The organism is Ruegeria sp. AD9, from assembly GCF_056542305.1.
On sequence record NZ_JBQFZP010000001.1, the window covers coordinates 114,931 to 571,887 of the forward strand.

The window sequence follows — 456,957 nt, forward strand, 5'->3', positions numbered from 1 at the left end:
CGCTTGTGAAAAACTGGGCGTCGAGATGGTAAAAGGCCCTCATTGCTATTCGTTCTTCGAAGGCAATCAGGCCTTTCAGGAACGCGGCGAGGACGAAACAACTGCCTTCTACCTGACTGATTTTCTGGCCCGCCAGTTCGACGCATTTGTCTGGAAACCACTGGGTCTGGATCGCCACCCGGAACTGCGGGACATGTATTTCGGCAATTACACCAAACTGATTTATCAGGCCCAGATCGACGATCCGAAACTGACCGAACGCGCACGGGAATGCGCGGACCGCATGGGATTGGCGTTCGAACGGCGTTTCACCGGCTACGGCGATCTGGAAACCACTTTGTCAGACTGGGCAAACCGCCCCGAGTGACCTCAGGCGTTTTCCTGCGCGACCTGGCGGATGCGTTCAATCATGGCCCGCAGACCATTGGACCGCTGCGCTGACAGATGATCGTTCAAGCCCAATCGGGCCAGTTCCGCTGCCGCATCGACCTGAGGCACCTCGGACACCGGCAGCCCGTTGTATAGGGACCGAAGCACGGCGATCAGCCCGCGAACGATCAGTGCATCACTGTCGCCATCAAACTTGAACACGCCTGCTTCGATCATCGGGTGCAGCCAGACCTGACTGGCGCAGCCGTGAACCTTTGTCGCCGGAACTTTCAACGCGTCATCCAAAGGCTCCATCGCCTTGCCCTGTTCGATGACATGGCGATACCGGTCTTCCCAGTCTTCGAGAAACTCGAAATCCTCGACAATGTCTTCAAAGGCAGGCGTGGCCATGGCGCAGTGATCCTTTCGTTGAAATCACAATGTGACCTATGCCGACGACCACCTGCTGTCCAGCCCCAGCTGTGGCTTTTCAACGCGAAGAATATACGCTAACCCATTGTCTGAATTCGTGTGAAAAGCAGTGGGTCCATGCAAAAGTCTCTGTCCGTTCTTATCATCGCCATGCTGACCCTGACTGCCTGCGGCAGCTGGCGCGACTCGCGGGTGAATCCGTCAAACTGGTTTGGCTCCAGCCGGTCTGTGAAGTCTGAAACGCCGTCGGACCCAAATGCCGCCGATGCTTTGGTTCCCAAGACAAGAGAGGGAAGAGGCCTGTTTTCGCGCCCAGACGCCGAAGATACCAGCATTCCAATCGCCAAAATCGATGAGCTGCGGATCGAGCCAATTCCGTCGGGCGCGATCATCTATTCCTCTGGCACCGCGCTTCGGCAGGGTGCCTATAACGCACGCTTGGTTTCGGTTAATTCAGAAGAAAACAAAGAAAAGGGAATTCTGGAGTTTGTATTCCGCGTGAATTACCCCAGCACAGATACCCCGCAAGGATCTGAACGAACAAGAATGGTGTCGGATGCCATTAATGTCTCGACCCAGGATCTTGAAGGCATTCGTCTGATCCGTGTTGTCGGGCAACAGAATACTTTGGAATCGCGGCGGCGGTAATCGCCGCTAAAGCGAGACGACCTTGACCGCCTGCCCTTTGGCCGCCAGCGCGATTTTCCCCTCGCACAGCTTTAGTGCGTCTTCCCCAAAGACCTCGTAACGCCATCCCGACATCGCGGGCAGTTCTCGTTCGCCAGCGGCAATCTGGTCCAATTCGGAACTTGTTGCGATCAGCTTGGCCGCAACGCCTGAGCTTTCAGTTTTGGATTTCAGCAGAACCCGAAGCAAGTCGGCCAAAGCCGGGTTGACCTTCAGGTTATCCCGGGAATTGTCGATCTTCGGCAGATTTTCCTGCGGACAATTTGTGCCCTTCGTCACCGCAGCAAGAATACCTTCGGCAATCGGGCCCTTGCGCGCCTCGCGCAGCAAAAGGCGTGATCCACCGAGATCGGCGACTGTCTTGGGCTTGGTCGACGCCAGTTCGATCAAGGCATCATCCTTGAACACCCGGTTGCGCGGCACGTTATGTTCCTGCGCATACCTTTCGCGGAACTGCGCCAGCTCGCGTACAACAGCCAGGAACTTGGCCGAATTCGTTCGCGTCTTGACCCGCTTCCAGGCCTCTTCGGGACGAATGTCATACGTGGCAGGCTGCGTCAGCGTACGCAGCTCTTCAGCCACCCAGTGGCTGCGCATCGTCTTCTTGAGTTCCGCGGAAAGATATTCGTAGATCCTGCGAAGATGCGTCACATCCGCCAGTGCATATGTTTTCTGCGCCTCTGTCAAAGGGCGGCGGGACCAATCGGTGAACCGCGAAGTCTTGTCGACGCCCTGTTTGCAGATCTTCCGCACCAGCGTCTCATAGCCGACCTGCTCACCAAACCCGCAGACCATCGCGGCGACCTGTGTGTCGAACAACGGGTTGGGGAACACACCGGCCTCGACCCAGAATATCTCAAGATCCTGACGCGCGGCGTGGAACACCTTGACCACGTTCTCGTTTCGGAAAAGCTCATACAGCGGTTCGAGAGACAGGCCATCAACCAGCGGATCAACCAGAACCGCGCTGTCTTCATCATCAGAGGGAAGCGCCAGTTGCACGAGGCACAGTTTCGAATAATAGGTCCGCTCGCGCAGAAACTCGGTATCGACTGTGATATATGAATAGCTTGCGGCCGCCTTGCAGAAATCGGCCAGTTCTTGCGTCGTCGTCAGAGTTTTCATGCGCCGTACTAGTTTTGCTCTTGCTCTTGTGAGTACCCGTAAATTCCCTCGCCTCCAAGCGATACCGACGACCATAGGACGATTTTCAGGCGAGTGTAAATCACCCTCGGAACCTCACGGCATGAGAACGGGTGACCTGTTGCCTTCGGCAAAGCGGCGCAGCACCGCTGGATAAAGTTCATGTTCCCGGATCAGAACTTTTGAAGCCAGAGTTTCCGGGGTATCCGCTGGTTCGATACCCACACGCGCCTGACCCAGAATCGGGCCATCGTCCAGCGCCGCTGTCACCTCATGGACCGAGCAGCCATGTTCCGTATCGCCCGTTTCAATTGCGCGGGCGTGGGTGTGTAACCCCTTGTATTTGGGCAGCAATGAAGGGTGGATGTTTAACATTCGCCCCTGAAAGCGGGTTACGAAATCCGCGGTCAGGACCCGCATGAACCCGGCCAGGCAGACAATATCCGGCCGCGCGTCTTCCAAGGGCTTCAGCAACTCAGCCTCAAAGGCTGTGCGATTGCCCTTGAATGGCCGGTGATCGACCACTGCGGTCGGAATGCCACGGTCCGCAGCTTTTTTTAGCCCGCCCGCCTGCGCATCGTTGGACAGGACCAAACAGGGCCGCGCCGGATGATCACCGGTCATGCTGTCGACAAGCGACACCATGTTGGACCCGCCGCCCGAAATCAGGATCGCGACGCGCTTGTGGCTCACAGCAGTTTGCCCGAATAGGCAACTCCGGGCGTTTCGGTGACAGTACCAATCTGCGCCACCGTCTCGCCAGCCTCGGCCAGCAAGGTCGAAAGCTGATCGGCCTTATCCGGGTCGCACACCATGATCAGACCGATGCCACAGTTGAAGGTCTTGAGCATCTCAGCTTCCGCGATACCACCAGTCTGCGCCATCCAGCTGAAAACAGACGGCAATTGCCAACTGCCCAGATCAATCTGGGCCCCCAACCCATCCGGCAATACGCGCGGCAGGTTCTCGGTCAGACCGCCACCGGTGATATGGGCCAGCGCGTGAACGCCACCTTCGCGGATCGCGGACAGGGCCGGTTTGACATAAAGGCGCGTCGGCGTAAGCAGCACCTCGCCCAATGAACCTTCACCAAAGGGGCACGGTGCATCCCAGCCCAGACCAGACAGTTCGACGAGTTTACGTACCAGTGAATACCCGTTGGAATGCACTCCGTTCGACGCCAGACCAAGCAGCACATCCCCCGCCTGAACCCCAGAAGGCAGGTCAGCGCCGCGTTCCATTGCCCCGACCGAGAACCCGGCGAGATCGAAATCGCCATCAGGGTACATGCCGGGCATTTCGGCAGTTTCGCCACCAATCAGAGCACAACCGGATTGTGCACACCCTTCGGCAATTCCTTCAATGATCCGCGCGGCCGTGTCTGTGTCCAACTTGCCTGTCGCGAAATAGTCGAGAAAGAACAAGGGCTCGGCCCCCTGACAGATCAGGTCATTGACACACATGGCCACCAGATCGATGCCAACCCCGTCCACGACGCCGGTGTCGATCGCAATTCGCAGTTTTGTACCAACCCCGTCCGTGGCACCAACCAGAATGGGATCCTGATACCCGGCAGCTTTCAGGTCGAACAGTGCGCCGAAACCGCCCAGACCGCTCATCACGCCGGGGCGGTTGGTTCGCTTTGCTGCGGGTTTGATCCGGTCAACCAGAGCATTGCCCGCGTCAATATCCACGCCTGCATCGGCATAGGTGATTCCGTTCTTGCCCGCTGTCATGGCCAGTTCCTTTTGAATGCTTTGCGGGCGGGTTATTCGATTGTGGCGTTTGTTGCAACGGTCAGGCTTGACGCGGCTGTTCACCGTGATACGCAATGCGCCTAGGCGGGCCTGTAGCTCAATTGGTTAGAGCAGAGCGCTCATAACGCTTTGGTTGGGGGTTCGAGTCCCTCCGGGCCTACCAAATCACCGCCACTTGCCTTGAACACCCCGCACATCTCACTGGTTTTGTTTGCGTTTTTGACAACAAGCATTCATCCTGTCCCGTGCAACCTGTCCAAACGCGGTTCGAATTCAAAGGCATTGGTCCAGTTCGCAGATTTCCAGTTTCGATCAAAGCGTCCTTGGGTGACAGGTCTTGCTGAAATGCTCCAAAGTCTTGTCGCGGGAATCCAGACGCACAAATAATCAAATTGGCGCAGGTTTGAACCGGTAAAGGTGTCAGTTTACCGGCCAATAATGATATCCGCGCACAAACCGCCCAAGCGTTCACTTTTGGCCAGTCTCAGGGTGCCACCATGGGCCCTTGCAACATCCGCCACGATTGCCAAACCCAAACCCACGCCACTGCCCTGATTCTGGTTGCGCGCAGGGTCGAGCCGCGTAAAGGGTTTGACGGCATCTGTGCGCTGCTCTGCGGGAATTCCAGGGCCATCATCTTCAACACGGATGCGCAATGACTTGGTGTTCAGTGACAGGCTGACCTCGGCCCGGCTGCCGTAGCGCACGGCATTGCCGATGAGGTTTTCAACGGCCCGACGAACAGCCATGGGGCGCAGCATTGCCGTTCCCTGCCCCTCGACAGCGACCAGTTCGGCTTGATGCCCGGCTCGTGTCGCGTCATCTACAATCTGTCGAACAAACTCAGCCGGATTGATTTCCTCCGGCGATCCTTCGGACGCCCCGCGTGAGAATTCGAGGAATGCATCAACCAAGGACTGCATTTCCGCAACGTCCTTTAGCAAAGGTCGTGCCTCATCCTCGGGTAACATTGCCAGTCCAAGTTTCAGGCGCGTCAGAGGCGTGCGCAGGTCATGACTGACGCCGGATAACATCAGCGTCCGTTGTTCGATCTGACGTTCGATCCGTGATCGCATATCCAGAAACGCATTCCCCGCCGCGCGTACTTCGATGGCACCGCCCGGCGAGTATGGTACGCTCCGCCCTCGTCCAAACGCCTGCGCCGCATCGGCCAGCCGTGTGATAGGGCGCAACTGGTTTCTCATGTACAAAAATGAAATCGAAGTCATGATGATCGCGAAAAACAGCATCGTCACGATCAACTGATGCGGCGCCGCTGGCGACAATCTACGCCGGTCGAAGGTCAGTTCCAGCACCCCTAGATGCGAATCCAGGTACAGACGCGCTTCGCGGCTGCTTGGCAACGCAACAGCACTCAGCTCTGGCAACCTTGCGCGAAGCTCGGCCTCGACCTGCGGCGCTATGAAGTCGTACCACCGTGGACGATCTAATTTGGGAGTTTCGTTGGGGGGCAGAAATCTGGCCTGCATTTCCAGCGCCAGAAGATCCGGGCGCACTTCGGCCAAGGCCTGGTGCTGCGTCTCGGCCCTGTCCATCATGGTGGTGATCAGCATCACTTCCCTTGAGGCTGCGCGCGTCATCTGGTCAGTGACATCTTCCAGATGCTTTTGAAGAAAGGCAACTCCTACAACCAGCAGCAACGCGATCACAGGAAGAACCAGAATCAGCGCTGCTCGGGCATAAAGGCTGCGTGGCATATATGGTTTGAGCCAGTGCGTGGACATGCGCTAAACCTAGCGGGCTGCCCGGACAAGAGAAAGAGCACAGAATGCAGGCACCAGACGAATTCAATCCACCCGCTGGTGTTGCGACAGAATTGCAACCGGGTCTTCGGCGCATTCTGGCCCCCAACCCGTCACCGATGACCTATCGCGGCACCAACACCTATCTGCTGGGCGATCGTGACATTGCCGTCATTGATCCCGGCCCCGCAAGCGAAGAGCATTTGAACGCGATCCTGAATGAACTGCGACCTGGCCAGAGAATCAGCCACATACTCGTCACGCACACACATCTGGATCACTCACCCTTGGCAGCACCCCTTGCCGCGCGAACAGGGGCTGCGATCTATGCGTTTGGTGGTCCCGAATCCGGTCGCAGCGCTGTTATGGCGACCCTTGCAGCGCGTGGATTGGCCGGAGGTGGCGAAGGCATCGACACCGCGTTTCGTCCGGATATCGAGGTTGCGGATGGTGAGGTCATCTTTGGCGATGACTGGCAGCTTGAGGTTATTCACACTCCGGGGCATCTGGGAAACCACATTGCCCTGGCATGGCAGGATACCTGTTTCACCGCCGACCATGTGATGGGATGGGCCAGTTCGCTGGTGTCACCACCGGACGGAGACCTGACCGATTTCATGACAGCCTGCCACCGCCTGCGCGCGCGCGACTGGTCGGTTTTTCACGCGGGCCACGGTGCGCCAATTTCAGACCCTGCCGCGCGATTGGACTGGCTGATCCGACACAGGCAAAACCGCGAAGCTCAGATTCTGACTGCCTTGGAGGATGCAGACGGAACGGCGCGGCAATTGGCCAAGCGTATCTACACCGACACACCCGCAACCCTGCTGCCAGCCGCGGAGCGGAACGTTTTTGCCCACCTCGTTGATCTGACTGGAAAAAAACAGGTGTCACCACACGGCGAACTATCTGCCACCGCAATTTTTCGCAGAGATCCTTGACGCCCGAAAAAAAATTTAAGTTCGCGTGCTTAACCTCTGGACGCCGGGAATCCGGATTGCTATACGCCCCTCAGTTCCGGCGTAGCTCAGCGGTAGAGCAGTTGACTGTTAATCAATTGGTCGTAGGTTCGATCCCTACCGCCGGAGCCAAAATTTCCCAATATTCAATCTTTTTCAGGGTTAGAAACCACATCGGTATTCTGAGGCTTTTTCGTTGAAAAAAATGATGGCCGCCCTCTGGACGCCGGATACTCCGGTTGCTATACGGCGCGGACCGTTCCGGCGTAGCTCAGCGGTAGAGCAGTTGACTGTTAATCAATTGGTCGTAGGTTCGATCCCTACCGCCGGAGCCAATTCACCCCGCCAGATCGCGTCTCACCCCCCAAGGGCATCCTTGAAATCCGCACGCAGGTTGCGTTTCAGCACCTTTCCGGTTGCGTTCAGCGGCAGCGCGTCAACAAAGACAACCTTGTCCGGAATCTGCCATTTGGCGATTTTCCCTTCGAAGAAGGCCAGAACCTCGTCTTCGCTTGGATTTTCCCCCTCGGCCCTTACAGCGACCAGCAACGGCCGTTCGTCCCATTTCGGGTGCGGAACACCGACCACGGCTGCAGTTGCCAGTTTCGGGTGCGCAACAGCGATGTTTTCAAGTTCGACCGAGCTGATCCACTCCCCTCCGGACTTGATGATATCCTTGGATCGGTCACGAATGGTCATGTATCCATCGGCGTCTAGCGTTGCGACATCGCCTGTGGCGAACCAACCGTCTTGCAACAGATCCTGATCCTGCATCAGGAAATAGCTGTCCAGCACCCAATGCCCCCGCACCATCAGATCGCCCTGCGTTTCACCGTCATGTGGCAGATCTTTTCCGTCATCATCCACGATTTTCAGTTCAACCCCGAAAGGAGGCCGGCCCTGACTCAGACGGATAAGGTGTTGTTCTTCAAGCGGCAGCACCAGATGTTTGGCCAATGGGCAGTTGGCCGTACCAAGTGGGCTCATCTCGCTCATTCCCCACGCATGGACCGTATCGACGCCATATTTATTCCGGAAGGTTTCCATCATCGAGGGCGGGCAAGCAGCTCCTCCGATCACGGTCCGTTCGAGGCTTTTCAAGCTCGTCCCGCATTTGGCGGCATGTGCCAACAGTCCCTGCCAGATGGTTGGCACCCCCATGGCCAGCGTCACGCCATAGGTGTCGATCAGATTAACCAGCGCCTCGCCATGCAGATCCGGGCCGGGCAAAACCAGACGCGAGCCTGACATAGCACAGGCATAAGGCGACCCCCATGCATTAACGTGGAACATAGGAACAACGGGCATCACGACATCCATCGCCGAAAAGCCGATCACGTCGCGCGTATTCGACGCGAAACTATGCAGGACCGTCGATCTGTGGGAATAAAGAACCCCCTTGGGATGGCCAGTTGTGCCCGAGGTGTAACAGAGCCCCGAGGCCGTATTTTCATCCAGTTCAGGCCAATCAAAGGCCGCGTCACCGGTTTCGGTCAGCTCATCATAGAATTTCACGTCGGGTATCTGTGCGGCGGCGTCATCATTGCGGGGGCCCATCAGAACAAAATGGCGAACATCCCTCAGCGCACCGTGCAAGGTGGCAACCAGCGGGATGAAGGTTGCATCAAAGAACAACACCCGATCCTGAGCATGGTTGATGATATAAGTCAGTTGTTCAGGAAAAAGCCTCGGATTGACCGTGTGACAGACATATCCCGCACCCGAGGTGGCATAATAGATCTCCAGATGGCGACGATTGTTCCAGGCCAGCGTCGCGACCCTGTCCTGCGGCTCCAGACCCAGCCGCGTCAGGGCCGACGCCAAACGCCGGGCGTTCACGGCTATCTCGGACCAGTTGGTTTCGGTCACTGTTCCATCCGTTTCGACCGAGATGATCTCGGTCTGGCCGTGGTAGCGCTGCGCGTGATCAATCAACGACGAAATCAGCAAAGGCTGCGTCATCATCTGTCCCAGCATGGACATCCTCCCGTCATGGGCGGGACCTTGCCTGGCCCCGGCCTGTTCCGTCTGGCACTGACAGGCAGAGGTGTTCCCTGTCACGTCAGTCCAGCCGTTTCCTAAGACGGAACCCTGCCAATCATTTAATTGTCTGACAATAAGAGAATGCAACCCACACCGATAGCGGACTACATTCCCGCCGCCTAATCCCGGTGTTTCAGTGCGTAGGCGACCAAGGCCGCGGTCGACCCATCCTTGCCCTCGGCGCTTTCTTCACCGTCCACGATGGGGCCAAGCGAATTGGCCAGTTCCTTGCCCAGCTCAACCCCCCATTGGTCGAAAGAGTTGATGCCCAGCAACACGCCTTCGACAAACACCCGGTGTTCGTAAAGCGCAATAATCTGACCCAACACAAACGGTGTTAGTTTGGGGTAAATCAACGTTGTCGAAGGACGATTACCGGGGAAAACCCGGTGCCGGGCCTGCCGGTCCCGTTCATCACCCAGATACCCCTGCTGCGCCATGCGTTGTCGCGCTTCTTCGAACGAACGGCCACGCATCAGGGCCTCGGACTGCGCCAGACAATTGGCCAAAAGCAGACGGTGGTGATGGGTCAGTTCGGGTTCGTGCCCCTCGGCCGCAACCATGAATTCGCAGGGAATGACATCCGTGCCCTGATGGATCAGCTGGTAAAACGCGTGTTGTCCATTGGTGCCCGGCTCACCCCAGACGACAGGTCCTGAAGGCATGGTCAAGGACGACCCGTCCATCGCCACGGATTTGCCATTCGATTCCATCTCCAACTGCTGGAAATAAGCGGGCAGACGCAACAACCGCTGGTCATAAGGCAGCACCGCACGGCTGGTATATCCCAGAACCTGTCGATGCCAGATGCCAACCAATGCCAGCATCACGGGCATGTTTTCATCCCAGTCAGCCGCGCGGAAGTGAAGATCCATCGCCTGCCCGCCACGTAAAAACGCGTCAAAAGCTTTTGAACCAACCGCAATCATGACCGGCAAGCCGACCGGCCCCCAAACCGAATAACGCCCACCGACCCAATCAGCGAAACCAAAAACATGCGCCTCGGGAATACCGAAGGCCTGCGTCTTGTCCAAAGCGCTGGAAACGGCGGCAAACTGACGCGTCGGATCGCCCCCGCCTTCGGACATCCACGCACGGGCGGTGCGTGCATTGGTCATCGTTTCGATTGTGGTAAAGGTTTTTGAGGCGACAACGACCAGCGTGCGCGTCGGGTCGAGCTGCCGCAACGTGTCCGCGATATGCGCCCCATCGACGTTCGAGACGTAATGCACCCGCGGCCCATCGTGATAAGGTGACAGCGCCAACGTGGCCATGACCGGGCCAAGGTCTGACCCGCCGATGCCGATATTGACCACATCGGTAAAGTTGCCCCCCGCCCCAGCGATGGCGCCGCCACGCACCTCTTCAGCGAACACGCGCATCCGTTGCAGCGTGTCCAGAACCTCGGGCATAACGTCCTGACCGTCCACCTCAACCGGCCCGCCATCAAGGTTGCGCAGGGCCGTGTGCAACACCGCGCGCCCTTCGGTCTCGTTGATCTTCTCGCCCGCAAACATCGCATCACGCCGAGACGCCAGATCAGCCACTTCACACAATTGAACGAGCGCGGATCGCACCGCATCATCAATCTGCGTTTTTGAGTAGTCGAAGACCATATCCCCGGTTGAGGCTGAAAAAGCTTCAGCCCGGTTTGCATCTGCCGCAAACAGGTCAAGGATACGACGGTCACTTTTCGACTGAGCCAGTGTTTTCAAAGCATCCAGATGCATTGCCTTACTCCGCCCAGTGTACGGTCATGCCACCAAGAACTGCGGCGATCGGTGCCTCTTCCGGCGGTAGCGACATAGCTTTTTCAAGAACGGTGCGCTTTGCCTGACCATAGATGATCAGATGTTTCGACAGCGCCCCGTCCAAGACCGGAGCGGTCAGGGAAATTCGTGCCTCTGGCTGCACTTCGGTCCGGGCAACGATCAACGTAGGTGCATCACTGCGCAAAGCTTCCTCCAGCCCTTCCATCCCCGGAAAAAGAGAGGCCGTGTGCATGTCTTCACCCATTCCCAGTACCAGCACCGACAATGGCAATACCGGCACAATCAGCGACTCGATTTCGGGCAACGCTGCCTCAGGTTCTGCACCAGGGACATAAAGCGGAATATATTGCGCCACAGAGGCCCGGTTGGTCAGCAATCTTTCGCGGATCAAACGCTCGTTAGCGCGGTCATGATCCGCTGGTACACAGCGTTCATCCGTTGGCAACACACGCACACGATCCCACTCAAGATCAGCGGCACACAGGCTGTCAAATACCGGGCCCGGAGTTGTTCCCCCCGGGACGGCCATTGCAACGGTATCATGGTGCAGCAATGCGGCCTCAAGGTCGCCCGCCAACACGTTGGCCACGTCGATGGCAAGCATTTCGCGATCAGCATATTCCTGAATTTTCATGGCTTTATCCCTTGCCAGTGGCGTCCATCACGTTTCATTAGCAGTTCAGCGTCGCCCGGCCCCGTGCTGCCGCTGTCATAAGGCTTCGGCACGTCCCCGCGCGCCAACCATCCGGCGATGATCGGATCGGTCCAGGCCCAGGCGGCCTCAACCTCATCCCCGCGCATGAACAGGGTCTGGTTTCCACGGATCACGTCCATCACCAGGCGTTCATACGCATCTGGCGGGTCCTGATTTTCGGGGCCCAGGGCTTCGGCAAAGCTCATGTCCAAGGGAACGTCGATCAGACGCATCCCACCCTGCCCCGGTTCCTTGATCGTTACCTTCAGCGTGATCCCTTCATTCGGCTGCAACCGGATCGACAACGTGTTGGCGTGACGCCCCGCTTCTTCCCCGAAAATCGAGTGCGGCGCGTCCTTGAACATCACGTTGATCACCGACGAGCGCGCCACCAGACGCTTGCCGGTGCGCAGGTAGAACGGTGTACCTGCCCAACGCCAATTGCTGATATGGGCCTTTAACGCCACATAGCTTTCGGTGGTTGATCGCAGGTTGCCAACGCAGTCCCGGTATCCCGGCCCGTCCGATCCGGCCGCAAACTGCCCCCGCACGATGTGATGCGGTTCAACCGGATTAAGCGCCCGGATCACCTTGAGCTTTTCATCCCGAACTGCGTCAGGATCGAACTTGGCCGGAGGTTCCATCGCAATCAGGCAGAGCAGCTGCATCAGGTGATTCTGCACCATATCCCGCATCGCACCCGCGCGCTCATAATAATCTTCGCGTCCTGCGATACCGACAGTTTCCGCAACCGTTATCTGGATATGGTCGACATACTGGCTGTTCCACAGCGGTTCGAACAGCATATTGCCAAAGCGGACCGCCATCAGATTCTGGACGGTTTCTTTGCCTAGATAATGGTCGATCCGGTAGATCTGATTTTCATTAAAATGCGCGGCCAGCGTGGCATTCAAGTCCCGCGCGCTTGCCAAATCATGTCCAAACGGTTTTTCGACCACGATGCGGGTTTCTTCTGTCACCAGATCATACGCCCTAACCCGCTCGGCCAATGGCCCGAACAGGCTGGGACCGACCGAGAAATAGAAAGCGCGAACCCGGTCGGGCGAGAGCTTTTCACCCAGTACATCCCAACCTTCCGTCGTCAAGGCATCCAGCGATACATAGTCGACCCGTTGCAGGAACCCGGTCAGGGCTTGCGAATCCCGGGCGCGTTCCGAAGCGTGCCGTTGCAGCGACTCAGCAACCATCTTACGAAAGGCGCCCGCCGTGTGACCGGCGCGCGCCGCTGCGATAATCCGGGCATCCTCGTGCCACTGACCCGCACAATACCGACGGAAAAGCGCAGGTAGGATCTTACGCTGCGCCAGATCACCGGTGCCGCCGAAAATGATCAGATCAAATGGATCAACAGGGATGACACGTGAAACCATGAGTTGTCCTTACCCTGACCCTTCCGGCATGTCCAATGTTAGCGCAACCAAAGCTCAATAAATCTTGTTGATCAAAACTCTGTCAGAACCCCTGCACCAGACTTACCAAATCCGCGACAAAGGGCTAGATCAGTTTGATGACTTCAACGAACCGGATGCGGGAATGAAAGACAACGCCCCTCAGCTTGCCAATATCGGCAAGTTTCAGCGTAAACTGGTAACGGCCGATGGCCAGACCCGCGCAAAGGTTTCCCTGACCAACCCTCAGACCCTGTGGTTCAACACCGGCACGCTGTGCAATATTGAATGCGTAAGCTGCTATATCGCCAGCAGCCCGACCAATGACGCACTGGTTTATATCACTGCAGACGAGGTTCGTGACTACCTGGAACAGATCGAAGCCCGCAATTGGCCAGTGCGTGAAATCGGTTTTACGGGCGGCGAGCCCTTTATGAACCCCGAGATGATCGACATGACGCGTGCCGCGCTGGAGCGTGGATACGAAGTTCTGATCCTGACAAACGCGATGGCCCCGATGATGCGCCGCAAGGTGCGCGACGGGCTGCTGGCATTGCAAAGGACTTTCAATGACAAGCTGACCCTGCGTGTTTCCGTCGATCATTACCGCGCAGAACTGCACGACCTTGAACGCGGCAAGGGGAGCTTTGAAAAAACCCTGACGGGTATGAAGTGGCTGCGCGATCACGGCTTTAACATGGCTGTTGCCGGGCGCACCGTTTGGGGTGAGTCTGACACGAAAAGTCGCGCGGGTTATGCCGCATTCTTTACAGAGCACGGCTTTGACATTGACCCGCATAACCCGGCTCGGACCGTCCTGTTCCCGGAAATGGACGAAACTGTCGAAGTTCCCGAGATTACAACGGCTTGCTGGGGAATACTGAACAAGTCACCCGATGCATTGATGTGCGCCAGCGCCCGCATGGTGGTGAAACGGAAAGGCGCTGACCGGCCTGCCGTGTTGGCCTGCACCCTGCTGCCCTACGAGCCGGAGTTCGAGATGGGGCATTCTCTGGCCGAATCCGAGGCTGACGTTCACCTGAACCACCCCCATTGTGCCAAATTCTGCGTGCTGGGCGGTGCCAGTTGCTCTAGCTGAACGATTCAGGAATTCCTGATTTCGCTTCGGACGCATCATCAGACACGCGCCGACCATTTCGCTTCAATGATTGAAGAGCATGCACCAACGGAACTTGTACTTGCCCTTCGCTCAGTTCACACGAAACTCGCCCACCATGTTGCGCCACTCACCCGGTGCGATCATTTTGCGATGGGTGAATTTGACCGAATGCAGCGGGCCTTCGATTTCGCGCTGCCAGAAGTCGATGAATTTGAACAGTTTCGGATGATCCGGCGCAAGGTCGTAATCCTGCCAGATGAACGTGTTCAAGACGTGGATATAGTCGGGCATATGATAGAAAAACTCTGCCGTTGTCAGCCCGTACCCCTTGAGCATCAATTCGGTTTCGCTTGGGTTCATGCAGACCTCCTGCTTGATACAAGGTCCATTCAAGATACCACGAAAAACTTCTAATACTTATATAACAATATGTTACTTGAGTATTACCGCGGAAAATCCCCGTAAAGGCGCTGCTTGCTTGCACCTTATGTGCCGGGTCTGATAAGATACACCCACAAGATATAGACCCAGAACAAGACACGGGCAGTTTACGTGAGCGATACGCCAGAAATTCCTGAAAACATGGATGAAACCCCGCCCGAGCGCCCAGTCTACGACGGCCCGACGGTTTCCATCGAATCCGAAATGCGCACGTCCTATCTGGACTATGCCATGTCGGTCATCGTTAGCCGCGCGATCCCTGATTTGCGCGACGGGCTGAAACCGGTGCATCGCCGCATCCTGTATGCGATGCACGAAACGGGGAACACGCACGACAAATCGTACCGCAAATCGGCCCGTCCGGTGGGCGACGTGATGGGTAAGTACCACCCGCATGGTGACAGCGCGATCTATGACGCACTGGTGCGGATGGCGCAGGATTTCTCGATGTCGCTGCCGCTGCTGGACGGTCAGGGCAACTTTGGCTCGATGGACGGCGATAACCCGGCGGCTATGCGCTACACCGAAGTGCGGATGGACAAGCCCGCCGCTTCCCTGTTGGCTGATATCGAAAAAGAAACGGTCGATTTTCAGGATAACTATGACGGCAAGGACCGGGAACCGACGGTTCTGCCGGCCCGTTTCCCGAACATGCTGGTCAATGGCGCCGGTGGTATCGCCGTGGGGATGGCGACGAACATTCCGCCGCACAACCTTGGCGAAGTGGTCGATGCGACTCTGGCGCTGATCGACGATCCCGACCTTACATCAGAACAGCTGATCGAATACATCCCCGGTCCCGACTTTCCGACCGGTGGCCTAATGCTGGGGCGTTCCGGTGCGCGCAAGGCCTATCTGGAGGGCCGTGGCAGCGTCATCATCCGCGCCAAGACCCGAGTAGAAGAAATCCGCAAGGACCGCTATGCCATCGTTGTCGACGAGATTCCCTATCAGGTGAACAAGGCCGCGATGATTGAAAAGATCGCCGAGGCCGTGCGCGAGAAGCGGATCGAAGGCGTGGCCCATGTACAGGACGAATCCGACCGCAACGGCGTACGCGTTGTGGTCGAGCTCAAACGTGACGCGACGCCCGAGGTGGTGCTGAACCAGCTCTATCGCTTTTCGCCGATGCAGACCTCCTTTGGCTGCAATATGCTGGCGCTGAATGGTGGCCGCCCAGAGCAGTTGACCCTGCGCCGGTTCCTTACCTCGTTCATCGACTTCCGTGAAGATGTCGTTGCCCGCCGCACCGCCTACGACCTGCGCAAGGCGCGCGAACGCAGTCACATCCTGTGTGGTCTGGCTGTGGCGGTGTCCAACGTCGATGAAGTGGTCGCAACGATCCGGTCGTCTGCGGACGCGGCGCAAGCGCGTGAAAAGCTGATGACCCGCCGCTGGCCTGCCTCCGAAATCGAAAGTTATCTGCGCCTGATCGACGATCCTCTGTCCAAAATGAATGACGATGGCACCTATAACCTGACCGAGGTTCAGGCCCGCGCCATTCTGGAGTTGCGCTTGCAGCGCCTGACCCAACTGGGCGTAAAAGAGGTCACGGACGAGCTGGAAGAACTGGCAGCCAAGATCAAGGAGTACCTTGATATTCTGTCCTCACGCGAACGGATCATGAGCATCATCGCTGATGAGCTGCGCAGCGTGCGTGACCAGTTCGCGGTCGACCGCCGCACTGAGATCGTCGACTGGTCTGGTGACATGGAAGACGAAGACCTGATCGAGCGCGAAGACATGGTCGTGACCATCACTTCGGGCGGCTATATCAAACGTACGCCGCTGGCAGATTTCCGCGCCCAGAAACGCGGTGGCAAGGGCCTTTCGGGGATGCAGACCAAGGAAGAGGATGTTGTTACCAACCTCTTCGTTGCAAACACCCATACACAACTGCTGTTCTTCACAACAGATGGGATGGTCTACAAGCTCAAGACCTGGCGCTTGCCCCAATCCGGGCGCACCGGCAAAGGTAAGGCCATCGTCAACATCCTTCCGATCCCAACCGGTGTTTCCATCGCCGCAATCATGCCCGTGGATGTACCGGACGAGGAATGGGAAAACCTCCAGATCGTCTTTGCCACCAGCGCGGGTGACGTGCGTCGCAACCGCTTGTCGGACTTCACCAATGTCCGGCGCAACGGCAAGATTGCGATGAAGCTGCCCGACGGCGTCGAACTGGTGAATGCGCGCATCTGTTCAGAAGACGAAGACGTGATGCTGGTCACCAATTCCGGCCGCGCGATCCGCTTCCGGACCACCGACGTGCGAGTCTTCAACTCACGCGAATCCACAGGTGTCCGGGGGATCAGGCTGATCAACGGTGACCGCGTCGTGTCGATGTCCGTGATCCGTCATTTCGAGGCGACCCCCGAAGATCGTGTGGCCTATCTCAAGATGCGACGTGCAGTTGCAGGGCTTACCGAAGAAGACGCTGGTGACGACGAGGAAGCCGCAGCAAGCAGCGATTTCAGCCAGGAAAAATATGCCGAGATGTCGGCGGCTGAAAACCTGATCCTGACCATCACCGCCGGTGGTGCTGGCAAGTTGAGTTCAAGCCACGACTACCCCGTGCGCGGACGTGGCGGCATGGGCGTAGCCGCGATGGACAAGGCGATGCGCGGTGGGGATTTGGTTGCATCCTTCCCGGTCGAGATCGACGATCAGATCATGCTGGCCACATCGAAAGGCCAATCTATCCGGGTGCCGGTCGATGGAATCTCGTTCCGCTCACGTTCCGCAGGTGGCGTGAAGGTATTCAATACCGGCAAGGGCGAAGAAGTCGTCAGCGTCGCGTGGATCGCCGATCAGGGCGACGAGGAAGAATGACAGTAACCCCGGGCACCGGTTCGACGATTCCCGGGGTTCAGTTCATGTCAGGTAGGCATTGAAAAAAGCGATGGTCCGGCTCCATGCCAGATTTGCCGCGGCTTCGTCATACCTGGGCGTCGTATCGTTGTGAAAACCGTGATTGACGTCCGGATAGAAGTGCACGCTGAATTTCTTTTGATTGGCTTTCAATGCCTCTGAATATGCTGGCCATCCAGCGTTGATACGCTCGTCCAGACCGGCATAGTGAATCATAAGAGGTGCTTCGATGGACGGAACATCTTCGGCTGGTGGTTGCCGACCGTAGAATGGCACCGAGGCCGCAAGGTCCGGATAGGCCACGGCCAAGGCGTTGCAAACACCTCCGCCATAGCAGAATCCGACAGCGCCAACCTTGCCTGTCGAAAGTTCGTGATCACGTAAAAACTCAAAAGCCGCGAAAAAATCCGCCATCAGTTTTTCCCGGTCCATCGAGCGCTGCATCTCGCGCCCTTCTTCATCAGTACCGGGATAGCCGCCAAGGTGGGACAACCCATCAGGTCCAAAAGCCAGGAAACCGGCCTTGGCCGCGCGGCGCACAACGTCCTCGATATAAGGGTTTAGACCCCGGTTCTCGTGCACGACCAGTACCGCAGGCAGTTTACCTTCGGCATTTGCCGGCATCGCCATCAGGCCGCTGGTTTCGCTATGCCCGTCCGGGCTGTCATATGCGACCACCATGGTTTGGATCGCGGGATCGTCCGGGGCCACCTGTTGAGCCCAGGCGTAATTAGGTTGCAACTGGTCCAGAATCATTGCGCCTGTCACTCCAGCAGCCGTGTATTTACCGGCTTTTGAGATGAACTCACGCTTGGACATCGTGCCGTGCACATATCCGTCGAATATCTCGAGGATACGCGGATCAAAATCACTGGCTTTCTTGCGGGCTTTTCCGGTCATCGTTGCCTCCCAGGCGATGGTATCGGTGCACCGATTCTAACGCTTGGGAGGCAATTCGGAAACTCACAAATCGTAGAGCGCGCCGAACTTGGCCTCAAGATAGCTTAGCAATGGGTCCGGTCCGGGTTCAACACCGCTGGCACGGGCAATCACCTCGCGCGGCGCATAAAGGCCGCCATGCTGCTGCACATGCTCACGCAACCAACCGGTCGCGCCGGACGTGTCGCCTCGGGCCAGTTGCGCGTCAAGATCGGGTTCAGAGACGCGCAAGGCCTGATAGAGGCACCCAGCATAGACATTGCCCAGCGAGTAGGTCGGGAAGTAACCGAACAGCCCAACCGACCAGTGCACATCCTGCAAACAACCGTTCGAGGGCTTGTCGACCGCATAACCGAAATCTGCCTTGAACCGATCATTCCAGGCGGCCTCCAGATCGCCGACCTGCAAGTCTCCGGCCATCAGCGCGCGTTCCAGATCAAACCGCAGCATGATGTGCAGATTGTATTGGACCTCATCCGCCTCGGTGCGGATATAGCCGTTATGGACGCGGTTGACCGTCGCATAAAACGCGTCCGGATCGGCAATGCCGAAATCGCCGAACGCCTCTTTCATTTGTTCGAACAACCATCCGGTAAAGGCCCGCGACCGACCCAACTGGTTTTCGTAGATCCGGCTTTGGCTTTCATGCACGCCCATCGACACGCCAGACCCGAGCGGTGTCAGGAGGTATTTCTCGTCGATCCCCTGTTCATAGGCGGCGTGGCCCACCTCGTGAATGGTGGAATAGAAACAGTTGAACGGGTCTGTTTCGCTGGTTCGCGTGGTGATGCGGACGTCAAGACCGCTGCCGGAACTGAATGGGTGAACCGCCTTGTCCACGCGGCCATTGTTCAGGTCATAGCCAAAGGCGACCGCCAGTTTTTGTGTCAGACGCATCTGGGTCTGCTCATCAAAACTGCGGTTCAGGGCAGCGGGCTCGGGCCGCTCCAGCACGGCGGCACGCAGGGCTACCAGTCGTGGGCGCATCTGGTCGAAGATATCCGCGATCTGGGCGCTGGTCGTGTAAGGTTCGTAATCTCCGACCATGGCGTCGTATACGTCGCCCCCTTGCGCCAGCGCCTCGCCTTCCTGTCGTTTCAGCGACACGACCTCTTCCAGAACCGGAAGAAAGGCCGAGACATCTTCGTCTGCGCGCGCCTGCGCCCACTTTCCCTGTGCAGCGGACGTCACACGGGCAATCGCCGTTGCCAGATCAGCAGGCACCTTCACCGCGCGATCATATGCGCGCCGGATTTCACGCATCTGCGCCTTGCCGACCTCATCCTGAGGTGCGGCCTGATCCAGCCATTCGGCAACACGAGGATCGGAACGGCGCGCGTGCAGGACAGATTCGATAGCTGCCATTTCTTCGGCGCGCTGAGGCGCTGCGCCGCGCGGCATGACGGTTTCCTGATCCCAGCCAAGCCGACCGGCGATCTGGCCCAAAGCCGAAGTTGCCCGCTGAAAGGTCATCAGTTCATTGAAAGCGGTCATAGTTTTAAACTCCGCGCACAGATGTTGCGATTGGATAAGCCGTGAGGAACCGCGCGCGCAGGATCAGCGTCCAAACGATGACGGCCATAAACTGGTGGAAGATAGCGACCTGCCATGGCGCGCCGTAAACCACGGTCACGATGCCGACGACGACCTGTAACGAAAGCGCGGCGAAAGCAGCGTTGAAGGCAAAACGCGTCTGTGGATGCGCGCTGCTGCCGCCACGCCGCCAGACGACGACGGCAAAGATGAACAGCAGATACCCCGCACAGCGATGGATGAACTGTACCAGACCGGGGCTTTCAAAGAAATTTCGCCACATCGGTTCCAACATAGTCGCATCCGGGGGCAGCACGTGCCCCCCCATCAGCGGCCAGTCGGTGTAAGACCGCCCGGCGTCGATCCCGGCGACAAGCGCGCCAATGAGTATTTGTAAAAAGGCGAAATGCATCAGCCCTGTAGACAAGGAAAACAACCTGACCTCTTTGGCCCGGCGCGCCTGCATCAGGTCACGCTCTTCCCGGCCAAGTTCAAAGATGTACCAGGCCAGAAATCCCAGGATCACAAAGGCCAGCCCCAAGTGTGTTGCCAGACGGTAACTTGCGACGGCTGTCATGCCTTCACCCTGGGTGACGCCCGAAGCCACCATCCACCAACCAACAGCGCCCTGCAGACCGCCAAGAAGACCCGGAACGATCAGCTTTCCGGTCCACCCTGTCGGGATCTTGCGGGCTGTTAGGAAGATTAGAAATCCAACGGCCCAGACCAGACCGATCATGCGACCCAACTGACGATGGCCCCATTCCCACCAATAGATGGATTTGAAGTCACCCAACTCCATCCACTGGTTCTGGATGCGCCATTGGTCAATCTGCTTGTACTTGTCGAACTCTGCCTGCCAGTCCGCCTCGGTCATCGGCGGCAAAGCTCCGGTGATCGGACGCCATTCGGTGATCGAGAGGCCGCTGTCGGTCAGGCGCGTCAGGCCGCCAACCGCGATCATCACAACGACCAGAGCAAACAGGATCATCAGCCAGATGCGGATCGCATTGCGCGCGCCGCCGCGCCCCCGGTCGATCATACCGGGTTGAACCGCCTGTTGTATTTCGGTGTTCGTGACCTCTTCGAAGATGCTGCGCTTACCGCTCATGCTGTCCTCATGTCCTGATTTCGTCGCAAGCTAGGGCTTGGGTGAAGATAGGTCCAGCCTCAGCCTTTATCCTTCCAGCGGACCATCTGCCGCATGATCCCGTGCAACATCTGCACATCGGCCCGCGTCATTCGCATCCGCGACCACAGGTTGCGCAGGTTAACCTTCATCCCTTCGGCCTTTTCGGGAGGGTAGAAGAACCCCGCCTCCTCCAGCCTGTCCTCGTAGTGCTCGACAAGTTTTTCGACCTCGACCCCAGTGGCCCAGTCGCCTTTGCCCAGGTCGGTCGACTCATGCACCACATCCGCGGTCTGGCGCATCCACTCATAGGCGGTCAGCAATACGCATTGACCAAGGTTCAGCGAGGCATATTCCGGGTTCACCGGCACCGAGATGATCGCGTTGGCCTTGGCGATGTCTTCATTCTCTAGCCCCGCGCGTTCAGGGCCGAACAGAACTGTAACCTTCTCGCCCGCAGCGATCTTTTCGGCGGCAATCCTCATTGCGTGTTCGGGGCTGTAGACAGGTTTGGTCAAGCCCCGCTGACGAGCTGTTGTGGCGAAGACAAACGTGCTGTCGGCCAGCGATCCGGCCAGATCATCAAACAACTGCGCCTCATCCAGCAAGCGCCCTGCACCGCTGGACATTGCCACCGCTTTGGGATTCGGCCAGCCGTCACGGGGGGCTACAATACGCATCCGGTCCAGCCCAAAGTTCCACATCGCCCGCGCAGCAGCGCCGATGTTTTCACCCATCTGCGGGCGCACAAGAACGAAGGAAGGCTGGGGTTTGTCGCTGGGCATGGCTCACCTTAAGAAAACTTGGCCTGCTGTAATTGGCAGGCTCTTGCAGGGCAAGGCGCAGGGGCGTTATTTGCAGGCTCTTGACCATAAAAGTTTGCTTCCCAGCCGCAATCCGCTAAACCGCGCCAAAGACTGAAAGCCGAAGGACGCGCCCATGGACACCCCCGAGCAGCCGCAGATTTACCTGATCACGCCTCCGACTATCGAGTTGAGCACGTTCACGAACAAGCTGGCGAATGTGCTGGACGGGGTCGAGATTGCCTGTATCCGCCTCGCGTTGGCCGGAAGTGACGAAGATACCATCGCTCGCGCGGCCGACGCTTGCCGTGAAGTCGCCCACGCGCGCGACGTGGCCATCGTGATCTCGAACCATGTATTGCTGGCGCAGCGTCTGGGGCTGGACGGGGTGCACCTGGATGATGCTGCACGCTCGGTCCGCACCGCGCGCAAGGAACTGGGCGCTGATGCAATCGTCGGAAGCTTTTGCGGCGCGTCGAGCCATGATGGTATGACTGCTGGCGAAAACGGAGCGGATTATGTGGCCTTCGGTCCTGTCGGCTCAGCCAAACTGAGGGATGGGACCCGCGCCGAAAAGGATCTGTTCCAATGGTGGTCCGAGATGATCGAGGTTCCGGTTGTGGCCGAAGGTGGGCTGACACCAGAATTGATCCGCGACCTGGCCCCCTGCACTGATTTCTTTGGCATTGGCGATGAGATCTGGGGCAGTGACGATCCGCTGGCGGCGCTGAAAACGCTGCTGGCGGCGTTGCCTTAACCCAGCACCCAAGGCTCGACAATCCAAAAGACACCGGCACCTGCAATCAACATCGAGGCCAGAACCGATATCCGGCCTCGGGTTCGGTGCGAGCCGCCAGAAAACAAAAGCGACAGAGCAAGCCCAGCAAGGGCCACAACAACAAGCGGCAGAATACTCCCGGCGCCAAAGCCCAGGATGGCCGGGGGCAAATGATCTGGTGGCACCCCGATCCCGATCAGGTTCGAGGCAATTACCAGACCTTGAAAACCGCCAATGGCGAGAACCGCCAACAAACGCCAGACCTGCAATCGCCGGGCAACCAGGTTCCACAGCGCCAGAACGATGGTCGAAGCAACCAGAACAGGGGCCTCGCTCACTTTTCCTGCATCCAATACGCCATACAATCCCAGCCCAAGCCCGATCAGGGCGCCCGCTGACAGGAACATCAGTTGAGATACCACCGGGCGCAATTTCAAAGACAGAAACACTAGCGCCAAAACAAGAATGGATGGCTTAATTGGGTTTCGGAGAAACTGATCGACCCCTTTTGTGAAATATGTCTGCAATGTTTGTTGCGTTGTCAGAGACGCCCCGCCTTGCAAGGGGATCAGCGGGCTGGCTTCACCGGCAGCCAAATACCCGGTGTATGGCGCCGCGACATTTTGCTGTCGCAGAACGATTGGTCCGCTTTCTGACGGCCAGGTCAGACGCAGGTTTGACGCCTGATCGGGCAAAGGTGCAGTCAGCAACAGCTTGGATATGCGTACTTTTCCCGTATCCCCCACTACAGGAATACGCACACCTTCATAAGACAAACTCAATCGCTCTGGTGCCTCTACCACAAGATTTTGTTTCCAGAGATGAACGAACTCTCTGATCTGGGGTTCCAGCTCAGACGAAACCATTCGCCGCAAGGATTTGTAGTTTGGATCGTCGGAAAACGCAGCGGGCTGCGCGGGATTGTTCCCGGTCAACATGGCCTCGGCATTCCATTTCAACTCAAGAAACAGAGTGTTGGACTTGATCCAGAAATCAACAACGGTCGGCGGGGCGGATTGCGCCCTGCCCGATCCGGGATATAAAGTTGCAAGAACAAAAAAACTCAGGGCACAGGTTTTGAGGGTTCGAAAGATGGCGCGGAAAGCAGGGCCATTCATACGAAAAGCTCCAACAGGAAAATCAAATCACCAATCATTGCTTTCGATTGTTCCCGCGAAGGCCGCAGATCGCAAGCCCAAAGGGTATATCGGACCTGTGGATCGTAAATCTCTGATTGCGGTAACGTTCTGACTTGCATGGGCATCACCGCTGCGGCATGACGTCCTTTATGACTCAGAACAGTAATATCCTGTGTATCGGCTCGGTCCTGTGGGACGTGATCGGACGATCAGCCAGTGCCATGCGGCATGGCTCGGACGTGCCCGGCCGGATTACCCGCCTGCCGGGTGGTGTTGCGATGAACATAGCCATGACGCTGGTGCGTTTTGGTATGACGCCCACCCTGCTGACTGCCATCGGTCGTGACCCCGAGGGCGACGAACTGATTCATGCCTGCTCCCGCCTCGGCATGATCACGGATCACATCTATCGCTCGCAGGACCTGCCAACCGACCGGTATATGGCCGTCGAAGGTGCCAACGGGTTGATCGCGGCCATTGCCGACGCGCATTCGCTGGAAGCCGCTGGCGCAAAGATCCTGCGACCGCTGATGCACGGCCCGCTTGGCTATGAAAACACGCCCTTTGAGGGACCTATTGCGCTTGACGGCAACCTGACCCTGAACCTGCTGGAAGAAATCGCCCAAAGCCCTGCTTTCGCCCGTGCCGATCTGCGTGTTGCCCCGGCCTCGCCCGGTAAGGCCGAGCGCCTATTGCCCTTCCTGAAACATGCCCGCGCCACGCTTTATGTGAACCTCGAAGAGGCAGGAATATTGTGCCAGCGCGAATTCACCGATTCTGAATCTGCCGCAAAAGGCCTTCTGGATCGTGGCGCGCTACGCGTGCTGGTCACCGATGGTGGCAGCTCGGCCACGGTCGGTAGTTCAGACGAAATTCTGACCCAAACACCCCCCTCCGTTCTGGTCACCCGTGTGACCGGTGCCGGGGATACCTTCATGGCGGCTCATATCGCCTCAGAATCCGGCGGCGCATCAAGTGACGAGGCTCTAACCCGCGCTCTGCATGCCGCAGCAACCTACGTTTCCGGAGAAACCCCACTGTGATCGACATCCAATATTCTGCCGAGGTCCGCGCCGCCAAGGACGCGGGCCATCCCATCGTTGCGCTGGAAAGCACCATCATCACCCACGGCATGCCCTACCCGCAAAACGTCGAAGTTGCGGCTCAGGTCGAACAGGACATCCGCGATGCGGGGGCGGTTCCGGCAACCATGGCGGTGATTGAAGGCAAATTGCATGTGGGGCTCGAGCCGGACCAGTTGCAATGGCTGGGTCAGGCGCAAGGCGTTGCCAAAATCTCGCGCGCGGATATGGCGGCATGCATCTCGACCGGCGGCACCGGAGCCACAACCGTCGCCGCCACTATGATCGCCGCGCATTACGCCGGGATCGAGGTATTTGCTACAGGCGGCATCGGTGGCGTGCATCAGGGCGCCGAAACCACGTTCGACATCTCGGCTGATCTGCACGAACTTGGCCATACACCGGTCACCGTCGTCGCAGCCGGAGCTAAGGCTATCCTTGATCTGGCCAAAACCCTTGAGGTTCTGGAAACGCTGGGGGTTCCAGTCATCGCCCATGGTCAGGATGCGTTTCCTGCCTTCTGGTCTGCAAAGTCACACTATGCTGCCCCCCTGCGCATGGACACTCCAGAAGCTATCGCCAAGGCCCATGCAACCCGTCGCGCATTGGGCCTGCCTGGCGGGCAGCTGGTGGCCAACCCGATCCCGATCGCGGATCAGATCCCTGCCGAAATACTGGCCCCCATCATCGCCGAGGCACAGGCTGATGCTGATGCGCATCGGATTACCGGAAAAGATGTGACGCCCTATCTGCTGCAACGTATCTTTGAAAAGACCGAAGGCCGTTCGCTGACTGCCAACATTGCCCTTGTGCGTAACAATGCGCGCCTCGCGGCGGCGATTGCACGGGCACTGGTAGAACAGGGATAACGCAAGCCTATTGTGCCAAGGCTACCGATTGACTACCTAAATCCCGATAACCACTCGGATCCAAGATGAATACACCGTTCGACGAAGAACCGCTTCATCGCCGCCCCGGCATGCTGGCACGGCTGCGCGCGTCGTTCCTGACGGGGCTGGTTGTCATTGCGCCGGTCTGGCTGACGGTCTGGCTGATCTGGTCGGTAGTCGGTTGGATCGACAGTGCGGTCCTGCCGCTGGTTCCTCATCAATTCCAACCGGAACGTTACGTCGGTATCAACCTGCGCGGCGTGGGCGTCGTGATCTTCCTGATCTTTACCGTTATCGTAGGGTGGATCGCAAAAGGAATTCTGGGCCGGTCCCTGATCCTGTTCGCTGAAAGCGTGGTAGATCGGATGCCGGTCGTCCGCTCGATCTATTCCGGGATCAAACAGATCTCGGAAACCGTTTTTGCCCAAACCGAACGCTCTTTTGAGAAGGCATGCCTGATCCAGTATCCCCGCCGCGGGATCTGGGCCATTGGATTCGTCTCGACAACCGCCAAAGGCGAAATCAGCAAACGCGCGGAAACCGGAGGAGAGCTGCTCAGCGTTTTTGTCCCGACCACACCGAACCCGACCTCGGGCTTTTTGCTGTTTTTCCCGGTTGAAGACGTAATTATGCTGGACATGACAATAGAGGATGCCGCGAAACTGGTGATTTCGGCCGGGCTCGTTTATCCCAACGAAAAAGACCCCACGCAACCGCCCGAGTGATTAACCGAACATAGCTGGCAGATCGACAGTACTGGTCTGACCCAGATCACTCTTATGCTTGGCCAGAAAACGATCCGCCGCTACCCGCCCCGCCTGTTTCAGCTTGTGCAGAATAACCGGGTTGGGCACGGTTTTGGTGGCAACAGACAGGCTGCTCATCAACTCGTTATCCGCAATCATATGCACCAGAACGCGGCTCATGTCCCCGGCCTTCAGCTTGCCCTCTTTCAGAAGCCGTTGAACAAAGCTGATTGCCCGCAATTCGCGAAACAGGGATGAATTGAAGCTGATCTCGTTTATGCGGTTCTGGATCTGCTGCGGTGTGACCGGCACCGCGTCGCGCTCCAACGGGTTGATATTCACGATCACCACATCATCCGGCAGATCATTGTTGAACAGCGGATAGAGCGCCGGATTACCAGTATAACCGCCATCCCAATAGGCCTCGATCCGGTCTGTCTTTGGATCAAATATCTCGACAGCCTTGAACAGGGTCGGCAGGCAGGCCGAAGCCAAAATGGCATCTGTCGAGACCTCCTCGCCGGTAAACACGCGGATCTTGCCGCTTCTCACACAGGTAGCGCACACAAACAGGCGGGGTCCCGCATCGGCGCAAACTTCCGCAAAATTGAACCTGTCCACCACCGGCTCCAGCGGATTGCTGTAGAATGGACCATAAGCATAAGGCGACACCATCCGCGACCAGGCATCACCGAAGGAAAACGGCACCGAATATTCCATCGCCTGCGCGATTGCGGCCGGTTCCAACCCGCGAAACCAATTGGCGATACGCATGTCACCAATCGCGCCCATACGCCTCCAAAGCCCATCCAGTTGCGCGCGCGCACCCTCACGTCCTGAATGAACCATCCCCGATTTGAACGCCGCACCGTTCAACGCACCGGCGGATGTTCCGGTGATCGCAGCAACCTCGATGTCTTCCTCATCCAGCAGCCGGTCAAGCACACCCCAGGTGAATGCCCCATGCGCACCGCCGCCCTGCAAAGCCAGATTGATCCGTATCACCGCCCTCACCCTTCATCTTTTCAGAAATACTCCGGGGGTTTGGGGGCAGCGCCCCCAAGGCCAATCACAAGGCGGTCCAGCCGCCATCGACAGAAATCGTGGTTCCCGTGATCTGCGCCGCCGCGTCCGAGCACAGGAAAATGGTTGTCCCGCCCAATTGCTCAACGGTGGCGAATTCCTTGGAAGGTTGCCGTTCAAGAAGCACGTTTTTCACAACCTCCTCGCGGCTCATATTGTATTCTTTCATCGTGTTCGGGATCTGGGCTTCGACCAGAGGCGTCAGCACATAGCCTGGGCAAATGGCGTTGCAGGTGATCGGTTCTTGCGCCGTTTCCAAGGCAACGGTCTTGGTCATCCCCACCACCCCGTGCTTGGCGGCAACATAGGCTGCCTTGAACGGCGACGCCGTCAAACCATGCGCCGAGGCGATATTCACGATACGACCCCATCCCGCTTTGCGCATTATCGGCAGTGCGGCCGCGGTCGTGTGAAAGGCCGAGTTCATGTTGATCGCAATAATCGCATCCCATTTATCCACCGGGAACTGATCGATCGGGGACACAAACTGAATGCCCGCGTTGTTCACAAGTATGTCGCAAGATCCGGCCTGCTCAATCAGCGCGCGGCACTCATCGCCTCTTGACATGTCCGCCTTGATGTAACGCGCGTTGGTTCCGGTCTCTTTGGCAATCTCAGCAGCCAACGCGTGATCTTCGTCACGGTCTGTAAAGGAATTAAGGACGACATCTGCTCCAGCCTTCGCTAGCTCGCGCGCGACCCCCAGACCGATGCCAGAATTAGACCCAGTGATGATTGCTGTTTTGCCGGAAAGGCTCATGACCGTTCTCCCTGATGCGATGATTTGGTGCACAATGCCATGCTGCACCTGCAAAGAAAACGGGGAAACACACCAGTCTGAAATCCCAGCCTGACACTTCTCAAGCAGCCAAAAAAAACGCCCGCACGAAGCGGGCGTTAAGTTATTGAGGCAGGTTTCATACAGGCAAGAAACCTATCGAGCAGTGCATCCTTTATAAGCAATTCCACGCCTTCGTCCAAGCTAAAAGTTTGATAATATGAAAAATCATCACTACGGTGAATCCCAACAAAATAAGGCCAGAGCAGGATTGTTTCCAAAATGAGCCCGGATTTTCTCCGACCGTTTCGACCACTTGCGGCGGGAATCGCCAGCATTTTCATGATCTCTTCCGCCCATGCAGAATCGTCTCATGGCATAGCTATGTATGGAGACCCGGCCCTACCACCGGATTTTGTGTCACTACCCTATGCCAACCCCGATGCGCCCAAAGGCGGCAAAGTCGTTTTCGGAAATACTGGCGGCTATAACAGCCTGAACCCGTTTTTGCAAAAAGGCACCTCGCCCTGGCAATTGCCATTTTGGACCCATGAAAGCCTGATGGGGCGATCCTGGGACGAACCTTTCACACTTTACGGGCTGTTAGCCGAATCAGTTGAGACGGCTCCCGACCGGTCATGGGTTGAATTTACCCTGCGGGAAGAGGCCCGGTTTTCCGACGGCAGCCCGGTCACGATTGACGACGTGATCTGGTCATACGAGACGCTCGGCACTCAGGGGCATCTGCGCTATCGCGGTTTTTGGGACAAAATCGACAGGATCGAACAGACCGGCCCGCGTTCGGTTCGGATTACTTTCAACGTGCCGGATCGCGAACTTGCCCTGCTCGCAGGGATGCGTCCGGTCCTCCAAAAGGCACAGTGGAAGGACAAGAAATTTGCCGACGCCGCCTTGCACGATGTCCCAATCGGCACCGGCCCCTATGTGATCGATAGCTACGAGGCCGGGCGCTATGTGAACCTACGTCGCAACCCGGAATATTGGGGGCAGGATATCCCGTTCCGTCGCGGCACCATGAATCTGGATGAAATGCGGATCGAGTTCTACGGCGACGGCAGCGTCCTGTTCGAGGCCTTCAAAGCCGGTGAGCTATCAGCGGTGCGTGAGTTCAACGGCGACAAATGGGACACGCAATACAGCTTCCCCGCCGTTCAGCGCGGCGATGTCATCAAGACCGAGATCCCGCATGGCAAACCGTCAGGCATGACCGGGTTTGTGATGAACACCCGCAAAGCCCCGTTCGACGACTGGCGCGTTCGCGAGGCCCTGACGCTGGCCTTCAACTTCGAGTTCATCAACGACACGATCACTGGTGGGGCGCAGCCAAGGATCACGTCCTACTTTTCAGGCTCGGACCTGGCCATGCAGCCCGGACCGGCCCAAGGGCAGGTAAAAGCCCAGCTGGAACCCTTTGCCTCTGATCTGATCCCCGGCACGCTGGAAGGGTATGAACTGCCGAAGGGTGACGGTTCAGCCCGCAACCGCGCAAATATTCGCAAAGCCACCAAACTGTTGACCGAAGCGGGTTGGACCGTTCAGGACGGGGTCTTGCGCAACACGAATGGTGACCAGTTCAAAATGACGGTCTTGCTGCAGCAGGGTGACAGCGAGATGGCGTCGGTGGTCGAGATTTATTCCCGCGCTCTGGAACGGCTTGGCATTCAGGTTACGACGGAACAGGTCGACAACGCGCAGTATGTCGGGCGCACCGGGGAACTGGATTTTGATGTTACGCCTTTCCGGCGTGCTCTTTCACTGTCTCCCGGCAATGAACAGCGTTTGTATTGGGGAAGCGAGAACGCGGACACACCCGGCACACGCAACCTGATGGGAGTAGCCTCGCCCGCTGTTGATGCGATGATTGACGCCATGCTTGCCTCGGAAACACCTGAAGATTTCACCGCGGCAACCCGCGCGCTTGACCGGGTTCTGACGGCCGGTCGCTATGTCATCCCGATCTGGAGTTTTGATGTCGGGCGGATTGCCCACATACGCGAGCTCAGGTTCCCCGACACTGTGCCAATCTATGGCGATGGACCGCAATACATGCCGGAAGTGTGGTGGTACGACGCCCGGTAGTCACATGAACATCCGGGCAGCCGGGTTTTGTAAAACACCGGCTGTTCACCGCGGTGTGTTGGCGGACGCCTTGAAATACACGATTCCTTTGCTCTTCCTGCCCGATTGGCCCATGAAAACCACGCCTGTCGGCGGAAATCAGCACATTGCCATCACATTCAGGTATACGTTTGGCGACGACAAATCGCAGCACCACATGCAGGCCATATCGGACGCCGGATGATCCCATGAGACGGGCCTTCGGCCTGCTTTGGCCAACACTAAAAGCTACATTGAATCGAAATATTTAGACGTAGCCCAAAGATCGAGATCGCCTTTACAATCTGCTCGCCGGGATTTCCCGGTGCCGCAACAAACAGGTCTCCTGATCCGCAGGTACTTTGAATAATTTCAAGCCCGCCGCCCTGTTGCGGCAGCTATTGCAGAGGCACAATCTTGTAAAAGGAATGCAGTGACATGCTGCGACATTTTGTCATGTCTTCCCTCACGGCACCCATTACGTACCCTAAGGAGGGGGAGAGCAGTCCTAATCGCTACATAAGGAAAGCTCATACATGATGAACTGGACGGATTTGACACAAGACTGGAGCGCTGCCTACGCACGTGCAAAGCGGCGTTTTCCGAATTTGCGTGACCAAGACATGATGCGCGTATCACAAGATCGTAAAGGGTTCGAAGCCTATCTGGCCGAGCGTCACCAGTTAACCATGAACGAAGCTCATGAAGAGGTCGAAGACTTCCTGTTCACCGAAGGCCTGAACAGAGAATTCTGCCGCGCGTCGCTAAGCAAGTGATGTGACCCAAAGGATTGTCGCGTCTTCGTCACTGACGGAGATTACGTTATGGCCCATGCTGCCATCGTAATAGGCGCTGTCACCCCTGCGCATTTCGACCGGCTCATAAAACTCGGTATAGAGCCGGACAACACCGGTCAGAACATACATGAACTCTTCGCCATCGTGGCGCACCCAGCCGTCGAATTCGTCCATGGACCGTGCCCGAACCCGCGCGCGGTAGGGCAGCATATGTTTCTTGGTCAGGGTTTCGGCCAGCAACTCATGCTCGTAGGTCGTTGTCGCATGGGCCGCCCCTTCGCCCATCCGGGTAATCGCCATCCGTCCGATGACCTGGTCCCGCTGCGGTGGTGTGAAAAGCTGAGGAACCGAGATTTCCAACCCAACCGCAAGCTTTTTGAGCGCGTCATAAGTGGGTGACATCTGCCCGTTCTCAATCTTGCTGAGCGTCGAACGGGCCAAACCGGCCTGGCTGGCGGCCTGCTCCAGCGTCCATTTCCGCGCTTTTCGCAATTCGCGCACGCGCGCGCCAAGGTCCAGCGGTTCAACTTCGGTGTGATCGCCGGAATCGCGGGCAATTCGGATCAGGGATTTGGGATCTTGGGTGCTCATGCCATTCTCTATAGGCTTGGCCAGCCGCGCTTGCAACGCGCCAGACACCGCGTTAGCCAATGGCCATGTTATCTGTCTTCGATCAGGGGGCGCCCGCGCCCTGCCCTGCACCCTTCAATCTGGCGGCGCACGTCCTTGGCCGCGCGGATCAGGTCCCTGACAAAGCGGCTTTGTCGGTATTAATGCCCCACGGCGCGCTGGACTGTACCTATCGCGACCTGCAATCCGCTGTACTGGGCACTGGCGCAGGATTGCTGCAAGCAGGTCTGACACCCGGCGAAATCGTTCTGATGCGGCTCGGCAATACGGTGGATTTCCCGATTGCCTATCTGGGCGCGATTTCAGTGGGTATCATTCCGGTGCCCACATCGTCGCAACTGACGGAACCCGAAACCGCCAGAATGATCGACGATCTGTCCCCAGCCGCGGTTCTTCGTGATCCCGCTGTCTCATGCGCGCCTCATCCCAGACAGATCGAGTTGGATGAACTGAAGGCTATGCACCATTTGCCCCCTGCCAGCTTTGAACTGGGCGACCCCGAGCGTATGGCATATGTCGTCTACACCTCGGGAACGTCGGGCAGTCCGCGTGCCGTGGCCCACGCGCATCGGGCAATCTGGGCGCGGCAGATGATGGTCGATGGCTGGTATGGTCTGCGCGCGTCCGATCGACTGTGTCACGCCGGAGCGTTCAACTGGACCTATACACTTGGCACCGGACTGATGGACCCGTGGACCATCGGCGCAACCGCCTTGATCCCGGAACCGGGCACGGACATCACCGCCCTGCCTGCTCTGCTCCACCAGCATCGTGCAACCATCTTTGCGGCGGCACCAGGGGTCTTTCGCAAATTGGTGCAAGAGTATGAGCAAATCAGCTTACCTGACCTGCGCCACGGTTTATGCGCTGGGGAAAAGCTTTCGCGCGCTCTGCACGAGAAATGGCTAAGCGCCACCGGTACGGAACTGTTCGAAGCCTACGGCATGTCCGAATGCTCGACTTTCATATCCTCAAGCCCGGCCCACCCCGCGCGCGGCGACGCATTGGGGCACCCGCAACCGGGTCGTCGCGTGGCCATTCTGGGCCCGGACGGCCCGGTGCCGCAGGGGCAAGAAGGTACCATCGCCATTCATCGGTCTGATCCCGGATTGATGCTGACCTACCTCAACGCACCCGATGAAGTTGAATCCCGGATGCAGGGCGAATGGTTCCTGACCGGAGATCAGGGGGCAATGGCAGTGGACGGCCAGGTCAGTTATCTGGGCAGGGACGACGACATGATGAATGCCGGTGGCTACCGCGTGTCCCCGGTCGAGGTCGAAGCCGCCCTGTCCCGTTTTCCCGGTATCACGCAGGTCGGTGCAGCTACGGTCGAGGTCAAACCGGACACATTTGTGATAGCAGCCTTCTATACCGGCCCGGAAAAGCTGGACGATGCGGCCTTGCGCGCCTATGTCGAGGCCAATCTGGCACGTTATAAACAACCACGCGCCTTCATCCACCTGTCTGCGCTACCAACCGGCGGCAATGGCAAACTCCTGCGCCGGGCGTTGCCGGCCTATTTCGAGGCATCAACCACATGACCCAGACCGTCAAGCTCGACATCCTGTCCGATCCGATCTGTCCGTGGTGCTATATCGGCAAAACGCATCTCGACAAAGCACTGGCCAATGTGCCGGACCACCCTTTTGTCATCGAATGGCATCCGTTTCAGTTGAACCCTGATATGCCGGACGCAGGTATGGATCGTCGCGAATATCTGGAACGCAAGTTCGGCGGCAAAGATGGTGCCGTGCGTGCTTATGCGCCGGTGGTTGAACATGCTGAAAGCGCCGGTCTGAAGATTGACTTTGAAGGCATGAAACGCACACCTAATACACTGGATGCACATCGCCTGATCCATTGGGCGGGGATCGAAGGCAAACAGAATGCCGTTGTGGATGCGCTGTTCGATGCCTATTTTGTTCAGGCCCGAGACATCGGCGACCCCGAAGTCCTGTCCGACATCGCAGACAGTGCCGGAATGGACGCCGCAGTGGTCATGAAGCTGTTGAAATCCGACGCCGACCGCGAGGATATTCGCAACCGTGATACTCATTCTCGCGAAATGGGCGTCAGTTCGGTCCCGACCTATATTGTTGCCAATCAACATGCCGTTCCGGGTGCTCAACCACCTGAAATGTGGGAGAAAGTGATCGCCGAAATTATGTCTCAACTTGAGGCTTCCCCCGCAGAATAGCACAGAGGTCTGTGCGAATTTCCAGTCTGGTCTAACCTGACTCACCATGATAGCGCGAACAGGTTAGGAGTGCTTCATGGCCAACCGCATGTCGAAGGCGGAATTCATTGCGCTGATCGCAATGATGTTCGCCACTATCGCGTTTTCGATCGATTCAATGCTGCCTGCCCTGCCCGAAATCGGCGCGCAGCTCAGCCCCGATGATGTCAATCGCGCCCAACTGATTCTGACGTCCTTCGTTCTGGGAATGGGTATCGGTACATTCTTTACCGGCCCGCTATCGGATGCGCTGGGACGCAAGCCGGTGATCTTTTGCGGCGCGCTATTGTACATTGCGGCTTCGGCTGTTGCCTGGGCCAGTTTTTCGCTGGAACTGGTGCTGATTGCGCGCGTTGTACAGGGGCTGGGCGCTGCAGGACCACGTGTGGTGGCAATGGCCATCATCCGTGACCTGTATTCAGGCCGGGAAATGGCGCGCATCATCTCAATCGCTATGATGATCTTCACTTTGGTACCAGCAGCGGCCCCGATGCTGGGCGCTGGTGTTATCGCCCTCTTCGGCTGGCGCGGGATATTCATGTCCTTTATCCTGTTCGCGCTGGTCGTCCTTTTTTGGGTGAGTACACGACTGCCCGAGTCCCTGGCCGTCGAGAACCGCCGCCCCTTTCGCCTGCCCCTTATGATTGCGGCCGTGAACGAAATGTTTGCCCATCCCACCGTGCGCTTGTCTATCTTCGTGCAGACCTTGTGCATGGGGACCTTGTTCACCATGCTGACTATGGTGCAACCGGTCTATGATGTGATCCATGATCGGGCCGACAGCTTTCCCTTCTGGTTCGGATTTGTCGCCCTGATGTCAGGTTCGGCCAGCCTTTTGAATGCGGCTTTGGTAGTGCGCGTCGGGATGCGCCGGATGGTCACATTCGCCTTCGGCGCGCAGATAGCCATCACGTCTGTCGTCATCATCCTGAACATGGCGAACCTTTCGCCCGATATGTCATTTGCCCTGTTTGTCTTCTGGCAGACGATGGTCTTTTTCATGGCTGGTGTAACCATCGGCAATCTGAATGCCATTGCCATGGAACCCATGGGTCACATCGCAGGCATGGCCGCTTCAGTTGTCGGGTCGATCTCAACAGTAATGGCTGCAGCAATCGCCGCGCCGATCGGGCTTCTGTTCAACGGATCCATCGCGCCGTTGACGATTGGTATTCTGTGTATGTGCATTCTGGCATTCAGCCTGATGATCCACATGGGTCGCATCGAAGAACGGCTGCTAGCCTGACCTGTGAATCTCGGGTGAAACACGCTATCCTACCCAGAACTTAAGGGGAGGAACTGCGATGTGCGATTACTACGATCTGGGCAGCTATTCCTGCGCGATTTCCACATCCAGTCCCGAAGCTCAGCTGTGGTTTGACCGTGGCCTAAACTGGACATACGGTTACAATCACGAAGAGGCGCTGGTCTGTTTTCAACGCGCGGCCGAGCATGATCCGAATTGCGCGATGGCCTATTGGGGTGTCGCGTATGCCGCCGGACCAAACTACAACCTCCCGTGGGACCTGCTGGATGAGAGAGGTCGGGAAGAAGCGTTGGCACGGTCTTACGACGCGATGCAGAAAGCCCTTGGTCTGCTGGCAAGGTGCACTGCCGTCGAACAGGCCCTGATTCAGGCCCTACCTGCGCGTTACCCGCAACGTAGTCCGGTGGAGGACATGCACCAATGGGACCACGGTTTTGCCGACGCGATGCGCACGGCATTTGCGGCACACCCGGACCACCTCGACTTGCGTACCATTTATGTCGAAGCGCTGCTGAACCTGACGCCATGGCAGATGTGGGATCTGAAAACGGGCCAACCCGCCCAGGGCGCGGCAACGAAGGAAGCGCAAGATGCGCTTGAATGGGGCATGGCGAACGATCCGGCCGCGATGTCACACCCGGGCCTGCTGCACCTCTATGTTCATCTGATGGAGATGTCTCCAACACCAGAAAAAGCCCTGAAAGCAGGGGACATCCTGCGCACATTGGTTCCAGATGCAGGCCACTTGGTACATATGCCGACACATATCGATGTGCTCTGCGGACATTACCACAACGTTGTGCACTGGAACGAAAAAGCCTCGGAAGCCGACCTGAAATATTACGAACGCGAAGGCGCGTTCAACATTTACACAGGCTATCGCCAGCACAATTATCACTTTGCCATCTACGGTGCGCTTTTTCTTGGACAGATGGAACCGGCCCTACGTGCCAATCAGGGATTGTGGGATACAACACCCGAAGAGTTGCTGCGCATCGAAAGCCCCCCGATGGCCGATTACTTCGAAAGCTACATGTCCATGGGCCCTCACATCCTGATCCGGTTTGGCCGCTGGGACGAGGCTAAGGCACTGGAACTGCCCTCAGACCCAGACCTGTTCCGCACCCTGACGGCCACGACACACTACGCGCGCGCCATCGCTCATGCAGCAACCGGTGATATCGCCAATGCCGAGGCCGAAGAAAATCTGTTTCTTGCCGCCAAGGAATGCGTTCCGGATACACGCAGGCTGCACAACAACCGTGTGATTGACCTGCTGGATATCGCCCGGGAAATGCTGCGCGGTGAGATCGAGTACCGCAAGGGCAACTTTGAAATCGCGTTTGCCCATCTGCGCCGCTCGGTCGAGCTGGACGATACCTTGCCCTATGACGAACCCTGGGGATGGATGCAGCCCACCCGCCACGCGCTTGGGGCGCTTCTTTACGAACAAGGACGGCTGGCCGAAGCTGAAGACGCCTATCGTGAAGATCTGGGCTTGGGCGGCACGCTAAGTCGCGCCTCGATACATCCTGACAACGTCTGGAGTTTGAAGGGCCTTTACGATTGCCTCAAGGCACGCAGCGAACAGGTCGAAGTCCTGCAGATCAAACTACGGCTTGACCTGGCATTGGCCCGTGCCGACCGCATGGTGGCTGCGTCCTGCTTCTGTGCGCAGGCGGCAATGCGTAGCTAAAGTGTCCTGATCGTGCTGACGCACGATGCCTCCGGCGGGGATATTTTTAGCCAGATGAAGCAAGGATCTGCTTCTTCATCTGGCCATAAATATCCCGGGGGAGATGCGCGGAACGCGCAGCGGGGGCAGAGCCCCCTCTCACATCTCAACCTGCTTTAACCTTTTTCTGCGCCGCGACCACTTTTTCAGCAAGATCGCGGGCTATTGCAAAAGCCCCTTTGATCTTGTCGCTGTCCTTTTTCCAATCCCGGCGCACGACGATCTTGTTGTCTTTGACCTTGGCCATACCACGTTGATTTTGAATGAACTCAACCAGTCCCTGCGGCGAGGCGAATTTGTCATTGTGGAACTGGATGGTCGCACCTTTCGGCCCACCGTCGAGCTTTGCGATCCCGGCGCGTTTACACATGGCCTTGATCCGCACAACCAGCATCAAGGTATTCACCTCTTTCGGCAATTTGCCAAAACGGTCGATCAATTCCGCAGCAAAGCCCTCCAGTTCGACCTTTGTCGACAGAGACGACAGGCGGCGATAGAGACCCAAGCGCACATCCAGATCTGGCACATAGTTCTCGGGGATCAGAACCGGCACACCCAGATTGATCTGCGGAGCCCATTGATCGTCCGCATCCGACAACCCCTCCATCTCGCCGGCTTTGATCTTGGCAATCGCCTCTTCCAGCATGGATTGGTAAAGCTCATAGCCCACATCGCGCATCTGGCCGGATTGTTCTTCACCCAACAGGTTGCCCGCACCACGAATGTCAAGATCCTGCGAGGCCAGAGTGAACCCGGCCCCCAACGTGTCCAGCGAGCCCAGAACACGCAGGCGTTTTTCGGCGGCAGCGGTCAGTTTCTGGCGCGGTTTGGTGGTCAGGTAAGCATAGGCACGGGTTTTCGAGCGCCCAACGCGACCCCGGATCTGATAGAGCTGGGCAAGGCCAAACATGTCCGCACGGTGCACGACCATCGTGTTTGCGGTCGGGATGTCCAGCCCGCTTTCGACAATGGTTGTGGCCAGCAGCACGTCGAATTTCCCGTCATAAAACGCGTTCATCCGATCATCGAGCTCACCCGCTGCCATCTGGCCATGGGCAACCACGTAAGTGAGCTCAGGCAGTTGATCTTTCAGAAATTCTTCGATCTCAGGCAGGTCCGAGATGCGCGGTACAACATAGAAACTCTGCCCCCCACGATAGTGTTCACGCAGCAGCGCTTCTCGGATTGTAACGGCATCGAACTCGCTGACATAGGTACGGATCGCCAGTCGGTCGATTGGAGGCGTGCCGATAATCGACAGATCGCGCACGCCGGTCAACGACAGTTGCAGCGTTCGCGGGATCGGTGTCGCGGTCAGGGTCAGCACGTGAATGTCTGAGCGCAGCTGTTTCAGCCGTTCCTTATGACCCACGCCAAAATGCTGTTCCTCGTCAATGATCAGAAGCCCCAGATTGTTGAACCGTATGTTCTTGGCCAAAAGCGCGTGCGTTCCGATCACGATGTCCACTGTCCCGCGGGCCAGCCCGTCACGGGTTTTCTGGGCTTCTTTCGACGAAACAAAGCGCGACAATTGCCGGACCTCCAGCGGGAACCCCCGAAAGCGCTCCCTGAAACTCGCGGCATGCTGGCGGGACAGCAGGGTCGTGGGCGCTACAACCGCAACCTGAACGCCCGACATGGCGGCGACAAATGCGGCGCGCATGGCAACCTCGGTCTTTCCAAATCCGACATCACCGCAGATCAGACGATCCATCGGCGCGCCGGAATGGATGTCCTCCATCACATCCGAGATCGCCCGCAACTGGTCTTCGGTTTCCTGATATGGGAATCGCGCGCTGAATTCCTCCCACGCGTGGGGCGGTGGATCCATGACCGGGGCTTTGCGTAATGCACGTTCAGCGGCGATGCGGATCAGCTTATCCGCCATCTCGCGGATGCGCTCTTTCAGCTTGGCCTTCTTTGCTTGCCATGCACCGCCACCCAAACGGTCCAGCAAACCTTCGTCATGGCCGTATTTCGACAGCAATTCTATGTTTTCGACCGGCAGGTACAGCTTTGCCTGCTCGGCATATTCCAGCAACAGGCATTCATGGGCGGCACCGGCTGCGGTGACGACCTCCATTCCCATGTAACGACCTATACCGTGATCCACGTGAACAACCAGATCACCGGGGCTGAGCGACTGGGTTTCGGTCAGAAAGTTTTCGGCCTTGCGGCGCTTTTTGGGCTGACGGATCAGCCGGTCGCCCAGCACATCCTGTTCAGCGATCACCGTTAGATCAGGAGTTTCGAACCCGTGCTCCAACGCCCAGACGGCAAGGTGCAAGCCGCGTTTTCCAATGCAGGTGCCGTTGGCCACATGTATCGCCTCGGCCAGCCCTTCGTCTTCGATCAGGCCGGTCAGGCGTTCCCGCGCGCCATCGGAATATGAGGCGATCAGCACCGGTCCTTTGTCGAGCTTTGCAGTGATGTGACTGGCCAAAGCGCCGAACAGGCTGATGCTTTCCTGCTGGCGTTCCGGCGCAAAGTTGCGCCCGATGCGCCCACCCGCGTCGATGACACCGGGGCCAGAGGCTTGCGGCAGCGGGCTGAACTGCAAAACCCGACGATCCGCGACAGCCGCCTCCCAGGCGGTATCGTCAAGATACAACAACCCCGGAGGTGTGGGTTTATAGACCGTGTCCATGCGAGATCGGTTTTCCAGCGCCAGTCGTCGGGTCTCGTACTGATCGGCAATCGTATCCCAACGCGCCAGACGCGCGGGCGTCACCTGATCATCGACAGTGATCACCGCATCCGGCAAGTAGTCGAACAGTGTCTCCAGTTTTTCGTGGAAGAACGGCAGCCAGTGTTCGATCCCCTGATGTTTGCGGCCTGCGCTTACGGCCTCATACAAAGGGTCATCCGTACCGGCGGCACCAAACTCGATGCGATAGTTCTGACGGAACCGGGTTATGGCGGCCTCGTCCAGGATGACTTCGGACACCGGTGCAAGTTCAACGATGTCCAGCTTTTCGGTTGTTCGCTGGGACGCTGGATCAAAGCGGCGCGCACCGTCCAGAACGTCACCGAACAGATCCAGTCGTACCGGGCCCGCCTCTCCCGGAGGGAAGATGTCGATGATGCCTCCACGGATGGCATAATCGCCGGGTTCCATTACCGTTGGACTTTGGGTGAACCCCATGCGCACCAGAAAGTTTCGCAGCGCGGTTTCATCTATGCGATGGCCAACTCGGGCGGTAAACGCCGCCTCTCGCAAAACCTCCCGTGCCGGGACGCGTTGGGTCGCGGCGTTCAGCGTGGTCAGTAATACATACTGTTGGGGCATCTGGTGGACCAGCGCCGCCAGAGTTGCGACGCGCGCCGCCGAGATATCCGCATTAGGCGAGACCCGGTCATAAGGAAGGCAATCCCAACCCGGAAACACAAAGACAGGCATCTGAGGCGCAAAAAACGCCAGTGCAGCGCGCATCGCTTCCATCCGCTTGTCATCGCGTGCGACATGGGCCACCGGCCCCGTGCTGCGGGCGATCTCGTTCAGCACCAGCTGCGCGTCAAACCCTTCGGGGGCGCCGCCAACTGTCACGTGGTTCGGAGCCTTCATCGCCTCGCCTTTCAGAATCTTCTATCCCAGAACGCCAATCGAAAGGTTCTGATACATGCCCCAGAACGAAGTGACCAGTATCGAGATCATGCCGATGATCTGGGTATACAGACGGCAGCGGGAAATCGTTTTCGAGACAGTTTCGAGTGTCAATTCCTGCCGCCGGAGACGCCTTGCATGCACGATATTCATCAAAAGCACCAAGGTCAGTGGGAACAAAAGCAAAAACAGGGCCTGCGCGAATTCGACATCATAATAAAACCCAAGCGTGGCCATCCCGGTGAACAGAAAACACCCAAACGCCAAAAGGATGGTGCCAGACATGTCGACGATAAGCAGAATCCGATTTGTATGGATGCGAACGATGTCGAGCAGATCGGTTTCGACCTGACCTCCGATCCGGCGGGCACGAACAACCAGATCATATGGGATGCCCATCACCCAGTGGCTGGCCGACGACCAGAGTACCGCCAGTACGATCCAGAACCACAGATTCGAAAAGCTGCGCATGTCGATGAGTTCAAAGATCGAAGAGTACCAGTCCAAACCCAACCCTTTATTCGCACTACTCAGGGGGGTTCCATCTAGGCGCGCGTCCATTGATACCCTTGAGACCTTTGTGAATTCATGCCACCCAATGCACGAATGTTCAAGGAGAACGCGCCATGAAACCGACCATTGCCCCATTTCCCATGACCCGCTTTCGCCGAGCCCGTCAATCACAGGCAATTCGTGCGCTGGTGCGTGAGAACACTCTGACAACGGATGACCTGATCTGGCCGGTTTTCGTGCGCGATGGCGAAGGTATTGAAGAGCCCGTGCCCTCGATGCCTGGTGTGGTTCGCAGATCGGTTGACCTGATTGCCAAAGCGGCGGTCGAGGCCCAGGCCCTTGGGATTCCTGCAATTTGCATCTTTCCCTACACCGACCCTGCGCTGAAAACCGAAGACTGCGCCGAGGCATGGAACCCCGACAACCTGTCCAACCGGGCCATCCGGGCAATCAAGGCGGCGGCCCCAGACGTCGCCGTAATGACGGATGTGGCGCTTGACCCGTATAACATCAACGGCCACGACGGATATGTCGTTGACGGAGAAATCGTGAACGACCAGACCGTCGAGGCGCTGGTAAAGATGACGCTGGCACAGGCAGACGCCGGTGCGGATATCATCGGCCCGTCGGACATGATGGACGGCCGGATCGGGGAAATGCGTCGCGCGCTGGAACGTGCGAGCCATCACAACGTGATGATCCTCAGCTATGCCGCCAAATATGCCAGTGCGTTCTACGGACCCTTCCGCGACGCGGTCGGTGCATCGGGGGCCCTGACGGGCGACAAAAAGACCTACCAGATGGACCCCGCGAACTCGGACGAGGCCCTGCGCCTGATCGAACGCGATCTGACTGAAGGCGCCGATATGGTGATGATCAAGCCGGGCATGCCTTATCTGGATATCTGCCGCCGCGTGAAAGACAATTTCGGTGCGCCGACATATGCCTATCAGGTATCGGGCGAATACGCGATGATTCAGGCTGCAGCCCAGAACGGCTGGATCGATGGCGAGAAGGTGATGCTGGAAAGCCTTCTGGCCTTCAAACGAGCCGGATGCGATGGAATTCTGACCTATTTCTCTCCTCAGGTTGCGCGCATCCTGCAGGGATAAAACCCGCAAGTTTCGCGATATTTCGCCGATAAGATTTCCCGATCGGGCAGCTTTCCCGTGACACATCGCCCTGATCGGCGTATCCTTGCCGCCAAGACCGGGATCACCCGGCATTTCAGGCACAGTTACAGAGATAAAAAACCATGAGCAGTTCCAATTCCCCCCGACTGAATCGTCGCGGCTTTGCCTTGGGCATGGCAGGTCTGAGCTTGACCGCCGCCTGTGGCAACGGCGTCGGCAATTCCAACGCAGCAACAATCGATGCCCGTGTCGACGCCACGCTGACCGAAATGTACAGCCGCTATCCCAACACGGTTGAAATTGCGAACAAGGCCAACGGCATGCTGGTCATGCCGCTGATTACCGAAGCCGGTTTCGTGTTCGGTGGCGGTTACGGCCGCGGCGCGCTGCGCATCAGCGGTGCAACAGTTGACTTCTACTCGGCGGTCAAGGGCACGGCCGGGCTACAGATCGGCGCGCAGCAATATGCGCATGTCCTGTTTTTCATGACCGAAGACGCCCTGAACGATTTCCGTCGTTCCAGTGGTTGGACAGCCGGAGCAGATATTGGCTATGTGGTCAGCGATCAGGGCGATTCCGTGTCGACAGACACCACGACATTGCGATCGCCCGTTCTGGCTGCCATCTTCGGACAGGCCGGGCTTCAGATCGGTGCGACCGTGGAAGGCACGAAATATACCCGCATTATCCCGTAATTCGGGCTTGCCACTTTTTCTGGCAAACCCCATCACAGCGAAATGCTGTGGTGGGGTGTTTGTTTTCATCCTTTCCGCGCAGGTTCTCGGCGCGTTCCTCTTTCGGTTGGACCCGCCATCCACTAATCTCCGCGCAACCTTCATGTACTAGAATTTGGGGCAGTAATGGGTCTTGTTTTCCGCTGGCTGGTGCGCATGGTGTCGGGTCTGATCATGCTGATCCTCGCCGCAATGGGCCTCGTCTATTTTCTGGCCAGTCAATCCCTGCCGGATTATGACCAGACGCTTGAAGTCAACGGGTTGACCGCTCCGGTTGAGATCGTGCGCGACACCGCCAATGTGCCGCACATTCTGGCCCAAAATGACCCGGGTGTGTTTTTCGGTCTTGGATATGCCCACGCGCAGGATCGGTTGTGGCAGATGACAGTCATGCGCCGCACCGCGCAGGGCCGCTTGTCCGAGATCTTTGGCCCGCGCACCCTGCGCGTTGACAAGCTGTTGCGCCGGCTGGATCTGTACGGCCTTGCCCATCGCTCGGTCGAGGTACAGGACGATTATACCAAGGCTGCCCTTCGTGCTTATGCTGCCGGGGTCAACGCACGCCTAGCCGAGATCAACGACGAGGCATTGGGGCGTGGCGCGCCAGAGATGTTCCTGTTCAATGCCCCCGTCTCGCCCTGGCAACCGGGCGACAGTATTGCCGTGATCAAGCTCATGGCGCTGCAATTGTCCGGTCACCTGACCGACGAGGTTCTGCGGGCGCGGACGTCTTTGATGCTGAGCAATCCGGACAGACTGGCAGATATTCTGCCCGATGTTCCCGGCCCCGGCATCGCCGCGCTGCCTGAATATGCTTCGCTGTTTCCCAACCTTCCACGCTATGCCGCCGGTACGAGTTTTCCTGAAACGCCTCTGTCACCCCTTCCCAAACGCGGGCTGGCGGGTGCCTCAAACGCCTGGACTGCTGCGCCTTCGCGCTCGGCAAGCGGTGGGACGTTGCTGGCCAACGACCCACATCTGGGCTTCACAGCCCCCGGCGTGTGGTATTTGGCGCATCTTGGTTTGGCAAAGGGAAGCGTCATTGGGGCCTCGATCCCTGGTATTCCCGCAATCATGACCGGTCGCAGTGACCGGTTGGGTTGGGGGGTGACGTCATCTTATCTTGACGATCAAGACATTCATATTGAGCAGCTGAACCCGGAAAACCCCGAAGAATACCTGACCCCGGATGGCTATCAGGAATTCAAGACCCGTCCTTCGATAATTGAAATCAAAGGGGAAGCTCCGGTTACACTGACGTTGCGCTGGACTGAAAACGGACCGGTTTTGCCCGGTACGGATTACAAGCTGGAAACTATCACACCGCCAGGCCATGTTGCGTCTTTGTCCTGGACTGCGCTCAGCCCGCAAGACACTTCGATGACGGCGTCCATGGCCCTGATGAATGCGGACAACGTGCAGGACGCCATAACCGTGGCGCGGCAATTCATTGCGCCTTCGCAGAACCTGTCACTGGTCGACAAAACGACGATAGGGATGAAACTGATTGGCGCCATGCCCCGGCGTGATCTGCAAAACCAGAGCCGCGGACGCATTCCGACACCCGGCTGGATCGAAGCAAACCGCTGGCAAGGTCGCCTACCCTACACCAACAACCCGGAATTTGTGGCCCCTGCTGGCGGCGTTCTAGGCAACACGAATAACAAGATCATCAACCGCCCGTTCCCGGATCATGTGTCCTACGAATGGGGAGACACTCAGCGCGTGCATCGCTGGGAACGCCTGATGCAATCGCGTGAGGTGCATACACGCGACAGTTTCATCGAAGCGCAACTGGATACCGTCAGTTTCACCGCGCGCTCTCTACTGCCACTGATCGGTGCTGACCTTTGGTATACCGGTGCCTCGGCCCCCGAAGGGACGCCCGAGCGCCAGCGCCAGATTGCGCTGTCGCTGCTGGCGGACTGGAATGGCGAGATGAACGAGCATCTGCCCGAACCGCTGATCTACGCAGCCTGGGTGCGGGCCCTTCAGATCCGCCTGATCTCGGACGAGCTGGGACCGCTGGCCAGCGAATTCAAACATGTCGAACCTTTGTTCATCGAGCGGGTCTATCGTGACATTGATGGCGCCGGTGTCTGGTGCGATGTACGTCAAAGCGCGCCGATTGAAACCTGTACCGAAATGGCTCGACTTGCATTGGATGATGCGCTGATCTGGATCACCGAACGCTATGGTAGCACACTTGAATCCCTACGCTGGGGTGATGCGCATCAGGCAACCCACGATCACCCCGTTCTGGGAAACGTGCCAATACTTCGGTATTTTGTGAACATTCGCCAATCGACCAGTGGCGGCGACAACACCTTGCTGCGCGGGCGCACGTCGGGCGAAGGGCTCGACCCGTTTCAGAACGTGCACGGAGCCGGGTATCGCGGTGTGTATGACTTTGCCGATCCCAACAGCTCGGTCTTTATCACGGCTACCGGCCAATCGGGCCATTTCCTGTCGCGTTATTACGACGATCAGGCGCAGCTGTGGCGGCGTGGCGAATATATTCCCATGTCGCTGGACCTTGACCTTGCCCGCGCCGCTGCTGTCGGAGTGACCAATCTGATCCCACGCTAAGCAACGGGGTTTCGGCGAGTCCCCGCCCCTTTTTGTCCGGACCGTGGACGCCACGCGGCAGTTTCGCCTACCATCACCGGGCGAACTGTTTCGGACCAGGGGGAAACTATGGCCAGCATTCGGGATACTCTGAACAACCTCGCCCGAGATTACGCGATCGCCTGGAGTTCAGGTGACGCCGATGCCGTTGCCAGTTTTTTCACGCAGGACGGTCGGATCACAACTAACCGGGGTGAGCCTGTCGAAGGGCGTGCCGCGATTGCCGAAATGGCCCGAGAGGTCTATGCCGATTTTCCGGATCTGGAAGTGCGGTGCGACATGATGCGATGGGCTGGCTCTCACGCCCTGTTTGTCTGGACACGTGAAGGGCATCATGCCCAGACCGGCAACTATGTTATCGCGCGCGGATGGGATGAATGGGAACTTGCACCTGACCATCTTGTACAATCGTCAGTCGGCTGGTTCGACACCGATGATATACAGCGGCAACTTTACGGCACATGACTTAGGTTGTCTTTTTGCCCGCGGTTTCTATCGCATAATTCCGCGGTATTCCCTGCGTAATCAGAAACCACTCGGATGCCTTCGTCCGCCGCTGATGCGCATCAAATGCCCGCTGATTCACAAAAACCTCTGATACAGTGAACCGTCCGGGTGTGATCTGATCCTCGACAACATCGAACGACAGGCAACCCACTTCCGCCTTTGTGAGGGCGATATGCGTGGACAGAGCGGCGCGCACATCTTCAAGGCGATCCGCTGGGACATCAATAAATCCGGTCAGAAATACTCTTTGATCCAATGTGTCAGACAAGTTCCGCCACTTCGCCGTTTCTATAGTGTTTCGAATTGAGCAGCCTGTTTATCCGTCCAAAGGACAGTAATACGGAACCCTTTTTCGGTCTGCTCTTCGGATTGTACAACATCCTGCCGGAACAACCACGCCCGCTTGTTACCTTCAGCGAAGCTCAGGTTCAGAACATCCTCGTGCCGGGCCCCTTGCAGGATTGCTGCAATCTCGGAAAGCAAAGGGGTCACGCCTTCGCCGGTAACTGCCGAGATGGCAAATATGGCCGGATCGCGATCCGCCCTTGTCAATGCAGCGTCTTTTTCTTCGGCGCTCAGTAAGTCAGTCTTGTTCCAAACCTCAAGCCGGGGGCGTTCTTCGTCGACACCAAGCGAGGTCAGGATTGCTTCGACATCCTGCGCCTGCGCTTCGGTTTCCTCATGGCTGATATCACGCACGTGAACAATCAGATCAGCGCCCAATACTTCTTCAAGCGTGGCCCGAAAAGACGCCACAAGCTCGGTCGGCAGGTTCGAGATAAAACCCACCGTATCCGACAGGATCACTTCCGGGCCATCGGGCAGTTGCACGCGGCGCATAGTTGGATCCAGCGTGGCAAACAGCATGTCCTTGGCCAACACTTCGGCCCCGGTCAGCCGATTGAACAGAGTAGATTTCCCGGCATTGGTATATCCAACCAATGCAACGATCGGATATGGCACCTTGGCCCGCGCAGCACGGTGCAACGTGCGGGTCTTGACTACTTTCTGCAACTGGCGACGCAGACGCACAAGTTGTTCGTCAATGGCGCGACGGTCGGCTTCGATCTGGGTCTCGCCAGGTCCGCCGACAAATCCCAAGCCGCCACGCTGACGTTCAAGGTGGGTCCAAGCCCGCACCAGACGCGTCCGCTGATAGCTGAGCGCAGCCATTTCCACCTGCAACACCCCTTCGCGGGTACGCGCACGGTCACTGAAAATCTCAAGGATCAGCCCGGTCCGGTCGAGGATCTTGACCTTCCATGCCTTTTCCAGATTGCGCTGCTGAACCGGGGTCACCGGCCCATCGATCAGAACCAGTTCAACCTCGTTTTCACGAAGCCGCTCGCCCAGTTCCTCGATCTTGCCACTGCCAAACAAATAGCCGGGCTGGGCGCGTTGCAGGCGAACGATTTCAGACCCGATCACGTCCAGATCGGGCAAAGCGGCGGCCAGCGCAACCGCCTCGGCCAGCGCCGGTTCGGGAACGCGGCGCTGTTCATCTGATTTGATTTCGGGATGCAGCACCCAGGCCCGGGTGCGCGTCCGGTCATGTTCCATCAAGAGGCGTCTTCGCCCTCATACAGGTTGATCGGCTGTGATGGCATGATGGTTGATATCGCGTGCTTGTACACCAGCTGCGACTGTCCGTCGCGGCGCAACAATACACAGAAATTGTCGAACCAGGTGATCACACCCTGCAATTTCACGCCATTGATCAGGAAAATTGTAACCGGAACCTTAGCTTTCCGTACATTGTTCAGGAAGGCATCCTGAAGATTCTGTCTGTCCGAAGCCATATTTATATAATCTCGCCATTGTTCTTGCCACGCGTTGCGGACCAACACGCTCCCTCCGGTTCAGTATGGAGCGCCGCGTAAAGATATTCCAGACGAAAAATTAAGCAGAAAAAACCGCCGGACCCAACCGCTTCAATCCCGCCACAGCGAAGGAGTGATCAGGGCGATGATCGCAAGTGTCTCGAGCCGGCCAATGACCATCGCCGCGCACAGCGTCAGCTTGGCCCCTGCGGACAGGTCTATCAACCGGATCGGAACATCAGTGGCCAGTTCAATCAGCGGACCCGTCGTGCTGAGCGTTGCGACGCTGAGCACCATGGCCTGTTCGAACCCGGCCCCCATAGCGGCCAGCAAAAGGTTGAACACTGCCAATGTCAGCGCAAAGAGCATTAGAAAGATCCAGGCGATAAACGCGCCGTCCCTTTGAATGCGTCGGTTACCGCCTCCAACCCCGCTGACTGACGAGGGATAGATCAACCTGTCGATCTCGCGCGCACCATTCAGGTACAGGGCAAAAACCCGCAGCAGTTTGACACCGCCAGCCGTAGTGGCGACCCCGCCACCGATCAGCGCCAGCCCCATCAGCAACAATCCGGGCGTTCCCAGACCAGACAATTGCTGCGCATCATCCCAGTTTGCGCTTTCAAACCCGGCGGTTGTCAGAAAGGCCAGAACAGTGAACAGCATACCCCAGATGACCTGCAATACCTGCAAAGGTTCGATTTGCCCGCCGATTTCCGTAACGCCTGCAATAACGCGAAAGAACAGTAACGCAGCAACGGCCAGCACAATCATCAGGCCAATGCGAAACTCCGGGTCCGTATCCAGTCGGGAATAACCGGATGTTGCCGTGTCGGTCGAAAATGTCAGGCGCGAAAGGGCGAAGAACAGGAACAGAAACAGGATCGCCTCGCCCGTGAATCCCGCTTGCGCGCCTTCCATACCACCCACCGGAGAAATTCCCGACGTCGCCATAACCGACATTGCGTGGCAAACGGCCGTCAGACCATTTTCGCCAGCGATCAGAAGAAGGATCCAGATCACTGCCGTCAGCCCGGCATAGACCGGGGTCAGTCCCTTTGCCACACGGAGCAGCCGGCCACGTGGATCAACGCGTTCGCTTTGCGCAACACCCGATACCGGGCGACCCGGCTGACCGCGTGCCGTGACCTCGAACCCACCTAGCGACAAAGGCGCAAGGATTGCCGCGGCGGCAATCCACATCAGCAAACCGCCCATCCATCCAACCAAGGCACGCCACAGGTGCAGCGGGGCCGTCAGGCGGTCTGGATCCGGAAACAGATCCGCCCCTGTGGTCGTAAGGGCACTAACCATGTCAAAGTAAGCGTTCAGGAATGTGGTCGTTCCCAGCGCGTCGTGAAATGGAATTGCAAGAAAGACGGGAAGAATGGTGAAACATGCGAGCATCACCGCCAATTGTCCCAAAGTCCCACGCCGTGGCACGCGATTGGACGAGGCCATTGCGATACTGGCGACCAGAAACAACCCTATGATACCGGAATACAGAAACGATCGGGATGTGTCGTGATCATCCAGCGCCAGCGCGTAAACTGCCGGAACCCACATTGCCAGTGACGCAATAGCCCAGATCAGAAGAAACAGCGGCAACCGCCGCAATAGCCCGATCTGTTGTATCCCCGCATGCGCCATCAGAAGAAATCGATTGAAACCTGCATCAGGCGTTCGACCTCAGGCACGTCCTTGGCCATGGCAAAGATCGCGACGACATCCTTTTCATCGATCCTGAGGCTGCCCGTCGGTCGCATCACCTCATCTCCCTTACGCACAGCCCCCACCAGTACGCCTTCGGGAAAATCGATATCGCGCAGCTTTTGCCCCGCCATGGGAGAGGTTGACAGAACCTCGGCCTCGATCACTTCGGCCTCAGCATCTCCGATCGAGTAGACCTGTCGCACCCGGCCATGACGGATGTGGCGCAGGATAGAACTGACGGTGGTTGCCCGCGGATTGATATACGCGTCGATCCCCAAAGGTCCCATCAACGCCACCATGCTGGGATCATTGATCAAAGCAATCGCCAACGTGCAACCCTCGGCCTTGGCCCGCACAGCGGCCAGCATGTTCGTGCGGTCATCATCCGTAACCGCCAGCATTGCATCCGCCCTGTCGATACCGGCCTCGCTCAACAAACTGGCATCAAGACCATCACCGTGCAGCACAATCGTTCGTTCCAGTGCCTCGGCGGCGATCTCGGCGCACCGGCGATCCCGCTCGACGATTTTGGCGCGCACGCGGCTTTTTTGTTCTTCCAGAGTTCGCGCCACTTCAAGCCCGACATTGCCGCCGCCCACGATCACCACGCGATCCTGACGCTTTTGGGTCTTGCCAAACACCTCCATGGTGCGATCCACGTCTTTTACATTGGTAAAGACGTAGCATTCGTCGCCGACAAACAGCTGATCCTCGGATTCTGGTGCAAACAGCGTTCCATCGCGACGCACCCCCACTACGATCGAACTGAGCGTCGAGAACAAATCGGTCAGTTGCCGCAAGGGTGTGTTCACGATCGGGCAGTCCTCATCCACGCGAATTCCCAAAAGCTGCGCCTTGCCGTCCATGAAAACCTCGGTGTCAAAGGCGGACGGGGCCGACAGGCGGCGCATCGCGGCTGCGGCCACTTCGCGTTCGGGGCTGATCACCACATCAATCGGCAGATGATCGCGCCGGTAAAGGTCCGAGTGGATCGCTTCAAGATAGGATTTCGACCGCAGTCGCGCGATCTTGCGCTGAATCGAAAAGACCGAATGCGCCATCTGGCAGGTGACCATGTTCACCTCGTCCGAATGGGTCGCAGCGATGATCATGTCCGCATCGCGCGCGCCTGCCCTTTCAAGCACATCAGGGTAACTTGCAAACCCGGCGATCCCCTGCACATCCAGTGTTTCGGTCGCCCGCCGTACCAGATCGGGATTGTTGTCGACAACGGTGACATCGTTCAATTCGCCCGAAAGGTGCCGCGCAATCTGCCAGCCGACCTGACCCGCGCCGCAAATAATGACCTTCATGTTTCTGGCCCTTCTGCCTGAAAGGATTGAATGACAGATGCCCCCAAAGCGGTCAATTGAATTGTCATCGCTGATCAGCTGCGGCAAGATAAGCATATGAAAACGCTGTTTCCTATGCTCGTGCCCCTGATGGTGCTGTCCTCGTGTGGGCCACTCTCGCTTTACTATCGTGAGGGTGAAACCGTGTCACGTCTACAAAAAGAGACCACCCAGTGCCAGCTTAGGGCGGTAAAAGAGGTGCCGGTTGCCAATCAGATCCGTCAAAGCCCGCCGACTTATTGGCCTGGGCGTACGTATTGTGATGGCATGGGTCGTTGCTATCAATCCCCAGGCTGGTGGCAACCCGGCAGGGTTTATACCGTCGATGTCAACCAGGGACTGCGAAACACGGTCGAGGCGCAATGCATGGCCGAGAAGGGATTTCGTCCGGTCAGCTTACCGCCCTGCAAGCAAAACGTGAAATCACGGGTGCCACTGGCGCGAACAACGACATTGCCGCCCCTCAACAGTGCCTCATGCTTTGTGAAATTCGATGACGGGTCGTTTCAGATCATCACACCGGGGCAATCCGGATAAGAAAAACCACTGTTCCGCATGTTTGATCAATCCAGCTCGGTTCAAGCACGTTTGCGCCGCGCGGCAAGCCACAGATGCAGCGCCATGGCAACAGCATAGAACCCAACCACGGCAATCAACATGCCTGCTTCACTGGTCCGCCACAGAATTGCAAGCAAAACAGGTGTGCCCAAAAGGTTACCCGCATTCCCCATCTGCGCCATCGCACCATAGCTAAGCGCCTGGTTTTCGGGTGTCGAGTTCAACTGCGGTACCGCTGCAAAGCTGCCGCCCTGAACAAGCCCCAGCACCGCAAAAAGCGCAACGCAGACAACGGGCAACGGGGCACCAAGAAACAGGGCGCCTATCGTCAGGATAGACAGCCCGAAACCAAGCGTAACAACGAATACGCCAGAACAAACGCTCAGCAACACTGGGACGGTAAGCCAGGAAATCACGATCCCGGCCAACGGCATCAAACCTGCGATCATCGCACTGACATCTTCTGGCAATCTTCCCGGAAGAATGGCCAGTAGCGAGACAAAGGTCAGCGTGTAAAAGAACCATCCGAGCGCCGGAGCCGACACAAATGCAGAGCGATAGGTCTGTACGTGTATGTCAATCAGTGTTCGAACGCTCCAAAAAGGATTGTTCATCAAAACCGATGCACTGTTGGGACGGAAAGATACGATCAAGACGGCAATCAGAAACATCAGCGCGCCATGGGTAGCAAAATAAACCGGCAGCCCGACCTGAGCGATCAATGGAAGCCCAAGCCATGCGTTCAGGGCAAAGGCGACACCAAAGAAACTGCTCCACAAAACCATTGCCGCGTTGCGCCATTTTCCAATCGTGATTTGCGCAATCAGAGTCGGCGCGGCGACAACGATGGCCAGATGAGAGACCCCTTCGACAACGCGACTGACCAGCATCAGGCCTAAACTGGGGATACTGGCCTGAAACAGGGACACCGCCCCGCCAAGGATCAAGCCAAACATCAGCAACCGGACAGGCCCCACCCGCCCCGCTATCGCGCCGGACAATGCACCAAGAATCGCGCCAATCAGGCTGATGACTGACAAAAGCCAGCCAATCTTATCCGCGTGCGCAGGATAGAGGGCCGCGACCTGAACAAAAGGAACCGCTATCTTGGCGAATTGGGTCGCCGCACCTAGCCCGGCAAGCCAAAGCAACAAAACCTGTAACAAGATGCGTAATGGATGGGGCATAGCCCGGTTCTACTGCACCCGACCGCACAGGAATACGCATAAATTATGCGCGTCCCGACCGTGCCCCACTGACCAGCCTAACCGGCGTTCCATCCGACAGGTACAACCGTTCCCAAGTGATCTGTCCGGCGCTGATCCGGATACGGTCGTGCCGCGCTTCGGAAGTTACAAACGACTTGGGGTTGGGCGCTTGCAAATCCCACCACCCCTCGTCCTGTAGCTCGGCCTCAGCCTGCCGGATCTCTTCCGTTGCAAATTGCCAGAGGGACACGCCAAGCAGTGCCCGTTGGGTGGTTTTCCAGTCCCGCGCCCGCCTGCGGGAATAGGCCAGGCACATGTGGCTGGCCTCCTCAACCAGATGGATGCAGTCGGCCGAGTTCACGACAAGCCGTCTTAACGCGTTGTCATCCGCCCTGAAAGGAGCCAGCGCAGCAAACACCGAGTGTTGCAGATCAGGTGTCGGAAGCTGAATCCCGTTCTCCCATCTGGAAACCGTGGTCTGATCGACCTCCAGAAACTCTGCCAGCGCGGCTTGTTTCAATCCGATCGACCGTCGAAGTCGCTTTAAACGCCTGCCAAAAGCCGGGTAGCCTTCGACGAACCGGCCAGACAGATCAGAATTCACCGTTCTCGCCATCCCTTCCACACATCCATCTGCCCGTGAACTATGACCCCAGACTCATTCTGCCGGTTCGGGCTCGTCGATTTGCGCGACCCGCGCACCGGATTTGTTTGAGGTCACAACACCCAGCGACTTTAGCTTGCGATGCAGCGCACTGCGTTCCATCCCGACAAAGCTGGCGGTGCGACTGATATTGCCACCAAAGCGGTTGATCTGGGTCAGCAGATACTCACGCTCGAACGCTTCGCGGGCCTCGCGCAGCGGCAAAGTGGCCAGCGCCCCCGACAAGACAACGCGGCCCGACTCTTCGGCCTTGTCTTCTTCGCTTGGCAGCTCGCGCGCCTCAATTGGGCCGGTGCCGTCACCCAGAATCAAAACACGTTCGATCAAGTTTTTCAGCTGGCGCACGTTACCCGGCCACGTCATTGTCTGAAGCAAAGCGACCGCCTCGTCCGACAGCTCCCGCATAGGCAACCCTTGGGTTTCGTTGCACATTTCGATGAAATGCTGGGCCAGAACCGGAATATCCTCGCGCCGGTCCTCGAGTGATGGAACGGTGATCGGAACCACATTCAGACGGTGATACAGCTCTTCCCGGAACCGCTCGGCCGCGATTTCATCATCAAGATCTTTGTTGGTCGATGAGATCACCCGAAGATCCACGCGCACTTTGTCCGAGCCACCCACGCGCTGGAATTGCTGATCCACCAGCACACGCAGGATTTTGGACTGTGTACCCAAAGGCATGTCGGACACTTCATCAAAATAGACCACGCCGCCGTGGGCTTCTTCCAGCAATCCGGATTCCACACCACGTTCGGCCGATTCCCGGCCAAACAGAACTTCTTCCACACGCTCAGGCTCAATCCCGGCACAGTTGACGGTCACGAAGGGAGCGTTTGCGCGGTTGGAGTGGGCATGGATATAGCGCGCGGCAATTTCCTTTCCAGAACCCGCAGGCCCGCGCAGCATGACGCGACCGTTTGACTTGGTAACCTTGTCCAACTGCCCCTGCATCGCCCGGAACGACGCGGATTTGCCGATCATGTCGGAGTTGTTGACCTCTTTCCGCTTCAGCGACGCGTTCTCGCGCCGTAGACGAGACGTCTCCATCGCGCGGCGGATCACCACCATCAACTGGTCAATGTTAAAGGGCTTCTCGATAAAGTCGTAAGCACCCTGTTTGATAGCAGCAACAGCGATTTCGATGTTGCCGTGGCCCGAAATAATCACCACCGGCACATCCGGGTTATCGCGTTTTACCGACTTGAGGATATCAATCCCGTCCATACGGCTGTCCTTCAGCCAGATATCCAGGATCAACAGCCCCGGCGGTTCGGAATTGATCGACGCCATGCACTCGTCCGAGTTGGCTGCCAGCCGGGTTGAATAGCCTTCGTCCTCCAGAATGTCGGACACCAGCTCGCGAATATCGCGCTCGTCATCTACGATCAGAATGTCGCTCATCTTTGGCCTGCTTTCAGTTTGTTGGTTCTAATTGCCTGCTTCTGCGGCGCAACGGTTGGGGACATACCTGCCCCAGGCAAACGGATCACAGCCATTGCGCCAAAATGGTACTGCCCGTCAAATACGGGCGCGTCCTCAAGGGTCAGCGCGCCGCCATGCTCTTCTATAATTTTCTTGACGATCGGAAGGCCCAGCCCGGTCCCTTCGTCGCGTGTCGTAACATAAGGTTCAAACAAACGCGCCCGGTCCTCCGGCAGACCGATTCCATTGTCTGCAATGGTAATGACCGTACCCGCATCATCGCTTGAAACCGCCACCTTGATCTGTGGCGCCAGGTTGTCCGGGGCCCCTTTTTCTTTCAAAGTTGCAATGGCTTCTCCGGCATTCTTAATCAAGTTCGTCAACGCCTGATTGAGCATGGTCGCATCTACATCCGCCATGATCGGCTGCTGCGGCAGATCGGCGTCAATCTGTACGTCCGGCTGTCCCGCCTGCTGCAAAAGAACGGCTTCGCGCACCAGTTCAACCAAGTCTTCCTCCCGTCGAACGGGTTCGGGCATCCGTGCGAACTTGGAAAACTCATCCACGATACGCCGCAGGTCGTTAGTCTGCCGCACGATGACGCCGGTCATCGACTCAAGGCTGCCGCTGTCTTCCTCATCCAGTTTGCGGGCGAACTTGCGCTTGATGCGCTCTGCGCTGAGCTGGATCGGCGTCAATGGGTTCTTGATTTCATGTGCAATGCGGCGGGCCACGTCCCCCCACGCCGCCATTCGCTGTGCACTGACCAGATCGGTTACATCGTCAAAGGCAACCACATAGCCTTCCAGCCCGCCATCCTCTCCGCGACGGATGGCCATGCGAACCAGCAGGTTTTCCAGCCGCCCCTTGCGTGTGACCTTGATCTCACCCTGAACAGCCTCCTGCCCGCTGTCCTTGAGGCTTTCAAACAAGAGCAGAAACTCGGGAACTGCAATGCCGATAGCCAGGTGTTCTTCGCCTCGTGACCAGTCCAGCAATCGCTCGGCAGAACGGTTGACGAAGGTAACGCATCCATCCGGGTCCACGCCGACAACACCGGATGTGACCGAACTGAGCACGGAATCAAACAGGCGACGCCTTCTTTCGATTTGCTGGGTGTTTTCCAGCAGCGTGTCCCGCTGTCCTTTTAGTTGTCGGGTCATCTGGTTGAAATATCGGCCCAACATCGCGATCTCGTCGTCGCTGGCCTCTTCGATGACCTGAACGCTCAAGTCTCCGGCACCGACCCGCTGTGCTGCCGTGGTCAATCGTCCGACCGGGCGCGACAGCCGTTCGGCAAACCACATCCCCAGTGACATCGCAGCCAGGATCAGGATCAGCGCAAAGCCGAGATAGAGCAGGCCGAATTCGAACAACACCCTGCCCCGTTCACTTTCCAGCTGCTGATAGAACTGCGCCGTTTCCTTGGTGTCATCCAGCAGCGTCAACAACTGCCCGTCCACTTCGCGGCTGACATACAGGTAACGGTCCAGATAGGCGGTAAGCGGGACCAGCGCGCGGAATTCACTGTTTGGCCAGTCAGCAATGATCAGCAACCCCTTTTCTGCCGCTTCCGTCATTTGCTCGGCTGTTGGCGCCTCATAGTTGAACAGATAGGACCGATCCCCGCGCGACCGGATTTCGCCCGTGCCGTCGATGACATAGGCCTCGCGCAACCCGCGCTGAATCCGGGCCTGCCCCTGCGCCAGAACCTCGCGGAGTTCGGCATCAGAAATGTAAAACTCCACCGAACGTGCGTTGTTCAGGAACCGCGCCAGAACGGTTGCGTCCTGCGTCAGACCACTGCGATGTTCCTGCTCATAAGCCTCTGCCGCCGTCAGGGAGGACCCGACAACCTGCCGTACGCGATCCGAAAACCAGCCTTCCAGACCGATATTCACGGTAAGGCCGGCAAAAATGGCGACCGTAACGGTCGGAACCAGCGCGAGCAGCGTAAACGCCCCGATCAGGCGCAAATGCAGGCGCGAGCCCGCCGACTTGGCCCGCCTGGCCGCAATCAGGCTACCCAACTGACTGAGCACCAATGCCGCAACGACCAGAACATAGACTAGATCGGCTAGCAGAATCAGCCGCAATGTCGGCGCGGTCGCACCAAGATCAAAGGGACCAATGACAAGATATGTGGCAAGCGCCAGAACTGGCCCCAAGAGGACCAGCCCAAAGGTGCCGAAATTGCGCAGTTTCCGTGATTTACGCCATCGACCAATCGATAGGATCATCCCGCTCTGTGCTCGGGTTGCCACCGTCTGCCCTCATCCTGATGTGCCGCTTGTGCGGCTTACCGCCATATATCGTGATCTTTTCCTGACAGGTGCCAGGATGCCACGGTTTGTGTGGCGATATTACATCAGTTTGCGACGCCGTGTCACCTGAATATCGAGGTCAGTAATCTTTTTTCGCAGCGTATTTCGGTTAATCCCCAGTAAATCAGCACATTTTGCCTGATTCCCACCAGTTGCATCCAGTGCGATTTCGATTAGCGGAGCCTCAACCTCACGCAAAATCCGCTGATAAAGGCCCGGTGGCGGCAAAATGTTGCCGTGCAGATCGAAATACCGTCGCAGATGACGCTCGACCGAAGTTGAAAGCTTTTCACGTTCGCCACCGCTCAGAACCGGTGCGGCTTCGGGCTGGCTGCCCAACACCATTTCCACCTCGGCCTTTGAAATCTCATCTGCCCGGCTGGTCAGCCCCAAACGGCGAACGGCGTTTTCCAGTTGCCGTACATTCCCCGGCCATGAATAGCGCCGCACCAGCTCCACCGCATCAGAGCTAAGCCACCGCTTGTTGCCATTTTCCTTCTCTTCCCGGGCCAGAAAATGTTCGGCCAGCAGCGGAATATCGTCGACCCTTTCGCGCAACGAGGGCACGTGGATCGTCGCCCCGCACAAACGATAATAAAGGTCCTGACGGATACGGCCGTTTTCCATCCCATCGGTCAAGTTTGTCTGGCTGGTTGCCATGAATCGCGGAGCATGATCGCCGGGCGTATCCATCATACGCACAACGCGGGCTTGAATTTCATCGCCGATATCCGCGATTTCATCTATCAGCAGCGTACCTCCACGCACCCGCGCCATCACGCGGGCCGGGCCCTCCAGATCGCTTAGGTCGGCTGCGGTGACTGTGACAAAGGGTAATGTACGCCGATCCGAAAAGTCGTGAATTGCCCGGGCAATCAGCGATTTACCCGTTCCGCTTTCACCCGAGATCATTACCGGCAGGTCGGTGTTCATCACGCGTGCGACCAACCGATACAAGGCCTGCATGACTGGCGTGCGGCCGACCAGAGGCAACTCATCCGGACGCTCACCGCCTGCCTGTTTGGGTTCTGGCTGTGAGCGCTGCTTCTGATCCAGTGCCCGCGCCGTGCGTTTCATCAAATCCGGCAGGTCAAACGGTTTGGGCAGATAGTCATATGCGTCTGCCTCAGCCGCCTGAATCGCGGTCATGATCGTGTTTTGTGCGGAAATCACGATAACCGGCAATCCAGGGCGATCCTTTGCGATCTTCGGCAGCATCTCCAGACCATTGCCATCAGGCATGACAACGTCCGAGATCACCACGTCGCCTTTACCTTCGCCGACCCAACGCATCAGGGTCGTCAGCGAGGACGTTGCGTGCACCTTGCATCCGGCCCGCGTCAGCGCCTGAGTCAGAACGGTGCGGATTGTGCGGTCGTCATCCGCAACCAGTACGGTGCCATCCATCAGGTGCTCTCCTTCTTGTGTTCTGTTGCATCTCGCGGCGCGCGGCGCAGCGACAGTTTGAAAACGGTGCGGCCAGGCACGGAATCGGCGGAAATCCAGCCGTCATGGTCGGAAACGATCTTGCTGACCAGCGCCAGCCCGAGACCGGTGCCGTTTTCCTTGCCCGACACAAACGGGTCAAAAATGTCACCGCGGATATCCTCGGGCAGCCCTGGACCGTCATCGATGATCTCGATCTGCAACGGCAGCGAGTGACCCGACCCATCACTTCTGCGCAGCCGGAAGGAATGTTCGAAATACGTGCGCAGACGGATTGTTCCGCCCTGAGGCCCTGCGGCCTCGGATGCGTTTTTCAGCAGGTTCAGAACCACCTGGAGAAACTGGTCCGGATCGCCATAGGCCAGCGGCAATGACGGATCGTAATCCTCGATGATTGTCATATCCGCGCCAAATCCCAGCAGCGCGGACCGCCTTGCACGGTCCAGTACATCGTGGATATTGACCGGCCTGAGGTCCGGTTTCTGCAAGTTGCCGAATTGCTCGACCTGTTCCAGAAGCTTCACGATCCTTCGGCTTTCGGCCACAATAAGGTCTGTAAGTTCAAGATCCTGTGGCGAAATATTCATGCTCAGCAGTTGCGCTGCACCGGTAATCCCGGCCAGTGGGTTCTTAATTTCGTGCGCCAGCATCTCGGCCATGCCAATCGCCGACTGCGCCGCTGACTTGACCGTGTTGCCCAAGGTCATCCGGCCCGCCAGTTCACGAGGTGATATAATCATGATCATCGACCCCGGATGCCCAACCAGGGGCGCGATCTGCAACGCACATTGCAACGGCGCACGGTTCCCCGAACCAGCATCCACATCGTTTACGAACAGTGGCGTGCCTTGAGAACGGGCGCGCAGGAATGCTTCCTCCAGCGGTGCGTCAACGGCGATCTGGTCCCATACCGGATGCCCGATTACCGACCGGCGCGAGGCATTCAAAAACCCCTCGCCCGCCGAATTCACATCTGCGATGCGATCTTCTTCATCGATTATGAAGGCCGGAACCGGCAATGAGTTCCAGATGTTGGCGTTAGAATTCATGCCGCCACCTCGCCCGTATCGGCAAGTGCGTCCCCAAGCAGACGCAGGACTTCATCCGTGCTTCGCGACGTCAAAACTGCCCGGCGCAGCGGCGCAGGGGTTGCGGCCTGATCCATGTACCATCCCAGATGCTTGCGGGCGACACGCAGGCCCAGATCGGCACCGTAAAATCCCAGCATCGCCTGATAATGCGCGCGCACCATGTCGATCAGGACATTCCCGACCGGAATATCCGGCGCATCCGCCCCGTAGAGGTCGTGACTGATCTGCGCCAAAAGCCACGGTTTACCCTGCGCGCCACGCCCGACCATGACCCCATCTGCGCCAGATCGCTCCAAAGCGGTTCGTGCGGCTGCTGTGTCTACAATATCTCCATTCGCAATGACCGGAATCGACACGGCTTGTTTCACGGCCCGGATCGCGCTCCAGTCAGCGCGCCCCTTGTAGAACTGGCATCGCGTGCGTCCGTGGATCGTAACCATCTGAACGCCTGCTTCTTGTGCACGACGCGCGACCTCAGGGGCATTCAGCAGGGTGTCATCCCACCCCAGACGGGTTTTCAATGTCACCGGAACGTCAACTGCACTGACTACGGCCTCGATCAGCGTCAGCGCATGGTCTGGTGTTTTCAGCAGGGCCGAGCCGGAATACCCATTTGTAACCTTCTTGGCGGGACACCCCATGTTGATGTCGATCACCCGCGCCCCACGATCAGCAACCTGACGCGCCGCCTCGGCCATCCAGTGCGCCTCGCGCCCTGCCAGTTGCACAGCTGTATTTTCCACATCGGCAGACAATTCGGCGCGCTCCCGTACTCCGGGTTTGGCCTGCACCATTTCCTGACTGGCGACCATTTCACTGACGACCATGCCGGCGCCGAAGCGCATAACTAGATCCCGAAATGGGCGATCGGTGATTCCGGCCATCGGGGCCAGCAAAACCGGCGGTGTTACGAGTTTGTCAGCGAAGCGCAAAGTCAACGTGCTTAATCCTTGGGCAATTGCAGTTCTGATATCGAATTCTACGCATATGAACAACAAAACGACGCGCAACAAGCCTGTAGAACCATCAACTGCCTATTTTTTAATCACATGACCATAGGTGATTGCCTCTGCAATCACCGCCGCCTAAACAAACGCAACAAAATGGAGGGCGCGCGGCATGACCACAGCTGCCATCATAGTCGCCGCAGGCCGCGGCCTACGGGCAGGGGGCGATGTCCCAAAACAGTGGCGCAGCCTTGCAGGACGCCGCGTGGTAGACTGGACAATCGATCGGTTCCGTGGACAGGTTGCCCACATCGTTCTGGTCTTATCCGACGAAGACACTCTGGCCTGGGAGGAGTTTCGTGATACCGACCTGATCCTCGCCACAGGCGGTGCAGATCGCGCGGGTTCTGTGCGCAACGGTTTAAAGGCGTTGACACATCTCGACGTGAAGCGCGTCTTGATTCATGACGTTGCCAGACCTTGCGTTTCGTCTCGCACCATTCAGGACGTTTTGAACGCATTGGATGCACATCAGGCCGCCGCCCCCGGGCTGGCGGTGACTGACGCCTTGTGGATAGGACAAGACGGGGCCGTGACAGGCACGCAAGACCGCAGCAACCTGTTTGCGGCACAGACACCGCAAGGCTTTCACTATGACACCATCACCGCCGCCCATGCGGCGCATCCAGGCGGTGCTGCCGATGATGTTGAGGTTGCACGCGGTGCGGGGGTCGATGTCTACATCGTACCGGGCGATGCGGACAACCTGAAGATCACCCGCCCCGAGGATTTTGCCCGGGCGGAACGCATCATGGGAATGGATATGGATGTAAGACTTGGCAACGGCTATGACGTGCACCGATTTGGCGACGGGGATCATGTGGTCCTTTGCGGTGTGAAGGTTCCCCATGATCGCGGGTTGCAGGGGCATTCGGATGCGGATGTCGGGATGCATGCTGTAACCGACGCGATTTATGGCGCATTGGCGCAAGGCGATATCGGGCAGCATTTTCCGCCCTCGGATCCGCAATGGAAAGGTGCCGCCAGCAAGATCTTTCTGCGTCACGCGGTCGAACTGGCCGGACAGATGGGATATCGCATCTCGAACGTGGATTGCACGCTGGTCTGTGAATATCCGAAGATTGGCCCTCACACCGCTGTTATGCGCGAAGAAATGTCCAAAATCATGGGCTTGTGCGCCGATCAGATCTCGGTCAAGGCCACCACGTCCGAGCGTCTGGGCTTCACCGGTCGCAGTGAAGGCATCGCATCGATCGCGACGGCCTGTCTGGTGAAATCATGAACGCGGCGCAGTTGATTGGCACCGTTGGCGGCGTCGGATATATACGCCCTGCCCCCGGCACCTGGGGTTCGCTGGCCGCGCTGCCGATGGCTTGGGTCCTGCATACGCTGGGGGGATTCCCTTTGCTGGCAATCGCGACGCTGGTGGTGTTCGCAGGCGGCTTGTGGGCCACGCGCGTGATGACCGACGGCCAGGACGATCACGACCCGTCGGAAATCGTCATCGATGAGGTCGCGGGCCAGTTCATTGCCCTCTGGGCGATCTCATATCCGTCCTGGGCGCATGGGATCGACATTTCCGCCCTCTGGCCCGGTTGGGTTGCCGGGTTCGCCCTGTTTCGCCTGTTCGACATCACCAAACCCGGCCCCGTCGGTTGGGCAGATCGTCGTGGCGATCCTATGGGGGTGATGCTGGACGACGTGATTGCGGGTATTTTCGCAGCCGTTGGCGTGATGGTTCTGGCAGGCATCGCGCACGGGGTTCTGGGCCTATGAACGTGCCCGACCTGCTGAACCGCGCCAAAGCGCAGGACGTTATGATCGCCACAGCGGAAAGCTGCACCGGCGGTATGGTCGCTGCGGCCCTGACGGATATACCCGGTAGTTCGGCCGTCGTGGATCGGGGATTTGTTACCTATACCAACAGGGCCAAACAGGACATGCTGGGTGTTCTGGCAGAAACTCTGGAGGCTTTCGGTGCTGTGTCCGAGGAGGTTGCTCGCGAAATGGCCGAAGGCGCTTTGCGCAACTCACAAGCGCAGCTTGCCGTCGCGATTACCGGTATTGCCGGGCCGGGCGGGTCTGAGTTCAAACCCGAAGGGCGCGTGTGTTTCGGACTGGCCAGAGAAGGCCGGGAAACCCAAACCGAAACGATTGAGTTTGGCGCGCAAGGGCGGGGTGCGGTGCGCCGCGCCGCGCGGGATCATGCGTTGGCGTTGCTTCTGACTGGCCTTTCATAACGCGCACGATTTTTGGGCATTATCTGCCCATAGCCGCCAAAACAGTCATCACTTGAACAAAAGGCGACAAATTAGGCGACCAATTCGGGTGTTGCCTCTTTTTTCCTCACCTGCCCTCCGCTTCAAGGCTCTGCACATATACTCACTCGACCCCGGGGCGTTGTCAGATGACCTGCCCGGGAAACCATGCAGGGAAAAGGAGAGCGGCCCATGAATGGAGCCGATACAGCCTGGATCATAGTTGCTACAGCACTGGTCCTTTTCATGACATTGCCGGGGCTGGCCTTGTTCTACGGCGGGCTCGTTCGTGCCCGAAACGTGCTCAGCGTTTTTATGCATTGCTTTGCCATTGCCTGTTTGATGAGCATTCTGTGGCTGGTTGCCGGGTACTCCATCGCCTTTGGGCCCGGTGAAAGCGGGCTTTGGGGTGGTTTGGGCAAGGCTTTCCTCAACGGTGTTGATGTGGACAGCCTTGCTGGCACTCTACCGGAAATCCTGTTCTTTGCCTTTCAGATGACCTTTGCCATCATCACCCCGGCCCTGATCGTGGGCGCATATGTCGAACGGGTAGGCTTTGGCTTTGTACTGACCTTCTCGGCGCTATGGATGCTGCTGTGCTATGCGCCGGTGGTTCACTGGATCTGGGGCGGTGGAATGCTGGCCGATGGTGGTATTTTGGGCGACATTGGCGTGCGTGATTTCGCAGGTGGTATCGTGGTGCACGAAACCGCTGGTCTGGCAGCCCTGATCATCGCCGTCATCCTTGGCCCGCGCCGCAACCGCACGACCCCGCCGCATAATCCCGGCTATGTCATGGTGGGCGCCGCGATGCTGTGGGTCGGCTGGTTCGGCTTTAATGGCGGCTCGCAACTGGCCGCGGACGGAGGTGCTGCGATGGCGATGACCGTTACCCACCTGTCCGCCGCTACTGCCTCGTTGACATGGGCGCTTTGGGAACGCATCCGATTTGGCAAAGCCTCGATGGTGGGTCTTGTTACCGGAACAATTGCAGGTCTGGCCTCGATCACGCCCGCTTCGGGTTTTGTGGGTCCGGTTCAGGCCCTAATCATCGGTGCTGTTGCGGGCATTCTGTGTCAGGAAGCCGTCAGTCTGGTGCGCAACAAGCTGAATATCGACGACACGCTGGACGTGTTCGCGGTACATGGCGTCGGAGGCATCTTCGGCACCATCATGATCGCCCTGTTTGGCCTTGGCACATGGACCGCCCAGTTGGGTGGGCTGGTTATCGTGGGTGCCTTCACGGCAGTTGTCACGTTTGTGTTGGTCAAACTGGTTGCACAGATCACACCACTTCGCGTAAACGCCGAGACCGAGACAAATGGCCTCGACCTCTCGGTACATGGTGAACGGGCCTACGACATGAGCAGCTAAGCCCACCTTGGCTGCCTGTCGCCCGCAAGGGCAAAAGCGGACCTGTCATGGGTCCGCTTTTCTTGTTTTCGCGTCTTGTCCACTTACGACACACCCAAACCACCCTGAACCTTCAGGGCAAAAAATCAGCCTGACGCAGAATGCGCGTTGGTTCCTTTTGGTATAACGATCCGGCATTCCAAACCGCCTAGAAAACCGGATGCCCCCAGTTCAATCCGGCAGTCATAAGCCTTCAGCAGATCAACCGCTATAGCCAGCCCAAGGCCGCTGCCCGAGACAGAAGTATCCAGCCTTCCCCCAGAACGTAGCGCCTCGCGGTGAGCGTCCTGAGGAATTCCCGGGCCATCATCGTCAATCACAACTTCGATCCCGTTCTGGGTCCTCTTAGCCGTCAAACGGACCTTGTGTTTGCACCATTTGACTGCGTTATCCAGCAGGTTGCCCAAAACTTCTTCGATATCCTGCGCGTCCATACGCACCCAAAGACCCGGGTCGCGCTCAATTTTCAATGACTTTCCATCGCGCTCGGCCATGGTCGTGAACAGCCGCGCCAGTCGATCAATCGAATGAGACAGATCAGTACGAGAATGGGTCAAATCTGCAGTGTTCAGCGCCCGCATTCTGGCCAAAGACCGGCCCAGTTGCGCGTCAATGCGGTCGAGAGCTTCCACAGCGATATCCGTAGAACCTCCCGCTTCGGACAACAGCACCAGTTCATTGCGCATGATCGCAGTAGGTGTTTTCAGGGCATGAGCCAAATCTGCCGCCTGACGACGTGATCCTGATACGATTTCCCGATTTCGGCGCAAGAGCTGGTTCAAATCCTCGACCAGAGGAGACACCTCTTCTGGATAATCGCCTGGTCTAAGGTCTTCGTCCCGTTCCCAACGGTGCGCCACATCCGACCGCAGCTTTCTGAGTGGCGTCAGGATGATTGACGTCAGCAGTAGCGATCCAACGACACCGATCAGACCGACCAGCGCAAAAACCGGAAGCAGGTTTTGTTGTGCAGCGCGACGTTCCGCGACAAGCTGGGCCTGACTTTCGGCAACGCTTACCCCCCAGACCGTACCATCCTCATAAGTAATTTTCTGAAAGGCTCCTCGTAAAGCTTCGCTTTCCGGACCGGGCGTGTTCCAAAGCGTCGTTACATCAGGGTTACCGGGGGGTTCGGCAATGACTTCGTCGAACAGGGAGGCCGAGGTAAAGATCTCGCCTTCGCTGTTGCTGACTTGCCAGTATCTGCCGGAATACGGTGTGCCATAGGCTGGATCGAACATCAGATCCCGCAGCGCATTCGGATCATGGGTCGTAACGCTCAACCCAACGACCAGTTGCGTGTGACGATCAAGTAGTGCGGTATCAAACCTGTCTGAAACGCGAGCATTAATGAACGAGAACACGGCCAGCGTACCGACACCCACTGAAAGGGCACCCGACGCGATCCCCCCCAGTAGAGCCCGTTGACGCAGGGATAACATCAGGCAGAGTCGATCATATATCCGCGGCCCCTAATCGTTGTGATCAGATCAGGGCCAAGTTTTTTGCGCAGACGGGTTATGAAGACGGCGATGGTGTTCGAGTCCCTGTCTCCATCGTATTCGTAGATATGCTCTGACAGTTCGGTCCTTGAGATCATACGCCCAATATTATGGGCCAGATACGTGAGAACAGCCAGCTCCTGGGCGGTCAGGTCGATGGGCACGCCATCCGCCGTCACACGCCCGTTGCGGGTATCCAGCACAACATTTCCCATTTCAACGACGGGATTCAACTGGCCGCTCTGCCGCCGCAGGATGGCACGGACCCGCGCTGCCAGTTCGGGCATATGGAACGGCTTGGTCATGTAGTCGTCCGCGCCTGCGTCCAACCCGTCGACCCTTTCGCTCCAGCCATCGCGGGCCGTGAGGATCAGCACAGGTGTCTTGATACCCGCACTGCGCCATTCCCGTAGAACTGAAATGCCATCGCGTTCCGGCAATCCAATATCGAGGATGATCATGTCATAAGGTTCTGTTGCGCCCAGATGCAAAGCTTCCAGGCCGCTGTTCACAATGTCTACGACCCGACCTTCAGCGTTCAACAGTTTCTTGATCTGCTCGCAAAGGTGCGGTTCGTCTTCTGCCAGTAAGACTCTCATACTTAGGAATTATAGGCGTGCGTATGGCAGTTTAACCATTACTTTTTACCACCACCGTTTCCGCCAGAATTGCCGCCGCCATTCCCACCAGAGTTGCCACCACCGTTGCCTCCGGAATTGCCGCCGCCGTTACCTCCGGAATTGCCTCCACCATTGCCGCCAGAATTGCCGTGACCGCCACCGCTGTTCCCACGGTTGCCGCTTTGACCCCCGTTTGCGTTGGCAGAAGACTTGCCTTGAGATTTCGCATTGGCCGAGTTTCCGGGCGCAGATTTCGCCGCTTCTGAGATTTGTTTGCCGATCGTGGACCTGTTGGAAACGACGACGCCGGTTTTTGCGTTAACAATAACACTGACAATCTTCCCGTTCGGTTTTTTGACCAGCACGCGGTAGTAAACTTTGTCGGCCTGAAAAGCACGCGCATCAATGGGCGTTCCGCCAAAGACCTGCTCGACGCCTTTGATGACGTCCTGAAGACGGATAGCGTTGCCAGTGGTTGTCGCTTTGCGCAGCTCCGCCTGCTTCAGCTCACGAACGGCTGCATCGCCTTCTCCGGGCTGGAGAACGGCAACAAGAAACAAGATGGTCAAGAGCTTCTTCATCTTCGGCACTCTTTACTGCGCAACCACCTTAACAATCTACCGATTTCAACATGAACTGGCGATGAACGACCAGTTTGGCGTGGGTTCAATGTTGATCGGTTTAGATAGCACCTGTCAGATATTGATTCCGGCTAGCGGTTTTTCGTGTGTGCGGACCGCGAAATACTCTGCCGGCCCAAATGAAACTCGCGTTCGACCTACGAGGATCGCTATGAAAACCAATTTGACCGGCGTGCTGAAGGCCTCCGCTCTCGCAATCGCAATGTTGGGCTCCACTGCTATCGTGGCGGCAGTTGCCCTTCCAGATGTGGCCTACGCCAAAGACGGCAATGGCAACGGTGGAGGCAATGGTGGCGGTAAAGGAAACGGCGGCGGTAATGGAAACAGCGACAACGCCGGAAATGGCAAAGGCAACGGCGGTGGTAATGGGGCGACCAAAAGTGGTGGTTCAAAATCCGCCGGTAAGTCGGGGCGCACAACCTCTGGCGCAAAGGGTTCGAAGTCAAAATCCTCGAAGGGAAAATCGTTCTCTTTGAAAGAGCTGTTTACCGGTAAGAAGTCCAAGAATACTCAGACCAAGACCGCACCGGCCGCGCACGCGACAAAATCCAAGGCTCAGGTCGAGGAAACGGACCTGACCGATTCCCATAAGAAGGGGAATAAACTGGCTGCCGCACTGGGTGTCCACCCTTCAGAACTGGGTGCACTGAACGCAGCCAACGCAAGTGAGAAGGCCCTTCAGAACGCTGCACCGAATTCGCGCGTCGGTCGCATTGCAACCTATCGCGACACGGTTCTGGCTGGCGACAGCATCCGAGCTGAGCTTGCCGAAAAACAAGACCTTCTGGATGATATGACCCCGCCGGATCGCTCCAGCGCCGAAATCAATGACGACCTTGAGGAAGCGCTGGCCGATGTTCAGGAAAAGCAGGACATCGTCGATGATCTCGAACAGCAGCTGGCAGACGCGGGAGGCACCGATCCTGATATCGAGGACGCTCTTCAGGACGCAAACGATGATCTGCAGGCTTCCAAAGATACCGCTGACAGCCTGAATGCCGAAAAACAGGCAGCCTTGGAATATGAGGAAGCCGTGCAAGACGTCGAAGACCTGACTGACGCCGTTGAGCAGCAGTCACTCGATGAGCGCGCGGCATTGGAAGACGCTGCGAACAAACCCGTCACCGACGAGGTCGAGGCTGCTGTAAAGGCAATGCTCGGACTGGATAGCTAACAGCTTTTGCCTTCATTCTTATGAAGTGGGCAAAAGACCGGGCCAGCTAAGTGATTACCAGCCGTTTGGCTGGCCCGACTTTCTCGTAAAGATCCTGACTGCCAGGTTGTATTGCGCGCATGCCCTACGCAAGTTGGCAAAGGTTACTGAGAAAAAATTTAGCCCGCTCCAATTCGGAGCGGGCTTTATCGTTCCCTGATCATGTTGATCTGGAAATCTATCGGACGTTCTGATTTTCAGAAGTCCCGGTTCGCCTCTTCAAGTCGCTTGTTATTTACGATTTCTGTCAGTGCATTTTCGATAGGAGGGAAGCGACTGCTGCTCGAATTTGTATTGCTTGAAACTTCGCCATTCATGACGGGATTATGGGGTTGCATTGTCGCACATGCATACGGCGCAACCTCAATAGCAGTCTTGATCATGCTGTTCCCCTTCCATTCAACCGGACGTGGTTTGCCCGGCCTGTGCGATCAGTATGCCCCGAACCAGTTGAACACTCAGAGAATACATTGTTCACATTATGTTAATGTTGTCGCGAAATCATGAACAAAGACTAAGCCGTTAACAAAAAAGGATAATTCCTTCTATTGTATCTGCGATCAAGTGGGACGAACAAAAAAATCAGGCGAACTCCCCCTACTCCGTAGGGTTGTTTCCCCGCACGAAAGTAGCAGATCGTCAAAGCGAACGAGTCAGATTCCCTACACCGCAATAGAGGGCAAAATTGCGGCCAACAAAAAGAAATTTACAAAACAACCGACGATATTGCGACACAGTTCAGCAGTTGTTCGACCGGCGTGGCACGACAAAAGGTAAGACCATGACGGCGGATAGATCCAAAAAAAAGATCAAGGAAAGGTCTTCAGACCGTCCTGGTAGCAATCCATTCGGTTCGCTAACCCGCGATCTGAGCAAAACCCCTGTCAGCATCAACGCTTCGGTTCAATAGATGCAAAAGCTCGATCTGGCTCGTTGCCCCTGTCTTGGAAAAAATGGAACTTAGGTGCGAACGAACTGTTGTCGGGCCAATGGACAAAGTCTCCGAGATTGTCTTCACTGTCATTCCCTCTTTCATCATCGCACATACCCGAAACTCGCATCTGCTGAGTTCGGCTGGGTTATTTGGATCAAGGATTGGAACGAAGCGATTGTTGCTGTCGTATCTGGACCGGTGACCCCGAAGAACTTCGGAATTGGCAGCAACCGTTCCGGGTAAGCGTTTACTCCAGCCAGATGAAAGTGTTGGAGCCAGCGCACTTATCAGATCAAGTTCGAAGGTCTGCGGGCGAATACTGTAATGAAGCTCGATGTAATCGACCTGCGCCCCGGCTACGTCCAGCGGAATCAGGATAACCTCCACCAGCCCTTCAGGCTTTTGAGGCCGATAATGGGACATTGGTGATGCGTCGGTAAACACCAGGTCTGATAGTTTCCAGACTGAACCCGCTCTTGCAGTTGATATACACTCCCCAATAACCAGATCGGCCTGCGTTTGCGGCTGTGAAGGCCAGATTTTTCCCAGCTGAACACAACAGCGCGCAATATGCTTTGCCTTCCAACCTTTTTTCTGCGTTCTGACAATTAGAACCGCATCAGCATTTACCAGGCGCATTAAACAATTTACGGATCGAGACAAGGAGCCATTACCGCACAGGGCCTGAGTCCACTCCACTACAAAGTCCAGACTCTCCCTCGCCTGAGCGCTCTTTAAAAAACTCACACTCATAACAATTAACCATTCAACCAAACAGACCGACCAAACAAACAGGTTCGGATTACAACAACTAACTTGTGCCCCTTACGCAGCCACAGCAACCGGAATTATCTGGCTTGTCTGCGCGGAAAGTTTTCAAACAAATACTACTACAAAACTTTATCTATCTGTTTTTAATGTGTTTTTATGAACCATATCACCAACAATCGGCACGGGACCAATCCGCGATTGCCTGACCGTTCAGTAAAAATCAACAACCATCCTGCTCACAATTGCGACCCGACTCAATTCATTGTTTCGAAAAAAGGCGATTCGCCGTATGTTAATAGGTTGTTAATGCAGGGTTAAAAGTAATCTCCCATAGAATTTATTACTTTAAAATCTTTCAATCTTTGATTGTATTTCAGTTACCTTTGAAGGAGGTCACGCATTTCCTGCGATTCTATTCTGATTCCAGAGCTAATGCATTTTCGCCTGGCTTGCGCTCAAGAAAATGGAGCGCTGAAAACATCTAACCTATTTGGGGGAAATAATGACTAAATTCATGAAGAAGTTTGTTAAGAATGAAAGCGGTGCAGCAATTGTCGAATATGGCCTGGCTCTTTTGGTCGTGGCGTCGATTGCTGTTGGCGCGTTCACGTACCTGGGCCGAACCACCAACACAAACGTGACTGGTGCATGCGAGGCTCTGGGTAGCGCGACCTGCTGACCCAGACACACTTACCAAAATACTGAACTCTGCGCCGCCGTGCCACTGTTGCGGCGCAGAGTTCACCGCCAGGAATTTCGCGAAAGCAAGACGACCGAAGTTCCATATTTCAGAACGTAATTGTTGGAGAGAGTGATGCGTATCAGGCCAATCATTTCTACACTGTTTGGAATTGCGATAGCGTCCGGTTCCGTTTACCTGGCGAAAGATCACATTCAGTTTAAGACAAGCACTGCCGGTGTCTCGCCAGATGCCGATCTGGTTGAGATCTACGTGGCCCGATCAGAAATCGCTTTTGGTCAAACGATCGAAGCGCACGACGTCACAATTCATCCCTGGCCGCGCGAGGCGCTCCCGGCCGGAGTTTTCACGGACATTGATGTACTTGTTCCAAACAATCGCCGTCAGCTGCGGCGCGCCAAGGGCCGGTTCTATCCCGGCGAAGTAATGCTTCTTTCCAAGGTTTCGAACTTTGGTGAAAAAGTCACCCTAGTTCAAAAGTTGGGGGAAAACACACGCGCCATGGCAATCGAGGTCGATGCTGTAACGGCCGTGGGCGGTTTTGTTACCCCGGGCGATCACGTTGATATCGTCTTGACCCAAGGTGCCAAGCAGGACCTGCGCGCGGTCACCATCTTGCAGAATATTCGCGTCATTGGCGTAGACCAGCAGTCGGAAGAATTAAGCGATCAGCCTGAGGTCGCCCGCACGATCACGGTGGAAGTGACCCCGCAGCAAGGTCAACGTCTGGCCCTGGCTCAAAAGGCCGGAACCCTAAGTCTGACACTGCGCACCCTGGACAGCGTCGAGGATGAGCCCATGGAGATGGTTCGCCTGCGCGATCTTTTGCAGGAGGAAGGACCGGCAGAAAAGGTTGATATTCAACCCACTGTAAAGCTGCGCCGGGGAACCGAGACCGAGGTTGTGACCATCCAGCGGCAACAGGAAGAAGCGGAACAGGAAACAGAAGCCGCGCCCGCCGCCAAATTGCAACCTGATACCCCAAAAGATGCGCACCTTGCGCCGGCGTCCGCGATGCCGCGCGTCAAACCCCGCATTCGCCCAATCACAGTCAGTCAGACACCTGGTCAATAAGTTCAGCCATGCGAGCACATGCAATCATATCCGCATTCGCCCAAGAGGAGAACGGCACCGTCGCGATCCTGTGGGGCACAGCTTTGGTCGCATTCCTCGGGTTCTTTGCGATCACGCTGGACGTTGGCCGGTTGAATTCGACACATGCAGAGCTGCAGTCATTTGCCGACAACGTGGCTTTGGCCGCAGCGGGAGAGTTGGACGGCCAACCAGACGCGATTACACGCGCCACAAATGCAGCAGCAAATCTTGTCAGCGACAGCCAGACCTTCGCGAACGGGGCAACCACGCTTTCAGGATCGTCGGATTATACCCTCCTGTTTCACTCGGCGCTTCCGGCATCGGATCTGACCCCGCTTGGCGCAAATATTACAACTGATCCACGGAAGGCCAGGTTCGCGCAAGTCGTGTTGACACCCAAATCCCTGACGATGAGCCTGGCTTCGGCGCTGGACAAAATGCTTGGTGGGGCTGGGTTTTCTGCTGCCAGCGTTTCAGCCGAGGCAGTGGCCGGATACTCGAAAGCGGCGTGCGATATCTCACCCCTGATGTTCTGCCTGCCCCCGAATTGGGAATCCACTTTGACCGTAGGCGACCAGATCCTGTTGCGCAGCGGCGGCAACGGAACGGCCTGGGGACCGGGTAACTTCGGCTTTATTGATCTGGCGAATTTCCAAGACAGCTCGGGTGTGTGTGCCGACGAAGGGGGCAATAAACTGGCCTGTCTGATCGCGGCGCAAAGCCAGATCACCCAATGTGTTCTGACCAATGGTCTGAACACCGAACCCGGCCAGAAAAACGGCATTACCAATGCTGCATTCAACGTCCGCTTTGACATCTACCGCTCGGTTCTCAACGGTGAGAAAAACAACATCGATTTCGCGCCCGCACCAAATGTGATCAAGGGAATTGAAAGCAACGGTGGTGGCGCTTGCATTCAGGGAAATGAACAGACGACCCCTGATACAACCGGCCTTGGGCGCGACCTGTGCATGACTGCGGGCACATGCGGCGGAAACAACCGTTTCGGCGACGGCAACTGGGATCGAACCGGGTACCTTAATCGAAACCACGATCTGGCAGATGGGATTGCCGACGGCATAGGCAGCGACTCGCATCTGCCCGCGCTGTCCGGGTCGGATACCGTTTTCGCCGGGACGCGGTACGGAATGTATCTGAGGGAAATAGCCTACGGGAACACGAACCCCTACGCGGCACCGAACGCAAATTCCATTCTTGACCCTTCACTTGCCGAAACCGGCCGTCCAATGTGTTCCAGCCAGATGTCCAACGACCCGGCACGGCGCGTTGTAACAGCTGCCGGTATTGATTGCGCGCTGAACCCAGTATCTGGTTCGACAACTGGGGTTCCGGTCACCAAATTTGTTGCCGTATTCCTGACTGAACCGGTCGGTGATGACGGTGGCTCACCCCCCAGTTTCGACATCCACGGAGAGGTCGTCGGTTTCCCCGATGTGACCGGTGTTGGCAGCGGCGGCAACGGGTTCGGCGGCATCTTTCGCGACGTCGTACAGTTGTATCGATAGGGGCAGAGTGTTCATGTGTATTCGCCTCAGATCCCCTTTCAAACGCTTCGCCAAAAACGAAGATGGTGCGATCCTTGTCGAGTTTGGCCTTGTCATGCCGATTATGCTGCTGCTGTTGGCAGTAACCCTGGAATCCGCACGTCTTATGTGGTCGTACCAGTCGGTCATTGCCGGGGTCCGGGATGCCAGCCGATACATGTCGCGCGTCACGCCCTCGGATATCTGTTCGTCTGGCGGAACAGTCGCGGGGCTCAGCACAACTCTGAAAGGGATTGTCGAGCGTGACATTCACGGCAACAGCCTGTTCCCGCCCAGCATAACCGTCAACTCGGTAACGCCCAGCCTGACCTGCGTGTCCGGTACGTATCGTATGAACCCGGCGCCTGTCGGTCAGGTAAGCGCCAATATCACCGTTCAGTTTCCGCTAGGGGGCATTCTGAAGCTTTTCGGCAGCGGTGCGTCATCGATAACCACCGACGTCGCTGACACATCGCGGATATTTGGCCAATGACATGGTTGCGCAATAATCGCGCCACCTGGCGCCAGGTCGCGGACAAGGTGCTGCGCGACCAAAATGGTGGGGTTCTTGTTGAATTTGCCGTGGTGGTGTCCCTGTTTTCCTTCCTGTTCCTGGCATTGCTGGACTTTGGTCGGCTTTCGTACAGCGGAGTGAACGCGCAAAAAGCCGCACAGCTGGCGGCGCGCATCGCTGTGGTGCGCCCACCGGCCTGTCCGGGTGTGCCACAGACCCACACGCGGGGAACATCCGCGTTGTCCCCTCGCTTTGGCACCCCATGCAGTGCGTCGGCTGGCGTATGTGCCGACCCGGTAACGCCACCTTGTGCGGGTGACGCCGCCAACACCACAGCATCTGAAATCTGGGGGCGCATCAACCCGTTACTGCCCCCCGGCACGCCGATTGACGCCCTGCAGTTTTCCTATGATTTCAATTCCAATCTGGGCTTCCTGGGTGGCCCTTACACACCCATGGTCACGGTTGAGCTGAACCTGAATGATTTTCAGTTCGTGTCGCCGCTGGCCGCGCTTGCAAACGCCGCAGGCGCGACCAGCAGCACAATTCCTTCAACAGCCGGGTTTTCCAATTTCAGCGTTTCGCTGCCTGCCGAAGACCTAGCATCAGGAGAGTCAGGTTAATGGTTAAGAACGTTTCTAGTCTCAATTCACATTCCGTCATGCTTGTATCTGAAAGCGAAACCGTCGCTCAGGTGGTCGCCAATGCCTTTCCCGCCGGTCAAAACAACGAAATCTCCGAGAATGCGGGTTCGTTCAAAGCGTTGAACGGTACGGCACGCAATCTGGCATTCAAGCATGACCTGGTTATTTTCGAAATCGACCCCTGCGACGCGGGCGAGGTTCTGGCCGTCAAAGACCTCCTGACCCATCGGCAAGATGACACCTTATTTGTCGCGCTGACGCAGAATGACGTTTCGATCTCGGTCGCCCGCGAGTTGCGGAAAATCGGCATCGACGAAGTTCTGCCCCTGTCCATTGATGAGGATGGGCTGAAAGCTGCGGTAGCAGAAAAAATCTCCTCCCGATCACTTCCGCAGGGATTCATTCAAAATGGTCCCTCTGCCCTTGGCACCGTCATTCCGGTTGCAAAATCCCGCGGTGGAATCGGAGCGTCAACGGTCGCGGTAAACCTTGCCTGCTCGCTGGTGGGCGGGAAAGGATCCTTCCTGAGGAAAAAGGCGAAAAACCGCGTCGCGCTTCTGGATTTTGATCTGCAATTCGGAAACGCGAACGTGTTTCTCGATCTTGAAGATAACGGGGGATGCCTCCAACTCATCGAAAATCAGGAAGAGCCGGATGATCATTTCCTGACGTCGATCCTTCAGAACCACGCGCTCGGTATTGATGTGTTGTGCGCGCCCGCGCCGTTGGTTCCGCTTCAGTCCATACGACCGGGCTTGATCGAAGGGATGCTCGACCTGCTTCAGCGCCGGTACGATTATGTTGTCATCGACCTGCCCTGTGCCGTTGTGGAATGGGTCGAACCCATTTTCAAACGCGCGAACCAACTGGCGCTGGTAACTGACACCACGGTTCCATGCGTTCGCCAGACCCGGCGCCTGATCGATTTCTATCGCGAGGCGAACATGGCCCTGCCGGTAGAGGTTGTCGTGAACCGCGAGCGGAAGACGTTGATCAAACCTGCACATGTTCGCGAGGCTGAAAAGGTGCTGGAAACGAAACTGAAGCACTGGCTGCCGGACAATCCCAAGATTGCGCGAAACGCGGTCGATCTGGGACGACCGATTGTAGACATGAAGCCGCATTCGGACCTTGGCAAGGCCCTGACGAAACTGGCTGCGTCCATGTCCGAAGGCACCCGGCCAGCCGCACAAAAAACTGTATAATGGGAGATCGCCGTGTTTAACGAGTACAAATCACGCCGGGCCGCGTCCAAGTCGAATGTGTTGGTTCTGGAACGGCCAATCGAGGTACCAAAATCCAAGGCAACACCAGAACCGGTGGACGTTGACCTGCAAGCGCATCTGGAGCTTAAAAGTCGCCTGCACAGCGAGCTTCTCGACCGTCTGAACCTGTCCGTGATCGACAAGGTAGAACGATCCGAACTGAAACGTCAGATCGCTGCGCTGGTTACCGGGCTGATCGAGGCCGAACGCCTTCATTTACGGTCCGAGGCATTTACAGCCCTTGTTGATGAACTCATTCACGAAGTGATGGGTCTGGGCCCTCTGGAACCTCTTCTGGAAGACCCGACCATCAACGACATTCTCGTCAACTCTTATGATCAGGTCTACGTGGAACGCTTTGGCCTGCTCGAGCAATCGTCCGTGCGCTTTCGCGACGAACGCCATCTGCTTCGGATCATTGACAAAATCGTCAGCCGGGTCGGCCGTCGTATCGATGAATCCCAGCCATGGGTCGATGCGCGTCTGGAAGACGGAAGCCGGGTCAACGCGATTATTCGCCCGTGTTCAGTTGATGGACCGGCGTTGTCGATCCGCAAATTCTCGCGCAATCCCCTGACCATCGACAAGCTGGTCCAGCGGGACAGCATGAACGAACAGGCAGCCAAGCTACTGGCGGCACTGGTCGAAGCCAGGCTGAACATTCTGATTTCGGGCGGTACCGGTTCCGGCAAGACAACAATGCTGAACGCCGTTTCATCCTTTATCGACGGCAAGCAGCGTATCGTGACAATCGAAGATGCGGCCGAACTTCAGTTACAGCAAAGCCATGTCGTTCGCTTGGAAACCCGTCCCCCCAACTCGGAAGGTCAAGGGGTAATTACACAGCGGGATCTGGTGCGCAACGCACTCAGGATGCGGCCTGACCGCATTATTGTCGGCGAAGTCCGTGGTGCCGAATGCTTTGACATGCTTCAGGCCATGAATACAGGACATGACGGCTCCATGACGACCGTACATGCGAACTCGGCCCGCGATGCACTCAGCCGGGTCGAACAGATGGTGACGATGCTGGGGGCGGATTTGCCCGTCAGAACCATCCGGTCTCAAATCGCCTCGGCCATTCAGATCGTCCTGCAACTCAGCCGTCTGAGCGACGGGACACGCAGGGTCGTCAGTATTTCCGAAATCACGGGCATGGAAGACGACACGATCACGATGCAGGACATCTTTGTCTTCAAACGCCGTGGCAAGTCTGAGAATGGCGACGTTCTGGGAGAATTCCTGCCAACCGGAATACGGCCAAAATGCTTCGACCAGCTGGTAGCGGCTGGTGTTGATGTGGACACCAACATGTTTATTCACGGGGCAACGGCATCATGATTGACTTTCAGCCCAATACACTGAACATCCTGATCTATATTTCGATTTTTCTGGGAATTCTGCTCGCCTACGAAGGCGTTCACCAGCTTCTGGCGCGCAAGGAAACGCATGGCGAGGCCAGAAACCGCCGTATGAAACTGATTCAGAACGGGGCTTCGACGGATCAGGTGTTGCAGCTGCTCCGCGATCCGGCGATGCTGGCTGCTGGTGAAAAAGCCGGGCTGATTACGCGGTTTCGCCGTCTGCTTGTGCAAGCTGGTGTGGCGGTCAACCCGATTTGGGTGGTTCTCGCCGTCTCCCTTCTGGTTTTGATGATCTTTTTCGGGGCCTCCCGGTTCCTTGCCCTGGAACTGGCGGTCATTCTGAGCGCAGTTTTCGGCCTCATCAGCCCGATCATCCTGCTGGTCGCCGTGAAAGACGCCCGCGCGAAGAAACTGACGAAACAACTGCCTGACGCGTTAGACCTGATGGCCCGGGGGCTGAAAGTGGGCCACCCCGTCGCGGTGACGGTTGGAAACGTTGCCTCTGATCTACCGGATCCGATCGGGTCAGAGTTTGGCATCATCAAAGACCAGATCAACTATGGTGATGACGTCGCGACCGCCTTTCACGACTTTGCGCAACGGGTCGGAACGGAGGATGCAAAATACCTTGCCGTAAGTATCGGCATTCAGCATGGAACCGGCGGCAACCTGTCTCGCGTTCTAAGCATTCTGTCCCAGACCATCCGGGACCGGCACACGATGCAAAAAAAGATCAAGGCAATCTCTGCCGAAGGTCGCCTGAGCAGCCTTATCCTCACGATTTTGCCGGTCATCATTTATCTTTCGATCGAGGTCTCCTCGCCAACATTTTACGGCGACGTACGCAGCGATCCGCTGTTTCCGTATTTCGCCCAGGTGATCATTGGCCTGACAGTTGCCCAGGGTTTCATCCTGAAGCGACTGGTTAAATTCAGATTCTAAAGGGAATTGGGATATGGATATTCTTCAGGACATTCTAAACGATCCGCGCGTCACACCGCAGTTGATCCTGTTGGTCGGAATCGCCCTTAGTGTTTTTTTTGTCGTCATGGGCCTTTCCGGATTTACGGCCAGTGAAAACACGGCAGCACGCCGCATGCGCGTTGGGACGGTATCACAAGGGCATGGGCAGGATTTTGACCTTATCCAGGGTGACAACAGCGACCCGCACGGGTTGCTGAAGGCCTTTGTCCCGTCGTCAAAACGCGAACGCTCCAAGATCGGCAAGCTTTTGAAACAAGCCGGAATTCGGCAGAAGCACGCCATTCGCACATATTATACCTTTCGGGTCGTCCTGGGGTTTGTGTTGCCTGCCGCGTTCGTAGCAACCATGGCTTTGCCAATCGAAACGCAAGTTCAGTTAGGGATCGCCGACCTTTTGCAGGGTGTTACGTGGGTTAACACAATGCAGGTCGTGACGGCACTGATGGTCATGGGCTTTTATGGCCCGGCACTGTGGTTGCGACGTCGAATAAAGAAACGCCGCCAGGCCATCGAACACAGCCTGCCAAACGCGCTCGACCTGTTGCAAGTCGCTATCGAGGCCGGGCTGGGCTTTGACGCGGCGATGATCCGGGTCTCGCATGAAATGGCCAAAGCAGCTCCGGAAATCTCGCAGGAGTTTTCGGTTCTTCAACTGGAGTTGCAGGCAGGCAAAGAACGTCAGGCCGCCTTTCTGGATATGGCGAACCGGGTCGGTATCGACGAGATGAATTCGTTCGCGAACGCCTTTTTGCAATCCAACCAGTACGGAACCAGCATATCCGCGTCATTACGCCGGTTCGCCACTGACATGCGGCTTGACCGAGAGCTTCGTGCCCAGGAGAAGGCAAACCGTCTGCCTGTGCAGATGTCTGCCGTGATGGCCATGTGCATGATGCCTGTCCTATTGCTGATTTGTCTGGCACCAATGCTGATCAGGTGGGTCAACATGTTCGGGCAAGGGTAACGCAGCAACAATGGTGTTCGCATAGCTGACTGCCCGGGAAACAGCGGACCTTAGGGGGGTCCGCTTTTCTTTTGTTTCAACAGCTCTCGACTCCAGGCCAAGGGTCGGGCTATCAGCCCGAAACATCATTTCATCGCCGAGGTCCTGCCATGATCCCCAGTTCTTTTCCCGATAGCACCGAAATCGCTCGCCTGACGGCCCGGATGCTGCTGGAGATCAAGGCTGTCCACTTCAACGCGCGCGAGCCGTTCACGCTGGCAAGTGGCCTTCCCAGCCCGACCTATATCGATTGCCGCAAGCTGATCTCCTACCCGCGCATTCGTTCCACGCTGATGGATTTTCTGACCGTTACAGTAATGCGGGACGCGGGTTTTGAAGCCTTTGACAACATTGCGGGCGGCGAAACTGCGGGCATCCCCTTTGCCGCGATGGTGGCTGAACGTATGGCGCTGCCGATGACCTATGTGCGAAAGAAGCCCAAAGGTTATGGGCGCAACGCGCGTATTGAAGGCGCAATGAGCGAAGGTGAACGCGTGTTGCTGGTCGAGGACCTGACCACCGATGGTGGTTCGAAACTGTCCTTCGTCGATGCAATCCGCGAGACCGGTGCCACCTGCGGGCATACGGCTGTGATCTTTTACTACGGTATCTTCCCCGAAACCGAGAAGACGCTGGGCGACCATGGTGTGAAGCTGCATCACCTTTGCACGTGGTGGGATGTTCTGGCCGAGGCTAAGGCGCAAAAAGCCTTTGATCAGGAAACACTTGACGGGGTCGAGGCGTTTTTAAACGACCCGCGTGGCTGGCAGGACGCGAACAAAGGCTGACGTAACGCAAACCGTTTCTCATTCAGAAACATTACGAGAAAGCCCAACGCTCCATCCACAACATGTTGACGGGGCCCTGCCCCATCCTGCAATATGATGGGGTGGGAAGATATGCACAGGCTATCCCCAGAAAACATACAATTTGCGCCGACTCAGGGCGCTGCGTTATGGCCTCTGTCCAAGGGGCAAGAGAATAGCAATGAACGAGATCAGCAGTATCGAGCAGGCAGCGGCAAAGATCCAGAACGCTGAAACCATGCCGCATTCCATTGAGGCTGAACAGCAGCTTCTGGGTGCCATTCTGACGAACAACGACCTTTACGACCGGGTCGCTTCGATCATTGGGTCCGAGCATTTCTATGACCCGGTTCATGCCCGCATTTATGAGGTCGCCGCTGCACGCATTGCAAAGAACACGCTGGCCTCGCCTGTGACGTTGAAATCCTTCATGGCCGAGGATGAGGGCCTGAAGGAACTGGGCGGACCCGCCTATCTTGTCAAACTGGCCGGCGCGTCGATCAGTGCCTTTGCGGTACATGATTACGCCCAGATGATCTATGACCTCGCCATCCGGCGCGAGTTGATCCGCTTGGGCCGCGACATCTCCGACAAGGCCGCGCGGGTTGATGTAGCCAGCGAACCGAAAGAACAAATCGTCGAGGCCGAGCAACAGCTTTATCAGCTTTCCGAGCAGGGCCAGACCGAACAGGGGTTCCAGTCCTTCCTCAAGGCGGTCACAGAAGCCGTCAATGTTACCAACGAAGCCTACCAGCGCGGTGGCGGCATGGCTGGGATCTCGACCGGTCTGGTCGATCTCGACAAACAACTGGGTGGTCTTCACCCCTCGGACCTGATCATTCTCGCGGGTCGTCCGTCGATGGGGAAAACCTCGTTGGCGACCAACGTGGCCTTCAACGTGGCTAAAGCGTACAAACGCGGTCTGAAACCGGATGGTTCCGAAGGCGCAATTGACGGCGGGGTCGTCGGCTTTTTCTCACTTGAGATGAGCGCCGAACAGCTGGCCGGGCGCGTTCTGGCTGAGGCGTCCGAAATCTCCAGCCACAAAATCCGTCAGGGCGACATGACCGAGGCCGAATTCCGCCGTTTCGTGGATGCGGCCAAAGAACTTGAAGCCTGCCCGCTTTTTATCGACGACACGCCCGCCCTTCCGATTTCTCAGCTTGCCGCCCGCGCGCGCCGGTTGAAACGTACGCATGGGCTGGACCTGCTGGTGATCGACTATCTGCAACTGTGCCGCGGCATGTCCGACAATCGGGTTAACGAGATTGCCGAGATTTCGATGGGCATGAAAGCAATCGCCAAAGAACTGAACATTCCGGTGATTGCCCTGTCGCAGCTTTCCCGCCAAGTCGAAAACCGCGACGACAAACGTCCACAGCTGTCTGACCTGCGTGAATCAGGCTCGATCGAACAGGACGCCGATGTCGTGATGTTCGTGTTCCGCGAAGAATACTACAAGGAACGTGAAAAACCCGGCGATCACGAGCTTGAGAAGATGGAAGAATGGAAGCAGGCCATGGAACGGCTTCATGGCAAGGCCGAGATTATCGTTGGCAAACAGCGCCACGGTCCAATCGGCACGGTCGAGTTGTCATTCGAGGCGCAATTCACCCGGTTCGGCAATCTTGTCAAACCCTGGCAGCAGGGTGGTGAAATCGAAGGTTATTGATCGCGAAAGGACAGCCTTGCCTGGGTTTTCCTGACCTTCATTTGATTGCTGGCAAAGCAAAAAAGGTTCTCTGAACCTTTCGCGCCATTCAGGATCTAGCGCTCGAACCGAGAATGGGTCCGCCCGCCTGTTTTCTGACAGATTGAACTCCGCACTCACCAAAGCGTCGGATTGTTCAACGCAGACACGCATAGCGACGGGCCGCTAAGTGGCGCAAGCGCTTGACCATCCAGCGACTGCCCCAGCCAGCCATGCGGATGGCTCAGCTTCAGCGGCGGTTGTGCAGTGGCCTCAGAAATCCGTTCAAAACCTGATTTTCGATAGTAAGCGGGATCACCGTAGGTGAGCGCCACGTTCACGCCTGTTGTCCGCAGGCAATCCAGACCATACGCGATCAAAGCCTGTCCAATCCCGGCTTTTTGCTTGTCTGTTCTGACAGCCATTGGCGACAGGATAAAAACCCGGCGCGTGTCCTGTGGAAACAGCATTCTGGAAAAAATGGCACAGCCAAGCAGCACCTGATCGCGTCGCGCGGTGCACACCACCAGATCCTGCGGTGGGGTGGTATCGATCAACTCTTGCACGAAAGCTTCGATAACCGCCCCCTCGTCCGGGCCTTCCGACGCCGAAAATACTTCTGCGAAAAACCGGGCTGTGTCGGACGGATCTGGCGTTTGTTCGGTATAAAAATCCATGATTTCCTCGGTATATGCCGCAGCACCGCTTATTGCAGCGATGGGACGATCTTGTTCTCAACATCACTTTAACACCTATGTGAAGACAATCCCGAAAACGGCTTAACACAGCAGCAAGTCGCCAAAATGTCTGCTTTTTTGGGTGTTTTCCGCCGTATCTGTCACTAGGTGGGCGCAATCTGTCGCGGAAAAAGCCCTTTCCCTCTTGACCTTGGACGGCGCAATGTCATGAACAGTCCCATGAGTACTGCACGTTTGACGATCAATCTTCAGGCCCTCGCCAGAAACTGGCGGGCACTCGACGCGAAAACCGGGGTCGAAACCGGAGCCGTGGTCAAGGCAGATGCCTATGGGTTGGGCGCAGGACCTGTCAGCGACACGTTGGTAGAAGAAGGTGTTCGCAAGTTTTTCGTGGCCGCCGCAGAAGAAGGCGCAACCGTTCGCGAGGCAGTTGGCCCCGGCCCGGTGATTTTCGTTTTTTCGGGACATATGGAAGGCGATGCCGACCTGCTGCGCGGCAACGACCTGATACCGCTGATCAACTCGCCGGAACAGTTTCAACGCCACACAGAAGCCCTGCCCGACCACCCGTTTGGTATCCAACTGGACAGCGGCATGAACCGGCTTGGTCTTGAACCTGCCGACTGGGCAGAGTTGCGCTCCAAAGCCGAAGCCTTGAACCCGGCGCTCATCATGTCTCATCTGGCCTGCTCGGACGAGCCGGACCACCCGATGAACCAGCAACAACTGAAAACCTTCCGCGACATGACTGATGGGGTCGCCGCGCCGCGTTCTCTGGCGGCGACGGGCGGGATGCTTTTGGGGCCTGAGTTTCATTTTGATTTCTGCCGCCCGGGCATCGGCCTTTACGGCGGCATGCCCTTTGCCGGTGCAAAACCCGTTGTAACCGTCGACCTTCCTGTCATTCAGGTGCGCAAGTTGGCCGTGGGCGAGACCGTGGGTTATGGAAACACCTGGGTGGCGCGCCGGCCGTCCCGGATCGCCACCGTTGCTGCCGGCTATGCAGATGGCCTGCATCGCGCTATTGGCGGCGGCATCGACACATTTGCGGGCGACCAACCCTGCCCGGTTGTTGGACGTATCTCGATGGATCTGATCACCGTGGACGTCACAGACCTGCCGAAAGACCCGGAGCGTCTGCGCATTCTCAACGGTCACCAAACCGTTGATGATCTGGCCGAGGCCGCTGGTACAATTGGCTATGAAATCCTGACATCAATGGGCAATCGCTATTCGCGGGGCTACGTGGAATGAACCCAATCAGCGCGCTGGGGGGGCTGGGCCGTACCGTGCTGGGCCTGCTTGCGGCTTTTGGCCGGGTGGCCCTGTTCGCGCTTGATGCAGTGTCGCACATCTTGCGCCCGCCTTTCTATCCGCGTGAATTCGGGATGGCCCTGCTGAATATCGGCTGGTTGTCCCTGCCCGTCGTCGGCCTGACCGCCATTTTCACCGGCGGCGCGCTGGCCTTGCAAATCTATGCGGGCGGTGCGCGGTTCAACGCCGAAGCCGTCGTGCCCCAGATTGTCGCCATCGGCATGGTGCGAGAGCTTGGCCCGGTGCTGGTCGGCCTGATGATCGCCGCGCGCGTGACCTCGTCCATCGCGGCCGAGATCGCCACGATGAAAGTGACCGAACAGATTGACGCTCTGGTCACGCTCTCCACTCATCCGATGAAATACCTTACTGCTCCGCGTGTGCTGGCCGCGCTGATCACCGTGCCTGCACTGGTCGCCGTAGGTGACGTTATCGGGATTGCGGGCGGATACACTGTCGCCACGCAGAACCTGGGCTTCAACCCGGCGGCGTATCTGAAAAACACCGTCGATTTCCTTGAGATGCGCGACATTGTATCGTCTCTGGTCAAAGGCGCGGCCTTTGGCGTGATCGCGGCTATCATGGGTTGCTATTACGGCATGAACTCGGGCCGCGGCGCACAGGGTGTCGGTCGCGCAACCAAAGGGTCGGTCGAGGCCGCAGCCGTGTTGATCCTCGCCGCAAACTTTGTTCTCACAGGGGTGTTTTTCTCACTATGATCCGGATGGAGAACGTCGAAAAAGCCTTTGGTGAAAACCACGTATTGCGTGGAATGAATCTTGAGATTCCCAAAGGAACCTCGATGGTCATCATCGGCGGCTCGGGCACCGGGAAATCTGTTGCCCTGAAATGTATCCTGGGTCTGATCAAACCCGACAACGGCATGATCTATGTCGACGGCAAAGACGCGTCCAAAGGCGACCGCGACGCGTTTCTGGCGCGGTTTGGCATGCTGTTTCAGGGCTCAGCCTTGTTTGACTCGCTGTCCGTCTGGCAGAACGTCGCCTTCCGCCTGCTGCGTGGATCCCTGAAACGTCCCACCGAAGAAGCGCGCGAGATCGCAATCGAAAAACTGCGCCGCGTGGGCCTGAAATCCGACGTGGCGGACCGCTTTCCGGCAGAACTGTCAGGTGGCATGCAAAAACGCGTGGGCCTTGCCCGCGCCATCGCCGCCGAGCCCGAGATCATCTTTTTTGATGAACCCACCACGGGCCTCGACCCGATTATGTCCGGCGTCATCAACGACCTGATCCGCGAAATCGTGACAGAGATGGGCGCCACCGCGATGACCATCACCCACGACATGAGTTCCGTCCGCGCCATTGCCGACAACGTGGCGATGCTGCACGGAGGCGTCATTCAGTGGACTGGACCAGTCGGTCAGATGGATGCCTCGGGTGATCCTTATGTGGAACAGTTTATCAGCGGGAGTGCCGAGGGGCCGATTGAGGCGGTGCGGTGATGGCAGTGAAGCTGGACAAATAAATCAAAAAAACCATCGACGGAAATCTGACAGTTTCGCGTTAAACCAGAGCAACGTTAAAGTTTGTCGGAGCTTCCCCATGCCCACTTCGTATTCTCGCGCGCAAATCGCCCTTCACTGGGTCATTTTCGTTCTGATCGCAATTCAGTTTCTCTTTCACGAGCCGATGTCTGATGCCTGGGATCAATTCGAACGCGGATTGCCTATCTCTATTCAAGCACCAGTTGCTCTCCATGTGCTCGGAGGGTTGCTTGTCCTTGCACTCGCGATTTGGCGGATTGCATTGCGCCTGACCCGCGGCGCGCCACCGCTTCCGGATAAAGAAACAGCCGCGATGAAGCTCGCCGCGCATGTCACGCACTTCTCACTCTATGCGTTGATGGTATTGGTGCCCGCCTCAGGTGCCCTGGCCTGGTTTGGTGGGATAGCAGCGTCCGCCGAAGTGCATGAGATCCTGAAAACGCTAATGCTTGTTCTGATTGTCTTGCATTTCCTGGCCGCCTTGTTCCATCAGTTCATTCTCAAAACCAATCTGATGGCTCGTATGAAGCGCGCAAGATAAACTACTGAACAAGCATCCTTGAACCCACGATCCAACACCGTAATGTCAGGCGGTCAAACATAATAGCGTTGGCCGCCATGATATTGCGTTTCGCAACCCTGTCACTTTTGGTTTTCTACCCCATCGCGTGGTTCGCCCCGCTGATGCGCGCAGGGTTTCTGCCGATCTTTGGCCTCAGCGAAATCAGCGTCATCACCGGCCTCCAGTCCCTGTGGAAATCTGACGTCTTCCTTGCGCTGATCGTCACCATTTTCGCCCTTTTCGCCCCCTACATCAAAACCATCGGCACGGCGCTGATCCAATGGAACCTGCTTGATGCCCGTGTGCAGCCTGCGCTCAACATCCTCGGCAAGCTGGCGATGGCCGACATATTCCTGATCGCGCTATACATCACGCTGGCCAAAGGCATCTCTTACGCCACTGTTGAGACCGCATGGGGTCTTTACCTTTTCACCGCCTGCATCCTTGCCTCCATCGCTTTGGGCATTCTCACTGAACGCCACAACAAAACCATCGCCCGGAGATAGAGTGCGGTGTACCGCTGACGACGAGGAAAGCCCTGCAAGGGCTTGAAGAACCGCCCGTCCTCGGGCACCAAGGCGTCATGGCAAAACCAACCTTCTCCTGCTCCGCCTGCGGCGCATCCCATTCCCGCTGGTCGGGTCGCTGCGACGGGTGCGGCGAGTGGAACTCGATCATACAGGACGTACCGCTGTCGGCAGGCCCAGCCAAGAAATCGCTGGGCTCGAAACGCGGGCGGTCGATGAAGCTCACCGACCTGTCGACCGAGGAAACCCCGCCGCCCCGCACGCTCTGCGGAGTGGAAGAGCTGGACCGGGTGCTCGGCGGCGGGCTTGTTCCTGCATCTGCCCTGTTGGTGGGCGGCGACCCCGGCATCGGTAAATCCACCCTGTTACTTCAAGCTGCTGCCCGATTTGCCCGTGCCGGCGTCAAGACGATCTATATCTCGGGCGAAGAAGCCAGTGCTCAGGTTCGCATGCGGGCGCGCCGCCTTGGGCTGGAGAACGCGCCGGTGCAACTTGCAGCCGAAACCAACCTACGCGACATTCTCACCACGCTTGAAGCCGAAAAACCCGGTCTGGCGATCATCGACTCGATCCAGACCATGTGGGCCGACAATGTCGACAGCGCGCCGGGGTCCGTGTCGCAAGTCCGGGCGGCTGCTCATGAATTGACCGCCTTTGCGAAACGGCATGGCGTGTCGATCATCATGGTCGGACACGTGACCAAGGATGGCCAGATTGCGGGCCCCCGTGTTGTCGAACACATGGTCGATACGGTTCTGTATTTCGAGGGCGAACGCGGCCATCAGTTTCGTATTTTGCGGGCGGTCAAGAACCGCTTTGGTCCCGCCGACGAAATTGGCGTGTTCGAGATGACGGGCAAAGGGCTCGCGCAGGTCACCAACCCCTCGGCCTTGTTCCTGTCGGAACGCGGTACGCCCAGCCCAGGCTCTGCCGTCTTTGCCGGGATTGAGGGCACACGGCCCGTTCTGGTCGAATTGCAGGCCCTTGTCGCCCCGTCCCCCCATTCACAGCCGCGCCGGACAGTGGTGGGATGGGACAGCGGGCGGTTGGCGATGATCCTTGCCGTTCTTGAAGCGCGTTGCGGCATTCCTTTTGCGGGTCTCGACGTCTATCTGAACGTGGCCGGTGGGTTGAAAGTCAGTGAACCCGCCGCCGATCTGGCCGTGGCTGCTGCATTGCTGAGCGCACGCGAAGACACAGCCCTGCCCGCAGACACCGTCGTTTTCGGGGAAATCTCGCTGTCAGGGGCACTTAGACCGGCTCCGCAGACAGAAAACAGGTTGAAAGAAGCACAAAAACTTGGTTTCACAGCGGCAATAGCTCCGGCAGGTGGCAAAACCGGTACTGTGGCAGGTCTGACACTCACCCGACCCTCTGATTTGGTGGGGTTTGTTGGCGAAACCTTCGGAGCAGGTTAAAGTCGCGCCTTGAGGGGCAGAAAAAGAACAGGCGAGGGCCATGGAAGGTTTTACAATAATCGACGGGGTAGTTGCCCTGATCATCGTGCTGTCAGGCTTGCTGGCCTACTCGCGTGGTTTCATGCGCGAAGTTCTGGCCATCGCGGGTTGGGTTGCGGCGGCCGTTCTGGCGTTCATCTTCGCCCCGCAGGCTGTACCTCTGGTCAAGGAAATCCCGGTCGTCGGAGATTTCTTGCGTGACAGTTGTGAATTGTCTGTGATCACCGGGTTTGCAGCGGTCTTTGCGGTGGCGCTGATCGTGGTCAGTATCTTCACACCGCTGTTTTCATCGCTGGTTCAGCGTTCGGCCCTTGGCGGCCTGGATCAGGCTTTGGGGCTGTTCTTCGGCATCGCTCGTGGCATCCTTCTGGTTGCGATTGCATTCTTCGTTTACGACACCGTCATGACCGGCCAGTCTTACACAATTGTTGATGAAAGCCGGTCGGCCAAGGTGTTTGAACAGTTCAGCGGCCAGATTGAGGAACAAAACCCCGAGGCGGCTTTGGGCTGGGTTACGACTCAGTATGAACAGCTGGTCGCCAGTTGCACGGCAGGAAACGCTGAACCGGCAACAACTGCGCCTTCCAACGGCTGATAGGCAGTTCACCAATTCATGAAAGCCCGGCGCTGCCGGGCTTTTTTGTTGCAGATCAGACAAACCCCTCTCCACCGCACACGGTGCAGCGGATTGTTTTCAAGCCAAAGCATCCGTCACATCGACTGAAAACCGGTTTTCCAAAGATATCTCTGCTTTTGGCGACCTCGCCTGCTCCGTTACAGATCTGGCACGACGCGCGCCCCAATCCCCTGCACCGATGGCACCGCTGCCTGATCCGTTCCTGGTTCTTGTGAGGAGGTTTATGTTGCCACATTCAGGTCCCCCCGAGGTGCTGAGATTTAGCAGTTATGTATGCAATCAAATGCATGACAGCACATATGTTTGCGCATGTCACCATCTTCGTTTTTCTACATCGACATGCGCAAACTTGGCCTGCGGCATTTGGCTATTGTGATCCTTTGATGACAGCCACGCCAATAGGCATTATGTGGGGGCCAACCCGCCACGGAATCGGAGCCACCGATCTTGTACTTTCTGTATGAATGCGCGCTGATCGCAGTGATGGTCGCCCTAACGGCGTCTTGTTCCTGCGTAGTGAACATTTCCGCGCTGAAGATGCAGAAAGTCCGGTGCCGAACTGCGGTCAATCCTCGAATGAAATCGTCATAGAAGTTGGAGCCCCTTGAATGTGTGGGATTTTAGGAATCGCAAGCCGGACACATGATGTCTTTGCTGAGATCTATGACGGGTTGCTGATGTTGCAGCACCGGGGTCAGGATGCCTCCGGGATCGTGACCTACAACGGCGAATTCTTCCGGGAAAAGAAAGCCAATGGGTTGGTCAAGGACGTTTTCAACGCCCAGGATGCTGAAACCCTTCTGGGTCATATCGGCATGGGTCATGTTCGTTATCCCACGGCCGGATCACTCAGCGCGGCCGAAGCGCAACCTTTCTTCGTGAACGCACCCTACGGTATCTATCTTGTTCACAACGGCAACATCACCAACACAGCGGAACAGCGCGAGAAAGTGACCGGGAAATATAGTCGCCACCTGCGCACCACATCGGATTCGGAAATCCTGCTGAACGTGCTGGCCGACAAAGTGGCTGACGCCATCAAGGTGAACGGCAATTCGGATCCGATCCGAAACATCTTTGCCGGTGTGAAGATGACGATGGAGCGGGTTCAAGGTGCCTACTCGGTAATCTGTCTGGTGGCTGGTGTTGGCATGCTGGCGTTCCGCGACCCATATGGCATTCGGCCCCTGTCGGTCGCAAAGCGCAATGTCGACGGTCAGGGGGACGATTATGCCTTTGCTTCGGAAGACGTGGCCTTTGGCATCAACAGTTTTGAGAAGCTGCGCGATCTGCGCCCGGGCGAGGCCATCCTGATCGACCTGAAAGGCAACATGCACGAGTTTCAGGCGGTCGAAGGCAAGCTGACGCCCTGTATCTTCGAGTATGTGTATCTGGCACGTCCGGATTCACTGCTGGACGGAGTCTCGGTTTATAAAACCCAGATGCGCATGGGACAGACGCTGGCGAAACAAATTCAGGACTCGGGCCTGGAAATCGACCGGATCATTCCCGTACCCGACAGCGCCCGCCCCGTGGCACTGGAAGCGGCTAAAATCACCGGCATCCCCTATCGCGAGGGGTTGGTGAAGAACCGCTATGTCGGGCGTACCTTCATCATGCCGGGTCAGGCCGAGCGACAGAAATCCGTGCGCCGCAAGCTGAATGCCGTTCCGCTGGAATTCGAAGGTCACAGCGTTCTGTTGATCGACGATTCCATCGTGCGGGGCAACACCATCAAAAAGATCGTTCAGATGTGCCGCGACGCTGGGGCAAAGAAGGTTTATGTGGCCAGCGCTTCGCCGCCGGTCAAATACCCCAATGTGTATGGCATCGACATGCCGACCAAGGCCGAGCTGATCGCAAATGGCAAAGAGATCGAAGAGATCCGTGAAGAGCTGGGCGCCGATGCGCTGTTCTATCAGCATTTGGAGGACCTGATCTGGGCCGCCCAGGAAGGCAACCCGGACATCCAAGGATTTGATTGTTCCTGCTTTGACGGCAATTACATTACCGGCAGCGTCAGCGCGGATTACTTGGACAGTCTGGAAAACAGCAGCCGTGTCAGCCAGAAACGCGCGGATATGCAGGTTCCGGGCGGGTCCTGGAATGCGGCCAAACTCGCCTCAGGCTGAAAGACCCCACCCATTTATGGCACGCTTGGATTCTGTTCAAACAACGAATCAAACCGTTCGACATACAGATAGGACAGCCCTGTTAAATATGGCTCGCATCTAAACTGTTCCGCCGATGAGTGGAAATCTGCCACAACCCGGCGGTGAATCTTGCACGATCACAAGGGCTAACAAAAGGGTCGCTACGTCGTGAAGCGTTGTGTCTGTGAGGGTCTTTTGCTTACCTGATCGTTTTGTTATCGGGCGGCAACCACTCACACAAATAAGGGGTTCGGAACTCACGCCGGGCCACGGACCATGTCAAACACCAATGTCAAAAGCGCGGCCACGCAGCAGGGCGCGTTAAACAAGAACTCCGTTTCTGTCCTGGGAGTGTTCGGGCCCAAAACCGATCTGCACGCCTTGGTACGCCTGTCATCGGGCCGCGTGAAAGAGGTTGAACCCGGAAGCCGTGTCGCCTCGGGCATGGTAGTTGCAATTGATGAACAGGGAATCATGCTGCGACAAAGCGGCCAGACCAAGCGGATCGCCATTCCCGGCAGCTAATCGCGACTTGACGCCCCTCGCGCAGGGGTTCAAACCGCAGCCATGACCGATCAGACAAAAATCGCCCTTATCACCGGGGCCTCTCGCGGGTTGGGCGCTGCGCTGGCCGAAGCGTTGGCACCTGAATACCATATCGTCGCCGTCGCCCGGACCACCGGCGGGCTGGAAGAGCTGGACGACCGTATCAAGGCGAAGGGCGGGTCAGCCACTCTGGCCCCCATGGACATCACCGATCCAAACGCCATGGCGACCCTGTGTCGTGGCATCCATGACCGTTGGGGTAAGGTCGACCTGTGGATGCACACAGCCATCCACACATCAGCACTGACGCCGGTGCATTTTGTTGACCCCAAGGAATGGTCCAAGGCGATCAACACAAATGCAAACGCGACCTCGGTTCTGATTCCCTATGTCTCACCCCTTCTGGGCGAGAGTGGCCATGCGGTGTTTTTTGACGATCCGAAGGCTGGCGAGAAGTTTTATGGCATCTACGGTGCCACCAAGGCCGCGCAGATGGCTCTGGCCCGCAGCTGGGCCGTCGAGACTGAACGCACCGGTCCGCGGGTTTCGGTTGTCGAACCCGCGCCGATGCCCACGGCCGTCCGCGCGCGGTTTCATCCCGGGGAAGACCGGAGCGTTCTGAACAGCACCAAGGATGAAGCTGCGCGGATTCTGGCACTGCTTTAGGAAATGGCCCTGGCGGGCCATGCCTCTGGCGGTGATATTTGCAGCCAGGTGAAGCCGGGATCAGGCGATATGCACGCCGTTGCGCCCGGCCAGATCGACGAAGAATTGCCATGCGACACGGCCAGAGCGCGACCCGCGCGTGGCTTGCCACTCAATTGCCTCGGCGCGCAGGGTCTGTGCATCAACGGAAACGCCATAGGCGGCGCAATAGCGGTCGATCATCGCCAGATACTCGTCCTGATCGCAGGGATGGAACCCAAGCCACAGGCCGAAGCGATCCGACAGCGAGACTTTTTCTTCGACCGCCTCGGAAGGATTGATGGCGCTGGACCGTTCGTTTTCGATCATATCCCGCGGCATCAGATGGCGGCGGTTCGAAGTGGCGTAGAAGACCACATTTTCCGGCCTGCCTTCAATGCCGCCATCCAGAACAGCCTTGAGAGATTTATAATGCTGGTCATCGTGGCTGAACGACAGGTCATCGCAAAACAGTATGAACCTGTAGGGTGCTGCGCGCAGATGGTTCAGCAACCGTGCGACCGTTCCCATATCCTCGCGCTGCAATTCGACCAGCTTTAGATCGGCGTAATCAGCGCTCAGTGAGCCGTGCACGGCCTTTACAAGGCTCGACTTTCCCATCCCCCGCGCCCCCCAGAGCAGCGCATTATTTGCCTTGTACCCTGCTGCAAACCGGCGCGTATTGTCCATCAACGTGTCGCGAGAGCGATTGATGCCGACCAGAAGATCCAGATCGACCCGGTTGACTTGCGTAACAGGTTCCAGTCGTTCCGGTTCGACATGCCACACAAATGCTGGAGCAACGGCAAAATCAGGCGCCACCAAAGGAGCCGGTGCCATGCGTTCCAACGCCTCGGCGATACGGTTCAGGGCTTGGTCATCCATGTGGGCCTCCGGTTTTGTCTTGAGGGGTTCAAAGCACGTTCCAATTGGCACAACAAGAGTTTCCAATGAAAAAGGCGCGCCATTGGATGGCGCGCCCTTTTGGTTTCGTCGGCAGACTTACTTGTCGTCTTCGAACTCCTGCATCAGGTCATCATCCGCTTCCGCTTCATCATCGTGGTAACCGTCAGCGCGCAACTGGTCCTCGCGTTTCTTTTCAACTCGCGCGACCAGGAAGATCGAAATCTCGTACAGACCGTACACCACCACAAACAGTATGATCTGCGTAATGACATCCGGTGGTGTGACGACTGCGGCCAGAACCAGAATGCCGACCACCGCATATTTCCGAACAGCGCCCAGCCCCTCGGCACTGACCAGTCCTGCCTTCCCCATAAGGGTCAGGAGAACCGGCAACTGGAAACATAATCCAAAGGCAACGATGAATTTGATCGTCAGGTTCAGATATTCCTGGGCTGAGCCTTGAAACACCACACTCAGCGGTGCCGCGCTGACCCCATCGGCCACGGCTTCACCCTCAGCCCCGAATTGCTGGAACCCGAGGAAAAAGTCATAGGCCAGAGGCGTGACAACGTAGAAGGCAAAGCTTGCGCCCAGAAGGAACATAAAGGGCGAAGCAAGCATGAATGGCAGGAACGCGTTTTTCTCGGACTTGTAGAGGCCCGGCGCCACAAAGCGCCACATCTGCATCCCGATATAGGGAAATGCCAGAATGAACCCACCCAAGAGGGAAACCTTGATTGCAACAAAAAACCCTTCCTGTGGCGAGATGAAGATCAGGCCACAATCCTGCCCGCGCTCGGCCAGAACGTCACACAGGGGATTGGTCAGGAAATTGAAGATCGGCGTCGCCACCGAAAAACAGATGATCATACCGATCAGAAACGCCACAACGCTGTGGATCAGCCGTGTGCGCAGTTCGGCCAGATGTTCGATCAACGGGGCCGAAGAATCGTCAATCTCGTCGGTTTTGCTCATGTCTTGCTTTCAGTGTTCAGCGCGGCTTCGGCCTCTTCTGCCTTGGCCAGCGCATCGGCTGCTTCTTTGGCTTTGCGCTCGGCGGTCGCACGGGCGGCTGACGCCTGAACTTTTTTGGCCTGCTCGGCCCGCTCGGCCGCCAGTTTCCCTGTTTCGCTGTCAGGATCGAACTTTGTGGGATCGATGCTTTTCGCCATCTCCTGCGCGGCTTGCTTGACACCGTCCATGGCCGATCCCACAGGGTTCACGGCAGCGTTGAGACCTTTCTTGATCTCATTCACCCCTGCCTGATCGGCGGCTTCGTTCATGGCGCTGCTGAACTCGCGCGCCATTCCGCGCGCCTTGCCGACAAAACGCCCAACATTGCGGAACAGCACCGGCAGGTCCTTTGGCCCCACAACGATCAGGGCAACGATGCCGATGACCAGAAGCTCGGTCCAGCCCAGATCAAACATCTGCGCTTACGCCTTGTCTTTCTCGGCTTCAGGTGTGACGTCCTTGGCCAGTTCAGAAGCGTCCTTTTCCAGCTCTTCCGAACCGTCCTTCACACCCTTCTTGAACGCAGTGATACCTTTGCCGACTTCACCCATCAGCGAACTGATCTTGCCGCGCCCAAACAGAACCAGAACCACAACGGCGATCAGCAGCAGGCCAGGAAGGCCGATATTGTTGAGCATGTCTTTTCTCCTTTTTCGTCGGCACGTTTGCGCGCCGGGAACATGATCTGACTCAGTCTTTACGCTTCGATTGCTGGTCTCAAAAGGGATCTGTTCCGATTTGCCGGCGAAAATTGTAGCAATCGCGTGAAATCTAAGGGGTCGCAATTCTCAACTGACAGGTTTATGTCAGTTGGTATCCGTTAGGGATTTGGCATCGAAACAAGGTCAATGGAGAATTAAATGACCCACGTTGCTGAAATCGTCACCTTCACCCTGGCCAATGGCACCACGCCGGAAGAGTTCGTGAAAATCAGTCAGGCCTCTGAGGCCTTTGTGCGCAGCGCGCCGGGATTTGCCCATCGGCAGCTTAGCCAGGGCGAAGATGGTCGCTGGACCGATTATGTTGTCTGGACCGATTTGAAGGCGGCACAGGACGCAGCCGCACAGTTTCCTCAACAGGAATGTGCAGCAGGCATGATGGCGGTCATCAATCCGGATAGCATCCAGATGCGACACGAGAAAGTACTATGGAACATGACTGCCTAAACGCGGTCAGAACGGCGTGTCATGCGCCGCACTGACCGCCTGTTCGGTATCATCCAGATCCTGCGCGACGGAAAACTGCACCGCGCGCAGGACATTGCGGACCGGCTTGAGGTGTCGGTTCGCACCATCTATCGCGACATGGATACGCTTGTTGCCTCGGGCGTTCCGGTCGAGGGCGAGCGCGGTGTCGGCTACATGGTGCGCGAGCAGATCACCCTGCCCCCGTTGAACCTGACCACAGCCGAGCTTGAGGCGCTGAATCTTGGCATGGCCATCGTGGCCGAGGCCGCGGATACTGACCTGAAGGCTGCCGCACAATCGCTTGCCGACAAGATCGACGCTGTTTTGCCAACGCGGGTCGTGGCCGAGGCGGACAGCTGGAAATTCGCGGTCTACCCATTTGCCGATGCCGCAAGGGGCCTTGCCCATATGGCCCCGATCCGTGCAGCCATCAAATCACGTCAGAAACTTCACCTGTCCTATCGCCGCATTGACGGCGTTTTGACCGAACGCACCATCCGCCCGCTCCATATGGAATACTGGGGGCGGGTCTGGACCCTTACCGCCTGGTGCGAGCTGCGCAACGGATTTCGTGTTTTTCGCATCGACCTGATCGAAGCAGTTTCACCCCTTCCGGAAATCTTCGCCGACGAACCCGGAAAACGCCTGAGCGACTATGACCCGTACGCCTGACAGGCTTCATATTTTCAGAAATACTCTCGCCGAAGGCAGGCCCGGTACGGGCCATCCAGCCTCACTTCAGATAGGGTTCCGGGTCCACGGACTCGAATCCTTTGCGGACTTCGAAATGCACATAGGCATCGTCGCCGCCCCGCAATTGCGCCAGCTTCTGGCCACGGCGTACCTTATCGCCTTTCTTGACAGTGATCTTATCGACATTTGCATAGACAGTCAGAAGATCGTTGTTGTGCTTGACCACAATGATCGGCACCTGATCCGCGTCCGCGGTGATCGCCGCGACCGTACCGGCTTCGGCAGCTGTGACCGACGTACCCGGAGCGGCAGCGATGTCGATGCCCTCATTCTTGCCCTTGTCATAGCCGCGAATGATAGTTCCGCCAACCGGCAGGGACAGCGCGGATGTGCGCGTATTGGTTGGCGCTTCGGCGGTCACGTCGGGGGCCTCGACCAACGGCTCAACTTTCTCGTCCGGCAAGGGCTGCGTGGCGCTGGGTGGCGTCGGCGTCGGTGATCCCTGTCCCGGTTCCGTCACCTCCGTGGCGGGAACGGGCGCGGCACTAGCCGCATTTTGCCGGGGCGCGGGCTGGTTCTTGACCGGAATCAACAAGTATTGACCCTCACGCACGGTAAAATCTGATCCCAACCCGTTCCATTCCGCCAGAGATTCAACCGGCACCTGGTAGAGGCGCGAGATTGTATAGGCCGTCTCACCCCGCTTGACCTTGTGCCTGACCGGCTCCGGCCCAGTTGAAATCGGCGCAGGCGTTGATGCCGGTTTCGCGGGTTCCAGGGTTGTGGTCTGAACCGAACCCGACGCCGGCACTTGGTCAATTGCAGACCCGGCGACCGACGCGATGTCCACGCTGCTTCCAGCACCGACAGTGCGTGGCAGGGCAAGAACCTCACCCTCTCTCAGCGTGTCCGTTGTCTGAAGGCCGTTGAAGCGCGAAAGCTCGCCCTCGGGCAGGCCAACCCGCGCGGCCACGTCCCGCACCGTATCGCCGCGGCGCGCCACGACCACCTGGTAATTCGGATAGGTAATGACGCCCCGGCTGTCCGGTGTCGGGCGGGATGCCGTCGCGGATTGCGCTGCATTGGTGGTCGAAAATCCACCGATCTGCCCACGAAGGTCATAATCCAGAGGTCCCTCGCACCCGGCCAAAATGGCCAGAGCGGCCACCCCGGTCGCACAGCGGCGCATTGCTGATTTGGATACTGCTCTCATAATTCTGTCCTCAACGCCTGCCCCTGTTGCCCGGAGTTCCGGCGACCAATTCTTTAAGCCTATTACGCCTCATCCTTTCCAAGCCCTTCCAGAAGGGGCACGAAACGGACCGACGTTAATTCGTCATAGTCCAGACCATTTTCGGTGCGCGTTACTTTGATCAACTGCTGCACCGCGTCCGACTGGCCCACGGGTAAAACCATAATACCCCCGATTTTCAGCTGCGCCAAGAGCGGGCCCGGAGGATCCTCAGCCGCGGCTGTGACAATGATCCGGTCAAAAGGGGCTTGTTCCGGCAGGCCAAATGACCCGTCAGACAACATCGAAGTGATATTCATCAGGCCCAGATCGGCAAACAGCTTGCTTGTTTCGCTCACCAACCGCCTGTGGCGTTCCACTGTGTAGACCCGGCGGGCCAGTTTGGACAGGATCGCCGCCTGATAACCTGAACCTGTCCCAATCTCGAGCACCGTGTCCCGTGGTCCAACGTTCAGGGCCTGCGTCATCAGACCAACGACCGAGGGTTGACTGATCGTCTGACCGCAGGAAATCGGCAACGGCATGTCCTCGTAAGCGCGCCCTGCGAACAGGCCGGTGACAAAGCGACCGCGGTCCACCTGCTCCATCGCAGCCAGCACGCGCGCATCCGTGACCCCCCGTTTGCGCAGGGCAAACAGGAATTGCATTACGGTTTCAGGGTCCAGTCCGCTCATTCGACCGCCTTCAATGCCTCCAGCATGTCATGCGCAGTCAGGTCAGCGCGCATCGGCGTGACCGAGATATAGCCTTCCAGATTGACGGCCGCATCCGTTCCGGGTGCGGTCGGATTGTGCTGATAGCCACCCTTGATCCACAGGAACCGCCGCCCCGAAGGTGAACTGTGCGGTTCGACCGAAAAACGCGTGTCGCGCCGAAACCCCTGCGCCGCAATCCGCGTGCCCAGAACATCGTCTGCCGGAACCGGTGGGAAATTCACGTTGTAGAACAGCCGGTAATCATCTTGTTCTGCCGGAGTTGCGTCCAGAATCCGGCGCACCAGATCTGCACCATACCGGGCGGCTGCCTCAAACGGGTCGTCAAGGCCCAAGTTTCTGGGGCCAAAATATTGCGACAGGGCAATCGCTGGGACGCCCTGCAATGCCGCTTCCATCGCGCCGCCGATCGTACCGGAATACAACGTGTTTTCAGCCGAGTTATTGCCCCTGTTCACGCCCGATAGAACCAGATCGGGAGGGGTATCCAACATAACGTCGTGAAGCCCTGCCAAAACACAATCCGCAGGTGAACCTTCGGCTGCAAAGCGCCGCTCGCCCAGCTTGGCGACCATCATCGGGTGGGTATAGCTGATGCAATGTCCGACCCCGGACTGTTCAAACGCGGGTGCGACCACCCAGACCTCTCCATCCGGTCCGGCCAGTTCAGCTGCAATCGCCTCAAGCGTGATCAAGCCCGGGGCATTGATCCCGTCGTCATTGGTCAGAAGAATTCGCATGTGCCCGATTTACCCCCGCGTTTGGCTCTTGATAGACCCGGGCCTGCGTTGCGGCAAGCGACGTGGCCCCGCAATCTGAGGTTTTCGCGCACCACTCGGGTGGAAATCGATGGATCAGCGCCTTGTTTCGGGGAAAACGAAGCACTTGTCGCGGCGGATGGTCAGCCACATCACCCGGCCCGGACTGGGCACAAACACGTTTGGAACCGTAGCCCTGAGGATCGAGCCATCATAGTCCATGCGAAACTCTACCAGGCTTTCATTTCCCAGAAATCGCGCGCGTTCGACGACGCCACGGGCCGCAACACCTTCTGTTGGTGTCGGCAATGGCCCCTTGCCGTTGCGGTCAAAGTCCAGCTTGATGTGCTGAGGGCGAAAGACAATCTCGACATCCGTACCATTCGGAATGCCCGGTGCCAGGAACTGACCAAAGGGCGTATCCGCCAATGCGCCATTCACTTGCGCCCGCAAAACGTTGACATCACTGAAAAATGCCACCGCCGCCTTATCCGCGGGACGCGTATAGACGTTATAGGGCGCGCCCTGTTGCACGATCTTGCCACGCCGCATCAGGGCGATCTCGTCGGCCATGCGCATCGCTTCTTCCGGCTCGTGCGTGACCAGCAGTACAGCGGCATCTTCTTCCTTGAGAATGGCCAGCGTTTCGTCACGGATACCATCACGTAAACGGTTATCGAGGCCCGAAAAGGGCTCGTCCATCAGCATGATGCGCGGGCGCGGCGCCAGGGCACGCGCCAACGCCACGCGTTGTTGCTCGCCACCCGATAGTTGATGCGGAAAACCATCGATGAATCGCATCAGGTCGACCTTCTGCAACAACTCCTCGACCCGGGCGCGTTTTTCGTCCTTGCTGCCCTTCAGACCAAAGGCCACATTTTTAGCCACACTCAGATGCGGGAACAGCGCAAAGTCCTGAAACATCAGACCGATCTCGCGCCGTTCCGGAGGCACCCGGAAGACGGTGTCGCAGATCAGCTTGCCATCAACATAAATCTCACCCGAGTCCTGCATTTCGACCCCGGCGATCATGCGCAACGTGGTGGATTTCCCGCAGCCCGACGGCCCCAGCAGACAGGTCACCTTGCCTGCCTGAACGGTCAGTGAAACATCATCCACAACAACCCGGCCTTCAAACCGACGGATAATGTTGCGAATTTCCAGACGCGGTGGAATTGCGTTACCTGTCACCGATGGACCCCGTTACCTTTCCCGATCAAATCCATCGGGCTTGAGCGGGGATAGCAACCCCGCCCCTCAGGTGCAAGGGATCAGCAACACCCGCCAGAAGCGACAGATGCACCCATGGCTTCAAACGGGCTTTCGCCACCACAGCCTTCGAAAATACCATAATGGGTCGAAAAATCGCCGATAAAGTCAAAATGACGGGCAAATCGCGTTTCTTTCAGCATCATCCAGGTATTGCCGCAAACCGGAAACACCTTGCCGGATTCTATAACGTGGTGGTCATCCAGACCAAATTCATGCGGTGCGTTTGGCACGGTTCCCTTATAGATCACGGCTTGCCCATAATCTTCACAAGCCGGTTCCAATGCAGGTAGTTTGAACAGACGGTATGTCGCGGACAGGAACTTCAACGGCGCAACACGCTCTTCCAGTACGGGATTTTCGATCGTCAGCGGACGATGTGTCACGCGGCGCGGGTCGCCGAAACCGGCCGTTCGAGCCATTGACAGGAAATCATTCCAATAAAGCGCGCCGGACAGGCACTCGCCATAAAGAACTTCGTCTTCGGCCATCGCCTGCGGAATACGGCGGTCTGCATAGACATCCGAGAAATACATCTCGCCGCCCTCTTTCAACAACCTATGTGCTCCGCGCAGAACCGCATTCTTATCCGTGGCCAGGTTGATGACACAGTTCGAGACGATGATATCGAACGATCCGGGTTCCAGATCAAGCTCATCCAGTTTTTCTATATAGCCGTGATGGAATTCCACATTGCTGCGGGCATATCCAAATGCCTCGGCGTGATAATCCTGATGCGCGCGGGCGACGTCCAGTTGTTCGGGCGTCATGTCGACACCCACTACCCGGCCCGTCTTACCGACCATGACGGACAAGGCATATACATCCCGCCCGGCCCCACACCCCAGATCTAGGATCGACGTGCCTTCAAGGTCAAGTGGGGCAATCAGACCGCAGCCATAGTAGCGAGTCAGAACGTCGTCATGAATCTTTGAAAGGATCTTTTTGACATGGTCGGGCATGTCGTCAGGCGTGCAGCACGCATTGGTCTGCAAGTCAGCACTGCTTTGCAGGACTTCACCATAATAGTTCTGCACCGATTCATGTTTCATCGCGCTTTTCCCTCGCAAATGGTCATGTACGAGCTAATGCAGCCGCCGGGGGTTCGCAATCCGGGGAAGGCGTTTTTGACGAAAGCGTGAGCGGTCCCGCGCGGTTTTACCCAAGCAGGTCGAAGTCCACGCCTGCACGAATTTTGCCATTCACCTGAACCTCAAGCCGGTGTGCGCCGGGGACCAACTTGAATGTTGTGGCGTCGCCCTTCAACTTGTGGCGTTTTTCCAACGTCAGTTTCCCGTTCTTCAAAGCCGTCTGCTTCAACTTGTGCACCTTGGCTGAGATTTTCCCGCCAGGTCTTTGAAAATGAATAACATAGTCAACCAGAACTGGCAGCTCTCCAACCCCTTTCAAAGTGACTGAAAAGGCCAAAGCGTCACCAATCCGAGCTTCGGAAGTCAGGTTGACCGCGACCTCAATTTCTGCGTCCGGGTCATAGCCTAACATCTTCATCGCTTCAGGATGCCCCGCTTTCACAAGCCCGCGCAGGGTGTGTGACGTCATCCAGTCCAGCTCGTCCAGATTCTGATGCCCCTGGCTGCGCCACGCCTTCAGGCGATCCAATACCAGATCCGGGTCTTTCTTGGTGATGTCATTCAGGTGATTGGATACGGACCGGGTGACATACCGCGTCGAATCCATGTGCAACTTGTCCAGCAATGGCAGCGGGTCCTGCAAACCCAATGCGACCGCCTGCCCCCATGGCAATCGGGGGCGCGTCCCTTCGCTGACCAGCCTGCGCACATGGTAACTGTCATGAGAGCACCAGTCCTGCATCCGCCGCAACACCCGGTCCGGGTCATGGTTCAGGAACGGTCGGATTGCCCATTCCATGGAAAACCTCTGTGTCAGTTCCTCCATCACGTCTAAAGCCAGATCAACATGCTCAAGACCTATGGTCGCTACCCACTCACCGACCGGCGCAAAGATGAAATCGCCAAAATCGTCATCCGTTTTCGTTGGGTCCAAAGGTGCAGGCAAGGCGCGCAGGATCGTCGGGGCAACGGCAGGCAAATCACCGGGCACCGCCTGTTGCAGGCAAGTGGCGATCCAGATGATCCGATCCTTCAGCTCTAACTCCAGCAATCGCGACATGACCGCAGATCGGAATGCCGGAGCATCAAATTCTGCACGAGAACCGGAAAACAAACCGCTGAGATAATTCACTTTCTCAGCGTTGAACATCTGATCTTTCAACGAAAACCCTTGCGCCATGGTCACATCGTCAAATTGGTTGCGCCGCCATCCAGCAGAATGTTCTGACCAACGATGAACCCCGCATGTTGAGAGCACAGGAACGCGCAGGCAGCCCCGAATTCCTGCCGCGTTCCATAGCGTCGTGCAGGAATGGTCGCCGAACGGTTTGCGCGGGCGCCTTCGATCGAGATGCCTTGCTGGGCAGCCACGCCGCTGTCCAGCGCATCCGCGCGATCCGTTGCATGAATGCCGGGCAGCAGGTTGTTGATGGTCACGCCATGCGGTGCAACCTGGCGTGAAGTTCCCGCGACATATCCGGTCAAACCCGTGCGGGCTGCATTCGAAAGCCCCAGCACCGCAATTGGCGCGCGCACGGATTGTGAGGTGACGTTCACCACCCGCCCCCAACCTTTGTCCATCATTCCGGGAAGCAGCGCTTTCATGAACGCAATGGGGGTCAACATATTGGCATCCAGCGCCTTGATGAAATCATCACGCTCCCAGTCCGACCATAAACCCGGCGGCGGTCCACCGGCATTTGTCACAAGAATATCAACGCCCTGCGCCGCTTCGATCACCCGCGCCTGCCCTTCCGCAGTCGTCACGTCACAAGCGACTGTTTGTACCTCGACGCCATGCTCTGACCTGAGGCGTGCCGCCTCGCTCTCCAAAGCGTCCGAACCACGCGCATTCATCACAAGATTTACGCCAGCCTCAGCCAAAGCCTCGGCACAGCCCAAACCCAGCCCTTTGCTACTGGCACAGACCAGCGCGCGCTTTCCTTTTATACCAAGATCCATCGGATCCTCCCTGTCAGTCATTGCCGCATGTCTAGCATCGGCCAGACAGGGAAGACCAGAAATGGCTTGGGATCAGTAGAAGAACTCTTCCCGCACGATCTTGCCATCTGCGACGTGATAGACACCCACTTCACGCATATCGAAGGATTCGCCGGTTTCCTTTACCTTGCCCTGCACTTCAAAAATCACCGCAAAACGGTCTTCGCCGTGTACAAACGGATCGCTGACCGAAGCGCCCGAAACCTCGTGGGCGCCTTCCCACCATTCATGTTTGCCTCGGATCGCATCACGCCCCTGTATTTCGCGCCCCATGCCTGAGTAATCGACCGCTTCAACAGAAACTGCGTCTGACGCATACAATTTCTCAAGATTTTCCTTGGCGCGGTCCTCGCGGCAGCCGGCCACCAACTCGTTGGCAATCTCTTTCAAATCCATTGGTCTTCTCCACAATTTGTTCACTATATGTTCTTATTGCCATAAGCCTGTGATTCGAACCAGCCCCTTTGTCTTGCTTCGGCAGGATTCCCCGCCTATACGCGCGGTCATGCTTGATACCTCGAACCAACCTACCCTGCCGCCCGAGATTGCCCGTCGCCGGACATTCGCCATCATCTCGCACCCGGATGCGGGCAAGACGACGCTGACGGAAAAGTTCCTGCTTTACGGGGGAGCCATTCAGATGGCTGGTCAGGTGCGCGCCAAGGGCGAGGCACGGCGGACACGCTCGGACTTCATGCAGATGGAGAAGGATCGCGGCATCTCGGTCTCGGCCTCGGCAATGTCCTTCGATTACGGGAATTTCCGGTTCAATCTGGTGGACACGCCCGGCCACAGCGATTTCTCGGAAGATACCTACCGCACACTGACGGCCGTGGATGCGGCCGTGATGGTGATCGACGGCGCGAAGGGTGTCGAAAGCCAGACGCAAAAATTGTTCGAGGTCTGCCGCCTGCGCGATCTGCCGATTCTGACCTTTTGCAACAAGATGGACCGAGAAAGCCGCGATACGTTCGAGATCATCGACGAAATTCAAGAGATGCTGGCCATCGACGTCACCCCCGCCGCGTGGCCGATTGGCGTGGGTCGCGATTTTATCGGCTGTTACGACATGCTGCGTGACCGGCTGGAGCTGATGGACCGCGCCGACCGCAACAAGGTGGCCGAGAGCATCGAAATTAACGGGCTTGATGACCCGAAACTGTCGGAACATGTTCCTGCACACCTGCTGGAAAAGCTGCTGGAAGAGGTTGAGATGGCGCGCGAGTTGCTGCCCGCGCTGAACCCGCAGGCGGTGCTTGAAGGGCATATGACCCCGATCTGGTTCGGCTCGGCCATCAACTCGTTCGGCGTCAAGGAACTGATGGAAGGCATCGGCGCATATGGCCCACAGCCGCAGGTGCAATCAGCCGAACCCCGCCAGATCTCGCCGGATGAAAAGAAGGTCGCAGGCTTTGTTTTCAAAGTGCAGGCCAATATGGACCCCAAGCATCGCGACCGGGTGGCATTTGTCCGCATGGCATCAGGCCATTTCAAACGCGGCATGAAACTGACCCATGTGCGGTCGAAGAAACCGATGGCGATTTCAAACCCAGTGCTGTTTCTGGCCTCTGACCGGGAACTGGCTGAAGAGGCCTGGGCCGGAGATATCATCGGCATTCCCAACCACGGCCAGCTGCGCATCGGTGACACGCTGACCGAAGGTGAGGCGCTGCGCGTCACCGGCATCCCCTCTTTCGCACCGGAACTGCTGCAAGGCGTCCGTGCGGGTGACCCGATGAAGGCCAAGCATCTGGAAAAGGCCCTGATGCAGTTTGCCGAAGAAGGCGCGGCAAAGGTGTTCAAACCTTCAATTGGATCAGGCTTTATCGTGGGTGTCGTCGGCGCGCTGCAATTCGAGGTGCTCGCCAGCCGGATCGAGATGGAATACGGCTTGCCTGTGCGTTTCGAGGCGTCTCAGTTCACCTCGGCCCGCTGGGTCAGCGGTGACAAGGCTGAGGTCGAAAAGTTTGTGAATGCAAACAAGCAGCACATCGCGCACGACCATGACGGCGACATTGTCTATCTGACCCGGCTGCAATGGGACATCGACCGGGTGGTTCGGGACTATCCCGCCCTGAATCTGACCGCCACCAAAGAGATGATGGTGTGATCCAACTGACTGATTGCACAGCCGAGTCAGCCTGTGCAATTCTGCGCGCATGAACAAGGATGAACTGACTTTCCCCGGCGGTCTTCCAGACATGCTGGACAGGTATGAAAACCGGCGCAGCCCGTTTCAGTTCGGCACCACCTCTTTGCCTGACCTTGACATTGACCTTATTGAACTGGCCGGTCGAACATTGCCCGAAAGTGCGACTGTGCCCCCGCCGAAGCCCAGTACAAGTTGGGATCGCAAGCGTGCTCAGATTGCGCGGGAATTTGTCGGAAACTCGGAACTTGCCTTCCTGAATGCCCAGTTGATCTCGAACCTGCGAAAGCGGTCCTTCCCGCGTCACGCCCCGCTTCTGTTTTGTCGCCTTTGGGACGAACAGTCGGACCACCTTCTGTCCACGCTTGATTTGCGATGGCTGGTCTCGTCGGTTCAGACCTTTGCGGACCACGGTCAAACTGCAACTCAGCGCGAGGTTGGTCACGCTTTGCGCATGTTGTTCGGCATGATGAAGCTATATGAGTTCGAAAGGCGCTTTTCGGGGCTGACCCCGGAAACACCGTTTCAACACCAGAATTTGAGAAGTGTCCCGCTGCCCTATCAGATGAAAGGGTTTTCCCTTGGAAGTGGCGGACTGGATGTCAATCTGATTGCTCCGGTCTGGACCAAGGCCCTAAGCGATACCACCATCGCGCCGCTGGTCGATCACTTGATGACCGAGCTCAACAGAGATCCCGGCGGTATCTTTCGGCGCCTGAAACGCATGCGCGAAGTGCGCGCGCAGCGCACATGACCACATGGGGTGTCGTGTCGATGGTCAGGGGCCTGACCGAAGATGTCCTTCGGTTCGTGGCCCATCACCTCGATCTGGGCGCCGAGACCATCTATATCTATCTGGATGAGCCGAACCAGCGCACGTTCGAGGCGCTGAAGGCACATCCCGGTGTTTGCGTACAGGTTTGCGATGACGCCTATTGGCAAAAGCTAAAACGCACGCGACCGGAAAAGCACCAGGTTCGCCAATCGGTCAACGCGACATACACCTATCGCGACACGCACCTAGATTGGCTGGCCCATATCGATGTTGACGAGTTTCTGTGGTCGCCGACCCCAATCTCGGATGTGTTGCGCGATATCCCGGACAAGGTTCACGCCGCCCGTGTCCGCCCAATCGAGGCGCTGGCAGGCGGTGAAGACCTGTACAAGGCTCATGTGCCACAAAGCCCGGCCCGTACAGAGTTGATTGAGATGCTTTATCCCAACTATGGGGCTTTCGTCCTTGGCGGGTTCCTCAGCCATGTACAGGGCAAGTTGTTTGTGCGCACGGGATTGAAACGTCTGAGTTTTCGTATCCACAACCTGTTTCAGAACGGGAAATTGCGGCCGTGCAAATACGAGCTTGCACAGGTCGATCTATGCCACCGCCACGCGCCGGACTGGGATCATTGGATCGCACACTATCCGTTCCGCATGGATCGCGGCTCGTATCAGGCTGGTATGGCCCCGAATGCCCCGCGCGAGATGGGCGGGCTGAACAAGAATGAATTGCTCAGCTGGATTGAAAGCGAACACGGCGAGGATGGGCTGCGCGCGTTCTTCAACGAGATGAGCGGCGCTGACCCAGAAGTCCGCGCCCGGCTGGAGCAGAATGGGCTGATCCGCCACCGCGCATTGAATCTGGGCGGGAAACTGGCGAAACACTTTCCCGGAAGCTGCTGAATTGTTGCGCAAAACTCGAACCTGTTTCAATCGAACCAAGATGCTGCGGTCTTCATTTGACCCCGACCCACGTATTTGTTATGTCCGCGTCCAAGCCGATATGCCGCATCACGGGCATGGCCATCCGGGCCCGGCACATCTTATACGCGCGGGCCAGGTCAAGTGTCCGCATTAAACCGGACTTACATGACAAAATTTAACGAACTGAACCTGAACCCGAAGGTCCTCAAAGCCATTGAGGAAGCCGGATACGAAACCCCAACTCCGATCCAGGCAGGTGCGATTCCACCCGCATTGGAAGGGCGCGATGTTTTGGGCATTGCCCAGACTGGTACTGGCAAAACCGCCAGCTTTGTTCTGCCGATGATCACACTGTTGGCCCGCGGTCGCGCACGTGCACGTATGCCACGTTCGTTGGTTTTATGCCCCACGCGTGAGCTGGCTGCGCAGGTAGCGGAGAACTTCGACACATACACCAAGCACCTGAAACTGACCAAAGCACTGTTGATCGGCGGCGTCAGCTTCAAGGAACAGGATGCCCTGATCGACCGGGGCGTCGACGTTCTGATCGCCACGCCGGGCCGTCTTCTGGATCATTTCGAGCGCGGCAAACTGTTGCTGACCGGTGTTCAGATCATGGTGGTGGATGAGGCGGACCGGATGCTGGATATGGGGTTCATCCCCGATATCGAGCGCATCTTCTCACTGACACCATTCACCCGGCAAACCTTGTTCTTCTCAGCGACAATGGCATCCGAGATCGAGCGGATCACCGATACGTTCCTGTCGGCCCCTGCCCGGATCGAAGTGGCCCGCCAGGCCACCGCATCCGAAACCATCGAACAGAGCGTCGTCATGTTCAAAGGTGGGCGCCGTGACCGCGAGGCCAGCAACAAGCGCGGCCTTCTGCGCGCGCTGATCGATGCCGAAGGTGACAAATGCACCAACGCGATCATTTTCTGCAACCGCAAGACAGATGTGGATATCTGCGCCAAGTCGCTGAAGAAATACGGTTACGACGCCGCCGCCATCCATGGCGATCTGGACCAGTCGCAGCGGATGAAAACATTGGATGGATTCCGTGACGGGTCCTTGCGCCTGCTGGTCGCCTCAGACGTGGCGGCACGCGGCCTGGATGTGCCAGCCGTCAGCCATGTGTTCAATTTCGACGTCCCCGGCCACCCCGAGGACTATGTCCACCGCATTGGCCGCACCGGCCGCGCCGGCCGTGAAGGTAAAGCCATCACAATCTGTTCGGGACGCGATGAAAAGGCGCTGGATGCGATCGAGAAGCTGATCCAGAAAGAAATCCCGCGCCTCGAAAATCCGGTCAACGAAGACCCCATACCAGAAAAGCCGAAGCCCGAGAAAAAAGCCCGAGACACCGAAGTAAAAAAAGACATCAGGAAAGAGCGTGAGCCGAAGGGGCACAGTCGTGGGCGCAAGGAAGGCACCGGCCAGACCGTCGTGGGCATGGGAGATCACCTGCCCAGCTTCATCGCGCTTAGCTTTGACGAGCGTCGCGCCAGCTAGATTGCCAGCACAAGCGCTAAAATCGAGAACCCAAGCAACATCATCCCGGCGATCTCGCGCCGGGTGATCGTTTCTCGGAAGAATAGGATCGAAGCCATGAGGCTAAAGATCAGCTCTACCTGCCCCAGAGCTTTGACGTAAGCCGCATTCTGCAAGGTGAAGGCCCAGAACCAGCAAAACGAGCCACCGAGGCTGGTCAGGCCGACGAACACTCCGGTATTCCGCGTCTGCCAGACTGCGTGCAGTTCTGCGCGGTCGCGCCACAGCAGCCATATCCCCATGCTGGTAAACTGGAATGTCACCACCACTGCCAGTGTTACCAGCGCCCGGAACCACGCATCGATATCGCCCAGTTGCAGTGAAGCCCCACGATAGCTGACGGCGGAAAACGCAAACAAAACACCTGATCCAAGCCCCAATTGCGAAGCCCGATTGGTCAGATGGCGCCACCAGGGTCCGTCCCCTCCGGGTGTTTTTGACAACAAAAGCACAGCCATCAACCCCAACAGGATCGCGATCAATGCGCCGCGCGATACACTGTCCCCCAAGACCAAAAAGCCAACAATCGCGGTCTGGATCACTTCGGTTTTCTTGAAGGTAATTCCAACGGCAAAATTGCGTTGTTTGAACAGCGCCACCACGCAGATCGTAGCAAGGATTTGCGCTGTCCCGCCGATAACCGCGTAAAGCCAGAACAAACTGCTGAGCTGGGGCATACTCGCCCCAGTTAACTGCAACGCAACACATAGCCCGATAACGGCCAACGGCATAGAATAGGCAAACCGCGCAAAAGTTGCACCTGCAGCAGACAGCTTCACGCTGGCCAGGGACTTTTGCAGCATGAAACGCACAGTCTGAAAACTGGCGGCGGCTATGGTGACAGGAATCCAGAGACTCATGCCACCCGTTGTGTCGATAAATCAAGGCTTTGGCCAGAGAGGATGTGGCACAGGGTCTTTTGCGCGAACGAAATACTGCCGGAAGATCTGTGTATAGGACCGGTAAACATAAGCCTCATTGCAAGCCAAGTACCTGTCCTTTCCGTCCCGGTACAATGCAGGTAGGCGATACCAAGGAGCGGCCGGATTCATATGATGAACGACGTGCAGGTTATTGTTCAGAAAAAGAAAAGCCAAAGGTCCGCGATCTTCGATAATCACCGTGCGGGCACGGGATTTTTCATGTGCACGGTGTTCAAGAAACGTGCGGATCTTCAAAAGCGACAACCCCAGATAGGCTGCGATCAGATAGGCCCAGACCGGCATGGCCGATTGCGCAACCACCCACAGCACCGCCGCCGCACCGGGCAAATGCAAAGCCCATCCTAGGAGGATCGCCCTGTCCCCGCGCATAAATCCACGCCATTCGTCCCGCATAAACAGAACCTGACCAAGAGCAGGACCCAGCACCATCCGCCCCAACAGCGTGTTGTTCAGGCTCAGGATCATCTGCGCCAGCCGCGGCAATCTCGACCAGATATGCGGATCCAGATAATTCGATTCCGGGTCGTCATAAGGGTCCGTCAGGGTGGCATCCTGATGATGCGCCAGATGCAGGTACCGAAAGCGGCTATACGGAATGGCCAATGTCAACGGCAGTGCCATCAACGTCTCGTTCAGCCATTTGGCACGAAAGGGGTGCCCATGCAGGGCTTCATGCGTCAGTGACGAATGCAGAGCCGCAACGACACCCAGAGCCGGGACTGCCAACCACAAGGATGCAAGCGCCAACCAAAACAAACCGGCAAGCCATGCCGCATAACACAAGACAATCAGGAACAACGTGCCCCATTCGGGTGATTTGGGTGCAGTGGGATCAGCCATTTCGTCCCCACGAAATGTTCGCCCAAATTCTTTCGTAAATCACGTACATCGTCAGGCCGATGGCCGTGTTCACCAGCGCCAGCGCCCCTCCTGCAGCGGCCGAGCCTGTTGCCAACAAGCCCACCATTGTCATGATCGCCAACCCCATCGCATTCCAAACGATTGCTTTCACGACTGATCTTCGCCGCGTTTCCATTCCGAACCCCGTTCCTTTTTCTTACTCAAAAGCGTTACACCCGGACCCCAGTATTGGAAATTCTGAATATGATTAACAAAATTCAACAACTGTGATAAAATTCACGACATGCAGGAAAATATCGACAAGCGCGACCGCGCCTCCCAGTTTCGTCTCCGCCTAGCCCGCGCGATGGAAGAGCGCCATGTCAGCCAAAGTGCCCTTGCGCGCTATATTGGCGTTGACCGCTCGACCGTTTCCCAATTGCTGACAGATCATGGCGCTCGGTTGCCCAACGCACATGTTGTTGGCGGATGCGCAGCGGCGCTTGGTGTATCGGCCGACTGGTTGCTGAGCCTTTCCGACAGGCCGGAAAGCGCGGCTGAGCTTCTGGCAAGCTCGCTGACCTTTACCGAGGCCCCCCGCGCCCTTGTCGATGAACGTATCTTCGAGTGGCATCAGGAGGCCGCCGGGTACAAAATCCGCTATGTCCCGGCCACCTTGCCCGACATGCTCAAGACGCGTGCGATACTGGAATGGGAATACGCCCCGCATCTGGGCCGGACCGCTGATCAAGCCATCGGCGCGTCGGCGGATCGTCTGACTTGGATGCGCAGCGCCCAGTCGGACTATGAGATCGCCATGCCGTTATTCGAAATAGAAAGCTTTGCAAACGGCACCGGGTATTATCAAGGTCTCAGCCCAGAGGTTCGGCTGGAACAGATCGATCACCTGTTGGCGCTGTGCGAACAGCTCTATCCGCGGATGCGCATCTATCTGTTTGACGCAAAACGGCTTTATTCGGCACCGGTAACGATTTTCGGCCCGCTACTCTGTGTATTCTACGCGGGAAGTCACTATATGGCCTTCCGCGACCGGGATCGGATCGAGACATTCTCACGCCATTTCGACACGCTGGTACGTGAGGCCGAAGTGGTCGCCCGGGATTTTCCAAACCACCTGCGTTGCCTCAGAACGGCGGTTTCCCGCGACGGGTGATGCAGCAGCGCTCAACCTGTGCTATTTTACTATGGCGCGAACCATAAGGCATTCCGAACACAGACGGAGGAGCACAGGAATGGACGCAATTCAAACCGCTCAATACGCACGTGCACTTTTTGCCGCCCATGGAGACCAAGCCGAGGCCGAAGCCGCGAAAAAAATGCGCGACTGCGAAGCTGCCGGGAATCGGCAAGAGGCCCAGGACTGGCAAGCGGTCCGTCGGACCATCCGCCAGATCCGTGGTCCAAACCAAGGCTGAGTTACAGTTTCGGGTCCGGGTTGACCGTGTGACCATCCACCGCGATCACCTGACCTGAAACCAGACGTGCCGCATCCGAGGCAAGGAATACTGCCATATTGGCGACATCCTGCGCTTCGACGAAGCGCCCCATTGAGGTGCCAGAGGCATAGCCCTGATAGACCTCGTCACGGGTCATGCCCTTGGCTGCGGCTTCACGGGTCAGGACGCCTTCCATCCGAGGGCCTTCAACTGCGCCCGGACAAATGGCATTGGCACGAATGCCATAGGGCCCCAACTCCATGGCCAGCGTCTTCATCAACCCAATGACGGCCCATTTTGCCGACGCATAGGGCGCACGGAACGGGTAGCCATACTGCCCGGCTGTCGACGAGGTCAGAATTATACTGCCCGCCCGCGCCGATTTCATCAGCGGCGCTGCATATTTTGCCGCCAGAAAAGCACCGTCCAGATTGACCGCGACACAAGCACGCCACGCGTCCAGATCAATATCCTCAATAGCATTTGTCGGGCCGGCAATACCGGCATTGGCGCAGAGCACATCCAACCCGCCCATCGACCTGATGGCGTTAAATACCGCGCGCATGTCAGCCTCGTCCGCAACATCCGCTCGGTGCCCGGTCCAATGATCGGGCAAAGTATCCAACGCCGCCTGATCGATATCAGTGACGCGGACGTCATAGCCAACAGCGTCAAACGCCTCGGCCATGGCCCGGCCGACGCCTGACGCGCCAGCCGTCACCAAAACCCGGCGCGTCATGAAGGCTTCCTGATCGCCGCGCCTGCGCCTTCGGGGTAAGGCAACCCGGCCTGAGCCTCGGCAACCCGCGTCATAGCTACCTCAATTTCAGCAGATGGCGGGCTGGGGCGACGGGTTTCCAGACTGACATGCAGCAGAAAACTTTCGCCCGTGGCCAGCAGCTTGTCGCCCTCGTACATGCTGTGGAACACGTGCAGCTTCTTCCCCTGCCCCAACAGCATCTGCGTGCGCACGTCGATTTTTGCACCAGCATGAGCTTCATCTACATAACGAATGTGGTTCTCCGCCGTGAAATAGCTGCCACCCGAGGCGATGTAATCCGCATCGCATCCGATGATTTCCATGAACCTATCGGTGGCAGCGGCAAAGGCCTCCAGATATTTCGCTTCGTTCATGTGGCCGTTGTAATCCGTCCAGTCCAGAGGAACGGCCCGCGACAGGGTCAGGATGGGCTGGCTCAGATCCGCTTGATCCAGCGTCGGCAGCGCTCCGGGTTTCAACCGTGCATCATGTTGGTTCAGCACCGCACCCGCGCCGTAATTCTGCGCCTTGAGGGCCCGCATCATACCGACAAGGTTGTTATCGCGAATGCGCTCCAGCTCTCGGATCGAATGCATCCCGGATTGTGCGTCAGATTGATTGGCGATCAAATCGACCAGTTCGTCAGTGAACTCGGGAACATCCATCAACTTGGTCCACGGCCATTTCAAGGCAGGCCCGAACTGCGCCATGAAATGCCGCATCCCCGCCTCGCCACCTGCCACGCGGTAGGTTTCGAACAGACCCATCTGCGCCCAGCGGATACCGAAACCCATACGGATGGCCTCGTCTATTTCTTCGGTTGTCGCGATGCCATCCTTGACCAGCCAAAGCGCCTCGCGCCAGACAGCTTCCAGGAACCGGTCGGCGATATGCGCATCGATCTCTTTCCGGACATGCAACGGGAAGAACCCAAGCGAATTCAACAGGTCCTGGGCCTGTTCGATCATCTCGGGCGGGTTCTTGTCCGTTGGTACAAGCTCGATTAAAGGCAGCAGGTAAACCGGGTTGAAGGGGTGCGTCACTACGATCTGCTCGGGGCGCAGCGCTCCGTCCTGAAGTTCGGACGGCTTGAACCCGCTGGTCGAGGATCCAATGATCGCGCCCGGATCGCAAGCCTCCTGCAAGCCTTTGTAAACCTTCAGTTTCAGATCCATACGCTCCGGCACGCTCTCCTGTATCCAACGCGCACCCTTAACCGCTTCGGCCATGTCGCTGTGAAAGCTCAGCGCACCCTCGGCTGGCAACGGAACGTCACTCAGCCCCGGCAAGGACCGTCTTGCGTTGTCCAACACCTCGCCAATCTTGCGTTCCGCCTCGGGATCAGGGTCAAACACCCGCACATCCCAGCCATTGAGCAGGAACCGCGCAGCCCATCCGCCGCCGATAACTCCGCCCCCAATAATTGCCGCCGTTTTCATGATTCCCCACCTACTGGCTGCTCATGTTTCATCTTTTTAGAAATACTCCGGGGGCTTGGGGGCTGGCCCCCAAAAACCTGCGTGTCCATTATTTTGCAACAGGTGCCTGCTTGGTCAGCCCCAGCTTCGCACGGACTTCGTCAGGGCCGATCACGCGCGCGCCCATATTCTCGATGATGGATCCTGCACGTTCCACCAGTTGCCAGTTCTCGGCCATTACGCCCTTATCCAGCCACAGGTTGTCCTCAAGCCCAACGCGCACATTGCCGCCCGCCAGAACCGAAGCCGCGACAAACGGCATCTCGTTCCGTCCCAGCGAAAACGCGCTGAAGGTCCAGTCATCCGGCACGTTGTTCACCATCGCCATAAAGGTATTCAGATCATCCGGCGCGCCCCACGGTACCCCCATGCACAGCTGGACCAGAGCGTTGGGTGCCAGAATCCCTTCCTTCACCAGTTGCTTTGCAAACCACAGGTGGCCAGTGTCAAAGGCTTCGATCTCGGGCTTGACACCCAGATCGGTCATCATCTTGCCCATGGCGCGCAATGCCCCGGGCGTATTCGTCATAACATAATCTGCCTCGGCAAAGTTCATTGTGCCGCAGTCCAGGGTGCAAATTTCGGGCAAACATTCTGCAATATGCGCCACGCGTTCCGATGCTCCGACCATGTCCGTGCCCGCGGCCACTGGAAACGGGTTTTCAACACCGCCGAACACGATATCGCCGCCCATCCCGGCCGTCAGATTCAATACGACGTCCACATCAGCGTCGCGGATGCGGTCCGTTACCTCGCGATACAGATCCAGCCGGCGGCTTGGCACGCCGGTCTCAGGGTCACGCACGTGGCAGTGAACCACTGCCGCCCCGGCCTTGGCGGCGGCAATCGCGCTGTCGGCGATCTGCCGCGGTGACCGCGGCACATGCGGACTGCGGTCCTGCGTTCCGCCCGAGCCGGTTACGGCACAGGTAATGAAGACTTCGCGGTTCATTTCCAGAGGCATGGTGTTTTCCCCAAGTTATACCCGGTTCTGCCTTGGGTTTTCCCCAGGCTTTTCCCCGGATTCCGATTTGCGTTCTGACCCGACTCTGGCGCAGCTTTGGGAAACCCACTTGGCAATATGCGAATCAAACTTGATGAAATCCGCAAAAAACATACTGCAACCGGAACACCGCGCCCTAAAAACTGCGGTGCTTGTACTGGACGAATGCAACACGCTCAGCTTTGCCTCTGCGGTGGACCCGATGCGGGCCGCGAACCGTCTGGCGGACCGCCCGGCCTTTGACTGGGACTATGTGACCGCGACGCCAGAACCCGCGGTGCTTACCAGTGCGTTGCAAGTGCCCGGTATCCCACTGGCCCGGTTGCAATCCTGCGACCTGATGATCGTGGTCGCCGGTTTCCAACTGGCCCGCCACGCCACCCCCAGCCTGCTGGCTGGTCTGCGGCGCATCGCGGGCACAGGCGCAACGATGGCAGGCATTGATGGCGGCCCGTGGCTCCTGGCCGAGGCCGGGCTACTGGATGGCCATCTGGCAACAACCCATTGGGAAGACCTCGAAAATTTTGCCACTCGGTTTCCCGAAGTTGATGTGCGCACCGATCGCTTCACCGTTTCCGGCAACCGCCTGACTTCGGGTGGCGCAATTCCGGCTGTAGAAATGATGCTGCACATCATCGCCGCCCGTCACGGCGCAAGTTTCGCCGCGCGCGTTGCAGGCCTGTTCCTTTACGATGGCGCTCCGGACCCCGGAAAACCGCAAAGCCGCACAGGCGCGCCACATCGCCACACAGCGCTGACGGCCAAGGCCAACTCGATGATGCAGGCGTCACTGGATGATCCCCTGCCGCTGGCCTTTATCGCAGACCGCCTGGGCACCAGCCCACGGACGCTGCAACAACAGTTCCGCCTCCGCCTGAACACCACGCCGCAGGACCACTATCTGCAACTGCGCCTGGCCGAGGCCCGCCGTCTGGTCACCGACACCGACATGCCATTGATGGATGTGGCACTCGCCACCGGCTTCGCCTCACAATCCAGCTTTGCCCGCGCTTTCCGCACCGCCCACGGTCAATCGGCCCGCGACCTGAGACACGAACGCGCGCATCCCACCCATCACTGACCGGATCCCCCTTCATCTGGCCAAAAATATCCCAGGGGCGTCGCCAAAGGCGACGGGGGCAGAGCACCTAAAACGGCATCGGGTGCGCCCGATGCGCCCTGCCGATCTCGGCCAACACGTCCTTGGGTAACTCAAGATCCACGCCCGCCAGAATATGATCCAGCTGCGCGACGGTCGTGGCCCCGAAGATTGCCGACATCATGAAAGGGCGCGTCCGGCACCACGCCAACGCCATATGCACCGGATCCAGACCGTGCCGCGCGGCGATGTCCAGATAAGCTGCAACCGCCTCGAAAACACGACCGGATTTCCGGCCGCCCATCTCTGGCACAAATGACATACGCGATCCGTCGGGCACGCAGTCGTTTTGGTACTTTCCGGTCAAAAATCCTGCTGCCAAAGGGGAAAACGCCATCAGCCCAACATTTTCATGCACACTCAACTCACCCAGGTCGGTGTCGAAATGGCGGCACAGCAATGAATATTCGTTCTGCACAGATGCCACACGCGGCGCCCCCATCTGTTCGGCCAACCGCAGCCATTGCGCGGTTCCCCAAGCGCTTTCATTCGACAGGCCAAAGGCACGGATATTGCCCTTGTCCACCTGAGCCTGCAGTGCTTCAAGGCACTCCTGCATGTTGCTCAGCACTTCGTTTGTGTTTTCGCCAGACGGCGCATAATCCCAATTCTGCCGAAACATATAGCTGCCCCGATTGGGCCAGTGGAATTGATAGAGGTCGATGTACCCGGTCTGCAATCGTCGCAAAGACCCCTCAATCGCTTCGGGTATGGTGCGGGCGGTGATCGGCGCACCATCACGGACAAAGGACAGCCCCGCGCCGGAATGCTTGGTCGCCAGAACATAATCGCCCCGGCGGGTAGGATTGGCGGCATTCCAGTTTCCCAAAATCTCTTCGGTGCGCCCGATCGTTTCCTTCGCGACAGGGTTCACCGGGTACATTTCGGCCGCGTCGACAAAGTTGATCCCCGCATCCAGCGCCATATCCATCTGCCGGTGCGCATCCCTTTCAGATGTTTGAGAGCCAAATGTCATCGTGCCAAGGCACAGATCACTCACCATAATTCCGGTACGGCCCAAAGGCTTCTTCTGCATCGTCGTATCTCCTGAAAATTGCGGGCCGGTCAGGCTTCGGCCTTTTTTTCCCACCGCCCGGACTCCTCCGACCAGTATTGTGCGGAACATCCGGCATCCGTCAGCGCTTTCCACTGCCCGCGCGCGTGTTGTACAGCCATGTCGTCATTGCCATCGAACAGGATACAAACCCGTTCCAGCGCGGCGACTTCTTCCGCCTCGACCACCGCGCCATCCACAGCCATGATACAGGTCGCGCCATTTCCCGCCACGGCGCTGGTGGTCAGCAGGATCGGCTGGTCCGCGTCATACGGACCGCCTGCGCGTCCATGGGGCAGGAACCTGTCCTCGGGTCCCAGCCACAGTTTTTCATCCAGCCAGTCCATCCGTGCAGTGTCAGTACCCCGCACGGCTATCCGCCACCCGGCTTGCCGCGCCTTGTCAAGCAGCGCAGGCAAGGTGTGCTCCAGCGGCTGGCGGGTCAGGTGGTAGAAATAGACAGCGCCCATATGCCTACTCGAAATTGTCCTGCACAAACCGGCTCAGTGCGCGCACACCCCAGCCGGTGGCGCCTTTGGGCGCATAAGATGTCTCGTCGGCAACCGAGGCGACCCCCGCGATATCCAGGTGAATCCACGGCGTTTCCTCTTTCACGAAACGCTGCAGGAATTGCGCGGCGGTGACTGAACCCGCGGGACGACCGCCCACGTTTTTCATGTCGGCAATGCGCGATTTCAGCAACTTGTCATAGGCATCGCCCAATGGCATCCGCCAGGCGCCTTCATCCTCGGCCTTGGCTGATTTCAGGAAGGCATCGCAGAATGTGTCATTGTTCGAAAAGACACCAGCATTCTCATGGCCCAACCCGATAATGATCGCACCGGTCAAAGTTGCCAGATCGATCATGCCGACCGGCTTGAACCGTTCCTGCGCGTACCACATCACGTCACACAGAACCAGGCGGCCCTCGGCGTCGGTGTTGATAATCTCGACCGTATCACCTTTCATAGACCTGACCACATCACCCGGACGGGTGGCGTTACCCGAGGGCATATTCTCGACCAGACCAACCAGCCCCACGACATTGGCTTTTGCCTTGCGCTTGGCCAGCGCGCGCATGGTGCCCGCAACAACTCCGGCTCCGCCCATGTCCATGGTCATCTCTTCCATGCCAGCAGCTGGTTTGAGCGAGATACCACCCGTGTCGAACACTACGCCTTTTCCGACCAAAGCCAGAGGCGCGTCGTCCTTGGCACCGCCATTCCACTGCATCACCACCACTTTCGAAGGGCTGTCCGAGCCCTGCCCGACGCTTAGCAATGTGCGCATTCCCAACTCGGCCAGCTTGTCTTCGTCCAGCACTTCGACCTCAAGACCCAGTTCCTGCATCTCAACCAGACGGTCCGCGAATTCGGTAGTGGTCAAAACATTTGCCGGTTCATTGGTCAGATCGCGCGTCATCCGAACGCCATCAGCAATTGCATAGAGAGGTGCAAAATCTGCCTCGATCTCTGCAGGCTTTGCGTGGCTGATTGTCACTGTGCCAGCCTTCTGGCTTTCCTTGGTTTTATGCGCGTCGAATTCGTAGCTGCGCAGAACAATCCCCAGTGCCAGATCCTCGGCCCGCGCCTGATTGCCCACCATCACCAGCATGTCCTTGCCGCCTGCCAGCTTAGCCAGCGCCGCACCTGCCTTGCGGGCTTCGGCGGCCTCAGGGCGACGTGGCAAAATCAGAACATCCAGCGCCTCAGCCGCCATCCCTGTGGGCCATGCCATCGAGATGACGTCCGCTGTCTTGGACTTTCTGAAACTCTCGCTTTCAACAAGCCGCGCCAACCCGCCCTTCGTCAGACGGTTTGCCCGGCGGGCTGCCGGGCTCATCTTACCGTCATCCGGAATGATGATGGCGACGCGCCCTCCGGCCTGCGCCATAACCTCCAGGTCAAACTCCTGAAAACGGATCGGTATCAGACTGCTCATTGTACTCTCCTCGAATTCTGTTCCCCAAGACCTAGCCCGCAGGGCACGCGTTGACCAGATAGCAGTTTTCCCCGCCTTTCAATTGCATTAAGGTCCCGAAAAAATGACCGGCAGGTTCGGGGGAGAAAGACGTGGTACGAGAGGGCAGGCATACGCCGTCGCGCACAGCATTGCGCAGGCGCGATATCGGCCCGAACCCTCGCACTACAGGCACTGCGGGGTCGTGCCTATGATCCTGGACCGTTATTTCGCTCGCCGGTTCCTGCAAAGCTTCATGGTCATCGGAGGTATTTTCCTGACCTTGATGATTCTCATCGATCTGATCGAACAGATTCGCCGCTTTGACGATTTCGACCTGTCTTTTGCCCAGCTGTTGCACCTCACACTGCTGAATACTCCAGCCGCCATCAGCGAAATGCTGCCTCTGCTGGTGATCCTGTCCACCATTGCGCTGTTCGTCGGGCTGGCACGTACGTCCGAACTTGTGGTGACCCGTGCAACTGGCCGCTCGGGCATCCGCGCTTTGGTCGCCCCTGTCCTGTTGTCGCTAATCATCGGCGCGCTGGCCGTTGCATTGTTGAACCCCATCGCAGCGGCCACATCCGAAGAGTTCCGCCGCCTGTCGGATTCATACCGAAACAACGGCAGTTCGGCCCTTTCGATCAGCAGCGAGGGCCTGTGGCTGCGCCAGTCCGCCGAAAACGGACAGGCCGTTATCCACGCCCGGTCAACGTCGAACCAAGACAAGCTGCGGCTGGACGGTGTAACCGTCATCACCTTTGGGCGGGATGGCAAACCGACCCAGCAGATCGTTGCAAACCGGGCCGAGTTGGAAGATAGGAACTGGGTTCTGTATCAGGCAAAAACCTGGGCCTTGCAGGATGGGCAAAACCCCGAATCCAATTCAGTTGTACACGAGCGTCTGGAGCTGCCGACCTCGCTGACCCGACAGCGGATCATGGACACTTTGGGACAACAGGATTCGGTTTCGGTTTATGACCTGCCTCAGTTGATCAGCGACCTGCGCGAGGCGGGATTTTCGACCAAACAATATGAGGTCTGGCTGCAAGTTCAGCTTGCCCGGCCTTTGTTTCTGATCTCGATGGTTCTGATCGGGGCCGCGTTCACCATGCGCCACGTTCGGTTCGGCGGCACAGGGATCGCCGTCCTGACAGCCGTCCTGCTTGGATTTGCCATCTATTTCGTGCGCAATTTTGCGCAAATCCTCGGGGAAAACGGACAATTGCCCATCTATATCGCTGCCTGGGCACCGCCCTTTGCCGCAATTCTGTTGTCTCTTGGTCTGCTTCTGCATGCGGAGGACGGCTGATGCGGCATATTATTCATGTGTTGCTTACCAGTGCGCTCGCTTTGTCCGTCCCGGCGAAACTTGCAGCACAGACCTCTCAAGGTCAACCACAGCCACAGGGCACACAAGCGCAGCAAGAGCCCGCCTTGCTGGTGGCCGACAAGGTTTTCATCACGCCTGAACGCAAACTTGTGGCAGAAGGCAATGTCGAAGCTTTTCAGGGCGACATCAAATTGTCCGCTCATCGCATCACTTATGACCGCGAGACCGGCGAGCTGGTACTGGAAGGCCCCATTCGTATCGATCAGGGTGGTCAGACCACGCTACTGGCGGATTCAGGGCAACTGGACAGCGGAATTCAGAACGGACTGCTGATCGGCGCACGCATGGTTTTCGAACAGCAGGTACAGATCGCTTCGGTTCAGGCGAAACGGACCGCAGGCCGCTATACGCAATTCAGTAAGGTTTCGGCCACATCTTGTCATGTCTGCACCGACGGCAGGCCGCCTCTGTGGCAGATCAGGGCGCGCAAAGTCACGCATGATCAACTGGAACGGCAACTATATTTCGAAGGCGCACAACTTCGGGTGCTGGATTATCCGGTATTCTACTTTCCCTATCTGCGCTTGCCCGACCCAACGCTAGAGAGGGCAACCGGATTTCTGGTTCCTTCGATCCGCAGCACGTCGCAATTGGGCACTGGAGTTCAGGTCCCTTATTTCTTTAAACTTGGCGATCACAAGGACCTGACACTTACTCCTTACGTCTCAGCCAAGACGACAACGCTGGGATACCGCTATCGTCAGGCTTTCGTGAACGGACGCATTCAGGTGGAAGGCGCTTATACACGGGATGATGTGCAACCCGATCAGGATCGCGGCTACCTTTTTGCCACCGGCTGGTTCAATCTGAAGAACGATTTTCGTCTGACCTTCAATCTGGAAACCACATCCGACGATGCCTACCTGGCCGACTACGGCTTGCCGGATCTGGACCGTTTGCGCAGTGAAATCGCGCTGGAGAGGATCAAGCGCGACAGCGCGTTCAAAACCAGCCTGATCTATTACAAAACACTGCGGGACAGCGAAAATCAGGACGAGATCCCGTCCCGCGTCTTCGATCTCAACTATGAAAAACGCTATTTTCCCAACACACTGGGTGGCGAGGTTCGGCTGGCTTTCATCGGCCACGCGCACGAACGTACCAGCAACACAGATGTTGTTGGCCGGGATATTGCACGGGCCACCTTCGACGCCGAATGGTTGCGCAGCTGGACGTTCGCGTCGGGGCTGCGGGTCGATACGACGCTGGGGGCGTCGGTTGACACTTTCAACGTCCGCCACGACAGCAACTATCCAGACAACGTGACCCGATCTACACCGCGTGCGGCTTTGACACTCCGTTATCCAATGACACGGCGCGAGGAGTCGGGGGCAGTTCAGTTCCTCGAACCGATCGCACAGTTTGGATGGACACATGTGTCGGACACCGATGTACCGAATGATGAAAGTACCTTTCAGGAATTCGATCAGGGCAACCTTCTGTCCCTGTCGCGTTTCCCGGCTGAAGATCAGCGCGAGAACAGCGCCACCGGCGTGGTTGGCCTGAACTGGGCTCGGTATAGCGCGGGTGGCTGGCAGGCCCAGGCGACCGTGGGTCAGGTGTTTCGTGCTGACGCCGATCCGAATTTCACGCTGACATCGGGGTTGCAGGGCACATCGTCGGATTTGCTGGTGGCCGGGCAGATCAGCACGGCCAATGGCTGGTCACTTGCCGGGCGCGGTTTGATCGACGGTGATTTCAGCTTTGTCAAAGCCGAGCTGCGCGGCGCATGGGCATCCAAATATGCCGGCCTGTCTGGCAGCTATATCTGGCAGGAACCGGACCCGGCGGAAAACATCACCGAAGAAATCTCGGAAATTCTGCTGCTCGGGCGTTACCAGGTCGATCAGAACTGGCTGACAAATGCCCTGGCGCGCTACGATCTGGCCGAGTCGGAACCGATCCGGCTGGGTCTGGGCGTGACCTACCAGAACGAATGTGTTCAGGTTAACATGTCCGTAAGTCGGCGCTTTACTTCAACATCCACTATTGAGCCTTCGACAGAATTCGGCTTTACCCTTTCTCTGACAGGGTACGCCCTTGAAGGCGGTGGCAAGACATACAAGAGAACATGCAGTTGATATTAGGTTTCTCCAGGTTTCTCGGTTCCGGTTGGCTTAAGCCGGTCACACCGGCACTAGTTGCCGCAGTTTTTGCAATCGCGCCTCTTCAGGGCGGCGCGCAAAGCCTGTTCTCACCCGCGATCCGCGTCAATCAGGACATTGTCACCTGGTATGAGCTTGAACAGCGCTTGCAATTCCTGAATGTTCTGGGCCTGCCCGGTGGTAGCGAAGCTGACGTCAGGGATGCCTTGATTGATGAAAAACTGCGCAGGCAGGTCATGCGTGACGCCGGCGTGCAAGCGACGCCCGAGGCCGTTCAACTGGGCATCGACGAATTCGCCTCGCGCGGACAATTGTCATCCGAACAATTCCTAAAACTTCTCGGCGACGCGGGCGTCGACCCGGAAACGGTCCGGGATTATGTCGCCGATCAACTGGCATGGCGCGACTATATCAGTTCGCGCTATCTGTCGCAGGCCCGCCCGACCGAGGATGAGATCGATCGCGCTCTGGGCCAGACGGGCGGTGGCGGATTGCAGGTCCTGCTGTCCGAAATCATCATCCCGGTAAACCCGCAAACGGTTGCCCAGACCGAGCTGTTGGCCGAAGAAATCTCGCGGCTGGAAGGGCAAGACGCTTTTTCTGCCGCCGCGGCTCAGTATTCCGCAGCCGCAACACGGGGTCAGGGTGGACGTCTGGACTGGTTGAATATCTCGAACCTGCCCCCGGCGCTTCAACCTGTCATCCTGGGGCTTCAGACCGGTGAGATTACCGACCCGATCACCTTGCCGAACGCTGTTGCCCTGTTTCAGATGCGTGGCTTGCGCGAAGTCGCAACCGGCGCTCCGCGCATTTCAAAGTTGGATTATGCCGCCTATTACCTGCCAGGCGGGCGCAGCGCCGAAACCCTTTCGCGGGCCGCGAAGCTGAAAGAAGAAATCGACACTTGTGATGATCTCTATGGCATTGCCAAGGATCAGCCCGCCGAAGTTCTGGACCGGGTCGAAGCCGCGCCTTCCGAGGTGCCCGGTGATATTGCCGTGGAATTGGCCAAGCTGGACCGGAACGAAGCATCGGCGAATCTGACTCGCAACAATGGTCAGACGCTTGTGTTCCTGATGCTGTGCAACCGCACGCGGGATCTGGGCGAAGACACCTCTCGGGGCGATGTCGCCAATGCGCTGGCGCAGCAACGTCTTCAGGCCTTTGCGGCCAGTCTGGTGGAACAGCTGCGGGCTGACGCTGTCATTACTCAGGAATGACACGCCCCGTCGCGCTCAGCTGCGGCGAACCGGCCGGTATCGGCCCGGAAATCGCGGCCAAGGCGTGGGCTGAACTGCGCGATGCCTGCCCGTTTTTCTATATCGGGGACGCCAGCCACCTGCCCGCAGGCACTCCGGTTGCCAAAATCGAACATCCCAGTCAGGTCGCTGAAATCTGTGATCGGGCCCTGCCCGTTCTTCAGATGGACTTTCCCGCCCCTAACGTATTCGGCCAGCCAAACCCGGCCAACGCGCCGTCGGTGGTTGATGCCATCGAAACCGGCGCCGAACTGGTACAGACCGGTGAGGCCGCAGCGCTTTGCACTGCACCGATCAACAAGAAAGCCCTGATCGACGGCGCAGGCTTCACCTTTCCTGGCCATACCGAGTTTCTGGCAGCCCTTTCCGGAACCCGTCGGGTTGTCATGATGCTGGCCAGCGAGAGGTTGCGCGTCGTTCCCGCGACAATTCACATTCCATTGTCACAGGTTCCCGCGGCACTTACCCCTGATCTTCTGCGCGAGACGATTGAAATCACTGTACGCGGTTTGCGTGATCAGTTCGGGCTCACACATCCCCGCATCGCAGTTGCAGGTCTGAACCCACATGCAGGTGAAGGCGGTAAGATGGGCACAGAGGAACTCGACTGGATTGCTCCGATGCTGGCTGATCTGAACCCAGAGGGCGCAACCATCACCGGCCCCCATCCTGCGGATACTCTGTTTCACGCCGCTGCCCGCACCCGCTATGACGCCGCCATCGCCATGTATCATGATCAGGCTCTGATCCCGATCAAGACGCTGGATTTCGACCGGGGCGTGAATGTCACCCTTGGCTTGCCTTTCATCCGCACCTCACCCGACCACGGAACAGCACTGGACATCGCGGGGAAAGGCATCGCCACCCCCTCCAGCCTGATCGAAGCCCTGAAACTTGCCCGGCGCATGGTAAAAAGCTCTTGATCCTTCACCTGGCTGAAAATATCCCCGCCGGAGGCACAAAAATCTCGGGCGCAGCCCCTTTCACAGGCGCCAAGGTATTCCGATCATGAGCGCTATAGACACGCTTCCCCCTCTGCGCGAGGTCATCGCAACCCACCAGCTTTCAGCGCGCAAATCTCTGGGGCAGAACTTTCTGCTGGATCTGAACCTGACCGCTAAGATCGCCCGACAGGCTGGCGATTTGTCAGAATGCGATGTGCTTGAAATCGGCCCCGGTCCCGGTGGGTTGACGCGGGGCCTGCTGTCCGAAGGCGCGCGCAAGGTCGTGGCCGTTGAAAAAGACACCCGGTGCATTGCCGCCCTGAACGACATCGCGGCTGCGTATCCGGGTCGGCTTGAGGTGATCACCGGCGACGCCCTGGAAATAAACCCGCTTGAATACCTGTCACCGCCAATCCGCGTCGCAGCCAACCTGCCCTACAATGTCGGCACCGAGCTGCTGGTGCGTTGGCTGACACCGCCCGAATGGCCCCCATTCTGGCAGAGCCTGACGCTGATGTTCCAACGCGAAGTGGCCGAGCGTATCGTCGCCCAACCCGGCAGCAAGGCCTATGGACGCCTTGCCATCCTCGCTCAATGGCGGGCAGAGGCTCGTATCGCCATGTCGCTTCCCCCCGGGGCCTTCACCCCGCCGCCCAAGGTTTCAAGCGCCGTGGTCCACCTGACCGCCCTGCCCGAACCACGCTTTCCTGCCGATGCCGCCACCCTGTCACGTATCGTGGCCGCCGCCTTCAACCAACGTCGCAAGATGCTGCGCGCCTCACTCAAAGGCATTGCCCCGGATATCGAAGACCGTCTGCTGGCTGCTGGTATCAAGCCCACGGACCGTGCCGAACAAATCCCGCTTGAAGCGTTCTGCGCTTTGGCGCGCGAAGTTAAGAAAACCTGATCAAACAAAAAAGCCCCGAGTTTGACCTCGGGGCTTGGTTCATTGGCCGTCAGCTTTACTCAGCCGCCTCTGGAGCATCCCCGGTGTTGGCGGGTGCTTCCTCTTTTGCCTCGGGTGCAGCTTTGGGCTTCCGCGTGCGCGGTTTACGCGCGGGTTTTTCTTTGAGCGGTGCCTCTTCCGGTGCCTCAGCTACCGGGGTTTCTTTGTTTTCCGGTGTTTCCACCAAGCCGCTATCGGGCTCTGAAACTTGCTGAGACAGGTCCATCAAATCAGGCTGCGGTGCTTCGGCCGGATCAGCCTGACGGGTCGCTTCGCGTTCCTGACGTTCGGCACGTTCACGATCGCGCTCAGCCTGGCGTTCGCGGTTCTGGCGCTCCTGCTCTTCACGGCGCGCATCCATTTCGCGCTGCGCTTCGCTCAGCATCCGCAGATAATGTTCTGCGTGTTGCTGGAAGTTTTCTGCTGCCACGCGGTCATTCGACAGCTGAGCGTCACGTGCCAACTGGTTGTACTTGTCAATAATCTGCTGCGGCGTGCCACGAACCTTGCCTTCGGGACCCGAGCTGTCAAAAACCCGGTTTACGACGTTGCCGCCAGAAGGACGATTGCGGTTATTCTTGGCCCGCGAACGGGGTTTGGAAGATCTCATCTTACTTTACGTCAGCCTTATCAATGCGCTGTCGCTCAACCCGTGTTTTGCACTGCTCTAAGGCGTTTGCCGTGACGGGAAGTCGACTTTTTGGGCTTGGCGTCAGGGGTGCGCTGCAACAGCGTCAACCTCGCCGACTAATCCTGAGTAAACATGTCCTGACGGCGCAGACAAGAGGAATCTCGGGTTTTCACAAGCTTTTTTGTTCGGGTTGGCGTTTTTTGCCGCAAACCCGCCACTCAACCCGGCATTCTTGCGCCGACAACGCGGTCGCGACCGTCCAGATCAGGGATGATCCGAACATCCACCAACCCGGCAGCGTCGAACAGGGCTGATACTTTTGCCGCCTGCGTCTGACCGATTTCGACAAGAATTCGCCCGCCCGGCAACAGAAAATCCGGGGTCGCAGCCGCGATCCGACGATACGCTCCCAACCCGTCCCCCTCATCCGTCAGAGCCATGCGCGGCTCATGCTCGCGCACTTCGGGCGACAGCTCTTCCATCTCAGACACTGAGATATACGGAGGGTTGGAAACAATCAGGTCGAATTGACCATTAATGTCTTCAAACCAGTTTGATCGAAGAATCTCAATCCGCGCCTCTACCTGATGCTGAACCGCATTGGCACTGGCTTGCAGGCAGGCGGCTTCGCTCAGATCGACACCCACGCCCGTGGAACTGCTGCGTTCGGCCAGAAGGGTTATCAGGATACACCCCGAGCCCAGCCCCAGGTCGAGGACATGATCAAATGGTTCGCTCAACGCCGCTTCGATAAGGGTTTCTGTTTCCGGGCGCGGATCAAGGACATCCCGGCTGACGCGAAAACTGCGGCCGTAAAACTCCCGCTCACCCAACAGATGCGACACCGGAACCCGAACGGCACGCAAGGAGATCAGCTGGTCATAACGCTCGGCGATTTCGGGCTGCAATTCTTCCGGGGCAATCAGTGTCACCCGGCTGGCTTCAATCCGTGCAGCGTGGGCCAGCAACAGACGCGCGTCGCGCGCCGGATCGTCCACACCGGCCGCACGCAGGCGCGCTGTCGCTGCTACCATGGCCTGTGCCGCTGTTTGCAGACCCGTCATTGTGCCATCTCGGCCAGCAGCCGGGCCTGATCGTCCGCCGTCAGCGCATCAATCACCTCGTCCAGATCGCCCTGCATCACCTGATCCAGCTTATATAGCGTCAGGTTGATCCGATGGTCGGTCATGCGCCCCTGCGGGAAGTTATAAGTACGAATGCGTTCCGAGCGATCCCCCGAGCCCACCTGACTGGCACGATCTGCCGAGCGTTCGCTGTCAATCCGCTGCCGTTCCAGATCGTACAAGCGCGTTTTCAGAACCTGCATGGCGATCTCGCGGTTGCGATGCTGGGACTTCTCGGAACTCGTCACCACCAATCCCGTCGGAAGATGCGTGATCCGCACCGCCGAGTCGGTCGTGTTCACGTGCTGTCCGCCCGCGCCCGAGCTTCGCATCGTATCGATTCGGATATCATTGGCGTCGATCTGGATGTCTACATCCTCGGCCTCGGGCAGAACCGCCACAGTCGCCGCCGAAGTGTGAATGCGCCCGCCGCTTTCGGTTTCGGGCACGCGTTGCACCCGATGGACGCCGGATTCGTACTTCAGGCGCGCAAAGACATTGTCGCCTTTGATATGGGCGACCACTTCCTTGATGCCGCCCAGATCCGAGGCCTGTTCTTCGATAATCTCGAATTTCCAGCCACGCGCCTCGGCGTAACGCTGATACATGCGCAACAGGTCGCTTGCGAACAAAGCGGCCTCGTCCCCGCCGGTGCCGGGGCGGATTTCCAGCATCGCCGGACGGGCATCCGCCGCGTCCTTTGGCAACAATGCCAGTTGGAGCGCGTTTTCCGCCTTGGGGATGCGGGCCTGCAACTCGGGGATCTCCTCCTCGGCAAGCTCTTTCATGTCCGGGTCAGTCAGCATCGCCTGCGCCTCGGCCAGATCTCCCACCAGCTGTCGCCAGGCCATGATCTGATCGACGACAGGCTTGAGGTCGGAATATTCTTTGGCCAGCGCCGCTATGTCACCACCCGACGCGCCATCGGCCATGGCTGCCTCGAGGTACTGGAAACGCTGGGTGATCTGTTCAAGACGTTCTTCGGGGATCATCCCGGCGGTGTCTCTCATCCGGGGGCTTTGGTCAAGGGCAACGTCATGCTAAGCTTGCGGCCATGAAACGGGTTTTAATTACTCTGCTGCTGACAACGACGCCTGCATTCGCGGATTACATCGGCCCTGATGGCAAGACGCGGGATTGCTATTGCACTGACACATCCGGGTCTCGCATCGAACTGGGTGAGATGATCTGCCTCCAGGTCGACGGACGCATGTTCACGGCGCAATGCCAGATGTCCCTGAACGTTCCCATGTGGCGTGAGGTTCAGGAGGGGTGTTTGTCGTCCAATTTACAGAGTGAGCCTGTCGACCCCTTGGATCTGGACGGCCCGTCCTGACCGTTTGAGCAACGACTAGAACTGCGCCAACCACCCATCGACTCGCGCCCTGTTAACCCCGAAATCCTTGCGGCCAAATCGCAGGCGCCCATGAATGCGCAGGGTGTCACCATCCTGCTGAACCGTGGTGTAGTCGGGAAAGCCGATCCATTTCGTGCGGGTGATATAGGTGATCATACCCTCACTGACCGAACCTGCCAAAACCGTGGTGCGCGACGTGGCTTGGGCAATCTCGTCAAGACGCTGCAACCCGTCGGAGCCGGTTTCGACAACGCGCACCACACCACCGGGCAAATCCTGATTTTCGGTTGCAACAAAAGCGACGTGCCACCGCGTAGGGTCGGAAGGTGCCAGGCGGACATAGCCGCCCGCCCCAACCACAAGCGCAATCACTGCCCCCAAAGCCACCTTTTTCATCCCGCTATATCCTTTTTGGTGAACCCTAAGCGGAACAAAACCGGCGGCAAGACATTCCACCGCGTCTTACCGCGACGTCACACCCGGCAGGATACACAGCATCTCGTAGATCAGGTTGGCCGCTGTCAGTGCAGTGTTGCCCGATGGATCATAAGGGGGTGAAACCTCAACCAGATCACATCCCACCACGTTTACCCCATGCAGGGCATGGATCAGTTGCAGCGCTTGCGGTGTCGTCAGACCTGCGATTTCCGGCGTGCCGGTGCCCGGAGCAAACGCGGGATCAAGGCTGTCGATGTCATACGAGATGTAAACCGGGTGGTCCCCAATGATCTTGCGAACCTGCGATCCGATCTGGGTCAGGTTCTGCTGCCACAGCTCCCATGCGGGGAACTGGCGAAAGCCCCAGTCCTTGGCTTCAGAAAAATCCGAGGCTGCATAACCCGAGCCCCGAATGCCGATCTGGAACGTCTTGTCGGGAACAATCAGCCCCTCTTCATAGGCGCGGCGGAAGACGGTACCGTGGGTTTCACGCTCACCGAACATCTCGTCATTCACATCGGCATGGGCGTCCACATGCACCAGTGCCACGGGCCCGTGTTTTGCCTTGATGGCTCGCAGGATCGGCAGGGTGATCGAATGATCGCCCCCCATGGCCACCGGGATCACGCCTTTCGCCAATATGGCGTCATAGCTTTCCTTGATGATCCTGAGGCTGTCTGCCAGCGAGAAGGTGTTGATCGCCAGATCCCCAATATCGGCTATCTGCAAACTGTCGAACGGGGCCGCTCTGGTGGCCATGTTATAGGGCCGGATCATCGCGCTTTCGCCGCGGATTTGCTTGGGGCCAAAGCGCGTGCCCGACCGCCACGACGTGCCGATATCCATCGGCACCCCCAGCACCGCCACATCCAGCCCCTCAAGCGAGGAGGCCTGCGGCAGGCGCATGAATGTGTTCGGCCCGGAAAACCGAGCCAGATCATTCCCGCTAATTGGTTGGTTGAATTCGGTCATGCGCGTAATAGTCCCGCCCCTGTTCGTCTTGTGATCCAGCACATACCTTAAGCATGGCTAACTGTTGGTTAACGTGAACCCATGCGGGTTTACCCTTCTGCTTTTTCCAGCTTGTTCCACCCCAACAGGCAAATGATCTGAGTCGCCACATGGGCCCCAGCAATCGCTGTCGCACCTGAGGTGTCAAAGGGCGGCGATACTTCGACCACGTCCCCGCCCTTGATATTGATCCCGGCAATGTCGCGCAGGATGATCTGTGCCTGAATCGAGCTTAACCCACCCCAGACCGGCGTGCCCGTACCAGGGGCAAAGGCCGGGTCAAGACCGTCAATGTCGAAGCTGAGGTAAACGGGGCTGTCACCAAGAATGTCTTTGATCTTTTGCGCCACTGCAGCAGGCCCCGATTCATAAACCTCACGCGCATCGATGATGTTCACGCCCAGCGTATCCTCATTCGTCGTGCGAATACCCACCTGGACCGAGCGTTTCGGATCGACAATGCCCGACTTTACAGCCTTGTAGAACATTGTCCCGTGATCCACGCGGGACATATCGTCATCGACCCATGTGTCGGTATGCGCATCGAATTGCAGCAGGGACATTGGCCCGAATTTCTCGGCATAAGCCTTGAGGATCGGAAAGCTGATATAGTGGTCGCCACCCAACGCGACCGACGCTACGTCAGCGGTCAGAATGGTCCGGATGTGGTCGGTCAGCGTGTCGGGAAAGGCCGGTATATTGGCATAATCATAAGCCATATCGCCATAGTCCACGATCGCCAGTTCACTCAGCGCATCAAAGGGCCAGCCATAGGGCGCATCAGGCGACTGAAGCGCACTGGCCTCTCGGATCGCCCTAGGGCCAAGGCGCGTGCCGGGCCGGTTCGTAACCGCCTGATCAAACGGCACGCCGGTTACGGCGATGTCCACACCCTTCAGGTTCTTGGTGTAAAGCCGCCGAAGAAAAGACGTCGCGCCGCCGAACGTATTTTCATAAGACAACCCCTTGAGGTCCGGATTGGTGAATGCCTCATCCACTTGGTTTCTTGCGTCTTCCAGTGCCATGTCTTCCGTAGTCCCTTTCCCGAACCTTTATCAGCTCAACGGCTGCGCTTTTTCCACGATTCGCGCGAAAAACGACGCGCCCACCGGTGCGATTTCGTCGTTAAAGTTGTATTTCGGATGATGCAGCCCCGCGCCTTCACCCTGCCCGAGGAACAGATAAGCACCGGGGCGCTTTTGCAGCATGTACGAGAAATCCTCGGCCCCCATCTCGCGCCCGGTATTGCCGGTGACCCGGTCATCTCCGGATATTTCTCGCGCCACCTCGGTCGCAAAACCCGCCTTTTCGGCATCATTGATGGTGGCAGGGTAATCGACATTGTATTCCAAACGCGCCTCGACCCCATAGGATTTGGCCTGCCCCTCGACAATCTCGGCCATGCGTCGCATCACCATCTGCTGCACACTCGGATCGAATGTTCGAACGGTGCCGTTGATATAGGCCGTATCCGGGATCACGTTGTTGACCGTGCCTGTGTGAATTTGCGTGACCGAAACGACAAGATCATCCAGCGCATAGTGGTTGCGACTGACAATGGTCTGAATGGCCTGCGCAATCCCACAGGCCGCCATAACCGGATCACGGGTTTCATGCGGCATCGCACCGTGGCCGCCGACACCCTGAATATGCACTTCGAACGTATCGACAGCCGCCATGATCGGCCCTGGCGTGGTATAGAATGTCCCTTCGGCAAATCCCGGCGCGTTGTGCAGCGCGTAGACCTGCGAGATGTCGAAACGGTCCATGATGCCTTCTTCGACCATCACGCCAGCACCACCGCCATCTTCCTCGGCGGGTTGAAAGATCAGCGCCACGCGACCGCTGAAATTTCGCGTCTCGGCCAGATAACGGGCCGCGCCCAGTAACATCGTGGTATGCCCGTCATGACCGCAGGCATGCATCTTTCCGGGGTTCTGAGAGGCGTAGTCAACGCCTGTTTCTTCGGTAATTGGCAACGCATCCATATCGGCGCGCAGGCCAATCGTCGGCCCGTCGCCCTGCCCGTTTATGATCGCGACCATCCCGGTCTTTGCGAGCCCCTCATGCAACTCATCGACCCCGAACTCACGCAGACGTTCCGCCACAAAGGCCGCAGTTTCATGGCATTCGAATTCCAACTCTGGGATGGTATGCAGATACTGGCGCCATCTGGTCATGTCGGCAGAGAAATCGGCAATTCGGTTGACGACGGGCATCTGGGGTGGACTCCTGATCGGGACTGCGGAATGGATGCATCTGACACCGGAATGAAAGGGTTCGCAATGGCTGAAAATCCTCTGATCCATGACAGCGATGCAGGTATCGAACGGCTGCTGGAAATCATGCGCCGCCTGCGCGATCCGCAATTCGGCTGCCCGTGGGACATCGAACAGGATTTCGCGACCATCGCCCCCTATACGATCGAAGAGGCCTATGAGGTCGCGGACGCCATCGAGCGCGAAGCCTTTGACGAGCTCAAGGGCGAACTGGGGGATTTACTGTTTCAATCCGTGTTTCACGCCCAAATGGCAGAAGAAGCAGGACATTTCACCTTTCAGGACGTGGTGCGCACCATGTCGGACAAGATGGTCAGCCGCCATCCGCATGTGTTTGGCGATGAATCCCGCGACAAGTCGGCCGACCAGCAAATCAAAGATTGGGAGGCCATCAAAGCCGCCGAGCGGGCGGGCAAGGAACAGAAAGGTGCGCTGGACGGTGTGGCCGCAAACCTGCCCGCACTGCTGCGCGCGCATAAGCTCCAAAAACGTGCCGCTCGGGTGGGGTTCGACTGGCCTGACGCCAGCCATGTTCTGGCCAAGATCACCGAAGAAGCCGCCGAACTGGAAGAGGCGCGTGACAAAATGGATGCTGACGCGCTGGAAGACGAATTCGGCGATCTGCTGTTCGTGATGGTCAATCTGGGTCGTCATCTTGGCATCGAACCCGAAGCCGCCCTGCGTCGCACCAATGCCAAGTTCACCCGTCGCTTTGAAAAGGTCGAAGCCCGGCTGGCCGAACGGGGCAAGACCCCCTCGCAAAGCGATCTGGCCGAGATGGATGCGCTGTGGGACGAAGTTAAAACGGAAGAGCATCGCGCGAATGGCAAACTCCCGCCGGTGGATACACTGGCCGCGACCAGAAACGGGTAGACAAGCGATCCGACACTTGCGAGTGTCCCACCTTCACGACCCCCGGAGACGCCTATGCCCCCTCGCAAGATCATCATCGACACCGATCCCGGACAGGACGACGCCGTCGCCATCCTGCTGGCGCTGGCCAGCCCGGACGAGATCGAGGTTCTGGGTATTACGGCCGTCGCGGGTAACGTCCCGCTCGCCCTTACAGCCAAGAACGCCCGAATCGTTTGTGAATTGGCCGGACGTAGGGATGTGCCGGTTTATGCGGGCTGCGACAAACCGCTGAACCGCCCGCTTGTCACCGCAGAACATGTGCACGGGAAAACCGGGCTGGATGGCCCGGTCCTGCCGGATCCGCAGATGCCCCTGGCCAAAGGTCACGCTGTGGATTTCATCATCGACACCCTGCGTGCTGAAGAGCCGGGGACCGTGACCCTTTGTCCACTGGGTCCGCTGACAAACGTCGCGACTGCGTTTCGCAAGGCACCCGATATCATCGACCACGTGCAGGAAATCGTCTTGATGGGTGGGGCGTATTTCGAAGTCGGCAACATCACCCCCACCGCTGAATTCAACATCTACGTCGACCCAGAAGCTGCTGATATCGTTTTTAAATCCGGAATACCGATTGTTGTCATGCCATTGGATATCACGCACAAAGCGCTGGTGACCAAACCGCGAAACGACGCGTTCCGCGCATTGGACAGCAAGGTTGGGCATGCCGTGGCCGAGATGACGGATTTCTTTGAACGCTTCGACAAAGAGAAATACGGCAGCGCGGGCGCTCCCCTGCACGACCCTTGCGTCACCGCCTATCTGATCCGCCCCGAGCTGTTTTCGGGCCGCCGCGTGAATGTCGAGATTGAAACAGGGTCCGACCTGACCTTGGGCATGACCGTTGCGGATTGGTGGGGTGTCACCAACCGCGTACCAAATGCGTTGTTCATGAGGGAAATCGACGCCGACGGCTTTTTCACCTTGCTGACAGAAAGGCTGGCCAGATTATGAGCGCTGCCCTCCGCCTTGCGCGTCCCGACGATCTGGATCGCCTGATGACGCTGGTCACCGCCTTTCATACCGAGGCCGGGCTGACACAGGACGCCGACAAGACACGCAATGCCCTCGCCCCCATGCTGGATGGTATCCCTCATGGCTGTGTCTATCTGATTGGGCCCGGGCGCGCGCCTTTGGGATATATCATCCTGACCTTTGGCTGGTCAGTCGAGTTCGGCGGCATGGACGGTTTCGTGGACGAGATCTATATACGCCCCGCCGTTCGGGGCCGCGGCATTGCCACCGAGGTTCTTTTGGACCTGCCCAAAGCTCTTGCCGGGGCAGGCCTGATGGCTCTTCATCTGGAAGTCGACCGAAACAATGATTCTGCCCAAAAGCTCTATCTGCGCACCGGGTTCAGACAACGTGACAGGTATATGCTGATGAGCAAGGTACTTTAGCGCGACTCGCCGCGGAAGATATTTGCCGGATTCATGTCCTGAACCGGGTCATTCGACGAAACCTGTTCTCCGGTTATCGGATACGTTCCCGGACCCGCGCAGGCGGACAATACTGTGATGGACGTTGTGGCGATTATCAGAAGGAATTTGGATACAGACATCGTAGTCTCCTTTCTGCAATGAAGACAAACTACGGCATTCGGTGTGGACGTGATAAGTAACAAGTTCACACATAAGAATAAATAAGTCACATTTTTTTATCAAACACCTCAACCGCAAACGAACATGTCCCTGAAAAATTTAACTTTTCTCTGGCCTGAGGGTGCCATTCTCAAATAGCGGCATCTCAAAAAAAAGCAGGTGGTCGCGTGCGATTTCAGGAGTTTCGTAATAGGCGTCGCGCAAGTGAAAGCCCAAAGACAGGTATAACCGAGTCGCCGCTTCCAGGGGTTTGCCGGTGTCCATTCGAATATAGTCGAACCCAATATCTCGGCACATTTCGATCAGCGAAAGCATGATGGCACGGCCTGCTCCGGTCCCCCTTGCTGCGTCAGTTACAAATACACGTTTGATTTCAGCTACACCGGGTTCGTACGTGTGAAACATACCGCAGCCGACCGGTTCCCCATGCAGCAATGCCAGTTTGATCCCACCGGTCGGCGGTGTGTGTTCCGCGTCGATGTTGTCCATCACGCGGGCGAATTTTTCGCTTGGGTAGAAAGCCTGCACAATCTGGGCGGTTCTTTCATCCAGTGCCAGCAGGAAATCCCTGTAATCCCAACACAAACGCCGAACCGCTTCAATCTGGTCCGGCGTTTCCGGTTCGATGATGTTCAGCACAATGCGACCCCCGGATTTAACCCAGAGGCCAGCCTAGCACCAAGCGCGTTATTTGCGAAGGATCGACGCGCCTGCGTATTCCGCAACCTCGCCCAGCGATTCCTCAATGCGGATCAACTGGTTGTATTTGGCCAACCGATCCGACCGCGCCAGCGAGCCGGTTTTGATCTGACCGCAATTGGTCGCCACCGCCAGATCGGCAATAGTGGCATCCTCGGTCTCGCCCGAACGGTGCGACATCACGTTGGTATAACGCGCACGGTGCGCCATATCGACGGCGCGCAGGGTTTCGGTCAGCGATCCGATCTGGTTCACCTTAACCAGCATCGAGTTCGCGCAGCCGCGCTTGATCCCTTCGGCCAAGCGCGCCGGATTGGTCACAAACAGGTCGTCGCCCACGAGCTGCACCTTGTCGCCGATGGCGTCGGTCAGGGCTTCCCAGCCGTCCCAATCATCCTCGGACATGCCGTCTTCGATCGAGATGATTGGATAGTCATTGACCAGAGCCGCCAGATAGGCTGCATTTTCTTCGGATGTCAGGGTGATCCCCTCGCCCGCCAGAACGTATTTGCCATCCTTGTAATACTCGGTCGCCGCGCAATCCAAGGCCAGGTGGATTTCTTCGCCGGGTTTGTAGCCCGCCTTTTCGATGGATTTCAGGATGAAGTCCAGCGCCTCGCGGGTGCTGGCGATGTTGGGGGCAAAACCGCCCTCATCGCCCACGCCCGTGGCCAGACCCGCGGAAGACAGTTCTTTCTTCAGCGTATGGAACACTTCGGACCCCATTCGCACGGCCTCGCGAATATTCGCGGCCGAGGTTGGCATGATCATGAATTCCTGAATGTCGATCGGGTTGTCGGCGTGTTCGCCTCCATTGATGATGTTCATCATCGGTACCGGCAGCACGCGAGCTGAGGTACCACCGACGTAACGATAAAGGGGCTGCGTCGTGAAATCGGCTGCCGCCTTTGCGGTGGCCAGCGACACACCCAGAATGGCGTTGGCGCCCAGACGGCCTTTGTTATTGGTTCCGTCCAGTTCGATCATCGCCTGGTCGATGGCCACTTGTTCTGTCGCGTCAAAGCCCACCAGTTCTTCGGCGATTTCACCATTCACGGCGGCCACGGCTTCCAGTACCCCTTTGCCCATATAGCGGGATTTGTCGCCGTCGCGTTTTTCAACGGCTTCATGTGCGCCGGTGGACGCACCGGACGGTACGGCGGCGCGGCCCATGGTGCCGTCTTCCAGAATCACGTCGACCTCGACCGTCGGGTTGCCCCGGCTGTCCAGAATTTCGCGCGCGTGGATATCAATAATGGTGCTCATGAGGTCTGTCCCTATGGCTGCAGTCGGTTGCACGCGTCATAGCAGCAACCGGCCAAAAGTAAACCGGTTCCGTTATCGCTAACACGCATATTTACCGACCTTTAGGGCTAACAGTTTGCTGTTTGCGCCAACAGGATCACGCCGGGACCAGATTGCGCGCCAGACGTCGCTCGCGGATAAAGGTATACAGGCCAGATCCGATGATGAGGCTCGCCCCTGCCATTGTCAGCGCGTCAGGGCGTTCACCGAACATCAGCATTCCGGCAAGGATCGAAAACACCAGACGCGTGTAACGGAATGGCATCATGGCCGAAGCCTCGCCAACCCGCATGGCTGTAACGATGCCGTAATACCCTAGAACACCAAAACCGATCGCCCCCAAATACGGCCCTGCCTGGCCGCTTTGCACCGGCACAAAGGGTGTTCCGGAAATGACCATCAACAGCAGCCCTGCCAGCGCCACTGCGATATAAGCCTGCATCGCCACAACGGATGAGGCCACCCGAACATCCAGCTTGCGCGTTATCAGATCACGCGCCGCAATCGCAAACACGGTCAGGACGACAAACAGCGAGTCTGGCTGAAACCCTTCCAATCCGGGGCGAATGATCATCAGAACACCGATAAAGCCGACACCAATGGCGCTCCAGCGGCGCCAGCCGACCTGCTCTCCCAGAAACAGGGCCGCGCCCATGGTCACGGCAAGCGGCATGGCCTGAAACACGGCGGCGACAGTGGACAGATCAATCAGCGACAACGCGGTGACAAAGGTTACGGCACCGAATCCTTCTGTCCCTGCGCGCAGCATCGGCAGCAGTTTCCATGCTACAGGATCGAAGATGCGTTTGCGTGTGACCACCGACATCACCGCAAAGACAAGCCCGCAGAACACACCCAGACACACCATGATCTGACCGGTCGGCACAGCGCCCGACAGGAACTTGATGAACATATCCTCAAGCGAAAAGGCCGCCATCGAGCCGATCAGCAAAAGGATGCCGTTTACGTTATTCATGCGCGCGTCCGTAGGAAAAGGGTACTTGGGGTGCAGTGTGTGGGCACATGAACCGCAACCAGCGGCATCTGGCAAGCCAATTCCCGACACGTTCAATGAATTAACGTGTTGGGGCCGTTCGTGATTTGTGATGGATCACTTCTGCTTGAGCGGCACGCCATACAGTTCCAGCCGGTGCCCTTTCAGCTTGTACCCAAGCTTGGCGGCGATCTTTTCCTGCAGGGCTTCGATCTCGGGGTCGACAAATTCGATAACCTCCCCCGACTGCATGTCGATCAGGTGATCGTGGTGATCACGCTCGGCATCCTCGTAACGGGCCCGCCCATCGCCGAACTCCAGACGTTCCAGAATTCCGGCCTCTTCGAACAGTTTGACCGTACGATACACCGTCGCAATCGAGATGCCTGTGTCGATGGCAGAAGCACGCGCGTACAGTTCTTCGACATCCGGATGGTCGTCGCTTTGTTCCAATACCTGCGCGATGATCCTTCTTTGACCGGTCATGCGCAGACCCTTGGCCTCACAACGTCCAATAATCGTTTCCGACATGATGCCCCTCAGAATTGCTCGGGTGTCTGTCTTAGTATGTCTGTGCGATTTGCGCCACAGGGATTTCTTCTTTTCCGGTGAACTTAAGCCACGCGCGCCAAATCAGCCCAAACCGGCAGATGATCCGATGCGATATGTGCCGGGCGCGCGTCATGGACACCATGCGCAGTGGCCCTGACGCCCGCGCCCAGCGCGATCCGATCCAGCGCGCCCAGCGGCTGCGCGGCGGGAAAACTCGGCTTGGGGGGCAGAAAACGCATTTCCGGTGCCAGGTGATCCAGAACAGGCTGTCGGGACCATTCGTTGAAATCCCCCGCCCAGACAGTCGGCATCTGCTCCAACTCTTTATCAAACCGCCTGATATGCGAGATCTGCTGACGTCGCGATGCAGGCAACAGCCCCAGATGCATTCCCATCACCCGCAACGGCCCGATATGGGTATCAAATTCGACACGGACCGCGCCGCGCGGTTCAAGCCCGGGCAGTTCGTGATGCCCGGTTCGCCGGACCGAAAGGCCCTCGCCACGCCAGATCACTGCATTGCCATGCCAGCCCAGACTGCCGGCACCACCCAGATCGACGATCTGCCACCCCGCTTCATCCAGCATGAAATGCGGCAGGGCCGCCGGCCGCGGCGGCAGACGTTTGTCAGCCTCCTGCAACACAACGATATTGGCCTGCATATGTTCGATGACCTGCAAAATGCGCTGCGGCTGGCGCCGGAGATCCAGCCCGAGGCATTTCTGAATGTTATAGCTGGCGATGCGAAGGGTGGAAGATGACTGCATATAGACCTGACCAGTGGGCTTGACCCAAAGTGCCACGCCTGTCGCCGGACGCAACCCTTCAGTTTCACTTCTCAACAACGGCAACCGGGGAAGTCGCCTCGGAACAATATATCGCCTAAAAACCCCGCACGTGGCGTGGCCGGAAACAGATGGGTTTCCCCTCATATCATCCAGGTGCGGCAGGACGGAGATACAGCAGTTTCAGCGCATCCGACACCGATCTGGAACGGGCAAATTCATTCACCCCTCCCAGCGAAACCGTACCGCACCGAGAGACTACCAGAGATGTTTGACCGTCACGTACCGCAGAACGTGGCGTGCACGACCTCGTTATCAGCCGGGGGCCGTTTCAGATCCTCCGCATCTGCCTGATCGTCGTAAGGCCGCGCGAGGACAGCGTTCAGCCGATGGAACGGCTGGTAGTCCCCCGCCACCGCTGATTGGATCATCTGCTCGACACGGTGATTGCGCGGAATATAGGCCGGGTTCGCTGCGGTCATCACTTCATGCGGTGACGCCTCACGCGCCAAACGCGCACGCCAGCCCTCTGCCCAGCTGTCAAAGGCCTGCGGGTCGATAAACTGGTCGCGCGCGGTATCTTTGCTCAGCGCACGGAAGGTGTTGGTGAAATCAGCCTGCCCCTCGGCCATGCGTTTTAGCAGATCGGTGATCAGCGCCTGATCGCCTTCTTCAGCGGTTGTCAGTCCGACCTTTGCCCGGAACCGGGTCAACCAGTTCTGTTGCAGCAGGTCCGGCATGGCATGCACGATCTCGGTCGCCTGCTCAACAGCGGCGTCCTTGTTGTCCATCTGCTGAATCAAAGAGGTTGCCAGCTGCGCCAGATTCCACACTGCTATATCTGGCTGGTTGGCATAGGCATAACGGCCCATCCGATCTATCGAGCTGTAGACCGTATTGGGATGATAAACATCCATGAAGGCACAGGGGCCATAATCGATGGTCTCACCTGCAATCGAGCAATTGTCGGTATTCATGACCCCATGGATGAAACCCACGCTCATCCACTGAGCGATCAGGCGTGCCTGCGCATCCCGCACAGCCCGCAACAGGTCCATTGGCCCTTCGGCCCCGGGATAGTGGCGCGCGATTGCGTAGTCTGTCAGGCGCCGCAGATTGTCCAACTGCCCCCGCGCTGCAAAGACCTGAAAGGTGCCTACCCGTAGATGGCTGGTTGCAACCCGGGTTAGCACCGCACCGGGCATCGGACCCTCCCGGAACACGGTTTCACCCGTCTCCACCGCCGCCAGCGCGCGTGTTGTGGGAATGCCCAGCGCGTGCATCGCCTCGGACACCACGTATTCGCGCAGAACCGGACCCAGCCACGCCCTGCCGTCGCCCCTACGTGAAAACGGCGTCGGACCCGAACCTTTCAGCTGAACATCCCGCCGCACACCATCCGTTCCGACAGTTTCGCCCAACAGCACCGCGCGCCCGTCCCCAAGCTGCGGGTTGTACTGGCCAAACTGATGCCCGGAATAAAGCTGCGCGATGGGGTCCGCACCATCGGGGATGCGATTACCTGCAAAGGCTTCCGCCATCTCTCGCACGTCGCCCGGATGGACCTGCAACAGCCGTGCCAGATCATCATTGAACGCGATCAACTTGGGCGCGCGTACAGGCACCGGATTCTGTCGTGCAAAAAACGCGTCCGGCAGGCGGGCATATGAGTTATCGAATGGAATGGTCAGTGTCATGCGGCATACATATTCCCCGTGCGCACGAATACCATAGCGGATCACACCTTGCCGTGCATAATTGCGCCAAACACACGAGGGCCACATGACGGCACAAGAGATCATCAACCGCCTGAACCTGCAACCTCACCCCGAGGGCGGCTGGTACGCGGAAACCTGGCGTGCCGAGAACGAGGGCCGCCCGACCGGCACCTGCATCTACTTCATGCTGCAAGCGGGGGAAAGCAGCCACTGGCACCGGGTCGACGCGACCGAGATCTGGCTCTACCACGCGGGCGCGCCATTAATCCTTTCATTGAGCGCAACCGACAAGGGCCCGGCGGTTGACCATGTGCTGTCGCCCGATTTGTCTCGGGGCGCACCACAACTGATTGTTCCCAACGGCCATTGGCAGGCCGCGCGCAGCACCGGTGATTACACGCTGGTCAGCTGTACAGTTTCTCCCGGATTTCAGTTCGATGGGTTCCAACTGGCAGAACCCGGGTTTGATATCCCTCGGGGATAGCTGATCTTGGAATGCTCTGAAAAGGTGAGTTTACAGAAAGTTACGCATTTATCATTCTATTAACGCAACCGCAGGCAACGGAACATCGAGTGATTGTGAAACACATCTTTCTGGTCCTTCTGCTTCTGTTCGCAAGTACCTGTCTTGCAAACGCCGAGACCGCCTGTGCAGAATCCCGCCTTTCATCCGAACTGGCACTGCCCGATCTGCAGGAGGAAGTCACGACCGAACATATCGAACCTACCGGGACTGTCGAACCTGCGGTGCTGACCTCGAAACGCCCAGCGCTGCGCCCTTGCAAGTTTCGCCAGTTTGAAGTGGGTCGTCAGCGTATGCGTGACCGCGGGGCGGTCTGTGGTGACTGGACCATCTTGGGCGAAACCCGCACGTCTTTGGCTGGAAAAGCGCTGGGTTGCGGCATCGCCAACCCGGTCCGGATTTACAGAATTTCGGACATTGCGCTCAGCCAGTTCTCGCTGATGGACTGTCAGACAGCCGTCACGCTGAAAACGTGGATCGAAAACGTCGCCAAACCCGCCTTTGCCGATCTGGGGGGTGGGCTCAAGGGTATGCGGGTTGTTGGCCACTATGCCTGCAAGACGCAGAACAACCAGCCCTATGCGCGCATTTCCGAACATGCGCGGGGTCGGGCCATCGATATCTCGACCTTCGTGTTGCAGGACGGAACGCAGATCACCGTTCAGGACGGGTGGAGCGACACCGATCAAAGCGTCGTGTTGCAAGAGTTGCACAGCGGAGCCTGTGGCCTGTTCGGAACTGTTCTTGGTCCTGACGCTGATCGCTATCACAAAGGGCATTTTCACTTCGACACAGCCCGTCGCAGTGGCAAGCCTGTGTGTCGATAACGCGTTAGCCAATACCTGTATGCAGCCTCAACCCACCGGTTGAACGTTCACTGAACTGACCATGCCGCCACCCACCAGCGCTTTCACCCCGGTTGTTCCGGGGCACGAGGTTGGCAATCCCCGCGCCACGCGCACAGCCAGATAGGCAAAGGCCTGCGCCTCGAGCATGTCGCCGTCCAGCCCCACCGCCTCGACCGGTTCGACCGGGCAGTCGAGGGATACGCGCAGCATCTCCATCAACACCGGATTGCGCCGTCCACCGCCTGTAACCAGCACGCAAGACGGCGGCTGCGGACAATGTTCCATCCCCTGCACCACACCCGCTGCGCACATCCCGGTCAGGGTTGCCACCGCGTCAGCATCACCCAGTTCTTTCACTAGGTCGATCATCTCAGAGAAATCGTTCCGGTCTAGCGACTTGGGCGGCATACGTGCGAAGAAAGGCTCAGCCAGAAACAGCTCCAGCGCGCCCATTTCGACGGTGCCATTGCGCGCAACCGCACCATCCCGGTCCATCGGCTGCCCCAGCCGGGCTTGCATGAGGTCATCGACCGGCGCGTTCGCCGGCCCCGTATCAAAGGCAAGCAGCGCCCCCGGCGCCTCGGGACCATCAAAGCTTGGGTCCACATAGGTCAGGTTGCCAACACCACCCAGGTTCAAAAAGCACAAGGGGCGGTCCGCGCCAAACCACTTGGCGCAGGCAAAGTGAAAAAACGGTGCTAACGGAGCGCCCTCGCCCCCCATAGCCACGTCATCGCTTCGGAAGTCCCAGACCACCGGGCGCCCCAGCGCCTGCGCCAACCCAAGACCATCGCCCACCTGCAATGTCCCGCGCCCGCGCGGTTCATGCGCCAAAGTCTGGCCGTGAAAGCCGATCAGGTCTACATCTTCGAACTCGGACAGCGCTTCGGCATGGGCAAAGGTCACCATCTCGGCCGCCGCGTCGACCTGTGGACCGTGCCATTGCCCCAAAGCCGCCCGCAGAATTTCGCGTTCGGCATCGGTATAGGCGCGATAGCCGCTTTTCCCGAATCCAGCGATGGAATGCCCGTCGGTTTCCACCACCGCAGCGTCCACCCCGTCCAGCGACGTACCGGACATTGCGCCCAATGCCCGAACCATTCCGTGTTTCTTGATGGTTTGGCCCACGCCTGCCTCCTGATCTGGCAATGTTTCCGCCGTGCCCGGGGTTCTGGACTTCACCTCTGGGTTGCAGCTTGGTCAAGGTGCTTTTGTTATGCCGCCTTGGCAAGCCTTCTGATTGGGGGCGTCGGTTTTTTTCCGACGTCGCGTTTCATGATCAACACCCCGGCCATCAAGTTGCGCGCGCATATCACGGCACGCGGTTTTAGAGTGAAAAGGTGGCTTTTCCTCATCCGCAGCGCCGCCTATACAGTGCCCCGCAACACAAACCCCGAGGGCACGATATGACCTACCACCCCAAATCGGATTTCATCGCCACGATGATCGAGCGCGGCTTCCTCGCCGACTGCACCGATTATCAGGGCCTTGACGACGCGCTGATCAGCGGGTGCAAGCCAGCTTATATCGGCTTTGATGCAACGGCCAAGTCGTTGCATGTGGGCAGTCTGATTCAGATCATGATGCTGCGCTGGTTCCAGAAGACCGGCCACCAGCCGATCACCCTTATGGGCGGCGGCACCACCAAGGTGGGCGATCCCTCGTTCCGCGCAGATGAACGCCCCCTGCTGGGTCCCGAACAGATCGACGAAAACATCGCGGGCATCAAGAAGGTGTTCGCGGCCTATATCGATTACGACACTGACGCCGAGAACAAGGCGCTGATGTTGAACAATGCCGAATGGCTGGATGATCTGAACTACCTCGATTTCCTGCGCGACATCGGGCGGCATTTCTCGGTCAATCGGATGCTCAGCTTTGAATCTGTGAAATCCCGGCTGGATCGCGAGCAATCGCTGTCGTTTCTCGAGTTCAACTACATGATCCTGCAAGCCTATGACTTTCTGGAGCTGAACCGCCGCTATGGCTGTGTTCTGCAAATGGGCGGTAGCGACCAGTGGGGCAACATCGTCAACGGTATCGACCTGACGCGCCGGGTGCTGGATCACGAAATCTACGGCCTGACCTCACCCCTGCTGACTACCAGCGACGGCAAGAAGATGGGCAAATCGCAGGATGGCGCAGTCTGGCTGAACGCCGAGATGCGCTCGCCCTATGAATTCTGGCAGTTCTGGCGCAACACCACCGATGCGGATGTCGGCCGGTTCCTGAAGCTCTATACCGAATTGCCGGTGGATGAATGTGACCGTCTTGGCGCGCTTGCCGGGTCCGAGATCAATGAGGCCAAAAAAATACTTGCTGACGAAGTTACAACACTCCTTCATGGTGCTGACGCATCCAAAGCTGCCCGATCAACATCGGAAGGTATTTTTGGCTCCATGTCTGTTCGTGAAGGAGGTCAGGATACCCTCTACGCAACCGGAAATATCAGCGCGCTCCCTACCTTGACTCTAACTAAGGAAGAATTGGGCGACGGCATGTCCATCGTGCAGATCATTGTCAAATCAGGCCTCGCCAAGTCCGGCAAAGAGGCCAAGCGCCTGATTGCCGAAAACGGGGCCAAAATGGACGACGCTCCGCTGACGGATGCGGGTTTGATGATCGACGCGGGCGCATTGACGTCTCCGATCAAGCTGAGTGCAGGCAAGAAACGCCACGCATTGGTGCAACTGGGCTGACGCCCCTTTCACCTTGGAAAGCAAAACAGAAAACGGCCACCCGATCGGGTGGCCGTATCTATATTGGGGTGGACGAGACTACTGACGTCCCTTTCCGCCACCGCGACCGGGTCTGTCGCTTTCACCTTCATCGTCATTGGCGTTGTTTCCGCGACCCGGACTGCTGCCCTCGCCGCCGTTGCCGCTGCCATTGTTACCCTTATCGCCACCTTTGCCGCCGTTATTGCCTTTGCCACCGCCGGGTTCTCCACCGCCACCGCCAGGTTCTCCATCGCCACCGCCGGGCTCTCCACCGCCAGCACCGGGTTCTCCGCCACCGCCGCCGGGTTCTACACCGCCATCGCCGGGTTCCCCACCGCCACCGCCGGGTTCTTCGCCGCCGTTGTCAGGTTCTCCACCACCACCGGGGCCGTCAGGACCAGCTGCATTCGCAAACCCTGCCCCGCCGGGTTCTGAACCGCGGCTTTCACCCCGATTCTCGGCCAGACCGGACAGGCTTGACGTTGGCAAGTCTGCCAGCAAAGCGGCCAGACCCGGGCATTGCGCCCCGGTAATGCTCAGCGTTGTCTCAAAATCCGGTCTCTTCTGAAGTCTGTCCAGAAAGCTTGGGGTCACCTGAACACAATCGCAAAGCCCGGCATAGTCGCCTGCATTGGCAAGACTTCGAGCCGTTTTCCAGTTACAGGTTTCCGGCGCTGCAACAGCACTGCCGGCAACCATAATCCCAAAGACAGGCGCGGCCAGAACAGCGCCCAGTGTTAGTTTCTTACTATTTACCATATCGGAACCTCCTGACGAAAAAACACGCAATGGCTGTGACTACTTCGTTCACGAACTGGCGCGTTTTCGTGAAGCGCGGATTAAGATGCCTTAAAGATGTGTATTGGCCCGGCAGCGGTTATTCCGCGCCGCCCCTTTGGGCGTTCGGGCTCAAAGATATGGACACAGCCCCTGCAAAGCAGTTATTGAACAGTTGTTCATATCCTAGGGAGGAGTTCCGATGCACCTGTCCACCACAGCCGCTCTTGTCACCGGCGGCGCATCCGGTCTGGGCGAAGCCACCGCCCGTCACTTTGCCGCGCAGGGCGCACAAGTTACTATTCTAGACCGTGACGCGGACCGTGGCGCTCAAGTCGCCTCCGAAATCGGCGGGTATTTTGCGCTGACGGATGTAACAGACGAATCCTCGGTCGCAGCTGCCGTGCGCCACGGTATTGACAGGATGGGCAAGATTACCGCGACTGTGAACTGCGCCGGTATCGCTTATGGAATCAAAACGGTCGGCAAGGATGGCCCACACCCGCTGGACGCGTTCCAGCGCACGATCGACATCAATCTTGTCGGCACATTTAACGTCTCAAGGCTGGCTGCGGCCGAGATGGCAAAGAACGAACCCGAACCAGACGGGGCGCGCGGTGTGATCATCAACACTGCATCTATTGCTGCATTCGACGGCCAAAAGGGACAGGCGGCATATGCAGCATCTAAAGGCGGCGTGGTTGGCATGACCCTGCCGATGGCCCGCGACCTGGCCTCAACCGGGATTCGCGTCATGACCATTGCGCCGGGAATCTTTATGACCCCGATGCTGGCGGGCCTTCCTGAAGACGTGCAACAACAACTTGCCGCAGATGTCCCGAACCCGGCCCGCCTGGGTGACCCCAAGGAATACGGGCGACTGGCCGGTTTCATCGTTGAAATGGGCTACCTGAACGGCGAGGTCATCCGCATCGACGGCGCTCTGCGGATGCGGTAAGACAGCTCCATGTCGGAGCGCCAGAAAATGCAGTCCGGGCAGTGGTATTGCTGTCTCGATCCCGAGTTGGACGATCTGCGCGCGCAAGCACGACGGGCTGTTCACGCTCACAACACCTGTCCGCCCGATACACGCGGCGCGATGGCCCCGGAACTGCACGCGCTGCTGGGCCATGTCGGCGAGGACTGTTTTCTCGAAGCCCCTTTTCATTGCGCCTATGGAATGAACATCCATCTGGGCAGCCGGGTTTTCTTCAATGCCGGATGCGTTGTTCTGGACACGGCCCCCGTTCGGGTTGGCGACGACACGATGTTCGGCCCCAATGTTCAGATTTACTGCGCGCATCATGCCAAGGACCCTGCTGATCGGGCACAAGGGCTGGAAGTCGGCCTGCCCGTCAACATCGGCAGGCAGGTTTGGATTGGCGGCGGAGCGATCCTGTTGCCCGGCATAACCATAGGCGACTACGCCACAATCGGCGCAGGCAGCGTCGTCACCAAAGATGTCCCCGCCAGAGAAACCGTGGCAGGTAATCCAGCAAGACGTCTGGCCCTCTAAACGCTTTCAGCTTTCTCTTCGAGCGTCAGCCATTCCTCTTCAGCGGCCGAGAGTTTCTCCTGCCGCTCAACCAACGCCTCGGTCGCTTTTTGGAACTTCACCGGCTCACGCGTGAACAGCTCGGGATCGGACATCAACTCTTCCAGCTTGGCAATCTCGGCCTCTAGGCGCGCGATCTCGGCAGGCAGTTTCTCCAGCCGGTGCTTCTCCGAGAAGGACAAGCCGGATTTCGGCTTTTCTTCCTGCTTGACCTTTGGCTTTGAAAGCTTTGCTTTTTCTACACTTTTTTCGATCAAATCACCGCGCTGTGCGATGTAATCCGACCAACCGCCAGCATAGACTGTCGCCTGTCCGTTACCCTCCATCGCGATGGTGGTTGTCGCCACGCGGTCCAGAAAATCCCGGTCATGGCTAACCAGCAGAACGGTGCCGTCGTAATCGTCCAAAAGCTCTTGCAGCAGGTCCAGCGTCTCGACATCCAGATCGTTGGTCGGTTCGTCCAGCACCAATAGGTTCGAGGGTTTCGCCATCAGCTTGGCCAGAAGCAATCGGGCTTTTTCCCCACCGGACAGGGACTTGACGGCTGCTCGGGCCTGCCGTTCGTCAAATAGAAATTCCTTGAGATACCCTACAACATGTTTGGGCTGCCCGCCCACCATCACCTGATCGGCCTTGCCCGACACCCGCATAGCCGGATCGCCGGTCAGACTGTCCCACAGGCTCATCTCAGGGTCTAGTTGGGCGCGGTTCTGATCGAATACCGCGATTTCAAGGTTCGTCCCCTGAGATACCGAGCCCGCGTCCGGCTCCACCTGCCCCAGCAGCATCTTCAGCAACGTTGTTTTTCCAACACCGTTCGGCCCGACAAAGGCCACCCGGTCACCGCGCTGTACCAGCAGATCAAAGTTCCGAACGATCTGCTTGTCGCCAAATCCTTTGGCCAGCGCCTTGGCCTCAATGACCTTGCGGCCCGATTTTGGCCCTGCCTCCAGCGCCATTGCAGCCGAACCCTGACGTTTGATCTGCCCCGCCTTTTCAGTTCTCAACGCCTGCAAGGCCCGCACCCGGCCTTGGTTGCGTTTGCGTCGGGCACTAATGCCCTCAACCGCCCATTTCGCTTCAGATTTGATCAGGCGATTCAGCTTGTGGCGTTGCTGGTCCTCTTCCTCCCAGACCTTGTCCCGCCAGGCCTCAAAGGCTTCAAAACCCTGCTCCTGTCGCCGAACAGCCCCCCGGTCAATCCAAAACGTTGCCCGCGTCAGAGCCCTCAAAAAGGCTCGGTCATGCGAGATCAGCACAAAGGCCGCTCGGCTCGCGCCAAGTTCGCGTTCCAGCCACGCGATGGCTTCGATATCCAGATGGTTGGTCGGCTCGTCCAGCAACATCAGATCCGGTGCTTCGGCCATCAGCTTGGCCAGTGCCGCCCGCCGCCGCTCTCCGCCCGAAGCGGTCTCAACCGCGCGTGAAGGATCGAACTTCAACCCTTCACCGGCCCGTTCAACTTTGTAAAGTTCTCCCGGCTCCAACCCGCAGGATGCGTAATCTCCCAACGTGGCAAAGCCTTCCATCGTCGGATCTTGCTCCATATAGCCAACGGATTTCCCGGGCGGCACGACAATCTCGCCCCGATCCGCCTCGACCAGACCGGCCATCACTTTCATCAACGTGGACTTTCCGGACCCGTTTCGCCCCACCAGCGCAACACGATCACCGGGTTGAACCACCAGATCCAGTTCGGAAAACACCGGGTCACCCCCGAAAGTCAGGGAAATGCCGGACATCTGCAACAAAGGAATTCTCGCCATGTCCGCCAGCTAAACCGGCTGACACATTGCGTCAACGCCCCGTCTTCACCTTTTCAAAAATACTCAATCTACCCGGCCACCGCCCGCAACAGACGTTTGCGCGCCGGGGGGATCGCACCGATTTCCACCCCTGTGAAAACGTGCAGCGTGTTCATGTCGCGATCCACCACCGCATGATCGCTGACCCAACCGCCCATCATCAGATAGGTCCGCAACAAAGGCGGCATCAGCAGCATTGCCTTTTTAGAATCCGGTCTGCGCCGCAAACGCGCGGCAAAACGAAACACATCCGGAGCCTTCACGCGCGGCAACCAACGTTTCGGGCCCAGATGGCGATGTTTTAGCATCGCAAACGCATCCAGATACTGCTCTGTTTCGGTACCGGCAAAAGAGGAACATCCAAACAGCATCTCGACGTTGTTCCGATCAACGTAGGCCGTCATTGCACCCCAGGCGACACGCAGGATGTCGGGGTCGCTGTGATCAGGATGGATACAGAATCGTCCCATTTCGACCATCCGACCTTTGAAGCCTTCGAGCGAGGTCAGGTCATAGAACTGCGCCGAATAACTTCGCCCGATCTCGCCGCCACTATCCATGGTCAGCATCCGAAAGCAACAGACCAGCCGTTCTGCCGAGCGCATATCCTCGACCAGGATATGGCTACAGCGTGCATCAAACTCGTCGCAGTCCGGTTGCTCTGTGCCAAAAGCCAAGGTCCGCAATGCCTGAGCTGTTCTGATATCCTCGGGCGACTGCGCCAGTCTGGCGCGATAGCGCCCCTTGCTTAACAAAACTGCCGTTGCCACGGTCGCGCCCTCCACGGTTGCCGACCCTCAGGCGTCGGTACGACACCATTAGCACAAGACATGTGACTGCCCTGTGACCACCGCAAGGTTTAGGCGCAAATTAGTTGGCGCCCGGAATGTTCGCCGGGTTGAAGTTGCCGATATTGCCTAGCAGCTGACGCAGGAAGCCTTTGTCCTGAACGTTGGAATCGGTAACGCGGCGCTCCAGAGCAATCACATTCCCGTCTTCAAGACCAAAGCGTTCGATGTTTCTGACGACACCGCGCTGATCAAAACTGATGGCAACCAGTTCGCGGGATACCACCTCGGGCCGTTTCGGACCGTAGTGACGCACGCGAGAGCGGACATAGTAATAGCCCGAATCCCGAACCACGCCGGATGCGCCCGGCGCGCCGATAGCCTCTTGCACACTGTCCCGCGTGTCTACGCCTACTTTGATTTCCGCCAGTTCTTCGGCCGGTGGCACATAGCCGTGATTCTTGAAGATAGCCGTACAAGCCCCGGTCGCAGCCAGACAGGCAACAAACACAAGCGATTTCGCAGCTGGTTTCAACCGGTTCACTACCTTCAACATCTGCACCCTCTTGCCTTGGCCTTCTTCGGCTTCTATCCGATTACATAAACCGCTGCTACGGTTCAACACATAGAAAGGCTCACGAATGAGCAAGACGACATCATTTCGGGTGTCTGACCTGCCGCAGAACGCCCCGACACCGTTCGATCTGCGCCCCGCAACCACCGCGCTCGAGCAGATCAGGCAGGACCTTGGGCTGCTGGGGCTGCGCAAACTCAGCTTTTCGGGAGAACTGAGGGCGCAGGGCAAACGGGACTGGGTTCTAAACGGGAAACTCGGTGCAACTGTCATCCAACCTTGCGTAGTGACGCTAGAACCGGTGACGACAAGGATCGACATACCAGTGCACCGGACTTTTCTTGCGGATTGGGCAGACCCAGATGATCCAGAGTTCGAAATCCAGGAAGATGACGAATCTGAACCTTTGGGGCCTGAAATTGATCCGGCCCTTGTCATGGTCGAGGCCCTGTCTCTGGCTCTGCCACAATATCCGCGTAAAGACGGCGCGGAACTGGGTCAGGCTGCCTACACAGAACCGGGCAAACAGGCGATGACGGATGACGATGCCAAACCCTTTGCACGATTGGCAGGACTGCGCGATGTGCTAAAAAAAGACGAGTGACAGGTGCCAGATTTCCTGTCATAGCAGGCGGTCAGAAAAATCGCTTGAACATGCCGAGAATCGCAGTATTTTCGCGCGCTCATCGGATTTTGGGTTGGACATTGCGGGGCCCGTCGCCTAAACGCGCGTCAAACCACGATAAACGAACTACGAAACCCGGGTCGGCAGCGAATCTGCGGCCCCCAGTCAGACAAAGGTTGAGACCATGGCCGTCCAACAGAACAAAGTTTCCAAGTCGCGTCGCAACAACCGCCGCGCACACGACGCTCTGGTTGCTGCAAACCCGAACGAATGCCCGAACTGCGGCGAGCTGAAACGCCCGCACCACGTTTGTGCCTCTTGCGGCCACTATGACGATCGCGAAGTCGTCGCACAGGCCGACGAAATCGATCTGGACGAAGACGCAGCCTAAGCCTGATTGAGCGCAGGCCAAGGCATGAACGATCAGCCCACGCACGCCGGACGGATCACCATCTCGGTTGACGCAATGGGAGGGGACGCAGGTCCCGCTGTCGTCGTTGCAGGTCTGGCAAAATCGGCTGGCAAGAACCCGAATATCGGGTTCCTGCTGCACGGGCCCGAACAGGTATTGCGCAAGCTGGTTGCCAAACGACGTGTCCTTGAAGGGCGCGTCGTTTTTCGTGATTGCCCCGACGTTGTCACGATGGAAGACAAGCCCAGCCAGGTCGTGCGCAACGGCAAGCAGACCTCGATGTGGTCCGCGCTGGAAGCGGTTCGTCAGGGTGAAGCCCATGGCGCGGTGTCCTGCGGGAACACCGGTGCCCTTATGGCCCTTTCGATGATGCGTCTGCGCAAATTGCCGGGCGTGAACCGCCCCGCAATCGCGATCCTGTGGCCTTCGCGCAACCCGCAGGGGTTCAATGTAATGCTGGACGTGGGCGCCGATGTGCGCGCCGACGCCAAGGATTTGCTGCAATTCGCCCTGATGGGCGCGTCTTATGCGCGCAACGGCATGGCCCTGAACCGCCCCCGGATCGGGTTGCTGAACGTTGGCACCGAAGAGCATAAGGGCCGGGCCGAACTGAAAGAAGCGCATGCCATGATTTCGGAATACTCCGAACAGGCGAATTTCGAGTTTGTTGGCTTTGTCGAAGGCAGCGACATTCCCGGCGACAAGGCAGATGTCATTGTTACAGATGGGTTTACGGGCAACGTTGCGATCAAAACGGGCGAAGGCACAGCCAGGCTGATCGGAGATCTTCTGCGTGAGGCGTTCAAATACTCTCCGTTGTCGCGATTGGCTTCGGTCCTGGCCATTACGTCACTACAGCGCCTGAAAAAGCGCATTGATCCGCGGCGTGTGAATGGTGGCGTGTTTCTGGGTCTGAACGGGACTGTTATTAAATCCCATGGCGGGGCAGATGCGACCGGAGTGTCGGCAGCGATCAAACTGGCCTTTACTCTGGCACGGTCCGGCTTTGCCGAAAAATTAGCTGCGCGGGTTGCATCCACGGCCCAGCTTGCACAAGATGCCGCGCAAGCTGCGCCGCAGACCGATAAATAACAAAAAAGGCAGTACCCCAAAAATGGCAGGCCGTTCAGTTGTAGTAGGTGTCGGGCATTATTTGCCGGAACGTATTGTTCCAAATTCCGAGTTTGAGAAAACGCTGGACACAACGGATGAGTGGATCAGAACCCGGTCGGGGATCGAACGCCGCCATTTTGCTGCCGATGACGAAACGACGTCGGACCTGGCCACCAAAGCTGCCGAGGCTGCCCTGGCCGATGCGGGCCTGACATCGGATGATATTGACGCGATCGTCGTGGCGACCTCGACCGCGGACCTGACCTTTCCTTCTGCCGCGACCATGGTTCAGGCCCGGCTGGGTATGACCAAGGGGTTTGCTTTCGACGTACAGGCCGTCTGCGCGGGATTCGTTTTCGCTCTCAGCAACGCAAATGCGTTGATCTTGTCCGGTCAAGCCAAACGCGTGCTGGTCATTGGTGCCGAAACCTTTTCCCGGATTATGGACTGGACCGACCGCTCGACCTGTGTTCTGTTCGGGGATGGTGCCGGCGCTTTGGTACTCGAAGCGCAGGATGGCGAAGGCACCGCTGCGGATCGCGGCATACTCGCAACCGATCTGAACTCGGACGGGCGCTACAAGGACCTGCTTTATGTCGATGGGGGTGTTTCGACCCAATCCACCGGGCATCTGCGTATGCAGGGCAATCAGGTTTTCCGACATGCCGTTGAAAAGCTTACCAAAACGGCTGAAACAGCCCTGAGCCGCGCGGGGCTGAGCAGTGCTGACGTCGACTGGATTGTTCCTCATCAGGCCAATATTCGCATCATTCAGGGCACGGCCAAAAAGATGGGCCTGCCGATGGAAAACGTGGTTGTGACCGTTCAGGATCACGGCAACACCTCGGCTGCATCCATCCCATTGGCACTGTCGGTTGGTAAACAACGCGGGCAGATCAAACCCGGCGACTTGATCGTGACCGAAGCAATTGGCGGCGGTCTGGCCTGGGGCGCGGTGGTTCTGCGCTGGTAACCGGCGCAATCCAGCTTACACAGCTGCTTGCAATTCATTGATATTGACAGCGAATTTGCCATACCCATATGCTTTGACAGCAACAGGGGAAATGACATGGGCGACAATACACTGACTCGAATGGATCTGAGCGAGGCCGTCTTTCGCGAAGTTGGGCTTTCGCGCAACGAAAGTGCGCAGCTGGTCGAAAGCGTTCTGAACCACATGTCCGACGCTCTGGTGCGTGGCGAGCAGGTGAAGATCTCGTCCTTCGGTACGTTCAGTGTTCGCGACAAGACCGCGCGAGTCGGACGCAACCCCAAAACCGGCGAAGAGGTTCCGATACAGCCCCGCCGCGTACTGACCTTTCGCCCGTCGCATCTTATGAAAGATCGCGTCGCCGTCGGGAATCGCAAGTAACCCCAGGGTCACGCGGATATGAGCAAATCCCGCGACGCGTTTCGCACGATCAGTGAAGTAGCGGATTGGCTTGGTGTTCAGGCCCATGTTTTGCGTTTCTGGGAAAGCCGCTTCACTCAGGTCAAACCGGTCAAACGCGCGGGCGGGCGTCGGTATTACCGCCCCAATGACATGCGTCTTCTGGGCGGCATCAAGAAACTGCTTCACGAGGACGGGATCACAATCAAAGGTGTGCAGCGCATCCTGCGCGAGCAAGGCGTCGCACATGTCGCAGCACTGTCTCCGCCTCTAGACGAACCGGGCCCTGCCCTGATTGAACCCGTTCAGGGCAAAGTGGTGCCGTTCGAACCGAAACCCGCTGCCGCCACCGAACAAATCCTTATGGATCTGGACGAACCGGCCGAGCAGCCGGTGAACGAAGGCGTGCAGGCCGACGCACTTCCCGCGACTGCGTCAGAACAAGAACCACAGCCAGACCTGAACACTGCGCCCCTGATGGGTGGGATCGCGTCGCTGGCGTGGAAGCGCGCCGAGTTTGACGACGAACTACTGCGCCGGATTGCACCAATTGCAAAAGACCTGCGCCGCTGGCTGGATCGTGTTGAAACACAGGCGACGGGTTAGGAAAAAAGGCAGTGTTTTCCTCTTGCCCCTGCCGGGAAAATCTTTATGAACGGCCCAACGTCGGGCTATGGCGCAGCCTGGTAGCGCGTCCGTCTGGGGGACGGAAGGTCGCAGGTTCGAGTCCTGCTAGCCCGACCAAATCACACCGACGTTTATGGCACAAAGGCCAGATCCCGCTCTGGCACACGAGGGGATCGAGATGACAGGTGTTTGCGCGAACCAGCAAATCGAAGCAATGATCGCGCGCGGAGAGATTGCCGCCAACCCCGATGTCCTGCCAGCGCAAATTCAACCAGCCAGCCTTGATTTGCGTTTGGGAACAGTGGCCTACCGGGTACGCGCCTCGTTCCTCGCGGGCGAAGGACGGACCGTTACGGATCGGTTGGCCGAGTTCGAAATGCACCGCATCGACATCTCGGACGGCGCTGTTCTGGAAAAGGGCTGCGTCTATCTGGTGCCCCTGATGGAATCACTTGCCCTGCCCCGCGACATAACCGCCGTCGCCAATGCCAAAAGCTCGACCGGGCGGCTTGACCTTCTGACCCGTACCATTACCGATGGTGGCACAGAATTCGATCGTGTTCCTGCGGGCTATAAGGGCCCGCTGTATGCCGAGATCTGTCCACGTTCGTTTTCGGTTCTGGTCCGCCCCGGTATGCGTCTGAACCAGATCCGTTTCCGTCAAGGTCAGGCCGTCTTGTCTGACGCCGAACTGACCGCCCTGCACGCCGAATCGCCGTTGGTAGACGGCCCTGCTGTGATTCAGGACGGTCTTGGCTTTTCGGTGGATCTGCAACTGCCCGATACCGATCTGGTCGGCTATCGCGCCAAGCCCCATACCGGGGTAATCGATCTGGACCGAATTGGCGAATACGACCCCCAGGAATATTGGGAGGAAGTGCGCACCAAGGACGGTCGCATCATACTTGACCCCGGAGCATTCTATATCCTTGTCAGCCGCGAGGCGGTCCACATCCCGCCGATGTATGCCGCCGAAATGGCACCTTATCTGGCCATGGTTGGTGAATTCCGGGTGCATTATGCCGGATTCTTCGATCCCGGCTTTGGCCATGCAGCCGCCGGGGGGGCCGGGTCGCGAGGCGTGCTTGAGGTGCGATGCCACGAAGCGCCTTTCGTGCTGGAGCACGGACAAGTGGTCGGGCGCCTTGTCTATGAGAAAATGGCTGAAATGCCCACGCAGCTATATGGTGCCGGGATTGCATCGAACTATCAGGGCCAAGGCCTGAAGCTGTCCAAGCACTTCAAAGCGGCCGGCTAATCCTCAGAATTTCTTGCAACGGTGCACGTGCCGGATAACCCACGTTGCCTGTCGCAGGTTCCGCGCCTGACCCGTAGTGACCTGTCCGGGTTATTATTCCTCAAACAATTCCGACTGGTCCTCGTCCACTTCGTCCTCGCGCCCCTCGCCCAGAGGGATAGCCCCCGGTGGAGGCCGGTTTTCCAACAGACCCGCAGCCCTCAATTCCTTGAGACCCGGCAGGTCGCGGGCGTTCTCCAGACCAAAATGATCCAGAAATTCGGACGTCACCACAAATGTCACCGGACGACCCGGTGTCATGCGACGACGGCCCAGCCTGATCCACTCCATCTCTAGCAATTGATCAATCGTCCCGCGAGAGACTGACACGCCGCGAATTTCCTCAATCTCGGCGCGGGTGCAGGGTTGGTGATAGGCAACGATGGCCAATGTCTCGATCGCGGCCCGGCTGAGTTTACGAGTTTCAACCGTTTCCTTTTGCATCAGAAAGCCCAGATCAGGGGCCGTACGGATCGCCCATGCCTCTCCAACACGCACCACGCGCACGCCGCGCCCTTCGTAACGTCTCTGAAGCAACTCAACGGCTTGTGCGGCGTCGCTTCCATGCGGCATCCGCGCCTCAAGGTCGGCAATCGTCACCGGATCGGCGCTGGCAAACAAAACGGCCTCGACCATACGCTCCTGTTCCGCCAATGGTGGCGCCTCGAACAGGGTGCCGGTTTCTTCTGGGGCGTCAGTCACGTGTCTGGGTCCTCTTGCGCAAATGGATCGGCGCGAATGTCTCGCTCTGCTTGATCTCCATATGTCCTTCTTTCACCAGTTCCAGCGAGGCCGCAAAGGTCGCAGCCGTCGCCGACCTGCGGCGCACCGGGTCAGTATCCCAACCATCGGGCAGATAGGTTTCCATATCGGTCCACGTCCCCGCAAAACCGATCAGCGGGCGCATCCGCTCCAGTGCCTGCTCCATCGTAAACACCGAGTCGCGGTCCATCACAAAGGGGCGGAACTCGTCACGGGTGCGAATACGGGCATATCCCTGCATCAGATCCAGCAGCGTGGCGGAATAGGTTACGGTGCGGATGCGGGTTACGTCCTCGCCCTGCCCGCGCTTGAAAAAATCACGACCCAGTTGGTCGCGGGCCATCAGCCGCGCAGCGACGTCGCGCATTGCCTGCAGGCGTTCAAGTTGAAACGCCAGATGCGCGGCCAGTTCTTCACCCGATGGCCCATCGTCATCCGGATCTGGCGGGAGCAATAGACGGGACTTGAGAAAGGCCAGCCACGCCGCCATGACCAGATAATCGGCGGCCAGTTCAATGCGCAGCGCACGCGCCTTTTCAACAAAGGCCAGATATTGCTGCGCCAGCGCAAGAACCGAGATCTTGCGCAGATCCACTTTTTGCGTGCGTGATAGAGTTAGCAGAACGTCCAACGGGCCTTCGAACCCGTCGACATCAACAATCAGCGCTTCGGCCGCAAGACGATCCGCGACCGAGACAGGGTCTTCGCTAAAAAGATTATCGTTCATATACCTGCCCGCCCATTAGGGCAGATAGTTCCGCTTCGGCGGCTTGGATGTCAAGTTCCCGCGGGCGTTTGCGCATCGCCAGCGCCCGTTCTGCGCGGGCTTGTGCCACATCCGACATTTCTCCGGCAGTTTCCATTACAGCGGCACGTTCAGAAAAACTGCCATTGCAATGCAGGACTACATCGCAGCCCGCCTGCAAAGATTGGCGGGAGAGGTCCGTCAACGCCCCGCTGAGCGCCTTCATCGAGATATCGTCGGTCATAATCAGCCCGCCAAAGCCGATATTGTCTCGGATCAGACCCATCATGGCCGCGGAAATGGTGGCCGGCCGGGGATCTATCTGATCAAAGACCAGATGCGCGGTCATCCCCATCGGCAGGTCGTTCAAGGCACGGAACGGCGCGAAATCGCTGTATTCCAACTCTTCCAGCGGCAAATCAACATGCGGCAGGTCATGGTGACTGTCCAGAGTGGCACGGCCATGGCCGGGAATGTGCTTGAGAACCGGAAGAACGCCCCCATCAAGAAGGCCCTGCGCCACAGCCCTGCCGATCCTGGAAATCTGCTCAGGATCAAAGGCATAACAGCGGTTTTTCAGAAACGCGTGTGTCTCGGGCCGCACCACATCGACCATAGGGGCACAATTGCTGTCGATGCCCAGACCAAACAGCTCATCCGCAATCAGGCGGTACCTGAGGTACATGGCGCGTTCCGCTTGATCACCCGCCCTGGTCACATGATCCAGCGGGGGCAGCCATTCGCGGGCCAAGGGTGCGCGCAAACGCTGTACGCGCCCTCCTTCCTGATCAATGGTAATGGGGCAGTTGCGCCCAACAGCCTCTCGGAAATCATCACACAAGGCGCGCACCTGATCGGCGCTTTCAATATTGCGGGCGAACAGAATGAACCCAAACGGGTTCATCTGGCGAAACAGGTCTCTTTCCTCCTGCGTCAGGCGCAGTCCTTCAGCATCTGTGATCGCTGCTCCGAACTTCACCTCACGGCCACCGGAATACAGTCAGCGCCTTGCGCGACCAGAGCGGCGCAGAATTGGCGCGAGTCGCTCAGATCTTCAAACCCCAGAACGCGCAGGCGGTAGAAGGTCCGCCCACCGCTTGAGGTTTTCTGAATAACGCGCTGTTTTCCCGACATATACTCACCAAACTGACCATTCAAACGGTCCCACTCGGCCTGTGCCACTTGCGTGCTGTCATAAGCCCCAAGCTGCGCCAGTCGGGTCCCCTTGGCCAGTGTATCCGGATCAACATCCACCCCAACCGCAGCTTTCACCGCTGCATTAATGGCGTCTTCGGAATTCTCGCTGGGTGCGACCTGACTGCGGGTCGACCGTGCCGGACGCGTCACAGGGCGCAACGATCGGCGCACACCCGGCAACTCTGCGAAACTTGGGTCTGGCAAGGCCGCAGCAAAATCTGCCGGGTCAATGGCGGGTTCTTCGTCGGGGGTGGTCAGCGATGCCAGTTGCACACCGTCTTCGAATTCTTGCCGCGTTTCTGCTGCCGCACCCGCCAATTCCGCAACCAGCGCATCTACTGCGTTCTGGCGCAGGCGCGCGGCTTCCTGCGTGGTGATCGGTTCTTCGACCACATGCAGCGCAGGGGTCGGCTTCAGTTCTCCGGCGGGCAGGTCTTCTTCCGTAAGGGACACCGGGCGCGGCGCAAGGATCAACCGGTCAGCCGGTGCCGCGGCACTGCCTTCGGCGGCGACGGCATTCACGGCATAGCCCTGATGATCGGCGGGTGTTCCACCCGGATTTTCCGGTTGCACACGCATCGGCCCTTCGGCGGCGCGGACAACCGGCACGCCACTGACATCGCGCATGATCAGTTGATAGCCCCAGACCCCGACACCGGCGACCAGCGCCAAGGAAGCAACAGCCCCCAGGAAATTGACTGCCCTGCCCAGACCAAACGAGCCTCGCGGCGCGTCATCTTCCTGCATATCTTCGGGAAAATCATACACATCATCAGAATGCGCTTGATTCGGGTAATGAATCTGCCCGGGGCTTTGATGCCCCGAGTAATCGTAACTCGCCATGTCCGCCTCACTGCCCGTTTCGCGCCTGAAAATAAGGCCCGCGGGTCATTTCTTGCCTACCTCGTACCGGCGGTTCGGGCGATATTTGTTACCGCATCTCCTGCGCCGGAGTAACGCCAAGAATACCCAAGCCCGCTGAAATCACAACGGAAACGGCCCGGGCCAAAGCGATTTTTGACTGGCTTGTGGCAACATCGCCATCCTGAATGAAACGCAATTGCGTCTCGTCATTACCCTTGTTCCACAACGCATGAAAGTCGCCTGCAAGTTCATAAAGGTAAAATGCGACCCGGTGCGGTTCATTGGTCCGCGCCGCAATCTCGACCAGCCGCGGCCATTCTGCCAGCTTCTTGGCAACAACCAGTTCCGAGGCATGATCGTTTTTGCTCAGGTCGGCGCCTGCAAGGGTCGCATCATCAACCGCAATTCCAGCCTCGGCCGCGCGGCGCAACACGCTCATGACACGGGCATGTGCGTATTGAACGTAGAATACAGGGTTCTCGCGACTTTGTTCCAGAACCTTGTCAAAATCGAAATCCAACGGCGCGTCGTTCTTGCGGGTCAGCATAACAAACCGCGTCACGTCCGGGCCCACCTGATCGACCACATCGCGCAGAGTGACAAAGTTCCCTGCACGCTTGGACATCTTGAACGGCTCGCCATTCTTCCACAGCTTCACCAGCTGCGTCAGCTTGATATCTAGCGGCACCTCACCGTCGGACAGTGCCGAAACAGCCGCCTTCATCCGCTTGACATAGCCGCCATGGTCCGCGCCAAACACGTCGATCAGCGCGTCAAAACCACGGGACACCTTGTCATAGTGATAGGCAATATCCGGGGCAAAATAGGTCCAGCTGCCATCTGATTTCTTGACAGGGCGATCCACATCATCGCCATGTTCGGTCGATTTGAACAGCGTCTGTTCGCGTGGCTCCCAATCTTCGGGCTTTTTGCCCTTCGGCGGCTCGAGCACGCCTTCGTAAATCAGACCCTTGTCAGTCAGCGATTGCAATGCGGCCTCGATCCGACCGGTGCCATAGAGCGATTTTTCCGAGAAGAACACATCCATCTCAACGCCCAGCGCTTTTAAGTCAGCACGGATCAGATCCATCATCGCGTCGGTCGAGAACTCACGTACCTCTTCCAGCCAGTCACTTTCCGGCTTGTCGATCAGGCTGTCGCCGTATTTCTCTTTCAACGCTTCCCCAATTGGGATCAGGTAGTCGCCGGGATAAAGACCTTCGGCAATCTCGGGGCTCAGACCATTGGCCTCGCGATAGCGTTCGTAAGCCGAGCGCGCCAGCACATCCACCTGCGCGCCGCCGTCGTTGATGTAGTACTCGCGGGTCACATCATGGCCCGAATAGGCCAGCAGGCTTGCCAGAGCGTCACCGAAAACCGCGCCCCGTGTATGACCCACGTGCAGCGGACCGGTTGGGTTGGCCGAAACATATTCAACGTTGACCTTTTGCCCATGGCCCATAGTCGAGCGGCCATAATCGGTGCCCTTCTCCAGCACAGCCGCCAGCACGCCTTGCCAGACCGACGGTGCCAGCCGCAAATTGAGAAAGCCCGGACCTGCCACATCGGCGCTGGTGATCCGGTCATCTGCCGCCAGCTTCCCCGCCAATACCTCGGCAATGTCACGCGGTTTCATCCTGGCCGGTTTTGCCAGCACCATCGCCGCGTTTGTCGCCATGTCGCCATGCGCCGCGTCGCGCGGCGGTTCGACCGCCACGTTGTCAAAACTCAGCCCCTCGGGCAACGCGCCTTCGGACTGCATCTGCGCCAGCGCGTCCAGTACAAGGCCGCGGATCTCGGAAAACAGGTTCATTTCGGATGTCCTTTTGCTTGCCCGGCGGTTTACCACGCATCACGGCAAGGTCAATGGACGCCTAATGTTTGGACTTGGTTTGCGCCCAATGTCTGCCAATCTCGCCCGGATTTCCACTGTCAGAGATTTCAAATACCCTGCGGGCTGTCTGTCGTACGGCTTCTGATCATCGCTTCCCGCCTGCGCAAGGCACCAATCAACCCACAAAAAAGGTCGCAAACATGGACCATTACCCGTGTCATTGCGGCCCAGTCAGCCAGTCAGCCGCGCGTGATCCTGCAAGGCAAAACGGTCGGTCATACCTGCGATGTAGTCCGATACGATCCGGGCCAAAGCTGTCTCATCCGCCGCAGCTTCAATATCCTCGTGCCAACGTGCGGGCATCTGTTTCGGGTCGTTCAGGTAGATCGGGAACAGGTCTTCGACAACCGTTGCAACCTTGGCCCGTACCTTCATGACGCTGGGTGCGCGATACATCCGGGTGAACAGGAACGCCCTGATTTGTTTCAGATCCGCCCAAGTCCCGGTCGAGAATTGGATGACAGGATGCCCAAGATGGCGAATCTCTTCGACCGATTGCGCGCCCGAGGCTACAATCAAGTCTCGTGACGTTGTGATGACATCTGCCACCATGACCCCAAATACCCGCCGCAGTGCTTCATGACGTCGTCGATACGGATCAAGACCGGGGTATTTAGCATCCACATCCGCGTAGCATCCCCCCACGATCGGAAGGTGACGCAGATCATCATCTTCAAACAACCCCGCGCGCAACCCATCCAGAAGGTCGTGATTGTTGTAAGCAATGTCATCAGACAAAGCCGCCACCTGCGCCTCGGCACTTGCATGGGTATGAAGTTCAAGATCAAAGCCCTGGTTGCATTCAGCCAGCGCCCACGGCAGATCGCCAACAACCGGACCGTTATGCTTGGCGATACCCTCCAGACATTCCCAGGTCAGGTTGCATCCGTCAAACCCGGCATAATGCCGCTCCAGCTTCGTTACGATCCGAATGGCCTGGGCATTGTGATCAAACCCCCCGTAAGGCACCATCAGCGCGTGGAGGGCGTCTTCACCCGTATGACCAAAGGGTGTATGACCCAGGTCGTGCGCCAGGGCTACAGCCTCGGTGAGTTCAGGATTCAGGCCCAACGCCCCTGAAATGGTTCGCGCGACCTGAGCAACTTCGATGGAATGGGTCAGCCGTGTTCGATAACTGTCACCTTCATGCTCGACAAAGACTTGCGTCTTGTGTTTGAGCCGCCGAAACGCACTGGCGTGAATGATCCGGTCGCGATCACGCTGAAAGCATGACCGGAAGCTGCTTTCTTCCTCTGGCACCAGCCGCCCCCTTGCGCGGTCTGGGTCCGAAGCAAATCCCGCTCTGTCCAAAGGCCTTGTCCTTGTCGCCTGTCTTTTTGTTTCATATATTGTAGGACGCTTGGGAATTAAACCTTTGGAGACCGGCATGAATCTGCCCCCATCAGTCACCGAACGCGCCTTTGACCGCCTCGCCGAGATCGGCGCCGCGGAACAGGGGCAAGCCCTGCGTGTCGCAGTGGAGGGTGGTGGATGTTCCGGTTTTCAATATGAAATCGCTCTGGACACGCCAAACACCGATGACCTCATCCTTGAAGGCAAGGGGCAGAAAGTCATCGTCGACCCGGTCTCTCTGCCCTTTCTTGAAAACGCGGTGATCGATTTCACTCAGGAGCTTATTGGTGCAAGGTTTGTGATCGACAACCCCAACGCCACCTCTTCCTGTGGCTGCGGCACGTCGTTTTCGATGTAACCGGCGGGGGCTTTGCCCCCACACCCCCAGGATATTTTCAGCCAGATGAAGCAGGGATCCGCTCTCTGACCAAAACGACCAGAGAGCTTCACCTGGCGCGGTCATCGGCGTCCCCGCCTGTAACGCCCCTTCTAGTATCGAAAAAATGGTTAAGGGTTCGTTTCTTCATCTGGCTAAAAATATCCCGGAGCGCGAGGCAGAGCCTCGCTAATCCGATCTCCGACTTGCCGCTGGGCCCGTTCTGAGCGATAGGTTGCCACAAGGTTTCGGAGGATCGCGCATGAAAATCGCCACGTTCAACATCAATGGCATCAAGGCACGAACCGAGGCGCTGCCCCGCTGGCTGGACGACGCCCAACCCGACGTTGTTCTTCTTCAGGAAATCAAATCCGTCGACGAGAACTTCCCCCGCGAGATGTTTGAAGATCGCGGGTACAACGTGGAAACACATGGGCAAAAAAGCTTTAATGGTGTCGCGATCCTGTCGAAGCTTCCGCTGGAGGATGTATCTCGCGGCCTTCCCGGCGATGACAATGATGAACAGGCGCGCTGGATCGAGGCCACCGTCGTAGGCAAAAAGGCCCTGCGGCTCTGTGGGCTGTATCTGCCCAACGGGAATCCGGCACCCGGACCGAAATACGATTACAAGCTGGCCTGGATGGAACGGCTTTACGACCGCGCCCAGGCCCTGATGAAGTCAGAGGAGCCTGCCCTGATGGCCGGAGACTATAACATCATCCCACAGGCCGAGGATGCCAAACGCCCCGATGCCTGGCGGGAAGACGCGTTGTTCCGCCCGGAAAGCCGGGCCGCCTTTCGAAAGATCCTGAACCTTGGCTTTACCGAGGCCTTTCGCGCCACAACGCAGGGCCCCGATCACTATTCTTTCTGGGATTATCAGGCTGGCGCGTGGAACCGGAATGACGGAATTCGAATTGATCATTTCCTGCTGACGCCACAAGCGGCCGACCTCATGCGGGATTGCCAGATTGATGCGGCTGTTCGGGGGCACGAAAAGCCATCCGATCACGTTCCCGTCTGGATTGACCTGGATCTTTGAGGCCCTAGGCGGCCGTGACGTCGTGACTGTAGATCCATTCATAGCGTTGTGACAACCGGGCACCGACGACCCTCAGCACACATTGCGCAGCCATACGGGCTGGACCGCGCAGATGAAAGTTCCGCGCATTTGACCCGGCCGCCGCGACAACGCGCTGCGCCCTTGGTTTGCGGGTTGTTTCATAGGCCGCCAGTGCGTTGGTGATACCCGATCGTTCGTCAAACGCACGCGCCAGAACCCAAGCGTCCTCGAGCGCCAGACATGCCCCTTGTGCCATGAATGGCAACGTCGGATGGGCCGCGTCCCCCACCAGAGCCAACCGACCATTCTGCCAGCTTTGGGCGACAGGCCGCAGAAACAATGCCCACAGATGCACATCCGTGACTTTCGACAGAATGTCGCGCACGGGGCCACCGAAATCTGCAAAGCGCTTGCGCAACTCTTCAGGGTCGCCCGTCTGACGCCATCCTTCTTCCCGCCAGTCCGAACGCTCTTCAACCGCGACAATGTTCATCATGCTTTCGTCGCGCAACGGATAGGTTACCACATGCCGCCCAGGCCCCATGGTCAGGGACGCCGAAACCGGGTCGCGACCGGGCTGCCAGGGGATGGCGGCGCGCCACGCCACCTGATGCGTGAACTCCGGCACCTCTGCCCCGTTCAGAGCCGGGCGGAGCATGCTGCGACCGCCATCGGCCGCAATGGCGCACTCGGCGCGAATTCGCTCGCCTGACGCCAAGATCACCTCAGCCTCGTTGGGATGCTTTTGCACATGCGAAACTCTGGCGCCCAAGCGGATATTCACGCCTGCGTCACAAGCCGCATCATGAAGAAGGTTCAGAAGGTCGGCACGGTGGTAGTAATAAGTCGGACCAGCTGCAGGGCCCGGCAGGTGACAGACCACGCGCCCTTTTCGGTAATCGCGCAAGACAGTTCCATGGGACTTCTGCCCGACGGAAAGACCTGTAACGCCAAGTGCATGAAGAACGCGCATCCCGTTCTCGCTGATCTGCAAACCAGCACCGACTTCGGTCAGGGCCGGGGCTTGCTCCAGAAGCGTGACATGCGCCCCACGGTGTTTCAGTGCCAGAGCCGAGGCCAGGCCGCCGATTCCACCGCCAATGACACAGAATTTCAATCCATCTATCTTCATGGCATCCGCATAGCGCAAAAACGCCGGAGCCACAGGCCCCGGCGTTTGGATTTCTTACACATACCCGGCGATTAATCGTCGCGGTGGACCTTTTCGCGACGCTCATGGCGCTCTTGTGCTTCAAGTGTCATGGTTGCAATCGGTCGTGCGTCCAGACGCTTTAACGAGATCGGATCGCCCGTCATTTCGCAATATCCGTATTCGCCATCATCAATCCGGCGCAGGGCCGAGTCGATCTTTGCGACCAGTTTTCGCTGACGATCACGGGTCCGCAGTTCCAGCGCACGGTCAGTTTCTTCACTGGCGCGGTCCGCGACGTCCGGAATGTTACGGGTGTTGTCTTGCAGCCCTTCGATAGTGTCGCGGCTACCAGCCAGTAACTCTGTCTTCCAATCCAGCAGCTTGCGACGAAAATACTCAAGCTGACGATCATTCATGAAAGGCTCATCTTCGGCCGGACGGTAATCTTCCGGCAGAAAAACTTCCTGCTTCATATTTGCTCCCTCGGTATGGCCAGTAACGTCGTTCGAGGCTGTTTCAGCTGACATTTGGCTCTCCCTTCTGCGCAGCGTTTAGCCGACGGGCGGTGGAATGTCACTACACAAACGTTGCGCAACAGTGCACCCCCGCGGATTTGTCTAACTATGAGACAAACATCAACAAAACCTTGTATTTCTATGAAATTTGACAGGCTTTTTTGGGGCGAGAGGTACAACGTCCGGCAAAGGTCTACATCGGAATCAAGCAAAAGGGCTTGGAGTTGCAGCACAATTCCCGCCGGGCGACGCAGGGACGCGGGTTGTAAAAAACCTTGCCGCTCTGTAACCCGGAAACCACAACCTGCCCGTCCAACGCAATATACGCACGAGAGGCCCATGACCGCACGTTTCCAAGGTACAGCCGAATATGTCGCCACCGACGATCTGACCATTGCCGTGAACGCTGCTGTCACGCTTGAGCGCCCCCTGTTAGTGAAGGGCGAACCCGGTACCGGCAAGACCGAGTTGGCCAGACAGGTAGCCGGTGCGCTGGGGCTGAAAATGATCGAGTGGAATGTGAAATCCACCACCCGCGCGCAGCAGGGTCTTTACGAATATGATGCCGTCAGCCGCCTGCGTGACAGCCAACTAGGCGAAGAGCGTGTCCATGATGTGTCGAACTATATCCGCAAGGGCAAGCTGTGGCAGGCCTTCGACGCCGACGAAAAGGTTGTTCTGCTGATCGATGAAATCGACAAGGCGGATATCGAGTTCCCCAATGACCTGTTGCAGGAGCTCGATAAGATGGAGTTCCACGTCTACGAAACGGGCGAGACGATCCGGGCCAAGCACCGCCCTATCGTCATCATAACCTCGAACAACGAAAAAGAGCTGCCAGACGCTTTCCTGCGCCGCTGTTTTTTCCACTATATACGCTTTCCGGATGAGGCGACGATGCGCCGGATCGTTGATGTGCATCATCCCGGCATCAAGGACGCACTTCTGACCGCCGCGCTGACGCAATTCTATGAGATCCGAGAGACGCAAGGGCTCAAGAAAAAGCCCTCGACCTCGGAGGTGCTGGACTGGCTGAAGCTGTTGCTGGCCGAAGACCTGACGGCCGAAGACCTCAGGCGTGACGGGGCCAGCGCGCTGCCGAAGCTGCATGGCGCTTTGCTGAAAAATGAACAGGATGTGCATCTGTTCGAACGTCTTGCTTTCATGGCACGTGGCAAACGCTAGCCTGCGTGTGAACAATCAGTGATCACGGCTTGCCATTGCGTATCCCGGGTGTCAGCATCGAAATACCTGACGCAACCGCGTTTCAAAGCAGCAGTATTGGGGTCATCACTTGGCGAACGCTCTGACAATCCGGACCCTGCGGGCCGAGGACAAAGATCAGTGGGCCGAAATGTGGCGGGATTATCTGGCGTTTTATGAAACTACCCTGCCTGAAAACGTGTATGAAACGACCTTTTCCAGATTGTTGGGCGACGACCCACAGGATTTTTCCTGTTTTGTTGCGGAACAGGATGGCGTTTTGGTCGGGCTGACGCATTACCTGTTTCATCGCCACGCCTGGAAAGTGGAAAAGGTCTGTTACCTGCAAGACCTGTTCGCCCGACCTGAAACCCGAGGAACGGGCGTCGGTCGCGCCTTGATTCAGGCGGTTTATGAAGAGGCGGATCGCCAGGGCGCCCCATCCGTTTACTGGCTGACGCAAGAGTTCAATCACACGGCACGCCACCTTTATGATCGCATCGGCACCCTGACACCGTTCATCAAGTACGCCCGCCCATGATGCGTTTGGGCGCCCTTTTTCTGGCGCTGGTTATCGCTGGCTGCACGTCTGTCGAGACAATCGAACTCGGGAACGATGTTTCATATGTCGAAGTGGCGTTGCCACCGGCCAAGTCTTTTGCGGCACCGCGTCCCTCGCCACCGGCACGGTCCAACACGAACATCGCGGCGGATTTCCTGTCCCTGCATTTCGAACTGGAAAGCGGGGCCGCCCTGCCCGTTTTCACCCGGTTCGAAATGCCGATCACCGTTCGCCTGACCGGATCGCCGACACAAAGTATGCAGCAGGATTTGACCCGCCTGCTGAACCGCCTGAAGCGCGAGGCGGGTATCAACATCCGACAAATCAACGACGGTCAGGCCAATATCACGATCGAAGCGGTCAGTCAGAAGGACATTCTGCAAATTCTGCCAAACGCGGCCTGTTTCGTGGTGCCAAACGCGTCCAGCCTGGCTGAGTATCAGCGCGACCGACGCAAAACCAAAAGCAGTTGGGTTGAGCTGCGCCAGCGCGAAAGATTGGGGATTTTCATCCCCTACGATGTCAGCCCGCAGGAAATGCGCGATTGTCTGCACGAAGAACTGGCGCAAGCCCTTGGTCCGCTGAACGACCTCTATCACCTGCCGGATTCCGTGTTCAACGACGACAATATTCATACGGTTTTGACCGGGTTCGACATGCTGATTCTGCGCGCGGCCTATGCGCCCGAACTGCACACCGGTATGACACGGGATCAGGTCGCCGCCGTCATCCCCGATGTTCTCAGCCGCCTGAATCCACGCGGTGACCGATTAGCCGCGCAACGGCCAACGGATACCCCCCGAGAGTGGATCAACGCGATCCAGAAATCACTGGGACCAGGGCCGGGTTCCCCCCGGCAGATGCGCGCCGCGCAAAAGGCAGCCCGCATCGGGCAGCAATTGGGATGGACGGATCACCGCCGCGCCTATCCCCACTACCTGATGGGTCGGATGGAGCAGTTTCGTGACCCGGCGGAAGCCCAGCGGCAGTTCAAGATCGCGCAACAGTTTCTTCGCGCAACGCCCGGAACCGAGGTTCATCAGGCTTATGTCTCAACCCAAACCGCAGCCTTTGCGCTTGCGCAGGATCGCGGGCCAGAGGTCCTGCCCGAACTGGATCAGGCCATCGACGTGATGACCCGCGCGGAAAACGCTTCGCTTCTGGCAACCTTGCTGCTGTTGAAATCCGAGGCCTTGAAACAGGCCGGTCAATTACAAAAGGCACGTGCCGTCAGACTGGACAGCCTTGGGTGGGCGCGATACGGGTTCGGTTCTGATTTGGTGGCTCAGTCTTTGGTTCAAAACAGTGGCCGACGCCCCGCTGACAGCACGAAAGACGGATGAAACGCATATGTTGCTAGTACTGGGAATGGCGATACTGGGTGCAATCCTGGGTGCTTTGACCGCAAAAAAACGCAATGGAAACGGCGCTGACATGGCACAGTATGCCGCCGGATATGGGATCGCTTTTGCGCTTGTGGGGCTGGTGATCTCGCTGGTTCTGCTTCGCATGGTGGCATGACGCAATGTTCCTGCCCTTTTTCAAAAACCTCCGCAAAGCGGGCATCCCGGTATCACTCCGGGAGTATCTGACTTTTCTGGAAGGCATGAAAAAGGGTCTGGTCACCTATGATGTCGAAGCGTTTTATTACCTTGCCCGGGTGTCGATGGTGAAGGACGAGCGCAATATCGACAAGTTCGACCGCGCCTTTGCCGCCAGCTTTGAGGGCTTGGGCGAGATCAGTTTCGATCAGGTGTTGGAAGCTGTCGATATCCCTGCCGATTGGCTCGCCAAGATGGCCGAGAAACACCTGTCGGATGAGGAAAAAGCCGAGATCGAAGCGCTTGGCGGGTTCGACAAGCTGATGGAAACACTGCGCGAACGGCTCAAGGAACAACAGGGCCGTCATCAGGGCGGCAACAAGTGGATCGGCACCGCAGGAACCTCTCCGTTCGGGGCCTATGGGTACAACCCCGAAGGCGTCCGTATCGGTCAGAAAGAAAGCCGTCACCAGCGTGCGGTCAAGGTCTGGGACAAACGGGAATTCAGGAACCTCGACGATACGGTTGAACTGGGCACCCGCAACATCAAGGTCGCCCTGAAACGCCTGCGCCGCTGGGCGCGGGAGGGAGCAGCCGAAGAGCTGGATCTGGACGGCACCATCCGTGCCACGGCCGAGCATGGCTATCTGGATGTCAAAACCCGGCCCGAGCGCCACAACGCCGTCAAAATACTGTTGTTTCTGGATGTCGGCGGCTCGATGGACCCGCATATCAAGGTGGTTGAAGAGCTGTTTTCCGCTGCAAGAACCGAGTTCAAGCATCTGGAATACTACTACTTTCACAATTGCCTGTATGAAGGGGTCTGGCGGGACAACCGCCGCCGCTGGAACCAACAGACCCCGACCCACGAAGTGCTGCGCACCTATGGGTCCGACTACAAGTGCATCTTTGTCGGCGACGCTTCGATGAGCCCCTATGAGATCGCCTATCCCGGCGGTGCCAATGAACATTGGAATCAGGAGGCTGGACAGGTCTGGCTGCAACGCGCGCGCGAACATTGGGCGTCAAACCTGTGGATCAACCCGGTGCCCGAGAAATACTGGGAATATACCCATTCCATCAGCATGATCCGCGACATCTTTGAAGATCGCATGGTGCCCATGACACTGGCTGGTCTTGAAAAGGGAATGCGCGAGCTGACGCGGTAGAGACTGATGGCAGGTTTGAGGCCATAGCGACCAATATTCCAACTTACGAGCGTCCAGTCTTCGAACTTCTTTGTTTTTTGCACCTAATCCGGCACACCAGCCTTTTTCAAACTCGCCAACCAGATTTTTCGGTTTTCTGGATGATTTTTCGATCCTGCGAACTGTCTCTTCATCGCCGAAATTGAAAGTTTCGGATTAATGCGCATAGCCGCCTCCACGGCCTCATGAGCTTCTTCCGGTCGATCCATTTCGGCAAGGTTTGCGGCGCGCAGTAGATGATGAAACAGACGCCAGGTGTTGCTTGTCGCGACAGTGCCCAGCTGCCTTGCAGTATCCAGCGCCTCTTCGTGGCGTCCAAGATGAAACAGGATATGCCCTTTATAAAAGTACATGTTCTGCAGCATCGGATCGCGCGGACTCAGTTTGATGGCCATTTCAATCTCCGGCAACGCACGGTCCTGCATACGAAACCAATCGAAAGTATGCGCCAGTTCCAAACGGATACGAGCGTCATTGGGATTGAGAGCGACCGCGCGTTCGAGGTTTGCGATGGCAGGATCCGCCTCGCCGGTAAACCGGTAAATATATCCCAATGCCGCGTGGGCCTGCGCTTCCTGACCGTCGAGTTCTATAGCTCGCGTAGCGGCTTCGGTAGCGGATATGAGCGTGTTCTGCGGGGTGTCTGCCCATTGGAAGAAGAAAGTCGTCCCAAGGGCACGAGCCAACAGGCTGTAGGCTGCGGCAAAACCAGGATCAGCCGCAATCGCTTCCCGCGCGTAGCTTGCGGCTTCCTCTTGTGCCTCCTTGGTAAACTCGGATTGACGCACCCGACCACGAAGGTACAGATCCCACGCTCCCATGTCCTGGGTTGGCTTTCCCTGTGAGCGCGTCGCGTCCGACAGGTATATTTCCGGCAACAATTGCCCGGCGATTGCTTGGCTAATCTCGTCCTGAACCGCAAAGATACCCGTTGTTTGCCGTTCGAAACTCTCTGCCCAAATAGTTTCGCTGGCATCCACATCAATAAGTTCTCCGCTAACCCGCACCCGATCGCCAGCGCGTCGGACGCTGCCCCGGACGATGTAATCGACCCCCAGTTCGCGGGCGATTTCGATCGGGCTCGCCTCGCCACGCGCATAAGAAAACATCGTCGCGCTGGAAACGACGAACAAGTCACGGTTGCGTGACAGGTGAGTGGTCAGATCGTCTGTAAGACCATCGACAAAGTACTGCCCCGCGTTATCACCGCCCAGATTATCAAAACGAACAACAGCCAATGACGGGGTTTCGGTATCTGGCAATCCTTGCCGTTCAAAGGAGACAGAAAAAAAGACAATGGCAAGAGCACACGCCGAAACAATGCTCGCAACAAGAGCATGCCGTTTTGAAGGCCTGCCAGATTGCTGTTCCGAAGGCTCGTTTTGAACGACCGGCGCAACGAACTGAAACCCGCGCTTGGGAAGCGTCTTGATGTACTTCGAACTCGCCGCGCTATCGCCCAGTGCTTTTCGTACAGAGCGGATTCGCGTGTTCAGAGCTGCGTCCGTTATGGCCTTTCCGGCCCAGACTTCATCAACTATTTCATCCTTGGTGACGATTCGACTGCGGTTTCTAATCAGTAATTCAAGCAGTTGAAGTGCCTGAGGCTCCAATGCCACCGGATGTCCGCTGCGGCTCAAACCTTTTGCCGGGTCAAGTTCAAAATCCAAAAACCTGTACATAGTTCAACTTACATCCGGCTGTGTTTGTCGCTCAACGGATTTTGCCAATTGTCATCTAAATGTCAGGAAATATCAGCTTTCGATCAAGTGCCGCGGCCGGAATCCTTCTAACTTCCGTATGGCGGGAAATCATCCCGATACGTTTCCCCCATCATGAAAGGAGAAGGAACATGCCACGGTTGAGAACACTGCTCATGGCGGCCGCAATAACCTGTGCCGGCGGCTCGGTCTTCGCGCAAACTGACCTTGAAGCGGCATTGGCCAATGGCGGCAAAAAGCTGAATGCAGAACAGATAGCCGAGTTACTGATCGGAAACAGGGTCACAGCCAGTTCCGGAGAGAAGACGTTCCGTTTCTATTACGACCCGAACAATATCGTCAGTGGCGAATTAACCAACGGCGGTTGGACGGGTACGGGAGCATTTGCGATCACTGATACAGATCAGGTTTGTGTTTCCATGGTAGCAGATGAAGGCCGCTATCGTTGTCTGACGGTCGTTCGCGACGGTGACGTGGTTCAGAAATTCGACGTCAATGGAAAGAAGACTTTCGTCTTACTGGAAGTTGAGCCGTCTACAGGTCTTTGATTGCAACATCGCATCCTATAGATCAACAAAGCTGCCGCAGGATCGCAGAATTCTGGCGGTAGCTTTGTCCCCAAAAGCGGCCCCTGAATTTTTCGTTTGCCCTAAAAGCCCAGTGCTACCATATCTAACCCATGCTTCGCCTGACCCCGATCCTGCTGGCCGTTGCCTATGGAATTGTGATGTACCGGATTTCCGTCTGGCGCACCCATCGGGAACTGGATGCGAAATCGACGGAACTTGCCGATCCGGCGCTGAAACGCATGACCGACCGGCTGGCGGCGGCGCTCGGGATCGAACGGGTGCCGGTCTATATCTACGAGATCGACCCGGTGAACGGGCTGGCCGCGCCGGACGGGCGGATATTCATCACGCGGGGATTTTACCGCAAGTTCCACAACGGAGAGGTTTCGGCTGAGGAAATGGCCAGTGTAATTGCGCATGAATTGGGGCACGTGGCGCTGGGTCACGCACGGCGGCGGATGATCGATTTTTCAGGGCAGAATGCGATGCGAACGGCGCTGATCATGGTTCTGAACAGGTTCATCCCCTTTGTCGGGGCGATGATTGCCAATGCGTTGACCGCACTGATCGCCTCGCGCCTGTCGCGGCAGGACGAGTATGAGGCGGATGAATACGCAGCCGCTTTGCTGACAAAAGCCGGGATTGGAATCGGACCACAGAAATCACTGTTTCACAAGCTGGAAGAGTTGACACAGCAGCGCGCCGGGGTGGTCCCGGCCTGGCTGATGAGCCATCCCAAGACAGATGAACGTGTTGCGGCGTTGGAAAAGCTTGAACAGCGTTGGGCACGCGGGTGATGCCTGTGCTGCGACAGGCCAGCCTCTCGCGCTCTCCGGGATATTTTTGGCCAGATGAAGCTGGATCCCGATCAGGTGGCGAGCGCTTTGCCCAATCGCGGAAGCCGGGCTTTTTTCATGAGCGCGCGGAGGGTCCATTGTTCGCCTGAGAGGCGATCGGCTTCGGCAAGGACCTGTGTGGCAAGTGTGCTCATGCCTTCTGGGTTTGACTGCCAGAAGCTGTACAACAGGCTGTCGGGATTTTGCCGGTCAAGCCCTTCATCAGTCAGGATATTTCTGGGAAAATCCTTGGCATTTACCGTGACAATCAGATCAGCGGAAGCCGCGATTGCTGTGGCCAGCACGTGGATATCTGCGGCGTCCGGCAGCCACAGACGGTTTTGAAGACCCTCGTTCGCTGGACGTTCGGCATCCGGCCAGGCCGCTTGCACCAGCGCGATTTCAGCACGCGCCTGCGCCTCCCCCGTCGGGCCCAGCTTGCGGGCGGCGCGGGCCCATTCTCCGAGGATGCGGGCGGACCAGATCGGGGTGAAGTGTCCCAATCGCGCGGCGCCCAACAGCATTTCGCGCATGACCGTGGGATAGAGGACGCAAGTGTCGAGAACAGTCTTCATAGGCGGTAAAACACCGCCTTGAGGTAGCCGCTTTCCGCCAGTTGCGGCAGTTGCGGATGATCCGGCCCAGCAAATCCGGTGTGGATCAGTTGCGACTTTCGGCCCGCCCGGCCGATCCCGCGGGAGGAGGCATCGCGGAACCGTCCCAGATCGGCGGCATGAGAACACGAGCACAGCCCCAGATAGCCGCCCGGTTTGACCAGAGGTGCGGCAAGCCGTGCGATACGTTCATAGGCGCGCAAACCCGCATCCAGCGCTTGTTTTGATGGGGCAAAGGCAGGTGGGTCACAAATGACCACGTCAAAAACCGCACCCTCGTCCCCCAATTGAGTCAGTACATCGAACGCGTCGCCCTGCCGGGTCTGGAACCTGTCGGCAAGGCCCGAAGCCTCGGCACCGTTGGTGGCCAGTTCCAGCGCGGCCGCAGACCCATCGACGGATAAGGCCCGTCCGGCACCTGCGGCCAGCATCGCCAGACCAAAGCCGCCGACATGACTGAACACGTCCAGCACCTGCGCTCCGGGATGTACCAGCCGTGAGGCAAAGGCTTGGTTGGGGCGTTGATCGTAAAACAGGCCGGTTTTCTGACCTCCGGTCAGGTCGGCCATATACGTGGCACCATTCATTGGCACAGGCAGGGGCGCGTCGGGTGCTGTGCCGTGCAAAGTCAGGTTCTCATCGTCGAGCCCTTCCAGCCCGCGCGTGCGGCCCGAGGCGTTTTTCAGCACCGTCGTCACGCCTGCGACCTTGATTAGCGCTTCGGTGAGCGTATCCAGATGCACCTCGGCCCAGGCCGCGTTGGGCTGGATGACACAGGTATCGCCAAACCTGTCGATGATCACACCGGGAAAGCCATCGGCCTCGGCATGGACCAGACGGTAGAAAGGCGCATCAAACAGACGTTCACGCAGTGCAAGGGCGCGGCTGAGGCGGGTTTCGAACCAAGTATTGTCCAACTGCGCGTTGGTGTCACGATCCAGCACCCTGCACATGATTTTTGACTCAGGATTGACCGCCACCAGCGCAAGCGCTGCGCGAGTGTCATCCTCGAGAATCGCCAGAGCGCCTGCGGGGATCTTGCGCGTACGGCGGTCGGTGACAATGTCATTTGCATAGACCCAAGGGAAGCCATGGCGCAGGCTGCGCGCGTTGGCTTTGGGTTTCAGGCGGATACGGGGGCGGTCGGCAGATTGGGTCATGGTGCCCTCTTAGTCGCGAATGTGCCGATGGAAAAGACCTAGCGGCTTCGCGAACGCCAGCCACCGCGCCGTTTCGGGGTTTGGGCCGCCTGAAGGCCCTCGGACAGAACCTGAGTCATGGGATGATCCGGGCTGTGCAGCGCGTATGCCGCATGCAACTCGGTCAGCGCCGTGTTCTGGTCACGCTCTTCGGGCAGGCTGAGCGCCCAGTCCAGAAATATGCTGCGGCATTCCGGCAGGGTGATGCCTTCGATGCGATAAGCTTCCTGGATCAGACCTTTGTGGTCATTGGGATCAGTGCTGCGTGCCATCTTCGCCCTCTTGGATCACGCTGCCGATCAGGTCGGCCGCAGTTGTGTAACTCTCCTGCAATGCCCGTTGCAGTGCATCAACCTGTTCAAACCCGGTGGCACGGCACAGGAAATCCACACCTCCTTCACCGATCTGCTCCGCCTCGATGACTTTGCCCGATAGAAGCCGGGCCGCACATTGCACCGACCAGCATAGGCTGTAGCAGTCTTTCAGGGATTGCGCCTGCGCGACATCCAGCAACCCGGCAGCGACGGCTCCATCGAGGCCCGAGGACACATCGCGTGCCGTAGTCCCTGCCAGCAAGGCACCGGTTTCGGCCATCAGTTCGATGTCCATCAGGCGGCCGGGCCCGTTTTTGGCATCCCAAATCCCGGCAGGTGCCTTGGCTGCGGCCAGGCGCGTTCGCATCTCCGCGACTTCGCGCAAGACATTGTCCCGCTCGCGTGGGCGCGACAGAAACCCGGCGCGGAACGCTTCGATATCATTTGCCAAACCGGCATCACCCGCAACGACATGAGCACGGGTCAGGGCCAGATGTTCCCACACCCAGGCCTCGTTCTGCTGATAATTGGTAAAGCTGGCCCAACTGGTGGCGACCGGCCCCTGATTGCCGGACGGGCGCAGGCGCATGTCAACTTCATACAGCCGCCCCTGTGACATCGGTGCCGAAAGTGCCGTGATCAGCGCCTGCGTGAACCGCGCATAATAGGTGCGCGTGGCCAGAGGACGCGGACCATCGGACATGTCCTGATCCTGCGGGTCATAGATCACAATCATGTCCAGATCGGATTGTGAATTGATCCGTCCTGCGCCCAGCGACCCCATGCCCAACACCGCCGCTCCGCGCCCCGGTGCGGGCCCGTGTTTGCGGGCGAAATTTTCGGCAACATATGGCAGGATGGCGGCAATCACCGATTGCGCAAGCTCTGCATATTGCCGGCCTGCCTGCGCCCCGTCGATCAGACCGCGCAAGTGGTGGACACCGACCCGGAAATGCCATTCCTTACACCAGCGCCGCGCAAGGTCGAGCCGGGTTTCATAGTCAGGCTCTTCCGCCAGCGCACGGGCCAGTTCGATTTGCAAAGCCTTCTGCCCCGGCCAATCGGCAAAGAAACTGCCGCCGATCACCGCATCGAAAACCGAGGCATTGCGCGACAGATGCGAGGCCAGAGCATGAGACGTGCCAACGATATCGACCAGTAGGTCAATCAGTTGCGGATTGGCCTCGAACAATGAAAACAGCTGCACCCCGGCAGGAAGGCCTGACAGAAACCCGTCCAGCGCCATCAACGCCTCGTCCGGTTTGGCGGTCTTGGCAAGACGCGACAGCAGCTCGGGCCGCAACCGTTCGAATATCCGCGACCCGCGCTGGGACCTTAAGGCCGGATAGGTCGTCCACCGGGCCAGAACACTCTGGTCAAACTCCACATCCTGTGCCGCCACAGGTGCAGGACCGGGCCCGGGCGCAAAAAATCCTTCAGTCAGTTCGTGTACTTCCGTCAGGCGGTTTTTCAGGTCCTGTTTCAGTTCGTCGCTGCCGATCCCCATCAGACAGGCGATGCGTTCGATGCCTTCCGGTGATTTCGGCACCTTATGCGTCTGTGCATCATGAACCATCTGAATGCGGTGTTCGACTTCGCGATGCGCCCGATAATGATCGGTCAGTTTGTCCGCGACATCCTGCGGCACCCAGCCTTTTGACGCCAACGCCGCCAACCCCGGGACCGTTCCGCGCACCCGTAAATCCGGATCGCGGCCACCTGCGATCAGCTGACGGGTCTGGGTGAAGAACTCGATCTCGCGAATACCGCCCTGCCCCAGCTTCATATCGTGGCCAGGAATCGACAAGGCCCCGCCCGTACCCTTGTTTTCGCGAATCCGAAGCCGCATATCATGCGCGTCCTGAATGGCGGCAAAATCCAGATGGCGACGCCAGACAAAAGGGCGCAATGTGTCCAGAAACCGCTGCCCCGCGGCCAAGTCTCCGGCGCAGGGGCGGGCCTTAATATATGCTGCGCGCTCCCACGTGCGGCCAAGGCTTTCGTAGTACCGTTCAGCGGCCTCCATCGCCATGCAGACCGGTGTTACGGCGGGATCAGGTCTCAGCCTCAGATCTGTACGGAAAACATAGCCATCGGCAGTCTTGTCGCTGAGCGTCGCGCAGAAGTTCCGCGTTGCCCGCACAATACCCTGCCGGGCCTCGTAGAAGTCATCAGGGTCAAACCGGGTCTCATCAAACAGCACAATCAGATCGATATCCGAGCTGTAGTTCAGCTCATGCGCGCCCATCTTGCCCATGGCCAGAATGACCATCCCGGCGGCAGTTTCGATATCGTCCTCGGTCATACCCGGCAGTTTGTTGCGCCGGATCAACGTCGCAATCTCGGCCTTGGCCGCAACATCTGCGGCCAGTGCTCCGAAATCGGTCAGTGCCGCGGTGACTTTTTCAAGCGGCCAGGCACCTGCGATGTCGGCAAGCGCGGTCAACAGCGCCACACGCCGCTTTGCCTGCCGCAAGCCGGATTTCAGCTGATCCGGGGGCAGCTCACGCGCTTCCGCCATGACTTCAGACAGCGCCTGGTCCGAGCGCACTAAGGCATCAGGCAGCCATTCCCTTTCATGCTCTATCAGGCCTTTAAGATATGGGCTGGACCCGGCCGTTCCTGCCACCAGCTCTCCCATCTCCTGCGACAGATCAGGTATCAGAGCGCGGGCTTCATCGCCCAGGGACGGATCAAACGCACGCGGAAGGCGGGTAATGGCAAGAGCGTCAGTCATGCGCGCACCCTGCGCATTGCGGGACGTAATCGTCAATGGGGCATTCTGATCAGGTTTCCTGAACCGGCGTGTCCTGACTGAAGCTGTTGACCCAAACGTCGTTTCTTCGTTCCCACAAAGATGAAATCAGCATCGCCTCGCGCCGATCTGCACCCGGGCGCAGGTAATCGGCACGGTAGGACAGCAACACGATATCCGGGGTCAGGACACGTAACCGAGCGTCACTCAGATCAAACTCGGCCATCGTTGGCGCATCTGCAAATTGCCCGACGTGATCGTCCCGATTGGCAAACCCCGTGGGATAAACGCCCAGAAAATCCGCGCTCAGCAAGGCGCGGTCGGCGCTTGCATCACCTTCAACCAGCGCCACCCAGACCTGCGTTTCCAGTTCAAGAATGTCCTTTAGTGCAGGGGCGGCTTTGTTGTCCGTCATATCCATACCCGGACCCTGCGAGCCAGATCCTGAAACGTCAACCGGATTGCATAATGTAAATCTTTTTCACATTACCCCTTGCACCCATCCAAACGGTACCCCATCTATGCAATGTGAATAGAGTTTACATCAACCCTGGAGAGCTCAAATGACCGCATTGTCCGACCCCGCCGTCCCCGCGAATCCGGGATGGCTTTACCGAACCGAAGCCTGGCTGGATGACAAAGGCAAAGGGGCCTGGATCGCCGCCATGGTTCTTGGTTTCATCTTCTTCTGGCCCGTTGGCCTTGCCCTGCTGGCCTATATGATCTGGAGCAAACGCATGTTCAGCAAATCCTGCAACCGCCGCAAATCCTGGCACAGCCACATGAGTGCAATGAAGCCCTCGGGCAACAGCGCCTTCGACGCCTACAAAGCAGATACCCTGGCCCGCCTGGAACGCGAACAACAGGATTTCGAAGCCTTCTTGCGCCGCCTGCGTGACGCCAAGGACAAAGCCGAATTCGATCAATTCATGGATGAACGCGCCCGCGAAAGCCATGACGAAGACGGCAAGGGCGAGCCCGCCTGATTGACCTTGCCCTGCCCCGGTGTTTCGGGACAGGGTCCCCCTACCCCTGTTTTACGGACCTATCGAATGAACCATCTGCCCGACCCGGACACCCAACCTGATTTCTATCGTTCGGTGACAACCAAACGCTTCGTTGCCTGGCTGTTCGATATCGCCTTCATTTCGCTGCTTTGCACGGTGGCAATCCTTTTAACCGCCTTTCTGGGTCTGTTTTTTCTGGCCCTGATCTACGCGGTTGTCAGCTTCGTCTACCGGGTGGTGACAATCGCCAACGGCTCAGCCACGCTGGGAATGCGCTTTATGGGGATCGAGCTGCGCGATGCGTTCGGAGAACGAATGGATCTGGGCAAGGCGCTTGCCCACACTGCTGGCTATTTCGTCAGCATGGCCTTTCCCGTGGTCCAGATCATCTCGGTCATCATGATGATGACCAGCGCCCGTGGCCAGGGTCTGACCGACAGTTTTCTGGGCACCGTCATGATCAATCAACGGGCCTGACGCAAGGTTGCGTGAAACACTTGGCGGTCTCGGGAACGGTTGCTATCATCCCTCCCGAGGCTGGATGGGGATTTCATGCGACATACGCTGCCAATTGCGCCACAATTCTATGTCACGGCACCGCAGCCCTGCCCTTATCTTGGCGGCAGGATGGAACGTAAACTGTTCACCGCCCTGCAAGGCGAAGGGGCTGAACAGCTGAACAATTCCCTGTCTCAACAAGGATTTCGCCGGTCTCAGAATGTACTCTACCGGCCTTCGTGCACGGATTGCGCAGCCTGCCTGTCGGCCCGGATCGATGTTTCAGCCTTCCGTCCGACCAAAAGCCAGAAGCGCACGGCAAAGCGGAACGGGTATCTGGAACGCCGCGCAACCTCGCCATGGGCCACGGATGAGCAATACGAGCTGTTCCGCCGCTATCTTGACACCCGTCACGCCGATGGTGGCATGGCTGACATGGACGTTTTCGAATTCGCCGCGATGATCGAGGAAACACCGATCCGCAGCCGCGTTGTGGAATATGCCGATCCTGAAACGGGCGAGTTGATCGCCGTCAGCCTGACCGATGTGCTCGATGACGGGCTAAGCATGGTCTATTCCTTCTACGACCCGGAACAGCCGCAGAACTCACTCGGCACCTACATGATCCTCGACCATATCGACATCGCACGTGAGGCGGGCCTGCCCTACATCTATCTGGGGTACTGGGTCCCCGGCAGTCCCAAGATGGGCTACAAAGCCAAGTTTTCTGGGCTTGAGGCGTATATTCAGGGGGGGTGGCAAAAGATCAGTGATCCGGATGCTTATTCCGGCACATCGCATCACCCCTTGTCAGCGCCGCCAATCGCCGAACAGGTCGCCAATATCCAGCTCCCTGACCGGCATCCGACCAAAGGCTGACCGCGCGATGAAACAAAGCCTGCATGCCGTCACCCTTGTGGTGCCGGATTACGACGACGCCATCTTGTTTTATACAAAGACGCTCAGCTTCCAACTTATCAAGGACATAGACCTCGGCAATGGCAAGCGCTGGGTTCTGGTCGCGCCTCCCGGTTCGGATAGCGGCTGTCTTCTTCTGGCAAAGGCTGACGGACCCGAACAAACCGCCGCCATAGGCAACCAGACCGGCGGGCGCGTTGGGTTCTTCCTGCAAACCGATGACTTTTATCGTGACCACGCAGATATGCGCGCCGGGGATGTCCATTTCAAAGAAGACCCACGCCACGAACCCTATGGCATCGTCGCTGTCTGGCGTGATCCCTTCGGCAATCGCTGGGACCTGATCCAGTTCACCTGATCCGCATCTTCATCTGGCTATAAGTATCCCGGGGATGAATTGGCCGCAGGCCAAGAAGGGGCTGGCCCCTTGCCCGAAATAAACAGAAAAGGGGGCCAGCCGGCCCCCTTTGCAATATTCTCTTCCGGATCGGATCAGTTTGGCATCAGGTCCGGAACGATCGTGACAATCGTCGGGAAGAACCACAAGATCGCGATCCCCATCACCTGGATCAGAACAAACGGAACGATCCCGCGATAAATATGACCTGTTGTGACCTCTTTCGGCGCAACCCCTCGAAGGTAGAACAACGCAAACCCGAAAGGTGGCGTCAGGAACGACGTCTGAAGGTTCACCGCCACCATGATCGTGACCCATTTCGGATCGAACGAGCCGCCATAGATCACCGGGCCCACGATGGGGATCACGATGTAGATGATCTCGAGGAAATCCAGCACGAACCCCAGAATGAACAGCACCAGCATCACGATCAGGAAAACCGTGAACTCGTTGTCAAAGCTCTTCAGGAATTGCTGGATATAATGCTCCCCTCCGAATGAAATCACCACGAGGTTCAGCAACTGCGATCCGATCAGGATGGTGAACACCATCGAGGTCACTTTGGCTGTCTCACGCACCACCGGGGTCAAAACACCGCTGGAATAGAGCACCCAGCATCCGTACAGCAGCCCGAACAGGGCGTACAGATAGGCCGCATAAGCAATGATGAAGGCGATCCAGGTTTCCACCGTCACACTGCCTTGATTGATACGCAGGTCAAAGTTGACCCCCATCAGCAGTGCAATGACAACGGCGAAGGTCGACCAGATGACCACTTTGCCCGAACGGCCCTGATCCTGCAGCTTGCGATAGGCCGCCAGCATGATCGCGCCACCCGCGCCCAGCGCAGCCGCTGGTGTCGGATTGGTGACACCTCCCAGGATCGAGCCCAGCACCGCTATGATCAGAACAAGCGGCGGGAAGACCACGCGGATCAGATCGTTTGTGGCACAGCGGGCCGCAGCCTCTTTGCAACCATACATGGCCAGCGCGAACGGCAGGGCGAGCAGCACGAAAGTCACGCCAGAGGATGTGGTCGGCGATATCATCAGGATATCGACCAGTGCCATCAGCAACAGCCCGATCGCGCCAAGGATCAGCGGCTGCGGTGACCGCGACGGTGCGATACCACGGCCGAGAACCAGGGTCAGACCAAGCAGAACAAGGGTAACCGCCACTCCAGTGCCGATCGGCGCCGCGTCGGCAATCCTTTTTTGTTGTTCAGCAGCCAGTTCCTCTTCTGTCAGGCGATGCGCTTCGGTTGTGCCGCCAGCGGCATCAATGGCCTCCTGCTCGGCAACAGCCTGATCCCAGGCAACTTGCCCGTGCAGATCGATCATCGACGCCTTGCACTCTGCCGAAACGTTGGTCCTCAGCGACGCACCCTCGCCGATATCCGAGAAGGCCGAGACCGAGATATTCTGGCTTCCGATCACACCGACATTGCCCAAAAGGACCGCACCGACGATCAGGGCTACAGGCGCACCCAGCAACCATGTCAGGCCTTCTGACCGCGTAATGGGTTCCCCGGAACCACCGGACACAGCCACAGCGGGCGCTTTGTGTGGATTCAGCAATGCATAACCAAAGGCATAGAGCGCATAGAGCAGCGCCAGCATGATCCCTGGCAACAGCGCAGCCTGGAACAATGTCCCGACCGAGACAACCGCAGGCTCACCCAGATAGGTCAGCGCGTCGGTACAACCGGCTTCAACAGCCCGGGTTTCCTGCGCTGTCGAATACAGATCCCCCGCCAATGTGCCCAGCAGGACGATCACGATCGACGGTGGAATGATTTGCCCCAAGGTGCCCGATGCCGCGATCACACCGGTCGCCAGTTCCGGCGAATAGTTGTTGCGCAACATGGTTGGAAGCGCCAGCAGGCCCATCGTCACAACGGTCGCGCCAACGATACCGGTCGAAGCCGCCAGAAACGCCCCCACAACCACAATTGACACGGCCAGACCACCCGGAAGCGGGCCAAAAACACGTGCCATCGTCGTCAGCAGATCGTTGGCAATCTTTGAACGTTCCAGCGTGATGCCCATCAGGACGAACATGAGCACGGCCAGAAGGGTCTCGATGGATTGCCCGGCCAGCACGCGCTCGTTCATTCGGTTCACGATGAACGACACGTTGCGGTCCAGCGCGGTTTCCCAGCCCGAGGCAAAAACAGGTTCGGCGAGCCTTGGCAAATCCGGGTATCGGAACACGGATATGGTGTCCGGCTTGATCCCGGAGTTCACAAGGTCCCGATAACTTTGCGATCCGACGTCAATCGCCTGGTGGATCAGCAACCCCGCGCTGTCCAGCGCGGCGATGATGCCAAAGGATATTATCCCTGCCCCGCCGATGGCAAAAGCCACCGGAAAGCCGGAAAGAATGCCCCCGAAAAGGCAAAAGAATACGATAATGAGGCCTATCTCGACGCCATCAAGTCCGAATAGCATTGTCTTTGTCTCCGCCCTTAATGCGCGCCTTCATAGGCTTCTTCACCCTCACCAAGGCTGTCCTTGTCGAGGTATTTTCCAACGCTTTCCGGCCCTTCCACAAATTCCAGATACGACCGGTACAGGAATGCGACGGCGTGCAGGAACACCATGGCCGCAAAAGCCACCAGAAGGATCTTGAACAGGAAGTAGGCATTGAACCCGTTGGGGCTGAACCCGATGGTTTCCACGTTCCAGCGCAAGGCACGGGACTTGGCTACCAGACGGTCCAGCGCGTCACTGGCCGAAGGGTTCGGCACGATCAGGTGACGCCACAGGAAGAACCAGCCGTACATCCAGGTCAGCACCGCCATTGGCATCATGAACAGCAGCGCACCGCACATATCGACCACGCGCTTGGCGCGGTGGCTGATACCGGCATAGATCAGATCAACGCGCACATGCCCGCCCTGCACAAATGTGTATGTACAGCACAGACAGACGACCATGGCGTTATACAGTTTCAGCTCTTCCGCGAACCAGCTGATATCCATCTGGAACGGAATTCCCAGACCGAAGGACATATCAGGACGGGTAAAGACCCGTTGCATGAATACGATGACAATCTGCTGGATTACCATCAGCAGACCCGCCCAGGCAAAGAACCGACCGGTGGTGTTTGCAAACCCTTCCAGGCCACGCACGATGGCCCACATGAAGTTTCTGTAATACAACCCGACGGCTGTCAGAACCAGAAAGAAGGTGAACACCACAAAGAAGAATTCGACCGAACCGCCGTAATAGACAAAGCGCATGATCGACGCCTTGTCAGACCAGTCCAGCCAGAGCTGCGGATGCGTGATCGCATATCCGAAATTATAGAAGGCTTCGGCAATGTTCTGAATGAACCAAACCAGTCCATTCCACAGGGCGCCGAAGAACGAGATACCGTTTTCGTCCTGCATGTTGTCCCCAGGTCGTCTCAGTTGCGCGCAGGCCTATTTTGGCTTGCCCAAGTCCTTTCGCGCAACGGGAAAGGTTTCCCCGCAAGGCGCGGGGAAACCGTTTTTCCTTTGATCAGGAAGATTTAGCCGCGAACACGGTCACGCTGTGCGGTGTAGACACCCGACGACAGGTTGTTCCATGCCGACGAAGCCGCCATCGACGGCATTGCGCTGTCGTAGATCTTCTTGAACAGCTCATCGCCCATGTTCTCGTCCAGAACCTCCTGGCTGGCCTTGCCGAACGCATCCCAGACACTGTCGGGGAATTCCAAAACCTTGACGCCACCGGCCTGCAGGCGCTGCAGGGCGGCACCGTTGTTGGCCAGGAACTGCGCCAGGTTCCACTGGTGCGCTTCGGCGGCAGCGATCTCGATGATCTTCTGCTGGGCCGGGGTCAGTTCATTGAACACGTCGCGGTTGGTTGCCAGCGACAGACCTGCGCCCGGCTCGTGGAAGCCCGCAGTGTAGTAGGTCTTGGTGATTTCCTGGAAGCCTGCCTTTTCGTCGGCCCAGGGTCCGATCCACTCGGTTCCGTCAATCGCGCCGGACGACAGCGCCTGATACACTTCGGAACCGGGGATGTTCTGAACGGACGCGCCCAGTTTGCCCAGAGCTTTACCGCCCAGACCGGGCATACGGAACTTCAGACCATTGAAGTCTTCGGGGCTGTTGATCTCTTTCGAGAACCAGCCGCCCGCCTGCGCACCGGTGTTACCGGCCAGGAATGACTTCAGGCCAAAGATTTCGCCCAGCTCATCATGCAGCTCCATACCGCCGTCATGATAGTACCAGTTCACAAGTTCCTGTGCGGTCATGCCGAAAGGCACTGCCGTAAAGAACGCATAGCCCGGGTGCTGACCGACAAAGTAATAGTCAGCGGCGTGATACATGTCGGCCTGGCCGGACGACACCGCGTCAAACACCTCGAACGCGCCAACCAGTTCGCCTGCCGCCTTGATCTCAACATTCAGGCTGCCATCCGACATGGCGTTGATGCTGTCGGCACAACGCTGCGCGCTGTCAAACACGCCAGCCAGACCACGACCCCACGAGGTCACCATGGTCAGTGTGCGCTGTCCCTGTGCATAGGCCGGAGCCGCCAGAGCGGTTGCTGCGGCTGCCGAACCACCCAGCGCGGATTTTTTCAGAAATGAACGACGATCCATATGAGTGTTCCTCCCCTTCATAGTCACGATCCGGCAGAACCGGACCTGTCGCATTCAGTGCGCGTCAGCCTAATGTGAGCGAAGCGAAAGGGAATACCTACTACTGCGTAGAGAATCGATTTCTTTGGGGGATGCGGTGAAATTTCCGAATGAAAACTCCAACAAATACGGCCCAAATACCGGAATTTCACCGACCAACGCCAATCTTTTTGCATTTTTGCCGCCGCTTGCGTATCGATTCGTCCATGCAAAGACTCCGACATCTGATTTCGCTGACCTATGCGCAGAAACTGTCGCTGGTGGCCGCAATCCCGCTGGTTGTGGCCGTGGCAGCAATCGCTGTGCTTGTCGCATATGAGGCGCGTGCGACCGCTGAGCGCGAGATCGAAGCCCTGGAGCGCAGCCTGATCGAGGCCAAGAAAGAAGAACTGCGCAACTACGTGACGCAGGCGCGCAATGGTTTTGCCTATATCTATGGCCGCGCTGAACCGGACGATGAGGTGTCGAAGAACCTTGTCTCGCAGATACTTTCGGCAATGATCTATGGGCAGGACGGGTTCTTTTTCGTTTACGATTATGATGGCAACAATCTGGTCAGCCCCCGTCAGACACAATTCATCAACCGCAACTGGGAAGGTCTGACCGACAGCGATGGCACACCTATCGTTGACGAGTTCATTCGCCTCGCCCGTCAGGGAGCCGGGTGGCACAGCTTCATGTGGGAAAAACCCTCGACCGGGGATGAGGCGCAGATGATCGCCTATGTCGTCGGGTTGCAGGACTGGCGCTGGGTCGTGGGTACCGGGGTCTTCATTGACGACATTGTCGCCACGGTCGCCAACGCAAGGGCCGAGGTTGAGACCCGCGTGCAGCGCACCTTCATGTATATCGGCGCCATTGTTGTTGCTGCGGTTCTGATTGTTTTTGCTTCGGGCATGTTGCTGAACATTCGCGAGAGACGGTTGGCGGATGCCAAGTTGAAAGAACTGACGCAGCGTGTCTTCGACGCGCAGGAAGAGGAACGCGGCCGGGTTGCCCGCGAACTGCATGATGGCATAAGCCAGATCCTTGTGGGTGTGCGCTATGCGCTGGACAATGCGCGCCGCCGGCTGTTGCGCGGCGATGATGCAGGCGCGCGCGATCCGCTGGACAAAGGCATTGACCATCTTCGCACCGCTATCACCGAGGTGCGCCGCATCAGCCGCGACCTGCGCCCCGGCGTGCTGGATGACCTTGGCCTTGGACCTGCGTTGAAGGCTCTGACCGACGATTTTCGCGAACGAACCGGGATCGAGACCGAGTTTTCCACCGTCGTATTCCGCAACCGGCTGGATCAGGACAGCAAGATCGCACTCTACCGCATCGCACAAGAGGCGCTGACAAATATCGAACGCCACGCGGATGCCTCTTATGTGACGATTGACCTGCGCGGCCACAAGAAAGGCGCAACCATGCGGATCACCGACAATGGCCGTGGGTTGCGCGCAGAATCCGGGACCCCGACCACCGGCATCGGTCTGCGCAATATGCAGGAGCGAATTGAGCAACTTGACGGATCGCTGCGTATTCTGTCATCACGCGGACCGCGCGGCGGTACGGTAATCGAGGCCAGCCTGCCGCTGAGCCACCTGTTGCCTCCGCAGGAAGACGCAACTCCGAACCGAAAGGCCGGTACATGAGCGCCAAAAACATCCGAGTTCTTATTGTCGACGATCATCCCATGGTGGCCGAGGGCATTCAGTCGATCCTTGAAAGCTACGACGATATCGAAGTGGTTGGAACACTCGGCAGCGGTCAGGCCGCGGTGGATCAGGCGGTTGGCCTCGCCCCGGATGTCATCCTGATGGACCTGAACATGCCTGGCCTCGGCGGACTCAGCGCCACGGAGATCATTCTGGAACGTCTGCCCGATACGCGCATCCTGATCCTGTCGATGCATGACAGCCCCGAGTATATTTCGACCGCGCTCAGCCACGGCGCAAAAGGCTATGTTCTCAAAGATGTCCCAACCGAAGAGATCAAGCAGGCCATCGATGCGGTCATGCGGGGTGAGCAGTATCTGTGCACAGGCGCAAGTGGGTCCCTGAAACCCAAAGGCGACAACGCACGCGAGGCGCTGACTGGGCGCGAGCAAACAATTCTGCTGGAACTGGCGCAGGGCAAATCAAACAAAGAAGTTGCGCAAAAGCTGGATATCTCGGTGCGAACGGTTGAAACGCATCGCAAGAACATCAAGCGCAAACTGGGAATATCCTCGACCGCCGGGCTGACCCGCTACGCGCTGGAACATGGCATGCTGCAAGGCACCGGGGTCGGCTTCTGATCGATGCGCGGCCGCAGCGCGCAGCGCGCTACCCGGCCCAACCAGAGAAGACGCGCCACAGGCGCGTTGACGACGGGCGGGAGCCTTGACCTCCGGTAGTGCCCCTTCAATCCAGCAACTGATCTTTTCGCAAACCCGCACGCTCATAATGGTGTGGCAACACGCGTCCATAGAGCTGCTGCGTCCGTTCGATCCCACCGCACATGCCTTCGGCCTCGACAAATGAAAAGATACCCACATACCGCCTCCGCGTGCCCTTGACCGGGGCGACCCTGTGCAGGGAGTAGCGGCCTTTGAATATCTGCAAGTCCCCAGGTCGCAGCTCCAACCGATGAACGCGCTCATTGTTTCCGTCCAGAACCGACGCGACCTGATCGAAATTCTCATCCTCAGCTGTGCGCAGATTGGGTGCGTATTCGAATGCACCGCCCTGCTCGCCATTCTGGATCGCCAGTGTCACGGTGTAGTTGTTGGTGTCGAAATGCCAGGGAAAGCCCTGCCCCTCTTCCACGACATTGATGATCACATCTGCCAGAGGGTCATCGTAACGAAAGAAGCGGTCCTCAGGCTCATCCAGCGCATCCCGAATGAAGGGAAGAAATCCGCTAAACTCGTAAATCCTGCGCAAAGGACCGGAATGCGCAAAATTGTCAGCAGGAACAAACGCGTTCGACCGGTCATAGAACCGTCTGATCGGATGGGCGGCGTCGAACCGTGGGTCGTCTTTGGTGAAATAGGCATTTGTGCGATTGAAAGACCGGTGTGCATTGGGCGCCACCTCGTCGGCCTCCTGCACCAACAGCTCGATCCCTTGCGCATGTGCGAAACCCGGCAGAACCGCACAGCCGTCCTGTTCCAACTCGCGCCGCAAATCCCCGATCAATCGCCTGTAAGCTGGCGAATCCGGGCGATCAATCGGATATCGTCCCAGATCTACCAGGTCCTGTAACATGCTCCGCCTCCCTCGTTTGCGAACACAAGGTCAGCGTGACGCAGACAAATCACCGGATCATGCCAGTTTCAGACATCGACCTGACGCATTCAGACCTTCATACCTGTCCCGCCCTCACGAAAATGCCCGCCCTTTTCCCGGAAATTCCCGACGTGCGGCAATCTGCGCAACAAAATTTCGAAAAATACCGCCATTGAGATAGAAAATTGGTGGATTTGCCTGTTGACGCTTCTCCCCCCCGAACATAATGTCCCCTCCAAGCAAAAAGGAGCCTCTGGCGATGAGAACGCTAGTCGTAATCGTAGGAACCACGCGCATGGGCCGGTAACGGTAAACCATAATCGAACCCATGCGCCTCCGAAATTTCGGGGGCTTTTTTTTGTCAAACGCAAGACACATGTCGCGAACGGAGCAAAGCAGATGACACGTGAGATGACCGGCGCAAAGATGGTAGTTCAGGCCCTTAAGGATCAGGGCGTGGACACGGTATTCGGATACCCCGGTGGCGCCGTCCTACCGATCTATGACGAGATCTTTCTGCAAAACGACATTCGTCACATTCTGGTGCGTCACGAACAGGGTGCAATCCACGCCGCCGAAGGCTATGCGCGGTCGACCGGCAAGCCAGGTGTTGCGCTTGTAACCTCTGGTCCCGGTGCCACAAACGCAGTTACCGGCCTGACCGATGCGTTGCTGGATTCGATCCCGATTGTGGTTCTGACCGGACAAGTCCCGACCTTCATGATCGGATCGGATGCCTTTCAGGAGGCCGACACCGTTGGCATCACGCGCCCCTGCACCAAACATAACTGGCTGGTAAAGGACACGAATTCGCTGGCCGAGACGCTGCACGAGGCTTTCCATGTGGCCAAATCGGGTCGTCCCGGCCCGGTTCTGATCGACATTCCCAAGGATGTGCAGTTTGCCACGGGTGAATACAACAGTCCGAAACCTTCGACCTCGCACTACCAGCCTGTGCTGAAAGGCGATCTGGAGGAAATCAACGAGCTTGTTGCAGCCATTGAGAAAGCCAAGAAGCCGGTTTTCTATACGGGCGGTGGTGTCATCAACTCTGGCCCCGCAGCCAGCCAGTTGTTGCGCGAACTGGTGGATTCCACGGGCTTCCCGATCACCTCAACCCTGATGGGTCTGGGCGCTTACCCCGCCTCAGGCGAAAACTGGTTGGGTATGCTGGGGATGCACGGCCTCTACGAGGCGAACCTTGCGATGCACGGCTGTGACCTGATGATCAACATCGGTGCACGGTTCGACGACCGGATCACCGGGCGCATCGACGCGTTCTCTCCAAAGTCGAAGAAAGCCCATATCGATATTGATCCGTCTTCGATCAACAAGGTCATCCGTGTGGATATTCCAATTGTCGGCGACGTGGCGCATGTTCTGGAAGACATTCTGAAGGTGTGGAAGTCACGCGGGCGCAAGACCGATGCAGCGGCTGTCAAGAAATGGCAGACGCAGATCTCTGAGTGGCGTAAGATCAACTGTCTGTCCTACACCAACAGCGAAAAGTCGATCAAACCGCAATATGCGCTGCAACGACTTGAAGAACTGACGAAAAAGTATAACCGCTATATCACCACCGAGGTTGGCCAGCACCAGATGTGGGCGGCACAGTATCTTGGGTTCGAAGATCCCAACCGCTGGATGACATCGGGCGGGTTGGGCACCATGGGCTACGGCTTCCCCGCTTCGATCGGCGTGCAGATGGCACATCCGGACGCGCTGGTGATCAACGTCGCCGGTGAAGCCTCGTGGCTGATGAACATGCAGGAGATGGGAACGGCCGTTCAGTACCGTCTTCCGGTCAAGCAGTTCATCCTGAACAACGAACGCCTCGGCATGGTCCGCCAGTGGCAAGAGCTACTGCATGGCGAGCGGTATTCGCATTCCTGGTCCGAAGCCCTGCCCGATTTCGTAAAACTCGCTGAAGCGTTCGGCGCCAAAGGCATCCAGTGTTCCGACCCCGCCGATCTGGACGACGCAATCATGGAAATGATCAACTACGACGGTCCGGTAATCTTCGACTGTCTGGTTGAAAAGCACGAGAATTGCTTCCCGATGATCCCGTCCGGCAAAGCGCATAACGAGATGCTTCTGGGTGAGGCCGAAACGCAGGGCGTGATCGACAGCAAAGGTTCGGTTCTGGTCTGATACCGTCCGAGGATTACCGCCGGGCGACCATTGCGCCCGGCAAACACAGGATGATGAAAGGGACATAAATGTCTGCCCTACATATCAAAAAAGGCTCCAACCGCCATTCGGCCTATAACCTACGGCCTACTTTTTCGGACGTGCAGGAACGCCACACCATTGCCGTGCTGGTCGAAAACGAACCCGGTGTCCTGGCCCGCGTGATTGGGCTGTTCTCGGGGCGTGGATATAACATCGAAAGCCTTACCGTGGCCGAGGTGGATCACACAGGACACCTGAGCCGCATCACCATTGTCACCACCGGCACGCCGCAGGTGATCGAGCAGATCAAGGCGCAGCTGGGCCGGATCGTGACTGTCCATGACGTGCATGACCTGACGGTCGAAGGCCCGTCGGTTGAACGCGAACTGGCCATCATAAAAGTCGTGGGAGAAGGCGACAAACGCGTCGAGGCGCTGCGCCTGGCTGACATCTTCCGCGCCAATGTGGTCGACAGCACTCTGAACTCTTTCATCTTCGAGATCACCGGCGCGCCGGACAAGATCGACGCTTTTGCTGACCTGATGCGCCCGCTGGGCCTGATGGAAATCGCCCGCACCGGTGTGGCGGCCCTACTGCGCGGCGACTGAACAACGTACCCGCCTTGGTACTTTTCTTGCACCCAAGGCGGGAACACTATTTGAGGTTGGTGGGCATTTTTAAAACCAACCCACGCGCCCTTCTATGCGCTAAATTTGCCATAGGGCCGGCTTTTCCAAATAAGGATCAGGTATTTTCACATAAAGCCTATTGCCATTGCACTTAATGGCATTAGCCTCGATGCCGCAACGCGACGTGGGGATACGTTGCTTGGGGTCAATCTGTACGATTTTTGAATGCGCGCCAGGGTCTGGCCCGGTGTTGCGATGGTTTTTCGGGAAACTCAGCAAGGCGTGGGCATCCATGACCGACGACATTCGCAGCCCGTCTGAACTTCGCGCGATGTTTGGTGCGAACCTGCGGCAACTGGCACGAAGGTATCGGTCAGTCTCAGCACTGTGCCGCAAGCTTGGCGTGAATCGGACGCAATTCAACAGGTATCTTTCGGGTGAAAGTGTTCCACGGCCGGATGTTCTGGATCGCATCTGCCGGTTTTTCGACGTGGATGCGCGCATTCTCCTGAAGCCGCTGGACGAAATTGAAAAGATCGAGGACCACCCCGCAGCGGCGGCCTTGACCGAGTTCCTGGGATCAGGTGTGGACATGATCGCCAGAACTGCGTTTTCTCCGGGGTTTTATGCCGTGATCGAAAGCGTCTCGGCCTCGCACCGTATGACCTTGCTGCACGCCCGACCACTGGCCCAATGCACGTTGATACGCGGATATGTGTCGCGCGCCGCGATGCCCGAAGCAACACCACAGGCGCGCGAAATACAGGGGATCGTCGCCTGCACCGGCAGTTCCGTCTATATGCTGACCTCTCAGCGAGCGGGTCAGAACAGTCGTGTTTATATGATTGCACCCGATCCGACGGGAACAGCAGTTCAGTGGCGCGGCACGGTCATAAGCCCGGCCAACCCTTCGACACCGGAACCCGTGGTTCTGAAATATCTCGGGCACGATGCAACGGCGATTTTCGCCGCTGCACGGTTGTCGACCAACAATCCGGCACAGTATCCCTGACCGGTTTTCTCAGGACGATGCGTCCTCGCCTTCGACTTGGGTGATTTGCCTATACAGGTGCCAACTGGCGTGGCCCAACAGTGGCAGGACCACCAGAAGGCCCAGAAACCAGGGCACCATGGCCAGAAACGTCAAAACAGCGATGATCACCCCCCATGCCAGCATCACCGGAAAGTTCCCGGACACATAGGTAAAGCTTGCAATCATTGCCGTGACAAAATCCAACTCGCGATCCAGCAGCAATGGGATCGACAAAACGGTGATCATATACAGAACGGTTGCGAAAACCGCCCCGCCCACCGTGCCCACAGCCAGCATTGTCAGGCCATTCGCCGTCAGAAAGACCTCAAGCGAGGATGACACGTTTGTCATCGTGGCCAGCCCAAGGAACAGGGCAAAGATCATGTGCCCCAGAAAAAACCAGAACAGAAACACCACGACGATGATGGCGCAGATCGACGGCAATTGCCTACGGCTTTGTTGCAGCACGACACCAAAGATTGCGCCAAGATCCAGCGGTTCACCCTGTTCCAGCCGGTGCGACACCTCGTAAAGGCCAACAGCGGCAAACGGGCCGATCAACGGAAAGCCAATTGCTGCCAGAACCAGCCAGAAGGTTGTACCAGTCTGGATGGTGACCCATGCCATCGCCCATCCCGCAAGCACGTAGAAACCGGCAAAGATCAACCCGAACTGCGGCGCACGCCGAAAGTCGGCCCAGGCGCGCCCCAACGCGGCGCGTAGCATGGCAGTATCTACCGGACGCATGTCCGGAACGCCAAATGGCTTTTCCATTAAGTCTCCTCCCTGATCGGCGTTATGACATCGCCGGCCTCTTGTTGGGCCAGTCGGTTTCGGCGTGATAGGCCGCCCCGACCGACAGCAATTTCTGATCCGATCCTTTTGGTCCAAACAGTTGAAAGCCCATGGGCAGGCCCTGCACACCAAATCCGGCAGGCGCGGCCAGACAAGGCAAGCCGATCAGGCTGACCGGTACCGTGACATGCATCCAGCGATGATATGTATCCATTGCGCAGTCCGCGATCCGTGTGGGGTATGGTGTTTCAATCCCAAACGGCCAAACCTGTGCGGATGGCAGGACAAGGGCATCAAACTGCTCAAACAGTTCAGCCGCGCGCCGGAACCAGTCTGACCGGATAACACTGGCGTGATGCACATCCATGGCACTCATCGTTAGACCCCGATCCAGCTCCCACTGGGCTGTGTCTTTCAGGTGGTCCCGTCGTTCAGCCAAGGGTTCAAGCCCTGCGGCAACGCTCCAGGACCGCAGGGTAATCCAACTGGTCCATAACCGTTCGGCATCGAAAGGCGAGGCGACATGTTCAACGCGCGCGCCGAGCATTTCGAACACCTTCAACGCATCCCGGCACAGCTCAAGAATTCCGGCCTCTGTTGGAAAGGCCCCGCCCCAATCGCCCAGCCAGCCAATGCGCAGCCCGCTCAGATCTGCTGCGACCAGCGGTGACACCGGCGTACAATCTCTGGCCAGCGGCAAGCGTGGATCAGGCCCCGAGATCACATCGAGCAGGAGACCCAAATCTTCGGGACTGCGCGCCATCGGGCCCAGCGTGGACAGTTGATGCAGGAAACTGTCACCCACAGGATCAGACGGCACCCTGCCCCAGCTTGGGCGAAAGCCATAGATGTTGTTCCACGCCGCCGGGTTGCGCAGGCTGCCCATCATGTCGGACCCGTCGGCCAATGCCACCATACCCGTCGCCAAAGCCACTGCTGCTCCACCGGATGAGCCACCGCAGGTGAAACTGGCATCATACGGGTTGCGCGTCGCACCATAGACCGGGTTGAACGTGTGCGAACCCAGCCCGAACTCCGGCGTGTTGGTCTTGCCGATCAGGATGGCGCCCGCGGCCCGCATCCGAGCGGCAATCAGATCATCCCTGTCAGGGACGACATCCCTGAAAACAGGCGATCCATGCGAAGAGACAATACCTGCTACATTGACCAAATCCTTGACGGCAATTGGCAAGCCGTGCAGCGGGCCAGCGACGGGGCCGCTGTCGCGGGCCTGTGCTTCGGCCATCAGCTCGCCCTTGTCCCGCAGCGCCACTATGGCGTTCACCCCACCGTTGACCTTGGCAATGCGATCCAGCGTGGCCTGCATGACTTCCATGGCCGAAACCTGCCGGGTAGCCAGTTGGTTCAGAAGCTCTGTTGCAGATATCCGGGTCAGGTCCATAACACGCCAGTCTGTTGTTGTTCTTCAACAGCCTAGCGAGCGGCTCACCTCATTTAAACCCACTGTTTAGATGTATCTTTTCTTGCTTAACATACAACGGCATCACAACGCTTTGCCGTGCAATGGCAGGTTGCTGTTCCGGCCCAGCCAATACCGTAGACAAAGGGCAATGGCGCCACCACTCAACACCAGCCAGACGCCACCCCACAGCATCGCGGTGCCGCCGAATTCCTCGGCCAGCAGGAACGCGTCCGAGCGCGCACCGGATCGTCGGATGGTGTCATCAAAGATATCAAACGGCACGTAGATCATGCTGGTCAGCCCGATGACGCGCAGCACCAGATCACTGACCTCGTGGCTCATAAACCACGCTGTCGCAATCATTGCCGTCCCGACCCCTGCGCAAAACAGTAAGGCGAAAGCATCGCGTATGTACAGCAGTGCGATCAGACACATGATTGCGCCGAAAACAGCCAGAACAGCACGGTCAGCATTTGTCCGCAAGGCGATGATCAAAAGCGCAATGCCAAACACAAGCGAGCCGAGACACCCGGCGGACAGGCTGAGAAATCTGCTGCCGCCCCGGCCGATCACCATTCCGCCTTGCTGGGGTGAAATCGTGAAACTCTCGACCGAGCCGCCAGTCAGTAGGATTGTCCCGGCATGAGACAGCTCATGCAGAAAAACGACCAGAATTTTAAGCGGAACAACAACCGGCGTATTCCAGAGCGCAAAGACCAGACCGGTGATCAGGATAAGCTGCCAGTGCCCTTTCAGCAGGTCCAGAAGGGAACGCTGGCGCGTCACCTTAGCTGTCGCCCTGCGCCTCGGATCGGCTTTTGCCTGCCACGTTCAGGGCCAAGGTTGCCGCCATGAATCCGTCCAGATCGCCGTCCAGAACGCCTTTGGTATCCGAGGTTTCGTGATTGGTTCGCAGGTCCTTTACCATCTGATAGGGCTGCAACACGTAAGACCGGATCTGGTTGCCCCAGCCTGCGTCGCCCTTGGCCTCGTGCGCGGCGTTGATATCCGCGTTGCGGCGATCCAGTTCCTGCTGGTACAGACGCGACTTCAGGGCCTTCATGGCAATATCGCGGTTCTGGTGCTGGGACTTTTCCGAGCTGGTCACAACAATCCCGGTCGGGATGTGTGTAATCCGGACGGCCGAGTCGGTGGTGTTCACGTGCTGGCCACCTGCCCCCGAAGACCGGTAGGTGTCGATGCGGATATCGGCCGGGTTCACCTCGATCTCGATATTGTCGTCGACCACCGGATAGACCCAGACCGAGCTGAACGACGTGTGGCGCTTGGCCGCCGAGTCATAGGGCGAAATCCGCACCAGCCGGTGCACGCCGCTTTCCGATTTCAGCCAGCCATAGGCGTTGTGACCGGAAATCTTGTAGGCTGCGGATTTGATACCCGCTTCTTCGCCCGGTGTCTCGGATTGCAGCTCGACCGTGTAACCCTTTTTCTCGGCCCAGCGCACATACATGCGCGCCAGCATCGACGCCCAGTCGCAGCTTTCGGTTCCCCCTGCGCCCGAGTTGATTTCGAGGAAGGTATCATTGCTGTCAGCCTCACCGTCCAGCAGCGCCTCAAGCTCTTTTTTGGCGGCCCTGGCTTTCAGCGTCTTGATCGCCGCTTCGGCATCCTGAACGACTTCTTGGTCTTCCTCCATCTCACCCAACTCGATCAGTTCGATATTGTCGCTGAGATCGGTCTTGATGGATTCATACGTCTCGATTGCATCGACCAGCATCTGCCGCTCGCGCATCAGTTTCTGCGCGTTTTCAGGGTTATCCCAAAGGTTGGGGTCTTCGACGCGTGCGTTGAATTCCTCAAGGCGATGCGGCGCGGTTTCATAGTCCATACGCTGCGCCAGCAGCTCCAGCGACTTTTTGATATCCGCCACGATGTTCTGGGTTTCGGCGCGCATGGTCTTGTCCCAACTTGCTCAATCAGGCCTGCGTGATAGCAAGAGGTGCGAGACACCACAAGACAGGCTGGATGCTGAAACAGCTATCGTGCTTTCAATCTGAAAGATGAGCAATCGCCCGAATTTCCACCAGCGCCCCTTCCCGTCGCAATCCCGCAACTTCAACTGCGGTCCAGGCCGGGTACGGCGCGGTCAGTACCTCAAGGCGCACGCGATCAAACAGGTCGAAATGATCCCGCATTTCAACGTGGTATGTCGTCATCTCGACGACCGCATCCAATCCAAGGCCGGCTTCCTTCAAAACCTCTGCAATCTTTGCAAAGGCGTTTCGGAATTGTTCTTCCGGATCGCTTGGCATGGAGCCGTCCGCCGCGTTTCCGGTCATGCCGGTTAGAAACACGTGCTGGCCCGAGAGGACGCCCGGAGAAATGCTCAACTGTCCGGGTGCCCCCAGCAAAGAGTGCGGAATCAGCGGGATCTTAGCCAATTGGAACGCACCTTGTCAGTAAAGCCCGCCGGTGCTCAGGTCCCCTTGGGAAGCTTTCGGTCCAACGGTCACGGTCTCGCCCGTTGACGTCTGAACCTGAACCCCCGCGCGCTGCACTTCTTCAAACAATGGCAGATCCGATCCGATGGCAAAACCACCATCATAGACACGGTCGATGAATCCATCGACACCGTCGCGGAAGAATTCAGCCACGACATAATCACCGGTGGCATCATCTGGCAGGCGGGCCCCGCTGAAACGGTCGATCTTGATGAAATGGCCGCCTTCGGGCACTTCAAACGGACCGCCGCCATATTTCTCGACCGCTTTTTCCATGAAGCTCTGGAAGACCGGGCCGCACAACGTGCCACCATAGGCCCCACGTCCCATCGGACGCGGTCGATCATAGCCGATGTAGCAACCCGCCACGATGTTCGACGTAAAGCCGATGAACCACGCATCCTTGGAGTCGTTGGTGGTTCCGGTTTTGCCTGCTGTTGGCACCGGCAGATTCACTACGCCGGATGCTGTCCCGCGATCCACCACGCCCTTCATCATCGATGTCAGCTGATAGGCGGTGATCGCATCCATGACCTGCGCGCGATCCGTGACAAGGGTCGGCGATTCATCTGGTTCCAGCCAGGTCGAGTTACAGTCCAGACACTGACGGTCATCGTGGCGATAGATGGTTTTTCCGAACCGGTCCTGAATGCGGTCGACTAGAGTCGGTTCCACACGTTGGCCGCCATTGGCGAACATCGCATAGGCCGCGACCATCTTGTAAAGCGTGGTTTCCTCGGCCCCCAGCGAGTTGGCCAAAAACGCGCCCATCCGGTCATAGACACCGAACCGTTCCGCATAGCCGGCAACAACGGGCATTGTAACTTCCTGCGCCAGACGGATGGTCATCAGGTTCCGCGACTGTTCGATCCCTGTTCGCAAAGGTGTAGGGCCGTAGAACTTGTTGGAGGAGTTCTTGGGGCGCCACAGACCCTGCGGCGTGTTCACTTCGATTGGCGCATCGACAACGATGGTCGCGGGGCTGTATCCGCTGTCCAGCGCAGCAGCATAGACAAACGGCTTGAACGACGATCCCGGCTGACGCTGTGCCTGTGTGGCCCGGTTGAACACGGTATCCTGATACGAGAACCCGCCCTGCATCGCCAGAACACGACCCGAGTTCACGTCCATCGCGACAAAGCCGCCTTGTACCTCGGGCACCTGGCGCGCCGACCATTGCCCATCTTCACCCGCAACGACAAAAATGACGTCACCGCGCTTGAAGTTGGCGGCAAAATCACCCTGCATCCACTTGATGTCCGCGCGCGGGATAATCCCTTCGGCAGGACCTTCTTCGACACCAACGGTCAGTTGCTGGTCGGTCACGCCCAGAACCACGGCTGGATACCAACGGGTTGGCAGAATAACGTCGCGCGGAATTTCCATGGCCGCCAGCGCCTCGCGCCATTGCGCCTCATCCGCCAGTTTTTCTTCCGGGATCACGTCACCTGTTCCGCGCCATTTGCCACGGGAACGGTCGTATTTCTCAAGCGCCTCGCGCAGGGCCCGTGCGGCCTCAACCTGCAATTCCTCATCCACCGAGGCACGCACGGTGAAACCCCCGGTAAAGAACTCGCCTTCACCAAAATCTTCGCTCAGCTGGCGGCGGATTTCGTCGGTGAAATAGTCGCGGGGCGGCAGGGCCGTACGGAAGCTTTCAAAATCTCCGTTCTGGACCGAGCGCAGAGGCAGCTCGACCTCGGCCTCATAGGTCGCCTGATCAATGTAACCGTTCTGCCGCATCTCACGTAACACGTAGTTGCGCCGGGCCAGAAGGCGTTCTTTTTCCCAAACGGGGTGGTAATCTGACGGCGCTTTGGGCATGGCAGCCAGCATGGCGGCCTCATGCGGGGCCAGTTCCTGCAGAGTCTTGTTGAAATAGGTCTGCGCGGCGGCAGTCACACCGTACGAGTTCTGGCCCAGAAAGATCTCGTTCATATAAAGTTCGAGGATCTGTTCCTTGTCCAATGTATCCTCAAGCCGGGTCGCAAGAATGATTTCCTTGATCTTGCGCTCGGCCCGGCGGTCACCGGACAGCAGAAAGTTCTTCATGACCTGCTGCGTGATGGTCGACGCACCGCGTACGGTTTCGCCCTTGGTCCGCACCGCCTCGACCCCGGCGGCAATAATGCCGCGCGGGTCATAGCCCTGATGGTTGTAGAAATTCTTGTCTTCTGCCGAAATAAACGCCTGCTTCACCAGATCCGGGATTTCCTCGGATGGCGTAAACAGGCGGCGTTCCTGCGCGAATTCATCAATCAGCTTGCCTTCACCCGAATAGATCCGGCTGATCGTGGGTGGTTTGTACTGTGCCAGTGACTCGTGGCTGGGCAGGTCGCGCCCATACATCCAGAACACCGCGCCGATCACCAGCGCGGCCATGAAAATACCCAATGTCACGAGGCTGAAAATCGCCCCGAAAATCGAAAGAATGAACCGGATCACGTTACTGCCTTTTTTTCGCGGTGCCGCATATATAGTGATGCGCCGCCCAAGGGTCAAAACACCGAGCGTATTCTAGCCGTTTTACGCCGCAAGGTCACTGACCAATAAGGGATTTGCGGATCACATCCTGCTGGCGCCAATCCTCAAGCCCCCGATGAATTCCCAGCGCCATTCTTGCCCGCCAATCAGGATCTTTGAGGTTCTTCAGGTCTCTGGGACTGGACAGAAATCCAAGCTCGACCAGAACCGACGGGATGTCCGCCGCCTTGAGTACTGAAAAAGATGCGGTACGCAAGGGTTTGCCGTTCATCGGCCCGCCTTGTTGTGCCAGGCCGTTTGCGATGGCCTTGGCCAGCGCGCTTGTGCGTGGCATCGTTTCCTGACGGGCCATGTCCAGCAGAACATCGGTGACCTGATCATCCGCCCCGTTCAGATCGATACCGGAAATCAAATCCCCACGGTCGTGCCGTTCCGCCAGCTTCGCACTGGCCACATCCGAGGCATCGTTAGACAGGGTATAAACCACCGCGCCATGCGCCCGCCCCTCGGACAGGGAATCGGCATGAAGCGAGATGAACAGGTCCGCACCGGCCCGGTGCGCCAGTGCAATTCGACGCTCCAGCGAGACGAACTGATCGTCGACCCGCGTCAGAACCACCTCGTATCCGCCTGATCTTAGAAGAACTTCGCGCAGCTCACGCGCGAAAGTCAGCATAAGGGTCTTTTCATCAATCGCGTCAGTCTCGGCCCCCGGATCAATGCCTCCGTGGCCCGGATCCAGCATGACACGCAAGGGTCTGTCGGCACTGCGCACCGCGGCTTGCGGCACATCCGCCGGTTCCGGCAGGTCCCAGCCCGGGTTTCGTGGCGCACCTGCCGAGGCGTTGAAGGCATCGAAATCCGTCCCCTTAAGGTCGAGCGAAAGCAAAGCGGCCCCCGAATCCTCTACCACCGACAATTCTGCCGTCGCCACTGCCATCGGAGCACCCAACTCCAGCACCAGTCGTGACCATCCCGGAACATACGCACCGAACTGCACAGCGCTAATGCGATCAGATTGCAGAAAATCTTCGCGGGTCAGCCCGGCCCAGTCCACTTCGTTGAAGTCCAGAACCATACGGTAGGGATCCTGCAAGGTGAAAATCCTGTAGGGAACGCCCTGACTGAGGGCGATGTCCACCCGAACACCGGTACGCCCGACATCCGTAATACGGCTCTGGTCAGGCTGGACACGCGCCAACGCGCTGAAATCCTGCGCAATGGCACCACCAGCCAACGCCCAGAACAGCGCAATGCTAAAGAAGATCCTGCTCATGGCCTCAAGTTTTCCCGAGATCGTTTGTCGGGCACCCTATACCACAAGCGGCGGTTTGTGAACGGTTCAGGCCCTTTCCCTGACAGCACCGCGCCGGGTCATAAACTGACGCAAACGCTCAAGCCCTTCCTGAATGTCATCCGTCGCGCGCGCATAGGAAAAACGCAATGCGGTATGGCCGCGCTGCGGGTCGAAATCCAGCCCTGGCGTCACGGCCACACCGGCCAGATCCAGAATCTCGGCCGCAAATGTGCGGCTGTCGTCGGTCAGGTCGGATACATCTGCATAAACATAAAACGCCCCGTCGGGCGGCGCTATGTTCGAAAACCCGGCCTTGGGCAGCCCGTCCAGCATCAGCGCGCGATTGCGGCGGTACACATCCAGATTGGCTTGCAACTCGTCGTCGCAATCCATCGCAGCCAGCGCTGCGACCTGGCTGGCATGAGGGGCGCAGATGAACATGTTCTGAGCAATCCGTTCGACCACGCGCACCTGATCCTCGGGCACCACCATCCAGCCTACGCGCCATCCGGTCATCGAAAAGTATTTCGAGAACGAGTTGATCACATAGCATTCATCTGTCAGTTCCAGCGCCGTCACGGCTTTGGCTTCGTATTCCAGCCCGTGGTAAATCTCATCACTGATGAACGACGCGCCCTGCCCGTGCGCCGCCTGGATCAGGGTGCTCATGGCGGCACGGTCCAGCATCGTACCGGTCGGATTTGCGGGCGAGGCAACCATCAGCCCTTTCAGGTCCATCCCCTGAATATCCGCCGCCACGGGCTGCAACCTGTTTTCCGGCGCGGTCGGCAGGTCGACCGGGACCAGCCCTAGCGCCTTCAGGATCTGGCGATAGGACGGATAGCCGGGCGCCCCGATACCGACACGGTCACCGCTGTCGAACAATGCGGTAAAGGTCAGCAGGAATCCGCCGGACGAGCCAGGTGTGATCACCACCCGCTCTGGGTTCAGATCGACATTGTACCAATCCCCGTAAAGCCGGGCGATCCGCTGCCTCAGGGCGGGCAGACCCAGGGCAACCGTATAGCCCAGCGGGCCTTGCTCCATCGCCGCGGCCAAAGCCTCGGTCGCGCCCTTTGGCGCGCCGGTTCCGGGTTGGCCGACTTCCATGTGGATCACGTGGCGACCCGCCTCTTCGGCCTTGCGTGCCGCCTCCATCACATCCATCACGATGAAGGGATCGACCCCGGACCGGGTTGAGTTTCTCATGCCCATCTCCCATGTTGCAGTCATGGCTTTTGAGCGCGTATCCCGGTTGGCGTCAATCCCGGCCCTGATGGTTGCCGTTGTCGTCTGGCTGGCGGCAGCGATGCAATCGCACGCGCAGAGCCTGATCCGCGACCCTGATATCGAACATGGCCTGCGTGAACTGGCCTTTCCGGTGTTGCGGGCTGCGGGGCTGAACACGAACCGGGTTCAGATTCTGGTCGTAAACGACAACACGTTCAACGCATTCGTCATCGACTACAACGCGATTTATGTGAACTACGGGCTGATTCTGACCGTCGAAAGCCCTGAGATGTTGCAGGCTGTCATCGCCCACGAGGCCGCCCATATCTCTAATGGTCATCTGGCGCGACGGGCTGAGAACCTGAAAGCCGCGCAGCGCAACGCCAGCCTCGGCACGGCTTTGGCCCTGCTGGCTGCAGCGGCGGGTGGGGGCGAGGCCGCCATCGGGATCGCTGCTGGCACCCAAGGCGCGGCAATCCGCGGTTTTCTGGGTCACACCCGCGCGGAAGAGGCATCCGCCGACCGCAGCGCCGCAAGTTACCTGCGATGGGCCGAAATCTCGCCCAGCGGGATGGTGGAGTTGCACCGAAAGTTCGCCGGTCAGGAACTGCTGAGTGTCGCCAACCAGGACCCCTATATGCGATCACACCCGACAAGCCGTGATCGTCTGCGCGCCGCTGAGGCTTTCCTGGATGAGTTTGGCGACCGAGCCGTTCCAAACCCCAATGCGGATTACTGGTTTGCGCGGGTTAAAGGCAAGCTGTCGGCCTTTCTGCGGTCGCCCAGTTGGACCTTGCGGCGCGCCGGCGAAGAACCCTACCGCGACATCCGCCTGATGCGAGAGGCTTCGGCCTATCATCAGAATCGCGATCTGTCCCGCGCTCGTGCCGCGATAGACTCGGCGCTTGCCGAGCGTCCTGATGACCCGTTCTATTACGACCTGAAAGGGCAAATCCTATTGGAAAACAGAAGGGTAAGCGAGGCTGTTAAAGCTTATGCAAGCGCTGTTGAAATGGCACCTAACAATGCGTTGATCCTTGCGGGCTATGGGCGCGCACTGTTGGCGCAAGGGGAAACAAAACAGGCATTGAATGCACTGGAACAGGCGCGTGCGCGCGACTTTCGTAATGCACGCCTGATGCAGGACCTGGGTGTGGCTTACGCGCAGGTCGGAAATAACGGCATGGCTTCGACCGTGACGGCAGAGCGCTATGCGCTGCAGGGTCGGATGGAGGATGCCGGAATTCACGCGAAACGGGCCGTGGCGCAATTGCCGGAAGGCTCTCCGGGTTGGCAAAGGGCTCAAGACGTGTTGATTGCCTCAGAACGACTCAAGAAAGATAAAAGGAAACGGAAATGATCCTCAGACATGCTGCACCTGCCCTTCTGGGGCTTTCCATGGCGGCGACCTCAGCGCAGGCGCTGGACCTGAACGCGATGAATGATGCCGAAAAGGCAGAGTTTGGCGCTCAGGTACGCGAATACCTGCTGGAAAACCCCGAAGTCATTATCGAGGCAATCAATATCCTCGAACAGCGAAACGCAGTGGCCGAAGCGGCCGCAGACAAGGAACTGGTTGCCGCCAATGCGGCCGAACTGTTCGACGACGGCTTTAGCTGGGTTGGGGGCAACCCGGATGGCGATATCACACTGGTCGAGTTTATGGACTACCGCTGCGGCTATTGCCGTCGCGCTGTACCCGAAGTGGCAAACCTGTTGGCCAGTGATGGCAATATCCGGTTTGTGATCAAAGAACTGCCAATTCTGGGCGACGCTTCTGTTTTGTCCTCGCGCTTTGCTGTGGCCACCAAGCACGTCGCTGGTGGTGACGCCTATAAACAGGTTCACGATGCGCTGATGGAATTCAGCGGCGAACCCTCAGAAGTAACTCTTCGCCGCATCTCTGACGGGCTGGGTCTGGACAGTGACGCGATCATCGCCGCGATGGACAGCGACAGCGTCACGGATGAGATCAGCCGCACCCGCGCCCTGGCGCAACGGATGCAGATTTCGGGCACGCCCTCATTCGTGTTGGGAACCGAGTTGCTGCGCGGCTATCTGCCTGCCGATCAGATGCAGCAGATTGCAGATGGCGTTCGCGCAGAACAGGGTTGATAGGTATTGGGGGCGGCACAGCTGCCCCCAGACAAAAAGGCGGACTGATCGCTGACCTCAGCCGTCTACCGGTTCCACGGCCCGTTGATAGAGATGCCACGTGGTATGGCCAAGGATCGGCAAGGTAAAGATCAAGCCCATAAACGCCGGAACCATCGACAACAACATTGTGACCGAGATGATCGCTGCCCAGCCGAGCATGACCACAGGGCTTTCCGAGACGACGCGTAAAGACGTCAACATGGCTGAAACGAAATTTGTTTCCCGGTCCAGAAGCATGGGCATGGCGACGACAGTGACCGAAAACAAGACAGCCGACAGAAACGCCCCGACACAGGTGCCGATTGCTAGGAATGTCCAGCCCTGCGGGGTGAACAAGATGATGTTCAAGAATCCGTCAAAATCCGAAAAGGATGAATTCTGCAGGATGATCGCAAGCCAAAGCCGGACCTGGTAAACCCAAACCCAGAAAATGAACAGCGTAACAAAGGCCATCCAGCCCATTTCGCGCTTGCGTTGATCGGCCATGACTGTGAGGATTTCATACCAGCCAAATTTCTCTCCCTTCTGTAACCGCCGGGACATCTCATAAAGTCCTGCAGCGGCGAAAGGCGCGACCAGAGGAAACCCGACAATCGCTGGGATGATCATCCAGATCTTGCCAAGCCAGACCAAGCTCCAGACCATCAGGATGCCGAAAGCCGCATAGAAAAACCCGAAGAAACCGCTCATGAAGGGGCGCGCCAGAAAATCGGAGAACCCAGCTTTTAGCGACGCCTTTATATCATCCGAAGTAACCCGATTGACCTTGGGCATGGCCTGCTGGTGTGGCGTCAGGTTCTCAGGTGGCGTAGGGCCTGCGGTCTTGGATGTCATGACACACTCCTCCCAAAGCATGGGTCCGCGCTGTTCTGTTTACCGACTGAACCGGCGGCGAAACAGGCATCGTTCGGTCACGAAACAAGTTTGCAACAGCTCAGGCATCAGGGCAAGGGATGAGTAAGGTCGCTATGTCTGCCTTACCGACACAGCCGACCCCACACTACTCCGCCGCTTCCGCAGCCGCGTCCAGTTCCGCGGCTTTCTTTTCGACCTGCTCCACGATGTGGTCGATCATCTGATCGTTGGACATCTTATGGCTGGCCTTGCCCGCCAGATAGACCATCCCGGATCCTGCCCCGCCACCGGTAAACCCGACATCGGTCATCAGCGCCTCGCCCGGTCCGTTGACCACGCAGCCGATGATTGACAGGCTCATCGGTGTCTTGATGTGTTCCAGACGACGTTCCAGCGCCTCGACGGTCTTGATAACGTCAAACCCCTGCCGCGCGCAGGACGGGCATGAGATGATGTTGACGCCACGGTGGCGCAGACCAAGGGATTTGAGGATTTCAAAGCCGACCTTCACCTCTTCCACCGGATCGGCAGACAGGCTGACGCGGATCGTGTCGCCGATCCCCATCCACAGCAGGTTGCCCAACCCGATGGCGGATTTGATGGTGCCGGACACCAGTCCGCCCGCCTCGGTGATACCCAGATGGATGGGCGCATCAGTGGCTTCGGCTATGCCCTGATACGCGGCGGCGGACAGGAATACGTCGCTGGCCTTCACACTGATCTTGAACTCGTGAAAATCATTGTCCTGAAGGATGCGGATATGTTCCAACCCGCTTTCGACCATCGCCTCGGGGCACGGTTCGCCATATTTCTCAAGCAGGTGCTTTTCCAGGCTGCCTGCATTTACGCCGATGCGGATCGAGCAATTGTGGTCGCGCGCGGCCTGAATGACTTCTTTCACCCGACTTTCATCGCCGATGTTGCCGGGATTGATACGCAGACAGGCAGCGCCTGCCTCGGCCGCTTCGATACCACGGCGATAGTGAAAATGGATGTCCGCAACGATGGGCACCGGGCTTTCGCGCACGATTTCTTTCAATGCCTTAGCCGACGCCTCATCTGGGACTGAAACGCGCACGATATCCGCGCCAGCCTCGGCTGCGGCCTGAACTTGCGCCACCGTTGCCGCCACATCGGTGGTCAGGGTGTTGGTCATGGTCTGAACGGCGATCGGGGCATCCCCCCCGACGGGAACGTTACCGACCATGATTTGACGGGATTTACGACGATATATGTCACGCCAGGGGCGCACGTGATTAAGGGACATAAGGACGGATCCGCGTCTGCCTGAGTTGCGACTGTAGATAGTCCGGCAAAGGGGTTACCGCAATGGCAAGATCACTCGGCGGGCGCTTCTGTCGCCTCGGTTTGCAGTTCAGCCACCAATTGCTTGAGAGCGCTGTTCTGTTCCGCCTCAAGATCGGCAACGGCATAAACTTCAGACACCGCGTCTTTCGAAAGGATCACCCCTTTGGCAACCGTGCCGGGTGCCCCTGCCGGGCCATAGTGCTCGCCGTTCATTGAGAAATAAACCGATCCCGACGCCCCTGCCCGCAACAGCGGTGGTTCTTCCGTTAGCGGAACCTCAAAGACACTGCCTTGCTCGACCGTTCCAAGGGTCCCTTCGAAAATAACACTGCCATCCGCCGCCGTCACCCGCATCCAAGAAGGATCGACAGCAACGATTTTCAGCATGGTATCAATCTGTTCCACGACCTGCGGCAAGGATGGTCGTTCAACCGTGTGCACTTCGGCGACTTCGAACTGCGGCAGGCTTGGCGGGCGGAAGGTTCCGACATCGCGTGGATCAAGGGTCGAAATCGGCGCATCGCGGGCAACCAGAACCGGAACATCCAAGGCCTGCGGACGATAGAGGCGGTCCAGTGCCTCGGTGTTCGCCGCAGCAACCGCATCATCGACAACGCCGCCGCGCACGGCATCCAGCGGATCAAGGTCGGAAAGCACCACAGGCGCTTGTTCAACCGGGCTGACCTGTACCTGCTGGATCTTGTTCAGAACCGCCCACCCGCCATAGCCGATGCCACCAATAACCGCCAAAAGCACCAGCGACGATCCGATAGCGCGCGGTTCAATCTGACTGACCAGAGATTCCTTGCCCGGAATATACGGCGTATTGGGCGAGATGAAGGGATCGCGCCCCATTGGCCCACGCGCCGGAAGCGCGCCGGTCGGCTTTCGCACCACCGAAGCCTCGGCCGACATGCCATGCGCGACCGAAAAACCGCTTTCCGCGCAGAAAGTCGAGAAGGTTTCATCCGGGTTCATCCCCAGATAACGCGCGTAAGAACGCACATACCCGGCGATAAAGCCGGGCGTGTCAAAGGCATCAGGATCTGCGTTTTCGATGGCAGCAATGTAGTTGGCTTTGATCCTCAGCTCGCGCTGAACATCCAACAGGGATTTGCCCATGGTTGCGCGTTCGCCGCGCATCTTGTCACCAAGGCGTACCTCGTAGTCGTCAAACCCTTTCGGTCTGACATCTACATCCTCATCAGATTCGCGCTGTGATCTGCGCCCAATCATTCCTGCTGCCCCATTCTGCCTGTCGCGTGTTTCGCGTTAGCGGCGAATCATCCCCAAAACGATTCGTCCGCCGATTTTGTTAGCGTAAGCTTAACACGCGGCAAATACGTTGCACACTTTGGCGTGAGGTTAACCGGCAAGTTCGGCGCGATTTAGCGCACAATGTGACCAAAGTTCGTCCATCGCCTGTACCAGACGGTTCATTTCGTCAGGCCCATGCACCGGAGAAGGGGTAAAGCGCAGACGCTCGGTTCCGCGCGGAACGGTCGGGAAATTGATCGGTTGCACATAAATGCCGTAATCATCCAACAGCATATCGCTGAGCTTCTTGGTATGGACCGGGTTTCCGACGATCACGGGCACGATATGGCTTCCGTGGTCGATCAGCGGTAGCCCCATCCCCTTCAACCGCAGCTTGAGGATTTTGGCCTGCGTCTGATGCTGCTCACGCAGTTCAGGTGCAGTTTTCAGGTAGGCAACAGATGCAGCAGACCCGGCCGCAACCGCAGGTGGCAGGGACGTGGTAAAGATAAAGCCCGGCGCATATGACCGCACGGCGTCGCACATCTTGGCGCTGGCCGCGATATAGCCGCCCATCACGCCATAGGCTTTTGCCAGCGTGCCATTGATGATGTCGATCCGGTGGGCAAGGTTATCGCGCTCGGTCACACCGCCGCCGCGCGGGCCATACATGCCTACTGCATGCACTTCATCAATATAGGTCAGCGCACCGAATTCATCCGCCAGATCGCAGATCTCTTCGATCGGACCAAAATCGCCGTCCATGGAATAAACCGACTCGAATACGATCAATTTGGGTGCGGCCGGATCGTCCGCCTCAAGCAGCTCGCGCAGATGCGCCACATCATTGTGCCGGAAGATGCGCTTGGCCCCGCCATTCCGGCGCACGCCTTCGATCATCGAGGCATGGTTCAGCGCGTCAGAGTAGATGATCAGGCCCGGGAACAGTTTAGGCAGCGTGCTGAGCGTTGCGTCATTGGCGATATAGGCGCTGGTAAAAAGCAGCGCGGCTTCCTTGCCGTGAAGATCGGCCAGTTCAGCTTCAAGCCTTTTATGATAAACCGTGGTGCCCGAGATATTGCGCGTACCGCCTGAACCTGCACCGGCTGCATCAACAGCTTCGTGCATTGCATTCAGAACGACCGGGTTTTGCCCCATGCCCAGATAATCGTTGCCGCACCATACGGTGATGTTCTGCTGTGACCCGTCCGGACGTGTGCGCACCGCGTGGGGAAAATGCCCATTGCGACGTTCGATATCAATGAAGGTCCGGTAACGACCTTCATCATGCAGCCTGGCAATCGCTGAATCGAGCTGAGCAGTATAGTCCAAAGGACCCTCCTTGAACGCCCGTATCCGGTTTCCCATTGGGCGATATTTTCGCCACCTCCCACAGCTTACCCTGTTTCGGTGGCTTTGTGTTCCCTTATTCAGCTGGTTACAGCCGAAAAGGTGAACCCAACTTTGATTTGCATCAAATATAAGTTTGCACTCCATCCGACAAGTAAAGTTACGGCCATCGAACGCGTGGAAACGACGCAGGTCTCGCCTCCCTACCCAAAGCTTACGCTGCCGGGCCGCAATTCGTGTCAACAACTCTGGACGGCGCCGACAACGCTGCTAGGGTTCGCGGGAACAAAAACAGGCAGGAGCCCCCCATGTCGCTAGACGCCGTGTTGAACCGGATTGACGAAGATCTGCAAACCTCGATCGACCGCCTGATGGAACTGCTGCGCATCCCGTCGATCTCGACCGACCCCGCATACAAGGCCGAGGTCAGCCGCGCCGCGGACTGGCTGGTCGCCGATCTGAACAGCATCGGGATTGCGGCAGAGAAACGGGAAACACCGGGCCACCCGATGGTTGTTGGCCACGTGGGTGAGGACGCGACTGCGCCGCATTTCCTGTTTTATGGCCACTACGATGTGCAGCCGGTCGATCCGTTGAACCTGTGGAACCGGGATCCGTTCGATCCCGCCATTGAGGACACCGAAACCGGACCGGTCATCCGCGGTCGCGGAGCGTCAGACGACAAAGGCCAGCTGATGACTTTTGTCGAAGCCTGCCGCGCCTGGAAGGCCGTACACGGATCCTTGCCCTGCCGCATCACTTTCTTTTTCGAGGGCGAAGAAGAATCAGGCTCGCCCTCACTGGTTCCTTTCCTCAAGGAAAATGCCGCCGAACTCAAAGCGGATCTGGCGCTGGTCTGCGATACATCCATGGTATCACGCGGCGTTCCGTCGATTGCGGCGCAGTTGAGGGGCATGCTGAAGGACGAGTTTACCATTGTGGGGCCGCGCATCGACCTGCATTCCGGCCACTATGGCGGCCCGGGCCTGAACCCGCTGCGCGAACTGTCGAAAATCGTGACCTCTTTTTATGACGACGAAACCGGGCGGATCGCTGTCGACGGGTTCTACGAAGGCGTGCATGAAGTACCCGAAGACCAGTTGCGCCAATGGCAGAATTGCGGCTTCGACGAAGCGGATTATCTGAATTCGGTCGGCTACACCCAGCCGCATGGCGAAAAGGGTTACTCCACCTTGGAGCAACAATGGGCACGACCAACGCTCGAAGTGAACGGGCTGTGGGGTGGTTATAACGGTGCGGGCTCCAAAACCGTTATTCCGTCCAAGGCCCATTGCAAAATCACCTGCCGGCTTGTTGGTGACATGGACCCGGACGCGCTGCGCGCCAAAATCCGCAAACATGTCGAGGATCAGCTATCCCCGGACGCCAAAGTGGTCTGGGATAACGATATGGAAGGGTCTCCCGCTTCGGTCATGAATATCACCCGCCCCGAATTCGAAGCCGCGCGCGGCGCATTGTCGGATGAATGGGACCGCGAGGCAGTGTTCACTGGAATGGGGGGATCAATCCCTGTTGTCGGCTATTTCAACACCGTTCTGGGGCTCGACTCGATGCTGGTTGGCTATGCAAACGAAGATGATGCCATCCATTCGCCGAACGAGAAATATGACGTGAAAAGCTTCCACAAGGGCATCCGGTCATGGGCGCGCATTCTGGATGCTTTGAACAAATAGGTCTTATGCGAGGCTCTGCCTCGCGCTCCGGGATATTTGCAGCCAGATGAATAAAGGATCCCTGCTTCATCTGGCCAAAAATATCCCGGGGGAGGCGCGCGGCACGCGCGGCGGGGGCAGAGCCCCCAACCCTGACGGGGAACTACGCCGATCTTACATATGGATCACGCGACCATAGGCATCCAGCACACTTTCGTGCATCATCTCTGACAGTGTCGGGTGCGGGAAGACGGTGTTCATCAGGTCTTCTTCCGTTGTCTCCAGCTGGCGACCGACCACGTAACCCTGAATCAGTTCGGTAACTTCGGCACCGATCATGTGGGCGCCCAGCAACTCGCCTGTTTTCGCATCAAACACGGTTTTGATCAGCCCGTCCGGCTCACCCAAGGCTATGGCCTTGCCATTGCCGATAAAGGGAAAGCGGCCGACTTTGATGTCGTAACCCAGCTCTTTGGCCTTTGCTTCGGTATATCCAACCGAGGCAACCTGAGGCTGGCAATAGGTGCATCCCGCGATGCTTTCGGGTTTGACCGGGTGCGCATGTTGACCCGCAATGAGGTCCGCGACCATGACACCCTCGTGGCTTGCTTTATGTGCAAGCCAGGGCGCGCCTGCGATGTCACCGATCGCATAAAGGCCCTCAACGCCGGTGCGGCAATACTCGTCCGTAACCACATGTGTCCGGTCGATCTTGACGCCCAGAGCTTCCAGACCAAGGTTTTCGATATTGCCAACGATCCCGACAGCCGAGATCACTGTGTCGAACTCTTGTTTCTCGACCTTGCCCTTTACCTCGATATGCGCGGTCACTTTCCCCTTGCCACGGTCCAGCTGCTTGACCATGGCTTTTTCCATGATGGTCATGCCCTGTTTGGTGAACGCCTTCTTGGCCAATGCGCTGATTTCGGCGTCTTCGACCGGCAACACCCGGTCCATCACCTCGACAACTGTGGTGTCTGCGCCCAGCGTATTGTAGAAGCTGGCAAACTCGATGCCGATCGCACCAGACCCGATGACGAGCAGTTTTTTCGGCATCCGCGGCGGTTGCAGTGCGTGCTTGTACGTCCAGACCAGATCGCCGTCAGCTTCAAGGCCCGGCAGTTCCCGCGCCCGTGCCCCGGTTGCGAGAATGATGTTCTTGGCGGTCAGTTCCTCGGTGCCTTTGTCGGTCTTGACGCTGACCTTGCCCTTTGCTGGGATCGTGGCCTGCCCCATTACAACGGCAACCTTGTTCTTCTTCAGCAGATGGCCAATGCCTCCTGACAGCTGCGCGGCCACGCCACGGGATCGTTTGACCACCGCGTCCAGATCATATCCGATCTTTTCGGCTTTCAGACCGAAATCCTTGGCGCGCTCCATCAGATGGAACACTTCGGACGACCGCAACAGCGCCTTGGTCGGAATACAGCCCCAGTTCAGGCAGATCCCCCCCAAATGCTCGCGCTCGACCACTGCGGTTTTCAGGCCCAGCTGGGCTGCGCGGATTGCAGCGACATAGCCGCCGGGGCCAGCCCCGATTACGATCAGATCATAGGATTGTGCAGCCATGTGTTCCTCTCGGCGCAGGAGTTGAAAATTTAGTTTACCATTAAACTATTATTCGGAACGCATCAACACACCGTTCCCGCGACAAATAGGACGCAGGGTAAGCGATGCCTGAACTTGCGGATTTCAGCCTATACCCCGGGCCATGCAATGGCTAGAAAAGAAACGCCGACACCGGTCGGACCTATTCTTTTCTCAACCCATTCAAGGGGCTGACCATGGCCAAAACTCTGAAAGATCTGCTGCTTGCCCTGCTCAATGCCACATTGATACTTGTTGCGCTGTGCCTGTTTCTGGGCTGGAAACTGGCGTCCAAAGCCGAAAACATCACTGCTGAAGTCTCGCAAACGGTTCAGGCCTTGGCCCCCATCCGGGATGAGGCGAAGGGCATTCGGGACGAGCTTGCGGCGTTGCGGACTGATTTGGCGGCGCTTTCACAGCAAGACACGTTTGCAGACAGCCAAGCCGCGCAAAACCTCCGGGCAACGCTGGGGCGCCTGAATGCAGCAGAACAGAAGCTGCAAACGGTTCAGGAGCGGATTTCGGAACTGGCTGACACGCCAGAAATGCTGATTGCGCAGGCGATCCAAACCGGCGCCGATATCGCAGCGGAACGCGTTTTGGCATTGCGGGGATGCACACCTGAGTCATAAAGCGCAGCCGTGACCAAAGATCGGTTGCGGCTTCGCGTTCAGCCCGTAGCTTGTAGTTCGCGCACGGTCGTGCCGTACCCGCCCATATCGACATAGGCAGTTTCATGCGGAGTCGAGCTGCGGGACAGCGCCGCGTTCCGATACGGGAAACGACCGAACTTGCGGATCACCTCGCGATGCGCTCTGGCGTGCAGCAGGTTGCTTGCGTCGCTGCTCATGTTTTGGCAGATCAGACGCACACAGCGTTCCTGATCGCACAGGTTTTCCGAGTGCATCATCGGCAGGTAAAAGAACTGTCTGGCTGGTTCGTCGATCTTCTTGTCCCAGCCTTTGTCGACTGCGCATTTCGCCGCCGCCAATGCCGCACGATCGGTCGAGAAGGCACGCGCCTCCCCTCGGAACATGTTACGCGGGAACTGATCTGTCAGGATGATATAGGCCAGCGCCCCGCTGGGATAAGTCAGCCAGAGCGAAAACCGACCCGCTGCCGCTGCTTCCCAAGTTGACTGAAACCGCGCCCGAATGTCTGCGTCCAGCGCCTCATTTTCAATATACCAGCCCTTAGGGCCAACTTCATCTAACCAAAAACTCAATACTTCTTCAGGCGTTACCATTGCCTCAAACTCCGTCAATTGCCCGCGCCCCAGACGTAACGTCATTTAAGTCCCTTTTACAGAACTGTTACAGTAACATATTGCAACACAACCGACATAATTTCGTGTCTCAAGCGGTTTCGCGCGCACCTTCTTCGAACTCTGCTTCTGCCGCCTCAATGGCAACTTCCTGTGCAACCTCGAATGCAACGGGCGATGCAGTGGGATAAAGCGTCGACATGGTGCCGGTTTCATCAACAGGAACTGCTGCACGCTGGGTCATCCGGTAGACCGAATAGGCGGCCAATGCGACAAGCAACACGGCAATGATCAGGAAAAAGCCCGGCGGGCCAAAGACTGCGTCACCCATCAGCCAGCCTGTGATAACGGGTCCGGTAATTGCCCCAAGGCCGTTGATGAAGATCAGACCACCGGATGCCGCGGCCATATCCTCGTATTCCAGAAAATCGTTGGTGTGCGCAATCAGCAATGAATACAAAGGGTTGGTCATTCCGCCGATCACAAAAGCAGACGCCAGGAGGATTTCGAAGGAAAAGCCATAAAGCATACCACTGACGGCGCCAACTGCCCCGGTTGCCGCGACCAACAGGATCAGTAAACGCCTGTCCATCCGGTCGGAAAACCAGCCCAGCGGGTATTGCAGGACAATTGCCCCAACATAGAACGCCGCCACAAATGCCGAGATCTCAACCAAGGACAGACCGGCCTGGGCCCCGTAAACCGCAGACATCCCGAATTGCGCCGAGAACACGCCGCCTAGCAGGAACATGCCGACACACCCCAGCGGAGAGCTTTTCATCAATTCCCGCAACGTCATCGGCTTGGTAGTATCGAATGCAGGCGTTGGCGAAATTGACAGCAAAATCGGTGCGAAAGATACCGAAACAAGGATCGAGGCGATCACGAATGTTTCGTATCCGGCAGGGTCGCCCAACAGGAAAAGGCCCTGCGCGCCGATGATACCCAACATCTGAACGATCATGTAAAGCGACAGGGCCTGACCGCGGTTTTCATTATTGGCTGCGTTGTTGAGCCAGCTTTCCGCAGTGACGTAAACGCCCGAAAAACAGAACCCGATCACTACGCGTCCCAGAACCCAGGCGATCGGGTCTGCCAGCATCGGGTACATGATCATCACGGCAGAAATGAAAGACGCCAGCGCCGCAAAGACCCGCACATGACCAACACGCCGGATCATCTCGGGCGCAAGCCGTGAACCACCCAGAAAACCAACAAAATATGCTGACATTACAAAAGACATCTCAAGGGTCGAAAACCCCTCGAGTTGTCCGCGAACACCCAGGATCGTGCCCTGAAGGCCGTTTCCGACCATCAGCAACCCCATGCCGAGCAACAATGCCCATGCGCTGGACAGAACCTGAATCATTTGGGCCTCCGATAGGTGCCAAGCTGGTTTGAGTTTTGTTCTGCGATCAAAGACCGCTTCCATCGCGCTTGTCTACGACATTCCCTGTCGGTGATGCCGTATGCGCGCCTATCCGGGGATCAAAAGCGACGCATCGCCATAAGAAAAGAAACGGTATTTCTGCGCGATGGCATGGGCGTAAACCTCGCGCATCCGATCCTGACCCATCAACGCCGAAACCAGCATCAACAACGTGGATTTCGGCAGGTGAAAATTTGTCATCAGCGCATCGGTCACGTGAAACCGGAAACCGGGATAGATGAAGATATCGGTGTCACCTTCCCACGGTTCGATCGTGCCCGAACGCGCAGCACTTTCGATCAGGCGCAGGGCGGTGGTGCCCACCGGGATGACACGCCCGCCCGCAGCTTTTGTCGCCTGTATCTCGGCAACAGCCTCGGCGCTGACCTGCCCCCATTCGGCGTGCATCTTGTGGGTTGTCACATCCTCGACCTTGACCGGCAGGAAGGTTCCGGCGCCAACATGCAGGGTCACATGTGTGACGGCGACACCCCGTTTCGACAAAGCCTGCATCAGGGCATCGTCAAAATGCAACGAGGCGGTCGGGGCTGCCACCGCACCGGACCTGCGGGCCCAGATGGTCTGATAATCCGTCTTGTCCTGCTCGTCCGCCGGACGTTTGGCGGCGATATAGGGCGGCAGCGGCATCGCACCGGCCTGATCCAGCGTCTTGTCGAAATCCTGACCACTGAGATTGAAGCGCAAGTAGGCCTGCCCGTCTTCCACCCGATCCAGCGTCGCGCTAAGATCGGCCGAAAACACGATCTCTTCCCCCGGCTTCACTTTCTTCAATGGCTTGATCAGCGCAGACCAGGTGCCATCGGCCTGCGGGTCCAGCAGAGTGGCCTCGACCCCGGCGGAAACCGGGCCTTGCGCGCTGTCTCTGTGGCGCCGCCCGTTCAGGCGCGCCGGGATAACGCGCGTGTCGTTCAGCACCAGCCGGTCGCCCGGCCGCAGGAAATCGGGCAGGTCGAACACGTGGCTGTCCACTGTGGCACCCCCCCGCGCCACAAGAAGGCGCGCAGAGGATCGCGGGCTGGCAGGCCGCGTGGCAATCAGGTCGTCGGGCAGGTCGAAATCAAAATCGCTGAGCTTCATGACCGCGCCTTACAACCCCACAAAAGATTCGGCCATATCCCGTCAGCGGTCACTGGGAGGAGAACCAAATGTCGGTTTCGGCTCGTCAGGTTCCACCGGCGCAGCATTGGGGCCGTCCGAGACCTTTGGCGCAGGCTGACGCAACAGATCACGCAAAAACAAGGGCGCCAGACCGGACAGAGGGTTCACCGCGACTTTGGGCGAGGATATCGGCCCGGTCAGCGTGTAATTGAATCCGATGACACCTTCTCCCTTGCGGGTAAACACGCTGCCAACGGCATTGAGAAGGTAAATCGGTGAAATCGCCCCCCGCAGGTTCAGCAGGCTGTTCACGGTGTCGATTGTTCCATCAAACGAAAGCCCCATTGACGGGCCAACAGCGCTGCCACTCAGCACTTTGATGTCGGTGGGCGATATCCTCATGCGGCTGTCAATCGCCGAAAAGAAGATCCCCTGCCCGGCCATCTCGTCCAGCAGGCCAACAAGGCTGATCGCGTTCAGGATCGCGGCCATGGCCGGGGCATCGGTGATCCGGGTATTAACGATTTTCAGGATGACGTCGTAACTGCCGGGCTCAGCCACCGGTTCAAGCTTGAGGTCCAGATCACCGCCACGCGCCTGTGTAAGAACGCCGGCCGATCGCAAAACGGCCCCCGCGTCTTTCGACGTCAGGTCAACGGCGCTTCGATTTCCCCGTGGGGTCACTTGACCGGCAACAGCCGCACCGCCGTTCACCCGCGCTGTGAAGGTGCCATTTACGCCGCCGGTTGTCTGGAACGCCCCCCGGAAACCTGTCAGTGCAACAGTTTCGGTAACCTGAAGACGGTCCAGTGCCACGTCCAGTTTCGGCCCCGGGGCACCGCCGCCGCCCGATCCGCCGCTTTCCCCGAAGTTTGCAGACCCCATGTTCAGCACACCGCCAAGGACGCGGATATCCGGGACAGCGGCTCCCCGCCCGATCAGTTCCGCCGGAACCGCAAGCCAGTCCCCCAGATCGAACGAGCTGAACTGGACACGGTCATATTCACCGTTTTCGTGAAAGGAAATGGATGCGGTTGTGCGCAGTCCCGCTGCATTGATCCGCAGGTCGTCCACTTTCAGCTGCGCGCCCAACGTCGCGTCCGCAGTCAGTGATCCTGTGGTGTTTACCTCTTTGCGCCAACCGAGTTCAGGGATGGAAAGCGCCACGCCCTGAAGGTCCGAAACAACAGACAGTTTCGGAGGCGCCCCAGCGCCCAGACCCAGCGTAATATCAGCAACCCCTTTGCCCGTCAGCATCCCCGGCGGCAGGCCAGCCTTGATCTCATCCATCAGACGCGGGGACAGTTCGATCTGGCCGGTGAAGGTGCTGCGCTGTTCGGTTTCGCTGTCAATGGGCTGCTGCCAAAGCGCCTCAAGCGGAACATCGCCGAACTGACCCAGTCCCTGAATCTGAACACCCGACTGATTGCCGGAAATATCCAGCATCGGGGCACTTATGGAAAATCCCGGCACCAGACGGTCACTGGAAAGATTGGCCAGCGTTCCGTTGAAGTGAAATTCGGTATCCTGAAACTTCAGCTCTTTTATCAACGGCAAGGACAGCGTTCCGGTCAATGCAACCGTGCCTTTGGCAACGTCAACGGGCAAACCGGCCTTGCTCAGCAATTCCAGCGGCGGCCGGTCCAGCAGCGACAACGCAGAAGTCACGCTGCCCTTTGCCTGAATACGGGCGATGCCGGGTGCAGATTTCTTGATATCCGTGTCAGGTATGATGAAGGACGTCCCCGCGGCATCCACACTCCCCCCGTCATCGGCGACCACCACCCCCTGCTGCGCGGTGACCGTAAACCGGCTGTCGATCAGACTGGCCTGACCCTGTGCATCTTCGATCGGCGGCAGGGTCTTGGCAAAGCGGACCTTGGCCTGTTCGAACCCGAAATCAAGATACAGGTCCGGTTTGGAACCGGGCTCCAGTCGCAGGGCGAAATCCATGTCCGACAAAACCCCCTGATAGAGGTTTTCCGTCACCCATTCCCGTGGCTTCGGCGCCAGACGCTCGGGCCAGTAGCTCAGAACATTGTCCGAGCTCATCTGATCCAGATGGGCATCCAGCGCCACAGCCCAGCCATCTGGACGTCCATGCAGAACACCAAAGGCGCGCACGGTGTGGCCCGGATCCTCGATGGTCATCTGGCCAAGGCGCAACTGGAACGGGTTGAACGCCATCTTGAATTCCAGGCTGGCGCGCGACAGCTGAATCGGCTCCGGGAACAGGTTCGCCGGGTTCACATTGATCCCGGACAAGCGCAACTGTGTCTCCAGACTGTCCAGCACACCATCCTCAGCCCCTTGCAGAAACGCCTTTCCATCGGCCTGAACTGTGCCCCAGGCCGACACCACCGATACCTCATTGAAGTCCAGCATCTGGGCTTTCGGGTCATAGGTGAAATATGTGCGGGCAGATTCGAACGGGACAGGGCGTGTTTCCGGGTTGGGCTGCACCGCCCCGGCCCCCAGATTGAGGGTTGCGAACACGGTTCCTGTGGCCCCGTTCTCATCGACACTGCCCCGCAAAGCCCCTGAAATCGGTGCGCGCAGAACCTGCAACCACGCAAGGGCCGGGCTTTGGCCCGCTATGTCTTCGGCCGGAAGATCAGTGACCGAGATGCCAAAGCTGGCGGCAGGCGTGCCCAGTACACTGGTATAGTTGGCCTCGATACTGCTGACATAGTCACGCCCCGACAGAACCGAAAACCCGGTTGCAAGCCGCACTTCGTTGTCACTGCGGTTCGCCTGAATATGCCCACCGTCCAGAACCCACGACCGCCCCTGCCGCAGGTCGCGGTAATCCAGCGTAATCGCATCAAGTTCGACCGAGGTCAGCGCCGACAGGATCGGAGATTGAAAGACCTCGTCCGAGGTCTCGATCAGCTGTGCAAGGTCCGGCGCTTCCTGCACCGGCGCGCTGCCCGATCCCACGGTCAGGGTCAGCGCCCCGTCCTGATCGCGGGTCATGGCGATCTGCGCGCCGCTCAGAATGATGCGCTTGGGCCGGACCTGACCGCGCAGCAAGGGACGCATGGCCAGGCTGGCGCGCATATCGGATACCTGCGCAATCTGCTGGCCTGCGGCGTCACTGATGGCAACATCGGTCAGCCGCAGACGGGGGCGCCAGCCTTCGTGGATGATGAAACTGACGTCTCCAAACCGGATTTGCAGCCCGCCCAGCGCCCGTTCCAGCCGGGCTTCGACCCTGTCGCGCAGCCACACAGGTGCGTGCATCCTCTGCCCCACGACCATGAAACCGGTGAACATCGCCAGAAGCACCAGCACGATGGCCCCACGCATGGCCCACAGACCAGCGGTGCGGCGGCGCGACCGACGGCGCACAGGCTTGCCCGGCTTTGCTTCGTCGTCTTCGTGCTGCTTCAATTTGCTATCCACGCCTTCCAACCCGCACGCGTTGCCCTATGATGATGGGCAGCCTTAAAAAACCTTTAGCGGAGTTTCCAATGCCCGACGTTTCAGACATCGCCCCCGACTTCACTTTGCCGCGCGACGGCGGTGGCGAGGTGACGCTTTCGGCGTTGCGCGGTGGCACCGTGGTTTTGTTCTTCTATCCCCGTGATGATACGCCGGGCTGCACCAAGGAATCCATCGGTTTCTCAGAGCAGCTTCAGGCGTTTACCGATGCAGGGGCTCACGTTTTCGGCATTTCGCGGGACAGCGTCGCCAAGCATGACAAGTTTGTCGCCAAACACGGGCTGACCACTCCGCTGTTGTCGGACGAAGGCTCGACCGTCTGCGAGGACTATGGCGTATGGGTTGAAAAGAACATGTATGGCCGGAAATCGATGGGGATCGAGCGATCGACCTTTGTCATTGATAGCGAGGGACGCATTGCCAAGGTCTGGCGCAAGGTCAAGGTGCCCGGCCATGTGGAAGATGTGCTGGAAGCGGTGAAGGCGATCTAAGCCCCCCTCGACCTGCCGCGCCATCCGGTCTATCACCCGCGCTGACATGCCAAAGGCGGAGCGACCCGGTGCCCAAAACACTGACACAGATGGCGACAGAGGTTCTGACAACAGCGGACGGGCGGGCCAAAACCGCCCTGTCCAAAGCCCATGCCGCCGCGTGGTTTGCCTCCCGCAAGGCCGAGGGTGAACCCATCGAGATCGGCACCGCATCACCGCCCCTGTCCCCCGCGCGCCCGGACAAGCCCGAGCTGTTGTCCCCGCGTGAGGTACCCAAACGGAAACCGGGTACCGAGGCCGGGCGCATTGCCCTGCTACACGCGGTTGCCCATATCGAGCTGAACGCCGTCGATCTGCACTGGGACATCATCGCGCGCTTTGGCCATGTACCCATGCCCATCGGGTTCTACGATGACTGGGTGAAATGCGCCGAAGAAGAATCGCGCCATTTCGAGATGGTCTGCGATTGTCTGGAACAGATGGGCAGCCATTATGGTGCCCTACCCGCTCATGCCGGTATGTGGCGCGCTGCCGAAGATACTGCCGAAGATCTGATGGGGCGGCTGGCCGTTGTGCCCATGGTGCTTGAGGCGCGTGGGCTGGATGTGACCCCCGGCATGATCGAGATATTCCGCAAGGCCAAGGCCGAGCAGGCCATCGCCGCGCTCGAGGTAATCTATGCCGAAGAGGTCGGCCACGTCGCTTACGGCTCAAAATGGTTCCACTTCCTGTGCGGCCGCGAAAATGCCGACCCCAAGGATGTGTTTCACGCGCTGGTCCGGCGGTACTTCCACGGTGTTCTCAAGCCCCCCTTCAACGAAGAAAAACGGGCCGAAGCCGGGTTGCCCCCCGATTTCTACTGGCCCCTGACCGAAGACCTGCCCGCGCCCGGAGACCTCTCGAACTGACACTTCTGCGTAATTTTCGGCAAAATCTCGCCGATCTTTGCGGGATATCAGCGCCATTTGCACTTGATTGGTCAACAAACTTGCCCGAACGCCCCTGCCGCTTTATGCAATCGGCGCAAGGGACGGCAGGCACTCACGACCGGTTCCGATCTTGGGGATGAAAGGTAGGGCGCGTGCGAACACGTCTGACAATAAAACTGCACTCACTGCTTGAGAGGCATTTCCCGGAACGCCGGGTCTTTCTGAAATCCGACAAGGACACAAGGTTTATCCGGCTCAGTTCGGAAACTCAGGTGGTCGCAGTGGCCGGAGTTGCCGTCATGGTCGGATGGACAGCGGTTGCGACAGCCATACTGTTGATGGACAGCATCGGGGCCGGGAATTTCCGGGAACAGGCAAAGCGCGATCAGGCCATCTATCAGGAACGCCTGAACACCCTGTCGGCAGAACGCGATTCCCGCGCGCATGAAGCACTGGCCGCTCAGGACCGGTTCAATGCCGCGCTGGACCAGATTTCCGCGATGCAGTCGGAGCTGCTGGCCTCGGAAAACCGTCGCCGCGAACTTGAGACAGGTATCGAAGTTATCCAGACGACATTGCGCGCCACGATGAAGCAGCGCGAAGAGGCGCGCTCAGAGCTGGCCCAATTGAAACAGGACACCAGCGGCTCTGATATGTATGCCGCGGTTTCCAGCGCCCCGGTACAGATGGCCTTCATGACCGACGCTTTGGCGCGGACGGCCAAAGAACGCGATCTGATCGCCTCCAACGCGCAGGACGCGCTGGAACAGCGGGACGATCTGGAACTTGAAATCCGTCTAATGCAGGAACGCAGCGACGAGATCTTCCGCCAGCTAGAAGAGGCGATGGTCATCTCGGTCGAACCTCTGGACAAGATGTTCCGTCAGGCCGGAATGCCCACCGATCGCATCATCGAAGAGGTCCGGCGCGGATATAGCGGTATGGGCGGTCCGCTGACCCCTTTATCCCTTAGCACACGCGGCGAAGAAGACGAGCTTTCGCCCGAAGAAGTCCGCGCAAACACGTTGCTGCGCCAGATGGATCAGCTGAACCTGTACCGGATTGCTGCGGAAAAGGCCCCCTTCGCCAATCCCGTACATTCTGCCGTGCGTTTCACCAGTGGCTACGGCAACCGGCGTGACCCCAAGTCCGGTGGTCGTCGGCAGCATAACGGTGTCGATTTTGCGGGACCGCAAGGCACCGATATATTCGCGACCGCTGATGGTGTGGTCACGCATGCCGGCTGGCAATCAGGCTTCGGACGCCTTGTGAAGATCAAGCACGCGTTCGGAATTGAGACACTTTATGCTCATAACACCAAGATCAACGTAAAGGTCGGCCAAAGGGTCTCGCGCGGGGATCATATTGCTGATATGGGTAGCACCGGACGGTCCACCGGCACGCATCTGCACTATGAGGTGCGCGTGAACGGAAATCCCGTAAACCCAATGACTTACATCAAGGCTGCGAAAAATGTTTTCTAAAAGCAAAATCAACGAGCCCGCACCCAAAGCACCTGAGGCGGCCAAACCTGCCGCTCCGGCGACCCCAGCGGCCCCTGCTCCGGCTGACGCGAAACCTGCAATGGCACCCAAGCCCAAGCCGCCGGCCTCGGTCCTGTCCTCGGATCTGCACATCACCGGCAACATCAAGACCAGCGGTGACATTCAGGTGGAAGGCACCGTCGAAGGCGACATTCGCGCCCATCTGCTGACCATTGGTGAATCGGCAACGATCAAGGGCGAAGTCACCGCAGATGACGTTGTGATCAACGGTCGTATCGTTGGCCGCGTGCGTGGTCTCAAGGTTCGCCTGACATCGACGGCCCGGGTCGAAGGCGACATCATCCACAAGACCATTGCCATCGAGAGCGGCGCGCATTTCGAAGGCTCGGTTCAGCGTCAGGACGACCCTCTCAACCCCGGCCGCAGCGCCAAAGCCGGATCGAACCCGGCGGCAGAAGTCAAACAGTAAGCAGACTGCATTTCTTGTCAGGACGCCGTGGGGAAACCCGTGGCGTCATTTCTTTTGAGTGTCCGGATGATCCGGGATTCCCGTTTTCGTCCCTTTCTGATCGCGCTACAGTCGATCCATGTTGCTTTTTCTGACGGTTGTCGCGCTGATCGCTGGCGCTGCGGCCTTTCACTTCTGGTCGAAACGACAAACCCGCCTGACCTTGCTGGCCAAGTCGCTGTCCCAGCACCAGCGCGATATTGTGAACGCTCAGGTGCCGATTATCCAGAAGCTGCCCAAAGACTTGCGCGGGGCGCTGGAAGGAAAGATCAACCTGTTTCTTGATCAGGTCGATTTCGTCGGCTGCGACGGGCTGGACGTCACCGAAGATATGCAGGTGTCGATCGCCGCGCAAGCCTGTCTGCTCGTGGTGAATACAGACCAGTGGTATGACAACCTGACGACCATTCTGGTTTACCCCGGTGCCTTCAAATCAAAACAGCGCCGCCAAAGTGGCTATGTCGTCACCGAACAGGAAATCACCCGCAGCGGGGAAAGCTGGAACCGCGGCCCCGTGATCCTGTCCTGGGCCCACAGCCAGCGCGGTGCCCTGAATGATCACGATGGTCGGAACGTCGTCTTTCACGAGTTCGCGCACCAGCTTGATGACCTCTCGGGCGCAACCAATGGTGTTCCCGTGCTCAGCAATGACCAAAGCTTTAGCGAGTGGGAAACCGCCTTTCTGAACGGTTACAAGGCACATGTTCACGCCGTGGAAAATGGGAAACCCACAGTGATCGATCCCTACGGCGCGGAAGGGCACGAAGAATTCTTTGCCGTTTCGGTCGAGGTGTTCTTTGAACGACCACATGCGCTGAAATCCTCTGACCCGGCAATCTATGAACAGCTGTCAAAGCTTTTTCATCTTGATCCCGCTCAATGGCACAGGGGTCAGTTCTGACCCGATTGAGGTAGCGTCGAAAAAAATTCCCCGTTCGCAACAATTTAACATAAGCTAATTCTTGAATTACGGTTAACCTCATTATTGGGCGGAGGATTTTCTATGTCATCGAAACTACTTGCCGAGTTCTTCGGCACGTTCTGGTTGGTTCTGGGGGGGTGCGGCAGTGCCGTTCTGGCGGCTGGTGTCGCAGATGTCGGCATCGGTTGGCTTGGTGTTTCCTTTGCCTTTGGCCTTACCGTTTTGACGATGGCTTACACGGTCGGCCCAATCTCGGGCGGGCATTTCAACCCGGCGGTCAGTTTGGGCCTGATGATTGGAGGGCGGTTTCCGGCCAAAGACCTTCTGCCCTATTGGGTTGCACAGGTCATTGGCGCAATTGCCGCCGCAGTGGTTCTGTACCTTATCGTCAGTGGCGCTCCCGATTTCGCTGGTGTCGGTGGGTTCGCGTCAAACGGGTATGGTGAGGCCTCGCCACAGGGGTATTCGTTGATGTCGGCTTTGATCATCGAAATCGTGATGACGGCTTTCTTCATTCTGATCATTCTGGGCGCGACGTCGGACAAGGCACCCGCCGGGTTCGCTCCGATTGCCATCGGTCTGGCGCTGACCCTGATCCACCTGATCTCAATTCCGGTGACGAATACCTCCGTCAACCCGGCGCGCTCGACCGGCGTTGCCCTGTTTGCCGACGGCCCTGCTTTGGCTCAGCTCTGGCTGTTCTGGGTGGCCCCCCTGATTGGCGGCGCAATCGGCGCTTTGATCTGGAAAGCAATGTCCTCGGATGACTGATCCCCGCGGGAAAGGTAATTATCCCGTTTACTGAAAAACACGGTATCCTTCCGTCAAATCTGGCTAGGTCACGGCCTTTGGTTCAACGGGAGGATACAATGAAGATATTTACCACAGCACTTTTCCTAAGCTGCGCCGCGACGGCAGGCTGGGCCGAAGACAAATGGCTGAGCATCCCGCAAGTCCCCCAGATGCCCGCCGCCACCGAGGCGGGCACGGCAGAGATCAACGGCATCAACATGTATTACGCCACGTATGGCGAGGCGGGCGGCACCCCGGTTCTGATGATCCACGGCGGGCTTGCCCATGGCGATGTCTGGGCCGCGCAGGTTGCCGACCTGTCGCAGGACCACAGGGTGATTGTGGCGGATACGCGCGGGCATGGACGATCCACCAACGATGGCAGCCCCTATTCCTACGCGTTGTTGTCGCAGGATTATCTGGCGCTGCTGGATCATCTGGGGGTCGATCAGGTGCACTTGGTCGGCTGGTCCGACGGGGCAAATATCGGGTATTCAATCTCGACCACCAACCCGGATCGGCTGGCCAGTCACTTTGCCCACGCAGGCAATGTCACGCTGGACGGGATCGATCCTTCGGTGGAAACCAACGAGGTGTTTGGCACTTACGTGGGCATGATGGCCCAAGATTATGCGGCCATGTCCCCCACCCCTGACGGGTTCGAGGCATTTCTTGGTGGGGTTGCCGCCATGTGGGGCACCGAAAAACCCGGTGGGCTCGGGGCGCTGTCATCGATCACCGTCCCGACACTCGTGGTTCAAAGCGCACATGACGAGGCCATTCTGATGGCGCATTCGCAAGCAATTGCTGACGCGATCCCCGAAGCCAAATTGCTTGTTCTGGAAGATGTCAGCCACTTCGCATCTTTTCAGGATCCCGTTGACTATACCCGTGCCATCCGTGATTTCATCGACCAATAGGCCAAAGAAAAAGCCCGGCGCTTGAGCCGGGCTAAATCATCTTATTCGGTAACGGTGACTTTTTTCATCATATCCGGTGCACCGATGATCGCACCATTCTGACCTTCGCCCCGCTTGATCGCGTCGACTACATCCATACCGTCGGTCACCTGACCAACCACGGTATACTGGCCGTCCAGAAACGGGCCGGGGGCGAACATGATGAAGAACTGCGAGTTGGCCGAATCCGGATCGCTGGACCGGGCCATGCCGACCACACCCCTGTCAAAACTCACGTCCGAGAACTCGGCCGGCAAATCCGCGCGATCAGACCCGCCGCGCCCGGCATAACGCATGTCGAAGCCGTCCGCGCCCGAGTTGCCGTATTGCACGTCGCCGGTCTGCGCCATGAAGCCATCGATCACGCGGTGAAACACGACGCCATCGTACTGACCTTCAGCAGCCAGAGCGGTGATCTGTTCCACATGCTGGGGCGCGACATCTTCGAACAGGTCGATCGAGATTGTGCCATTGGCCCCTTCCCCTTCGACCTCGATCTGCAAACCGCTGGCCAGCGCCGGGCTTGCCAGCAAGGCAAAAGCCGCAGCCAGTTTATGCATCTGCGGCCACCTTGACGCTGATCATGCGGTCCGGGCTCGCAGGCGGCTCACCGCGTACGATGGCGTCCACATGCTCCATCCCGTCGATGACCCGGCCATAGACCGTGTACTGACCGTTCAGGAAGTGATTGTCCTTGAAGTTGATGAAGAACTGCGAGTTGGCCGAATCCGGGTTCTGAGAGCGCGCCGCGCCCAGCGTGCCGCGATCATGGGGCAGCTTGGAAAATTCTGCCGGAACATTCGGCAGCGACGAACCGCCGGTGCCCGCCATGCGCAGGTTGAACCCGTCTTCCATATCGCCATGCTGCACGTCGCCGGTTTGCGCCATGAAACCGTCGATCACACGGTGAAACGCCACGTTGTCATATTCACCGCCACGGGCCAGTTCCTTCATCCGCGCACTGTGCAGAGGCGCTACATCTGGCAGCAGCTCGATGACGACATTGCCGCCTTTCAGCTCGATGATGATTGTGTTTTCGGGGTCTTTGATCTCGGCCATGAGGCCCTCCTGTCGTTTATCTTGCGCAAATACCTATGACGCACGCGTGCGAATGCCAAGTGACGCATTGACCTGAGGGCAAAATGCAGGAAAAGAACCGCCTAAATCGGTTGCCAATGACAAGGATCGCACAATGGGCTGGAAAACACTGGACGATATGGACCTGAACGGCAAACGCGTGCTGGTGCGTGTGGATATCAACGTGCCCGTGGTTGACGGTGTTGTGACCGACGCCACCCGTATCCAAAGGATCGTCCCTTCGGTGCGCGATATTCTGGCCGCTGGCGGCAAACCGATCCTTCTGGCCCATTTTGGCCGTCCCGGTGGCGAACGGCGTGAAAGCCTGTCACTGAAACAACTGGTCCCGACTTTGGAAAGCGCTTTTGGCGCCAAGGTTCTGTTTGCTGCCGATTGCGTCGGGGCCGAGGCGGAACTGGCCGCCAGTGGCTTGCAACCCGGCCAAGTCCTGTTGCTCGAAAACACGCGCTTTCACGCAGCCGAAACCAAGAATGACGCCGATCTGGCCGCTGGGATGGCCAAGCTGGGCGATGTCTATTGCAACGATGCGTTTTCAGCCGCGCACCGCGCCCACAGCTCGACCGAGGCCATCGCACGTCTGCTGCCGGCCTGTGCGGGCCGTCTGATGCAGGCCGAGTTGCAGGCGCTGGAAAGCGCGCTGGGTGCACCCAAGCGCCCGGTAACGGCGGTTGTCGGCGGCGCCAAGGTCTCGACCAAGTTGGAACTGCTGGGCAACCTGATCGACAAGGTCGATTATCTGGTGATCGGTGGCGGTATGGCGAACACATTCCTTGTCGCCCAAGGCATCGGCGTTGGCAAATCTCTGGCTGAAACCGCAATGAAGGACACCGCCGCCGAAATTCTGGCCAAGGCCGAAAGCTCGGGCTGCCAGATCGTCCTGCCGCTTGATGTTGTGGTGGCTGAAAAATTCGAGGCCAACGCACCCCACAAGGTTCTGCCCGCCGATCAATGCCCTGCGGATGGCATGATCCTGGACGCGGGCCCTGAAAGCGTCGCAGCGATTACCGCGATTTTCGACAAAAGCCAAACCCTGATCTGGAACGGCCCGCTGGGCGCGTTCGAGCTGGAGCCGTTCGACGCGGCCACCAATGCCGCGGCCTTGAAAGCCGCAGCCCTTAGCCGTTCGGGTCAGCTGATTTCGGTCGCGGGTGGCGGTGACACGGTTGCGGCGCTGAACGCGTCGGGTGCGGCCAAGGATTTCACCTATATCTCGACCGCAGGTGGTGCATTCCTTGAATGGATGGAAGGCAAAACCCTGCCCGGTGTCGCTGCGCTGGAATAATAGGCAGCACTGATCGCATTTGGCCGCTTGTCAGGGTTCATGGTATTATCCCCTATTTGAATGGGGGATAATACCATGAGGTCATTATACCTGCTCGTCCTTCTCGCGATGCCGTGGCCTGCAACGGCACAATCCAGCTGCGGTGGCCAGACACAGCTTGACGCAAATTTCTGTGCCAAGGAGCAATGGGAGGCCGTTGACCGCGACCTCAACCGGTTGTGGAAACAAATTAAGCCGGTCGCTGATGCACATGGCAACGGCGATGCCCTTCTGGCGGAACAACGTGCGTGGCTAAAGACGCGGGACGCCACTTGCGACAAGGAACTGTCCGGCGGCGGCAGCGCTGCGCCCATGTTCTACTGGACCTGTATGAAAGAGCAGACGCTTGCAAGAAATCAGCAGCTTCAGTCCTGGCGCTGAGCTTTAACCGGGACGCAAACGAAATACTGATGAAAAAACCGAATCAGGGGATTCACAACCCGAATCGCCTGTGACATAGTGCGATCAGAGGCTCGGAAAGAGCCCGTTATTGAGGCAAGTTTTCATACGGCGGTAAACAGAGTGTCCCGTTCCCATCGGCCCGGTTTGGGTGCAGTTCTCTTCTTCTCGGTGGCTTTCATGCTGGGTGTGTATTTCACCTTCGCCGCCGTTCAGGGGGATTACGGCCTGTTTCGGCGGGTCGAAATTGCGGCGGAACGGGACGCTCTGTCACGCAGTCTGGAAAAACTGAATGTCGAAATCGCCGAGATGGAAAACCTGACACGGCGTCTGTCCGACACCTATCTGGATCTGGACCTGCTGGATCAGCAGGCGCGCTCGGTTCTGGGCATGATCCGGTCGGACGAAATTGTGATCCGCTGATCAACGACCCTTTTCAGAAAAGGCAACTCAGGCCCGGCGTTTCGGCCAGGATGCGCCGTGCCGAACGCTGCGTCACATTTCCCCTCGCCAGAAAGCCTCAAATGCTTTATGAGATAGTTTAACGCTAAACTATCTGTCCGAAAGGGGGAGATCGCCACGATGGCTGCGCGAAAAACCACAAAGAAACCAAATGTTTCTGCGGAAGAACTCCAGACATACTACCGCGAGATGCTGCTGATCCGCCGATTCGAGGAAAAGGCCGGTCAGCTTTATGGCATGGGCCTGATCGGCGGGTTCTGCCACCTTTATATCGGACAAGAGGCCGTTGTTGTCGGGCTTGAGGCCGCTGCAGAGGAAGGCGACAAGCGCATCACCTCGTATCGCGACCACGGTCACATGCTGGCCTGTGGCATGGATCCGGGCGGCGTGATGGCCGAACTGACCGGGCGCATCGGTGGCCTGTCCAAGGGCAAGGGCGGCTCGATGCACATGTTCTCGAAAGAAAAGCATTTCTACGGCGGGCATGGTATCGTCGGCGCGCAGGTTCCGCTGGGCGCGGGGCTGGCTTTTGCTGACAAGTACAAGGAAAACGGCCGCGTTACCTTCACCTATTTCGGGGACGGTGCCGCGAACCAGGGTCAGGTGTATGAGACCTTCAACATGGCGGCCATCTGGGGCTTGCCGGTGATTTTCGTGATCGAGAACAACCAATACGCCATGGGCACCGCTCAGTCCCGTTCGACCTCGACCAAGGACATCTTCCATCGCGGCGAAGCGTTCGGCATTCCGGGCGAGATCGTCAACGGCATGGATGTGCTGGCGGTCAAGGAAGCAGGCGAAAAGGCTGTCGCGCACTGCCGCGCGGGCAAAGGCCCCTATATCCTGGAAATCAAGACCTACCGCTATCGCGGCCACTCGATGTCCGACCCGGCCAAGTACCGGACCCGCGAAGAGGTTCAGAAGGTCCGCGAACAAAGCGACCCGATCGAACATGTGCGCGAGTTGCTGCTGACCGGCAAGCACGCGACCGAGGATGACCTGAAAGCGATCGACAAGGAAATCAAGGAGATCGTCAATCAGGCCGCCGAATTCTCGAAAGAAAGCCCCGAGCCTTCGGTCGAAGAGCTCTGGACTGATATTTACGCCTGAGAGGACGAATAAGACATGGCAACCGAAATTCTCATGCCCGCCCTTTCCCCCACGATGGAAGAGGGCACGCTGGCCAAATGGCTGGTCAAGGAAGGCGACACCGTATCCTCGGGCGATATCCTGGCCGAGATTGAAACCGACAAGGCAACAATGGAATTCGAGGCCGTCGATGAAGGCATCGTTGGCAAGATCCTGATCACTGAGGGCACCGAAGGGGTCAAGGTGAACACCCCCATCGCGGTGCTGGTCGAAGAAGGCGAAGACGCCTCAGCCTTGCCCGCAGCAGCCCCCGCAGCCGCAGCGGCGCCCGAGGCCACCCCCACAGCAACCGCGGCCCCGGCTCCTGCCGCAGCAGCCCCCGCTGCTCCGGCGGTGGACCTGTCACCCGACTGGCCCGCGGATGCTGAGATGAAGTCCGAAACCGTGCGCGAAGCCTTGCGCGATGCAATGGCCGAGGAAATGCGCGGCGATGAAAACGTCTATCTGATGGGCGAGGAAGTCGCCGAATATCAGGGGGCCTATAAAATCTCGCAGGGCCTGCTGGATGAATTTGGCTCCAAACGCGTGATCGACACCCCGATCACCGAACACGGGTTTGCCGGTATCGCGGTGGGTTCGGCCTTCGGCGGTCTGAAACCGATTGTCGAATTCATGACCTTCAACTTCGCCATGCAGGCGATTGACCAGATCATCAACTCTGCGGCCAAAACGCTCTATATGTCCGGTGGTCAGATGGGTTGCCCCATCGTGTTCCGGGGCCCCAACGGAGCCGCCGCCCGCGTGGCCGCACAGCACAGCCAGGACTACGCCGCATGGTACATGCAGATCCCCGGTCTGAAGGTCGTCATGCCCTATTCGGCTGCTGATGCCAAAGGTCTGCTGAAATCGGCCATCCGCGACCCCAACCCGGTTGTGTTCCTGGAAAACGAAATCCTCTACGGTCGCTCTTTCGAGGTGCCGCAGGTGGATGACCTGACTATTCCGCTGGGCAAGGCCCGCATCTGGCGCGAGGGCTCGGACGTGACCATCGTCAGCTTTGGCATCGGCATGCAATACGCGCTGGAAGCCGCCGACAAGCTAGCCGAAGATGGTATCAGCGCCGAAGTGATCGACCTGCGCACCATCCGCCCGATGGACACTGGCGCTATCATCAACTCGGTGATGAAGACCAACCGTCTGGTGACAGTGGAAGAAGGCTGGCCGCAGGGGTCCGTCGGCAGCTACATCAGCTCGGTCGTGATGCAGGAGGCGTTTGATTACCTCGACGCACCGGTCATCAACTGCACCGGCAAGGACGTTCCGATGCCCTATGCCGCCAATCTCGAAAAGCTGGCCCTGATCACCACCGATGAGGTGATCGCCGCCGTCAAACAAGTGACCTACCGGTAAGGAGCGACAGACAGATGCCTACAGAAATTCTGATGCCCGCCCTGTCCCCGACGATGGAGGAAGGCACGCTCGCCAAATGGCTGGTCAAGGAAGGCGACACCGTCTCCTCCGGTGACCTGCTGGCCGAGATCGAAACCGACAAGGCCACGATGGAGTTCGAGGCCGTTGACGAAGGCACCATCGGCAAGATCCTGATCCCCGAGGGCACCGAAGGGGTCAAGGTCAACACCGCCATCGCGGTTCTGCTGGAAGACGGCGAAAGCGCCGATGACATTGGCACCGCCCCGGCTGCTGCTCCGGCGGCTTCCTCCGCAGCCGTCGCGGGCAACGAGGCTGCCGCGCCAGCGGCACCCGAAGCGCCCGCCCCTGACCCGGCCGCTCCGGCCAAGGCTGATGGTGGTCGGATTTTTGCCTCGCCTCTGGCCCGCCGGATTGCTGCGCAAAAAGGTCTCGACCTGACGCAGATTGCCGGCTCCGGCCCGCATGGTCGCATCGTCAAGGTCGATGTTGAAGGCGCAACTGCTACCGCTCCAGCAGCAGCTCCTGCCACTGCTCCTGCCGCCGCCGCGCCCGCAGCTGCCCCAGCAGCTCCATCTGGTCCATCGGCGGATATGGTCGCGCGGATGTACGAAGGCCGCCGGTACGAGGAAATCAAGCTCGACGGTATGCGCAAAACCATTGCCGCACGTCTGGGCGAGGCCAAACAGACCATCCCGCATTTCTACCTGCGCCGCGATATCAAGCTCGATGCGCTGCTAAAATTCCGTGGTCAGTTGAACAAGCAGTTGGAAGGCCGCGGCGTCAAGCTAAGCGTCAATGACTTCATCATCAAGGCTGTCGCCAACGCGTTGCAGCAGGTTCCGGCTTGTAATGCCGTCTGGGCAGGTGACCGGGTGCTGCAACTGAAACCGTCAGACGTGGCAGTTGCCGTCGCAATCGAAGGCGGGTTGTTCACGCCGGTCCTGCAAGATGCTGACATGAAATCCCTGTCAGCCCTTTCGACCGAGATGAAAGACCTTGCCGCCCGCGCACGCGAACGCAAGCTGGCTCCGCATGAATATCAGGGCGGCACCTTTGCCATCTCGAACCTGGGCATGTTCGGCATCGACAATTTCGACGCCATCGTGAACCCTCCCCATGCCGGTATTCTGGCCGTCGGCACCGGCGTCAAGAAACCGGTTGTCGGGGATGATGGCGAGCTGACCGTGGCAACGGTGATGTCTGTCACCATGTCCGTTGATCACCGGGTCATCGACGGCGCGCTGGGGGCCGAGCTGCTCAAGGCCATTGTCGACAATCTGGAAAACCCGATGGTCATGCTGGCGTAAGCCATACCGACCTCGCGAAAAAAAAGGCCGCCTCGAATATCGAGGCGGCCTTTTTTGTTAGTTCAAATCAACCTATTGATCTTTGCCCAGCATGTGATCCATCGAGATCGACGGCTGATCGCATCCGGCCTCGCCCACGATCTTGGCCGGGATACCGGCAACGGTCTTGCACGGCGGAACGTCCTGCAACACCACCGAACCGGCGGCGATACGGCTGCAATGGCCGACCTTGATGTTACCCAGAACCTTTGCCCCGGCCCCGATCAGAACACCATCTCCGATTTTGGGATGGCGGTCTTCCTCCTCCTTGCCGGTTCCGCCCAGCGTCACCGAATGCAGCATCGAAACGTTGTCTCCGACCACGGCGGTTTCACCGATGACGATGGAATGGGCGTGGTCGATCATGATCCCCTTGCCGATCCTCGCGGCCGGGTGAATATCGATGCCGAATATCTCCGACGATCGCATCTGGAAGAAATAGGCCAGATCAAAACGCCCTTTGCGCCACAGCCAGTGCGCCACGCGATAGGCCTGCATGGCCTGATAGCCCTTGAAATACAGGATCGGCTGCAACAACCGATGGCAGGCCGGATCACGCTCATAAACCGCCATCAGATCGGCGCGGGCGGCTTCCAGCAATCCGGAATCGTTTGCATAGGCCTCGTCCACGATCTCACGCAGAACCATCATCGACATTTCGTTCGAACACAGCTTGGCCGCGATCCGATAGGACAGTGCACGCTCAAGGCTGCGGTGATGCAGAATACAGGCGTGTACAAGCCCGCCCATAAGCGGCTCCGTCTCGACGGCTGCTTGGGCTTCGGATGTGATACGGTTCCAGACCGGATCGACCGGTGTCACAGGGCTGCGTTTTTCAAACATAGCTTTTGATCCTTTGCTGCGCCTAGAATGCCATTTAGTGGCAAAAAGGCCAAACGCAAACCCGTGATCCGCGATACAACGAAAATGAATGAGTCTGAACGCGCATATTTTGAAACACGAATTCGCGAGCGTCTGGCCGAACTGGATCAATTGTCCGCATCAGGCCAGCAGGCTCAGGCCGTTGTTGAGCTGGATCAGCAGGCCGTTGGTCGGCTCAGCCGCATGGATGCGCTGCAAAACCAGGCGATGGCAAAGGCGCAACAGGTGAATCGCAATGTTGAAACCCGCCGCCTTCAGGCCGCGCTTATGCGGTTGGACGAAGGGGAGTACGGGTATTGCGAGGATTGTGGCGACCGTATTCCCGATGGGCGATTGTATCTGGATCTGGCCGCCAGCAAATGTGTCAGCTGCGCGACCGGGTGATCAGAAACTCGGCAAGATGGTGCAAAACCGTCGAAAAACACTGACAATATTGCAAATCGTCAAACCCCGGCTCGTCCGCCAGCACCCTGTTGCGCGCAACCGCCATCAACGATCCGTTGCCGTAAACCGGATGCAGTCGACCCGTGCGCGCGCGGTGATTGTCGGCCAGTTCCGCTTCATGGATCATCCGGGCGCATAAGCGGGTCCGCTCGGGCGAGGGCGCCGCCAACAAGGCGCGCGCCGCGGCACTTACATCACCATGCAAAACCGGTCGCATCAGGCCGCTTATCCGACAACCAGACGCGCCATCGCACCGGGGCCGTAAATGGCCGACACCTGCGCAATCCCGACCTCATATGACCCGGTCAGACCATCTGCCGCCTTCATCGCTGCCGAATAGGACCAGCCCTGAAGGGATGTCATCTTTTCACGAACAAGGGTTCCCCCCGCAAAGACACGCACGAGATAGGATTCGCTTTCCTCGCCCAGTGGAACCTCCAGCCCTGACCAGTCATCCCCATCCAACCGGGTGCGCCGCACCCAGGTCAGGTGATCGCCGGTTGCGTCGGATCGCACCCGGAGGTGAACCGGGGAAAACGGGCGCAAACCATTGCCATCGAATGAGGCGATCAGATGCTGGTAAGCCGGATCATCGTAACCACGGGTCGCCGGGCCGATGCGATAGTGTTTGGCCAGCCCCCGCTCGTTGCGCAACAGGTTGATCTGCTGCACCAGATCGTTCAGCAACACGAAAAGGGACCCGTCCGGCCAGACATCCGGCATCAGGGCATCCGACCCCAACTGGCCCCTCAACCGCCCGGACAACGCGTAAACGCCGGGGGAAGCAAGCGTGGCATCCGAGAATTGGAACACCTCCCAGTTGCCGGGTGTTCCGTCGCCGATGGCCGCCAGATTGACACCGTTCAGAACCGCGCCACGCGGACGCGATTCCAGCTGACCGGCCAACAGCCGCACCTTCACCGCTGGGCCTTCGTCCCAGACGCCGATGCTGGCGCGCCTCAGCGGTGTTTCGGTCACGCCCACAATGGCCTGACCGGTGATCACATCACTCAGGCTGTACCCCTCATCGGTTGAGGAGGAATAAACCGTCGCGGCCCCCGACCAAGGATCAGCGGTCACCGCAAGATAAGGTGCATGCGGGATCTCTGCCCCGGTGATCAGCGGCAGGTCCAGAAACACCGGCAGCACGGGAACGGGCGCGGCATAGGGTCTGACAACCGCCGGGTCGTCGCGCAATTGCGATGCCTTATACACGCCCTGTTCAATCCGAACCGCCTCGACCAGTTGCAGATCGGCCGATTCCAGTCGGTCAATCCGGTAAAGGGGGCTGTTTTCGGTTTCTGACAACCGCACCAAATCACCTGCGCCCAGATGCAGCAGTGATGGCGGCAAGGCAAACCGCACCGTATCGCGGGAAACACGGGCCTCACTCAACCAGCGCTCAGCCGTTTGCCGACCTTCGGTGCGTGTCATGGACAGCGGCATCTCATTGACCGAGACCGAATGCGTGCTGTCCTCGGGCAGAACCGCCTCTTCCGCAACCAGATCGTGATCCGCATCCGACTGGACAAAAAGCAGGCGCACGCGGCCCGTCATCTCGGCCTCGGCTTCACGCCGGTGTTCAACCGTGCCATCCAGATCACCGCTGATCGCCAGATGATCGGGATTCAGGGCAATCGCGCCATAGCCATCGCGCATCTGAAAGCGCAAGATGCCGTTCCGTTCGATCGCGTCGAACCCATAGCGCAGCATCAGCGGCTGCAAAGCCGACCGCGCATTTGTCACATCTTCGATGACATATCCCCGAACCACGCCATAAAGCCCGGAAACATCGATATCCGTCACCCCTGCCGCGTGGCATATCTCAGTCACGACCGAGGCCAGCGTCCGCGAGCCGGACCGGCCGTTCAGCCAATGCCCCCGGTCATAGTTCGCCCCATCATCCCATTGGCTTCGCAGATTGGGAAAGGTCGGAAACGGGCGGGTATCCCACGCCCAGACATAGGCATTCGCCAAATCCAGCATTGGCCCGCCGTAGACTTGCGACACCGGGTTGACGTCCGGGTCGCTCCAATATCCAAGGGTCGCTGCAAGGTACTGGACCTGAATAAAATCGTCGCGCAGACCGTTTGAATATGCAGGCAGCAGCGACTCAGACGATTTCGGGTCCAGAAACTTGTTCGGCTGGTTCGTGCCCTTGTCGATTGCCGCACATCCCAACTCGGTAAACCAGATCGGCTTTGATCCGGGCACCCAGTCGGTCGGATTGGGTTGACGAACGCCACCGATCCGCTCGTGGTGCAGATTTGACCACCAGCCGCGCAGGTCCTTGTACCGCCAGACCCATGGCTCATCATGCTCCTGATCTTCGATGGGCGTTCTGATCTGTGCCTCGGCCTCTTCCAGCGAGGCATAATACCAGTCATACCCCTCGCCCCCCTCGATATTGCCGCGCAGATATCCCAGGTCGTAGACCGACGGCGCACCTGCCGCGGCGTCTACGTGATTTTCGCCATCGCGCCAGTCAGACAACGGCATGTAATTATCGATGCCAATGAAATCGATGTTGTCATCCGCCCATAACGGGTCGAGGTGAAAATACCTGTCTCCGCTTCCGTCGGGCTGGTATCCGAAATACTCGCTCCAATCCGCTGCATAGCCGATCTTGGTGTCCGGGCCCAGAATCTGGCGCACCTCTGCCGCCAGCGCACGCAGTTGCGCAACAGCGGGAAAGCCCGAGGCTCCGCGGATCTGGGTCAGGCCACGCATCTCGGACGAGATACAGAAGGACGACACTCCACCAGCCGCCTTGCACAACATGGCATAGTGCAGAATGAACCGTCGCAGGCCCCATTCCTGCGGGCCAGAATATTTGACGATTTTCGTGGCCCGAACGGGACCATTGCCAAGCAAGCCGCCAAACGTGCCACCACCGTTTAGCCATTGCAGATCGCCAAGCCCGCGATCATCCGGCCGCCCGCCAAGCAACGGGCCCGAGCCACTGCCGCCGCCAGAGCCTACCGGGTCGTCAAAGCCTTCGTTGATCGTAAAATCTGCAGCACTTGCTGTCCCAAAGAACGCGGCCACCTGCGCGTCCGCCGCAGCGGTCTGATCAGCAGACCCCGCGCGCCCCGGTGCCACATCCAGCGTGATCCGTCCCCGCCAAGGCAGATGGGGCTGGCTTGCGGCCTCCGACCAGGGATCAGGCAGCCCGTTTCCCGGCAACTGCTCCATCAGGATGAACGGGTAGAATATGACCCGCTTACCCGACTGGTTGAGGTGACGGATCGCCTCGACCACTGCCGGGTCTGCGGGTGTTCCGCCATAGACCGGGCGACCATCCTGCCGCGCGACCTGGCCCGCCGTGCTTCGGACCTGATCCGACACGATCCAGGGCATGTTGCGGCTGTCCGTGTCGCTCTGTTCGACCTTGGGCCGGATCGTGCATGTGCCGCATCTCAGATCGTCACCGAACCACGAAACCACCAACGAGGCCGCATCGCAATTTGGCAACTCGGTCTCCAGCGCACGGGTCGAGCTCACAAGATCCGATACACCCGACGCGGAATGCACATTGGCCGCCCAGCTTGTCCCGGATTGCGTATAATTCACCTGCGAACGGGCCAGCGCATACTCGCCCGTACCCGGAATCATCGCCACGCCCCGCACGATCTGCGGCAGGGCGCTTGGGTAATCCGGCATGTCGCGCTGCGCGGGGCGCACCACTTCGAACGAGAACTGCGGCACCCGATTGCCAAAACTCGCAAGCTGGAAATCCTCGATCACCACATAGGCTGTACCGCGATAGGCTGGTACCGTGCCCGCCCCTTCGATTGCTTCGATCAGGGGATCGGGCAACTGATCCTGCGTGCCGTGATAGATGCGCATGTTCAGCCCGGATCGGTCCTGTTCTTCCCCGTCTGCCCAGATGCGCCCGACATCGGCAATCTCGCCTGCACCAACGGCAATGGCCAGCGAAATCGAATAGCTGTAGCTGACGGTGGTCACTTCGGGGGCCTTGGGTTTTCCTTTGCCCCCGCCTCCGCCGCCCTGCGTTTCCCGGGTCTCGGTCTCCAGAAAGTCCGAGGCCCAGATGACCTGACCGCCCACGCGCATACGCCCAAAGACCGTGGTCACCGGGGCGCCCTCGCCGGTTTCCGTCAGCCTGAACCGGTCCATGCGGCCTGTTTCGACGACTTCACTGCCACTGCCCATGACGGATTGACTGAAGAACCTTTGGTCGATAACCCGCCCGACCGTCGCGCCAATGGCCCGGCCGATGATCGCGGTGGACAGGCCCGCGACGGTGCCACCAATTGACCCGCCCAGCGCGGCCCCGGCTGCGGAAAGAAGAATAGTAGCCATCAGAGCACCTCCAACGGGAATTCGAAACAGGAAACGACCCTGCGATGCCATGGGCCGCTCAGCGCGTTCTCGACGACGCCATGACCGGAATAGGCGTGAATGAACCTCGGCTCAGAGCCTGCGACGCTGACGATGCCAAGATGTTTGGCCACGCTGCCATCGCGCATCCGGAACAGCAGCACATCTGCGACCGCGAAATCGGCGGCCGGTTTTTCGACCAGATGCCGCCGCGCCGCCGCCCACATGCGTTCCTCGCCCTGCGGCTCGGACCAGTCCAGACTGTAGACCGGAACCGCCTCGGGCTCCTGCCCGATCACGGCGCGCCAGACGCCGCGCAACAGGCCCAGACAATCCGTGCCCGCCCCCTTGGTCGAGGCCTGATGCACATAAGGCGTCCCCAGCCAGCTGCGCGCTTCTGCGACAATATCCTGCCTGTGTATCGTCACCTCAGGCTCCCTCCGCTGTTAGCTTTGCTCTGTTTGGGAACGGCCATCACCCAGTCTTCGCCCGGAAGATCAGGAAAGCCCTGAAAGTTCAGCAGGTTGTTAAACTTCAGGCGGCAGGTCTCCATGCGTTTGTCGCACCCCGCCCGCAGCCTGACCATGTCACCCGGCACCAGGCTTTCCCCGAAACCGGACCAGAGCGTGATTTGCCGCCCTTCCGCCACCTGCCGGTCATGCTTGATTGATGACCAAAGCCCCTTCGCCGCTCCCGACACAACGTCGACCCTGCCGCGCTCGAACCAGCCGTCTTCGATGGTTGCCCCGCCCGCAACAAGCAGAACGGTTCCGCCATCGAAACCGGTGACGGCGCCCTCGATCCAATAGCCGGGCGTATCCATGTCGAACCGACAGGTCCGGTCCCCCAAAACGGCAGTACAAGGCTTCTGATACACGCGCCCCAACGGGCGGTTCAGCAAATCGGTCAGGCCACGCAGCTCCGCGTGGAATGCACCGCCTGCGCGCCGCAATTCCCCGATCGAGCCCCGGAACTGAAGGATACGCTGATCCGGGTCGGCCCAGTTGACCAGCCACGCGCGCACTTCGGCCCCGTCGAACCGCCCCGCCTCGATATCCTCTTCGCGAATGGCCGCATCCGACAGCGCGCCCATGGCTTCGGTGTTGTCAATGGACAGGCCGGTGGCCTGCTCGATGGCCGCCGCCGTCAAACCGGTGCTGGCCCTGAACGTCAATCCGTCAAAGCCAAGTTCCAGATCGTGATCGGTGAACCCGTATTCCTGACCATCCCGGCGTCTGATCGCCCAACACCGGCACACGGTGGTCATTCCGCTTTGCAGATGCGCGTGCAGGCCCTGTTCATCCACAGCCATCAGACACGCACCTCGACCACGGGAACGTTCGGCGCCTCTCCGGCCTGAAAACTGGCGACGCTGGTATGGATCTTGTCGGTGTCAAACCGCACCGGTACATCGAATTCGAACCCGGCGGTGATATCCACCTCTTCCGGTGGCGGGTCGGCAAAGGTGATCCGGCCTGTTGCCAGATCAACCTCGAATTCCACGCCCTCCCGGATTTCGTCCTGATCCAGCCCCAGACGCACCGTCCCCAGCACCGGCTTGACGATGGGGCGGGCATAGCTGACCCCGCCCGAGCTATAGGTCTTGATCAGCTGAAACTCGGTCCGCACACCGTCGCCGCGAGCGATAACCTGATCTCCGACATCGACATCCAACGTGGCCTTGCCGGATTTGAAATCCGACCAGTCCTTCCAGCGAAACCCGTACATCTGGCCCTGCCGCGCCTCGAAGAACGAGATCAGCGTCTCGATATCGTCCAGCGAGCGCATCCCCAGCCCCGCGTCATACCTGCGCCGGGAATGGGCCCAGGGCGTGTTGCGCTCTTCGAACCCGTTGGCCAGCGTCACAATATCCGTGCGCCGTTCGGGCCCCCCGACCGAGCCAAAGCTCAGGCTGGCGGGAAATCTCACCTCGTGGAAAGTCATCACCTGCTCCCTGATTTACCTGTTGCGATTGCCGCGCCCCAACGCACGGCTCATCTGTGCTGCAATCTGTCCCTGCGAGCGGCGGAACCCCTGCACATCCGGGGTCGTGATGTTCATCACCACATTCACCGAACGCCCGACGCCCTGCGTGCGCACGCCCAGCTTGCCGTCCGCGCCGCGCGCCAGCGGCATGATCGCCTCGGGGCCAGCCTCGCCCATCAGCCCGGTGCCGCCGCGCATTGGAAACATCGTCGGGCTGCTGACCACGCCGCCATTGGCAAACGGTATCACCCGGCCCTGGCTGAAACTGCCACCATCGGCAAAGGGCAGAAGACCCTGCACCAACCCGCCGACCGAGTTTGCCAGCAATCCGCCAAAATGATCCGTCACCGGCTTGATCGCGGCTGCATAAGCCGTTTGGATCAAAGAGTTCTTCAGCACATCCAGCGCGCCCGACAGGCTCATCCCGTCCAGAACCACGCCATCGAACGCCTTGCGCAAACCGCTGGACATGCCCCGTTCCAACGTGGCGACATCCTTGCCGGTTTCCTCGAATGCGGCGCTGATCCGCTTCATCTGGCTGTCAAACGCCGCGGCCATCGTCGCAGCATCACCCAGGGCATCGCCCAACGCTGCGCCCCGTTCCTGCAAGTCGTCAAACCCGTCACGATCCGTCATCACGCTCTCCTTGTTGCTTGTCCGGGAAGGCGGCCAGCAGCGCGTCAAGGCCTGCCCGGTTCATCGCGGACATCCCGGCGCCCTGCCCCAGCATCAGCCGCAGTTCTGCCGGAGTCAGACGCCAGAACTGATCCGGCGTCAGCCGCAGCCCCAGAAACCCGGCCCGCATCAGGGCGGGCCAGTCAAACCCGCTCATGTCGTTTCCGGCACCATGAAGGCGCGGGCCAGCAGTTCGGCCGCCGCTTTGGCCGCAGCCATGGGGCCGCCCTCGATCTCGGCATGAAACAGGTCGGCGCGGGTGGCATTCCGGCCTCCGCCCCGCAATCCGGCAACGATCAGCGCCAGCACGTCACCGCTGGAATACGCGCCACCCTCAAACCGCTGCACCAGCTCGACCAGGGATCCGGTGTTCAGCTCCTGCTCCAGTTCCGCCAAAGCGCCCAGCGTCAGCTTGAGCACCCGCCGCTCTCCATCGATGGTCAGTGCCACCTCGCCCGTCCACGGATTGGCCATGCGATTACAGCGCCGTAAAGCTCAGCGCACCGGCGCTTGCCATGCTCATCTCATAGGTCGCCTCACCGTTGTATGAGCCTGCATACTCGATGCCCGTCACCTGAAACGCCCCCTCGACAATGCCGAAATCGGGGATGATCACCTGAAACGCCGGGGTCTCGCCGTCAAAAAACAGCTGCCGCGCACGTTCGTCCGTACCAGCATCCTTGAACACGCCCGAACCCGAGATCGAGGCCGATTTGACCCCCGCCCCCGACAACAGCTCGCGCCAACCCCCCTGACTTTCCAGACTGGTGACGTCCACGCTTTCGGCGTTGAAACTGATCCGCGTGGCCCGCAGGCCCGCAATGGTCTGGAACAGGCCCGTGCCGTTCATATCCACTTTGACCAAAAGGTCTTTTCCGTTCTGGGCAGCCATGTGCTCTCTCCGTTGATTGCTTAGTCGTCTTCCACGCGGGCGCGGAATCTCAGGTCGATCTGGCGGATGCTGCCGCCTGTCCCGGTTCGCCGGGCCGAGGCGCGCTCGAACCACAGCCCGACCAGATGCCCGCGGCTCAGAGCCAGCGGCGCATTGTCCAGCGCGTCACACACCGCCCCGGCCAGCGTCTTTGCCGCGCCAAACCCGGCGGCTTCGGACACCACCGAAACCGTAAAGCGGTGGATCGCACCCGCGCCCGACCGGTCCGAGGCGTCGCGGACCTCTTCCGGGCCCAATGTCACATAGGCCAGCGGAACCGTTCCCGTGGGCACCGCGTCATAGATCGCGCCACCGGACTGGCCGCTGACATCCGCATCCCCGGTCAGGTGCTGAAACACCGCCGCCTGCAGGGCGGCTGATACGCCATAGCTCATGCCGCCACCTCTTCATCCGCGAAACAGGTCAGGTACTGGCCGCGCGCGTCGCGCTCAGCCACGGCGCGGATGACGAAACGGCGATTGCCTTCGCGAAACCGCTGATCCGGCGCCGGGCGCATGGTCGACCCCTCGGGCGCGCCCCGCACCACGATGCGATACCCCACGCGCGAGACGGAAACGCCGGCGATCTGCCGTTCCGCGCCACTGCGCGCCGTGACCTCGGCCCACAGCGTTCCCAACGCGGCCCATGCCTCGGTATATCCCCCGGCCCCGTCAGCGCTGCGCATCGGGGCCTCAAGGACCAGCTTGCGGTTCAGACGCGGCGTATTCATTGCACCACCCCCGCACCAAAGCGCACCATGCGATAGCGCTGGATCAGGCTGGTGACGCCAAACGGCATACACCCCGCGCCCAGCGCGGTCTCGTCCCGGTATTCGTAATAATGCGCCGCCAGCAGCAGAACCGCCTGGCCCAGATCGGCGGGCAAACCGGCCCAATCCGTGGCCATCCCGGCCGTGAAGGAGATCTTCACCGCACCCCCCGTTGCAATCGCAGGCAGGGCCGACCCGACCGGCCGCAACCGCGGGCGCTGGCCATCGCGTTCCAGCCGATACACCGCCGCATCCGCAACGGTTTCAGAACCTGCCGCATCGGTCAGCGTCACGGCCAGCACCGATGTCACCGGAGCAACCGGCAAAACCTCGCCCAACGGATCGCGCCAACCGCTCAGGCTCCATGAAAAGTCGCGCTCGATCAGAACCTTGCCGGTGCGCGCCTCAATCGCGGCCATGGCCGCCCGCAGGAACCCCTTCAGCACCTCGTTCTGAACGTCATCCTCGGCAAAGCCCCTGCCCAGCCGCAGATGCGCCTTGAACTGATCCACCGGCAGCGCCGCATCCGCGATGGCGGTTTCTTCGATCAACATCATCCATTCACTCCGCAATCTCGGACCCCACCGGGGGCCTCAGTCAGGAAAATGACGGGCACGCGCCGCCCCACGTTGCTCGGACGGAGGGGAGCAGCTAGACAACGCGGGGGATCTCACCCCGGCCCGTGCCCGCCGCCCGAGGGGCTGATGGCCCCCCGGATTCGCCACCGCCTATGCGATGCCGAATTTCACCAGCTTGATGGCTGCAAAGTCGCTCACATCACCGCCCACGCGTTTGGTCGCATAGAACAGGACATGCGGCTTGGCGCTGAACGGGTCGCGCAGCACGCGCAGATCGGGGCGTTCGGCGATGGTGTAACCGGATTTGAAGTCGCCAAACGCGATCGAGAAGCTGTCCGAGGCCGCATCCGGCATGTCCTCGGCAATCAGTACCGGATAGCCCATCAGGCGCGCGGGCTCACCAGCGGCCAGACCGTCCGACCACAGGAAACGGCCATCGCTGTCCTTCAGCTTGCGGATCACACCCGCCGTTTTCGAGTTCATGACGAATGTGCCATTGACCCGGTATTGCGCGCCCAGCGCATAAACCACATCGACAATCGCATCCGCGTCGACACCGCCATCGATGCCGGTGGCAACATACCCCAGGCTGCCCCAGGACCAGGTGTCGTCGGATACCGCGCGGTGGATCATCAGACCTTTGGGTTTGTCCACACCGTCACCCGCGATAAAGGCCGCCGCCTCGGCACGGGCGAACTTGTCGGCAATCCGACCGGCCAGCCAGCCCTCGACATCGAACGCGCTGTCATCCAGCAAACGTTGCGAGGCTTTGGGCAGCGCGCTCAACTCGTGCAGTGGGATCGAGATGCGGTCGATCGACGGGGTTCCGGTTTCGGAAGTGGACGAATTCTCATCTGCCCAGCCGGCACCGACATCGGTATGGTCGATCAGCACATCGAACGAATTCGCCTCGACATTCACCACCGACGCAATCGAGCGGATCGACGCGGTTGCGTTCAGAACCGACTTGATCGTCTCGGCGGTCTGCGGATCGACCAGATACCCGCCATCGCTGTTGACGGCGGTGGACAGCGATTTGCTCTCCATCTCCAGCCCGCGCAGCCCGTCATCCTCGCCCGAGCGTACATAGGCGTCGAACGCCTTCTGGTGCGGTGCACCGTCCAGGGTCGAGGCCGCAAGATGCGGGCGCGCCGCGATGGTTGATTTACGATCCAGCATGGTCAGTCGCTCTTCTGTCTGTTGCAGTTTTGTTTTAACTTCAGCCTTCAGGCCCTTGAATTCATTCACGAAGCCAGCCATCGCCTGCTTCACCTCCTGAACCAGGGGCGCACCCTCTCCGGTCAAGGCCGGGATCTCGGTCTTGCTCATCAGCATGTCCTGTTTTTGGGTGGGTTTGAGGCGCGCTAGGTCCGCGCCAGCTCCTGCCGGGCGTCGTTGAACACCTCGGCAATACTGCGCCAGGTATTCTCGGCATCGGGGTCGCTCCCCTTTGCCGCCACCCGCGCACTGGGCAGCATCGGGAAGGTCACCAGCGACACCTCCCAAAGCTCCAGTTCCGTCAGGACCCGCTGGCCCTTGTCATTCTTCACGGCCCGTTTGGTGCGATAGCCGATCGACAGGCCATCCATCGCACCCGCGCGGATCAGCTCGGCCGCTTCGCGGCCTTTCTGGGTGCTTTCCAGCAGACGTCCCTTGACCCACAGGCCCTTGTCGTCCTCGCGTACCTCGTCCCAGACGCCTATGGGTTGCGCCGGGTCGTGCTGCCACAGCATCTTGACCCGCTGACCCGCCTTGGCGAGCCCCTCTAGCGAGGCGCGATAGGCCCCGCGCTGCACCATGTCACTGCCATGATCGACTTGCCCGAACAGGCTGGCATAGCCTTCGATCATCGCATCCTCGGTCACCGACAGGATGTCACCGAACCCTGCGAACTTATGCTCCAAATCCATGAACTTCTCCATGTAACCCACTGAACTTATGGCGTTACCACCAGGAATGACTGAAACGCCTGCGCCAGGATCACTGCGGCCACACCATAGACCGTCAGCCACAGCCGTTTCTCCACCCGCTCCATCATCCCTTCGATCTGATCCAGCCGCCTGCACAGATGCGCGTGCTGGATCTCGGCCACCCGCTCATGCGCGGCCAGACGTAGCCCCGGCGCGCATTCGAACGGCGGATACCCCTCAGCCATCGGCACGCTCCGGCAGCCCCAGCAACCTGCGTTTTTCCACATCGCTCAGGAATTCCGCCCGATTGACCCGCGCCCATTGCGCATCCCGCTCTGCGGACAGGGCCGTTACTTGATCCAGATCGGGCTTCAGCATCAGATCCTCGCCGGTAAAGCCCGTCAGCCACTCCGACACCGCCGCCGCCACCCGCGTCACCAGGGGCAGCACGGTCAGGCGGTAAAACGCCCGGTTGGCCTCCTGATAGTTCGAATAGGTCGCGTCGCCCTGTATCCCCAGCAGCATCGGCGGGACCCCAAAGGCCAGCGCGATCTCGCGGGCGGCGGCTTCCTTGGTCTTCTGAAACTCCATATCCGAGGGGGAAAAGCCCATCGGCTTCCAATCCAGCCCTCCCTCCAGAACCATCGGACGGCCGGCATTGCGCGCCCCGCGATAGTTCTGCTCGATCTCGTCGGACAGACGGCGGAACTGTTCTTCGGCCATCATTCCGTGGCCATCACCGCCCTTCCACACCAGCGCCCCCGAGGGCCGCGCCGCATTGTCCAGCAGCGATTTTGACCACCGCGAGGCGCTGTTGTGCACGTCAATCGCCGTCGCCGCCGCCTGCATCGGCGAGAAACCGTAATGATCATCCTGCGGGTGGAACGTCTTGATATGGCAGATGGCCTCGGCCGAGAACCGGTGCGTCTTGCCACCGACGCTGTAATCATAGGCCTTGGGCCACCCATCCGCCCCCGGCACCACGCTCATCCGGTCCGAACGCAAAACATGCAGCTCAACCGGCAGCCCGTCCTCGACCTGCACCGCCTCGACATAAGCATTGCCCGACAGCAGCAGCTGCCCGAACAGGGCCTCCAGCATCTCTGCCCGCCCCTGCGCCGCATTCGGGCGCCGCAACAGGGCCAGGATCGGATGCGCATCGAAGCGCTGCCCCTGACCCTGCAAAATCAAGGGCAGAGCCGCCGCCGATTCAGCAATCAGCTTGACCGACCGAAACCCCACCGGATTGCCCGAAAATCCCGTCCGTGTCAGCGACACCGTGTCCCGCGGGCTCCACGCCACGCGCCCGCCGGTCTGCCATGCCACCACAGGCCCGGTCGCGCTCGCCTTCGCCTCGGGCGCGCTCCCAGCCGATCCACGACGCAAGAAATCGAATACCATCTGTGCTCCTTTCTGCCGCCGCTCTGCCCGGCTTGTTGAAAGGAGTTATGACGGAAAGAAGTTTAGGGCTTGGGAATGGGGCGTACGGGGGGTGCGCAACGGCTTAGCTCTTTAACCGATTGCACCGGAACCGCCGCTTAATAACAGTATTTGCGATGAACGAAGTTGCAGCTACACGGGCTGCCGTTAAATCAACTCTGAAAGACACTGACTGGCTTGATCAAAGTTGCCAAATAGTCCCGAGTTGCGCCATCCCAATCGTCTGGATTTTCATCGTGCGCAATCTGCGCGTGAAGTTCCATGAGCTTCCAAACTTCTTCCTTGGATTCCGCCACCATGCTCGCTGGACAAGCTTCCATTCCCTCACAATCTATACAGGCATACGAATAAGCGTCTGACATCTATCCTCTCCCCCAAGTCCAAACTGAAGTATAACCGATGTGCGCAGATTCACCGAATCCGATTGCGAGAAAAGCTGTTGTCTCAGCGGTGAGATTACCTTTTGCCTCCCCCAAAAGAGGAAATTTGTATGATCGTTTGAACAACCTCTCACAACGCCCGCACCCTCGGCCTTCTAAACACCCCCGCAGGCCCCACAACTAACTCATGCAGCGCCCAGACCAGCGCGTCGACCCGGTCGGGCGAGCCCTGCCCTTCAAACCCGCGCGCGGTCATCTGGCACATCTGCTCCTCCAGCGCGTCCAGCCCGGCCACATGGGCCACCCGCCCCTGCTCGTACAAAGCCGCGACCGGCTCGGCTCGCGCCACCTTGCCGCGGGAGGCCCGCACCGCACGATAAGGGACCAGAGGATCCACTTGTCGCACGACCTCTTCCACCAGTTGCCCGCCCTGATTGACCTCGGCCACCAGCCGTTCGGCCCCGAACTCATCCATCGCGTCAATCGCCGCCTGCGCCCAGCCTGCCGGGCCAACGCCCTGCACCGTCCGGTCAGCCAGCACATAGGCGCGCCACGCCTCGGGCGGGCCTTGCACTTGCGCGCCAACCACCACGATCCCGCAGGCATCCGCGCCTGACCCGGACGTCACCGCCGGATCCAGCGCCACCACGATGCGATCCAATTCGGGCACCTTTGCGCACCGCGCCGCCTCAAGCATCGAACCCGTCCACAGCGCGCCTTCCGCATCCGACAGCAGCACTCCGTCCAGCTCCTGCCGCCCCAGCCGTGTACCCGCATAGCGCGCGCGCACTTCTTCCAGAAACGACGCCGCCAGATTGGCCCGGTTCGCCTCGGTTGGCGCATGGGTCTGCACGGTGGAGGGCGACGCCAGCAAATCCTTCAAAACCTTCACATTGCGCGGTGTCGTGGTCACGCAGACCCGGGGCCTCTCGCCCAAACGCAGCGCAAATTGCAGCATGTCCCAGGTCTCGCCCGCTTTCTTCCACTTGGCCAGCTCATCCACCCAGGCCGCATCAAACTGCGGCCCGCGTAGCCCTTCGGGATCATGCGCTGAAAACGCCTGCGCCTCGGCCCCGTTGGGCCAGATCAGCTTGCGTTCGGATGCCTTCCACGTGGGCCGACGATCCGGGGGCGAGCATTGCAATATCCCGCTGTCGCCAAAGATCATCACGTCGCGCACCTGATCGAATGTTTCACCCACCAGCGCCACGCGGCACGCCTCGCCCTTGTCCAGCGGTTTCGGCCCCTCGACCATCGACCTTACCCACTCGGCCCCGGCGCGCGTCTTGCCCGCACCGCGCCCGCCCATGATCACCCAGGACCGCCAGTCGCCCTCGGGCGGCAATTGATGCGGCAGCGCCCAGAATTCAAACAGGAAAGGGAGGGCACACAGCCCCCCCTCCCCGATCTCACTCAGAAATCTCTCCCGCACCGCAGCATTGGCGGAGGCGAGCCAGCCTGCACCCGATCTCAAATCGGGCCCGCTCAAGGTCGAGCGCATAGCCCCCTTGGGCAATTCCGGCTTGTCTGTAATGTTGTTCGACAAAGCTTGTCTCCACTTTCTGGCAACTTCGGATCAGCCCCTCCAGCTGACCGAGTTGCTTGGCTGAACCAGCAAGATCTGCATCCTCCCCGGCACCGATCTGTTTGCGCAGGTCTTCTGCCGCTTGCCGCAGATCGCGAATGGACCTTTCCAGGGACTGCAACAGTTCAGCCGTCTGGGAAATCCGCTCTTCCGGGGTAATCAAAGTCATGTTTGCCTGTGACCTCATGCGTGAGTGTTCTCCGCACGAGAGAAACGAAAAAACGGCCACCGGGTCGCCCCGAGGCCGTTCGCCCACTTCTTCTAGCATGACACATCCAATACGGGATAAAGCGCGTAAAGTCAAGGGTTTACGCAACAGGCGCGCAACAGGGATCGTACTGTGTGGGTTAACGGACAGTGAATTTCCGGCTGTGGTAACCCTCGGCCAAAACGCCGCCCCGCCCTTTAGCCTTCCAAGCCCTGACCGCCTAACCGACCAAAGGGATTAACACAGGGTTACCCCTGAGCCACTTTCAGCGTGTACAAATTGCACACTCCCCACCTGGACGCGTGTACAAACCTGACATTTTCCGAAATCGCGCTCAAAATCGCCCGCATCACCCGATTTCGGCGCGTCAAGGTCCTGCGCGCAACCTGTCCGCGGCAAAACCAGTCCTTGACATTCCCCCCCGAAACCCTCATGTGCCCTTAATCACGGCGCCACCGCGTGAGCATCGTCGGGCTTCAGGCCCCACAGCGCCAGCACATTACTCCCGGTTCCCCTTCACGCAGGGTTCTTTACGCGATGGCCGGATGGCGCTGGATTCGCTCGCGCATCCCGAGGTCTCGCACAACCCTGCCGGTCACATAAACGTGGCCAGTCACCACCTGCTCGTGGGGTTTAACCTGCGGGCCGTAAAGGATAATTTTTTGTTCGACTTCGATATGCTCGGCCTCGCGCCGACGCTGAACGACGCGTTGAAACGCGCCAATTTCACTCAACCCACCCCGATTCAGAACCAGGCCATTCCGCTGGCCCTGAACGGGCATGACATCCTCGGGCTGGCCCAAACCGGCACTGGCAAAACACTGGCCTTTGGCCTGCCCCTGATCGACCACCTGCTGGCGCAGCCCGGCAAGCCCGATCCCAAAACAGCCAAATCACTGATCCTCGCCCCCACCCGCGAGCTGGTGAACCAGATCGCCGACAGTTTGCGCACCCTCACCAAAGGAACAAAGCTGCGGGTCGCTACAGTTGTTGGTGGCCAGTCGATCAACAAACAAGTGATGTTCCTCGCACGCGGCACCGATATTCTGGTCGCCACCCCGGGCCGCCTGATTGACCTGATGGAACGGGGCGCTGTTGACCTTGGTTCGGTGCGCCATCTGGTATTGGACGAAGCAGATCAGATGCTTGACCTGGGCTTTATTCACGCTCTGCGTCGCATCGCGCCTGCACTGGGCACGCCCCGCCAGACCATGCTGTTCTCGGCCACAATGCCGAAACAGATGGAGGAGCTCAGCCGTGCCTATCTGAACAATCCGCAGCGGGTGCAGGTTTCGCCCCCGGGCAAGGCCGCTGACAAGATCACCCAGTCCCTTCACTTTGTTTCGAAACTCGGAAAACCGTCTAAGTTGCGCGAAATCCTGTCGCAGGACGCGGATGCGCTGACACTGGTCTTCACCCGCACAAAACACGGCGCTGAACGGCTGATGAAAGGGCTGGTGGACGACGGCTTTAACGCGGCGTCCATTCACGGGAACAAAAGCCAGGGCCAGCGTGACCGGGCCATCAATGCCTTCCGCGCTGGTGAGGTGAACATACTGGTGGCCACCGACGTTGCCGCGCGTGGCATCGACATCCCCGGCGTCGCCTATGTCATCAACTTCGACCTACCCGACGTACCCGACAATTACGTCCACCGTATCGGGCGCACCGCCCGTGCCGGGCGCGAAGGGGAAGCGATCGCGTTCTGTGCACCGGAAGAAGTCGACCTGTTGCGTCAGATCCAGAAGCTGATGAAAATTGAAATCCCTGTCACAAGCGGCACCATGCCGGAAGGGGTCGAGGTTCAGCAACCTGCACGTCGTCAAAACAACCGCCGTCGCGGGTTCAAGCCCAAGCCGGCCAACGGCGATGGGAAACCTTCCAGCTCCAGACGGCGCCGTCCCAACAAAAGACGCTCAGCCGCCTAAGGACTGAAGAGCCTGCAAAAGAAAACGCCGACGCCATTTCTTATACCGGCGTCGGCGTATTTTGTTAACAAAACCAGCAATCCGCCCGGCTTAATTCCCCGAGCTCTGCTGTTCTTCAATTTCGCGCCATTTGGCAACGTTGCGATTGTGCTCCTGCAGGGTTTCTGCAAACGCATGCCCGCCCGAGCCGTCAGCGACGAAGAACACATAGTTGGTGTCATCCGGCGCAACCGCTGCTTCCAGGCTCGCCAGACCTGGATTTGCAATCGGCGTCGGAGGCAGCCCGTCGATCTGATAGGTGTTCCACGGTGTTGGACGGTTCAATTCGCTGCGCCGCAACCCGCGACCCAATGTGCCCTGCCCCTTTGTCACGCCATAGATGACGGTCGGATCGGTTTGCAACCGCATCCCTTGTTTCAGGCGGTTCACGAACACACTGGCGACCTGGCCGCGTTCCTCCGGAACACCGGTTTCCTTTTCGATGATAGACGCAAGGATCAGCATCTCTTCAGGAGTGTCCAGCGGCAACCCGCCTTGGCGGCTTTCCCAAACCGCGTTGATCCGCAGTTGTTGCTTGTCCTGCATGGCTTGCAAAATCGCATTGCGATCTTGTCCGGCCACAACATCGTAACTGTCCGGGGCCAACATGCCCTCAGCCGGAATCTCGGTCACCTCACCCGACAGCGCTTCGAATGATTTCAGAGCTTCAACCACCTGCCACGAGGTCACACCTTCGGCAAGCGACAAGCGATACCGCGTATCAGCCTCGTTGCGTTTCTCGGTATAGGCTTCAGGCGTTTCTTCCTCTGCCGTATCAAATGAAGCAATCTCGACAAAATCCAAAGTTGCCGGATCCAGTTCACGCACGCGGGTTTGGGTGCGTGTCACACCGATACGGTATTCGATTTCCGACCCGCAAGTGCTGGCGCCGCTGCTGGTGATTTCTTCGATGATCTGCGCCATCGACGCACCTTCGCGCACCAGAAAGCTGCCCGCTTTCAACCGCTGCGCCTGATCGGTATAGTCAGCGGCCATTCGAAACAGAATTGAACTTCGAATGGCACCCTGATCTTCCAGATCGCGACTGACACGTGTCATGTTCGAACCGCTTTTGACCTGAAGGCAAATCGCGGTCTCAAGCGGGCCTTCGGCCTTGTACTGCGACTGTCCCCACAGGATCAGACCGCCCACCAGAAACAGGCCGACCACCAGGATGGTCAGCGCATTCGAAGCGATGGCCCGCCACATTTAATTGACCTTTCCGAAGATCACGCTGGCATTGGTTCCACCAAACCCGAACGAGTTCGACAGCGCCACATTGATTTCACGCTCGCGCTTGGCGTTGGGGGCAAGATCAATCAGAGTTTCAACAGCCGGGTTATCCAGGTTGATTGTTGGCGGTGCGACCTGATCGCGGATTGCCAGGATTGAGAATATCGCCTCAATCGCACCCGCAGCACCCAGCAAGTGACCGGTTGCCGACTTGGTCGAACTCATCGTCGCATTCCCGGCATGCTCGCCCAACAGGCGCTCGACAGCGCCCAGTTCGATCGTGTCCGCCATGGTCGAGGTGCCATGTGCGTTGATGTAATCTAGGTCTTTCGGCTCCAGCCCGGCGCTGCGCAACGCCGCTCTCATGGAACGTTCGGCCCCGTCGCCATCCTCGGACGGGGCGGTGATGTGATAGGCGTCGCCCGACATACCATAGCCCAGAACCTCGGCGTAGATCTTGGCTCCGCGCGCTTTGGCGTGTTCGTAATCTTCCAGAACCACGATGCCGGCGCCCTCGCCCATCACGAAACCGTCACGGTCCACGTCATAGGGTCGGCTGGCAGCCTTTGGATTATCTGCGTATTTGGTCGATAGCGCCTTACATGCGTTGAACCCGGCAATACCGATCTCGCAGATGCAGCCCTCGCCGCCACCTGCCACCATGACATCTGCGTCACCCGCCCGGATGATGCGGCTGGCGTCGCCGATTGCGTGCGCACCGGTTGAACATGCGGTCACGACCGAGTGGTTCGGCCCTTTGAACCCGTGACGGATTGATACCTGACCCGAGGCCAGGTTGATCAGTGCGCCTGGAATAAAGAACGGAGATACCCGACGCGGACCCTTGTCGCGGATCAGGTTCGCGGTATTGGCAATCGATCCCAGACCACCAATGCCCGAGCCGATCAGAACACCCGTACGCAGGCGCGATTCTTCGTCTTCCGGCAGCCAGCCTGCATCCTTACAGGCCATTTCGGCGGCCGCGATGGAATACAGGATAAAGTCTTCGATCTTGCGCTGCTCTTTCAGCGGCATCCAGTCATCGGGATTGAAGGTCCCGTTGGTTCCGTCGCCGCGCGGCACCTCGCAGGCGTAGGTCGTTGCGACCCCGCTTGCCTCTGCATCGAAATGCGTGATTGGGCCTGCACCGGACTCTCCGTCCAGCAGCCGCGACCAGGTTTCCTCGACCCCGCTGGCCAAAGGAGTGACCAATCCAAGACCGGTTACAACGACTCTGCGCATGAAGTGCCTCTTGCCTGCTTCCTCTTATGAGAACCGCTCATACCCCGGCCCGGGGTGCGGGGGCAAGAGCAACGGTTCTTTCCGTCCCGGCGTCCTGTCGCCGAATGCCCAAGGAAACCAGAAATTCGGCGCTTGTCAAAACCGCCCTTTCGCGCGTTCAGCCGAAAGGGCGGAGTTGCTTACTGAAACTGCGCGACCGGCTCGTGGGCCGATTTGGCAGTTTCAAGCGCTTTGGCCAAGTCCAGTGTCTTGCGGAACAACGCACGCCCGACAATCGCGCCCGAGATATTGGGGATGTATGCCAGCCGTGAGATATCGTCTGCTGTGCGCACGACACCGCTGGCAATCACCGGAGTACGCGAATGGTTTGCCAATCGCGAGATCAGACCAAGCTTTGCCTCGACATCTTCGATGTCGCTGTCGATATCGGTTACCACGATGGCGGCAAAGGGCGTATCGCCGAATGCGTCGATAAAGGCTTCGGGCGTGAACGCACTTTGGCTGCGCCAGCCGTCAGTCATAACAAGGCCTTGCCAGACATCCACTGACAGCACGATCTGGTCAGGGTGCAGCTTGGCCAGATCCTTGATCAGGTTTGGTTCACGCGCAGCAAGCGTGCCAACCACGATGCGGCCCGCGCCCTTGTCGATCCAGCGCTCAATCTGCTCGCGCGAGCGCATGCCACCCGCCAACTGCACCGGAATCTCGGCCTTGCGAAGGATATCTTCGACCAGCTGCGCGTTGGTATCCTTACCCTCGATCGCGTCGAAATCCGTCAGGTGCATCCATTCGGCACCCGCCTCTGCCCAGCTCCGTGCGGTTTCTACCGGATTCACGTGCCAGATCATCGCTTCTTCCAGACGACCCTTGTCTAGCGAGACACACCGGCCGTTCTGCAGTTCCATCGTGGGGTAAATCCTCATGAGCTTGGTCCTCCGCTCAATCGCTCTGAAAATCCCCGGCAGCATACATCCAGAACGCCCGCCCGAAATCACCGGGATCGGCACAGCTTGGCCATTTTGCGGCATACTGTTTAAGTGGCGATTCTATGCGCGAGCTGGCGGTCCGTTGCGTCGTAACAAATGCACCGGGGTTTCATTATACACCCCTTCCCGCATCAGAACATAGCCTAGCTTCTTGGCGAGTTTCTGCGAAGACATGTTCGTCGCGTTTATCATCGCGACCAACGGTCCGGGAATCACCCGATCAAACCAGTCATGCGCAGCCTTGGCTGCCTCGTATCCCAATCCCTGCCCCTGTGCTTCGGGGACCAGCACCCACCCCGCCTCGGGGAAGCCGTCGAAATCGTCGCCCATGCATCGGTTGCTATAGAAGAATCCGGCCTGCCCGATCAGCTTGCGATTCGATTGTTGCATCACGCCCCACTGGCCAAAACCGGCCATCTGCCAATGCCCGGCATTACGCAGGAACGAATCCCACGCTTCGCCACGCGACCGAGGAGAGCCGCCGATATGCCGGACGACACAAGGGTCACGCCAAATTTCCGCAAACCGGTCGAAGTCTTCCGGGCGCATGGCGCACAGCGTCAAACGCGCGGTATTTATCATCGGAGTGGATCTTATCATGCCCTGTCCACTTTGAGTTTTGCCTCAGTAGAAACAGTGCGCAGGCCACAATAGCCACGCAAGCCCGAAATTCGGGCAGGCATAAAAAAACGGCGCCCCCGTTGCCCGGAAGCGCCGATTTTGATCAGAAAGAAACGCTTAGGACGCTTCGCTGATGAACTTGACGGCGTCGCCAAAGGTCTGGATGGTCTCGGCTGCGTCATCGGGGATCTCGATGCCGAACTCTTCTTCGAAGGCCATGACCAGCTCAACAGTGTCCAGGCTATCTGCGCCCAGATCGTCGATGAAGGACGCGTTTTCCACGACTTTATCTTCTTCAACACCCAGGTGCTCAACAACGATCTTCTTAACGCGATCTGCGACGTCGCTCATGTCTATTCCTCATTCCTTTACAGGGCGGTCCGCCCGATTCTGCCCTTGCCCGCACGGGTTGGCTTTGGTTTGCCCGTTTTGGGCGGTTTCGGTCCCGGCGAACCGGGAAATAGAAGGCCGACCTGAACGACCGGCCCCGCATAGATGCGCCGCCTATAGCATAGTCGACGCAAGAGGCAAACGCTTTCGCACTCGCCCCTGTCGCGCTCACAACATGGCCATACCACCGTTCACATGCAAGGTGCTTCCGGTAACATAGCCCGCTTCGGGGCTGGAAAGATACAGAACGGCAGCTGCAATTTCCTCGGGATCGCCCATGCGACCGGCCGGAACCTTGAGCAACAGACCCTTTTTCTGTTCCTCGGTCAGTTTCTCGGTCATTGCAGTTGTGATAAATCCAGGTGCCACGGAATTCACAGTAATTCCGCGTGTCGCAACTTCGTGGGCCAAAGCCTTGGAAAACCCGATCATACCGGCCTTGGACGCGGCATAGTTCGCCTGCCCCGGATTGCCGATTGCGGCCACCACGGACGAGATATTGACGATACGGCCCCAGCGCGCCTTCATCATGCCCCGGATCACCCCTTTGCACAGCTTCATGGTCGAGGTCATGTTCACGTCAATGACGCTTTGCCATTCTTCGTCGGACATGCGCATGAACAGGTTGTCGCGCGTGATTCCGGCGTTGTTTACAAGAATGTCCACCGATCCCATCGCCTCGGCCGCTTGCTTAGGCAACGCTTCAACGGCTTCCGGGTCATTTAAGTTGCAGGGCAGAACATGCGCGCGTTCGCCCAGTTCGTCGGCCAGAGCCTGAAGCGGTTCAACGCGTGTACCGGACAAACCAACCGTTGCACCTGCGCCATGCAACGCACGTGCGATGTCACCTCCGATACCGCCCGAAGCACCGGTGATCAGCGCATTCTTACCTGTTAAATCAAACATTCGGTTTCCCTCTTGCTGCGTCGCTTACAACGCGGATTGAGCTTACGATTCGACCTGAATGGTCTTCTGAACGTCTTCCGGTGTGCCCACGGCCTTGCCCGCGATTTCGCGATCGATCTTGCGGATCATACCGGACAGCGCCTTGCCAGCGCCGATTTCCCATGTTTCAGTCACGCCTTGAGCCGCCATATATTGCACGCTTTCCCGCCAGCGAACCGAACCGGTCACCTGCTCGACCAGCAATTGACGGATCAGATCCGGATCGCTGACAGCCTCGGCGCGAACATTGGCCACCAAAGGTACGGCTGGTGCCTTAATTTCGACGGCAGCAAGCGCTTCTGCCATTACATCTGCAGCAGGTTTCATCAGCGAACAGTGAAATGGAGCACTTACCGGCAACATAACGGCACGTTTTGCACCTTTTTCCTTGGCTATCTCGGCTGCGCGCTCGACAGCCGCTTTTGAACCCGACACGACGACCTGCGTGGGATCGTTGTCATTTGCGGCCTGACAGACCTCGCCCTGTGCGGCTTCTTCCGCCACGGCGCGTACGGCCTCCAGATCCAGCCCCAGAATGGCGGCCATGGCCCCCTCGCCCACGGGTACCGCGCTTTGCATAGCCTGACCACGGGTGCGCAGCAAACGCGCTGTATCTGCAACAGACAAGGCCCCCGCCGCGGCCAGAGCCGAGTATTCACCCAGTGAATGCCCCGCCACAAAAGCCGCCATGCTGACGGATACGCCCTCGGCTTCCAAAGCACGCATGGCTGCCATCGATGTCGCCATCAACGCGGGTTGAGCATTCTGGGTCAGTGTCAGGTCAGCAATATCACCGTCCCAAATCAGACTGCTCAACTTCTCGCCCAACGCGTCGTCCACCTCATCGAAAATGGCCTGAGCCGCCGGATAGGCCTCTGCCAGAGCTTTGCCCATACCTATGGTCTGGGCGCCTTGTCCCGGAAAAACGAACGCGAGTGTCATTGCAACCTCATGGATGGTTTCAGGTTGCGGCGGGGTGTAAACTGACTGATCGTCTGGCACAAGCATTGCCTGCTTTCTGCATTGTGGCACCTTTTGTGTGCACCCGCGCTCACTTGTGTCTGTTTCATCCGGCTTTACCTTGGGCACAACCCAGAATCCCGGAGCGTCCGACACATGCAATCGACCAATTCCTTTTCAAGCTACGGCAGCATCGCAAAGACGTTTCATTGGCTAACCGCGTTGCTGATCTTCACGGCTTTGCCCCTCGGCTGGGTCGCGGACAATCTGGCACATGCGGTATTGCACTCGGCAGCGGCCCCGACCGAGTTGGAAATTGCCCGTGCAGCGCGCGTGTTCTCATTGCATAAAACCGTAGGGGTTACCGTGTTCTTCGTGGCATTGGCCCGCATTCTTTGGGCGTTCACGCAAACCAAGCCCGGCCTTCTGAATGCTGACAACAAACCCGAAGCCTTCGCCGCTGAAACCGTTTACTGGCTGCTTTACGGTTCGCTGGTCCTTGTGCCCCTGACCGGTTGGATTCACCACGCCGCGACCGAGGGCTTTGCCCCAATCCTTTGGCCCTTCGGCCAAAATCTGCCTTTTGTACCGAAATCCACCGCCGTGGCCGAGGTTACAGGAGTTCTGCACTGGCTCTTCATGTGGGTTCTGGTTGTTTCCCTTGTCCTGCACATTGCAGGTGCGCTGAAACATCACGTCATCGACAAGGACGGTACATTGCGTCGGATGTTACCGGGTCTGTCAGATGCGCCGGAACCACCACATCAAACCCATTCACTGATTCCAGCCGTCGCCGCACTGGCGGTCTGGGGCGTCGTTGTTGCCGGTGGCTGGGCAACCGGAAGGCTTGCCCCTAACGTAGGGGAAGCCCCGGATGTCCAATTGGCTGAGGTTCAATCGGAATGGCAAGTTCAGAGCGGCACGCTGTCGATTACAATTTCGCAATTGAACAGCCCCGTGACAGGTTCGTTTTCTGACTGGACTGCCGCAATTACCTTTGACGAGCCCACAGACCCGGGCCTGGCGGGATCTGTCGATGTCACGATATCCATTGGCTCGCTTCGTCTTGGAACCGTATCCGATCAGGCCATGGGGCCGGATTTCTTCGACAACGCCCGGTTCCCCACTGCTCAGTTCAAGGCCGATCTTTATAAAACCGAAAGTGGTTATGAGGCGCGCGGCCCTCTTACTATTCGCGACAAGTCGATCGATGTCGTTTTGCCCTTCTCGCTGGATCTTCAGGGCGACACGGCCACCATGGCAGGCACAATCGAGCTTAACCGGTTGGAGTTTGATGTAGGCACATCGCAGCCTACCGAAGACTCGCTGGGCTTTACTGTCGCAGTATCCGTAGAACTCACAGCGGCACGCGGTCAGTAAGGCAAAAAACGCCGGTGATTTGATCACCGGCGTTTTTCTGTTCGTGATTCTGCGGTTACTCGGCTTTTTGTGCCTCGACCGAAATCTGGATTTGCACTTCGTCGCTGACAAACGGTGCAAACTGACCCAGGTCGAATTCGCTACGGACCAGCGTTGTTGTGGCATTGAAACCCGCCCAGGGCTGATTTGCCATCGGGTGAGTGTCAGCCTTGTTGAGCTTTGCGTCCAGAACAACTGATTTAGTTACACCGTTCATCGTCAGATCGCCAGTGATGTTCGCGGTGTTGTCACCGGTCACTTCGATTCCTGTCGATGTAAAGGTGATCAGATCCCCTTCGGCCGCGCCAAAGAAATCCTCGGTCATGAAGTGATCTTCACGGGGTTTCCAGCCGGTAAACATCTCCAATACGGGCATCGACACGCTCACGCTCGAAGCGGCGGGGTTTTCCTGATCAAACATGATCTCGCCTTCAAAGCCGGAAAACATGCCAGTCGTGGTTGAGAACCCAAGATGGTCATAGCTGAAAATGACCTGGCTGTGGCTGGGGTCCAACACGTATTTCTCGGCGCTGGCGAATGCCGTAGTCGCTGACACGGCCAATGCAGCAGCAAGAAAGGTGGATTTCATATCAATCTCCGCGGTTTTGTGATTGCAATCCGTCAGGATTGCTTGAACGCAAAATGTGCTGCCCAGGGGCAGCACACAACTATTTTTGATTCACAACTTCTGTTCGTTTTTGAACAGAATAAAACTCAGCCGAAAATTGTTACGCTCTTGCTTAGTTGACCTTTCAGCGCCCGGCTGACATCCGCCGATTCAAGTGGCAGCTTCATCAAAAGGCTGCCGTCCACGTCAAACAGATGAACTTCGTTTTCTTCGAAACGCGCCCCACCCAGCGAGTCATAGCTGCGGCGCAGGACAGTCTGAGGGCGCCCGTCTTCGTTTTTCTGCAACACCCGGACTTCGCGACGGATCGGGTCGAAATAGGCGTCAGGACGCGGGTCAAGAACCTCGATCGTCAGAAGGGCGACGCCAACGACCAGAAACAGCATGGACGCCGCCATCTTGATCGGCCAAACATCTGCGCCAACGACTGATCCGGGCATCAACCACATTGAAAACGCGGAAACGATCAGGAACGCCCCGACCATCCGCGCCAGGATCAGGCGGGCCTTCCAGTTCGGTGCAAACGTGATCATTACCGGCACTGAATTTTCAAATCGCGAGCCGGCAACGTTTTCCTGATATGCGTTTGTGTTAGTAGCGGTCATAACACGTCACCCTTTTAAGGTTACTTTCGAAATTCTGTTGATCCGGTTGATGTCCGGTATGCAAAACAACTTTGAGCCGAAAAGCGTCAGCAATTGGGCGGCCTAAAGGAATTTGGGCGGCGTCTCAAAGGCATATGTGGCAGGGCTTGCCCTTGCGGCTCAGACGTGTATACGGGGCCATCCTTCGCAGTCGTATGAATCGCGCAGCCTCTCGTGGCAGGGTCGCGAAGGAACGTTTGGCCCCGCCTATGAAATGCGCCTTGATATAAACAGGAGTGCACATGCCACTGTATGAGCATGTAATGATCGCGCGTCAGGATCTGTCCAACGCGCAGGCGGAAAGCCTCGTCGAACATTTCGGTACCGTTCTGGCTGACAACGGCGGCAAGCTGGTTGATAGCGAGTACTGGGGCGTCAAGACGATGGCCTACAAGATCAACAAAAACCGCAAGGGTCACTATGCCTTTCTGAAAACTGATGCCCCCTCGGGCGCGGTGCAGGAAATGGAGCGCCTGATGCGTCTGCATGAAGATGTCATGCGCGTTCTGACCATCAAGGTCGACGGCCACGAAGATGGTCCGTCGGTTCAGATGCAGAAGCGTGACGAACGTGGCGAACGCCGCGAGCGCCGTTGATCAACGCCTGAGAAAAGGACTCTAAACCATGGCCGCAAAACCATTTTTCCGCCGCCGCAAGGTCTGCCCATTCTCGGGTGAGAACGCGCCGAAGATCGACTACAAAGACACCCGTCTGCTGCAGCGCTACATCTCTGAGCGTGGCAAGATTGTGCCTTCGCGCATCACCGCCGTTTCGGCGAAGAAGCAGCGTGAACTGGCCCGTGCTATCAAGCGCGCCCGCTTCCTCGCCCTGCTGCCCTACGCTGTGAAGTAAGGAGAGACTGACATGCAAGTTATCCTGCTGGAACGCGTTGCGAAACTGGGTCAGATGGGCGACGTCGTTGACGTCAAGCCCGGCTACGCCCGCAACTTCCTGCTGCCCCAAGGCAAAGCCCTGAGCGCGTCCGACGCCAACATCGCGTCATTCGAAGCCCAGAAAGCGCAGCTTGAGGCCCGCAACCTGGAAACCAAGAAAGAAGCTGAAGCACTGGCTGAAAAGCTGGACGGTCAGCAGTTCATCGTGATTCGCTCGGCATCGGATGCCGGCGCTCTGTACGGTTCGGTCACCCCGCGTGACGCCGCTGACGCCGCAACCGACGCAGGTTTCACCGTCGACAAGAAACAGATTGTCCTGATCGCCCCGATCAAGGAACTGGGTCTGCACACTGTCGCAGTCAAACTGCACCCCGAGGTTGAAGTCGAAATCAAAATGAACGTGGCCCGTTCGGCAGAAGAAGCCGAACTGCAGGCTTCGGGCAAATCGATTCAGGAACTGGCTGCTGAAGAAGAAGCCGCTGCTGAATTCGAGATCGCCGAATTGTTCGACGACATCGGCTCGGCCGCTTCGGACGACGACATGGTTGCCGACGCAGCTCCGGTTGAAGAAGACGAAGCCAAAGCCTGATCCGGCTGCATGTGAGCATTCCAAAGGCCGCGCCAAAGCGCGGCCTTTTCTTTTTTCCCTATGTGTTCACAAGTCGCACCGGCAAGTTTCAGCCCATTTTCCGGGGTAAGCTTGAAGGCTTATTGTCGATCCGTATCATTGCCGCCGAAATCCAGAGGACCGAAAAATGCTTGTTTATCTGCGCCAAAGTTTCTTGGCACTGTTTCTATTTGTGTCGTTGGTTGCCTGCGGGGCAGACCAAGTCTCCAAGGCGGGTACGCCACGTTTTGACCCGCCGCTTCACCCAAATGAAACGCCCGAGCTGAGAGCTTCGATCAACAGATGGGCGGATCATTATCAGGTTCCGCGAGAGCTGGTTCACAAGCTGGCCATACGTGAAAGCACACACCGACCATGGGCCGTCAACCAGCCCTATTACGGCCTTCTACAGGTTCTGCCCGCCACTGCGCGCTCGATGGGTTACACCGGTAAAGCCGAAGGTTTGCTGGACGCAGACACCAACCTTGAGTTTGCGGGAAAGTACCTGCGCGGTGCCTGGCTGCTGTCCGACGGGGATCAACGCAGGGCGATTTTCCTGTACGCCAAAGGATACTATCCAGAGGCAAAAGCCAAGGGGATGCTGGTCGAAACCGGGTTGAGACCGGCGCCCTGACGTCCATTGGCGTCAGAAATTGGCCGGATTTGGCACTTGAAACTGAATAGTGACAAAAATGTTCTATTGGTAGTCGCAATATGCGGTATTGCACAGACAATTAAGACCTCTCCTTGTCATGTTTAGAAAAGTATGATGTTCTGACGTGGTGAGGTAAACGGGTTCCACTCTGTGTAATACGCATGCTCGACGACACCATCGGGCGGCAAGATGGGCCACAGCTGGTAGGCACCACATGGAAATTGTCGATCTGAGCACTCTGCCGGATTCTGAAGTTCGATATACCGAGTTTCTAAGGCAAATCTGTGAGAAGCATGACATGGATCATGCGGCCTACGCTGGTATGAATCCCGCGGCAGGAACAGTGGCTGGCTTTGTCACCTATGACGACGCCTGGACCGAGCACTACCAGAAACAGGGTCTGATCATGATCGACCCGACCATCCACATGGCCCGCCGCAGTATTGCGCCGGTGGATTGGAGCCGTCTTGAACGGAGTCCGGATTTTCAGCGTGTGTTCCGGGATGCTCATGATTTTGGCCTGCCCAGTCAGGGTGTTACGATCCCGGTACGTGGCCCTTACGGCGATATTGGCCTGCTGAGCGCAACCCGAAATTGCAGCAAGGAAGAGTGGCGTAAGCTCTATACAAACTTTATCGGCGATTTGCAGGCCATGGCCGTACACATCCACGACAATGTCGTGTCTTCGGATCAGCTGACCAACGCACTATATCATCCGACATTGTCCTCTCGCGAAGCGGAAATCCTGCAATGGGTCGCCGCAGGTAAGTCGCAGCAGGATATCGGCGATATTTTGTCTATTTCGCACCGAACCGTAGAAGTACACTTGCGTTCGAGCCGGGAAAAGCTTAGTGCGCTGACCACCCCTCAGGCCGTAGGGCGGGCGATAGCGATCGGGCTTATTACCCCGGGATAAACAAAAAAATCCCCAAATTTCGTCAAAATACGGGAATCCCCCAATAGAAAAATCTTTCGAGAGCGGTAACGTCAGTATTACCGAACAACCACTCGAAGGGGGAAGAAATGATCATCGTGGTAGATGGCCTGAACAGACATATGTTCAGCGAAGTTCTTGACGAAATGTTCGAGTTGAGAGCACGTGTTTTTGGCGGACGTCTTGGATGGGACGTAAAGATCGAAGACGGCAAGGAAATTGATGAATTCGATCATCTGGACCCGGCATATGTAATCGGACTCGACGACGGGGGGAATGTCGTCGCAGCCGTGCGTGCCCTACAGACCACAGGACCTCATATGTTGTCGGATGTGTTTTCGGCAATCCTTTGCGGGGAAGCACCACTTCGCAGCGCAACAATGTGGGAATCGACACGCTTCTGCGTGGACACGCAGCGCCTAACGCGTGGCAAGGAAAAGAATTCTGTCTCTTATGCTACCTGCGAGCTGATGATTGGTTCTCTGGAATATGCCAAGAACTCAGGCATTCAGGATATCATCACCGTAATCGATCCGGTCATGGACCGGGTTCTGAAACGGTCGAACTGCGCGCCATATGACTATGTCGGCGAAACGGTTCCCATGGGGAAAGTCTCGGCACTGGCCGCCCTGTTGGATTGTACCGATGAACGCATCTCGGGCCTGCGCGAATTTGCAGGCATCCATGAGAACGTCTTTATGGACGACGAAGAGGCACTGGCACTGTTTGCAGCCAAGAAGGCCGCAACCCAGAACCCGGCCAATCAGGATCACAAGCCACTGACTGATCTTGAGAAGTATTTTGTGGAACAGATGAGCGCCGCGAGGAACGAAGCTGAACGTCAGGACGTTCTGAAGCTGATCGAAGCGCTCTCGGATACGTTCACACCAGAGCAGAAGATCGCTTTGTTAGAAACCCCCCGTGCTTTTGCTCATGAGGCCTGACCCCCTCACCTCATAGATACAAAAGCCACCCATGCGGAGCCGTCTGTTTACAGGCGGCTCCGTTTTTTCCCCTCTCTGAACAAAGAGGGAAGGAAGAGGATTATTCCTCTTCCAATGCCTCAATGGCTTTTTGCAGGTCGTCCTTGCTGACTTCCTTGTCGCTGACCTGGGCCAGCTCGAACACATAGTCGACAACCTTGTCTTCGAAGATCGGCGCGCGCAGTTGCTGCTGCATCTGAGCGTTCTGCTGTACGAACTCGAAGAACTGGCGTTCCTGGCCCGGGTACTGACGGGCCTGATTCATGATCGCCTGGGTCATCTCGGCGTCGGTGACTTCCACCTCTGCCTTTTGGCCCAGTTCAGCCAGCAACAGACCCAGACGCACGCGGCGTTCGGCCAGCTTGTTGTGCTCCTCGGTGGGTTCGATCTCACCGTGGTCATGGCCGGTTACCTCGGGGTTTTCCTCGTGCCACAGCTGATGTGCAATCTGCTTGGCTTCGGCTTCAACCAGCGACGGCGGCAGGTCGAACGACACTTTCTCATCCAGCGCGTCCAGCAGGGCCCGCTTCATGACAGCGCGCGATGCACCTGCGTATTCTGCTTCCAGACGTTCCGAAATCTGAGTTTTCAGGGCGGCCAGATCCTCGGCGCCAAACTTCATCGCCAACTCATCGTTGATCTCCGCTGCAACCGGCTCTTTCACTTCCTTGATCGTGCAGGTGAAGACCGCGTCTTTTCCGGCCAGGTGTTCGGCACCATATTCTTCCGGGAAAGTCACGTTGACGTCTTTTTCTTCCTCGGCCTTCACACCGACCAGCTGGTCTTCAAAACCGGGGATGAAGCTGTTCGAGCCCAGAACCAGCGGGTAATCTTCCGCCGATCCACCTTCGAATTCTTCACCATCAACCTTGCCGACGAAATCGAACACGATCTGGTCGCCTTCCTTGGCTTTCGAACCCTTGCGGCGGGCTTTGAAGTCCTGAGCGGTTTCAGCCAGGTTGTTCAGCGCTTCCTCGACGGCGGCGTCATCCGCCTTGACGATCAGCTTGTCCAGCGCGACCGATTTCAGATCGACCTCAGGGATCGCGGGCAGCGCTTCGTAGGACATCGCGACCTCGATATCATCGCCTTCTTTCCAGTCCTCGTTGGTCATCTTGACTTCGGGCTGCAGCGCGGGGCGGTCGCCGCTGTCCTCAAAATGCTTGTTCATCGCACCGTCGATGGATTCCTGCATCGCCTCGCCCAGCAGGCGCTGGCCAAACTGCTTTTTCAGCAGCGCCATCGGCACCTTGCCTTTGCGGAAGCCTTTCATTTCGATTTCCGGCTGTGCTTCGGTCAGCTTTTCATTGACCTTGTCGTCCAGTTCGGCTGCGGTCACAACGATGTTGTAGCCGCGTTTCAGACCTTCGTTCAGCGTCTCGGTAACCTGCATTTTGGTAGTCCCCATAGGATTCGGGGCGCGCAAAACGGGCGCGCCGGGCAAATTTGACGCCTTCTATTTGCCCTGCCGCCAACGTGCAAGGGGCAAAGGCTGAATCAACCTGGTTTTGGCAAAAAAGAACGCCCCGGTTTTCGGGGCGTTCGTGTTGGGTCGCTGGAAGGCAATTAAAACTTCCAGCGCGCGCCCAGAACCCATGCTTCGTTGTTGTCAAAGGATGAACCATCATCGAAGTCGTGGTTGCGATACTTCAGGTATACATCGGTATTGATCGCTTCGACCTTCTGCACGACAGCGATACCCCATGCCTTGGTGTCGGACCCGTTGGTCTCGAAATCCGCGCCGTCATAATAGTCGATGCCGACACCTGTCTTACCCCAGGAAACCCAGTTCCCTTCGTACGAGACCTTGCCGTACCAGTAATTCGGGTCCGTCTGGCCAGCCCGGTCATCGTCACGCGTGCCGCCGGCAATCGTGAAACCCAGACCGCTGGGCAACAACACCGAGGCCGAACCGATGGTATCTTTGCGATCCCCTGAATTGTCATCCCGGTCCCGCACCGAATACGCGACAGCTGCCGCAAACTCTACTCCGCCTGCAAAGGTGTTTTCATAGAACACACCGACGTCATAGTAGTCATCATCGTCACTGCTGGACAGGATGTTCTGACCATATGCAAATGCGGCCGAGAACCCGTTAACCGTTGGTGTGTCATACCGCACACGCCCGCGACGTGAGCCGTCAAAGTTGCTGGAACTGTCACCAACCGTAATACCGCTCAACACACCGTTTGTGCCACGATAGAAAAAGCCCGAGTTTTCATCGTTTGTGAACGAATACAGCGCGGTGCCGACATAGGACAGGTCCACCTCGGCAGCACCATCTGCCACCATGCTGCCCTGACCAGCCGAGAATTTGCCGTAGCTGCCCTTCAAGGCAAAATCCACAAATCGGATATCGTCGCGAGTCCAGCCGCTGAAATTTGTACCGTTCTGGTTCCATTCAGTCGAGTTCGGCAAGCCCAACGCCGTTTCCAAGCGAAAGGTAAACTCGTTCTGGCCAAATGGCTGCATCAGGCGCAGGCCAACCCGGCTGTTCGACAGATCGTTGTCGAGGACCCGGGTCTCGGTATCTTGCCCGTCATCAACAGAAATCAAGGCTGGGTTAAACTGCCCGTACAACAGCACATAGCCGCCACTGTTATTTTCGTATTTCAGCTCTGCGGCTGCCGGAACAGCGACCGTGGCAGTCAGAAAGGCAGCAACCGATATCTTTTTGATATTTGGGGTCATTTCACTCACCATAATTGGTTCGGGGTTCAGATACTGCCCATTTGTTTACTGAATCCGAGCGTTCCAGTGGTCTGCCCCTTGTCTTACGCAAGAATTGTATTTTAGCAACAGAACACACAAAGAATTCTACCATTTTACATTATTTTTCATCAGCTTACAAGATACGACTCCAGCCCCCACTGGCAGCTTGCAAATGAATAGTGATGCCTACCTATGCACCTGACAAATATGCGGTATGCATCCGCGCACATCTTGACAGCAAAAACATGCGATTCAGACAGAGCCTGAACTGCTTTCTGCCCAAAACAACTAGACATTCAGCTGTTTGAAAACACCGGGCAATTGCTCAGGCAGATCCTCGGCGATCAATCCCGGCCCGAAACGCCGTGCGCATTCCACGTGCAGCCACGCTGCTGTCTCAGCCGCCGTCATCGGATCGCCCCCCCGCGCCAATAGCCCGGCGATGTAACCGGCCAACACATCGCCTGACCCGGCGGTTGCAAGCCAAGGGGCCGCGCGATCATAGCACGCAGCATTGATCGAACATCGCCCGTCCGGGGCCGCAATGACAGTATCCGGCCCTTTGAACAACACGACACATCCCGCACGTGCCGCTGCCTCTCGCGTTGCGTCCACCTTGGAATAGGCGGGGCCTCTGACCGGCGTTTCGCTCAGCTTTTCCGCCAGATCGGGGAACAGCCGCGCAAACTCTCCGCCATGTGGGGTCAGAACGCAGCGGTCATGCAGCATTTCGAACAGGTTTCCGGGATCACCAGCAAAAGCTGTCAGCGCATCCGCATCCAGAACCGTCGCACGTTTCGCAATCAGGGCGACCGGCACCAGGTCCCGCGCGCGCTCCAACCCCAAACCGGGGCCCAGACAAAGGGCGTTCATCCGCACGTCCTGCAATACGTCTGACAGCATTTGAGAACCATCAACGCACTGTAGCATGAGGGCAGTGATCCGGCTCGCCACCTCTGCCAACGCCAAGGATGGCACCCCCAGCGTCACCAACCCTGCCCCAATCCGCAAGGCCCCCCGCGCGGCCAGACGCGCCGCACCGGTCTTGCCGGGGCCACCCGAAAGGATCAGGGCATGGCCATGGGTGTATTTGTGCGCAACGACTGAAGGTAAATCGCTTTGCTTTGTCAAAAGCGTTCTTGCACGCCGCCCGCTATCGAGCTTCTGGTCGTCCAGAGTGACGCTGCGGACTGGACCCCGGCCTGCTCTTTCTCCTTGCAAAATAACCTGCCCCCAGTGCCGCTCCGACGTTTCATTCAGACCAATTTCGACGACGCTCACTTTCCGGCAATAAGCCGGACCGTCGCTCAACACATGCCCAAGTTTTCTTCGTTCGAAGGTTACTGTCAGATCCGCAGAAAGGGGTCTGGCATCGGTCAATATTTCTGCTCGGGCACCAAGCACCTTTCCGCTGTCCATGCACAGCCCCGAAGGAGAATCGACTGCCACAAAGCGAACGCGTGATGACAAGCTGCAAAAATACTCCAACAATTGCCCAAGCACAGGATCAATCGGACGTGTCAACCCCGTGCCGAAAATCGCGTCCACCAAAACGTTTGGTATTCCAAAATTGGCCAGGCGGTCATTCTTCAAGCCTTCTTTTGAAAGCGCGTTGGTAACACCCAACTCACCCCATCGCTGATAATTCACCCGCGCGTCCGGCGGCAGCCTGTCAGGATCGCCATATAGGAGTACCTCAACCTTCCAGCCCAGTTCCCGCAAAAGACGCGCCACGACAAACCCGTCACCGCCGTTGTTTCCGGGCCCGCACAGCACGACCGCGCGCAACGGATTATCTTCATCTTTTTCCAAATACTCCGGGGAGCGCGAGGGGTTGGCCCCTCGCCTGTCCAGATCTGGCCATTCCTCGAAGATCGCCTCGACAACGCCTTGCCCTGCCCGCTCCATCAGCTCCAGGCCCGTGACCTCACCGGACTCGATGGCCGCGTGCTCGATGGCTCTCATCTGCGCCGCTGTCAGCAATTCGGACATGTCACACCCTCGCGCGATTCAGTTTCGATTACTTTTTGTGCAAACCGCCCAAAAATTAGCACAGAGCTTGATTTCAACGGATACCGACCCGACCGATACCGCAATCACGTTGCTGCCCGATCTTAGACGTGATCACTGCGCCTGAGACAACCATTCAAGGTGAGCCGGAATGAAAAAGATCGAAGCGATCATCAAGCCGTTCAAACTGGACGAAGTGAAAGAGGCGTTGCAGGACGTAGGTGTTCAGGGTCTCAGCGTCGTCGAAGTCAAAGGTTTCGGCCGTCAGAAAGGCCATACCGAGCTGTATCGTGGCGCAGAATATGTTGTCGACTTTTTGCCCAAGGTAAAGGTCGAGGTCGTATTGGACGATGACCAGGTCGATGCGGCCATCGAGGCCATCGTGTCGGCAGCCAAGACCGACAAGATCGGCGACGGTAAGATCTTTGTCTCTCCGGTTGAACAAGCCATTCGCATCCGTACCGGCGAGACCGGCTCGGACGCGCTCTAACATACCAATCTTCAAGTCAGAGGAATCAAGAGAATGAGCAAGGACGCAGTTCTTCAGCTGATCAAGGAAGAGGGCGCCGAATATGTCGACGTCCGTTTCACCGACCCCCGCGGCAAGCTGCAGCACGTGACCCTGATGGCCGATCAGGTCGACGAAGACTTCCTGGACGAAGGCTTCATGTTCGATGGCTCGTCCATCGCAGGCTGGAAGTCGATCGAAGCATCGGACATGAAGCTGATGATCGACACCGAAAGTGCATATGTTGATCCGTTCTACGCTGAGAAAACCATTTGCGTACACTGCACGGTCGTCGAGCCCGATACAGGCGAAGCCTATGAGCGTGACCCGCGCGGCACAGCGCAGAAAGCCGAGGCCTACCTGAAGGCATCGGGGATCGGCGATGTTGCATACATGGGCCCCGAAGCCGAGTTTTTCCTGTTTGACGATGTCCGGTATTCGAACACGATCAACAAGGTATCCTACGAAGTTGATGCAACTGACGCATCATGGAACACCGACACCGAATACGAAATGGGCAATACGGGCCACCGTCCGGGCGTCAAGGGTGGCTACTTCCCGGTGAACCCGATCGACGAAGCGCAGGACCTGCGGTCGGAAATGCTGTCCACCATGAAGCGTCTGGGCATGAAGGTCGACAAGCACCATCACGAAGTTGCGTCATGCCAGCACGAACTGGGCCTGATCTTCGACAGCCTGACCAAGCAGGCGGATGAACTGCAAAAGTACAAATACGTCATCCACAACGTGGCTCATGCGTACGGCAAATCGGCAACCTTCATGCCGAAGCCTATCGCAGGTGACAACGGCACCGGCATGCACGTGAACATGTCGATCTGGAAAGACGGCAAGCCACTGTTCGCGGGTGACAAATACGCTGATCTTTCGGACGAAGCGCTGTACTTCATCGGTGGTATCCTGAAGCACGCCAAGACACTGAACGCCTTCACCAACCCCGCAACCAACAGCTACAAGCGCCTGATCCCCGGTTTCGAAGCCCCAGTTCTGCGCGCCTACTCGGCCCGCAACCGATCAGGTTGTGTCCGTATTCCGTGGACCGAGAGCCCTAAAGCAAAACGTGTCGAGGCTCGATTCCCCGATCCGGCAGCGAACCCCTACCTGGCGTTTGCCGCTCTGTTGATGGCTGGCCTGGACGGCATCAAAAACAAGATCGATCCGGGCGAAGCCATGGACAAGAACCTGTACGATCTACCTGCCGAGGAACTGGCCGGTATCCCGACTGTCTGCGGCAGCTTGCGTGAAGCTCTGGAAGCGCTGGCTTCTGATCACGACTTCCTGCTGCAAGGTGACGTGTTCACCAAAGACCAGATCGACGGCTATATCGCCCTGAAGATGGAAGAGGTCGAAACCTACGAGCACACACCACACCCGGTTGAGTACGGCATGTATTACAGCTGCTAAGCAGCACGGCATGGATTTACAGGGGCGCCCAAACGGGCGCCCCTGTTTCATTTGCGCCGGTCTGTCGCTGTTCAGCCTTTTCGAGCGCCATGACGCAGAATACACACTTTTTACCTTCGCCCTTGCTATCTGCCCGATGCTGAGGATCTGAAACCCTTCAAAGGCGCTCTGCAGACCAATCAACAGGCTTTTGCAGGAGCGGTTGGTGCTACTCCAACGAACTGCTTTGCCCAATTCAAAGCTCAAGGTAGGCTGGCCTCAGATTTTAACACAACCGGATTACCTGCATGTTTCGCCTTTACGTATTATTCGCCCTGCTTGTGTCCTCGCCCCTTCTGGCCGCGCCTTGTGGGAATACCAGCGCGGGGTTCGAGGCCTGGAAGGCCGATTTCGCCCAGCAGGCCCGCAAGGCTGGTGTGAAAAAAAAGGGCCTTCAGGCGCTTGCCCAAGCTCAATACGCCACGGGCACAATTGCGGCAGACCGCAATCAGAAAAGCTTCAAATACACACTGGACAAGTTCATGCGTGTCAGAGGCGCTGATGCAATCGTCGCGCAGGGGCGCAAACGCAAGGCTGCAAATCCCGATTTCTATGCTGCGCTTGAACGGCAATACGGTGTTCCGCCGGGCATTCTGATAGCCATTCACGGCATGGAAACCGGCTTTGGCAATTTTATGGGAGACAGTCAGGTTGTTTCCGCAATCACAACACTGGCCTATGATTGTCGCCGGTCCGAGTTCTTTGTTCCGCACGCAATCGGGGCACTTAAACTGGTCGATGCAGGAAGCATTACCGTGGCGACAAAAGGGGCAAAACATGGCGAGTTGGGCCACACTCAGTTCCTGCCGGGCAACGCCCTGACCTATGGCGTCGATGCCACCGGCGACCGTCGGGTGGACTTCTATGACATGACCGACGCGCTTGCCTCGACCGCCAATTATCTTCGCAAGAAAGGGTGGAAGCCGGGGCGTGGCTATCAGCCAGGGGAGCCGAATTTTCAAGTGCTGCAACAGTGGAACGCGGCCTCTGTTTATCAGCAATCCATAGCAATCATGGCCGCCCGAATCGACCAATAGGCGGTCGCACCAACAACACACTCCGCACCCGCTTTCGCCACATTTCCGCCACAGTGACAAACAAAAGCCTTTAGTTTCTTGGTTTCCAACGCGTAACCAATACCGGAGTAAAATCACCTTTTTTGCATTTTCCGCCAAATTCTCCACACGAATGGTTGTTACAGTGTTTGCTGAACAGTACGCAAAAAGGACAGTGCAGTGGCTCGGAAGCACAGCTACCATGGCGGCCTGCAATTTAATGGCGACGCGAATGGCGCGATCGAGCGTTTTGGCACAATCGTTGCCACGACGCTGGAAGATTACGGCCATCTGGTCGAACGCAAGGCGTTGCTGAGCAATTCTGAAGCCAGCATTGTTTCAAGTCAGTATCTTGTGCGACTGACCTTGGATACAGGCACCCCCGAGCAGGAAGACCGGTACGAGCGTATGGATCGCGCCGCGGGGCTAAAAACGATAACAAAACCCCGCGCCGCAAATCCGCAAAACAGATTGGTTCTTTCAATCACGCCGGTCTCACCCCTGCTGGATGACTCCGAGATTTCGGAACTGATGATGGTCGTCATTCTGTATCGCATGGTCGACATTTGTTCGACCCGGCGCGTTGAATGGCTGTCGCCACACACGGTTCTGACGGTCGAGCAGTTTATGAGCGCCTTTGACACTCTGGCCCCCAGCCGATCACGCGACAGAAAACAAATTTTTCAGTCGCTGACCGGGCAATTCTCGGCAGTGAATGTGCCAGAGAACGGTGACACCTTAAGTGTACTTCATACTTCGACGTCCCGCCCGATCCAGCTGACAGATGAACAATTGCTCAGCATCGCGTTTCGCAGTGAAGATACAAACATGCCAGGTCAGGAAACGTTCGATGACGACGATGGTGTCGTAAAGCCAAGCGACGTTCTGCGTCTCAGCAGTTGGTGCATGACGGGTGTACTGGCAGGCGTTTCGACCCCGATTGCCCTGTCAATGGCTGCAGTGAATCTGATCCGGGGTGAGGATTTTCGCCTCAACACCCAGGTGCTTGTCTTTACCTTCGCGATAGTTGCCCTGAACGCAACAAACGCGTTTGCCGATGTTGCGGCCGCCTTGGGCCAATAAGAGAATTACAGAAGACCCTCCTTGGATGCCCCGCCTTCAGGCGGGGTTTTCCATTATGGGAACCGCGTTCGCCGCCAGAACATAAGTGTGGATTGAAAAGACGACCGCATCCGTTTTCGGCAAGCGCAGCAGGGTTTGCCGCTCACTTCTCAGGTAAGACGTTTTACGTCGATCTGTGACGCCCCGCCTGTCACTGGCGCTTCGGGGTTGAAACAGTTCGGGGTCTTCATACCAAAGCGCGTTAAAGCGCCAGAGCGGACGACCGGGCTGTATCCCGTCGAACAGGCGCTGCACCCGCTTGGCGATATTGTCGTCGTAACTTGCAACAGGCACATGGATGTCGATCAGTGGTCGCATGAATTTCTCGGACAAAAGCCAGCTGGCCGGGAAACACAGGATTGCGCCAGTCAATACATGTTCAGTTCCGCGCTTTTGAAGGATGCAAAAATCCTCCTGAACCAGCCTGCACAATGTATCAAGCGGCTGCGCCCGGTCGACTGCGACCGTTACACCATCGGGTCTGACGACCTCCTTACCCGCATTGGGATAGACCTGCGACACCACAAGGTCGAGCAGTTCCCGCGCAGCGGATTCAGCCTGCGGATCAAGCGCCAGAACGTCATCGCGGCGTTCTGTCAGCAGCTTCTCCCGGCGTTGCATCTGACCGGCAAAAGCCTCGTCCCGATGCAACCAATTTTCCATCGTTGCAGGCTGTATACCCGGTAAAGCACGCGGGTTGCCGACATCATATGGTATTTTTTCCTGCAGAACTTTATTCATACCAGCGACTTAGCATAGGTCGAAATTTTTGTCGGTCGAAAACGACAGGTTCGCCGTCGCATTTTTCCAAGACGATCCACATGGGCACCTTAGGTTTGACCGAACAAGCAACGAGGTCCGTCATGAACAAGCATTACCGAGACACGCGCAAGATTGACCCCTGCCGAGGCGCTACGCTGGGCGATGGCACGCCAAATGAGAATGACCGGATCGAGATCGGACCGACACAGCTGGCTTTTGACGAATGGGCTGCTGCGGGGCTGGAACTGCCCAATCTTGCCCGGATGCGGGAACACCGCTGGAAACGACTGACGCAGGCCATCGTTGATCGCGGATATGGTGGCTTGCTGGTTTTTGACCCGCTGAACATCCGCTACGCAACCGACAGCACGAACATGCAGTTGTGGAATACGCATAACCCGTTTCGCGCGGTGCTGTTATGTGCCGATGGCTATATGGTGATCTGGGACTACAAGAACTCGCCTTTCCTCAGCACGTTCAATCCGCTGGTGCGCGAGCAGCGGTCAGGCGCGGACCTGTTTTACTTCGACCGTGGCGACAAGGTGGATATTGCGGCAGATGTTTTCTCGAACGAGGTGCGCGTACTGATCGATGCGCATGGCGGCGGCAACAAACGTTTGGCTGTCGACAAGATCATGCTGCATGGTCTGCGCGCGCTTGAGGCGCAGGGCTTTGAGGTCATGGAAGGCGAAGAGCTGACCGAAAAAACCCGTGCCGTGAAGGGACCGGATGAGATTCTGGCCATGCGCTGTGCCAATCACGCCTGCGAAACCGCTGTAGCGGAGATGGAGAGCTTTGCACGCGCGAATGTCGGCAATGGCAAGACAACCGAGGATGATATCTGGGCTGTTCTGCACGCGGAAAACATCCGTCGCGGTGGCGAATGGATCGAAACCCGGCTGCTGGCGTCAGGCCAACGCACAAATCCGTGGTTCCAGGAATGCGGCCCGCGCATCACGCAGCACAACGAAATCATCGCCTTCGACACCGACCTGATCGGGTCATACGGAATATGCATCGATATCTCGCGCACATGGTGGATTGGCGACCAGAAGCCCCGCCCTGACATGATCTATGCCATGCAGCACGCGCATGAACACATCATGACCAACATGCAGATGCTGAAGCCCGGTGTGATGATCCCGGAACTTACCGCCATGTCGCACCGGCTTGACGACAAGTTTCAGGCGCAGAAATACGGCTGCCTGATGCACGGAGTGGGATTGTGTGATGAATGGCCGCTGGTTGCGTATCCGGACAAAGCCGTCGAAGGCGCATATGACTATCCGCTGGAGCCCGGCATGGTGCTGTGCGTCGAAGCCTGCGTTGGCGAAGTCGGTGGCGATTTCAGCATCAAGCTTGAGGATCAGGTTCTCATTACCGAAACCGGGTATGAGAACCTGTCCAGATATCCCTTTGACCCCCAATTGATGGGAATCGAATAAGGCCGGGCCCTCAATTCGACCAATGGGACCGGCGGACATTTCCATGCCAATCTTCCGTGGCAGGGCTGATCTGAACCTGTGAACCACCTTGGGGCGCGGGCCAGGATTGGCCAATCGCGAACCCGGCAACGCCGGCCAGAACAATAGCCAGGATCATACGTGAACGCAGGTCGGGTATCCGGGGTGCAATATCTGCATGTGACATCTGTGTCTCCTGTTTCAGCTTTCAGGAACCACAAATGGGATGTGGAAGAACATAAGTGAAACGAATGTTTGTTTGCACCACCATCAAATTTCTTGATAATAAAAGAAGGTAAGAGCTCCGCCGTCGTGCGACACGAAAACGGCAGGGATCTTGCGCAGCCTGTGAAACACCCATTCGTTCTCACCTTCCCGTTACGCGTGTGACTTAAGGGTTGTGACCCAAGGGGCAAATACACAGTATTGGGCGTGTTCCCCCGTACCATTCAAGGAGCCGACATGCCCACGGAACGCATCACTTTTGCCGGACATGACGGCAGCCAATTGGCGGCGCGACTGGATTTGCCGGACGGACCGGTGCTGGCTACGGCCCTGTTCGCCCACTGCTTTACCTGCTCCAAGGATATCCCGGCCGCCCGGCGCATTTCTGCCCGACTGGCTGCCATGGGCATTGCGGTGCTGCGGTTCGATTTCACCGGACTGGGCCATTCCGAAGGCGAGTTTGCCAATACGACCTTCACTTCGAATGTCGAGGATCTTATTTCAGCCGCGCAATATCTGGCTGGTCGAAAAATGGCACCTGCCCTGCTGATCGGCCACTCGCTTGGGGGCGCGGCGGTGTTGCGGGCGCGGGCTGGTATTCCGACTGTAAAAGCCGTCGTGACGTTGGGTGCACCGGCGGACCCCGCCCATGTGTCGCATCACTTTGAGGCGGCGCTGCCTCAGATCGAAGAGGATGGCAGTGCCGAGGTCTCTCTGGGTGGTCGCCCCTTCCGAATTGGTAAAGCTTTTGTGGACGACATTGCCAAATCGGCCTTGTCATCTGCAATCGCCGACCTCAAAGCCGCCCTGCTGATCCTTCATGCCCCACGGGACGAAACGGTCAGCATCGACAATGCGAGCGCGATCTTTCTGGCCGCGAAACACCCCAAAAGTTTTGTCACCCTTGACGATGCCGATCACCTTATCACCCGTGCCTCTGACGCCGAATATGCGGCCGATGTCATTGCTGCATGGGTTTCGCGCTATGTGAAACTGTGCCCACCCGCGCCGCCACCGGGTGCGCCAGAGGGCGTTGTGCGCATAACCGAAGCAGATCCGGGCGGGTTCATGCAGGATATTCAGGCCGGACCAAACCACCATCTGGTCGCGGATGAGCCCGCATCCTATGGCGGTACGGACAAGGGCATGTCGCCTTATGGCTTTGTCTCGGCCGGTTTGGGGGCCTGCACATCGATGACAATACGTATGTACGCCAGGCGCAAAGGCTGGCCCCTGACAAATGTCAGCGTCGATGTGTGTCATGACAAAGTTCATGCGCAGGATGCCGGATTGGTGAATGACGGCAAGGTGGACCAGTTTCGCCGGAAAATCCGCCTGAGCGGCCCGCTGGATCAGGAGCAAAGGCAACGTTTGCTTGAGATCGCGGACAAGTGCCCGGTTCACCGGACGCTCGAAGGCTCGGCCCACATAACGACCGAGCTTCTTTCATAAGAAAGGCCGCCTGACAGGCGGCCTTTTGTTCCTTAGCGCCGCGGGCCCGGTCGATGAATGGGCGGGCGGGCAACCGGCGGACGCGCCACTGGTGGGCGCGGGCGCGCGGGAGGTTTGGCCACAGGTGGTTTCGGACGCTCGGGGCGCACTGGTCGATCAGGCCGGTTGGGGCGATCTATGTCAATGTCCACATCCACGTCATGGTAGTAGTCGTTCCACAGCATCGAGTCGTAAAACGGGTCATACCCGTACCCGACCCCAACTGTCACACCGTCACAGGCCGACAGCGTCAAAGTCGCGGTCCCCAACCCCAGCGCAAGGGACATCCTTTTGATCAGTCTAATGCTCATTGTCCCCTCCCTTACTGAAGCGCCCGGAACGACGCGAATACGGCGTTCAGATCATCAGCAAAACTCGGGTCTGCTCCGTCCCGCAGAATGGCAACTGCTATGGCAACCCGGCCTTGCGGAAGGTCAATGACGGTGGCGGTAAAGCTTACCCCCTTGCCGTCCCGGTGCCCGGTGCCCCGAAACACGCGTGCTGGCAACCCGCCAATACGGGTATCGCTGGTGCTGGTCATCGTCGGGTCTTTGACCAGAAACCTGTCGATATCCTGCAAGTACCGGACGCCGCCCTGAATTGTTCCAACCCCCGCAGGTGATACGAAACCCATCCACACCGCGTCGTCTGTCACCGGCCGGAGCCCCATAACCCGCGCGACCGCGCGGGCGTCGCCCAGTTCGGTATCCTCAATCTCGCGCGGGCCGCCGGTGCGAAGGATCCAGAAGTCGGGTACGTCAAACCGAAAAAGCGCTCGGCCTTCCTCGGTGTAGGTCACGGGTGTGTCAGCCAGTGCTGGTGCAGCTGCGCCGACGCAAAATGCACCACAGAGGGCAAGTATCGAACGTGAAAACAAACGCATATCTCAATAACCTGATTATTTCCTTCCTTTCAGATTGAACAGTCAATGTGCTGTTTGTCCAGCATCGCTTGGCAGCAAGGTCAAGACGGGCATCAACCCCAACTGGCGGCATGATCCCGTGAGAACCAGTGCGGGTACAAAACCTGCCTTGTAGCGGCACCCTGCCCGTCACTGCCGCACCAAGTCCTTTGCAAGACAGTTTCCCGAACCCGTCTGCTGCTGAAAAGCCCGAACAGACGGCAAGAATCAGGGCAAACCGTCTCATATGCGCTCTCGCATCTTGTTCCCTACCCCGCACGCGGCTAAACCCCGCGCCAACGCCTCATCCAATCTGCAAAAAAGGTGCCGTCGCCTATGATTCCCCGTTATTCCCGCCCCGACATGGTCGCCATCTGGTCGCCCGAGACCAAGTTCCGCATCTGGTACGAGATCGAGGCGCACGCGTGCGACGCCATGGCGGATCTGGGCGTGATCCCGCGCGAAAATGCGGACGCTGTCTGGAAAGCCAAGGATGTGGAATTCGATGTCGCCCGCATCGACGAGATCGAGGCCGTCACCAAGCATGACGTTATCGCCTTCCTGACCCATCTTGCAGAGCATGTCGGCAGTGAAGAGGCGCGTTTTGTGCATCAGGGCATGACCAGCTCGGACGTGCTGGACACTTGTTTCAACGTACAGCTGACCCGCGCTGCCGACATCCTGATTGCCGATTTGGAAGGGCTTCTGGCCGCGCTCAAGCGCCGCGCGATGGAACATAAGAACACGGTTCGTATCGGACGCAGCCACGGCATCCACGCCGAACCGACAACCATGGGTCTGACCTTTGCCCGCTTCTACGCCGAGATGGACCGCAACCTGTCCCGGATGCGCGATGCACGTGAGGAAATCGCCACCGGAGCGATCAGCGGCGCGGTTGGTACCTTTGCCAATATTGATCCCGCGGTCGAGGAACACGTCTGTGACAAGCTGGGTCTGGTGCCTGAGCCGATCAGCACGCAGGTCATTCCGCGCGACCGCCACGCGGCCTTCTTTGCCACGCTGGGCGTTATCGCCAGCAGCATCGAGAACATCGCCATCGAAATCCGCCACATGCAGCGGACCGAGGTGCTGGAGGGGGCCGAGTTCTTCTCGATGGGCCAGAAAGGCTCCTCGGCGATGCCGCACAAGAAAAACCCGGTACTGACCGAGAACCTGACCGGTCTGGCGCGCATGGTCCGCGCGGCCGTAATACCGGCGATGGAGAATGTCGCACTCTGGCACGAACGCGATATCTCGCATTCTTCGGTCGAGCGCATGATCGGTCCAGATGCCACGATCACGCTGGATTTTGCGCTGGCACGGCTGACAGGCGTGATCGACAAAATGCTGATCTTCCCCGAGAACATGATCGAGAACATGAACAAGTTCCCCGGCCTTGTTATGAGTCAACGGGTTCTGTTGGCACTGACACAAGCGGGCGTAAGCCGCGAGGACGCCTATGCCATGGTACAGCGCAACGCGTTGAAGGTTTGGGAACACCGCACCGACTTCAAAGAAGAACTGTTGGCAGATGCTGATGTAACAGCCGCACTCAGCCCTGCAGAGATCGAAGAGAAATTCGACCTCGGGTATCACACCAAGCATGTCGATACGATCTTTGCGCGCGTGTTTGGCGAATAACGGAAATCTTTTCAGTCTATTAGCCGGGGGTGCTCTGCCACGTGCAGGGCACCCCCCCTTGTTTTTGCCAGATCAACGGAAATGCGGTATCCTGCATGTGCTTTTTCCATACGAGGGAAACATCATGATCCGAACAATCCTAAGCGCATTGGCACTGGTTCTTGTGGCCTCGGCCGGGCTTGCCTGCGAGCAGCATTCCAAACAGACCCAATCCTGCGCTCCCGGTACGGCGTGGGATACTGAAACAAAAAGCTGCGCGAAATCTGTCAACAGCTGACAATTTTTGTCCAGTTCGTGAATAAAAGCGTCCGTTCCCCTGTTAGCTTTTTTGTAGATCGCACTATGATTTCAATAAGAGCCCCGAGAACGGAGTAAAGAAATGCGCCTTTTGTTAGCTTCTGCCCTTGCATTGCAAGCCTTTGCCTTCGCGCCAGCTGTCCATGCTGCAGGTGGTGACAGCAGCAGCCCGCCGAAACCGACGAATACAACCAAGAAATGCCTGTTCGGCCGTGTATATGACGAAACCCGTGGAAAATGCGTCAAACCTGACAAGTCAAACCTGACAGATGATCAGCTGTATAATGCCGTCCGCGAACTGGCCTATGACGGGCAATACGGGCATGCTCAGGACATTCTGCGCATCATGGATCAGGAGGATGATCGTGTCCTGACCTATTGGGGTTTCACCTATCGCAAGATGGGCGAGCTTGAACTGGCAAATGTTTTTTATCAAAACGCGATCAATGCCAACCCAGACAATCTTTTGGCGCGCAGCTACATGGCGCAGGGGTTTGTGTCCGACGGCCGAACCGATCTGGCGATCGAGCAATGGCGCGAAATAAAGGCCCGTGGCGGAGAAGGCACCTGGGCCGAGGCGTCGCTGCGTGAAGCGATCCGAACGGGTCTGACATACAGTTATTAAGGTTCAGGGTTATTTAACCCGACTCTCTCTAATCTGCCTGTGGTTCGAAAACTTTGGCTCCACAGGCAGATGCAAAACACCAACGCATTAATTCAGACGGTTCAAGGGGCTTCGGCCCCGTTTTCCGCAGGGGGTGGCGACAGCCCGCGCCTTGTTCCCCGGACTTTGACCAGCCGTCAGAAGGCGGCCGTCGTCGTGCGCCTGTTGTTGAACGAAGGCGCCGATCTTCCGCTGGAGGAGCTTCCCGACGACCTGCAAGAAAAACTGACACATCAATTGGGGGAAATGGGTCTTGTGGATCGCGTGACCCTGGGTGCCGTGGCACAGGAGTTCAGCGAAGCCCTGGACAATGTCGGTCTGGCCTTTCCACATGGGCTTGCCGGGGCCTTGGATGCCGTCAGTGGAAAAATCACACCCGCAACAGCGGCGCGATTGCGCAAAATTGCCGGAGTTCGTCAGATCGGTGATCCCTGGCAAAGGTTGCACGACATTCCAGCCCAGGACCTTGCGGCCATGGCACAGGCGGAAAGCACCGAAGTGGCCGCTGTGATGCTATCGAAAATGGATACGGCACAGGCGGCGCAGATGCTGGGCCATATGCCGGGTCCGGTGGCGCGGCGGATCACTTACGCAATCTCGAAAACAGCAAATGTCACACCCGAAGCGGTTGAGCGTATTGGCTGGTCACTGGCTGCTCAGCTGGATCAGCGGCCTGTTCAGGCCTTCAATGACGGTCCGGGCGCGCGGGTGGGTGCAATTCTGAACCAGTCTGCGTCTGCCACGCGCGACGACCTGCTGAACGCGCTGGATGAGGACGACGCTGATTTTGCCGATCTGGTGCGCCGGTCGATCTTTACCTTCGCCCATATCTCCAGCCGGATCTCGCCCCGTGATGTTCCAGCGATATTGCGGGAAGTCGATCAGCCTGTTCTGGTCGCGGCACTGGCTGGTGCCGCCGCGGATGATGACAAGGCATCTGTCGAGTTTCTGCTGTCGAATATCTCCTCTCGTATGGCAGATAACCTGCGCGAGGAAATCGCGGAACGCGGGCGGGTCAAGCAATCTGAGGCCGAAGATGCCATGACCCAGATTGTTGGGGCGGTTCGTGCCCTGTCTGACGCCGGAACAATTACGCTGATTGAAAAGGAAGAAGACGAAAGCACGGGTTGAGGCAGGAACAGGCGCTCCCACAAAATCGTTGGGGCGGCCATTTCGCTTGGGTGCTTGAGGTTACGGGTACCGGGTTGTATGTCTTAGGCAACATTTCGCAACACGCGGTGAGACACCTCCATGCCCGTCGAAAAGTCGGAGCTCAGCCGGTTTGAGCTTGGAAAATACTATGTCGCCAATATGTTCCTGCAGGGAATCATCAGCGCTATGCGCCTGCTTCCTTATGAAAGGCGCATAGCGACCATGGGTGCAATCATGAAAACCCTTGCACCCGTCGTTGGATTTCGCACCCGCGTCCGCCGGAATCTAAAGCTCACCTGCCCTGAATTGTCTGACGTCGAGATCACAAAGATCTATCGTGACGTGTCGGATAATGCCGGTCGGGCAATAATGGAGCATTTCTCACCCGAAGGTTTTATCGAACGTCAGGTGAACGCCAAGATATCCGGGCCCGGTATTGCTGCATTTGACGCCGCGATCGCCGAAGGGCGCCCGGTGATGATGATCACGGCGCATTTCGGTCACTATCTGGCCGCACGCGTCGCCCTGCAGAAACACAGCGGCAAACCGATAGGATGCCTTTACCGGCGGATGGCCAATCCTTATTTCAACGACGCCTATGTCGAAGCTTTTTACAAAACCGGCGCGCCGATGTTCGAACAGGGGCGGCGCGGTATGGTCGAAATGGTCCGGTCACTCAAGAACGGTGGAATTATCGCTATCGTATCCGACCTGCATGCGTTGGGGGGCGAAGAGCTGACATTCTTCGGCAAGCCTGCCGTGACATCCGTGTTGAACGCAGAACTGGCCATCAAGTACAAGGCCGTACTTATACCGTGCTATGCCGTGCGCCAGCCTAATGGCATCGACTTTGAAATCATCCTGCATGATCCCGTTCCGCACACGGACCCAAAGACGATGACTCAGTTCACCAATGACGATCTGGAACAGATCGTGCGGCAGCATATGGGACAGTGGTTCTGGATCCATCGGCGCTGGAAAAGCTGGAACGGGCTTGGCGTCCAACCGGACAACCTGCCCTGATCACTTGGCCCATGTCGCGGCAACAATCGGCCCGTGACCGGCCCTTTGCACAAGCACGACGGCTGGCAAGTCTAGTTCCAGCTGCGCCGAGTAAGTCTGCGGTGTTTGCCCATCCCACTGGCCCGCAATCTGCCAGGTTTCGACAACATTGGCATAATCCAACTCCCGCCCGGCTAACTCTCCACGACGGATCGAGGCATGGCGCAGGGGCGAATACTGAACGATACGCACGTCATAGGTCTCACCTTCGGGCAATTCCACAGGTGTCACACTCACGGTCACTTCGTCTGCGTCTCGGGTCGCGGTCACCGCTGCCTCGGGGGCGGCCGTTAGATGCGCATCAATCAGACGGTCGAGCTCCTGAGCCTGAGCGCCGACGATATCGTGCTGACCATTTATGATCATCTGGGGCGTATAGATCATGGATTTTCCGTTTTCACGGGCATAAGCCCGTTGCCGGAACGTGTGATCAGGATCGGCATATTCGTCTTTCCAGCCGATGTAATCCCAATAGTCGACATGCAGTGCCAGCCCGATGACATCGTCGCGTTTCGCCAGCTCATGCATGATCCGGTCCGCCGGCGGGCAAGATGAACACCCCTGTGAGGTGAACAGCTCAACCACCACAGGATCCTCACCGGACATGGATTGGGTGGCGAACAAGCAGGATACGAGGGCGGTCAAAGCAGCGGGTTTGAACATAAAAACTCTCGGATTGAACGGGTGTTCTCTGGGATAGCCGTTTTGCCGCTCAACCGCCAATCAACGTTTCTTGAGGGCGGCATCTGCAATTCTCCGCCTAAATGTGTGCAATGGTATACAAAATTGTACATCCAGTGCTATTGAACCTTGAACCAACGGCTTGGGTGATGCAGATAACACTCAGCGATGCCCGAAATCCAAGTCATTTGAGAAGGGAGGCCACCCGATGCCCATTAAAGTCGGACAGGATACCGCCAAGACACGCCGCAGCCTGAACGTGAATGGCAAGTCCATTTCCTACTATTCAATCCCCGCTGCGCAGCAGGCCGGTTTGGGTGATTTCTCCAACCTTCCTGCCGCGTTGAAAGTCGTGCTGGAAAACATGCTCCGATTTGAAGACAGCGGCTTTTCGGTCTCGGTCGATGACATTAAGGCATTTGCCGAATGGGGTGCCAATGGCGGCAAGAACCCGCGCGAGATTGCGTACCGCCCTGCCCGCGTGCTGATGCAGGACTTCACCGGTGTTCCCGCGGTGGTCGATCTGGCCGCCATGCGCGACGGGATCAAAGGCCTGGGCGGTGACGCACAGAAGATCAACCCGCTGAACCCGGTCGATCTGGTTATCGACCACTCGGTCATGATCGACGAGTTCGGGAACCCGCGTGCGTTCCAGATGAACGTCGACCGCGAATACGAGCGCAACATGGAGCGCTATCAGTTCCTGAAATGGGGTCAGAACGCGTTCAACAATTTCCGCGTAGTGCCTCCCGGCACCGGTATCTGCCATCAGGTGAACCTGGAATATCTGGCGCAGACAGTCTGGACGGACACCGATCAGAACGGCGAAGAAGTTGCCTATCCCGACACGCTGGTTGGCACCGACAGCCACACCACCATGGTCAACGGCATGGCCGTTTTGGGGTGGGGCGTTGGCGGAATCGAGGCGGAGGCTGCAATGCTGGGTCAGCCGATCTCGATGCTGATCCCTGAGGTGATCGGTTTTGAGTTGACCGGCTCGATGGTCGAAGGCACCACCGGTACGGACCTTGTTCTGAAGGTTGTCGAATTGTTGCGCGCCAAGGGCGTGGTGGGCAAGTTCGTCGAGTTCTATGGCGAGGGGCTGGACCGCCTGCCGCTGGCTGACCGTGCAACCATTGCCAACATGGCGCCGGAATACGGCGCAACATGCGGCTTCTTCCCGATCGACGGCGAAACCCTTCGCTACATGCGCAACACCGGCCGCGACGAAGACCGCATCACGCTGGTCGAAGCCTACGCCAAGGAAAACGGGTTCTGGAGAGGCCCGGATTATGCACCGATCTACACCGACACTCTGTCGCTGGACATGGGCACAATCGTTCCAGCAATTTCAGGCCCGAAACGCCCGCAGGACTACGTCGCGCTGACCAACGCCAAGGCCGCTTTCACCAAGGAAATGAAAGAGACCTTCAAGCGCCCGATGGGCAAGGAAGTCGCGGTCAAGGGCGAAGACTACACCATGGAGTCGGGCAAGGTTGTAATTGCTTCGATCACCTCCTGCACCAACACGTCGAACCCTTACGTGATGATCGGTGCAGGCCTTGTGGCCCGCAAAGCCGCAGCGCTGGGTCTGAACCGCAAGCCTTGGGTCAAAACCTCGCTGGCACCCGGTTCGCAGGTTGTATCGGCCTATCTTGAGGCCGCTGGACTGCAAGAAGATCTGGACAAGGTCGGTTTCAACCTTGTTGGGTACGGCTGCACCACCTGCATCGGCAACTCGGGCCCGATCCAGAAAGAAATCTCTGAAGCCATTTCCGAGGGCGATCTTGTCGCCACGTCGGTTCTGTCCGGCAACCGTAATTTCGAAGGCCGTATCTCACCGGATGTCCGCGCCAACTATCTGGCTTCGCCGCCGTTGGTTGTTGTCTATGCGCTGGCAGGTACGCTCGACATCGATCTGACGTCCGAACCTATCGGTCAGGACAAGAACGGCAACAACGTCTTCATGAAGGACATTTGGCCGACCCAAAGCGAAATCGCGGAACTGGTTGAAGCGACCGTAACCCGCGAAGCGTTCCAGTCGAAATATGCGGACGTCTTCAAGGGCGATGAGAAATGGCAAAGCGTAGAGGTTCCGCAACAGGAAACCTATGACTGGCCGCCAACGTCGACCTACATCCAGAACCCGCCCTATTTCCAGGGTATGGGGGCGGAACCGGGCACGATCTCGAATATCGAAGGCGCCAAAGTTCTGGCCATTCTGGGCGACATGGTGACCACCGACCATATCTCACCCGCGGGGTCATTCGCAGCAACGACGCCGGCGGGCAAATACCTGACCGACCGTCAGGTTCAACCGCGCGAATTCAACTCTTACGGCTCGCGACGGGGCAACCACGAAGTCATGATGCGTGGCACCTTTGCCAATATCCGCATCAAGAACGAGATGTTGGACGGAGTTGAGGGCGGCTATACCAAAGGCCCGGATGGCGAACAGACATCAATCTACGACGCCTCGATGGCCTTTCAGGCCAATGGCACCCCGCTGGTCGTGTTTGGTGGCGAACAATACGGCGCGGGCTCAAGCCGTGACTGGGCGGCCAAGGGCACCGCACTGCTGGGTGTCAAAGCCGTGATTGCGGAAAGCTTTGAGCGAATCCACCGGTCCAATCTGGTTGGCATGGGCGTTATCCCGTTCGAATTCACCGGTGGAGATACCCGCAAAACCCTGGGTCTGAAGGGGAACGAAACCGTCTCGATCCACGGTCTGGATACGGTCGAGCCGTTGCAGATCGTGCCCTGCACCATCACCTATGCAGATGGGGCTGAGACGACCATCCAGTTGAAATGCCGGATCGATACCGCGCCTGAGATCGAATACATCGAAAACGGCGGCGTGCTGCATTACGTGCTGAGAAATCTGGCGAAGGCTGGCTGAGGTACGCAGCGAATAAGTAAGTTTTGAGGGCGCCTTCGGGCGTCCTTTCTTTTGCAAGGCTCTGCCTCGCGCTCCGAAGTTTTATTCAGCAGAAGAAGTTGGATATACGCGGCACTCTGAAAACAGGAGGTGGTTATGGAAAAGGTGGCGTTGGTAACAGGCGGGGCGCGGGGTATTGGACACGCCATCGTAGAGGAGTTGAGCCGCGACCATAGGGTGGCGTTCACTTGGTTGTCCACCAACCCTCGGGCGACGCTATTGCGGGGGGAAGCTTTGGCGATCCGTTCGGATCTGACGGCTCCTGATCAACCTGCGGCGGTGATTGCGCAAGTGATGGAGCGGTTTGGACGACTTGATGTGATCGTGAACAATGCTGGGTTGGTTCGATCGACGCCAAAAGAGGAGTTCCAAGCGGAGGAGCATCGCGCCATTCTGGACATGAATCTGCTAGTCCCCGCTGCTTTGCTGGCTGCAGCTTTGCCACATTTGGAACGGGGCGCCGCCATTGTCAGTATCTCGTCGATGAATGCAGTGTTGCCGCCCCGTGATGCTGTCACTTATGGTGCCAGCAAGGCGGCTCTGAACCTGTGGACCCGTGCCATGGCCAAAGAGTTGGGGCCAAACGGGATACGCGTCAATGCTGTGGCCCCCGGTGCGATCAACATTCCTGAAGCGCCTCGTTCGGAAGAACTGACAGAACTTTTCGTGAAGGATACTGCGTTGGGCCGGGCCGGACGGCCCGAGGATATAGCCAAAGTGATCAGGTTTCTGGCGTCGGACGCGGCCTCGTTCATCACAGGTGAAGTTTTGTCCGTAACGGGAGGCTATCGTTTATGAACCGCCCGCAGCTTTCTCAAGCGCAGGCCGGATGGTGCTTGCAATGACACGCTGCGTAATCGGGCCAGCAAAGCGCAGAATGATCGTTCCGTCACCGTCGATCACGTAGGTCTCGGGAACGCCGTACAGACCCCAGTCAATCGCCATTCGGCCCTGTTCGTCGCGGCCCATGGCGGTGTACGGATCACCAAGGTCATCCAGGAAAGCCTCGGCATTGCTCAGCTTGTCTTTGTAGTTGATGCCGTAAACCGGGATGCCTTCAGCCGCCAGAGCCTCGAGGTTGGGGTGCTCGGCGCGGCATGGCGCGCACCAACTGGCCCAATAGTTGACCAGCTTGACCTCTCCGTTGCGCAGCGTTTCATCGTCGAAAAGGGTCTTTCCCGGAAACTCGGTGAGAACCACGGGCGGCGCCGGTTGCCCTTCGCGGGCCGAGGGCAAGGCGTTGGGATCTTCGCGAAACATGCCGATGCCTGCGAGAACCGCGAATGCGCCAAAAATCAGAGGCGGCGCAATCATCAGGGGCGAGATTTTAGCCATTGCGCGACATCCTCTGTTCGACCTTCTCCATTTCCGCACGCACCTTGCGCCCGCGCATCACGCTGAACGCAACCAGTGCCACGATAAGGGCAATGGAAACGGCATAAGACGACAAAACGGCGTCTGCATATTTTCCAAGATCGGGGATCATCCGCCCACCCTTTCCCGTGCCTGTAGCGCCTTGATACGACGGGCGCGAATTTCCGTTCCGGTGCGGTACAACACCAATGCGATGAACAGCAGAACAAATCCGATGATGCAGGCCAGCAGGGGGTAGAAAAAGACATTGCTGACCTTCTCTTCCGTATCCGCCCCGGTAACGGCCCCCGCCCGCATGACCGATGCGCCCTGATGCAGGCCCTGATTCCAGAAATTCACCGCATACCGGCTGAGGATCGCAAAGACCGACCCCACCAGACACAGAACCGAGGTCAGATCGGCTGCGGTATCCGGATCTTCGATAGCTTCCCACAAGGCGACATAGCCAAGGTAGAACAGAAACAGGATCAGGAACGATGTCAGACGCGGATCCCAGGCCCACCATGTGCCCCACATGGGCTGTCCCCAGATGGCCCCCGTCAGCAGTGCTATCAGGGTCATTACGATCCCGATCGGTGCAGCAGCGCGTGCCGCAAGCGCGCTGACATGGTGGCGACGCACCAGCCAAACCAATGAGGTGGCAAGCATCATCAGCCAGCAATTGATCGCCATCAGGGCCGCCGGAACATGCAGATAGATGATCTTGACGGTCGACCCCTGCTTGTAGTCGTCCGGTGTAAAGAAAAAGCCCCATGTCAGACCGACAACGATGCAGATGGTCGAGACGATCCAGAAAAACGGCAGGACCCGTTCGCTGGTTTCAAGAAACTTGCGAGGGTTGGCATATTCCCAGAGGGCGTTGGCTTTGGCTGCGATTGACATGGGCCCTATCTAGTCCGAGTTGGGGTGGTTCTCAATTGACATCCATCAAACTTGTCGCGGTTCACCGCAGATTGATACGTAGCACGGCAGCGCTGGCAAAGGGCAACAATGCAATGGTCGCCGCCGTGATCCCGGCCAGCATCAGCAGTGGTGTCTGCACCTCCATCCCTGTTGCTCCACGCCGGGCAACTTCGGCCCCGAATATCAAGGTGGGGACGTAAAGCGGCAACACAAGAAGCGACAGCAATAGCCCGCCACGTTTCAGACCAACGGTCAGCGCAGCACCAAATGTCCCGATGACGCTCATGGCCGGGGTACCTATCAACAGCGAGATGACCAGCCAGAAGAACCCCGGCACCGGCAGGTTCAGAAGTACGCCCAGAAACGGCGCGGCCAGAACCAGCGGCAAACCAGTGGTCAGCCAATGGGCCAGCGCCTTGACTGTGACAACCGATTCAAGCGGCAGCGGTGCCGTGGCCAGCAGGTCCAGCGAGCCGTCTTCCCAGTCCAGTGCCAGCAGGCGGTCAAGCGACAGAAGGCAAGCCAGCAAGGCCCCCAGCCAGAGCACACCGGGCGCAATCGTGGACAGAAGCGAGGATTGCGGCCCCACCGCAAACGGCACCATCACGGTCACGATCAGGAAGAAGGCCAGACCCAGCCCAAACCCGCCGCCCGCGCGGAAAGCCAGTTTCAGGTCGCGCAGCAACAGGGCGATCACAGGAAACCTCCGTCGAAATCGTCGATGGGTTTGGGTTTGGCCTTGTTTGGACCGACGTCCAGAACCTCGCCATCTAGGCCAAGGTCGATATGGGTGGCGATCAGGGCTGACCCACCCTGCCCCAGATGTGCCCGCACAGCGTCGGCAAACATTTGCACAGCGTTTCTGTCCAGCGAGACGGTCGGCTCGTCCAGCATCCAGATCGGCCGCCCTGTGACCAGCATCCGCGCCAGCCCCAGACGCCGTTTCTGACCTGCCGACAGGTTGCCGGCGTGACGGTCGGCGAGTTCGTTCAGGTCAAATGCGTCCAGCGCCGGCTGGATGTCATATGTGCCAAAGACCGAGGCCCAGAATGTCAGGTTTTCCGTCACTGACAGCGTCGGTTTGAGCCCGTCTGAATGGGACGCGTAGGCGATCTGGTCCTCGGCCCCTTCGATCTTGCCTTCCAGCGGAGGCTGCAAGCCAGCCAACGTACGCAGAAGGGTCGTTTTGCCAATACCATTCGGGCCGCGCAGGATCAGAGCTTTGCCCGGCGGCAGCTGAAAGCTGAGGCCCTCAAGGACGGGAATACCGCCACGGGTGATCGACAGATCTGTTACAGTCAAAGTCATGAGACCCGCTTAACGGATTGTCAGCAGGGGCAAAAGGCGAGATTTGCCGCAGGATGCCAGCGCACCACCGCTGCCTCATGTCGGAGTGAGGGGCCAGCCCCTCACACTCCCTGGGATAATTTCGGCCAGATGAAGAGGATCCTGTCAGACAGGGATCAGCGCGAGTGCAATACGACGGCCTTCAGCGAGCAGCACGTTGTAGGTGCGACAGGCGGCGGGGGAGTTCATGATTTCGACACCAAGTCCGGCATTCTCCAGCTCAACCCTCAGGGATTGAGGGATGTGGGCCATGTCCGCGCCCGTACCGATGAGCAGGACGTCGATCCTGCCCACCAATTCCAGAAGGGGGTGTCGGTCGTCATAACCGCCCCACTCTGCAGGGCCTGCCGGGCCTGTCAGGATAGCGCCGTGGAAGACATCACCGCCAATTCGGAAAAAACCGGGGCCATAACCGTCAACGGGTTTGGCATCTGTAAAAGTAATCTGATTCAGACGCATGATGTCCCTTCTTCAATCCAGAAGCGGCAGCCCGGAAATGACGGCGATCAGGATGACCGAATAGGCCGCAAGGCGGTAGATCCGTTCGAGTCTCGGGTCGAACAGTGCTTTGCCGATAAGCGTAGTGATCAGATAAGGCACGCACAGCAGCAGGACAATCCATAGGATCGACAAATCTGCGGCACCGCTGATGAGAATGTTGAAAACGATGACAACGTCCAGCAATGCCAGAAATATGATGGTGTTGGCGCGAATCTTGCGGACGTCTGTGGAACTGGCCAGATAGAACACGATGACAACCGGACCGGTCAACCCGGTCATGCCGCCAACAACGCCTGCGCTGCCGCCGATGGCGAGACGTCCGGGTAGTCCCAGTTTCCCCTCCCATCGCCAGCCGGTAACCACGGCCAGCAGGGTCAGACCGGTGATGCCACAGACAACCCAGCGCAACGCAACCGAGTCCACCTGCACCATGATCCACAGCCCCAATGGAACGGTTACGGTTGCGGCAAAGCCCAGAGTGCTGATTTCGACCTTGTCGCAATCCCGCCACGCCTGAGGCGCCAAGGCAAATGTTGATGCGATTCCGGTGGCGGCCATCAGAAAGACCACATCTGCAATAGGCAGGAACTGGGTCGCCACCGGCACAAAGATCATCGCGGTGCCAAAACCTGTGAAGCCGCGGACAAGTCCCGCGGCTCCGATAGTCAGGATCAGCCAAGTGAGGCCCGGTAGGGCCAGGGCCTGTTGCAGGGCCTCAGGCATCAATATTGGCAAACTGGTTGCCCGCCGTGTTCGACGGTTTGGACCAGTCGCGCTTGACCCCCAGCCAAAGCAGGATGGTCGAAGCCACGAAGACCGACGAATAGGTCCCGACGACGACACCCCAGATCATCGCGAAGACGAATCCGCGGATGACGTCCCCGCCCAGCAGATAAAGCGAGATCAGCGCCAACAAAGTTGTGACCGAGGTCATCACCGTCCGGCTCAGGGTTTCGTTGATCGATAAGTTCAGAACCTCTTTCAGATCTCTCTGTTTATATTTCCGCAGGTTCTCGCGCACCCGGTCGAAGACGACCACGGTGTCGTTCAGCGAATAGCCGACGATGGTCAACAACGCCGCGATGATCGCCAGATCAAAGCGGATTTGCAGTTCCGAGAAGATGCCAATGGTCAGGATCACGTCGTGCACCAATGCGGCAACCGCCCCAAGTGCAAACTGCCATTCAAAACGCAGCCAGATGTAGACAAGAACGGCACCGATGGCCAAGACAACCGCGATAACGGCCGTCTGAATTAGCTCACCCGACACTTTTGGACCAACGGATTCGACACTTTCAAACGGCAGTTTGAGTCCGGGGTCTGCGGCAGCCAGCGCTTCGCCGACCTGGGTGATCACGTCTGCTGTGACCGCTTCGGCGTCTTCCTGAGCCTGAATACGGATCATTGCGACATTTTCATCGGGACCGAAGCTTGGATCAAAAATCTCGGTGATGGAGACGTCACCCAGTTGCAGCGGAGACAAAGCATCGCGGTAAACACCTACGTCGATCACTTGTGCGCTTTGGGTCCGAATCGTGGTTCCACCGCGGAAATCGATGCCGAAGTTCAGCCCCTGCAGCAGAAATGAGGTGAACGCAATCACCATCATCAGGCCGGAGATTCCAAGCCAGATTTTCCAGCGATTGAAAAAGTCGAACGAGGTGCTTTGGGGTACGAGTTTCAGTCTCATGTCAAACCTCGATCGTTTTTGGTCGGCGGCGTTCGAACCAAATGACAACCATCAGGCGCGTCACGAAGATCGCGGTGAAGACCGATGTCAGGATACCCAGGCCCAGTGTAATTGCGAACCCGCGCACAGGGCCACTGCCCATGGCAAACAGGATAACGGCGGTGATGAAGGTGGTTACGTTGGCATCCAGAATAGCCGACAGCGCCTTTTCATAACCCAGATCGATGGCGCGGGCCGGACCTCTGGCGGATTTCAGTTCTTCGCGGATGCGTTCAAAGATCAGTACGTTGGCATCCACCGCCATACCGACCGTCAGAACGATCCCTGCAATCCCCGGCAGAGTCAGGGTTGCGCCGATCAGGGACAGCAAACCGAACAACAGACCCACGTTTATGATCAGCGCGATGTTGGCGAAGACACCGAACAGGCCATAGCTGAGCGCCATGAATACCAGCACGGCGACAAAGGCCACGATTGTGGCAACTTTGCCTGCGTCGATACTATCTTGCCCCAGTTCGGGCCCGATGGTGCGTTCTTCCAGGAATTCCAGCCCTGCGGGCAAAGCACCTGCACGCAACAGGACGGCCAGATTGGTGCTTTCCTCAACGGTGAAGTTACCGGTGATGATGCCCGACCCGCCCGGGATATGGCTTTGGATCACGGGGGCCGAGATCACTTCGTCATCCAGCACGATGGCAAAGGGTGCGCCGATATTGTCACGGGTATAATCCCCGAACTTGCGTGCCCCGGATGTGTTGAATCGGAAGCTGACCGCAGGGCGGCCGTTCTGATCGAAGGACGGCTGGGCGTCGACCAGTTCCTCTCCTGTCACGACCGGAGCGGATTCGATGGTGTAATAGACTTCGTTTTCGTCAATCGACGGCACGACTTTTTCACCGACGCCTGCTACGGCATCCGGATCGGTTCCGCGCCCGACAACCGGGTTGAAGGTCAACTGTGCTGTTGTTCCGATAATTTCCTTCAGTTCACCCGCACTGCCGATACCCGGCACCTGAATTAAGATACGATCCGTCCCCTGACGCTGAATTGTGGGCTCACGTGTACCGACTTCGTCGATCCGGCGGCGGATGATTTCCAACGCCTGACGCACCGTGCGGTCATCCGAGGCCAGTTTTTCTGCTTCGGACAGTTGAACAACAATTGTGTCACCATCCGCGCGGGCTTCGATATCTGTGGCACCTACACCTGTCAGGGTCTGCACTTGCCGGGCCAGACCGCGGACAACCTCCAATGCCTGTGGCATTCCTTCGGGCTGGCTAATGCGCACGCGAATCTCATCCGCAGCCGAGTCCTGACGGCGGATGGTTCCCACCGTGGCACGTTCATCGCGCAGGGCGTCGCGGATTTCCGGCCACATTGCCTCCATCCGGGAGCCGTAGACGTCTTGTACTTGTACTTCGGCCAGCAAATGCGCGCCGCCGCGCAGGTCGAGGCCAAGATTGACCAGGGATGACGGCAACCAACTCGGCCATTGCGCGGCTTCAGCCTGCATCTGGGGTGTGTCGTTGCCCAACTCGATCGCGGCCTTGGCGTCGTTGGATTGTTCGACCCGCGTGTAAAATGCGTTTGGCAGGGCCATGAGCAGGCCGGTCACGCAGACCAGCCAGATCAGAACCCGCTTCCAGGTATCAAATTGCAGCATTACCCTGCCTTTTCAAGGAATTGTCGCGCGAAGTTACTTCGCCGGCTCAGTCTTGTTCAGAACCTGGGCGATGGTCGATTTGACCACGCGAATCTTGACGCCCTCGGCGATTTCGACCTCGATCTCGTTATCGCCTTCCTTGACCTTCGATACCTTGCCGATCACGCCCCCTTGAGTGATCACCTGATCACCGCGACGCACGGCATCAACCATGGCCTGATGTTCCTTCATCTTCTTTTGCTGCGGACGGATCAGCAGGAAATACATGATCGCAAAGATTAGGATCAGCGGGAGAAACTGGGCGATTGCGCCACCATCCATGGGACATTCCTTTGTTCTAGTCTTGCGGCACAGTTCCGCAAATTTGGGCGGAACCTATGCTTTGAAATGTCGGTTTGCAAGCAAAGGCGGTCATGTAACCCACCTGAAAACGGGCATGTCCCGGCAACGACGGGCAAAGCGTTGCAGATATGCCCTAGGAACATAACCAATACCGGGTATAGTTTATCCGAAGGGGGACACATGACGCGGCCACTCAAACCTTTCCTTTCGTTGCTTTATTTACTGACTGCCCTGTCGGTGAGCGTGTGGCTGTCCAGTGCGGCCTTGTCGCAGGAAGCACCCGCGGAATCCCCCCTGTCCGAGACTGCGGGATCGGACACGTTCATGGCCCCGGTCATCGTGGACGGGGACGTTCTGTTTCAGGTGCGAGGATCAAGCGCTCTGCCTGCTCCGGAGCGCGCCGAGGACGTACAGAACAAGATCATTGCGGTTGCGGAAGCGTCGGAAGCACCTTTGGTCGAGATCACCTATGAAGAGACCGAGTTTGGCACCTGGATTCTGGCCGATGGTCAAAGAATCTCGATCGTTACTAAAGCTGACGCTGAACTGGATCAGATGGAACTAAGTGTTCTGAGCGTTTTGCATGGCAATGCGATCAAACAATCCATTGAGGCGTACCGAGCCAACCGAACCGATCAGGCGCGCGTTTCCGGTGCTATCGAAGCGGCTGCCTGGACGTTGGGATTTGCCCTGTTTGTTGTCACTATCCTGTGGCTGCACCGTCGGATCAGGCGTCGCACATTGAAGCTGGTAAAGCGCTATTTAAAGGATGTCGAAACGGCGACAGCCAAAAGTGTTCAGGCCGAAGCAATCGCGGCCCTTATCCGCTATGGTCTGAACTTCGTGCTGCTGATCATCTTCTTTCTCGGTTTCTACTATTACCTGTCCTTTGTTCTTTTGGCTTTTGCGGAAACCAGATATTTCGCACAGCTTCTGCTGACCTATCTGACAGAGCCCGTGCTGCTTATCTTCCGGGGCATCCTCAGCTATATCCCCAATCTGATCATGCTGGGCCTGATCACATGGGTGACGTTGTACATCATCAAAGGGCTGCGCGTGTTCTTTGATGCGGTCGAAGCCGGTTCGTTCGAAATGGGTGATTTCGAAAAACACTGGGTCAACCCGACGTTCAACATCGCCCGTGTCGTCGTTATTTTGATCGCGCTGGTGTTTGCGGTTCCCTATATTCCGGGCTCAGATTCTGCCGCGTTCCAGGGGTTGACCATTCTGGTTGGCGCCATGCTGTCTTTAGGCGCGAATTCAGTCGTGTCCAACATGCTGGCCGGGCTGTTTGTGATTTACCGCAGGTCTACCTCGATCGGTGACCGTATCCAGATCGGGGACCACATCGGCGATGTGGTTCAGATTAAACTGATGGAGACCCACCTGAAGTCGATCAAGAACGAGCTGATCTCGATCCCCAATGCACAATTGATGAACTCAGATGTCGTTAACTTTTCAAAGAAAACCAATGGTGACGGACTATTACTGCACACGACAGTCGGCATCGGCTACGAAGAACCCCCTGAGAAGGTAGAGGCGATGCTGATCGAGGCCGCCAACCGCACCAAAGGTATCAAGGTCAATCCCGAACCTTTTGTGTTGTGGACCGCGTTGGCCGATTACGCGATCAATTATCAGATCAACGGCTACACCACCCGTGGCAGCATCATCCCCAAAATCCGCTCGGACCTGCATCGAAACATTGTCGCTGTATTTAACGAGAACAATGTGCAGATCATGACGCCTTCTTATGTGGCTGACCCGCCCGAGCCAAAAATACCGACCGGGGCATGGGATGGCCACCTGACGCATGAAACCCACGAAGACGCTGATAAGTCGTAACCGGTGCTACACCCTGCCCTGCAGATGGTGCATAAGCGGGTTCAGTGATTCACGCATTCAAGGATCTGAGACATGCACGACATCCGCGCCATTCGCGAAAACCCTGCCGCCTTTGACGCCGCCCTAGCGCGCCGTGGGGACGCGCCGGTGTCGTCAGATCTGCTGAGGCTGGACGAAAGCCGGCGTGCCAAGATTCTGGCCGCCGAAACCGCGCAGGCCGAACAAAACAAGGCCAGCAAGGAAGTCGGCGCTGCTAAGGGACGCGGCGACGAGGCTGAATTCGAACGCCTGCGCGCGCTTGTCGCCGAGAAAAAGGCCGAAGTCGCCCGGATGCAGACCGAGGCCAAGGATCTGGATGCCTTGCTGACCGATCAACTGGCCCGCATCGCCAACCTGCCCGCCGATGACGTGCCGCAAGGCGCGGACGAAAACGACAATGTCGAAGTCAACCGCTGGGGCACCCCGCGTGATTTCAGCTTTGCACCGAAAGAGCATTACGACATTCCCGCCGTCGCAGCCGCGATGGATTTCGAAACCGCCGCTAAAACAAGCGGCAGCCGGTTCGTGAATCTGTCCAAGGGGGTTGCCCGCATCCACCGCGCGCTGGCCCAGTTCATGTTGGACACACATATCGACAAGAACGGTCTGACAGAAATGCAGACACCGGTTCTGGTCCGGGATGAGGCGATGTATGGCACTGATAAATTGCCTAAATTCGGCGACGACAGTTATCAGACGACCAATGGCTGGTGGCTGATCCCGACCTCCGAGGTTACGCTGACCTATTCAGTGGCTGGTGACATTCTTGAAGAGGCTGCCCTGCCCATCCGTATGACCGCCCATACCGTCTGTTTCAGATCCGAGGCCGGAAGTGCGGGCAAGGACACCGCAGGGATGCTGCGCCAGCACCAGTTCGAAAAGGTCGAGATGGTCTCGATCACCCATCCCGACGCGTCAGATGACGAGCAAAAGCGCATGTTGCGTTGCGCCGAGGATCTGCTGGAACAGCTGGGTATCCCCTATCGCACTGTTGTTTTGTGCACCGGTGATATGGGCTTTGGCGCGCGCCGCACCTATGACATCGAAGCGTGGCTGCCCGGACAGGACACCTATCGCGAGATCAGCTCGGTCTCGACCACAGGTGCGTTTCAGGCGCGTCGGATGAATGCCCGTTTCCGGCCTGAAAGTGGTGGCAAACCCGAATTTGTTCATACTCTGAACGGTTCCGGTCTGGCTGTCGGGCGTTGTCTGATCGCAGTTCTGGAGAATGGGCAGAATGAAGACGGCACTGTTTCGCTGCCCGAGGTACTTGGCCCCTATCTGGGCGGCAAGCTGACCCTGCAACTTGACGGTACTTTGGCCTGACACACAAAACCGGCACCGTCAGGCACCGGTTAGGACATCAACTGAAGGCGAAGAGGTTTTACTTCTTCGCTTTTTTCTTGTCCTTCTTCTTTCCGCCTATCTTGCCGTCTTTCTTTTTTCCGTCCTTTTTTGACTTTTTGTCCTTTTTGGACTTGGCTTTCACCTTGTCTTTGGCCTTGGAAAAGGCGGCTTCCATCTCTTTGCGCTTCTTCGCGGCTTTTTCGGCCTTAGCCTTGGCTTTGGCCTTTTTCTTTTCAGCAGCCTCGGCTTTTTCAGCGGCTGCTTTTTCTTCTGCCGCCTTGCGTGCGGCTTCCTCGACCCGTTTCTCGGCTGCGGCTGCGGCGATTGTTTTGCGGGGTGCGGCTTTGCGTGCGGTCGGTCTGCGCGTCGCGGGCGTCCGGGCCGCAGTTCGGCGTGTTGCCGGTTTCGCAGCAGGCGGTTTTGCAGCAACGGCATCTTTGGCAGATGCAATCAAAACCAGCGCGCGCGCCTCACCGATCCGAGGGACCTTGACCAAATCAGCAGGAGTGGCCTTGGCTATCGCCTCGGCCGTCTTGAAGCCATTGGCAACAAGGGCCTGGCCAAGTGCCTCTCCTACACCTTTTATGTCGGTCACTGCGGTCATTATAGGTCCTCTCTCTGTCTCGTTACCGACTCGTATATACAAAAGATACACGAGCCCGCAAGCTGTGTGGTGGTCGCCTCTGTTCTGCCAGCTTAGTTATGGGCAAGACCAGCGGTTCGGTTGTCTCTCGGAAAGGGTACGAGGCGCTTGGCATTTTCGTCCCATAGCTTCAGGTTCAATGCGGCCACGGCCTCGGGAAATTTGATCCGGCGGGGGGTATATTCCGGCGGCAGGTTATAGTGGCAGGCACGCAGGCGATATGATGGGATACGCGCGTTGAAATGGTGGATGTCGTGCAACGTGATGCAGGCCACAGCCATATCGAACCACCATCCGAAATCCAGTGCGGATGATCCCTCAAGCGCTGCTGTCTGAGGGTTCAGATCGGGGCGGCGATCCCAATAGGTATCTTCGAAGTTGTGCTGAAGATAAACAAGGAAGACGCCCAGCATTCCACCCAAAAAGGAAAACACCAACCAGACCCAAATGCCGGTCATACCCGCAATCAGATACAACAATCCTAGAAACACGATGATTGACAGGTTGTGCAACACCACACCTTTAGCGCCAAAACGCGCCGTATTCTTGGGCCAGCGGTATCGGATGAAGTAGGTGAACAACGCGCCGACCGGAACCAGGATGAACGGATTGCGATACAGCCTGTAAAAAAAACGCGTTTTCCAATCAGCCGCATTCCACTCTCGCAGAGTCATCGTATGAATTTCACCTGTCTCGCGATGTTCAAGATTTCCGATGCCCGCATGGTGCAGATTGTGGTTCTGCTTCATCACCTCGAACGGGGCGAAAGTGAAGGGAGACAGGCCATGCCCTGCCCATTCGTTTTGAATCCGTGTTTCAAACAGAGAGTGATGCCCGCAATCATGTTGCAGCACATAAAGCCGTACTGCGGCAAAGGCGAACACGATCCCGGCGGGTATCATGATGTACCAGCGATCAACAAAGGTGATCGCAAGGGTCAGCGACGCAAAATACACCGCAAATGTGCCAAAATAACTTGCCGCGGCCAATCTGTTGTCCTGCACCGCGTAATGTCTTGTATATTCCCTCAAATCCATCCAGCCGTCTCCTTACGATGGCCGTTCAGTTTTCTGTTCAAATCTAGGTGCGGCTAGTCCGCATGCAAGCAGTGCGTGCCCAAACAAATGCACACGCATGAATGCTAGCGCGGAGAACAGAAACTGTCACGCCCCCGTGAGGTAAGATGCTGAAAATTGGCGCAGTTACGCGCGGCCCTTGAGATGCTTGGCCAGCGCGCCCGCATTTTTCTTGCGCCGACCCTTATATGGGTTCTTGTCGCCCTGCCCGCGCAGCGTCAGGCGGATTGGGGTGCCAGGCATGTCAAAGTCCTGACGCAACCCGTTGACCAGATAGCGGGTATAGCTTTCGGGCATCTTATCGGGATGAGAACACATCACAACAAAACCCGGCGGCCGCGTTTTCGCCTGGGTCATATAGCGCAGCTTGATGCGGCGGCCCTGTGGGGCTGGCGGCGGGTGTTGTTCCAGCATGGCAGTCAGCCACCGATTCAACGCCGCGGTTGGCACACGGCGGTTCCAGACGTCATGGGCGCGCAGGATGGCGGCGCGCAATCTCTCAAGCCCGCGACCCGTTTTCGCCGAGACGGTAACCAGAGGGGCCCCGCGCAGCTGCGGCAGCAAGCGATCAAAGGCATCTTTCAGTTCCCGCAGCTTTTCCTGCTTGTTTTCCTCGACGTCCCACTTGTTTACGGCAACAACAACAGCCCGGCCTTCGCGTTCGGCCAAATCGGCAATTCTCAGGTCCTGTTGTTCAAACGGAATGGCCGCGTCCAGAAGTACGACGACAACCTCGGCAAACTTCACCGCGCGCAGACCGTCTGACACCGAAAGCTTTTCCAGCTTTTCCTGTACTTTTGCTTTCTTGCGCATTCCTGCTGTGTCAAAGATCCGCATCGGAGTGCTTTCTCCGTCCGGGTCGGCCCAATCGATCCGCAGGCTGATAGCGTCACGGGTGATCCCGGCCTCGGGCCCCGTCAACAGGCGGTCTTCGCCGATGATCTTGTTGATCAGTGTGGATTTGCCCGCATTCGGACGGCCAACCACGGCCACCTGCAACGGCTTGGCAGACGTGATCAGGGGCATTTCGCCCTCACCGTCTTCATCCAGCTCAATATCGGTTTTTGGGGCTTCTTCGACCTGCTTTTCCTCGGCTGCATCGGCCAAAGGCATAAGCCGAGCATAAAGATCTGTCATCCCTTCGCCATGTTCACCAGAAAGACGCACAGGTTCACCCAGACCCAGGTTATATGCCTCGAGCACCCCGGCATCCGCTGCGCTGCCTTCGGCCTTGTTGGCCGCAAGGATCACGTGCTTGGACCGCTTGCGCAGGATTTCGGCAAACATCTCATCCGTGGGCGTCAGCCCGACCCGCGCGTCGATCATGAACAGGCAGACATCGGCCATGTCCACGGCGCGTTCGGTCAGACGGCGCATCCGGCCCTGCAAGCTGTCATCTGTCGCGTCTTCAAGTCCGGCCGTATCGATCACAGTAAAGCGCAGATCGCCCAGACGCCCTTCGCCCTCGCGCAAGTCACGCGTCACACCGGGCTGATCATCGACCAGCGCCAGACGTTTGCCTACGAGGCGGTTGAACAATGTGGATTTGCCCACGTTCGGGCGCCCCACGATGGCGAGGGTCAGCGACATGATACTCTACTTTCAAGACTCAAGTTGCGCCCTTTAACGCATCTTGCCGTCAACGGAAAGCGTGTAGATCACCTTTGGTCGAAACAACATACAGCGTCTGCCCGGCCACAACAGGGGATGCTGTCGCGCCTCCGGGAACCTCAGCCTGATGAACCAGTGTTCCGTCAACTGGATTGAAGAACCGCAGAAACCCGTCGTTGGACGCAACCACAATACGACCCCCGGCCAGAATTGGGCCGTAATGCGCAAAGATCGGTCCCCGGCGGCCACGCTTGTCCTTGACGAAGCCCGGCAGATCCTGCGCCCAGATGACAGACCCGTCCGCCGCGTTCAGACGCACCAGCTGGCTGCGATCACTGATCAGGAAGATGCTGTTGCCCGCAGGCCAGACCGTATCGACCGCACCTTCGTCTGCGGTCCACCGGCGCTCACCGGAAGCGGCATCAAATGCGACGGTCCGGCCCGAGTGATTGCCGATGTAGATACTGTTGCCGACAACCATCGGACCGCCAGTCACATCGACGATTTGCGCCGCGGCGCGCCCGCGACGCCCCCCTGCAACAGACGCGTTCCAGCGGCGGATACCACCGCGGCGGAAAGTGGCCGCCACGTCACCCGAGCCAAAGGCAAATACCGCCAGATCAGATGCGATTGCAGGCGCAGGCGCACCCAGAACGTTCCCGACGCTGGGTGTGCCTTCGAATTGCCAGGCTATGCGTCCGTCCTTGGTGTTTACAGCCCAGCCGGTTTCGTCTCCGGCCACCACGTATAACAGGCCATCATTCACCAGCGGGGCGCCGCTGCCGGTCGCTTCCAGGCGTTTTTGCCAGCGCACGGCACCCGATTTGGCGTCCAGCGCGGTCAGCCGACCGAACCCTGACGACACATAAAGGACGCCGTCGGCATAAGCCAAACCACCCCCTGTTGCATCCGAGTCGCCATCACTTGGCGGGATCAGATCGGTTTCCCATGCCAACTGCCCCTGCTGGGTGACCGCTGAAACCGTCGCCCCTGAATCCAGTGTAAAGATCAATCCGCCCGCAACCACCGGCTCGGCAGTTATGCGTTGCTTGCGCGAGTCGCCCTGCCCGATCGAAACAGACCAGATCCGTTGTGGTGTTGCGCGCAAAGCAGCATGCGTGGTTCGGTATGCGGACGTTCCCGGACTTTGTGACCAGTTGGCGTTGACCTGTTGCGCCGGCAGGCTGATCGGTTGCGAGCCGCGCTTTTCGACCGTTTCCAGATCTGAAACAGGGCGAATATCCTCGCGTTCACCGGGCAGAATGGCTTCGGGCGGCTCACAGGCCGCCAGTGCTGTCAAGGCCAGAGCCGCAAAAGGCAATCCCGTACGGGAAAAAAATCTTGTTACCATGATATTCCGAACTCGCCTGTCGTTAAGTCTTTTGTCCCGCCTGGTCAGCCTTGCTGCGCCACCAATGGTTCAGGTTCCCCACCCAAAGCAATGATCATTTGCGCCGCGCGCTGTTGCAGATCGATCCCCACCTCGGCATCCTGCCGTAGCGCCTGCAATCGATCCAGCGCAGCATCGACATTCCCCTCGGCCACGTCAATCAGGGCCAACTGCTCTTCCGCCAGCAGCCGCAGCGGCGCTCCGGGGGCCGCCAACGCCTCGAACTGTTGCCGCCGGTCGGCGGCAGGCAAGGTATCGCCTTGCAACAGCAGCGACTTGAAGCTTGCAATCGCGCGGTAAATCTCGGGCAGGTCGCCCTGAACGGCAACCGCGTTCAGGCTGGTGACCGCGTCTTCTCGGGATCCGGATTCAACCTGTGACGCGGACAGCAACATATCCAGCACGGCTTTCCCGCCCGGTGACATCGCCTCTGCCTGTGCAAGACCAGCAGCCCTTGCCGCTGGGTCGTTTTCGGACAATGCAGCAAGAATCGTGTCACCCAATAGCTGAGCTTGCGCCGTGTCCCGCGCCTTGCGGTATTCATTGAAAGCCGCACCGCCGACGATCAACACGACGGCGACGACACCCACCCAGCCCCAGCGACGCAGCAACAGATAGATCCGGTCACGGCGCACCTCTTCGGTGACCTCATCAATGAAACTGTCTATATCGCTCATCCAAGCCCCCGGGCTGTCTATCTTGTATTAGTGCGCCATGTCATACCCCGGCACCAACGCCAAGCCAAGGGTCCGAATATGCGCATTTTCACCGCTTTGCTTCCCTCTTGCGAAAAAATGCAAACCGAACTATTCAGTTCAGTATGGAAAAGATGCCGAACAGACCCCATTTCATGGCGTGACAGCCCAAGTATTAATGGCGCAGATTCTTAGGAGAAACACTTTATGCGTTTGATTTCATTCATCAACGCCCTTCTCGTGATTGTTGCACTGTATTTTCTGGTGTTTGAACGTGACACCTTGTTCGCCTTTGCCGGACGCGGTGATGCCGTGGAAGCAACACAAGCCGAAGCCACGGAAACCGAAAACATCGAAATCTCTGCCGTGGGCGTTGTCGCCGTGCGCTCGCAAGCGCGCGAAATTGACAGCGCCGTGCTGCTGCGCGGGCAGACGAAGGCGAACCGGCAGGTCGAAGTGCTTTCGGAAACCACGTCCACCGTTGTCTCTGAGCCCAAACGCAAAGGTGCGTTTGTTGAGGCGGGCGATATATTATGCGAACTTGACCCCGGCACGCGCCCGGCACAACTGGCCGAGGCCATGGCGGGCAAGCTGGAAGCCCAAAGCCGCATTCCCGAAGCCGAAGCACGCCTGATAGAGGCACATGCGCTTGTGGCCGAGGCCGAGATCAATCTGACAGCCTCACGCAAGCTGGCTGAAACCGGATATGCGTCGGAAACCCGCCGGATTTCCAGTGAAGCTGTGATGAGCTCTGCAAAAGCCGGTGTGAAATCCGCCGAAGCCGGGCTGGAGGCCACGCGTGCGGGCATCGAAGCCGCCGCAGCAGCAGTCGAGGCCGCACAGCGAGAGATTGGCCGCCTGACCATCAAAGCCCCCTTCAAAGGTTTGCTGGAAAGCGACACCGCGGAACTGGGCAGCCTAATGCAACCCGGATCGCTTTGCGCGACTGTCATTCAACTGGACCCGATCAAGCTGGTCGGCTTCGTTCCCGAGACCGAGGTCAACCGGGTGCTTGTCGGGTCCGAGGCTTCGGCAACGCTTGTGACCGGTCGGCAATTGGGCGGTCGGGTCACGTTCCTCAGCCGGTCAGCGGACGAGACAACACGTACATTCGAGGTGGAAATCACCGTTCCGAACCCCGACTTGACCATTCGCGACGGTCAGACAGCCACCATCCTCATCGCGGCTGAAGGTACGAAAGCCCACCTGCTGCCGCAATCGGCGCTGACACTCAGCAACGAAGGTCAATTGGGTGTGCGCACAGTTGGTGCAGGCAATGTGGTTGATTTCATGCCGGTCCGCATTTTGCGCGACACAGCCGAAGGAGTCTGGATCGATGGCTTGCCGGAAACGGTTGATATCATTGTGGTCGGGCAGGAATTCGTGATCCGCGGTGTTACCGTTGCACCAACTTATCGGGAAGCCTCGCAATGACGGGTATCGTCGCATGGGCCGCAGGCAGGGCCCGAATGGTAATGGCGTTCATCGCCATTTCGCTGGTCGTAGGCGGCTTTGCCTATGTCTCGCTTCCGAAAGAGGGTGAGCCGGATATCGAAATCCCTGCCCTTTTCGTTTCGGTGCAGTTTCCCGGGATTTCAGCGGAAGACTCAGAAAACCTTTTGGTCAAGCCGATGGAGACCGAACTGGCGGATCTCGACGGGCTCAAGGAAATGACGTCGACTGCGGCCGAAGGTTATGCCGGGGTCGCGCTGGAGTTTGAATTTGGCTGGGACAAAACCTCGATCATGGCGGACGTGCGCGATGCCATGAACACGGCCCAGGCTGATTTTCCCGAAGGTGCGGAACAATACTCGCTGACGGAAATCAACTTTTCCGAGTTCCCGATCGTCATCGTCAATCTGACCGGTGCCGTTCCGGAACGCACAATGGCCCGTGTCGCCAAGGATTTGCAGGACGAGCTTGAGGCGCTGGATTCCGTTCTCGAAGCGGGTATCGCGGGCAATCGTGACGAGTTGCTTGAGGTCGTTATCGACCCATTGCGGCTTGAAGCATACAACGTGACCGCAGACGAGCTGATCAATGTCGTGCGAAACAACAACCAGCTGATCGCGGCAGGCGAGGTCGAAACTGCCCAGGGTACATTCTCGGTCAAGATTCCATCGTCGTTCAAAACGGCGCAGGATGTTTATGGCTTGCCGATCAAGGTCAATGGCGACCGGGTTGTAACGCTGGGTGAGCTTGCGCAGATCAACTACACATTTGAAGATCGAGAAGGTACCGCCCGCTTCAACGGCGAGGCGACCGTCGCGCTGCAAGTTGTCAAACGCAAGGGCTATAACCTGATCGACACCGTTACGCAGGTGAAAGAAACCATAGCTCAGGCCAAGACCAAATGGCCGCCCGAGCTTCAGGCCGCGGTCGAGCTTGGAACGTCGAACGACCAGAGCCGCATTGTCGGTTCGATGGTCAGCCAGCTTGAAGGCTCGGTTCTGACCGCAATCGCTCTGGTGATGATCGTGGTTCTGGCCTCTTTGGGTACGCGGGCAGCGCTTTTGGTGGGCTTTGCAATTCCGACCTCATTCCTGCTGTGTTTCGCATTTCTGGCGGTCATGGGCATCAGTATCTCGAACATTGTGATGTTCGGCCTCATTCTGGCCGTAGGGATGTTGGTCGACGGTGCCATCGTGGTCGTGGAATATGCTGACAAGAGAATAAAGGAAGGCGTCGGCCCGATGCATGCCTATGTCGAGGCGGCCCAACGCATGTTCTGGCCCATCGTATCCTCGACCGCGACGACGCTATGTGCCTTCCTGCCCATGCTCTTCTGGCCCGGTGTTCCGGGCGAATTCATGGGGATGTTGCCCGTCACGCTGATCTTTGTTCTGTCGGCGTCGCTGATTGTGGCGCTGATCTACCTGCCGGTCATGGGCGGTGTTTCGGGGCGTCTGAGCCGCGTTTTCGACCGGTCTTCGAACTGGCTCCGTGCGCGTACCCGGTGGTGGGTTCGGGCAGTGATGGTGCCCCCGTCGCTTTATATGATCTTCCTGGGTGCGATGCAGGTTCTGAACCCTGACTATCTACTGCCCGGAGGAGTGGTCGCTGGTGCCCTGCTGTTCCTGTTCGGGGCCTTTGCCGGGTCTGTAACACTGAGCGCGGCCAAGTTCGAACGGGCGGAAGAAAACCACGTCCACACCGCTGACGAACACACACCTTTCGGGCATGTGATCCGGTTCCTTGTCGGAAACCCGATCATGCCGATCGTGTCGCTGGCGGCAGTTTTCTCTGCCGTGTATTTTGTGACCTTCGTCTGGTTCCCACAGGAATCAAGAGGAGTCGAATTTTTCGTTGAAAGCGAACCGGAACAGGCAACAGCTTACGTCCGTGCCCGTGGCAACCTGTCACTGGCTGAAAAAGACAAGATGGTCCTGCAGGCCGAACAGATCATTGGATCTCATCCGGCGGTAATCAACGTCTTTTCCTTTGCCGGCGAAGGCGGTCTTGACCAGAATACCGGCGGCGCGCAGGCACCGGCGGACACGGTGGGGCGGGTCCAGTTTGAAATTATCCCATGGGAAGATCGTCCGAACGTTTCGGAATCCGCTTTGTGGGGATTGTTTGAGCGCCACTTTGTGGCACCCGAATATGATGGCGATTACGTAATCGGCGATCTTAACGCCAAACTGGCGACAATACCCGGTATCGTTGTTGAAATCCTGGCATTGGAACAGGGCCCGGCCTCGGCCAAACCGGTTCACCTGCGTATCAAGGGGGACGGTTGGGACGAATTGAGATCGGCCACCGTCGCCGCGCGCCAGGTCTTTGACGAAACGCCGGGGCTGATCAAAACCGAAGATACCCTGCCCCTGCCTGGTATCGATTGGCAGATCGATGTCGACGTGGCCAAAGCTGGTCGGTTCGGCGCTGATGTAGCCACTGTTGGTGCCATGGTGCAGCTTGTGACACGCGGCATCCTGTTGGGTGAGATGCGCCCAGACAATACGGATGAAGAGATCGAGATCCGTGTCCGATTGCCGGAAGAGGATCGCGTGCTGTCGACTTTGGATACGCTCAAGGTCCGCACTCCGGACGGGTTGGTTCCGCTGTCGAACTTCGTAACCCGGGAACCCGTGGCCAAACTGGCCCAGATCAACCGTGTCGACCAGCAACGTTACTATGACGTCAAAGCGGATGTTGAACCGGGGCTGAGCAAGGTTGTGACCAAAGGGCCGGACGGGAAAGAAGAACGTCTAGCTGTAATGCGCGAAGTGACCGACGTCTACACTCCAACCGGCACCGTGTTGGACGGCGACGTAGGAAAGTCCTACGAACTGGTTCAATTGACCGGTGCAGAGAATATAGACCAGCTACGTAGCGTGATTGACGCGGGAGACGCGCAGTTCGCCCTGATCAACCCGAATGAGCGGATCGCAGTACTGACCGAATGGCTGGAAACCAGCCCCTTCGCCAACTCGATCAGCTGGCAATGGACCGGTGATCAGGAAGAACAGGAAGAATCCGGCGCATTTCTGGTGAACGCCTTCATGGGTGCTTTGGGGCTGATGTTCGTGATCCTGCTCGCCCAGTTCAACTCGTTCTACAATTCGGTGTTGGTGCTGTTGGCGGTTGTTCTTTCGACCACCGGGGTTCTGATCGGCATGATCGTGATGGAGCAACCCTTCTCGATCATCATGACCGGCACCGGTATCGTTGCTCTGGCAGGAATTGTTGTGAACAACAACATTGTTCTGATCGATACCTATCAGGAATACAGCGCCTATATGCCAAGGATCGAGGCAATCGTCCGCACCGCGGAATCGCGTATCCGCCCGGTTCTGCTGACTACGTTGACCACGATGGCAGGTCTGACCCCAATGATGTTTGGGCTTTCGCTGGACTTTATCAATGGCGGCTATTCCATCGACAGTCCCACCGCTCTGTGGTGGAAACAGCTGGCCACAGCGGTTGTCTTTGGTCTTGGCATCGCCACTGTTCTCACGCTGATCGTGACGCCCTCGCTTCTGGCGCTGCGTGTCTGGGTGACGACTTACGCTGTCTGGCTTAGCCGCGGGCTTGCCCGTATGACCGCGGGGCGGTCCAGTAAGATCGCGCAGGACATGGCTATTGGTCGCTCGGCCCGCAAACTACAGGCGACCGAGATTGTGTGGGATGAGCCGCACCAATCCGAGACCGGTTTGCAAGACGAGCCCACGGATCAAATTCCTGGATCGCCGCTAAAAGCCGCAGAATAAGAATGAAAGGACCGGGATTTCCGGTCCTTTTCGTTTTCTTTCGTCACAGTCGGGACCAGGTCTGGTGCGCGCAAATCGAATGTTCACAGCCTTTGACCATGAGCTTGTCACCCTGCAACGTCATCTGCGGAACAGCATCAACGTCGATCAGGGGAACCCAGAACTCACCCCCGCCGTATTTTCCACCGCCTTCGCTCGACACGTCCCAGAACAGCTTTTTCCCGATATTCGGCGTTTGAACTTCTTTGCCTGATGAATCAAAAGCCGATAGTATCGTGCCGCAGAACTTGTCCGCGCAGGCGGATATCTGGATATGCGAGATCAGGTTCTTTCGATCAGGTTCGGTCTTCCACACGCCCTCAATCGGGTCAGCTGCGACCATAGCCGGGAGAAGAACCACAACGGCTACAGATACTAATCGTCTTGCTAATCCATTGATCATGGCATCCACCCTCATGCATGGCGCATCCTAGCACATTCCGCAGGGCAAGATGAGCCCCTCAGGCGGCCTCACTGTCGGATTGCTGGCGGTTCCACAGTTGAGCATATCGCCCGGACCGCGCCAACAGCTCGTCATGGGTGCCCTGTTCGATGATCTCGCCAGCTTCCAGAACCACGATCCGATCAGCCTCGGCAATGGTGCTGAGGCGATGGGCAATCGTGATCACGGTCCGCCCTTCCCCAGCGCGCGCCAGCGCATCCTTGATATCCTGTTCCGTGTCGGTATCCAGGGCCGAGGTCGCCTCGTCCAGCAACAGGATCGGGGGGTTCTTCAGCAATGTCCGCGCGATGCCAACCCGTTGCTTTTCGCCGCCGGACAGTTTCAAGCCGCGCTCACCCACCATGGTGTCGTATCCGTCAGGCAGCGAAGTGATGAAGTCATGAATCTGGGCGGCACGGGCTGCGGCCTCGACATCCTCCGGGGTGGCATCGTCGCGCCCATACGCAATGTTGTAGCGAATGGTGTCGTTAAACAGCACCGTATCCTGTGGCACAACGCCGATCGCGGCATGCAGGCTGGTCTGGGTCACATCCCGAACATCCTGCCCGTCGATCTTCAGCGCGCCTTTGGTCACATCATAAAACCGGAACAACAGCCGCCCGATGGTCGATTTTCCAGACCCCGTCGCCCCTACGATCGCGACCGTCTGTCCGGCCGGAACCGTCAAGGAAACACCCTTGAGGATTTCCCTTTCAGGGTCATAACCAAAATGCACATCTTCAAGTGTGACCTTGCCACCATTGACCGCAAGGTCGGGTGCATCGGGGTGATCGATGACTTCGGCGGGTTGTTCGAGCAGATCAAACATCTGCCCCATATCTACCAGCGATTGCCTGATCTCGCGATAGACCGTCCCCAGGAAGTTCAATGGAACGGTAATCTGGATCATATACGCGTTGACCATGACAAAATCGCCCACGGTCAGGTTTCCATTCTGAACGCCAATTGCGGCCAGAACCATGACTCCGATCAGGCCGCAGGTGATCAGGAAGGATTGGCCAAAGTTCAGAAACGCCAGCGAATAGGCGGTTTTCAGCGCCGCCCCGGCATAGGCTTTCATCGACACGTCGTAACGTGCAGTTTCGCGGGCTTCCGCGTTGAAATACTTGACGGTTTCGAAGTTCAGCAAACTGTCAATGGCGCGCTGATTGGCTTCGGTGTCCTGATCGTTCATCTCACGCCGCAGCTTTACCCGCCATTCGGTCACGGCAAAGGTGAACCAGATATATAGGCCTATGGTGACGGCGACGACCACCAGATACCAGACGTCGAACAACCACATCAGTATGATCGCAACCAGCAACAGCTCAAGGATCAGCGGCCCGATTGAGAACAGCAGGAAGCGCAGCAGGAATTCCACGCCTTTGACGCCCCTCTCGATGATACGGCTCAGCCCGCCGGTGCGGCGCGAGACGTGATAGCGCATGGACAGGTTATGGATATGTCGGAACGTCTCCAGCGCCAGCGCCCGCAAGGCCCGCTGTCCAACGGGGGCAAAGGCGGCGTCCCGCAATTGCTGGAACCCAACCGTCATCATGCGCGCCACGCCGTAGGCAACCGTCACACCCACTGCGCCCAGCGCTAGCGGCGGCACGCCTTCACCTGCCAATGAGTCAACGGCGCCTTTGTAAAGGATCGGTGTATAAACCGCGATCAGTTTGGCCAGAACCAGCATCGCCATGGCAATAACCACGCGGCGCTTTACCCAAACCTCGTCCTGCGGCCAAAGGTAGGGCGCAACCTTGCGGATTGTGCGCCAGCCTGAACTGCGCCCGCCGCTCTGCACCCCGTCATTCGAGGCCATCGGAGATGTTCGTCTCATCACGTACCTTGTCTGCGGTCAGAGAAAGGCTCTGGCCCGCGACGGGCCAGCGCGTTGATTATTCCGGTATCGTAAAGATTTGCCCCGGATAGATCAGATCCGGGTCGCGGATCAAGTCGCGGTTGGCTTCGAACAGGCGCACATACAGGATGCCATCACCAAAGCGGTCACGCGAGATCGCCCACAGCGTGTCGCCCCGCTGCACAGTGACCGACCGGATTGCCGGGATGTCCTGCGCCGCCGTTCCGTCACCGCCACCTGATACTGCTTCCAAAACTTCAACAGGCTCGCGCTTGAAGGGGGTTTCGACCCGGCTGAGGACCTTCCCGTCCGTGTTCACCGCGTCAACACGCAACGTGTACACACCGGGGTCGATACCGTCCAGATCACTCCGCCAAGATCCATCCTGTTCCGGAGCGAGGTCGGCAACCAGACGATTGTCCAGATACACCCTGATGGCCGCCCCGTCCTGTACTCGCCCGGTCAACTGGACATCACCGGTTTCAGAATACCCGATGGTATCCAGCGCGACCTGTTCCGGCGGGGTATCCCGAACCACGGGCGGCTGCACGAGCTCAACGCCTTCTTCGCCCGACCGCAGTACCGCGATCTGCTGACCCGTTTCAGATGTCTCCGCTGGCAAGTCGGCAACCTGCGTTTCGCCGGTATCCGGCGCGGTCGTTACAGGGTCTGATGTTTCGGTCTCAGTTGGGGTTTCGGTCTCTGGGTCGACCACTGCAGCGGCTATTTGTTCATCACTCTCGGCTGTTTCGCCCTGATCGGCAGCATCAGTTTGCTGCGCAACCGGCTCTTCTTCGACCGGCTTGGGCAGGGCGGCGATCAGATAGTCATCAGACCGGGTTGTTTGCCCGCTGCTTTTGCTGTGCAGGACTAGCCCCCGCGCGGAATCGCTGAAGGGGATGGAGACGAACTCGGCGAATTGCCCGCTGCTGTCCACCGTGAATGTGTGCACGGTTTCACCGTTCAGCAGAACCTCAATCTGGCTGCCCGGCTCGGCGTCACCTGACAAAAGCGCCGTTCCGTCTGCTTCAACAAAAATCTGATCCAAAACCGGGGGGGCCACGGGTGCCGTTGCATTCTCTTCCGTCGGGGCCGCTGCAGGTTCTGTGTCTGGAACCACATCTGTTGCCGCAGCCGTATCTTCAGCGGGTTCAACGGTTGGTGCCGCATCCGGTGTTACGGCGGCCTGCTCAGCTGGTTCTGTTGTGGTGGTTTCCGCGGGCGCTTCGGCCGCTTGTTCCTGCGGCTGTGTGGCCGTAACAGATGCGGGTTCCTGCGGTGCGCCCGCCTCAGGCTCTGGCACTTTGGTGAAAGCGCCGGACAGATACACACCCCCAACGCCCAGCACGGCGACCAGACCCGCAATCACACCCCAGACAAAATTGCCCGAGCTTCCGTTTCCCGATTTGGCGTCCATTGTTTTCCTTTCACCCCACCGTACAAAAGCTTTGTCTTCAAAAGCCTTCCAGCGGACAGTTGAGCCAATCTATCAATCCCGCTATCACGGGTCAAAACCTCTGACACAACCCCGGAGCCTCTCTTTCATGTCTCAGAAATCCGTCTGTGTGTATTGCGGGTCACGCAATGGGGCCGAGAAGGCTTATTCTGAAACCGCACGACAGTTTGGAAGCCTGCTTGCACAGGAAGGCTGGCGACTTGTTTATGGCGCTGGGGATGTCGGGCTGATGGGCGAAGTTGCCCGTGCCGCGCAACAGGCCGGTGGCGAGACCTTTGGCGTCATTCCGGTACACCTGGTCAAACGAGAGGTCGGCAAGACCGACCTGACCCATTTCGTGATCACCGAAACCATGCACGAGCGGAAAAAGGTCATGATCATGAATTCTGACGCCGTCGTGGTCCTGCCCGGTGGGCCAGGATCACTGGACGAGCTGTTTGAAGCGCTGACCTGGCGGCAGCTGGGCTTGCACGACAAACCCATCGTGATCGTCAATGTGAACGGCTATTGGGACGCGTTGAAAACCCTGTTGCACCAGGTGATCGGCCAAGGATTTGCAGATCGGTCACTGGGCGACTTTGTTATCTGGGCTGAGGATGCGGAGACAGCGATGACAGCCCTGCGCGACAAGCTGAGGTAAACCCGGCAGGTCGCGTAGGTGTTTGACCGAACGCTGCGGTGCATCGTTGCCGCACATATGCGGGTAAGAAATGGGGCTGGTCGATTTGGCGAAGCCTCAAGCCTTTAGGCAGACAGTTCGATGACCGTGATCTCGGGGGTCACACCAAAGCGAACCGGAAGGATGGAACATCCGATACCGCCGGAAACAACCAGGTCCCGCCCACCTTCGCGCACATGCCCATAGGCATATCTGTTGCCGTATTTAGAGGGCACGATCGGCGACCAGCCAAACAGGCGGATCTGACCGCCATGCGTATGACCGGACAGCGTCAAGGCCACCCTGTCGGGCACTTGAGGGAAGATGTCGGGTTCATGCGCCATCATCACAACCGGGGCGTCGTCGGTGATTTGCGCCAGTGTCCCCGACAGATCATCCAGCCCCTGCGGTTTACCGTTGCGCCAGATCGCAAGCTGATCTTCCAGACCCGCCAACCAGATACCAAGAGCTTCTAGCTTGATGGCGGCATTCGACAAAACCGTAATTCCGCTCTGTTCCAGCGCAACGACATATCGGTTGGGGCCAGCACCACGGCGCTGCGCCTGCCGGTCATCCCACCAGTCGTGATTGCCAAGTACCGCAAAGACACCGTTCTTGGCCTCAAGCTTAGCAAGAACCGGTGCCAGATCGTTCATTTCGACAGGACGTAAAACGCCTTTGTGGCTTGCGAAGAAATCACCCAGAAGCAGGATCATATCCGGCGCAAGCGCATTCGTACGCCGTATCACCTGTTTTATTCGGTCCAGCCCGACCAAAGGCTCGCCCAGATGCAAATCTGCCAGTACGGCAATCCTGAGCGGTGGCGCTGTCCAATCCTCTCGGCGGACGCGCCATTTTCGCACGCGCAGCCGTAGGGCGGGTTCGATGAAAAACCCGTAGACTGATGTGATTAGGCCTGCCAGCGTCACCGCCAGCAGGCCCTTGATAAACCAGCGTCGGTTCAATGGTTTACATCCGCGACGCGACGTTTTCCCAGTTCACCAGATTGTCGAGAAAGTTCGACAGGTAAGCCGGACGCTTGTTGCGGAAGTCGATGTAGTATGAGTGTTCCCAAACGTCACAACCCAGCAGAGTGGTTTGGCCAAAGCACAGCGGATTCACGCCATTCTCAGTCTTGGTCACAGCCAACGAGCCGTCGGCGTTCTTGACCAGCCACGCCCAGCCCGAGCCGAACTGACCGGCACCTGCCGCACTGAACTGCGATTTGAATTCGTCAACCGAACCAAAGCTTTCGGTCAGAGCTTTCTCAAGCTCACCGGGCATGGCGTTGTCGCCGGGGCCCATCATTTCCCAGAACTGGTTGTGGTTCCACAGCTGGCTGATGTTGTTAAAGATACCGTTCTGCGCGACGGCATTTGCGTCGTAGGTGCCAACGATGATCTCTTCCAGCGACTTGCCGTCCCATTCGGTGCCGGCGATCAGCTTGTTGCCATTGTCGACATAGGCTTTGTGGTGCAGATCGTGGTGATATTCCAGTGTTTCCGCGGACATACCCTTGGCTGCTAGCGCGTCATGTGCATAAGGAAGATCAGGAAGTTCAAAAGCCATGTCGGCCCCCTGTTTAAATTTGAGTTGCGGTTCCCAAGGTTAAATGCTTTGGCAGCCGCCGCAGGTCAAGGGCCGAGACAAGAAAACCCGGAGGCAGGCGATGCTGACACAGGCGCGCAAGATGTTCTACCGCGCCCGCGGTTACTATGCGGGCAACCTGAACGGCGAGCCGTTTCGTCTGGACCCTTATCATTCAAAGTTCTGGCGTAAAGCCTCCACTGGCCAGTGGGAGCCTGAAACCTTTGCCGTGATGGACCAGTATCTCTCGCCTGAAAGCGATTACTTGGATATCGGCGCATGGATCGGGCCCACAGTTCTTTATGGTGCGCGTAAGGCACGCCATGTCTGGTGCTTTGAGCCCGACCCCACAGCGTTCCGTCACCTGGCCTGGAACCTCGACCTGAATGACATTCATAACGTTTCCGCTTTGGGTGTCGCACTGTCGGATAAGTTCGGTGTCGCCCGCATGGCCTCGGTTCGTGGAGAGCCCGGAGATTCTACCAGCTCCCTTCTGCACGACGGCGCGCACGGAACCGATACCCTGACGATTGCCTGGGATCAGTTCGCCGCAGTGAACGATCTGTCCGCCGTGTCTTTGGTGAAGATGGATATCGAAGGCGCTGAGTTTTCCGTGCTGCCGACGATGGTGCCATGGCTGAAGGAACAGTGCCCAGCCCTTTATCTTTCAACACATGCGGGACTGTTGGATTCGAAGACGCGGTTGGATCGTATGGAGGAATTGGCAGAGCTTCTTTCGTTCTACACTCACTGCCAGACAAGTGACGAGACCTGTCGAAGCTTTGAGTGTATGACCAAAGCTTCGACCCTTTCCGGGTTTAAAACATTTTTGCTGACACGTTAAGCGCCGCAATTGACCCGACAGCGTAGTATTCGCCTAGTACAGGCCTGCTGAAGCAATCGGTTTGCACGTACCTGTCCCATATGGTCGGAGACCCACATTTGCGTGCGGGAAGCTGACCCTCATTATTATGGCATTGCTCTTGGGATTGAGCGTTGCTGTATACGCAACCCTGTAGTCGCCTGTTGCTTGAGCTGGCAATGTCACACGCCACGACAACCGATATTCCCCTTTCCCCGTTTTCTTGAATTTGGCGTCTGCCGGTGTTTCAATAGAAGTATTTGCCAGTTCATTTGACGCACGAATTGCTCCGTCATAGGCTCTTGCGTGCTTGCCGTCTGCATCAACGCTCAAAAGCACCTTGCGTGGAATCCATCCCCGATCCTGTGTGCTATGTAGGTCGCATTCATAGCTTTGCACTTCCGCCTGAGCGGCGACTGCCGACAAACTAAAAGCCAGAAAAAGAGAAGTTAGTTTCATTTGATTTACCTTTTTTTGTGTTCTCTTTGTTTTCAACTCGCGCCCCTCGGCCGCCGGTCCTGCTGTAGCAGCAGACGGTATGAACAGAGGGGCTATGAGAGTTTTGATGCTTCGTCATTACGCCCTTGCCAAAATCAGGGCCTATACGGGAAAATGACCATGCCATCGAAACCAAGTGCTTTGTTTTGCAACCAATTATTAAATCAGACGCTCATTCGCATCTAACGCGAACAGTCTGAAACACTTTCTCCAAATGGATGCAAGGCCGTCGCATTCACAATCGTAAGCTCAGGTTTAAAAGGAAAATTAAGTTGTCTGTCCTCAAAAAAGAAACCGCCCGCAATCAGCGGGCGGTCTTGTATTTTCGGGCCGAGGAAACTGTCAGTAAACGCCAACCTCACTGCCCGGTTGCGCCGCAACCTTCAGCAGTTTGAAAACGTAATCCGCAGCCGAACGGAAGCAGACCACGCGGAAAGTTTCGGCATCGTCCATCCAAAAGGCTCCTGCCACTTGCGCCAGGCGCGAGCGGCGGATTTGGCCGGGTTGGAAGGCCTCGGTCGACAGATCAACCGGGGCGACTTTGCCCAACACTTCTCGTGCGCTGGCGCCTGATATCGTGAATACCGCGCGGGCATCCGAGACGTTGACGGCCAGTGCGTGAGTTTTTCCCAAAGCTTTGACCATTGCGGCCAGTTTGGTCTCGAGCTCGGCATAAGGGACCAGCACCAGCAGCTCGTCCGGTGACATCCAGCATACGCCGGTATCGCCGCTGACCAGCGCCGCGCGCTGACCGGGTACGTTCTGCCCAGTCGCGTCCTTGACGGCCTTGGCGAGGCTTTTGTCGGACAAGTCACCGCGCAGAGTGATCATGCCTTGCAGGCCACATTCCCTGACATTGGCGATGCCATCATAGCTGGCGTGGTTCAATGCGCTGATGGGTTCAGACATTCTGCTTCTCCCCGTCCTTGTCGAAGAAGATCGGGTCCACGATCTTGGCTTTGTACGTTTTGCCGTCAGTGCCCGGGAACTCGACGATTTCACCCATCCGGTCCGGGCCGTGCTTGATCAGGCCCATAGCGATCCCTTTACCGAGGTTGGCCGAGTAATAGGTCGAGGTGACCCGCCCGATCATATTGCGCTGACCATTGGCATTCACACCCTCGCCCACTGCATATGCGCCATCAGGCAGAACAGAACCATCCACAGTCTCAAGCCCGACCAGTTTCCAGCGCTCGGGGTCCGCCATATGGCTGCGCAAATGGGCGCGTTTGCCAAGGTAGTCCTCTTTCTTTTTCGACAGCGCCCAGTGCAGCCCCAGATCCTGTGGGATCACGGTGCCGTCGGTCTCGTCGCCGATCATGATAAAGCCCTTCTCGGCCCGAAGAATGTGCAGACATTCGGTTCCGTAAGGCATCACACCGAATTCCTTGCCTGCTTCCATCAGGGCATCCCAGAACGCCTGACCCTGCGAGGCGGGAACGGCGATCTCGTAGGACAACTCGCCCGAGAACGAGATGCGATAGGCGCGGCAGTCGAACGCGCCGATCTTGCCATCGCGCCATTCCATGAAGGGCAGCGCCTCGCGGCTGACGTCCATGCCGCCCAGCTTTTCAAGAACCTTACGGGCATTGGGGCCGACTACAGCGACCTGAGCATATTGCTCGGTCACGTTGGCGACATAGACTTTCCAGTCCCACCATTCGGTTTGTAGCCATTCTTCCATGTGACCATGGATACGCTCGGCCCCGCCGGTGGTGGTGTGGCACAGCCAGGTGTCCTCATCGATGCGGGCGACAACACCGTCGTCGATCAGAAAGCCGTTTTCCGAACACATCAGGCCATAGCGGCATTTGCCGACCTTCAGCGTGGACATCATGTTGGTGTACAACATGTCCAGAAACTTGCCTGCGTCAGGGCCTTTGACGATCAGCTTGCCCAACGTCGAGGCGTCCAGCAGGCCAAGGTTTTCGCGGGTGTTCTTCACCTCACGGTTCACGGCGTCATGCACGGATTCACCGGGGCGGACATAGGCGTACGTCCGGCGCCAGTGGCCGACCGGCTCCCAATCGGCGCCGTTCTTGTCGTGCCAGTTGTGCATTGGTGTCTGTCGGATCGGCTGGAACACTTCACCCCGCGCTTCACCGCCGATCGCGCCCATCGAGATGGGTGTATAAGGCGGGCGGAAGGTCGTGGTGCCGACCTTCGGGATTTCGGACTCCAAAGCATCAGCAAGAATTGCCAAGCCATTGATGTTGCTCAACTTACCCTGATCTGTTGCCATACCAAGTGTGGTGTAACGCTTGGTGTGCTCAACGCTCTCATAGCCCTCGCGCGCAGCCAGTTGGACGTCCGAGACTTTGACGTCGTTCTGGAAGTCGAGCCAGGATTTCATGCGCAGCTGGATTTCTGCGTTTGCTGGCATCAGCCAGACAGCCTCCATAGGAGCTTCTGCAGTGGTTTCGCCAACAGGAGCCTTGATGTTTTTTGGCTTGAGCCCTGCGGCCTTGGCTGCGGCTTTTCCCGCTGTGTGGGCGTCGGTCAGAACATCGCCCAGCGCCAACGCACCATTCGATGCCCCGGCGGCCAGAACAAAGCCCTCACCGTTTGCGCCCAGCGGCGGGCGCGAGGGATCGGGGCGGAAAAAGGCATTCGCGTCATCCCAGGTCAGCTTGCCACCGCAATGAGACCACATATGAACGACCGGCGACCAGCCGCCCGACATGGCCACTGCATCTGCTTCAACCTCTTCACGTGCGCCGCCAACACCTTCCTGGTTGCAGATGGCGACTTTTTTGACGCGCTTGCCGCCCTTGACCTTGGCAATGGCCTTGCCCGGATCAACGCGGATCCCCAACTGGCGGGCTTCCTCTGCCAAAGGTCCAGCCGTTGCCCGTGCGTCAACAATACGCAAAACATCCACACCCGCTTGCTTCAGCGTAATCGCGGTGCGATAGGCGTCGTCATTGTTGGTGGCGACGATGACACGCTCGCCCGGGGTGACACCCCAGTTAACGGCATAATCGCGCATGGCAGAAGCCAGCATCACACCCGGAACATCGTTACCAGCAAAGGACAACGGGCGTTCAATTGCGCCGGTTGCAGTCACAATTTGCTTGGCACGGATACGCCAGAGGCGGTGGCGCGGGCCTTGCACGCCCGGCGTGTGGTCTGTCAGGCGTTCATAGCCCAGCACGTAACCATGGTCATATACGCCCGCACCCATGCAGCGGGAGCGCATGGTGACGTTGTCCATTGTTTCGAGTTCGGAAACCAATTGCTCCACGAACTTATCCACAGGCTCATCATTGACCGTGCCGCCGTCAACCGGAGCGCGACCGCCCCAATGTGCGCTCTGCTCAATCAGCAGAACCTTGGCACCCGAAGCTGCTGCCGCCTTTGCCGCCTGTAGGCCAGCCACGCCGCCACCGATGACCAGAACATCGGTGAAGGCATAGAAGTGCTCATAGGTATCGGCATCGCGGCTGTCCTTGTCGGGCGCTTTGCCCAGACCGGCAGACTGACGGATGAACGGCTCGTAGACGTGTTTCCAGAACGGTTTGGGGTGGATGAACATCTTGTAGTAGAAGCCAGCCGGCAGGAACCGGGCAAAGGCTGTATTCACTGCCCCAATATCAAAGTCCAAGTTAGGCCAATGGTTTTGCGAAATCGCAGTCAGACCGTTGAACAACTCGGTCGTGGTGGCGCGCTGGTTCGGTTCAAACCGGTTGCCCTGCCCCAGCCCGACCAGGGCGTTCGGCTCTTCGGCGCCGCTTGCAACGACACCGCGGGGGCGGTGGTACTTGAACGACCGGCCCATCATCATCTGATCGTTGGCCAGCAGTGCCGAGGCAAGCGTGTCGCCCTCATAGCCCTGCATCGAAGTTCCGTTGAAGGTAAACGTGACCTTTTTCGACCGATCAATCAGCCGGCCTTGTTTTGCGAGACGGGTGCTCATTGTGCGGACCTTTCGCGGGTGGAGGCGTCGGAGCCTCCGGCGGGAGTATTTTTGAAAAGATGAAGCATCAGGAGAACTCTCTCCAGGTCCATCCAGGGCGCTTTGCGGCGATGGCCTCTTTGATGTCCTGCGGCGGCTCAGAGGTCTGAGCCGTGTAAGTGCCGAACACTTCTAGCGTGCTTGTGCAGCGTGCCGCGTGAAACCACTTGCCGCAGCCATTGGCATGGCGCCAGCGTTCAAAGTGCACCCCTCTGGGGTTTTCGCGCATGAACAGGTAGTCGTGGAACTCGTCATCCGACGAGCCGGGACCAAAACGCTTCAGATGCGCCTCGCCACCGGCGGCCAGTTCGGTTTCTTCGGCATCAACGCCGCAGTAAGGGCAATTCAGGATCAGCATGTTGTCATCCTTTTGGCGGTTGGTTGGCGCAGCGGCCAACCGGAATTCTGTTATTTGGCAACCTCGGAACCACCTTCAGTGTGCCACCCCGGCGGCCACGCTTTCGTCGATGAAGCGGCCTTCCTTGAAGCGGTCCAGCGAGAAGGCCTCGGTCAACGGCGAATGACCTGTGGCCATCAGCTGTGCCATGCCCCAGCCGGACCCGGGAATCGCCTTGAAACCGCCGGTGCCCCAGCCGCAGTTGATAAAGCACCCGCCCAGCGGAGTTTTCGACAGGATAGGTGAGCGGTCACCGGTCATGTCGACGATACCGCCCCACTGGCGCAGCATCTTGAGGCGCGAAATCATCGGGAAGGTTTCGACCAAGGCGCGGACGGTTTCCTCGATATGATGGAAGCTTCCGCGCTGGGTGAAGTTGTTGAACCCGTCGGTCCCACCCCCGATCACCATCTCGCCCTTGTCGGACTGCGACATGTAGCCGTGCACGGTATTGGCCATGACAACCACATCCATGCAGGGTTTGATCGGCTCGGATACCAGCGCCTGCAATGCAATGGCTTCCAGCGGGAGACGGAAGCCCGCCATCTCGGCCAGTTGACCGGAGTGGCCCGCAACGACGATACCCAGCTTGTCACAATCGATGGCACCCTTGGTGGTGTCTACGCCGACGACACGGCCATCCTGAGATCGGACACCCGTGACTTCGCATTGCTGGATGATGTCCATACCCATGGCTGAACAGGCGCGCGCATAGCCCCACGCGACGGCATCGTGACGCGCAGTACCGCCGCGTTCCTGCCACAGCGCCCCTAGAACCGGATAACGGGGGCCGTCTAGGTTGATGATTGGCACCAGTTCCTTGACGCGTTCGGGGGTGATCCATTCGGTCTTTACACCCTGCAGGGCGTTGGCGTGTGCGGTTCGCTGGTAACCGCGAATCTCGTGCTGGGTCTGCGCCAGCATCATCACGCCACGCGGGCTGAACATGATGTTGTAGTTCAGATCCTGGCTTAGATCCTCGTATAGGCCACGCGCCTTTTCATAGATCGCCGCCGAAGGGTCCTGCAGGTAATTCGAGCGGATGATCGTTGTGTTTCGACCTGTGTTGCCACCACCCAGCCAGCCTTTTTCGATCACCGCGACATTCTGAATGCCGTAGTTCTTGCCAAGGTAATACGCGGTCGCAAGACCATGCCCGCCAGCACCGATGATGATGACGTCATAACGTTTCTTTGGCTCGGGCGAACGCCAAGCGCGTTCCCATCCGGTGTGATAGCGCAGGGCCTCCCGCGCGACAGCAAAGGCTGAGTAGTGTTTCATAAGCGAATCCATCCGGTTCGGTGATTGCGCGCAGATATGCCGCGCGGCGACAGTTTAACCGCGCCGCGCAACGCCGCAATATCGCACTATTGCGACATGTCGTTCATTCGCGGCCATTTGTCCCTTTTGTTGGACGTCGCACAGGTCTAAGTCAGGACAGCATCTTCGGAGGGACCATGACGTTCTGGGTTCTGATTTTTCTTGTCGCGCTGTTGATCGCGGTGTTTTTGAGTTTCACACTGCTGCGCAAACGCCGTGGGGATGAACCTGCGGCGGCTTACGATCTGCGTGTGTATCGCGAACAGCTCTCCGGTGTGGACCGGGATCTGGCGCGCGGGGTGATTGGTGAGGCCGATGCGGAACGGGTCCGCACCGAAATCTCTCGACGAATTCTTGCCGCTGATGAACAGATGAAAAAGGGTGGCTCGGGTGCTGGGCCATCGCGGACCGTCTCGATTGTGACGATCCCGGTTGTCATGCTGATCATCATTGGGGGCGCGATGGCGATGTATCATCGTATTGGTGCCGTCGGGTTGCCCGACATGCCCCTGACCACGCGGCTGGAACTGGCCGAGGAGGTGCGCGCCAATCGTCCGTCCCAGAGCGCCGCAGAAGAGCTGGCGACCCCACCTCAAACGGCGCAGCTTGACGAAAATTACGCGTCTCTTCTCAAGCAGTTGCGAGAGACCGTTGCGGCCCGCCCGGATGATTTGCAAGGGCAGATGCTTTTGGCGCAGCATGAGACCAATTCGGGGAACTTCAAGGATGGATATACCGCGCAACAAAGGGTGATCGAACTGTCAGGCGACGCAGCCACAGCCGAGCACTACGCGGATTTTGCCGAGATGATGATCCTGGCTGCGGGCGGATATGTGTCGCCCGAAGCTGAAAAGGCCCTTGCCGAAGCTTTGAATCGCGATCCCCATCACGGCCCGGCACGATATTATTGGGGGCAAATGCTGGTTCAGACAGGTCGACCGGACCTTGCCTACCGCATTTGGGTCGAAACGCTGAGGGAAGCCCCGGCAGGCGCGCCGTGGGCGGGGGCGATCCGGGATCAGATTGATGAGTTGGCCTTTCGGGCAGGGGTTTTCAATCCACCGGACCTGAGCGCGCCGTCTGGTCCAAGTCGCGAATACATGGCTGCAGCAGCGGAAATGAGCCCCGAGGAACGGCAACAGATGATTCAGGGAATGGTGAATCAGTTGTCCGACCGCCTGGCGACGGAAGGCGGCGCGCCCGAAGAATGGGCTCGTCTGATCTCCGCTCTGGGTGTTCTGGGCCAGGGCCAACGGGCCATGGATATCCACAATGAGGCGCTGGAGGTGTTTGCCGGAAACACCGAGGCGTTGCAGATCATTGATGCCGCAGCCCTGCAAGCCGGGATTGCGCAATGATCCACGACGTTTTCGAAGACTTCGCCAATGCGCTTCCCCCGATGCAAGCGCTGATAGGGCTGGATCTGGGTGAAAAGACCATCGGGGTCGCGGTTTCCGACCGGATGCGGGGCGTGGCCAGCCCGTTGGAGACCGTAAGGCGCAAGAAATTCACACTCGATTCTGCCCGGTTGATCGAAATTGCTACGGATCGCGAGATTGGCGGCATTCTGTTGGGTCTTCCCAAAAACATGGACGGCACAGAGGGTCCGCGCTGCCAGTCTACGCGGGCATTTGCGCGAAACCTGTCCCGTCTGACGGATTTGCCAATCGGATTCTGGGATGAACGGCTGAGTACGGTTGCGGCAGAAAAAGCACTGCTTGAGGCGGATACGTCACGAAAACGTCGCGGACAGGTTATTGATCACGTTGCAGCAGGTTATATCTTGCAGGGAGCACTGGACAGGCTGCGCTTTTTGTAACAGGTCGGAGACCGATCGATGACGAATATGGTTTGGAAGCGCAATGAGGTCGAAAGCCCTTGTGTCCAGATTTGTGTTGTCCATCCGGCCGAGCGTATCTGCACCGGATGTTACCGCACGATTGACGAGATTTCTCGCTGGTCCAGGATGGACAGCAGCGAACGCGCTGAAATCATGAACGACCTGCCGTCTCGTAAACCGCGACTCAGCAAGCGGCGCGGCGGGCGTGCCGCTCGCATGAATGGCTCCTGACCGATCAGCGTAGACGTTTTGATGACATTTCTGCCGACTGTGCGGCCCTTTTCGGGATAGGTGCGTTCGGCGCGGTGCCACGCAGTTCTTTCTGAAACAGAAGCGCAATCTCGGATTGGCTGGTTTTGGGCCGCCGATCATCATTGCGCGCGCATTCCGATTGCAGCACGTCAGCCGCACGTTTGGTCTTTCTGGTATTAGTGAGTCTTCCGATCAAAACCTTAAGTGGCATTAGGGACGTCCCGTTTCCAGTAACCGTGCCACTGCGGGTCGAGTTCGAGCTCCGAGGGGGTTTAGCTCTTGAACATTGAGGTTCAACGTGAGTGGTAACCCGCAGCGACAGGGTGTGGCTAAAGGTATTTCCCGTCACAAGTAGGGGGAAAACACGCGGCCTTTGATCGTTTTTGACGCCTCAATCAAGAAAAACTCTCAAAAGCACATAATTTCCTAACGTCACTTTTCGACCCGACTTTGCCGAGACTGGGAAAGCTGGGGCCGAAGCTGCGGGAAACCCGCCGTCAGTAGTCGAATCATGCCTGACATCGCACGTCCGGATTTGAGGCTGCATCACGACCTTGACCGATTGGGTGTTGCCTGCTCAGGCGTTCCACAGTCGAAGGTTTTATCCGGCGGCAAGCCAAGCCCTGGCGTTGTCGTACTCTTCGGACGGGAAAAACTGTGTCCGGGTCCCTAACACATGGCTGGCGACCTTCTGCGCCATGCGCTGCCAGCTTTTGTCCCCAACGATGGCAGCTCGGTCCAGTTGTCCGATATGTCGGCTGGCCAACCGAAAATGCGCCGCAAGCGCTGACAGCCCTTGCCAGCCGTCAAACTCCCTGAGGTCTATCAGCAGGCGAAACCCTAGCCGGTCCTGTAACACTGCATCCAGATCACGTTCTGCCTGTTTGTACCATTCAGGGTCCAGCTTGCCCAATAGGCTGATCTGAACACATGGACCGCTCAGGTCAGTCACGTGGATCGACCCAAGGGACTCGCGCATCCAGCGTCGGGCCGCCTCAAGCTCGGCCAGATCAAACACCTGAACCGGACAGGGCAGGATGGGGGCCGCCAGACGAACGCTTGTCTGCACCCAACCCTGATCAGCAACAACTGCGATCCGGTCGAAACCGCGCCAATGGCTTAACCCCAGCTTGGTGTCGGACCAGGCTGCGCCCAGATCATACCCCTGGAATTCAGGTTGTATTATCGCCAGCAGCCGAACCGTGTCGTGTTCCGTTAGCGCAGACTCGATGGCGGGAACCAGAGTATTGGTGTAATCGGCGCTGGTCACTTGCCCCGACAACTCGACTTCTATGAGTGCACCGTCAGAATTCGTATGAACCGTCATCATCGGTCAAAACCTCCAAAGCCAAATAATGACAGGACGTTAGGCGGATTCGATCCATTCGGCTACTCCACCGGCGCATTCGGGGCGGAAATAGGCGATCATTCGACCATCCTGCCCCGCCGTCGCCCCTTCGGCCCAAGGAGCAACCCCGTGCAGGCAATGGCGGTGAAGCAGGTAGGCCTCTCCCGGCTTTGCAGGCAACTCGATCCTTGGGCAGGTCGCAAACACCTCGCGACGAGCGGATTGGTAGATGTCGGTTATGTCTACTTCGTGCAGGACCTCAGGTGGCATCCCTTCAAGCGCCTGACTGAACGCGGTCCGCAGAATGTCATGACTGCCGTCCCACACCACCATCGGAGACGCGTCTGAGCTGGCCTCAGTCAGTGGAATGCCCAGAATCCAGGCATGAGGTTCATCAACCCGGCGGCGGCGATCCTGCCCTGTCGGGCGCAAACCGTCCACATGGGCCGCATCCCTGTTTCGACGGTACCGGGTGGCCGCTTCATTCTCGCCCCGGCGCGGGCGCGGATAACCCGGATAAACAACCGAAACCTGCCCTTTGTGCAGCGGTAAATCTCCAAAGTGCTTGTCGATGAACGCCATGGCCTTTCCGGTCAGAGGCCCGGACTGCCCGACCCTGCCCTTCGTGTCATTGGGCAGTGCGTCGACACCGATGAACCACGTACCTTCGCAATCCAACCATTCCGCGTGGGCCGGGTCCGTTGTCGACGCCCGTGCGGCAGGCAAAGCGTGATTCACCCATTCGGCCAAAACCGGATCATACGGGAATTTCACCCAGCCCCGGGCAGAAAAATCGCTCATAAGCCCACGGCCTTGCGCAGCATGTTCAGCGCAACCAGCGTCAGGAACACGGCGAAGACACGTTTCAACGGTTTTGGGTCCATCGCATGGGCCAGCTTTACCCCCCAGGGCGCGGTGATCATTGTCATTGCAACAACGATCCCGAAGGCCACAAGATTAACCGCGCCAATGGTCAACGGGGGGCGATGCTCGGGCGCGATATCTACAAACAAGAACCCAATGACCGAGGGTACGGCGATGATCACGCCAAACCCGGCCGCGGTCGCGACCGCGCGGTGGATAGGGGTGTTATAGAGGCTCATCAGCGGCACACCGAAACTGCCTCCACCGATGCCCATCAGAACGGAAAGAAACCCGACCAGAGGGGACAGGACGGCCCGCTTGATTCCGCCGGGCATTGCGTCGCCCAACCGCCATTCTGCGCGACCCAACCCAAGATAGGCACCGATCACCATGCCCAGAATTCCGAACAGTGCCTGCAAGGCCTCGGTCCGCAGCGCCGATGCGACCAGCACTCCGACAATTGCGCCGACGACAATACCCGGACCCCAACCGCGCAGGATATCCCAATCCACGGCACCCTTCTTGTTGTGGGCTAGAACAGACCGCATCGACGTTACAATGATCGTGGCCAGCGACGTCGCCAGACAAAGCTGCATCAGTTGCGGGCCGCCATAGCCAAGCGTCTGAAACGCATAGAAGAACGCGGGGACCAAAACGATACCGCCGCCCACTCCCAACAGCCCGGCAAGCACACCGGCCAGCGCGCCGATCACAAGCAAAAGGCCCATCATCTGGGCCAGCAACACTGTCTCGGGCATCGTCCCCCCCTTGCCGTTTAAACCTCGACCATCGGCGCAATATGGTCCAGGGCCTGTAGCATGACTTCTGGCCCGGCCCCTTCATGCACGGCCCCTTCGGACAAGGCGCGCCGCCATGCCCGCGCACCGGGGCGCCCCGCGAAGAGACCCAGCATATGCCGCGTGATCTGGTGCAAACGCCCGCCATTGGCAAGGTGCCTTTCAATATAGGGCACCATTTCTTGAACAACCGTCAGCGGATCGCGAACGGTTCCAACGCCAAAGATGCGCCGGTCGGCATCTGCCAGGATATCACCGGGCTGATGATAGGCCGCCCGACCAATCATGACACCGTCAAGACCCGCGTCCAGATGTGCTGCTGCTTCATCCAAGCTGGCGATACCACCATTGATCGATATATGCAGATCCGCAAACGCGGCTTTCATCCGATGCACAAGGTCATAATCAAGCGGTGGAACATCGCGGTTTTCCTTAGGGCTCAGCCCCTGCAACCACGCCTTGCGCGCATGGATCGTTACTCTTTGACAGCCCGCCGCACTGATCTGCTCAAGAAACGCAGGCAGAACTTCTTCGGGCTCTTGGTCATCCACACCGATGCGGCATTTGACCGTGACATCTACATTCGCCGCTTCGCGCATTGCTGCGACGCATTCTGCAACCCGTGCCGGATCTTTCATCAGAACCGCCCCGAAAGTACCAGACTGCACCCTGTCCGACGGGCATCCACAGTTCAGATTGATCTCATCATATCCTGCATCAGCACCCAAACGCGCCGCTTGCGCCAGCTCCTCCGGATCGGACCCACCCAGCTGCAAAGCCACGGGATGTTCCTGCGGTGAATGATCCAACAGATGCAGCGCCCCTCCTCGGACAAGCGCCGGTGCCGTTACCATCTCGGTATACAGCAAGGTTTCCGTGCTAAGCAGCCGATGAAAATACCGACAGTGGCGGTCGGTCCAGTCCATCATGGGGGCAATACTCAGAGTAGCATGGTGTTGAATGTTATCTCTTCCACGTGCAGTCAACTCAACCATCCTCAAGAATACGAAACCCGCAGCTATCATAGAAAAATCGCCAAAATAAGCCAATTCTTGAGGACTTGGCAAACGAAGCTGATTTGCGGGTTCGGACGTCGTATCAAATCCGATCGCCGCGCTTTCAACACTGGGAAAATCCAGCCGCTCTCTGACTTGCCGCAGACAACGCCATTGGAGAATATGATCAATGGCTTAACAGATGTTTCCGTGATGTTTTCACTGAAGGAAACGCAAGGCGCGAGCTTTGACAGCAAGACCAATTTCGTACTCGCCCAAAAACTATGCCGAGCAGTCACATCTGTCCCAAATATCAAAATTTGATCAAATTTGGTGACAAATCTGATCCATTGAAGTACATCACGGGGAAACAGAATTGACGGAGCCCCCAATGGACCTGAGCGCCTTGCACAGTTTTCGCGTGACTGCATGTGACCTGAACGGTCAGATGCGGGGCAAACGCGTGCCCCCTGAGTATGCGGGCAAGCTGGAGAAAGGCGCCGTGCGCATGCCGTTCTCGGCACTCAATGTCGATCTCTGGGGCGCGGACATTCACGGCAGCCCGCTGGTGTTTGAAACCGGCGATGCGGATGGCGTGCTGCGCCCAACCGACCGGGGCCCGGTGCCTGTGCCCTGGCTTCCGAAAGAAACGGCGCTGGTTCCGATGAGCTTGTATGACGATGCAGGTACCCCGTTTGCGGGTGATCCGCGCCACGCTCTGTCTGCCATTCTTGACCGTTATGCCAAACGCGGCTGGTCGGTCGTTGCAGCGACCGAGCTGGAATTCACACTCATCGATGCTTCGGGCGCGCAACCGCAACCTCCGTTGAACCCGATCACCGGGCGCCGCCTGCTGCATGAATCCGTTCTGTCGGTCGCTGAAATGGATGCGTTTGAGGATTTCTTCACAGACCTCTACGATGGCTGCGCCGCCATGGACATCCCCGCGCAAACCGCCATCTCGGAAAGTGGCGTTGGCCAATTCGAGATCAACCTGAATCATCAGGATGCCATGCGCTGTGCCGACGATACGTGGCTTTTCAAGGCGTTGACACGCGGCCTGGCGCGCAAACACGGGTTTGCCGCAACATTCATGTCAAAACCCTATGCCGATGATGCAGGCAATGGGATGCATGTGCATTTCTCGGTGCTGGACCATCGGGGGCGCAATGTGTTTGACAATGGCGGGCCAGAAGGGACCGGCATTCTGCATTCCGCCGTCGCGGGTTGTGTGGCGGCCATGCCAGGCAGCACGTTAATTTTTGCGCCCCACGGCAACTCTTACACCCGGCTTGTACCGGGCGCGCATGCCCCGACCGGGGCCTGCTGGGCCTATGAGAACAGAACTGCCGCAATTCGCATCCCGGGCGGTTCACCGGCAGCGCGGCGCATCGAACACCGCGTCGCAGGTGGCGACATCAACCCCTACCTGATGCTGACCGCGGTTTTGGGTGCAGCCCTTGCCGGGATCGAAGATGGTCTGCAGCCCCCTGCCCCGATCACAGGCAATGCCTACGATATCGAAGACCTGCCTCAACTGATGCCAGACTGGGCGGCCGCAATTGACAGATTTGAGACCGACCCCCTGGTCGCCCGGCTTTTCCCGGCGGATCTGATCCAGTACCTGATCATGACCAAGCGACAGGAAATTGAACGATTTGAGCGTATCGCTCCTGAAGATCACTGGCTGAGCTATCTCGAAGCGGTTTGACCCCCCTTGCCGCCTCATTCGGACTCAGCTAGAGTTAATTTGATCAAATTTGGTGACACATGAAAATCGGCATATTACAAACCGGCCACACACCAGATGCGTTGCATGGCGAATTCGGCGACTATGATGAGCTGTTTCCTGCACTTCTCGGTGGCAACGGATTTGAGTTCCAGACCTTCGCCGTGGTCGACGGCATATTCCCAAGCGGCGCGGATGACGCAGATGGCTGGGTCATAACCGGTTCGCGCCACGGCGCGTACGAAGACCTGCCGTGGATCGCCCCGCTGGAAGACTTGGTCAGAGAGATACAGCAAAGCGGAAAGCCACTGATCGGCGTATGCTTTGGGCATCAGATCATCGCGCAGGCACTGGGCGGCAAGGTCGAGAAGTTCAAGGGCGGATGGGCCGTCGGACGCACTGAATACGAGTTTGACGGCAACACAGTCTGGCTGAATGCCTGGCATCAGGATCAGGTTGTCGAGTTGCCCGAAGGCGCGCGCGTTCTTGGTCAGAACGCATTTTGCGAAAACGCGATGCTGGCTTATGGAGACACGATCTGGACGGTTCAGGCCCACCCTGAATTCACCAATGGTTTTGTCGCGGGCCTGATGCGCACACGGGGAAAAGGCGTCGTCCCCGAAGACCTGATGCGCGAGGCCGCAAATCGCGAAACCGCCCCGGATGACAACGCCACAATCGCGCGCCATATGGCCGAGTTTTTAAAGAAAGAGAGAGCCTGATGGCTGATTGGACTGATAAACTGCCGGAAGCCGCCAAAGCCTATTTCCACGGACAGCGGCTGGACGAGGTTGAATGTATCATCTCGGACCTTCCCGGAATTGCACGTGGCAAGGCCGTGCCTGCCACGAAATTCGCCAAGCAATCCTATTTTCACCTGCCTGACAGCATATTCTTCCAGACCATCACGGGGGACTGGGGTGAAGCCGCAGGTGACGACGGGTTCATCGAAAAGGACATGATCCTGAAGCCCGACTATTCGACGGCTTCAGCCGCACCCTGGACAGGGGACTGGACGCTGCAAGTGATCCACGACGCCTATGACCGGGATGGTGATCCGATCCCTTACAGCCCACGCAACGTGTTGAAACGCGTGGTCCAGCTGTATCACAACCGAGGCTGGAAACCGGTTGTTGCGCCAGAGATGGAGTTTTTCCTGGTCGCCCCCAACGTCGATCCCGCGCAGGAAATCAAGCCGATGATGGGGCGATCTGGCCGCCCGGCTGCGGCGCGGCAGGCGTATTCGATGACTGCGGTGGACGAGTTCGGCCCGGTCATCGACGATATCTATGACTTTGCCGAACATCAGGGGTTCGAAATTGATGGCATCACCCAGGAAGGCGGTGCGGGTCAGTTGGAGATCAACCTGCGCCACGGCAACCCGGTCAAACTTGCTGATGAGGTATTCTACTTCAAACGCCTGATCCGCGAGGCGGCGTTGCGGCATAATTGTTTTGCTACCTTCATGGCCAAACCGATCGAGGAAGAGCCGGGCTCGGCCATGCATATCCATCATTCGATTATCGACATGGAGACCGGCCAGAATATCTTTTCGGGCCCGCAGGGCGGCGAAACGGACGCGTTCTATCACTTCATTGCCGGGCTGCAGAACCATCTGCCCGCCGGTCTGGCCGTGATGGCACCTTATGTGAACTCCTATCGTCGCTACGTGAAAGACCACGCCGCACCGATCAATCTGGAATGGGCCCGCGACAACCGCACTACAGGCATTCGCGTTCCTCTGTCCGGACCTGAATCGCGCCGTGTCGAAAACCGCATTGCCGGTATGGATTGCAACCCGTATCTGGGCATCGCCCTGTCGCTGGCGTGCGGCTATCTGGGTCTGGTTGAACAAGAACGCCCGCGTCGTCAATTCTATGGTGACGCCTATGAAGGCGAAGGGGATATCCCCCAGGTCATGGGCGATGCGCTGGATATGTTTGACGAAGCCACAGCCCTGCACGAAATCCTTGGCCCCGAGTTTGCCCGTGTCTATGGCATCGTGAAGCGGGCCGAATATGAAGAATTTCTGCAGGTCATCTCTCCGTGGGAACGGGAACATCTGCTGATCAACGTCTGAGACTTTTCGTGAATCTGCTCTATTCCAATGACCGCAAGGGCGAATACCCTGCCAGCTGGTATGCCGCGACGGCGAACCCAACGGAACGCTTTCCTGTTTTGGCCGAAGATATTACGGCGGATGTCTGCGTTGTGGGCGGTGGCTACACAGGCCTGTCCGCAGCATTGCATCTGGCCGAGGCGGGGTTCGATGTCGTTCTGCTTGAAGCCCACCGTGTCGGATTTGGTGCCTCGGGGCGCAATGGTGGCCAGCTGGGCAGCGCGCAGCGGATGGATCAGGAAGACCTCGAGCGTCTTGTTGGCGACGCGGATGCTGCAAAGCTGTGGGACCTGGCCGAAGACGCCAAGGATCTGGTCAAGTCACTGATCTCCAAGCATCAGATCGCGTGCGACTTGCAACCCGGCGTCGCGGTTCTGGGTCTGTCAGCTTCGGAACGAAAAGAGCTGCACACCCATGCAGGCCATCTGTCCGACCGTTATCAGTATGACCAGATCAAGCTGCTGGATGAAGACGAAGGCCACAAACTTTGCCCCTCGCCCGCTTACAAGGGCGGGTATCTGGACATGGGGGCTGCTCATTTGCACCCATTGAATTTTGCGCTGGGGTTGGCACAGGCGGCGGCCAAAGCGGGTGTTCGCATTTTTGAGGGCACCGAAGTCATCGATATTGACGAAACCCGGCCTGCCCTGATCCGGACCGCCAGAGGGAACGTTAGGGCCGACCATGTTGTGCTGGCCTGCAATGGCTATCTTGGCAATCTCAACCGGACCGTCGCGGCCCGTGTCATGCCCATCAACAACTTCATCGCAGCGACTGAACCCCTTGGCAGCGAGGCCGCGCGGGTCCTGACTCAGGATGTCGCGGTCGCGGATACCAAGTTCGTGGTGAACTATTTCCGCCTCAGCGCCGATGGCCGGCTTTTGTTCGGTGGCGGCGAAAGCTATGGCTATCGTTTTCCTGCGGATGTCGCTGCGAAGGTCCGCAAGCCGATGACCGAGATTTTCCCACATCTGCGCGACGCCAAAATCGACTATGCATGGGGTGGGACGCTGGCCATTACCATGCGGCGGATGCCTTATCTGGTGCGTATCGCACCCAACATTCTGTCTGCTTCCGGCTATTCCGGTCATGGTGTAGGCACCGCGACCCATGCCGGGCAACTGATGGCGCTGGCCATTCAGGGACAGGCAGAAGGGTTCGATACAATGGCCCGCGTGCCAACTCTGCCCTTCCCCGGCGGATCCGCCCTGCGCAACCCGCTGCTGGTGCTGGCAATGACATGGTTCGCCTTGCGGGACCGGCTTGGGATCTGATCCACGTTACTTGTGACAAATTGGTGAATTTCCGCTGGCGCGGCGATTGAGGGCTTGGATTGCCACCTGAATAGCTTTATCTTTACCAAAGATAGAATTCGGGAAATCCAAATATGACGCTTCCACCAAACGTTCATGACGCCGAACCCATCCCAGAAGCAGCAAAAGAAGCCATCGACGCCCTGATGCAGTCGGGCGACTTGTTTCGTTATACCGCCCCGCAAGATGCCCCGGTGTCTTTGCTAGAGGCCGAGTTTGCCGAACTGCTGGGCACAAAATACGCTCTCGCTGTTTCATCCTGTTCTGCTGCGCTGTTTCTGTCACTCAAGGCACTGGGTTTGCCGCGCGATGCGCGCGTCCTGATCCCCGGCTTCACATTTGCCGCGGTTCCCTCGTCAGTCATTCACGCGGACTGCATCCCGGTTCTGTGCGAAGTGGGTGAGAATTATCGCATCGACATGCCCGATTTCGAGGCCAAGCTCGACAGCGTTCATGCGGTGATAATCAGCCACATGCGCGGCCACACATCTGATATGGACGCGATCATGGCGCTGTGCGACGCGCGTGACATCCCGGTTATCGAAGACGCTGCGCATTCGCTGGGCACGACCTGGCATGGCAAAAATATCGGCACCATCGGCAAGGTCGGCTGTTTCTCGTTTCAGTCCTACAAGATGATCAATGCGGGCGAAGGCGGTATTCTGATCTCAAACGATGCTGATCTGGTGGCCCGTGCCGTCATCATGTCGGGCGCGTACGAACATAACTGGAAGAAACACAAAGGACCGCACGGCGACAACTCGCCCGAGCTGGAAGAGGCCTTCGCTCGCTGGCAGAACAAGTTGCCGCTTTATAACCTGCGTTTGAACAACCTGAGCGCCGCTGTGATCCGCCCGCAGATCCCGGAACTGGCCCGTCGTGTTCGCGACGGTCTGGCGAACCACGACTATGTTGCCGGACGCTTGAATACCTCACCCCATATCAACGTGCCCGCACCCTTGCCCCCCGAGCAGCGCGCGCCGGATTCGATTCAGTTCAATCTGGTTGGGTTGCAGGAACACGAGATTCGCGCATTTGCCGCCGCATCCGAGGCACGCGGTGTCAAAGTTCAGGTCTTTGGCCTGAGCCAGGACAATGCGCGCGCCTTCTGGAACTGGCAATTCCTGCCGGAAACGTTCGAGCTTCCGCAAACACGTGACATGCTGATGAAAGCGTGTGACGTCCGACTGCCCGTACGCCTGACGCGCGCAGAGCTGGACGTGATTGCAGATATTTTGCTGGCCGCCGTTGGCGAAGTGACCGGCCCAATGCCGGTCTACGGTACCTGAGACTAGAACTGGCCCACTTAAATGGTGGGCCTTTTCCTCCGGCTCACCCTAATTCAGTTTCGAAAGCTTCTGTTGAAGTTCAGCCAACTGTTTCTTGATATCGTCAAGATCCTCTTTCGGCTCTGACTTTTCACTTTCCTTCTCTGGCGAGGACCATCTGCCAGACAACCCACCCGTCATAGCCTTCAGAAATGCCTGCTGCTGTGCTTGCAACGCTTCAAAACCCGGCATCTGGGACATCGGGTTCATGGCGTTCATGTTTTCCATCATCTTGCTTTGGCTTTCGCGCAGCATATCGAACGAGCTTTGCAGGAATTGCGGCATCATGCCCCCGCCCGGCAGCATGTAGCTGCGCACCAGATCATTCAGAACATTGACCGGCAACACATTCTCGCCGCGGCTTTCATGTTCAGCAATGATTTGCAGCAGATACTGCCGTGTCAGGTCGTCGCCGGATTTCAGGTCGATGATCTGTACTTCGCGCCCGTCACGGATGAATCCCGCGATATCTTCGAGCGTCACGTAATCGCTGGTCTCGGTGTTATACAGCCGACGGCTGGCATAGCGCTTGATCAGCAGCGGTTTTTCTTGGTCCGACACCGGGTACCCTCCCCAAGGATGATGCGTTGCAGCACAGGTTATGCGAGTGCAGCACAAAAAGAAAGGGCAGGTCAATGGACCTGCCCAACGCGATTGCACCTATAGGGAGGGTCGGGTGCGTTTCGCTGACTTTTCTTACTTCGCAGCAGCAGCTTTTTTAGCGGCTGTGGTCACGTCGTTGGTTGCTTTTTTAACAGCGGCGGACGCTTCTTCCGCAGCTTCTTTACCAGCAGCCATCAGCAGTTCGACGGTTTCGGTCTGAACTTTTTTCGCGATTTCTGCGAAAGCGGCCATGTTCTCGGCTGCAACTTCAGCAGACGCGCTTGCGAAATCGGTTGCTGCTTTTGCGTAGTCGGCAGGCTCTGCCTTGGCTTTCGACATCTCGGTCAGTTTGGCCAGCGTGTCTTTGGTCCATTTGCTCGAGATCTCTGCCGATTTCTCAGCTGCTTCCAGAGCAACGCCCGACAGCTTTTCATTCAGCGAAGCGGTCGATTTGAATGCGCCTTCCATCGCGGTTGTGTCCACGGGGAATGCGCCCATCATGTCTTTCATGATCGCGGTAAAGTCTTGGGTCTTAGCCATTGTCATAATCCTTTTAGCCAGTCCGGGCCCACCCCGGGTTTCATCAGCTTGAGGACAATATGATTGCTGCAACGCAGCATTGCAAGTTTTTTCTTGCTGCGCCGCAGAAAAATTTAAGTTTCAGAATGAAATCAGGCGTTTGGTTTTGCCACTACATACGTTCCGGGTGCAGCAGCCAGGCTCGGGTGCTTCGAATCGCCAGGTTCACGGGCCGGTACCTGCTTGCCCGACCGTTTCTTAAGCCAGGCATCCCACATGGGCCACCATGACCCTTCATGAAAATCGGCTTCCTTTAACCAGGTGGCGGCGTCTGTTTTCAAATCCGGGTTGGTGTAATGCCCATACTTTTTCTTGCTGGGCGGGTTCACGATGCCCGCAATATGACCCGACTCGGAAACCACGAAAGTTTTTGATCTCGAGCCCATCTTTTGCACACCGCGATAGCAGTCTTTCCACGCCGCGATATGATCGGTTTCGCATGTGATGGCCATCAGGGGCACATCAACGTCACCGAGCTTCAGCTTATGCCCCAGTACCTCAAAGCCATCGGTCGCGAATTCATTGCGCTGGCATAGCCCACGCAAGTACTCCACCGCCATTTTCGCAGGCAGGTTGGCTCCGTCACCGTTCCAGTACAGCAAATCAAAGGCCGGGGGCACTTCCCCCATCATGTAACTTCGAATGGCCGGGCCATAGATAAGGTCACGTGATCTCAGGAATGACATTGTGCGCGCCATGATCCACGACCGCAGAACACCTTCCTTTTTCACTTCTTCTTCGATTCCGTCGATAAAATCGTTTTGAAGGAAAGGCGTGAACTCTCCCTGATCGGAAAAATCCGTCAATGCGGTGAACAGGGTCGCCGATTTGACCGACTTGTCTCCTCGCTGTTTCAGCAGAGACAGCGTCAGGCTCAGGGTGGTACCTGCAATGCAATACCCCACCGCGTTGACCTGTTTGACCTTGCAAATCTTCTTGGCCGCCTCGATCGCGGTCAGGAAACCGTCCTGAATGTAGTCTTCCATGCCGGTTTCGGCATAACTTTCGTCCGGATTGACCCAGCTCACTACAAACAGGGTATATCCCTGTTCGGTGATCCATTTGATCATGCTGTTCTGGGCTTTCAGGTCCAGAATATAGAACTTGTTGATCCAGGGCGGGAACAGGACAATCGGTGTCTCATATACAGTTTCGGTCGCCGGCTTGTACTGGATCAGTTCCATCATCCGGTTACGATAAACCACCTCCCCCGGCGTCGTCGCCAGGTTACCGCCGACCTCAAAGGCACTCTCATCTGCCAGTTTGACGACCAGCTCGCCATTGTTGGCCTCAAGATCTGACACAAGGTTTTCCAACCCCTTGATCAGTGACTGGCCCTCGGTTTCGACCGCTTTTTGTAATGCATCCGGATTGGTCGCCAGGAAGTTTGTCGGCGCCATCATATCGACGATTTGCTGCGAGAAATATTGCAGCCGCCTTTTGTCCTTGGCATCCAGATCGTCCACGGACGCAACAGCCTGCGCGATCGCTTGCGCATTGGTCTGGTATTGCTGGCGGATCAGTCTGAAATAGGGATTGGTCTCCCAAAGGGGGTTCGAAAATCGCTTGTCTTCTGGCTTGGGTGCTTCGCCTTCCGCGTCAGACGCAGTCAGCGCTTTCTGCGCCTCGGCAAAGTTCAGCACTGACTTACCCCAGAATTCTATCTGCTGTTCCAGTAATTTGGCGGGATTTTGCCAAGCCTCCGCCCAGTAGGCACTTGCTGCTCGTGCGAAAAGCTCTTGATTCGGGCCGTCCAGCGCGGGAGTGTGGGGCCGTTTTACAGCCATGACCTCAATCAGGCGCTTCGATAACTTCTCGACCTTATCCATATTTTCTTTAAGGCGTTCAATGTGTTCTTCGGATACGTCTGGCATGTGGTCTTCACTAGTTGTCATTTTAACAATTCCCCCCTAACCTCGCTGCTATGCAGAATAACGTCGTGGGTGCTGGGGGGCAAAGCGACGAATGGTCCGAACTATCAGGCTGACACTCAGGAGGCCCCGTTTATGCGCTATATGATGACCTACGACCTGATGGAAACTGCGCGAAACACCAACCAATGGCTTGGTGCAACCGCTAGCGCGATGGCGTCCTATCCGATGTTTTCGATGGTGCCGAACCCCGCATTCAACTGGATGGCCGCCTGGGGCGAGGTTACCGAGCGTACGTTCCAGCGGATGGTTGCAAAGCCCGATTGGGGTATTCGCACGTTCACCTGCGAAGATGGCAAGGATCATCTGGTTGAAATCACGACTGTTCTGGAACGCCCTTTTGGTGATCTGGTACATTTCCGCGTCAATGGCCGGAAAGAACAACCCCGCAAAGTGCTGTTGGTTGCCCCGATGTCCGGGCACTATGCAACGTTGCTGCGCTCGACGGTCAAAAGCCTTCTGGTCAATTGCGAAGTCTACATCACAGATTGGCATAATGCGCGCGATATCCCTGTGTCCGCAGGTAAATTCGATGTCGAAAACTACACGCTCTACCTTGTCGATTTTATGAAAGAGCTTGGACCGGACACCCATGTTGTTGCCGTTTGCCAACCTGCGCCTCTGACATTGGCCGCAACGGCATACCTGGCCGAAATCGAACCCAAAGCGCAGCCAAGCACTCTGACGCTGATTGGTGGCCCCGTCGATCCGGACGCAACGCCGACCGATGTGACAGACTTTGGCCGTCGCGTCACCATGGGCCAGTTGGAAGAAACAATGATCCAGCGCGTTGGCTTCAAGTACAAAGGCGTTGGACGTATGGTCTATCCGGGTCTGCTGCAATTGGCCTCGTTCATGTCCATGAATGCAGATCGTCACTCCAAAGCGTTTTCCGACCAGATCCAGCGCGTCATGCGGGACGAAGCCTCGGATCAGGATGCCCATAACCGCTTCTACGACGAATACCTGGCCGTGATGGACATGACGGCCGAGTTCTATCTTTCGACGGTCGAGCGGGTCTTTAAGAATCGAGAGATTGCGAGAAACGAGTTCGTGGTCGCGGGTCACAAGGTGGACATCAGTAAGATTACTGATGTTGCGGTGAAGACTGTCGAAGGTGCAAATGATGACATCTCCGCACCCGGCCAGTGTATTGCCGCGCTGGATTTGTGCACCGGCCTGCCGGACAGCAAAAAGGCAAGCCACGTCGAACCCGGTGCTGGTCACTATGGTATCTTCGCAGGCCGCAGCTGGCGCGACAACATTCGCCCTCTTGTGATTGATTTCATGAACGAAAACGCGCGAAAACCAAACCGTCGCGCGGCCAACTCCAACAAGGTAGCCTAACCGACATGAGCGGGTCAGCGCAAAATGGCCTCGCCTTTTCCTGTCTATGCGGCAACTTGCAGGGACGTATTTCAACCCGCGGTGTTAGGCAAGGCACACATGTTGAGTGTTTCTGCAATGATTGCCGAGCCGCTCAACTGTATTTCAAGCAACCGGACCCCGCACCCGGACCTGTCGGGATTTTTCAGATCGCACCGGATGAGATCGAAATCAGCACAGGAAGTCAGTATCTTGCGGCGATGCAACTCAGCCCCAAGGGCATGCTGCGTTGGTACGCCAGTTGCTGTAGCGCACCTTTGGCGGCAACGCCCAAAACCGCGAAACTCCCGTTTGCTGGCGTTATCGTCGGCCGGGTTGCGGGTGGTGCTTCGGCGCTAGGACCCGTCACGACACGCGGGTTTGTTCCCCAACCAAACGGAAAGCAAAAGCACGAAAATCCCGGCCCCGCCATTTTTGGCCTGTTGCGCAGGGCCGCCGGATCGCGCCTGTCCGGGCGATGGAAGAACACACCATTTTTCGACCGGAAAACCGGAAAACCCGCGGTGACGCCAACTGTCATTTCAATGACCGAACGCGCGACGCTTTACCAGTAATCAAACCGTTGCTGGGCGTCCACCCAGGTTTGCAGCGCCTCATTGACGATGTCGGGCGTCTCCAGGGTCGGCAAGTGACCGGCCTTTTCAATAACCAGCAGTTCCGCTCCGGGAATGAGTTCTGCCATGAAAGAATGCCGTTTGACCGATGTCAGAGTGTCATGCGCTCCACAAAGCAACAACGTGGGCACCTTGATGCGACGCAATGCGACCTGTTGATCCGGGCGGCGTTGCAGCGCACGCATCTGACGCACGAAAGTTTCAGCACCCAAATCCCGTGCCATTGCCAGCAAGCCGTTCAGGATAGGAATACGCTGCGGGCCCGGTGCCTGCGCGTCGGACCCTACAAGTTTCCGCATGACCTCCTCCAACCGGCCACCTTGCGCGCCAATGATCAGGTCTTCGCGACTGGCCGCCATTTGAGGCGTGTCCGCCTGCGCATCAGTTGCCATCAGGCACAGGCGCGACACACGTTCCGGTGCTCGGCAGATCAGCTCTAAAGCCACCACACCACCCATGCTTAATCCAGCCAGTGCAAACCGGTGTGGAAGCTGGTCCAGCAGACCCGAGGCGATCTCTTCGATACGCTCACCTGCTGAGAGCGGCGCAACGGTTACGGGTCGCGTCTGCGAAAACACCTCGATCTGAGGGCGATACAGTCGGGCATCGCACATCAGTCCAGGTAGCAGTACCAGCGGCTCGATCACGCGGGGCCTCCATACGCTCGGTTTCCCGAGCCCTTGGGTTTGCAGTCAGGTTGAGAGTTTATCACATTCAAACAAGCGGAACGTCACGGATAGGCGATTGCCCGAAAAGCTGGAAAGTCCGCATAGCGGGACCGTCGTGAAGCGGCACTTTCCTCGGGCTCAGCGCCGGGTTTCAGCAGGCATCCGCGTGGCGCAATATAGCTGTCAATCCGGCGCTGCGGTTTAGGGCGCCACACCAGATTGAAAGCGCAGAGTTTCGGAAAGAACCAGATCTCGGAATAATCCAGGTGATCATGCATCCACCATGCCAGATCGCGCCAATCCCGGCCCTGCGCATACTGATCCGCGAACCAGGGGACAACAACAGACGCCCCGGCAATCCGCTCGTCCCCGGCTCCACGATCCCAGATGTGGCACTCCAACGGGTGATCATTCCGGGCACAGTTCAGTCTGTTTTCATTGCCAAACCTGTTCAGCGACGGCGAGCGATAGCCCGAGCGCACGGCGATCCTGCCAAAGGTCTCTTCCAGCGGGTCCAGCAGAGTTTCACAGAACGCACGTCCTGTCTCGATAGCCAGATCCGGATTGTCTGGAATGTTCTGTTTTTGGTGAAAGTTCCCGATCTCGGAATAGAGGAAATCGCGCATGAAGAAATACCGGGACAGACGAACGCGCCCTAAGGTCTCAAGGCTCCACATACTGCCCGGCTTACGCATCTTACCGCGACCCGAGGCCGCCATCATTCCACCCCCAGCCCTTTTAACCAATCCAGGATACCGGCCACAGCCGCGTCGGTCTGCCCTGGCGACATCAGGCGACCGGCAATAACATGAGATGACGGATCATCCTCGGGACCCATTGTCACCAGTTTGACGGATGCTGGCGCACCCCACGCTTCGGCGACCTCGTGTGTGCGGCCAGGGCGCACCACCTGATCGTTGTCCGAGAACCAGAACAGCACGGGCACAAGGGCGTTCGAGAAATCCAGCGCAAATACTTTCTCGACCAGAACGGACATCGGCACGACCGATTCCCACGGATAGACCGTAGACCAATATTTGTTCTTTTCCGGGTCCGGCCCCGATACATCGCGTTCGTCCCCCATCAGGACCGGTAACCAATCCCTCGCCCATGGCAAAGTGGGAATCCATGCCGCGGCCGTGTTGACCCCGAAATTCGGAGAGACAAAGACCATGCCGACAACATCTTCGCTGAGGCTGGCATCCAAAGCGGCGGCGGCTGCAAGCGTCGCACCGGTCGACGTTGAGATCACGATCACCTTGTCCCCAACAGCACGCGCGGCCGCCAATCCCTCGGCGGTGTCCTGCATCCAGCCCGAGGCAGTGCCTTCCGCCATGGCTGATCCGCTTCGCCCATGACCTTGCAGGCGTGTGTAAACCAGATTGGCCCCCAGCGCGTCTGCCACAAGGTCCGGCACTGGCCGGATTTCCTCGGAACTTGCTGAAAAGCCATGGATGTAAAGAACGGAATACGGGGTGCGCCGTTCGTTAAAGCCATCCTGCCAGATCACTCGTTTTTCGACACCCGGAACGATATCGTCAAACGCGGCTTCGGTGCTTTCGAAATAAACCTGTACGCCCTCACCAAACTTGCGCGGATCAAAGCTTGGGCTCAGGTTCACCTCTTCGCGCGGGCCAAACCAGTAGATAAGGCCGCCGATGACAATCAACGCAAGGAACAAGCGCCCCAGAAGCCATCCCAAACGCCGCATCACGCGTCTCCCAACACATCCAGAACCGCCGCCTCGATCAAGCCAAGACATGCATCATCCGAGAACCTGTGATCGGCATCCTTGACCAAAAGAAGCTGCATGTCCGGCCCTGTTGCGTGGTCCAGCAACCGAACGGCCGTTTCAGTCGAAACGGCCGTATCCGCTGTTCCCTGTAGGAAACGAACCTTGAACGGCAGGTTCAACGTGTCGCGCAGTACAAGGCGCTGCCGCCCATCTTCGATCATCCGTTTGGTGACGAAGTAAGGTTCCATGTAATCGGACGGCAACTCGACATGCCCGACAGTTTCCAGGGCGGCTTTCTGGTCATCGGTGAAGGATGCCCAATAGCCATCTTCCGTGAAATCCGGCGCGGCGGCGATCGTGACCATACCTGCAATCCGGTCCGGCAGGGCCTTGGCCAGCAAAAGCGCCTGCCACCCCCCCATGGACGAGCCGACAGCGATCAGCGGCCCCTTGGTCAAGGCATCGACCGCAGCGACAGTATCCTCATGCCAATCCCCAATGCAGCCATCCTTGAACGCGCCAGAGCTTTCGCCATGACCGGAATAATCAAACCGCAAAAAGGCCCGCCCCCGCGCCTGCGCCCAAGCTTCCAGATGGACTGCCTTGGTGCCTTCCATATCCGACATAAGCCCACCCAGAAAAACCAGGGTCGGCCCTGAGCCTTCGGTTTTGTGATAGGCCAGTTTTCGCCCTTGTGCTGTTTCCAGAAAATCCGTCGCCGCCATGAAACCCTCTTACGCTTTCGGGAACATCATGCACGGCAGCCCGTTGGTCGCAATTCCCGAATTCGGGGTGTCGTGGCGTCAGTGACCGTACCCTGCGACCCTTGACAGGAATTGCTGCACCTGCCACATCAGCCAGACGCAAATAACCCGCAACCGGGCGTTCAGTGGGCGCCAAACCGACGAGGAGAGCCGACATGGCCCTGGATTCAAAATCCGTCTCTCTCACTTTCCCAGATGGCAATGCACGTTCCTATGACGCAGGGGTTACGCCTGCGCAGGTGGCTGCCGATATTTCAAGTTCGCTGGCCAAAAAGGCCATCTCAGCCACCGTTGACGGCCAACACTGGGACCTGCAATGGCCCATCGAAGCCGATGCACAGATTGCCATCCACACCATGAAGGATGACGCGCAGGCCAACGAACTGATCCGCCACGATCTGGCCCACATCATGGCCCGCGCCGTGCAGGAAATCTGGCCTGCGACCAAGGTCACCATCGGCCCCGTTATCGAAAACGGCTGGTATTATGACTTCGACCGGGAAGAACCGTTCACGCCCGAAGATCTTGGTCTCATCGAGAAAAAGATGAAAGAGATCATCAACAAGCGCGACCCTGTCACCACCGAGGTTTGGGACCGCGAGCGGGCCATCAAGTTCTACAAGGCCAATAACGAGCCCTACAAGGTTGAGCTGATCGAAGCCATTCCCGGGGATGAGCCGTTGCGCATGTACTGGCACGGCCACTGGCAGGATTTGTGCCGCGGTCCGCATCTGCAACATACCGGTCAGGTTCCCGGTGATGCGTTCAAGCTGATGTCCATCGCCGGTGCCTATTGGCGCGGCGACAGCAACCGCGCGATGCTGCAACGCATCTACGGCGTGGCCTTCACCGGCAAGGAAAAACTGAAAGACCACCTTCATATGCTGGAAGAGGCCGCAAAGCGCGACCACCGCAAACTAGGCCGAGAGATGGACCTGTTTCACATGCAGGAAGAAGCCCCCGGTCAGATTTTCTGGCACCCCAATGGCTGGACCATCTACACCCAGTTGCAGGACTACATGCGACGTCAGCAGCGCAAGGGTGGGTATGTCGAGGTAAACACGCCGCAGGTTGTTGACCGCAAACTGTGGGAACGATCAGGCCACTGGGACAAATATCAGGAAAACATGTTCATCGTCGAAGTCGACGAGGAACATGCCCGCGAAAAGGCCGTCAACGCGCTCAAACCGATGAACTGCCCCTGCCATGTCGAGATTTTCAAGCAAGGCCTGAAATCCTATCGCGACCTGCCGCTGCGCATGGCCGAGTTCGGATCGTGCAACCGGTACGAACCCTCTGGTGCATTGCATGGCATCATGCGGGTGCGCGGGTTCACGCAGGACGACGCCCATATCTTTTCAACCGAAGAACAGATCGAGGCGGAGACCGCCGAATTCATCCGTTTCCTCAGCGTGATCTACAAGGATCTGGGGTTCGAGGATTTTTCGGTGAAATTCTCTGACCGTCCCGAAACCCGCGCCGGGTCGGACGAGGTATGGGACAAGGCAGAAGCGGCACTTTTGTCCGCCACCCGTGCCGCCGGGATCGAACCGGAACTGAACCCGGGCGAAGGTGCATTCTATGGTCCGAAACTGGAATTCGTTCTGACGGACGCCATCGGGCGTGACTGGCAATGCGGCACCTTCCAGGTCGATTTCGTTCTGCCCGAACGGCTGGACGCCACCTATATCGGCGCCGACGGGGCCAAACACCGCCCCGTCATGTTGCATCGCGCCACGCTGGGATCCTTCGAACGCTTTATCGGTATCCTGATCGAGGAACACGCAGGCAAATTGCCGTTCTGGCTGGCCCCGCGTCAGGTCGTCGTCGCGTCCATCACGTCCGACGCGGACGACTATGTCGCCAAAGTGGTCGAAACCCTGCGCGCGGCAGGTGTGCGGGCCGAGGCTGACATCCGCAATGAAAAGATCAACTACAAGGTCCGTGAGCATTCGGTCGGCAAAGTACCTGTAATTCTGGCCGTCGGTCACCGCGAAGTTGACGAGCGCACCGTAAGCGTGCGGCGACTGGGTGAAAAACAGACTCAGGTACAACCGCTTGATGTTGTAACAAAAGAGCTGGCACGCGCCGCCACCCCGCCAGATCTGCTGTAACAAACAGCACCATATCCAAAAAAATCCGACCCCTCTTATGGGGTCGGATTGTAACATTTCACCCTTTCTTCATCAAAAACAATGTATTACGCTACAAGGGGGCAGGCCGCCCCATGACGCGCTTGTGAGACACGGGCTCGTGAATTCAACTCTACCCACCAAGCCACTACCTTTGTCATTGTCACAAGCAGACATACCCAGTCATCAAGAGGATTACCGAGATGTCGAAAACAGCTAAATCCCTGGTTATCGCAACCGCAGTCGCAGCCGCCGTATCGGGTGCCGCAACCACAGCAAGCGCACAGGCAAAAGAAAAGTGCTACGGTGTATCGCTGGCCGGCCAGAACGACTGTGCCGCAGGCCCCGGCACCACCTGCGCAGGCACCTCGACCGTTGATTATCAGGGCAACGCCTGGACCCTGGTTGACGCAGGCACTTGCGCCGACATCGAACTTCCTGCGGAAGCAAACGGCACGCCGCGCAAAGGTTCATTGGAAGCGCTGGAACGCGACCTGCCGGCATAAGATTGGCCTGACGATTTCAAGGGGCGGGCACCATCGCCCGCCCTTTCCCTTTCGTGATCGAGGAACTGGCTCATGTTGGATGACACCCACCGGTCAAACCGCCTGCCTGCAGCGCCGGGCGTAGGTTACAAACCGCAACATTTTGCTCAGATACTTGAACACGCACAGCCTGTTGCATGGCTGGAAATCCATGCCGAGAACTATATGGGCGACGGCGGGCGGCCCTTGGCGCAGCTGCGCCACCTCTCCGAAAAGTTCCCAATCTCGGTCCATGGCGTTGGCCTTTCCATTGGCGGTGAAGGCGCGCTGGACCTTGATCATCTGGCCCGGCTAAAACACCTGGTAGGCTGGCTGAACCCTGCAAGCTTTTCCGAACATTTGGCCTGGTCCACCCATGACAGCCATTTTTACAACGACCTGCTGCCCCTTCCATATACCGACGAAACTCTTGCGCGGGTTTGTGAACATATCGACCAGGTCCAGCACACGGTCGGGCGCCAGATGCTGCTGGAAAACCCGTCCAGCTATCTGGCCTTCGAGGAAAGCACCCGGTCCGAACCTGATTTCCTGAGGGAGATTGCCAGGCGCACCGGTTGCGGCTTGTTGCTGGACGTAAACAATGTCTTTGTCTCGGCCACCAATCTGGATTTCTCGCCGCAAGGTTATATTGACGCCTATCCGCTTGAAAAAGTGTCGGAAATCCACCTTGGCGGCCATGATGAGGATGAAGACGACCACGGTCATCCGCTGCTGATCGACAGTCACGGACGTGAAGTGGTCGATCCGGTGTGGACCCTGCTGGATTATGTGCTGGAGCGTTCGGGGCCAAAACCCATTCTGATCGAATGGGACACTGATGTGCCGGATTGGCCCGTTCTCCGAAATGAGGCCGTTCGCGCGCAATCCGCACTGGACCGGATACCGGTATGAGCGTTTCGCAATCTGAATTCCGCGCGGCCATGATGGATGCGTCAGCGCCCGTTCCCGGCGGATTGCTGGACGGTGGCGCGCGCCCCGCCGGTCGCCGGTTCAGCGTGTACCGCAACAATGTTGCGGTGTCGCTGACCGAAGCGATGCATCAGGCGTTTCCCGTGATTGCCAAATTGCTAGGGGCGCAGAACATGGATGGGCTGGCCGGGATTTTCCTGCGTCAACACCCGCCCTCCTCTCCTCTGATGATGTTTTATGGCGAGGCGTTTCCTGATTTTCTGGCCGGAATGCCCCAACTTGCCCATCTCGGATATCTGCCCGACGTGGCCCGGTTAGAGATTGCCTTGCGCAAGTCCTACCACGCCGCCGACAGCGAACCTGCACCGGCAGACGTTTTAGCGGTCGAGCCCGAGCAGGTCATGCAGGCCCGGTTGCAGTTTGCACCGGCCATGCAGGTGATCCGCTCGGACTGGCCCATTCACGCTATCTGGCGCTTCAACGTGGAAGCCGATGCCCCGAAACCAGATGCACGGGCCGAGGATGTGTTGATCACGCGCGCTGAGTTCGACCCGACACCCAATCCGCTTCCAGCGGGTGGTGCAGACTGGATCGCCTATATGCAGAACGGCGACACAATCGGCGGGGCATTTGAAAAAACGACTGCTGAACTGCCTGAATTTGATCTTGGAACCACTCTGGCGCTGCTTCTGAAGGGTGGTTCAATAACCTCTGTGACTATCGAAAGGCCCAAGACATGACTGCTCTGATCTCAACCTACAATAACACCATGGGAAAACTGGACTTTGCGTCTGGCTGGTTGACCCCTACGCTGGCACGGCTGGTCTTTGTTGCGGTTCTTCTGGTCTATTACTGGAACTCAGCCATGCTGAAGATCGACGGGTCGATCTTTTCGCCTTCGGCAGGTGCCTTTGGTCAGATTTTCCCCAAAGCGGCAGAAGCTGTTCTGTATGACGTGTCCCAAATGACGTTCTTCCAACGCATCGTCATCTTCATGGGAACGGTTGCCGAATTTGTGCTTCCGACGCTACTTCTGGTTGGACTGTTCTCGCGTCTGGCGGCTTTGGGCATGATCGGTTTTATCTGGGTGCAGACCCTTGTCGACGTCACCGGACATGGCGTGAAACTGGGCAGCCTGTTCGACGCGGCCCCGTCCCTGATGGATCAGCGCACGATGTGGACCTTCCTGATGCTGGTGATCGTCGTCAACGGCGCAGGTCCGATCTCACTCGACCGGATCCTGCGCCTTAAGTAACTTAGAAATGCGCCTTGGGCTGGTCCGGTTTTCCTGCGGCCATCCCAAGTAATCCGGCGACAGCAGCAAATGTGATCGGGAACATGGTGAAAACACCAAAGCCGAACGCGTAGTACATCGCGGCCGCTGACACCAGCAACAAGACCCCGGCAATCAACGCGCGCGCTGGCGCCATGGCCCCGCCCGCGATTGCCAAGAGGGGCGCGATAATCGAAATGGCTTGCACCAGATCAGGATTGTCGACCTGGCTTAGCATGCCTTCAATTTCACCGACATGGTCAACCACGACCACCTTCGCATAGCCGAAGAACCCGACGATCATGCCGATCAACCCGGCGATTACACCCAATAACATTGCGGCATTACGCATTGAAAATCCTCATTGTTGCTTTCAGGCAGATAGGCACTCGTTCAAGAAATGCCAAGCTGAGCACGGGTTTCAGCCGTCCAGCCCAACAACAGCCTGCCATCCGCTTCGATCAGTGGGCGTTTCATCAGGGCCGGATGCTCTCTCAAAAGCTCCAAAGGGGCCTTGGCACGCTGGGTTTCGTCCAATCCGCGCCATGTCGTTGATCTGGTATTAAGCAAGTCATTGCCGAACTCAGCAAAGGCCCATGACAGCAACGAATCCGGCACACCGTCGCTGCGTACGTCGAAAAACTTGGCGTCTGGCAGTGATTTCAATGCTTTGCGACAAGTGTCACAGTTTTTCAATCCATAAAGCTGCATGTCTTTGACGCTCCTGCCCTTGCTTCCTTTTTAGGCAATCTTGCCCGTTTCTTGCGGTTATTCTTGATTTTTTACTTCACCGTGCAATGTTGAAAAAGGCGAAACGCACGAATTGGACTGTTCAGCATGCGCTACGCAGTTTTTTTGTGTGGTGACGCTGACCACAGCCCCCACCAATTTGTGGGACAATGCGTAAGTAGAAGGAGACACGGGACATGCCAACCGGCACCGTGAAATGGTTCAATACCACCAAAGGCTATGGATTTATTGCCCCTGACGAAGGGGGCAAAGATGTGTTTGTACATATCTCGGCCGTAGAACGGTCCGGCCTCACCGGACTCGCAGACAACCAAAAAGTTTCGTACGAGTTGCAGGACGGACGCGACGGCCGCCAAATGGCAGCTGATTTGAAACCACTGTAACGACTTCCCGCTAAACACGCGGTAGATCATTAAGGATGACGGCCAATTTCCGGCCGTTATCCATCCCCCACCGGTTTCGTTCCATTACCCTCGCGCGGGCTTGGCGTCGGCGTGAGTGTTCTAGTTTTCGCCCATAGCCACGATGCAGGTTGTGCCTGTTGGGTAGGTGACAACCATTGTCCAGTCCCCGCGCTGACTTGCCCAGACTTCCATAACCTGTTCCGGCCCGCGAACACCCGATGCCACGCGCCGAACTGACTTTCCAGTTTCTGGTGCAGCCGGGGCGTCAGTTCGCACAGAACCTCAGCTATGGGGATTTGGTTCGCACAGGTAGGGCAAAACCAAAAACCAGACATAACAGAGCAAGGTTCAAAAAGCGGGCCATGGAACCAATGTAACAATTCCATGACGACACGTATAGACAAAAGCTATGCAGCTTGTCGGTTCTATCTGCGAATGATCGCCTCGAACTCACGCCATTCGCGCGCCGTCATCCCCGAGTTTTCCTGCGTGACCGCCTCTCCTGCCAGCATTCGTTGCAGGCTTTCGACCATCTGGGCAGACAGGTTTACCGCACCCAGCCGATAATCCTCGAACGCCTTATACGCAAACGGCACCCAGTCAGCGACGATCTTGCACATCGCCTCGGCATAAACGCGGATTTCATACTGAGCATGTGGGTCGGCACGCAGGCGCAGGAAGTGGAACAGATTATGCAGGTCCACCTTCCAATACCACTGCGTATAAACGTTTGCGGGTAGGTTCATGCGGGCCAGTTCACGGGCAAGCCCCTGTTGCCCGTCCTGGCTGATCATGGACTCGTAGTTGTCATAGCACCGCGTGCTGTCCGCCTTGAGGGTTTCCAATACGCGCGCGGCCTCTTCACCTTCCAACGTTGCCCCACGGCCCTGATTGTTCACTTCGGACTGTGCTGCCACATGTTCAGGGGCAGGGATATAGAACTCGCGATCCAGAATTGAATACCGTGCCGAGTATTCATTCACATTGGCGGTCCGGTGCCGGATCCACTGCCGCGCCACAAACACCGGCAATTTCACATGCAATTTGACTTCGCACATTTCGAATGGCGTCGAATGCCAGTGCCGCATCAGATACCTGATCAGCCCCTCGTCATTCTGAACGGATTTGGTGCCTGTGCCGTATGAAACGCGCGCAGCCTGACAGATGGCGGCATCGTCACCCATATAGTCGATCACGCGGACAAAGCCATGATCCAAAACCTGATGCGCTGTGTATAGGTGGTCTTCCATTCCCGCCGAGACAACTCGACGCGTGGGATGCGATTGCGCGCGTTGCGCGTCGATCTCGGCCTGTTGATCAGGGGACAGCGGCATCGAATCTTCCTTTCTGGCAATGAGTCGCCTGCCACTATATATCGCCGATCCCGGCACAGGAACCGCGATATATGCCGCAGCGGACGCAATAAACAAATTGCTGCTGAGGGCTCTATCGACACGTCGAGGAGGAGCGCTAAGCTCTTGGCAATGTGAGTCGAAAAAGGATGGCCGAAATGGCGTTGAAATATCTTCACACTATGGTCCGCGTGAAGGATCTGGAAAAATCCATGGCATTTTACGAGCTTCTGGGTCTGAAAGAAACACGTCGGTATGACAGTGAAGCCGGGCGATTTTCTCTGATCTTCATGGCTCCTCCGGGACAGGAAGACGCCCCGATCGAGCTGACGTACAATTGGGACGGTGATGACGAGTTGCCCGCCGACAGCCGTCACTTCGGCCATCTGGCCTACGGTGTCGACAATATCTACGAGGTTTGCCAACATCTTCAGAACAACGCTGTTACGATCAATCGCCCGCCAAGGGATGGTCGCATGGCTTTTGTTCGATCGCCCGACAATATCTCGGTTGAGCTTTTGCAGAATGGCGAAGCACTGGAACCAGCCGAACCCTGGACCAGCATGGAGAGCAGTGGTCACTGGTGATCCGTTGGCTGATAGCAATTGGGCTGGTCGTTCAGGCCAGCCCTGTCAAGGCCGAGCAATGCCGCTTGGCGCTGGCCTTGGCGATGGATATTTCCGTTTCAGTCGATGAGGCCGAAGATGTGTTACAACGGCAGGGGTTAGCCGCCGCATTGATTGCGCCCGAAGTGCAAGAGGCCTTCTTTTCTTCACCGATGCCGGTTGCCCTGGCGGTATATGAGTGGAGTGGCCGCTCAACCCAAAATGTCGTCCTGAACTGGACAATGATCGATGATGTTGGTGATCTGCTGTTCGCATCCAGCCAGGTCAGCCAATCCGTCCGATCTGACAGCGGATCAGCAACAGCTATGGGCTATGCGTTGGCATACGGTGCAACCCTTATGGAGCAAGCGCCGCAATGCTTGTTTCAAACCATTGACCTGTCCGGCGACGGCACGAACAACGATGGCTATGGGCCGCAGATCGCCTATCGGCACTTTCCCTTTCAAAACACTGTCGTGAATGGGCTTGTGATCAACGCAGCCGATTTCGAGGGAGAGCTGTTCCTGATCCCTTTCTTCGAAAATAACGTCCTGCACGGGCCCGGCGCCTTTTTGGAAATTGCCACCGGGTTTGAAGATTTCGAGCGCGCCATGCGAAAGAAACTGAAACGGGAACTGAGCGGCTTGCAGATCGGTGCATTGCGGATTGAAGGCCCATGATACGTCGCGTGATCGTCTTACTGGCTTGCCTGATATCAGGACCTGCCTTTGGCGAATGCCGTCAGGCCCTTGCGCTGGGGCTGGATGTGTCGGGTTCGGTCGACAGCCGGGAATACAGGCTGCAACTGGACGGGCTGGCGGCGGCCCTGAGCCGCCCCGAAGTTGGCCAACTTATGTTGTCGGACGGCGCAACCGCCTTGCGTCTGGCGATCTTCGAATGGAGCGAGCGGGGACATGAACGGATGCTGCTGGAGTGGACAGAAGTACGGTCCCCCGCCGACCTGATCGCAATCAGTGATCGTTTGATCCGCACCTCGCGCAGCGCAGCGCCGCAGGGAACGGCGTTAGGGTCGGCCATGTTATTTGGCTCTTCCCTGCTTGATCAGCAAAGGGGGTGCTGGCGCCGTACGCTGGATTTGTCCGGTGATGGCAAACATAACCTCGGACCGCATCCACGTGATGTGAAAGCCAGTTTACGACATGACGGGATCACAATTAACGGGCTGGTGATCGGTGCCGACGATCCGAAAGAAGGTGATCGGAGATATGTTCAGGTCGGTGAACTATCAGCCTATTATTCAGCCTGGGTCATTTTGGGGCCAAACGCATTCGTAGAAGTGGCGCTGGGCTTTGAGGCATATGAAGAGGCCATGACCCGCAAACTTCTTCGTGAGCTGGACAGCCTTGTTCTGTCTGACGCCCGCCACTGATCAATAGATATACCGTATCTGATCCGTCCAGTACCGTTCAACGCGACGCAGCGAACTGGTGATATCCTCAATACCGTCAAGCCCAAGCACCCCCCTGCCTTGCAGGCCTTCGGCGTGACGTGCAAACAGCTTGGACACGATATTGCGGATTTCTCTGCCCTGCGGCGTCAGGCGTACGCGAACTGAACGGCGATCAATCTCGCATCTTTGGTGGTGCATATAGCCCATCTCAACCAGTTTCTTGAGGTTATAGCTGACATTGCTGCCCTGATAGTATCCACGGCTTTTCAGTTCGCCTGCCGTAACTTCGTGATCACCGATATTGAACAGCAATAACGCCTGAACCGCATTGATTTCCAATACGCCGACGCGCTCAAACTCGTCCTTGATGACATCCAGCAACAACCGGTGCAGACGCTCCACCAGGACCAGTGCCTCAAGATAGCTGGTTATGAAGCCCTTAGTCTCTGGTGTGGAGACCTGCATTTCCATACTCATCCGACCCTCCGATTCCGTCGCGCTGTTTGACACACGATGAACCGAAAATCCGAAAAATCGGTTAAGCGGAACTTTGCCTTATTTCTGAAAGGTTTGCGCTATGTCTGCAACCAGGCTGGCAAATCGCGCCGGAGGCTGCACCTGCCCCGTAACCCATTGATAAAGGTCCTGATCGTTTTCGTGCAACAGCGCATCATAGATATCCAGACCGTCGGCATCCATGTCGGCCAGATTGCGCCCAGCATAGGCTGACAGGATAATGTCCATCTCTTTGATGCCGCGTCGCATCGACCGCATTTGCATGCGCTTGATGCGCACATCCCGGGGTTCGCTCAATTCTTCTGCTCCAGCATCTGACGCATTTTCTTTTCCAGACGTGCCGCGCGTTCGGAACATGCGCGCATCTCAGCGCGGATGGCGCGCAGTTCGGCCACGGCCGAGGACAGTTCCGTTCCACCTTCGCCCTCACCCACAGGAGCATCCATGCCGTCGCCCTCGCCGGTCAACAACCACATGATCGAGACATTGACCATGCCCGCCATCATCGACAGCCTGTTGGCCCGGGGTTCGGACAGATCGTTTTCCCAATCTGAAATTGTCGCCTTCTTGACCCCAAGACGCCGTGCCAGTTGCGCCTGTGTCATTCCCGCGGCTTCGCGTGCACCGGCCAGACGGTCTCCGAATGTCGCAGAATCCGGACCGTACCAGTCGTTTTCATCATTCATTCGGGTCTCCAATTCACTTTATCTATACGGCTTGATCGTCACTCTGACGCACCCTATGACAGTCGGGCTGAACATACAAACCGAGGCCGAGCATGAGTTTTCTGTCTGCGACACTGTCACGCGTCAAACCTTCACCCACTATCGCTATGACAGCCAAGGCCGCCGAGCTGAAGGCCGCCGGACGTGATGTCATCGGCCTGAGCGCTGGTGAGCCGGATTTTGACACGCCCCAGAACATCAAAGACGCCGCTGTTGCGGCCATCGCAGCAGGCAAAACCAAATACACCGCGCCGGACGGCATCCCCGAACTGAAACAAGCGGCATGTGCCAAGATGAAACGCGATCATGGGCTGGACTATTCGCCGGCCCAGATCTCGGTCGGGACCGGTGGCAAGCAAACGCTGTACAATGCCCTGATGGCGACGATGAATGACGGTGACGAGGTAATCATCCCTGCGCCGTACTGGGTCAGCTACCCCGATATGGTGCTTTTGGCGGGGGGCACCCCTGTTGTGGTCGAAACGACGCTGGAAAACAGCTTCAAACTGACCGCAGAACAACTGGAAGCCGCCATCACGCCCAAAACAAAGTGGTTCATCTTTAACTCGCCCTCGAACCCGACGGGTGCAGGGTATAGTCGGGATGAACTGAAGGCGCTGACCGATGTACTGATGCGTCATCCGCATGTCTGGATCATGTCGGACGACATGTACGAACATCTGGCCTATGACGGGTTCGAGTTCTGCACCCCGGCCGAAGTTGAACCCGGTCTATTTGACCGGACCCTCACCTGCAACGGGGTTTCAAAAGCCTATGCCATGACAGGTTGGCGCATCGGTTATGCCGCCGGCCCGGTCGAGATCATCGCGGCCATGCGCAAGATCCAGTCGCAATCAACGTCGAACCCCTGTTCGGTCAGCCAATGGGCTGCTGTTGAGGCCCTGAACGGAACCCAGGATTTTCTGGCCCCGAATAACGAGACATTCAGGCGCCGACGCGATCTGGTGGTTCGGATGCTGAACGAGATCGACGGCGTCACCTGCCCAACGCCTGAAGGGGCCTTCTATGTCTATCCGTCTATCGCCGGATTGATCGGGAAAACGACGCCGGCAGGGACGGTCCTTTTAGACGATGAAGCCTTTGCAACCGCCCTGCTGGAAGAAGCCGACGTGGCCGTTGTGTTTGGTGCCGCCTTTGGCCTGTCGCCGAATTTCCGCGTCAGCTATGCTACGTCCGACGCGGCACTGACCGAAGCTTGCAGCCGCATCCAGCGTTTTTGTGCTTCTCTGAGGTGACCATGTCCGCCGAACTGCCTGAGTATTACTTTCGCATACGTGAAAACGGTGCTGCGGTGTTTCGGATCGATACTGAAAACCGTCAGCGCCGGATCGAAATGGATCAGATTGCCGTCATCAATATCCGCAATGGTGAGGTCAAGCCGCACGGGCAGCGGACGCTGTCAGACCGGGATCAGGCCGAGATTGCCCAATGGATGGAAGAGCGCCGGGCCCTGCTGGCCCAGCGCGACATCGACGACATTCATCGCGCGGTCGACTATCTGAATCTGACCACGCAATGGGCTCAGTCCAAGGCCAGCGACACGCAGCTGGAGGATGTGACCGACAGGTTATTGATGGCCATGCACGACCTGCGTACGGTATTGGTCCGGAAAAAGGCAGATCGTCTGGACAAAGACTAAGCGGGCTCGGCCGATATCTGTATCTGCTGTACCGAATACATCCAGAACCGGGTCATGAGAAGCACGGCCGCGAAGGCGAGACCAAGCACCAGCCCCAGCCAGACGCCGATGCCGTCCATATGACGAACAAAGCCGAAATAATACGACGCCGGAATTCCCACGACCCAATAGCTGAGCGCCGCCATGACCATTGGGATCTTGGCATCCTGCAACCCGCGCAGCAGGCCCAGCGCAATCACCTGCGCGCCGTCGACCAGCTGGAACAAAGCCGCCATGGCAAGCAAACCGGTACCTATGGTCAGGATTTGTCCCCGCTGCGGATCATCTGCTTCCATGAACAGGGAAATCAAAGGCTCGGCACAAGTCAGGAACAGGATGATGGTTGCCACCGACATGATCAGCGACATACCAGTCACGGAGATTGCGCCCTTTTCCAAATGCGCCCTGTCCCGACGACCCAGCGCATTGCCAGCCCGGATGGTCGCTGCATTTGATAAGCCCAGGTGAACCATGAAGGTGGCCGAAGCCAGGTTCAAGGCGATCCCATGCGCAGCCAGCGGGACCTGACCCAGCCAACCCATCATCACCGCAGAAGTCGCGAACAGTGAAACTTCGGCCAATGTGGTCAAGCCGATGGGCACACCCAGCTTCCATACGCTGGCAAACATTTCCCAATCCGGTCGCCAGAACCGTTGGAAGAGGCTGTGCTCCGGCAACGTCCGGACCACGTAGATAACGACCGCGATCAGCGAAACAACTTGTGTCGTGATCGAGGCGATTGCCGCCCCTGTCACGCCCAGTTCGGGGGCGCCCCAGTTGCCGAAAATCAACGCATAATTGGTCAGCCCGTTCACAGCCGCCGCCGCAATTGTGATCCACAAAACGATCTGCGTTCGCTCCAATGCAGCCAGATAGCTTTTCAACACCATCACAATGAGGGCCGGAAACAATCCCCAACCGGCGACTCTCAGATATTCGGCTGCGGTTGCAGCGACTTGCGGTTCCTGCTTCATGGCGATCAGGATCGGATAGGACCACCACAGCAAGGGCATGACAACTACGGCATACAGCAACGACAACCACAGACCCATCCGGGTCGAGCGGCGAATGCTGGTTTCGTCCCCTTCCGCCGCTGCTGTGGCCACCATGGGCATGACGGCCCAGCCAAATCCCGCTCCAAACAAAAACAACACGAAATAATAACTGTTGGCCAAGGTAACGGCCGCCAGCGCCTCGACCCCGTACCAACCCAGCATGATGGTGTCGGTCAAACCGATCGCGTATTGCGCCAGATGACCGCCAACCAGTGGCAGGCCAAGAACGGCAATAGCCCGAAAATGGGCCGGGTATGTCATCACCTTTGTCATCGCTCCAGCCATATGCGCGGCTTTGGCGCGGGACAAGAGCGGATCGGCAATATTTCAGATTGAGACTTTGGTGCCCGACCTTTCCCTGTGGCCGGGCATTTTGATGCTCAGCGGGCGTCGGGATGCAACGCGGTGCCCAGAATATGCTCGGATCGGTGAATAACGTGATGCGCCTGCCCTACGATCAGCGGATCAGGCTCGCACACGATATCGTGATCCTTGCCAGGGTAATCCAGCGAGGACAGGAAGTGACGCATACAGTTCAGGCGCGCGCGTTTCTTGTCATTCGACTTGATAATCGTCCAGGGTGCATCAGCCGTATCCGTGTAAAAGAACATGGCCTCTTTCGCTTCGGTATAGTCATCCCACTTGCTGAGGCTCGCCTTGTCGATCGGTGACAGTTTCCATTGCTTCAGGGGGTCGGTTTCGCGGCTTTTGAAACGGCGCTGCTGCTCTTGCTGTGTAACCGAGAACCAGTATTTGTATAGCTGAATGCCCGAGCGCACCAGCATCCGTTCCAACTCGGGCGTTTGCCGCATGAACTCAAGATATTCGTTGGGCGTGCAGAACCCCATGACCCGTTCCACACCCGCACGGTTGTACCAGGACCGGTCATAGAACACCATTTCGCCTACGGTCGGCATCTCCTGAATGTAGCGCTGGTAGTACCACTGGCCTTTCTCTTCCCAGGTGGGTTTGTTCAATGCAACGACACGTGCCTGACGCGGGTTCAGGTGCTCCATGAACCGCTTGATCGTACCCCCTTTGCCTGCGGCATCGCGCCCTTCGAACAACAACACAAACCGCTGCCCCGTTTCCTGCGCCCACAGCTGAACCTTCAAAAGCTCGGCCTGCAGATTGGCTTTTTGCGTCTCATACACCGACCGGGCCATTTTGCGGCCATAGGGGTATTTCCCACTTTCAAATGCCTGCCGGATTTTCTCGGGGCTGGGCGCTGAGGGGTCGGTGTCTTTGGCGAGCGTGGTCTTGATCTGCGTGGGTTCTGCGTTGGTCGTGGCAATGGCGTCCATACATCCTGTCCTTTTCTACTGTCCCGAACGGTGGCTAGCAGAAAGCTCGGAAATGCGCTTTGATTGGTATCAAATAGATGCCTCAAAAACCCATAGTTTCCAGCGCGGATCACTTGTTCCAATGCAAACGTCTTTTTTCAAGCTGAACGGCCATTCTTTCCACGTCAGGACATGGGGCGACAAAGCCGCGCCACCGTTAGTGATGCTGCATGGTTTCCCCGAATACAGCGGCGCCTGGGCCGATCTTGCGCCTCATCTGGCAGAACGCTTTTATTGTATTGCTCCGGACCAGCGCGGTTATGGCCAAAGCTGGTGTCCCGAGGGGGTGCAGAACTATACCCTGTCGCAACTGGTCTCAGACATGGCCGCACTGATAGAATCCTGCGGTGCGCCTGTTGCGCTGCTGGGTCACGACTGGGGCGCATCGGTAGGTTACGGCGTCGCCATGTTCCGCCCGGAACTCGTTGATCGGTTAATCATTGCAAACGGCGTACATCCGGTGCCGTTTCAACGCGCCATGGCCTCAGGTGGCGCACAATCCACAGCCTCGCAATATATCAATCTGCTACGGGCACCTGATGCCACGCAAAAACTGTCCGAAAACAACTTTGCGATGCTGGAACAGTTCTTTCGCCATGGTATGGGGCTGGACTGGTTGACCGAAGCTCGCATGGCCGACTACCGCACTGAATGGGCCCGTCCCGGCCGGCTACAGGCGATGCTGAATTGGTACCGAGCTTCTCCGCTCGTTGTCGCCAGACCCGGTGTCCCCGCGACAGACCTGCCCGACCTGCCGCTCGACCGGTTGCGTGTCAGGTGTCCGCACCTGTTGCTTTGGGGGCCGGATGACAAAGCCCTTTTACCCGAATCCACTGAGGGGCTCGAGGCGTTTGCCACCAACCTCACCCGTGTCACGATCCCCGGGACCGATCATTGGTTGCATCATCAAAACCCGAGGGCCGTGGCGCAGGCCATTCTGGAATGGACTGGCCTGACGTAATCAGGCCCCGCCCGCGCGCAACGGCAAGCCAAGCAGCCTTTGTCGCAGCGCCAACGACATCTTTAGCACCTTACCGGTGCCCCCAGTCGTCAGGGTTGTCAGAGTTGTTCGGCGAAAAGCCCAACTCATCACCATCGGTTGAGCACCCAAGCCCCAGAACCGTCCGGTTTGCATATGAAAAGTAGGAGCAGACCTGATTGATCTCGAGGATTTCTCCATCATCCCAACCTGCGTCGCGCAAGGCGGTGACGTCCGCCTCGACCAGATCGCCCGGCGCTTCGGTCAGCTTGCGGGCATAATCCATCGCAGCCATTTGCGCCGCATCCAGCGGTGCAGCCAAGGGATCGCGCGCCTCAATCGCTGCCCTGATCGCGTTGCCACGCACCGTATCACCCAGCAAGCGCTGAAGACCTGCAAAGTGATGCTCGACGCAATACCCGCACCTGTTCAGCGAGCTGACCCAAACCCCCAGCACTTCCAGAAACCATTTCGGTATCTTGTTGCCCGAATGATGCAGCACCGCCTTGTACATGGCCATATGGCCTTCCATTGAATGCGGGCGAAGGCTGTGTGCCATCATGATGTTGTCTACGTTATTGTTCGGCCCGGTCACGCGCTCGTAGAGTTTCTTCAACTTTCCAGTCGCTTCTTCGAACGGAACGGTTCTGATCCAGCTCATTTATTCACCTCCGCTTTACCGGGATCAAAGGACGGGTTATCTGCACGGATTGCAAGCGGCTTGACAGAAAATCCACAACACTTCGCGTCCCCCTTCCCCCGGACCACATCACCTGCCATAATGACGGAAACCCAAAAACAAGAGCAGCACCCATGCCCGAAGATCTGTTGACGCCCAGCGCCACCTCTACCTATGACGCCTCCTCGATCGAGGTGCTCGAAGGGCTGGAACCGGTTCGCAAACGCCCCGGCATGTATATTGGCGGCACGGATGAGCGTGCGCTGCACCATATGTTGGCCGAGATCCTTGACAACTCGATGGACGAGGCTGTGGCAGGCTATGCCAACCGGATCGAGGTCGAGCTGCATTCCGACTACGCCCTGACCGTCCGTGACAACGGGCGCGGTATCCCGATCGACCCGCATCCGAAATTTCCGGGCAAGTCCGCGTTGGAGGTGATCCTGTGCACCCTGCACGCGGGTGGCAAGTTCTCGGGCAAGGCCTATCAGACCTCGGGCGGCTTGCACGGGGTCGGTGCGTCGGTGGTGAACGCGCTGTCTGATTCGATGGTCGTGCAGGTGGCGCGGGACAAAACTCTCTATGAACAACGTTTCTCGCGCGGTATCCCGCTTGGCCCGGTCGAAAAGGTTGGCGCGGCCCCGAACCGGCGCGGTACAACGGTGACCTTCCACGCCGACCCGGACATCTTTGGCCATCACAAGTTCAAGCCCGCGCGGCTGTTCAAATCCATCCGCTCCAAGGCTTATCTGTTCTCGGGCGTCGAAATCCGCTGGAAAACCGCCATCGATGACGGCGAAACCCCGCTTGAGGCCTCGTTCCACTTTCCCGGCGGCCTGTCGGATTACCTGAAAGAGACAATGAACGGCTCGTCCACCTATGCCGAGCAACCCTTTGCGGGCACCGTCGATTTCAACGAGAAATTCGGCACCCCCGGCAAAGTCGAATGGGCCATCAACTGGACACCGTCGCGTGACGGGTTCATCCAGTCCTATTGTAACACCGTTCCCACCCCTGAAGGCGGCACCCATGTGGCCGGTTTCTGGGCCGCGATCCTCAAGGGGATCAAGGCCTATGGCGAGTTGATCAACAACAAGAAAGCCGCGCAGATCACCCGCGACGACCTACTGACCGGTGGCTGCGCGCTGGTGTCGTGCTTTATCTCTGAGCCGGAATTCGTGGGCCAGACCAAAGACCGTCTGGCTACGGTCGAGGCGCAGCGGCTGGTCGAAAACGCGGTCCGCGACCATTTCGACAATTGGCTGGCGGCTGGTACGAAATCCGCCGGCGCGATCCTCGACTTCCTCATCCTGCGGTCTGAGGAACGCCTGCGCCGTCGGGCCGAGAAGGAAACACAACGCAAGTCCGCCACTAAGAAACTTCGTCTTCCCGGCAAGCTGGTGGACTGTTCCAGTTCAACACGCGACGGCACCGAGTTATTCATCGTCGAGGGCGATTCTGCGGGCGGCTCGGCCAAGATGGGCCGCGACCGCAAAACGCAAGCCCTGTTGCCCCTGCGCGGCAAGATCCTGAACGTGCTGGGCGCGGCCAGCTCGAAACTGGGCACCAATGCCGAGATCAGCGATCTGACGCAGGCGCTGGGTGTCGGCCTTGGCACCAAGTTCAACGTCGACGACCTGCGCTATGACAAAATCATTATCATGACCGACGCGGATGTGGACGGGGCGCATATCGCGTCCTTGCTGATGACATTCTTCTTCACCCAGATGCGCCCGATGATTGACGCGGGCCACCTGTACCTGGCCTGCCCGCCTTTGTACCGCCTGACGCAGGGTGCCAAACGCGTCTACTGTCTGGACGAGGCCGAGCGCGACGAATGGCTGAAAAAAGGTCTGGGCGGCAAGGGCAAGATCGACGTGTCCCGCTTTAAGGGTCTGGGCGAGATGGACGCCAAGGACCTGAAAGAGACCACGATGGACCCCAAATCCCGAAAATTGATCCGGGTCACCATCGACGAGGATGAACCCGGCGAGACCGGAGACCTTGTCGAGCGCCTGATGGGTAAGAAGCCCGAATTGCGGTTCCAGTACATTCAGGAGAACGCGCGGTTTGTTGAGGAGTTAGATGTTTGAGTGAACCTCGGCGACATCACATACTCGCAGAGGCCTATCAAAAACAGTTTTCAAATAATGAAGAGCATGTCTGGGTTTTTGATAGTGCAACTCGAAAAAAATTTTGCACCTCTACGACTAATGTATCGGTACGTCGTGATTTCAATTCTGCGCTGAACGAAAATCTGGAAGTCGATCACTCAACAGTAGAAGCATTTTTTAGCAGTTTCGAGTCCGGTTATCCGCAAACTATCAAGGCACTTCGCGCTGGTGTTCAGTACAACGGGCTGTTGGATCATTCGATTCAATTCATGCTAATACAGGCAATGAGATCACCGGTCACCCGAACCTTATTGAGCGAACTTATTTTGCGTTCCGCGCCCCACGAAGAAGGTGAATTACAGAAGCTTGGTGTCGAGAAAGTCGGCATTCAACTTCTTAACGCAGCCCGATCAGGGGACGACGACGCAAAACAAAAAATTGGTCTACAGGCAAGCGGTCACTTCGCGCACAGTGCCGCTAAAATATTGAGCGGGCTCTGGTACAGGAGTGTACGAATAGAAGGGAACCTAGAACTGTGCACCAGTGACAATCCCGTCACATACTTCGGTTTGGTCCGAAAGCGCGGCAAACTGAGCGCTACGCTTCCAACTTCCGGAAGACGTGTCGTTTGCTGTTTTCCGTTAGCTAGGGATATTTTGTTAGTTGGTGACAGTCAAAAGCCACCGATGCTTAGGCTACTGGCCGAACGACCTTCTCAAATCACCAATTCTCGCTCTCTGATAAAGAAGATTAACGAGGTCTGCGCTCTAAACGCGGAGCGAACCATTATTGCAAGTTGTGAACAGAGCCTAGAGAAAATCGCTTCGACGATCCCGAATAATCCCGTTTCCCCAAATAAACTGTTTTCTAAATACGCAAAAGTCGGCAAGGAAATAGTTAAGCTTAACGAAAGCCATTGGGCTGCCTAGTCATGACGGCTGCAAGGTGGGTGCTCACCCGCACCAAGTTTTGCACGTCGAGATGAGTGTAAACACCCATCCTACCTTGCCACAATCCTCGCGCCCGCCCACAGGGGCGGGTCGGGGGCGTGCTTGATGCCTAACATCAAGCATTCGGTGAATACGAGACGCACCGACACCACACGCGCCCTCAAGAAACCAAAATCTGCTGCAATTCAAATCCCTTCGGTTTACTAATCAGATCAAGAGCCGGCTTCCCCGTGACAAGATGGCTTGGATTTAATGATTAAGGATTTGCAATGGCCCGCCTTTATGACAGTCGAAAACGTGTTCTCGTAACCGGTGGGGCCGGGTTTTTAGGCTCGCATCTGTGCGACCGGCTTCTGGATCAGGGGCATGAGGTTTTGTGCGTCGACAACCTGTTCACCGGCACCAAGCGCAATATCGACCATCTGCACAGCAACCCGCGGTTCGAGTTCATGCGCCACGATGTAACCTTCCCTCTGTTCGTGGAAGTGGACGAGATCTATAACCTCGCCTGTCCCGCCTCGCCTGTGCATTATCAGCACGATCTGGTGCAGACGACCAAGACCAGCGTGCATGGCGCGATCAACATGCTGGGACTGGCGAAACGTCTGAAATGCAAGATTTTTCAAGCCTCAACGTCTGAGGTTTACGGCGACCCGACGATCCATCCACAGACCGAAGACTATTGGGGCAACGTCAACCCGGTTGGTCCGCGCTCCTGTTACGACGAGGGCAAGCGGTGTGCTGAGACGTTGTTCTTTGATTACCACCGTCAGATGGGGTTGGAGATCAAGGTCGCCCGCATCTTCAACACTTACGGGCCCCGAATGCACCCCGCCGACGGAAGCGTTGTGTCGAATTTCATCATGCAGGCCCTGACCGGCGAGGCGATCACCATCTTTGGCGACGGCACGCAGACCCGGTCATTCTGTTACGTGGATGATCTAATCGAAGGCTTCATCCGCCTGATGGATACCGGCAAGGAGGTCACCGGCCCGGTCAATCTGGGCAATCCCAACGAATTCTCGATGAACGAGCTGGCCAGCGAAGTGCAGGCGCTTGTTGGCGCGGAAACCCATATAAGTTTCAGAGAGTTACCTGAGGACGACCCGAAACAACGTCAGCCCGATATCACGCTGGCGCGGACCCTGCTGAACTGGGAGCCTACGGTGCAGCTGAAGGAAGGGTTGGACGCAACGATCCGGTATTTCCGGGCGCTTCAGTCAGAAGGCACAGCCGGATAACGCGTCTCGCTATGGCTCGGGGACCGGATCAAACCGCCGTGCCGATCAGCGCGACGCCAATGGCCATGAGGACAGCGGCACCCAGGCGTCGCATCCAGTTGCCTTCCTTCAGGAAAATGAACCCGATAAGCGCCGCAAAGATGACCGAGGTTTCCCGCAGGGCCGAAACCGCCCCCAGCGGCGCAAAGTTCTTGGCGTAAAGCACCAGACCATACGCCGTCATCGAAACCAGCCCGCCCAAAAGGCCCGTCATCCATATTCTGGCAGGCAGGTCTTTCAGGGTGGCGCGTTTCCTGACCCCGATAAACCCTGCAATGAACAGGTGCAGAAAGGCCCCCCACGCCCAATAGCTGAGCGTATTGCCGGACAGCCGCACCCCGACCCCGTCAACAACCGAATAGATCGAAATGCAGAACCCGGTGCCCAGCGCAAATCCCAGCGCGCTGCGCCCGACGCCCGAACGCAGCGCGGCCCAGCTGCTCAGCTGAATGCCAACCGCGATCAGGGCGATCCCGCCCCAGGCCTGCCAGGGCAGAACTTCGCCCACCAGCACCATCGCCCAAAGCGAGACCAGTGCCGGAACAATCCCGCGTGCAATCGGGTAAACCACACTCAGGTCGCCATGCTGGTAGGCCTTGCTCAGCATGAAGTAATAGCCGAAATGCACGACGGTCGAGAGCAGGATATAGACAAAGCTCTGCGTGTTCGGCAGGGGCAGGACCATCACCATTACCGCCGCTGGCAAGACCTGACCCAACGCGACCAGACCCAGCATCGTGGTGCGGTCCGTCGCCGTTTTCACGATGGCGTTCCATACGGCATGCAGCAACGCCGCCGACAGAATAATCAGAGTGACGAACAGGGTCATGCCCGACCTTTCCCGCAGAATACGCGCAACAAGGGTCTTGGGCCCTATTCACTTGGGCGTGGTGTCTGCCAAAACCGGGATTTTTGTCAAGCCGGATTCCAGTGGTCAATATACCGCCACCGTTGAGGATGTGTCCGCAAGCCGTTTCCGGTCTCATCCTGCGCCTTTGTGCCCGGCAAGAAGTTACAACTGCACGTGATCCCGGTTGCAGGACGCGCATCAGGTTCTAAGATCGGGCACATGAGTTTTGTGACAGACAACCAATTGCCCCTGCTTATCCTGTTTTTTCTGTCAGGATCGATCGGCACCGCCTTTTTGTTCCGCAAACCAGCGGGTCACAGGGCATGGAAACTAGCCGATCTGGTCTGGGTCGTGCTGGGTGGTATCGGCGCATTGGTGGCTGTTCTGGCAGGGCTTTATACGTCGGACAGTTCGCGACTGGATCGTCAGATTGATGTGGCCTACGCGGCAACATTGGCGTTCGACAGGGATGCCGCACGGTTTCGTCTGCGTTTCTGCGACCCTGCTTACGATCCTGATACGGCAGTGCTGTGCGACAAGGTTGAATTTCTGTCGGCCTCAACTGCCAGCAACTCGGAATTGCCCCTGTTCATCGCCGTTACCAACGAAGTAGCCCCCCTGCAGGGCCTGCACTTCCTGTTCGGAAGTCAGGCCAAGGATGATATGGACGAGCTACGGGATATGACGGCCAAAGCCGATGCTTTCGATATCGACCAGTTCCTCGTATTCACGTCCCTGGACGACAAAACTCAGGTAGCCATCGACAACATGCGCCGTAAGGTGCCCGCAATTGCCGGAGATTATCAGATCCTGGCACAAAGCTATGACGACCTGATCGAGCAGGTCGGCAAGTTGAAGAACGAATGGGAATACCTGCAGGACAACGCCCATATTCTGGTGCTACAAATCGTGGCGCTTTGTCTTGTTAGCTTTGCGGCCCCATTTCGATTGGGAAAATCTTTGGTCGAGTTACGCACGAAGCTCAATGCCGATAGCCCCGCGCCAACACCTGTGGATCAACCCCCAGAAAATAGCGCAGAAGTGTCCACAAGTTCCGCGTGCCCCGCCGAAACCAACCTGCCCGTTCATAGCGCTCCGCGCTCGTAAAGGCACGCGACCCGAGTATCTTGATCCGTGGCAAAACGCGCACCAGCGCCACATCTTCCATCAAGGGTTGGTCCGGATACCCGCCAGCCGCCAGATAGACATTACGCGGAACCAGCAACCCCTGATCTCCGTACGGTAAACCGAACAGACTGCTGCGCAAATTGGCCCATCCGGCCACCCAAGCTGGCGCAAGCCCACGCGCGCGAAAAGCCAACCGAAACGCCGCTGGTGCGTTAGATGGCAGATGGGCGCTTACGCTCTTGGCCCATCCCTCTTGCAACACGGTGTCTGCATGAAGGATCAGAAGCCAGTCTCCATCAGCATGCGCGCACCCCCGGCGCAATTGACCGCCGCGCGATGGCTCACCTCTAATGACATGCGCGCCAACATCTTCTGCTATTCTCAACGTCTGGTCAGTTGAGCCTGCATCGCTGACGATCAGGTCCCGGATCAGCCCGGAATGCACCCCTTCCATCAGGGCCTCAAGGCACGCAGGCAAGGAACCGGCGGCATTCAAGGTTGGAATCACTACAGTGACGGGTGCGGGCACGTCCGATAACCTCTGGTCTTGGCTGCGAGACTTCCTATATCACGAGGCCAAAGGCAATGACGAGGACCAAGCCATGCCCACCCGCCGCATCCTGCGCCTGACCGGCTCGGACACCGAAAACTTTTTGCAGGACCTTGTAACCAATGACGTTCAGGGATTGGGCAATGGGCTGGTCTATGCCGCACTGCTTACACCACAGGGCAAGTATCTGGCAGATTTCTTTCTGAAACGCGATGACGGTGGCGTGCTGCTGGACGTGGCCGAGCCACTTGCAGATGACCTGATCAAGCGCCTGAACATGTACAAACTCCGTGCGGATGTGGTGATCGAAGGCACGGATCTACATCTGCAACGCGGCACTGGGCCAGCACCGGACACTGCCCTGCCCGACCCCCGTCATCCGGATATGGGTTGGCGCGATTACTCGACAGCCCCAGAAGGCGATGACGGAACCGACTGGGACGCGCTGCGTGTTCGACACTGCATCCCCGAGGCGGGCGCTGAACTGACGCCAGACAGCTATATCCTCGAATCCGGGTTCGAGACGCTGAATGGTGTGGATTTCAAAAAAGGTTGCTATGTCGGTCAGGAAGTGACTGCGCGCATGAAGCACAAGACCGAGTTGCGCAAAGGCTTGCGGCGGGTCTTTGTCGAAGGATCGGTTCCGGCGGGGACTGAGATTACCGCAAACGGCAAACCCGTCGGCACCCTGTTCACGCAATCAGGCGGCCAAGGAATCGCGTATCTGCGCTTTGACCGTGCGAGTGCTGACATGCTGGCCGAAGACGTCGTGGTTCGCCTGACGGACCAAGCGTAACTTGTTGCCAAATCGGCACGGCCTTATCCGCCGTATGTTTCATAAAGTTTGAACCCGTTACCCAGCCCTGCCAATGTGTCGGCACAGGGGCAACACGGATACCCGCATGTTTCAGCTTTATTCCGCGATTTGGCGCGCCAGCGCCGGGCGGCAGATTATCCTCATCCTGTTATCCATTGCCATTGCGGCGCTTGCCGCTGTTCCGCTTGAATTTCAGCGCGATATCGTCAACCACCTTACGTCCAATGATCTTCACGTCGAAAAGCTGGTTCTGCTGGGCATCGGCATGATGATTGTCATCCTGCTGAGCCTCGCCCTGAAATGGGTTCTGGGTTTTCGCGCAGGGATATTGGGCGAAGACATGATCCGGCTGATCCGGCAACGCTTGCTCTGGCGCGCGACCGACCTTAAGGAAACGGGTGAAAACCTGCGCAAGGGCACCATGACGACCGCCATCTCGGCCGAGGCTGAGGAGCTGGGCAAGTTTGCCGGGGGCGCATTCTCGGACCCGGTGGTTCAGGTCGGAACGCTGATCAGCGTGATCGGATACATATCCTCAACGCAGCCAGGCCTTGGCCTTATCGCGTTTTCCATGATTGTACCGCAGATCATTATCGTTCTGGTGTCACAACGCAAAGTGAACACGTTCGTTGCCGAACGCGTCCGCCTGTTGCGCAGCGCCACTGACCGGCTGACCACCGAAGATATTCAGGCCGTCGAGCAGGATATCAATGCCTTGTTCGACGACATCTATGACACACGACGGCGCATGTTTCTCTGGAAGCTTTCGGCCAAGTTCCTGTTGAGCGTGATCAATGGCGCCGGAACCGTCGGTATTCTGATGTTGGGCGGTTATCTGGTGCTGCACGGCAAGACCGATGTCGGCACAGTGGTGGCCGCGACCAGCGGGCTTGGCCGGATACAGGGCCCGACCGCGTTCCTGATCGCCTTTTACAGACAAGTCAGTGCCAACCGCATCAAATACGAACTTATGTTGGAACTATTCGGCCCGGACCCCGCGCATTACCGGTACCGCAACAGTGCATAAAAAAGACCGCGCAGCGGCTGTCTGCGCGGTCTGATATTAAAAGCGACGAAACGTCACGCGCGTTCGGAATATTCCATGGTTTCGGTGTTCACGATGATCATTTCATCCTGACCGATGAACGGCGGCACCATGACTTTCACGCCATTGTCCAGAATTGCAGGCTTGAACGAGTTCGCGGCGGTCTGACCTTTTACGACCGGCTCAGTTTCGACGATCTTGCAGGTCACTTTCTGCGGCAGCGTCGCGTTCAGCGCTTCACTTTCGTAGAATTCGACAACAATCGTCATGCCATCTTGAAGGAACGGACGACGCTCGCCCAGCAAATCCGCTGGCAATTCAATCTGTTCGTATGTTTCGGCATCCATGAAGACCAGCATGCCATCGGTTTCATACAGGAACTGCTGATCCTTCTGCTCAAGGCGCACACGCTCAACCTTGTCAGCTGAGCGGAACCGTTCGTTCAGTTTTGAACCATTGCGCAGGTTGCGCAGTTCGACCTGCGCGAAAGCGCCGCCCTTGCCGGGCTTCACATGGTCAACCTTGACCGCGGCCCAAAGGCCTTCGTTATGCTCAAGCACATTGCCGGGGCGAATTTCGTTCCCATTTATCTTGGGCATTACATAAATCCTTCACAAACGGTTGATGCGTCAGTTGCGCCTCCTATATCTGGCGGGAACATACCTGACAAGACAACCAAACCTAGTGCTGCAGGTGCAGCGAGATATGCAAGTGACGCAACGCAACTATGCATATTAGCTGTATCCGAATCGCACTTTATCGGTCATAAGGACCGTCACGCCGAAAATTGCAAGAGCAAGAAAAACAAGGAAGACGAGATGAGAGATTTCGTTGACGGCACTGCCTTTAACAACGAACAAGGCAATCGTGCTCGCAAACTTTTCGCGGCCGTTGTGTTGGCCGCACTCGATGACGCCATTGCCGATGACAAGAAATATGGCAATGGTCCGGAACAAATCGCCCGTTGGGCGCGCTCGCGCGATGGACGCGAAGTGCTGTCTTGCGCGGGAATCGACCCGAACGAACGGGTTGTCAGCGGACTGATGGAGTTCGTTGGCCGTGGCGTGCGGACCTCGGTCGCGCTGTCGCGTGAAGAAAGCGAGCGTCGCAACGCCGCTCAGCAGGCTGAAGCTGCCTGATCGAAGGCTGTTTCAACTCAGAAAAAACGCGCTCTGCCATCAGAGCGCGTTTTTCTATGCGTATACCGCCACAATCCCGATCCCGGGCGTCAAGGTGAGTTCGGGGCTTCCCCTGCCCGCCCAAATCAGGTCATCTGCGCCTTGACAGGTAGGAGACAATCCATGGTTCGCGCCATCATGATTCAAGGCACCGGCAGCAATGTCGGAAAATCCGTTCTGGTGGCGGGGCTTGCGCGGGCTTTTGCACGGCGGGGTCTTCGGGTTGCGCCCTTCAAGCCGCAGAACATGTCGAACAATGCTGCTGTTACGGAAAACGGGGGGGAAATCGGTCGCGCACAGGCCCTTCAGGCACGGGCGGCAAGGCGGGCGACGCATACGGATATGAACCCTGTATTGCTGAAACCTGAAACAGATACCGGCGCACAGATCATCGTTCAGGGGCAGCGCGCGGGCACCATGAAAGCCGGTGATTATCGAAAGGATAAATCCAGGCTGCTAAGCGCCGCACTGGAAAGCTTTGACCGACTGTGCAGCAATGCGGATCTGGTTCTGATCGAAGGTGCGGGCAGCCCGGCCGAAACCAACCTGCGCAAGGGTGACATCGCCAATATGGGCTTTGCCTGCGCTGCGAATATACCTGTTATACTTGTCGGCGACATTCACCGCGGCGGTGTGATCGCACAGATCGTTGGCACTCAGGCGGTTCTGGATGAGGGTGATCTTGCGCGAATTCGGGGCTTCGCCGTCAATCGGTTCAAGGGGGATGTGTCCCTTTTTGACGAAGGGCGCGATGACATCGCCTCTCTTACCGGGTGGCCTTGTCTGGGGGTTGTGCCATGGTTTCACGACGCCTGGAAGCTTCCGGCCGAAGATATGATGGACATCCGCTCTCACACAGGCGGCACATGCAAGGTTGTTGTGCCACAGCTTGAACGGATGGCGAATTTCGACGACCTTGATCCATTGTCGGCCGAACCCGGTGTGAGTGTCGAGATCATACCGGCCGGACGCGCATTGCCGGGCGATGCCGATCTGGTTTTGCTACCGGGCAGCAAATCCACCATCGGAGATCTGGCCTATTTCCGTGCACAAGGCTGGGACATCGACCTGTACGGTCATGTTCGGCGCGGCGGGCATGTTCTGGGTCTCTGTGGTGGCTTTCAAATGCTGGGCAAGACCATTTCCGACCCCGATGGCGTAGACGGTCGACCGGGTAAGGTCGAAGGGTTGGGGTTGCTGGATGTAGACACGGTCATGGGAGGACAAAAGCAAGTTGTCCTGCGTAAGGCCCATGCCTTGCCGGACCGCGAGCCGGTCACCGGATACGAAATCCACATGGGCCATACAGACGGACCGGATTGCGCCAATGCATGGCTTGAGGTCGAAGGCCGCCCTGAAGGCGCGGCCAGCGCAAACGGGCGGATCAAGGGAAGCTATCTGCACGGTATCTTTTCGTCCGACGCATTCCGGGCGCGGTATTTGTCAGCGTTAGGCGTGACCTCGGACCTGTCCTATGAAGATGGCGTCGAGCAGGCGCTGGACGATCTGGCCGATCATCTGGAGCGCCACATGGACCTTGATCTGCTGCTCAGCCTCGCGCAGCCCCCGCACCGCAGCTGATCGTTACTCCAGATCCTGAGCCGCAAGAGCGCGGGCGATCTCTCGTCTGACCATCTTGCGCACATTTCTTGTAATTCGCTCGCCCATCGTTCCTTGCAGTTCGGTGCGGACAACCTCTGCGATCAGGGTGCGCAGAGCGTCCTCGTCCATGTCGATCGTCCTGACGTTTTCGTCGGAATCAGGTTCTTCGGCATCAGCATCAGACACAACAGCCTGAGACGACCGGATGAATTCCGCCTGATAAGGTGCACCTTCGTCCTGCTGAGCCGCCTCTGGTTCATCGCCTCCAGCGGCATCAATCGACATCGCAGCGGCAAATTCTTCTTCGACATCCCATGGCAGCGCATGTGACGGTGTTCCCGAATATGCATCCTGACTGTCACCGTCCGGTTCCCACTGGTCTTCTGTTTGTGCAATGGCCGCTTCCAACGCTTCGATCTTTGCACTCAGGCTGATTGCAGCATCATCCGACGGGGCGTGTTTCGTCTCGGCTGCTTCTGGCTTGTCCTCGTCGGCGTTCGCGGGTTGACCCGTCTGAACGATGTCACAGGTTCGCAGCAACATCGGCTTGGCGGCATCTGTAACTTCGGCTTTGGATACAGCTTTAGCGGGAATCACTCCTAACTGATCTGGTTTGCTGATCCGCAAAGCATCGGTAAGCACCAGCCGCCCCGGCTTGCGTGCCTTAGTCGTTTGATCCGAGACGGATTTATCACGACTGTCTTCACTGACCAGACGTTTGACCGAAGACAGAACGTCTTCGATCCCTGCTTTCACGACATTATCAGACATTGTTCTCTACCGCTCTATCCTTGGATCAAGTGTAGCCAAACAATCCGTGCCTCACAACAAATAGTATTGGCGATCAGTCCCGGCGCAACGCTTTGAGAACACGATCCAGATCCTTGCTTTGCTTGCTGACCTGTGCAGGTGCATTCTTGACCAGGTTGTAATACAAAGTCGGATCATAGATTTGCACCGCCAGCCCAAGACGCTCGGCTGTCAGAAGGCCCTGCGCCTGCAACAACTGATAGGCAGCCCGCGACCGTTCGGTGCGCGAAGCAACTTCCGCCAGCTGTGCATCCAGCAAATCCTGCTGTGCATTCAATACATCCAGAGTTGTTCGCGCGCCCAGAGTCGCCTCTTCCCGGATGCCATCAAATGCCACCTGCGAGGCGTTAACGCGCTCGGTTGACGCCCTCAGACTAGCGCTGGCCGCCTGAAACGCCGCATACCGGTCGGTCACACCCTGCGTGATGTTCTTTTGAACGTTCAGAAGATTCGCACGCGAGGCATCCCGGCTGGCCATTGCGCGGCGCACATTTGCCGCCAACCGGCCACCTGCGTAGATCGGTTGTGTGAAGTTCAGCGACACGGTCGCGTCGTTCACATAGTCATTATTGTCATAGCGCTCGGACACGCCAGCATCGGCATTCAGGCTGACATTCGGACCAAGGTTGGCCCGCTGTTGCTGCACGACCAGATCGAACGCTCTGACCTGATGCTGCGCCGACAGAATGGCCGGGTGGTTGCGTTGCGCCAGGTTCACAGCTTCAGCTTCGGAACGCGGCAGATTGGGCAGGCTCGGCTGGCCAGCCGTTCGCCCCGGTGCCTTTCCGACCGCGTTCACGTATTCGGCCTGGGCAATGCTCAATTCACCGCGTGCCACAGCCAGATCCGCCTGAGAGCTTGCCAGCTGCGCTTCGGACAATGCGACGTCCGTCCGGGTTACTTCGCCCACTTCGAAGCGGTCATTCGACGCCCTAAGTTCCTCTGCCGACACATCCACGTTGTTCTGGCGGATCGCCACGGTCTCTTCCTGCAACAGGACGCCCAGATAGGCATTTGCTGCGCGGATAAGAACCTGTTGTTCGATATCGATCAGGGTTTGCCGGGTCGATAGCACCGTTTCCTGCGCCGACTGCTTGCCCAGCACCGACGCGCCGCCATCATACAAAAGCTGGCTCAGCGTCAGGCCCGAAAAGAACCGCGACGGCTCGTTTGTCGTGACGACATTATTGACCCGCGAACGGGTGTAATCCTGGCTGACCTGCACGGTCCAGTTGATGATTGGCCGCAACGCAGAAAGCGCAATGGCCACATCTTCATCCGCCGCGCGCAGCAACGCCCGGTTCTGCTCAAGCAAACCACTGGTGTTATACGCGCCGATGAACGCATCCGTTATGTTGTCTGCCCACGCTGCACGCCCTGGCATCACGCTCATGGCAAGTCCTGCGGTCACAGCAAACGCCCTGACCAGCTTACCTGTCGCCGAACCACGCATACCAAAATCCTCTCAAACGAAATTACACTGCCCTACAGGCAGTTTGCGGCCTTCTTTTCAACTAATCAAGGCGATAGAAAAATCTATCGGCGGACTATAGCGAAAATGCACACTCTGCCGAAAAACCTTCCAGAACCGGCGCATTGGCATTGAACACATCACGCCAACTGACGCGACCACCGGTTTTTCGACCGATCCGCACGGTACCCAGGTTGCCGTTGACAAACAGACACACGATCCGACCGTGGTCCTTGAGTTGATCCAACAGGGCATCGGGCACCTGCTCGACACCGCCCTGCACCATGATCGCATCATAGGGGCCGTGTTCCGCCACACCCTGTTCCAGCGCGCCAACGTGGATGATGGCGTTGTGCACGTCAGCTTCGGCCAAGAGGTTTTGCGCCTCGGCTGCAAAGGTTTCGTCGCATTCAACACCCACAACCAACTCAGCCATCCGTGCGGTGACAGCCGTGGAATATCCCATTGCCGGAGCGATATCGAGGACCATCTCATCCTTGGATATGTTCAGCACGTCCAGCATTTTAGCCAGGGTCCGCGGCTCCAGCATGCTGCGCCCGCCACCCAGATCAATCAGGCCGTCCACATAGGCCGCCTCGCGTTGAGAATCGGGTACGAAGCTTTCCCGCGGAACACTCAGCATAGCCTCAATGATCGGGAACTTGGTGACGTCAGAGGGGCGGATCTGTGTATCAACCATTGTGCGGCGCCGGGCTGCGAAGTCAGTCATTGGATATCTCGTCTCATTCCCAAAGATGTCGGGCTTGTGCCATATCCTGAACCTTCCAGCAACGCCCCTGTTGCCGCAACCTGAATCGTGATCACCTTCTTGGGCATGGACTTCGGCAAATTTCAGTCTTGCCGGCAAATTCGCACGCAATCCACTGGACGCCCCCGAGGAAAGCTGTTAAAAACCCAGTTACACCACAGCAAGTATTTGATTTTACTTGAAAAGGCGAGTTGGCGGAGTGGTGACGCAGCGGATTGCAAATCCGTGTACACCGGTTCGATTCCGGTACTCGCCTCCAATAAAATCAATGACTTGCGTCATCCTTTCTCTCCTCTACTGCCATTTTTGAAACAACCGTTGAAACTTTCACGTTTCGGTCTTGCTTCGTTCCATTTGATTTCTTGCCTCTTGAGCGCGCTTCGCCAGCTCTCTTTGCCGGATCGGCCCACCGTACTTTTTCAGCATCTCAACGCCAGAGTGACCGGTGACGGCTTTGACCATCTCGTCATCACACCCCGCCAGATATAGCTCGATTGTCGCGTTTTTCCTGAGCCCGTGCGTTTTGTAGTAGCTCGCCTTCTCGTGCTTCATCTTCTTTTTGATGGCACGCATTTCCTCGGCAACGATACGGTAGCTCACTGGCCGACCCTTGGCGTCGGTCACAACGGTGCCGTCCGTTCGTGCGAGCCCGTCGAGATGGGTTTTCAAGCGGTCGGTGAGCGGGATCCACAACGGCTTGTCGGTTTTTCCCTGCGTGAAATCGAAACCTTCATCGGAGAAATGCTCCCATTTCATCTTCACGACATCACCAATACGCTGACCTGTTCCAACGCAAAGCTCATAAACCAGCCGCGCCCTCTTTGAAGCCAGCGCTTCGAACTCGGCCCGAACATCATCTGGCCAAGGCTCCCAGCCGTCGCTCTGCTGCTTGAAAAGCGGAATGCCCTTCGCCGGATTGCCGTGCTCTTTCTTGATGAAGCCGATCAACCGGGCGTGATTCATCAAGACGACCATGACCTGGACAAGATAGTTGGCTTGCCGCCAATGATCCGCATTGGCCCGGTGCAATTCATAAATGTGATGGGTTTCGATCCTGGCCGGGTCTTTGTCGGCCCAGATCTCACGAATGTGGCTGATGTACCGCCGATAGTCGGATCTCGTCCGGGGCTTCAGCTTCTTGTAGGCGTCGCTCTCGTAGTAGCTAAGGATCAACGCCTCAAAATTGCGTTTGACCGGCGCAGGCGCTGGTTTTCCTTTCAGCAGGCGATTGTAATGATCCCAAAATTCCGGCGTGCCCGCTTCCTCGTGCATCATGACCGAGATACCGCGCGAACGCCGGATGAACCGGAGATACCCCCGGTCATTGTAGACGTATTTGGGCAAGCTCTTGCGAGTCATTCGCCCATTCTCAAGTCACTGTTGAGAAAGTCGTCTGCCGCCTCTGGCGCGACCATGTTGGCATCGACGATGACACTGCCATCAGGCTTGATCTCAAATTTTGCCCGCTGCCAACCTGCCTCCCGCGCCTCGCGGATGAAGGCCGAGGCAGCCTGTCTCGCCTTTGTTTGCACACTTGCTTTGGTCATCTGATCGACACCTCTCTTAATCGTTAACAACGCGCACTATCAACCTGATCCATATTGATATTTCCAACTGATCCGAGTGTGGACCGCCTGTCTTTCGCCGCGCGAATGGCGCGGATCACTTCTGAATTTTGGGAGTTTCCATTGCGATCTGACTCCGCCTTGATCCACTCTTTGAGCTCTTGCGGAAGCCGAAGCTGCATTGGTTTACGACTTTTCATGAAACGCCTCCAGGTTGAAACCACAACCTGTTAGTGGCACTTAGCCACTATTGCGTCAATTGCTTTTTATGGCACAGTGCCACTATGCCAGAACAAAGCTCTCAAAATCAGGATAAATTCATCGTGCGTCTGCCAGACGGCCTGCGCGATCGAATACGCCTCGCGGCTGAGGCTAACCATCGCAGCATGAATGCTGAGGTCGTCGCCCTCCTCGAAGAAAACTATCCAGCCCCTGTACCGGAAAACGTCACCGATCCTGCTGCAAGGCTTCTTTTCTGGCTTGCCAAAAGAATACGACGCAGAACGCCTAAACCGGGCTCAGCGAGAGAGCGCCAAGCGGCGCTGTACGAGAGCATCGCGAGCGACATTACCGCTCGGATGGAGGCGATTAATCAGAGCAATTAGAAAGGCGGCAACGGTTGGCGAATTGAACGTTTAACCTCTAGAATCTGCCGAGAGAAAAATGCCCAAAACACTTTGGCAGCGCACGAAACACGTTGCCTCAACCTATACTTGGACCTTCATAGTTGTGATGGTCCTCAATCAACTTCTATTCTTCGGCTTTTGCCTCAATCCAATTTGTTTGATCGCGGCTATGCCGCATGTTCTTGCTATCACAGTGGCGTTGGGTAGCTGGTTCAACAAAATCAATGGCTGGGGCGGTGGCGACCATGAAGTGGAGCGATCCCCCCCTTCAACGAGGGTCGTTCCAAAGAGAGTCCCAGCAATTGGGCCCGGTTCAGAGTATTCAGATTGGCGCAGCGCTTGGTCAACATCCATTGAACCGAACAGATGGATCCCCAAAGGTGAAGCCGAGAACATTGTCCGACGCTTTCCACCATTTAAGAACGGGAGCGAAGAAGCTGAACCCACTTCGCAGTATCCGCATTTTCAGAAGGCTCTTGCAAAGGAGTTTGATGCGGCTAACGCCGCTTTTGGGAAAAAACAGAAAGAACGGTTGAGCGATTTTTTTTCGTCAATCGAGCGGAACCCGCTCACCGATGAGCAAATGGATTGCTGTATCTGCATGGACAACGCGCTTCAAATCGTTGCCGCCGCAGGATCCGGTAAAACATCAACTATCGTTGCACGTGTCGGGTATGCCCTAAAGGAAGGCTTGGTCCCACCTGAGGAGATTTTGATTCTTGCGTTCAACCGATCTGTAAAGGACGAACTGGAAGCTCGTATCAAAGAAAGCCTTGGTGATTTTCCCAATGTTCAACGCATTAATGTAAAGACATTCAATGCTTTCGGCCTGGAGGTAATCGGAAAAAGCACAGGACGAAAGCCAAGGTTGGCTGACTGGGTTGAACCAGGCAAAGACGTTCAAGCCATCTCAGAAATTGTAGAAGATCTTCGCCAACGCGATCCCCGCTTCCGGCTTGACTGGGATCTGTTCAGAACGGTCTACGGTCGCGGCATTGATGAGTGGGACAAACTCAAACAACCGCAAACCGACGTCATAGGTAAAGGCAGCATTCCAACTGCAGACGGGAAACTGGTTAAGAGCCAAGAAGAGCGCATGATCTGCGATTTTCTCTTCTACCACGGCGTGCCATATGAGTACGAACGAGCATACGAACACGACACTGCCACAGAAGCGCACTCCCAATACCATCCTGACTTTTATTACCCCCACTTGCACCTGTACCACGAGCATTTTGCGCTTGACGCGCATGGCAAGGCACCGGCCCATTTTTCCGGCGATTATGTTTCGGGTGTCCTCTGGAAAAGGGAGTTACACGACGAAAAAGGAACCCAGCTATTCGAAACCACCTCGCATGGCTTGCGAAACGGTAACGACCTAGATCGGCTGAAATCCGAACTGGAGAAACAAGGCGAAGTTCTGGAGTTCGACGAAAACCGCAAATCCAACGGCCAAGAGCCAATTCCAACCAGGCAACTAGCCTCGACGATCCGTGCCTTCCAGCAGCATGTCAAAAGCAATGGACTGAGCCCGAGGGACTTGTACCAGAAGATTGCTGATCATGAGCGTGGCCACCGCGACCGGCTAACGCGCTTCGTTAAACTTTACGAAAGGGTCGCCGAGGAATGGCAGCGGCGTCTTGCTGTCGAAAACTGCATCGATTTCGATGACATGTTGCTCGATGCAATCAAGCACCTGAAAGAAGGGACATATCAAAGCCCCTTCAACATGGTTCTTGCGGACGAGTTTCAGGATGTTTCTCAGGCTAAGTTGCGTTTACTCAAAGCCCTAAAAGAAAGCGCAGGGACTTCGGCAAGCTTGTGCGTTGTTGGCGATGACTGGCAAGGGATCAACCGTTTCGCTGGTGCCGATATTTCTGTCATGACCGGTTTCGACCGAACATTCCCGAACGCTACACAGCTCACACTAAGCAAAACGTTCCGATGCCCTCAGGTTTTGTGCGAAGCATCCAGCGACTTCATCCAGAAAAATCCCATGCAAATAAGAAAGACCGTTGAAACCACCAACACGTATGAAAGAGCCGGACTTCATACATTTGCAGCTGAGACGATGAGTGGCGCTCTTGAGCGCATCGAGAAAGATCTTAGGCAGCTGCATGGTGCCGCCATAAATGGCCAGCTTGACGTTCCCGACGGCAACAAAATCACCATCATGCTCTTGGGCCGTTATCACAAGGATAAGCCCGCCAGCTTCAACAGCTGGAAGCGCGCCTATGGCGATCAACTTGAGCTCAGTTATTCTACTGCCCATGCCGCAAAAGGCCTCGAGGCTGACTATGTGATGCTTCTCAACGTCACCGAAGGCTTGATGGGTTTTCCAAGCCAAATCGTTGACGACCCTGCATTGCAGCTCGCGATGCCAGAGCCCGATGACTTCCCACTGGCTGAGGAGCGCCGCCTTTTCTATGTTGCCCTGACACGCGCCCGCCGACAAACGCGCATCTACACATTGCAGGACAAGCCTTCGAGATTTGTCATCGAGCTCGCGAAAAACGGGCACACCGAGATTAAAAGTGAAAAGGCTACGTTGAAGGTCTGCCCAAAATGCGGGGCTGGCACACTCAGCCAAAAGACCGGACGATTTGGGCCGTTTGAAGCGTGCAGCGCGCATCCAGAATGTGATTATACCAAGCGACTACTTTCGATTGGTAGAGGCAGTGCTTCAGCGGTGAAATCCATTCGACTAAAAGAACCCATTATTGAAGGAGCGAAATGCCCAACATGCAATCAAGGCACCATGGTTCTCCGAATGGGGCAAAACGACGAACCTTTCCTTGGGTGCTCTTCCTTCCCTCGTTGTCGAACAACAGCACAAATCACCAAACGGCAAAACGGGAACGGAAAAAGGGGCTCTAGGCATTAGTAGGCCACCCACTCATATCCGTGGTTGCCTTCGTGATCTTCCCATTCGACACCGACGCCTCGTCGCCAATTTGACGACGAACAGCGCCGTGACGGCAGAACCCATTGCGGGGCAGCAGCTGGTGTCGTGCGCTGCCAACCGAATTCGCCCTGCGTGCCATAGGTCCCGAGGCGCATGTTGTAGCTCTCAGAACAATCATCGTCGCGACCACGTTCGCGATAACTGTAGTGTCGAACATCCCAGACACGGATCGAGCGCACGAAATCGAATTCCAGACCACTGATGTCGATGTCGGCACCGCCTTCAACCACCTGAGCCAGAATGACTTGGCCGAGTATCTGACCATTCTGGTTGCTGGCCTCCCAGACTTTCGGGGCCATACTTTGCAACGGCGCGCGCTCAGAAACACCCATAGGGCAGCGCCAGATTTGCAAAGGCGGCTCAATCGGCCAGGGCGTGATCCGACGGATAAACACGGCGCGGGCATGGGCACATTCTGCTGACGCGGGCCACCCACCAGCCAGGCAAAGCAGAATGGCGCAGTCAACTTGGTAAGCTTTCGCGGTCTGTGGAGCCCAGCTTGCCAAGACAGCCATGACCAATGCACTGAACCAGTTTTTAAACAACCTACTCACCATGCTTATCAACTCCTTTTGTTATCATAAGGATAGTATTGCAACATTCTTCCAATCTTTGCCTTCACACCATATGCGAGCAACCGCCGAGAGCAGCTCTCGCGCGTTTTGTGGAATATATTCCGTAGAGAGAGCCTCGTTGTTTGGCCGATGACAGGCCATGAATTTACGGGAACGAGTAGGGTTAAATGTCCGGAATATAAGAAGTTCCAGAGGATTGAGCCAAGAACAGCTAGCGTTGGCTGCCGACGTGGATCGCAGCTATATCAGCGAGATCGAACTCGCCAAGAATTCAGCATCTGTCGATGTTCTGGAGCGTATCGCGCTTGCTCTCGAAGTCGACCCAAAAGAGTTATTTAACAAGAGGGGCTGATGTTGCCCGAAATTACGAGTGTTCGCACAACGGCCGAAGCCATCGGCCGCATTACGTGCATCAAGACAGGCGAAGAAATCGGCTTTCTTTACCAGTGGGACAACGGCGAGACACAGGCTGCACTATACGATAAATACCCGCCGAAAACATCTGAGTCCCCTGGAAAAAACCGCCGATAGACCCGCTAGGTCATCAAAGGCGTCTCTAGCATTCCGCAACGTTGGGCGCTTTTGTGCGCGTTCCAAACGAGCCCACCCTTGGAACACCCTCAGAATGATGTGATTTTCCGACCAAACCTACATTTACCGCAAAGCGCACACGCGATCTTTGACACGTTATTTTTCTTGAAAGAACGCGGATCGCCGCCCCTGCTTTTCAAAATACTTTAGCTTAAAAATGGACGCCTCATGTACAACCTGGCGCCAACTTTTGCAGCCGTATTTCGCTGGAGTTTGCTCGGGATTCCGTGCAGCTATCCATCTACCAGCCTCGTCGACACATGCCCACCCGTCAACCGACAGAACCGAAAATGCCTCCCTTAGTGCTATGACAATGCCATTATGTTCCCATTCCAGCGCCTGGTCTTCGGAAACACCGTTGAATACCTTATCTCTAAATGAGTCAGTTTGGATCACGTCAGACAACACCCTGCGCACTCGAAGCATATCCTTGGCCCACTCCGACAGCTGCTGGAAATGATCTTCGATACGGTTGAGCGACACGCTCAAGGACTCTTTAGCCACAACGCAGCCATCCACGCTTTGCATGTCAAAGTGGTCGAAAAAGTGATGAACCAAATCGTTGCGTAAGGTTACAAGCTCTTTGAGCTCCTGATTTATTCTCGCAAATTCCGAAGCTGGAAGACTCAATTGCGTCCCTAGGGCAATCCAAGCTTCATCTTCAGGCAAGCTCGAGGATGTATCTTTGGGTGCACTTTCGTCACTGGGAACCACATAAGAACCGAGAAGCTCACCAACCAGCGAGCCAAGTGTCTTACGAGCGGTTTCCTCCGCTCTCGCCGCTCGAACTTGCTCTATGCTGTGGGCAAGCCCTGATACTTTGTGATCTGCCACGATAGCTTTAATGAGCTGCTCGTATTGTTGAAGCCGCAGTATGCATTTTCCCAGAAAAAGCTGCACCTCCCTCTGGTGCGCGTCCAGCTCGCGTTCTAGCGGTACATCCATTTAAAGCACCTAGTCAAAATAACCCGTCCAGCCAACTTAACACCGACATTACAGATGATCCCACTTTTTGTTTTCGGCCAGATGGTTGTCGCTAGACATTCCCAAACCCCACCCGGACAAGCCTGAGAGGTTTGATAGTGATGCCTACTCAGCTTCCAATTCTAGCAATCGCGCATATGCTTCGCTAAATTCTCGCGCTTGCACAAACACCTCCCGTCGCTCCTGATCCTGACAACGGAAATAATTCACCACATCCGCAAAATAAGCCTCCGCATCGCGCTTCAACAGATCCGCATAGGCCTGCACGTCATCGGCATCGGTCGGCATCCACGGCGGCGCAGGCGGCAAACAACTGCCCGCGATCGCGGCAGATCCCCAGCTCAGAACGACCATAACCACGCATGTTGGTTTCAAAAGCCCCATATTATCTTGGCTCAGCCACTCCGTTGCAGTAAATTTGTTTCAACGCATGAAGGGCGCAACAACTCAAATTGCACCTATTGATTGCAAGATTATAATATTGTATCGGTTCGGTAGTCCATGAGGGACTGCCGGGCTAATGCACAATTCTGCAAGGCTCGATCCTATGAATTTGATGCAAGACGCCCCCAATGTTCTCAGTGAAGACGGGCTGCGCACACTACTTGCCGAGGGTCATTCGGCGGATGTTGTGTGCCGGGTTACGCCCAAACGTACAGGTGCTCAGTGGTCCGGAGTTTGGACCGTGCATTGCGTCTCGCCTGATGGCGAGACCCGTCGCCTGCTCGTCACCGCACGCAACAACATGGCAGCTCGAGAATTCAAGACAATCAACGGCTTATCCAGCTTCCTTGCTGGCCTTGGTGTTTCGATCGTCTCAATCCCGATGCTCGAAGGCAAGATCGCCTCTCACACGTTGGACGACGCGGGCTAAGCTACTTGCCGTCCTCGCAGCATTCCTTGCTGGCCCTGCCTATTCTGAAGGCTTCGTGCTTTCCATGCGGGCCGATGGCCAGCTGGAAACCAAATCCCCCCAATCAGGTTTTGCCCAAACCTATGTCGACGGGATTGGCGCAAACCCGCCAGAGCTGATCGTTTTTGCAGCGCCTGAGCCTGAAGCTCCCCCTCCTGCACCCACCCGCGCAGTTCCCCGACCTGAAGTCCTCGCAGCGCTTGAAAGAACCGCGCATCGCTATGGCGGGCACCCGGCGTTGCGTCGCGCGGGTCTGTCGGTGACGGAATGGCAGGCACTGTTCCAAGCCAATATCGAGATCGAAAGCGCTTATCGTCCGAATGCACGCAGTTCCGCAGGCGCGATCGGCCTCGGTCAGTTGATGCCCGCGACGGCCGCACAGCTCGGCGTGGATCCGCATGACTGGCAAGCCAATTTGGATGGCTCTGCCCGTTACCTCCTAATGATGCTGGCGCAGTTCGGCACGCCCGAACTCGCGCTCGCTGCCTACAACGCGGGGCCCGACGCGGTCGCACGCTATGGCGGCATTCCTCCCTACCAAGAAACCCAAAATCACGTGCGCCGCGTCATGGCCGTGCGTGATCGACTGACTGGAGCCTCCTGATGCACATTCAATTCCGCACGATCCTGTCGCTGGCTCTGGCCAGTTTGATGATTGCCAACCCGGCCCTTGCACAGAGCATCGATCTCTCCCCGGTGCAGAACCTTCTTCAAGGCATTGTCGACACGATCACCGGCCCCTTGGGCATTGTGATCGGCACCCTGGCCCTGATTGGCGTGTTCCTCTCCTGGCTCTTTGGCATTCTGGATTTCCGCCAGGCTCTTTGGGTACTGGTCGCAATCGCAGGCATTGCTGCTGCGCCGACCATCGTGACCGCCATCTGGGGCGCGTAAATTCGGCATGGCAACGCAAACCCGCCTCTTCCTCGGTCTGGTCCGGCCGCCAAAGCTCATCGGCTTGCCGATCATGTATGCCATGGTTTGGCTCTTCGGGTTTGTGTTGCTGTTTCTGTGGGTCCAGAGCTGGCCGGTGATCATCATTGCCGCTCTGGCCTATCCTGCGCTGTGGAAAGCCGCTGACTGGGACCCGGCCTTTCTCGAAGTGATGGTCACCGCCTTGCAGGAAACGCCGCCAACCCCGAACCGCAAGATCCATTCGGGGGACAGCTATGCTCCATGACCCTTCGGATGATCTTGCCGTACTGCCGGACTGGGCGCACAAAGAGCGGCCTATGGCCAGCATGCTGCCCTATGTCAGCCTGGTGAATGATGTGACGATCCGCACACGCGGCAATGCGCTGTTCCAGTGCATTCGCCTTGATGGGGTCAACAGCATGACCAGCGATGACGCACATTTGGAGAAGATCCGCGCGCTCTTCGCTGCAATCATCGCGCAGATCGGGCCGGAGTACAGTTTCTACGTACACAAGGTTTCAAAAGCGATCGAGACGGCCTTGCCACCGGTTCGCGAGGAAGGGTTTGCCCACGCGCTGGATACCCGTTGGCAAACGGCGATGGCGCGGGCAGGTCTGCGGGACAAGACGCTCACGCTCACAGTGCTCAAACGCCCGCCCCTCGGCGCGCGGCTGCGCCTCAAACGTTCTGACTCCATCGCACAGCTGAAAAACCATACAGCCAAGCAGCTGCGCAAGCTCGAGGAGGTCGTCGGGTTTCTGCTGTCGTCTTTTGCAGCAATGAACCCACGTTTGCTTGGAGCCGAAAATGGCGAGTTACTCGGGTTCCTCGGGGCGCTCAATATTGGACAGGAACGACCGCTCTTCGCCAAATCGCGATTTGGCATCGTTGCTGAGGATGTGGCCAACACGCGCGTCACGTTTCAGGGGCGAGGCTTCACATTGGACGATGGGACGGCGGGCAAGCGGTTTGGCACCAATTTTGCGATCAAGACTTACCCAGCCAAAACCAGCTGCACCATGTTCGATGAGCTGAACCTGCCGGTCGACATGGTCGTCACGCATTCCTTCACTCCCATCAACAGCAACATCATGGCCAGCCGGATCAAGCGCCAACAGCGCCTAATGAAGGCCAGTGATGATGGTGCGATTTCTCTTGCTGAAGAACTGGTCGGCGCGCTGGACGATCTTGAATCCAAGCGCCTCAGCTTTGGCGATCATCACATGACGGTAACAGTTTTCGCCGAGACCGAGGAAAAGCTGGAAGCAATCGCGGCCGAGGTGCGCAATATCGCGGCCAGTGAAGGGGTCAATCTGGTGAATGAGAGCTTTGCGGCTCGGACACATTATTTCGCGCAGCATCCGGGCAACGGTCAAATGCGCAGCCGCAAGGCCGGCATCACCAACACAAACTTTGCCGACCTCGCAGCGCTGCATCGCGGTCAACTGGGCAAACCTGGCCACCAAGTGCCTTGGGGCAAGCCGATCACTCGCTTCCCGACACCTGAACGATCTGGTTTCTTGTTCAACTGCCATGAGGCGGGTCAGCCAGACAAAGAGCCAACCGGTGGACATACGTTGATCCTCGGCCGACCTGGCTCCGGCAAGTCGGTGTTGTCGGCCTTCCTCATGACCCAAGCCCGGCGCTGCGAAGCGCGCGTGTTCGTGTTTGACTACCGCGCAGGAATGGAAATGGCCGTGCGGGCCAATGGCGGGCGCTACAGCGCCATCAAGGCGGGTGAAGCAACCGGCCTCAATCCACTGCGCACTGAAATCGACGGGCGCGGCCAAGCCTGGCTCTCCGATTGGCTGGCCACGCTGCTGCATCGCGCCGACAAGCCCCTGAGCCCTGTTCAGATCAATCGCATCCAAGAAGTGGTGCGCCAGAACGCCGGGGCGAGCGATGCCGCCCTGCGCAACTGGCAAGACCTGGCCTCCCTCTTTGTGGCCGGGGCGGACGAAGGGGATCTGTTCGAACGGATTCAGGAATGGACCGCTGATGGTCGCTACGGTTGGATCTTCGGTCAAAGCTCTGAGGACACCTTCTCGCTCGATGGTGATGTGGTGGGATTCGACCTGACCGGGATTCTCGACAGCGAAAGCGAGAAAGAACGCATGGCGGTCCTGTCCTACCTATTTCGGCGGGTGGAGCGCGTGATCGAAGACCGCCAGCCGACGTTGATCATCATTGATGAGGCCTGGAAGGCACTCGACAACCCGTATTTCGCGGATCGGCTCAGTAACTGGCTGGTCACGGCGCGCAAACAAAACGCGGTTGTCGTGATGATGACCCAATACGCAAGCCAACTTGAGAAAACTCGCACCGGCAAGACGATTGTCGAGGCTGTGCCGACGCAGCTCCTGATGCCCAACATCCGCGCCTCGGCCAGCGATTACACCATGCTGGGCCTCACTGACAAAGAGCTGAGCGTTTTGCTCGGAACGGGCAGCAACTCCCGTCTGGCGCTGGTGCGTGACGATCAAGGTTCGGTGGTGATCGACGCTGATCTCAGCGCCCTTGGCCCCTACCTCACGATCCTTGGTGGCATGGAAAAAGGCGAAGCGCTGGTCGGCGCGGATTACCGCCAAAACCCCGATTTTTGGAGACAGATTGATGCGTAGACTGTGCGTTCTAACCCTCACCCTTTTGACCCTGACAGCCTGCGCGGAATACCGGCCGTCAGAAGCTGAATGCTTCAACTCCTTTGCCGAGGTCAGCCGCAGTAACTGCAATTTCGAGTTGCTCGGGCCGATTGGTTCGCTGCATGAATAGCCTCCGCCCGCATATCCTTGCGGGTTTGGTGTGGCTCAACGCGCCAATGGCCTTTGCCCAAGGTGTGCCCACCTTTGATGCAGGCATGTTCTTTCAGCGCGAGCGCGTTTTGCAGCAGGGCAAACAAGATCTAGCACTGCAGCGGGATCGTTTGACCAAAGAGGAAGAGCTTGAAGAGCTCGAGCAGGAACAACTCCAGGCGCTGGAAGACATCCTCGACGCCACGACATTGGCCAGCGGGAATTCCGGCGCACTGGTCGCTAGTTTGGAAGCTGGTTCATCACCTGAAAGCGCCGCAGAGACGCTTTACGGTCCAGCCGACCCAAACCCCGGCGCGGCACAGATGTTCGGCGATGCATCCGGCTCGATCGAAGAGCTGATCATTCGCGCGGCTCAGGAAACGCACCATATGCCTGGCGTGCGCGCGGCGGGCCTGTCGCCCAAGCAATGGCGCTGTCTGTTGCAGGCGCTGATCTGGCAAGAAAGCCGCTTCACCATCGGCGCGCGCTCCCCTGTCGGCGCGTTCGGCCTGACCCAGATCATGCCCGGCACAGCGCAGGATCTAGGGATTTTCCCGGCCTATTATGAAAATCCCTATATCCAGGTCACGGGCGGCGCGCGCTATCTGGCGCAAATGCTCGCCATGTTTGATGGCAACATCATTCACGGGCTCGCGGCCTACAATGCCGGTCCCGGCAATGTGCAGCGCTACGGCGGTGTGCCGCCCTTCGCTGAAACCCAGCACTACGTTCAGGTGATCCCGGAGCGCTACAACCTTTACCTTGCCCGCGTCGGCGGTGTTGATGCACTCGGCACGATTGATCCGGTTCTGCTCGCAAACTCGACCATGAGCCTCACCTCCTTCGGCGCAGGGGTCTATGGCGATTATTCCATGGTCTCGGTGCAAGCGGCCGCACTGCGCGTGCAGGACATCATCACCCGTATCGGCGAAACCGACGACATTCACGCTGCCATGTCGCTCAACACCTATGCGCGGGCCGAACTCGCCCGCTTGATCGCCATCCGTACGCGCCTCAAGGCCGCCCACACCCGCCCGCTCAGCGCGGCAGAGCTGGCCATGGCGGCCGCGCAGGCGCGCGAACAAGACTTCATGCAATTCGATCTGGAGGCACTCCGATGACCCGCTTTTTTTCTGCCGTAACCACCTGCGCGTTGCTGTTTGCCTCACCCCTATTTGCCCAAGGTGTCCCCACGGTCGACACGCGCAACATCGCGCAGGAAATTCGCCAGCTGCAGCAAATGTTGGAGGATTTCGGGATCCAGACCGACCAGCTCGACACGCTTCTCGAGCAGCTCGATCTGGTGCAGCAGCAACTCGACACGCTCAACGAGACCTACGCCGCCCTGACCGGTGCGACAGACATCATTGAAATGGCCATGGGCGGTGACCTCGACGGGCTTTTGGACCAAGAGTTCGGCGATCTCCTGGGCACCATCCGGCAAATCCAAAGTGGCGATTTCAGCGGCCTCATCGGCAATGCAGCCCCACAGATGGAGGGCCGTATGACGCAAGCCTTAGAGGATGCAGGCTTTGACGAAGACAGCCTGTCCGACATGGCCAGCAGTGGCAATCCTGGGGCGGAGCGCATTGCCAGCCAAGCGGGCACCGGGGCGGTGATGTCTGCAGCCGCTGAAAACAGCTATGAAGAGGCCGCGCAATCCCTCGAACGGGTCGAACAGCTGGTCTCGCTGATCCCCGACATGGAAACGCTTAAGGAAGCCGTCGATCACAACACTCGCGTCACGGCCGAGTTGGCCATTGCTATGACTCGCATGTGGGAGCTCGAAGCCATTCAGACCGTCGGCGCGGGCCAATCCGGCGTGGTCGATGCTGCCACCCTGGCCGAAGAGCGCCGCTACATGGACTTCACGCTGCCAGACCTGCGCGCGGACTGACCCCATGAACAGCGAGGCAGAAATCATCGAAGAAGAGCTCGTCTACGGCGCAAGACGACGCGAGCTCATGTGGCAGAAACTGGGGTTGACCGGCATGGCATTTGGCATGGCAGGTTGCCTCGTCGCTGCTCTTGTCGCTCTGTTCGACGTGGACCCGCCGCCCATGATCGTGCCCTTTGATAGCGAAACCGGCATTGCCCTCCCCAATGCCGTGGTTGAAGCGGTCTCACTCACGGAACGCCCCGCTATCATCGAGGCACAGGTCTACCGCTATGTCATCGATCGAGAGACGTACAATCAGCTCGACAATGATGTGCGTGTGCGGCGGGTCCTGGACCAGTCGGACGGCGCGGCCGCTGCAGGGTTGCGCGCGCTTTGGACCAGCGGCCATGAGGCATATCCGCCGGACAGCTACGGTACAGATGCGCGGCTTGAAGTCGAGGTTCTGTCGATCACCCATATCAGCGCCAACCGTGCCCAGGTACGCCTTCGCAAGCGGCTCAATTCACCGCGTGGGAGTCAAAACGGGCTCTTCACCGCAACGCTGATGTTTGAGTTTCGGCCCGAGAATAGCCGGTCGATCGACGATGTCTGGCAGAACCCTTTCGGCTTCACCGTCACCGAATATGCGATCCGCTCGGATCGTTTGGAGTAACCAATGCGCCGCCTGTTCCTGATCCTCGCCTTCCTAATACCGCTTGCTGGCACCGCCTATGCAGAAACCCAGCCGCGACAAGGCCCCTATGATGCCCGCGTCCGGCTGGCCACCTATCAGGATGGGCAGGTCTACCGCATCCGCACCAGCCTGACCCATGTCACCAGCATTGAATTCGGCCAAGGCGAGACCATCCGCTCGATCATTGCGGGCGACACCGAGGGCTTCCTTCTGGACGGCGTGCCTGGTGGTCAGGCCTTTGCGATCAAGCCGGTCTCGCGCGGCGCGCATACCAACATCACCGTCTACACCAACAGGCGTAGCTATTATTTCAATGTGACAGAGGCGAGCTCTCCGACGTTCTATGTCATCCGCTTCACCTATCCCGAGGCGACCCCTCGGCAATCACGTGTGGCGGCGAACGCACCAGCAAACCACGCCTATGGCGTCAGCGCGCGGTCCGAAATCACTCCGCGCGAAATCTGGGATGACGGCACCTTCACGTATTTCCGCTTTGCCGCGAATGCGCCTTTGCCCGCGATCTTTCGCTGGTCGGGAGGCAATGAGCGTAGCGTGAACGCGCTCGCGCGGCCAAACGGTGTGATCCGTGTCTCAGGTGTCAGCGATCGATGGGTTCTCAGGCTCGGCGAGGACGAGATCTGCGTCCAAGAGATGAGCGAGGCAAATCAAGATGAGTGAAACAGCCGAGCTTAAGAAACGCCTAGAAGCGATTGAAGGAAAAACACAAAACCGAAAGTCGCGGCCGTCGGCTGTCACTATTGCCCTAGGTATTGCGGCAATCGCTGCTCTTGGAAGTCTATTGCTGTTGTTCTCTGGCAGCTCTGAACCCGAGAGCCTAGAAACCGCCTCCCCAGATGAATTCCAAGCAGCGGGGCCGGGCTTTGGTGCGCTTGAGCCCACCCCCGCACCGATTGACACTTCGCCGCCGCCGGAACCGGAAACAAACAGCGAAACAGACGAGCTGCGCGCGCAAATGGATGCCATGCGGGAAGAACTTGATGCCCTGCGCAACGCACCTGCGCCTGAGGCCCCAACCGTCGGCCTCGAGGCATTGGATACCTTGGGCGCAGAGATCGATGCCCTGCGCAGCGAGGCAGCAGCAACGCAAGCCGCCTTGCGCGAGGAGTTGGAAGAACGCGCACGGCAAATCCAGCGACTGCAGAGTGATCTGGAACTTGCACGCCTGGAAACCCCGCGCACGCCCGCACCAACCGGCCCCACGGCCGAAGAGCTGCGCCTTCAAGAGCTCGAGCGGCGAAGGCAAGCCGAACTTGAGGAACTCCAAGCCCGCATCGCCAGCCCAATTATCGCCTTTGGCGGCTCTGGAGGCGGCAACAACGAAACCGCCGCGCAGCAACGGCGACTTGATGGCGACACAGACTTTGTCCGCAATGGCGCAGAACCCGCCGAGGTGACGCAGGCCCAGGTGATTGTGAACCCGTCAAACACGGTCGTTCAGGGCACAATGATCCAGGCGGTGTTGGAGACAGCGATCGACAGCTCGCTCGCCGGTCAGGTCCGCGCGATGGTATCGGAAGATGTCCATGCCTATGACGGCTCGCAGATCCTGATCCCGCGCGGCGCGCGGTTGATCGGGCGGTATCAATCTGGCCTCGACATCGCACAGCAACGCGTGACGATCGCTTGGGACAGGATCATTCTGCCCAGCAACCAGACCGTTGAAATCAGCGCCTTCGGAGGCGATGAACTGGGCCGTTCCGGAACGACCGGTTTCGTCGACAGCCGCTTTGGCACGCGGTTCGGTTCTGCCGCCCTGATATCGCTGATCGGAGCCTTGCCCGCTGTGGCAGCCCAGAACACCGAAGATGAGATCACCTCGGATGTACTCGAGGGCATTGGCGAAGACCTTCAGGACAGCGCGCAAAGCGTAATTGGCGAATACCTCTCCATCTCGCCGGTGATCTATGTCGATCAAGGTGCCCGCGTCACCGTGATGGTCGACCGCGATTTGGAGATTTTCTGATCATGGCGGCCAGCTATCTGCAAAGCTCGATGGACAAGATCCCCGAAGCGCGTGATCCAAAGCTGATCGAGCTTTGCATCAACCCCGACGGCACGCTGTGGGCGGAGTTTCAGGGGGATCACTTCATGCGATCCGTCAATCGGAGGCTCTCACCAAACGAGATCAAAGACTTGGGCAATCAGGTTGCTTCCGCCGCGAACACCACTCTGAGCCGGACCAAGCCGATTGTATCAGTCAGCATCACCTACCGCGACCGCCCGATCCGCGCGCAAGTCATCCAGCCTCCCGCCGTTGATGGCGGTTACGCGATTTCCCTGCGGTTCTTCGCCGACCTGCCATTGGAGCGGATCAAGCTGTCCTTTCTCTTCGGAAAAGAGCACAGCAACGAAGGTGCACGCCGCAAACGCAATGCCGAGCTGCGCGATGTCGTGGCCACGGGCGACATCGACGCCGCGATCAAGTTCTGTGTGACGCACAAGCTCAACATGATCGTCTCCGGCGGAACCTCCACCGGCAAAACCGTCACGGCGCGCAAGATCCTCTCCTTAGTGCCCACTGACGAGCGTATCATAACGATCGAAGAGGCTGCGGAACTGCGTCCAACGCAACCCAATGTGGTCACGCTGATGTCTGACCGCGATGAGGCCATGCGCAGCGCTGATGTCCTGCTGACCTCCACCCTGCGCATGCGGCCAGACCGCATCGTCTTGGGCGAAGTGCGCGGCAAAGAGGCCATGACCTTCCTTGAGGCCATCAACACCGGCCATGGTGGCTCGCTAACCACGCTACACGCTGAAACCCCTCAGTTGGCTATCCAGCGCCTCGCCATCGCTGCCCTGAAGACCGACGTACCTATGACCTACCAGGACATGAACGACTACATCACCCGCTCCATCGATGTGATCATCCAGGCCGGTCGCCATGATGGTGCGCGCGGTATCACTGAATTCTACCTGCCGGTTGATCCGGCCCATTCAAAGGAAACAGCCCATGTTTGAATACAAGATTGAACAGATCAACACCGCCAAGACAAAGCCACCGAAGATCGAAGCGCAGCTGACGGCCCTTGGTCAGGATGGCTGGGAGCTGGTCTCTGTCGTGCCGGATTTTGACGGCGAGCACATCCTGAAAGCCTTTCTGAAGCGCGACATCTGGCGTGTCAAACCGGCCCAGAAAGCATAGGAGCAACAATGGGCGTCGTCACCTGGATGGTCGAGACAACCGACAACTTTCTGGACGACGCGGCCCAAACCACATTTGGCAACGTCGCGGGCCAGCTGGGCGGCATCATCGCCGTGGCTTCGACGCTCGCCGTGATCGGCGTGTTTCTCAACATGGTGTTTCAGTACAAGTCCATGGATGGGCGGACGGCGTTCTGGTTCGTCCTCAAGCTTATGCTGATCTCCCTCTTTGCGATGAACTGGGTCCAGTTCAACGCGGTGGCCAGCGCCCTAGTCGATGGGCTCGACCAACTCGCGGGCGGCATGGTGGCGGGGCTTGGCGGCGGCGGGGCTGGCGCGTCTTACTTTGCCGGGGCCTTTGACGATCTCATCGAAGAGTTCGGCGACTACCTTAACGCGGCTGGAGACAACATGCATTGGATGGCCGGAGCCCTGATCGGCGCGATCGGTGCGTTCCTTTTGGGCGTCATCGGCGCACTCTGCGGGCTTGTTCTGATCTTTGCCAAGATCATGCTGGCCTTCATGATCGGCATCGCCCCCATCATGATCGCGCTTTCGTTGTTCGATGTCAGCAAGGACTATTTCCACCGTTGGCTGTCCAGCACTGTGTCCTACGCTCTCTACCCTCTCGTGATCGCAGGCGTGTTTTCCACCGTCGTCGGCATGTCGCGTTCGCTGATGACCGAACTCGGAGATCCATCCGGTGCAAGCAATATCGGCGCGCTGGTCCCCTTCTTCATGATGATGTTTCTCGCAGGCGGCATGATCATCGCAACCCCGCTGATCGTCCGTTCAATTTCAGGCAACTTCATGATGGCCGGACCGCCGAGCATTCCAGGCCCTGGCGGCTTCGCAAAGGGGTTGATTGGCACAAAGGGCTCGCGGGCTCGGGCACGTTTTGGGACCAGATCAAACTCCGAGATCGCGGGAGCCGGAATACGGCAGGCGGGCGGAGCTACTGTTTCTATGGTTCAGAAGGTCGCTGAACGGGCCAAGCGCTTGAAGTGAAATCGGCACCTTCCTGCTGTTGGTCGGACTGGTCTTTGCTGCGGCGCAGTCACTCCTAACTAAACGCAGATAAATGTCTTAGGTGCGCCGGTCAAGCGATCTTACTTGCTGCAATCAAAGGTCGGCAGCCTGCTCTCCATGATAGAGGGTTACCGGTGCCCTTTCCGCATCGAAGAACCTTTCCAAACGCTCGGAATTCTCTTCGACGAGTCGCCGGGCTTGAGTGGGAAGCTCATCACGAGCTCTTTCAAAGTCGTCCATCGCAATCGGAGCTAATGAAGGTGCAGTTGTTACCCGCAGTAATCTGTCGCGCCCAATCAGCAGACCGGCCTGACCCAGTGCGTTTTGGCTTTGTAGATGCATGGCCGTCTCAATGATGGTGCGCCAGTGAAACATCCCTCCCCACTTGATTTGCGAGTCCGACAATAGCAGATCCTGTTCGCCACATCCGAGAGATAGAATGTCGACGGTATGTCGGTCGAGATCGAAACACGAAAGGGCATCAACCAGCGCAACCATGGCTGGGTTGTTTGCCCAAACACCTCCATCGGCAAAGTGCCGCGTGCCATTTCGGTATGTCGAAAAGAAGGTAGGTGCCGCCGAGGTCGCAAGGGCGGCCGTCACGATCTCCTCCTGCCAGTCCAGGCGAAAATCAGGATGATGTGGAGTCTTCAGAACAGTGACCTCGTTGAAACCGTCAAAGGTTGGAATGTTCAACCGCCGATCCACAGTCCCAAGAGTTCTGTTGCCGAAACAGTCCCGAAGGGCGCGTTCCAAGGGCTCTCGGTCATAGCGATAGACGGCCATGTTGCGCGCGAACCCGTAAACAGAATTAGCCGCCCGACCCAAAGCGAATGGCGGGGTCCAGCCTTTTGGAAAGATCTTCCCGCCGTGGGTAAGGTAAATGTCGAGAACCTCCGCCGCGCGCATTCCCGCGCTCAGACCAAGCGCGATTATGCCGCCAGTTGATGTTCCTGCCAGCAAATCGAAATAGGCCGCTGCTGATCCTCCTTTCAGAAATCGGCGCTCGCATTCGGCCAACACGGCGGCAGGCAATATGCCTTTTATTCCGCCACCATCGATCGAGAGGATGCGGAAGGTGTCGGCCGTCCATTCGAGCTGTTCACGCCGATGAAAAATCGTGCCGTGTGACCGCCGCAACTGAGGTTGTTCCATGGTAACGTTCCAATCTTGCCGCTACTGGGTTGCGGCTATCTGTTTCTAACCTGATGTGCTTGCCCGTGCCGAACCATTTGCCCGTCAACAACCAACACTCGTAGCAGCTAAGCCAGTTTGAAGCCCAAGGGATGGTGGTATTGCTAATGCGATCATCTGGTGTCCATTCGTTTGCTTCATCATCAAAGAGGCAAAGAAAGGGACCGATCCGCTGCGTTCGCGGATGTGCGACGTAGACATGCGGGAGCGAGCCTTCCGCATTTCCAAATCTCCGGGTCAGCGGTGGACTTAACACCTCTACCAGAGGCTGAAGATAGAGATTTGACCGCCCCTCGGGCAACAGTGGTTCGGTGTATTCCACGCGCAACCCATAGGTCGTCTTATGAGGCTTGAGCGTGCCATGCCAAATGGCAGTTCGTTTGTCCGGCTGATTGCACGACCAGGTCGGGAGAATAGCGCGCATATCCGCGATCTGGTTACCAACAGTTATCATCGGGCACGACGCCCCCCATGTTGGTATTGGCTCGGGCAGGCGTGATGAGACCGTTTGCAGTCGCGACACCGGCACCCAAAGCAGGGGCCGCAGGCTTGAACTCTCCACCCGGTTTCATTCCAATCGCGCCGTGTTCAAGCTGAACCATCCGCGCCCGGTGAAACGCCTGCAGCGCCGTTTCACCGGCTTTCTCACCGAAGAGATCGTCGAAGGTTGACTGAATTACCGCTGGGTTGAAACCAACGCGTTGTAGAGTCTTCAAGCGGTCAATGAGTGTCTGGAGATCGCGGGCCCAGAGTTGCTGGTCGCTCCGTTGCTCAGGCCACCGGTCGGTGAAGATGTCGGGTGTATGAGCCGGATTGCGAACTTTCAACAACCGCAGGCAGCTTTCGGCATCCTGGATGCGGCGGCGCATACGAATTGCCAGTGCAATCACCTCGTCAACGAGACTGTCTTGCACTGGGCCAGCTTCCAGCGCGATCGCAGCCATAATGATCGAGGGAGGTTTCCGTTTGCCGCGGTGGTCATCATGTTTGCGGAAGCGCTTGTCGCGAAAGCGCTTGATCAATTGCAGAGCAACAACCCGCGGAGACTTTTGGTCGAGCGGGACATGGACAGGCATCGGTTGGGTATCAGCCTTTATCATGCTGCCATCAGACGTCACGCGTTTTGCCATGGTTTCGTAGGTTTCACCGTCTACGAGGAAACGCCGCGCGTCGAAAAGATCCTGGAAGACTGCGCTTGTTTCGATATGGCCATTGAAGTGGTCGGCAAACCCCTTTGGGTTCACCTCCTTGTGGTAGCAAGTACCCGTTTCCGGCTTGTGGTGGAACAGGGTCGCGACGCGCTCCGGGGTGCCAGCCAAACGAACAACCGGCATCAGATCCACGGTCACGCCATCCGGATATGTCACAGTCACACAGCGGCTGTTCTTTTCGATCAGATAGTCATGATACTTGCTGCCCGGATCGCCTTTGATTGCCTTGTAGAGCATGGTCAAGACCCATTCAGGGTCGCTACCTGGTAGCACGCTCAGTTCAATGACAGCGTCGACATCATGCTGATCTCGCTTAAGGCGAGATCGCGTCGGTGCGTGAATGGCAAAGCTGCCGGACGCGTAGATCTCGTGGACAAGGTCTTCAAATGGGCTTCCCGGCCGATCTACATGGCTGGCCAATCCGCGATAGTGAGCTTCTGCCTCGCGATGCATTGTCACGGTGATCTGGATGGCCCGAGCCACATCCATCAGCGCTGCTTCAACCGGATCGATATCCAGGTTCCGCGCGTAGTCTTCAAAATTTGTTCTTACATTCATTTCCTTCTGCCCCCTCAGGCTTGACGGATTCTACGATCTGTCTTACAGTTATTGACGTTTTCGTAGGGCGTTTCGCGAAAGAAAAAGCCGCGAGCAAGCGGCGGAAATCCTACGATTTCGTCATAGTAACACAACCAAGGGCGTCATGTCAAACTCAACAGATGAAACGGGAGGATTCGGCGAAAGGTTACGCCGAGCCAGAGAGAACAGAGAACTTAATCAAACCGAATTGGCCGCAAAGGCCGGCCTGCAACCATCCGCCATCGGACATTTCGAGAAGGAAAGACGAAAGCCATCTTTCGCCAATATCCGATCCCTCGCAAAAGCACTGAATGTGACTTCGGATTATCTCCTTGGGCGCACCTTGGAGATGGGCCAAGCAACAACAGTGTTCCGGGGGGAAGAAAACCTATCTGACGGCGACAGAGAGCACATCCAGATGATGATTGACTTGATGAATCAAAAGAAAGCGGAGAAATGAGCAAGTTCCGGCTCACTATGGCGCGACGTCAGGGCGAGCTAAAGGCCAAAGAGATGGGGTTTGACAACTTCCCGGTTGATCCATTTGCGATCGCAGAGGCCGAGGACATCATGATTGAGCCAAAACCGCCTGATCGACCAGGTGTCAGCGGAGGAATCATATTCTTCGACGACCGTGTCGGCATTTTCTATGCGACAGATATTGTAAGCGAGGGATTCCGCAGATTTACAGTGTCTCACGAGCTTGGGCACTATTTTCTGGAAGGGCATCCGGAAGAGATCCTAAAGTCAGCTCCGATTCACATCTCCAAAGCGGGATTTTCGCAAGGTTCAAACTCCATTGAGCTCGAAGCCGATCACTTCGCGTCTGGTCTGTTGATGCCATCGAGGCTGGTTTCAAACGTCATCGGTACAAGCCGCGTCGGCCTTGATGCGATCATGACATTGGGTCACAGCGCGGAGTGTTCGCTGACGGCTTCAGCGATCAGGGCTGCCGAGTGTTGTGACTATCCGATGGCGGTGATCGTCAGTTCCGGTGACAAAGTGGCATACGCATTCCTGTCCGATAGCTTCAAGAAACTCGACAAGCTTACGTTTCTTCGCAAGGGCGTATCTTTGCCAGCAAGCCTTACACGCGAATTTAATCGGAAGCCCGGCAACGTTGCTTCGGGTCGAACCCTGTGCGGGCAAACCACGCTTGCAAACTGGTTTTCTTGTACTCGCCGCTTGACCTTAGACGAAGAGGTCGTTGGGCTAGGCAGTTATGGTTTCACTCTGACTGTTTTATCGAGCGACGAGCTGGCCGAAGATCCAGATGATGAAGATCTGGCGGAAGAAGAAGCATTAATTGAGAGCTGGACGCCACGGTTCGCACTTGGGCGTTAGAATTCGAAGGTCAATCTTTCGAATGCGGGTTGGGAATTCTTGTCTCCTGGTCAATTTAGAAATCTACTCGTTTCTGCTGCAATGAGTCCTTCGTCGGCAGGCAACAACGTTTTCTTTCTGCTCTCATCCCTGGACTGCCGCCTCCATAAATTTCTCCACCCGATCTGAACCAGCCTGATACTCGTCCAAACTAGGCTTGCCCTCGTTCGGCTCACCCCGCTTTTCGCTGACCAAATTATCGATCTCTTCTCGCCGCTTCCCTTCACCTTCAGAGCCGCCACCTGAAACTGCTCTCGGTATCTCAAGCGCCCCTATCTTCGCTTCCAGTGCCTTGATCTGCCCTTGTAGGCCGCGCATTTGGTCCCCGGCCGAGGGATATGGGAGGTCGCCTGTCTGCTTGTCGAAGATCTGCTTAAAGAAGCGATCGTCATAGTACTTTATCCGCTTGGCGCGCACGGGCATTTGCGCGTCGACCACCAGAACGATGTCATCAAGATCCATACGCCGCGCCTCATCCTCGGGAAGCAGCGCGGTTTCTTCAGTCCGTTCAGACATGCTGCGTCCGGCGAATGGGTTGCGACCGACCGAGCGCGAGCGAGTCACAACACGCTTGGTGGTTTTGCCGACGGCTTTGCTGAGCTCTTCGATGGTCTTTTCATCTGAGGGCGTGAGATAGAGCTTGATGCCCGCGTTACCCTGCAGGGCACGCCGGGCATTTTCACCGTAGATTTCGTCCAAGGCCGGGATCGTCTGCGTTACGATCGCGAGGTTGGCCCGGTAGGATCGCAGGGTTTCGATGCTATCGAGAACGATCGGCATTTTGCCCAGGCGGTTGAATTCATCGAGCATGATCATAACCGGCCAGGGTTCGTCCTTGCCGGGTTCATGGTCCTGCAGCGATGCCAGCAGGTCTGAGAAAAACAGGCGGATCAACGGCGCGAGCGGTTTTACCATCAGCGGTTCGACCACGAGATAAACCGAAAATGGCGATTTTCGGATATCGCGAAAATCGAAGTCCGACGTTGCGGTCGCACGGTCGATGGCCGGGTTTGACCACTGCTTGAGGCCAGATGTCATCAAGAGCGACAGGTAGGATGTCAGCGTGTCGTTGTTGGTCGAGGCCATCCGCATGAAGATCAGCTTGGCGGCTGGATTGACCACTTCATCGGCGCGGCGGCGATACTCTTTCTGCTTGTCCCCGCCCGATGCGGTGATGCGGTAGATCTCGCCCAGGGTCGGCCGCTTTCGCTCGAACGCCAAAAGTCCTGCCGCCACGAATAGGTCAATACCGCCATCGAGAAGCCCCTGCACCCGGTCGTTATCTGCTTGCAGGAACAGCGAAGCCAGAAGTTGCAGCTCCATCTGCTGGCGGTCGACGTTTTCCAGCGCCGATATGCGCAGCAAAGGATTGTACCGGTGCGAACGGCCATCCTTCCAGTCTGTTGGCGCGAACCGGAACACCTTGTCGCCCTGCGCAGCCCTGTGGCGGGCCGTTGCCTCGAAGTTTTCGCCCTTCACGTCGAGCACGACGGCACTGCCCTGATAAGTCAGAAGGTTCGGAATGACGAACCCCGTGGTCTTTCCGCGTCCGGTTGGAGCCACGATCAGCGCATGGGGAAAAACCTTGGACATGACCAAGGGTTTGCGGCTCTTGGGCTTTCCCATTTTGCCGAGGACAAAGCCGTGGCCAGGCTTGCCGAAGAAACCGTTCCGCTTCATCTCGGACATCTGCTGCCAGTGGGTTTCCCCAAATTTGGTCAGCGCATCGTTCATCAACACCGCACTGAGCAAAACACCGGCACCAGTGCTGATCCCCACGACCAAGTGAACAATCTGCATGTCGGCCTGATGCGTCGTTCGGAGAACCCCATAGCTGCGTGCCAGCATCAAGAAATCGATATCCGCCCCGACCCCGAACCAGTGGAACGTCAGAAAGGCCGACGCCAGAACATACCCCAACACCGCGCCCAGAAGAGCAAAGCTCATGACGCCGAGTGCGATCCGCGCCTTACCCATGCGTCACACCTTTTTCGCCGTCGGCATCGACATGCCGCTCGCGTTGAACATCAATTTCTTCATTGGCGATCTCGTCTAGGACATGCTCCATCGCCACACTGTTCGCCAGAGCGGCATCGCTCTGCAGATAGGCCTTAGCCGCATAGAGCCGGTCCAGGCGGTCTTCGATATGTTCCTCCAGCGCGGTCTCATCGCCAATTGCCAAGTCCGGGGTATTTTCTTCACCGGCCAGATCCTCCAGTTCGGCCCTCAAAGTCTCGCGCTCCAGATCGTTTCGGAATGGATCTGCGGTCGGATCATCTCTCAAACGGCTCAGGATGTCAGAGGTGGTCGGCGGCAACCCGTCGACTATGGCTTCCTCCCGGTCGGCCTCCACCGCTCCACTGTCCTTGAGAACTTCAGCATCGGCCAACATACGGCCCAGATCACTGTGCACATGGTCAAGGCGGTCGATCGCTTTCTCAAGCTCATCGGCGCGTGACAGGTCAAAGCCGTCCTTCTCGGCAATCGCCTTCAAATCCTGTCCAAGCCATTGCCGCTCGAGCGCGGCATTGCCCGCGCCGATTTCGACCCGACGCGCTACATCCTGCGCGTCAATGCCGGTGCCTTTCAAAGCCTGTTCAAGACGTTCGGTAAGAGCTGTATCCCGCAATGCACTTTGGGCGTCGGCCTGAATGTTCGCGGCCGAATAGATCCCGCTCTTGGAGGCATCTTCGAGCAAGGTGTGGGACTGCGTTCCCATTGGGCTCAGATGTGACAAAGAACGATAGATGTCGTTCAGCTCATGCTCCAGCGCGGCACGTCGCTCCACCGGGGCGTCCGCTACAATGCGTTCGGCCTTTTTGATCTTGTCGTGAAAGGCATCCACGACCTCATCAAACGAATGCTGTTCTTCGGCCATGCCGTATACCTTTCCATCTGCTTCAATCGGTTTGCCATGCGCCAAGAGCCGCGCGGCCTTGTCCAAGGCTGCTGCAATGTCATGCTGGTTCTCGCGAGAGGCCTCGGCGGCCAGGCCGCGATAAAGCCGCGCGTTATGCGCCACCTCAGCCAAGGCACGGTCAAGCTCCGGCCCCACGCGCTCACGTTCGGTCAGCTTCTTGCCCGTGGCTTCCGCGCGACGCTGGTCTGCATCGCTTGGCCTCTTCGTCGTGATCCCACGTTCGAGCTTTCGGGTCGCCTCAAGCCGCAACCCATAGCGGTCCGACACCTCAACCATTGCCTCGCGAAAACTGTCGTAGTTGAAATGGTGCCCTTCTTTCAGAAAAAAGAATTCACCGTCCTTGCTGCGCCGGTTCAGGACGATATGGGCGTGTGGATGGTCCCGGTCCTCATGCACGGCGGCGATGTAGTCAAAGTGGCTGCCTTCACCTTGAAAAAAACGCTCGCAGATCTCGCGCGTGATCTCGGCGACATCCTCGCCGCGCGTGCCAATCGGGAAGGCCATCAAGAGGTGCGAGGTATGTCCCAGTTTGGGATGGAACCCCTCATTCCACTGTGCGGAAAACCGGCGCGTAACCTGCTCGATCTCCTTGCCTGATAGAACGCTTTGGCCGTCATAGGTGCCACGGCTGTCGATGATAAAGCTCGACTTGGTGGTCAGGTACTCCAGCTGGTTGCGCAGCTGAGTCTTGTTGTGTGTTCCGCCGTCTCGAATGGCTTTGAAGATCGCGGGCGAATGCCCCATCGCCGCCCGGGCCATTTGCTTGGCACGGGCACGCGGCACGCTGCCGCGAATGCGGCTCCAGTCGCGATCGAAGAAGGCCTCCTGCGCGGCAGCAACGGCGCTATTCCGGGCCATCGGCAAAACCTCCCAGTACGCGAGCAACCTCGCCGGACAGCGCGCTTCGGCGGCGCTGCGCCATGTCCTGAACCTGGTCGGCGATATCGAAAATCAGCCCGGCCAAGGCGCGCACCTGGCTATGGGCAGAGTTGCCATAGGGCGGCGTCTTGCCCTGGCGCTTTGCCTCGTTTAGGCGCTGCGCGATCTGGTTGATGTTGTTGCCGGTGCGATTGAGCGAAGCCGATAGCCCCTGCATCTGGTTGGCCAGTTCATCGTCAGGAACGAAGAGATCGTTCGACGCATAGATCAGCCGCCGCAACCCGTCGGCGCGGCTGGCGATATCATGCCGCGTCAGCACCGCATCAAAGCTCGCAAGCTCCTTTGGCGTGAGCCGGACATTCACCAATTCGGAGCGCACGCGCGCGTCGAGCTTGCGGCTTTGATCGGCCTTCAACGTGTAGAAGATGCTGCGGGGCGTGACGCCAAATTCACGGGCCAAATCCTCGATCGCCACCCCTTCGGCACGCTTGCGCACGATGGCAAAACGCTGGTTCTGCGTAAGCCGCTTGTGCCGTGGTGTGCGCGGTCGGCCCATGTGAAGTAATCCCCCCTATTTCTTGCCAGCATCATACAGGCAGCCCTGTTATGGCACTTCGCTATAATTGATTCAATATTATAATATTGCATCAACTGCCTGTATTCCGTTTGGAGCAGCCGTAGGCTGCGACCGCCGGGCAAAGCCCGGCCACATGCGTGAGGCCTGGCACCACTAATCGTGGTTCCAAGCCTCAGCATTGCAAAGCAATTGCAGCGCTATTGCGCGGGCCGCGCCTTCGGCACTGGCATAGGTTTGATGGTCGGGCAGCTCGTGTAGATCAAAGGGCTGTTGCGGGTCGTCTGGGGTCTCAACTCGGATATAGATCGTCCAGCCATTGATCAGTACTGGATCATCACAATACTCCTGCCCGCCATCGGGCAGATTGCAGAACCCATGAAGATGCACGCTGGCGCGGCCCTCTCGGGCCGCCTGCCTGATGTCAGAATACCTCATGGCGAACCTCTGCACTTTCCCCGATGAAAAATTCGTCAGGCTCGCCATTCAGGCGGGTGCCATCCCGACTGGTCAAGCCGATAGCTGACCCATTCCGTGTGAAGGTGATGAGGTATTGCCCGAGGTCATCACTCGTCACTACATATCCGCTGTTGACCCAGTGAACGCGGTTGCCCGCGTCCACTGCTGCTTTGATATCTTCCAAGGTCATCGCAACGCCTCCTCAAGGATTGCGAGAGCCCCGAGACAATCGTCGATGTAGGGCTGCTCCTCGCCGTCAAGATCGTTCAGCTCCAGCCGGTTCAACACCGCGTAAAGCGTGGCGCGGGCCTCACGGGCGGCGCTTCGCAAACTCACGGTATCTTCCAGACGCGCGGTCGCAAAATCATCGCTGTGATAGTCTGGGATCATCGGATTTCTCCCGCCTTGTGCTTCCAACGCGGGGCGATGTCCTTGAACGGCACCGTGAAGGGCGGCAGCGCGTCAAAGCCGTTCGAGCTTTTGACCACCTTCACCTTGGCGCAATCATCCTCGATGCTGAGGATCTCGACGCAGAACACGCCGCCCAAACCCGACGGAACAACGATTTCCTTCAGCTCGTGCCGATGCTTCCCGCAATATACGCAGGTGCTATAAAGCCCGTCGATGATGTGACCGCCGGTCGCGCGATCACAGTCGCAGGTCCAGAATTTCGGGGGCTGATATTTGTGAGCCATTTGTGGCCTCCTCTTGGGTGCTGCGGTTGGGGCTTCCGCCCCCTTCCGCCGATGGGCTGCACACCGGCCAATCTGATCTGACCGAATACGCATGTATTCGGCGGAACAGAGTGGGTGGGGGCACAGCCCGACCCACGGCCCAGGAGCGGCCGGTCAATGGGTCAAAGCCAGCAACTGGTGCGGCCCGCAGCGCGCCTTCGCGCGAGGACACGGGTTGCAGGCTTTGACGACGCGCCCCCGCGCGGCGCTTGCCCATTGACGGGACGCGACAGGGATGTTGGGCGGACCAATCAAACTGAAAGAAGCCTGAAGGAGGTGAGCGGGCTGAAAGCTGTCGATCCTCCGCACAGTCATTTTCTCAGGGCGGCCCGTGCGCAGCAGCACGGGCCACAATTTCTCATTTCATCCCCCGAGGCCTGCGCTCCGCCACGTGAGGCGGGGCGCAGGTGCTCAAAGCTCAATACCGGCTTTCAAGTTGCCGTCCGGATCCAGCCATTTGCGCGCCTCTGCGCAGTCCAAGCAAATACAGGTGCCACTGCCTGTCACGATGACCGGCGCAAGAAAGATCACCGGATTTGACGCGCCGCATTTGCGGCACGTCATCGGGGGCAGGATTGCGGGGCCGCTCATGCTGCGGCCGCTTTCGATTGACCTGCTGCTGCTAAAACAAAATCGGCTGCCTTCTGCGCCTCGGACGCCGCGCGGAAAATCGCCCGCTTGTCCTCTTTGAGAGCTTTCAACCACCCTTCAACATAAGCGGCGCTTTGGTCGAATTCCGGCGCGACGCCAATCTGAGCACCAAGGAAACAAGCACCGATTTCCGCCACCAGCTCTTCAAAGGCATAGGCCTCACGGTGCGCAAATTTCTTGATCCTCGCAAGCCGCTTTTCGCTGCCGGTCCAATGGATCACCTCATGGGCCAAAGTCCCATAATAGCCTGCCGCATTGTGAAACGTGGCAATCGGCGGCATGTGAATGTGGTCTTTGGCGGGGCTGTAATAGGCGCGCGGGTCGTCACTGGTGAGGATCTCCGCCCCTGTCCGGCTGAAAAACGCCTCATGTTCAGGATCTTCGGCCGTGCCAAGATCGCGGGGGTCCTCGGGCCGGATGTAGTAGTCCTCCGGCAAACCCTCGATCTGATCCGCGTTGAAGACGCGGTAAGCGCGCGCATAGGGCAGTTCTTCCTCAATGCCCAATTCGTTCTCTCGGGTGAACGTCCCGTATTTGACCACGGTCGACGACGTTTCACCTTTGCGGACCTGTCCGCCCAGTTCCTGCGCCTGTTTATAGGTCATCCAGCGGCTGGACACATAGCCATGCTTGGCCGCCATGACCCAGAGCATCAAGATGTTAATCCCGCGATACTCCTCGCCGTTGTGTCGGGTCGGCAGGGCAATGCCGGTCGCGCTGCCTGTCCACGGCTTGCGCCATGGCGGCGTGCCTGCCTCAATCTCTGCAATAATGGTGTCGGTGACGTGGGCATAAACATCAAACTTCGGTGCCATTTGTGGCCTCCTCGATCAAAGTGACGCGGGTGAGGCTTTGCGCCCCCTTCCGCCGATGGGCTGCGCCTCGGCCACCTGATCTGACCGAATACGCATGTATTCGGCGGAACAGAGTGGGAGAGGGCAAAGCCCGACCCACGGCCCTGAACGGGGCTGTCAATCGGCCACATTTGCGAAGAAAATGTCTGCGCCAAAATCAGACGCCAATTTGCCCCGCGAGGAATGGCTCGCCCGCGAGACAGGGGAAATTGGTGGCTTATTTTGGGGATGGCCCAAGGTTGACCGCCACGGTCAGGGATGTTGGGCGGACCAAACAAAAGGAATGATGTCTGGATCGGGGTGAGCGGGCCAACGGCCCGTTGAGCCTCGGTGCAGTCTATTGGGAGATGTTGCCCGCGCGCTTAAGCGCGGGTTCTTCTGAAACCATGCGATACTTCCTGGGTCGCGCGCGATACAAGACCGAAGCAATCCCTCAACCCGCTGACAGAATTACAAGATATTGCAGACAGTCCGCTGAGTATATGGTTCTTAAATCTAGACCCATCCTCTAGGTTGCACTAGACTTAGGCTATGACAAGCGAATCGAACAGTCTTTCACGATGGCAGCAGGATCGCCGTGCATTCATTGAGCACAGGGTCTTTTGGCGTGGACGTGTCGGCCTTGCGGATCTGATGGACGTTATGGGCCTCAGTCGGGCTCAAGCTTCGAAAGACCTCAATAGCTACATCAATGATCATCCCGAACACATCATCTACGATAAAACGGCCAAGACCTACGTTCTGGGCCCGAAATTCGAAGAACACTACACTGCGCTTGATCCGTCAGAGTATCTTGATGATCTCCTGTCGATCTCACGGGGCGGTTCAGTCCCCGCTGCAGACTGGATTGTCTACCAACCGGACATTCTGGCAACCACTGTGCCTGGACGCGGACTAAGCGCGCTAACACTTCGCAACCTCTTATTAGCCTGTGAACAGCGCAAAGAGCTGCAAATAAGCTATCAGTCGATGTCGTCCCCCGATCCAGAAGATCGCGTTATCATTCCTCATGCCCTTGCACATGACGGATTTCGTTGGCATGCGAGAGCGCTTTGCTCAAAAGACCAAGTCTTCAAAGACTTTGTTCTCGGACGCATACTAAAGAGCGCATTGGGGGAACAATCAGATGTCGACGCCGGTACAGATGAAGACTGGCACCAAACAGTAACGCTCAAAATCGCACCGCACCCTGGCCTTCCTGAAAACCAACGCAGGATTGTCGAGCTCGACTATGCAATGAATGACGGGGCGGCAGAACTTTCAGTGCGAAAGTGCCTATTGTTTTACAATCTGAAGCGGCTAGGCCTTGATGTTGATCCAAGTATCCGCACCCCACAGGATCAGCATATAGTTTTGATCAATGACGGAGAAGTCCGCGCTGCTCTCGAGAGGGGACGGCGATGAGTGCTTTCGCGAGACAAGACTACAAGATGTCATTTAGCACCGGCGGGCTCTTCCTGAACGAAAGCCTGGAAGTCGCGCGCTTGCATGAAGACGGTGAAGCGTGGGAAGACACAATTCTCAGAGCCATGGAGGAAGGCACAACCAGCCTACCGAAATCAGCATCGAACCGCCGATCGTTGCGCGAAATTTCTAACCGACTGCTTACTCTTACGGATGAGGAACGCGCTTACCTTGTGGAAGAGGCGGACCGCTCCGAACAGCAGGCGCTGTTGTGGATCGCCACATGCCGCGCATACCGGTTCGTTCGTGAATTTGCGGTGGAAGTGGTGAGAGAGCGATACCTGTCTTACCAACTCGATTTACCGCTCGAAAGCTTTGACATTCTTTTTGAGGCAAAAGCTGAATGGGATGAAGGACTGGCCGGATTAAGTCGGTCGACCCGTCTTAAACTTCGTCAAATCACTTTTCGCATGATGCGTGAAGCCGGGATCATTTCAGAAGATGATCGCATTCAAACCGCGATTATTTCCACACATTTGAAACACATGATTGAAGATCACAACCCCGGCGAACTGGCCATTTTCCCCAGTGTTCCGGTTGAGGGAGCTTAATTTGAAACGAGAACTAAACCGGAAAGAGCGGGCCGAGCACCTCTACCGCGTGATCACGAGTGAACGCTTCCTGACCAAACAAGGCCTAGGGAATGAAGTGCCATTTTTCATCTATCCCTTTCCCGCTGAGGAAGGGCTCACCATGGTTGAGGATCGTGAAGATCTTGTGACCCGAATTCAGCACTCCGGCACTCGAGTGTTGGACCTGAACCTCTACGATCTCGCTCTCGAAATACTTTCAGAGCGCGGGATCTTAGAGCAGGTTCTTGAAATTGAGGCCGACAGTAGCAAGGGTGAGATCAAGGAGCTTCTACAAGGCGTCTTGGACCCACAGGCCCACCTGATCCCGCGTATTGGCCAGGCGATCCAAGCGACCCCACATGACGTCATTTTCTTGTCGGGCGTCGGTGAGGTATACCCTTACATCCGCTCTCACAACGTGCTGAACAACCTACAAAGCACGGCGAAAGAAGCACCAACCGTTCTCTTCTTCCCAGGAAGCTACACCCATGCTTTGGCGACTGGCGCGTCATTGGATCTCTTTGGTCAGCTTCATGACGACAAGTATTACCGCGCCTTCAACATTCTGAATTACGAGGTCTAAGCCCATGGCCCAGCTGCTAAAAGACATTTTTGAGAAACCCGTTGATCGCGCCATTGACGGCGTCATTAAGGCCGATGACGAGGCAAGCCTTCGCATCGAACTCGACGAGTACGTCATCACAGGGGAGATCGGCCAACGGCTGGAACAGTTCCTCGAGGCCTACAACAATTATGACACTTCAAATGGCGTCTGGATATCTGGCTTCTTTGGCTCTGGTAAGTCGCACTTGCTGAAGATGCTGGCTCTACTGCTTGAAAATCGTGAAGTCGACGGCAAAACCGCTCACGAGATCTTCGCTGAAAAACTCAAGGGCGAGCCAATGCTGGCAGGCGCACTCAACAAGGCCGTTTCCATCCCGTCGAAATCGATCTTGTTCAATATCGACCAGAAGGCAGATGTGATCTCAAAAACGGATGTAGATGCGCTTCTATCTGTCTTCCAAAAGGTCTTTGACGAAGCCTGCGGGTTTTATGGCAAACAGCCTCATATCGCGCAATTCGAACGCGACTTGCAGGGGCGTGGGCAATTCGAGGCATTCAAAGAAGCTTTTCGAAGCGCTGCCGGGAAAGACTGGGAGCGCGGTCGAGAACAGGCGCTACTCGAAGCCAAGAACATTGCGACAGCGTTTGCAGAAGCAACCGGTGGTGATCCTTCAGATGCAAAAGACATCCTGAGCCAATACCGGAAGGACACACGCGTCTCGATTGAGGACTTCGCTGGAACAGTCAAAGCTTGGATCGATGACCAGCCCAAGGGCTTCCGGCTCAACTTCTTCGTTGACGAAGTCGGCCAGTATATTGCGGACAATGTAAAACTCATGACCAACCTGCAAACTATTGCAGAGAGCCTTAACACCAAATGCAAAGGGCAAGCTTGGATCATAGTAACTGCGCAGCAAGACATGGCGTCGGTTATCGGCGACATGACGCAACAGCAAGAGAATGACTTCTCCAAAATCCAGGCCCGCTTCAGCAACCGCATGCCGCTGAACTCGGCCGATGTCGCCGAAGTGATCCAGCGCCGCCTCCTCGCCAAGACGTCGGAAGGGCAAGTAACGCTTGGCAACCTTCATGACCGCGAAGAAAACAACCTCAAGACCCTGTTCGATTTTGCTGACGGCTCGATGAAGCTCAAAAACTACCGGGATCGCGACCACTTCATCTCAAGTTATCCTTTCCCCCCCTATCAGTATGACCTCTTTCAAATGGCGATCACGTCTTTGTCGGAGCACAACGCATTTGAAGGCAAACACAGCTCGGTCGGCGAGCGGTCGATGTTGGGCGTTTTCCAAGAGGTCTCGAAGAAGCTGAAAGACAAAGAAGTTGGTGGGCTGGCCACTTTCGATCTCATGTTCGAAGGGATCCGCACCGCACTGAAATCTTCGGTTCAACAGAGTATTCAGATTGCCGAAAAAAACCTGGACGATCCTTTTGCCGTTCGGGTTTTGAAATCCTTGTTTCTTGTCAAATACGTCAAAGGCTTCAAACCATCGGTTCGAAACATCGGAATTCTGCTGCTGTCAGAGTTTGAGGCGGACCAGACGAGCCAACGCCGCAAGATCGAGGAAGCATTGAGCCGTCTGGAAAGGGAAACCTACATCCAGCGGAACGGTGAGGTCTATGAGTTCCTCACCAATGAGGAAAAGGATGTCGAAGCGGAAATCAAAGCCCTCGACATAGACCCTTCTGAGCTCTCGAAGGAACTCGAAACCCTCGCATTCGATACCATTCTGCGTCATCGCAAGATCAAGCATCTCGCAACGAATAGCGAATATGCCTTTACCCGGAAACTCGATGATCACGCGGTTGGTCGCGAGTACGAACTGGCAATCAATCTCGTTTCGCCCCTCAGCGACGAGGTTGAAAGCCCCGATGGCATTCGAATGAAAACCATGTCTCGGGAAGAGCTAGCGGTTGCCATGAAACCAGATGCCAACTTCGTCCGCGACCTGATCCTGTTTAAGCAAACGGACAAGTTTATCCGTCAGTCCCGCAGCGGTTCTACGCAGCCGGGTCGCGACCGTATCGTCGCAGAAAAAGGAGAACAAAACGGCCGCCGCGCAAAGGACCTTGAAATGCGGCTTCGCAAGTTGATGGGAAGCGCCCGACTTTTCGTCAGGGGTGACGAATTGGAGATCGGTGGAGAGGATGCTCAAGAGCGCATTAGCAAGGCGTTCCAGTCCCTGGTCGACAAAGTCTACACCAATCTCCCGATGCTGCGCGGCGTCAGTTATACCGAGGCCGATATCAACAAAGCGGTACAGTCGGAAAGCGGGCTCTTCGGTTCTGACGGCACAGGTATCAACGAAGCCGAACAAGACGTCCTCAGCTTCATCAATGCGCAGGCACGCAACGGGGTGAAGGTCTCCGTCAAATATCTTGCTGATCGGTTCACATCCAAACCCTACGGCTGGCCAGTTACCGCAGTCCTTTGCCTTGCGGGCAGCTTGGTCGCCAAAGGCAAAATCGAAGCGCGCGTCGACAGCGCCATCAAGGAAGGCTTGGAGCTTGCCAAAGCGTTGAACAACAGTCACGCGCTACCGAACATATTACTGACCCCTCAGACGGAATTCTCCGCTGCTGAAATACGGCGGGCAAAAGAACTTTATCAGGAACTCTTTGCACATCCCTCATCAGGAACAGATGCGCGTGGTTTGGGTGCGGAATGGGCTACAAGCATTGATACACTTGAAGCCGAGGTAGACGGGCTTGTTCGCCAGTCGCACCGCTACCCTTTCCTAACCGCGCTCGAGCCGTTTCATGAACTGCTGCGGGGCATGAAAGGCAAGCCAGCGAACTGGTATATTTCCGACGCGCCCAAGCGCGAGGATGACCTTCTGAACGCGAAGGAAGATATCCTGGACAAGGTGAAGTCCTTCATGGGTGGCGCGCAAAAGGGTATCTACGACGATGCCCGCGATATGCTCACCAGCCAATCTGCCAACATCGACTATGTCGATCCTGATGCTGGGGCGAAGCTGCGCGCCGCATTAGAGGATCCGGGCTGCTTTAAAGGCTCAATGATCCAGAACCTCAAATCTGACCTGTTTGATCTGAAAAACAAGGTCGAACTCAAGGTGCTTGAGGAACGCAAAGCCGTCATCGCAGAGGTCGAAGACGTCTCTGCCAAGATCGCACAAATGCCGGACTTCCAGGCGCTCGACACGGACAAACAGGCCCGCATCACCGCCCGCATTGAAAGCCACAAGGCAGGTCTTGATACGGTCACGCTGATCCCCGTGCTGCGCGACCGTGCCAATGGTGCGCGTACCAACCTGCTGTCGGACGTCGTCACCGAACTCGACCACCTCGCGCGACCGACACCTGCGCCCGGGCCTCAGCCCGGCATGTCGGACCGGCCTGCGCCCGCGCCGCTGCCCCCCACAACGGTTCTCGCCTCGCAGCTGAAGGTCACAGCCCCTAAAACGCTGCTGACCGATGAGGCCGACGTCGACCAATACCTTCAAGAAATGAAAAAGACCCTGCTGGCCGAAATCCGCGCGGGCAAGAAAGTAATTGTGTAATGATAGCTAATCTTAAATTCGAGAACTTCACAGCGTTCGAAAAACTGGATCTTTCTCTTTCCCCTCGGCTTAACGTTGTTATAGGGTCAAACGGGACTGGGAAAACGCTTCTATTAAAGGCTATCTATGGCTTAGGCCTGATCGCCGGCAATAGATATCCTAATCGCTCAGACGAAGGTTTCGCGGCCTCAGCATCAGGAAAATTCCTGAGCATTTTTTCAACTGAGGACGACAAGGTTGGAACCCTCTCTTCCAAAGGGACTCAATCGCAAACCCGGCTGCGACTGGTGAACAGCGATGATTCCGCCGTTGAGGTAACTTTCAGTGCGAGGTCTCAATACTTGGATTTTGCCTCAGCCGCCGCGAAACCCAAATCTGCCGACACGCCTGTCTACATCCCGACCAAAGAGGTGCTTTCCTTGGTTCGTGGCATTCGCCACCCCAAACATGACCGCGCTACTGTCGAGATGATTTTCGATGATGGCTATGTGAACCTTGCTGAACTTCTTATGCAGCCTGGCTTCGACGAAAAATCTGATCTCCTCGAAGATCCGAGGCTCTCGAATGTAATTCGCGATCTGGTTACTCTGGTGGGGGGGCGCTATCGCGCAAAAAGTGACGGCGGTTTCGAGTTTCAGCCTGGGCGGTATGAAGAAAAAGTTAAGCCGACGACAGACGATGGTGAGGGTAAATCCAAAGCTCAAATCGCGAAGGCATATCAAGATTCGACCCAGACCAGATTTGTTTCGAATGACGTTCAGGCTTTCCCAACTGGCATGACTGCTGAAGGATACCGCAAGATCGGTGTTCTTCACCGCTTACTATGTAACGGATCGATCAGCCCCGGCAAAACGGGGGCCCTTCTATGGGATGAGCCAGAGTCGAACCTGAATCCAAAACTGATGAAGAAGCTGGTTCAGGTTCTTTTGGAGCTTTCCCGCAACGGACAACAAATCATTCTTGCTACCCACGACTACGTGCTTCTGAAGTGGCTAGATCTTCTTACGGACGAAGGGAAAGAAGACCATATACGTTTCCACGCGATTTACCAGGATCCTGCCACGCAGAAAATGAGCGTCGAAAGCGCCGACAGCTATGCGCTTATTTCCAAGACAGCTATCTCGGACACCTTTGCTGAACTCTTCGATGAAGACATGGCTCGTGCGCTCGGAGCGCCGAGCCCATGAAGCTGTACAGAGCCGAAAAAAATGCTGATCTCGAGTTTTCGTTTCCAGATGAAGCGATATGGGATGAACTTGATAAACAGGGAGTGAAGCTTCCGGTTCAAATGAAATTTGTCGATCTCGTTATCGAAAGAGAGAACGACATTTTGCTTGTTGAAATTAAGGATCCTTCGAACAAGAGAACTCCACCTGATGAGAGAGCGAAATATTTCAAAAGGCTTTCAGACAATTCGATTCTAACCCAAGAATTGACACCGAAGGCGCGCAGTTCATATACGTTTTTGCATTTGATGGAGCGAGACACCAAACCGCTCAAATACGTCGTTCTAATCGGTCTCGATGCCTACGATCCGATTCAACAGAAGGCATTGCTTACGGGCTTCAAAGATCGCCTTCTAGCCGATATTCGATGCGAGACAGACACCCCCTGGCGACGGCAACACATAGCTGATTGTGTGGTGGTGTCCGTTGATATCTGGAACAAAACATTCGCCGATTGGCCCGTAGCCCGGATTGCCGAAGCGACTGATATTGCGGAGGCCATCGACTGATGGATACCACAAAGCTTAGAAAGTTCGCCCAATTTGCGCGGAGCACTTTGATTGATCAAGTCGCCGCAAGGATGGACGCCGTCTTGAGCGACGGCTCAAGGGCTCGACGAGAACACCCGAAGGCGTTCAAGAAACTTGAGGCATTTGTCGCCAAACATGGACCAGAGCACGTCGTCGAAAAGGTGGCCTATGTCTGGTTCAACAGGTTCACCGCTTTGCGGTACATGGATGTGAACGGTCTCTCTCCTGTTCGCGTTGTGTCTCCGTCCGTTGGTCAATTTCAACCTGAGATACTTTCGGATGCAAAATCAGGGAGTATCAACGAGCAAATTGTTTCCGAAATCACCCGGCAAAAGGTCCTAAGCTTGTTGGACGGGCGTATCGATAGTCCGGACCCTCAAGGAGAGGCGTACAGATTGCTTGTGGTCGCGGCATGCAACTACTGGCATGAGGCATTGCCGTTCATGTTCGAGCGCATCGACGACTATACTGAGCTACTAATGCCTTCGGACCTCCAGTCCAACGCTTCGATCCTCGCCTACCTCCGTGAGGCGATGACACCTGACGTGTGTGAGGACGTCGAGATCATCGGCTGGCTCTACCAGTTCTACATCTCCGAGAAGAAGGATCAGGTCTTCGCGGGCCTCAAGAAGAACCAGAAGATCACGGCCGAAAACATCCCCGCCGCGACGCAGCTGTTCACTCCCCATTGGATCGTCCGCTACCTGGTGGAAAACTCGCTGGGGCGGCTCTGGCTGCTGAACAAACCGCACAGCGGGCTGGCGGCCAAGATGGATTATTACATCGCGCCCGAAGAGCCCGAGACGGACTTCCTGCGCATCACCAAGCCCGAAGAGATCCGCATCTGCGATCCGGCCGCAGGCTCGGGGCACATGCTGACCTATGCCTTTGACCTGCTCTACGCCATCTACGAGGAAGAGGGCTATGACGCGACCGAGATCCCCGCGCTGATCCTGACGCACAACCTGACAGGGGTGGAAATTGACGACCGCGCGGGCGCGCTGGCGGCCTTTGCGCTGGCGATGAAGGCGGCGGCCAAGCTGGGGCGGCGGCGGTTCCTGCGGATGGCGGCCAAGCCCGACATCTGCGTGTTGCAGAACGTGGTCTTTACCGATACCGAGATGCAGGACGTGGCCGCCGTAGTGGGCAAGGATCTGTTCACCGATGAGCTCCGCGAGACGCTGGGACAGTTCGAGCAGGCCAAGAACTTCGGCTCGCTGATCGTGCCGAAACTGCGTGATCCGGCGGAAACCCTGCGGGTGGTCGAGGCGCGACTTTCGGATGCCGATCTGGTGCTGAAACCGGTGCTGGAGCGCGTCATCGCTGTGCTGCGCATGGCCGAGGCGTTGTCGCCAAAGTATCACGTGGTGGTGGCCAACCCGCCATATATGAATGCCAAAAGTATGAACGCCCGATTGATTGAGTTCGCAAAATTCAATTACGTCGCGTCTAAATCAGACTTGTTCGGGATGTTCATGGAGCGCGGCCTCCAGCTATCCGAAGAGTCTGCTTCGTTGGCAATGATAAACATGCAAGCTTGGATGTATCTGTCCGGTTATGAAGAATTGCGACAAAAGTTGCTTTCAAAGTGCCACATCACATCGATGGCACACATCGGCGCGAGAGGGTTTGACAGCATTGGCGGTGAAGTCGTTTCCACAACCGCCTTTGTTATCCAAAACCTAAAGAATGATCATTTGAAAGGTGTTTTTCTCGATTTGACCTCAGGTCGGTCGGAAGCCGAGAAATCGAACCAATTCACGGCGGCACTGAGCGGCGAAGATCGCAGTATAGTTTTCCATGCAGCCACGTCCGATTTCAGATCCCTCCCGGGTATGCCTATCGTCTACTCGGCATCTGAAGCAACACTCCGAGCTTTTTCCTCGGGCAAATCAATGGCCGATATAGCCAATTGCCGCGCAGGACTAACGACCGGCGACAACACAATCTTCCAGCGGCGCTGGACAGAAACATCCTTTCTAAAAATGAAACTGGATGCAGCAAGCCGCGACGACGCAATTCTGTCAGGAAAAACGTGGTTTCCGTGTAGCAGTGGAGGAGAGTATCGCAAGTGGTATGGAAATAACGAAATTGTTGTAAATTGGCGAAATGACGGGAAGGAGATCCGAGAGTTCGCCGCTCCTGACGGCCGCCTAAAGGCGAGCCCGCGCAGTCGAGAATTTTATTTTCGACCAGGGTTCACGTGGGCTAAAATTAGCACAGGGAATTTCTCGCCAAGACTTCTACCCCAAGGATTTATTTTTGATGACACGGGGCAGTCGGCTTTCCCAGAGAGGCAAAGCATTTCAGTTCTCAGCCTCGTTGCATTGGCATGTGCCTCTACAACTAATTTTTTCCTGTCACACATCAGTCAGACTATATCATTTAATAAAGGCGATGTGGCTCGCGTACCTACGTCCAACCCCTTGCCCGACCAAACCGAAACCGCGCGCAGGGCTGTAGCAATTTCGAAGTCAGACTGGGACGCCTACGAAACCTCTTGGGATTTCACCACGCTTGCGCTGCTCTCGCCCGATCATCGCGGCGAGAAGCTGGAGGACAGTTACGCCACCCTCCGCGCCCATTGGCAGTCTATGACGGACGAGATGCAGGCCCTTGAGGAAGAGAACAACCGCATCTTCATCGACGCCTATGGCCTGCAGGACGAGCTTACCCCCGAGGTGCCGATCGAGGAAATCACCCTCACCTGCAACCCCGCCTATTCGATCAAGGGAGATAAGACCGACGTTGAGCGCGATGCCGACCTTCGCAAGCGCACTATGGAGGAGTTCCTCAGCTACGCCGTGGGCTGCATGTTCGGTCGATATAGCCTCGACGCACCAGGCCTGATCCTCGCCAATCAGGGCGAGACGCTGCCCGACTACCTCGACCGCGTGCCCGAACCCACCTTCATGCCGGACGAAGACAACGTCATTCCTGTGCTCGACGAAAACTGGTTCCCCGATGACATAACCGAACGCTTCCGCCTGTTCCTGCGCGTGACCTTCGGCGAGGCGCATTTCCGCGAGAACCTGAAGTTCATCGAGGACGCGCTTGGCAAGAACGGAAAGCCAAGGTCCCTGAGAGACTATTTCACCAAGGATTTCTACGCCGACCACGTGAAGCGCTACAAGAAGCGCCCTATCTACTGGATGTTTTCCAGCCCCAAGGGCACGTTCAACGCGCTGATCTACATGCACCGCTATCGAGCCGACACAGTGTCCGTGCTGCTCAACGACTACCTGCGCGAATTTATCACCAAGCTGGAGGGTGAACGCGTGAATGAACAAAAAAGGTCTGATGATCCGACTGAGACCAAAGCTAACCAAACAAAGGCACTGAAAAAAGTCAGCGTATTGTCCAAGCAGATCAACGAACTGAATGAATGGGAACGCGAGGTGATCTTCCCACTCGCGCAGCGGAAAATTGAGATCGACCTCGATAAAGGGGTGAAAGCAAACTATCCGGAATTCGGGTCAGCCCTGAAGAAGATCACGGGGCTCAACTGATGGATACCAACGCGCTCAAGAAGTTTGCTCAGGCCGCCCGCAACCTGCTGATCGATCAGGTCACCTCCAAGCTCGACGTCGTGCTGGCCGAAGGCAGCGCCGCGCGGCGGGAGGCCCCCAAAGCCGTCAAAGACCTCGAAAACGCCATCGCCAAAGCCGACAAACAGCAGGTCATCGAACAGGTCGCTTACACGTGGTTCAACCGCTTCACCGCCCTGCGCTTCATGGATGCGGGCGGCTACACGCCGGTCCGTACCGTCTCCCCAGCTGACGGCGCAACCCGGCCCGAGCTGTTGTCAGAGGCGATGGCGGGCAACCTACCGGACAGTGCGCCTGCCACTATCCAATCCCTCCTCGACGGGCGCACGCCGTCCCATGACCCACAGGCCGAAGCATACCGCCTCCTGCTCGTCCACACCTGCAATCAGTGGCACGGCCCCATGCCGTTCCTGTTTGAACAGATCGACGACTACACCGAACTGCTGATGCCGGAGGATCTGTTGTCGCAGACCTCGATCCTCGCCGAACTGCGCAAGGTCATGACCGAAGACGCTTGTCAGGATGTCGAGATCATCGGCTGGCTCTACCAGTTCTACATCTCGGAGAAGAAGGATCAGGTCTTCGCGGGCCTCAAGCAGAACCAGAAGATCACGGCCGAAAACATCCCCGCCGCGACGCAGCTGTTCACTCCCCATTGGATCGTCCGCTACCTGGTGGAAAACTCGCTGGGGCGGCTCTGGCTGCTGAACAAACCGCACAGCGGGCTGGCGGCCAAGATGGATTATTACATCGCGCCCGAAGAGCCCGAGACGGACTTCCTGCGCATCACCAAGCCCGAAGAGATCCGCATCTGCGATCCGGCCGCAGGCTCGGGGCACATGCTGACCTATGCCTTTGACCTGCTCTACGCCATCTACGAGGAAGAGGGCTACGACGCGACCGAGATCCCCGCGCTGATCCTGACGCACAACCTGACAGGGGTGGAAATTGACGACCGCGCGGGCGCGCTGGCGGCCTTTGCGCTGGCGATGAAGGCGGCGGCCAAGCTGGGGCGGCGGCGGTTCCTGCGGATGGCGGCCAAGCCCGACATCTGCGTGTTGCAGAACGTGGTCTTTACCGATACCGAGATGCAGGACGTGGCCGCCGTAGTGGGCAAGGATCTGTTCACCGATGAGCTGCGCGAGACGCTGGGCCAGTTCGAGCAGGCCAAGAACTTCGGTTCGCTGATCGTGCCGAAGCTGCGCGACCCGGCCGAGACGCTGCGGGTGGTGGCGGCGCGCGATTTCGGCGGCGACCTGCTGCTGAAGGAGGTGCAAGAGCGCGTCATCGCCGTGCTGCGCATGGCCGAGGCGCTGTCGCCAAAGTATCACGTCGTGGTGGCCAACCCGCCGTATATGAATGCGTCCGGTGCAAATGGCCCGCTCAAAGAACTGCTAAACTCGCAATACAAGAACTACAAATCTGACCTCTTTTCCGCCTTCTGCGCCAGATGTTTGTCACTATTGGAAGACAATGGGGTGTCTGGGCTTATGACACCATTCGTCTGGATGTTCATTTCGACACACGAGCATCTGAGGAATCTGTTTTTCTCCGACAACACGCTCCTTGGCCTCGTAAGACCATCATATACAGCCTTTTTTCAATCTGCGATTGTTCCAATTTGCGCCTTTCTTGTAACTCGATCCAAGAAACCAAATCTTCCAGCTCATTACTACGACCTTGGTTACCTTGGTAATGCAGGCGAGCAACCCGAGCGCTTCGCGCTTGCTAAATCTGGCAGTCTTGAAAACGGGACGTTCAGCAGAACTTCAACAGACATCCAATCCATACCCAACTCCCCTGTTGCATACTGGATTGGCGAAGGAACCATCTCCGCATTTTCAAGTCTTCCAAAGTTAGCTGAGGAATTTCCGGTCAAGTCAGGGATTATGACAGGCAATGATACTGCGTTCCTGCGTAACTGGCATGAAGTCCCGTTCAGAAGCATTTCCTTTGGTCTGCGCGATTCCAGCGAAATGACTGGGAAATTCTATCCTATGAGCAAAGGTGGTGACTTCAGGAAATGGTATGGAAACCTTGCACATGTAGTGAACCTTGAGAACGATGGGTACGATATCAAAAATTCGGGATTAAACTACAGGCTGCGAGAGAAAATCCTGTATTTCCAGCCATTTGTAACCTGGTCACGTATTACATCAAGCAACATTGGCTTTCGGCTTGTTGAGAATGGCATTCTCTTTTCCGACGCTGCTCCAGGAATTTTCTCGGGGAACGCAGTTCTGCCGACGCTTGCCGTAGTCAACTCAAATTCTGCGAAGCACTTCCTAGACGCTCTTAACCCTACGTTGAATTTTCAAACCGGAGATATCGAACGGCTTCCATATCTCGACGCAAGCAGCCGAAAAGCAATCGAGAAATTGCTATCACTCGCCCGCTTCGACTGGGACGCCTACGAAGCCTCCTGGGATTTCACCACGCTTCCATTGCTCTCGCCCGAACATCGCGGCGCGACGCTGGAGGACAGCTACGCCACCCTCCGCGCCCACTGGCAGGATATGACGGACGAAATGCAGCGGCTGGAGGAAGAGAACAACCGCATCTTCATCGACGCTTACGGCTTACAAGACGAGCTGACCCCCGAGGTGCCGCTGAACGAGATCACCCTCACCTGCAACCCCGCCTATCGCTATGGGGTGAAGGGCACCGAGGCCGACCGCGAAACCCGCCTGCGCGCCGACACCATGGCCGAGTTCCTCAGCTATGCCGTGGGCTGCATGTTTGGGCGCTACAGCCTCGACGAACCGGGCCTGATCCTCGCCAATCAGGGCGAGCGGCTGGCCGACTACCTCGCCCGCATCCCCGAGCCGCGCTTCATGCCGGATGAAGACAACGTCATCCCCGTGCTGGATGGCGACTGGTTCCCGGACGACATCACTGAACGCTTCCGCCTGTTCCTGCGCGTGACCTTCGGCGAGGCGCATTTCCGCGAGAACCTGAAGTTCATCGAGGACTCTCTGGGCAAGGACATCCGCAAATACTTCACCAAGGATTTCTACGCCGACCACGTGAAGCGCTATAAAAAGCGCCCGATCTACTGGATGGTCTCCTCCCCCAAGGGGACGTTCAACGCGCTGATCTACATGCACCGCTATCGCGGCGATACGGTGTCGGTGCTGCTCAACGACTACCTGCGTGAATTCATCACCAAGCTTGAGGGCGAGCGCACGCGGCTGGAAAAGCTGGCCGATGATCCCACCGCAACCCAAGGCCAAAAGACCAAGGCGCTGAAGGATGTAGCGAAGGTCGCCAAGCAGATCGACGAGCTGAACGAATGGGAACGCGACGTGATCTTCCCGCTGGCCCAGCAGAAGATCGAGATGGATCTGGATGACGGGGTGAAGGCAAACTATCCGAAGTTCGGCACTGCCCTGAAGAAGATTGCGGGGCTGTCATGACGGACCGGATCAAGGCGGGCCTAGAGCGGCTGTTCATCGATCACCGGATCGTCTTTTGGTACGACGCCGCGCGCGACATGCGGGGCGAATATGAGGCCGTGGATCTGCCGGGTGTGGAAAAGGTCGAGATCACCAATAACGAGTTCGGCCTGAAATACCGCATGCTGCGGCAAGAGCCGAAACAGAAGTTTCTGGTGTTCCACGACGGCCCCGCGCCCGAGATGGCCGACAATTGGCTGCTGGACCTCTATTTCGCCTGCGGCGTCTTCAAGGCCGATCAAGCGGCGATCTGGCTGGCAGAACTGGGCTTGCCGCTGCAATTCGAAGACGTGGTGCGCGACCACATGGAGTTCTACCGCGCCAAGAGCCGCATCGAGGCGCTGAAGCAGATGCTCACGCCATCGGACACCAAGACCGATGTGCTACGCCGCATGCTGGCCGTCTGCGCCGGGGCTGAGGGTGCCCTGGACACGGTCATCGAGGAGCTGTTGGCAGAGCTGGCGGACGAGCGCGACGATGCGATGCGCCTGATGGAGCGATCCGGTCTGACAGAGTTCTTCTGGAAACAGGTCGAGAATGCCTACGGCTATGTCAGCGATGCGCCTGACTTTGAGGATTTCGCGATCACCCTGTTCCAGTCCTGCTATGCCCGCGCCTTGGGCGAAGATGGCAAGCTGAACGGCGAAGCGCTGCTTGTCTTCCGCCGCTGGAAGAATAACCGGCTGGGGGCGAAGGCGTTTGAAACGCTGAGCGGGAAGTATCAAGATATCCTGAGGATCCCCGAAGACGTGCAAGAGCGCGACATCAAGGCTCTGCGTGCCATTGACCACTTCGAGGAGATCGACCGACAGATCATCCGGTCTCTGGTCCGTGAGATGGCGAGCCAGACAGTCTCATCTGCCGAGGTACTGAAGACTGTGCGAGAGCGTCGGCAAAGCCATTGGTATCCAACCTATGAGGATATTTATCAAGCCATCGGCTATGCCACAGAATTCCAGCAGGCGTTGGCTGAGGCGAACCTGACCATGACCTCCCCCGCTGAGGGGGTTAAGCGGTATATTTCGCACTGGTACAAGATCGACCAGCTCTACCGCAAATTCATCTATCATATGCAAAAAAGCGGTCAGGCCTCGCTGCTTAGCGCGTTATTCGAGAGCGTAGAGAACCGCTACACGACCAACTTCCTTCAGGCCGTCAATGATGCCTGGCAGGATCAGATCGCTGGACTGAGCGATTGGAAGATCTCGGGCTTTGCGCATCAGACCGATTTCTATATGGACCAGGCCGCTGAATTCCGCCGCCGCGATCAGAAGGTGGTGGTGATCATCTCTGACGCGTTGCGTTATGAGGTTGCAGAAGAAGCGCTGCGCGAGATCCGCAAGCTGAACCGGTTCGACGCCGACCTAAAGCCGATGATTTCTGCGCTGCCCAGCTACACGCAACTCGGCATGGCTGCGCTCTTACCGAACAAGGATCTGGAGCTGTCGGAGGACGGCAACGTGTCTTCGTTTGGCTTGCCTACTCAGGGAACCGCAAACCGCGAAAAGGTTCTGGGCATGGGGCGTGCCGGAGACCGTGTCAAAGCCATGAAGGCCGATGATTTCATGAGCTTGAAGGCGGACGACGGCAAAGAGATTTTCCGCGATCATGACATTCTCTACCTCTACCACAACAGGATCGACATCGTTGGCGACAAGCTCGCCACTGAGGAACGCGTGACAGAGGCTGCAGAAGTCGCTGTCGAGGATCTGACCAAACTGGTCCGCAAGCTTACGACGGCCAACTTTTCCAACATCCTTGTGACGGCCGATCACGGCTTCATCTATCAGCACCGCGCGTTGGATGAGACAGATTTTTCGGTAGCGGTTCCTGCTGGTGCGGAAATCCTTGTTAAGAATCGTCGATTTATCATTGGGCGAGACCTTGATGCGACATCTGGAATGAAGAAGTTCTCATCCGCAAATTTGGGTCTATCAGGTAACTTGGATGTTCTACTGCCCAATTCGATCAATCGTATGCGCGTCAAGGGGGCGGGAAGCCGGTTTGTGCATGGCGGGGCCACGCTTCAAGAGGTCATTGTTCCCGTACTCCGCGTTGGTAAACGACGCGAAGCCGATGTCGAAAAAGTTGAAGTGCAGATCATCGTAACTGGAAAAAGCCTGATCTCTTCCGGCCAAACGGCGGTCACTCTCTATCAAACGCAGCCGGTTTCAGAGAAACAGCAACAACGTGATGTTCTTGCTGGGATTTACGCTTCGGACGGCACGCTCATTTCAGATGAGCACCCGCTGACCTTTGACTACACCTCGCAAAATGCGCGCGAACGGGAGCTGCCCATCAAGTTCCTGCTTTCTCGCGATGCTGATCGGTTCAACAACCAGGACGTCTTCCTCAAGCTTCGCGAACGTATCGGCAAAACGAGCCACTTCGAAGATTACACAAGCCACCGTTTCCAACTGCGTCGTGGCATATCGACAGATTTCGACTTTTAAGGACCTATCATGAGCGCACTCGACGAAAAGATTAACGAGCATTTCGCGGGCTACGTGGTCCGCAAAGACCTTGTGAAAGCGGTCAAAGGCAACGCAATAGTTCCAACATATGTCCTCGAATACCTGCTTGGGCAGTACTGTGCGACTGACGACGAAGCATCGATCGAGAGCGGCATCGAAACCGTCAAAGAAATCCTCAGAAAGCACTACGTTCACAGAAGTGAAGCGGGACTGATCCAATCCACGATCAAGGAAAAGGGACGCTACAAGGTCATCGACCAGATCAGCGTCTCGCTGAACGAAAAAACAGACAGCTACGAAGCCACGTTCGACAACTTGGGCATCAAAAAGGTTGCGGTGGATAGCGGCACGGTCAAAGCGCATCCAAAGCTGCTTGTGACCGGCGTATGGTGTATTGCTGATGTCCAATATGAGTTTTCCGAAGACGCGCGAACGTCTCCTTGGGTGCTCGAGACCATCAAACCCATCCAGATCGCCAAGGTCGATTACGATGGGTACAAGGAGGCGCGCGCGCAATTTACCAAAGACGAATGGATTGACCTCTTGATGCAGTCGATTGGCTTCAATCCTGAAGCCTTCGGACGTCGCAGCAAGCTTTTGCAGCTGATGCGGCTGATCCCCTTCGTCGAGCGAAACTATAACATCATCGAACTTGGCCCAAAGGGAACGGGTAAATCGCATATCTACTCTGAGTTTTCGCCACACGGGCAGCTGATCTCCGGCGGCGAAGTGACCATCCCGAAGCTGTTTGTAAACAACTCGAATGGGAGGATCGGACTGGTCGGATATTGGGATGTGGTGGCCTTTGATGAATTTGCAGGGCGCGAGAAAACTGCGAACAAGGCCTTGGTCGACATCATGAAAAACTACATGGCAAACAAGACCTTCTCGCGCGGGGTTAACCCCATGGGGGCAGAAGCGAGCTTCGCGTTTGTCGGCAACACAGACCACAATGTGCCATTCATGCTCAAGAACAGCGACTTATTCGAAGCCCTGCCGCCCCAGTTCCATGACTCTGCATTCATTGACCGCCTCCACGCTTATCTGCCTGGCTGGGAGATCGACGTGATCCGAGGCGAGATGTTCACCACTGGCTACGGGTTCATTGTCGACTACCTCGCCGAGATCCTTCGCCATTTGCGCCAAGAAGACTTCTCCAACCGGCCGGACCTGCATTTCAAAGTCAGCGAGAAGATTTCAACCCGTGATCGGGACGCCGTCTACAAGACCATGTCGGGCTTCCTGAAGGTGATTTTCCCTGCCGGAGATGAAACAGCCGATGACGTTGAAGAGCTCTTGCAGCTCGCACTTGAAAGTCGAAAGCGCGTAAAGGACCAACTGTTTCGGATCGATGCGACCTATCCAGATGTCGACTTCTTCTACACTGGCTCTGACGGGGAAAAGCGGCGCGTCCAAACCGTCGAAGAGCAAGAGTTCCCCCAATTCTACTATCTGAAACCTGCCTTAGACCCAAAGCAGCAGGACCAATCCACTGATGCAGTCGATGATGACGTCATCGAAGTCGAACATGAGCCGCGCGACACATCGGAGACCTCAGCGCCCGCCAAGCCGCGCGCCGAAGAGGGTCACCACGTATTCGCCGAAAACCGTAAAGGCATCAGCTACGATAAACTGTTTGGGCCCTATCTGGACGGTGCATCTCGGATCGTGGTGACAGACCCCTACATTCGCTATTTTTACCAGATCAAGAACATGATGGAATTCGTCGAGATGGTCATCCAGCGCAAGGCGTTGGAAGATCAAGTGGCCATCCATCTTGTCACCGGGCCTGATGACGGAAACGTCCAAAAGCAACGCGAATTGCTCGAGAGCATTACCGAGGCATGCATCGGTTCAGGTGTTGAATTCACCTGGGCATTTGATGGATCGGGGACTGCTCATTCCAGAGATATCGTCACCGACACTGGCTGGAAAATCGTCCTGGATCGCGGTCTAGATATTTTCCAAGCGCCCATGCGCCGTGACGGATTCAGCCTTGGCGACCGGCTGCAGGAGCACCGCATGCTGAAGAACTTCTATGTGACCTATGTGCGGCAAGACTAACAGTGAAGCTGCGTAGATATTTCGGAAAAGAGCAAAGCCATGTTCCGCGTTGATTTGAACCAAAACCGTTTGTCCCGCCTGTCCCAGAAGCGCTTCGCCGACTTGAGCCTGTGCGAGCGCGGCGATTTGCAGGAACGGCTTGCGAACGAACCAAAATTGCAGATGCGCAGAAATTAGACGGACGAACGAATGAATAACCAGCCAAAGCCAGATTCGAAGACATACGACGACCTGATCTCGGACGTCAAAAAAGGCATCATCAAAGTGCCCAAGTTCCAACGGGATTTCGTCTGGGACTTGAAGGCAACCGCGAAGCTTCTGGACTCGATCCTTAAAGGTTATCCCATCGGAACCTTCATCCTTTGGGAAACGGATCAACGCATCAATGATATAAAAAACATTGGTGGCTTTGACCTACCCGAGACGCCCATAGGGCGCAATGTTCAGTATGTCCTTGATGGGCAGCAACGCATCACTTCCCTCTTCGCAGCTTATCTTGGTGCGCAGATCAGAAAACCCACCGAGAAAAAGGTGACCGACTACAAAGACATCGTCGTGAACCTGGAAGAGAACCTCGAGGAGAAGGAAAAGGACATCGTCACCGTGAAAGACGAAGCGGAGATTTTCATACCTCTGCATGACGTTCTGAACTTTGACTACCAGATGGGCAATGAACTGGAACAGCGTGGTTTTGAGAAACCACAAATCAATCAGATCAGTGCTTATTCCAGCGCCTTTAAGACCTATGCGTTCTCAACCGTCACCCTTCGACAGAACGATATCGAGTCCGCCATTGAGGTGTTTACTCGAATAAATACGGGGGGAAAGGTTCTCACGCTTTTCGAAATCATGTCGGCCAAGACCTACGATGAAGCCGCTGATTTCGACATGCAGGCCCGTTGGGAGAAGTTCCAGAAAAGGCTTAATGACAGCAAGTACGAAAACATTTCTCCCTCTGTTCTTCTGCAAATCCTGAGCCTCGTCATAAGCGAGTCGAAGGAGTGCAAGCGAAAAACGATCCTTGGCCTGGACAAGGCGGACATCATCGCAAGGTGGGATGATGTCATCTCTGCGATCGAGAAGACCATCGATCACTTCCGAACAGTATTGCGGATACCTGTTTCCCAAATTCTGCCCTACGACACTCTTATCGTGCCTTTTGCCTACTTCTTCTTGAAAACGGGTAAGTCACCCAGCGGGCAGCAACGGAAATATCTGGAAGAGCTCTTCTGGCGTTCTTCCTTGTCGCTGCGGTATTCATCGGCAACTGAATCCAAGCTGGCGGCTGATATCAAGAAAGTTGATCTAATCATAGCAGGCCAGCGGCCAGCTTACCCCGAGTTCAAACTTTTCATCAATTCAGCTCAAGATCTTCGTGAAACAGACTTCTCGACCGGGAACGCCATCTGCAAGTCGATCCTGTGCATTCTCGCATATCATGAACCAAAAGATTTCGACACAAACGGTAAAGTGCTTCTGGATAACTCCTATCTCAAGATCGCCAGCAGTAAGAACTACCACCATTTCTTTCCGAGGGCATTTGTCCGTAAACATGGCAGCGATGCAGAAACCCCTTATGCCAACTCGATTGTCAACATCACTTTGGTCAGCGCCGAACTGAACAAGAAGCGGATCGGCGCAAAGGCCCCCTCGGTCTATCTAGCGGATTTTGCAGATGAGAACTCAGAATTGAAACACGCGCTGAGCAGCCATCTCATCGAGTTGGATGATGCCTCAGTTGTTCAAGACGATTTCACTGCATTTCTGAAGCGTCGCTCAGAAGTTCTCTATGCCGAGATCTTGAAGCGCATCGAACCATCCGAGGCAGCTGCTCAGATCGATCCCATCCACGAAATGATCCTCGAGGGGGAAGGCCAGCTGGTAGAGTTTAAATCCACTCTGCGGTACGACATGCGTACTGGCGAAGTGAACAAGAAGCTCGAGCATGTGGTCGCCAAGACAGTTGCGGCATTCATGAATTCTGACGGTGGAAGCCTCTTCATTGGTGTAGATGACCATGGGAATGCCATTGGCCTCGAACTCGACTGCGGCACACTTTCAAAGAAAGATCGGGACGGCTTTCAACTCCACATTGCTAATATCTTCGACAAGTTCCTCGGCAAGGATGTTATGAAGCTCTGGAAGCTCAACTGGCCCACCTATGACGACAAACAGATTTGTCATGTTGAGGTCACAAGGGCTAACAAACCCGTTTACGTGATTTCCGAAGGTAAGGAGGAGTTCTTCGTACGCAAAGAAGGATCATCGCAGCCCCTTTCGCGTGCGGAAGAGCATGAATGGAACAAGGGACGCTTCTGAGAAAAGATTCAGAGCCTTGAGCAACGGGGCACCAGCGCGGGAATCCCGCCCTGGCGCTGAGATCACTCGATGACCGGGTCTTCATCGCGACGAGGGAAGGCGACCATGTCGACGTCGGGGAACATGCTGTGCTTGACGTTGATCGAAGTGATGTTGCCGCTGTCGTCGGTGTTGACGAATACGACGCCGCAGCGGTCCCAGAAGTTCTTGCCGTCTTTTTCACCGGATTTGACGTTCAGTTTCAGAGTTTGAGTAGCCATTTTTTGATCCTCACTTTGAGTGTTTCGATGAACATGACCAAAGCTGGTACCAAGGGGCTGTCAGCGAGAAACTTGCCTCGCGAGGAATGCGCTGGCGCAGGGGAATTTTCTTGTTGAAGCGGGGCTTGCCCCGCGTCTGCTACGGCTGCCCGCTTATGTTCAGCAGTCGGAAACACGGCACTGAGAATGAAAAACTGGCAACCCCAAAATACTGCTGCGTAGATTTCACAAACCCCAAAAGAACCAGAACTAGAGACCACGGCCTGGCCAACTGAAACCAAAATGACGGACGTAGTATTTGTCATGCATGTACTTCAGATCGTCTTCCCAATCCGAAATCGCATCCTCGTAGCCGCGTGACTGCATTTTTTTGAAGTTTTTCGCTAGACCGGCAATGTGATAAGCGATTTTTCTAAGCCTCAAAGCAGACTTTGGTTCGCCCCACATACGAAGCGCCGAAATCCCTTCGACTGGTGGAAGATGTCCCGAGAAGCAGCGGTCCAGGATCAACCGCCGTGTCGATGCTGGCAAGCCATTTGTTTTCCCGACGGTATATCCGAGCACTTTCAGAAAACTTTCTTCAGCCCTCTCAAAATCACCGCCACCATGACCACTTCCAACATCTGTGGTAGGCCATTTGAAGGCTTCCACCTCGGGCAAATCTCGGACCCTTCGCCTCCACTCCTTTTCGACAGCTGAAACAATCAAAAGGTGTTCGTTTTTCTTTTGGCCTGTCGAATTGGCTGCACGTGATGTGTTTGCCTTCCACAGGTTTAAGAGTTGCTCATTGTTTGACTTGGACAGGGAAGAGCGAATTCTTTTTCCGCTTTCGACGAGTGATGACATCTCTCGCTTCTGACGAGCTTTTGCTTGCCGCTTCACCTCTTCTTTTCTGCGAGCTTCTTTTGATTTTCCCTTTTCCAGCCTCTTTTGGAGTTTTTGCTCTTTGGCTGCCTGTTGTTGATCGATATGCCGCTGCTTTCTAGCAGCTGTTTCGATAGTCTTTGCCCATGAATGAAAGTGTCGCTCGTAGATCAAGTCTATTTCCGCCTCGTGGCGGATGACGGTTTGCCCTTTGAAGGTCAGGCCGACCGTGAATTTCGGTCCTTCTTGCGGAGACCCGACCCACATTTCATCTCTCATCACAGTGAAGAGGCGCACGAAAACCTGGTTGAAGATCGGATCGTCGCCAAAGCCGTGCAGTTCCTGATAAGCCTTACCGACAGCAATCCACTCTTTTGGCTGATCAGCCAAGCTGTTCAAAACGAAAAGCGACAATTTTCGAACGGTATCGAGATTAAGTTCAAATTTGGATCTGCTCATTAGCATTCGCCTTGAAAAATCAATTACTTAAGCTCCGTCGAAGATTGCTCTTAAAGGGGCATTTTTTGTGACCCTACTTCAAAAGAGGTAGGCGACTCCTCAGCGCGCCATCGATCGAAGCAAGCAACGCCTCAGGGAAACCTTCCGGAAGCTGATTGAACGTGGCCTCAATGATCGCGTGCGAAGTCTCCTGCAGCTCTTCGAACAGGCGCTGCACGACTGCGCGGGAAAAGCCGGATTTAACTCCTGTCTCCACGATGTGGCGGCCGACTATATTTGCCACTTTGTAGTGGTTTGAGTTTCCGAAATTCATAGCGAGCTTGAAGTATTTCCGCTCGATCTGCCGGGCTTCGACGGTCGGCTGCACCGTCAGCACGTCGTAAAGCGGTGTCATGCGGAAACGGCCGCCGGGTAAGAGGCTGACGCTGAAGTTCTTTCCATGACCATCTGTTGCACCCAGCAACCAGAAAAGGACATTCGCTTTGAAAAAATCGTACCGGTCTTTGTTGGGGTCATCACTTCCCAACAAGAGATCCATGATATCCGGGATCCCTGGACCGCCCTCGTTCTGGTACTTTTGCGTGGGCACAATGGATAGTGCTTGGCAGCAATCTTCCTGTGGCAGACGGATCAAGCGGCCATCAGACGTCCAGCGCCGATCAAAACGCTCAACCACCAAGGCTTTCTTGTCGCCAAATTGCGCCATCTCGACATTCGCCGCCCGAAGCCCAAACGCCTCCATCAGCTTGAGACAAAAGTATTCATTCTCAACGCTGTCGGACAGATCCATGCCGTTGGGCAGTCTGCCTATTTGCGGCTTGATGATGTGCGTGGTTGGTGTCGTGCCGGTTGGCTCAATCCACTGGCCGTCTTTGCGAAGCAGAGCCGTTTTTTCCTGCGCGCCAGCCACAGAAATGCGAAAGTCATTCTCGCGGCGGATACCCAGTGGTGCTAGATCGAGGTCGCTCAAAATTGCCCCGATCTGCGCCTCGTCAACAGGTTCTCCCGTTAACTCGGACATTGGCTGGGGCTCTTGCCCATCGGGCAGAAACTGCAGCGCGCCAATGCAATCGCGCCCGATTTGGGACAGCAGGCTGAAGGCATCGACGCCTTCAGCCCCTACACGTTCCGCGACCCGTCGGCGGATGACGTCGCTGTCAGGCAACAGGTTGTCAAAAACGGCGAGCACAGGAGCGCCGCTGTAGCGGTTCTCCTGCAATGGCAATGATAGCGACACCGGCATCCGGTGCTCCCATTCGAGCCAGTCTCGCGCATAGGCGAAACTGACGCCGCCCGAGGGCTCACGGACCAACTGGCCCACGAGCCGCGAGTTCAGGAAAACGTTCAGCGGTGTGTAGCTGCGCTTACGGCCCATGTCAGAAGATGTCCTCTAGCCCGTCTGATGTGCCTTTACTGCGCTCGGTCACAGTTATTTCGAGATCCAAAGCCGCGATCAAATCGAATACCGTTTCCAGCTTGGTTCCACCGCTGCCGTTCTCGATCTTGGAAATTGTCTCTTGCCAGACACCGCTCATCGAGGCGAGTTCCTTCTGGGTAAGGTTCTTTGCCTTCCGAGCCTGACGAATTGCGTGGCCCAAGTTTTTTGATGTACGCACGAGGTGCTTCATGGCGGTTCTCCTGCCACTCCATATGACCTCTGGATCATAAATTGTCAATATGATCTCCAAATCATAAGTGCGCAGTATGATCTGAGCACCATAAAGCTCGACGACATTGGTGGCTGTCTCCCAGACTTAGCGAATGCACTCACACCTGCAGCCCCGCAGCGCGCACCTGCTCGGGCGTCACCAGCTTTGATGCGATCAAATCCTCGATCTGCCGGTTGGTGATGTGGCGGCAAAGGGGATGGCGCTCGTGGATCCACTCGGCGAGGCTCGCTCGGCCTTTGGCTTCGGCCTCTCGCGCCTTCTCGCGGTCGGCCTGGATCTGGGCCAGTCCCTTCTCCCACCGGCGCATCTTGAACCAGTTGTCTGAGAAACAGACCTTGCTGCGCGTGTAGCCCTCGCTTTCCTTGGCATAGGCTTTGACCGCCTGCTTCAGATCATCGGGCTTCACTCCCGCCTTCACAGCTGCTGCGATCAGGCGCAGACTGGTCCGCCGGTCTCGGTTCCTGTCCTCGGGATAGACCGCCAAGATCTTCTCAGCTTCAAGATTTTCAACCTCTTCCGCCACTTCGCGCCTGCGCGTAGGTGGTTTATGGATGGTTTTAGGATGGTTTGGGGTCCACCGTGAACCCCGTACCCCGTTCACCGTGGACCCCGTACCGGGTTCAGGCTGGACGGGGTTCACAGTGACCCCCGTCTCAATATCGGGCTCGGCCGTGGGTTCGAGCCCGGCCACGCGCTCCAGAACAATGCGGTAAATGACGGTGTAGCCGTTCTTGCAGTGCCGCCGCCCTGTCTCGATCAGAATGCCTTCGCGCAGGAAGTCGATGATGGTGCGCTTAACCGTGCTCTCGCTAAGCTCTGTATGGCGCTGGATGGTCCCTTTGGAGCACCAGATACCCGAACCGTCATCGCTCGCCTTATCCGCCAGGAACATGATGATCTGCTTGCGCGCGGCGCTGCCAAAGCGGCGCTCAGCGCACTCATTTGCGATACGCCAGCTCATTGGACCACCTCGCCAGTCAGAGGCCACGAAAGAGCCGACTGAGCGTTTGCGGTACGGCACTGGCTCATGCTAATGTGCTGCGAAAGCTGACAGGCTTTTTCTATTTGGCCCCGGTTCACAGTTGCCGCTGTGACGGGGCCTTTTTCGTTTTGAACCGGCGAATTTGGCTTTGAAACTTTCGCTTTTTGTTCACTTTTTGTCTGGGGGTGTTTTGCACCCTTAAGCCGTTGTTTTCGCTTACGCTCTCTCTGGATTGCAAATCCGTGTACACCGGTTCGATTCCGGTACTCGCCTCCAACAACATCCAAATCGCTGACCTAACCCCGCAGTACACGCGTGCGACGCTCGGTATTTCAAGACGTTCAAGGCCCGCGATTCTGTCGAATTGCGGGCCAGATATGGCGTGTTTTTCGGAACACCTGCCTACCCCTGCTCGTTCAAGGGGCGAGATTTTGTCTGGTATGTGCTTTACGTTCAGGCGCGCCCTTGTGGCACAACCTCGTATCCCGGCTCCTCCGGCTCATCATCCGTCATTTCGGCAGGGAAGCCCGGGGCGGTGATATCCAGGCCGGTTGCCTCTTCCAGCCGCTTGATAATATTTGGTGAAAGCTCGCGTTCGCCATAGCGTGCGATACCATCGTTAAAGATGTTGATCATCACCGGGTTTATTTCCAGCGGCACCCCGGCGCGGTCGGCGACCTCCTGAAACAGACCGATATCCTTCTTCACCAGATCCATGGTGAAGGAAATATCGCGCGACCCGTTCAAGATGACCTGACTTTCGGTTTCGTGCACGAAGGACGTGCCGGACGAGATTTTGATCGCCTCATAGGTCGTGTTCAGATCCATCCCCGCAGCCTTTGCCGTAACCAGTGCTTCGGCGCAGGTGATCAGGTTGGCGGTGGCAAGATAATTGGTCATCACTTTCAGCACCGAGGCCGAGCCCAGTTCGCCGGTGTGCAAAACCCGACGACCCATTGTCGTCAGGAACGGCAGAATTCGTTCAAACGTTTCCCGGTCACAGCCCGCAAAGATCGAGATATTGCCTGTCGCGGCACGGTGGCACCCGCCAGAAACCGGGCAATCGACGGCCGCACCGCCGCGCGATATGACTTCGGCTCCCAAGCGTTTGACTTCGGCCTCGTCCGTGGTCGACATCTCCATCCAGATCTTGCCGGGGCCCACGTCGGGCAACATCTCCTGCATGACTGCGTCTGATGCTGCCGGAGACGGCAGACAGGTGATCACCGCATCGCAATCGCGCATCAACTGGGCGGGCCCCTCAGCCGCCTTTGCACCTTTGGCGACAAACTCGGCCACCAGATCCGCGTTCAGGTCATGCACAGTCAGATCAATGCCGTTGCGCAAAAGGGATCCCGAAAGCTTTCCGCCTACGTTACCCAGACCGATAAATCCCACTTTCATATGACGCATCTCCAAGTTCGTCGTTTTCCCGTCATGCGACCACATACCGAACACATTCTTCATGCCGCCGAACGACGCCTACAGGTCGCTTTTTTCTCCTTGGCTTATTTGTTGCGCGCGAACCGCTTGACAAGCGGGTCAGCGGTGCCGCATGTCCCTTTCGTTGGTGTCGGCGACAGCCGATGAAAAGGGAATGCGTCAACGGTTCATCCGCCAAGCGCAGCCGCCCCCGCGACCGTGACCGGAGAGGATGCCCAATGCCACTGGCCTGTGCCGGGAAGGCGGGACATCCGACAGAGCGACCGCTCTGGCATCCGCAAGCCGGGAGACCTGCCAACACCCGAAGTTGAAACCGGGCGGGGTGTTCCGGTGTCGGGTCCATGTGCAGACGTGGTGCCCGCATGAAACCCCGTCCCCCGCGAAGAGGATTTGGGGGGATGAGAGACATGAGCGAGAACGCACCGGTAGAGCTACTGGTCTGCACGACTTGCCGCCGGGGTCTGCCCGTCGAGGATGACGCTGAGCGACCCGGCACATTGTTGCACAAGGCCCTGGAACAGGCTGTCCTGCCGGATGGCATCATTCTGAAACCGGTCGAATGCCTTTCGAACTGCGATCAGGGCTGTTCCATCGTGCTTCGGGGCGGGCCGGATCGCTGGACCTTTGTTTACGAGAATCTGAACGAAATCGATCACGTCGATGTCATCATCGATGGCGCGACTAAGTATCTGGCCACAGGCGATGGTCTGGTGAAATGGCGCGACCGTCCTGAACATTTCCGCAAAAACTGCGCCTCGCGCATTCCCCCGATTGGAGCCTGAGATCATGTCGAACCTTGAAAAACTCCCCGTCACTGTGATCACCGGCTTTCTGGGCTCGGGCAAAACCACGCTGGTGCGCCATCTGATGCAGAACCCGCAGGGCAAGCGCCTTGCGATTGTTGTTAACGAGTTTGGCGATGTGGGTGTTGATGGCGACATCCTGAAGTCCTGCGCGATTCCGGAATGCCCTGCGGAAAACATCATGGAACTGGCAAACGGCTGCATCTGCTGCACCGTGGCCGACGATTTCATCCCGACCATCGAGGCGCTGATGGCGCTGGAACCGCGCCCGGATCACATTTTGATCGAAACATCCGGCCTTGCACTGCCCAAACCGCTGCTGAAAGCGTTTGATTGGCCTGATATCCGTTCGAAAATTACCGTTGATGGCGTTATTGCGCTGGCCGATGCCGAGGCCGTGGCCGCCGGTCGCTTTGCTCCGAACGTTGAAGCGGTGGATGCCCAACGGCTGGCTGATGACTCGATCGACCACGAAACACCCTTGTCCGAGGTGTTCGAGGATCAGATCTCGTGCGCGGATATCATCCTGCTGACCAAGCCCGATCTGGCAGGTCCCGAAGGTGTCGCGAAAGCTAAACAGATCATCGCCGCTGAGGCGCCGCGCCCGCTTCCCGTCGTCGAGGTTGCCGAGGGGGTCGTCGACGTACGTGTCGTGCTTGGCCTTGAGGCTGCCGCCGAAGATGACATGGACGCGCGCCCGTCACATCACGATGGCCATCACGATCATGAGCATGACGATTTCGAAAGCATCATCGTCGAATTGCCGGAACAGACCGACCCGGCGGAACTGGTTGCCAGGATTGAACGTCTGGCAACTGAGCTGAATATCCTGCGCGTCAAAGGCTATGCCGCCGTCACTGGCAAACCGATGCGCCTGCTGGTTCAGGCTGTCGGCGCACGGGTTCGTCACCAATACGACCGCCCGTGGGAGCCCGGTGAAGAGCGCCGCTCGCGCCTGGTCGTCATTGCCGAACATGACGACATCAAAGAGGCTGAGATCCGTGATATCCTAGTGGGTGTGACCGAGGTTGCCGAGTAAGTCATGCACGTCGTCTTTCGCGAAAGCCACGGGCTCGAGGAAACCGAGACCCCAACCGATCTGGGCCAAAGCCCGGCCGATCTGGTTGTGCTGTCCTTTTCCGACAGTGACCTGGGCGCTTTCGCGGCGGGCTGGCATCGCGGCGGCGGGCCTGAGGGGCGGATGCCCACGATGCGGCTGGCCAATCTTGCTGCATTGAAACACCCCCTGTCCGTCGACACCTATGTTGAACAGACACTTGAAGGCGCAAAGGGCATCCTGATCCGTCTGATCGGTGGCGTGCCCTATTGGTCTTACGGGTTGCAACAGGTTCTGGCACTGGCGCAGGCCAAAGGCATCGCGCTGGCCGTTCTACCGGCGGATGGGCGCGAAGACACTCGGTTGGATGAGTATTCGACCCTGCCCCTCTCGACCCTGCGGCGGCTGGCACATCTGTGTGATACCGGCGGAGAAGTCGCCGCGCAGGCCGCATTGGCCCAGATGGCGTTAGCAGCAGGGCTTTATGCCGGGCCGGTGATGGGCGCGAAAACCCTGCCCGAATGCGGTGCGTGGTGCCCGGAACAGGGTGTCATCCCGGTGGATTCCGCGTTCGAGAACGATGCGAAACGCATTCTCGTAACCTTCTACCGCGCTTATCTGACATCAGCAGACACAGCCCCGGTCGCGGCCCTGATCCGCAGCCTGCGCGCCCGCGGGCTCCAGGCGGTGGGTTTGTTCGCCCCGTCGCTCAAGGCCCCGGCCGCTGCCAACTGGCTCAGGGAACAGGTCGTTGCCCTGAGACCATCGGCCATCATCAACGCCACTTCATTCTCGGGTAAGGGCGCGTCTGGCACGTCGCCTCTGGACGCGGCGGATGTGCCGGTGTTTCAGGTCGCCCTCGCCACCTCGCGACGCAAGGCTTGGGCCGAGGCCGAACGCGGCCTGTCACCCGCCGACCTCGCCATGCATGTGGTATTGCCTGAAGTGGACGGGCGAATATCAGCAGGCATTGCCTCTTTCAAAGAGCCGGGCAAGCGCGATCCGCATCTGGAATACTCGCGTTTTGCGCATCGGGCCGAGCCGGACCGAATCGAGGCGATCATCGACCGGGTATCTGGCTGGCTTGCTCTGAATGATAAACCCAAGGCAGACCAGATCCCCGCGTTGGTCCTGTCCACCTATCCCGGCAAAGATTGGCAGATGGCCCATGCGGTCGGTCTCGACGCGTTGGCCTCAGCCGAAGCGATGCTGTCTGATCTTCACGGTGAAGGCTACGACATCACGGCTGCCGAACCGATTGCCGACACACTCTTGGACGCCCGGGTATCGTGGCCGCTTGAGGATTATCTGAGTGCACTCGCTGAATTGCCCGAGACCCTGCGCACCGATCTGCACACCGTATGGGGCGATCCCGAGCAAGACCCAATTTTCGCTCATGACGCGTTTCAATTCACTGCTTTGCGACGCGGCAAGGCGCTGGTCGCACTGCAACCAGAACGCGGAACACCCGAGCTGCGCGATGACGACTATCACGACCTTTCGCGCACCCCGCGCCATAGCTATGTCGCCTTCTATTTGTGGCTGCGCAAAGGTCTAGGAACGGATGCGCTGATCCATATCGGTGCGCATGGCACGCTGGAATGGCTGCCCGGAAAATCAGTCGCCCTGTCGGCAAACTGCTGGCCCGAGGCGCTGATCCGTGACCTGCCGGTGATCTACCCGTTCATCGTCAACGACCCGGGCGAGGCCGCGCAGGCCAAACGCCGGATCGGCGCGGTGACCCTGGGCCACATCCCGCCTCCCATGAAAGAAAGCGGAACGCCTGACCGGATGGTGCGGCTGGAAGCCCTGCTGGACGAATTTTCAAACGCGGACGGTCTTGACCCCAGACGCCGCGACCGGCTGCAGGAAGATATCCGGGAAGAAGCACAGGCCATTGGACTGGAGAACGATCTGGGTCTGGATCAGGCCACCAGCACCGCCGAAGCAATCACGCGCATTGACCGCTTTGTCTGCGATATCAAAGAAAGTCAGTTCGGCGACGGGCTGCACGTCTATGGGCGTGTACCGGACGTGACCGGCAGTTTCGACCCAGCCCCATCCGCCCATGCCGAACGCAAGGCCCTGATCAATGCGCTGGCCGGCAAGAGGATCGAGGCTGGCCCGTCCGGCTCGCCCTATCGGGGCCGCTTTGACGTGCTGCCGACCGGGCGAAACCTTTACACCACCGATCCGCGATCTGTGCCCACCCGCGCAGCTTACACGCAAGGCGTGAAACTGGCCGAGGAACTGGTACGGCGGCACTTGCAGGAGGAAGGTGATTACCCGAAAGGGCTGATTGTCGATCTGTGGGGATCGGCCACCATGCGCACTGCGGGCGAAGAATTCGCCATGGCCCTGCACCTGCTGGGTGTAAAGCCGGTTTGGGACAAGGGATCCGAGCGGGTTTCGGGTATCGAAGTTTTACCCATCACCGACCTGAGCCGCCCGCGTCTGGACGTCACCCTGCGGGTTTCGGGCTTGTTTCGCGATGTGTTCCCCACATTGTCAGCCCTTTATGGTCAGGCGGTTCGGGCTTTGTCAGAGCGTGATGAAGCGACCGACTGGAACCCCTATGCCGGTCACGCCCCGGCTACGCGGGTGTTTGGCCCGGCACCCGGCAGTTACGGCCTGAACATGACCCATCTGTCCGAGACCTATACGGACGAGGCGCGCGCCCAAGCCGGGGAGGCATGGCTTGAGGCCAGCTCGTACGCGCTGGAAGGTGAACACATCGCGCAGGACAAAGCGGGAATCACGGATCGTGTCGCCAATGCCGACAGTTTTGTTCACCTCCAGGATCTGACGGAAACTGACCTGCTGCTGGCCAACGACTATGCCACGCATGAAGCCGGTTTTGCCGCCGCCAAAAAGGTCGCTGGGGGCACCGCTCAGCTTTACCATCTGGACAACACCAACCCAGATAATCCGCGCGCCCGGACTCTGCCGGAAGAAATCAGCCGCGTCGTTCATGCCCGCGCTGCCAACCCCGGCTGGATTGCGGGGATGCAGCGCCATGGTTTTCGCGGCGCCGCCGAGATTGCTGCGACGCTGGATCACATGGCCTCTTTCGCGCATCTGTCCGGCACTGTCGCTCCGCATCTGTTTGATCTCTATCACGAAGCCACATTGGGTAATGAGGCCGTTGATACCTTTCTACAAGAGACCAACCCGAAGGCCCATCAGGCCATGCAAGACAGGTTCCGTGCATTGCTGGAAGCGGGGCTTTGGAACACGCGCCGGAATTCGATCCGGGCCGATTTGGAGGGTTTGAGATGAGTGCACCTATCGTTCAAGGCTGGTGTCCCGGCGCGCATCGCCCGATGATGTCAGGCGACGGGCTGGTCGTGCGGGTCCGTCCGCGTCTGGCGCGACTGAATGCCAGGCAGGCTATTGGCTTGTGCGAACTGGCTGAACAGTTCGGCAACGGCACCATTGACCTGACCAATCGTGCCAACCTGCAGCTGCGCGGCGTGGATGAGCGCGACCACCAGCCGTTGCTTGTGGAGCTTGCGGCGCTGGACTTGCTTGATGCGGAACCCGGCATCGAAGTACGCCGCAATATTCTGGTCACTCCGCTCTATCAGGCGGGCGATTTGACCGCGCGGCTGACGCAGGAATTGATCGATCGACTGGCGGAACTGCCTGCTCTGCCCGCTAAGTTCGGTTTTGCCATAGATACAGGCCCGACGCGCCTGTTGGCCTCGGATTCCGCAGATATTCGTCTGGAACTGGGTGCTGACGGTCTGATCCTGCGCGCCGACGGCTGCAAAACCGGGCGGTGTGTGGCCGAAGGCGACGCCATCGACCACGTGATCGCGCTGGCCCGTTGGTTTGCCCAGACCTATACGGCCGAGACACGCCGCATGGCGCGGGTCGCCTACGCGCTGCCACAGGATTGGCAGGGATTTGCCCCCGGTCCTATCGGTGAAAAACTGCAACCCGGCCCCTGTGAACTGGGTTCTCTCTACGGCGCGGCATTCGGCTCGCTGCCTGCGCGCAAGCTTTGTGAACTGGTTGAAGCCAGCGGCGCTTCTGCCCTGCGTGTCACCCCGTGGCGGCTGATCCTGCTGGAAGGCGGGGCGGCGATACCCTCCCCGGATTTCGTCATGGACGGAGCCGATCCGATGATGACAACCGACGCCTGCCCCGGCGCGCCGTTCTGCCCGCAAGCGCAGGTGGAAACCCGCGACATCGCCCGTGCATTGGCCCGGCGCATTCCCGGTCGCCTGCATGTCTCGGGCTGCGCCAAAGGATGCGCCCATATGGGCCCGGCCGAGATCACAGTGGTCGGCAACAACGGGCGATTTGATCTTGTCAAACAGGGCCGCGCAGGGGATGAGCCCTGCCAACGCGGGCTCGCCCCCGAAACACTCATGACCATGGACTTCACCTGATGCCCTATACATACGAAACCGATGGCGCGGCGATCTACAAGGAAAGCTTTGCCACCATCCGGTCCGAGGCTGATCTGGCCCGCTTTGATACCGATGAAGAGCAGGTCGCCGTTCGGATGATCCACGCCGCCGGCATGGTCGGGCTGGAGGAGTTTGTACATTTCTCACCCGGATTTGTGCAGGCCGCACGCACGGCGCTGGAAAACGGCGCGGCGATCCTGTGTGACGCGCGCATGGTCAGCGAAGGTGTGACCCGCTTCCGTCTGCCTGCCGACAACCAGGTGATCTGCACCCTCCATGACGAACGCGTGCGCCCTCTGGCCGCCGAGATGAGCAACACCCGTTCTGCCGCTGCGCTGGAACTCTGGCGTCCGCATCTGGAAGGTGCTCTGGTCGCCATTGGAAACGCGCCCACCGCGCTGTTTCACTTGCTGAACATGCTGGAAGACCCGGATTGCCCGCGCCCTGCAGCGATCATCGGCTGCCCGGTCGGATTTGTCGGAGCGATGGAATCCAAAGACGCGTTGTGGCAGGCGCAACCCGTCCCCTCCTGCATTGTCAAAGGCCGTCTGGGTGGCAGCGCCATCACCGTTGCAGCCATCAACGCCATCGCAAGCCGGGCGGAATGAAAATGGGTACCATATACGGCGTGGGCCTTGGCCCCGGTGACCCTGATCTGATGAGTGTCCGGGCCGATCGCCTTCTACGCAACGCCAAACACGTGGCATTCTTTCGCAAACCGGGTCGCAGCGGTCAGGCCCGCAAAATCGTCAACGGGATGATCCCCGAAGGCGCGATTGAATTCCCGATGGAATACCCGGTGACCACCGAAATCCCGGTCACTGATCCGCGTTATAACGAGTTGCTGGCCGCGTTCTATGAAGAGTGCACAGCACACCTGAAGACGCTGTCGGCACAGGGTGAGGATGTGGTGGTCCTGTGCGAGGGTGATCCGTTTTTTTACGGCTCGTTCATGCATCTTTACAATCGGTTGCGTGACGAAGCTCCGGTTGAAGTTGTGCCAGCCATCACGGGTATGTCCGGTGCGTGGACGGCCACGGGCGATCCGATCACCTGGGGGGACGATGTGCTGACCGTGCTGGTCGGCACCCTGCCCGAGAAAGTTCTGGCTGAACGCATGGCGCAGACAGATGCCTTGGTCGTGATGAAAATCGGGCGGAACATCGACAAGGTGAAACGCGCGCTGAAAACCTCTGGTCTGTATGACCGCGCATGGATTGTCGAATACGCGCAAATGCCGAATCAGACGGTGACAAAATTGTCTGAGGCCTGCGAGAAGATTACCCCGTATTTCTCGATCATCGTTGTTCATGGTCAGGGGCGCCGACCATGAGCGGATGGGTCAAGATCGCAGGCCTTGGTCCGGGGGACGAGGCGCTGGTCACCCCCGAGGTTACAGCGGCTTTGGCCGACGCCACCGATGTGGTGGGCTACATCCCTTATGTGGCCCGCGTGGCCGACCGACCCGGCCTGACCCTGCACGCCAGTGATAACCGGGTTGAAATCGACCGCTCGCAACACGCGCTGCAAATGGCCGTCGAAGGCAGGCGGGTGGTTGTTGTGTCCTCGGGCGATCCCGGTGTGTTTGCAATGGCTGCCGCTGTGTTCGAAGCGTTGGAGAATGGCCCAACAGAATGGCGTGACATTCAGATAGATGTGCTGCCGGGGATCACCGCGATGCTGGCCGCATCTGCCCGCGCGGGCGCTCCGATGGGGCATGATTTCTGCGCCATCAACCTTAGCGACAACCTAAAGCCTTGGACGCTGATCGAAAAACGCTTGCGCTTGGCTGCGCAGGCCGATTTTTCGATGGCCTTCTATAATCCCCGCTCGAAGTCTCGCCCGGAAGGCTTTGTAAAGACACTGGAAATCCTGCGCGAAGAATGCGAGCCCGAGCGGGTGATCCTGTTTGCGCGCGCCGTGTCACGAGCGGATGAGGTGATCCGGGTTTCTACCCTGGCCGAGGCCACGCCCGAGATGGCGGATATGCAGACCGTGGTTATTGTCGGTTCGTCGCGCACCCGAGTCATCGAACGCAAAGGCACGCCGATCGTCTATACGCCACGCTTCACCCCGGTCGAGGATCAGGGATGAGACACCCAGTCCAGCACCTGTGCGACAGTCGAAAGCTCGGTCCGCTTTGGCAGAACAGGGCGCTCGATCATAAGCACTGGCAGGCCCAGCGCCCGCGCTGCGTCCAGCTTGGCACGCGCGCCCAAGCCGCCCGCGTTCTTGGACACCACAAGTTGCGTCCTGTGTTGCTGCATCAATGCGCGGTCATCGGCTTCTGCAAAAGGACCCCGGGACACGACAACCTGCGCCAAAGGAAAAGGCACGCTGTCAGGCTCGTCCACCAGACGCAGCAGGTAGTGATGCTGGGGCTGGGCTGCAAAGTCTTCAAGATGCATACGCCCGACAGCCAGGAACACACGCTGCGGATCACCTGCAAGCGCATCGACGGCGGCAGTGATATCGGGCACGCGGTGCCAGACATCGCCGGGTTGCGGCTTCCACGCCGCGCGGGTCAAGGCGGCCAGTGGAACCTGAGTTGTGTGACACGCCTCAATCGCGTTCCGGCTCATCTGCGCCGCAAATGGATGGGTCGCATCCACGACATGGGTGATCGCGTTTTCACGGATGTATTGGGTCAGACCTTCCGGGCCGCCAAACCCGCCAACTCGCACCGGCAACGGCTGCGGACGCGGGGTTTCCACCCGTCCCGCATAAGAATACACAGCCGCAATCCCTTGTTCCGCAACAGCTTTGGCCAAAGCGTTGGCCTCGGTCGTGCCGCCAAGAATCAGGAGGTTGGGCATGTCTGAAACTCCGTGGCTGACCGTTCTGGGATTGGGCGAAGATGGGTTTGATGGCCTGTCGCCTGCAAGCCGTCAAGTGCTGGACCGGGCCGAAGTGATCATGGGGCCGCCTCGTCACCTGTCGCTGCTGCCGGAAAACGAGGCTGAGCGGGTCGAATGGCCGGTGCCGTTCTCGGACGGATTGCCGATCCTGAAAGGCCTGCGCGGACGGCAGACGGTGGTTCTGGCGTCAGGTGATCCGTTCTGGTTTGGCGCGGGGTCCGTCATCGCGCGTAACTTTGATGCCAATGAGTGGACCGCCTTGCCCGGCCAGTCCACATTTTCGCTGGCCGCCGCGCGGCTGGGCTGGCCTTTGGAAAGCACGCTGACCTTTGGCCTGCACGCTGCGCCTTTGACCCGATTGCGGCCGCATCTGGCCCCGGGACTTCATGCCATTGCGCTATTGCGTGACGGCAAGGCGGTTGCTGAAGTGGCGACATATCTTAGCGAAACCGGATTTGCCGACAGCGCGTTGCATGTGATGCAGGCCCTCGGCGGCCCGCGTGAAAGCGTCCAGACAGTGAGCCTGACCGAAGCTTTGCTGGGAACCTTCGATCATCCCGTCTGCGTCGGGTTGGAAGTGACCGGCACTGGGCGGGGACTGTCCAAGGCCTCGGGCAAGCCAGATGATCTTTTTGAAACCGACGGTCAGATCACCAAACGCCCGATCCGGGCACTGACCCTGTCCGCACTGGCCCCGCAGCGGGGTGAGCATCTGTGGGATATCGGCGGTGGCACTGGTTCGATCAGCATCGAATGGCTGATGTGCGACCCGACCCTGACCGCCACCACTATCGAACCCCGCGCAGACAGGGCCGAACGCATTCGTCGCAATGCCGACGCGCTGGGGCAGGATCGGTTACAGGTTGTCCACGGTACCGCACCCGAAGCGCTGGCCGGTTTGCCCCTGCCGGACGTGGTTTTCATCGGCGGTGGGCTCAGCCCAAGCCTGCTGGCGTGGCTTCGCGACGCCCTGCCCGCTGGCACCCGGTTGGTCGCCAATGCGGTAACGTTGGAAAGCGAAGCCCTGTTGGCGCGATGGCACCAAGACCTGGGCGGAGACCTGTTGCGGATCGAACTGGCACATTCTGCACCGCTCGGACCGCGGCGCGGCTGGAAATCTGCCTATCCGGTCGTGCAGTGGAGCGGGACCTTATGATCGTGGCAGGCTTGGGCTTTTCATCAGACGCGACGGCAGACAGTTTGCGCGCCGCCTATGACGCGGCAGCGGCCAGCCATGATGTCCAAGCTCTGGCGACGGTTGCCGACAAAAGCGGCCACTCTGCGCTGGCGGCCTTTGCGGAAAGCCTTGCCCTTCCGCTGCATTTCGTGGCGGCTGCCGATTTGGCCGGACAACGCACCTTGACATGCTCGAACCGCAGCCGTGCCGCTTATGGCACCGGCAGCGTAGCCGAAGCATCCGCCCTTGCCGCCGCCGGGTCCGGCGCGCGGCTGCTTTCACCCAGACACATTTCGGACGACCGGCTGGCCACCTGCGCCATCGCCATCGGAGGACAAACATGACCGTTCATTTCATCGGCGCCGGACCGGGCGCTGCAGACCTGTTGACATTGCGTGGGCGCGACATCATCGCCTCGTGTCCTGTGTGCCTATATGCCGGATCACTGGTGCCCGAGGAAATTCTGAGCCACTGCCCCAAAGACGCAAAAATCATCAACACTGCGCCCATGGATCTGGACCAGATCATGGCCGAGATCGAAGTCGCGCATAAAGCGGGTCAGGATGTGGCGCGGCTGCATTCGGGCGATTTGTCAGTCTGGTCGGCGATGGGCGAACAGATCCGCCGCCTTAAAGAAATGGGCATTCCGGTCAGTGTGACCCCTGGCGTACCATCCTTTGCCGCCGCCGCAGCGGCCCTGGGCACCGAACTGACCCTGCCGGGACTGGCGCAATCGGTGGTTCTGACCCGGACGCCGGGGCGCGCGTCATCCATGCCCGAAGGTGAAACGCTGGTGAATTTTGCCCGTACCGGCGCGACTTTGGCTATTCATCTGTCAATCGGCAATCTGGACAAGGTTATCGCAGACCTGACCCCGGCTTATGGCGCCGATTGTCCGGTGGCCGTTGTGTATCGCGCAAGCTGGCCGGATGAAAAGATCATCCGCGCAACGCTGGAAACCCTGAAAGGGTCGCTGGACGAAAGCATCTCGCGCACGGCTTTGATCATGGTCGGCCCCGCGCTGGCCGGTGAAGGTTTTGACGAAAGCTGTCTTTATTCCAGAGATTACGACCGCCGCTATCGCCCGCAAAGCGCCGACAGCCCTTGGTCAAGCTGGAGCCATGGTGATGACTAACCCTCCGGGTATTCTGATTTCAGCACCCTCTTCGGGTACTGGCAAGACGACGGTCATGCTGGGCCTTTTGCGCGCGCTGGCCGAAGATGGCCTGACCGTGCAACCCTTTAAAAGCGGGCCGGATTATATCGATCCCGCCTTTCACCGGGCAGCTGCCGGGCGGGCTTCGTTCAATCTGGACAGCTGGGCGATGGCAGATCCCCTGCTCAGTGCAATTTCTGCTCAGGCCGAAGGCGCTGACATTGTGGTGGCCGAGGGCTCGATGGGTTTGTTCGACGGTGTCGCAAAGTCTGGCGAAGTCGGGCAAGGATCGAGCGCCGAGACCGCCCTGCGCATGGGCTGGCCCGTTGTGCTTGTGCTGGATGTGGGCGGGCAGGCACAATCAGCGGCGGCAACGGCGCTGGGGTTCAGGATGTACAATCCCGATCTGCCCTTTGCCGGAGTGATCCTGAACCGATGCGCCAGCCCCCGCCACGAACGCCTGACCCGTCTGGGAATGGAGCGCGCGGGCCTGCCTGTTCTGGGCGTGCTGCCCCGCCGTGGTGATTTGACCCTGCCAGAGCGGCATCTGGGACTTGTTCAGGCGGTCGAACACCCCGATCTGGAAAGCGCCATTGTAGGCTATGCTGCGTTTTTACGAGAACATGTGGACCTTGACGCAATCAAGCGGGCAGCTTCCTCAGGCCCCAGCGGACCTTCGTCAGCCGCACTGCCGCGGCCCCCGGCCCAGCGGATCGCGCTGGCCCGTGATGCCGCCTTTTCCTTTACCTATCCCCACCTTTTGCAAGGGTGGCACGATGCGGGTGCCGAGATCTTGCCTTTTTCACCCTTGGCAGACGAACCTCCGGCGGCGGATGCCGATCTGGTCTGGTTGCCCGGCGGGTATCCCGAATTGCACGCCGGAACATTGGCAGCGACCACCACCTTTCTGAGTGGTTTGCGTAAACACGCGGAAACAAAACCGGTGCACGGAGAATGCGGCGGCTACATGGCGCTTGGTCAGGCGCTGATCGACAAGGACGGCGTGCACCATGAAATGGCTGGTTTGCTGGGCCTTGTCACATCTTATCAGAAGCGCAAGTTCAACCTTGGTTACAGAAAGGCCACCCTTCTGGCCCCTATGCCCGGCTTTGCCAAAGGCTCGGCCTTGCGCGGACACGAGTTCCATTATTCCTCGATCGTGGACCAACCGGACGCCCCATTGGCACGCGTGTTTGACGCCGAAGGGGAAGAAGGCCCGCAAACCGGATCACTCCGCGGCAATGTCACTGGCACGTTCTTTCACCTGATTGCGGAGGCGTCGGCATGAGTGGCTTTGTCTCTTTCATCGGCTCTGGCCCCGGAGATCCGGAACTGCTGACGCTCAAGGCGGTGGACCGGATGCAAAAGGCCGACGCGATCTTGTTCGACGATCTCAGCAGCGGCCCGATCCTGAGCCATGCGCGCGACGATGCGGATCTGGTTGGTGTCGGAAAGCGGGCCGGTCGTCCGTCACCCAAGCAGGACCATGTCAGCCGGTTGCTGGTGGATTACGCGCAATCCGGTCAGCATGTGGTGCGCCTGAAATCCGGAGACGGCGGTATGTTCGGACGGCTTGAGGAAGAGCTTGTCGCCCTGCGCGCAGCCGGTATCGCCTATGAGATCATTCCCGGCGTCCCCTCGGCAATAGCAGCGGCAGCGGCCGCAGGCATTCCATTGACGCGTCGGCTTACGGCCCGGCGGGTTCAGTTCGTGACCGGCCATGACGTCAGTGGTGAGTTGCCCGACGACCTGAACCTCAAGGCGCTGGCCGATCCGCAGGCCACCACCGTCGTTTTCATGGGCAAACGCACCTTCCCCTTGCTCGTCGAAGCCCTGCACACTCAAGGTTTGCCTTTGGATACTCCGGCGCTTATGGCCGAATCCGTCTCGACTCCCGACCAAAAACTGCAACGCGCCACGATTGGCGCGCTGGCAGAGCAGCTGAAAACCGAGATCGGCAAAGCACCGGCACTGATTCTTTACGGCCCGCTGGCGGAGTTCGACGATGATTGATCTGAGCCTGATCGGCATCGGCACCGGCAATCCAGATCATGTAACGTTTCAGGGCGCGCAGGCGATCCGGGCGGCGGATTTGATCCTGATTCCACGCAAAGGGGAAAACAAGGCTGATCTGGCCGGGCTACGTGAAGCGATCATTGAGCGTGTCGCCGAAACGCCGCCACAGATCGCCTATTTCGATATTCCCCAGCGCCGGGCCGACGATGGCTACCTGCGCGGTGTCGATGAATGGCACGACGCCATCGCCCTGCGCTGGCAAGCGGCCATTGCCGCTCATCCAGAGGCGCAGCATGTCGCGTTGCTGATCTGGGGGGATCCGTCCCTCTATGACAGCTCATTGCGTATCGCTGCCCGGTTGAACCCGCAACCCGATACCAAGGTTATCCCCGGCATCACCGCGTTGCAGGCGCTGACCGCTGCCCATGTGATTCCCATCAATGATCTGGGCGCGCCCTACGTTGTCACAACCGGTCGTCGTATCCGGGACGAAGGCTGGCCCGATGCGGCCTCGAACGTCGCGGTGATGCTGGATGGCGAATGCTCGTTCCAAACCCTTGATTTGGCAGATTATGACATCTGGTGGGGCGCCTATGTGGGTATGAAAGAAGAGGTTCTGATCAGTGGCCCGCTGGATGAAGTCGCACAGAACATCCTTGAGACCCGGGCGAGGGCCCGCGCCGAACATGGCTGGATCATGGATATCTACCTGTTAAAGACGCGCCGGAAAAACCGCACGGGCACATGAACACGGGTTTGTGATGTCGCAGGACGGTAAGGTCTGGCACACAGGTTGCACCTCAATACAGGAGACGTGACAATGAAAGCCCTCATTCCCTTGCTCTGCCTGATCACTTTACCCGTTTGGGCACAAGACGCCCCAGCCGGTTGGGCCGTGTTTCCTGCGGACAAAACCTACTCGGAACTGGTCGATGCAACCAAGGCTGCGATCAAGGACAACGGATTGATAGTGGTCACGCAGGCCGGCCCCACCAAGGCAGCTGCGGCGCGCGGAATCATCATTCCGGGCAATCTGGTTATTGGCGCGTTCAACAACGATTACGCGGTAAGGGTGCTGGAAACTTCTACCAATGCAATGATCGAAGCACCGATCCGTTTCTATGTCACCGAGAACGAGGACGGAACCGCAACCCTGTCTTACAAGACCCCCAGTTTCGTGTTTGACCCTTACATGGCGGAAGGCGGACAAGCTTTGCAGGACATTGCTGCAGAACTTGATAAAACCTTTCAATCTGTCGCTGAAGACGCAGTCAAATAGTCACACTGACGTGATCCGCCTTGCGTCTGGTGGCGTCCTCCGCAATCTGCTTCGAAACGGTTATCTCGGAGCATGACTGATGCAGGACCCCACGCCGCGCGCCGCCGATCTTCTGGCCCAACGCCTGTATGAAGCGGGGTGCCGCCACGCCTTTGGAATGCCGGGGGGTGAGGTCCTGACACTGGTGGATGCGCTTGAAAAGGCGGGCATCACCTTTCATCTGACAAAACATGAAAACTCGGCCGGATTCATGGCCGAGGCCGTGCATCACCGCGACGGCGCGCCTGCGATTCTGGTCGCCACTTTGGGTCCGGGCGCGATGAACGGCATCAATGTGGTGGCCAATGCGTTGCAGGACCGTGTTCCGATGATCGTTCTGACCGGTTGCGTCGATGCGGACGAGGCGCTGACCTATACTCATCAAGTCATGGATCACAGCCAGGTTTACCGTTCCATCACCAAGGGCACGTTCACACTGACGGCCAAGGGCGCGGATATCGTCGCAGACAAGGCGGTGTCACTGGCCACACAGCCGCGACCGGGCCCGGTCCATATCGATGTTCCGATCTCGGTCGCCGATACGCCAGTGACGGGTGTGAAACGCCGCCGTCTGGCCAAGGTCGCGCCTGTCAGTCCCAATGGTGAATGCCTTGAAAAAGCCCGGCGCTGGGTGGCTGAGGCCGAGCGCCCAATCGCCATTATTGGTCTCGATGTCCTCTATGACGACTCGCGCAGTGTGGTGCAGGCGTTTTTGGAACATTTCGGAATTCCATTTGTGACCACCTACAAGGCCAAGGGTGTTGTTCCCGAAGATCACCCATTTTGTTTGGGCGGCGCTGGCCTGTCGCCTTTGGCAGACAAGCACCTTGTCCCATTGGTCGAACAAGCCGATCTGGTGCTGTGTCTGGGGTATGACCCGATCGAAATGCGCCCCGGCTGGCGCGAAATCTGGGACCCCGAAGAAAAGCGCGTCATCGACATATCAGCGGTGATCAATGACCACTACATGCATCAGGCGGGTCTTAATCTGGTGGCCGACACGGGCGAGACGCTTGAGGCCATTGCCAAGGGAAACCCCGCCCGCACGACATGGCCGGGTGGTGAGCCCGCGCAGGTCAAAACCGCACTGGCATTGGCCTTTCCCACCGATGAGGACTGGGGACCCGCCGCTGTCATCGCCGAAACGCGCACTACCCTGCCCCCCGAAACACTCGCAACCGCTGACAGCGGCGCGCATCGCATTCTGCTGAGCCAGATGTGGGAATGCAGCGAAGAACGTGGGCTGATCCAATCCTCGGCGCTCTGCACCATGGGCTGTGCTGTCCCAATGGCCATTGGTCTGAAACTGGCCGAGCCCGACCGCCCGGTGATCAGCTTTTCGGGTGATGCCGGGTTTCTGATGGTCGCCGGGGAATTGTCTACGGCGGCTGAAATGGGCGGCAATCCGATCTTTCTTGTCTTCGTAGATGCCAGCCTTGCCCTTATCGAGTTGAAACAACGGCAGCGGCAGATGGTCAATAATGGTGTGGATTTCGGTCACCATGACTTCGCCGCTATGGGTCGTGCTTTTGGTGGGAACGGCCACACTGTCCGCAACCGGGCAGAGTTGCGTGCAGCACTTGAAGCTGCTGTAAAGGCCGAGACATTTACCGTAATCGCCGCTGAAATCGACCGTGGAGGATACGATGGCCGCATCTGAGGGCCCACTGAAGGGCGTCAAAGTTCTAGACCTCAGCCGTATTCTGGCCGGGCCAACCTGCACGCAGCTGCTGGGTGATCTGGGCGCAAGTGTCATCAAGATCGAGAACCCTGCCACCGGGGGCGACGACACGCGGCAATGGGGTCCGCCCTATGTCACCGATGCCGACGGCAACCGCTCGGACCTGAGCGCCTATTTCATGTCAGCGAACCGAAACAAGAAATCCGTGGCGCTGGATATCGCGACTGAGAAAGGTCAGGCGGAAATCCGACGGCTGGCCTCACACGCGGATATTCTGATTGAGAATTTCAAACCCGGCGGTCTGGCGAAATACGGGTTGGATTATGCCACCCTGTCGCAGGAATTCCCTAGCCTCGTTTACTGCTCGATCTCGGGCTACGGCCAAACCGGGCCAAATGCCACCAAACCCGGCTATGACCTGATGGCACAGGGCTATGGCGGGATCATGTCCCTGACCGGCGACCCGGAAGGCGCGCCGATGAAAGTGGGGGTCGGCATCGCTGATGTGATGTGCGGAATGTATGCAAGCGTTGGCATTCTGGCCGCGCTGCGCCACCGCGACCTGACCGGTGAAGGTCAGCAGGTCGATCTGGCACTTGTTGATTCTCAGATCGCATGGCTGATCAACGAGGGCGTCAATTACCTGACTTCTGGCAACGTTCCGCAGCGCCGTGGAAACGGGCACCCCAACATCGTGCCTTATGACGTCTACGAGACATCCGATGGGCATGTCATTCTGGCGGTTGGAAATGATGGCCAGTTCAGAAAGCTGTGCGGTTTCCTGGGACAACCCGAACTTGCCGACAACCCCAGATTCGTGACCAACCCGGCGCGACTGGAACACCGTGATGCGCTAAACGCCATTCTTCGGCCCGCTGTCCAAGGTCTGGATACACGATCAGTAATTTCCGGTCTTGAAGCCGTGAAAGTGCCCGTAGGACCGGTCCAGACGCTGGATCAGGTTTTTGATACAGAACAGGTGGCAGCACGAAAAATGCAGATTTCGATGCAGGCCCAGCCCGGTATCGTGAACCTGATCGGGAATCCCCTGAACTTGTCACGCACGCCTGTAACATATCGCAGCGCGCCACCCACCTGCGGGGCCGATACTGACTGGGTGTTAAGCGCTGAAAACCCGTTCGACGATTGAAACACTTGCACAACTAGGCGGCAAGTTGCTGAAACATGCCTTTGAATCGGCGGATTTTTTCGACTTTCTTACACACGACATTTCACCAATTCGAGAGCGGGGTCGATACTGATACGCCGCTCTCGCACACTCTGTTACATCAAACAGTGTCAAATACCGCAATCAGATTGGACCCAAGTATGAAACAAGACGTTTTTGGACAGATGAACACCTTGGCGCAGCCGGAAGCTGTCGAAGCCTGGAATGGTGTTCTGCTTGGGTTTATGGCGCATGCCGCGGCTACACCCCAACATCTGGGCAAAGTGTTGGAGCTTGAGCCCGATTTTGCTTTGGGTCATGCCGTGAAAGGCCTGTTCATGGCCCTTCTCGGTCGGCGTGAGATGATGGCGGTTGCAGTCGAGGCTTTGGCGGCTGCCAATGCTGCGATGAGCCGGCAGCCCGTCTCGGCGCGCGAGCGGCTGTTTGTCGATGCATTGGGGCTGTATCTGGCGGGACACCTGACACAGGCGGTGCAAAAGTTCGAAGCGGTTCTGCGCGATCATCCACAGGATACGTTGGCGATGAAACTCAGCCATGCGACCCGTTTCGTTCTGGGGGATCCGGATGGAATGCGCCGTTCGATCGAACGGGTAATGCCAGCATATGAACCCGATCACCCCGGTCGCGGCTATCTGCTGGGCTGCCATTCCTTCGCGCTGGAAGAAACCGGAGCCTACGAAAAGGCCGAAATTGCAGGACGTCAGGCGCTTTGGATGGTGTCCGACGATGCCTGGGGTCTGCACGCGGTGGCCCATGTCCATGAAATGACCGGCAACGCGCAGCTGGGCCTTGACTGGCTGGCCGGGCGCGAGGCGGCCTGGGCCCATTGCAACAACTTCCGCTATCACGTCTGGTGGCATAAGGCTCTGATGCATCTGGATCTGGGTCAGATTGATCAGGTGATGGATCTGTATGACAACCACGTCCGCAAGGACAAAACCGACGATTACCGCGACATCTCGAACGGAACTTCGCTGCTGATGCGGCTTGAACTTGAAGGCGTAAATGTTGGGAATCGCTGGGAAGAACTGGCTGACCTGAGTGCTGCGCGCACCGAAGATGGCTGCCTGATCTTCGCCGATCTGCACTATCTACTGGCGCTGACCGGTGACAACCGCGCCGACGCCACCGCCAAGATGCTGACCCGCATGAACAAGGATGCAGCGCGTGCCAATGACGACACCACCCGCCGTATGGCCGATCCCGGTGTCGCGGCCGCCATGGGCCTTGAAGCCTTTGGTGACGGCCATTATGGCACGGCATTTGATCACTTGTTGGCGGCGCGCGGTTCAATGCAACTGGCCGGTGGAAGCCACGCACAACGTGATGTATTTGAACGCATTACCATCGACTCGGGTCTGCGTGCCGGGCGTCTGGATGCCGTCGAACGTATTCTGGATGACCGCCGTGCTAAACGCGCCGGCGGTGAAGACAATTATGCCATTGCGCGCCGTGCCCTGATTGATGCGGCGCGCGACGGCGGAGACATGCAAAGCGTCCCCGCCGAGTAACAAGACGACCAAGAAGGACAGAGACCGTATGGCGACCATATCGCCCGCTGCTGATTTTGCACCCGTCGCGGCCTCGGCTGCGACCCCCGCCCGCACGCGTGACCCGCGACTGGATTTCTATCGCGGCATCGCTATGTTCATCATCCTGATTGCCCACATTCCCAATGATCCCTGGGCGAATTGGATCCCGGCGCGCTTTGGGTACTCAGATGCAACCGAGATCTTCGTGTTCTGTTCGGGCATGGCCTCGGCCATCGCCTTTGGCGGGGCGTTCCTGTACAAGGGCTGGTGGATGGGCACAGCCCGTGTGGCCTATCGCATCTGGCAGGTTTATTGGGCCCATATTGCCCTGTTCTTCTTTGTTGCCATGACAATGGCAGCGCTGGACCTGACCGGTGCGTTCGAGAAAACCTATGTCTCGTCGCTGAACCTTCAGCATTTCTTCGATGATCCCGCCCCGCAGATGGTGGGGCTCTTCACGCTGACTTATGTACCGAACTACTTTGACATCTTGCCGATGTATCTGGTGGTACTGGCGCTGATGCCGCTCTACATCGCGCTATACCGTATCAGTTTCTGGCTGATGGCTGCTGCATCTGTGGCGATCTGGTGTGTCACCCAGACCGGCGCGCTGGCCCTTCCGGCCGAGCCGTGGTCGGATCGGCAATGGTTTTTCAACCCGTTTGGCTGGCAATTGCTGTTCTTCACCGGATTTGCCTTGATGCGCGGCTGGATTCCCGCTCCACCGGTATCGAAATCTCTGGTCTGGGCGGCTGCCTTGTTCCTGATCCTGTCAGCTCCGTTTGGATCTTGGAAGGTCTTCCTCTGGGTCAATACCGCTGCGCCTGAGTTGGGCGCTGCGATCCGAAAGATCTGGCCACTGACTGACGAATTGCGCGACAAAACCGAGTTTGGCGCGCTGCGATATGTCCATTTTCTGTCATTGGCCTATCTGGGTTGGGCCGCGGCAGGCGAACATGGTCACCGCCTGATTGCGACGGGTCACAGCATGGGCGCGCGCGTCTGGCAGTTCCTGTTGACAGTCATCACCAAAGTCGGTCAGCAATCCCTTGCAGTCTTTGTATTTTCCATGGCGGCAGCACGACTTATCGGCGTTGCCCTTGATCAGACTGGGCGGGATGTTGCCACCGTCTTTGTCGCCAATATGATTGGCTTTGCCATGATCATTGGCGTGGCTTATCTGGCATCTTGGTTCAAGTCTCAACCCTGGAAATTGAAGAGATGAATTTAACCCGTCGCGCATTCCTCGTCTCGACGACAGCCTTGGCCTTTGCCCCATCGGCCTATGCATCCGGGGGCGCAGTCCCCTTTGACCGCGACTACGTGGTCGAATTGGCCCGCGACCTGGCCAGCCGCCCTTATGCGGAACGTGAAATGGTTCCTCAGGAATGGCAGGATCTGACTTACGAACAGTATCGCTCGATCCGATTCCGACTGGACCGGGCTTTGTGGTACGAGACCGAAACACCATTCAACGTCGATTTCTTCACACCGGGCCTGTATTTCCCCCGGACCGTCAAGGTGGAAACGGTCGAAAATGGCATGACCACACCGGTCGTTTTCGATCTGGGGATGTTCGAGAAATCTGAAGATGTGCCACAATTGCCCATCGACGAGACTCTGGGCTTTTCAGGCCTGCGCCTTCGGACCGAGATGCACCGCCCCGGCAAGACGGATGAATTCTGCGTCTGGCAGGGTGCCAGCTATTTCCGCGCTATCGGTCTGGACGAGGTCTACGGTTTGTCAGCACGCGGTCTGGCCCTGAAAACAGGCGAACCGGATGGTGAGGAATTTCCTGAATTCATCCGTTTCTGGCTGGAACGCCCCAAACCCGGCCATCGCAATATGGTCGTCCATGCGTTGATGGACAGTCCGAGCGTGACTGGCGCCTATCGCTTCAATGTCACGGCGGGGGCAGATTGCGTTATCGATGTCGAGGCCACGCTTTTTCCCCGCGAAGACCTGCCTCATGTGGGTATCGCGCCGGGCACCTCGATGTTTCTGTTCGACCAGACCAACCACAGCCGGTTTGACGATTTCCGCCCTGCCGTCCATGACAGCGACGGGCTGTTGATCCGCAATGGCGCGGGCGAGGTGTTGTGGCGTCCGCTGGCCAACCCGACCCGCCTGCAAATATCTTCCTTCGTTGACGAGAACCCGCGCGGCTTCGGGCTGATGCAGCGCAAGCGCGAGTTTTCGGACTATGCCGACCTTGAGGCGAATTATCACAAACGCCCGGGCCTGTGGGTCGAGCCTCAGAATGACTGGGGCAAAGGCACCGTTTCTTTGGTCGAAATACCGGCAGATCAGGAAATCTACGACAACATCGTCGCCTATTGGCGTCCGGCAGAGCCCTATGCAGCAGGCAGTCGGGTTGATCTGTCCTATCGTCTGATCTGGGGTGAGGAGCCTCAGCGCACTCCGATGCCACGGGTGACCAACACCGCCATGGGCGAGAACACCTTCGGTGAAGGGCGTTTGGCTGTCATCGATTTCGAAGGCAGCGATTTGTTCGATGATATCGAGGCGATCAGTGTCTTCGTGGATTCCCCTCATGCAGAAACCTCGGACGGTGTTCTGCAACGCAACCCGGATACGGGTGGATTGCGTCTTGCGTTTTCATTCCAGCCAGATGGGCGCGATCATGTCGAGTTGCGCGCGCAACTGCTGAAAGACAAACAGCCTGCCTCTGAGGTGTGGCTTTACCGATGGACCATATGAACCGCGATTTGCATATCATGCCGCCCGAGGCACCTCTGGCGATGCCCGCGCAGAATTTCAGCGTTGGGTTCCACGATGCTGATGCCCCGTCGGGCACAGACACGGGCGCGACTGGATTTTGGCGCGCGCTTGCGTTTTCACCGGCGATGGTAGCGACATTGGGCCTGCTGTGGATCATGAGCGACTGGTTCAGCGCCCAGGGGATCAATCTGATCGAGGGCATCCTGTTGGCGCTTATCTCGTTCAACTTCTTCTGGATTTCGTTCACGGTCTGCACCGTTCTGCTGGGTATGGTTTCGCTGTCGAGACAGGATCGTCCGCAGCGCAAACGCACAGCACAGCCCCTGCGCGTTGCCCTTTTGACACCGGTATACAACGAAGTGCCATGGAACGTGCTGGGCAACGCCCGCACCATGCTCGAAGATTTGCAGGCACGCGGTGGGCAGCATCACTATGCCATGTTCATCCTGTCCGACACGCGCGATCCTGAAATCGCGGCACAGGAACAGGCCAGCGTCGAAGCCCTGCGCACCACGCTCGCCCCAGGACTGGAGTTGTATTACCGCCGTCGCGAGCAAAACACCGACCGCAAGGTGGGAAACATCGCCGACTGGGTCAGTCGCTGGGGCGCAGACTGGGACGCGATGCTGGTTCTGGATGCGGACAGCCTGATGACCGGCCGCGCTATACACCGGCTGACCGATGCGCTGGCGCGTGATCCCGGTGCCGGGCTGATTCAGAGCTATCCGCAACTGATCGGCGCGCAATCGGTTTTTGCCCGAATGCAACAATTTGCCAATGGAGTCTATGGCATCGCCTTTGCCGAAGGGTTGGCGCGTTGGTGCGGGCAAGAGGGTAATTATTGGGGCCACAACGCAATTATCCGCACCAAGGCTTTCGCTACCAGTGCCGGACTGCCCAAGATGCGTGCGATCAACGGTCAGGATAAGCTGATCATGAGCCACGATTTCGTCGAGGCTGGATTGCTGCGCCGTGCCGGATGGGCGGTGCGGTTCCTGCCGCGCATTCGGGGATCTTACGAGGAAACGCCCCCCACACTGATCGATCATGCGTTGCGGGATCGGCGTTGGTGCCAGGGCAATCTGCAACACCTGAAACTGTTGGGCTCAACTGGATTCCGGGCCGTCTCGCGTTTTCACATGTTCCACGGTGCCGTTGGCTATTTGATGTCACCTTTGTGGTTTGCGCTGCTTTTGATGTGGGCACTGATCGGTCAGGGCAAAGACGCTTCTGTCCTGCATTACTTCAGCCCCGATAATCCGCTGTTCCCGCAATGGCCGGAAATGTCGGAAACCCGGCACGTTCTGATCATTCTTGTGATGTATGCAATGCTGCTGGCACCCAAGGTGCTGGGAGTTCTGGCTTTGCCGCTAAGCGGTGTACGCTATTCCGAATTCGGAGGCGGCCTCAAGTTCCTGACCTCGTTTCTGGCCGAGGTCATTCTGTCGATCCTGTATGCGCCGATCCTGATGGTGCAACAGATGATCGCCGTTTTCCGGACGGCGCTTGGCATTCAGCGGGGCTGGTCGCCGCAAGCACGCGACGGTGGCAGTTACGGATTGCGCACGCTGCTTCTGTGTCATGCATTGGAAACAGTCAGTGGCATCGCCTTGAGTGTTGGTATCCTGTCCGGGCTGGTCTCGATCTGGTTGGCTCCGATTGCCATCAGTCTCGCCCTGGCCATCCCGCTATCGGCGCTCAGCGGTGTTTCGGCCGGTGCCGCACGCCGGATGGTCGGGATGCGCGAGGATTTCCGCGAACCAGCCATCACCCGGTCGGCCCGCCGTTACCGGGCCGAGCTGAAGCAACTGGTTGAAGGCAAGATCAAGATGACCCCGGCAGAGTGATCAACTGCCGGGAAGCCCTTCGTACCAATCCACGACCATATCGGCCCAACCGGCTGGAACTGTATGACCCCCCGGGAACAAGGCGAACTCCAGCGCGCTGCCTTTGGCACAGGTGGTCCAGCGGCGGCGCATGAAATTCCCCGTTGTGCTAAAGCCGGCCGGTTTGTGATCGACGCAGCCATTTGCCTCGCGCCAGATTTCGAGCCCGGCATAGATATCGCCCTGCTGAAACCGGCCACCGCCCAGTAGGCGCCCCTCAAGCGGAACTACGTTGTCCGTCCAGCCATGGGTATGTAACATCCGGATTGGACCCTTGCAGGTTTCTGGGTGTGGCCGCCAGAATCCTCCAGACACCGGAACATATGCTGAAAATGTCTCGGGCGCCTTGCAGGCGAGATAGTTGACCATAAAGCCACCAGCCGAAAACCCGCCCAGCATGACCCGGTCCGCATTGATTCCGAACCGGTTTTCCGCGTCCTGAACCACTTCGGACAGAAAAGCAGTTTCATCCCGTTCGCCAAATCCAGGGATAAAATTCCAGCTTTTTCTGCCGCCCCGGTTGGGCCTTTCCGAACCTTCAGGCGCCATCACTGCATAACCGCGCGCCAACAGAGGTTCGACCATCCCGCGATTTCGCATCGTTCCCGATCCACTGCCGGCATATCCGTGCAGAAACACCACCAATGGCGGGTTTTCCGCATCGGGCAGTTCGATATGGTACGCGCCCAACGAGGTTTCGCAAATTTCCCCCTGATCAGCGCAACCCGCCAGGGCCAACTGCGCGGTGAAGGCAAATACTGCTGCCAGGCCGATTTCCCTGATCATCCCGCATCCTCATTATATTTGCGAACCGGTAAACCGGCTCTTACCCATCCCGGCCCGGCCGCCGAACCCAACATACCCTCGGGTACGTCGATGATATTTGTGAATCCGGCCTCAATCAAACGATTGCTGAGGCGCGCGGACCGCACCCCGCGGGCGCAAATCAGCGCCACGGGCGCAGCCTGATCACCGCCGGTCATTTGTGTCAGAACGTCGACGAAATCCTCGCGGCGCATGTCCAGCGGTACCGCGCCCTCGCCAATTCCCGAGGCGCGCCACTCGCGCGGTGTGCGGATATCAACCAGCAGAACGCGCCCGTCCACTGCCTGCTCGTGGGCGTCGGCCACGCTGATGCGACTGCCGTTGTGATCTTCGGGGATCAGCCTGTATTGCCTAATCGCAAACCCGGCAGCAATCGCGGCACCGACGCCAATCACTACCCACCGTCGGGATCGGTTCATTTTTTCGGCCACACCTCAGCCTCCTGTTCGCTGGTGCTATTTCTATCACAACCAGACAGCAGGTTGCGCGGTGAAAGACAGCTCGCAGATCAAGATCTGCGTCATTAATGCGCTGCGCCGCCAATACCTTGGTGATCCATTGCAGCTCGTTAAAAAGTTGCCATCTCTGGACAGTCGGCAAAATATCCTTACAAAATTGACCTCACCCTGACCGCCCAGACCGGAGTATCGCACTTGTCCCTATTCCTTATCGCGGCCCTTCCCTTCCTTGGTGCTGTATTTCCCGCACTGCTGATCCGCGCGGGCCGAAACGCTGCCGCATCCGCAGCCGGGTTGACCACATTTCTGGCCCTGATGGGGCTGTTGATCCACATCCCTTCGGTCATGCGTGGAGACGTCGTGACCGCCCGGTTTGACTGGATACCGAGGTTAGGCCTGAACGCGAATTTCATGCTGGACGGGCTGGGATTTCTTTTCGCCTTGCTGATCCTCGGCATTGGATTGCTCATCATTCTCTACGCACGGTTTTACCTGTCGCGCGAAGACCCGATGGGGCAGTTCTATACCTACCTGCTGCTATTTCAGGGGGCGATGGTTGGTATTGTCCTGTCCGACAATATCCTACTTTTGATTGTTTTCTGGGAACTTACATCGCTCAGCTCATTCCTGCTGATCGGCTATTGGAAACATCTGCCCGATGGCCGTCAGGGCGCGCGCATGGCCTTGGCCGTCACCGGCTCGGGCGGGTTGGCGATGATCGCCGGGATGCTGATCCTCGGCAATATCGTTGGGTCCTATGACCTGAGTGTCATTTTGCAGAGCAAGGAACTGATTCAGGCGTCCCCCTACTACCTGCCGGCGTTGATCCTGATCCTGTTGGGCGCTTTCACCAAGTCGGCACAGTTCCCGTTTCACTTCTGGCTGCCGCATGCGATGGCCGCACCGACACCGGTTTCCGCCTATTTGCACTCGGCCACCATGGTGAAAGCCGGTCTGTTCCTGATGGCGCGGATGTGGCCGGTTCTGGCAGGAACAGATGCCTGGTTCTACATCGTGGCCACGAC

450 protein-coding genes, 5 tRNA genes and 1 riboswitch (2 of these 456 cut by a window edge) are annotated in these 456,957 nt (G+C 57.8%); of the genes, 224 read left to right on the forward strand and 231 right to left on the reverse strand.

From position 1 onward, the window contains the following. Positions 1-367, forward strand: partial view of a DUF1638 domain-containing protein gene (locus tag ACR0AM_RS00530; RefSeq protein ID WP_480480760.1) — the 3' portion only. The gene continues 293 nt to the left of window position 1, outside the view; only the last 367 of its 660 coding nucleotides appear in the window; the start codon falls outside the window, past its left edge; the stop codon is at positions 365-367. Between the two features lie 2 nt (positions 368-369). Here the strand turns inward: ACR0AM_RS00530 and ACR0AM_RS00535 are convergent, their stop codons facing one another. Further along, entirely contained in the window at positions 370-780 is a 411-nt protein-coding gene (locus tag ACR0AM_RS00535) for a SufE family protein (RefSeq protein ID WP_267367543.1), read from the reverse strand. 138 nt (positions 781-918) lie between these two features. On the opposite strand from ACR0AM_RS00535, the gene ACR0AM_RS00540 reads away from it, so the two are divergent. Next, positions 919-1,449 (forward strand): hypothetical protein, encoded by a 531-nt coding sequence (locus tag ACR0AM_RS00540; protein ID WP_480553623.1) that lies wholly within the window; start codon positions 919-921, stop codon positions 1,447-1,449. A gap of 6 nt (positions 1,450-1,455) precedes the next feature. On the opposite strand, the gene rnd is transcribed toward ACR0AM_RS00540, so the two are convergent. The 3 genes from rnd to purM form a co-directional block, all read right to left on the reverse strand. Beyond that, on the reverse strand, positions 1,456-2,613 hold the full coding sequence (rnd, locus tag ACR0AM_RS00545; RefSeq protein WP_480553625.1) for a ribonuclease D: 1,158 nt from the start codon (positions 2,611-2,613) through the stop codon (positions 1,456-1,458). 114 nt (positions 2,614-2,727) lie between these two features. Beyond that, positions 2,728-3,324, reverse strand: coding sequence for a phosphoribosylglycinamide formyltransferase (purN, locus tag ACR0AM_RS00550; protein ID WP_480553627.1), 597 nt, complete (start codon positions 3,322-3,324; stop codon positions 2,728-2,730). Continuing rightward, a complete protein-coding gene (gene purM, locus ACR0AM_RS00555) occupies positions 3,321-4,367 on the reverse strand; it encodes a phosphoribosylformylglycinamidine cyclo-ligase (RefSeq protein WP_480553629.1) in 1,047 nt (348 codons plus the stop codon). The genes purN and purM overlap by 4 nt, the downstream gene beginning before the upstream one ends. Positions 4,368-4,474: 107 nt before the next feature. Between purM and ACR0AM_RS00560 the strand changes: the two genes are divergently transcribed. Continuing rightward, positions 4,475-4,551, forward strand: a tRNA-Ile gene (locus tag ACR0AM_RS00560). Between the two features lie 262 nt (positions 4,552-4,813). On the opposite strand, the gene ACR0AM_RS00565 is transcribed toward ACR0AM_RS00560, so the two are convergent. Then, complete coding sequence (locus ACR0AM_RS00565) at positions 4,814-6,133, reverse strand: ATP-binding protein (protein ID WP_480621845.1); 1,320 nt, start codon at positions 6,131-6,133, stop codon at positions 4,814-4,816. A 44-nt stretch (positions 6,134-6,177) separates the two neighbouring features. Here ACR0AM_RS00565 and ACR0AM_RS00570 point away from each other — a divergent pair, with 44 nt between their 5' ends. The 3 genes from ACR0AM_RS00570 to ACR0AM_RS00580 all read left to right on the forward strand — a co-directional run bounded on the left by ACR0AM_RS00570 (position 6,178) and on the right by ACR0AM_RS00580 (position 7,445). Next, entirely contained in the window at positions 6,178-7,092 is a 915-nt protein-coding gene (locus tag ACR0AM_RS00570) for an MBL fold metallo-hydrolase (protein ID WP_480485516.1), read from the forward strand. 75 nt (positions 7,093-7,167) lie between these two features. Further along, a tRNA-Asn gene (locus ACR0AM_RS00575) sits at positions 7,168-7,242 on the forward strand. Between the two features lie 128 nt (positions 7,243-7,370). Further along, positions 7,371-7,445: transfer RNA gene (locus ACR0AM_RS00580), tRNA-Asn, on the forward strand. 22 nt (positions 7,446-7,467) lie between these two features. On the opposite strand, the gene ACR0AM_RS00585 is transcribed toward ACR0AM_RS00580, so the two are convergent. From ACR0AM_RS00585 to zwf, 4 genes are all read right to left on the reverse strand, one after another. Next, entirely contained in the window at positions 7,468-9,087 is a 1,620-nt protein-coding gene (locus tag ACR0AM_RS00585; protein WP_480621846.1) for a long-chain-fatty-acid--CoA ligase, read from the reverse strand. A gap of 185 nt (positions 9,088-9,272) precedes the next feature. Continuing rightward, positions 9,273-10,883 (reverse strand): glucose-6-phosphate isomerase, encoded by a 1,611-nt coding sequence (gene pgi, locus ACR0AM_RS00590; RefSeq protein WP_480621847.1) that lies wholly within the window; start codon positions 10,881-10,883, stop codon positions 9,273-9,275. Between the two features lie 4 nt (positions 10,884-10,887). Then, positions 10,888-11,559, reverse strand: coding sequence for a 6-phosphogluconolactonase (gene pgl / locus ACR0AM_RS00595; RefSeq protein WP_480621848.1), 672 nt, complete (start codon positions 11,557-11,559; stop codon positions 10,888-10,890). Further along, positions 11,556-13,010, reverse strand: a complete 1,455-nt coding sequence (gene zwf, locus ACR0AM_RS00600; protein WP_480621849.1) for a glucose-6-phosphate dehydrogenase — start codon at positions 13,008-13,010, stop codon at positions 11,556-11,558. Before zwf ends, pgl begins: the two co-directional genes overlap by 4 nt. 163 nt (positions 13,011-13,173) lie before the next feature. Here zwf and ACR0AM_RS00605 point away from each other — a divergent pair, with 163 nt between their 5' ends. Beyond that, positions 13,174-14,127: a radical SAM protein gene (locus ACR0AM_RS00605; RefSeq protein ID WP_480621850.1), complete on the forward strand. Its 954-nt coding sequence runs from the start codon at positions 13,174-13,176 to the stop codon at positions 14,125-14,127. Positions 14,128-14,238: 111 nt separating this feature from the next. On the opposite strand, the gene ACR0AM_RS00610 is transcribed toward ACR0AM_RS00605, so the two are convergent. Next, on the reverse strand, positions 14,239-14,508 hold the full coding sequence (locus ACR0AM_RS00610) for an usg protein (RefSeq protein ID WP_267366492.1): 270 nt from the start codon (positions 14,506-14,508) through the stop codon (positions 14,239-14,241). A gap of 192 nt (positions 14,509-14,700) precedes the next feature. Between ACR0AM_RS00610 and gyrA the strand changes: the two genes are divergently transcribed. Further along, positions 14,701-17,421: a DNA gyrase subunit A gene (gene gyrA / locus ACR0AM_RS00615; protein ID WP_480621851.1), complete on the forward strand. Its 2,721-nt coding sequence runs from the start codon at positions 14,701-14,703 to the stop codon at positions 17,419-17,421. A gap of 42 nt (positions 17,422-17,463) precedes the next feature. On the opposite strand, the gene yghX is transcribed toward gyrA, so the two are convergent. The 4 genes from yghX to ACR0AM_RS00635 form a co-directional block, all read right to left on the reverse strand. After that, positions 17,464-18,360 (reverse strand): YghX family hydrolase, encoded by an 897-nt coding sequence (gene yghX / locus ACR0AM_RS00620; RefSeq protein ID WP_480621852.1) that lies wholly within the window; start codon positions 18,358-18,360, stop codon positions 17,464-17,466. A gap of 63 nt (positions 18,361-18,423) precedes the next feature. Continuing rightward, positions 18,424-19,893 (reverse strand): carboxypeptidase M32, encoded by a 1,470-nt coding sequence (locus ACR0AM_RS00625; RefSeq protein ID WP_480621853.1) that lies wholly within the window; start codon positions 19,891-19,893, stop codon positions 18,424-18,426. A 4-nt stretch (positions 19,894-19,897) separates the two neighbouring features. Then, complete coding sequence (gene ctaA / locus ACR0AM_RS00630) at positions 19,898-21,043, reverse strand: heme A synthase (protein WP_480621854.1); 1,146 nt, start codon at positions 21,041-21,043, stop codon at positions 19,898-19,900. A gap of 59 nt (positions 21,044-21,102) precedes the next feature. Continuing rightward, positions 21,103-21,846, reverse strand: coding sequence for an RNA methyltransferase (locus ACR0AM_RS00635; protein WP_480621855.1), 744 nt, complete (start codon positions 21,844-21,846; stop codon positions 21,103-21,105). 154 nt (positions 21,847-22,000) lie between these two features. On the opposite strand from ACR0AM_RS00635, the gene ACR0AM_RS00640 reads away from it, so the two are divergent. Then, positions 22,001-22,621 carry a thiamine phosphate synthase gene (locus ACR0AM_RS00640; RefSeq protein ID WP_480621856.1) on the forward strand — a complete coding sequence of 207 codons (621 nt, stop codon included), beginning with the start codon at positions 22,001-22,003 and terminating at the stop codon, positions 22,619-22,621. Here ACR0AM_RS00640 and ACR0AM_RS00645 read toward each other — a convergent pair. Next, positions 22,618-23,760, reverse strand: coding sequence for a hypothetical protein (locus ACR0AM_RS00645; RefSeq protein WP_480621857.1), 1,143 nt, complete (start codon positions 23,758-23,760; stop codon positions 22,618-22,620). The two genes, ACR0AM_RS00640 and ACR0AM_RS00645, sit on opposite strands and share 4 nt — an antisense overlap. Before the next feature lie 170 nt (positions 23,761-23,930). On the opposite strand from ACR0AM_RS00645, the gene ACR0AM_RS00650 reads away from it, so the two are divergent. The 3 genes from ACR0AM_RS00650 (at position 23,931) to ACR0AM_RS00660 (ending at position 26,478) form a co-directional block, all read left to right on the forward strand. After that, a complete protein-coding gene (locus tag ACR0AM_RS00650; protein WP_480621858.1) occupies positions 23,931-24,824 on the forward strand; it encodes a PfkB family carbohydrate kinase in 894 nt (297 codons plus the stop codon). Then, positions 24,821-25,732, forward strand: coding sequence for a pseudouridine-5'-phosphate glycosidase (locus ACR0AM_RS00655; RefSeq protein WP_480621859.1), 912 nt, complete (start codon positions 24,821-24,823; stop codon positions 25,730-25,732). The genes ACR0AM_RS00650 and ACR0AM_RS00655 overlap by 4 nt, the downstream gene beginning before the upstream one ends. A 65-nt stretch (positions 25,733-25,797) precedes the next feature. Then, the gene (locus tag ACR0AM_RS00660) at positions 25,798-26,478 is read left to right on the forward strand and encodes a DUF502 domain-containing protein (protein ID WP_480473026.1); all 681 of its coding nucleotides are present in this window, start codon (positions 25,798-25,800) and stop codon (positions 26,476-26,478) included. Here the strand turns inward: ACR0AM_RS00660 and ACR0AM_RS00665 are convergent, their stop codons facing one another. The 3 genes from ACR0AM_RS00665 to ACR0AM_RS00675 form a co-directional block, all read right to left on the reverse strand. Further along, positions 26,479-27,504: a patatin-like phospholipase family protein gene (locus ACR0AM_RS00665; protein WP_480621860.1), complete on the reverse strand. Its 1,026-nt coding sequence runs from the start codon at positions 27,502-27,504 to the stop codon at positions 26,479-26,481. Positions 27,505-27,568: 64 nt separating this feature from the next. After that, the gene (locus ACR0AM_RS00670) at positions 27,569-28,342 is read right to left on the reverse strand and encodes a 3-hydroxybutyrate dehydrogenase (protein ID WP_480473030.1); all 774 of its coding nucleotides are present in this window, start codon (positions 28,340-28,342) and stop codon (positions 27,569-27,571) included. A 137-nt stretch (positions 28,343-28,479) separates the two neighbouring features. Then, the gene (locus ACR0AM_RS00675) at positions 28,480-28,704 is read right to left on the reverse strand and encodes a hypothetical protein (RefSeq protein ID WP_480493162.1); all 225 of its coding nucleotides are present in this window, start codon (positions 28,702-28,704) and stop codon (positions 28,480-28,482) included. Between ACR0AM_RS00675 and ACR0AM_RS00680 the strand changes: the two genes are divergently transcribed. Both ACR0AM_RS00680 and ACR0AM_RS00685 read left to right on the forward strand, forming a co-directional pair. After that, positions 28,643-30,460 carry an extracellular solute-binding protein gene (locus ACR0AM_RS00680; protein ID WP_480621861.1) on the forward strand — a complete coding sequence of 606 codons (1,818 nt, stop codon included), beginning with the start codon at positions 28,643-28,645 and terminating at the stop codon, positions 30,458-30,460. The two genes, ACR0AM_RS00675 and ACR0AM_RS00680, sit on opposite strands and share 62 nt — an antisense overlap. Positions 30,461-31,014: 554 nt before the next feature. Beyond that, positions 31,015-31,254, forward strand: coding sequence for a hypothetical protein (locus tag ACR0AM_RS00685; RefSeq protein WP_480621862.1), 240 nt, complete (start codon positions 31,015-31,017; stop codon positions 31,252-31,254). Here the strand turns inward: ACR0AM_RS00685 and ACR0AM_RS00690 are convergent. Further along, the gene (locus ACR0AM_RS00690) at positions 31,243-31,866 is read right to left on the reverse strand and encodes a helix-turn-helix domain-containing protein (RefSeq protein ID WP_209503779.1); all 624 of its coding nucleotides are present in this window, start codon (positions 31,864-31,866) and stop codon (positions 31,243-31,245) included. The genes ACR0AM_RS00685 and ACR0AM_RS00690 overlap by 12 nt on opposite strands. Positions 31,867-31,931: 65 nt before the next feature. On the opposite strand from ACR0AM_RS00690, the gene ACR0AM_RS00695 reads away from it, so the two are divergent. The 4 genes from ACR0AM_RS00695 (at position 31,932) to ACR0AM_RS00710 (ending at position 37,107) form a co-directional block, all read left to right on the forward strand. Continuing rightward, complete coding sequence (locus tag ACR0AM_RS00695; protein ID WP_480622073.1) at positions 31,932-33,449, forward strand: class I adenylate-forming enzyme family protein; 1,518 nt, start codon at positions 31,932-31,934, stop codon at positions 33,447-33,449. Beyond that, positions 33,446-34,105, forward strand: coding sequence for a DsbA family oxidoreductase (locus ACR0AM_RS00700; RefSeq protein WP_480473038.1), 660 nt, complete (start codon positions 33,446-33,448; stop codon positions 34,103-34,105). The genes ACR0AM_RS00695 and ACR0AM_RS00700 overlap by 4 nt, the downstream gene beginning before the upstream one ends. Before the next feature lie 76 nt (positions 34,106-34,181). After that, complete coding sequence (locus ACR0AM_RS00705; protein ID WP_480621863.1) at positions 34,182-35,390, forward strand: multidrug effflux MFS transporter; 1,209 nt, start codon at positions 34,182-34,184, stop codon at positions 35,388-35,390. A gap of 58 nt (positions 35,391-35,448) precedes the next feature. After that, a complete protein-coding gene (locus tag ACR0AM_RS00710) occupies positions 35,449-37,107 on the forward strand; it encodes a hypothetical protein (RefSeq protein ID WP_480621864.1) in 1,659 nt (552 codons plus the stop codon). Positions 37,108-37,252: 145 nt separating this feature from the next. Here ACR0AM_RS00710 and mfd read toward each other — a convergent pair whose 3' ends face one another. Continuing rightward, on the reverse strand, positions 37,253-40,711 hold the full coding sequence (gene mfd / locus ACR0AM_RS00715; RefSeq protein WP_480621865.1) for a transcription-repair coupling factor: 3,459 nt from the start codon (positions 40,709-40,711) through the stop codon (positions 37,253-37,255). A 21-nt stretch (positions 40,712-40,732) separates the two neighbouring features. Further along, a complete protein-coding gene (locus ACR0AM_RS00720; RefSeq protein WP_480493065.1) occupies positions 40,733-41,257 on the reverse strand; it encodes a component of SufBCD complex in 525 nt (174 codons plus the stop codon). 119 nt (positions 41,258-41,376) lie between these two features. Here ACR0AM_RS00720 and hemB point away from each other — a divergent pair, with 119 nt between their 5' ends. From hemB to ACR0AM_RS00740, 4 genes are all read left to right on the forward strand, one after another. Continuing rightward, entirely contained in the window at positions 41,377-42,375 is a 999-nt protein-coding gene (gene hemB, locus ACR0AM_RS00725; protein ID WP_480621866.1) for a porphobilinogen synthase, read from the forward strand. Between the two features lie 143 nt (positions 42,376-42,518). Next, a complete protein-coding gene (locus ACR0AM_RS00730) occupies positions 42,519-43,091 on the forward strand; it encodes a lipid-binding SYLF domain-containing protein (RefSeq protein WP_480473050.1) in 573 nt (190 codons plus the stop codon). A gap of 165 nt (positions 43,092-43,256) precedes the next feature. Beyond that, positions 43,257-45,719 carry a penicillin acylase family protein gene (locus ACR0AM_RS00735; protein ID WP_480621867.1) on the forward strand — a complete coding sequence of 821 codons (2,463 nt, stop codon included), beginning with the start codon at positions 43,257-43,259 and terminating at the stop codon, positions 45,717-45,719. 108 nt (positions 45,720-45,827) lie between these two features. Then, a complete protein-coding gene (locus ACR0AM_RS00740; RefSeq protein ID WP_480553673.1) occupies positions 45,828-46,223 on the forward strand; it encodes a nuclear transport factor 2 family protein in 396 nt (131 codons plus the stop codon). 1 nt (position 46,224) lies between these two features. Here ACR0AM_RS00740 and ACR0AM_RS00745 read toward each other — a convergent pair whose 3' ends face one another. The 5 genes from ACR0AM_RS00745 to trkA all read right to left on the reverse strand — a co-directional run bounded on the left by ACR0AM_RS00745 (position 46,225) and on the right by trkA (position 51,111). After that, complete coding sequence (locus tag ACR0AM_RS00745; protein WP_480473056.1) at positions 46,225-46,533, reverse strand: putative quinol monooxygenase; 309 nt, start codon at positions 46,531-46,533, stop codon at positions 46,225-46,227. Between the two features lie 20 nt (positions 46,534-46,553). After that, positions 46,554-47,825: a GTPase HflX gene (gene hflX / locus ACR0AM_RS00750; RefSeq protein WP_480621868.1), complete on the reverse strand. Its 1,272-nt coding sequence runs from the start codon at positions 47,823-47,825 to the stop codon at positions 46,554-46,556. Continuing rightward, the gene (gene hfq, locus ACR0AM_RS00755) at positions 47,825-48,064 is read right to left on the reverse strand and encodes an RNA chaperone Hfq (RefSeq protein ID WP_005982826.1); all 240 of its coding nucleotides are present in this window, start codon (positions 48,062-48,064) and stop codon (positions 47,825-47,827) included. The genes hflX and hfq overlap by 1 nt, the downstream gene beginning before the upstream one ends. Positions 48,065-48,196: 132 nt before the next feature. Continuing rightward, a complete protein-coding gene (locus tag ACR0AM_RS00760; protein WP_480621869.1) occupies positions 48,197-49,735 on the reverse strand; it encodes a TrkH family potassium uptake protein in 1,539 nt (512 codons plus the stop codon). Further along, the gene (gene trkA / locus ACR0AM_RS00765; RefSeq protein WP_480517233.1) at positions 49,735-51,111 is read right to left on the reverse strand and encodes a Trk system potassium transporter TrkA; all 1,377 of its coding nucleotides are present in this window, start codon (positions 51,109-51,111) and stop codon (positions 49,735-49,737) included. The genes ACR0AM_RS00760 and trkA overlap by 1 nt, the downstream gene beginning before the upstream one ends. A 96-nt stretch (positions 51,112-51,207) precedes the next feature. On the opposite strand from trkA, the gene ACR0AM_RS00770 reads away from it, so the two are divergent. Then, positions 51,208-51,687: a hypothetical protein gene (locus tag ACR0AM_RS00770; protein WP_480473064.1), complete on the forward strand. Its 480-nt coding sequence runs from the start codon at positions 51,208-51,210 to the stop codon at positions 51,685-51,687. Between the two features lie 41 nt (positions 51,688-51,728). Here the strand turns inward: ACR0AM_RS00770 and ACR0AM_RS00775 are convergent, their stop codons facing one another. The 7 genes from ACR0AM_RS00775 to dusB form a co-directional block, all read right to left on the reverse strand. After that, on the reverse strand, positions 51,729-52,895 hold the full coding sequence (locus tag ACR0AM_RS00775) for an MFS transporter (RefSeq protein ID WP_480621870.1): 1,167 nt from the start codon (positions 52,893-52,895) through the stop codon (positions 51,729-51,731). A 43-nt stretch (positions 52,896-52,938) separates the two neighbouring features. After that, a complete protein-coding gene (locus ACR0AM_RS00780) occupies positions 52,939-53,520 on the reverse strand; it encodes a helix-turn-helix transcriptional regulator (protein ID WP_480621871.1) in 582 nt (193 codons plus the stop codon). Positions 53,521-53,574: 54 nt separating this feature from the next. Next, positions 53,575-54,984 (reverse strand): nitrogen assimilation response regulator NtrX, encoded by a 1,410-nt coding sequence (gene ntrX / locus ACR0AM_RS00785; RefSeq protein WP_480473070.1) that lies wholly within the window; start codon positions 54,982-54,984, stop codon positions 53,575-53,577. After that, complete coding sequence (locus ACR0AM_RS00790) at positions 54,981-57,245, reverse strand: sensor histidine kinase NtrY-like (RefSeq protein WP_480621872.1); 2,265 nt, start codon at positions 57,243-57,245, stop codon at positions 54,981-54,983. Before ACR0AM_RS00790 ends, ntrX begins: the two co-directional genes overlap by 4 nt. 123 nt (positions 57,246-57,368) lie before the next feature. Next, the gene (locus tag ACR0AM_RS00795) at positions 57,369-58,736 is read right to left on the reverse strand and encodes a response regulator (protein ID WP_480517239.1); all 1,368 of its coding nucleotides are present in this window, start codon (positions 58,734-58,736) and stop codon (positions 57,369-57,371) included. Continuing rightward, positions 58,736-59,824, reverse strand: coding sequence for a two-component system sensor histidine kinase NtrB (locus ACR0AM_RS00800; RefSeq protein WP_480473074.1), 1,089 nt, complete (start codon positions 59,822-59,824; stop codon positions 58,736-58,738). Before ACR0AM_RS00800 ends, ACR0AM_RS00795 begins: the two co-directional genes overlap by 1 nt. Next, positions 59,821-60,804 (reverse strand): tRNA dihydrouridine synthase DusB, encoded by a 984-nt coding sequence (gene dusB / locus ACR0AM_RS00805; RefSeq protein WP_480621873.1) that lies wholly within the window; start codon positions 60,802-60,804, stop codon positions 59,821-59,823. The genes ACR0AM_RS00800 and dusB overlap by 4 nt, the downstream gene beginning before the upstream one ends. A 181-nt stretch (positions 60,805-60,985) precedes the next feature. On the opposite strand from dusB, the gene ACR0AM_RS00810 reads away from it, so the two are divergent. The 4 genes from ACR0AM_RS00810 (at position 60,986) to ACR0AM_RS00825 (ending at position 64,466) form a co-directional block, all read left to right on the forward strand. Then, entirely contained in the window at positions 60,986-62,116 is a 1,131-nt protein-coding gene (locus ACR0AM_RS00810; protein ID WP_480621874.1) for a bifunctional 2-C-methyl-D-erythritol 4-phosphate cytidylyltransferase/2-C-methyl-D-erythritol 2,4-cyclodiphosphate synthase, read from the forward strand. Continuing rightward, complete coding sequence (locus tag ACR0AM_RS00815; protein ID WP_480621875.1) at positions 62,113-62,610, forward strand: phosphatidylglycerophosphatase A family protein; 498 nt, start codon at positions 62,113-62,115, stop codon at positions 62,608-62,610. Before ACR0AM_RS00810 ends, ACR0AM_RS00815 begins: the two co-directional genes overlap by 4 nt. Beyond that, positions 62,607-63,074 (forward strand): CinA family protein, encoded by a 468-nt coding sequence (locus ACR0AM_RS00820; protein ID WP_480621876.1) that lies wholly within the window; start codon positions 62,607-62,609, stop codon positions 63,072-63,074. Before ACR0AM_RS00815 ends, ACR0AM_RS00820 begins: the two co-directional genes overlap by 4 nt. A gap of 210 nt (positions 63,075-63,284) precedes the next feature. Then, positions 63,285-64,466 carry an ammonium transporter gene (locus tag ACR0AM_RS00825; protein WP_480473082.1) on the forward strand — a complete coding sequence of 394 codons (1,182 nt, stop codon included), beginning with the start codon at positions 63,285-63,287 and terminating at the stop codon, positions 64,464-64,466. Between the two features lie 125 nt (positions 64,467-64,591). Here the strand turns inward: ACR0AM_RS00825 and ACR0AM_RS00830 are convergent, their stop codons facing one another. From ACR0AM_RS00830 to ACR0AM_RS00840, 3 genes are read right to left on the reverse strand one after another with little or no spacing between them, the layout of a single operon-like run. Then, positions 64,592-65,947 carry an ATP-binding protein gene (locus ACR0AM_RS00830; protein ID WP_480621877.1) on the reverse strand — a complete coding sequence of 452 codons (1,356 nt, stop codon included), beginning with the start codon at positions 65,945-65,947 and terminating at the stop codon, positions 64,592-64,594. Then, positions 65,947-66,606, reverse strand: coding sequence for a response regulator transcription factor (locus ACR0AM_RS00835; RefSeq protein ID WP_480473086.1), 660 nt, complete (start codon positions 66,604-66,606; stop codon positions 65,947-65,949). The genes ACR0AM_RS00830 and ACR0AM_RS00835 overlap by 1 nt, the downstream gene beginning before the upstream one ends. Before the next feature lie 38 nt (positions 66,607-66,644). Further along, positions 66,645-67,208, reverse strand: a complete 564-nt coding sequence (locus tag ACR0AM_RS00840; RefSeq protein WP_480517251.1) for a PepSY domain-containing protein — start codon at positions 67,206-67,208, stop codon at positions 66,645-66,647. A gap of 211 nt (positions 67,209-67,419) precedes the next feature. On the opposite strand from ACR0AM_RS00840, the gene ACR0AM_RS00845 reads away from it, so the two are divergent. Further along, complete coding sequence (locus ACR0AM_RS00845) at positions 67,420-68,442, forward strand: hypothetical protein (protein WP_480621878.1); 1,023 nt, start codon at positions 67,420-67,422, stop codon at positions 68,440-68,442. Positions 68,443-68,678: 236 nt separating this feature from the next. On the opposite strand, the gene ACR0AM_RS00850 is transcribed toward ACR0AM_RS00845, so the two are convergent. Next, on the reverse strand, positions 68,679-68,864 hold the full coding sequence (locus ACR0AM_RS00850) for a hypothetical protein (RefSeq protein ID WP_480473092.1): 186 nt from the start codon (positions 68,862-68,864) through the stop codon (positions 68,679-68,681). A 473-nt stretch (positions 68,865-69,337) separates the two neighbouring features. Beyond that, positions 69,338-70,189 (reverse strand): helix-turn-helix transcriptional regulator, encoded by an 852-nt coding sequence (locus ACR0AM_RS00855; protein WP_480621879.1) that lies wholly within the window; start codon positions 70,187-70,189, stop codon positions 69,338-69,340. Between the two features lie 511 nt (positions 70,190-70,700). Here ACR0AM_RS00855 and ACR0AM_RS00860 point away from each other — a divergent pair. From ACR0AM_RS00860 to ACR0AM_RS00910, 11 genes are all read left to right on the forward strand, one after another. Further along, positions 70,701-70,865: a Flp family type IVb pilin gene (locus tag ACR0AM_RS00860; RefSeq protein WP_480621880.1), complete on the forward strand. Its 165-nt coding sequence runs from the start codon at positions 70,701-70,703 to the stop codon at positions 70,863-70,865. A gap of 135 nt (positions 70,866-71,000) precedes the next feature. Continuing rightward, positions 71,001-71,960, forward strand: coding sequence for a Flp pilus assembly protein CpaB (gene cpaB / locus ACR0AM_RS00865; RefSeq protein ID WP_480517255.1), 960 nt, complete (start codon positions 71,001-71,003; stop codon positions 71,958-71,960). 8 nt (positions 71,961-71,968) lie between these two features. After that, positions 71,969-73,507 (forward strand): pilus assembly protein TadG-related protein, encoded by a 1,539-nt coding sequence (locus tag ACR0AM_RS00870; protein ID WP_480621881.1) that lies wholly within the window; start codon positions 71,969-71,971, stop codon positions 73,505-73,507. A gap of 13 nt (positions 73,508-73,520) precedes the next feature. Beyond that, a complete protein-coding gene (locus ACR0AM_RS00875) occupies positions 73,521-74,018 on the forward strand; it encodes a TadE/TadG family type IV pilus assembly protein (protein ID WP_480473102.1) in 498 nt (165 codons plus the stop codon). After that, entirely contained in the window at positions 74,015-74,662 is a 648-nt protein-coding gene (locus ACR0AM_RS00880) for a TadE/TadG family type IV pilus assembly protein (RefSeq protein ID WP_480621882.1), read from the forward strand. Before ACR0AM_RS00875 ends, ACR0AM_RS00880 begins: the two co-directional genes overlap by 4 nt. Positions 74,663-74,700: 38 nt before the next feature. Further along, entirely contained in the window at positions 74,701-75,888 is a 1,188-nt protein-coding gene (locus ACR0AM_RS00885; RefSeq protein WP_480621883.1) for a CpaE/TadZ family protein, read from the forward strand. A gap of 12 nt (positions 75,889-75,900) precedes the next feature. Then, complete coding sequence (locus tag ACR0AM_RS00890) at positions 75,901-77,289, forward strand: TadA family conjugal transfer-associated ATPase (RefSeq protein WP_480473108.1); 1,389 nt, start codon at positions 75,901-75,903, stop codon at positions 77,287-77,289. After that, positions 77,286-78,254 (forward strand): type II secretion system F family protein, encoded by a 969-nt coding sequence (locus ACR0AM_RS00895; RefSeq protein WP_480473110.1) that lies wholly within the window; start codon positions 77,286-77,288, stop codon positions 78,252-78,254. Before ACR0AM_RS00890 ends, ACR0AM_RS00895 begins: the two co-directional genes overlap by 4 nt. A gap of 13 nt (positions 78,255-78,267) precedes the next feature. Continuing rightward, complete coding sequence (locus ACR0AM_RS00900; RefSeq protein WP_480621884.1) at positions 78,268-79,260, forward strand: type II secretion system F family protein; 993 nt, start codon at positions 78,268-78,270, stop codon at positions 79,258-79,260. Positions 79,261-79,409: 149 nt separating this feature from the next. Then, positions 79,410-80,087 carry an orotate phosphoribosyltransferase gene (locus ACR0AM_RS00905; protein WP_480621885.1) on the forward strand — a complete coding sequence of 226 codons (678 nt, stop codon included), beginning with the start codon at positions 79,410-79,412 and terminating at the stop codon, positions 80,085-80,087. Between the two features lie 199 nt (positions 80,088-80,286). Next, complete coding sequence (locus ACR0AM_RS00910; RefSeq protein WP_480473116.1) at positions 80,287-81,777, forward strand: replicative DNA helicase; 1,491 nt, start codon at positions 80,287-80,289, stop codon at positions 81,775-81,777. Between the two features lie 155 nt (positions 81,778-81,932). Here ACR0AM_RS00910 and ACR0AM_RS00915 read toward each other — a convergent pair whose 3' ends face one another. After that, complete coding sequence (locus ACR0AM_RS00915) at positions 81,933-82,472, reverse strand: GNAT family N-acetyltransferase (protein WP_480621886.1); 540 nt, start codon at positions 82,470-82,472, stop codon at positions 81,933-81,935. 240 nt (positions 82,473-82,712) lie between these two features. Here ACR0AM_RS00915 and alr point away from each other — a divergent pair, with 240 nt between their 5' ends. The 10 genes from alr to ACR0AM_RS00965 all read left to right on the forward strand — a co-directional run bounded on the left by alr (position 82,713) and on the right by ACR0AM_RS00965 (position 91,859). Next, on the forward strand, positions 82,713-83,747 hold the full coding sequence (gene alr / locus ACR0AM_RS00920) for an alanine racemase (protein ID WP_480621887.1): 1,035 nt from the start codon (positions 82,713-82,715) through the stop codon (positions 83,745-83,747). Beyond that, on the forward strand, positions 83,744-84,526 hold the full coding sequence (locus tag ACR0AM_RS00925) for an MlaE family ABC transporter permease (protein WP_209503739.1): 783 nt from the start codon (positions 83,744-83,746) through the stop codon (positions 84,524-84,526). Before alr ends, ACR0AM_RS00925 begins: the two co-directional genes overlap by 4 nt. Continuing rightward, a complete protein-coding gene (locus ACR0AM_RS00930; protein ID WP_480621888.1) occupies positions 84,523-85,269 on the forward strand; it encodes an ABC transporter ATP-binding protein in 747 nt (248 codons plus the stop codon). The genes ACR0AM_RS00925 and ACR0AM_RS00930 overlap by 4 nt, the downstream gene beginning before the upstream one ends. 100 nt (positions 85,270-85,369) lie before the next feature. Further along, on the forward strand, positions 85,370-85,852 hold the full coding sequence (locus ACR0AM_RS00935) for a cytochrome b (protein ID WP_480621889.1): 483 nt from the start codon (positions 85,370-85,372) through the stop codon (positions 85,850-85,852). 77 nt (positions 85,853-85,929) lie between these two features. Then, entirely contained in the window at positions 85,930-86,379 is a 450-nt protein-coding gene (locus tag ACR0AM_RS00940; protein WP_480473128.1) for a paraquat-inducible protein A, read from the forward strand. A 77-nt stretch (positions 86,380-86,456) separates the two neighbouring features. Then, entirely contained in the window at positions 86,457-87,818 is a 1,362-nt protein-coding gene (gene radA, locus ACR0AM_RS00945) for a DNA repair protein RadA (protein WP_480621890.1), read from the forward strand. A gap of 40 nt (positions 87,819-87,858) precedes the next feature. Further along, entirely contained in the window at positions 87,859-88,452 is a 594-nt protein-coding gene (locus ACR0AM_RS00950) for a CvpA family protein (protein ID WP_267364181.1), read from the forward strand. 650 nt (positions 88,453-89,102) lie between these two features. Then, positions 89,103-90,626, forward strand: coding sequence for an amidophosphoribosyltransferase (gene purF / locus ACR0AM_RS00955; RefSeq protein ID WP_480493046.1), 1,524 nt, complete (start codon positions 89,103-89,105; stop codon positions 90,624-90,626). Positions 90,627-90,923: 297 nt separating this feature from the next. Next, positions 90,924-91,172, forward strand: a complete 249-nt coding sequence (locus tag ACR0AM_RS00960; RefSeq protein WP_480473134.1) for a hypothetical protein — start codon at positions 90,924-90,926, stop codon at positions 91,170-91,172. A 42-nt stretch (positions 91,173-91,214) separates the two neighbouring features. Then, a complete protein-coding gene (locus ACR0AM_RS00965) occupies positions 91,215-91,859 on the forward strand; it encodes an SDR family NAD(P)-dependent oxidoreductase (protein WP_480621891.1) in 645 nt (214 codons plus the stop codon). Between the two features lie 60 nt (positions 91,860-91,919). Here ACR0AM_RS00965 and ACR0AM_RS00970 read toward each other — a convergent pair whose 3' ends face one another. The 4 genes from ACR0AM_RS00970 to ACR0AM_RS00985 form a co-directional block, all read right to left on the reverse strand. Beyond that, a complete protein-coding gene (locus ACR0AM_RS00970; RefSeq protein WP_480553704.1) occupies positions 91,920-92,762 on the reverse strand; it encodes an ATP-binding protein in 843 nt (280 codons plus the stop codon). Positions 92,763-92,879: 117 nt separating this feature from the next. Next, on the reverse strand, positions 92,880-93,758 hold the full coding sequence (gene tatC, locus ACR0AM_RS00975; RefSeq protein WP_480621892.1) for a twin-arginine translocase subunit TatC: 879 nt from the start codon (positions 93,756-93,758) through the stop codon (positions 92,880-92,882). Further along, on the reverse strand, positions 93,755-94,213 hold the full coding sequence (gene tatB / locus ACR0AM_RS00980; protein ID WP_267364187.1) for a Sec-independent protein translocase protein TatB: 459 nt from the start codon (positions 94,211-94,213) through the stop codon (positions 93,755-93,757). Before tatB ends, tatC begins: the two co-directional genes overlap by 4 nt. A gap of 6 nt (positions 94,214-94,219) precedes the next feature. After that, entirely contained in the window at positions 94,220-94,435 is a 216-nt protein-coding gene (locus ACR0AM_RS00985; RefSeq protein WP_480473142.1) for a twin-arginine translocase TatA/TatE family subunit, read from the reverse strand. Positions 94,436-94,657: 222 nt separating this feature from the next. On the opposite strand from ACR0AM_RS00985, the gene ACR0AM_RS00990 reads away from it, so the two are divergent. Further along, complete coding sequence (locus tag ACR0AM_RS00990; RefSeq protein WP_480621893.1) at positions 94,658-94,963, forward strand: hypothetical protein; 306 nt, start codon at positions 94,658-94,660, stop codon at positions 94,961-94,963. Positions 94,964-94,984: 21 nt separating this feature from the next. Further along, on the forward strand, positions 94,985-95,656 hold the full coding sequence (locus tag ACR0AM_RS00995; RefSeq protein WP_480621894.1) for a helix-turn-helix transcriptional regulator: 672 nt from the start codon (positions 94,985-94,987) through the stop codon (positions 95,654-95,656). A gap of 61 nt (positions 95,657-95,717) precedes the next feature. Here ACR0AM_RS00995 and ACR0AM_RS01000 read toward each other — a convergent pair whose 3' ends face one another. The 8 genes from ACR0AM_RS01000 to ACR0AM_RS01035 all read right to left on the reverse strand — a co-directional run bounded on the left by ACR0AM_RS01000 (position 95,718) and on the right by ACR0AM_RS01035 (position 103,157). Continuing rightward, positions 95,718-96,890, reverse strand: a complete 1,173-nt coding sequence (locus ACR0AM_RS01000; RefSeq protein ID WP_480493043.1) for a peptidoglycan DD-metalloendopeptidase family protein — start codon at positions 96,888-96,890, stop codon at positions 95,718-95,720. 62 nt (positions 96,891-96,952) lie between these two features. Next, a complete protein-coding gene (locus ACR0AM_RS01005; protein ID WP_480473148.1) occupies positions 96,953-97,603 on the reverse strand; it encodes a protein-L-isoaspartate(D-aspartate) O-methyltransferase in 651 nt (216 codons plus the stop codon). Then, positions 97,600-98,382: a 5'/3'-nucleotidase SurE gene (surE, locus tag ACR0AM_RS01010; protein ID WP_480473150.1), complete on the reverse strand. Its 783-nt coding sequence runs from the start codon at positions 98,380-98,382 to the stop codon at positions 97,600-97,602. Before surE ends, ACR0AM_RS01005 begins: the two co-directional genes overlap by 4 nt. Positions 98,383-98,496: 114 nt before the next feature. After that, entirely contained in the window at positions 98,497-99,564 is a 1,068-nt protein-coding gene (locus ACR0AM_RS01015) for an ABC transporter ATP-binding protein (protein WP_480622074.1), read from the reverse strand. Between the two features lie 107 nt (positions 99,565-99,671). Further along, positions 99,672-100,721: a methyltransferase domain-containing protein gene (locus tag ACR0AM_RS01020; protein WP_480621895.1), complete on the reverse strand. Its 1,050-nt coding sequence runs from the start codon at positions 100,719-100,721 to the stop codon at positions 99,672-99,674. 106 nt (positions 100,722-100,827) lie between these two features. Then, positions 100,828-101,940 carry a hypothetical protein gene (locus ACR0AM_RS01025; protein WP_480621896.1) on the reverse strand — a complete coding sequence of 371 codons (1,113 nt, stop codon included), beginning with the start codon at positions 101,938-101,940 and terminating at the stop codon, positions 100,828-100,830. Between the two features lie 2 nt (positions 101,941-101,942). Beyond that, positions 101,943-102,722 carry an SDR family oxidoreductase gene (locus tag ACR0AM_RS01030; RefSeq protein WP_480480613.1) on the reverse strand — a complete coding sequence of 260 codons (780 nt, stop codon included), beginning with the start codon at positions 102,720-102,722 and terminating at the stop codon, positions 101,943-101,945. A 72-nt stretch (positions 102,723-102,794) separates the two neighbouring features. Continuing rightward, positions 102,795-103,157 (reverse strand): SnoaL-like domain-containing protein, encoded by a 363-nt coding sequence (locus tag ACR0AM_RS01035; RefSeq protein ID WP_480517297.1) that lies wholly within the window; start codon positions 103,155-103,157, stop codon positions 102,795-102,797. A gap of 109 nt (positions 103,158-103,266) precedes the next feature. On the opposite strand from ACR0AM_RS01035, the gene ACR0AM_RS01040 reads away from it, so the two are divergent. From ACR0AM_RS01040 to ACR0AM_RS01055, 4 genes are all read left to right on the forward strand, one after another. After that, entirely contained in the window at positions 103,267-104,871 is a 1,605-nt protein-coding gene (locus tag ACR0AM_RS01040) for a peptide chain release factor 3 (protein WP_480517299.1), read from the forward strand. A gap of 49 nt (positions 104,872-104,920) precedes the next feature. Continuing rightward, positions 104,921-105,664 (forward strand): hypothetical protein, encoded by a 744-nt coding sequence (locus ACR0AM_RS01045; RefSeq protein ID WP_480517301.1) that lies wholly within the window; start codon positions 104,921-104,923, stop codon positions 105,662-105,664. Beyond that, the gene (locus ACR0AM_RS01050) at positions 105,661-106,590 is read left to right on the forward strand and encodes a glycosyltransferase family 2 protein (RefSeq protein ID WP_480621897.1); all 930 of its coding nucleotides are present in this window, start codon (positions 105,661-105,663) and stop codon (positions 106,588-106,590) included. Before ACR0AM_RS01045 ends, ACR0AM_RS01050 begins: the two co-directional genes overlap by 4 nt. Before the next feature lie 186 nt (positions 106,591-106,776). Next, positions 106,777-108,123: a DEAD/DEAH box helicase gene (locus tag ACR0AM_RS01055; RefSeq protein ID WP_480621898.1), complete on the forward strand. Its 1,347-nt coding sequence runs from the start codon at positions 106,777-106,779 to the stop codon at positions 108,121-108,123. On the opposite strand, the gene ACR0AM_RS01060 is transcribed toward ACR0AM_RS01055, so the two are convergent. The 3 genes from ACR0AM_RS01060 to ACR0AM_RS01070 are packed head-to-tail and all read right to left on the reverse strand — an operon-like array spanning position 108,120 to position 110,142. Beyond that, positions 108,120-109,022, reverse strand: a complete 903-nt coding sequence (locus ACR0AM_RS01060; protein ID WP_480553712.1) for an EamA family transporter — start codon at positions 109,020-109,022, stop codon at positions 108,120-108,122. The two genes, ACR0AM_RS01055 and ACR0AM_RS01060, sit on opposite strands and share 4 nt — an antisense overlap. Before the next feature lie 21 nt (positions 109,023-109,043). Next, positions 109,044-109,946: a fatty acid desaturase gene (locus ACR0AM_RS01065; protein ID WP_480621899.1), complete on the reverse strand. Its 903-nt coding sequence runs from the start codon at positions 109,944-109,946 to the stop codon at positions 109,044-109,046. Next, the gene (locus ACR0AM_RS01070; RefSeq protein ID WP_480621900.1) at positions 109,939-110,142 is read right to left on the reverse strand and encodes a DUF2061 domain-containing protein; all 204 of its coding nucleotides are present in this window, start codon (positions 110,140-110,142) and stop codon (positions 109,939-109,941) included. The genes ACR0AM_RS01065 and ACR0AM_RS01070 overlap by 8 nt, the downstream gene beginning before the upstream one ends. 108 nt (positions 110,143-110,250) lie before the next feature. Between ACR0AM_RS01070 and ACR0AM_RS01075 the strand changes: the two genes are divergently transcribed. Both ACR0AM_RS01075 and ACR0AM_RS01080 read left to right on the forward strand, forming a co-directional pair. Beyond that, positions 110,251-111,120, forward strand: coding sequence for a helix-turn-helix domain-containing protein (locus ACR0AM_RS01075; protein WP_480621901.1), 870 nt, complete (start codon positions 110,251-110,253; stop codon positions 111,118-111,120). A 79-nt stretch (positions 111,121-111,199) separates the two neighbouring features. Then, positions 111,200-111,382 (forward strand): hypothetical protein, encoded by a 183-nt coding sequence (locus tag ACR0AM_RS01080; protein WP_480493037.1) that lies wholly within the window; start codon positions 111,200-111,202, stop codon positions 111,380-111,382. Between the two features lies 1 nt (position 111,383). On the opposite strand, the gene ACR0AM_RS01085 is transcribed toward ACR0AM_RS01080, so the two are convergent. The 3 genes from ACR0AM_RS01085 to bcoG all read right to left on the reverse strand — a co-directional run bounded on the left by ACR0AM_RS01085 (position 111,384) and on the right by bcoG (position 114,605). Then, entirely contained in the window at positions 111,384-112,142 is a 759-nt protein-coding gene (locus ACR0AM_RS01085; protein WP_480603386.1) for an SDR family oxidoreductase, read from the reverse strand. Then, positions 112,139-113,605 (reverse strand): carnitine 3-dehydrogenase, encoded by a 1,467-nt coding sequence (locus ACR0AM_RS01090; RefSeq protein WP_480622075.1) that lies wholly within the window; start codon positions 113,603-113,605, stop codon positions 112,139-112,141. The genes ACR0AM_RS01085 and ACR0AM_RS01090 overlap by 4 nt, the downstream gene beginning before the upstream one ends. A gap of 85 nt (positions 113,606-113,690) precedes the next feature. Then, positions 113,691-114,605 carry a 3-dehydrocarnitine:acetyl-CoA trimethylamine transferase BcoG gene (gene bcoG, locus ACR0AM_RS01095; RefSeq protein WP_480517312.1) on the reverse strand — a complete coding sequence of 305 codons (915 nt, stop codon included), beginning with the start codon at positions 114,603-114,605 and terminating at the stop codon, positions 113,691-113,693. 133 nt (positions 114,606-114,738) lie between these two features. Here bcoG and ACR0AM_RS01100 point away from each other — a divergent pair, with 133 nt between their 5' ends. Further along, complete coding sequence (locus tag ACR0AM_RS01100; protein WP_480517314.1) at positions 114,739-115,725, forward strand: GlxA family transcriptional regulator; 987 nt, start codon at positions 114,739-114,741, stop codon at positions 115,723-115,725. Positions 115,726-115,792: 67 nt separating this feature from the next. On the opposite strand, the gene ACR0AM_RS01105 is transcribed toward ACR0AM_RS01100, so the two are convergent. Genes ACR0AM_RS01105 through ACR0AM_RS01115 form a run of 3 tightly spaced genes read right to left on the reverse strand, consistent with a single transcriptional unit; the run spans position 115,793 to position 118,798 of the window. Then, positions 115,793-116,839 (reverse strand): aldo/keto reductase, encoded by a 1,047-nt coding sequence (locus ACR0AM_RS01105; RefSeq protein ID WP_480621902.1) that lies wholly within the window; start codon positions 116,837-116,839, stop codon positions 115,793-115,795. A 29-nt stretch (positions 116,840-116,868) separates the two neighbouring features. After that, positions 116,869-117,327 (reverse strand): DNA polymerase III subunit chi, encoded by a 459-nt coding sequence (locus tag ACR0AM_RS01110; RefSeq protein ID WP_480621903.1) that lies wholly within the window; start codon positions 117,325-117,327, stop codon positions 116,869-116,871. A gap of 4 nt (positions 117,328-117,331) precedes the next feature. Continuing rightward, entirely contained in the window at positions 117,332-118,798 is a 1,467-nt protein-coding gene (locus ACR0AM_RS01115; protein WP_480621904.1) for a leucyl aminopeptidase, read from the reverse strand. A gap of 229 nt (positions 118,799-119,027) precedes the next feature. On the opposite strand from ACR0AM_RS01115, the gene lptG reads away from it, so the two are divergent. The 5 genes from lptG to rsmA all read left to right on the forward strand — a co-directional run bounded on the left by lptG (position 119,028) and on the right by rsmA (position 125,424). Continuing rightward, positions 119,028-120,128, forward strand: coding sequence for an LPS export ABC transporter permease LptG (gene lptG / locus ACR0AM_RS01120; RefSeq protein ID WP_480621905.1), 1,101 nt, complete (start codon positions 119,028-119,030; stop codon positions 120,126-120,128). Then, the gene (locus ACR0AM_RS01125) at positions 120,128-122,290 is read left to right on the forward strand and encodes an LPS-assembly protein LptD (protein WP_480621906.1); all 2,163 of its coding nucleotides are present in this window, start codon (positions 120,128-120,130) and stop codon (positions 122,288-122,290) included. The genes lptG and ACR0AM_RS01125 overlap by 1 nt, the downstream gene beginning before the upstream one ends. Next, a complete protein-coding gene (locus ACR0AM_RS01130) occupies positions 122,281-123,534 on the forward strand; it encodes a peptidylprolyl isomerase (protein ID WP_480553718.1) in 1,254 nt (417 codons plus the stop codon). The genes ACR0AM_RS01125 and ACR0AM_RS01130 overlap by 10 nt, the downstream gene beginning before the upstream one ends. Then, entirely contained in the window at positions 123,531-124,496 is a 966-nt protein-coding gene (pdxA, locus tag ACR0AM_RS01135) for a 4-hydroxythreonine-4-phosphate dehydrogenase PdxA (RefSeq protein ID WP_480621907.1), read from the forward strand. Before ACR0AM_RS01130 ends, pdxA begins: the two co-directional genes overlap by 4 nt. 85 nt (positions 124,497-124,581) lie before the next feature. After that, positions 124,582-125,424, forward strand: coding sequence for a 16S rRNA (adenine(1518)-N(6)/adenine(1519)-N(6))-dimethyltransferase RsmA (rsmA, locus tag ACR0AM_RS01140; RefSeq protein ID WP_480621908.1), 843 nt, complete (start codon positions 124,582-124,584; stop codon positions 125,422-125,424). A 55-nt stretch (positions 125,425-125,479) separates the two neighbouring features. Here the strand turns inward: rsmA and ACR0AM_RS01145 are convergent, their stop codons facing one another. The 3 genes from ACR0AM_RS01145 to prfA form a co-directional block, all read right to left on the reverse strand. After that, on the reverse strand, positions 125,480-126,073 hold the full coding sequence (locus ACR0AM_RS01145; RefSeq protein ID WP_480473192.1) for a DUF4167 domain-containing protein: 594 nt from the start codon (positions 126,071-126,073) through the stop codon (positions 125,480-125,482). 239 nt (positions 126,074-126,312) lie between these two features. Continuing rightward, entirely contained in the window at positions 126,313-127,158 is an 846-nt protein-coding gene (gene prmC / locus ACR0AM_RS01150; protein ID WP_480621909.1) for a peptide chain release factor N(5)-glutamine methyltransferase, read from the reverse strand. Continuing rightward, complete coding sequence (prfA, locus tag ACR0AM_RS01155; protein ID WP_480481653.1) at positions 127,155-128,210, reverse strand: peptide chain release factor 1; 1,056 nt, start codon at positions 128,208-128,210, stop codon at positions 127,155-127,157. Before prfA ends, prmC begins: the two co-directional genes overlap by 4 nt. A gap of 62 nt (positions 128,211-128,272) precedes the next feature. On the opposite strand from prfA, the gene ACR0AM_RS01160 reads away from it, so the two are divergent. Further along, positions 128,273-128,554, forward strand: a complete 282-nt coding sequence (locus ACR0AM_RS01160; RefSeq protein WP_480621910.1) for a hypothetical protein — start codon at positions 128,273-128,275, stop codon at positions 128,552-128,554. A gap of 15 nt (positions 128,555-128,569) precedes the next feature. On the opposite strand, the gene ACR0AM_RS01165 is transcribed toward ACR0AM_RS01160, so the two are convergent. The 4 genes from ACR0AM_RS01165 to ACR0AM_RS01180 form a co-directional block, all read right to left on the reverse strand. Next, a complete protein-coding gene (locus tag ACR0AM_RS01165; RefSeq protein WP_480517331.1) occupies positions 128,570-128,971 on the reverse strand; it encodes a DUF1499 domain-containing protein in 402 nt (133 codons plus the stop codon). A 66-nt stretch (positions 128,972-129,037) separates the two neighbouring features. Beyond that, positions 129,038-129,985, reverse strand: a complete 948-nt coding sequence (gene speB, locus ACR0AM_RS01170; RefSeq protein ID WP_480621911.1) for an agmatinase — start codon at positions 129,983-129,985, stop codon at positions 129,038-129,040. Between the two features lie 89 nt (positions 129,986-130,074). Then, the gene (speB, locus tag ACR0AM_RS01175; protein ID WP_480473205.1) at positions 130,075-131,049 is read right to left on the reverse strand and encodes an agmatinase; all 975 of its coding nucleotides are present in this window, start codon (positions 131,047-131,049) and stop codon (positions 130,075-130,077) included. A gap of 30 nt (positions 131,050-131,079) precedes the next feature. Beyond that, the gene (locus ACR0AM_RS01180) at positions 131,080-132,243 is read right to left on the reverse strand and encodes a M20 aminoacylase family protein (RefSeq protein ID WP_480621912.1); all 1,164 of its coding nucleotides are present in this window, start codon (positions 132,241-132,243) and stop codon (positions 131,080-131,082) included. Between the two features lie 66 nt (positions 132,244-132,309). Here ACR0AM_RS01180 and mazG point away from each other — a divergent pair, with 66 nt between their 5' ends. From mazG to ACR0AM_RS01195, 3 genes are read left to right on the forward strand one after another with little or no spacing between them, the layout of a single operon-like run. Continuing rightward, positions 132,310-133,176, forward strand: coding sequence for a nucleoside triphosphate pyrophosphohydrolase (gene mazG, locus ACR0AM_RS01185; protein WP_480622076.1), 867 nt, complete (start codon positions 132,310-132,312; stop codon positions 133,174-133,176). A 54-nt stretch (positions 133,177-133,230) separates the two neighbouring features. Next, positions 133,231-134,172 carry a nucleoside hydrolase gene (locus tag ACR0AM_RS01190; protein ID WP_480621913.1) on the forward strand — a complete coding sequence of 314 codons (942 nt, stop codon included), beginning with the start codon at positions 133,231-133,233 and terminating at the stop codon, positions 134,170-134,172. Beyond that, positions 134,169-134,618, forward strand: coding sequence for a GNAT family N-acetyltransferase (locus ACR0AM_RS01195; RefSeq protein WP_480621914.1), 450 nt, complete (start codon positions 134,169-134,171; stop codon positions 134,616-134,618). The genes ACR0AM_RS01190 and ACR0AM_RS01195 overlap by 4 nt, the downstream gene beginning before the upstream one ends. Here ACR0AM_RS01195 and ACR0AM_RS01200 read toward each other — a convergent pair. The 7 genes from ACR0AM_RS01200 to ACR0AM_RS01230 all read right to left on the reverse strand — a co-directional run bounded on the left by ACR0AM_RS01200 (position 134,615) and on the right by ACR0AM_RS01230 (position 140,851). Next, entirely contained in the window at positions 134,615-134,779 is a 165-nt protein-coding gene (locus ACR0AM_RS01200; RefSeq protein ID WP_480480564.1) for a hypothetical protein, read from the reverse strand. The two genes, ACR0AM_RS01195 and ACR0AM_RS01200, sit on opposite strands and share 4 nt — an antisense overlap. A gap of 139 nt (positions 134,780-134,918) precedes the next feature. Beyond that, on the reverse strand, positions 134,919-135,458 hold the full coding sequence (locus ACR0AM_RS01205; RefSeq protein WP_480621915.1) for a GNAT family N-acetyltransferase: 540 nt from the start codon (positions 135,456-135,458) through the stop codon (positions 134,919-134,921). A 48-nt stretch (positions 135,459-135,506) separates the two neighbouring features. Then, a complete protein-coding gene (gene eno, locus ACR0AM_RS01210) occupies positions 135,507-136,784 on the reverse strand; it encodes a phosphopyruvate hydratase (RefSeq protein WP_480621916.1) in 1,278 nt (425 codons plus the stop codon). A 136-nt stretch (positions 136,785-136,920) separates the two neighbouring features. Then, positions 136,921-137,799, reverse strand: coding sequence for a DMT family transporter (locus ACR0AM_RS01215; protein ID WP_480621917.1), 879 nt, complete (start codon positions 137,797-137,799; stop codon positions 136,921-136,923). Positions 137,800-137,934: 135 nt separating this feature from the next. Continuing rightward, complete coding sequence (locus ACR0AM_RS01220; RefSeq protein ID WP_480473221.1) at positions 137,935-138,348, reverse strand: Fur family transcriptional regulator; 414 nt, start codon at positions 138,346-138,348, stop codon at positions 137,935-137,937. A gap of 83 nt (positions 138,349-138,431) precedes the next feature. Continuing rightward, positions 138,432-139,136: an endonuclease/exonuclease/phosphatase family protein gene (locus ACR0AM_RS01225; RefSeq protein ID WP_480517762.1), complete on the reverse strand. Its 705-nt coding sequence runs from the start codon at positions 139,134-139,136 to the stop codon at positions 138,432-138,434. A 296-nt stretch (positions 139,137-139,432) separates the two neighbouring features. Further along, entirely contained in the window at positions 139,433-140,851 is a 1,419-nt protein-coding gene (locus ACR0AM_RS01230; protein WP_480621918.1) for a protein adenylyltransferase SelO, read from the reverse strand. An 85-nt stretch (positions 140,852-140,936) separates the two neighbouring features. On the opposite strand from ACR0AM_RS01230, the gene ACR0AM_RS01235 reads away from it, so the two are divergent. Continuing rightward, entirely contained in the window at positions 140,937-141,356 is a 420-nt protein-coding gene (locus tag ACR0AM_RS01235) for a cupin domain-containing protein (RefSeq protein ID WP_480621919.1), read from the forward strand. An 89-nt stretch (positions 141,357-141,445) separates the two neighbouring features. After that, complete coding sequence (locus tag ACR0AM_RS01240) at positions 141,446-142,222, forward strand: extensin-like domain-containing protein (protein WP_480621920.1); 777 nt, start codon at positions 141,446-141,448, stop codon at positions 142,220-142,222. A 27-nt stretch (positions 142,223-142,249) separates the two neighbouring features. On the opposite strand, the gene ACR0AM_RS01245 is transcribed toward ACR0AM_RS01240, so the two are convergent. Then, entirely contained in the window at positions 142,250-143,344 is a 1,095-nt protein-coding gene (locus tag ACR0AM_RS01245) for an anhydro-N-acetylmuramic acid kinase (protein WP_480517764.1), read from the reverse strand. Positions 143,345-143,649: 305 nt separating this feature from the next. Between ACR0AM_RS01245 and tyrS the strand changes: the two genes are divergently transcribed. Then, a complete protein-coding gene (gene tyrS / locus ACR0AM_RS01250; protein WP_480517351.1) occupies positions 143,650-144,942 on the forward strand; it encodes a tyrosine--tRNA ligase in 1,293 nt (430 codons plus the stop codon). A gap of 78 nt (positions 144,943-145,020) precedes the next feature. Here the strand turns inward: tyrS and ACR0AM_RS01255 are convergent, their stop codons facing one another. Continuing rightward, positions 145,021-145,722 (reverse strand): hypothetical protein, encoded by a 702-nt coding sequence (locus ACR0AM_RS01255; RefSeq protein WP_480621921.1) that lies wholly within the window; start codon positions 145,720-145,722, stop codon positions 145,021-145,023. A gap of 220 nt (positions 145,723-145,942) precedes the next feature. On the opposite strand from ACR0AM_RS01255, the gene ACR0AM_RS01260 reads away from it, so the two are divergent. Both ACR0AM_RS01260 and ACR0AM_RS01265 read left to right on the forward strand, forming a co-directional pair. After that, positions 145,943-146,698: a 3-hydroxyacyl-CoA dehydrogenase gene (locus tag ACR0AM_RS01260; protein ID WP_480553728.1), complete on the forward strand. Its 756-nt coding sequence runs from the start codon at positions 145,943-145,945 to the stop codon at positions 146,696-146,698. A gap of 9 nt (positions 146,699-146,707) precedes the next feature. After that, positions 146,708-147,256: a sugar O-acetyltransferase gene (locus tag ACR0AM_RS01265; RefSeq protein ID WP_480553729.1), complete on the forward strand. Its 549-nt coding sequence runs from the start codon at positions 146,708-146,710 to the stop codon at positions 147,254-147,256. Here ACR0AM_RS01265 and ACR0AM_RS01270 read toward each other — a convergent pair. The 3 genes from ACR0AM_RS01270 to ACR0AM_RS01280 form a co-directional block, all read right to left on the reverse strand. Then, the gene (locus ACR0AM_RS01270) at positions 147,253-149,061 is read right to left on the reverse strand and encodes an ABC-F family ATP-binding cassette domain-containing protein (RefSeq protein WP_480621922.1); all 1,809 of its coding nucleotides are present in this window, start codon (positions 149,059-149,061) and stop codon (positions 147,253-147,255) included. The genes ACR0AM_RS01265 and ACR0AM_RS01270 overlap by 4 nt on opposite strands. A gap of 68 nt (positions 149,062-149,129) precedes the next feature. Next, positions 149,130-149,870, reverse strand: a complete 741-nt coding sequence (locus tag ACR0AM_RS01275; RefSeq protein ID WP_480621923.1) for a GNAT family N-acetyltransferase — start codon at positions 149,868-149,870, stop codon at positions 149,130-149,132. Between the two features lie 100 nt (positions 149,871-149,970). Then, entirely contained in the window at positions 149,971-150,444 is a 474-nt protein-coding gene (locus ACR0AM_RS01280; RefSeq protein ID WP_480493020.1) for an outer membrane protein assembly factor BamE, read from the reverse strand. 85 nt (positions 150,445-150,529) lie between these two features. On the opposite strand from ACR0AM_RS01280, the gene ACR0AM_RS01285 reads away from it, so the two are divergent. From ACR0AM_RS01285 to ACR0AM_RS01320, 8 genes are all read left to right on the forward strand, one after another. Continuing rightward, the gene (locus ACR0AM_RS01285; RefSeq protein ID WP_480473241.1) at positions 150,530-151,066 is read left to right on the forward strand and encodes a YceD family protein; all 537 of its coding nucleotides are present in this window, start codon (positions 150,530-150,532) and stop codon (positions 151,064-151,066) included. A gap of 205 nt (positions 151,067-151,271) precedes the next feature. After that, complete coding sequence (gene rpmF, locus ACR0AM_RS01290; protein WP_008756996.1) at positions 151,272-151,478, forward strand: 50S ribosomal protein L32; 207 nt, start codon at positions 151,272-151,274, stop codon at positions 151,476-151,478. 24 nt (positions 151,479-151,502) lie between these two features. Beyond that, the gene (gene plsX, locus ACR0AM_RS01295; RefSeq protein WP_480621924.1) at positions 151,503-152,591 is read left to right on the forward strand and encodes a phosphate acyltransferase PlsX; all 1,089 of its coding nucleotides are present in this window, start codon (positions 151,503-151,505) and stop codon (positions 152,589-152,591) included. A gap of 22 nt (positions 152,592-152,613) precedes the next feature. Further along, positions 152,614-153,585, forward strand: a complete 972-nt coding sequence (locus ACR0AM_RS01300) for a beta-ketoacyl-ACP synthase III (RefSeq protein WP_480473245.1) — start codon at positions 152,614-152,616, stop codon at positions 153,583-153,585. Between the two features lie 96 nt (positions 153,586-153,681). Then, positions 153,682-153,984 (forward strand): integration host factor subunit alpha, encoded by a 303-nt coding sequence (ihfA, locus tag ACR0AM_RS01305; RefSeq protein ID WP_209503673.1) that lies wholly within the window; start codon positions 153,682-153,684, stop codon positions 153,982-153,984. Positions 153,985-154,002: 18 nt separating this feature from the next. Then, positions 154,003-154,608, forward strand: coding sequence for a MerR family transcriptional regulator (locus ACR0AM_RS01310; RefSeq protein ID WP_480473247.1), 606 nt, complete (start codon positions 154,003-154,005; stop codon positions 154,606-154,608). A 61-nt stretch (positions 154,609-154,669) separates the two neighbouring features. Next, positions 154,670-154,746: transfer RNA gene (locus tag ACR0AM_RS01315), tRNA-Pro, on the forward strand. Positions 154,747-154,807: 61 nt separating this feature from the next. Continuing rightward, positions 154,808-155,887: a 2'-deoxycytidine 5'-triphosphate deaminase gene (locus tag ACR0AM_RS01320; protein WP_480493018.1), complete on the forward strand. Its 1,080-nt coding sequence runs from the start codon at positions 154,808-154,810 to the stop codon at positions 155,885-155,887. A 93-nt stretch (positions 155,888-155,980) separates the two neighbouring features. Here ACR0AM_RS01320 and scpB read toward each other — a convergent pair whose 3' ends face one another. The 6 genes from scpB to ACR0AM_RS01350 form a co-directional block, all read right to left on the reverse strand. Beyond that, positions 155,981-156,628: an SMC-Scp complex subunit ScpB gene (gene scpB / locus ACR0AM_RS01325; RefSeq protein WP_267363960.1), complete on the reverse strand. Its 648-nt coding sequence runs from the start codon at positions 156,626-156,628 to the stop codon at positions 155,981-155,983. After that, positions 156,621-157,415 (reverse strand): segregation and condensation protein A, encoded by a 795-nt coding sequence (locus ACR0AM_RS01330; RefSeq protein ID WP_480517368.1) that lies wholly within the window; start codon positions 157,413-157,415, stop codon positions 156,621-156,623. Before ACR0AM_RS01330 ends, scpB begins: the two co-directional genes overlap by 8 nt. Then, positions 157,405-158,412: a beta-N-acetylhexosaminidase gene (nagZ, locus tag ACR0AM_RS01335; RefSeq protein WP_480517370.1), complete on the reverse strand. Its 1,008-nt coding sequence runs from the start codon at positions 158,410-158,412 to the stop codon at positions 157,405-157,407. Before nagZ ends, ACR0AM_RS01330 begins: the two co-directional genes overlap by 11 nt. Further along, positions 158,409-159,473 (reverse strand): SPOR domain-containing protein, encoded by a 1,065-nt coding sequence (locus tag ACR0AM_RS01340; protein ID WP_480621925.1) that lies wholly within the window; start codon positions 159,471-159,473, stop codon positions 158,409-158,411. The genes nagZ and ACR0AM_RS01340 overlap by 4 nt, the downstream gene beginning before the upstream one ends. Positions 159,474-159,561: 88 nt before the next feature. Next, positions 159,562-161,307, reverse strand: coding sequence for an arginine--tRNA ligase (argS, locus tag ACR0AM_RS01345; protein ID WP_480517374.1), 1,746 nt, complete (start codon positions 161,305-161,307; stop codon positions 159,562-159,564). 252 nt (positions 161,308-161,559) lie between these two features. Continuing rightward, complete coding sequence (locus ACR0AM_RS01350; RefSeq protein ID WP_480473259.1) at positions 161,560-162,699, reverse strand: deoxyguanosinetriphosphate triphosphohydrolase; 1,140 nt, start codon at positions 162,697-162,699, stop codon at positions 161,560-161,562. A gap of 76 nt (positions 162,700-162,775) precedes the next feature. Between ACR0AM_RS01350 and ACR0AM_RS01355 the strand changes: the two genes are divergently transcribed. Further along, positions 162,776-163,099 carry a HesB/IscA family protein gene (locus ACR0AM_RS01355; protein ID WP_267363969.1) on the forward strand — a complete coding sequence of 108 codons (324 nt, stop codon included), beginning with the start codon at positions 162,776-162,778 and terminating at the stop codon, positions 163,097-163,099. Between the two features lie 280 nt (positions 163,100-163,379). Then, entirely contained in the window at positions 163,380-164,159 is a 780-nt protein-coding gene (xth, locus tag ACR0AM_RS01360; RefSeq protein WP_480473261.1) for an exodeoxyribonuclease III, read from the forward strand. 4 nt (positions 164,160-164,163) lie between these two features. On the opposite strand, the gene ACR0AM_RS01365 is transcribed toward xth, so the two are convergent. After that, a complete protein-coding gene (locus ACR0AM_RS01365) occupies positions 164,164-165,312 on the reverse strand; it encodes an FAD-dependent monooxygenase (RefSeq protein ID WP_480621926.1) in 1,149 nt (382 codons plus the stop codon). 71 nt (positions 165,313-165,383) lie between these two features. Then, positions 165,384-165,806, reverse strand: coding sequence for an RNA polymerase-binding protein DksA (dksA, locus tag ACR0AM_RS01370; RefSeq protein ID WP_209504868.1), 423 nt, complete (start codon positions 165,804-165,806; stop codon positions 165,384-165,386). Positions 165,807-166,187: 381 nt separating this feature from the next. Here dksA and ACR0AM_RS01375 point away from each other — a divergent pair, with 381 nt between their 5' ends. The 5 genes from ACR0AM_RS01375 to ACR0AM_RS01395 all read left to right on the forward strand — a co-directional run bounded on the left by ACR0AM_RS01375 (position 166,188) and on the right by ACR0AM_RS01395 (position 170,323). Beyond that, positions 166,188-167,033: an AAA family ATPase gene (locus tag ACR0AM_RS01375; RefSeq protein ID WP_480473265.1), complete on the forward strand. Its 846-nt coding sequence runs from the start codon at positions 166,188-166,190 to the stop codon at positions 167,031-167,033. A gap of 109 nt (positions 167,034-167,142) precedes the next feature. Next, positions 167,143-167,592, forward strand: a complete 450-nt coding sequence (locus tag ACR0AM_RS01380; protein WP_480473267.1) for an N-acetyltransferase family protein — start codon at positions 167,143-167,145, stop codon at positions 167,590-167,592. After that, positions 167,589-168,956, forward strand: a complete 1,368-nt coding sequence (locus tag ACR0AM_RS01385; protein ID WP_480621927.1) for a DUF2927 domain-containing protein — start codon at positions 167,589-167,591, stop codon at positions 168,954-168,956. The genes ACR0AM_RS01380 and ACR0AM_RS01385 overlap by 4 nt, the downstream gene beginning before the upstream one ends. Before the next feature lie 7 nt (positions 168,957-168,963). Next, positions 168,964-169,134 (forward strand): hypothetical protein, encoded by a 171-nt coding sequence (locus ACR0AM_RS01390; RefSeq protein WP_209503658.1) that lies wholly within the window; start codon positions 168,964-168,966, stop codon positions 169,132-169,134. A 4-nt stretch (positions 169,135-169,138) separates the two neighbouring features. Then, entirely contained in the window at positions 169,139-170,323 is a 1,185-nt protein-coding gene (locus ACR0AM_RS01395) for a vWA domain-containing protein (protein WP_480621928.1), read from the forward strand. An 83-nt stretch (positions 170,324-170,406) separates the two neighbouring features. Here ACR0AM_RS01395 and ACR0AM_RS01400 read toward each other — a convergent pair whose 3' ends face one another. Continuing rightward, positions 170,407-172,044 carry a winged helix-turn-helix domain-containing tetratricopeptide repeat protein gene (locus ACR0AM_RS01400; protein ID WP_480621929.1) on the reverse strand — a complete coding sequence of 546 codons (1,638 nt, stop codon included), beginning with the start codon at positions 172,042-172,044 and terminating at the stop codon, positions 170,407-170,409. A gap of 194 nt (positions 172,045-172,238) precedes the next feature. Between ACR0AM_RS01400 and ACR0AM_RS01405 the strand changes: the two genes are divergently transcribed. Together ACR0AM_RS01405 and ACR0AM_RS01410 are read left to right on the forward strand one after the other, a co-directional pair. Further along, positions 172,239-172,631: a hypothetical protein gene (locus ACR0AM_RS01405; protein WP_480621930.1), complete on the forward strand. Its 393-nt coding sequence runs from the start codon at positions 172,239-172,241 to the stop codon at positions 172,629-172,631. A 131-nt stretch (positions 172,632-172,762) separates the two neighbouring features. Then, positions 172,763-173,449, forward strand: coding sequence for a M48 family metallopeptidase (locus ACR0AM_RS01410; RefSeq protein ID WP_480621931.1), 687 nt, complete (start codon positions 172,763-172,765; stop codon positions 173,447-173,449). A gap of 71 nt (positions 173,450-173,520) precedes the next feature. Here ACR0AM_RS01410 and ACR0AM_RS01415 read toward each other — a convergent pair whose 3' ends face one another. The 5 genes from ACR0AM_RS01415 to ACR0AM_RS01435 are packed head-to-tail and all read right to left on the reverse strand — an operon-like array spanning position 173,521 to position 178,785. Further along, on the reverse strand, positions 173,521-174,063 hold the full coding sequence (locus tag ACR0AM_RS01415) for an RSP_2648 family PIN domain-containing protein (protein ID WP_480621932.1): 543 nt from the start codon (positions 174,061-174,063) through the stop codon (positions 173,521-173,523). Further along, complete coding sequence (locus ACR0AM_RS01420) at positions 174,060-175,262, reverse strand: RSP_2647 family RNA methyltransferase (protein WP_480621933.1); 1,203 nt, start codon at positions 175,260-175,262, stop codon at positions 174,060-174,062. The genes ACR0AM_RS01415 and ACR0AM_RS01420 overlap by 4 nt, the downstream gene beginning before the upstream one ends. Positions 175,263-175,300: 38 nt before the next feature. Beyond that, on the reverse strand, positions 175,301-175,573 hold the full coding sequence (locus tag ACR0AM_RS01425) for a hypothetical protein (RefSeq protein WP_480517387.1): 273 nt from the start codon (positions 175,571-175,573) through the stop codon (positions 175,301-175,303). After that, entirely contained in the window at positions 175,557-178,352 is a 2,796-nt protein-coding gene (locus tag ACR0AM_RS01430; protein WP_480621934.1) for a [protein-PII] uridylyltransferase family protein, read from the reverse strand. Before ACR0AM_RS01430 ends, ACR0AM_RS01425 begins: the two co-directional genes overlap by 17 nt. Before the next feature lie 49 nt (positions 178,353-178,401). Continuing rightward, positions 178,402-178,785 carry a DUF4440 domain-containing protein gene (locus tag ACR0AM_RS01435; protein WP_480493010.1) on the reverse strand — a complete coding sequence of 128 codons (384 nt, stop codon included), beginning with the start codon at positions 178,783-178,785 and terminating at the stop codon, positions 178,402-178,404. A 148-nt stretch (positions 178,786-178,933) separates the two neighbouring features. Between ACR0AM_RS01435 and ACR0AM_RS01440 the strand changes: the two genes are divergently transcribed. From ACR0AM_RS01440 to ACR0AM_RS01455, 4 genes are all read left to right on the forward strand, one after another. Beyond that, entirely contained in the window at positions 178,934-179,356 is a 423-nt protein-coding gene (locus ACR0AM_RS01440) for a DUF2852 domain-containing protein (protein WP_480473289.1), read from the forward strand. Between the two features lie 66 nt (positions 179,357-179,422). After that, positions 179,423-179,854: an RDD family protein gene (locus ACR0AM_RS01445; protein ID WP_480473291.1), complete on the forward strand. Its 432-nt coding sequence runs from the start codon at positions 179,423-179,425 to the stop codon at positions 179,852-179,854. A 75-nt stretch (positions 179,855-179,929) separates the two neighbouring features. Next, the gene (locus ACR0AM_RS01450; RefSeq protein WP_480493009.1) at positions 179,930-180,754 is read left to right on the forward strand and encodes an arginyltransferase; all 825 of its coding nucleotides are present in this window, start codon (positions 179,930-179,932) and stop codon (positions 180,752-180,754) included. A 7-nt stretch (positions 180,755-180,761) separates the two neighbouring features. Then, complete coding sequence (locus ACR0AM_RS01455; RefSeq protein ID WP_480621935.1) at positions 180,762-181,151, forward strand: VOC family protein; 390 nt, start codon at positions 180,762-180,764, stop codon at positions 181,149-181,151. Positions 181,152-181,285: 134 nt separating this feature from the next. Here ACR0AM_RS01455 and ACR0AM_RS01460 read toward each other — a convergent pair whose 3' ends face one another. From ACR0AM_RS01460 to ACR0AM_RS01470, 3 genes are all read right to left on the reverse strand, one after another. Then, positions 181,286-183,640, reverse strand: coding sequence for a TRAP transporter large permease (locus tag ACR0AM_RS01460; protein WP_480480486.1), 2,355 nt, complete (start codon positions 183,638-183,640; stop codon positions 181,286-181,288). Between the two features lie 17 nt (positions 183,641-183,657). Continuing rightward, positions 183,658-184,584 carry a TRAP transporter small permease subunit gene (locus ACR0AM_RS01465; protein ID WP_480473299.1) on the reverse strand — a complete coding sequence of 309 codons (927 nt, stop codon included), beginning with the start codon at positions 184,582-184,584 and terminating at the stop codon, positions 183,658-183,660. 122 nt (positions 184,585-184,706) lie between these two features. After that, entirely contained in the window at positions 184,707-185,789 is a 1,083-nt protein-coding gene (locus tag ACR0AM_RS01470) for a TRAP transporter substrate-binding protein (RefSeq protein WP_480473301.1), read from the reverse strand. A 245-nt stretch (positions 185,790-186,034) separates the two neighbouring features. On the opposite strand from ACR0AM_RS01470, the gene ACR0AM_RS01475 reads away from it, so the two are divergent. Next, positions 186,035-187,468 carry a cache domain-containing protein gene (locus ACR0AM_RS01475; protein WP_480473303.1) on the forward strand — a complete coding sequence of 478 codons (1,434 nt, stop codon included), beginning with the start codon at positions 186,035-186,037 and terminating at the stop codon, positions 187,466-187,468. After that, a complete protein-coding gene (locus ACR0AM_RS01480) occupies positions 187,465-188,112 on the forward strand; it encodes a response regulator transcription factor (RefSeq protein WP_267363844.1) in 648 nt (215 codons plus the stop codon). The genes ACR0AM_RS01475 and ACR0AM_RS01480 overlap by 4 nt, the downstream gene beginning before the upstream one ends. 106 nt (positions 188,113-188,218) lie before the next feature. Here the strand turns inward: ACR0AM_RS01480 and ACR0AM_RS01485 are convergent, their stop codons facing one another. Further along, positions 188,219-189,064: a HalD/BesD family halogenase gene (locus ACR0AM_RS01485; RefSeq protein ID WP_480493005.1), complete on the reverse strand. Its 846-nt coding sequence runs from the start codon at positions 189,062-189,064 to the stop codon at positions 188,219-188,221. A gap of 420 nt (positions 189,065-189,484) precedes the next feature. Between ACR0AM_RS01485 and ACR0AM_RS01490 the strand changes: the two genes are divergently transcribed. The 3 genes from ACR0AM_RS01490 (at position 189,485) to ACR0AM_RS01500 (ending at position 192,898) form a co-directional block, all read left to right on the forward strand. After that, the gene (locus tag ACR0AM_RS01490) at positions 189,485-191,236 is read left to right on the forward strand and encodes an acetolactate synthase 3 large subunit (RefSeq protein ID WP_480621936.1); all 1,752 of its coding nucleotides are present in this window, start codon (positions 189,485-189,487) and stop codon (positions 191,234-191,236) included. 68 nt (positions 191,237-191,304) lie between these two features. Then, positions 191,305-191,865, forward strand: coding sequence for an acetolactate synthase small subunit (gene ilvN / locus ACR0AM_RS01495; protein ID WP_209503637.1), 561 nt, complete (start codon positions 191,305-191,307; stop codon positions 191,863-191,865). 313 nt (positions 191,866-192,178) lie between these two features. Next, positions 192,179-192,898, forward strand: coding sequence for a helix-turn-helix domain-containing protein (locus ACR0AM_RS01500; protein ID WP_480553750.1), 720 nt, complete (start codon positions 192,179-192,181; stop codon positions 192,896-192,898). Between the two features lie 9 nt (positions 192,899-192,907). On the opposite strand, the gene ACR0AM_RS01505 is transcribed toward ACR0AM_RS01500, so the two are convergent. The 8 genes from ACR0AM_RS01505 to ACR0AM_RS01540 all read right to left on the reverse strand — a co-directional run bounded on the left by ACR0AM_RS01505 (position 192,908) and on the right by ACR0AM_RS01540 (position 202,589). Continuing rightward, complete coding sequence (locus tag ACR0AM_RS01505) at positions 192,908-193,693, reverse strand: DUF2189 domain-containing protein (protein WP_480621937.1); 786 nt, start codon at positions 193,691-193,693, stop codon at positions 192,908-192,910. A gap of 22 nt (positions 193,694-193,715) precedes the next feature. Further along, positions 193,716-195,116: an amidase gene (locus ACR0AM_RS01510; RefSeq protein ID WP_480621938.1), complete on the reverse strand. Its 1,401-nt coding sequence runs from the start codon at positions 195,114-195,116 to the stop codon at positions 193,716-193,718. Between the two features lie 102 nt (positions 195,117-195,218). Then, positions 195,219-195,923: a M50 family metallopeptidase gene (locus tag ACR0AM_RS01515; RefSeq protein ID WP_480621939.1), complete on the reverse strand. Its 705-nt coding sequence runs from the start codon at positions 195,921-195,923 to the stop codon at positions 195,219-195,221. 1 nt (position 195,924) lies between these two features. Then, positions 195,925-197,052 (reverse strand): peptide chain release factor 2, encoded by a 1,128-nt coding sequence (gene prfB, locus ACR0AM_RS01520; protein WP_480473323.1) that lies wholly within the window; start codon positions 197,050-197,052, stop codon positions 195,925-195,927. A gap of 94 nt (positions 197,053-197,146) precedes the next feature. Next, positions 197,147-197,539 (reverse strand): RidA family protein, encoded by a 393-nt coding sequence (locus ACR0AM_RS01525; protein WP_480603294.1) that lies wholly within the window; start codon positions 197,537-197,539, stop codon positions 197,147-197,149. Between the two features lie 15 nt (positions 197,540-197,554). Further along, positions 197,555-200,044 carry a penicillin-binding protein 1A gene (locus ACR0AM_RS01530; protein ID WP_480621940.1) on the reverse strand — a complete coding sequence of 830 codons (2,490 nt, stop codon included), beginning with the start codon at positions 200,042-200,044 and terminating at the stop codon, positions 197,555-197,557. A gap of 94 nt (positions 200,045-200,138) precedes the next feature. Continuing rightward, complete coding sequence (locus tag ACR0AM_RS01535; RefSeq protein ID WP_480621941.1) at positions 200,139-201,359, reverse strand: N-acetylmuramoyl-L-alanine amidase; 1,221 nt, start codon at positions 201,357-201,359, stop codon at positions 200,139-200,141. Between the two features lie 66 nt (positions 201,360-201,425). Beyond that, positions 201,426-202,589 carry a pyridoxal phosphate-dependent aminotransferase gene (locus tag ACR0AM_RS01540; protein WP_480621942.1) on the reverse strand — a complete coding sequence of 388 codons (1,164 nt, stop codon included), beginning with the start codon at positions 202,587-202,589 and terminating at the stop codon, positions 201,426-201,428. Here ACR0AM_RS01540 and ACR0AM_RS01545 point away from each other — a divergent pair. Then, positions 202,588-203,970, forward strand: a complete 1,383-nt coding sequence (locus tag ACR0AM_RS01545; RefSeq protein ID WP_480553758.1) for a M48 family metalloprotease — start codon at positions 202,588-202,590, stop codon at positions 203,968-203,970. The two genes, ACR0AM_RS01540 and ACR0AM_RS01545, sit on opposite strands and share 2 nt — an antisense overlap. Beyond that, positions 203,967-204,725 (forward strand): DsbA family protein, encoded by a 759-nt coding sequence (locus tag ACR0AM_RS01550; RefSeq protein WP_480621943.1) that lies wholly within the window; start codon positions 203,967-203,969, stop codon positions 204,723-204,725. The genes ACR0AM_RS01545 and ACR0AM_RS01550 overlap by 4 nt, the downstream gene beginning before the upstream one ends. A 57-nt stretch (positions 204,726-204,782) precedes the next feature. Here ACR0AM_RS01550 and ACR0AM_RS01555 read toward each other — a convergent pair whose 3' ends face one another. The 4 genes from ACR0AM_RS01555 to hemA form a co-directional block, all read right to left on the reverse strand. Beyond that, positions 204,783-205,601, reverse strand: a complete 819-nt coding sequence (locus tag ACR0AM_RS01555) for a DUF2189 domain-containing protein (protein WP_480473337.1) — start codon at positions 205,599-205,601, stop codon at positions 204,783-204,785. 166 nt (positions 205,602-205,767) lie between these two features. Then, positions 205,768-206,889, reverse strand: a complete 1,122-nt coding sequence (ispG, locus tag ACR0AM_RS01560) for a flavodoxin-dependent (E)-4-hydroxy-3-methylbut-2-enyl-diphosphate synthase (protein ID WP_480473338.1) — start codon at positions 206,887-206,889, stop codon at positions 205,768-205,770. Positions 206,890-206,960: 71 nt separating this feature from the next. Further along, positions 206,961-208,166 (reverse strand): helix-turn-helix domain-containing protein, encoded by a 1,206-nt coding sequence (locus ACR0AM_RS01565; protein ID WP_480553760.1) that lies wholly within the window; start codon positions 208,164-208,166, stop codon positions 206,961-206,963. Positions 208,167-208,295: 129 nt separating this feature from the next. Beyond that, a complete protein-coding gene (hemA, locus tag ACR0AM_RS01570) occupies positions 208,296-209,519 on the reverse strand; it encodes a 5-aminolevulinate synthase (RefSeq protein WP_480473341.1) in 1,224 nt (407 codons plus the stop codon). 326 nt (positions 209,520-209,845) lie between these two features. On the opposite strand from hemA, the gene ACR0AM_RS01575 reads away from it, so the two are divergent. Beyond that, the gene (locus tag ACR0AM_RS01575; protein WP_480473343.1) at positions 209,846-211,231 is read left to right on the forward strand and encodes a M20/M25/M40 family metallo-hydrolase; all 1,386 of its coding nucleotides are present in this window, start codon (positions 209,846-209,848) and stop codon (positions 211,229-211,231) included. A 153-nt stretch (positions 211,232-211,384) separates the two neighbouring features. On the opposite strand, the gene lpdA is transcribed toward ACR0AM_RS01575, so the two are convergent. Continuing rightward, positions 211,385-212,779 (reverse strand): dihydrolipoyl dehydrogenase, encoded by a 1,395-nt coding sequence (gene lpdA, locus ACR0AM_RS01580; RefSeq protein WP_480517424.1) that lies wholly within the window; start codon positions 212,777-212,779, stop codon positions 211,385-211,387. A gap of 215 nt (positions 212,780-212,994) precedes the next feature. On the opposite strand from lpdA, the gene ACR0AM_RS01585 reads away from it, so the two are divergent. After that, a complete protein-coding gene (locus ACR0AM_RS01585) occupies positions 212,995-213,429 on the forward strand; it encodes a hypothetical protein (RefSeq protein ID WP_480517426.1) in 435 nt (144 codons plus the stop codon). Between the two features lie 38 nt (positions 213,430-213,467). On the opposite strand, the gene ACR0AM_RS01590 is transcribed toward ACR0AM_RS01585, so the two are convergent. The 4 genes from ACR0AM_RS01590 to ACR0AM_RS01605 form a co-directional block, all read right to left on the reverse strand. Beyond that, positions 213,468-214,043, reverse strand: coding sequence for a DUF924 family protein (locus ACR0AM_RS01590; RefSeq protein WP_480476775.1), 576 nt, complete (start codon positions 214,041-214,043; stop codon positions 213,468-213,470). A 109-nt stretch (positions 214,044-214,152) separates the two neighbouring features. After that, the gene (locus ACR0AM_RS01595) at positions 214,153-215,430 is read right to left on the reverse strand and encodes an MFS transporter (RefSeq protein WP_480492996.1); all 1,278 of its coding nucleotides are present in this window, start codon (positions 215,428-215,430) and stop codon (positions 214,153-214,155) included. 108 nt (positions 215,431-215,538) lie between these two features. Further along, the gene (queA, locus tag ACR0AM_RS01600) at positions 215,539-216,588 is read right to left on the reverse strand and encodes a tRNA preQ1(34) S-adenosylmethionine ribosyltransferase-isomerase QueA (RefSeq protein WP_480621944.1); all 1,050 of its coding nucleotides are present in this window, start codon (positions 216,586-216,588) and stop codon (positions 215,539-215,541) included. Between the two features lie 42 nt (positions 216,589-216,630). Then, entirely contained in the window at positions 216,631-220,002 is a 3,372-nt protein-coding gene (locus tag ACR0AM_RS01605) for a YhdP family protein (RefSeq protein ID WP_480621945.1), read from the reverse strand. Positions 220,003-220,082: 80 nt separating this feature from the next. Between ACR0AM_RS01605 and ACR0AM_RS01610 the strand changes: the two genes are divergently transcribed. From ACR0AM_RS01610 to ACR0AM_RS01640, 7 genes are all read left to right on the forward strand, one after another. Further along, positions 220,083-220,544: a peroxiredoxin gene (locus ACR0AM_RS01610; protein WP_480553765.1), complete on the forward strand. Its 462-nt coding sequence runs from the start codon at positions 220,083-220,085 to the stop codon at positions 220,542-220,544. Positions 220,545-220,633: 89 nt separating this feature from the next. Continuing rightward, on the forward strand, positions 220,634-221,452 hold the full coding sequence (locus ACR0AM_RS01615) for a ferritin-like domain-containing protein (protein ID WP_480622077.1): 819 nt from the start codon (positions 220,634-220,636) through the stop codon (positions 221,450-221,452). A gap of 173 nt (positions 221,453-221,625) precedes the next feature. Further along, a complete protein-coding gene (locus ACR0AM_RS01620; RefSeq protein ID WP_209503613.1) occupies positions 221,626-222,957 on the forward strand; it encodes a DUF5930 domain-containing protein in 1,332 nt (443 codons plus the stop codon). Next, entirely contained in the window at positions 222,947-223,447 is a 501-nt protein-coding gene (locus tag ACR0AM_RS01625; protein WP_209596778.1) for a bactofilin family protein, read from the forward strand. Before ACR0AM_RS01620 ends, ACR0AM_RS01625 begins: the two co-directional genes overlap by 11 nt. 118 nt (positions 223,448-223,565) lie before the next feature. Continuing rightward, a complete protein-coding gene (locus tag ACR0AM_RS01630) occupies positions 223,566-224,387 on the forward strand; it encodes a M90 family metallopeptidase (protein ID WP_480621946.1) in 822 nt (273 codons plus the stop codon). 102 nt (positions 224,388-224,489) lie between these two features. Continuing rightward, positions 224,490-225,179: an aquaporin Z gene (gene aqpZ / locus ACR0AM_RS01635; protein WP_209503607.1), complete on the forward strand. Its 690-nt coding sequence runs from the start codon at positions 224,490-224,492 to the stop codon at positions 225,177-225,179. 98 nt (positions 225,180-225,277) lie between these two features. Further along, positions 225,278-226,120, forward strand: coding sequence for an alpha/beta fold hydrolase (locus ACR0AM_RS01640; protein ID WP_480621947.1), 843 nt, complete (start codon positions 225,278-225,280; stop codon positions 226,118-226,120). Between the two features lie 41 nt (positions 226,121-226,161). Here ACR0AM_RS01640 and ACR0AM_RS01645 read toward each other — a convergent pair whose 3' ends face one another. Both ACR0AM_RS01645 and ACR0AM_RS01650 read right to left on the reverse strand, forming a co-directional pair. Further along, positions 226,162-226,719 (reverse strand): peptidylprolyl isomerase, encoded by a 558-nt coding sequence (locus tag ACR0AM_RS01645; RefSeq protein WP_480473357.1) that lies wholly within the window; start codon positions 226,717-226,719, stop codon positions 226,162-226,164. Further along, entirely contained in the window at positions 226,712-227,218 is a 507-nt protein-coding gene (locus ACR0AM_RS01650) for a peptidylprolyl isomerase (protein ID WP_209503601.1), read from the reverse strand. Before ACR0AM_RS01650 ends, ACR0AM_RS01645 begins: the two co-directional genes overlap by 8 nt. A 133-nt stretch (positions 227,219-227,351) precedes the next feature. Between ACR0AM_RS01650 and ACR0AM_RS01655 the strand changes: the two genes are divergently transcribed. From ACR0AM_RS01655 to ACR0AM_RS01680, 6 genes are all read left to right on the forward strand, one after another. Then, the gene (locus ACR0AM_RS01655; RefSeq protein WP_480621948.1) at positions 227,352-228,539 is read left to right on the forward strand and encodes a phosphoglycerate kinase; all 1,188 of its coding nucleotides are present in this window, start codon (positions 227,352-227,354) and stop codon (positions 228,537-228,539) included. A 75-nt stretch (positions 228,540-228,614) separates the two neighbouring features. Next, the gene (locus tag ACR0AM_RS01660) at positions 228,615-228,959 is read left to right on the forward strand and encodes a lysozyme inhibitor LprI family protein (protein WP_480492988.1); all 345 of its coding nucleotides are present in this window, start codon (positions 228,615-228,617) and stop codon (positions 228,957-228,959) included. A 141-nt stretch (positions 228,960-229,100) separates the two neighbouring features. Then, positions 229,101-229,400: an FtsB family cell division protein gene (locus ACR0AM_RS01665; protein ID WP_209503595.1), complete on the forward strand. Its 300-nt coding sequence runs from the start codon at positions 229,101-229,103 to the stop codon at positions 229,398-229,400. Between the two features lie 159 nt (positions 229,401-229,559). Beyond that, positions 229,560-230,549 (forward strand): pyruvate dehydrogenase (acetyl-transferring) E1 component subunit alpha, encoded by a 990-nt coding sequence (gene pdhA, locus ACR0AM_RS01670; RefSeq protein ID WP_209503593.1) that lies wholly within the window; start codon positions 229,560-229,562, stop codon positions 230,547-230,549. Positions 230,550-230,564: 15 nt separating this feature from the next. Beyond that, positions 230,565-231,938, forward strand: coding sequence for a pyruvate dehydrogenase complex E1 component subunit beta (locus ACR0AM_RS01675; protein WP_480473360.1), 1,374 nt, complete (start codon positions 230,565-230,567; stop codon positions 231,936-231,938). 14 nt (positions 231,939-231,952) lie between these two features. Continuing rightward, positions 231,953-233,266 carry a pyruvate dehydrogenase complex dihydrolipoamide acetyltransferase gene (locus ACR0AM_RS01680; RefSeq protein ID WP_480621949.1) on the forward strand — a complete coding sequence of 438 codons (1,314 nt, stop codon included), beginning with the start codon at positions 231,953-231,955 and terminating at the stop codon, positions 233,264-233,266. A 72-nt stretch (positions 233,267-233,338) separates the two neighbouring features. Here the strand turns inward: ACR0AM_RS01680 and cysE are convergent, their stop codons facing one another. Continuing rightward, positions 233,339-234,148 (reverse strand): serine O-acetyltransferase, encoded by an 810-nt coding sequence (gene cysE / locus ACR0AM_RS01685; RefSeq protein WP_480621950.1) that lies wholly within the window; start codon positions 234,146-234,148, stop codon positions 233,339-233,341. Positions 234,149-234,232: 84 nt separating this feature from the next. Between cysE and ACR0AM_RS01690 the strand changes: the two genes are divergently transcribed. Next, positions 234,233-234,571 carry a TraR/DksA family transcriptional regulator gene (locus ACR0AM_RS01690; protein ID WP_480621951.1) on the forward strand — a complete coding sequence of 113 codons (339 nt, stop codon included), beginning with the start codon at positions 234,233-234,235 and terminating at the stop codon, positions 234,569-234,571. Here the strand turns inward: ACR0AM_RS01690 and ACR0AM_RS01695 are convergent. The 19 genes from ACR0AM_RS01695 to ACR0AM_RS01785 form a co-directional block, all read right to left on the reverse strand. Further along, positions 234,552-234,848: a DUF7742 family protein gene (locus ACR0AM_RS01695; RefSeq protein ID WP_480621952.1), complete on the reverse strand. Its 297-nt coding sequence runs from the start codon at positions 234,846-234,848 to the stop codon at positions 234,552-234,554. The two genes, ACR0AM_RS01690 and ACR0AM_RS01695, sit on opposite strands and share 20 nt — an antisense overlap. Positions 234,849-234,856: 8 nt before the next feature. Further along, positions 234,857-238,957 (reverse strand): baseplate multidomain protein megatron, encoded by a 4,101-nt coding sequence (locus ACR0AM_RS01700; protein WP_480621953.1) that lies wholly within the window; start codon positions 238,955-238,957, stop codon positions 234,857-234,859. Beyond that, positions 238,957-239,403, reverse strand: a complete 447-nt coding sequence (locus ACR0AM_RS01705; RefSeq protein WP_480517448.1) for a C40 family peptidase — start codon at positions 239,401-239,403, stop codon at positions 238,957-238,959. Before ACR0AM_RS01705 ends, ACR0AM_RS01700 begins: the two co-directional genes overlap by 1 nt. Next, positions 239,400-240,287: a DUF2163 domain-containing protein gene (locus ACR0AM_RS01710; RefSeq protein ID WP_267364986.1), complete on the reverse strand. Its 888-nt coding sequence runs from the start codon at positions 240,285-240,287 to the stop codon at positions 239,400-239,402. Before ACR0AM_RS01710 ends, ACR0AM_RS01705 begins: the two co-directional genes overlap by 4 nt. Continuing rightward, positions 240,287-240,919, reverse strand: coding sequence for a DUF2460 domain-containing protein (locus ACR0AM_RS01715; protein WP_267364987.1), 633 nt, complete (start codon positions 240,917-240,919; stop codon positions 240,287-240,289). The genes ACR0AM_RS01710 and ACR0AM_RS01715 overlap by 1 nt, the downstream gene beginning before the upstream one ends. Positions 240,920-240,934: 15 nt before the next feature. Then, positions 240,935-241,597: a phage tail tape measure protein gene (locus ACR0AM_RS01720; protein ID WP_480621954.1), complete on the reverse strand. Its 663-nt coding sequence runs from the start codon at positions 241,595-241,597 to the stop codon at positions 240,935-240,937. Further along, entirely contained in the window at positions 241,584-241,793 is a 210-nt protein-coding gene (locus ACR0AM_RS01725) for a rcc01693 family protein (protein ID WP_267364990.1), read from the reverse strand. Before ACR0AM_RS01725 ends, ACR0AM_RS01720 begins: the two co-directional genes overlap by 14 nt. Beyond that, positions 241,790-242,110, reverse strand: a complete 321-nt coding sequence (locus ACR0AM_RS01730) for a gene transfer agent family protein (protein ID WP_480473372.1) — start codon at positions 242,108-242,110, stop codon at positions 241,790-241,792. Before ACR0AM_RS01730 ends, ACR0AM_RS01725 begins: the two co-directional genes overlap by 4 nt. A 4-nt stretch (positions 242,111-242,114) precedes the next feature. Then, on the reverse strand, positions 242,115-242,528 hold the full coding sequence (locus tag ACR0AM_RS01735) for a phage major tail protein, TP901-1 family (RefSeq protein WP_480621955.1): 414 nt from the start codon (positions 242,526-242,528) through the stop codon (positions 242,115-242,117). A 20-nt stretch (positions 242,529-242,548) separates the two neighbouring features. Continuing rightward, complete coding sequence (locus ACR0AM_RS01740; RefSeq protein WP_480621956.1) at positions 242,549-242,962, reverse strand: DUF3168 domain-containing protein; 414 nt, start codon at positions 242,960-242,962, stop codon at positions 242,549-242,551. After that, the gene (locus tag ACR0AM_RS01745; protein ID WP_480480407.1) at positions 242,959-243,297 is read right to left on the reverse strand and encodes a phage head closure protein; all 339 of its coding nucleotides are present in this window, start codon (positions 243,295-243,297) and stop codon (positions 242,959-242,961) included. The genes ACR0AM_RS01740 and ACR0AM_RS01745 overlap by 4 nt, the downstream gene beginning before the upstream one ends. Then, positions 243,294-243,893 carry a head-tail connector protein gene (locus ACR0AM_RS01750; RefSeq protein WP_480621957.1) on the reverse strand — a complete coding sequence of 200 codons (600 nt, stop codon included), beginning with the start codon at positions 243,891-243,893 and terminating at the stop codon, positions 243,294-243,296. Before ACR0AM_RS01750 ends, ACR0AM_RS01745 begins: the two co-directional genes overlap by 4 nt. A gap of 171 nt (positions 243,894-244,064) precedes the next feature. After that, positions 244,065-245,243, reverse strand: coding sequence for a phage major capsid protein (locus ACR0AM_RS01755; RefSeq protein WP_480517460.1), 1,179 nt, complete (start codon positions 245,241-245,243; stop codon positions 244,065-244,067). 35 nt (positions 245,244-245,278) lie between these two features. Next, positions 245,279-245,836 carry an HK97 family phage prohead protease gene (locus ACR0AM_RS01760; RefSeq protein WP_480517462.1) on the reverse strand — a complete coding sequence of 186 codons (558 nt, stop codon included), beginning with the start codon at positions 245,834-245,836 and terminating at the stop codon, positions 245,279-245,281. Between the two features lie 14 nt (positions 245,837-245,850). Continuing rightward, the gene (locus ACR0AM_RS01765) at positions 245,851-246,069 is read right to left on the reverse strand and encodes a GTA head formation protein, RCAP_rcc01685 family (protein WP_480621958.1); all 219 of its coding nucleotides are present in this window, start codon (positions 246,067-246,069) and stop codon (positions 245,851-245,853) included. Next, a complete protein-coding gene (locus ACR0AM_RS01770; RefSeq protein ID WP_480621959.1) occupies positions 246,062-247,225 on the reverse strand; it encodes a phage portal protein in 1,164 nt (387 codons plus the stop codon). Before ACR0AM_RS01770 ends, ACR0AM_RS01765 begins: the two co-directional genes overlap by 8 nt. A 191-nt stretch (positions 247,226-247,416) precedes the next feature. Beyond that, the gene (locus ACR0AM_RS01775) at positions 247,417-247,626 is read right to left on the reverse strand and encodes a DUF1059 domain-containing protein (RefSeq protein WP_480621960.1); all 210 of its coding nucleotides are present in this window, start codon (positions 247,624-247,626) and stop codon (positions 247,417-247,419) included. Between the two features lie 148 nt (positions 247,627-247,774). Continuing rightward, entirely contained in the window at positions 247,775-249,145 is a 1,371-nt protein-coding gene (locus tag ACR0AM_RS01780) for a DNA-packaging protein (protein WP_480504733.1), read from the reverse strand. Then, the gene (locus ACR0AM_RS01785) at positions 249,054-249,398 is read right to left on the reverse strand and encodes a hypothetical protein (protein WP_480473381.1); all 345 of its coding nucleotides are present in this window, start codon (positions 249,396-249,398) and stop codon (positions 249,054-249,056) included. The genes ACR0AM_RS01780 and ACR0AM_RS01785 overlap by 92 nt, the downstream gene beginning before the upstream one ends. A 701-nt stretch (positions 249,399-250,099) precedes the next feature. On the opposite strand from ACR0AM_RS01785, the gene ACR0AM_RS01790 reads away from it, so the two are divergent. Next, a complete protein-coding gene (locus tag ACR0AM_RS01790; RefSeq protein ID WP_480622078.1) occupies positions 250,100-251,365 on the forward strand; it encodes a DEAD/DEAH box helicase in 1,266 nt (421 codons plus the stop codon). A gap of 90 nt (positions 251,366-251,455) precedes the next feature. On the opposite strand, the gene mltG is transcribed toward ACR0AM_RS01790, so the two are convergent. The 7 genes from mltG to fabD form a co-directional block, all read right to left on the reverse strand. After that, positions 251,456-252,613: an endolytic transglycosylase MltG gene (gene mltG / locus ACR0AM_RS01795; protein ID WP_480621961.1), complete on the reverse strand. Its 1,158-nt coding sequence runs from the start codon at positions 252,611-252,613 to the stop codon at positions 251,456-251,458. After that, positions 252,614-253,879 (reverse strand): beta-ketoacyl-ACP synthase II, encoded by a 1,266-nt coding sequence (gene fabF / locus ACR0AM_RS01800; protein WP_480621962.1) that lies wholly within the window; start codon positions 253,877-253,879, stop codon positions 252,614-252,616. It abuts the gene before it with no gap. Positions 253,880-254,058: 179 nt separating this feature from the next. Then, positions 254,059-254,802, reverse strand: coding sequence for a 1-(5-phosphoribosyl)-5-[(5-phosphoribosylamino)methylideneamino]imidazole-4-carboxamide isomerase (locus ACR0AM_RS01805; RefSeq protein ID WP_480621963.1), 744 nt, complete (start codon positions 254,800-254,802; stop codon positions 254,059-254,061). Positions 254,803-254,925: 123 nt separating this feature from the next. Next, on the reverse strand, positions 254,926-255,465 hold the full coding sequence (locus ACR0AM_RS01810; protein ID WP_480473385.1) for a GNAT family N-acetyltransferase: 540 nt from the start codon (positions 255,463-255,465) through the stop codon (positions 254,926-254,928). A gap of 138 nt (positions 255,466-255,603) precedes the next feature. Further along, positions 255,604-255,837, reverse strand: a complete 234-nt coding sequence (locus ACR0AM_RS01815; RefSeq protein WP_050602116.1) for an acyl carrier protein — start codon at positions 255,835-255,837, stop codon at positions 255,604-255,606. 207 nt (positions 255,838-256,044) lie between these two features. Further along, complete coding sequence (gene fabG / locus ACR0AM_RS01820) at positions 256,045-256,782, reverse strand: 3-oxoacyl-[acyl-carrier-protein] reductase (RefSeq protein WP_480621964.1); 738 nt, start codon at positions 256,780-256,782, stop codon at positions 256,045-256,047. Positions 256,783-256,824: 42 nt separating this feature from the next. Beyond that, a complete protein-coding gene (gene fabD / locus ACR0AM_RS01825) occupies positions 256,825-257,763 on the reverse strand; it encodes an ACP S-malonyltransferase (protein WP_480473387.1) in 939 nt (312 codons plus the stop codon). Positions 257,764-257,937: 174 nt separating this feature from the next. On the opposite strand from fabD, the gene ACR0AM_RS01830 reads away from it, so the two are divergent. After that, positions 257,938-259,161: a cytochrome b/b6 domain-containing protein gene (locus ACR0AM_RS01830; protein ID WP_480621965.1), complete on the forward strand. Its 1,224-nt coding sequence runs from the start codon at positions 257,938-257,940 to the stop codon at positions 259,159-259,161. A gap of 55 nt (positions 259,162-259,216) precedes the next feature. Here the strand turns inward: ACR0AM_RS01830 and ACR0AM_RS01835 are convergent, their stop codons facing one another. After that, positions 259,217-259,789, reverse strand: a complete 573-nt coding sequence (locus ACR0AM_RS01835; protein WP_480517476.1) for a YceI family protein — start codon at positions 259,787-259,789, stop codon at positions 259,217-259,219. A 125-nt stretch (positions 259,790-259,914) separates the two neighbouring features. Then, entirely contained in the window at positions 259,915-260,361 is a 447-nt protein-coding gene (locus ACR0AM_RS01840) for a hypothetical protein (protein ID WP_480473389.1), read from the reverse strand. A gap of 353 nt (positions 260,362-260,714) precedes the next feature. Here ACR0AM_RS01840 and rpsF point away from each other — a divergent pair, with 353 nt between their 5' ends. The 6 genes from rpsF (at position 260,715) to ACR0AM_RS01870 (ending at position 264,505) form a co-directional block, all read left to right on the forward strand. Beyond that, positions 260,715-261,068, forward strand: a complete 354-nt coding sequence (rpsF, locus tag ACR0AM_RS01845) for a 30S ribosomal protein S6 (protein WP_209503558.1) — start codon at positions 260,715-260,717, stop codon at positions 261,066-261,068. A 28-nt stretch (positions 261,069-261,096) separates the two neighbouring features. Next, positions 261,097-261,324 (forward strand): 30S ribosomal protein S18, encoded by a 228-nt coding sequence (gene rpsR / locus ACR0AM_RS01850; protein ID WP_005608650.1) that lies wholly within the window; start codon positions 261,097-261,099, stop codon positions 261,322-261,324. Positions 261,325-261,336: 12 nt separating this feature from the next. Further along, positions 261,337-261,954 (forward strand): 50S ribosomal protein L9, encoded by a 618-nt coding sequence (rplI, locus tag ACR0AM_RS01855; RefSeq protein ID WP_480517478.1) that lies wholly within the window; start codon positions 261,337-261,339, stop codon positions 261,952-261,954. A 166-nt stretch (positions 261,955-262,120) separates the two neighbouring features. Continuing rightward, positions 262,121-262,606 (forward strand): transglycosylase SLT domain-containing protein, encoded by a 486-nt coding sequence (locus ACR0AM_RS01860; RefSeq protein ID WP_480517480.1) that lies wholly within the window; start codon positions 262,121-262,123, stop codon positions 262,604-262,606. 235 nt (positions 262,607-262,841) lie between these two features. Then, complete coding sequence (locus ACR0AM_RS01865; protein WP_480473391.1) at positions 262,842-263,543, forward strand: autoinducer binding domain-containing protein; 702 nt, start codon at positions 262,842-262,844, stop codon at positions 263,541-263,543. Between the two features lie 107 nt (positions 263,544-263,650). Further along, positions 263,651-264,505 (forward strand): acyl-homoserine-lactone synthase, encoded by an 855-nt coding sequence (locus tag ACR0AM_RS01870; protein WP_480517482.1) that lies wholly within the window; start codon positions 263,651-263,653, stop codon positions 264,503-264,505. Between the two features lie 100 nt (positions 264,506-264,605). Here the strand turns inward: ACR0AM_RS01870 and tig are convergent, their stop codons facing one another. The 3 genes from tig to ACR0AM_RS01885 form a co-directional block, all read right to left on the reverse strand. After that, positions 264,606-265,937, reverse strand: a complete 1,332-nt coding sequence (gene tig, locus ACR0AM_RS01875) for a trigger factor (RefSeq protein ID WP_480621966.1) — start codon at positions 265,935-265,937, stop codon at positions 264,606-264,608. A gap of 173 nt (positions 265,938-266,110) precedes the next feature. After that, on the reverse strand, positions 266,111-267,235 hold the full coding sequence (locus ACR0AM_RS01880; RefSeq protein ID WP_480492966.1) for a porin: 1,125 nt from the start codon (positions 267,233-267,235) through the stop codon (positions 266,111-266,113). A gap of 309 nt (positions 267,236-267,544) precedes the next feature. After that, positions 267,545-269,248 carry an NAD(P)H-hydrate dehydratase gene (locus ACR0AM_RS01885; RefSeq protein WP_480621967.1) on the reverse strand — a complete coding sequence of 568 codons (1,704 nt, stop codon included), beginning with the start codon at positions 269,246-269,248 and terminating at the stop codon, positions 267,545-267,547. A 169-nt stretch (positions 269,249-269,417) separates the two neighbouring features. Between ACR0AM_RS01885 and ACR0AM_RS01890 the strand changes: the two genes are divergently transcribed. The 4 genes from ACR0AM_RS01890 to ACR0AM_RS01905 all read left to right on the forward strand — a co-directional run bounded on the left by ACR0AM_RS01890 (position 269,418) and on the right by ACR0AM_RS01905 (position 273,373). Further along, positions 269,418-269,756: a P-II family nitrogen regulator gene (locus tag ACR0AM_RS01890; protein WP_209503542.1), complete on the forward strand. Its 339-nt coding sequence runs from the start codon at positions 269,418-269,420 to the stop codon at positions 269,754-269,756. A 33-nt stretch (positions 269,757-269,789) separates the two neighbouring features. After that, positions 269,790-271,196: a type I glutamate--ammonia ligase gene (gene glnA / locus ACR0AM_RS01895; RefSeq protein WP_480473395.1), complete on the forward strand. Its 1,407-nt coding sequence runs from the start codon at positions 269,790-269,792 to the stop codon at positions 271,194-271,196. A gap of 287 nt (positions 271,197-271,483) precedes the next feature. Further along, complete coding sequence (locus ACR0AM_RS01900) at positions 271,484-272,272, forward strand: lytic murein transglycosylase (RefSeq protein ID WP_480473396.1); 789 nt, start codon at positions 271,484-271,486, stop codon at positions 272,270-272,272. A 198-nt stretch (positions 272,273-272,470) separates the two neighbouring features. After that, on the forward strand, positions 272,471-273,373 hold the full coding sequence (locus tag ACR0AM_RS01905; RefSeq protein WP_480473397.1) for a hypothetical protein: 903 nt from the start codon (positions 272,471-272,473) through the stop codon (positions 273,371-273,373). A 36-nt stretch (positions 273,374-273,409) separates the two neighbouring features. Here ACR0AM_RS01905 and ACR0AM_RS01910 read toward each other — a convergent pair whose 3' ends face one another. Then, the gene (locus tag ACR0AM_RS01910; protein WP_480517488.1) at positions 273,410-274,153 is read right to left on the reverse strand and encodes a heme-dependent oxidative N-demethylase family protein; all 744 of its coding nucleotides are present in this window, start codon (positions 274,151-274,153) and stop codon (positions 273,410-273,412) included. A gap of 122 nt (positions 274,154-274,275) precedes the next feature. Between ACR0AM_RS01910 and dddP the strand changes: the two genes are divergently transcribed. Next, complete coding sequence (gene dddP / locus ACR0AM_RS01915; protein ID WP_480621968.1) at positions 274,276-275,619, forward strand: dimethylsulfonioproprionate lyase DddP; 1,344 nt, start codon at positions 274,276-274,278, stop codon at positions 275,617-275,619. Positions 275,620-275,629: 10 nt separating this feature from the next. Here the strand turns inward: dddP and ACR0AM_RS01920 are convergent, their stop codons facing one another. Further along, positions 275,630-275,824 carry a hypothetical protein gene (locus ACR0AM_RS01920; protein ID WP_480584891.1) on the reverse strand — a complete coding sequence of 65 codons (195 nt, stop codon included), beginning with the start codon at positions 275,822-275,824 and terminating at the stop codon, positions 275,630-275,632. Between the two features lie 275 nt (positions 275,825-276,099). Between ACR0AM_RS01920 and ACR0AM_RS01925 the strand changes: the two genes are divergently transcribed. Beyond that, positions 276,100-277,314, forward strand: coding sequence for a bifunctional alpha/beta hydrolase/OsmC family protein (locus ACR0AM_RS01925; RefSeq protein WP_480485262.1), 1,215 nt, complete (start codon positions 276,100-276,102; stop codon positions 277,312-277,314). A 32-nt stretch (positions 277,315-277,346) separates the two neighbouring features. Here ACR0AM_RS01925 and ACR0AM_RS01930 read toward each other — a convergent pair whose 3' ends face one another. Together ACR0AM_RS01930 and ACR0AM_RS01935 are read right to left on the reverse strand one after the other, a co-directional pair. Further along, on the reverse strand, positions 277,347-277,664 hold the full coding sequence (locus tag ACR0AM_RS01930; protein WP_480621969.1) for a hypothetical protein: 318 nt from the start codon (positions 277,662-277,664) through the stop codon (positions 277,347-277,349). Between the two features lie 11 nt (positions 277,665-277,675). After that, the gene (locus ACR0AM_RS01935) at positions 277,676-278,236 is read right to left on the reverse strand and encodes a hypothetical protein (RefSeq protein WP_480621970.1); all 561 of its coding nucleotides are present in this window, start codon (positions 278,234-278,236) and stop codon (positions 277,676-277,678) included. Between the two features lie 354 nt (positions 278,237-278,590). On the opposite strand from ACR0AM_RS01935, the gene purB reads away from it, so the two are divergent. From purB to ACR0AM_RS01960, 5 genes are all read left to right on the forward strand, one after another. Continuing rightward, complete coding sequence (purB, locus tag ACR0AM_RS01940) at positions 278,591-279,895, forward strand: adenylosuccinate lyase (protein ID WP_480621971.1); 1,305 nt, start codon at positions 278,591-278,593, stop codon at positions 279,893-279,895. Between the two features lie 124 nt (positions 279,896-280,019). After that, positions 280,020-280,172, forward strand: a complete 153-nt coding sequence (locus tag ACR0AM_RS01945) for a hypothetical protein (protein WP_480517497.1) — start codon at positions 280,020-280,022, stop codon at positions 280,170-280,172. 102 nt (positions 280,173-280,274) lie between these two features. Next, positions 280,275-280,817, forward strand: a complete 543-nt coding sequence (locus ACR0AM_RS01950) for a tetratricopeptide repeat protein (protein WP_480621972.1) — start codon at positions 280,275-280,277, stop codon at positions 280,815-280,817. Positions 280,818-280,886: 69 nt separating this feature from the next. After that, positions 280,887-281,987 (forward strand): flagellar motor switch protein FliG, encoded by a 1,101-nt coding sequence (locus ACR0AM_RS01955; RefSeq protein WP_480621973.1) that lies wholly within the window; start codon positions 280,887-280,889, stop codon positions 281,985-281,987. Positions 281,988-282,107: 120 nt separating this feature from the next. Continuing rightward, positions 282,108-283,031, forward strand: a complete 924-nt coding sequence (locus tag ACR0AM_RS01960; protein WP_480603213.1) for a lysophospholipid acyltransferase family protein — start codon at positions 282,108-282,110, stop codon at positions 283,029-283,031. On the opposite strand, the gene ACR0AM_RS01965 is transcribed toward ACR0AM_RS01960, so the two are convergent. Beyond that, positions 283,032-283,733 carry a DUF1223 domain-containing protein gene (locus tag ACR0AM_RS01965; RefSeq protein WP_480603212.1) on the reverse strand — a complete coding sequence of 234 codons (702 nt, stop codon included), beginning with the start codon at positions 283,731-283,733 and terminating at the stop codon, positions 283,032-283,034. 226 nt (positions 283,734-283,959) lie between these two features. Here ACR0AM_RS01965 and acnA point away from each other — a divergent pair, with 226 nt between their 5' ends. Both acnA and ACR0AM_RS01975 read left to right on the forward strand, forming a co-directional pair. Further along, a complete protein-coding gene (gene acnA / locus ACR0AM_RS01970; RefSeq protein ID WP_480621974.1) occupies positions 283,960-286,650 on the forward strand; it encodes an aconitate hydratase AcnA in 2,691 nt (896 codons plus the stop codon). A 135-nt stretch (positions 286,651-286,785) separates the two neighbouring features. Continuing rightward, positions 286,786-287,487 (forward strand): SDR family NAD(P)-dependent oxidoreductase, encoded by a 702-nt coding sequence (locus ACR0AM_RS01975; RefSeq protein ID WP_480492952.1) that lies wholly within the window; start codon positions 286,786-286,788, stop codon positions 287,485-287,487. Here ACR0AM_RS01975 and ACR0AM_RS01980 read toward each other — a convergent pair. The 10 genes from ACR0AM_RS01980 to yajC form a co-directional block, all read right to left on the reverse strand. Beyond that, a complete protein-coding gene (locus tag ACR0AM_RS01980) occupies positions 287,482-288,024 on the reverse strand; it encodes a DsbE family thiol:disulfide interchange protein (protein ID WP_480492951.1) in 543 nt (180 codons plus the stop codon). The two genes, ACR0AM_RS01975 and ACR0AM_RS01980, sit on opposite strands and share 6 nt — an antisense overlap. Continuing rightward, positions 288,017-288,175, reverse strand: a complete 159-nt coding sequence (gene ccmD, locus ACR0AM_RS01985) for a heme exporter protein CcmD (protein ID WP_209503508.1) — start codon at positions 288,173-288,175, stop codon at positions 288,017-288,019. Before ccmD ends, ACR0AM_RS01980 begins: the two co-directional genes overlap by 8 nt. Beyond that, complete coding sequence (locus tag ACR0AM_RS01990; protein ID WP_480473412.1) at positions 288,172-288,945, reverse strand: heme ABC transporter permease; 774 nt, start codon at positions 288,943-288,945, stop codon at positions 288,172-288,174. The genes ccmD and ACR0AM_RS01990 overlap by 4 nt, the downstream gene beginning before the upstream one ends. A 61-nt stretch (positions 288,946-289,006) precedes the next feature. Beyond that, positions 289,007-289,663 carry a heme exporter protein CcmB gene (ccmB, locus tag ACR0AM_RS01995; RefSeq protein WP_480473413.1) on the reverse strand — a complete coding sequence of 219 codons (657 nt, stop codon included), beginning with the start codon at positions 289,661-289,663 and terminating at the stop codon, positions 289,007-289,009. Then, positions 289,660-290,274 (reverse strand): heme ABC exporter ATP-binding protein CcmA, encoded by a 615-nt coding sequence (ccmA, locus tag ACR0AM_RS02000; RefSeq protein ID WP_480621975.1) that lies wholly within the window; start codon positions 290,272-290,274, stop codon positions 289,660-289,662. The genes ccmB and ccmA overlap by 4 nt, the downstream gene beginning before the upstream one ends. Before the next feature lie 144 nt (positions 290,275-290,418). After that, positions 290,419-290,772, reverse strand: a complete 354-nt coding sequence (locus ACR0AM_RS02005) for an Mth938-like domain-containing protein (protein ID WP_480621976.1) — start codon at positions 290,770-290,772, stop codon at positions 290,419-290,421. A gap of 12 nt (positions 290,773-290,784) precedes the next feature. Beyond that, complete coding sequence (locus ACR0AM_RS02010; protein ID WP_480621977.1) at positions 290,785-291,549, reverse strand: sulfite exporter TauE/SafE family protein; 765 nt, start codon at positions 291,547-291,549, stop codon at positions 290,785-290,787. Continuing rightward, positions 291,530-292,504, reverse strand: coding sequence for a protein translocase subunit SecF (secF, locus tag ACR0AM_RS02015; RefSeq protein ID WP_480621978.1), 975 nt, complete (start codon positions 292,502-292,504; stop codon positions 291,530-291,532). The genes ACR0AM_RS02010 and secF overlap by 20 nt, the downstream gene beginning before the upstream one ends. Before the next feature lies 1 nt (position 292,505). Then, complete coding sequence (secD, locus tag ACR0AM_RS02020) at positions 292,506-294,167, reverse strand: protein translocase subunit SecD (RefSeq protein WP_480621979.1); 1,662 nt, start codon at positions 294,165-294,167, stop codon at positions 292,506-292,508. Between the two features lie 33 nt (positions 294,168-294,200). Next, complete coding sequence (gene yajC / locus ACR0AM_RS02025; RefSeq protein WP_209503494.1) at positions 294,201-294,488, reverse strand: preprotein translocase subunit YajC; 288 nt, start codon at positions 294,486-294,488, stop codon at positions 294,201-294,203. 201 nt (positions 294,489-294,689) lie between these two features. Here yajC and ACR0AM_RS02030 point away from each other — a divergent pair, with 201 nt between their 5' ends. Then, positions 294,690-296,354: a mechanosensitive ion channel family protein gene (locus ACR0AM_RS02030; protein ID WP_480621980.1), complete on the forward strand. Its 1,665-nt coding sequence runs from the start codon at positions 294,690-294,692 to the stop codon at positions 296,352-296,354. 72 nt (positions 296,355-296,426) lie between these two features. Then, positions 296,427-297,719 carry a serine--tRNA ligase gene (gene serS, locus ACR0AM_RS02035; RefSeq protein ID WP_480621981.1) on the forward strand — a complete coding sequence of 431 codons (1,293 nt, stop codon included), beginning with the start codon at positions 296,427-296,429 and terminating at the stop codon, positions 297,717-297,719. A gap of 58 nt (positions 297,720-297,777) precedes the next feature. Here the strand turns inward: serS and ACR0AM_RS02040 are convergent, their stop codons facing one another. The 5 genes from ACR0AM_RS02040 to ACR0AM_RS02060 all read right to left on the reverse strand — a co-directional run bounded on the left by ACR0AM_RS02040 (position 297,778) and on the right by ACR0AM_RS02060 (position 303,137). Then, positions 297,778-298,344, reverse strand: a complete 567-nt coding sequence (locus ACR0AM_RS02040) for a helix-hairpin-helix domain-containing protein (RefSeq protein WP_480480326.1) — start codon at positions 298,342-298,344, stop codon at positions 297,778-297,780. 92 nt (positions 298,345-298,436) lie between these two features. After that, entirely contained in the window at positions 298,437-299,420 is a 984-nt protein-coding gene (locus ACR0AM_RS02045) for a fatty acid desaturase (protein WP_480621982.1), read from the reverse strand. A gap of 165 nt (positions 299,421-299,585) precedes the next feature. After that, a complete protein-coding gene (gene der, locus ACR0AM_RS02050; protein WP_480603195.1) occupies positions 299,586-301,049 on the reverse strand; it encodes a ribosome biogenesis GTPase Der in 1,464 nt (487 codons plus the stop codon). A 49-nt stretch (positions 301,050-301,098) separates the two neighbouring features. After that, positions 301,099-302,421, reverse strand: coding sequence for a PQQ-like beta-propeller repeat protein (locus tag ACR0AM_RS02055; RefSeq protein WP_480473424.1), 1,323 nt, complete (start codon positions 302,419-302,421; stop codon positions 301,099-301,101). A 44-nt stretch (positions 302,422-302,465) separates the two neighbouring features. Further along, complete coding sequence (locus tag ACR0AM_RS02060) at positions 302,466-303,137, reverse strand: hypothetical protein (RefSeq protein ID WP_480473425.1); 672 nt, start codon at positions 303,135-303,137, stop codon at positions 302,466-302,468. Positions 303,138-303,362: 225 nt separating this feature from the next. On the opposite strand from ACR0AM_RS02060, the gene ACR0AM_RS02065 reads away from it, so the two are divergent. Both ACR0AM_RS02065 and ACR0AM_RS02070 read left to right on the forward strand, forming a co-directional pair. After that, on the forward strand, positions 303,363-304,589 hold the full coding sequence (locus ACR0AM_RS02065) for an efflux RND transporter periplasmic adaptor subunit (protein WP_480621983.1): 1,227 nt from the start codon (positions 303,363-303,365) through the stop codon (positions 304,587-304,589). Next, positions 304,586-308,365, forward strand: a complete 3,780-nt coding sequence (locus ACR0AM_RS02070; protein WP_480553805.1) for an efflux RND transporter permease subunit — start codon at positions 304,586-304,588, stop codon at positions 308,363-308,365. Before ACR0AM_RS02065 ends, ACR0AM_RS02070 begins: the two co-directional genes overlap by 4 nt. A 43-nt stretch (positions 308,366-308,408) precedes the next feature. Here ACR0AM_RS02070 and ACR0AM_RS02075 read toward each other — a convergent pair whose 3' ends face one another. From ACR0AM_RS02075 to ACR0AM_RS02085, 3 genes are read right to left on the reverse strand one after another with little or no spacing between them, the layout of a single operon-like run. Next, complete coding sequence (locus ACR0AM_RS02075; protein ID WP_480473428.1) at positions 308,409-308,807, reverse strand: DUF2147 domain-containing protein; 399 nt, start codon at positions 308,805-308,807, stop codon at positions 308,409-308,411. A gap of 58 nt (positions 308,808-308,865) precedes the next feature. Then, a complete protein-coding gene (locus tag ACR0AM_RS02080; protein ID WP_480621984.1) occupies positions 308,866-310,689 on the reverse strand; it encodes an ABCB family ABC transporter ATP-binding protein/permease in 1,824 nt (607 codons plus the stop codon). Positions 310,690-310,747: 58 nt separating this feature from the next. Then, positions 310,748-312,127 carry a LysM peptidoglycan-binding domain-containing protein gene (locus tag ACR0AM_RS02085; protein WP_480621985.1) on the reverse strand — a complete coding sequence of 460 codons (1,380 nt, stop codon included), beginning with the start codon at positions 312,125-312,127 and terminating at the stop codon, positions 310,748-310,750. Positions 312,128-312,254: 127 nt separating this feature from the next. On the opposite strand from ACR0AM_RS02085, the gene ACR0AM_RS02090 reads away from it, so the two are divergent. Then, positions 312,255-312,806 (forward strand): LOG family protein, encoded by a 552-nt coding sequence (locus tag ACR0AM_RS02090; protein WP_480621986.1) that lies wholly within the window; start codon positions 312,255-312,257, stop codon positions 312,804-312,806. Positions 312,807-312,910: 104 nt separating this feature from the next. On the opposite strand, the gene ACR0AM_RS02095 is transcribed toward ACR0AM_RS02090, so the two are convergent. Continuing rightward, positions 312,911-313,789 carry a metallophosphoesterase gene (locus ACR0AM_RS02095; protein WP_480621987.1) on the reverse strand — a complete coding sequence of 293 codons (879 nt, stop codon included), beginning with the start codon at positions 313,787-313,789 and terminating at the stop codon, positions 312,911-312,913. Positions 313,790-313,793: 4 nt separating this feature from the next. After that, on the reverse strand, positions 313,794-314,393 hold the full coding sequence (locus ACR0AM_RS02100; RefSeq protein WP_480473433.1) for a superoxide dismutase: 600 nt from the start codon (positions 314,391-314,393) through the stop codon (positions 313,794-313,796). A gap of 100 nt (positions 314,394-314,493) precedes the next feature. On the opposite strand from ACR0AM_RS02100, the gene ACR0AM_RS02105 reads away from it, so the two are divergent. Beyond that, positions 314,494-315,255 carry an FkbM family methyltransferase gene (locus tag ACR0AM_RS02105; protein WP_480621988.1) on the forward strand — a complete coding sequence of 254 codons (762 nt, stop codon included), beginning with the start codon at positions 314,494-314,496 and terminating at the stop codon, positions 315,253-315,255. 33 nt (positions 315,256-315,288) lie between these two features. On the opposite strand, the gene ACR0AM_RS02110 is transcribed toward ACR0AM_RS02105, so the two are convergent. The 5 genes from ACR0AM_RS02110 to ACR0AM_RS02130 form a co-directional block, all read right to left on the reverse strand. Then, a complete protein-coding gene (locus ACR0AM_RS02110; protein WP_480621989.1) occupies positions 315,289-315,768 on the reverse strand; it encodes a hypothetical protein in 480 nt (159 codons plus the stop codon). A gap of 345 nt (positions 315,769-316,113) precedes the next feature. After that, positions 316,114-316,680 (reverse strand): sarcosine oxidase subunit gamma, encoded by a 567-nt coding sequence (locus tag ACR0AM_RS02115; RefSeq protein WP_480621990.1) that lies wholly within the window; start codon positions 316,678-316,680, stop codon positions 316,114-316,116. Then, complete coding sequence (locus ACR0AM_RS02120) at positions 316,673-319,687, reverse strand: sarcosine oxidase subunit alpha family protein (protein WP_480621991.1); 3,015 nt, start codon at positions 319,685-319,687, stop codon at positions 316,673-316,675. Before ACR0AM_RS02120 ends, ACR0AM_RS02115 begins: the two co-directional genes overlap by 8 nt. 67 nt (positions 319,688-319,754) lie before the next feature. After that, positions 319,755-320,084 carry a sarcosine oxidase subunit delta gene (locus tag ACR0AM_RS02125; protein ID WP_267365237.1) on the reverse strand — a complete coding sequence of 110 codons (330 nt, stop codon included), beginning with the start codon at positions 320,082-320,084 and terminating at the stop codon, positions 319,755-319,757. A 75-nt stretch (positions 320,085-320,159) separates the two neighbouring features. Continuing rightward, positions 320,160-321,404: a sarcosine oxidase subunit beta family protein gene (locus ACR0AM_RS02130; RefSeq protein ID WP_480517547.1), complete on the reverse strand. Its 1,245-nt coding sequence runs from the start codon at positions 321,402-321,404 to the stop codon at positions 320,160-320,162. 176 nt (positions 321,405-321,580) lie between these two features. Between ACR0AM_RS02130 and ccmI the strand changes: the two genes are divergently transcribed. Genes ccmI through ACR0AM_RS02145 form a run of 3 tightly spaced genes read left to right on the forward strand, consistent with a single transcriptional unit; the run spans position 321,581 to position 323,514 of the window. Beyond that, positions 321,581-322,801 carry a c-type cytochrome biogenesis protein CcmI gene (gene ccmI, locus ACR0AM_RS02135; RefSeq protein ID WP_480621992.1) on the forward strand — a complete coding sequence of 407 codons (1,221 nt, stop codon included), beginning with the start codon at positions 321,581-321,583 and terminating at the stop codon, positions 322,799-322,801. Then, positions 322,798-323,262 carry a Holliday junction resolvase RuvX gene (gene ruvX, locus ACR0AM_RS02140; protein WP_480621993.1) on the forward strand — a complete coding sequence of 155 codons (465 nt, stop codon included), beginning with the start codon at positions 322,798-322,800 and terminating at the stop codon, positions 323,260-323,262. The genes ccmI and ruvX overlap by 4 nt, the downstream gene beginning before the upstream one ends. An 18-nt stretch (positions 323,263-323,280) precedes the next feature. Further along, complete coding sequence (locus ACR0AM_RS02145) at positions 323,281-323,514, forward strand: DUF1289 domain-containing protein (RefSeq protein ID WP_209503450.1); 234 nt, start codon at positions 323,281-323,283, stop codon at positions 323,512-323,514. Positions 323,515-324,136: 622 nt separating this feature from the next. Here the strand turns inward: ACR0AM_RS02145 and ACR0AM_RS02150 are convergent. Genes ACR0AM_RS02150 through dusA form a run of 4 tightly spaced genes read right to left on the reverse strand, consistent with a single transcriptional unit; the run spans position 324,137 to position 327,473 of the window. Next, positions 324,137-324,865, reverse strand: coding sequence for a SpoIIAA family protein (locus ACR0AM_RS02150; protein WP_480492931.1), 729 nt, complete (start codon positions 324,863-324,865; stop codon positions 324,137-324,139). Positions 324,866-324,901: 36 nt separating this feature from the next. Next, positions 324,902-325,684, reverse strand: coding sequence for a hypothetical protein (locus ACR0AM_RS02155; protein ID WP_480621994.1), 783 nt, complete (start codon positions 325,682-325,684; stop codon positions 324,902-324,904). Beyond that, entirely contained in the window at positions 325,681-326,505 is an 825-nt protein-coding gene (locus tag ACR0AM_RS02160) for a sulfite exporter TauE/SafE family protein (RefSeq protein ID WP_480545360.1), read from the reverse strand. Before ACR0AM_RS02160 ends, ACR0AM_RS02155 begins: the two co-directional genes overlap by 4 nt. A 17-nt stretch (positions 326,506-326,522) precedes the next feature. Continuing rightward, complete coding sequence (dusA, locus tag ACR0AM_RS02165; RefSeq protein ID WP_480517561.1) at positions 326,523-327,473, reverse strand: tRNA dihydrouridine(20/20a) synthase DusA; 951 nt, start codon at positions 327,471-327,473, stop codon at positions 326,523-326,525. Between the two features lie 21 nt (positions 327,474-327,494). Between dusA and ACR0AM_RS02170 the strand changes: the two genes are divergently transcribed. The 6 genes from ACR0AM_RS02170 to ACR0AM_RS02195 all read left to right on the forward strand — a co-directional run bounded on the left by ACR0AM_RS02170 (position 327,495) and on the right by ACR0AM_RS02195 (position 333,989). Continuing rightward, entirely contained in the window at positions 327,495-327,863 is a 369-nt protein-coding gene (locus ACR0AM_RS02170) for a hypothetical protein (protein WP_480621995.1), read from the forward strand. A gap of 67 nt (positions 327,864-327,930) precedes the next feature. After that, complete coding sequence (locus ACR0AM_RS02175; RefSeq protein ID WP_480621996.1) at positions 327,931-329,250, forward strand: glutamine synthetase family protein; 1,320 nt, start codon at positions 327,931-327,933, stop codon at positions 329,248-329,250. Positions 329,251-329,309: 59 nt separating this feature from the next. Beyond that, positions 329,310-329,990, forward strand: coding sequence for a type 1 glutamine amidotransferase (locus ACR0AM_RS02180; protein ID WP_480473448.1), 681 nt, complete (start codon positions 329,310-329,312; stop codon positions 329,988-329,990). Next, complete coding sequence (locus tag ACR0AM_RS02185; RefSeq protein WP_480621997.1) at positions 329,990-331,348, forward strand: glutamine synthetase family protein; 1,359 nt, start codon at positions 329,990-329,992, stop codon at positions 331,346-331,348. The genes ACR0AM_RS02180 and ACR0AM_RS02185 overlap by 1 nt, the downstream gene beginning before the upstream one ends. Positions 331,349-331,356: 8 nt before the next feature. Further along, positions 331,357-332,661, forward strand: a complete 1,305-nt coding sequence (locus ACR0AM_RS02190; RefSeq protein WP_480621998.1) for an NAD(P)/FAD-dependent oxidoreductase — start codon at positions 331,357-331,359, stop codon at positions 332,659-332,661. A 113-nt stretch (positions 332,662-332,774) separates the two neighbouring features. Beyond that, a complete protein-coding gene (locus ACR0AM_RS02195) occupies positions 332,775-333,989 on the forward strand; it encodes a DegT/DnrJ/EryC1/StrS family aminotransferase (protein WP_480558232.1) in 1,215 nt (404 codons plus the stop codon). 48 nt (positions 333,990-334,037) lie between these two features. Here ACR0AM_RS02195 and phaR read toward each other — a convergent pair whose 3' ends face one another. The 3 genes from phaR to ACR0AM_RS02210 all read right to left on the reverse strand — a co-directional run bounded on the left by phaR (position 334,038) and on the right by ACR0AM_RS02210 (position 337,105). Next, complete coding sequence (phaR, locus tag ACR0AM_RS02200; protein WP_267365377.1) at positions 334,038-334,589, reverse strand: polyhydroxyalkanoate synthesis repressor PhaR; 552 nt, start codon at positions 334,587-334,589, stop codon at positions 334,038-334,040. A gap of 135 nt (positions 334,590-334,724) precedes the next feature. Further along, complete coding sequence (locus tag ACR0AM_RS02205) at positions 334,725-335,171, reverse strand: phasin family protein (protein ID WP_209503426.1); 447 nt, start codon at positions 335,169-335,171, stop codon at positions 334,725-334,727. A 131-nt stretch (positions 335,172-335,302) separates the two neighbouring features. Further along, positions 335,303-337,105: a PHA/PHB synthase family protein gene (locus tag ACR0AM_RS02210; protein ID WP_480621999.1), complete on the reverse strand. Its 1,803-nt coding sequence runs from the start codon at positions 337,103-337,105 to the stop codon at positions 335,303-335,305. 111 nt (positions 337,106-337,216) lie between these two features. On the opposite strand from ACR0AM_RS02210, the gene phaZ reads away from it, so the two are divergent. Continuing rightward, entirely contained in the window at positions 337,217-338,488 is a 1,272-nt protein-coding gene (gene phaZ, locus ACR0AM_RS02215; RefSeq protein ID WP_480622000.1) for a polyhydroxyalkanoate depolymerase, read from the forward strand. Between the two features lie 5 nt (positions 338,489-338,493). Further along, entirely contained in the window at positions 338,494-339,081 is a 588-nt protein-coding gene (locus tag ACR0AM_RS02220; protein WP_480622001.1) for a DUF6151 family protein, read from the forward strand. Here the strand turns inward: ACR0AM_RS02220 and ACR0AM_RS02225 are convergent. From ACR0AM_RS02225 to ACR0AM_RS02240, 4 genes are all read right to left on the reverse strand, one after another. Next, positions 339,072-339,788 (reverse strand): alpha/beta fold hydrolase, encoded by a 717-nt coding sequence (locus tag ACR0AM_RS02225; RefSeq protein WP_480622002.1) that lies wholly within the window; start codon positions 339,786-339,788, stop codon positions 339,072-339,074. The two genes, ACR0AM_RS02220 and ACR0AM_RS02225, sit on opposite strands and share 10 nt — an antisense overlap. Positions 339,789-339,871: 83 nt before the next feature. Further along, positions 339,872-340,486, reverse strand: coding sequence for a hypothetical protein (locus tag ACR0AM_RS02230; protein WP_480603854.1), 615 nt, complete (start codon positions 340,484-340,486; stop codon positions 339,872-339,874). A gap of 41 nt (positions 340,487-340,527) precedes the next feature. Beyond that, positions 340,528-341,520 (reverse strand): alpha/beta hydrolase, encoded by a 993-nt coding sequence (locus tag ACR0AM_RS02235; protein ID WP_480622003.1) that lies wholly within the window; start codon positions 341,518-341,520, stop codon positions 340,528-340,530. After that, positions 341,520-342,269, reverse strand: coding sequence for an alpha/beta fold hydrolase (locus ACR0AM_RS02240; protein ID WP_480603152.1), 750 nt, complete (start codon positions 342,267-342,269; stop codon positions 341,520-341,522). The genes ACR0AM_RS02235 and ACR0AM_RS02240 overlap by 1 nt, the downstream gene beginning before the upstream one ends. A gap of 194 nt (positions 342,270-342,463) precedes the next feature. Here ACR0AM_RS02240 and thrS point away from each other — a divergent pair, with 194 nt between their 5' ends. From thrS to ACR0AM_RS02265, 5 genes are all read left to right on the forward strand, one after another. Continuing rightward, positions 342,464-344,422 carry a threonine--tRNA ligase gene (gene thrS, locus ACR0AM_RS02245; RefSeq protein ID WP_480603150.1) on the forward strand — a complete coding sequence of 653 codons (1,959 nt, stop codon included), beginning with the start codon at positions 342,464-342,466 and terminating at the stop codon, positions 344,420-344,422. Between the two features lie 221 nt (positions 344,423-344,643). After that, positions 344,644-344,946 (forward strand): BufA1 family periplasmic bufferin-type metallophore, encoded by a 303-nt coding sequence (locus ACR0AM_RS02250; protein WP_267365389.1) that lies wholly within the window; start codon positions 344,644-344,646, stop codon positions 344,944-344,946. 72 nt (positions 344,947-345,018) lie between these two features. After that, entirely contained in the window at positions 345,019-345,876 is an 858-nt protein-coding gene (gene bufB / locus ACR0AM_RS02255) for an MNIO family bufferin maturase (protein ID WP_480622004.1), read from the forward strand. Continuing rightward, positions 345,873-346,634 (forward strand): HvfC/BufC family peptide modification chaperone, encoded by a 762-nt coding sequence (locus tag ACR0AM_RS02260; RefSeq protein WP_480603147.1) that lies wholly within the window; start codon positions 345,873-345,875, stop codon positions 346,632-346,634. Before bufB ends, ACR0AM_RS02260 begins: the two co-directional genes overlap by 4 nt. Continuing rightward, positions 346,631-347,149 (forward strand): DoxX family protein, encoded by a 519-nt coding sequence (locus ACR0AM_RS02265; protein WP_480473462.1) that lies wholly within the window; start codon positions 346,631-346,633, stop codon positions 347,147-347,149. The genes ACR0AM_RS02260 and ACR0AM_RS02265 overlap by 4 nt, the downstream gene beginning before the upstream one ends. Position 347,150: 1 nt before the next feature. Here the strand turns inward: ACR0AM_RS02265 and ACR0AM_RS02270 are convergent, their stop codons facing one another. Together ACR0AM_RS02270 and ACR0AM_RS02275 are read right to left on the reverse strand one after the other, a co-directional pair. Next, positions 347,151-347,519, reverse strand: coding sequence for a hypothetical protein (locus tag ACR0AM_RS02270; protein WP_480603145.1), 369 nt, complete (start codon positions 347,517-347,519; stop codon positions 347,151-347,153). A gap of 41 nt (positions 347,520-347,560) precedes the next feature. Further along, positions 347,561-347,878, reverse strand: coding sequence for an ArsC/Spx/MgsR family protein (locus ACR0AM_RS02275; RefSeq protein WP_480603144.1), 318 nt, complete (start codon positions 347,876-347,878; stop codon positions 347,561-347,563). 215 nt (positions 347,879-348,093) lie between these two features. Between ACR0AM_RS02275 and ACR0AM_RS02280 the strand changes: the two genes are divergently transcribed. After that, on the forward strand, positions 348,094-348,300 hold the full coding sequence (locus ACR0AM_RS02280; protein ID WP_008758035.1) for a cold-shock protein: 207 nt from the start codon (positions 348,094-348,096) through the stop codon (positions 348,298-348,300). A 446-nt stretch (positions 348,301-348,746) separates the two neighbouring features. Here the strand turns inward: ACR0AM_RS02280 and thyX are convergent, their stop codons facing one another. Further along, the gene (gene thyX / locus ACR0AM_RS02285; RefSeq protein WP_480473465.1) at positions 348,747-349,655 is read right to left on the reverse strand and encodes an FAD-dependent thymidylate synthase; all 909 of its coding nucleotides are present in this window, start codon (positions 349,653-349,655) and stop codon (positions 348,747-348,749) included. Between the two features lie 176 nt (positions 349,656-349,831). Here thyX and ACR0AM_RS02290 point away from each other — a divergent pair, with 176 nt between their 5' ends. From ACR0AM_RS02290 to ACR0AM_RS02300, 3 genes are read left to right on the forward strand one after another with little or no spacing between them, the layout of a single operon-like run. Next, positions 349,832-350,260, forward strand: a complete 429-nt coding sequence (locus ACR0AM_RS02290) for a VOC family protein (RefSeq protein ID WP_480622005.1) — start codon at positions 349,832-349,834, stop codon at positions 350,258-350,260. Continuing rightward, positions 350,257-350,958 (forward strand): DUF1194 domain-containing protein, encoded by a 702-nt coding sequence (locus ACR0AM_RS02295; protein ID WP_480473467.1) that lies wholly within the window; start codon positions 350,257-350,259, stop codon positions 350,956-350,958. Before ACR0AM_RS02290 ends, ACR0AM_RS02295 begins: the two co-directional genes overlap by 4 nt. Then, positions 350,955-351,668: a DUF1194 domain-containing protein gene (locus ACR0AM_RS02300; protein ID WP_480473468.1), complete on the forward strand. Its 714-nt coding sequence runs from the start codon at positions 350,955-350,957 to the stop codon at positions 351,666-351,668. Before ACR0AM_RS02295 ends, ACR0AM_RS02300 begins: the two co-directional genes overlap by 4 nt. Here the strand turns inward: ACR0AM_RS02300 and ACR0AM_RS02305 are convergent, their stop codons facing one another. From ACR0AM_RS02305 to ACR0AM_RS02315, 3 genes are all read right to left on the reverse strand, one after another. Beyond that, a complete protein-coding gene (locus ACR0AM_RS02305; RefSeq protein ID WP_480473469.1) occupies positions 351,669-352,166 on the reverse strand; it encodes a MarR family winged helix-turn-helix transcriptional regulator in 498 nt (165 codons plus the stop codon). Between the two features lie 78 nt (positions 352,167-352,244). Next, on the reverse strand, positions 352,245-352,469 hold the full coding sequence (locus tag ACR0AM_RS02310) for a succinate dehydrogenase assembly factor 2 (RefSeq protein ID WP_480476785.1): 225 nt from the start codon (positions 352,467-352,469) through the stop codon (positions 352,245-352,247). A gap of 29 nt (positions 352,470-352,498) precedes the next feature. Next, entirely contained in the window at positions 352,499-352,891 is a 393-nt protein-coding gene (locus ACR0AM_RS02315) for a helix-turn-helix domain-containing protein (RefSeq protein WP_480473470.1), read from the reverse strand. Between the two features lie 92 nt (positions 352,892-352,983). Here ACR0AM_RS02315 and ACR0AM_RS02320 point away from each other — a divergent pair, with 92 nt between their 5' ends. Further along, positions 352,984-354,186: a pyridoxal phosphate-dependent aminotransferase gene (locus tag ACR0AM_RS02320; protein WP_480622006.1), complete on the forward strand. Its 1,203-nt coding sequence runs from the start codon at positions 352,984-352,986 to the stop codon at positions 354,184-354,186. A gap of 2 nt (positions 354,187-354,188) precedes the next feature. After that, positions 354,189-354,590 (forward strand): hypothetical protein, encoded by a 402-nt coding sequence (locus ACR0AM_RS02325; protein WP_480473472.1) that lies wholly within the window; start codon positions 354,189-354,191, stop codon positions 354,588-354,590. On the opposite strand, the gene ACR0AM_RS02330 is transcribed toward ACR0AM_RS02325, so the two are convergent. Both ACR0AM_RS02330 and ppk2 read right to left on the reverse strand, forming a co-directional pair. Then, positions 354,587-355,957 carry an MATE family efflux transporter gene (locus ACR0AM_RS02330; protein WP_480622079.1) on the reverse strand — a complete coding sequence of 457 codons (1,371 nt, stop codon included), beginning with the start codon at positions 355,955-355,957 and terminating at the stop codon, positions 354,587-354,589. The two genes, ACR0AM_RS02325 and ACR0AM_RS02330, sit on opposite strands and share 4 nt — an antisense overlap. A gap of 107 nt (positions 355,958-356,064) precedes the next feature. Then, a complete protein-coding gene (ppk2, locus tag ACR0AM_RS02335) occupies positions 356,065-356,988 on the reverse strand; it encodes a polyphosphate kinase 2 (RefSeq protein WP_480473473.1) in 924 nt (307 codons plus the stop codon). A 121-nt stretch (positions 356,989-357,109) separates the two neighbouring features. Here ppk2 and ACR0AM_RS02340 point away from each other — a divergent pair, with 121 nt between their 5' ends. Continuing rightward, complete coding sequence (locus tag ACR0AM_RS02340) at positions 357,110-357,988, forward strand: alpha/beta fold hydrolase (protein WP_480622007.1); 879 nt, start codon at positions 357,110-357,112, stop codon at positions 357,986-357,988. Between the two features lie 70 nt (positions 357,989-358,058). Here ACR0AM_RS02340 and ACR0AM_RS02345 read toward each other — a convergent pair whose 3' ends face one another. Next, positions 358,059-358,667, reverse strand: a complete 609-nt coding sequence (locus ACR0AM_RS02345; protein ID WP_480622008.1) for a carboxymuconolactone decarboxylase family protein — start codon at positions 358,665-358,667, stop codon at positions 358,059-358,061. Between the two features lie 152 nt (positions 358,668-358,819). Between ACR0AM_RS02345 and parE the strand changes: the two genes are divergently transcribed. The 3 genes from parE to ACR0AM_RS02360 all read left to right on the forward strand — a co-directional run bounded on the left by parE (position 358,820) and on the right by ACR0AM_RS02360 (position 362,990). Beyond that, positions 358,820-360,778 (forward strand): DNA topoisomerase IV subunit B, encoded by a 1,959-nt coding sequence (gene parE / locus ACR0AM_RS02350; protein WP_480622009.1) that lies wholly within the window; start codon positions 358,820-358,822, stop codon positions 360,776-360,778. After that, positions 360,775-361,728 (forward strand): DUF4238 domain-containing protein, encoded by a 954-nt coding sequence (locus ACR0AM_RS02355; RefSeq protein ID WP_480622010.1) that lies wholly within the window; start codon positions 360,775-360,777, stop codon positions 361,726-361,728. The genes parE and ACR0AM_RS02355 overlap by 4 nt, the downstream gene beginning before the upstream one ends. A gap of 290 nt (positions 361,729-362,018) precedes the next feature. Further along, positions 362,019-362,990, forward strand: a complete 972-nt coding sequence (locus ACR0AM_RS02360; protein ID WP_480622011.1) for a UDP-glucuronic acid decarboxylase family protein — start codon at positions 362,019-362,021, stop codon at positions 362,988-362,990. A gap of 28 nt (positions 362,991-363,018) precedes the next feature. On the opposite strand, the gene ACR0AM_RS02365 is transcribed toward ACR0AM_RS02360, so the two are convergent. Together ACR0AM_RS02365 and ACR0AM_RS02370 are read right to left on the reverse strand one after the other, a co-directional pair. Continuing rightward, positions 363,019-363,858, reverse strand: a complete 840-nt coding sequence (locus ACR0AM_RS02365) for an EamA family transporter (protein WP_480622012.1) — start codon at positions 363,856-363,858, stop codon at positions 363,019-363,021. A 1,003-nt stretch (positions 363,859-364,861) separates the two neighbouring features. Beyond that, positions 364,862-365,536 (reverse strand): TIGR04283 family arsenosugar biosynthesis glycosyltransferase, encoded by a 675-nt coding sequence (locus ACR0AM_RS02370; protein ID WP_480622013.1) that lies wholly within the window; start codon positions 365,534-365,536, stop codon positions 364,862-364,864. Positions 365,537-365,609: 73 nt separating this feature from the next. Between ACR0AM_RS02370 and ygfZ the strand changes: the two genes are divergently transcribed. Both ygfZ and ACR0AM_RS02380 read left to right on the forward strand, forming a co-directional pair. Then, positions 365,610-366,353 carry a CAF17-like 4Fe-4S cluster assembly/insertion protein YgfZ gene (gene ygfZ, locus ACR0AM_RS02375; protein ID WP_480473480.1) on the forward strand — a complete coding sequence of 248 codons (744 nt, stop codon included), beginning with the start codon at positions 365,610-365,612 and terminating at the stop codon, positions 366,351-366,353. A gap of 106 nt (positions 366,354-366,459) precedes the next feature. Next, complete coding sequence (locus ACR0AM_RS02380; RefSeq protein WP_480473481.1) at positions 366,460-367,401, forward strand: ABC transporter transmembrane domain-containing protein; 942 nt, start codon at positions 366,460-366,462, stop codon at positions 367,399-367,401. A gap of 53 nt (positions 367,402-367,454) precedes the next feature. On the opposite strand, the gene efp is transcribed toward ACR0AM_RS02380, so the two are convergent. Beyond that, the gene (gene efp / locus ACR0AM_RS02385; RefSeq protein ID WP_480473482.1) at positions 367,455-368,018 is read right to left on the reverse strand and encodes an elongation factor P; all 564 of its coding nucleotides are present in this window, start codon (positions 368,016-368,018) and stop codon (positions 367,455-367,457) included. 219 nt (positions 368,019-368,237) lie between these two features. Between efp and ACR0AM_RS02390 the strand changes: the two genes are divergently transcribed. Both ACR0AM_RS02390 and ACR0AM_RS02395 read left to right on the forward strand, forming a co-directional pair. Next, positions 368,238-368,558, forward strand: a complete 321-nt coding sequence (locus ACR0AM_RS02390) for a DUF6280 family protein (protein WP_037310273.1) — start codon at positions 368,238-368,240, stop codon at positions 368,556-368,558. 162 nt (positions 368,559-368,720) lie between these two features. Continuing rightward, positions 368,721-370,178 carry a cobyric acid synthase gene (locus tag ACR0AM_RS02395; RefSeq protein ID WP_480622014.1) on the forward strand — a complete coding sequence of 486 codons (1,458 nt, stop codon included), beginning with the start codon at positions 368,721-368,723 and terminating at the stop codon, positions 370,176-370,178. Between the two features lie 3 nt (positions 370,179-370,181). Here the strand turns inward: ACR0AM_RS02395 and ACR0AM_RS02400 are convergent, their stop codons facing one another. From ACR0AM_RS02400 to ACR0AM_RS02410, 3 genes are all read right to left on the reverse strand, one after another. Beyond that, entirely contained in the window at positions 370,182-370,970 is a 789-nt protein-coding gene (locus tag ACR0AM_RS02400; protein WP_480622015.1) for a hypothetical protein, read from the reverse strand. 73 nt (positions 370,971-371,043) lie between these two features. Further along, positions 371,044-372,462, reverse strand: coding sequence for a TolC family outer membrane protein (locus ACR0AM_RS02405; RefSeq protein WP_209503355.1), 1,419 nt, complete (start codon positions 372,460-372,462; stop codon positions 371,044-371,046). 94 nt (positions 372,463-372,556) lie between these two features. Beyond that, a complete protein-coding gene (locus tag ACR0AM_RS02410; protein ID WP_480622016.1) occupies positions 372,557-373,210 on the reverse strand; it encodes a protein-L-isoaspartate O-methyltransferase family protein in 654 nt (217 codons plus the stop codon). A 224-nt stretch (positions 373,211-373,434) separates the two neighbouring features. Between ACR0AM_RS02410 and ACR0AM_RS02415 the strand changes: the two genes are divergently transcribed. Next, a tRNA-Cys gene (locus ACR0AM_RS02415) sits at positions 373,435-373,508 on the forward strand. A 68-nt stretch (positions 373,509-373,576) separates the two neighbouring features. On the opposite strand, the gene ACR0AM_RS02420 is transcribed toward ACR0AM_RS02415, so the two are convergent. From ACR0AM_RS02420 to ACR0AM_RS02430, 3 genes are all read right to left on the reverse strand, one after another. Continuing rightward, positions 373,577-374,524 carry a site-specific integrase gene (locus ACR0AM_RS02420; RefSeq protein WP_480622017.1) on the reverse strand — a complete coding sequence of 316 codons (948 nt, stop codon included), beginning with the start codon at positions 374,522-374,524 and terminating at the stop codon, positions 373,577-373,579. A gap of 80 nt (positions 374,525-374,604) precedes the next feature. Continuing rightward, on the reverse strand, positions 374,605-374,796 hold the full coding sequence (locus tag ACR0AM_RS02425; RefSeq protein WP_027259529.1) for a hypothetical protein: 192 nt from the start codon (positions 374,794-374,796) through the stop codon (positions 374,605-374,607). A 23-nt stretch (positions 374,797-374,819) separates the two neighbouring features. Beyond that, positions 374,820-375,014: an Arc family DNA-binding protein gene (locus ACR0AM_RS02430; RefSeq protein WP_480622018.1), complete on the reverse strand. Its 195-nt coding sequence runs from the start codon at positions 375,012-375,014 to the stop codon at positions 374,820-374,822. Between the two features lie 84 nt (positions 375,015-375,098). On the opposite strand from ACR0AM_RS02430, the gene ACR0AM_RS02435 reads away from it, so the two are divergent. Both ACR0AM_RS02435 and ACR0AM_RS02440 read left to right on the forward strand, forming a co-directional pair. Beyond that, positions 375,099-375,419: an Arc family DNA-binding protein gene (locus tag ACR0AM_RS02435; protein WP_480622019.1), complete on the forward strand. Its 321-nt coding sequence runs from the start codon at positions 375,099-375,101 to the stop codon at positions 375,417-375,419. A 58-nt stretch (positions 375,420-375,477) separates the two neighbouring features. Beyond that, positions 375,478-378,324 carry a UvrD-helicase domain-containing protein gene (locus ACR0AM_RS02440; RefSeq protein WP_480622020.1) on the forward strand — a complete coding sequence of 949 codons (2,847 nt, stop codon included), beginning with the start codon at positions 375,478-375,480 and terminating at the stop codon, positions 378,322-378,324. Here the strand turns inward: ACR0AM_RS02440 and ACR0AM_RS02445 are convergent. Then, positions 378,321-378,920 (reverse strand): hypothetical protein, encoded by a 600-nt coding sequence (locus tag ACR0AM_RS02445; protein ID WP_480622021.1) that lies wholly within the window; start codon positions 378,918-378,920, stop codon positions 378,321-378,323. The two genes, ACR0AM_RS02440 and ACR0AM_RS02445, sit on opposite strands and share 4 nt — an antisense overlap. Before the next feature lie 199 nt (positions 378,921-379,119). On the opposite strand from ACR0AM_RS02445, the gene ACR0AM_RS02450 reads away from it, so the two are divergent. Continuing rightward, entirely contained in the window at positions 379,120-379,332 is a 213-nt protein-coding gene (locus ACR0AM_RS02450) for a helix-turn-helix domain-containing protein (protein WP_108800502.1), read from the forward strand. 335 nt (positions 379,333-379,667) lie between these two features. Here the strand turns inward: ACR0AM_RS02450 and ACR0AM_RS02455 are convergent, their stop codons facing one another. Next, on the reverse strand, positions 379,668-380,516 hold the full coding sequence (locus ACR0AM_RS02455) for an OST-HTH/LOTUS domain-containing protein (RefSeq protein WP_480622022.1): 849 nt from the start codon (positions 380,514-380,516) through the stop codon (positions 379,668-379,670). Between the two features lie 144 nt (positions 380,517-380,660). Further along, positions 380,661-380,939 carry a hypothetical protein gene (locus ACR0AM_RS02460; protein WP_480622023.1) on the reverse strand — a complete coding sequence of 93 codons (279 nt, stop codon included), beginning with the start codon at positions 380,937-380,939 and terminating at the stop codon, positions 380,661-380,663. Between the two features lie 163 nt (positions 380,940-381,102). On the opposite strand from ACR0AM_RS02460, the gene ACR0AM_RS02465 reads away from it, so the two are divergent. The 13 genes from ACR0AM_RS02465 (at position 381,103) to ACR0AM_RS02525 (ending at position 391,921) form a co-directional block, all read left to right on the forward strand. After that, positions 381,103-381,429, forward strand: a complete 327-nt coding sequence (locus ACR0AM_RS02465; RefSeq protein WP_480622024.1) for a hypothetical protein — start codon at positions 381,103-381,105, stop codon at positions 381,427-381,429. 64 nt (positions 381,430-381,493) lie between these two features. Next, positions 381,494-382,072, forward strand: coding sequence for a lytic transglycosylase domain-containing protein (locus ACR0AM_RS02470; RefSeq protein WP_480622025.1), 579 nt, complete (start codon positions 381,494-381,496; stop codon positions 382,070-382,072). Next, the gene (locus ACR0AM_RS02475; RefSeq protein WP_114885057.1) at positions 382,072-382,362 is read left to right on the forward strand and encodes a TrbC/VirB2 family type IV secretion system protein; all 291 of its coding nucleotides are present in this window, start codon (positions 382,072-382,074) and stop codon (positions 382,360-382,362) included. Before ACR0AM_RS02470 ends, ACR0AM_RS02475 begins: the two co-directional genes overlap by 1 nt. 7 nt (positions 382,363-382,369) lie before the next feature. Further along, positions 382,370-382,648 carry a VirB3 family type IV secretion system protein gene (locus tag ACR0AM_RS02480; protein WP_480622026.1) on the forward strand — a complete coding sequence of 93 codons (279 nt, stop codon included), beginning with the start codon at positions 382,370-382,372 and terminating at the stop codon, positions 382,646-382,648. After that, positions 382,638-385,004, forward strand: coding sequence for a VirB4 family type IV secretion/conjugal transfer ATPase (locus tag ACR0AM_RS02485; RefSeq protein ID WP_480622027.1), 2,367 nt, complete (start codon positions 382,638-382,640; stop codon positions 385,002-385,004). The genes ACR0AM_RS02480 and ACR0AM_RS02485 overlap by 11 nt, the downstream gene beginning before the upstream one ends. Before the next feature lie 143 nt (positions 385,005-385,147). Then, a complete protein-coding gene (locus ACR0AM_RS02490) occupies positions 385,148-386,296 on the forward strand; it encodes a lytic transglycosylase domain-containing protein (RefSeq protein WP_480622080.1) in 1,149 nt (382 codons plus the stop codon). Beyond that, the gene (locus ACR0AM_RS02495) at positions 386,293-387,072 is read left to right on the forward strand and encodes a type IV secretion system protein (RefSeq protein WP_480622028.1); all 780 of its coding nucleotides are present in this window, start codon (positions 386,293-386,295) and stop codon (positions 387,070-387,072) included. Before ACR0AM_RS02490 ends, ACR0AM_RS02495 begins: the two co-directional genes overlap by 4 nt. Positions 387,073-387,076: 4 nt before the next feature. Next, positions 387,077-387,727, forward strand: coding sequence for a VirB8 family type IV secretion system protein (locus tag ACR0AM_RS02500; RefSeq protein ID WP_480622029.1), 651 nt, complete (start codon positions 387,077-387,079; stop codon positions 387,725-387,727). Positions 387,728-387,730: 3 nt separating this feature from the next. After that, positions 387,731-388,426 carry a TrbG/VirB9 family P-type conjugative transfer protein gene (locus ACR0AM_RS02505; RefSeq protein ID WP_480622030.1) on the forward strand — a complete coding sequence of 232 codons (696 nt, stop codon included), beginning with the start codon at positions 387,731-387,733 and terminating at the stop codon, positions 388,424-388,426. Continuing rightward, entirely contained in the window at positions 388,419-389,732 is a 1,314-nt protein-coding gene (locus ACR0AM_RS02510) for a TraB/TrbI/VirB10 family type IV secretion system protein (RefSeq protein WP_480622031.1), read from the forward strand. The genes ACR0AM_RS02505 and ACR0AM_RS02510 overlap by 8 nt, the downstream gene beginning before the upstream one ends. Positions 389,733-389,734: 2 nt before the next feature. After that, entirely contained in the window at positions 389,735-390,730 is a 996-nt protein-coding gene (locus ACR0AM_RS02515; RefSeq protein ID WP_480622032.1) for an ATPase, T2SS/T4P/T4SS family, read from the forward strand. Beyond that, positions 390,723-390,914, forward strand: coding sequence for a DUF4177 domain-containing protein (locus tag ACR0AM_RS02520; RefSeq protein ID WP_480622033.1), 192 nt, complete (start codon positions 390,723-390,725; stop codon positions 390,912-390,914). Before ACR0AM_RS02515 ends, ACR0AM_RS02520 begins: the two co-directional genes overlap by 8 nt. Before the next feature lie 8 nt (positions 390,915-390,922). After that, entirely contained in the window at positions 390,923-391,921 is a 999-nt protein-coding gene (locus ACR0AM_RS02525; protein WP_480622034.1) for a TrbL/VirB6 family protein, read from the forward strand. Positions 391,922-392,035: 114 nt separating this feature from the next. Here the strand turns inward: ACR0AM_RS02525 and ACR0AM_RS02530 are convergent, their stop codons facing one another. The 3 genes from ACR0AM_RS02530 to ACR0AM_RS02540 are packed head-to-tail and all read right to left on the reverse strand — an operon-like array spanning position 392,036 to position 394,905. Then, complete coding sequence (locus tag ACR0AM_RS02530; RefSeq protein WP_274653226.1) at positions 392,036-393,097, reverse strand: CBASS cGAMP-activated phospholipase; 1,062 nt, start codon at positions 393,095-393,097, stop codon at positions 392,036-392,038. Beyond that, entirely contained in the window at positions 393,045-393,590 is a 546-nt protein-coding gene (locus ACR0AM_RS02535; RefSeq protein WP_274653224.1) for a type II CBASS E2 protein, read from the reverse strand. Before ACR0AM_RS02535 ends, ACR0AM_RS02530 begins: the two co-directional genes overlap by 53 nt. Further along, positions 393,574-394,905 carry a nucleotidyltransferase domain-containing protein gene (locus tag ACR0AM_RS02540; RefSeq protein WP_274653223.1) on the reverse strand — a complete coding sequence of 444 codons (1,332 nt, stop codon included), beginning with the start codon at positions 394,903-394,905 and terminating at the stop codon, positions 393,574-393,576. Before ACR0AM_RS02540 ends, ACR0AM_RS02535 begins: the two co-directional genes overlap by 17 nt. Before the next feature lie 145 nt (positions 394,906-395,050). Here ACR0AM_RS02540 and ACR0AM_RS02545 point away from each other — a divergent pair, with 145 nt between their 5' ends. Both ACR0AM_RS02545 and ACR0AM_RS02550 read left to right on the forward strand, forming a co-directional pair. Then, entirely contained in the window at positions 395,051-395,386 is a 336-nt protein-coding gene (locus ACR0AM_RS02545) for a helix-turn-helix domain-containing protein (RefSeq protein WP_274653221.1), read from the forward strand. Further along, positions 395,383-396,270 (forward strand): ImmA/IrrE family metallo-endopeptidase, encoded by an 888-nt coding sequence (locus ACR0AM_RS02550; RefSeq protein WP_274653219.1) that lies wholly within the window; start codon positions 395,383-395,385, stop codon positions 396,268-396,270. Before ACR0AM_RS02545 ends, ACR0AM_RS02550 begins: the two co-directional genes overlap by 4 nt. A 123-nt stretch (positions 396,271-396,393) precedes the next feature. On the opposite strand, the gene ACR0AM_RS02555 is transcribed toward ACR0AM_RS02550, so the two are convergent. The 9 genes from ACR0AM_RS02555 to ACR0AM_RS02595 all read right to left on the reverse strand — a co-directional run bounded on the left by ACR0AM_RS02555 (position 396,394) and on the right by ACR0AM_RS02595 (position 403,341). Beyond that, complete coding sequence (locus ACR0AM_RS02555; RefSeq protein WP_480622035.1) at positions 396,394-398,286, reverse strand: type IV secretory system conjugative DNA transfer family protein; 1,893 nt, start codon at positions 398,284-398,286, stop codon at positions 396,394-396,396. Then, positions 398,279-400,087, reverse strand: a complete 1,809-nt coding sequence (locus tag ACR0AM_RS02560; RefSeq protein ID WP_274653215.1) for a relaxase/mobilization nuclease domain-containing protein — start codon at positions 400,085-400,087, stop codon at positions 398,279-398,281. The genes ACR0AM_RS02555 and ACR0AM_RS02560 overlap by 8 nt, the downstream gene beginning before the upstream one ends. After that, the gene (locus tag ACR0AM_RS02565) at positions 400,074-400,664 is read right to left on the reverse strand and encodes a helix-turn-helix domain-containing protein (RefSeq protein WP_274653213.1); all 591 of its coding nucleotides are present in this window, start codon (positions 400,662-400,664) and stop codon (positions 400,074-400,076) included. The genes ACR0AM_RS02560 and ACR0AM_RS02565 overlap by 14 nt, the downstream gene beginning before the upstream one ends. Positions 400,665-400,838: 174 nt before the next feature. Beyond that, on the reverse strand, positions 400,839-401,120 hold the full coding sequence (locus ACR0AM_RS02570) for a hypothetical protein (RefSeq protein ID WP_274653211.1): 282 nt from the start codon (positions 401,118-401,120) through the stop codon (positions 400,839-400,841). Then, positions 401,107-401,331, reverse strand: coding sequence for a hypothetical protein (locus ACR0AM_RS02575; protein WP_446719156.1), 225 nt, complete (start codon positions 401,329-401,331; stop codon positions 401,107-401,109). The genes ACR0AM_RS02570 and ACR0AM_RS02575 overlap by 14 nt, the downstream gene beginning before the upstream one ends. Continuing rightward, positions 401,328-401,531, reverse strand: a complete 204-nt coding sequence (locus ACR0AM_RS02580) for a hypothetical protein (protein ID WP_025060004.1) — start codon at positions 401,529-401,531, stop codon at positions 401,328-401,330. Before ACR0AM_RS02580 ends, ACR0AM_RS02575 begins: the two co-directional genes overlap by 4 nt. Beyond that, positions 401,528-401,836 carry a hypothetical protein gene (locus ACR0AM_RS02585; protein WP_274653206.1) on the reverse strand — a complete coding sequence of 103 codons (309 nt, stop codon included), beginning with the start codon at positions 401,834-401,836 and terminating at the stop codon, positions 401,528-401,530. Before ACR0AM_RS02585 ends, ACR0AM_RS02580 begins: the two co-directional genes overlap by 4 nt. A gap of 450 nt (positions 401,837-402,286) precedes the next feature. Continuing rightward, positions 402,287-402,466: a hypothetical protein gene (locus tag ACR0AM_RS02590; RefSeq protein ID WP_274653204.1), complete on the reverse strand. Its 180-nt coding sequence runs from the start codon at positions 402,464-402,466 to the stop codon at positions 402,287-402,289. Further along, on the reverse strand, positions 402,463-403,341 hold the full coding sequence (locus tag ACR0AM_RS02595) for an ArdC family protein (RefSeq protein WP_274653202.1): 879 nt from the start codon (positions 403,339-403,341) through the stop codon (positions 402,463-402,465). The genes ACR0AM_RS02590 and ACR0AM_RS02595 overlap by 4 nt, the downstream gene beginning before the upstream one ends. Positions 403,342-403,911: 570 nt before the next feature. Between ACR0AM_RS02595 and ACR0AM_RS02600 the strand changes: the two genes are divergently transcribed. The 11 genes from ACR0AM_RS02600 to ACR0AM_RS02650 all read left to right on the forward strand — a co-directional run bounded on the left by ACR0AM_RS02600 (position 403,912) and on the right by ACR0AM_RS02650 (position 425,138). Then, positions 403,912-404,784: a WYL domain-containing protein gene (locus tag ACR0AM_RS02600; RefSeq protein WP_260112387.1), complete on the forward strand. Its 873-nt coding sequence runs from the start codon at positions 403,912-403,914 to the stop codon at positions 404,782-404,784. Then, entirely contained in the window at positions 404,781-405,395 is a 615-nt protein-coding gene (locus ACR0AM_RS02605; protein WP_274653196.1) for a DUF1819 family protein, read from the forward strand. Before ACR0AM_RS02600 ends, ACR0AM_RS02605 begins: the two co-directional genes overlap by 4 nt. A 1-nt stretch (position 405,396) precedes the next feature. After that, positions 405,397-405,999: a DUF1788 domain-containing protein gene (locus tag ACR0AM_RS02610; RefSeq protein WP_274653194.1), complete on the forward strand. Its 603-nt coding sequence runs from the start codon at positions 405,397-405,399 to the stop codon at positions 405,997-405,999. Positions 406,000-406,003: 4 nt separating this feature from the next. Then, a complete protein-coding gene (gene brxC, locus ACR0AM_RS02615; RefSeq protein ID WP_274653192.1) occupies positions 406,004-409,522 on the forward strand; it encodes a BREX system P-loop protein BrxC in 3,519 nt (1,172 codons plus the stop codon). Then, positions 409,522-410,709 (forward strand): AAA family ATPase, encoded by a 1,188-nt coding sequence (locus ACR0AM_RS02620; protein WP_274653190.1) that lies wholly within the window; start codon positions 409,522-409,524, stop codon positions 410,707-410,709. Before brxC ends, ACR0AM_RS02620 begins: the two co-directional genes overlap by 1 nt. Then, complete coding sequence (locus ACR0AM_RS02625; RefSeq protein WP_274653188.1) at positions 410,706-411,257, forward strand: hypothetical protein; 552 nt, start codon at positions 410,706-410,708, stop codon at positions 411,255-411,257. Before ACR0AM_RS02620 ends, ACR0AM_RS02625 begins: the two co-directional genes overlap by 4 nt. After that, positions 411,257-414,787 (forward strand): BREX-1 system adenine-specific DNA-methyltransferase PglX, encoded by a 3,531-nt coding sequence (gene pglX / locus ACR0AM_RS02630; RefSeq protein ID WP_274653186.1) that lies wholly within the window; start codon positions 411,257-411,259, stop codon positions 414,785-414,787. The genes ACR0AM_RS02625 and pglX (ACR0AM_RS02630) overlap by 1 nt, the downstream gene beginning before the upstream one ends. Beyond that, entirely contained in the window at positions 414,787-418,242 is a 3,456-nt protein-coding gene (gene pglX, locus ACR0AM_RS02635) for a BREX-1 system adenine-specific DNA-methyltransferase PglX (protein WP_274653184.1), read from the forward strand. The genes pglX (ACR0AM_RS02630) and pglX (ACR0AM_RS02635) overlap by 1 nt, the downstream gene beginning before the upstream one ends. Further along, positions 418,239-420,734, forward strand: a complete 2,496-nt coding sequence (gene pglZ / locus ACR0AM_RS02640) for a BREX-1 system phosphatase PglZ type A (protein WP_480622036.1) — start codon at positions 418,239-418,241, stop codon at positions 420,732-420,734. The genes pglX (ACR0AM_RS02635) and pglZ overlap by 4 nt, the downstream gene beginning before the upstream one ends. Before the next feature lie 9 nt (positions 420,735-420,743). After that, positions 420,744-422,819, forward strand: coding sequence for a BREX system Lon protease-like protein BrxL (brxL, locus tag ACR0AM_RS02645; RefSeq protein ID WP_274653180.1), 2,076 nt, complete (start codon positions 420,744-420,746; stop codon positions 422,817-422,819). Between the two features lie 189 nt (positions 422,820-423,008). Next, positions 423,009-425,138, forward strand: a complete 2,130-nt coding sequence (locus ACR0AM_RS02650) for a GmrSD restriction endonuclease domain-containing protein (protein ID WP_274653176.1) — start codon at positions 423,009-423,011, stop codon at positions 425,136-425,138. Positions 425,139-425,200: 62 nt separating this feature from the next. Here ACR0AM_RS02650 and ACR0AM_RS02655 read toward each other — a convergent pair whose 3' ends face one another. The 6 genes from ACR0AM_RS02655 to ACR0AM_RS02680 form a co-directional block, all read right to left on the reverse strand. After that, positions 425,201-425,398, reverse strand: coding sequence for a hypothetical protein (locus ACR0AM_RS02655; protein WP_108800533.1), 198 nt, complete (start codon positions 425,396-425,398; stop codon positions 425,201-425,203). A gap of 249 nt (positions 425,399-425,647) precedes the next feature. Then, positions 425,648-426,721 (reverse strand): hypothetical protein, encoded by a 1,074-nt coding sequence (locus ACR0AM_RS02660; RefSeq protein WP_274653173.1) that lies wholly within the window; start codon positions 426,719-426,721, stop codon positions 425,648-425,650. Between the two features lie 73 nt (positions 426,722-426,794). Continuing rightward, a complete protein-coding gene (locus tag ACR0AM_RS02665; protein WP_274653171.1) occupies positions 426,795-428,096 on the reverse strand; it encodes a type II toxin-antitoxin system HipA family toxin in 1,302 nt (433 codons plus the stop codon). A gap of 1 nt (position 428,097) precedes the next feature. Continuing rightward, complete coding sequence (locus tag ACR0AM_RS02670) at positions 428,098-428,349, reverse strand: helix-turn-helix transcriptional regulator (protein ID WP_108800536.1); 252 nt, start codon at positions 428,347-428,349, stop codon at positions 428,098-428,100. A gap of 139 nt (positions 428,350-428,488) precedes the next feature. After that, the gene (locus ACR0AM_RS02675; protein WP_274653168.1) at positions 428,489-429,352 is read right to left on the reverse strand and encodes a hypothetical protein; all 864 of its coding nucleotides are present in this window, start codon (positions 429,350-429,352) and stop codon (positions 428,489-428,491) included. A gap of 474 nt (positions 429,353-429,826) precedes the next feature. Further along, a complete protein-coding gene (locus tag ACR0AM_RS02680) occupies positions 429,827-430,822 on the reverse strand; it encodes an NAD(P)-dependent oxidoreductase (RefSeq protein ID WP_480622081.1) in 996 nt (331 codons plus the stop codon). A gap of 102 nt (positions 430,823-430,924) precedes the next feature. Next, a riboswitch (cobalamin riboswitch) is annotated at positions 430,925-431,129 on the forward strand. A gap of 94 nt (positions 431,130-431,223) precedes the next feature. On the opposite strand from ACR0AM_RS02680, the gene ACR0AM_RS02685 reads away from it, so the two are divergent. From ACR0AM_RS02685 to cobJ, 7 genes are read left to right on the forward strand one after another with little or no spacing between them, the layout of a single operon-like run. Then, positions 431,224-431,598 (forward strand): DUF1636 family protein, encoded by a 375-nt coding sequence (locus ACR0AM_RS02685; RefSeq protein ID WP_480504576.1) that lies wholly within the window; start codon positions 431,224-431,226, stop codon positions 431,596-431,598. Positions 431,599-431,602: 4 nt separating this feature from the next. Next, positions 431,603-432,658: a cobalamin biosynthesis protein CobW gene (gene cobW / locus ACR0AM_RS02690; protein WP_480622037.1), complete on the forward strand. Its 1,056-nt coding sequence runs from the start codon at positions 431,603-431,605 to the stop codon at positions 432,656-432,658. Positions 432,659-432,661: 3 nt separating this feature from the next. Further along, the gene (gene cobN / locus ACR0AM_RS02695) at positions 432,662-435,955 is read left to right on the forward strand and encodes a cobaltochelatase subunit CobN (protein WP_480622038.1); all 3,294 of its coding nucleotides are present in this window, start codon (positions 432,662-432,664) and stop codon (positions 435,953-435,955) included. Continuing rightward, complete coding sequence (locus ACR0AM_RS02700) at positions 435,952-437,073, forward strand: cobalamin biosynthesis protein CobG (protein WP_480622039.1); 1,122 nt, start codon at positions 435,952-435,954, stop codon at positions 437,071-437,073. Before cobN ends, ACR0AM_RS02700 begins: the two co-directional genes overlap by 4 nt. Continuing rightward, positions 437,073-437,702, forward strand: a complete 630-nt coding sequence (locus ACR0AM_RS02705) for a precorrin-8X methylmutase (protein ID WP_480622040.1) — start codon at positions 437,073-437,075, stop codon at positions 437,700-437,702. Before ACR0AM_RS02700 ends, ACR0AM_RS02705 begins: the two co-directional genes overlap by 1 nt. Beyond that, positions 437,699-438,427, forward strand: a complete 729-nt coding sequence (locus ACR0AM_RS02710) for a precorrin-2 C(20)-methyltransferase (RefSeq protein ID WP_480485193.1) — start codon at positions 437,699-437,701, stop codon at positions 438,425-438,427. Before ACR0AM_RS02705 ends, ACR0AM_RS02710 begins: the two co-directional genes overlap by 4 nt. Further along, positions 438,424-439,188, forward strand: coding sequence for a precorrin-3B C(17)-methyltransferase (gene cobJ, locus ACR0AM_RS02715; RefSeq protein WP_480484227.1), 765 nt, complete (start codon positions 438,424-438,426; stop codon positions 439,186-439,188). The genes ACR0AM_RS02710 and cobJ overlap by 4 nt, the downstream gene beginning before the upstream one ends. Here the strand turns inward: cobJ and ACR0AM_RS02720 are convergent. After that, a complete protein-coding gene (locus ACR0AM_RS02720) occupies positions 439,179-439,910 on the reverse strand; it encodes a cobalt-precorrin-6A reductase (protein WP_480622041.1) in 732 nt (243 codons plus the stop codon). The genes cobJ and ACR0AM_RS02720 overlap by 10 nt on opposite strands. On the opposite strand from ACR0AM_RS02720, the gene cbiE reads away from it, so the two are divergent. From cbiE to mdoH, 13 genes are all read left to right on the forward strand, one after another. After that, positions 439,909-441,108, forward strand: a complete 1,200-nt coding sequence (gene cbiE, locus ACR0AM_RS02725) for a precorrin-6y C5,15-methyltransferase (decarboxylating) subunit CbiE (RefSeq protein ID WP_480622042.1) — start codon at positions 439,909-439,911, stop codon at positions 441,106-441,108. The two genes, ACR0AM_RS02720 and cbiE, sit on opposite strands and share 2 nt — an antisense overlap. Then, the gene (locus tag ACR0AM_RS02730; protein WP_480504562.1) at positions 441,105-441,473 is read left to right on the forward strand and encodes a cobalamin biosynthesis protein; all 369 of its coding nucleotides are present in this window, start codon (positions 441,105-441,107) and stop codon (positions 441,471-441,473) included. The genes cbiE and ACR0AM_RS02730 overlap by 4 nt, the downstream gene beginning before the upstream one ends. Beyond that, a complete protein-coding gene (gene cobM / locus ACR0AM_RS02735) occupies positions 441,470-442,264 on the forward strand; it encodes a precorrin-4 C(11)-methyltransferase (RefSeq protein ID WP_480558275.1) in 795 nt (264 codons plus the stop codon). The genes ACR0AM_RS02730 and cobM overlap by 4 nt, the downstream gene beginning before the upstream one ends. Further along, on the forward strand, positions 442,251-443,573 hold the full coding sequence (locus tag ACR0AM_RS02740; protein ID WP_480622082.1) for a cobyrinic acid a,c-diamide synthase CobB: 1,323 nt from the start codon (positions 442,251-442,253) through the stop codon (positions 443,571-443,573). Before cobM ends, ACR0AM_RS02740 begins: the two co-directional genes overlap by 14 nt. Next, the gene (gene cobA / locus ACR0AM_RS02745) at positions 443,570-444,298 is read left to right on the forward strand and encodes a uroporphyrinogen-III C-methyltransferase (protein ID WP_480622043.1); all 729 of its coding nucleotides are present in this window, start codon (positions 443,570-443,572) and stop codon (positions 444,296-444,298) included. Before ACR0AM_RS02740 ends, cobA begins: the two co-directional genes overlap by 4 nt. After that, positions 444,291-445,049, forward strand: a complete 759-nt coding sequence (gene cobF / locus ACR0AM_RS02750) for a precorrin-6A synthase (deacetylating) (protein WP_480622044.1) — start codon at positions 444,291-444,293, stop codon at positions 445,047-445,049. Before cobA ends, cobF begins: the two co-directional genes overlap by 8 nt. A gap of 72 nt (positions 445,050-445,121) precedes the next feature. Then, positions 445,122-445,580 (forward strand): DUF302 domain-containing protein, encoded by a 459-nt coding sequence (locus tag ACR0AM_RS02755; protein WP_480622045.1) that lies wholly within the window; start codon positions 445,122-445,124, stop codon positions 445,578-445,580. 79 nt (positions 445,581-445,659) lie between these two features. Continuing rightward, a complete protein-coding gene (locus ACR0AM_RS02760) occupies positions 445,660-447,279 on the forward strand; it encodes a thiamine pyrophosphate-binding protein (protein ID WP_480622046.1) in 1,620 nt (539 codons plus the stop codon). Continuing rightward, positions 447,266-448,450: a CaiB/BaiF CoA transferase family protein gene (locus ACR0AM_RS02765; RefSeq protein ID WP_480622047.1), complete on the forward strand. Its 1,185-nt coding sequence runs from the start codon at positions 447,266-447,268 to the stop codon at positions 448,448-448,450. Before ACR0AM_RS02760 ends, ACR0AM_RS02765 begins: the two co-directional genes overlap by 14 nt. A 179-nt stretch (positions 448,451-448,629) precedes the next feature. After that, positions 448,630-450,000 (forward strand): tetratricopeptide repeat protein, encoded by a 1,371-nt coding sequence (locus ACR0AM_RS02770; RefSeq protein WP_480517646.1) that lies wholly within the window; start codon positions 448,630-448,632, stop codon positions 449,998-450,000. Between the two features lie 28 nt (positions 450,001-450,028). Then, complete coding sequence (locus tag ACR0AM_RS02775) at positions 450,029-451,246, forward strand: OpgC family protein (protein ID WP_480517648.1); 1,218 nt, start codon at positions 450,029-450,031, stop codon at positions 451,244-451,246. After that, entirely contained in the window at positions 451,243-452,742 is a 1,500-nt protein-coding gene (locus ACR0AM_RS02780) for an OpgD/OpgG family glucan biosynthesis protein (RefSeq protein ID WP_480517650.1), read from the forward strand. The genes ACR0AM_RS02775 and ACR0AM_RS02780 overlap by 4 nt, the downstream gene beginning before the upstream one ends. After that, entirely contained in the window at positions 452,739-454,610 is a 1,872-nt protein-coding gene (gene mdoH, locus ACR0AM_RS02785) for a glucans biosynthesis glucosyltransferase MdoH (protein ID WP_480622048.1), read from the forward strand. The genes ACR0AM_RS02780 and mdoH overlap by 4 nt, the downstream gene beginning before the upstream one ends. Here mdoH and ACR0AM_RS02790 read toward each other — a convergent pair whose 3' ends face one another. Then, complete coding sequence (locus ACR0AM_RS02790) at positions 454,611-455,435, reverse strand: CE1 family esterase (protein ID WP_480622049.1); 825 nt, start codon at positions 455,433-455,435, stop codon at positions 454,611-454,613. Beyond that, positions 455,432-455,893, reverse strand: coding sequence for a rhodanese-like domain-containing protein (locus ACR0AM_RS02795; protein WP_480622083.1), 462 nt, complete (start codon positions 455,891-455,893; stop codon positions 455,432-455,434). Before ACR0AM_RS02795 ends, ACR0AM_RS02790 begins: the two co-directional genes overlap by 4 nt. A 234-nt stretch (positions 455,894-456,127) precedes the next feature. Between ACR0AM_RS02795 and ACR0AM_RS02800 the strand changes: the two genes are divergently transcribed. Further along, positions 456,128-456,957, forward strand: the beginning of a protein-coding gene (locus ACR0AM_RS02800; RefSeq protein ID WP_480473520.1) for a monovalent cation/H+ antiporter subunit A. Its footprint extends 2,041 nt past the window's final position; 830 of the gene's 2,871 nt are visible here — the first part of the coding sequence; the start codon lies at positions 456,128-456,130; its stop codon lies beyond the right edge, outside the window.

Coding starts and splice junctions, on each gene's coding strand:
- ACR0AM_RS00535 (WP_267367543.1), bottom strand. CDS start 780: ATGGCCACGCCTGCCTTTGAAGACATTGTCGAGGATTTCGAGTTTCTC.
- ACR0AM_RS00540 (WP_480553623.1), top strand. CDS start 919: ATGCAAAAGTCTCTGTCCGTTCTTATCATCGCCATGCTGACCCTGACT.
- rnd (WP_480553625.1), bottom strand. CDS start 2,613: ATGAAAACTCTGACGACGACGCAAGAACTGGCCGATTTCTGCAAGGCG.
- purM (WP_480553629.1), bottom strand. CDS start 4,367: ATGACAGCGGGCAAGAACGGAATCACCTATGCCGATGCAGGCGTGGAT.
- ACR0AM_RS00565 (WP_480621845.1), bottom strand. CDS start 6,133: ATGTCCACGCACTGGCTCAAACCATATATGCCACGCAGCCTTTATGCC.
- ACR0AM_RS00570 (WP_480485516.1), top strand. CDS start 6,178: ATGCAGGCACCAGACGAATTCAATCCACCCGCTGGTGTTGCGACAGAA.
- ACR0AM_RS00585 (WP_480621846.1), bottom strand. CDS start 9,087: ATGCTGGGACAGATGATGACGCAGCCTTTGCTGATTTCGTCGTTGATT.
- pgi (WP_480621847.1), bottom strand. CDS start 10,883: ATGCATCTGGATGCTTTGAAAACACTGGCTCAGTCGAAAAGTGACCGT.
- pgl (WP_480621848.1), bottom strand. CDS start 11,559: ATGAAAATTCAGGAATATGCTGATCGCGAAATGCTTGCCATCGACGTG.
- zwf (WP_480621849.1), bottom strand. CDS start 13,010: ATGGTTTCACGTGTCATCCCTGTTGATCCATTTGATCTGATCATTTTC.
- ACR0AM_RS00605 (WP_480621850.1), top strand. CDS start 13,174: ATGAAAGACAACGCCCCTCAGCTTGCCAATATCGGCAAGTTTCAGCGT.
- ACR0AM_RS00610 (WP_267366492.1), bottom strand. CDS start 14,508: ATGAACCCAAGCGAAACCGAATTGATGCTCAAGGGGTACGGGCTGACA.
- yghX (WP_480621852.1), bottom strand. CDS start 18,360: ATGACCGGAAAAGCCCGCAAGAAAGCCAGTGATTTTGATCCGCGTATC.
- ACR0AM_RS00625 (WP_480621853.1), bottom strand. CDS start 19,893: ATGACCGCTTTCAATGAACTGATGACCTTTCAGCGGGCAACTTCGGCT.
- ctaA (WP_480621854.1), bottom strand. CDS start 21,043: ATGAGCGGTAAGCGCAGCATCTTCGAAGAGGTCACGAACACCGAAATA.
- ACR0AM_RS00635 (WP_480621855.1), bottom strand. CDS start 21,846: ATGCCCAGCGACAAACCCCAGCCTTCCTTCGTTCTTGTGCGCCCGCAG.
- ACR0AM_RS00640 (WP_480621856.1), top strand. CDS start 22,001: ATGGACACCCCCGAGCAGCCGCAGATTTACCTGATCACGCCTCCGACT.
- ACR0AM_RS00645 (WP_480621857.1), bottom strand. CDS start 23,760: ATGAATGGCCCTGCTTTCCGCGCCATCTTTCGAACCCTCAAAACCTGT.
- ACR0AM_RS00650 (WP_480621858.1), top strand. CDS start 23,931: ATGACTCAGAACAGTAATATCCTGTGTATCGGCTCGGTCCTGTGGGAC.
- ACR0AM_RS00660 (WP_480473026.1), top strand. CDS start 25,798: ATGAATACACCGTTCGACGAAGAACCGCTTCATCGCCGCCCCGGCATG.
- ACR0AM_RS00670 (WP_480473030.1), bottom strand. CDS start 28,342: ATGAGCCTTTCCGGCAAAACAGCAATCATCACTGGGTCTAATTCTGGC.
- ACR0AM_RS00680 (WP_480621861.1), top strand. CDS start 28,643: ATGAGCCCGGATTTTCTCCGACCGTTTCGACCACTTGCGGCGGGAATC.
- ACR0AM_RS00675 (WP_480493162.1), bottom strand. CDS start 28,704: ATGAAAATGCTGGCGATTCCCGCCGCAAGTGGTCGAAACGGTCGGAGA.
- ACR0AM_RS00685 (WP_480621862.1), top strand. CDS start 31,015: ATGATGAACTGGACGGATTTGACACAAGACTGGAGCGCTGCCTACGCA.
- ACR0AM_RS00690 (WP_209503779.1), bottom strand. CDS start 31,866: ATGAGCACCCAAGATCCCAAATCCCTGATCCGAATTGCCCGCGATTCC.
- ACR0AM_RS00695 (WP_480622073.1), top strand. CDS start 31,932: ATGTTATCTGTCTTCGATCAGGGGGCGCCCGCGCCCTGCCCTGCACCC.
- ACR0AM_RS00700 (WP_480473038.1), top strand. CDS start 33,446: ATGACCCAGACCGTCAAGCTCGACATCCTGTCCGATCCGATCTGTCCG.
- ACR0AM_RS00705 (WP_480621863.1), top strand. CDS start 34,182: ATGGCCAACCGCATGTCGAAGGCGGAATTCATTGCGCTGATCGCAATG.
- ACR0AM_RS00710 (WP_480621864.1), top strand. CDS start 35,449: ATGTGCGATTACTACGATCTGGGCAGCTATTCCTGCGCGATTTCCACA.
- mfd (WP_480621865.1), bottom strand. CDS start 40,711: ATGAAGGCTCCGAACCACGTGACAGTTGGCGGCGCCCCCGAAGGGTTT.
- hemB (WP_480621866.1), top strand. CDS start 41,377: ATGAAACCGACCATTGCCCCATTTCCCATGACCCGCTTTCGCCGAGCC.
- ACR0AM_RS00730 (WP_480473050.1), top strand. CDS start 42,519: ATGAGCAGTTCCAATTCCCCCCGACTGAATCGTCGCGGCTTTGCCTTG.
- ACR0AM_RS00735 (WP_480621867.1), top strand. CDS start 43,257: ATGGGTCTTGTTTTCCGCTGGCTGGTGCGCATGGTGTCGGGTCTGATC.
- ACR0AM_RS00740 (WP_480553673.1), top strand. CDS start 45,828: ATGGCCAGCATTCGGGATACTCTGAACAACCTCGCCCGAGATTACGCG.
- hflX (WP_480621868.1), bottom strand. CDS start 47,825: ATGGAACATGACCGGACGCGCACCCGGGCCTGGGTGCTGCATCCCGAA.
- hfq (WP_005982826.1), bottom strand. CDS start 48,064: ATGGCTTCGGACAGACAGAATCTTCAGGATGCCTTCCTGAACAATGTA.
- ACR0AM_RS00760 (WP_480621869.1), bottom strand. CDS start 49,735: ATGGCGCATGCGGGGATACAACAGATCGGGCTATTGCGGCGGTTGCCG.
- trkA (WP_480517233.1), bottom strand. CDS start 51,111: ATGAAGGTCATTATTTGCGGCGCGGGTCAGGTCGGCTGGCAGATTGCG.
- ACR0AM_RS00770 (WP_480473064.1), top strand. CDS start 51,208: ATGAAAACGCTGTTTCCTATGCTCGTGCCCCTGATGGTGCTGTCCTCG.
- ACR0AM_RS00775 (WP_480621870.1), bottom strand. CDS start 52,895: ATGCCCCATCCATTACGCATCTTGTTACAGGTTTTGTTGCTTTGGCTT.
- ntrX (WP_480473070.1), bottom strand. CDS start 54,984: ATGAGCGACATTCTGATCGTAGATGACGAGCGCGATATTCGCGAGCTG.
- ACR0AM_RS00790 (WP_480621872.1), bottom strand. CDS start 57,245: ATGATCCTATCGATTGGTCGATGGCGTAAATCACGGAAACTGCGCAAT.
- ACR0AM_RS00795 (WP_480517239.1), bottom strand. CDS start 58,736: ATGGATGGCACCGTACTGGTTGCGGATGACGACCGCACAATCCGCACC.
- ACR0AM_RS00800 (WP_480473074.1), bottom strand. CDS start 59,824: ATGAATTCTAACGCCAACATCTGGAACTCATTGCCGGTTCCGGCCTTC.
- ACR0AM_RS00810 (WP_480621874.1), top strand. CDS start 60,986: ATGACCACAGCTGCCATCATAGTCGCCGCAGGCCGCGGCCTACGGGCA.
- ACR0AM_RS00815 (WP_480621875.1), top strand. CDS start 62,113: ATGAACGCGGCGCAGTTGATTGGCACCGTTGGCGGCGTCGGATATATA.
- ACR0AM_RS00820 (WP_480621876.1), top strand. CDS start 62,607: ATGAACGTGCCCGACCTGCTGAACCGCGCCAAAGCGCAGGACGTTATG.
- ACR0AM_RS00825 (WP_480473082.1), top strand. CDS start 63,285: ATGAATGGAGCCGATACAGCCTGGATCATAGTTGCTACAGCACTGGTC.
- ACR0AM_RS00830 (WP_480621877.1), bottom strand. CDS start 65,947: ATGTTATCCCTGCGTCAACGGGCTCTACTGGGGGGGATCGCGTCGGGT.
- ACR0AM_RS00835 (WP_480473086.1), bottom strand. CDS start 66,606: ATGAGAGTCTTACTGGCAGAAGACGAACCGCACCTTTGCGAGCAGATC.
- ACR0AM_RS00840 (WP_480517251.1), bottom strand. CDS start 67,208: ATGAAGAAGCTCTTGACCATCTTGTTTCTTGTTGCCGTTCTCCAGCCC.
- ACR0AM_RS00845 (WP_480621878.1), top strand. CDS start 67,420: ATGAAAACCAATTTGACCGGCGTGCTGAAGGCCTCCGCTCTCGCAATC.
- ACR0AM_RS00850 (WP_480473092.1), bottom strand. CDS start 68,864: ATGATCAAGACTGCTATTGAGGTTGCGCCGTATGCATGTGCGACAATG.
- ACR0AM_RS00860 (WP_480621880.1), top strand. CDS start 70,701: ATGAAGAAGTTTGTTAAGAATGAAAGCGGTGCAGCAATTGTCGAATAT.
- cpaB (WP_480517255.1), top strand. CDS start 71,001: ATGCGTATCAGGCCAATCATTTCTACACTGTTTGGAATTGCGATAGCG.
- ACR0AM_RS00870 (WP_480621881.1), top strand. CDS start 71,969: ATGCGAGCACATGCAATCATATCCGCATTCGCCCAAGAGGAGAACGGC.
- ACR0AM_RS00875 (WP_480473102.1), top strand. CDS start 73,521: ATGTGTATTCGCCTCAGATCCCCTTTCAAACGCTTCGCCAAAAACGAA.
- ACR0AM_RS00880 (WP_480621882.1), top strand. CDS start 74,015: ATGACATGGTTGCGCAATAATCGCGCCACCTGGCGCCAGGTCGCGGAC.
- ACR0AM_RS00885 (WP_480621883.1), top strand. CDS start 74,701: ATGCTTGTATCTGAAAGCGAAACCGTCGCTCAGGTGGTCGCCAATGCC.
- ACR0AM_RS00895 (WP_480473110.1), top strand. CDS start 77,286: ATGATTGACTTTCAGCCCAATACACTGAACATCCTGATCTATATTTCG.
- ACR0AM_RS00900 (WP_480621884.1), top strand. CDS start 78,268: ATGGATATTCTTCAGGACATTCTAAACGATCCGCGCGTCACACCGCAG.
- ACR0AM_RS00905 (WP_480621885.1), top strand. CDS start 79,410: ATGATCCCCAGTTCTTTTCCCGATAGCACCGAAATCGCTCGCCTGACG.
- ACR0AM_RS00910 (WP_480473116.1), top strand. CDS start 80,287: ATGAACGAGATCAGCAGTATCGAGCAGGCAGCGGCAAAGATCCAGAAC.
- ACR0AM_RS00915 (WP_480621886.1), bottom strand. CDS start 82,472: ATGGATTTTTATACCGAACAAACGCCAGATCCGTCCGACACAGCCCGG.
- alr (WP_480621887.1), top strand. CDS start 82,713: ATGAGTACTGCACGTTTGACGATCAATCTTCAGGCCCTCGCCAGAAAC.
- ACR0AM_RS00925 (WP_209503739.1), top strand. CDS start 83,744: ATGAACCCAATCAGCGCGCTGGGGGGGCTGGGCCGTACCGTGCTGGGC.
- ACR0AM_RS00930 (WP_480621888.1), top strand. CDS start 84,523: ATGATCCGGATGGAGAACGTCGAAAAAGCCTTTGGTGAAAACCACGTA.
- ACR0AM_RS00935 (WP_480621889.1), top strand. CDS start 85,370: ATGCCCACTTCGTATTCTCGCGCGCAAATCGCCCTTCACTGGGTCATT.
- ACR0AM_RS00940 (WP_480473128.1), top strand. CDS start 85,930: ATGATATTGCGTTTCGCAACCCTGTCACTTTTGGTTTTCTACCCCATC.
- radA (WP_480621890.1), top strand. CDS start 86,457: ATGGCAAAACCAACCTTCTCCTGCTCCGCCTGCGGCGCATCCCATTCC.
- ACR0AM_RS00950 (WP_267364181.1), top strand. CDS start 87,859: ATGGAAGGTTTTACAATAATCGACGGGGTAGTTGCCCTGATCATCGTG.
- purF (WP_480493046.1), top strand. CDS start 89,103: ATGTGTGGGATTTTAGGAATCGCAAGCCGGACACATGATGTCTTTGCT.
- ACR0AM_RS00960 (WP_480473134.1), top strand. CDS start 90,924: ATGTCAAACACCAATGTCAAAAGCGCGGCCACGCAGCAGGGCGCGTTA.
- ACR0AM_RS00965 (WP_480621891.1), top strand. CDS start 91,215: ATGACCGATCAGACAAAAATCGCCCTTATCACCGGGGCCTCTCGCGGG.
- ACR0AM_RS00970 (WP_480553704.1), bottom strand. CDS start 92,762: ATGGATGACCAAGCCCTGAACCGTATCGCCGAGGCGTTGGAACGCATG.
- tatC (WP_480621892.1), bottom strand. CDS start 93,758: ATGAGCAAAACCGACGAGATTGACGATTCTTCGGCCCCGTTGATCGAA.
- tatB (WP_267364187.1), bottom strand. CDS start 94,213: ATGTTTGATCTGGGCTGGACCGAGCTTCTGGTCATCGGCATCGTTGCC.
- ACR0AM_RS00985 (WP_480473142.1), bottom strand. CDS start 94,435: ATGCTCAACAATATCGGCCTTCCTGGCCTGCTGCTGATCGCCGTTGTG.
- ACR0AM_RS00990 (WP_480621893.1), top strand. CDS start 94,658: ATGACCCACGTTGCTGAAATCGTCACCTTCACCCTGGCCAATGGCACC.
- ACR0AM_RS00995 (WP_480621894.1), top strand. CDS start 94,985: ATGCGCCGCACTGACCGCCTGTTCGGTATCATCCAGATCCTGCGCGAC.
- ACR0AM_RS01000 (WP_480493043.1), bottom strand. CDS start 96,890: ATGAGAGCAGTATCCAAATCAGCAATGCGCCGCTGTGCGACCGGGGTG.
- ACR0AM_RS01005 (WP_480473148.1), bottom strand. CDS start 97,603: ATGAGCGGACTGGACCCTGAAACCGTAATGCAATTCCTGTTTGCCCTG.
- surE (WP_480473150.1), bottom strand. CDS start 98,382: ATGCGAATTCTTCTGACCAATGACGACGGGATCAATGCCCCGGGCTTG.
- ACR0AM_RS01020 (WP_480621895.1), bottom strand. CDS start 100,721: ATGAAACATGAATCGGTGCAGAACTATTATGGTGAAGTCCTGCAAAGC.
- ACR0AM_RS01025 (WP_480621896.1), bottom strand. CDS start 101,940: ATGGCGCAAGGGTTTTCGTTGAAAGATCAGATGTTCAACGCTGAGAAA.
- ACR0AM_RS01030 (WP_480480613.1), bottom strand. CDS start 102,722: ATGGATCTTGGTATAAAAGGAAAGCGCGCGCTGGTCTGTGCCAGTAGC.
- ACR0AM_RS01035 (WP_480517297.1), bottom strand. CDS start 103,157: ATGGATTTGAAAGAGATTGCCAACGAGTTGGTGGCCGGCTGCCGCGAG.
- ACR0AM_RS01040 (WP_480517299.1), top strand. CDS start 103,267: ATGCTTGATACCTCGAACCAACCTACCCTGCCGCCCGAGATTGCCCGT.
- ACR0AM_RS01045 (WP_480517301.1), top strand. CDS start 104,921: ATGAACAAGGATGAACTGACTTTCCCCGGCGGTCTTCCAGACATGCTG.
- ACR0AM_RS01050 (WP_480621897.1), top strand. CDS start 105,661: ATGACCACATGGGGTGTCGTGTCGATGGTCAGGGGCCTGACCGAAGAT.
- ACR0AM_RS01055 (WP_480621898.1), top strand. CDS start 106,777: ATGACAAAATTTAACGAACTGAACCTGAACCCGAAGGTCCTCAAAGCC.
- ACR0AM_RS01060 (WP_480553712.1), bottom strand. CDS start 109,022: ATGAGTCTCTGGATTCCTGTCACCATAGCCGCCGCCAGTTTTCAGACT.
- ACR0AM_RS01065 (WP_480621899.1), bottom strand. CDS start 109,946: ATGGCTGATCCCACTGCACCCAAATCACCCGAATGGGGCACGTTGTTC.
- ACR0AM_RS01070 (WP_480621900.1), bottom strand. CDS start 110,142: ATGGAAACGCGGCGAAGATCAGTCGTGAAAGCAATCGTTTGGAATGCG.
- ACR0AM_RS01075 (WP_480621901.1), top strand. CDS start 110,251: ATGCAGGAAAATATCGACAAGCGCGACCGCGCCTCCCAGTTTCGTCTC.
- ACR0AM_RS01080 (WP_480493037.1), top strand. CDS start 111,200: ATGGACGCAATTCAAACCGCTCAATACGCACGTGCACTTTTTGCCGCC.
- ACR0AM_RS01085 (WP_480603386.1), bottom strand. CDS start 112,142: ATGACGCGCCGGGTTTTGGTGACGGCTGGCGCGTCAGGCGTCGGCCGG.
- bcoG (WP_480517312.1), bottom strand. CDS start 114,605: ATGCCTCTGGAAATGAACCGCGAAGTCTTCATTACCTGTGCCGTAACC.
- ACR0AM_RS01100 (WP_480517314.1), top strand. CDS start 114,739: ATGAAATCCGCAAAAAACATACTGCAACCGGAACACCGCGCCCTAAAA.
- ACR0AM_RS01105 (WP_480621902.1), bottom strand. CDS start 116,839: ATGCAGAAGAAGCCTTTGGGCCGTACCGGAATTATGGTGAGTGATCTG.
- ACR0AM_RS01110 (WP_480621903.1), bottom strand. CDS start 117,327: ATGGGCGCTGTCTATTTCTACCACCTGACCCGCCAGCCGCTGGAGCAC.
- ACR0AM_RS01115 (WP_480621904.1), bottom strand. CDS start 118,798: ATGAGCAGTCTGATACCGATCCGTTTTCAGGAGTTTGACCTGGAGGTT.
- lptG (WP_480621905.1), top strand. CDS start 119,028: ATGATCCTGGACCGTTATTTCGCTCGCCGGTTCCTGCAAAGCTTCATG.
- ACR0AM_RS01125 (WP_480621906.1), top strand. CDS start 120,128: ATGCGGCATATTATTCATGTGTTGCTTACCAGTGCGCTCGCTTTGTCC.
- ACR0AM_RS01130 (WP_480553718.1), top strand. CDS start 122,281: ATGCAGTTGATATTAGGTTTCTCCAGGTTTCTCGGTTCCGGTTGGCTT.
- pdxA (WP_480621907.1), top strand. CDS start 123,531: ATGACACGCCCCGTCGCGCTCAGCTGCGGCGAACCGGCCGGTATCGGC.
- rsmA (WP_480621908.1), top strand. CDS start 124,582: ATGAGCGCTATAGACACGCTTCCCCCTCTGCGCGAGGTCATCGCAACC.
- ACR0AM_RS01145 (WP_480473192.1), bottom strand. CDS start 126,073: ATGAGATCTTCCAAACCCCGTTCGCGGGCCAAGAATAACCGCAATCGT.
- prmC (WP_480621909.1), bottom strand. CDS start 127,158: ATGACGGGTCTGCAAACAGCGGCACAGGCCATGGTAGCAGCGACAGCG.
- prfA (WP_480481653.1), bottom strand. CDS start 128,210: ATGATCCCCGAAGAACGTCTTGAACAGATCACCCAGCGTTTCCAGTAC.
- ACR0AM_RS01160 (WP_480621910.1), top strand. CDS start 128,273: ATGAAACGGGTTTTAATTACTCTGCTGCTGACAACGACGCCTGCATTC.
- ACR0AM_RS01165 (WP_480517331.1), bottom strand. CDS start 128,971: ATGAAAAAGGTGGCTTTGGGGGCAGTGATTGCGCTTGTGGTTGGGGCG.
- speB (WP_480621911.1), bottom strand. CDS start 129,985: ATGACCGAATTCAACCAACCAATTAGCGGGAATGATCTGGCTCGGTTT.
- speB (WP_480473205.1), bottom strand. CDS start 131,049: ATGGCACTGGAAGACGCAAGAAACCAAGTGGATGAGGCATTCACCAAT.
- ACR0AM_RS01180 (WP_480621912.1), bottom strand. CDS start 132,243: ATGCCCGTCGTCAACCGAATTGCCGATTTCTCTGCCGACATGACCAGA.
- mazG (WP_480622076.1), top strand. CDS start 132,310: ATGGCTGAAAATCCTCTGATCCATGACAGCGATGCAGGTATCGAACGG.
- ACR0AM_RS01190 (WP_480621913.1), top strand. CDS start 133,231: ATGCCCCCTCGCAAGATCATCATCGACACCGATCCCGGACAGGACGAC.
- ACR0AM_RS01195 (WP_480621914.1), top strand. CDS start 134,169: ATGAGCGCTGCCCTCCGCCTTGCGCGTCCCGACGATCTGGATCGCCTG.
- ACR0AM_RS01200 (WP_480480564.1), bottom strand. CDS start 134,779: ATGTCTGTATCCAAATTCCTTCTGATAATCGCCACAACGTCCATCACA.
- eno (WP_480621916.1), bottom strand. CDS start 136,784: ATGAGCACCATTATTGATATCCACGCGCGCGAAATTCTGGACAGCCGG.
- ACR0AM_RS01215 (WP_480621917.1), bottom strand. CDS start 137,799: ATGAATAACGTAAACGGCATCCTTTTGCTGATCGGCTCGATGGCGGCC.
- ACR0AM_RS01220 (WP_480473221.1), bottom strand. CDS start 138,348: ATGTCGGAAACGATTATTGGACGTTGTGAGGCCAAGGGTCTGCGCATG.
- ACR0AM_RS01225 (WP_480517762.1), bottom strand. CDS start 139,136: ATGCAGTCATCTTCCACCCTTCGCATCGCCAGCTATAACATTCAGAAA.
- ACR0AM_RS01230 (WP_480621918.1), bottom strand. CDS start 140,851: ATGACACTGACCATTCCATTCGATAACTCATATGCCCGCCTGCCGGAC.
- ACR0AM_RS01235 (WP_480621919.1), top strand. CDS start 140,937: ATGACGGCACAAGAGATCATCAACCGCCTGAACCTGCAACCTCACCCC.
- ACR0AM_RS01245 (WP_480517764.1), bottom strand. CDS start 143,344: ATGGTTCGGGCATTGGGCGCAATGTCCGGTACGTCGCTGGACGGGGTG.
- tyrS (WP_480517351.1), top strand. CDS start 143,650: ATGACCTACCACCCCAAATCGGATTTCATCGCCACGATGATCGAGCGC.
- ACR0AM_RS01255 (WP_480621921.1), bottom strand. CDS start 145,722: ATGGTAAATAGTAAGAAACTAACACTGGGCGCTGTTCTGGCCGCGCCT.
- ACR0AM_RS01260 (WP_480553728.1), top strand. CDS start 145,943: ATGCACCTGTCCACCACAGCCGCTCTTGTCACCGGCGGCGCATCCGGT.
- ACR0AM_RS01265 (WP_480553729.1), top strand. CDS start 146,708: ATGTCGGAGCGCCAGAAAATGCAGTCCGGGCAGTGGTATTGCTGTCTC.
- ACR0AM_RS01270 (WP_480621922.1), bottom strand. CDS start 149,061: ATGGCGAGAATTCCTTTGTTGCAGATGTCCGGCATTTCCCTGACTTTC.
- ACR0AM_RS01280 (WP_480493020.1), bottom strand. CDS start 150,444: ATGTTGAAGGTAGTGAACCGGTTGAAACCAGCTGCGAAATCGCTTGTG.
- ACR0AM_RS01285 (WP_480473241.1), top strand. CDS start 150,530: ATGAGCAAGACGACATCATTTCGGGTGTCTGACCTGCCGCAGAACGCC.
- rpmF (WP_008756996.1), top strand. CDS start 151,272: ATGGCCGTCCAACAGAACAAAGTTTCCAAGTCGCGTCGCAACAACCGC.
- plsX (WP_480621924.1), top strand. CDS start 151,503: ATGAACGATCAGCCCACGCACGCCGGACGGATCACCATCTCGGTTGAC.
- ACR0AM_RS01300 (WP_480473245.1), top strand. CDS start 152,614: ATGGCAGGCCGTTCAGTTGTAGTAGGTGTCGGGCATTATTTGCCGGAA.
- ihfA (WP_209503673.1), top strand. CDS start 153,682: ATGGGCGACAATACACTGACTCGAATGGATCTGAGCGAGGCCGTCTTT.
- ACR0AM_RS01310 (WP_480473247.1), top strand. CDS start 154,003: ATGAGCAAATCCCGCGACGCGTTTCGCACGATCAGTGAAGTAGCGGAT.
- ACR0AM_RS01320 (WP_480493018.1), top strand. CDS start 154,808: ATGACAGGTGTTTGCGCGAACCAGCAAATCGAAGCAATGATCGCGCGC.
- ACR0AM_RS01330 (WP_480517368.1), bottom strand. CDS start 157,415: ATGAACGATAATCTTTTTAGCGAAGACCCTGTCTCGGTCGCGGATCGT.
- ACR0AM_RS01340 (WP_480621925.1), bottom strand. CDS start 159,473: ATGGCGAGTTACGATTACTCGGGGCATCAAAGCCCCGGGCAGATTCAT.
- argS (WP_480517374.1), bottom strand. CDS start 161,307: ATGAACCTGTTTTCCGAGATCCGCGGCCTTGTACTGGACGCGCTGGCG.
- ACR0AM_RS01355 (WP_267363969.1), top strand. CDS start 162,776: ATGAATCTGCCCCCATCAGTCACCGAACGCGCCTTTGACCGCCTCGCC.
- xth (WP_480473261.1), top strand. CDS start 163,380: ATGAAAATCGCCACGTTCAACATCAATGGCATCAAGGCACGAACCGAG.
- ACR0AM_RS01365 (WP_480621926.1), bottom strand. CDS start 165,312: ATGAAGATAGATGGATTGAAATTCTGTGTCATTGGCGGTGGAATCGGC.
- dksA (WP_209504868.1), bottom strand. CDS start 165,806: ATGAAGCAGGAAGTTTTTCTGCCGGAAGATTACCGTCCGGCCGAAGAT.
- ACR0AM_RS01375 (WP_480473265.1), top strand. CDS start 166,188: ATGACCGCACGTTTCCAAGGTACAGCCGAATATGTCGCCACCGACGAT.
- ACR0AM_RS01385 (WP_480621927.1), top strand. CDS start 167,589: ATGATGCGTTTGGGCGCCCTTTTTCTGGCGCTGGTTATCGCTGGCTGC.
- ACR0AM_RS01390 (WP_209503658.1), top strand. CDS start 168,964: ATGTTGCTAGTACTGGGAATGGCGATACTGGGTGCAATCCTGGGTGCT.
- ACR0AM_RS01395 (WP_480621928.1), top strand. CDS start 169,139: ATGTTCCTGCCCTTTTTCAAAAACCTCCGCAAAGCGGGCATCCCGGTA.
- ACR0AM_RS01400 (WP_480621929.1), bottom strand. CDS start 172,044: ATGTACAGGTTTTTGGATTTTGAACTTGACCCGGCAAAAGGTTTGAGC.
- ACR0AM_RS01405 (WP_480621930.1), top strand. CDS start 172,239: ATGGCGGCCGCAATAACCTGTGCCGGCGGCTCGGTCTTCGCGCAAACT.
- ACR0AM_RS01410 (WP_480621931.1), top strand. CDS start 172,763: ATGCTTCGCCTGACCCCGATCCTGCTGGCCGTTGCCTATGGAATTGTG.
- ACR0AM_RS01415 (WP_480621932.1), bottom strand. CDS start 174,063: ATGAAGACTGTTCTCGACACTTGCGTCCTCTATCCCACGGTCATGCGC.
- ACR0AM_RS01420 (WP_480621933.1), bottom strand. CDS start 175,262: ATGACCCAATCTGCCGACCGCCCCCGTATCCGCCTGAAACCCAAAGCC.
- ACR0AM_RS01425 (WP_480517387.1), bottom strand. CDS start 175,573: ATGGCACGCAGCACTGATCCCAATGACCACAAAGGTCTGATCCAGGAA.
- ACR0AM_RS01430 (WP_480621934.1), bottom strand. CDS start 178,352: ATGACTGACGCTCTTGCCATTACCCGCCTTCCGCGTGCGTTTGATCCG.
- ACR0AM_RS01435 (WP_480493010.1), bottom strand. CDS start 178,785: ATGACGGACAACAAAGCCGCCCCTGCACTAAAGGACATTCTTGAACTG.
- ACR0AM_RS01440 (WP_480473289.1), top strand. CDS start 178,934: ATGACCGCATTGTCCGACCCCGCCGTCCCCGCGAATCCGGGATGGCTT.
- ACR0AM_RS01445 (WP_480473291.1), top strand. CDS start 179,423: ATGAACCATCTGCCCGACCCGGACACCCAACCTGATTTCTATCGTTCG.
- ACR0AM_RS01450 (WP_480493009.1), top strand. CDS start 179,930: ATGCGACATACGCTGCCAATTGCGCCACAATTCTATGTCACGGCACCG.
- ACR0AM_RS01455 (WP_480621935.1), top strand. CDS start 180,762: ATGAAACAAAGCCTGCATGCCGTCACCCTTGTGGTGCCGGATTACGAC.
- ACR0AM_RS01460 (WP_480480486.1), bottom strand. CDS start 183,640: ATGCTATTCGGACTTGATGGCGTCGAGATAGGCCTCATTATCGTATTC.
- ACR0AM_RS01465 (WP_480473299.1), bottom strand. CDS start 184,584: ATGCAGGACGAAAACGGTATCTCGTTCTTCGGCGCCCTGTGGAATGGA.
- ACR0AM_RS01470 (WP_480473301.1), bottom strand. CDS start 185,789: ATGGATCGTCGTTCATTTCTGAAAAAATCCGCGCTGGGTGGTTCGGCA.
- ACR0AM_RS01475 (WP_480473303.1), top strand. CDS start 186,035: ATGCAAAGACTCCGACATCTGATTTCGCTGACCTATGCGCAGAAACTG.
- ACR0AM_RS01480 (WP_267363844.1), top strand. CDS start 187,465: ATGAGCGCCAAAAACATCCGAGTTCTTATTGTCGACGATCATCCCATG.
- ACR0AM_RS01485 (WP_480493005.1), bottom strand. CDS start 189,064: ATGTTACAGGACCTGGTAGATCTGGGACGATATCCGATTGATCGCCCG.
- ACR0AM_RS01490 (WP_480621936.1), top strand. CDS start 189,485: ATGACACGTGAGATGACCGGCGCAAAGATGGTAGTTCAGGCCCTTAAG.
- ilvN (WP_209503637.1), top strand. CDS start 191,305: ATGTCTGCCCTACATATCAAAAAAGGCTCCAACCGCCATTCGGCCTAT.
- ACR0AM_RS01500 (WP_480553750.1), top strand. CDS start 192,179: ATGACCGACGACATTCGCAGCCCGTCTGAACTTCGCGCGATGTTTGGT.
- ACR0AM_RS01505 (WP_480621937.1), bottom strand. CDS start 193,693: ATGGAAAAGCCATTTGGCGTTCCGGACATGCGTCCGGTAGATACTGCC.
- ACR0AM_RS01510 (WP_480621938.1), bottom strand. CDS start 195,116: ATGGACCTGACCCGGATATCTGCAACAGAGCTTCTGAACCAACTGGCT.
- prfB (WP_480473323.1), bottom strand. CDS start 197,052: ATGCGCGCCGAAACCCAGAACATCGTGGCGGATATCAAAAAGTCGCTG.
- ACR0AM_RS01535 (WP_480621941.1), bottom strand. CDS start 201,359: ATGAGCAGGATCTTCTTTAGCATTGCGCTGTTCTGGGCGTTGGCTGGT.
- ACR0AM_RS01545 (WP_480553758.1), top strand. CDS start 202,588: ATGCCCATCTCCCATGTTGCAGTCATGGCTTTTGAGCGCGTATCCCGG.
- ACR0AM_RS01540 (WP_480621942.1), bottom strand. CDS start 202,589: ATGAGAAACTCAACCCGGTCCGGGGTCGATCCCTTCATCGTGATGGAT.
- ACR0AM_RS01550 (WP_480621943.1), top strand. CDS start 203,967: ATGATCCTCAGACATGCTGCACCTGCCCTTCTGGGGCTTTCCATGGCG.
- ACR0AM_RS01555 (WP_480473337.1), bottom strand. CDS start 205,601: ATGACATCCAAGACCGCAGGCCCTACGCCACCTGAGAACCTGACGCCA.
- ispG (WP_480473338.1), bottom strand. CDS start 206,889: ATGTCCCTTAATCACGTGCGCCCCTGGCGTGACATATATCGTCGTAAA.
- ACR0AM_RS01565 (WP_480553760.1), bottom strand. CDS start 208,166: ATGATTGGGCGCAGATCACAGCGCGAATCTGATGAGGATGTAGATGTC.
- ACR0AM_RS01575 (WP_480473343.1), top strand. CDS start 209,846: ATGTCGCTAGACGCCGTGTTGAACCGGATTGACGAAGATCTGCAAACC.
- lpdA (WP_480517424.1), bottom strand. CDS start 212,779: ATGGCTGCACAATCCTATGATCTGATCGTAATCGGGGCTGGCCCCGGC.
- ACR0AM_RS01585 (WP_480517426.1), top strand. CDS start 212,995: ATGGCCAAAACTCTGAAAGATCTGCTGCTTGCCCTGCTCAATGCCACA.
- ACR0AM_RS01590 (WP_480476775.1), bottom strand. CDS start 214,043: ATGGTAACGCCTGAAGAAGTATTGAGTTTTTGGTTAGATGAAGTTGGC.
- ACR0AM_RS01595 (WP_480492996.1), bottom strand. CDS start 215,430: ATGATTCAGGTTCTGTCCAGCGCATGGGCATTGTTGCTCGGCATGGGG.
- queA (WP_480621944.1), bottom strand. CDS start 216,588: ATGAAGCTCAGCGATTTTGATTTCGACCTGCCCGACGACCTGATTGCC.
- ACR0AM_RS01610 (WP_480553765.1), top strand. CDS start 220,083: ATGCCCGACGTTTCAGACATCGCCCCCGACTTCACTTTGCCGCGCGAC.
- ACR0AM_RS01615 (WP_480622077.1), top strand. CDS start 220,634: ATGGCGACAGAGGTTCTGACAACAGCGGACGGGCGGGCCAAAACCGCC.
- ACR0AM_RS01625 (WP_209596778.1), top strand. CDS start 222,947: ATGTTTTCTAAAAGCAAAATCAACGAGCCCGCACCCAAAGCACCTGAG.
- ACR0AM_RS01630 (WP_480621946.1), top strand. CDS start 223,566: ATGTTGCTTTTTCTGACGGTTGTCGCGCTGATCGCTGGCGCTGCGGCC.
- aqpZ (WP_209503607.1), top strand. CDS start 224,490: ATGTCATCGAAACTACTTGCCGAGTTCTTCGGCACGTTCTGGTTGGTT.
- ACR0AM_RS01640 (WP_480621947.1), top strand. CDS start 225,278: ATGAAGATATTTACCACAGCACTTTTCCTAAGCTGCGCCGCGACGGCA.
- ACR0AM_RS01645 (WP_480473357.1), bottom strand. CDS start 226,719: ATGCATAAACTGGCTGCGGCTTTTGCCTTGCTGGCAAGCCCGGCGCTG.
- ACR0AM_RS01650 (WP_209503601.1), bottom strand. CDS start 227,218: ATGGCCGAGATCAAAGACCCCGAAAACACAATCATCATCGAGCTGAAA.
- ACR0AM_RS01655 (WP_480621948.1), top strand. CDS start 227,352: ATGGGCTGGAAAACACTGGACGATATGGACCTGAACGGCAAACGCGTG.
- ACR0AM_RS01660 (WP_480492988.1), top strand. CDS start 228,615: ATGAGGTCATTATACCTGCTCGTCCTTCTCGCGATGCCGTGGCCTGCA.
- pdhA (WP_209503593.1), top strand. CDS start 229,560: ATGGCTGCGCGAAAAACCACAAAGAAACCAAATGTTTCTGCGGAAGAA.
- ACR0AM_RS01675 (WP_480473360.1), top strand. CDS start 230,565: ATGGCAACCGAAATTCTCATGCCCGCCCTTTCCCCCACGATGGAAGAG.
- ACR0AM_RS01680 (WP_480621949.1), top strand. CDS start 231,953: ATGCCTACAGAAATTCTGATGCCCGCCCTGTCCCCGACGATGGAGGAA.
- cysE (WP_480621950.1), bottom strand. CDS start 234,148: ATGTTTGAAAAACGCAGCCCTGTGACACCGGTCGATCCGGTCTGGAAC.
- ACR0AM_RS01690 (WP_480621951.1), top strand. CDS start 234,233: ATGAATGAGTCTGAACGCGCATATTTTGAAACACGAATTCGCGAGCGT.
- ACR0AM_RS01695 (WP_480621952.1), bottom strand. CDS start 234,848: ATGCGACCGGTTTTGCATGGTGATGTAAGTGCCGCGGCGCGCGCCTTG.
- ACR0AM_RS01700 (WP_480621953.1), bottom strand. CDS start 238,957: ATGGCTACTATTCTTCTTTCCGCAGCCGGGGCCGCGCTGGGCGGGTCA.
- ACR0AM_RS01710 (WP_267364986.1), bottom strand. CDS start 240,287: ATGGCTGTGGATGAACAGGGCCTGCACGCGCATCTGCAAAGCGGAATG.
- ACR0AM_RS01715 (WP_267364987.1), bottom strand. CDS start 240,919: ATGACTTTCCACGAGGTGAGATTTCCCGCCAGCCTGAGCTTTGGCTCG.
- ACR0AM_RS01720 (WP_480621954.1), bottom strand. CDS start 241,597: ATGACGGATCGTGACGGGTTTGACGACTTGCAGGAACGGGGCGCAGCG.
- ACR0AM_RS01725 (WP_267364990.1), bottom strand. CDS start 241,793: ATGAGCGGGTTTGACTGGCCCGCCCTGATGCGGGCCGGGTTTCTGGGG.
- ACR0AM_RS01730 (WP_480473372.1), bottom strand. CDS start 242,110: ATGGCCAATCCGTGGACGGGCGAGGTGGCACTGACCATCGATGGAGAG.
- ACR0AM_RS01735 (WP_480621955.1), bottom strand. CDS start 242,528: ATGGCTGCCCAGAACGGAAAAGACCTTTTGGTCAAAGTGGATATGAAC.
- ACR0AM_RS01740 (WP_480621956.1), bottom strand. CDS start 242,962: ATGAGCTATGGCGTATCAGCCGCCCTGCAGGCGGCGGTGTTTCAGCAC.
- ACR0AM_RS01745 (WP_480480407.1), bottom strand. CDS start 243,297: ATGAATACGCCGCGTCTGAACCGCAAGCTGGTCCTTGAGGCCCCGATG.
- ACR0AM_RS01750 (WP_480621957.1), bottom strand. CDS start 243,893: ATGATGTTGATCGAAGAAACCGCCATCGCGGATGCGGCGCTGCCGGTG.
- ACR0AM_RS01755 (WP_480517460.1), bottom strand. CDS start 245,243: ATGAGCAAGACCGAGATCCCGGCCTTGACCGGAGAGGGTGCGCCCCTG.
- ACR0AM_RS01760 (WP_480517462.1), bottom strand. CDS start 245,836: ATGGAGAAGTTCATGGATTTGGAGCATAAGTTCGCAGGGTTCGGTGAC.
- ACR0AM_RS01765 (WP_480621958.1), bottom strand. CDS start 246,069: ATGGCTGAGGGGTATCCGCCGTTCGAATGCGCGCCGGGGCTACGTCTG.
- ACR0AM_RS01770 (WP_480621959.1), bottom strand. CDS start 247,225: ATGGTATTCGATTTCTTGCGTCGTGGATCGGCTGGGAGCGCGCCCGAG.
- ACR0AM_RS01775 (WP_480621960.1), bottom strand. CDS start 247,626: ATGTCAGACGCTTATTCGTATGCCTGTATAGATTGTGAGGGAATGGAA.
- ACR0AM_RS01780 (WP_480504733.1), bottom strand. CDS start 249,145: ATGCGCTCGACCTTGAGCGGGCCCGATTTGAGATCGGGTGCAGGCTGG.
- ACR0AM_RS01785 (WP_480473381.1), bottom strand. CDS start 249,398: ATGACTTTGATTACCCCGGAAGAGCGGATTTCCCAGACGGCTGAACTG.
- mltG (WP_480621961.1), bottom strand. CDS start 252,613: ATGTGGCGGGCCATCGCTTCGAATGCGCTGACCATCCTGGTGGTCGGC.
- fabF (WP_480621962.1), bottom strand. CDS start 253,879: ATGCGCAGAGTCGTTGTAACCGGTCTTGGATTGGTCACTCCTTTGGCC.
- ACR0AM_RS01805 (WP_480621963.1), bottom strand. CDS start 254,802: ATGAGGATTTACCCCACGATGGAACTGCAGAACGGCCGGTGTGTCTCG.
- ACR0AM_RS01810 (WP_480473385.1), bottom strand. CDS start 255,465: ATGATAAGATCCACTCCGATGATAAATACCGCGCGTTTGACGCTGTGC.
- ACR0AM_RS01815 (WP_050602116.1), bottom strand. CDS start 255,837: ATGAGCGACGTCGCAGATCGCGTTAAGAAGATCGTTGTTGAGCACCTG.
- fabG (WP_480621964.1), bottom strand. CDS start 256,782: ATGTTTGATTTAACAGGTAAGAATGCGCTGATCACCGGTGCTTCGGGC.
- fabD (WP_480473387.1), bottom strand. CDS start 257,763: ATGACACTCGCGTTCGTTTTTCCGGGACAAGGCGCCCAGACCATAGGT.
- ACR0AM_RS01830 (WP_480621965.1), top strand. CDS start 257,938: ATGCAATCGACCAATTCCTTTTCAAGCTACGGCAGCATCGCAAAGACG.
- ACR0AM_RS01835 (WP_480517476.1), bottom strand. CDS start 259,789: ATGAAATCCACCTTTCTTGCTGCTGCATTGGCCGTGTCAGCGACTACG.
- ACR0AM_RS01840 (WP_480473389.1), bottom strand. CDS start 260,361: ATGATCACGTTTGCACCGAACTGGAAGGCCCGCCTGATCCTGGCGCGG.
- rpsF (WP_209503558.1), top strand. CDS start 260,715: ATGCCACTGTATGAGCATGTAATGATCGCGCGTCAGGATCTGTCCAAC.
- rpsR (WP_005608650.1), top strand. CDS start 261,097: ATGGCCGCAAAACCATTTTTCCGCCGCCGCAAGGTCTGCCCATTCTCG.
- rplI (WP_480517478.1), top strand. CDS start 261,337: ATGCAAGTTATCCTGCTGGAACGCGTTGCGAAACTGGGTCAGATGGGC.
- ACR0AM_RS01860 (WP_480517480.1), top strand. CDS start 262,121: ATGCTTGTTTATCTGCGCCAAAGTTTCTTGGCACTGTTTCTATTTGTG.
- ACR0AM_RS01865 (WP_480473391.1), top strand. CDS start 262,842: ATGGAAATTGTCGATCTGAGCACTCTGCCGGATTCTGAAGTTCGATAT.
- ACR0AM_RS01870 (WP_480517482.1), top strand. CDS start 263,651: ATGATCATCGTGGTAGATGGCCTGAACAGACATATGTTCAGCGAAGTT.
- tig (WP_480621966.1), bottom strand. CDS start 265,937: ATGCAGGTTACCGAGACGCTGAACGAAGGTCTGAAACGCGGCTACAAC.
- ACR0AM_RS01880 (WP_480492966.1), bottom strand. CDS start 267,235: ATGACCCCAAATATCAAAAAGATATCGGTTGCTGCCTTTCTGACTGCC.
- ACR0AM_RS01885 (WP_480621967.1), bottom strand. CDS start 269,248: ATGTCCGAATTGCTGACAGCGGCGCAGATGAGAGCCATCGAGCACGCG.
- ACR0AM_RS01890 (WP_209503542.1), top strand. CDS start 269,418: ATGAAAAAGATCGAAGCGATCATCAAGCCGTTCAAACTGGACGAAGTG.
- glnA (WP_480473395.1), top strand. CDS start 269,790: ATGAGCAAGGACGCAGTTCTTCAGCTGATCAAGGAAGAGGGCGCCGAA.
- ACR0AM_RS01900 (WP_480473396.1), top strand. CDS start 271,484: ATGTTTCGCCTTTACGTATTATTCGCCCTGCTTGTGTCCTCGCCCCTT.
- ACR0AM_RS01910 (WP_480517488.1), bottom strand. CDS start 274,153: ATGAATAAAGTTCTGCAGGAAAAAATACCATATGATGTCGGCAACCCG.
- dddP (WP_480621968.1), top strand. CDS start 274,276: ATGAACAAGCATTACCGAGACACGCGCAAGATTGACCCCTGCCGAGGC.
- ACR0AM_RS01920 (WP_480584891.1), bottom strand. CDS start 275,824: ATGTCACATGCAGATATTGCACCCCGGATACCCGACCTGCGTTCACGT.
- ACR0AM_RS01925 (WP_480485262.1), top strand. CDS start 276,100: ATGCCCACGGAACGCATCACTTTTGCCGGACATGACGGCAGCCAATTG.
- ACR0AM_RS01930 (WP_480621969.1), bottom strand. CDS start 277,664: ATGAGCATTAGACTGATCAAAAGGATGTCCCTTGCGCTGGGGTTGGGG.
- ACR0AM_RS01935 (WP_480621970.1), bottom strand. CDS start 278,236: ATGCGTTTGTTTTCACGTTCGATACTTGCCCTCTGTGGTGCATTTTGC.
- purB (WP_480621971.1), top strand. CDS start 278,591: ATGATTCCCCGTTATTCCCGCCCCGACATGGTCGCCATCTGGTCGCCC.
- ACR0AM_RS01945 (WP_480517497.1), top strand. CDS start 280,020: ATGATCCGAACAATCCTAAGCGCATTGGCACTGGTTCTTGTGGCCTCG.
- ACR0AM_RS01950 (WP_480621972.1), top strand. CDS start 280,275: ATGCGCCTTTTGTTAGCTTCTGCCCTTGCATTGCAAGCCTTTGCCTTC.
- ACR0AM_RS01955 (WP_480621973.1), top strand. CDS start 280,887: ATGCAAAACACCAACGCATTAATTCAGACGGTTCAAGGGGCTTCGGCC.
- ACR0AM_RS01960 (WP_480603213.1), top strand. CDS start 282,108: ATGCCCGTCGAAAAGTCGGAGCTCAGCCGGTTTGAGCTTGGAAAATAC.
- ACR0AM_RS01965 (WP_480603212.1), bottom strand. CDS start 283,733: ATGTTCAAACCCGCTGCTTTGACCGCCCTCGTATCCTGCTTGTTCGCC.
- acnA (WP_480621974.1), top strand. CDS start 283,960: ATGCCCATTAAAGTCGGACAGGATACCGCCAAGACACGCCGCAGCCTG.
- ACR0AM_RS01975 (WP_480492952.1), top strand. CDS start 286,786: ATGGAAAAGGTGGCGTTGGTAACAGGCGGGGCGCGGGGTATTGGACAC.
- ACR0AM_RS01980 (WP_480492951.1), bottom strand. CDS start 288,024: ATGGCTAAAATCTCGCCCCTGATGATTGCGCCGCCTCTGATTTTTGGC.
- ccmD (WP_209503508.1), bottom strand. CDS start 288,175: ATGATCCCCGATCTTGGAAAATATGCAGACGCCGTTTTGTCGTCTTAT.
- ACR0AM_RS01990 (WP_480473412.1), bottom strand. CDS start 288,945: ATGTCAATCGCAGCCAAAGCCAACGCCCTCTGGGAATATGCCAACCCT.
- ccmA (WP_480621975.1), bottom strand. CDS start 290,274: ATGACTTTGACTGTAACAGATCTGTCGATCACCCGTGGCGGTATTCCC.
- ACR0AM_RS02005 (WP_480621976.1), bottom strand. CDS start 290,772: ATGCGTCTGAATCAGATTACTTTTACAGATGCCAAACCCGTTGACGGT.
- secF (WP_480621978.1), bottom strand. CDS start 292,504: ATGAGACTGAAACTCGTACCCCAAAGCACCTCGTTCGACTTTTTCAAT.
- secD (WP_480621979.1), bottom strand. CDS start 294,167: ATGCTGCAATTTGATACCTGGAAGCGGGTTCTGATCTGGCTGGTCTGC.
- yajC (WP_209503494.1), bottom strand. CDS start 294,488: ATGGATGGTGGCGCAATCGCCCAGTTTCTCCCGCTGATCCTAATCTTT.
- ACR0AM_RS02030 (WP_480621980.1), top strand. CDS start 294,690: ATGACGCGGCCACTCAAACCTTTCCTTTCGTTGCTTTATTTACTGACT.
- serS (WP_480621981.1), top strand. CDS start 296,427: ATGCACGACATCCGCGCCATTCGCGAAAACCCTGCCGCCTTTGACGCC.
- ACR0AM_RS02040 (WP_480480326.1), bottom strand. CDS start 298,344: ATGACCGCAGTGACCGACATAAAAGGTGTAGGAGAGGCACTTGGCCAG.
- ACR0AM_RS02045 (WP_480621982.1), bottom strand. CDS start 299,420: ATGGATTTGAGGGAATATACAAGACATTACGCGGTGCAGGACAACAGA.
- der (WP_480603195.1), bottom strand. CDS start 301,049: ATGTCGCTGACCCTCGCCATCGTGGGGCGCCCGAACGTGGGCAAATCC.
- ACR0AM_RS02055 (WP_480473424.1), bottom strand. CDS start 302,421: ATGGTAACAAGATTTTTTTCCCGTACGGGATTGCCTTTTGCGGCTCTG.
- ACR0AM_RS02060 (WP_480473425.1), bottom strand. CDS start 303,137: ATGAGCGATATAGACAGTTTCATTGATGAGGTCACCGAAGAGGTGCGC.
- ACR0AM_RS02065 (WP_480621983.1), top strand. CDS start 303,363: ATGCGTTTGATTTCATTCATCAACGCCCTTCTCGTGATTGTTGCACTG.
- ACR0AM_RS02070 (WP_480553805.1), top strand. CDS start 304,586: ATGACGGGTATCGTCGCATGGGCCGCAGGCAGGGCCCGAATGGTAATG.
- ACR0AM_RS02075 (WP_480473428.1), bottom strand. CDS start 308,807: ATGATCAATGGATTAGCAAGACGATTAGTATCTGTAGCCGTTGTGGTT.
- ACR0AM_RS02080 (WP_480621984.1), bottom strand. CDS start 310,689: ATGAGACGAACATCTCCGATGGCCTCGAATGACGGGGTGCAGAGCGGC.
- ACR0AM_RS02085 (WP_480621985.1), bottom strand. CDS start 312,127: ATGGACGCCAAATCGGGAAACGGAAGCTCGGGCAATTTTGTCTGGGGT.
- ACR0AM_RS02090 (WP_480621986.1), top strand. CDS start 312,255: ATGTCTCAGAAATCCGTCTGTGTGTATTGCGGGTCACGCAATGGGGCC.
- ACR0AM_RS02100 (WP_480473433.1), bottom strand. CDS start 314,393: ATGGCTTTTGAACTTCCTGATCTTCCTTATGCACATGACGCGCTAGCA.
- ACR0AM_RS02105 (WP_480621988.1), top strand. CDS start 314,494: ATGCTGACACAGGCGCGCAAGATGTTCTACCGCGCCCGCGGTTACTAT.
- ACR0AM_RS02115 (WP_480621990.1), bottom strand. CDS start 316,680: ATGTCTGAACCCATCAGCGCATTGAACCACGCCAGCTATGATGGCATC.
- ACR0AM_RS02120 (WP_480621991.1), bottom strand. CDS start 319,687: ATGAGCACCCGTCTCGCAAAACAAGGCCGGCTGATTGATCGGTCGAAA.
- ACR0AM_RS02125 (WP_267365237.1), bottom strand. CDS start 320,084: ATGCTGATCCTGAATTGCCCTTACTGCGGCGTTGATGCCGAAGAAACC.
- ACR0AM_RS02130 (WP_480517547.1), bottom strand. CDS start 321,404: ATGAAACACTACTCAGCCTTTGCTGTCGCGCGGGAGGCCCTGCGCTAT.
- ccmI (WP_480621992.1), top strand. CDS start 321,581: ATGACGTTCTGGGTTCTGATTTTTCTTGTCGCGCTGTTGATCGCGGTG.
- ruvX (WP_480621993.1), top strand. CDS start 322,798: ATGATCCACGACGTTTTCGAAGACTTCGCCAATGCGCTTCCCCCGATG.
- ACR0AM_RS02145 (WP_209503450.1), top strand. CDS start 323,281: ATGACGAATATGGTTTGGAAGCGCAATGAGGTCGAAAGCCCTTGTGTC.
- ACR0AM_RS02150 (WP_480492931.1), bottom strand. CDS start 324,865: ATGATGACGGTTCATACGAATTCTGACGGTGCACTCATAGAAGTCGAG.
- ACR0AM_RS02155 (WP_480621994.1), bottom strand. CDS start 325,684: ATGAGCGATTTTTCTGCCCGGGGCTGGGTGAAATTCCCGTATGATCCG.
- ACR0AM_RS02160 (WP_480545360.1), bottom strand. CDS start 326,505: ATGCCCGAGACAGTGTTGCTGGCCCAGATGATGGGCCTTTTGCTTGTG.
- dusA (WP_480517561.1), bottom strand. CDS start 327,473: ATGATGGACTGGACCGACCGCCACTGTCGGTATTTTCATCGGCTGCTT.
- ACR0AM_RS02170 (WP_480621995.1), top strand. CDS start 327,495: ATGGTGTTGAATGTTATCTCTTCCACGTGCAGTCAACTCAACCATCCT.
- ACR0AM_RS02175 (WP_480621996.1), top strand. CDS start 327,931: ATGGACCTGAGCGCCTTGCACAGTTTTCGCGTGACTGCATGTGACCTG.
- ACR0AM_RS02180 (WP_480473448.1), top strand. CDS start 329,310: ATGAAAATCGGCATATTACAAACCGGCCACACACCAGATGCGTTGCAT.
- ACR0AM_RS02185 (WP_480621997.1), top strand. CDS start 329,990: ATGGCTGATTGGACTGATAAACTGCCGGAAGCCGCCAAAGCCTATTTC.
- ACR0AM_RS02195 (WP_480558232.1), top strand. CDS start 332,775: ATGACGCTTCCACCAAACGTTCATGACGCCGAACCCATCCCAGAAGCA.
- ACR0AM_RS02205 (WP_209503426.1), bottom strand. CDS start 335,171: ATGGCTAAGACCCAAGACTTTACCGCGATCATGAAAGACATGATGGGC.
- ACR0AM_RS02210 (WP_480621999.1), bottom strand. CDS start 337,105: ATGACAACTAGTGAAGACCACATGCCAGACGTATCCGAAGAACACATT.
- phaZ (WP_480622000.1), top strand. CDS start 337,217: ATGCGCTATATGATGACCTACGACCTGATGGAAACTGCGCGAAACACC.
- ACR0AM_RS02220 (WP_480622001.1), top strand. CDS start 338,494: ATGAGCGGGTCAGCGCAAAATGGCCTCGCCTTTTCCTGTCTATGCGGC.
- ACR0AM_RS02230 (WP_480603854.1), bottom strand. CDS start 340,486: ATGTGGAGCCTTGAGACCTTAGGGCGCGTTCGTCTGTCCCGGTATTTC.
- ACR0AM_RS02235 (WP_480622003.1), bottom strand. CDS start 341,520: ATGCGGCGTTTGGGATGGCTTCTGGGGCGCTTGTTCCTTGCGTTGATT.
- ACR0AM_RS02240 (WP_480603152.1), bottom strand. CDS start 342,269: ATGGCGGCGACGGATTTTCTGGAAACAGCACAAGGGCGAAAACTGGCC.
- thrS (WP_480603150.1), top strand. CDS start 342,464: ATGGCCCTGGATTCAAAATCCGTCTCTCTCACTTTCCCAGATGGCAAT.
- ACR0AM_RS02250 (WP_267365389.1), top strand. CDS start 344,644: ATGTCGAAAACAGCTAAATCCCTGGTTATCGCAACCGCAGTCGCAGCC.
- bufB (WP_480622004.1), top strand. CDS start 345,019: ATGTTGGATGACACCCACCGGTCAAACCGCCTGCCTGCAGCGCCGGGC.
- ACR0AM_RS02260 (WP_480603147.1), top strand. CDS start 345,873: ATGAGCGTTTCGCAATCTGAATTCCGCGCGGCCATGATGGATGCGTCA.
- ACR0AM_RS02265 (WP_480473462.1), top strand. CDS start 346,631: ATGACTGCTCTGATCTCAACCTACAATAACACCATGGGAAAACTGGAC.
- ACR0AM_RS02270 (WP_480603145.1), bottom strand. CDS start 347,519: ATGCGTAATGCCGCAATGTTATTGGGTGTAATCGCCGGGTTGATCGGC.
- ACR0AM_RS02275 (WP_480603144.1), bottom strand. CDS start 347,878: ATGCAGCTTTATGGATTGAAAAACTGTGACACTTGTCGCAAAGCATTG.
- ACR0AM_RS02280 (WP_008758035.1), top strand. CDS start 348,094: ATGCCAACCGGCACCGTGAAATGGTTCAATACCACCAAAGGCTATGGA.
- thyX (WP_480473465.1), bottom strand. CDS start 349,655: ATGCCGCTGTCCCCTGATCAACAGGCCGAGATCGACGCGCAACGCGCG.
- ACR0AM_RS02290 (WP_480622005.1), top strand. CDS start 349,832: ATGGCGTTGAAATATCTTCACACTATGGTCCGCGTGAAGGATCTGGAA.
- ACR0AM_RS02300 (WP_480473468.1), top strand. CDS start 350,955: ATGATACGTCGCGTGATCGTCTTACTGGCTTGCCTGATATCAGGACCT.
- ACR0AM_RS02305 (WP_480473469.1), bottom strand. CDS start 352,166: ATGAGTATGGAAATGCAGGTCTCCACACCAGAGACTAAGGGCTTCATA.
- ACR0AM_RS02310 (WP_480476785.1), bottom strand. CDS start 352,469: ATGCAAATGCGGTCGATGCGACGCGGCATCAAAGAGATGGACATTATC.
- ACR0AM_RS02315 (WP_480473470.1), bottom strand. CDS start 352,891: ATGAATGATGAAAACGACTGGTACGGTCCGGATTCTGCGACATTCGGA.
- ACR0AM_RS02320 (WP_480622006.1), top strand. CDS start 352,984: ATGAGTTTTCTGTCTGCGACACTGTCACGCGTCAAACCTTCACCCACT.
- ACR0AM_RS02325 (WP_480473472.1), top strand. CDS start 354,189: ATGTCCGCCGAACTGCCTGAGTATTACTTTCGCATACGTGAAAACGGT.
- ACR0AM_RS02330 (WP_480622079.1), bottom strand. CDS start 355,957: ATGACAAAGGTGATGACATACCCGGCCCATTTTCGGGCTATTGCCGTT.
- ppk2 (WP_480473473.1), bottom strand. CDS start 356,988: ATGGACGCCATTGCCACGACCAACGCAGAACCCACGCAGATCAAGACC.
- ACR0AM_RS02340 (WP_480622007.1), top strand. CDS start 357,110: ATGCAAACGTCTTTTTTCAAGCTGAACGGCCATTCTTTCCACGTCAGG.
- ACR0AM_RS02345 (WP_480622008.1), bottom strand. CDS start 358,667: ATGAGCTGGATCAGAACCGTTCCGTTCGAAGAAGCGACTGGAAAGTTG.
- parE (WP_480622009.1), top strand. CDS start 358,820: ATGCCCGAAGATCTGTTGACGCCCAGCGCCACCTCTACCTATGACGCC.
- ACR0AM_RS02360 (WP_480622011.1), top strand. CDS start 362,019: ATGGCCCGCCTTTATGACAGTCGAAAACGTGTTCTCGTAACCGGTGGG.
- ACR0AM_RS02365 (WP_480622012.1), bottom strand. CDS start 363,858: ATGACCCTGTTCGTCACTCTGATTATTCTGTCGGCGGCGTTGCTGCAT.
- ygfZ (WP_480473480.1), top strand. CDS start 365,610: ATGCCCACCCGCCGCATCCTGCGCCTGACCGGCTCGGACACCGAAAAC.
- ACR0AM_RS02380 (WP_480473481.1), top strand. CDS start 366,460: ATGTTTCAGCTTTATTCCGCGATTTGGCGCGCCAGCGCCGGGCGGCAG.
- efp (WP_480473482.1), bottom strand. CDS start 368,018: ATGCCCAAGATAAATGGGAACGAAATTCGCCCCGGCAATGTGCTTGAG.
- ACR0AM_RS02390 (WP_037310273.1), top strand. CDS start 368,238: ATGAGAGATTTCGTTGACGGCACTGCCTTTAACAACGAACAAGGCAAT.
- ACR0AM_RS02395 (WP_480622014.1), top strand. CDS start 368,721: ATGGTTCGCGCCATCATGATTCAAGGCACCGGCAGCAATGTCGGAAAA.
- ACR0AM_RS02400 (WP_480622015.1), bottom strand. CDS start 370,970: ATGTCTGATAATGTCGTGAAAGCAGGGATCGAAGACGTTCTGTCTTCG.
- ACR0AM_RS02405 (WP_209503355.1), bottom strand. CDS start 372,462: ATGCGTGGTTCGGCGACAGGTAAGCTGGTCAGGGCGTTTGCTGTGACC.
- ACR0AM_RS02410 (WP_480622016.1), bottom strand. CDS start 373,210: ATGACTGACTTCGCAGCCCGGCGCCGCACAATGGTTGATACACAGATC.
- ACR0AM_RS02420 (WP_480622017.1), bottom strand. CDS start 374,524: ATGATGCACGAGGAAGCGGGCACGCCGGAATTTTGGGATCATTACAAT.
- ACR0AM_RS02425 (WP_027259529.1), bottom strand. CDS start 374,796: ATGACCAAAGCAAGTGTGCAAACAAAGGCGAGACAGGCTGCCTCGGCC.
- ACR0AM_RS02430 (WP_480622018.1), bottom strand. CDS start 375,014: ATGAAAAGTCGTAAACCAATGCAGCTTCGGCTTCCGCAAGAGCTCAAA.
- ACR0AM_RS02435 (WP_480622019.1), top strand. CDS start 375,099: ATGCCAGAACAAAGCTCTCAAAATCAGGATAAATTCATCGTGCGTCTG.
- ACR0AM_RS02440 (WP_480622020.1), top strand. CDS start 375,478: ATGCCCAAAACACTTTGGCAGCGCACGAAACACGTTGCCTCAACCTAT.
- ACR0AM_RS02445 (WP_480622021.1), bottom strand. CDS start 378,920: ATGGCTGTCTTGGCAAGCTGGGCTCCACAGACCGCGAAAGCTTACCAA.
- ACR0AM_RS02450 (WP_108800502.1), top strand. CDS start 379,120: ATGAATTTACGGGAACGAGTAGGGTTAAATGTCCGGAATATAAGAAGT.
- ACR0AM_RS02455 (WP_480622022.1), bottom strand. CDS start 380,516: ATGGATGTACCGCTAGAACGCGAGCTGGACGCGCACCAGAGGGAGGTG.
- ACR0AM_RS02460 (WP_480622023.1), bottom strand. CDS start 380,939: ATGGGGCTTTTGAAACCAACATGCGTGGTTATGGTCGTTCTGAGCTGG.
- ACR0AM_RS02465 (WP_480622024.1), top strand. CDS start 381,103: ATGAATTTGATGCAAGACGCCCCCAATGTTCTCAGTGAAGACGGGCTG.
- ACR0AM_RS02470 (WP_480622025.1), top strand. CDS start 381,494: ATGCGGGCCGATGGCCAGCTGGAAACCAAATCCCCCCAATCAGGTTTT.
- ACR0AM_RS02475 (WP_114885057.1), top strand. CDS start 382,072: ATGCACATTCAATTCCGCACGATCCTGTCGCTGGCTCTGGCCAGTTTG.
- ACR0AM_RS02480 (WP_480622026.1), top strand. CDS start 382,370: ATGGCAACGCAAACCCGCCTCTTCCTCGGTCTGGTCCGGCCGCCAAAG.
- ACR0AM_RS02485 (WP_480622027.1), top strand. CDS start 382,638: ATGCTCCATGACCCTTCGGATGATCTTGCCGTACTGCCGGACTGGGCG.
- ACR0AM_RS02490 (WP_480622080.1), top strand. CDS start 385,148: ATGAATAGCCTCCGCCCGCATATCCTTGCGGGTTTGGTGTGGCTCAAC.
- ACR0AM_RS02495 (WP_480622028.1), top strand. CDS start 386,293: ATGACCCGCTTTTTTTCTGCCGTAACCACCTGCGCGTTGCTGTTTGCC.
- ACR0AM_RS02500 (WP_480622029.1), top strand. CDS start 387,077: ATGAACAGCGAGGCAGAAATCATCGAAGAAGAGCTCGTCTACGGCGCA.
- ACR0AM_RS02505 (WP_480622030.1), top strand. CDS start 387,731: ATGCGCCGCCTGTTCCTGATCCTCGCCTTCCTAATACCGCTTGCTGGC.
- ACR0AM_RS02510 (WP_480622031.1), top strand. CDS start 388,419: ATGAGTGAAACAGCCGAGCTTAAGAAACGCCTAGAAGCGATTGAAGGA.
- ACR0AM_RS02515 (WP_480622032.1), top strand. CDS start 389,735: ATGGCGGCCAGCTATCTGCAAAGCTCGATGGACAAGATCCCCGAAGCG.
- ACR0AM_RS02520 (WP_480622033.1), top strand. CDS start 390,723: ATGTTTGAATACAAGATTGAACAGATCAACACCGCCAAGACAAAGCCA.
- ACR0AM_RS02525 (WP_480622034.1), top strand. CDS start 390,923: ATGGGCGTCGTCACCTGGATGGTCGAGACAACCGACAACTTTCTGGAC.
- ACR0AM_RS02530 (WP_274653226.1), bottom strand. CDS start 393,097: ATGGAACAACCTCAGTTGCGGCGGTCACACGGCACGATTTTTCATCGG.
- ACR0AM_RS02535 (WP_274653224.1), bottom strand. CDS start 393,590: ATGATAACTGTTGGTAACCAGATCGCGGATATGCGCGCTATTCTCCCG.
- ACR0AM_RS02540 (WP_274653223.1), bottom strand. CDS start 394,905: ATGAATGTAAGAACAAATTTTGAAGACTACGCGCGGAACCTGGATATC.
- ACR0AM_RS02545 (WP_274653221.1), top strand. CDS start 395,051: ATGTCAAACTCAACAGATGAAACGGGAGGATTCGGCGAAAGGTTACGC.
- ACR0AM_RS02550 (WP_274653219.1), top strand. CDS start 395,383: ATGAGCAAGTTCCGGCTCACTATGGCGCGACGTCAGGGCGAGCTAAAG.
- ACR0AM_RS02555 (WP_480622035.1), bottom strand. CDS start 398,286: ATGGGTAAGGCGCGGATCGCACTCGGCGTCATGAGCTTTGCTCTTCTG.
- ACR0AM_RS02560 (WP_274653215.1), bottom strand. CDS start 400,087: ATGGCCCGGAATAGCGCCGTTGCTGCCGCGCAGGAGGCCTTCTTCGAT.
- ACR0AM_RS02565 (WP_274653213.1), bottom strand. CDS start 400,664: ATGGGCCGACCGCGCACACCACGGCACAAGCGGCTTACGCAGAACCAG.
- ACR0AM_RS02570 (WP_274653211.1), bottom strand. CDS start 401,120: ATGAGGTATTCTGACATCAGGCAGGCGGCCCGAGAGGGCCGCGCCAGC.
- ACR0AM_RS02575 (WP_446719156.1), bottom strand. CDS start 401,331: ATGACCTTGGAAGATATCAAAGCAGCAGTGGACGCGGGCAACCGCGTT.
- ACR0AM_RS02580 (WP_025060004.1), bottom strand. CDS start 401,531: ATGATCCCAGACTATCACAGCGATGATTTTGCGACCGCGCGTCTGGAA.
- ACR0AM_RS02585 (WP_274653206.1), bottom strand. CDS start 401,836: ATGGCTCACAAATATCAGCCCCCGAAATTCTGGACCTGCGACTGTGAT.
- ACR0AM_RS02590 (WP_274653204.1), bottom strand. CDS start 402,466: ATGAGCGGCCCCGCAATCCTGCCCCCGATGACGTGCCGCAAATGCGGC.
- ACR0AM_RS02595 (WP_274653202.1), bottom strand. CDS start 403,341: ATGGCACCGAAGTTTGATGTTTATGCCCACGTCACCGACACCATTATT.
- ACR0AM_RS02600 (WP_260112387.1), top strand. CDS start 403,912: ATGACAAGCGAATCGAACAGTCTTTCACGATGGCAGCAGGATCGCCGT.
- ACR0AM_RS02605 (WP_274653196.1), top strand. CDS start 404,781: ATGAGTGCTTTCGCGAGACAAGACTACAAGATGTCATTTAGCACCGGC.
- brxC (WP_274653192.1), top strand. CDS start 406,004: ATGGCCCAGCTGCTAAAAGACATTTTTGAGAAACCCGTTGATCGCGCC.
- ACR0AM_RS02620 (WP_274653190.1), top strand. CDS start 409,522: ATGATAGCTAATCTTAAATTCGAGAACTTCACAGCGTTCGAAAAACTG.
- ACR0AM_RS02625 (WP_274653188.1), top strand. CDS start 410,706: ATGAAGCTGTACAGAGCCGAAAAAAATGCTGATCTCGAGTTTTCGTTT.
- pglX (WP_274653186.1), top strand. CDS start 411,257: ATGGATACCACAAAGCTTAGAAAGTTCGCCCAATTTGCGCGGAGCACT.
- pglX (WP_274653184.1), top strand. CDS start 414,787: ATGGATACCAACGCGCTCAAGAAGTTTGCTCAGGCCGCCCGCAACCTG.
- pglZ (WP_480622036.1), top strand. CDS start 418,239: ATGACGGACCGGATCAAGGCGGGCCTAGAGCGGCTGTTCATCGATCAC.
- brxL (WP_274653180.1), top strand. CDS start 420,744: ATGAGCGCACTCGACGAAAAGATTAACGAGCATTTCGCGGGCTACGTG.
- ACR0AM_RS02650 (WP_274653176.1), top strand. CDS start 423,009: ATGAATAACCAGCCAAAGCCAGATTCGAAGACATACGACGACCTGATC.
- ACR0AM_RS02655 (WP_108800533.1), bottom strand. CDS start 425,398: ATGGCTACTCAAACTCTGAAACTGAACGTCAAATCCGGTGAAAAAGAC.
- ACR0AM_RS02660 (WP_274653173.1), bottom strand. CDS start 426,721: ATGAGCAGATCCAAATTTGAACTTAATCTCGATACCGTTCGAAAATTG.
- ACR0AM_RS02665 (WP_274653171.1), bottom strand. CDS start 428,096: ATGGGCCGTAAGCGCAGCTACACACCGCTGAACGTTTTCCTGAACTCG.
- ACR0AM_RS02670 (WP_108800536.1), bottom strand. CDS start 428,349: ATGAAGCACCTCGTGCGTACATCAAAAAACTTGGGCCACGCAATTCGT.
- ACR0AM_RS02675 (WP_274653168.1), bottom strand. CDS start 429,352: ATGAGCTGGCGTATCGCAAATGAGTGCGCTGAGCGCCGCTTTGGCAGC.
- ACR0AM_RS02680 (WP_480622081.1), bottom strand. CDS start 430,822: ATGTGGTCGCATGACGGGAAAACGACGAACTTGGAGATGCGTCATATG.
- ACR0AM_RS02685 (WP_480504576.1), top strand. CDS start 431,224: ATGAGCGAGAACGCACCGGTAGAGCTACTGGTCTGCACGACTTGCCGC.
- cobW (WP_480622037.1), top strand. CDS start 431,603: ATGTCGAACCTTGAAAAACTCCCCGTCACTGTGATCACCGGCTTTCTG.
- cobN (WP_480622038.1), top strand. CDS start 432,662: ATGCACGTCGTCTTTCGCGAAAGCCACGGGCTCGAGGAAACCGAGACC.
- ACR0AM_RS02700 (WP_480622039.1), top strand. CDS start 435,952: ATGAGTGCACCTATCGTTCAAGGCTGGTGTCCCGGCGCGCATCGCCCG.
- ACR0AM_RS02705 (WP_480622040.1), top strand. CDS start 437,073: ATGCCCTATACATACGAAACCGATGGCGCGGCGATCTACAAGGAAAGC.
- ACR0AM_RS02710 (WP_480485193.1), top strand. CDS start 437,699: ATGAAAATGGGTACCATATACGGCGTGGGCCTTGGCCCCGGTGACCCT.
- cobJ (WP_480484227.1), top strand. CDS start 438,424: ATGAGCGGATGGGTCAAGATCGCAGGCCTTGGTCCGGGGGACGAGGCG.
- cbiE (WP_480622042.1), top strand. CDS start 439,909: ATGTCTGAAACTCCGTGGCTGACCGTTCTGGGATTGGGCGAAGATGGG.
- ACR0AM_RS02720 (WP_480622041.1), bottom strand. CDS start 439,910: ATGCCCAACCTCCTGATTCTTGGCGGCACGACCGAGGCCAACGCTTTG.
- ACR0AM_RS02730 (WP_480504562.1), top strand. CDS start 441,105: ATGATCGTGGCAGGCTTGGGCTTTTCATCAGACGCGACGGCAGACAGT.
- cobM (WP_480558275.1), top strand. CDS start 441,470: ATGACCGTTCATTTCATCGGCGCCGGACCGGGCGCTGCAGACCTGTTG.
- ACR0AM_RS02740 (WP_480622082.1), top strand. CDS start 442,251: ATGGTGATGACTAACCCTCCGGGTATTCTGATTTCAGCACCCTCTTCG.
- cobA (WP_480622043.1), top strand. CDS start 443,570: ATGAGTGGCTTTGTCTCTTTCATCGGCTCTGGCCCCGGAGATCCGGAA.
- cobF (WP_480622044.1), top strand. CDS start 444,291: ATGATTGATCTGAGCCTGATCGGCATCGGCACCGGCAATCCAGATCAT.
- ACR0AM_RS02755 (WP_480622045.1), top strand. CDS start 445,122: ATGAAAGCCCTCATTCCCTTGCTCTGCCTGATCACTTTACCCGTTTGG.
- ACR0AM_RS02760 (WP_480622046.1), top strand. CDS start 445,660: ATGCAGGACCCCACGCCGCGCGCCGCCGATCTTCTGGCCCAACGCCTG.
- ACR0AM_RS02765 (WP_480622047.1), top strand. CDS start 447,266: ATGGCCGCATCTGAGGGCCCACTGAAGGGCGTCAAAGTTCTAGACCTC.
- ACR0AM_RS02770 (WP_480517646.1), top strand. CDS start 448,630: ATGAAACAAGACGTTTTTGGACAGATGAACACCTTGGCGCAGCCGGAA.
- ACR0AM_RS02775 (WP_480517648.1), top strand. CDS start 450,029: ATGGCGACCATATCGCCCGCTGCTGATTTTGCACCCGTCGCGGCCTCG.
- ACR0AM_RS02780 (WP_480517650.1), top strand. CDS start 451,243: ATGAATTTAACCCGTCGCGCATTCCTCGTCTCGACGACAGCCTTGGCC.
- mdoH (WP_480622048.1), top strand. CDS start 452,739: ATGAACCGCGATTTGCATATCATGCCGCCCGAGGCACCTCTGGCGATG.
- ACR0AM_RS02790 (WP_480622049.1), bottom strand. CDS start 455,435: ATGATCAGGGAAATCGGCCTGGCAGCAGTATTTGCCTTCACCGCGCAG.
- ACR0AM_RS02795 (WP_480622083.1), bottom strand. CDS start 455,893: ATGAACCGATCCCGACGGTGGGTAGTGATTGGCGTCGGTGCCGCGATT.